Below are 461,373 nucleotides of genomic sequence, written 5' to 3' on the forward strand. Positions count from 1 at the left end.
TAATGTAGGTGATATCGAATACTTTTTAAATGACCCGATTGCAAATGCATATGAACCAGGTTCAACAATGAAAGTTTTTACATTAGCAGCTGCCATTAATGAAGGTGTATATAACGGAAAAGAATATTTTCAATCTGGAAAATATTCCGTTGGTTCATCTGATATAAAAGACCATAATGGTGGATTTGGATGGGGATCAATTACATTTGATGAAGGATTTGAAAGGTCATCAAACGTAGCTTTTTCTATTTTAGAAGATCAGTTACTGAAACCAAATAAATTTAAGCAATATATGAATAAATTTGGATTCAATCAAAAAACAGGGATAGATTTACCTGGAGAAAGGAAAAATACTTTATTATTAAATACACAAATTCAACAGGTTACAACTTCTTTCGGTCAAGGTTCTACAGTAACTCCGATTCAATTAATCCAAGCGGCTACTGCTATAGCAAATGACGGGAAAATGATGCAACCATATATCGTTGATAAAGTTGTAAATCCAACAAACAAAGAAGTTATTATGGAAAATCAACCGAAAGAAATTGGGAATCCGATAAAAAAAGAAACAGCGGACAAGGTTAGAAGCTTAATGGAGCGTGTTATAACATCTTCAAAAGGAACTGGTACAATGTATAAAGTGGATGGTTATCCAATTGGAGGTAAGACAGGAACAGCACAAATCCCGAATCCTGAAAATGGCCGATATATGGAAGGGAAAGAGAATTACATTTTCTCCTTTTTAGGAATGGCTCCAATTGACGATCCGGAGTTAATCGTATACTTAGCTATTAAGCAACCAAAGTTAAAAGGAGATGAGTATGGAGCTCAGCCTCTTGCTGAAATATTTAAACCTGTTATAAAAAACAGCCTTGAATATTTAAAGGTGAAACCGTATACAGAAAAACAAATAGCTGATGCAGCGAAACAATCTCAATTAAAAGTACAAAATTATGTAAATCAATCGATGGATACAATAGAGAAAAGTGTAGAAAAAGAGAAGCTACAGCCGGTAATTTTAGGAGAAGGAAAAATAATAAAACAATATCCACAGTCTGGCGAGGTAATGAGTGAAGGTGATCGTATATTTTTATTAGGGAATAACGCACAAATGCCAAATGTAAAAGGGTGGTCCATGCGTGATGTTATGCATTTCTCTAAACTTTTGAAATTAGATTTGAAAACTTCTGGTACGGGTTATGTAACGAGTCAAAGTATTGAAAAAGGACAAGATTTACAAGAAGGAGATACACTAGAACTAGAATTAGAACCGCCGTTACAACCGTTAACAGAGGCGAATACGAATTAATCCAGGCATTTGGAAAGAGTTATATGCAAATAGCTCTTTCTTTAGAGTTGCGAGTAATTTCACGCACCGTAATTTTTAGAAAAAATAATAAATAAAAGAACTAACAGTGACACGTTGTTAAATATCTGATTATTGTTTATTTACAGTTAAATTTATATGTGATAATATGGAAAAAATAAATGCAGTGAAGAGAAGAGTAAATAAAATGAATTTTTCACAGAGAGCTCCATGTAGCTGAAAAGGAGTAAAAATTCTTTATTGAACCAAGCCTCTGAGCAGCACATCGGAACCTATTATTAGGGGATGGTGTGACGGGAGCTCCCGTTATAGAGCTATGGTATAAGCATGAATTAGAATGCAGTACCTGATAAGGTTAGTATGGTGACATATTAACAAACTAGGGTGGCACCGCGATGATAAATCTCGTCCCTAAGATTAAAAGTCTTGGGGGTGGGATTTTTTTATTGTTGTAAAACAATTTTGAAAGCGGGGGCCAAAAATGAAAAATTTACTTAAAGATTGGAAATATCCTTTATTACTATTGTCCGGAGTTGGTATTGCGAATTTAGGGGCACGGATTTACTTAATAGCACTGAATGTACTTGTCTATAATATGGGTGGCTCAGCCTTAGCTGTTGCTACTTTATATGTAATAAAACCATTAGCCACTTTATTTACAAACGCTTGGTCTGGGAGTATGATTGATCGTTTAAATAAACGGAAATTAATGATTCACCTCGATATATATCGTGCGTTATTTATCGCTATTTTACCTTTACTTCCGTCACTTTGGATTGTTTATGTATTCGTATTCTTTATAAGTATGGCCAGTGCAATTTATGAGCCAACTGCTATGACGTATATGACGAAATTAATTCCAGTAGAGCAAAGACAACGTTTCAACTCATTACGTACTTTAATAGGATCTGGTGCATCATTAATTGGACCAGCAGTAGCGGGGGGATTATTAATTGCAGGTACACCAGAGTTTGCTATATATATGAATGCTATAGCATTTCTCTTATCAGGATTCATTACATTACTTTTACCGAATCTTGATAAGAAAGAAGATTCGGATACAACTAGTAATACATTATCACTTACAGTATTAAAAAAAGATTGGAACACTGTTATAAATTTTAGTAGAAAACATGTGTATGTCGTATGTGTGTATTTCTTATTTCAAAGTATGTTCGTATTAGCAACTGCTACTGATTCACTTGAACTATCGTTTGCGAAAGAGGTATTACTACTAACAGATAGTGAATACGGTTTTCTAGTTAGTATAGCTGGTGCAGGATTTATTTTAGGTGCCATAACAAATACAATTTTATCAAAGAAATTAGCACCTTCATTTCTAATTGGAATAGGATCATTATTCATCGCAATTGGTTATTTAATTTATGCTTTTTCAAATGTATTTTTAATAGCTGCTATTGGATTCTTTATTTTATCTTTCTCTATGGCATATGCAAATACAGGATTTTATACATTTTACCAAAATAACGTTCCCGTTCATATAATGGGACGGATCGGGAGCATATATGGACTTGTTATTGCGTTAGTAACAATCTTTATTACAATACTATCTGGTGTTGCGACTCAGTTCATTTCTATACAACTTGTAGTTATTGTAGGGTCATTAATAATGTTATTTATTACTATCGTCTTGTGTGTGTTTACTTTATTCCCATCACAATCTAAGTTGTATTCTACTGAGTCAATAAAGTGAAATTTTAATCAGGGGAGCATCCCCCACTGATTATCAGCCCTCACCAATCGGGCTTTTACGGGCAGCAGTGTCCCCATTTAACTTCTTTGCTTTCGCTGAATTTTGGGATGGGGGTCCTACTGCCCACAAATAGCGGAGTACATTCGAAATGAACTTTGTGTTCTCATTAACAATTTATCGTATTTAATAAAAGGGTTCTTTCCCCTTTATATGGAAAAATTAATAAGGGTAAAGAACAATACCGAAAGACAAGGGTGGTTGTCGTGATAAAAACAAAAGATGAAATTAATAGAATTGTAAAAGAAATACAAAAGAAAATAGATTTCTCTGGAGTAGTTTTAGTAAAAAAAGAAAAAGACTTAATCTATGAAAAAGCAATGGGTTACGCAAACAAAAGTGAATGTATAAACAATACGATACAAACAAGATTCGGCATTGCCTCAGGATGTAAAATTTTCACTGCAATTGGAATCTGTCAACTTGTTGAAAAAGGTGTTATTTCTTTTCATACAAAATTAAAGGATTGTCTAGAGATAAAACTTCCAAACTTCGATGAAGATATTACAATACATCAACTACTAACGCATAGCTCTGGTATACCAGATTATTTTGATGAAAGTATTATAGATAACTTCGAGGATCTTTGGAAACAAACACCTATGTATCTATTAAAGAGCTTAAAAGACTTTTTACCATTATTTCAAAACAATAATATGATGTTTGCACCTGGGAGTAAGTTTCACTACAACAACGCAGGTTTTATCATACTTGGATTAATAATAGAAGAACAGACGGGACTTAAATTTACGGAGTATATAGAAACAAACATTTTTAATTCGATTGGCATGAATGATTCTGGCTATTTTTCATTAGATAAATTACCAAGACATACAGCTCTAGGATATATAAAGGACGAAACCAACCAAAATTGGAGAACAAACGCTTACTCTATACCAATAAAAGGAGGGGCTGATGGAGGTGCATATGTTACTGCACCAGACATGTTGAAATTTTGGGCGGCACTATTTAATAATGAAATTTTAGGAAAGGAATATACAAAGTTACTTTTAACTCCCCACATTTATGTAAATGATAAACAGTCTTACGGATATGGAATATGGATTGAAACACGAGAAAACAAGGTATTCAAATATCATGTAATGGGATATGATCCAGGCGTCAGTTTTCGCTCGGCCATATATCCAGAATTAGGAATCACTTTAGTTATTCCATCGAATAAAGAGGCAGGACCTGAAAAATTAATGACAGAAATAGAAAGAGCTTTTTAATTATATGGATATAAAAGAAGAGATACGAAAATAATTTAAACGGGTTTATGATTGTTTCTGTTCTGAAAAATATTTTAGTTAACGAGGAACCCTTTATTTATTAAATAAGGGGTTTTTGTAATTCTGCACAATTACATATGTTTATATGGATTTTTAAATTAAAAAATATTACTATATAATTGTAAATTTAAATTATTAATTCATATGAAAGGATGTGTTAACAATTTGTATATGATCAACGGTAGTTTGTTTATTATTTTAGGGGTTATTTGTTATTTAATTGTACGTGGAATATTAATTGGTACCAAAAATAAAAAACATGTGATTTGGTGGAAAGAAATAGTAAGTTTTTTATTCGTGGTTTACATTTGTATGGTTGTTGCAGTAACTTTATTCCCTTTACCAATCGGTTTTCCTTCTAATATTGAAAATCTGAATCGCTCGGTCAATATAATACCATTTGCATCAATTATTAAAGACATCAATCAAATTGGTAGTGCTTATGATGGAGATGCCCTATTTATGATTGGGCTAATTGTAAGAAATGTAGGCGGGAATATTTTATTATTAATGCCTTTAGGATTTTTAGCACCTATCCTATGGGATAAATATAAGAAATTCAAAAATACAATTTTATTAGGATTTTCTATATCAGCTAGTATTGAATTGCTACAATTAATTGAGTCTTTATTTAGTGGAGTGGGACGTATTACTGATATTGATGATGTGATTTGTAATGTTCTAGGTTCTATTTTTGGATATTGTATTTATAATATCTTTTTAAAAGCCATTAATAAATTTAACATTCGAGTGTTGGATAAAACTAATTCTAAAGGTGTGGAATTAGTTGATAAATAGGAGTTTAAACGAGTTATTAAAGGCGTACGAGTAAAAAGTACGTCTTTTTTATTTTTATAAATAATGCTTAAGGCTGATGAGAAATCACATTTTCCATCTTACACTTGAAAGTAGCTATCGTATTTCAAGTATGGAGTGAAAAGAGGAGAATATAATCTTTAAAGATAAGCAAGTTTATAGGAGGATTCTAAATGGATATTTTACTTGTTGTTCTTATTATTGTTTTGATGCAAAGTAAAGAACGAAAAGTGAAAATAAACCGTATTTGGCTCATTCCGGCTTTGTTGTGCTTTGTAACAATCCAGTCCATTATTCATATGGGACAAATAACATCCCTTGTTTAACATTGCTAAGAACGGTAATACTAATTAACATTGAACTTTTACAACAAGGGATGATAATATGATATACATTTACACAGATTTTGGTGGAACACATACTACCTCACTAGCTGCAGCGTATCATTTAAATAAACTACCAACGGATCGTAAGTTAACGAAAGAAGAAATTTTGAATGTAGATTACTTTAATAAATTGAAAACAGAAGATATGGGAAAAATTATTTTTCATGGAATCGATGAACATGGTCATCCTGTATATACGATTGGATGCGGCGCATCAAAAGTTGTTGTACCTGCGATGAAGCATTTAGGAGAAATCTTGCAAAAACATTATCAAAGCCATGAAAAGATTATATTTTCTAATACATCACCAACAGTGCCTTTACCGATGACTTTCGGTGGACTGTTTTCTAGAAGGTTCCATATTGATTTTATTGGCGTACCGTTACTCGTATGGGGAGCAAAAATTTGCTGTGATAATATACAAAGGCTTGTTAGTTATACAAAAGAAGCTGGACGATTAACGAATGATTATGTAGTAATTTTAGATAATGAAACTTTTAAATAGTATATGATAAGAAGAAAATCGAGCAAATTCCTTGATTTTCTTTTTTATTTGTGAAATAGACAAGAAATAGTCACAATTAATATGCATCTACTATAGCCAAAACAATAAAGTCCTGTTACTATTACAGGGATATTCTCTTTTCGTAACATAAATATATAGAAAAGTCAGAAAAGAGGAATTGAATTAAGGGAGGAACAACATGAAGCGTGTTGCTTGGATTACTGATAGTACAACTGCGAGTTTTAAAACAGAAGGAGATAACTTTGTTATCCCAATTGAAGTTATTATTGATGGTGTGTCGTACAAAGATTGTGAAGAAGGTGTGCGTGAGCGCGTTTATAATGCTTTGAATGAAGGTAAAACTGTCACTACATCACAGCCTAACATAGGGGAAATGGTAGATTTATTTTCGAAATGCAAAGAAGAATATGAAGAGGGATTTGCAGTTGCTATTAGCGGAAAAGTAAGTGGAACCTATCAAAATATGAAGCTAGCTGCAGAAATGGCAGGTTTTCCATTAACGGTATTAGACAGTGAAACAACAAGTTATCCAATGGATGAACTAATTAGAAAAGCGAAATCGTTATACAATGATGGTATGACTTTACAAGATATACACAAAACATTAGTAGATGAAAAAAGAAGACCTTTCCACGTATTCCCGAAAAGTTTAAAAGGCCTTTATGCAAGTGGTCGTGTAAAGGGCATTCAATTTTTACTTGGAAGTTTATTAAGTGTTAACTTAATATTAGAAGTAAAAGGTGGAGAGCTTTTACTTGAAAAGAAAGTTCGTAAAATCCAAAAATGTCGAGAATATATTAAAAATGAACTTGAAAAAGAATTACCAAAAGTACTTCATATGTTCCATGCTAATGATAAAGATGGAGCCGAGGAATGGATTGCAGATATTAGACAAGCATTCCCTGAAATGGATTTCAAATTATATCCATTACCAATTTCATTTGCGGTTCATGCAGGTGAAGGTACAATTGCAATTAGTTATTAAAGTAAAACCCGTGAATAATTCACGGGTTTTTTATTTAATTAAAATGAAATGTGATCTCGACATATCTCCATCGAGGTTAGAAATCGATGGTCGAGCTACCTTCTCATAGATAACTGTGGAATGCCTTTTTTATGACTTATCCAATTATTTCTTACAAGATTTAAGGAGGATTGAGTTGAAAATGAATTGATTAAAGTGTAAAATTACACTAAATAACACATTAGTTACTTTTTGAGGGGGAGGTAAAGTGAATAAGGAGCATGCAATTGAACTTATTTCAACGAAAATAAAGTTAATACGCACTGAAAAAAGATATACACAAGATAAAATGGCTGAAGTTCTCGGCATATCAAAAAAAACGCTTGTTCAAATTGAGAAAGGGAGAACGAATGCAGGTTGGACCAACACTGTTGCTATTTGTGCATTGTTTAGAGATAGTGAAGTTTTACAGAATACTCTTGGGGATGATCCATTAGTAGTAATCGAAACAATGGCCCACAATAGCACTAACAACTTCAAAGAAAAAACATTGGGAGGAAAAGTCTGGTGGAAACAGATTCAAGAAAAAGGGAATTTTCGCTTACAACAAAATCTAATTAGTCAGCATTATCGTATTCTAGACAGACAGGATTACCGTTGGTTTAATTCGTTTGATTTAGAAGAAACGCTAAATCAACTTAATAAATTAGCAACGAATTCAGAACATCAAATAACCAGAACTACAATGAGCGAAAATAAATAGGAGGAAATTACATATGATCATCTTGCATTTTCTTTGGATTTACTTTATGCCAATTTACTGGTTATGTGGATTTATAGGTGGAATCTATTTAATTATTGCAGGTATCAAATATCTTAAATTACTTGTAAGTGTAATGGGATTACTTTGTCTTACCCTTGTCGTGTTACCTATTGTTTGTTGGGGGACAGGGATTAATGCGGAATTTCTTCTTACACCCGTTTCCAACTTTTCACTATTCTCTTTAAGTGGGTTAATAACAGGATTTATTGGATTTTGGTCAAAAATTAAAGGCATAAGAAATATGGGAGTTACTATTTTTACTTGTGGAGTAATAGGTGCCCTATTCTATTATTTAATGTCTATACCCGATTCATACTATATAGGATAGTTTTTCAAAACTCAGTTCATTTACAAACAAAAGGATAGTGAAACAAGAAAAACATTATTTCTATTCTTTCTGTCTAACTTATTAAATAAAAAGGAGATGCTATAGAACTGGTAGCGTCTCCTTTTTCACATGAATCATTTACCTATCAGATAGGTTGCGCTCCAGTACGTAGTAGGTAACATATCAATAGCTAGCTATAATTTCTACATTCTCTGACTTTAAATGATAAAGGAGATGTTATCACAGTTGTTCCTGCAAAGAAAAAATGAATAGCTGTAGTAAAAACATTCTAGAATACAGAATCTTAGGAATGTTGGATATAAAATATGATAAATACGAGGCGTAAGCCAGTTTACAATTTTTATGTCAACACTACAAACTTGACATGTGTGTATTTCGTTTTGCACTGTAAATCATTCATATTGAGTAATGGAATTGTAGAAATATATAATAGAATATTCGCACTAATATTTATAAAACTACAATCTATTTACATATAAGGTTATTAGGATTATATTGAAAATGAAAGAGAAAACAATAGATGGAAGGGGATGTTTTTTATGTTTAAAAAAGCAGCACTAGGGATTTCATCGTTAGCAATCACAGCGTTCGTCGGATTAGGAATGGCAACAGAAGCTTTAGCTGGACCAGCAGCACCACTTACTTCACTAAACGTCGTACAAGTAGAGTCTGAGCTAGGCGGGGTAGAAACAATTAATCAGAACAGCTTCAGTACATCGCGTAACCACGGGGGAAAATACTTATATATTACAACGAAAGAAATGGGCTATGGCCAAAACCCATTTGCTAAAATGAATGGTTCTAATGTAAAAAGTATTGATTCCACTATAATTGGCGGAAGACCAATCGTTGGCTGGTATTATAAATGGGATGCGTCTGGACACCAACAAGGAACTTTTGAGTACCAAAAGACATCTATAAATGCCCCATTTAATACAATGCGTACATCAATTTATATCCAATAATTTTGAAAGCGTTCGCACATGTAGAATAGTAAAAAAGGTACTTCTAGGAGTACCTTTTTTTGATTTGAATCACGTTCATCTATATTTACAATCCTGATTTCACAGCAAGAATACTTACCATAAAACAAAATCCTTAAACGTCTATAAAATTAATATGAACGCGTAGTACAAGTCCGCTACAGTTAAAGTACGTAACTTTACATATTTCAACTCAATGAAAAAGGAAGAAACTGCAGTACTTACGCCGCAGTTTTAAATTCATCCATGAACTCACAGTTTTTAGATATATAGACATAAACGTAATACCTGCGCCTCTTTTTTAAATTCAAGATTAAAAAAGAGGAGCTAAACTTATATAAGCTTAGCTTAATGGGGATGTGGCGGAACTTTAAAATTAATTACATCTTTTTCATAGCATAAATAATTTTGTATAGGGAGATGAAAGGATTTTTTAAAGTAATAAAGAAGTATGTATAAACAAATATATAAATGGTAGTGATTAGGATGAAAATCAGTAAGTTTGCAGAAGTAAATAATGTAAGTGTAGATACGATTAGACATTATATGGATCTCGGACTCGTTATTCCTGAGAAAAAAGGAAGTCACTATTTTTTTGACGAGTATTGTCAAAAGGATATAGAACTTATATTAGAGTACAAATGGATAGGGTTTAGCTTGAATGAAATTAAAGAACTGTTTCTTTATAAAAATTTAGGGAAATCCTTAGACTATGAAAAGGATATTTTTTATCAATCTTTATTTAAAGTAAAATATGAAAAGATTGAGCAAGAGATAAAAACCTTAAAGGAACGAAAAGATAAATTAAAGAAAACGTTAAATAATTTATCTATAGAAACTGAAATTTCGAGTTCAATTTTAGGGGTAGATTTAAAAGTACTTCATTTATTTAAATGTGTTAAGTGTAACGGAAATTTAATTCTTGAAGATGGCATTATTAATAAAAATCAAATTGTTGAGGGGAAATTAATTTGTAATTGTGGTGAAGAATACGCGATTACTTCCGGAGTTTTAACAGCTGGAAAATTATTTGAGGTGTATAAGAGGAAATCACTTGAAGATTCTATTTCAGATTATATCCATGAAACGGATACTGCTTTTTTGGAAAATGTTCAAAGAGGAGGAGAATGGGCGAAAAAGAAACTAATGCAATTAGATTTAAATGAAAAAATACTACTTGATTTAGGGTCTGGTATTGGGTTCTTTTTACGAAATATTTATGAAGAACTACCGGAAGAGTGTTTATATATTGCTGTTGATCGAGATTTGAATAAACTTTTACTTTTAAAAGATGTAATTGAGAGAAGAAATGTGAAAAGAAATATTGTATTTATCTGTGCCGACTTTCTAAACATACCTATTCAGAATAATTCTGTTGATATTGTAATCGATCAATCAGGTACAAGTAATTATAGTTTTGAATATGAGGAGTTCTTATTGTGTGAATTAAATTCCCTTTTTAAACACAATTGTTATTTATTAAGTTCATTTATTTTATTTAATAAATTCAGCATAAATAGCCAAATTGCACCTAGACTCAGAGAGAATTTTACATCTGCAAAAGTAACAAAAGAAATCGAAAATTTACAGTTTCAATCTATTGATGAAAGTACTTCAAATTATTTGATACGAGGGGGAAGGTACGAGGATTTCTTTGTTCAAGGAGAAGAAATTTATACATATTCATTTTTCGGAAAAAGATGGGGTTAACCCCATCTTTTATTTATTTCCCCTTAAAACTTTTCAAATCGTACATATTGCTATTGGGTTGACCCAAGAACTTACAATGTACGTAACACAAAGTTAGGTAGGGGGAAAAGTGATGGGAAGTTTACGATTACATATAGAAAATAAAAAAAGAAACCAAGAACTAAGAAATATGTGTCTCTATTCATTCGGGAAAACAGTATCAATATTTGGTAGCTCTATTTATAGTTTTGCATTAGGATTATATGTTTTACATATAACCGGATCAGCATTAAATTTTGCCATTACGCTTATTTTAGGAACTATTCCGATGATTGTTATGAATCCATTTGCTGGTGTAATTGCAGATAAAGTTAATAAAAAGAAATTGGTCATTTGTATGGATTTACTAAGTGGAAGCTTATTAATTACTGTTTATATATTTAGCAGTAATTATGGATTAGACTTATTCACCATTTATGCTACTACCTTTCTTATAACGGTATTTACAACATTTTTTGGAATAGGATTAGAAGCTGCAAAACCAAATATCGTCTCCAAAGAGAGGCTAATGAGTATTAACTCTATAAGTAAAATTATCGATTCTATATCTTTAATTCTAGGTCCTATGTTAGGTGGTATTGTTTTTGCAGTCTTTGATATTAAAATTTTTATAATTATAAACGGTATTTCATTTATCCTTTCGGCTATTTCCATATTATTTATTAACTTTAAATTGTTTGAGCAAAACATAAATGAGGAATGTTCAATTAGAAAAATTAATTTTATTGAAGATATAAAGGAGGGATACTCTTACTTAATGGAGCGGAAAAGCTTAAAAAATACGTTCAGTATTTTAATTTCACTTAATTTCTTCTTAGGGTTTGCTGTAACTGTTCCATTGCCATACATTATTAATACAGTTCTCGATCTTGGTTCTAAACAATTTGGTATGATTCAAGGGACTTTTCCAGTAGGCATGATAATTGGTGCGATTTTAGTAAAAAAGATAACCGATCGTTTTTCTTACGCTTATCTTTTGAAAAAGTTAAGCTTTATGTTGGCGGTTTTTATGATTATTTCAGGAATTCCAGTTTTATTCAAAAGTTTTGAGGTAAATGATTTTGTATACGTTATTACCTATTGTGTTGTTATGTTCTTTTTAGGACTAATTATAGTGCTTATTGATATACCTATAGCTTATTTCATGCAAAAAGAGATTCCTGATGAATATAGAGGGAGGGTTCTCAGCATTGGATTAAGTATAAGTAAAATGATGCTTCCTATAGCAATGGCGCTATCCGGTCTATTATTAAATTATATTCCAGCCTACATGATTACAATTGTAGGGGGAATCTTATATTTAATAGTAATTAAAGTTTCATCGAATTGTTTCATATTAGAAGTTCATTCGAAAGATTATAGCGCTTAGTAGATCTTAGATTATTTATATAATGGATACTGCTACATTTTTCAAGATAAGAAATGCAAATACTATAAAATGAAAAAATCGGCTGATTTCCCATGAACAATTTTGAAAAGATTACATATTCGTTTTGGAGACTACTTTAAAATTGTAGGTTGAGGGGGATGAATATCGTTCTAAATACAATAAGAAAATTTAACTTTGTTGATTGACCTTCCCCTTACAGGAAGCAGTATATTTAAAATAATTAATTACAGGAGGTGAGTGTTATGCTTTCAATTGGAGAGTTTTCAAAAATATCTCATCTTACAATGAAGACGCTGCGCTATTATGATGAAATTGGGCTTTTAAAACCAGCTTTCATAGACCCTAAGAATGGATATCGCTACTATGATATTTTCCAATTAGAAATAGCTTTATTGATTACACGATTAAAAACTTATTTATTTTCGCTGGAAGAAATTAAGGATATTTTAGAAAATCGGGAGAAAACTGAATTGCTTAACTCTAAAATGAAAACCAAACAAGAAAATCTAACACAGCAGATAACATATTATTCTTCTTTATTAAAAAAATTAAAGCGTGATATTCAACAATTAGATGAAGAAGAAAGTATCATAGGTTACTTAAATCATATTGAGATTAATCTTGTAAATCACTTAACCTATAATATATCATCTCAGCGAAAACAAATTAATACCGTTGATTTCCTAACACACTTTAATGAGTTGTTTAGTAAAATTTCATTTGAAAATTTATTACCTATTGCAAAACCACTTGCTATTTTCCATAGTTCAGAATATGTACCTGAAAATTATGATGTGGAAATTGCGATTCCCCTTGCAGAAGCCACAAATAAAACAAAAGTGTTTAATCCCGATCTTTGCGCAATGGCTACGCTTATTGGTTCTTACGAAGAATTACCTTTTATTCATACAAAGCTACACATTTGGATTGAAGAAAATAACTATAAACTGAATGGAGCTCCGTTTGAAGTTTATAAAACGAATCCTTATAGCACACAGGAGGAGAATAATATCATAGAAGTTTATTTTCCTATAAAATGAATAAAGGGAGGAGCGTATCACAATGTATGGTATAAACCGGCCAACAATAAAAGAAAAAATATTAATTTTAGTTACTGAGATTATCTATCTAATCATTGCGTATTACTTACTTTTCATTACTTATTTCAAACCAGGCATTTCAATAGGGCTGTTTATAGCTTTAATTATCACCGCTTTACGATTAACGGCTATGATGTTTATATGGTTGCCTAGAGGGATTTCATGGCAAGAAGCCATTATGAACAGTATTGCTTTTGGAATTTATTATTTAGGTTTTCCAATCTTAATGATTACTAGTAATCAGGATCCTAATTTAATATTACTTACAATAGGTTGGATATTGTTTTTAGGAGGAAGTATGTTAAACACAGTTTCAGAGCTACTTAGAAAATCCTTTAAAGACAATCCTGTAAATCAAGGTAAGCTATATACAGGTGGTTTATTTAAATATGCGATTCATATTAATTATCTGGGGGATTGCCTTTGGGTGTTAGGTTTAGCATTTATCGCTAGCAATATTTATAGTTTATTTATACCTCTAGGCCTGTTCTTTGTATTCGTTTTTGAATATATTCCAAAATCTGATGGTTACTTACAGAAAAAGTATGGAGAACAATTTACAGTCTATAAACAGAAAACAAAAAAATTAATACCGTTTATTTGGTAAATCAGTTTCATAAATTATAAAAAGCGCAGGATTAGCATCCTGCGCTTTTCTATCGTAATTCAGCGGTTTTTCTAATGACAATCTTATCAATATCATCTTCTTCATCACCAATAAATAATCCGCGTTCTTTTAAATATGCTTCAAAATATAAATCTGCTTCAGCACGTTCGTCATATGGCTTTACAGAGAGAACGAAACCTAATTTGTTTTGTTCTTCTAAGTGAGAAGTGGAGATGTAAGCCGGTACATTATGGCGTAAAAAGAGTTCTTTAACTGGAATAATCATATCTTTCATTAATTTCGTTAGCATACCCATTTCAAACTCGAAATTAAAGCGATCTATACTAGATAAATCAGCGAATACTACACCGATAAAACCTGTATTAAATACTTCTTGATATTCTACATCTTCATCATGGCCGCCATAAAAATTCTTTTCGATTAAATAATTTACAAAATAAGCAACGCCATCACTTTGTTCAAATGGTTTCGTTGAAAGAACAAAACCAATTTTCTTTTGTTTATGTAAATACACACATGACATGTATGCTGAAATGTTATGTTCTTTAAATAAAGCACTTGTTGCTCCAGAGAGACCATCTAGTACGTGATGAACAATTTGAAGTTTTTTACGAGCGAAATAATAGGATTTCTTTTGTAACTCCAATGTATCAATAAAGACAGAGCCGATAAAGCCTGTATTTGAAATAATAGGTGCTTGCTTTTTTCTTCCTCTGCGCTTTAATGGAGCCATTGTTAAAATCATCCCTTCATGTACGTTTAAAATAAAAAAGAACATTTGTTCGTATATTTATATTTTACTATTAAAACGCTATAAAGTAAAGGGTTTTTGATGAAAATATAACAAAAAAGACACCTTATAAAAGGTGCCTTAAACGCTGTAAGGGATAGGGTTTACCCTAACTATTTATATTATGATACAGAAACAATCTCTTCTGTATCTTCTACATCTAAATGACAGTCCATAGTACGAACATCTTGATCTTCATGACTTCCGAAATAAATAGTAATTTTCATATGTATCGCTCCTTTATTCTAGGAATACCTAAAATAATTACTAGTAATGTTAATATTTATTATATACCACTTTTTTCATTCCGACAACGTTATATCATTTTTAATTATTTTAAACTATAGAGCACAATTTAAAGAGGTACTTTTTATAGAAAATGGTAAATTTCTAATATGTTATATTTAATATAGAAAAATTCGAGTGTTACTTTTTATGAAAAGGAGAACTATTGATGAATTATAAACAACTACTACTAGATAACTTTGCATTTAAAACTTCATATGTTGCACAATTTGTGCCCGGAATGAGTATAAAAAAAACGAAAGATTATATTGCTGTTGATTGTGGATTACCTGCCGATACATTTAATATCATCACTCTACTAAACAATAATTTAACGGAAGGGATCGAGAAATTATATAAAGAGGTAGAATACTATTATCAAAGAAATTTTCCAATGAGTGTTTGGTTATGGGATGAGGAGCAAGAGCGGGATATAAAAAGTGAGTTAATTAAAATCGGTTTAAAAGAAGTGGAACAGAATATTGCGATGGTAGCAGACTTAAAAACAATTTCCCCAACAATAAACATGCCAGTAAGTTTTACTATTCAACAAGCATCTTCACCTGGACAAATAAATAAATTTGGAGAAACGTTAGCTAATCTATTCGGCACATCAGAAGAAGGTATATATGTACAAGCATTCTATAATCAAATTTCTAATCTTGATATATGTAACAGTGAGAATATGAAATTATTTTTAGGGTTATATGAAGGTGAAGTCGTAACTGTTGGTTCATTGATATGTTCAAAAGATAGTATTGGTATTTATGACATAGCAACTAAAGAAGGAATGAGAGGACGAGGGTTTGGATCTGCTATGTTCAATTTCCTGCTGCAAGAAGCACATAAATTTAAAAATACGTATTGTGTATTACAAGCTTCACCCGATGGAATCAATATTTATAAAAAATCGGGATTTCAAGCTATCGGCAAAATGACTGTATTGGAAAATCGACATTTAATTGAGTAAATCATTCAAGTTAAATCGTCTTTATATAGGAGCTTATAAATCGTTATGAAAAAGATATATCTCGTTACAATAATTTGTGCCTTTATAGTAATAAGTATCTTTGTTTTTCAGAAAATAAATGAACATAAGTATACTAAAGCTATGAATCAATCAAATCATATAAAAAATATCGCACATAGAGGTGCTTCTGCATATGCGCCTGAACATACAATAACAGCATATAAATTAGGACAAAAAATGAATGGAGATTATATAGAAATTGATCTCCAAATGACAAAAGATGGGCATTTAGTGGCAATGCATGACGAAACCTTAAATCGTACAACAAATGGTACTGGGCTAGTGAAAGAGCATACATTAGTAGAAATAAAGCAACTAAATGCAGATTCTTTTTTCAACGAAAAATATCCGAACTTAGCAAAGAAAGAATTTGAAAATGCTAAAGTCCCAACATTAACAGAAATTATTGAAACGTTTGGGCATAACGCAAACTATTATATCGAAACAAAATCACCTAATGAATATCCAGGAATGGAAGAAAAATTATTAGAAATTATTAATCACTATGAAATACAGGATAAAGTTATTATTCAATCGTTTAGTGAAGAAAGTCTGCAAAAGATTCATAGCTTAAATAGTAATATATCTTTAGTACAATTATTACCTTATAAAAAAGCAGTTCAATTAACAGAATTAGAGATAGAAAAGTATAAAACGTACTGCATAGGTCTTGGTATGAATTACAAATATATTGATTCAGATTATGTAAAGAAAATAAAGAAAAGCGGATTAGAAGTTCATCCATTTACAGTAGATAATGAAAAAGATATGAAAAAGTTACTTTCATGGGGAGTCGATGGGATGTTTACTAATTATCCGGATCGTTTACATTCAATATTATTGGATTTGAAAAGTCATGAATAAGAAGTGTTATTCATAAAGGGAAAATTTACAAAACCTGCATATTAGGATTATCAATGCAAGAAGGCATGTAGCATATAAAAAGAAAATACCAAAAACCGCAACTTGAAGACTTAGGTTGTGGTTTTTTTATTGCTTCGATTTCAACTTACAAAGTTTGAAGCTAGAAGTGAAAACCTTTTTAGCTGAATTGGCTTCCTATGTATTTGTACTTCGTATCGTTCTAGGTATATGTACAACCCGTGAGACGAGTTTTGCATAGGATAATAGAAAAGGAGATGTTGCATATTGAAATACCACAATAGAAATGTAAGTAATCTGAATAAATTAGCGGATAATACGAAAGCTGCAGCTTTTAAGTGGTATCAGTACTGTATCGACAATGGAATTGAAGTATTAATTTATGAAACAATCCGTACAGTCGAGCAACAACGTGAATATGTTCGTAAAGGAGCATCACAAACGATGCGCTCATATCACTTAGTAGGACAGGCATTAGATTTTGTTCCAATTCAGTCGAATGGTACAGAAGATTGGAATGGCTATAATAAAGAACCGTGGGCTTCAGCAATTCGTTATGCTAAACAAATTGGTTTCGAATGGGGCGGTGACTGGAAAGGATTTGTGGATAGCCCGCATTTGCAATATAACTACAAAGGGTATGGAACGGATACTTTTGGAAAAGGTGCTCAAAACGTAGTGACTCCTCCCACGTCGAATGATAATGTAGGGGTTGCTTATATTAACGGTAGTAATGTAAATTTACGAAAAGGACCTGGTACTGGATATGGCGTTATTCGTCAATTAGGGAAAGGAGAGTCCTACAAAGTATTTGGACAAACAAATGGTTGGTTAAATCTAGGTGACGATCAGTGGGTTTATAACGATCCATCATATATCCGTTATACGGGAGGAAATGTACCAGCAACTTCACAATCATCAAATGATGGTGTAGGTGTAGTTACTATAATCGCGGATGTATTGCGTGTTCGTACCGGCCCTGGAACAAATTACGGCATTGTGAAAAACGTGTATCAAGGTGAAAAATATCAATCGTTTGGATATAAAGATGGTTGGTATAATGTTGGTGGAAATCAATGGGTTTCTGGTGAATATGTTACGTTTGTAAAGTGAAAATAAGAGCCGTCCAGTTGGGCGGCACTTTATTTTAAATATTCATAGGGCGAGCACTTATAATATCATTCGTGATGCATAGAGTATAATTTTTCATTCTAATAATCAGAAAGTAATCAAAATGTAATTAATTTCAACTACGCTTTTTATATTTTTTTGATACACTGGCTACGAGGGGGATACCAATTAAGGTCGGTAAAAACCAAAACCATATTGGCGGAAGTAAATTTATAATGGGAATATGGATGCCGACATTTACTAAAAGTGCGGTGACTGCACCAATATAAGAACCTAACATGCCTCTAATGTGGTGATGGAGCCAATTTTTCCAACGTTTTTTTCGTGCAAGGTATCCATAAATCGCAAATGAATAAGAGAAGATTGCTACATAAAATAAATATGCGATTTTATCCCAGTTGATAATGGATAATATTATTGCCGTAAGGGTAATGACAACATAGGATGCATGATATATTTCGCCCCATTCGGTATGTTTTCCTTTCTTCTTTTGGGCAACCATCGCTACAATACCAGTGATTAAGCATATTGTTCCAAATAGGATGTGTATGGTTAAAAGAATGTTAAAAATGCTCATAATAATTCCTCCTTTTTTATTTTTATAGTATTGCAGTATAGGAGAAAAGTTGAAAAATATAGTTAGTTCGGCTTAATATATTGAAATAAAGGTACTCCTAGAACAAAACCCAATGATTTTAATATTTAGTGAGATGATTATTATGTTAAATGAAGGAGAGACTTCTATGTTTACATCTATTACATATTTACAATCTGGCAATGAGAAACAACAAAAAATATATGATGTTTTGAATAGCCTAAACATAATGGAGGATTTAGCTTTATATAATCCCGTTCTTTGCGGGACAATCCCTATAAGAATTGATACTCCTCAATCTGACTTAGATATTGTAATGGAAGTATATAATTTTGATGTTTTTGAGCAGGAAATGAGATCTTTATATGGTTCTTATGGAGGGTTCAACATAAAAAAGAAAAAAATTAAAGGTACTGAATCGATAAAGGTGAATTTTGAATTCGAAGGTTTTGAATTTGAATTATTTGCTCAACCGAAGCCAGTGCGTAATCAAAATGCATATAGACACATGATAGTGGAGCACATGCTATTAATGCAGCATCGCCATATAAGGGAAGAAGTTATTCGCTTAAAGGAACAAGGTTTAAAAACAGAACCTGCTTTTGCTCAAGTATTAAATATTGACGGAGATCCTTATGAAGAGCTTATTTTATTAGGGCAGGAAATGAAATTGTGGTAAATAAGATACATAAAAAAATCCTCCAAAAACAAAAGAGGATTTTTTTATGCTGTTAACTTCCGAATTAATTCACTGAGCAATTTAATTCCGTTAGTCATTTGTTCTGGAGTAGCATATCCATATGATAAACGAATGTACTGATCTGATTCTTCTTCATAAATACGTCCCGGATTTAAAAGAATTCCTTTTGATAGTGCCTCTGAAAATAGTTTTTTCATCGGAATGTTATGTACAACCTTTAGCCATATAAAAAATCCACCACTAGGAATATCCCATGATGCAATATCTGCACAATATTTATTTAAAGCTCGTATCATTATTTGTCTTCGTTCTTTCAGGTGCATTCTTACGTTTGCTACATGTGCTTCATAAAAACCTTCATTTATCCATTCAGCAGCTACTCTTTGAGATAAAGAGCTGGATCCATAGTCTGTTTGCATTTTTATATCTGACAATCTATCAATAACAGGTTCTGGTCCGATTATCCATCCAATTCTAAGTCCTGGGCTAAGTGTTTTAGAGAGACTACCAATATATAATACATGTCCATGTTTATCCATCGACTTTAAAGGAGCTGGAGGTGATTCATCAAGCCATAACTCTCGGTAAATATCATCCTCGATGATAGGCAATTGCTCTTTTTCACATATTTTTAATATTTCTTTTCTTCGCTCTTTGGACATCAATAGCCCCGTTGGATTTTGAAAACAAGGGATTGAATATAAAATATTATTCTTTTGACTATATTTAATTCGTTTTAATAAGTCGTTAGGTAAAATACCGTGATGATCCATTGATATACCTGATAAATTTATATTTGCTGATTGAAAAACATGAAGTGAATATAAGTAAGAAGGTTGCTCAAGTAAAACAGTTGACTTTCTATGTAAAAGACCAATTGATATTAATTGTAATGCTTGGAGTGCACCAGAGACTATTAATATAGAACCTGGTGATGCATGTATTCCAAATGATCTTACATATTGGCTTATTGCTTCTCGTAACGGATAAAAACCTTTTTGTTCTTCGTATCCAAAATAATCTAATTCCTCACTGACTTTTTTTATTATAGATTGCATAGTTTCGAGCGGAAAAAGGTGAGGTGCAAGTTCACCTTTACTAAGATGGATAAGCTTTTTATTTGCTTCTGCTTCATTTATTTCTCGAACCATTAACTTACTTGGTTTATGAATACCGGCTTTTACATATTCACTCCAATCGGGCGGAGGATTAGTTGCTAATAATGACCATGTATTATTCATTACAATTGTTCCTGCTCCGATTTGTCCTTGAATTAAACCATCTGCCATAAGTTCATCTAGCGCATTTATTACAGTACTTCGATTTACATGAAATAATTTTGCTAACTGCCGCTGACTAGGGATTTTACTTCCAATTGGCCATTCTCCGTTTTCAATTTTTTCTTTCATATAGTCTATTATCTGCCGATATTTGGGCACTTTTTTATCGGTTGTCATATAAAAAACTCCTTCGTTTATTTAAAAGATTCAAAGTAGTTGGTTTTTCCGATAAATAACTGGTTGAAGACATTGTATCAACTATTAAATATGATGAAAAGAAATAATTGGTAATTTAAAAATGGTTGGTTTTTTAGGGAAGGAGAGAAAATATGCATAATAAAAAATGGGATTTACGCATTATATGTGCTCACGCTTTTACAATTCTTATATGGGGAACTGCTTTTCCAGCAATTCGTATGGGGCTTGAATCTTATACGCCTGAACACCTTACTTTACTACGCTTATTAATCGCTTCATTTATACTTTTGTTATTTTCATTTATATACAAACTACGACTACCGGATTTAAAGGATATCCCAGCAATTTTTATATTTGGTGCTCTAGGATTTACTATTTATCACATCGCATTAAACTACGGCGAAAAAACAGTAAATGCTGGATCTGCAAGTTTAATAATTTCAGTCACTCCAATAGTAACGGTAATTCTTGCTTCTGTTTTTTTGAATGAAAAAATGAAATTAAATGGCTGGATCGGTGGTGTAATGAGTTTTGCAGGAATTGCCTTAATTTCATTTAGCCAAGGCGACGCTATTCAATTGAATAGCGGGGGATTATTTATATTATTAGCGGCGATTTCAGAAAGTCTATTTTTCGTTTTCCAAACATCTTACTTAAAAAAATACGGCTTCTTACCATTTACCATATATACAATTTTGTCTAGTACTGTATGTATGCTTATTTTCTTACCCGGAGTTTATCAAAAAATACTAGCAGCTCCTCTTGAAGTTAACTTGAGCGTTATATATTTAGGTGTCTTTCCAACAGTACTCCCGTATATTTCATTGGCCTATATTATATCTCGTGCTGGTGCTTCTGAAGCAACAAGTTCTCTATATTTAACGCCAATAACTGCGTGTTTCATTGCTTGGATATGGTTAGGAGAAGTGCCAACTTTAGTTTCGATAATTGGCGGAGGAATTACTATACTTGGAATTGTGATTGCTCATATACCGGTATTAAGAAAAGAAAAACATAGGAATTTAGCAAATAATCAATCCGTATAATGTAATTCAATAATAATTTTATGATACTTTTTTATATAGTTTCTTTCTTATGTTGATAAATATAATATTTTGTATTTCAGTTAAATATTGTATGTTACATTTTATGTAGTAAGCATTTTAAAAGGAGCTGACAACATAATGAATGGAAAAAGAAAAATTTTCACATGTATTTCTATTGTAGGAATCGGACTAGCTAGTTTTTCTAATTCTAGTTTCGCAGCAAGTGTAACGGACAATTCAATACAAAATTCTATTCCCGTAGTTAATCAACAAGTAGCTGCTGCAAAGGAGATGAAACCATTTCCCCAGCAAGTTAATTATGCAGGTGTTATAAAACCGAATCATGTTACACAGGAAAGTTTAAATGCTTCTGTAAGAAGTTACTACGATAATTGGAAAAAGAAATATTTGAAAAATGATTTATCTTCTTTACCTGGTGGTTATTATGTAAAAGGAGAGATTACAGGTGATGCTGATGGGTTTAAGCCACTTGGAACTTCAGAAGGTCAAGGGTATGGGATGATAATTACAGTATTAATGGCTGGTTATGATTCGAATGCTCAAAAAATCTATGACGGTTTATTTAAAACAGCAAGAACTTTTAAAAGTTCTCAAAATCCTAATTTAATGGGATGGGTTGTCGCAGATAGTAAAAAAGCACAAGGTCATTTTGATTCTGCTACTGATGGAGATTTAGATATTGCGTATTCTCTTCTTCTTGCTCATAAGCAGTGGGGATCTAATGGAACAGTTAATTATTTGAAAGAAGCACAAGACATGATTACAAAAGGTATTAAAGCTAGTAATGTTACAAATAATAATCGACTAAATTTAGGAGATTGGGATTCTAAAAGTTCACTTGATACGAGACCATCTGATTGGATGATGTCACACCTTAGAGCATTTTATGAATTTACAGGTGATAAAACTTGGCTTACTGTTATTAATAATTTGTACGATGTTTATACGCAATTTAGTAATAAGTACTCTCCAAATACAGGACTTATTTCAGATTTCGTTGTAAAAAACCCACCACAACCCGCACCTAAAGACTTCTTAGATGAGTCAGAATATACAAATGCATATTATTACAATGCTAGTCGGGTACCATTGAGAATTGTAATGGACTATGCGATGTACGGCGAGAAAAGAAGTAAAGTCATTTCTGATAAAGTCTCTTCATGGATTCAAAATAAAACGAATGGAAATCCTTCTAAAATTGTGGATGGTTATCAATTAAACGGATCCAATATTGGTAGTTATTCAACTGCTGTATTTGTTTCACCGTTTATTGCTGCAAGTATAACGAGTAGCAATAATCAAAAGTGGGTAAATAGTGGTTGGGATTGGATGAAGAATAAGAGAGAAAGTTATTTTAGTGATAGTTATAATTTATTAACTATGTTATTTATTACAGGAAATTGGTGGAAGCCTATACCTGATGATAAAAAAACACAAAATCTAACAAATGATGCGATTTATGAAGGATACGATAATTAATTAAATTTGAGAATGGTTACTGAAGAAAGGAATTAGCATTCGCTAGTTCCTTTTTAATGTTTTGTAAAACATTATCCATTCTAAAATTCGCATAGATATACTTGCTTTTTTCATATACATAGTTATTGATGACTCTATGTTTTTATGAAGGGAGAGTATTTCTTGGAAAAAGTATTATTTTTCGGAGATCCAGGTATTGATGACTCATTTGCCATTATGTATGGTTTACTGCATCCCGAAATTGAAATTGTCGGTATTGTAACCGGATACGGAAATGTTGAGCATATACATGCTGCACATAATGCAGCGTATATTTTACAGTTAGCAAATAGACAAGACATTCCTGTCATTAGTGGTGCAACAAAACCACTGACAGAAGAAATCACTACGTACTATCCTGAAATTCACGGAGCAGAAGGATTAGGGCCCATCCATGTTCCAGGAAATATATTATCTATTCCAATATATAATTTCGGCAGTATTGCTGCGATTCTTATAAAGTACGGAAAAGATTTAACGATTGTTGATGTAGGAAGATCTACCTCGTTAGCAATTGCTTTTAATTTATGGAATGATTTAATGCTAAATGTAAAAGGAATCTATTTCATGGGTGGTGTTTTTTTAGAAGTAGGAAACGTTACGCCATTAGCAGAGGCAAACGTGTATGGAGATCCGATAGCAAGTAAAATTGTTTTCCATCAAGCAAAGAATTTATTCATATTCCCTTTAAATGTAACAAACAAAGCTGTGTTAACACCAAATGTATTTAACTATATTCAAGCTAATGCAAAGAATCCATTTCATATGATAATGAAACCAATGTATGACTACTATCTATCCGCATACCAAAAACTTAATCCATCTATGGAAGGACCTTTGCTACATGATGTGGTTGCAATAAGCGGATTAGTAAATCCAAGTTTTTTTGAATTTGTGCATCGTACAGTAAATGTAGATACATACGGAGATACGAAAGGACAAACATTTGCTGATTTTCGCCCTAACTCTAAATCTGAAGGAGCCCGTATAGCTTTAGAAATAGATGCAGAAAAATTCATTCAAGATTTTATAAAAATTATGTTATAAGTTGCTGTCGAAAAAGGGAATTATTTCAATGCGTTGAATATAAAAATACATCCTCTAGATAAAGGAGCTTACAATATTGAATGTCCAGTTAAAGGTTGTTACGAGAGACAATTGGGAAGATGCATTAAAGTTACAAGTTAAAGAAGATCAAAGAAAATTTGTCCCCGCTGTAGCAGTTTCACTTGCTAAAGTATATATAAAACCAGATGGTGACAATGTAGAGTACATACCATTCGCTATATACGATGGGGACCTTATGGTTGGTTTTGTTATGCATGCTGTTGTAATAGAGACATCGGATATGTATTGGATTAACGGATTTATTATTGATCAATCGCAACAAGGTAATGGTTATGGAAAAGCAGCATTACAAGAAAGTATTGATATAATAAAAAATACTTTTAAATCGTGTAAAGAAATAAGATTAACCGTACATAAAGATAATCTCTCTGCAAAGAAATTATATGAACGATATGGTTTCATATCATTAGGACAGGAGTATGATGGTGAGCAAGTATACCGTTTATTTGTTTAACTATTAAGAAGTAAAGGTGTGAAATGAAATATGCAATTTACTGAAGTGAAAATTGAAGTGTTCATTCCTGAAGAATATATTGAAACATTAAGGGATGAATTAAATAAAATTGGAGCATGTAAAACGGGCGAATATGACCATTGTCTTTCCTATAGTTCAGTGAAAGGATATTGGAGACCTTTAGAAGAGGCATCTCCTTTTAATGGAGAAATTGGTCAAATATGCGAAGGACAAGAATGTAAAGTTGAAATAAAGTGTAAACGAGAACTTGTAAAAGATGCTCTTGAAGTTATTAATGATATTCATCCGTATGAAACACCTATGATTTATATTATACCAATACTAAATGACTATTTTGAGAAACTATACATTAAATAACTAGGAGGAATATCAATTGAAAAGTAAATTTCATCATATTGTACGAGCAGTCATGATAAAAGATGAAAAATTATTAGTTGCTGAATATATCGGCCATCATTATTTTTTACCTGGTGGCCATGTTGAAATTGGAGAATCAGCAGAGAATGCATTAAAAAGAGAGTTAAGAGAAGAACTTGGAGTAAACTGTAGTATACAACAATTTTTAGGCGTCATAGAAAATCAATGGCAAGATAAAGAAGTGCTTCATCATGAAATTAACCACATTTTTGAAGTAGAGTCACAAGATTTACATACGGACTTAACACCGAAATCTAGCGAGTCTCATTTAGCATTTCACTGGATAGATTATAATAAAGAAGCCTTAAATCATTATGAAATCATGCCAATGCCTTTAGTGAAGGAATTACTAGAAAGAAAGTTAAGTGATGAACTACTAAATTGTTGGATTAGTAATTTTTAAATCACTTTATTTATAGTAAATACGTCCATCGAATGAATATAAAGAAAATAGGCTGAAAAACAAGGTACATCACCTAGTGTAAGTTCATATTTTGTTGATGTACGCATTTAGTCTATAGTCTTGTTTCTACTTTGTTTAAAAGAATTTATTAACTTTAATATTTGGACGGAATTTACATTTATAAATGGAGGGTTTCATAATGAATCAGTTTCAACAAGAACTACAATCATTAAACCTTAATGATTATCAAACTGGCAATGTTGTGTATTGGGATCAACAACAAAGTCAATATCCATACTATTACATTCAAGACGATGCACGTCGTTGCGGCGGATGTGGCGGTTGTGGTGGACGTTGCGGTGGATGTGGCGGTAGATGTGGTGGTTGTGCAGGTCGTTGCGGCGGATGCATAGGATGCGCAGGATGTTTCAGTTGCTTTAATTGCTGGAACTGGTGGATTATTTAAGTATAGAAAATTCAAGTTATTTTATATGAAAGAAAGGTGTAAAAACTATTTTGCACTTTTCTTTCATGCTGTAATTTTGATGTGTATTAAGGGGGATTTATTTGTATACATATGATAAGTTGATTTCTTGGGTAGAGGATATAAAAGAAAAAAATCATAGTTCTGCTACAGCACTTTGTATTATAAAAGATAATAAAATCGTACTAGAGCATTATAGTGGTTATCACTCAAATACATCTACAACCAAGAGAGTAACAGCATCTTCACAATTTAACGTTGCTTCTGCTAGAAAAAGTTATTTAGGATTAATGATAGCGTATGCGCTTTATGAGGGGAAAATAAACTCTATTGATGATGAAGCGATAAAATATTTTAAAGACTTTGATCCTGCATTGCTTAGTAAAACGACGATAAGACATTTAGTAACACATTCGCATGGATTAGAAGAAACGAATGACAGGACAATTTTTCGTGAATTTGCACCGGGGCAATCATGGGCGTATAGAGATATTAATGTAAGAATGATGACACGTCTTATTTATCAGCTATATAACAAAAGTTTTCCTGAATTGTTAAAGGAGCGTGTGTTTAAGCCTGCTAATTTTCAAGAAACAGGTTGGAGAGTTCAGCGAGATGAAAATTTAGTTGACGTTGTTAATAATCCAAATGAAGACGCAATTAGTGAAATTGGTACGGTAGATGACGGTACTGAAAAAAATTTGTTTGTCTCAGCTAGAGAATTTGCGCAGTGGGGCAATCTTCATTTAAATCAAGGTGGGATAGATGGTAAACAAATTGTTCCAAAAGAAGTTATAAAAATCGCTACGAGTTTGCAGAGTCCAACATATATAAACAAAGAGCTACCACAAAATGGATTGTTTTGGTTCATCCAAAATGAGCCTGCGCAATTAAGCGAACTTGGTGAACGTGTTCCAAAAGGGTCGTATCAAATATTAGGGATTACTGGATCGACCATTTTAGTAATACCTGAATATAATGTAGTTGTTGCAAAAATGTATAATAAAAGATATAACTACGGTGGTGATAATTACTTATATTATTTACGTGAATTTAGTAATTTAGTCGCAGATACATTTAGTAACGGTAATAGGGCATAATTACTCCTATAACGAAAAGGAGTGATTGGAAGTGAAAGATAAAGTGAACAAAAATAAAAAGCAAAATATAAAAGATGTAAATACAGAGCAAAATGCAATTTATAGCGATCCTAAAGATGCAGCTAATATGCAAACTGTACCGCAGCCGAAAGATTTTGATGAAATCGAATATTAATTTTTCATCCGACTATATGATGAATGAAAAATACGTCTTAAGTCTCATAACATTTAAGAAATTATTTGATAACATATATACATAAGCATTTGAAAATGTCTTATCTTAACAAAGCTTTCTTTAGAAATATCTGATATAACCTGCAAAAGGCACTTCTTTATGAAGTGTCTTTTTGTGTATATGAACTTAATTACCATTTTCCGTACAGTATCTTGCAATTTATGATGGATATACTAACTGTGAAAATTCATGTCAAGATAAAAGAAGGGGACAGTTAGCATGAAACAAACTTCTATAAATCCGTTACTAATTGTTCTAGGTACAATCATTGTTCAAATTGGACTTGGAACAATTTATACATGGAGTTTATTTAATCAACCCCTTGTAAGTAAGTTTGGATGGAATCTTAATGCAGTAGCGATAACTTTCTCTATAACAAGTTTTTCTTTATCATTCTCAACTTTATTTGCAGCAAAGTTACAGAAAAAATTAGGACTTCGGAAACTTATTGCTACTGCAGGAATTGTTTTAGGACTCGGCTTAATACTTAGTTCTCAAGTTTCTTCTTTACCACTATTATATTTATTAGCTGGTGTCGTTGTTGGTTATGCGGATGGAACAGCTTACATTACATCACTATCTAATTTAATTAAATGGTTTCCAAATCGGAAAGGGCTTATTTCAGGTATATCTGTATCAGCGTATGGAATGGGCAGCTTAATCTTTAGATATATAAACGGAAATCTTATCGATAACCTTGGTGTATCACAAGCATTCTTATATTGGGGTATTATCGTGTTACTTTTAGTGTTAATCGGATCGTTCTTCTTACGCGAGGCAATTGTAAGTAATGCTGTAACTGAAACATTACACAATGACTATACTCCGCGTGAAATGATGCGAACGAAACAAGTATATCTGCTATTTTTTATGTTATTCACCTCGTGTATGGGTGGTTTGTATTTAATCAGTATGGTAAAAGATATCGGTGTACAACTCGTTGGACTTAGCGCAGCAACCGCTGCAAACGCCGTTGCTATGATTGCGATCTTTAATACAGTAGGTAGAATCATTCTTGGGACGTTATCAGATAAAATCGGCCGAATGAAAATTGTCTCTGCAACGTTTATTATTATAGGTTTGTCAGTCTTTACTTTAAGTTTTATTCCGCTAAATTACGGAATCTATTTTGCTTGTGTAGCAAGTGTCGCCTTTTGCTTCGGCGGTAATATAACTATATTCCCAGCTATTGTCGGAGATTTCTTTGGATTAAAAAACCATAGTACAAATTACGGGATTGTCTACCAAGGTTTCGGATTTGGTGCGCTTGCAGGATCATTCATTGGAGCGATACTTGGAGGATTTCAACCAACTTTCATTATAATTGGTGTTTTAAGTGTTATTTCCTTCATTATTTCAATATTAATCCGTCCACCAACTGCAGAGAAGACAAAAGAACTAAAACATCTACATCGGAAAGTGGCGTAATACTAAAAAGAGTCCTAATATAGGGCTCTTTTTAGTATAGAGAGAATAGAGTTATTTAATTTAAAATGAAATGATTTGAGAAGCCTCGATTCGTTCTAACAAAAGTAATGAAGTCATTGATAACACTTCTGAGTCATTATTTAAAGTAGCTACGATTACATTGGCTAATGGAGCTGACAATATCTCAATTTATATACCAATGTTCGCTAGTCAATCCTTGGAAGCAAATATCGTTACATTAATAATCTTTTTTTCCATGATAGCGATATGGTGTTTTATTAGCTACAAATTGATAAGAACTCCTATTCTAGTTAAAGTACTTGAGAACAATTGTCATATTATTGTTCCAATTGTTCTAATTGGTTTAGGAATGTTCATTCTTTTTCGCAGTGATACAATTGAATTATTGTACTAATATGTTGAAACTTGAATTAAAAAGAATCAAACGCGGTAAAAAGCCATACTACAGATAAAATGTAGTACGGTTTTTTAAAATTTTAGTGAAATGAAACAGTGCACTACGACTATTAAGTTAGACAGGATATTACGATTATTAAATTGAATAGATACTTTAAAAGGAACGTGATAATTAAAATGAAAATAGTAAAACAATGGGTCCAAGAAGATAGTGATTACATAAGAGAAAAAGTAATTGAATATAACCAAAAACATATTTCAGATGAAGAGAAAAAGCCTTCAGAAAAAATTAGTTTTATAGTGAGAAATGAAAAGGGAAAAATTGTAGGTGGAATAACTGCAATTACATTTTGGCACCACGTACATGTTGATTTCCTGTGGGTTTCTGAAGAATATAGACACGAAGGTTATGGAACCAAGTTAATAAAACTTATTGAAGAATTTGCAATTGAAAAAGGGTGTAGGTTAATTAATTTAGATACTTTATTCTAAAACTGCAAGAACGTACTTTGGATAATCTTCCTAAGGTACGTTCTTTTTTTATATCAGTAGCCTATTCTTATTAACTCCACCAATAGTGGTAAAGGCAAGACTTAACTAACTTATATATATTAAAAGGAGTTAATGGTAGAATGAATAGAAGACAGAAAATTCCTTTTATTAAAAATAGAGGAGGTACATATGAAAAAAGTTAATGTTACATACGCGATTTTGTACGATAAAACTAATGAAAAGATTTTAATGGTAAAAAACAAAGGGGAAAATGGTTCTTATTATACATTACCAGGTGGCGCAGTTAAATTAGGAGAAACATTGGAAGAAGCAGTAATTCGAGAAGTAAAAGAAGAAACAGGGTTACATATAAACGTAAAAGGGATTTGTTCTATCAGCGAAGCCTTTTTCGAGGAAAGAGATCATCATGCAATTTTCTTTAATTTTCTAGGTGAAATAATTGGCGGAGGGACATATATATCAAGGCCGAAAGAAATTGAAGAGATTACTTGGATGGAATTACATATAGCAGCTCCATATTTACGCATACCAGAACATTTACTAGATTTATTACAAAAGAAAGAAACAGTACCTTATTTTTTTAACGGAACAATCGTTCATCAATCTTCATAAAAATATTATCTCATGTAAGGCGGGGAAAAAATGGAGTTTATCGTTAATCACAAACAATTCACTCAAGCACTTTCAGAAGTCAACAAAGCAATATCAACAAAATCTTTAATTCCTATATTATCTGGTATAAAAATAACTGCAGATCAATCTGGAATTACTTTAATTGCAAGTAACTCGAATATTTTTATTGAAAAATTCATTCCTGTTTTAATTGAAGACGAAAAGATTGCAACTATTTTAAAGGCAGGAACTATTGTTGTACCTGCAAAGTATTTTATTGAAATAATAAAGAAAATGCCAAGTGATATAGCAATAAAAAGTAAGAATGAGCAAATTATTAAGATACAATCAGAAGAAATCACATTAAGTTTAAATGGATTTCCTGCAGATGAGTTTCCGAATGTACCGCCTATAGACAATCATGCAGAAATCAAAGTAGAAACAGAGCAATTGATTGAAGTATTTAAACAAACAGTCTTTGCGGTAGCAAAAAATGAATCTAGACCTGTTCTTACTGGGGTGCATATAGAGTTATCTAATAATAAGTTTATTTGTGCTGCAACTGACTCACATAGACTAGCGATACGTGAAACGCGACTTTCCTCAGATGTAAAAGCAAATTGTATTGTACCAAGCGCAACCATTAATGAACTTCTAAAATTAATGAACAGCAATTCGGAATTCGTATATATCTACCTTTCGGAGAGTCATATTATATTTACGTTCGGAACAACTACATTATATTCAAGACTAATTGAAGGGAAATATCCTAATATTTCTAACCTTATTCCAAATGATTTTAAAACGATTATTAACTTAGATAGAAAAAAGATATTACAAGGTGTAGACCGATCAAGTTTATTAGCAAGTGAATGGGCCAATAACAATGTTAACTTAGAAATCATAAACGAATCCACAATTAAAATTTCTTCAAACGCTTCTCAAATTGGGCAAATATCCGAAACGCAACAAATAGATGCAATTCAAGGTGAAAAACAATTAAATATATCTTTCGATGGGCGTTTTATGGTTGATGCTTTACGAGCAATAAAAGAAGAAACGATTACTTTAAGCTTTGGCGGTTCTATGAGACCGATATTGATTGAAGCAGGAGAACAATCTGCAACAGTACATCTTATTTCACCAGTAAGAGCTTATTAGGGATAGAGGAAGGAATTACATTATGTACAAGCAGACTTTTGTTTTATGAAATCATAAATCAATACATTATAAGAATGATGTATTAGTAAAGCAAACAGTTTACTAAATCCTACATAATATAATTCAATCATAGACAAAGCAGCAATGATAATCTGAAATACAAAGCAAAATAATAATAACCTCAATATAAAAGCCATAGATTAATCGATATGGGGTGAGTATGATGAAGAAAATAATTGTTTTACTCATTGGTATAGTTTTAATTACTTTTGCTTTTTATCAATACAACAAAAAAGACTATGCAGCTAAAAGTACTAACTTGTATGTAGAAAACTTTAAAGGGGAAAATGATTCAATAAAAATACAATCTGCTATTAATAAAGCAGAATCTAGTAAAATTAAAACGGTATTACTTGATGATAAGAAGTATAAAATTACGTCACCAATCATTGTTAAAAAAGGTGTGAAATTATTATTTGGTTATGGATCCCAATTTGTAGTTGAGGGAAACTTTAGAGTTCTAGAACTGGAGAACAACGCATCCATTGAAGGAGCGTATATAGCTATTGACGATCCTAAATTTAACTCTGAAGTTATTTATTTAGACGGTAAAAATAAATATTATAACACTTGGAACAAAACACAAATAAAAGATATAAATATTATTAATTGGACGGAAACGAATAAAGGTACCGGAATTTCTTTATACTCTGCTGGAAAAGAAAATGAAATTTCGTTTGTTAACTTCGAAAATATTAAAATTGTAGGAATGGAAACCGGACTAAAATTAGTAGCAAAAAAACCGAGCACCGGACAAGCTTGGATAAATGCCAATCGTTTTATGAACTTTTCTTTAGAAGACTGTGTAAATATGATTTATATGGATAGTCAAGTAACTACGCCAAATGAAATTAGTGGGAATCAATTTACAAATCTTCAAATACAGCCTTCAAATAAAACAAAAAGCATTATACAGGTAAGTGGTCAGCATAATGAATTTCATGGGATGGTGTGGGATTTAAATAAAATAAAACATGAAACCGAACTCATTGAACTGACTGATAAGAGTATGAATACAGTGGTTGAAATGTCCAGTGTACCAGCAAATAGAGTTTTAGATAGTGGGAAATCCAATATTGTGAAATAAGTTTAAATACAGAAAAAAGAGCGAATTCTTTATAAGAGGATTCGCTCTTTTTATATTTTAAAATTAAATTTCCTTCCACCAAGCGGATGAAGGATAATTTGTAGATTTTAACGTAATAGATTCACCAATTTGAGGCGTTGTAATTTTAACTCCTAAACGGTTAGCTTCTTTCGTAACACGTTCTATCGGGTCACTCCATTCGTGTAATGCTAACGTAAAGGCACCCCAATGAATCGGAAGAAGTAATTCTCCTTTAACATCAATATGAGCTTGTACCGTTTCTTCAGGCAACATATGAATAGCAGACCACCTCGGATCATATTGCCCGCATTCCATTAATGTAAGATCAAATGGACCGTATTTATCACCAATTTCCTTAAAGTGAGGGGCATAACCGCTATCACCACTAAAGAAAATTTTAGTCTCTTGACCAAGAATAAGCCATGAACACCATAATGAACGATCTCTATCTGTCATACCACGTCCCGAGAAATGCCTTGCAGGCGCACATACTAACTTAATATTATCAAACGTAATTTCGTCCCACCAATTATGTTCACTAATTTTACTAGGCGAAACACCCCATTTAATAAGATATTGTGCAACTCCAGTTGGAACATAAAAGTGCTTTGCGCGATCTTTTAACTGCATAATACTTTTGTAATTCAAATGATCATAGTGATTATGAGAAATGATAATCGCATCAATTTCTTGAAGGTCATCACGTTCTAAAGAAAAAGTACCACTATAGCGTGTACTATTAAACAAAGGAAATGGGGAAGAGGCATCTCCAAACATAGGGTCTAATAATAGTTTTTTACCTTCTATTTTCAAAAGAGAAGCAGAATGGCCAAACCATGTAACACTCTCTAACGATTCATTATCTTTATTTGATAAAACGATAGGCAAATCCTTTATAGGACGCAGCTTTGATTTTATTTTAAAGTAATCCGTCATTAAACTTATAATATCTTTCGGTTTAAAACTCATATCAGTATGAATTTGATTTGTATATTTCTTATTCATTCGTTCTCCTTTTTACGATTAACAATTTATGTATGTTGTTATTGTAGCTATTTGTAGTTTAAACTATATTATTTTACCTTTCATCTAAATTGCCTTGTATTTCATAAATTCGTCAAATTCATTATTTGTATCTATAAAGTACAAATTGCACAGTGGCAGCTAAAACAAATATTAAGTACATGTAAATTGTTTTTATTTAGTAAATTCCTTCTTATACGCAACAAAGAACATACGTTTCGTTGTATGTTATAGAAGAAAATATGTCTCTAATAAAAGAAAGGAAGGAGAGGATGTAAGTGCACATAGAGCGAAAAAAGAAATCAAAATGTAAACTATCAAAATCTGAAATCATGCATTTGTATACTGAAGGGAAGAGCACCTCAGAAATCGCCATGCTTGCTAATGTGTCTGCAAGGTATATTCGTATGGTTTTATCAGACAATAACGTACCAAGACGCGCTATAGGGAGTTGGAAGAGAAAGTATGACATAACAGAAGATTATTTTAAAACGTGGTCAAACAATATGGCTTATATTTTAGGGTTTATAGCAGCAGATGGTGTTATACAGAAAGAAAATCAATGTGTCAGTATATCTCAAAAAGAAAGTTATATTTTAGAAGATATAAAAAAAGAACTAAAAACAAACCAGCCACTTTATCAAAGCAAAAAAACAGGCGTATATATGCTAAACATTAATAGTAAAGTAATAAAAGACGATCTAATGAATATTCACGGAATCATGCCATGTAAATCTTTTAACATTGAATTTCCTTTAGTACCAGAAGAATATTTACATCATTTTGTTCGTGGATATTTTGATGGGGATGGTTACGTCAAGTATGAAACTTATACAGTTAATTTCGTAGGTGGATCATATAACTTTATGAATTCTTTACATCAAATTCTTCAAAATCGCAATTTACGAGCCGATTTACTAAATCAAAACAAACATTATCGTGTTATTTTATCTGGAAGAAAATCAATACAACTATTTTCAAATTGGATTTATAAATGTAATGCTATAACTTGTTCAAATTTAGAAATAAGCGAATCGGCTTTCAAACGTTGGCTAAAAAATGATAATCAATTTAAAAGAGATTATGAAAAGATTAATTTAACAATGTCCACTAGCGATAACTAAATATAAAATCCTAAAAAACCTTAGAATAGGTATGAAGATAGCTATTCTAAGGTTTTTTATTTTTAAATCATAAAGGATTCTTAATTTTATTGATTGAATATAGTAAATACATAGATTTTACAATTGTCTTGATAAAAAAGGAGAGAGACACCTTGCAAAAGAAATTTATCAATCCAGAAACGATGCCACCAACTTCTGGATATTCACATGTAGTGGAAGTTAGTAACGCTAAACAAACAATTTACATATCTGGACAAGTAGCGATTAACACTGATGGTCAAATAGTTGGCATTGGTGATTTAGCTACACAAACGCGACAAGTTTTCGAAAATATTAAAAGTGCATTAGAAACTTCGGAATTAAGATTTAATGATGTAGTAAAATTAACATTTTTCCTAACAGATATTTCTCAAATGGCCACTGTTAGAGATATACGAGATCAATACATTGATACTAAAAATCCACCAGCAAGTTCAGCTGTAGAAGTTAGAAAGTTAATTAACGATAACTTTTTAATTGAAATCGAAGCAATTGCTGTAGCAAACTAATTTTAAAAACTTATTATGAATCATATCAATGCAATTCGTTTAGGGAGGCTAATCACAAAAACTAACTTACCTATAATAAGTTTATTATTTAAAGTTAGTTAACATAATATATATTATAGGCAGTTATAGAAACAAAGCAATACCAGGTATCAAAACCCAAGTAAACTATACTTAATGAGACGAAACGGAGATTTTTGGTGAGATTTACATTAAATCTTATCTAAACAAATTTCTTCAGTTTTTATCGTTTTTATTTGTTATAAATTCATCACAGCAAATCTTAATCAATAATCGCTTAAGATTTAACGAATTAAAAACATTTTTGATTGGCAAGAAATTTTTATACAGAAAAATTATTTCTATACAAAATATAAATTAGTAATTTTATTTTATGTTTTACTTAATGAATTAATTGCTATTTGCACATGTTTTACAACTTTACATTATTTGTTGTTATTTCTGTCATTTAGACTTGACTTTCATTACACTCATTGTTTTTTATTCTAGTTAACATAACGCTTATTTTTAACATAAAAAAATCCTCCTCACCTTCAGGAAGATTTTTTGTTTGCTATTATTTTATTTATATCTTCTAGTAACAATCCCAATTGTAAATGACATTGGAAAAATCTAGATTTAACAAATCTTCCTTACGTATAAAGAAATTAGCAACCCCAGAATCACCCCACATAATATTTAATGAATCGTCTGTATCGATTTGCATCAATAATATGTCATGTTGCTGGTATTTTTCTTCCCATTCCCTTGGATCTGTCTGTGTGAAAAATGGATAACCACCAATTTTATGTCCTTGATCCTTACATAAATCATCATACAGTTCGCCTAATTCTGTATTATTTTCTTCATCAACAATTTCTTCCCAATCAATGTTATCATTAAAAATCATTTCAAATCGATAATCTCTTGGTGTTACTGGTTGATATGCCAACTCAAACTTTAGTTTTGCTGCTTTGGGTATGATAAAATTCTCTAAATCTAAAGTGTTTAAATAACTAAAATCAGTAATCACCTTAGTTAAATCCGCTGTGATTGTAGAATGATAAACAATTCGAAAGTCTTTTTGGCTTGTGGGATGATCAAAATCTGCTCCAAAAAGATCTTCTTCAGCACTTATGAAAAACTGTAACATTCCATGTTGAGGCATATGTTCAATGTTTGGTATTTCTTCAAGGTTTAACTGCGCAAGTAGCATCATAGGTTGTCCGTTTGAGTCTTTAGGATGCTCTTGATCTATAGGTAAATACGGATATCCACCAAACTTACTTTCAAAAAGCGTTGTCTCTGCTAATGTTCCAGACACTTTAACATACGGTTTCACACTTTCTTCTAAAATACTACGATACTGTTCTAGTTCTTTCGGAATTTGAAGTTGATACGTATTCTTCACTATATTTGCCTCCTTTTAGTAATGAATTGAAAATACCTAACTTAATTATATAGTAAGCGATAGCTTAATTGAAAATCGTTAAAAATCCATTTTCACCCTCATTTTTTGCGCGCTTGGTGGACAAAGTAGATTATGTTCTAATACCTTTTTATTAATAGTTCGAATTAAATCCGCTGCTTCTGCAGTATTTGTATTTTCTTTTAGCTTTTCTTTTAAATCATCAATTTCTTTTGAAAGCTCAATCCACCTAGGTAAAACGTGATTATTTGCTAAAGTTCTATAAAGTTGCTTTTCAGGATTGTACGAAAGATCTTTATCAAGATTAAGAGGTTTCCCTTTACCAGGTAAATGATCAAAAGCTCCTTTCTGTTCTGCTTGTTTAACGATAGAACTAATATGATCCTCATACGTATAAGACCAAACTTTCTCATCTTTTACTAAAATCTCTTGTTTTTTTAGTTTTTTATCTAGTTCTTCTTGATTCATAGATTCTCTCTCCTTTTTATTTTCTAATGTCGTTTTTGTAAATTCTAATGCCCTTAATCCATCGAATAGCTTTTCTCGCCACCATACGCTATCATGTCCACCTTGAAACTCTTCGTAAGTGGTTTGGTATTTCTTTGCTTCTAAAGCTTTATATAGCCGTCTATTAGCCGTTAAAAGAGGTTCGTTTTCGAGTTCGCCTACTGCTATGTAAGAATGTAGATGAGTCGCATTAGAATTTATTGATGAAATTTGATTTTCAATCCAAGGAATTGTATTTTCATAATTATCCTTTTTCCAATGTACGGATCCAGACATTGACAACACATTTCCGAAAATATGTGGATTTTGAAGTGCTGCATAAAAAGCTGCTAAGCCACCAAGACTGAAACCAGCAATTGTTGTATGATTCTTTTCTTGATAAACGTGATACTTAGCTTGAATCCACGGAAGTAATTCCTTCGTTAAAAATGCATTCATTTTATCGTTATAAGTTAGCTCTTCTAATCGATCGACAGGATCTATAGCAACAGCAATGCAAGATGGGATTTCTTTTTCGTAAATTAAATAATTAAGTGTTTTTTCAATTGAAAGGCTCTGAATGAATGAATTCCCATCAAATACAATGAGAAGTTCTTGAAGATGTGGAGTGTGAGAATAATCATGAGGCGTATAAATATGAATTTTACGTGTGTTATTTAAAATCGAACTATGAAAAGAATATGTTTCAATTCTCCCAGATGGATAATGATTTGAAGGGAAACGACTGCTATACTGCATGTCCATACTTATTTTTAACACAGACGCTTTATTGGTACCTTCTCCAAATGTATTTTTATTAAATGGGTCTAATCGATACTGTTCACTACGCTTTATCCAATTATTTTCGAAAAAATCATTTACTGTAAAATAATAAGTTGAAATAAAACTCTTATTTGTTCTAAACGTAACATACCAAATATCTGTCTGTAACAATCGTTGTAATTGATTTACAGACAGATCCCAACCAGGAAAACTACCGAATACATAAACATTTTCAGTATTTTGATTGCCTAACCATATATACGTTATAAGTTTATACTGATTATCTATAGGGCATAGTTCTATTAGTGGTGTATGATTTGATTTCATGCAAAAAAGTATAAAGAGCTTTTTCGTTTCCATTCTTTAATTGATTTTTAAGCTGCTCTAACTTATGACTAATGATCGAAGTCACCTCTCTTCCTCTTTTGTAGTACTCTATATGTAGTTTTTTCATTAGAATCCCTATATAAAAGTAGTCGTAAGTTATTTGTTTAGCGAAGTTATTTATTAGAAAAATAATCAATTGCCTGAATAGAAAGTTCTAATGATTTTATTCTTCTTTCTAAAAGCGTTCTTTGAGGACTCCCAAGCTTTGACTTAACGTAAATCTTTTCAATTGATGGAAGCAAACCAATTAGAACATTACGAGCTTCTGCTAAATCTTCCTGAGTATAATGATGAGTTTCTTGCTTCCAAACACTTTCTAACATAGCTAAGCCGATACTAGCTGCTTTGAGTCTTTTTTTCACTAAAGTAGTATTTGATCCTTTTTGAGTCATCTGTGATAAGGCATTTTCAAGTTTACTAATTGTTGACTGTAAAGATTTTATTGATTCTACTTTATCTATATTTGATACGTTTTTCATGTTAATGTTATCCCTTCTACGTTGCTAACTTGTTTTGTTTAATGTTTAATGAAATCCTTAAAAGCTTGATTTCACTCGAAATATTTTAACATAAATAACTAACTGTATTCGAGTTGGACAATAACTTAAAGTAAAACAGCTATTCCTCTCTCCTCCCCTGTATCATTCTATTATCTTTACTTCTTTCTTCTCATTAGAATTCCTATATAAACTAGTTGTTAATATTGAATGTTTTATGAACAAAAAAACGTACAAGTAATGTAACCTGTACGTTTTCGCTTTTATTCAATAAGGTAATAAAGTAATAGCTTCCTGGTCTTCTCATAACTTATGAAATCTCTATACAAAATGGGATAATTCACAATTTCTGTTTCTAGAAAACGATATTGCGGAAACCACTCAAAAAACGATTTTCTTAACCACTTTATTTGTTGAAACGTAATGTTCTGTTCGTTTCCATTTAGTATAGAATTTAAAGTAGCTGCTGTATGCATCCAATAATGATTAAAATCAGCGTTTATACAGTCATCTTCGGTAAATTTACTTTTTAAGTCTCGCTGCAATTTTGCTGTAGCACGATAAGGAAACGGTTTATGAAGTGGACTATGCATTTTCTGCAATTCCTTAAAAATAATTCGTTTTCCTAACTTCAACTTTCCACCCCTTTATTTATCTATCCAATTTAATAAGTTTTCATAATGATATTGAGCATCGATATACCCAAGATTATATAGATTAACGAGCTTTTCCTTATTTCTTTCTATTCCGCTTATAGGAAGCTGTACACTTGGTTGAATTACATAAAAATTATCTTTTTGTTCTTCTCGATTCATATAAGATATCGTCTCATTATAAAAACGATAATGGTCTACTAAATTCTCTGCGATTTTCGGATATTTTCTATATAAAATTTTAGCCAGGCCTGAAAATTTATTTCGCTGCTTCTCATATCCTTCTGGCTTTGTCATAATGACAACGTTCTTTTCATAACCATCCTTTTGGGCTTTCAAAACTGGTATAGGGTCTATAATCCCTCCATCTAATAATTTTCGATTATTATATTCTACAGCAGGTGCTATAAACGGTACAGAGCTTGAGGCGCGAATGATTTTTAAAATATCATTTCCATGTTCTGCTTTATTATAATAAATGGCTTGTCCTGATTCGCAATCAGTCGTCCCTATGACAAACTGTTCATTACATTTTAAGAAAGTTTGAAAATCAAATGGTACAATTTTATTAGGTACTTCATCAAATAAAAAATCCATTCCGAATAATTCACGTTTTCGAATTAAGTTTCGATAAGATATATACCTGTAATCTGATACTAGCTCTGTATTTACTTTCTTATTTCTACCTTTTTGACGTGACAAATAGGTTGCTCCCATACAGGCTCCAGCTGATACGCCGACTACATACGGAAAGAATAAGTTCTTTTCCATGAAATATTCGAGTACACCTGCAGTATATAAACCTTTCATTCCTCCGCCCTCTAATACTAAACCAATATTCTTCATGTTATATCCCTCTGCTTCTTTTTTCTTAATTTCATATTAGCATAAGATTTTAAGATGAGGTTATATAAACTAATTACAACAATAACCAGAAACTACTAAAGTAATGTCATAATATCTTTGTGAGTAACATGTTACAATATAAGTAATTCATTCCACATATATTAAAGGAGGAATTTAATATGGGTTTATTTAGCGGTATTTTAGGAAATGCATCAAATACGAGTTCTGAAAGTGTAGAACGTGATTTAGAGAAGATTATGCTAGATGATGAAAAAGTAGAGCATGCTTATAAATTAATTCGTGATCTAATCGTATTTACAAATCGTCGTCTTATTTTAGTAGATAAACAAGGAGTAACTGGCAAAAAAACAGAATACCATTCTATTCCTTATAAAAGTATTACACAATATAGCATCGAAACGGCTGGGCATTTTGATTTAGATGCAGAACTTAAAATTTGGGTGTCTAGTATGGAGGATCCAATTACGAAAGAATTTAAAGGTGACGATAGTATTTTAAGCATTCAAAAAGCGTTAGTAACCTTTACGACAAAGTAGTGGTTTTTGTATTTTTATTCATTTTTTAAAATTACTAACCCGAGTATTTTGGAAGAACATACATTGTTTTTGTATATTTAATCTAAAATAACATAAAAAGGTAAAGCGTATTTTATATGCTTTACCTTTCTTTTTTGTAATAAATAAGTGTAGTTTCATCATTTAATTTCTTTATAACTTCTGTTCTTTTATACTCCATCTTTTCATACAAAAAACAATTTTTCTCTTCTTCTAAAATAGTAGCAAGTTCCCAGCTCGTTGCTTCAGGAAACATTTCCTCAATTAATGTAAGTACCTTTTGGGCAATTCCTTTTCCTTGATAACTCGGGTGAATAAACATTGGACTGATCCAAAATTTAGAGGGTGTTTCTTTTTGTGAAATGCATATCGCTCCAACAAGATTCATTGCCACTATTATTTTATAGAAGCCACCGTCTACATGATTTATTCTACAAATAGTTTTTTCGATAGTTTCATTTGCTGGATTTGTTTCATAGTCTTTATATTTATGTAATAAAGGGCTAAATGAGTCTATTTGCATTTGAAATATAACTTCTGCATCACTTTCTGTCGCCTTCTCTAATGTAATCTCCATGTTACCAATTAAGTCGCTTTCTTAACGAGGTAATATGAGCGGTATGATGACGACCATGCCATGCGTATAGTCCTATTGCAACAGCAAGTTTTGTTTCACCAGTTTCAGGATGGTTAAATGTCTTTTCTAAATCTTCAATTTCTAGAGAATATAAAAGGTTAACCCATCTTTTATGTAATGAATCTAGCATTACTAGTGAAACATCTACCGGTAATTTTGAATCGGGTAACTCTGCCCACTTCTCTTCTTTATACGGCTTAATAGTGGGATTCTTTTCTGTCAGTGCTAATTTAAAGCGTATGTAGCTATTCATATGACTATCAACGACGTGATGAACTACTTGACGTACAGTCCAACCTCCAACGCGATATGGTGTATCTAACTGTTTCTGATCTAAATCTTTAATTGCCTTTGTTAGTTCATTTGGTAAATCTTCAATTTCTTGAATCCATGTATCAATCATTTCTTCAGTTATAGGACGTTTGTATGTAAATTGGCCAATTGGATAACGTAAATCATTCATGAATAAGTCCTCCTTATTATAAGCGTGAAGTATTTCTCCAAATATAGTGTACAAACTTCACATGTTCTCCATTTAATTCTACAGAAGTTGTATCTGATTCGTTTTGATAAGAAGAAAATCCGCTTTTTTCTAGTACAATTTGTGATGCGAGATTATTAGTCGTTGTTTTAGCATGAACTTCAGTAATTTCATTATTTTTCGCTACATCTAAAATTAATTTTACGGCTGCTGTAGCAACTCCTTTTTTAGTAAATTTTTCTCCGACCCGATACCCTAGCGAACTAATTTGAGTTTCCGTATCTATATCTACTAAATTAATTCGCCCTACAATTTCTTTTTCTTCATTACGAATTAAATAAAAATAAGAATCTCCATCTGCTTGTTCTATTAATAAATCGTCTAGTAGTTTTTGGAAATATTCAAATTCAAAATATTTTGAGCCACGATTTGGCACCATTGTTTCAAAAAAAGATTTATTCGTAAGTTCAAACGTAAATAAATCCTTAGCATCTTGTTTCTTTAGTTGCTCTATGTATATTTCCATCCCGTATTCTCCTTCTAGATTTACTAACTGTTATACATTCTTTTTTAATCAATTATATTCCTGCTATTACTTTCGATTAAGTAATACAGATAGTAGCACTTTCGGATGAAAAAGATGAAATGGACTACGAATTAAATTCATCACTCGTACTAACCGAATATAAACATCAGAATTACTTGCGGATAGTCGATATATTTGTTTCGTATACCATAGCTGAAATTTTTGTTTTGTAGTTAATTCTCTCTTTAGTTGCGGATGACGTGATATTTCCGTTGTTGTCATATCCCATGGGGTTTCTATTATATTAGCTGCCTTTTTATAAAATTGTTGTGTAAATGTTTTATCAAGTTGTTTTCTACCTTGCAGAAGTAATTGCAACTGGTGAGCCTCCATAGCAGCAACTGATACGCCTTGGCCGAAAACGGGATCAAAACGACATTGCGCATCTCCAACAACTAATAAGCCTTCTGGTACATTATTCACTAAATCAAATCGCCGGCGTACTTGATAGGGAATTTTGTATGTCTTTATATCAGTAATTCCCTCAGCCTTGTTTAGGAAGTCTGTAACATTAGAAATTGATAGGTTTTCAGCAAAATCATAAAACTCATCATCTGTTTGTGGTGCTTTCTCGTTTGCGTATCCACTGAAAGTAACAAAATAACGATTATCTTCTATCGTTTGAATAAGAACGCCATAAGGGTTATCAGGGAAACTCGGAGACATTAGCACATTGCAACAGTCTAATTTCTCATTTTCTTTAAGTTTGAACATTTTCGTTGCGTAAAATAAATCAATACGAACTTTCTCTTCTTGTACTTCAATTTCGTATTCTCGTAACCACTCTATACTTTTTGAGCCAAATCCACTCGCATCAACTACAAGGTCTGCATGAACTTCTTCTTGTATGTCTGTCTCTAAATATTTAACTTTTACTCCACACACTTTGTTAAGCTTTGCATCTACCAATAACCCTTTAACCAATGTTTCATATTTAATAGTAATATTTGAAATTTGATGTATTCGTTTTTGAATATGCCATTCTAGCAAAGGACGACTTTGTTGAATCATATGTACTTCCCCTATGAATGGCTGTTTCCATAAACCAAATTGATGCCATTTTAAATCACGAGTAAAGTTATTTACGATACTACCTGCTTCTATTAATTCATTCGTAATATTAGGAAACAATTCTTCAATTGCGTTTTCTCCACCTTTTAATAACACGTGAGGATGATTACTTTGTGGAACTCTTTTTCTCGAAGACTTTCCATCCCACCTTTCACCAGCTTCTATAATGATTACTTCTTTAAAAGAAGTTGATAATGCTTTTGCTGCAAACTTTCCTGCTATACTTCCACCAATAACGATAGCCTTATTAAACATATTTTCCCCCTTAATAAAAAGAGATCCTGCCTTGTATGAATGAAACAGGATCTTAAACTAATTAACTTCTTTATCATTATACTTAAAATACATCAGTAAATTGCAACATTAAAATTAAAATACCTAATCCCCATACGTAATACGCGAATACTTTTAAAGAGTGACGTTTTAAATATTGAATCATCCATGAAACGGCTATGTATCCAAAAAATGCTGCTGATAACGTTCCGACAATTAAAGATGTACTAGAAATAGATTCTGCTTTCCCTTGAAAAACGTCTACAAATTGCAAAATGATAGCTCCAACAATGGCTGGTGTCGATAGTAAAAAAGAAAAGTAAGCAGCAGTTTCACGGTCTAATTTTCTCCATAATGCAGCGACAATTGTCATTCCAGAACGGGAAATGGCTGGAAAAATAGCAGCAGCTTGAAATGAACCGATAATTAATGCGTCTTTATATGTTATGTCATCCATTTTTTTACAACCATTCTTTTGTTTATCTGCCGTGTAAAGAAAGAATCCGGTCACTAAAAACTCCCAACCGATCGTGATTCCTGTTTTTGAAATATCTTCAAAGAAATCTTTAAACAATAAACCAATTACAACTGCGGGTATTGTCCCAACGATAAGTAATAACATGAGCTTTGAAAATGGGTTTTTAATTAAATATATAAATTCTTTTTTATAATAAATAAAAACCGCAAGTAAAGTCCCAATATGCAGCATCGTATCTAAAAATAAGCCAGCCTCATCTAATCGGAACAAATGCCTTCCTAAATAAAGATGTCCGGTACTACTGATTGGTAAAAATTCTGTTAAACCTTGAATTATACCTAGTATGAAAGCTTCTAACCAATTCATGATGGTCTCCTTTCTCTTTTGCTTGTACCAATATATGAGGGTTAAATTTTCGATATGAAAAAAACTATATTTCTCTATGAATTTACTTTTCATTTATGGATATATATGTAAAGAGGGTTAAGGAGGGTTATTATGTGGAAGCACACAAAATTCGGTAATGTATTACTTTGGGTGGGCCCTATCCTTGTATTTTTAGGACTATGTATGACAAAGGTTATTTCAGATATTCCTTTCTTTGAGGGAAAACATAAAACGGTTGGTATTGTACTTATATTTATAGGTGTAATCTGTTTTGTTGCTGCTAATCATTTGAAAAAAGGAGAAAGATATGAAGAATAAATCTAAATAAAAAACAATCCTGGCATATTAGCTAGGATTGCTTTTTATTAATGTTGATTATTTGTAGAATACTTTATCAACGTTATATTTCGCTTTGTATTCATTAATGATATATGTTTCGTAAATTTCTCTTTCTGTTGGATCTTCTACGATACATGCATCAATGCGGTATACTTCATCACGGTGATTTTTAATTGGTGAAACATTATCTTCAAAATGCTTCTTAATACGTTGTCTAATTTTACGAGCTTTACCTACGAAAAGAAGTTCGTCATTAATATTGTAAAACATAAAAATGCCGCCTTTATCTCTAGGGAACAAGTGGAAATCGATAAATCCATTAATTGGAGTAATGATTGGCTCGTCTCCTTTAATAACTTGTTTACGTTCAGTAATTGAAACATCAGCTTCAGGAATATTAATTTTAATCAAGTTCATTCACGTCCTCTTTTATTATAAAGATAAATAATAGCATACATAAGTAAGAAAAGCTATGTTCAGAGGCATATTTCATTTTATAATTCAAATATTATAGGTGTATCATGTAAACTTTTCTTCCAAATCATATGATCGCTGGATTCTCCCCAGTAATCTTTCAATACATAGCTAGGTTTTCCAAACTTTTTCGTCCATATACTTTGCGCATCTTTATATCCACTATCTAAACAATATTCTGTTATCCCTCTGCTAAGTAATGTAAGAAACATTGTATGTAGTAATAAACTCCCTATTCCCTTTCTCTGATACTCCGGAAGTATGAATACAGTTCCTATTTCATACAAATTTTTAAGTACACCACCTGTACAACTATTAATCAATGTACTTGCTGGACCGATTTCGATTGTTCCAATGATTTTATCGTTACTTGTATCAATTGCTAATAAAAAGTAACGACCTTCTCCGTTACTATCAAAATCACTTTTCAAATACTGCTTTTTTGAGTTAATTTCATTTTCTATGTCATCCAATGATTGTGACAATCCTTCATTTTTGTATGTATTCGTAATAACGATACGGAAAAATAAATATAGTTCATCTACATCATTCAAATTCGGTCTTCTAACTGCAACGTTAGTCATGAATTCAATCTCCAATCCTCATTATGCCATTGTCAATACAACACTTTATATAATCTATTCATCATTATTCTGCAAAAACCTGCATAAATCCAACAGTATAGAAAGCTCATTATAGATATTGATAAAATAATTTTTATATCCATAGCTGTATGAACAGCAGGACCAAGTACCGGAAAACGGAAAACATCGAGAACAATCATAATACCAATAATTAGACAAGTTGCTGAAAAGGAAACAATCCAAATTCTCCTCTTTAATTTTAAAAAGGATACTCCTAAGGCTAGACCTAATAAGCCTGTAGTAAAAGGAAAGACAATTAGTTCACTTGGCTCAATAATAAATAATAGAAAAATAGTAAGAATATAAGAAAGTATTCCCTCACGAATAGAATAGAAAATAGCAAAAAAAATCGGTAATGTCGAAAATGGACTAATGAGCAAACCTATACCAGGAACTAGGTTTCCTGCTGCTTGAAACATGGTGGCTAATGTACTCATCAAAGCTGTAAGTACTAACTTATTCGCAAGGGACAATTTTCTTTTATGAACAAAGCTCGTATCATGCTCTATCATCAGTTGATACCAATAACGTACAAACCAATTCATCAATATCTCCCCCTAAAGATGCCTCATTCATTACTTTCTATATTATTCATACACTAGTGGTTTATGAGCTGCTTTCTACTTGTTATGAATTACTATATAATAAAAGGCTTTTAGGGGGATAAATTGTGCGTTTTAAAACAAAATAAATTCCTTGGATTATTAAACTACGAGTGTATATCGTATCAGGGAATAATTTCAAAAATGGTACCTTTGTTAAAATCAGTTACTTTCATAGAACCGTAAACTCCTAAATATAATTTAGTTTGATTCAAATTTGTTCCTAAACTCATATAATAAGCTGCTTGCGTACCAAAATCATAATTGGTTTCAATAGCATGAAAGTCAGCGTGTTTACCGTCTGTACCTGCTCTAGTATAGGCTAAAACACCCTTAATTGGAGACTGAGATTCTCCTTTCTTGGCAAGGTCAGTAAAAACAACGCTACCTGTTAAATTTGGAATTGCATTTCCCATATATGGCTGAACTCCTGTAAGGGAAGTTCCTCCAAACTTATCGGGTCTGGAATCTTGATGAAAATAACTAAGTAGAGGCAGAATACGCCTCGCTGAAGTTTGTATTGTTTCATCATAATAAGTCATTGTTCTTTCATCCAAAGTCTGATTTTCGGAACAATGCCGTATAAAAGAAGTAGGTAAATCCCCTTCCCATCCTCGCCACCCAAAATTGATAACCCCATCTTGATTGGGAGTTAACCTCATAAAATGCATTTGAACAAGTTCTGTAACCGGTATAGGTTTATATTGAATAAATGAAAAAATAGACTCTACAATATCTTGTCCGACATTTCCGGCGTATTTGATATATTGATTATAAAACCTTTGAAATGAAATGCCGGTTATATTACGTACTCCTTTTGCAATTACTGTAAGTGTTTCTTGTATAGATAAAGGGAGTTCATTAAAGCGTGTAACTACAGGAGGGTTATTTATAAATGTATTTTTACTTACATCGATTTCAATTATTTTACCTGCTATTTCTAAATCATCTTGGCTTAAATTAAATGGATCATAACCTGATCCGCCATCTCCATTTGTAAAAACAAGTTTTCCAGTCTCAGGTGAAAAGTTTAAACTATTGACTCCGTTATGATTAAAAAATGGTCTTCTTACATTCAGTAATGTTCGTCGCTTTTGAGCTTGACCATTAGATTGTAAAGTCCATTCTTCTACTGTATCAATGTGATCATATTGCGTATTTCTATTAACCCACTTTAAATTTAACGTTTTAGGGTCACAAGGATTCGGTTTAAATTGCTCAGAAAATGCACCTGGTCCTTGAGTTCCAGCTACTGAATAATGAAGATAAAATAACCCATTTTGATAAAATTGTGGATGGAACGCAAGTCCAAGCAATCCGCGTTCATCATAACCGCTACTAGAAACACCTTCTTCAAATGTACCTAATTTAATAATTAGGTGACGAATATCTAAAAATATCTTTATAACTCCATTCCCTATGTAAAAAATCTCTCCTAATTGGGTTGCGATAAATAGTCTTTCGGTCGATTCGCCTGGAAGTATTGTTGTTTTCAATACGGTTGGTAAATTTATATTATGAACAATGGGTCGTAAACTAACTTTAACTTTTGTCAATTAACTGTACACCCCTTTTTCTTCTTTTTATAGAAGAATATGATTAGAGTAGTTCTGTTAGTATCAAATAAGTCGTATTCCTTTTTATTACAATTTTGTATATAATATAATTATAAATAATATGGGGGACGAACTATGATAATCGTACTACAAATCATCTTACCACTAATTTTCGCAGTCTATTTATTTACCCTCTATCATAACGGGACGTATGGATCAGCTTCATTCATTTTAGCAGTCATGATAGGAATTTTCGGTTTAGAGAATATTTTTCAATATGCTAGTCTAACAGATCATGCTATTTATCCATATTGGGGCAGTTTGAAGGCTGTTGTTATCGTTTTATCAGTCGTATTTCTATTTAAAAAAGGTGGTTTAACAGGGAAATATTGATTTTTAATGCGTTACATATTTTCTTGTTAAATTGCTTTTATTTTATAAAAGCAGAAATATTTATGTAAAAACACGAAGGGATGTGTTACATATGTCTATAAATATTATTTCAATAGTATCTATCATAATATGGATTTTGTTAATTACAGAACTTATAAAACCTTCAAAAGAACAGAATGGACGAAAAATAGTAACTTTAGTAACTGCTGGTTCCGTATCAACACTTATTTTAACGGTTTCATTTATTCAAAATATCCCGTTTTGGAATTGATAGTGATATAACTAACAAAAATATGTATAAATAAAAAGATTAGGATTCACTCCTAATCTTTTTATATTTTGAGGTAGCACCATATGCCCAGTAAGCTAAGATTTTAAGACACCCCCTTAACGAGAACTTTACATTTTCACAATTATTTATGAGAATTCGGCTCGTTTTTCCGTTTTGGGGAAGAATCAATTTCTTAAGTTGATGACGATGTGGATAGTATCCCAGGTATCACAAAATGATGTGAAAAATGACAAAACTGTAAGATAACGAACTATTTTGTAAGGGAAATCACTCGTTTCATTCGCCAATTTTTTCTATAGTAAGGATAAGAAGAAAACAAATAAGATGATATGAAAATGAGTGTTAATGAAGTAAAAGGTTTAACGAAATTTTATCAATCAAAAGGTGCGGTTGCGACAAATCTGATTTTTCTTTACAGGCTGTTCTTAATGAATTCATGAAATGGGATTGTACTTATATTGTAAGGAGTGGGACTATTGAAAACAGTACTATCGGTGCAACACCTAACGAAAGAAATCAAGGGCAAGTTGATTGTACAAGACATATCGTTCGATATGGTAGCGGGAGAAATTATTGGACTACTTGGTGCGAACGGAGCGGGCAAGACAACCACGATGAAGATGATAGTTGGTCTAAGCACAATAAGTGCCGGGGACGTGCAAATTGCAGGTTACAGTATTAAAAGTCAGTTTTCTAAAGCAATCCTCAATGTAGGGGCTGTGATTGAAGCACCTGCATTCTATCCTTATTTGAGTGGGTATGAAAATTTACGACAATATCAGCGTTTGCACAAAAATGCAAGTAAGGACTGGTTGCTGGAGGTAGCCAGTCTAACCGGCATAGAACATGCGCTTGATCAGCGAGTAGGCACGTATTCCATGGGAATGAAACAACGCTTGGGAATTGCACAAGCACTACTGCGAAAGCCAAAGTTGCTTGTGTTAGATGAGCCGATGAATGCACTTGATCCTGCTGGTGTCCGTGAAACCCGGAACTATTTAAATAGAATTGCGACAGATTTGGGCGTAGCAATTGTGATTTCCAGTCATCAACTGTCTGAGATTGAGCAGATGGCACGTCGAGTGGTTATTATGCAGAATGGCTGCTTAGTGACAGAGCAAAGGATTGATGATGGCTTAAATGATGGGGAATTCTGTATCACTCTTCACATTGATAATGTTGAGCTTACAAGCGAAGTTTTGGTTAACTTGTTTGGGGAAGATCATCATGCATTGGATTATATGCAGACAGAGAAATTATCTAACGGTGTGCATACTATAACAGTAGCTCTTGATGAAGGGCAAGTTCCAATGTTGATTCGAGCATTGTGTGCTGCCGGGGTGGAAGTTCATCGGGTGTTGTCGACACATACGAGTTTAGAGGATAAGTTTTTAAAATGGACAACTGCGCGTGGTGAGGTGAGTTAAGTTGTTATGGAATGAATGTTTGAAGATAGTGAATAAAAGAATCTTTATTCTTTCACACATTGGTTTTATTGTGATGACGGTACTGTTATCTTGGGCATACACCAGTGATCTCAAGGCTGATGATACGGTGGCTCAAATAGTAAATGCTTTGCTTGGCCTATCGGGAATGCTTGTTATTCTACCTTGGGTGATTGTTTTGTCACCTCTTATTTGGACGGATGAGTATCAATATGGAACTCTGAAACAACTGTTCCTGCATACATCCGCGCGCTCACGGTTGTATGTTGCAAAAATTGCTGCGATGATTTTGCTCATCATTACGGGTATTGTTAATATATGCATTGTTTCTTTGTTAGCGAATCTTCTGATGGCTCCCCAAAACATACAATGGGGCGACATGACGGATGTTATATATTCTATTGGAGCAATCGCATTGCAATGTTGCCTATATGCAAGTCTAGCATCCTTGATTGGCGTGTGGACGAGATCAGCTGCTATCGCAGTAGGCAGTAGCTTAGTGCTATACTTTTTACAAATGATATTTGGAGGTAGTCTCTTATCTACATCATGGACACACATTCTATTCATTCATCATGATGATTTAAGTGTCTATTGGAGCACGTCACAATATAAATCGGAATTAGTTGGCTTACTTATGTCGTTAGCGATAGATATCACCTATATTTTGTTTTTCTTTGCAATTGGATTATGGATGTTCGTCAAAGAGAGAGGAGCAGACTAAACATAACACGGAGCTAAAAATGAGCAAAATAGAATACAGTTATGTCGCTTATACCAATACTCGGGATAAGGATATGGAAGATAAAATAATGAATGTGAAACAATGATAAGTGATAAGTGATTACGCTAGTCTAGTTAACCAGCAGCAATCTAGTACTTTATTTTTTTGTCAAAGACTACCGCTGATTTTACATTAAAGTCAATAATTGAAAAGTTAGAGAAAAAGAATAAAGAGTTTGAAGAAGAAAATAAAGCCTACTGATTACTTCATGAAGTTATAAAATTAGTACCGTACATATTAGACATATCTGAAATATACGGTACTAATTTTACTATTGATTCACTTATCTAACTTAAAGATAAGTATGTGGTCCTTTTACAATTTGAATTTCTTTTTAAGCTTCTTATATTTTCTATACGAACGTCTAACAATGTTTAACATAAAATACGGTATTTTAACCGGGAAAGGTAATTTATATATGAAAGGAAAATAAAAGGTGAAATATGCCTTTTCTAGGTCTCTCCACTTACTATCTTCTTTTGTTTTTAAGAAATCAGATACATCGACTACATATCCCCTTCCTTTTTCCATCATCACATTTTTCCCGTGAACATCACAAGGAGTTAACCCTTGTTCCCTCGCATACTCTAAAGCCTCATTAATATCAAGTATTACTTGCTTAGGAATTTTAATACCCTTATGAATAGCATCGTATAAGGTAATTTCTTTTAAACGTTTCAATACTATGAAATTTTCTCCTTTATATATAAGCTTTGAATAAGAAGGATGATTTCCAATTCTTCGGTATACTTCTGACTCTTTTTCAATTCCTTCTCCTTCTCGCACGTAAACTTTCACTACCCAATCTTTGTATTCTCTGTGCATGAATACTGCGGCATAATTACCTGTTCCTAAACACTTCCAAAGTCTAGGAATATCTTTAACTACTACAGGCTCGAATTCATCCTCACTTCGGATGCTTACCTCTTTTAATAATTCGTCATTTATCAATCCCACAAAACTATTTATACTCATCATTCCCACTCCGGTTTTGCTAAAAGGGGGCCCACCCACATTTTAACGAAAATATACACTAAGCGAATTTTAGCATAAAACGAGTCATCTTTCTTCTTAAAATAAAAAGCTAACTCGTTTTATTTAAACTGTTGAATACTTAATATTTATTCCGTTATTCATAGCCAAAAACCGTACGATATAAAAATATTTCTAATTATTTTCATTTTTTCAGAGTCAACTGTATAGGGCTTTTCTTAGTACAAGTTCTCTTCGTTCATTACCCATGCCAAATCTATAAAACATTGTTTAGAAGTGTAGCAAAGGTTTGTTAATGGTTCAATTCTTGTTCCACTACTATCTTTGTTAGCTAAAACTTTTATTGTTTTAATAGTCTTTTGTTTAATTCCCACAATGCTGTTTTGTTGCTATCCCATTTCAAAAACGTTACTGCTTCCTCAAAGCATAACCATTTATAATTGAAGTGTTCTTTAGATAATGATATGTTTTTTGTAGGGACTTTAACTCCAAAAGAAAATTCTTTTATTACATAAACCTCTTCTCCCCAAAGGAATCCTCCAACTACATCTTCTACTGATAGTGAAGACACAGAATCTAATTGTATATATGGACATTCTCTTGTAATACGAGCCTCTTCAAACGCTTCCCGTTTTGCTGATTCAATAGGAATCTCACCGTCTTCTCCGCCACCAGCTATTCCTTGCCAATAACCATAATCACTTCGGTTAAAAATGGCATATTGAATAGAATCGGCAGTTTTTATATAAGGAAATATCAATACTTGATATGGTGCTCTCATTACTTAACCTCCTCTCGAAAATAAGTTTTAAATCAATATGAATAAAGAGCCGCCATCACAATTCTACATTATTAATGCAGGTTTATAATGTCGGCCCTCTATTTTTAAATAATTTTATTTTTCATAAACAGGCTTACTCTTAACAGAGGAAAAACTGATTATTTCTTGTCGAATTTGTTTAGCATGGTTTTTCCTAAATGTTAGCAGTACCCTATATTATTCAATTGCGCCAGCAACATCATAATCATTTAAATCTAATTCAATCGTTTGTCCGAGCGCTAGTTTAGCAAGTTCCGCTCCTAGATATGGACCAGCTGTTAAACCCGAAGCTCCTAATCCATTCGCAACGAGAATTCCTTCAAAGTTAGGTAGCGGTCCGATAACAGGTAAGAATCCTGGTGTAAATGGTCTGAATCCAACTCTCGTTTCAAGCATTGTAGCATTTTCTAAGCCAGGTGCAACTGTTAATGCCTTATGAAATACTTCATGTAAACCACCTGCTGTTACACGATGATCGAAACCAGTATCATTCTCATGTGTTGCACCAATTACGACATGCCCATTGTCAAACGTTAAAATATATTGATCGTTCGGTGGCATAACAACTGGCATATTTTCTGTTGCTGTATTCTCGATTTGCAGATGAACAATTTGTCCTTTTTGGAATGTAACTAAGAAATTAATTCCTAATGGTTTCAAGATTTCATTCGCCCATGCGCCTGCAGTTACAATAACCTTTTCCGCTAAAATTGTTTCATCGTTTACTGTAACTCCCGTAATATGATTTCCTTCACGGACTAATATAGCATCGCCTTTTATGAAAGTTGCACCATGTTTTTTCGCAGCACTTATTAATGCATTGCGTAATAATCTTCCATTTACTCGTGCAGCACCACTAATATGAACAGAACTATATTCGTCTGATAATGCTGGGAATAATTTTTTTGTTTCTTCAGCTGATAAGCGAGTTATTTCACCAATCTCCGGGGCATCTTCACGTCGTTTATAAGCTCGCTCTTCCATTTGATCTAACTTTTTCTCGTCAGTATGTAAACTAATTGCACCTACACGATTATATCCTGTGTCAGTTTCACCGTCTTCTTCTAATTGCTGAATTAACGAAGAATAGTAACGTGCACCACCTTTAACGATTTTATACCATGCTTTATTACGGCGCTGTGATAGCCATGGACATACAATACCTGCTCCTGCATCGGTTGCTTGCCCTAATTGTTGGCGATCCACGATAGTAACATTCGCACCTGCCTTAGCAAGATGATAAGCAGTAGACGCTCCTAAAATTCCTGATCCAACTACAATATACGATTTCATTTCAAACACCTTTTCTCTTTTGCTAATTATATAAATATAAGAACATTCCTTAGTATAATGGAAGGAATGCTTTTTTCAATGTACTCATCACAATTAATTGTTGCAGCATTGTGACTTCCTTAATCATTATTTTTTCTTCTTACGGAATAATTCAATTGTTTTATAGCCTTGTGAAAGGATTTCTATCATTTTCTCTAGACGTTTTTCACGTGTTTTTTCTTGTTTCACAGAAAAAAGATTACGTGCCCAATCTTTTTGGTATCCAGGCGTTAAACTTTGATAAAACTTAAGTTCATTCGGATGATTAGCTAATAATGCTTCAACATCTTTAATTCGATCGGTATAATCGGCAACACATTGACTCATAGCAGATGTTTTTGTTGTTTTTTTCTTTTCACGTTTTAAACCAACAACAGTAAAGACTTCATCCATACTTACCATTCGTGCAAATTTAATATCGCTTTCTCCCACATAACCATCTTCTCCAACGTTTAATGCCGGAAACATTTCATCACGGTGAATAAACGTACTATAACGCGCATTACCTTTTTTCGGATATGCGAAGAATACGTAACCTTTTTCAATTAGTAATTCTTCATTACTAATAATAAAATTCGTTTGTTTCACCATTTCATCAAGCGTTTCTACAAATATAAAGATAGCATCGTGTTCTTTTGAGAATGCAGTTTCTTTACCTGTAAAAATGTCATAATCACTTGGTTCGTTAATAACGACCATATTTGTATACTTATTAAGTTTCAATTTATCAATAACTGACATAATAATCTTCCTTTACATTCAAAATTCATTGTACATACTTTTTCGTACTGTTCTAGTGTATTATATGTATTAAGAAAATCAAACTTTAAATCGTATTATTCTGCTGCAAAAGAACATAATTCTTTACTAGATGGGGTGGTTTTATGCCATATGTAATCCGAGATGAAGGGCTAGTTTTACAAGGGGATGATGGAAAAGAACCAATTTTTCATACATATGAAGAAGCTGAGGAAACATTAAAAACATTAACTATACCGCAGTTTCCGAAACATATTAGAAGAAAACCATTTACACCAAAAATAATAAAGATAGCCGCTTCTGAATAAGAACCGGCTATCTTTATTATTCATAACTTAATAGCAAATAAAGTATATAAAAACTCTTTATATTGATCTTCTGTAATTTCACGCTTAGTTTTTTCCCCATGAATAATTTCGGTTAAACTTGTATTCGTTAATGAAATATGGCCAGAGTTCGTCAACTTTACTGCAATTGGTCCTTTATTAAAAATAGACTTCTCATCTTCTATCACTCTTCTTTGAACATCATTTACTACTATCTCATCAATAATATGTTTATAAAAAGCATGACAAACTTTCCATTCCCCAGCAGCATCTATTCTTTCTAAAACATAATTTCCTTTATTCGTATCTTTCCGTCTCACCCGGTACGAACCATTTTTTGAAGAAACCGACTCGCCCGTAAAAGGTACAGGAACAAGAGGTACTAACGAAGCTATACCTACATCAATTAAATACTGTACATTATCATAAGTTAAAATAATTGTTATATGGCCATCCTCAAGTGCCCATGCATTTATATCGTTTTTATAAACCGTACCTAATGCCAGTTGTACATCATAGCCACAGTCTCTTAAGAAATAGTAAAAAAGAGTATTTAATTCGTAGCAAAGTCCACCATGGGAACTAGTTAAAATTTTCTCTCGTAAGTTTTCCAGAGAGATTTGATTCGTATTTCGTGCTATAACATCTAAATTCTCAAATGGTATAGTGTGCGCAAACGAAAAGAGTATGGTAGGTAATTCTTCAAACGTTACATCATTACGTTTTTTAAGATTTAATCTTGTGAAAAGCTGATCTTGTAAACTTGTCATATTTAGCACCCCTTAAAAATTTATAAGTTTAAATAATATATGCTGATTGTAAATTTTAAGGGGCACTGTAACAATCTACATTTCATTTAACTGTACCGGTACAAAAATTACGATTCACATAGGAGGTGTCATTACACATGTTTTTTGTAATCACTTCTTTTTGGGGCAAATCAAAAGCTACGAATATAAATTTAATAGTTTATCTATAGGCAAATTATTACTATCACTTAAATCAACAAAATATTGAAGTTGCCACGTTTGGCTCTTTTTAGCTTGATTACTAACAGTGGTATCCCAAACAGGATAAATTCTCATTGCCATTTTCCCTGTTTGACTTTGTGTTCTCAATATTTTTTCTTTAAGAAGAATCTCTTTAGGAAAAATAAATTGCCCTAGTTTATTATCAGCAATACAAGTGATTACTAATAAATCAGGAGCAGCTTCATAAGAGAAAGCTCTATTTCGCATATTTTCATCTTTCTCCCAAAAAGAAACAAATTGACCAATTTTATTAGGTGTAACTTTTGATTTTCTAAAACGAATGGTTTTGTTATTTAAGTGGAATAAACATCCGGCATATTCTGCGTTTTGCTTTTCTTCTTTTAGATTCGTAATCATTAAGTTGTTAGGTTTGTAAACTATATTATTTAAATTTTGGATTATATTATTAAAATTGTTCAAAAAAACTCCCCCTTTATTCATCTCTTAGTTTACCACAAACATCAGTTCTTCTATATCGTATATAATTATGAACTAAGTGAAATGGGGGAATTTAGCAGGATATAATTATTACTTTAATGTACTTAGTTTTTCAATTGCTTGTTGTTCAGTTGCTAAGTAAAAAATGTCATTTCCTTTATTACATTCATAAATAAAATCTTTTAAGCTTTTACTAGTATACATAGAGAAATCTCCAACAATAGCAATCTTTACCTTATAGTTTATAAACTTTTGAAGGATATCGCCCGCAAGCCGTGTTTTTAGGTCAAAGAAATCTTCACTTATTAAAGATTTATGGATAATAATATGTTTCGCATCTACCTCATTTTGAACTGTTGCCATAGTATCTAATGCAGACTGAACATCCGATATTAATACCTTATCGTTCCTAATGACCGCAATATTGATTCCATCGATTACTACTTTCTTTATTTCCATAGTCCCACCTGTACAGAGATAATAAAGTTGTTTAATTTACAATAAAGTCATTTAAAAAATAATATAGTAGTTTAAAAATCCTTCTTCTACTAACGAGGCAGGTTAGTGGAAGAAATAGCAAGTGGGTTTAACTAGGAGAAGTGTCGATGACATTACAGAAGACACCGAGGTGTCTTCTGTTTTTTAAATTAAGGATATCGATAAATTAAGATTCATTTACTTAACATTGTACTTATTTTCGGACCGAGGCATCTAATCGGTGAGTATATACAAACCAAGTAATGCTTGCTGTTAATAATGTTGACGAAATTAAAGCTGTAAGAACACTATATGTTTGCCAAATAAGTATCGTTGACCAATCGAAGGCAAAAAACATTATACACTGGGCAATAGTAGCGATTAGGAAAATAATTGTTACGATTGTTCTCTTTTTTGTCATTGGCTGCTGCTCATTCGTTTTCCCTTTTCTTAATCCTAAGAAAAATAACAGAACGGCTAATAGGCAAAGAATAATTGTGGTAGACGACAAAATGATGTCCAAAAGCTGTGTGCCACTTAGCTCATATGACTGAGTTAGATTGCCGTTTAATATATTTTTAACTTGTAGTACCAGGTTTATATTGGTATTTGCGCCGTTGCTCAGTAAGCAGATGGCTGTTCTTTCATTTGGCAGTATGGCTACTTTGGTACTAAAATTTGGATTACCCCCAGTGTGTTCTATAAACGTTTGTTCGGCGTTTACCGACCAACCTGCCGCATAATACATATCATTGACAGCCGAAACAGACATATCACCTCTATGTGATTTTTCGATGGCCCTGTGAAATATTTCGGGTATGTCCTGCACGATACCCATCTGTATGCCCATCCAACGCGCCATATCTTTTGTATTAGAAATGATATAGCCGGCAGGTTTATTCCCGGTATAATACGGAGCGTTAAATGGAGTTGTTATAAAAAAGGAAGAACGGTAACCCTGTGCTAACTGTCCAGTGGCTTGAGCATCTTCTTTATAAACATACGTCTGGTGAAGACCTAAGGGTAGAAATACTTGCTCCTTCATAAAATCTTCATAGCTTTGTCGTGATACAATCTCAATAACCAAACCCAATACGTCATAATTAACGGTTCCATAGTTATATTGTTCACCAGGAGAGAACGCCAATTCTGCATCTACCAGCGTTTCCACAGTCTTTTGCAACATATCAGGCGTATTACCTTGTGGAATATTTTGAAGATGTCTAATATTTGTTAGGCCGCTGGTATGGTGAAGAAAGTTATTTAGTGTAAGGTTTTGCATATCAACAGGTTTACCTTGATACTTTAACGTAAACCAAGGTAAATATTTTTGGATAGGGTCAGTCATTGATAGCAGCCCTTGCTCTTCCAATAGCAAAATCCCCATACCAGTAAAAGCTTTACTCACCGAGGCCAACTCATAGAGTGTATTTTCACTTGCAGACAGTCCCTTTTCAAGATCTGCATACCCAGAAGAAAAGTAGAACACTTCACCATCAGCAAGTATTGAGAGTGACATTCCAGGCACACCTGACGTACGACAGGCATCATCTAGCAATGCTTGTATTGCCACAGATTTCGAATCTGACAACGCATAACTTTGTGTTACGAATCCTGAGAATAATATAAATATCGTTAATACAAAAACAATAGTCTTTTTCATACACTCTCCTTTCTGAAGAATTATAAGGGTATAAATAACTTATTTTTATAACTATAAACTAAATTCTGATTTATATTTCTATTTATCTATATAATATCAAATAATTGTGAAGAGTTACACTTAAACTAACGGGGGCGTTAGTTTAATAAGAAGTAAACAACTTTATTATTCATTTTTTAAGCATTACATAAGCAGATGGATATAATTTGAAACAACTTTAAAGAGCCTTGCTGCATATAGAATGTAGTAAGGCTCTTATCTTTTTTAATCAAAATTCAATAACTTTATTATCACTATACACCACCCCTTTATAATTTACACAGTATGAGTAAAATTGTTTTACAAAACTTCGTATTAATCATAGATTAAATTAGCCACAGCTATTAAAATCGCCTCTATTTTTTGTTGTAAATATCTATTTTTTATTACTAATACGGTCAATGAAATTAATGATAGTTTCTCTTTTTTATATTTTTTAATATATATATGGGATTACTTTTACTTGTTATAAAAATATTGTGGAGTAACATAACTTAACAAACTATCCAAAGTGTTAATCTCGGCATATGGTTGTATTTTGGTAGTATTCTTGATTTTCTGAGGGTTAAACCACACACCTTTTATATTTGCATTTTGAGGACCAGCAATATCCTTTTCTAAGTCATCCCCAACAAATAAAGTATTTTCCGGTTGTAAATTTAACTTATTTAATGCTAGTTCGAATATACGTTTATCAGGTTTACTAAATCCCACTTCTTCAGAAATAATGATTGTTTCAAAATACTTATTTAAATTCGTGTTAAATATTTTAGCTTTTTGCCTCTGAGTTGAGCCATTTGTTATAATTCCAACTTTACAGTGCTTCTTTATTTGATTTAAGAAATGAATAGTATTTTGGTCTATTGAAAAACATCTAGGGAAATTATTATTCCAAAAATCTTGGATGTAATTGCGTGGCAATCTATACCTTGGCGTGAATTCATCAAACAATGATTCTAAAACTGTCGTTTTATTACTTATGCCATATTCTCTTTTATCGTATTCTTTGAATTTCTGTAACATGTTGCTTTTAGCCGCACCATCTACATTTTCATAACACTTTTCTAAAACAATTAAAAATAATGCCTCTACTGCTTTATCCCTATCAAGTAATGTATCATCTAAATCAAACAGCATCGCTTTATAACCCATCAAATCATTTCACAACCTTTCTAGCATTATATAAATCTCTCCAAGTTTGTACCTTTAAACTTTTGGTTTAGCAAGAACATTGTTATGTAGTGATTAACGATTAAATAGAAACTAGATGAAAGAAATCCAAAGTTCTCGGCGCACACTCTAGTATTACGGTAGCTTCTTCTATATTGAAATTCCTTTTCCTCTTTTGGTAAAGAAGCAAAAGTATATTTTCGCGAATTTTAAGAAACTACATACAATTCACGTTATTATACATTAGTTTTTCGTAAATATTAATCGTACATCAATTCATACGATAAGTTTTTTAAAACAATTATTTCTCCATAAAAAAGTAATATAGCTAATAATATTTTTTAGTAGTAAACGTCCTATGAAGTTTACTACTGTATCTCCACATAAACTCCAGATAGTACGGCTATAATGACTACCAGAGGTGATATTATGAAAAACTATCATATTCTCGTGGTAGAGGACGATCAAGAAATTCAGGAATTAATTAAACAATTTTTAATGACACAGCATTATACAGTGGTAGTCGCTTCAGATGGACTAGAGGGTATGACACAATTTAATAAGCAATCATTTGATTTAATTCTTCTAGATGTCATGATGCCCAATCTTAATGGGTTTGAAGTTTCTAAAATGATTCGAAGTCAGTCAAACGTACCAATTATTATGCTAACTGCGTTGGAAGAAGAGGAAGATCAAATGAAAGGATTCGACCTTGGGATCGATGATTATATAACAAAGCCCTTTTCATTTCATGTTTTGATTAGACGAGTCGAAGCTGTACTTAGAAGAAGTTATGATAAAAATGTAAATAATCATTTGATATTTAAAGAAGTGCGTATCGATGTGGATGCATATAGAGTATATGTAAATGACGTTGAAATTATATTAACGACAAAAGAGTTTGAAATTCTACAACTACTATTTCAAAATGAGAGAAAAGTACTTACAAGAGAAAATATCGTAGAGAAGGTTTGGGGGTACGATTATTTTGGAGAAACACGAATAATTGATACACATATTAAAAATCTACGTAAAAAATTAGCTATCCCTTATATTAAAACAATAAAGGGTATTGGTTATAAAATTGATGAATAGTATTGTGAAACTCATGAAGATGAAGCAAATTACTTACAAACTCTTTATGACTACATCTCTCATTTTGTTATCCTTTGCAGTATTGATTTATTTAACTTTATACTTCTTTCTCCCTACGTTTTATGAGCAATATAAAACAGATCAACTTCAAACAGGGATAAACGAAATCATTGATAAATCTAAAAATCTTACGTTTCAAGATGCGATACCACTTTTTGATGAATACGCAAAAAAAAATAATGCGATGCTTTATCTTCAAAATAAAGAAGGAGTAATTATTTACTCTCCTTCATTTTCTTTTATTCAAAGTGGTACGCAAAAAACAGTAGTTACTAAAGCAACACGATTCGAGAATGCAAGTACCCTTAGCAATTCATATAACGCTACGAAACCAATTCAATTTCAAGATGGTAGTTTAACGCTTGTAGTGTTTGCTACATTTCAACCGATTGATGAAGCTTCACAGGTTTTAGTACGCTTTCTCCCCTATATTAGTATCATTGTGCTCGTTATTGGTATAGGGAGTGCTTATTTTTATTCCAGGTTTATTACAAAGCCACTTATTTATATTAATGAAGGTGCACAAAAGATGGCAAATTTAGATTTCTCCGAAAAAATTGAGGTTCGCTCTACAGATGAGTTAGGAGAATTATCTAATAGTTTGAATGACATGTCTATTAACTTGCAACAAGCTATGTTTGATTTAAAAAAAGCAAATGAACAATTAAAAAATGATATTGAAAAAGAAAGAGAAATAGAAACAAAACGCAGAGAGTTTTTTGCGATTGTAGCACATGAATTAAAGTCCCCTCTTACTGTAATGAAAGGATACTTAGAAGGAATGATATACAATATTGGCCCTTATCAAAATCGCGATCAATATTTAAAGAAGAATCATCAAATTATTGAAAGTATGGAACAATTAGTTCGTGAAATTTTAAGCGTATCGAAATTAGAACAACACACCTTCAAACTAAAAGTAGAGAAAGTTAATCTTTCAAAATTAATAGGGACAATTACAAAAGATCTCGAATTTTTTGCTTCTCAAAAAAACATCGAAATAATAAAAGAAATTGATTTTGGCCTTGCTATTTATACAGATTGTGCCCTTTTAGAAAAAGCATGTAAAAATATTGTCCATAATGCGGTTATGTATTCACCACATAATGAAAAAGTCTATATAAAGTTAAGTGAGGATTCTAAACAAAGTCAAATCGAAATGCAAATTATAAATACAGGTGTCAATATTAAAGATGAAGAGATACAACAAATTTTCAAACCATTTTATCGAATTGAAAAATCAAGGAATCGAAATACTGGAGGAAATGGTTTGGGGCTATATATTGTTAAACAAATTCTTGAAACGCTAGATATAAATTATTCAATAAAAAATATGGAACATAGTGTACAATTTTGCATGAGTATTCCATTATCTAAACACAAAAACAAACAAACTCTCCTTTAAATAGGACGAGTTTGTTTGTTTTTGTGGTAAGTATAAACTTATTAACAGGTTTTTCGTTTAATGATATATATTGCTTCTTAAATGGTAATTATCATAAGTGGTGACAAACTGTATTCAATTTACATATTTATCTTTTACTATAACAGCAAAAACGAAATTCCGCTTAGCAGCAAATTAGATTCTCTTATTTGAGATGCATTTCATCTATGAAACTGAAAAGGAAGATGAAAAATGCATATTTCCCTCCATTTTTCAGATTAATTTAAAATTCTTTTATGGTAAGCTATATGTAAAGATTAAACATAAAACATAAAGGATGATTCGTATGCAAATAAGGCCACAAGTAAGTGAATATAACTCCTATTATGCAACGTATACCAACTTGGTATCAGACGGAAATATCATACATATTCTAGAACAACAAATGAAGGAAACGAATCTCTTATTAAAGGAAATTTCTGATAGTGAGGGACTTTTCCGGTATGTTCCTACTAAATGGAGTATAAAAGAAGTAATGGGTCATATAGCAGATACAGAACGGATTATGGCGTATCGATTGCTATCTATCGCTCGAGGCGAGACAGCAGAACTTCCAGGCTATAATGATGATATGTATGTTCTTAGAGCTGCTTTTGATAAGCAATCTATGCAAGATCTTCTTGAGAATTTAATAGTTGTTCGCCAATCTACCCTGTATTTACTTAGAAGCTTAGATAAAGAAGCTTGGTCACAAAGAGGAAATGCGAATAATTCTGAAGTTACAGTTCGTGCATTAGCATACATCATTGCTGGTCATGAGCTTCATCATCTTCAAATTATAAAAGAACGTTACCTTGGTTCTGATGTATATCCAGCAACTTAATATTTGAAGAAAAAGAGTCCTATTTATGTAGGGCTCTTTTTCAGAATTTATAACGGATTAGCGCTTAGAACCATGGCAATTAAATGTCTTTATTTATAAAATTCACCACATAATATATATGTTATCCCCTCTTATTCTGTACATAATTTTATTTAGGCTGATATACTATAAACACAATAGTTCTGGAAAGGTGATGATATTATGTATGAACAACAAAATAATAGAGATAGAGATCAAAAAATGATGTTTTCTATGCAAGGAGTTCCCACAAATAAAATTAACATGAATCAATTACCTAAATGGATTAGTATTTTTGGCTATTGTGCCTTTGGTTGGATGATAGTATTTAGTTTAATTATGATTGTAGGTTTGATTCTACAATAACTATACAGATACACAGGTAAATGGGACAGCATTTAGATTATATATCTAGGTATTGTCCCGTTTTTTATGTGTAATTATCCCATGATAGGTAACCAATTATAATAAAAAGAACTTGTAGAATATCCTACAAGTTCTTTTAAAAATATTATTAAAACGGGAACGACAAACTATTTTAACATTCAGTACAGGGAGACCATTTTGATTATGGCTTGATTTTATTATAAATCAAATATAAGCTTTTGAAAGGTCTAGTTTTTGAAAAATATGTGAATTAAACAGCTACGATGTTTATATTAGATTTCATTTATGACTAACTTCTTCTTACTTAAATACACTGCACGATCTGATTTTTTAGCAACCTCCTGTGAGTGAGTCACAACAATAATGCATTTATTCTCTTTATGTGCAAGTTCTTGAAACAGTTCTATTATATCCATTGCGGTTTCCTCGTCGAGGTTTCCTGTCGGCTCATCTGCAATCAGTAAATCAACATTACAAGATAGTGCTCGAGCAATTGCTACACGCTGTTGTTGTCCACCGCTTAGTTGCAATACGTTTCGTTTCGCTTCAAGTTCTGTGAGTCCTACCCTCTTTAATAATTCTAATGCTCTTGCTGTTTTATTTTGCACTTTAACACCTGTAATTTCCATTGCTGTTAAGACATTTTGAAGAGCGGTCATATAGGTAATTAAGTTATAAGATTGGAAAATTACAGATACATTTTGATTACGGTATCGATCCAAACCAATTTTTCTAATATCTTTGCCATTATACAGTACATAACCATTTTTAGGGACATCCAGTCCACAACCTAAGCTCAGAGTTGTGGTTTTACCAGATCCAGATGGTCCTAAAATCGTGTAGAAATGTCCTTTTTGAAAAGAAAAGTTAACATTATCTAGTATCGCTACATTTTTCCCATTACTTTCATAATAATAATCCAAATTTTTAAACTGTAAAATCGTCTCCATATCGAGCCTCCTCATTCATCTTTTAAAAGAATTTGTTTTGGGTTTAAACGTAGAATAGATAATGCTGGAAGAAGCGTTGCTATTATAGCAATACCTAGTCCAATCCCCCCCATTTTCCCTACATCTTCTCCTGTTACACTTACATCAATTTTATCAATTGGATCTTCTTTTTGATTTTGTAGAGTACCACCAGGTCCAGCCATCATTACAGTACCATGTTGCGAGGTATCTGTTTCTTCGCTCGCAGTAGCTATTTCATTCGAAAGTAAATTATCCCCGATATATTGAGAAACTTTAGCTCCTGTTGTTATGGATAATCCAAATGCTAAAATAGCGACACATACTACTTCTACTACGAACTGTGCCATCAGTTTCCACTTTTTCTCTCCAATGGACAATAGAATTCCCATTTCTTTACGACGTCCTTTAATTGATAGCATAATGATTAATCCTAAAATAATCGCACCTGCAATCGATACAATATAAATAATCATTTGAGAAGTCGAAGAGATATTTTCGATAGGACCAATCATTTGCTTGTACAATGAATCATGCGCATCTAATTTATAATAATTAAAATCAATATTAGATTTTTTTGCTTCTTTTTTAAATGCATCAATATATTGTGGGTCATTCAAGAAATACACGACTTGAACACTACTTATACCTTGATCCACTTCTAATTTTTTCATAGTTGAATGTGGCATATATAGTTTATTAGCCGGATCCATTATAGGAGGAGCCTGTTGACTCATTGCTTGCTCATTGGTTTCGTAAATACCGATAATTTCAACCTCAAGGGTTTCCTTCTTATCCCCTGATTGTACTTTAACTTTGTCTCCTACTTTCAAATTGTTTAATTCCGCTAATCGTTTTTCCATTAAAGCTACATTCTGATCCTTCATTTGCTCTGTAATTGGTTTTCCATCAATGATTTTACTTTTTCCGTTTTTAAAGCTTTCTTGTAATGCAGTCTTGCGAACTCCCTCAATCATAAAAGAAGCATTCATATCTATTTCTGTACCAGAGCTTGAACCGCCTCGCACAGCCGCCATTCCCGCTTTACCTTCTTCTTTTCCTTCTGAAGCTCCTACTAGTTTAAGTCCATCAGAAATACCGAAAGTGTTAGCTATGTAATTATAGTCTTTTACATACTTGTACTTTGCTAATTGATCTGTTTCTTTTGTATCGAGCTGCGGCGGATTTGGCATTTCTCCAGTTTCCTTAGCTTTTTGACCTAATTTGTCGAAATCAAGACCTAAAGTAACATCTGCACCAAGTTTTTTTCTTGCAGCATCCGCTGCTTTTTTTGATGCATTTTGGATTGTGTAACCTGAAAGAACCAAATTTGTAACAATCAGAAAAACTGCCATCAAAATTAATGATGTTCCTATCCTTTTTTTCATACTGAGAATTGCTCGTTTCATAAAATTCATTTTTTCTTACCTCCTTGATATCTTGTATTCTATATAGGTTATCTAGAGTTTATATGGAGCTAATCGGTAGTTTAACTAGAGATATAAGGAGTTTATGTGTAGTTATTTACCTGTTTCAGAAAAGCTAGAACACAAATTCAAAAACGCAGCCGTTTTTGAATATTGGTAAGGAGTTATTCCGTTTAATAAATTTATATAAAAGAAAAGGTTAAGATTAATTTAATGTATGTAGCACAAAAAATATTTACTGTGTAATTTCTATACAATAAATATAGAGAAACCTATTTGGATATCTATAATAGGGATTTTAATATAGTTACTGTATCTCATACAAATCACGTCACTTTAAAAGGTGCATCTTTTAATACGAAAATAAGCAATTTAATATTCTTTTATATGAATAAGAATATTAAATTACTTTTTAGATTTTAGTATAATTTATTTATAGTTTTATTTTATTGCAAGCTTTATAATATGATATGCAAATTTATCACCTACTATTAGGAAAAGAGAATATTTTATAATTAATTTACACCATAAATTTTGTCCATGTTTTAAACAATATGTATTTTGGAGGAGGTTAATTTGATTTTTTCAAAACTCATTGATCGGTACGCCTTATATGATTTACACAAAAAAAGAAGTGTAGCGTTTCAGTATACTTCCCTTTCTAACACTTCATTAAATATAAAGGACATAGAATCTTTTTATAAAGTAAAACCATCACATATTCATTTTGACATTAAGCATTCAAAACAGGAAAAGGAATACATGGCTGGGCAATTCAAATATAAAAGCTCAGTTCAATCCGGTGATTCACGCAACGACTCTGTAACTGGGGAATTATTCTTACATAAAAATGAAAATGCACCTCATATTATCTTTGTTCACGGTTGGAGAATGGATTCTAACGAACGTGTAAAAAAAATATTCCACGACCATATGACCAACCTGAAGTGGAATATGTATTATTTCACTCTACCCTATCATTTTGAAAGAAAACCCGATCAATCCTTATTCAGTGGAGAGTATATGGTAAGTGCAAATATTGAACGAACAGTACAAGCAACTAGACAAGCGATAGCTGATTTACGAGCTTTGATTAAATGGATTAAAGCAAATAAAAATGGTCCCCTGATTCTAATAGGGATTAGTTTAGGCGGATTTATTACTAACTTAACCTCTCTTGTTGAAGAAGAAATTGATGTGTTAGCATCCATTTTCTATGCAAATCGACTTTCTTATTCTATTTGGAATACAATTCCGGGTAAATTTATTAGAGAAGACTTGGAACATCATGGTGTTACGTATGATGATTTAATAGATTATTGGAAAATCACTGAACCGAGTCAAGCATTGCCAAAAGTAAAAAAAGAAAATATTTTATTAATTTCAGGTAAGCATGATCTATATGTGCATTCTGAGGATACAGACTACTTGTGGGAATCTTGGGAAAGACCTCCACGATATATTTATACATGCGGGCATGCCGGGATCGTTCTTAAACGTAAAAAAATTGCAACTGATACTATTGATTTTATTCAAAATCGATTGAACTCCCCACACTTATCAATGTCATGCCTTAAATCGTGAGATTACTAAGTACAAAATCTTATACTTGTATTGTTATATTTTTTACTAGTCACCTTTGTAAATCTTAGCCCCAAGCCTTACACGATTGAAAATAAAATAAAATAAATAACTAAGGAACTAATTTACCATATGGAAAAACATTGCTCAGCATTTTCACCAGTGGTCCCTGTATATGAAATATTACATACAAAAATCTTTATGTATTACGTTATTAATTTAAAAATAAATTATTCATCCATTAATCTATACCATCCATATTTACAGTTATGGATACCCTAATTACATATGAAAAAGAGAGAAGAACATTGGTTAGTTCTTCTCTTTTTGTTTATTTTTAAGATAACCATCTATAAAATTTTGCTTTTCATAATTCTTCATGAGTCTAGAAAAGAAATTTTTCTAATGTACATAATTACAACGACATTAAACCTCTTTGCTCTTAAATCCACTACTTGTATTATTGATTGCATGAAACTCCTTCTTGAGAAAGGTTTTAATTTCCGAATATTCTGTTGACCGTTATAACATATCCAATTTACAATTTAATTGTGGTGTTCTTTCACAATTAAACTACTTAGAATACACTTCATTTATTTGAAAACAATTACAAATAGAGGTGCTAAAATGAAAACTAGAGTAAATCCAGAATTATTACAAGGGTTAGAGATGTTTCCGGATCTCGATTTACGCCCAGAAAATTTGCAATCAATCAGAGAAGGAATAGCTCAAATGAGACCACCTACCGTTGTTGATGACTCTCTTTCTTTAACAGATAAAGTCATTGTTGGGCCTGATGATAATCTGTTACCATTACGAATTTATCGTCCAAAATCAAATCATGAATCTTTACCTGTCTTATTATGGATACATGGTGGAGGTTATATCTTAGGGTCTATAGATGATAACGATGATACTTGTATGAGGTTTGCAAAAGAAGCTAGCTGTGTGGTCGTGTCTGTAGACTACCGCTTAGCACCTGAACACCCTTACCCAGCACCAATTGAGGATTGTTATTCAGCTTTAAAATGGATTGCTGATAATGCAAAGTCATTAAACATTGATTCGAATCGAATTGGGGTTGCAGGAGTAAGCGCTGGCGGTGGACTAACAGCAGCATTATCATTATTAGCACGAGATCGAAAATATCCTTCAATTTGTTTACAAATGCCACTATATCCAATGATTGATGACAGAAATGATACACCTTCAGCGAATGAAATTAAAGAGGGATTTGTTTGGAACCAAAAGGCAAATGAAGCTGGCTGGAAAATGTATTTAGGAGAAATGTATGGAACGGATCAAATCCCTGCCTATGCAGCACCTTCTCGAGCTGAGGATTATAGTGACTTACCGTATACTTACACATTTGTTGGTCAATTAGATCCATTCCGCAGCGAAACATTAACCTATGTAAGCAAACTAGCACAAGCTGGTGTTGATGTGGAGTTTCATTTATATCCAAATGCCTATCACTGGTTTGAAGGGTTAAATCCAAATGCCGATGTATCTATTTATGCTGTGAACGAAATAGTACAAGCAATAAAGACTGGTTTCAAACGAGTATCCAAGGTTGAGGCTTAATCCCATTACAAGAGAAACACTTATAAATAGTATATATGTATTTATCATTTAAATATAATAGCCGATTCTAAATAAGAATCGGCTATTATATTTAAAATCCGCCTAATATATCAAGGTTGAGAAACAGATATAAGATGTTTAGGCGATGTGTTTATTTCCTCTGCTAATGCTTTTATGTTCATCATGATTTGAAGTATTTCTTCTTTTGTTGTTCTTGGGTTGATAGAGCAAAGTCGAATTACTACTTTTTCTTTTAATTTAGTCGTACTTAGCATAGCAAATCCTCTTTGATTAATTTCTTCCACCAATTTTTTGTTTATTTCATGAATTGTATCTGTAGATGTTAGCTCACATGGAATATAACGAAAAGTAACAATTCCTAATTGGGCAGGTGTTACTACTTCCCAATCTTTTTCTTTCCTTAAAAACTCTTCAACTTGTTCAGCTAGCATAATGCCATGATCAATTGCCTCACGAAAAGCTGTAACTCCGAATGCTTTAAAAGAAAGCCATACCTTTAATGCTCTAAATCTACGAGAAAGTTCAATTCCACGCTCCCCAAAATTCACTTTTTCTTCTATATTAGTTTCTGTATCCTTAATATACTCTGGGATCATACGGAATGTTTCACTTAAATATTGGCTATTTCGAATAAGTACACAACCAACATCATAAGGCTGAAAAAGCCATTTATGCGGGTCTAACGTTAAAGAATCGGCACGATGAATTCCACTTAATAACTCCCTTCCTTTTTCACTGAGAATTGCTGCAGCCCCATAAGCCCCATCCACGTGTAGCCATATATCTTCATCACCACATACATCAGCCAATTCATCGAGGGAGTCCACCGCTCCGCAATTCGTTGTCCCTGCATTAGCAATAACACAGAATGGTTTTTTCCCTTTTAATCGATCTTCTTTTATTTGTTTTCTTAAAGTACTAACTGAAATTTTTAAGTCTTCATCTGTCTCAATTCGGCAAATTTGATGCTGTTTAAAACCTAATACTTTAAGTGCTCGATCTACAGAAAAATGAGTTTGGTTAGAAAAATAAACAATCGCATTTTCTATGTCATTATTCAGCTTGACCTGTCTCGCTACAGTAAGTGCAGTCAAATTAGCCATGGAACCACCACTGACAAATAATCCTTCAGCTGAATCAGGGAATCCTAGCATTGATTTTAACCAGTTAATTGTCGTTAATTCAATTTGTTCGGCACCTGCACCTACTATCCAAGCTGTAGGAAATACATTAAACCCACTTGCTAAAAAATCTGCTAATACACCAACATAATTATTAGGACCTGGCACAAAAGCCATAAAATGAGGATGATCCACATGAGTAATTTGATTAAACACATTGTTATTAAGAAAATGAAGTAATTCTTTTGGATTAGATCCGTTTTCCGGAATCGTTTCAATTAGCTTGTCTCTAAAAATATTACTATCAATCGTTTCTGAAACTGGTTTACTTTTTAAATGATTCATATGATCAACAATTAAGTCAACCGCTTGATATCCTAACTGACGCATTTCTTCGGCTGATAACTGTAATTTTTTTGTCATTTGATTTACTCCTATTCTATTTAAAAAGGCGAGTTCTTGCTCGCCTTTTCATTTTTTATAATTTGTAATCACAAATTGTTTGTATTGGATTTTGAAGAATCGTGTTGATTAACCCCTGGATGTGATTTAATATTTCCTGTATTTTCTCTGTTTCATATACCGTTTGATCATATCCAAACTTTATTGTAAGTCTTTCTTCAGGGAAGCACATAATTCCATACTTTACATGTGGCTCATCAACAACTTCGTAATCCGTGATAGCAAAATGTCTGTTTTCATTTGAAGAAAAGATTGCTGGATTAGTTGGATAGTTTTCAAAAACCCAAAGATGGTCAGTCAACTCAGTTTTTAATTCACTTTGCTTTTGTATATCAACAAATGAATAGTATGCATACTCATTACATTTCAATGTCTCTAGTTGTACCTTTTGCAGGAAGTCCACAAAAGATTGCGTTTCTGTCCATGCTAATCGGATAGGCAAAACATTTGTGAACAGACCGAACATATTTTCAATTCCTTCTACTTCGGGAGGTCTGACTGATACTAGGTTAGGCAATACTACTTCTCTCGTTCCGTTGAATTTGCCAAGCAATATTCCCCATACAGCTAGTAATGCCGTATTCATAGTTATATTATTTTTAGTTACAAATGTTTGTAACTGATCAGTCAAATCCTTGTCTAATGTTAAATCCATAAAAGTGAAGTTTAACCCTTCACTTTTAGATGGGACTTTCTTTTTAGGAATACTAATTTTCTGATTGTATCCTGATAAATAATCTCGCCAAAAATGACGTGCTTTCTCATGATCTTGTGCCAAAGTCCAATCTATAAATGTTTCAAAAGGTTTTACTATGGGTAACCCCGCCGTAGTTCTGGCATTTGTAGTTTCGTAGAGCTGGAATAATTCGTCTATCAAAATGCTGACGCTCCAACCATCACATAATAGATGATGGGAACTCCAAATTACTTTATGCTCGTTATTACCTAGTTGGAATATACAGAGACGTGTCATAAGTTCATCATTTTTAAATCCTCGACTTAAATTTTCATTCATCCACTGTTTTAGGAATTCTTGCTGTTCTTGTTTCGTCATCTCAATCAAGTTTTTTATTTCTGAATTTATTTGAACATCATATAGAACAGCTTGCCAAGGTTTTGCTTGTTCATCTTGCACAATTATTGTTCTTAAAGAATCATGACGATCAACTAATTGTTGGAAACACTGAATAAAGAGTTTAATATCCAGCTCCCCCTCAAGTGCCCAAATTGTTTGTTCAAAATATGCATTTGTATCAGGTTCATTCGTAGCATGCTCATAAATAACTTCCTGGAAAGGTGCTAACGGGTAAATACGTTCTATTTTTATATCCGGCATTTTTTCTTGTATTTTGTTAAGTGTATGTTGATTAAGTTGTTTATCTTTAACATTTAGTAATGTAGCTTTATTATCGTTCATTATGTTTACATCATTTGTTTGTGAACTTGAAAACTGGTCTAGCTTTTTAACAAATTGAACCATGTCCCTTAATATAGGAAATGAAAATATATTTTTTGGTTCAAGCTCGAATCCTTGTCGATACAGTCTGACGGACACTTGAATCGCTTTTATCGAATCTCCACCTAAGGCGAAGAAATGATCATTTACTCCAACTTGATCTATTTTGAGTACTTCTTGCCAAATACTAGTTAATATTTTTTCCATTTCAGTTTTTGGGGCAATAAATACTTCATTTTTTTGTTTCTCCGGAGTAGGGAGCGCTTTTCTATCTAATTTCCCGTTTGGAGTCAGGGGTAATTGGTCCAAATAAACAAAATAAGAAGGAATCATATAATCTGGCAAGTGATCTTGCAAATGCTTTCGTAGTTCTGTTGTACTAATATTTTGCTCAGTTACCACATATGCAACTAAAAATTTTATTCCGTTCTCATCTGTTTGATCAATTACGACAGCATGTTCGACTTGTTTATAAGTTAGAAGACAATGAGAGATTTCTTCTAACTCTACTCGATATCCCTGAATTTTCACTTGGTAATCTTGGCGGCCTAAAAATTCAATATATCCCTCAGAATGCATTTTTCCACAATCCCCTGTTTTATATATAAGACCAAAATCAGGATGTGACACAAACGCTTCATTTGTTTTCTTTTCATCATTTAAATATCCTTTAGCAAGGCCCACTCCCCCGATATATAAATCTCCAATTACACCAACAGGGCACATTTTCTTTTCATAGTTCAACACATAATACGTTTGGTTTGCCAAGGGCATCCCGTATGGAATACTATTCCAATGTGATTCCACCTGTTTGACCGGATAATAAATTGACCAAATCGATGCTTCTGTTGCCCCTCCTAGTGAGACTACTTCTGCAATCGGAAAATGTCGTTTTATTTTTTCTGGTAAAGAAAGCGGAATCCAATCTCCACTATGTAAAACTAAACGTAAAGAAGGATATTCAAAATGAGAACCTACTTGCTCCAATGCCAAATCCATGATTGCAGGCACTGTATTCCAAATTGTAATCCCTCTACGTTCGACAGTGCGGATTAATTCTTGCATGTCTCTCGGATCACGAATCATTACTAACATTGCACCTGTGCTTAAAGCTCCGAAAATATCGTATACAGATAGGTCAAAACACATGGAAGAGATACCAATAATACGATCATCTTCATTCACCTCATATTTTTGATTTATGTCTTGAATAGTATTTGTAACCGCTTGGTGAGTAATAATTACTCCTTTTGGTTTTCCTGTACTTCCTGAAGTGTATATAATATAGGCAATATCTTCTGGACCAGCAATAGCGGGCATATCTTCTGTTGTATAAAATGACAAATGATTTTCTTCATAAAGACTAGGTTCTAATAAAAGCTTGCATGAGCTATTTTTTAAAATATATGTTTGGCGATCTAAAGGATGATCGGGATCAATCGGAACATAAGCGGCACCTGATTTTAAAACACCTAACATATTAACAATTGTGTCAACTCGCCTTTTTGCTAAAAGACCCACTTTGTCACCTAGACCAATACCTTGCTCTTTTAAGAAGTGGGCAATTTGATTAGAACGTTTATGAAGTTCCGAGTATGTTAACCATTCTTGTTCAAATACCACTGCTACTTCATCCGGTGTACGTTTTACTTGGTCTGTAAATAATTGATACAGAGTAGTTGAAGGTATTTTTTCTGTTGTTTCATTGTATTGCTTAATTAAAGTTTGATCCGATTCTTTCATCTGCAAAGATGTTATATCGCTTTGTTTCACCAATTGTTCCAATAAGTCAACAAATTGGGAAAACATTGCTTCTATTACATCAACATCAAACAACTCTTCAACATAGTTCCAGCTAATTAATAACTCTCCATTTTTTTCAATTACTACATTATCCAAATACACTTGTGGAGTCTGAGCATGAATATAGCGAAGAGAACCAAGTTGTTCCCAAGAGAAAGCACCTGCACCTGCTAACATCGAGGTGAAAACGATTGGCATAACTGCTTTTGGCGTCATTTGATGATATCGAGTAAAATCTCGAATAAAGTTAACTCCATCGTAATGACGATGTTCAAGGCCATCTAATAAAGTAGCTTGCGTTTCTTTTACTCTAGTAAAGAAAGTTTGCTCTGGTTTTACATCAACATCCAATAAAATAAGTGATGTGAAATCTCCAACAATCTGTTCTACTTCATCATGAACAGGATAACGGTTAAATACAGTCAAGTTAATTGCTAATCGACGTTGATTACTCCAATGTGCCAACACATCACCATATATTGTACAAAGTAGAGCGGAAGGCGTTACCTCTTTCTCTTGTGCTAACTTTCGTAGCTTTGTCCATTTTTTATTATCCAGGATTTTTGTAAGTGATTGGAATTTAGGAGTAGCAATCTCTGCTGGATCCTTTTTTAACAGCAAAGAAGGTGCAAACGGAAAGTCAGGAAGCTTACTTGTCCAATAATCTTTTGCTGTTTTATATTCTTCACTTTGTTCCATTTCATCATAGATAAACATATAATCTTGAAAATCAAAAGATAAAGATTCTAATTTTTGATTTGGTTTATAATAATAATGCAACAAATCCTGTCCAACAATGTTCATGCTTGCTCCGTCCATTAATAAAGCATCGTATCGAAAACATAATAAATACGTGTCTTCTTTTAAAAGAAAAGCTTTCAATTCAAACAAAGGCCATTGCCCCAAAGGGAATACATGGTTAGTCATTCGAGAACGCTCTTCTTGTAAGCGAGCATGTTGATTCCTATCATCTAAATCTATGAGACTCACTATTTCAATCTCGTAATCAGGAACGCTTTGTAATATTTGCTGTTTTCCCTCTGGTAAAATTACAGCTCGCAACATTGGATGACGATGAATTACCTTTTGAAAACTTTTTGAAAGACGATTGATATCCAAAGCTGTTTCATATTCAAAATATGTTTGAGGGGAAATACCACTTAATTCAAACTGTGAATTCCGTCCTATCATATACGCTGTCTGAACTTCTGTTAAGGAAAATGGCTTAGACAAATCTTTAACATGAGTTGGTCTACTTTCAAGGTTTTCCTCTTTATGCTCTAGCTTTACACAAGAACTCAGTTGAGCGATTGTGGGGTGCTTAAAAAAATCTGTTGTACTTATTTTTAAGCCGTCTTTTCTTAATAAATTAATTACCTGAAGTGCTTTAATAGATTCTCCTTTTAATGCAAAAAAATTATCATGAATACCGATTCCCTCGATCTCCATAACTTTTTCCCATGCACGCACTAATTTTTGTTCAATTTCATTGCGCGGAGCAACGTATGGAATTGATACATAATCCGTTTGTGTTATATCCAACAATCTTTTTCTATCCACTTTTCCATTTGGATTCAATGGAATCTCTTCTACCTGAATCATTTTTTCAGGAATCATAAACTCAGGTAATTTATCACTTAAATATTTTCTGATTTCATCAAAAGACACCTTGTTATCCGATACATAGTAGGCAGCTAATAATTTCCTATTTCCATACACTTGATCAACAACGATAGCCTGGTTTATTTCTGGATATTCCCTTAATTGAGTTTCGATTTCTCTTAATTCAATCCGATACCCCCGAATTTTCACTTGATGATCCATTCTACCTAAATATTCAAGTTCTCCATCAGGCAACCAACGAACGAGATCACCTGTATGATACATCATTTCCCCTGCCGCAAAAGGACTCGGTACAAACTTTTCATCTGTCAGTTTATTTTTACCAAGATACCCTCGTGCTACCGCTACGCCAGCAATGCAGAGTTCACCGGGAATTCCAAATGGTTTTAATTGGCCATACTTATTCAATATATAGGAATGATAATTCGGGTTAGGTTTGCCAATCGTAACTTCTTTGGAAGTGCTCAAGTCTTTTACTGTTGCGCAAATGGTTGTTTCTGTGGGACCATAAATATTTAAAATTGTTGCTTCACTGATACAACGAATTTTTTCAACCAAATCAATGGAAAATGATTCTCCTGCTAATAAAATAGATTTTAAATCTTTTAGAAAAATCGCCCCTTCTGGATCACTCAAAATCACTTCCATTCGCGATGGCGTTGATTCCCATAAATCCACCTTATGTTTTTTGACCAAATGAGCCAATTCTTTTGTTGCAAACTGGTCCTCTGTAGCAATTACTACTTTTGAACCTTGCGTTAAAGGAAGACATATTTCTAACAAGGAAATATCAAAAGATACACTAGCAAGAAACAAGAATGATTGATTAGCTTTTACTTTTTCTCTCATTACATTTAAAAAATGAACTAGTGATTTTTGTTCTATCATTACCCCTTTTGGATTTCCTGTCGATCCTGATGTGTAAATAACATAAGCTAAATCATTAGGATTATGTTCTCGTACTAAATTACTTTCTTCACCTTGAAAAAGATATTCTTTATCAAGATACAGTACTTCACCTGCAAATTGTGGCAATACTTCCTCTGTTCGCTTACTAAGTAAATATTTTGCTTGACTATCTTGTAACATATATTCAATTCGTTCAGTTGGGTAGTTAGGGTCGATTGGTAAATACGCTGCTCCTGCTTTTAAAACCCCCATCATACCAATAATCATTTCTAATGACCGATCTACCATAACGCCAATAATACTTTCTTTTGAAACACCTTTACTTTGAAGAATAGAAGCCAATTGATTCGCTTTCTTATTCAATTCTCTATATGTCAAAGATTGATCATTACAAACAACAGCAATTTGTTCTGGAGTTTTTAATACTTGCGCTTCAAACAAATCTTGAAATGATTGAAACAAGTCTATGCCCGTTTGAAAAGTATTCAATCCTTCTAACAACTCTTTTTCTTCTTCTGCAATAATACAAATATCTTTCAATGCCAAATTCGGATTTTGTGAAACTTGCTTTAAAACATAACAATACGAATTGGCAAACTGTTGCAAAGAAGAGAATGAACGGGACTTGCAAGAAATTTGAAATTCAAATTCATTATGTATTTCATTCCATTTTCTTCGTATCCATAGGGCTAAATTATTCTCTGCGTATTCTTCTAGCGAATTTTCATTATGTAATCCTTCCATCCCGATTACAATTTGAAAAGGAGTTAAATTGTGTTTAACTAATAATTCAGAGAGCGGATACTCCTGATTTTCATACCCGAATAAAGTCGTGTGTTCAATCTCATTTACTAATTGTTTAAAGGTGTGATGCGGCTGGATTTCACTTCCTAAAGGAATCAACTTATTAAGATTCTCACTTTGTTCAAGATTCTTTTCAATTATAGGAATACCAATAGTAATTCTTTCTTGATCTGTATAATGTGCCAAACAAACCCTTAAAGCGGCTTGAAACCAGCTAAATAATAATAAATCTTGAGACTTACTTATTTTTTGTATACTTTTACTAAATTCTACATTCACTATGACTTGAACGTATTCACAAGGTGTTTCTTTATTTAGTCGGTAATCGCTATTAAATTTAAATACAGAAAAATCGAGAATCTCGGAAGATAATTGCTCCTTCCAAAACGCTTCTACTTCTTTATTTTCATGAATCGAACTTCGATCTTTAATGTGCATTTTTATCTTTATCCCCCTAATATTCATTTCTTCTACTCGTTAATTTTCAAGCCAACTTCAAGCCCATGGAGAAACACTTGATGATTATCCAAACATAAAAATTGCTGAATCTCTTCAAATTTCATATGACCGACTGAACAAACCCCTAAATTTAATGTCTCAGCAACCATGTTTAAGGTAGCAGTGATAATGCCTGACTCAATACAAGCAAATAAATATCCATCTGAACCGTATTTCGGGATGGAAGCGTTCGCATTATAAACCAAATAAACTGAGAAGGCAGATTGAGTAAATAAATCCTGATTAATTAACTCATGATCACTTTTGATTACTTGATCAATGTTGTTTACAATCACAAGACTATTTTTTGATGGGTTATAATAATAAAATCCAGCTTTCATATCCTCTATACGTTTTGGTTTTACATAAACAAAGATATCAATGGGATAGAGCCCGCCTGCACTTGCGTAATGATAGTATATTTTTTCTTCCCTAACCTGTTTTAGAGTTGATAAGAATCGGGAAAATTCCGAAAAACTAATATGTTTTTCCATATCAAATTGACGACAAGACCTACGTTCCTTGATTATAGTAGGTAGCTCATTTGTTGTTTCAAGTTGAATTTCGGTCGACCGTGCAGCAACGTGCGTGCGATTTAATTGTTTACTCATATACTTATCTAACTTTTCTTTAGAAAAGCGAATCTGGTTGCTATATGGATTTGAAAAAATCTTTTCTTGTGAAGAAAATACTTCTCTTGGGTGTAATATATTACTTACTAACACACGATTTTTTATCATGAGCTCTATGTTTTTTTGTGTCTCTTCTACATTTCCTAACGAAAAGCGCTCTACTAGTTCACTAATTTTCACACCTTTTTGAGCCATAAAATAAAAATCTGGAAACCACTCAGACAGAATACCTGTAAATCTCATTTCCCCTATCAAAACTTCATTATGCAACTTCTCCCAATGCTTAATCGGAGACCAGTAATAAATTTTCTCGCTCATATAACCCTCCATAAACGTTTAACTTATTTTTGAAATGCAATTTTCTAATTTACAAAAATTTTTTCGGATTCTGCTCCTTGTCTCATAGTGATTATAAATACATGCACTTTAACGAAACTTGAAAATAATGAAATAACTTTTTCTTCATTAAAATTTTTTATTTCATCATAAAAAATGATTTCTTTTTGGATATTTCACATCCTTTCCCATAGTAATCCTATAAGGTATAAACCATTTATAACATTGAGAATATTCATGTATTTCCAATGTGAAATTATTGTAATGGATTGGAGAGCGGTTGAATATAGTTATTAAATCAAATAATGTTGAGAAAGTTTTATTTATTATATCAATAAAATTTTATGATGTAATTTATTACAAATAGATTAAGAAAAGAGTTTTAAATTTTTCTTAATCAGTTAGTGTGAAAATATCACATACTATTACATACAATCGAGTTACTTACATTTCATATTCAAAATAGAGAAAAGACACCTTGAATGGTGTCTTTTCTCTATTTTAATTCCATATACTTTTTACGCCTTTGTTATTTTTAAACGATTTGTAGGAGTTAATACAACTCGAACATCTAGTTCGTTATATGTTCGAATATATAATAAACATTATATGAATTACGAATGTATTTCAGGTAATTTTATAAATAAACTCAAAGATATCTTCTCCTCCTACTGTCATAAAAGAAATAATCTATTGCTTATTTCTTTTATTAAATTGTAATATAATTACAGTATGTGAAATTATATTACATTAACTTTAAAAGCGAAGTGAGAATAATCTTCACTTCGCTTTTTTCATTTGCAATCCTTATTAACTTTGCTCAATTCAGTATTTATTTCCACACTCTTCGCTTTTATTTAATTGGTTTTTCTGATTTTAAAACAATGGAACTTAATGCAGGAACTTTAATTTTATTGTCATGGACAACATAAAGTGGTTTACTTCCCGCCTGCTTGCCATCTACTAGTACTTTCCAAGGCCCTTTCGATGGAAGTGTTATTTCAACAGCTTCTCTATTTGCATTGTGAGCCACTGTAAAGTATTCATGTTTATTCCCCTCTATTATATAAGCTACAGTATTTTTTGGAGCATCAATAAATGATACGTGTGTTTTTATTTGCTCTGCAGATGTCATTCGAAAAGCTGAGTACTTTTTGCGTAATTCTATTAAACCCTTCATATAATCTACTTCATTATTAAACGTTGCACGGCGCAGCCAATCCATCTGGTTAATTGAGTCTGGAGATTTGTAACTATTATGATCACCGTATTTCGTCCGCATAAACTCTTGCCCTGCATGTAAAAATGGAATTCCTTGTGATGTTAATAAAATCGAAGAAGACAATTTGTGCATTTGTGTTCGCACTTCATCGCTGTCACCTGGATTAGTTAACTCAAGTTTATCCCATAATGTATGATTGTCATGTGCTTCCACATAAGTTAGCACCTGTTCCGGATCTTGATAGGTAGACGAATTTGTATCGTAGTCAATACCTGCCGTAATACCTTTTTTAATACGATCTTCCATATTTTCCTTTCCATTTATAAAACCATTTTCTTTTTCCTCAAATACACTACCTTTTAACCCATCACGTATATTATCGTTAAAATGAGCAATCCCTTTCATTTTCTCTGCATTTTTTTGATTTGCTTTCAGCTCAGCTGCAAGAGGTGTATTTAAATCCCATCCTTCTCCGTGTAGTATAATAGAAGGGTCAATTTGATTAACAGCTTTACGTATTTCATTCATCGTTTCATAATCATGAATACCCATTAAATCAAAACGGAATCCATCTAAATTGTATTCTTTTGCCCAATATGTGACGGAATCTATCATAAATTTCCTCATCATTTTTCTTTCTGAAGCAGTATCATTTCCTACTCCAGTTCCATTTGCAAATGTTCCATCTTCATTGTAACGATAATAATAACCTGGAACTAACTTATGGAAATTAGATTCAGCAGCGTTATACATATGGTTATATACTACATCCATCACCACTCGAAGATTATTATCATGTAGTGTTTGAACCATTTGCTTTAATTCAGTTATTCGCACAGTTGGCTCATAAGGATTTGTAGAATAGGAGCCTTCTGGAACGTTGAAATTTTTAGGATCATATCCCCAGTTATATTGCGGTTCATTTAAAGTCTCTTCATTTACAGAAGCATAATCAAATATCGGTAAAAACTGAACGTGAGTAACACCGAGATCCTTTATATGATCAAGTCCTGTTTTTACACCTTCTGGCCCTTTTGTTCCTTTTTCTGTTACACCTAAATACTTCCCTTTCTGTTTAATACCACTTTCAGGTTGAATGGAAAGATCGCGTACATGTAACTCATAAATAATAGCATCTTCCGGATTTTTAAATTTTGGCTTTTTGTTTGCTTTCCATTTTTTCGGATTTGTTTCTTCTAAATTAACGACTGCACCTTTATCCCCATTTACAGAAGCAGCACGCACATATGGATCAACCGCTTCAGTCCACTTATCACCAATTTTGACCTTATACGTATAAAAGAGCCCTTTTTGGTTCCCCTTTAGTTCTGATGTCCAAGTTCCCTTTTCACCTTGTTGCATGTTTATTTCAGCACCTATTTTATCGCTCCATTTTTTATATGTAACTAACTTCGCTTCGCTTGCAGTAGGAGCCCATAAACGGAACTTTGTATGTTGCGGAGTATATGTATTTCCTAAATCGTTACCACCATAATAAAATAAATTATCAAATTCTTCGCTACGAATGACTTTACCAATTTCAGTATTCGTATCAGCTAAGTTTTCTATTTTAACTTTGTATGTTTGTTTTAAATCAATTTTCTGTTCCGTAATTATTTTGACCTTATTAGTAATATCGCCACTGTTTATATCATAAGGAGTAATATTCTTAATTTTAATGCCTTCAATTTCAATTTTCTTTTCCTTAATATTAAACGGGACATTAGTCGTTACAGTAATTTCATGGAAACCATCAATAGTTGCTTTTTGAATTGAGAGATCCGATGAAGGCTTAGAGTTATATACTTTTTCATCACCCGAAAGGATCCATACTTCAGCACGACCGTCCTTTATATTTTCAATCCAACGATCCCCACCATCTTTTTCCCATTCATTTGTTCGAACTATAAATCCTACACGATTATAGTCACCGTCTATTTTTATCTTAGCGTATTTTCCAAATTCATCTTCACCAGTAAATTGATAAGATGTACCATTTGCATTTTCTCCCCATAACCAAAGATTCCAGTCTTTTGTATTTCCAAGCTTTTCTTTGTAATGAATGATAATTTCAGTTGTTTTCGAATTTGAAACTGCCTTCACACTCTGAAAGGAGAAAACAGATGATAACATAACGATTAAAGTAAGTAATAAAACTGTTTTGTTAATTAATCTTTTTGTAATTTGCATCACATACACCCTTTCTTCAAATATTACTAACGATTTATTATGCTTACACTGAATAACACTGCTTAAATTAATCTAGAAATCTCTTTTACTTCACCTCCATATCGGCTATTTTCACGTATGTATTTCAATGACCTTTTAATACGAAAACGTTTGCATTATTACTTAAAAAAATAGATTTGTTTATGCCTTCATATATTTGTAAATACTAAAAGATCAGGGAAAACATTTTAAAGCAATCGTTTGTTATCGCTTTCATTTTATAGACTTTCTATCAAGAGGTCAATATATTATTAATTTTCTGTTTTTATATATTTTAAACCTTATTTATTTGTCACAACTTCTTACAGATAAAGTGCCTCATTATTGCTTAGTCAGTTTATTTTCAACGATACATTGCCACGTAAAAAACAGCTAATATCCTTAAAATGACATTAGCTGTTTTTCATAATGTATTAATATATGAATGATAACTATATTTCTAAATTACTTAATTTTTGCTGCATCAAATGCTTTTTGAACTGCTTGAACTTCAGCTGTATTCGCACCATATTTATTAGTTGCCACTCGAATACATGCTGATCTCAATTCTTTGAAATTAGAAGTCATGTTTAACTCATCTGTATTTGCATAATAGAAAATATCAAACATTTTATCTTCACCAATTCCTTTAACAGTTACTCCGTTATGAGTTCCGCCTTTTGCAATCAGATACGCAACTTTATTAATAATACTTGAATTAAAATGAACACCGCCTTGATCCCATCCATTAAAATCGTTAAATTCACTGTAATCATCTGGATAAGGCACTCCAAGTGAAGATGGAACAGAAGCTGGGTTTTCCATATCACGGAAAACAGATCCCGTTTGTTCTCCCATTGTCCAGTTAAAGTTTCCATTATTTACGTATTTCTCAATAGATGTTCCCATAATATCAGATAGCGCCTCATTAATCGCACCGGATTCCCCGTAATATTCAAGATTAGATTCGCTAGAAGTAACAGCATGTGTAAATTCATGTCCAGCTACGTCATATGCTTTAACAATAGGATCGCCATATACAAGCATACTTCCATTATTAGCACTTAATGCATTCTGCCAATTTTTCGGATCATTCGTCTCTTCAGAATCCCAAGCGTGTACAACTGAAACTACCTTTTGTCCCTTATTATCAAAGCTATTACGCTTGTATTTATCTTTATAAAAATCAAATACTTTTGTTGCTAAGTAATGAGCACTTACTGCTTTTGGATCGTTAAATGTTGCCGAAGTACTTGTCGCTAATGTACCAGGATAATAGCTTTCTTCTTTAGTAATATCTCTGTAATTCACATCATATGTTTCAATGCCTTGCCCTCTTGTATAATCAGCAAGAGCATATTTGCCATTACTTTGTTTAGAGATACCAAATGAACGATTAATACCTAAATCATCTTTTCCTGTTCCGGTTAATGATGTAAGACTGCTTTGTTTACTTTTCTTTAAAGCTCCAACTAGTTTGTCACTGGCCTTTAAGTTAGATTCTTGTACCATATTTTTTAACATATCACCATTTTGTGCATTTACTAAATAAGTACCAGAAACATAGTTTGGTGTTGCAGCTTCGAAGGTAACTTGGTATGCATTGCTAGCTTGTCCATTATTTTCATCAACAAAAATAACCTCTTTAACTTCTGGCTCAGAAATAAACTTGATATCGTTCCCGTATTTCGTATAAATATATTGTTTTGCTTCATCTTTTGATAGATTAATAGGTTTTTTCAATTCTTCTTGTTTTAAATTTTGCGCGCTATCACCTGAAACACTTTTAATAACACCCTTATTATCTACGTGTGCAGTTAATTGATGTCCATATACTTCTTTTCCTTCGTATGTTTGCTGCATACGCACAAGTGTAGTTCCATCATACGAACCACGTTTTTGAAGGACTTTATAATCTACTCCTGCTTCTCCATTGACTTGTTTTTGGGACAGAGCTTGTTCTGTTTTCTCCTTAAGTGCATCCTTTACTACATTTTCTGGTGCCTTTTGTGACGGCTGTGTAAGTTCACCCGAACGGAACGATTCCTCCTGAATTTGAACTTGTAGTTGATCTGTTTCCTCTGCATGACCTACCCCATATGGTGCCACAGCTGTTAAAGCTAATCCTGTTGTTAATGCTACCTTAGTTAATGTCTTTTTGTTTTTCATTATTTCACCTCGTATAATTTTTGAAATAAAAAGCTTGTACAAAGTATACTGTCTATTAATGTCTAAAAAAAGAGAAAATACACAATTTATGTAACATTATGCAAAATTACATAAATTGTGGTCAATATTATAAATAATGAACGGAACACATATGTACATTAATTTGAATAAAAGAGAGTCCTTATAGGTGCTCACCCAATTGGTTAGTTATTAATTATCTATATTCATTGTAATAAAAGTATACTTACCTCTAAATAACAACATAAAAACCCACTCTTTACTATTGTAAGAGTGGGTTTAATGTTATTAAAATAACAATTACTATAAGAAATTTTATAATTTATATTCTTTTAGTAATCCTACTAAGTTTTTTGTAAAATTCACCTTTTGTCTTTACATGATTAAACTGATTTGGATTAATATTTGCTTTTTGTGAGAGTAATATAATCTCTTCTTTTGAAATTGAGTCTTTCGTATTTATAGATGCTATATTTGTGTATTTTCCGTCTTCTGTTTTTGGAATTTCTAAAATCCCTTTATTCACAAGATCAACTACCGCCTTATGCTCTGAAGAATGTAAATCTACACCAGTAATTTTCCAATTATGCATAACTTTTGGTGTGTATACACCGTTCTTTACCTCTTTTAAATATGTAATAGCAAGGTTACGAATGGTTCCGCCTGTTTCTCCAAATGCATTCTCTTGTTTAGATGACCAAATTTGTTCAAACTTACGCCCCTCTAAAGCTCCACCTTTTGCCTGAAGAGCCTCCATTCTATATGCATTCATTCCCAACGTCATAACATCGCTCATTTTGATTGGTTTGTTTGTACGAATAGAGCGTAAATTTGTAATTCTGCTTCCATATGGTTTTGTTAAGTCAATTTCGTATTTTACGCCTCCAAAGAAATCGTTCGTACTGTATTTAGATGCACGGCGGGTTTTATCAAAGCTAACGGTTACATCTCCGGCACGAGATGAGTTAAAATATCCTGCTGCCCATTCCATATAGTCTTTTAAATCTTTTCCAGAAATCTTATATACTGTAATTTCTCCCAAGGCATATTGGTAATTGTACGCAATATCTTTTTTCTTAATAGGGCCTGTATCTAAACGGGCATAATCATTATCAATTTGATGGGCTACTACATCTGCTTTACTGTAGTAGAGCATAACTTCATGAAAGAAATCTGATAAAGGTGTTTCTTGAATCTGAACACTTGGAATACCCTTTATTTCATTTTCAGGAACAAGATTTCTACCCTTTAATTGAGCGACTACAACATTTGCATCTCCTCTCGCATATTCGTGAAAAGGTGTTAATGTTTCTTCAAGTGTAGGATCGGATAATATCGTTGTCCCATCAGCATTTTTTACAGGTATAGCGGTAGCAGTTTTATTTTTTAAAGCCAACTTACCATCTTGCTTTGTAAAAGTAAGGTCAATACGTGAAATATGTGTTCCATATTTATCTGGTTCTGTAATAATTACGCCATTTACAACTTCTTTTTTTACAAGTTTATGCATATGAGCCGCAAAAATAGCACTTAGTTCCGGACAAGCATTTGCAATATCTTGAACACCAGTACCAGGGATACCATTCTCATTTTCTAGTCCCATATGCATAACTCCTACCATTACATCTACTTTACCTTCTAATTCCTTAATTGCCTTTTTCGTCTCTTCTACCGGATTTTTCACCACTAAACCATTTAAGTGATCTGTCCCTTTTTCAAAATCACTAATCATTGGTGTATTCATACCAATAATCCCAACTTTAATTCCACCTTTTTCTACAATTGTATATGCAGGAAGAAAGCGCTCTCCATTTTCCTTATAAATATTTCCTGCTAACGTTTTTCCCTTATATTGCTCACTAACTTTTTTCAATGTATCTAATCCAAAGTTGAATTCATGATTTCCAAATGCCCAGGCATCATATCCCATTGTATTCATCGCTACCATCATTGGCGATTGTGGCTTATCGTTGAATAATTCTACTGAGTTTCCTTGAATTGTATCCCCGGCATCTACTAATATGGTATTTGGATTTTCTTGACGGATCTTCTTTATAACCGTATAAAGCTGCGTCAAACTTCCACTCATATTTGCTCCATCAAGCGCATAATCCCAAGGCATAAATCTACCATGAATATCTGCAGTACCTAACAATGTAATATTAACTTCAGATTCCTCAGCCTTAGAGATAGATGGTTTGACTATTACTGCCGTTCCAAGCAGTAATAAAATTACAAAGTAACATACATAGTTCTTCCATTTCATTTTTTGCATAATAATTATATTTCTCCCCTTTTTGTACTTTCATAAAGTTGCTTGAACTTTAAAAATGTAACTTATTATTCAGGAAACTTCAACTACAAAAGATAATTTTGAAGGTGGTTCTGTTGCAAAAATAAAGAGAATAAATTGCATACATCCCCTAACAGAATTGTATTTTATCGTTTTCTGACAGAATACTCCTTCCTTAAGCGTGTGAAGTGTACTTTCAAAAAAATAACCCCGCTCTTCATTTAAGACGGGGTTACACTTATACAGAAAATCGGATAGTTTCATATTTTCTTAAGCTTATTGGTCACTTTCAACTAATTTTATTCTATTTTTGTTTTCTTCTGAATCAATATGAATCAACCGTTTCCCCTGTTTATAATACGTATCAATAAATAGGGAATAATTTTTACTTTTCAATTTCACAAAGCAATTTTATCTCTTTTATTTGTGAAATATGACGCTGTTCATGTAAATAGATCAATTCTATCCACTGATCAAGGGATAATTCTCCAAGAGCTGGATGCATCACTGATTTTTTCGCTAATATAGACTCATCTTCTATTGTACTCAGGAAACGCATCAATTCTTTTCTTGATTCGTTTAGCATATTGAGCATTTGCTCCACTTCAAATGGTTCTATACTTGGTTCAATCATTTCTGGAGCTATAAACTTTTTCGTTCTATCTAATAAAATAGTGTGAATTTCTTTACGCTCATTTTGGGTACTATCTAACTTTTTTAACCCTGAGGAAATAACTGTTATCACTCTCTCATCTAATAAAACTAAATGATGACAAACTTGTGCAATACTCCATTTATCCTTATCTGGTTTCCTATTAAATTGAGCATCACTCAACAAAGTAATTTCCTCAAATAATTGATCTCTCGTTTCATAAAACTTGTCATTTACAAATGTATCCATGTGGATTCTCCTTTCATTGCAACCTACATACTTAAATTTCTACGCTAGAGATATTATCTTCAAAAAAAGTTTTTCTTTCACTACTATTCCAATTTTATTTTAAAGCCACAAATGAACTTATTTGTTTTTTTATATCTTTTTAATTGGCACAAATAAATCAACCTTTAACTTTCCGTCTAGATCTTCAGCAACATTATTTAAGCAAAACTCTAAATTATCTCTATCATAATCTGCATCATACTCACTATTTGGTAGCCACTCTACATACATGTATTGATACGCTTCACTTAATTTATGAGGTTCATCATAGAACTGGTATAGACCATATGTACCTCCATCTAATTTTTTAAATTGCACATCATGATACTTTTCTTTATCGAAGTTTTCAGGAATCGTAACACATGCATCATGCCGGCACTTATGACTTGCAACAAGTTCAGGATTATCCAATGATATTCCGATAAATGATTGCTCTGGTGGATACAGTTTATTTTCAATTGACCAATTCAGTAACTTTCCCCAGTGATCTTGCGGTTCAAAGTAGCTACCAGTTCGTCTTATATACGCTACTTCTAATGGTGGTAATTTTTTTATAACAACTTTCATTTATATCTTCTCCCCTATAAATATGTACACTGTTTAATTAGCTTTCTTTAACATTTATTCCTTCTTAAATAAAAAGAATTCTCTAATCATATAAAGTGAAACTTTAATCAGCGGGAGATGAATTTGAATTGAAATATAATTGATTACTATTACTACTAAAGTAGTATGTACTTTCATACTTTTATTTGATTTTACATTCTTTTTAAATCGATATATTAATTGTAAGAAAATAAAAAGGTGGAGGATTTTAATTGATTAAAGGAATATACGAAGCGCATTTACCAGTGAGTAATTTACAACAATCTATCGAATTTTATGAAAAACTAGGGCTGAAGTTAGCCTGGAGCGATGAATCAACAGCATTCTTTTGGATTGAGGAAGGGAAAATTTGGCTAGGATTATGGGCGGGCTCTGAATACGAAACAAAATATCATCCTTCTTTACGTCATATTGCATTTAGAGTTTCCTATGAGGATTTAAAAGAATCATTACATTGGTTACACTCACTTCAAATTAAAGCTGTTCCGTTTGGGAGTAATGAATCTATTGAACCCTTTGTCCGTCCACATCAAGGTAATGCATCTGTTTATTTTATTGATCCAGATGGTAATAGCTTAGAACTTATTTGTCATATTGTTGTACCTAACGCACTAAAACATATAACTGATAAATTATCCTTTAAAGATTGGGAGACGCTATTAGCTGACACATTTGAATGAATATTAGTTATAAATCATAATGGCTCGCTTTTATTTTTATAACATGTATAACAATCTTGAATAATAATGTCCTATCAATTTATCATTAAATAAATGTAAAAAATGACCCTATTTATTCATTTTTAATGCGTATGTATGTACATTTGTTAATTTATTCGATATATTATGGGTATTGAATGATTACGTAAAGTGTATAGGTCGCTTATATAACACCTTATATTTTTATATCCGTGAAAACTACAAAGTGTATGAAAATCCATTTGTCAAATGAATTTAGTGCGGAAGGAGGTTTGTGGTTACTTCATAGGGTATAATAATCAGTTTTTTACTGATAAAAATATAGGAGGCGACATAATGTTTCGTACGATTTCAAATTTCATGAGAGTAGCTGAGATAAGAAGGAAAATCCTTTTTACACTAGCGATGTTAATCGTTTTTCGAATTGGCACGTTTATTCCAGTTCCTCATACTAACGCAGAGGTATTAAAAGTACAAGATCAAGCTAACGTTCTAGGTATGTTAAACGTATTTGGTGGAGGAGCATTGCAACATTTCTCAATCTTTGCTGTAGGTATTACACCATATATTACAGCTTCCATCATAGTACAATTACTACAAATGGATGTTATACCTAAGTTTTCGGAATGGGCAAAGCAAGGAGAAATGGGCCGTAAGAAATCAGCTCAATTCACTCGATACTTTACAATCATTCTCGCATTCATACAGGCCATCGGAATGTCTTATGGCTTTAATAATATAGCAGGTGGACAATTAATAACAGATCAAAGCTGGACTACATACTTATTTATTGCGACAGTTTTAACTGCAGGTACTGCATTTTTACTTTGGTTAGGCGAACAAATTACCGCTAACGGAGTTGGTAATGGTATTTCGATGATTATCTTCGCAGGTCTCGTTGCCGCGATTCCAAATGTTGCAAATCAAATTTATTTACAACAATTCCAAAATGCTGGCGATCAGCTATTTATGCACATAATAAAAATTGTTTTAATTGGACTCGTAATTTTAGCGATAGTTGTTGGTGTTATTTACATTCAACAAGCTGTACGTAAAATACCGATCCAATATGCAAAAGCTGTTTCAGGAAACAATCAATATCAAGGAGCAAAAAACACTCATTTACCGCTTAAAGTAAATAGTGCTGGTGTTATACCAGTTATCTTTGCTTCTGCATTTTTAATGACGCCGCGTACAATTGCGCAGCTCTTCCCTGATTCAAGCGTATCAAAATGGTTAGTTGCAAATCTTGATTTCGCACATCCAATTGGAATGACACTTTATGTCGGTCTTATCGTTGCTTTCACATACTTCTACGCATTTATTCAAGTAAATCCTGAACAAATGGCTGAGAATTTGAAAAAGCAAAATGGATATGTTCCTGGTATTCGTCCTGGTAAAGCAACTGAACAATATGTAACTAAAATTTTATACCGTTTAACATTTATCGGTGCAATTTTCTTAGGTGCTATTTCTATATTACCGCTCGTATTCACGAAAATTGCTACGTTACCACCTTCTGCTCAAATTGGTGGTACAAGCTTACTTATCATTGTCGGTGTAGCACTAGAAACTATGAAGACGTTAGAAAGCCAGCTTGTAAAACGTCATTATAAAGGCTTTATTAAAAAAGTGAATTAATTATCAAAAACACAGTTGGTTATTTTTCCAACTGTGTTTTTGATTTTATCAGTCCTGTAATATACAGGGCTGTTGCTTTATTAAACTACATCTCCTTCTCTAATAACCGCCCTTTTTTGAAATAAGTCCGTAGCGTTGAACGATTGGCCAAAAATACACCAATCAATATAAGACAAGCCCCCATTCCCATTGTAGGATTTAAAGGCTCTCCTAAAATGATATATCCCACAATTATTGCAATTAATGGTGATACATATAACCACGTCGATGGAAATACTGGATTTGTTTTTGATAAGAGCCAGTAATATAATCCGTGTCCACCAATCGATCCGATAAATATGAGATATAAAATAGGCCATTGCACACTCCATGAAGTTAATACAGTTACATTTGGTTGTTCTACAATAATAGATGCGATTAGTAGTAAAATCCCTCCATAAAACATTTGAATTCCGTTAATAAGAAATGGTGATACATTTGATAAATCTGAAAGTATTTCTTTCGAACGAATAGAGCCTATTCCGTAAAATAACTCTCCTATAACTAAAACAATACAAGCAATACTCCATATGAAACTTACTTGTTGATGCATTCCTGGTAAAGAAACAAATATAACACCTATCAGTGCAATAACTAAAGCAACGAGTTGTTCCTTTTGTAATTTCTCCCTATTCCTCTTTGCTTGTATTAATAAAATCATCATTGGTCCCGTAGCAGAAAGAACAGCAGCTAATCCCGAAGAAATATATTGTTCTGACCAATATAAACTTGCGAATGTCATAAATGTTAAACAAAATCCAGCATACATAATACGTTTTGAAAATATATGTGGCATAATTTCTTTTCGCTTTAATTTAAAAATAATCATAAGGATTATACCCGCTAAAAAGAAGCGAATTCCTGCTGAAAACAACGGTGGCGCTCCTGCTTCAATTCCAATTTTAATCGTTAAAAATGTTGTCCCGAAAATAATACATACTAAAATGTAATTAAAAATGACCATTTTACTTCCTCCTTTTTACTCTTAAAATGAGTATAGAGGCTATGGTGTATAACAGTGTATCGGTACATATAACAGTTACTTCAAGTTGTAGTTGATTCCCTATATATTTTTCGCTTTAATTAAATTAAAAAGAAAAATAGGTGAACCTATGAAGATTGTATTGCGTAAAGAATCAAACATACCGTATTACAAGCAAATATATATGCAAATTGTTGAAAGAGTACAAAGTGGTATGCTTTCACATGGTGAATCCCTTCCTTCTTTACGTTGTATGGCCACAGATTTACAAATCAATGTATTAACTGTTCGTAAAGCTTATAAACAGTTAGAAACGAAAGGGTATATACGCATCGAACAAGGAAAAGGTGCTTACATATATAAACGTGTAAAGAAAGATTTCAAACCGATACCGTATAAATGGCAACTATCAAGATCTATTAATGTTATGCGTTCTCAATATGCAATGAATAAACACCGTAAATATTATGATTTTTCACAAGCAATTCTGTATCCCCGTCTGTTACCAAATCCATTTTTGGCAGACGAAATGCATAAATTGCTGGATAAAAATCCGATGTTGTTAGCAACTTATGGGCCAGTTCAAGGCGATTATGAATTGCGAGTTGAAATAGCAAATTACTTAAATGAACACCAGAAATTAGTGACGGACCCATCTCAATTATTAATTACAAGCGGAGCACAACAAGGAATTGATTTAATTGCTCAAACATTATTAAAACCTGGAGATACTGTATTAGTAGAAAGTCCGTGTTACAGTGCCGCGCTTGATGTTTTCATCAATAAAGGTGTTCAAATCATTCCTGTTTCTCTTGATAATCATGGAGTTCGCTCCGACTTAATTGATGATATTTGTCAAAGTAAAAATCCCGTTTTATTGTATACGAATCCGACCTTCCAAAACCCGACAGGTACAGTAATGAGTAAAGAACGAAGAATGGAACTTATAGAACTAGCGGGGCTATATCAATTTTTTATCATTGAAGATGATTCTTTCGGAGAAATATATTTTGAAGATGCTATAATCCCGCCCCCAATCAAAAGTTTTGATAAGGATGGCCACGTAATATATATAAAAGGATTTAGTAAAACGTTAGCACCAGGACTGCGTATCGCGGCGCTTATTGCCGATGGTCCTATTTTTGAATGGCTATATGCAGTAAAAGGTTCAATGGATATCGGTAGTCCTTTATTAACACAAAAGGCACTTCTACCGTTTTTACGTGCAGAACGTATGAAAAACCATTTAGAAAAATTACGTACAGCTTTACAAATGAGACGTGATTTAACAATTGATATATTATCGCCATTAAAAGAACTACACTTTGAAATACCAAATGGAGGTTTTAATTTATGGGTGACACTACCTGATTCGATAGATCCCTTTACCTTATTACAAAAAGCAAATGAAGTAGATGTCTCTTTTTTACCAGGAACAGCTTGTCTATTAAACTACGAAACAAATGATAACCAATTAAGAATTAGCTATTCAATGTTAAACGAGAAAGATATGGAAATTGGATTAGAGAAATTACATGATACAATACGAAAAAGTATTTGTTAGAAGCAATATTACATTAGCCAACAATAAATAATGCCCGCAAATGAAAATGTATAGTATGGGATATTATCTATTGTTGAGCTTTTTCGTTATTCAAATCTAGTTACTCTATAAGCTGTAATCTTTATTATCATTCCACTTTAACTACAATCTTTCCTCTAACATGTTGTCCTTCACTCAAAATATGAGCTTCTCGAACTCCTGCTTCATTAAATGGCACCACTTTACTTATGATTGGTTTGATTTTTCCGTTTACAATTAAAGCTGATAATTCTTCTAATTGTTTTCCATTTGGTTTTAGCCATAAAAATCCTGATTTTATTCCTTCTACTTTTTGTAGTGGTTCATGAACAATGGAAACTAGAACACCACCAGGTTTAATAATTCGAAAACTTTTTTCTTGCACTTCGCCACCTATTGTATCTAACACAATATCAAAATCTGATACTAGTTCTTCAAATTTATCTTTTTTATAATCAATAACGAGATCCGCTCCTAAAGACTGTAAAAATTCTTTATTTTTACTACTAGCAGTCGTGGCAACAAAAGCTCCAAATGATTTTGCGATTTGGATTGCCAAACTTCCAACGCCACCAGCTCCAGCATGAATGAATACACGGTCATTCTCTTTTATTTTTGCGTAATCTACAAGACTTTGCCACGCTGTAAGTCCTGCAAGAGGAATAGAAGCTGCTTCTTCGTAACTAATATTATTAGGCATATGTGATACTAAATCTAATTGTACTGCAATGAATTCAGCATAAGAGCCGCTTCCTATATTTTCAGGTTTCGTAAACACTTTATCTCCTATATTGAAACACTCTACATCTTCTCCAACTTCTTCAATAACTCCAGCTACATCTAATCCTAAAGTGATTGGAAATAAAAAGCGTAACTGTTCTTGTAAGTCACCTTTTCTTATTTTCCAATCAACTGGATTAACAGATGTTGCATAAATACGTATTAATACCTCATTATTCTTAACAACCGGTTTTAAAACTTGTCTTTCTTTCAATTCTTCAACACTGCCATATCGATCAATAACGATTGCTTTCATTTCCTCTCCTCCTTGCTGTTTATTTTAATAACATACAATTATTTCTCAAAATTTTTTGCCTTGAATTACCATATACTTATTTTTGGGGGTAATTATGCAAAAAGCATTATAAAGTGAAACTTTAATCATTCCTCACCAATCGGGCTCTTACTGCCCGGCAAATAGCGGGATGAATTTCAAAAAGAATCTTACACACATCTTAGAATTATTCAAAACTGTATTATTAATTAAATTCAAAAGAAATGGGGCTAACTTTATGAGTGAAAAGATATTTAAAATAAACGGTATTGATATATGTACAGAAAGCTTCGGTAACTCTAATGATCCCGCTATTTTATTAATTATGGGAGCTACTTGTTCAATGATATATTGGGATGAAGAATTTTGTGAACAGTTGGCGAACACAGGAAAATTTGTTATTCGCTTTGATAATCGCGATGTTGGACGCTCTGTTACATATGAACCTGGCACTTCAAATTATTCAGTAACAGATATGGCTGAAGATGCAATCGGAGTATTAGACGCTTATCATATTGATAAAGCCCATCTTTTTGGTATGTCATTAGGTGGTATGATTGCTCAAATTGCCGCTGTAAAACATCCCGAAAGAATTTTGACGCTAACTTTACTAGCGACTAGTGTAATAGGATCTGATAATAATACTCGCGATTTACCCCCAATGGATGAAAGGATTTTAAAACATCATGTAAAGAGCGCAAGTATAGATTGGACAAATAAAAATGATGTGGCAGAATATTTAGTTTCAGGATCTCGTCTATTATGTGGATCAGAACGAATATTTGATGAAAATAGAGTTTATACACAAGTAAAACAAGAAATAGAACGCGCAAACAATTTATTAAGTATGTTTAATCACGCTTTACTTCAAGGTGATGATGCATATGAAGGTGTACTTCACTCCATACAAGCACCAACATTGGTTATTCACGGAACAGACGATACAGCACTCCCATTTGAACATGGCCTCGCACTAATTGATGAAATTCCAAACTCAGTACTATTAACTCTTAAAGGGGCAGGCCATGAAAACCATCCAGATGACTGGGAAAGCATAATTAACGCTGTTTCTAAACATACATCTAAAATTTAGATAAATAACTAATGGAAGGGGGCACAAATTGTGCCCCCTTCTAGTTACAAACAAAAACCCATCACTGTATTCGTATGTATAGTGATGGGGACTTTTTATATTTTTCTATGTTTAAAAAAATGGACAATCTAATTGATCAACAGATTCCCATAATTTTTTTTTTGCATTTTCGGTGGATGTATATGTGTCTAGTGTCATGTTTTTAAAAGGGTTTACTTCGACTTTTAATAAGGATGAAGGCTCCACATATAATGAGAAAACATGGCTGCTTGGTAAAGCTTTTGAAACGTCAATATCTCCAACTTGTTTAAATAGTTGCTGCGCAGCAAAAAAGAAGAAATTAGTTGGATTTGATTGTTTATTCAGCCACGCAAGCATTTCAGGTGATACCGATTTATGAATATTGATTTTTACTCGATCACCACGTTTATATCGCCTAGATCGCATACTTCCACCAACTAACTTATCGTTAAGTTTGTAAATCCTAACTCTTTTTGCTTATGCTCTCTATATTTTGGCGAACAAGTATAAACTAATAATCCTCGTGCATTTGTAAATAACGGATTATCTACAAAGATTACATTTTTGAGTCGTCCTTTTTGCTTTAAAATCATTTTTAAACTATTTTTAATAATTACTGCACCCCCGCCATAAATAAACACGTATGGATCGTCTTTCATATCATCAATTTTATTTATAATATCTGTTGCAACACGTGCTGCTAAACCTAATAGCGCTGGCTGTGATTCCTCAACTAATAAGGTATTTCTCGGATGCTTATCATTTAAATAAATTTGATTGAATTCTGTAATACTATCAATCGTTTTAGTTGGATACTTCCGGTTCCATCTCGTAATGATTTGTAGTAACGTCTCTTTTACACCATAAGATAAACCTTTACTTAGTTGCGGACGGAAATTCACCCCTAATGAAACGACTTCTTCTGTCGTCCCTGCACCAATATCAAAAGAGAGTAGAGTTTTATCTACAAAATCAATTTCAGAAACTTGATTTTGCTCACATTCTATTTTATGTTTCACAACATTTCCTTCTTCATCGTATACAATGCCCCACGTACCAGAAGCGCCCTCAGGCAGGCATTTACAATACTCAATTGAAACATTAATTGTCACATCGCGTCCGTTCGGATAATGGAAAATAACCTTATGATTTCCCATATAACGTTTTGCATTTTCAGCAGCTATTTCTTGTGTAATAAGCTGCATAGGAAGAGCGACAGATAAATCATAACGAATATTAATATGGCTAGAAGTTGGACTTTGACGCATAGCGCTTACCGCCAAACCTGATAGTATTGTAATAACCATTAACTCATCCGTTGACTTATTCGATTTCTTCTCTACCTCAGTACCTTTTAATTGATCTTGAATAACTTTTTCTCCAACGATATATCGTACATTATTTAGCATTAACGATGGCGAACTTATAGTCACATCAATGTGGTTTTCTAATTCAGATAATGAAACATCTACCTCATCTAAGAGTCCTGTAGGCTCACCTATATATAAAGAATAAATACTCGGAATAAAAATAGGGTCTTGCCCTTTCACCATTAACTTCAAACCGTTGTTTCCTGCATCTGCACCAGCTTTTAAAAGTATAGACATAACTACCCCCTAAATTAATCTGACATCCCTTCCAAATATATGCGAGCCCATTCTTTTACATTCAAATGTATTGTAATTTTTTATTTATCATAAAAACAAAATATTGCATACTTACATATTGTATGTAAAAAATATTTGACATGACACTTTTCCAATTTTATACTTATATTTGTAAAGAGTTTTTTACAATCGAGGGGGCAATTATTTATTGAATACTAAAAAAACTATTTTTATAATCATTGTTTTAGCATTAATTGCAATACTAGTACATGGCACATATAAATACATAACTGAAGGTTCTATTTTAGGTGGTACGATTTTTGCTATTTCGTTAATACTTAGTAATTTAATTAATCACATTACTTGGGGAGATCCCCACGGTGTGTCAGAAGAAAGTCAAGATGAGATGGGACAACAAATTACATATAAAAGCTTTAAAATTGCGTATTTTGTGCTTGTAGTTGTAATGTTCCTTTTATTAATCTTCTCCGAAGGATTTTCTATGGGGGCTAATTTAGATGGAGTAAAAAACCTCCCCCTGTTCATCGCAATTTGCTCTTCATTCTTTATTTATCCTATTGTCGAACTCATAGTTGCAAAACAATATAAGTAAAAAGATGAGGTTTTCTACATGTAGAAAACCTCATCTTTTTATATTTACATACTCTCTACAATTGCTTTTAATTTATTCACAGTCCGCCAATTCCTAACTGTAGCTGGTGTATGTAACTTCTGAAACTGGTTCATTAATTTAGAATTTCGAATGCTATTTTTGAAAAATAAATAAACGACCTTCTCATCTATATAGCAATCTTCAAGTTCACTTTTAAATGTAAGCAATTGACTACTCTCTTCTTCAGAAAGTACATTAGCTAAAAAAGCAATATGAACACTTTCTCCTTCTAACAATGAATGAACTTCATATGGACATTGTTTAATAATATTTATAAATTCATCATGTGTTCTTAGCATGACTGGAACATCGAAATCAAATTCTTTTTTTATTTCAGATTGTATTCGGTCCTTTAGAAAGTTTATACCTTCCTCAGATTCGAACACAATATTACCACTTTGTATATATGTTTTCACTTGTTTTAACCCTTTTGATTCAAACACTCGTTTTAAATCAGCCATTTTGATTACTTTATGGCCACCGACATTGATTCCTCTTAGTAATGCAATATAAAGTGTCATATTATCCCCCCCACAGTAAAATGAACTTATCAATTGAATCGGTTTTCCCACTCATATTTCTCGGATATTTGTTTTAATTGTTTTAATTCTTCTAACATATCATGAATAGATAATACCTCAAATAAAATAATAGATTCACTTGAAAAATGGTGATGATAATGATTTGGTTTATAATCTTTTAAATCATTTTTATAACTCCAAAATTGCTTGTCTAATTCAGCAATAAGTTTGAAATGTTCCTCATCAATTTCATTACAACGGTTTCTCAATATAGCAATTATAGAATGAATTGTTCGTTGTAATATTTCTCTTTCACTTTGTGACCAGTCACAAGTCTCAATTGATACCCGAGCTAAATTATCTATATGGTAAATGATTTGCTGTAATATATGAAGTTGCTTCTGCATCGTTAAAAAGCTTCTCATTTCCTTCTTTGTATGTTGATGATATTTCCAATCTTTCTGCTCATATTGAACAAATTGTATCGCCTTATGCAATAATAAAGTCAATTTAGATAAATCCTGAGCAGTCTCCTTTTTCACACCTTTTCCTGCAACTAATGCAGTAATCCATTCTTTCATAATATTTGCTGTTTTAGCAAATAGATCCTCTGTACATCCAAAAATCATTTTCGTGTAGTGGGGTGGAAAAATGAAAAAATTCACTAAAGTAGATACTATAATACCAGTAGATGTAGTAGCTAAACGAATTAAAAATGCAGTAAAATAATGATTTGCCGTAATTGGAATCATTGCTACGGCAGTTAAAGTTGCAACTAAAGTTCCCGCATGTAACCTTAGTTTTTGACATGTAACGATCGTAAACATTGCAGCTAATGCATAAGAAATTGCTTGGTGGCCTAGGAAAAATGTGAAAGTCATGGCATATGCCGATCCAATTGTTGAGGCCGGAAAGCGAATAAGTCCTTTTTTTATTGAGTCTGTTGCAGTTGGTTCAATTGTAACAATTGCTGTTATTACAGCAAAAATAGTTGGGATGTTAAAAAAATCACAAACTAACACTGTAAGAAAAACTGCAATTCCAGTTTTAATCACTCTTCCTCCAACGATATTCCATTTTCTATCTTGATTCATTTTTTATATCCTTCATTCCTGTTTCATTTTATATATATATTATATATTGTTAAAATAAAAAACCTACTACTTGAATATTCAAGAGTAAGTTTTCTATCTCATTATTTCATTATAGATAAATGCATTATTATTTGTTGGCCAATTGGTCCCATTCTTCTAAAACCTTTATCTTGGAAACCAACTTTTGCATATAAATTTTGTGCAGGAATATTTCTTTCATTCACAGCAAGTACAACTTCATTTTTTATTGGAAAATAACGTTTTACAAACTCTTCTAATAATATCAATGACTTTTTAGCGAATCCTTTTCTTTGTCTATTGTGATTAATAGAAAATGACGTTAAAAGTAAAGCATCCTCATTATCTGTGAACTCCTTTACTCTATCTCCCGTTTCCAATGCGAAAAGACCCACCGGTACCCCATTGTGATCTAAAATAACAATCACATTTTTTGTATGATCACTTTTTGCTTTCTCCAGTAATGCGCTTGGATCTGATGTAAACTGAACTTGTTCACTTGGTAAAGTAAATGTTTGTATAACTTCTTTATATTTCTCCTTATACGGAGCTAATTGAATTTCCCCTGTGTGTATGTTCATGCTAAACTCTCCCATTTTTTAGCTTATTAACTTATACCTTGCTGTGCTTTTGAATGCACTCTTCCATCTAAAAAGGTAATTTCAACAAATGAATTTGGATCGTTCCCTTTCCAAGCAAAAATTTGTTTAATTTGTGTAGAATGCTCTACCCCTTCTTCTATAAGTAAATCTCCTTCAAAACCAATTAAATCTTTCACTTCTGTATAAGTCATTCCTTCATTTATACTCGAGAAATGATTTATATTGATAGACTCTTTCTGTTGCCTTTCCATCACAGTAGAAGAAGTTGCTGTTTGGTTTTTCACTTCTTTTCTCTGTTCACACGCTGTCATACTGAAACCTAAGCATAAACTAAACAATATACATGCGCTTTTTTTCATCATAACAGTTGTCCCTCCCATGATAATTAAACCATATATTCCCTTAAAAATAAACTGAATATTTAATATTGTATTTAAAAACCTCGTACAATTAAGTACGAGGCTAATTTCATTTATTCAAATGATTATTTGATTGATCATCCTGTTCTTTTCTTAACTCTTGTTCTTCATCTTTTGGTAATTGTTTATCATTATCTTTAATTGGATTCGTTTCTCTATTTTCTATCATATCATTTGGAACTTGTGGCATTACTCGGCCCACAATAGCGGCTAATTCATCTAGTATACCTTCACCTGTTTTTCCTTTTTTAATTTGCTTTCCGATTTGTTTGAGGCGTTCATACGTATCAACATCTGCTACAACGACTGCATTAGCACCGTCAGGGTCATTTTTTAAACTTTCTGCAACAGAGTATTTAATTGATTCAACTCGAGTTCGATCAAGTTTTGCTTTTACATCAATACCTACAATAGCATATTTTCCAACAACGACCGCTGTTGCATCATTCACACCTGGCACACTTGCTGCTAAAGATGCTAAATGATCTGCTGCTTTTTCATTTGGCTTATTTGATTTATTCGTATAATTAACATTTTTCATTGAAACATTTTTTTGTTCCGGCTTTTCGTTTGGATTGTCTTTTTTTCCAATACTGCATCCAGTTATAACGAAGCAAAGCATCAATATATATATTAGAGTTTTCATTATTTTCACCACTTCACTATTAAGGTTTAATCATAAATTTTTTCAACAGCTTGCATTTTCTTTACCTTTTCCTCGGCCCCGCTATTAGCATTAATGAATATTTGGTACGTATCTTTTCCTAAAGTGCCTACAAATTCATAGCAAAGCACTTCATTATGCAAATCATTGACTACTAAAGCTTTACGTTCTTCCATGACTTTTACATCCGGATTGATTTTCTTTCTTGCTTCTGCTGCAGTTAGCTTTGCCGATGGAACTGTTCGCTTTTGATGTGACGCTAAGTATTCTTTTGCGGAGAACCCAACGATAGAACCATCATCTAAAGCAATTTTCATTTGGATTGCTTCTGGATAAATTCGTACTCCATTTTCATTTACTACATACGTAAATACACCAACATTATCATATTGAGAGCTATCATAAAGCTCCATATTATTAAACTTATGGTCCTTTAAAAATTTCAAACCTTTACTACCTGCATCGTTTAAACTAACTTTCTGTTCTTTAATTTCGCGGTTATTCATAACCCAAATTGGATATCCGCCTTTTCCGGTAATATCCATATAGAACTCATTGTTCGTTGCTTCATCTTTAATTTTCACACTATAGAAGGATTCTTTCGCACCTTTTCCACTTTTCTCTACATCTACTTTTTCATTTCCTTTTAAATTCAAAAACGATTTGGCAATTTTCGCTGCTTCATCTTTAGAAATTGCCTTTCCTTCCGCTTCAAATCCGCCTTTTTTATTTTTTTGCGCACTTGTAAAGGTCGGTCCGAAGTTTGTAGAAGAATATGATGTTACGTTTTTCTCTACAGTTTTCAATCCATCAATAATTGTGTTATCTGCTGGATCACGATTTGATGCAAGTGCCATTTCTACATCCATCCAGCGTAAATTATTTTTCAAAACAAGATGTTGTACTTTTCTTAGTTCATCTTGTATATTTCCTGCATTTGAATATAAAGTTTGTAGCGTTTTATATTCTTGCTCATTTAACGGCTCTTTTTCTAAATCACGAATGGCTGCACGGTAACTGAAATCACCGATATTCGCTAAAAATTCTTCCGTTTTATTAAATGGCATTAATGTTAAAGGAAGTTGTCCTACATCTGAGCGAGCTTCAGATGTTAAACGCCATACATCCGCTAATGCAGGTGATAAAGATGATCGTGAATTCATCGCAAGTGTTGTACCAATTTTATCGTGTAATAAATCGACTTCGTATGCTAAATCATGGAATGCACGTTGATAGCTATTTTCCGCTCGAATTAAAACCGCATTTTTCTCTTGGTGCTCTTTATAGCCCCAATAGCCTGTTCCTACTACACCGACTGTTAATAATACAATGATAATACCTCGTAACATTGTCCCACCTCCGCTCTATTTACAGAAAATATGTTTACCGATTTTTTTAATTTGTGGACGAGTCCAAATCCATTTACTAGTCGCAGTATCTGGATTGAAATAATATAAAGCATTTCCTGTTGGATCCCATCCGTTAATCGCATCTAAAACTGCTTTTTTTGCTGTTTCATTTGGTGTTAAATATATTTGTCCATCGGCTACCGCTGTAAATGCTCTAGGTTCAAAGATTACACCTGAAACAGTATTTGGGAATGACGCACTTGTAACACGGTTCAAAATAACAGCAGCTACTGCAACTTGTCCTAAATACGGTTCACCACGTGATTCTCCGTATACTGCGTTTGCCATCAGCTGAATATCATTTTGAGAATAACCGTTCGGAACATTTGTCCCTTTATTTTGAGGTGGTTTATTCTCTTGTGCAGTGCCACCACTATTTCCTTTATTCGTTGTCGTTCCTTTATTAGCAGTTGATTTGTCATACTTCGTTGCCTTCACGAGCATTTGCTTCGTTTTAGCTCCAGCTAAACCATCAACGGGTAATCCAAATTTCTCTTGAAAATTCCGAAGTGCCCAATATGTACCCCATCCGAAAACACCATCTACTTTTCCCGTATAAAATCCGTTATATTTTAAACGAGATTGCAGTTCAATGACATCTTCGCCCGATGCTCCTCTTTGAATGACTTGATTAGAAAATGCTTCTACATTCTTTAGTTGTATACTACTGACCATTAAAGACAGTCCTATGAACGCAAGTAAAACCGCTATTTTAAACATAGCTTTTTGGCGCATAATTTTCCCTCCTTAATTATGTAAATGATTTCTTGGTTATGTTTTGTAAAAGCCTCGCTTTTATGTAAAGAAGACAAAAAATCCAAACTAATATCGTAGAAAGAAAATGTAAACAATATAAAAAAAGGATAAAAGGAGTTCATCATGAAGAATTTGTTAAAGCGTGTCGCACTCGTCCTTCTGTTCCTAACAACATGTTCAAATGTATATACAGGCTCATCAATTGTTCAGGCGCAGCCGCCGTATGCAAAATGGGGTAAGCTTGCTGTAGAGAAAACGAAAGAACAGTACCCAAAAGCAGAGATTATTGATTACCTTCATATAGGTAGAAAACCAAAAACCGTTCAAATAACAGTTGAAAAATTCAAATTGTGGCTACGTGAAGACGGAAAAGAATATGGTGTTTTTGTTGATGTGGAATTTGAAACGAAGACGGAGAAATTTATTAAAATGTCGTTTCAGAAGACGAGTAGATAAAATGAAAGAAACCCGGCTATTTAGATTCATAACAGCCGGGTTTCTTTCATTTCTAAAATTCTTTTCTAAAATATCGATTCCCTAAAAATCTTACCAATATACAAATAGTGCCAATTACAACTGCTATCCCTATACTGTATAAAAGTACTCTACCATATCCACCTATTCTCGGATCTAAAAATGGATAAGGATACCAATTCACGATTGGACCACGAATTAAGCTATATACAACGTAAAAAAACGGGAATAAGAGCCAACTTGAAGCTTGTTTCCAAGTGATTTTCTTATTTGGTGGATTTAATATCCAATCTAAAAGCATAGCAATTGGCATGATATAATGTAACACCGTATTTACCCATGGTATTGCCGTTTGAAGTGATTCTTCTAACCCTCTTAATAATAAAAAATAAATGAGTCCAGTCGTAAGTATGTATACCGTTGCTGCACCACGAAGTATACCAAACTGTTCTGATCGACCAAATGTAGCTGTTCCGATACTACTTAAAAGGAGAATACATGCAACTAAAATGTTACTTTCGATCGTGAAGAAACTAAAAAAGTTAACTGGATTGAACGGTTTCACTTGTGCCCGTATTATAAATTGCGTAATGATTGCACTAAATGCTAGAAGGCTTAAACATAGTCTAAATAAAGATAAAATTTTTTCATCCTTCATACATTCCCTCCTTTTCTTATATATAATTAGAATTTCCCTGTACATGCTCAATAAATAATTTTAACGGAACGAGCCCACGTTTTGGCATATGACTACTTATAATAGATACTACTTCTAATTGAGGAATGATAACGATGTATTGTCCGCCGTATCCCATAGCGAAATATATACAATACGGTATGTGAAATCTTTCGTTATGTAATACCCACCAGTGATATCCATATGCGCCGACATGTTCATATGTTTCAAATTGCGCCCTACTTGACTCTTTTAACCATTTCGCTGATACAATTTCTTTTTCATTCCAATATCCATTTTGCAAACATAATTTTCCTAATTTTAATAAATCGGTAGATTTCATTTTCATACCGAAGCCACCTACATATATACCCTGCGGATCTTGTTGCCACTCGTATTCGTTAATTTTTAATGGATCAAATAAATATTTCTTTGCAAACCGCTCTGTCGACATTCCAGTAGCTTCTTGAATAATATAGCTCAGTAAATGAGAAGAACCTGAATTATAATTCATTTTTGTAGCAGGTTCTTCAATTATTGGCTTTTCTAATATGTACTGTACCCAGTTCTCTGATTCTACAAAGTCATTTGGGAATACTACTCCATTCCCAAACTCTTTCCAGTCCTCACCAGTAGTCATTGTTAATAAGTGATATAGCGTTAAATCATGTTTTTCCCCAGGTACATTTTCAATCCACTCTGTAATTGATGTATGTATATCATTTATATAGCCCTTATCAATTGCAATACCAATTAATAAAGATACGATACTTTTTGTAATCGAATTTATTTTATATAAGTTATTTGCACATTCGGGTGTTTTATAATACTCCGTTGTTAATTCCCCTTTTTGATAAACAAGAAATGTATTCACTTTTTTCTTTTCGAATTTATTTTCTAGTTGCTTGAAATCCAAAAACTTTACCTCCATTTAAATAGTTACTCCATTTATTATATCTTGTTCCTTCATTTTAAACATAATTGTGTTCAAATAAAAATAAACCTGTCAGCCATAATGAACTGACAGTTTTATTTTTATAATTTCGTACGAACATTCCAAAGCTCTGGGAAGAATTGTTGATCAAGTACTCGCTTTAAATAAGAAACACCGGAGGATCCACCTGTACCCATTTTATGTCCAATAATTCTTTCTACTGTTTTCATATGACGGAAACGCCATTGTTGTAGCCAGTCTTCAATATCAATCAATTTTTCAGCAAGCTGATATAAATTCCAATATTTTTTCACATCCGCATACACTTCCAACCATGCTGCTTCTACTGTTGCATCTTCTTCATAAGGCTGCGTAATATCACGGTTTAACACATCTTTATGAATAGGGAATCCTTCTTTTACTAATGCTTGAATCGCGACATCATATAGACTTGGTGCATGTAGCGCTTTATGAAGTCGTGCATGTAATTCTGGATCCTTTTCATAAATTTTTAATGCGTGTGGCGTTTTATAGCCAAGTGCATACTCAATCATACGATATTGATACGATTGAAAACCTGAAGCTTGACCGAGTGAATCACGAAACTCAATATATTCTGATGGTGTTAATGTCGCAAGAATATCCCAAGATTGAATAATTTGAGACTGAATTTTTGATACACGTGCTAACATTTTAAAAGCTGGTTGTAATTTATCTTGTTTAATAGATTCAATCGCCGCATTTAGCTCATGTAAAATGAGCTTCATCCAAAGCTCACTTGCTTGGTGAATAACGATAAATAACATTTCATCATGATGGTCCGATAATCTTTTTTGAGAAGATAGTAAACTATCTAATTGTAAATACTCCCCATACGTCATATTCTCTTTAAAATCCGTATGAATCCCTTTTTCCATAATTACTTTTTCATTTTCTTTCATATTAGCCAAACGCCCCTTTTATATGATTCTACTTATATTGGTCTAATAACGGCTCGAACTGGACTTCCATCTGCATCAGTTAATGCAAGTGGTAATGCAATAAGTTCATAATCACCGTCTGCTACATGATCTAGTACGACATTTTCTAAAATATGAATTCCATGTTTAAATAATTGATGATGCGCTGCTAATTCTTTATCATCTAGCGGATCAACTGATGGTACATCTACTCCGATTAAACGAATACCTTTCTCTGAAAGAAACGACGCTATGTCTGCACGTAAATGAGGGATCACCTCTGGAAATTCTTCAGCTTTTCCATGTGAAGATGTACGTAATAATAATCGTTCTACACCTTCTAAATGAAAGCTTTCTAATTCCTTTTTCCCGATGCTTTCAAGATTAGAAACGTCAATAATCCGTGCTGGGCCAACATAAACTTGAACATCTAAATCCAATACTTTCTTTCCATCATTATCAAAATGAAATGGTGCATCAATATGAGTGCCTGTATGAATACTCATCGTTAACTTTCCGACATTTACTGAGCCACTTTCTTCTTTTGACCATGAAACTTCATACGAGAACGGTGTGTCTCCTGGCCACGTTGCAATATTATTATTTAGCGGTTGTGAAATATCAATCCACTCTGATGTTTTCATATTTATGCCACAACCTCTCGCTTATTTTCAAACTGCTTATACTCTTCATTTTTCATAATTTTCTTTAATATTTGTACAGATTTCCACACTTCTTCGTATGTGTTATATAAAGCGACCGGCGCAAGTCTCACCCCATTTGGCGCTCTAAAATCTGGAATTACTCCATTTGCTTTTAGTGCTTTACATATACGTGCTGCTTCTGCATGCTCTAAATAAATGTGCCCGCCTCGTTTTTCATCCTCTAATGGATTTCCAATTGTAAATTCGAAACCTTTTAATTCATGTCCAATTAAATTCAGCATGTATCTCGTAATATGTAAAGATTTTTCACGTAAACGTTCAATACCAGCATCTTTGAAAATTTCAAGTGAACCAATTAATGGTGCTGTACTTAAAACGTGCGGTGTACCAATTTGATAAGCACCTGCATGATCAGCAGCTGTTAATGTATGCTCCATATCAAACTGCTTATCTTTTCTAGAACTAAACCATCCAGACAACCCTGGTAGTCTATTAAAATGTTTATTATTCACATAAATTCCTGCAACGCCACCCGGTCCTGCATTTAAATATTTATAATTGCACCAAACAGCAAAATCGACATCCCAATCTTTGAAATGATGCGGAATAGATCCTATTGAATGGCATAAATCAAATCCAATGTGAATGCCGCGTTTATGAGCTTCCGTTGTTAAACGTTTCATATCAAGAATTTGACCACTTCTATATAAAACAGAAGGTAATAAAATTAAAGCGATATCATCTTCCATCGTATGGATAATATCTTCTTCAGAAAGTGTTCTACCATCTCGGCTTTTCACTCTTACTAAATGCTCCTCTGGATCTAATCCTTTTAAACGAATTTGACTTTGAAGTGCATAAATATCTGATGGGAAAGTTAATTCATCCGCAAGTATTTTTGTACGTATTCCTTTTGGTTCGTAAAACGTCGCAATAACTTGGTGTATATTTGTAGTTGTAGAACCGGTTACAATAGTTTCTTCCGGTAAAGCACCAATAAGAGGGGCTGTAAGTTTACCTAATTTCTCTGAAAGGAAAAACCACGGGTGCTCACCTTCTGTCCAGCCGTCAATGCCATACTCTTTCCACGAATCTAGCAACGTAAGTAATGATTTCTCTGCTCTTTTTGAAAGTAGCCCTAATGAGTTTCCATCTAAATATATAGTACCTTCTTTTTTATAGAATTCAGTTTGAAAATCTTTCAGTTCATCATGTTTATCACATTCAAGCGCATACTCATAAGTTGGTTGAAATGGTTCTTTATACATGGTGTCACCTTCTCTTAATTTTCTTTTTATTCTAACTAATTGAAATATATCACCTTAATTGATACAACGTCAATGATATTATGTCAGTTGACTTTATATATGAACTTCTTTTACAATACAGTTATATTTTCAGATATTTCAGTATAAAGAGGTGATTCTTTGAAAAACTCTACTCTTTCATCAAGAAAACACCGCTCCTTAGAAACGAAGAAGAAACTATTACACTCTGGTTACACTATTTTTATAAATAATGGATTTCAAAAAACGACAATTACACAAATTATTAAACATGCAGAAACTGGTTATGGAACAGCATATGTATACTTCAAAAACAAAGATGATCTCCTAATTAGTTTAATGGAAGATGTTATGAATCAATTTTATAATATTGCTGAGCGCTCTTTTTCTCCACAAACAAAAGAGGAAGCACGTATAATGATCCAAAATCAAGTTAGAGCATTCCTGCAATTAGCAGATGCAGAACGCGCTATTTTGCAAGTTGTAGAGGAAGCGATAGGATTATCAAGAGAAATACGGCAAAAATGGGATGAGATTCGGGAACGTTTTATAACAAGTATTAAACAGGATATTACTTACTCTCAAGAAAGTGGATTAGCACAACCTAATTTAAATAAAGAGATTGTAGCACGCGGTTGGTTCGCGATGAATGAATCGTTTCTTTGGACTATTACGCAAAATGATAAAAAGATTAACTTAGAGGAAATTGTGTATACGTTAACGGAGATGTATACGACCGGGTTATATAAATAACACACCGTCAATAAGTAAGGTGTGTTATTTTACATCTATAAAAATATATTATCTGGGTATGGTAGCGCTAAAGTAGGCTTTTCAGAAAATGAGAAATATTGTAGTTTTAAAGATTCACCATCTATCGATTTCAGTTTTCCACTAGTAATTTCACATTCAAACACAACAACAATATATTCTACTTGATCGCCATTCGGATATATATGACGGAACCTTTCCTCTCCAAATACCCCTTTTTGTTTTTTTACTCGTACTTTCAATCCTGTTTCTTCCCACACTTCACGAACTACCGCTTCTTCTGGAGTTTCTCCAGGCTCAATTGCTCCAGCTGGCAAACTCCAGTATTCCCCGCCAGGATATTGAAACAAAATATCTCCCTGCCCATTCTTTATAACGGCAGCTACACTCGGTATTAGAATTAGTTCATGGCCTAATTGCTCACGGATTTTTTTATAATATAGCGACATCGACATATAATTCTCTCCCACTCCAATAATAAACAACTGTATTTTCTGACACCTATTGTATAATAATAACAATAGCAATTTCTATATAGAAAGGATAAGAAAATTACTCCCCTTTATATCTGCTACACTAGATAATTTATACAGTTCTAAACCTCGCGTTTTCCATTCTTGTGAATCTTGTTTAATTATCTTTTTAAAATATTTTAGTAGTGGTCATAAAGCATACTCCTTATGATCTACATAACTAACAACATCCCATTTTAACTTTTCATTAATTTCACTCATAAGTTCGGGTATTACTACTTCACCATATTTTTTAAAACATTCATGAGTTTCTTCGTAATTTTAAAATAAAGTTTGATTAAAAATATCGTGTTAACCCGTATTCTATGGTAAATAAAAAGAATCCATTTTGAAAAAGATTGATCAAAATGGATTCTTATCCAGCAGGTTTATGTTTTGGTTTTATAAAAAAGTTTGATCATTTTCTATCAATGAAAACAATTAATTGACTATTTTTATTATGAAAAGGTCGGAGCAGGAAATTCATCAATTTTGATACGAAGTAAACTATAAGGTTTCTGTCGTAAGTCTTTTCCATAATGAAATCTAGGCTGTCGATGTAATTGGTTCACAATGACATACAAATATTGATCCGGACCAATTGAAAAAGTATCCGGCCACAAAATTCTCGGATCATGTGCGATAGTTTCCATTATGCCATTTGGCAATATCTTACGGATACTGTTGTTTTCATAATCTCCAGCATAAACAGTTCCCTTTGCATCAGTGATCATTCCATCAGACGCACCTTTTTCTCCCCAATACTCCACATGATAAGGTAAATTCATGTCCGGTATCGTTCTGTTTCTCAGGGCTTCTGTTGAGATCGAGAACAAATGCCGACTGGTTAGTGGAGCAAAAAATAATATCTTTCCATCGGGAGAAATCGCAAGACTATCAGACGCCAACCTAAATGGAGAAGTTGAACCGTCTTTGTTTCGATTCATTAAAATTTGACCTTCTACTTTCGGTAAAAAATAGGGATCGGGTGAAGTTGAATTTGCTCCATTTAACCGTCTAAACGCGTTTCCATTTGATAAATCTACGACGATAATAGCTCCTGGTCCTCTCGAAGAAGAATCCGTTATATAGGCATAACCTGCTTTTCCAACACGAAAATCAAAACGGACATCATTCAGATAAGTTGTAGGCAGGACAACATCTTCTGTAAAGGTATATACTTTTCTTATTGTATTGGTTTCTAAATCAACAGCGACTAATTTTGCTCCCCCTTTAATAGGTTCAGAAAAATTGGGTGCCGCTGTATCTAATATCCAAAGCGTTCCCCTTCCATCAGCAACTACACTTTGGACACTGATGAAAGTCATTGGGATATTCTCGGGGTTAGCCAAATTGGTTTGTAAATTAGGATAAGGCTGCAATTTATCCTCAAAAATTTCCGCCACCGTAAATTTAACATCGTCTCCCCATTTCGGAAAGCAAATGAAAATACGACCGGTTTCTGAAACAGTAACACCTGTAGGCATAGCCCCATAAAATGCATAAACTAGTTCTAAATTACCGAAATATTTTTCACTAGGTAACATAGGTTTCATAATATCCTCCTCAAGCATTCAAACGGGATATCTCCTATATATGATTTATATTTTTTCTAGTGCATGTTTCTTAATAAGTTTTTCTATACGAAAAGATGATTGAATTGATTGTTTTCGAAATTTAATAAGTCTGTCAGAAGAAAGGAAGCATTTTAATTTAAAGGTCTCCAGATGAAGTAGAATTCAATTAGCAGGTAGCGAAGTTCAATATTCCCGAATCAACGTTAAGCTGGTATAAAAAATGGGGAAATTTCCCCATTTAAATTTGTGAAAAAATGTACTTAAGCTAAACAGCCCGTTAGTTTAAGTGTAACACTTCACAAACAATATTTTGAGTATTCTTATTATTCCTGTTTCCTCAACAATCTGGCCCTTTAATTGAACAATAAAATAAAGGTGAGTACATATTAGTCATGTATAATATGCGCTCACCTTTATTTTTTTAGGATTTTTAGCTTTTAGGTCTTGATAATAATTTTTAGTGGTTTTATTAACAATTTATATTTAGTAAATGTGCTTTTCATGAATTTGATATAAGTCAAAAGAATTTCCTGTCCAATATAACTACGCATGTTAGCCCACTTCTTCTTTATCCAGTCTGCTTACAATTCCAACTATAAATTTATATTCAATCCTCTTCTTCTTAATCTTTTTAAATCCTTCTTTCGTATCAAAAATTAAACACGTTTTCCGAAACCACATTCGTACATATAGTGACTCAAAATAAATAGGTTTTATAATTCCTCGTTCTTCAAATTCAGTTCCATCTTTATTTTCGGTTTCTGTTCGAACGAACCACCTATTTCCGAAGCCAATTTCAATATACTTCACATAAGTCCCCCTTCCGGGAATTATTTTCTAACAATTCTATTATTTCCCCGGTAAGCGCACATTCCGACAGAACATGAGCCCACAAAGAAAAAGTAGATTACAAAAATCTACTTTATAGCTTATATTTCTGCATTCGTTTATAAAATGTACTTCGAGGAACATTTAACAGTTTTGCGGCTAACGAAACATTTCCGTTTGTCTTTTGTAATGCTTCAATCATGCTATCACGCTGTATTTTTTCGCGAAAATTCAATGTATGTTCGGTTTTATTTTCAACTTGTAACTCAAGTTGTTGTTGATTTCCCATCATTGTTTGTATCAAAAGAGCGACTTGTTTTTCGCATATTTCCCGTCCTTGCGACAAAATGTAAATGCGTTCTAATGCATTTACTAGTTCTCGAATATTTCCGGGCCATGTATGTTGTAAAAATTGATTGCAAATACTCTTCGGAAATACAACATTCCAATTCTTCTGTTCGCAAAAGTGTTGTATAAAATATGGGATATCCTCTTTTCTTTCTATTAACGATGGAACATATAACGGATAAACGTGCAAACGATAATATAAATCTTGACGGAATTTCCCTTCTTCTACTAACCGTAGTAAATCTTTATGTGTGGCAGTAATAATACGAATATTTACTGGTACCTCTTTTGAACTTCCTATTGGAGTTATTGTACGTTCTTGTAAAACACGCAATAATGCTACTTGCATCTCTGGTGGTACTTCACCAATTTCATCTAAAAATAATGTTCCTCCATTCGCTTGTTCAAATTTCCCTTTATATCCTTGACGTCGCGCACCTGTAAATGCACCTTCAGCATAACCGAACAATTCACTTTCTATTAATTCTTTAGGCAAAGAACCGCAGTTAACAGCTATAAAGGGCCCGTCTTTTCTTGGACTATTTTCATGAATCGCTCTCGCGACATATTCCTTCCCTACTCCTGTCTCACCACATACATACACACTAACATCAGTCGGTGAAACAAGCTTAATTTCTTCTAGTGTGTGTTGAAATGCTTTGCTTGTCCCGGTAACTCCTGGAAAAGTAATTCCTTTTATAAATGTGAAAGCAGAATATGTATTCATTTGTTTGTTTTCCTTTAAATACATACATTTCCCGATCATTCTTTCATTACTATATACCGGTATCTCTAATTTAGTTTCCAATCCATGGTGCACTAAATCTTCAAGTTTCATTCTTGACCAATTAGTTACTCGTTCCCGAACGCTCTTACTCGCAGAAACGATAACATCACGATGATTACAAATAACTACTTGTTCATCACTATCAATGACATCTAAAAAACGATGGATTAAGTGTAATTCATTTTGATGAACTCTTATGCTACATTCACGTTCAATCGCATGTGCAATTGAAGTTACCATACCGAGCATATATGGATGTGAAAATTCAATTGGACAGGAGAAATCTAGAATACCAATTAATTTCCCGTCATCGTTATGAATGGGAGCAGCCGCACAACTCCAGCTATGAGATGCCACGGAGTAATGTTCAGTACCACTTATCATAATAGCTTCTTCAATTTCTAGCGCTGTTCCTATTGCGTTTGTCCCCACAGCTGCTTCCGTCCATTTTACACCTTCAATAAAATTAATATGTTTCGCTCGCTTTAACGTTTGTTTATTTCCACTTAAGGATAGAACATAACCATCTGGATCGATTAATAATGCCATCATTTGTAGTTCATCAATGGTTTTTCTCAAATTTTGTATTTGGGGTAATGCTATATCAAGGAAAATTTCACTCTTTTTCTTTTGTTCTCGAAAAATATTAGAAGACAAAACTTTCTGACCTTTATTCATGTGAGGATTAACATTAGCCTGTTTACATCGATGCCACGATTCTGAAATTCTTTGATTTATGCGATTTGAATCAAGAACACCTTCATTAACAAACTTTTTCCATGCATGTAAGTAAAACGGTGAAGCTAACATTGTATCATCTCCCTTTTAATTGTTTTGGAGATTTATAAAACATACTTTTATTATAAAACTGAATAAAAGCGTTTTTAATACAACTAGCAATACGACACAAATATGTTAATAATTTGAATATCCTAATGCACTTCTTTATTCTTTTTTAGTAGCACTATATTTTGTATAATGGACGCAAACAAAATACATAACCAAAACCACTTTTGTGGATTACCATTTATAAAGAAAACAATCACGGCTATTGCAAATAAAATAGCGGATGCTAAACTAAAATATAATTTTGTTTTAATTTCTATTATCCCTCACCCCTCTGTTACTTTACAGTACATACTAACTCTTCATTTTTCATCTCTACTATGTACTCCTGTAAAACATATTCTTTCCCGCCATGGTTTTCATACCATTCATGTATTCCTTTAATATGCCTCTCGTCACTTCTAATTTTCGATTCTATTTCATTATACTGTTCATAACTATCATATTCCCATATGGCAAATACTTCAGACGTACCATTCTTATTATCTTTCATCCAGCGTCCTATTAGCCTAGAACCATGCTTTAATTGATTAGGTAAGTTCGTATTATTGAAATGATCATTAAATACTTCTATGAATTTCATTTTTCACTACATAGTACTTCCTTCTGTAAAACATACTTCTTCACCTCTTTCATGAAAAGTATTAGTAAATCTTCCCATCAATACCGTATTATAATACTTTCCATCCGATAGTCTTTTGTCATTTTTCAAAATGCCTTCTACTTCAAAACCTAATTTTTTATACAGATGAATAGCTTTCTCGTTTGTCTCTAATACTTGTAAAGATATTTTATTTACTGCATTTTCGTCAGCCCATTTAATAGATTGTTGTAATAGGCTCTTCCCCATTCTATATCCCCAAAACTCTTTTAAAATGCAAACGCCAAACTCCACTTTATGAGATAATCTCTTAAAATTTGATCCTTCACATCTTGAAAATCCAACGATTCGATTGTGCACTTCTGCAACTAAAAAGAGATTCTTAGTCTCTTCACTATCTGTTTTTATTATTTTTTGAAACCCTAGGTCATCTATAAATCCCTCTCCAGCATCTCTATCCATATTTTCAGTTTCTCCATCAATCTGAACTCTAATTTTCGATAACTGCTCAGCATCTTTCTCAGCTGCAGAACGAATTGTATAAGTTAATCCATTTATATAAAACTCTTGCTCTTTTACAATCATGTCAAACTCCTTTCAAATGAATATAATGGTGCTATTACAACTTGTTTACCTTGTTTCTCAAAGTCCTGAACAGTTTCTTTACTAGCCTCTTCGTCAGTTATAATAATGTCAATTTCTTTTAGAGACTCTCCTCTTATAAAACAATCTATTCCAAGTTTATTATGCGGAACTAAACAAATATTTCTTCTAGCAATTTCACTTACTCTTTTACTAAAATAAGCAACTTCAGGTGTTGCAGTACTAATACCTTGTAATGAAATGCCTCCACCTGTGGAGAAATAAAGGTCAATAGAAAATCTACTTATCAATTCAGAGGCAAGTGTATCAGTAATATTCCCTGAAGGTTTTACTTTTCCGCCAATTAAATACGTATCAATATTCTTATATTCTCGTAGATAACCAGCTATTTCTATAGAATTCGTAATAACCGTAAATGATACTTCCGGTAAATATTTCAGCATCGCATTATGAACGGGAGCCCCGCCAATAAAAATTGAATCACCTTCTTGTATATAAGATACCGCAACTCTTGCAATTGTGTCCTCATATATTGAGCTATCACTATAACGTTTAGTTGGTTCCGCAGCTAAGTTTCTCACTCGCGTAAGTTCAATTGCACCTCCGTGCGTTCTTTTTAATAAACCATCCTTTTCCATAATAGACAAATCTCTTCTTATAGAATCAATAGACATATCAAATCTTTCCGCAAGATCCTTTGCTATTACTCTTCCATCTGTATTAAGTCGTTCTAAAATTTTCTCTCGACGTTCTTCAGTAAACATGTTATCACCACCGTTATTGAAGGTTCAGAAACTTAAACTTTATTTTAATTATATGCATGCCTCTTCCGTTTTACAATATTTTCAATTCTTATTTATTCCGTTTTATACAGTCTTCTCCCTCTTTCTATCCTGTTAACTTGACAACCAAATAAATGTATATCTGTATATTACGCAAAAACACTTCCATTTACCTTCCTATTGATGTAAAATTATTCCTATGTTTTACTTTTTAATACAGAAAGGGATTACTATGAAATCATTAATCAAAACGACATGTACAGCATTATTATTTACTGGAATATTAACAGGATGTAATAGCAATACTACATCAAAACAAGAAAAGAGCGCTCTCGAAAAGAATGCAATGCACTATGGAGAAATAGTTAAAAACGAATACTATAGAGCGACAGTTGAGAATGCAAAGTTTGAAAAAATAGACAAAGAGCGGCGCCTTACTACTCGTGTTATGATTAATAATGTTCGAGACGATGGACAAACTATTGATCTTTCGGAAATAAAATATTTCATACAAGATGAAAAAACTGGTGAGAAATATGAAGGTGAAGCTCATCCGATAGATGACGAGCACTATAAAAATGTTCCACACGAGTTCTCTTTAACTACTGACGTTGTATTTGAACTGAAAACTTCACCAAAAGATTTAAATAATATGTATTTATACATAGATAGCAAAGCAGCGCCGTTAACAGATACATATTGGAAGCTTGATAATTTAGTATCTAAATAGAAAGACCAGTCTTACATGACTGGTCTTTTACATTCATACATTTAACTTTCATTAACACTTATATTCATTTTCTAATAACAACTTGAATAACATCAGCTAAACCAGTGTGCCCTTTCCCTTCAATTCGCTCTTGTTCGCCATTAAAGAAATGAATTACCTTATGTTCTTCACACCAAGTAAGGATATCAATTGGATCATACAGCATATCAACATCTTTTGGTCCACCAGTACCATAGTTTATTTGTTTTTTTGAGTAAACTTCAAACATAATTAAACCACCAGGCTTTATCGTTTGTATCATTTTACCTAATATCATTTTTTTATAATCATCATGAAAATGTCCAAATACCATAATTGCTGCATCATATTCATTTTCTGCCAAACTATCAGCCAATAAATCTACTTTTTTTGTATGCACGTTTACGTTATGCTTCTCTGCCAATTTTTTTGTCTTCTCTAATCCATCTTCCGAATAATCAATAGCTGTTACTTCGTTCCCTTGTCTTGCTAGAAATACAGCATTTCTACCTTCTCCCTCCGCGAAAGCTATTACTTTATTGTGATTTGCTAAACGAAATGCTTGTTCTTTAATAAATGTATTAGGTTCTTTACCGTAAAAATATTCATCTGATTTATATCGATCATTCCAAAATTTAGTCATCATCTTCTCTCCTTCTTCATATCATTTTCTAACTAAAATTAAAGATATCAAAGAGTCTTTTTATCCTTAATTAATTTAAAAATAAAAGCAGATTAAAAATCCACTTTTATTTTTTTCGCAAGATCTACGATTTTTTGATTTCGTAACTCTTCTTCCATTTTCTCTTCTGCTGCAAGCATTACTTCATTAATTAAACATCCAGGTTTGTCATGTAAACAACATTCAAACAATGATGTTTTACCTTCAATTGCATGTATAATATCTAAAAATGAAATATCTTCCCAATTCTTACTAAGCGAGTAACCGCCCTTTGGACCAGATGATGAATGTATCATCCCTTCCTTCGTCAACTTAGTTAGTATTTTAGACAAGTACGTTGGTGAAACATTTTGCATTTCTGCTAATTGGTGAACACTAACTAACTTATTTGGTGTAGCCTTTGCCAGAAAAAGTATTGTATGAAGAGCATAATTTGTAGCTTTAGAATATTTCATAGTACAGCCCCTATTGTAGACTTCATGTATCTACAATAACTTTATTTTTTTATTATGTCAAACGTTTGTAATGCTCCATAAAAAATTATTTATTCACAAGTAATACATCTGTCGCACAAATCGTCACTTCTCTAAATGGACAGTCAAATAAAACACCTAGTTCAAAACCATCTTCAGTAATAGCTATTTCATGATATAACCACCAAGCATTTTCAAAGTTTTCCGGCATAGAACAATTTGTTACTCCTATAAAGGTTACTTCAAGTTTATCAAATTCACTAAAAGTACCACTGCAATCTAATACGATAGACAAAGTATCTTCTGATTCTCTCTTTATTACTTTAATTACACTATCGTGTAGTGATGTCTTGTGTAACTGAGCGACATTTGACGGAAGTTTTTTCTCAATGGAATTAAAATATTCTACGTATGATTGATCTAATTGTGCCATTCTTTTCTCATAATCTGTTGTCCACTCTTGCATACGTTTTTTCAGTTCACCTAATGGATATTCTGAATTAATTGTGATGTTTTGTATAATTGAGTATATCGATTCAGGAAGGAATTTTAATAAATCTATTTTCCTTTCCTCTATTTCTTCCTTTAAACTTTGTATATCCATTTCCGCCCATTCTTTTATAGACTCTATAAAACTTACAAATTCTAAAACTTGCATTTTTTTATACCATTCTCTTGTAAAATATTTCAATGACACCTCTCCTAAAATATCTTTACATCCAGTAAAAGCAATACATCCACTTATTATATCATTCCAATAACCATTTTTTCTAAAGAAATAATGTAAAAATGTAAATATTCCGCCTATTATTTCTAAAACTTCAGAATATTTACAAAAGTATAAAATTAGAATACATTTTAGCTGTACAAGATTCACCTGTACAAAAATTCAAACAAAAAGGGATGGTTATATGTTGAAGAAATTAGTAGCAGGGACATTAGTAGCGGGTTTTGCACTAACTGGAGGACTAGGTGCGGTAAGTGCTGAAGAAAAAAGTAACACAATTAAGTCATTTGATTATTTAAAAGTGGATGAACAAAATGTTAATTCATTTGCAAAATTAAGTGATCAGGATAAGAAAGATATCCAAATTACTATGGTATTACCAGAGCAAAATGAAAATGGAGATTGGCTAGCTTATGGTTTTACTAGCCGTGAAACATTAGATGCGTATATTGAAAAGGATAAAAAAGCAATTAAAAATAAAATTAATCCTTTAGGTAGCGGTGCTGGTAGTACTGATTTTTATGAACATAAAGATAAAGGTGGCCAATATATTTACTGGAGTAGCGGCTTTAAAAACTTACCATCTAGCTGGAATGACAGAATTTCTTCTGTAAGTACAGCGTCACCTTCTGCAAGTTATTCAACGACACTTTGGGAGCACACTTCAACACAAGGATATGGAAAAGGCGTTTTATTTAAACATGCTGATTGGTACGGTAAAACTGCTAATTTAGCTGCTGATTGGAACGATATTACTTCAGCGATTGAAATTAAATAGTAATAAGATATTTAATTTCTTCTATAAAAATTCAAACCACTATTCTCTCTTTCGTTTAGAGAATAGTGGTTTATCATATTTCCATTTAAGCATGTACAGCATGTCCTACCGCTTGCATTAACGCTTCATGAATCGCCTCAGATAAAGTTGGATGTGCTGCAATATAATCTCTCATTATATCAGCGGTAACTTCTGTATGAATCATTACGGTTCCTTGACCAATAAGTTCAGTTGCATAAGGACCGATAATAGAAATCCCTACAATTTCTTGGTATTTAGGTTCCACAATGACTTTTACTTTCCCTACTTGTTCTCCTAAAATAAGAGCTTTTCCGTTCGCTGTAAAAGGAAATTCTCCGATGAGAATATCACCATATTGTTCTCTTGCACCTTTTTCACTTAACCCGACACTAGCTATTTCTGGAGCTGTGTATATACATCGAGGCACAGCGTGATAATTTACTTTCACGTCTTCTCCACTTGCGTGTAATGCTGCTGTCGTTCCTTCATGGAAGGCAACGTGAGCAAGCTGAATTCCACCGATTACATCACCAGCTGCGTAAATATGCGATACGTTCGTTTGCATATGTTCATTCACAGAAATCCCTTTATTTGAAAACTGAACCCCTGCCTTTTCTAATCCTAATTGTTGCACTCGTGGTTTTCTTCCTACAGAAACAAGAACAAATTCTGGAGTTACTTCGTGAGTAATTCCCTCGTACTCAAATGAAGCTTGCTTCTTATAGTTATTTAATCCTTTTAAAACTGCTCCCGTAAAAATTTTCACACCATCTTTTTCTAATTTCTCTCTTAAAATATTCGCGATATCTTCATCTTCACCAGGTAGTAATTGCGGTGCCATTTCAACTATCGATACTTTTGTGCCAAGTCTACTATAAATACTTGCAAACTCACATCCTATTACACCACCGCCAACGATTAACAATGAAGATGGTACACTCTCAAGAGACATGGCATGGCTACTATTTAAAATCCATTTTCCATCGAACGGAGCGAATGGTAATTCTGTAGGTTCGGAACCAGATGCGATAATAAAGCTCTCTCCATCAACTACTTCTTCTTTATTTCCTTGTACAACTCGCACACGATGATCCGTTTCGAATTTCGCTTTTCCTTTTACAACTTTAATTTTATTTTTCTTCATTAAATATTGTATTCCTTGGACGAGTTGCATTACGATTTGTGATTTTCTCGCCTGTATTTGATCCCAATCAATTGATATACTTCCTGTATTAAGCGTAACTCCATAATCATTCGCTTTTCTCACAATGTCATGTATTTCAGCACTTTCTAACAGTGACTTCGTAGGCATACAACCAACATTTAAACACGTTCCGCCAAGTTCAGCTTCATCAATAAGAGTGACACCTTTGCCATTTTGAGCCGCGGTAATTGCCGCTACATATCCAGCTGGTCCGCCTCCCATTACAACTAGTTTACTCATTCTCTCACCTTCTCTTTATAAAAGAATTGTTATAGGTTCTTCTAAATAATGTTTAATTGTGCGTAAAAATGCAGCTGCTGGTGCACCGTCTAGTACACGATGATCGAATGTTAAACTTAAAGGTAACATACTACCTTTTTTTAATTTTTTCCCTTTATATACAGGAACATGTTCAATTGCGCCAATACCTAAAATGCCAGTCTCAGGTGTATTTAGTACAGGTGTGAAATATTCAATACCAAAGCTACCTAAATTACTAATTGTAAATGTCGTTCCGTGCATATCATCACTACTTAAGCTACCTGCTCGCGCCTTTTGTGCCACATTCTTAATCTCTTTAGACAATTCTACTAAAGATAAATTATTTGCAAAGCGAATAGCTGGAACGATTAACCCTTTTTCTAATGCGACTGCCATGCCTAAATGCACATGTTCAAATTGATGAATTGCATCATCTATATAAGCGCTGTTCATTTCTTTATGCTCTCCAAGTGCTAATACAGCAGCACGCGAGACAAAATCCGTAATGGTTAATTTATTATCATATCTTTTTTGTACAACTTTCGCTATTTCTTTATGTAAAGCAACTAAATCTGTTACATCTACTTTCATCGTTAACGTTAATTGTGCGCTATTTTTTAAGCTTGCGTGCATACGATTTGCGATCGCTTTACGCATACCAGTAACAGGAATCACGTTACTTTCTTCTTGTTCAGATATTTCCGGAACGATTCCTCTTACCTCAAGTGCTTTTAATACATCTGCCTTTGTAATCCTTCCGCCAGGACCTGTACCAACTAATGCCTTGATATCCAGATTTTCAGACTTTGCAATTTTCTTGGCTACAGGTGAAATTTTAATTCTTTGCTTCGATACTTCTTTCCCATTTGCTTCTTGATTTTGTACATTTTGTACTTCTATATTAGATGTTTTTTCTTCTACAACATGTGTGCTTTCCTGCATTTCTACCTTTTCATTCGGTTTACCGATGTAGCAAATTACAGTACCAGGCGGCACTCCTTCATCTTCACTTACAGCTATATCAAGTACCGTACCATCAGCTGGCGCTTCAATTTCCGTTTCAATTTTTTCTGAATTAATACTAGCAATTAGTTCTCCTTTTGCTACATTATCGCCTGCTTTAATATTCCAGCTCGTAATAATACCTTCTTTCATCGCCATACCTAACTTCGGCATTACAACTTCTACAGCCATGTCTCTCTCTCCCTTCTCATCGTTTTATTACACATGTAATAAAGATTGGTCTCCGATCATTTCTGATACAGTTTCAATTACTTTTTCTGGTGTTGGCAAATACAACTTTTCAAGTGGTGGTGAGAACGGAACGGGTGTATGTGGTGCTGTAATTCGTTTAATAGGTGCATCTAACAAATCAAAACCTTTATCCGCTACAATTGCCGCAATATCTGCTGCAATACTACATCTAGGATTCGCTTCGTCAATGACGATAAGACGATTTGTTTTTTCAACAGATGATAAAATAGTATCTTCATCAAGTGGTGATAAAGATCGTGGATCAATTACTTCTACTTCAAGCCCCTTTTTCGATAATTGCTTTGCAGCTGCAAGCGCTGTATGAACTTGCTTTCCGATTGCGACAATTGTTACATCAGAACCTTCCCGTTTAATATCTGCTTTTCCTAATGGAATTGTATAGTATCCTTCTGGCACTTCACCTTTCATATTGTAAAGTGTTTTATCCTCAAAGAAGATTACTGGATCATCATCTTCAATTGCCGCTAATAATAAGCCTTTTGCATCATACGGTGTGGAAGGAATAACAACTTTAATACCTGGTATGCTCGTAAATAATGCGTACAAACTTTGTGAATGTTGAGCTGCTGCACTAAAACCAGCGCCATGCATCGTACGTACTGTAACGGGTACTTTTGCTTTACCTCCAAACATATAACGGAATTTCGCACCTTGGTTTAATACTTGGTCAAGACAACTACCGATAAAATCATTAAACATTAACTCAGCTATCGGACGTAACCCAGTTGCAGCAGCTGCCATCGCAGCTCCCATATAACCCGCTTCAGAAATTGGTGTATCCAATATACGATTTCGGCCAAACTCTTGTACAAGTCCTTTCGTAACACCAAGAACACCACCCCAAGCTTCATCATCTTGCAGGTGATCAACTTGTGCACCTCCTGCAACATCTTCACCTATTAAAATTACATTTTCATCACGACGCATTGAGATTTTCATCGCTTCATTAATTGCAGTTGACATACTTACTGTTCTAGTCATAATTTTTCACCCTCCTCTTATTTGTAAGAAACGTATACATCTTTTAATAATTCTTCATCGTCTGGGTATGGACTATTTTCACTAAATTCAATGGATCTTTGTACTGCATCATCTACTGCTTTTTCCATATCAACAAGTTCAGATTCTGTTAATAAACCTTCATGAATTAAATGCTTACGGAAATTCACAATTGCATCTTTTTCGTTTAAATGTTCTTCTTTTTCTTCTGATGTTTTATATGTTTGCGCTTCACCTTCGAAATGACCATAATTACGATATGTCATACATTCAATAATTGTTGGACCATCACCATTACGCGCACGTTCCACTGCTTCTGCAGCAGCTTTATATACAGCTAGAAGATCTTTTCCATCTACTTGAACACCTGGAATATTATAAGCTTTTGCGCGATCAGCGATAGAATCACAACTTGAAGCATATTCAAATGTAGTTGCTTCACCGTAACCGTTATTTTCTGCAATAAAAATAACTGGTAACTTCCAAATCGCCGCTAAATTAACCCCTTCATGGAATGTTCCTTCATTATTTGCTCCGTCACCGAAGAAGCAAACACTTACATCTTTTGTTCCTTTATATTTAGCTGTTAATGCTGAACCGCAAGCAAGTGGGAAACCCCCGCCTACAATGCCATTCGCACCAAGCATTCCTTTATCTAAATCGGCAATATGCATGGAACCGCCTTTACCTTTACATAATCCTGTCGCTTTCCCGAAAAGTTCAGCCATCATACCATTTAAATCACAACCTTTTGCGATACAATGTCCATGACCTCTATGTGTACTTGTAATATTGTCACTATCCGTTAAGTGGGCACATACACCAACTGCTACCGCTTCTTCACCTGCGTATAAATGAACGAAACCTGGCAAAACGCCTTGCGCGAACAATTCATGCACCTTATCTTCAAACTTACGAATCTCTAACATTTTTTCGTACATCCAACGAGCTTGTTCTTTCGTAATTTCATTCCCTTTACTTTCAGTTGTTTTTAACATGTCCAGCCCTCCTATTTTCTTGTTCGTCTTTTATATTGCAAGTACCGTGCCAAATTCTAATCCTTGTTTTAATAGGTTTTCTCTATCTTTTAACAATAAAAAAGTGGACAAAATGAGACGTTTGTCTCGTTTTGTCCACTTTTGTTCCCTTAATAAGAGAATTGTTACTTTATTCATTATCAAAGCTCTTCTGTAATTTTCGGATGTAAATAATTTGACCAATATGATATGCATTATGAGTTGTTACATTCGCTAGCACTTCCCACCACTTTGCAGAAACAGGAAATCCCACTACATCACTTTCAACCTTTTCTTCATTTATGAGATTTTGCCATTGTAACAGTTTTTCTAGTAGTTTTTCGCGTAATTCATCGAAAATTTGATTATCTGAGAGCATAAAACTTTTGTTATTATCTCCTATAGCGGGTACTGCATTCACATTTGATTCTTTATACCTAGTTTGCCACGTAGAGTTCCAATACAGTAAATGTTGTACGATTTCAGCTATACTATTACTCTCTTCATTCGGTTTCCAGAAAGCTTCCCTCTCAGATAAATCCTTAACTGCATCTGAAAATGGCATATACCAACTGGGATCATTTGCATTCGCTAATAGCTGATCTGCTAATACAGCTTTTACATGGACCATTTTTCTTCCCTCATTTCATTATCATATTAATATACACTACTCTATATACGCTGATTCCCTATAATCCCCTTTTTTTACATACAAATTGATTTCATAATGAATGTAAGAATAATAGATTTTCTTATCATAACTCGTTATGATAAAAGAAAAAGAAAGCTGGCGAAAAATGAATAAAAAAATCGCAATAATTACTGGAGCCTCAAGTGGATTTGGACTATTAACTACACTCGAACTCGCAAAAAAAGATTATTTAGTTATCGCTACAATGCGAAACCTTGAAAAACAAGGAACCTTACTATCCCAAGTTACTCAACTTAACTTACAGCAAAATATAAAAGTTCAACAATTAGATGTAACAGATCAAAATTCTATACATAATTTCCAATTATTTTTAAAAGAAATTAATAGAATAGATCTCCTTATAAATAATGCAGGATATGCAAATGGGGGCTTTGTAGAAGAAATCCAAGTAGACGAATATCGAAAGCAATTTGAAACGAACCTTTTTGGAGCTATATCAATTACCCAGCTTGTTTTACCATATATGAGAAAACAAAGAAGTGGAAAAATCATTAATATAAGCAGCATTAGCGGCCAAGTTGGATTCCCTGGTTTATCTCCTTATGTATCTTCAAAATATGCATTAGAAGGCTGGAGTGAATCGCTTCGCTTAGAATTAAAACCTTTCGGAATAGATGTCGCTTTAATTGAACCTGGTTCTTACAACACAAATATATGGGAGGTTGGTAAACAACTAGCTGAAAACCAATCTGATACAACATCTCCTTACAAAGAATATATGGATAAAATACAAAAACATATTAATAGCGGTAGTGATACATTTGGTAATCCGATAGATGTTGCTAATAAAATCGTTGAAATTGCTGAAACAAAGCGTACTACTTTACGATATCCTATTGGAAAAGGTGTAAAATTTATGATCTTTACGAAGAAGATTCTTCCTTGGAGATTGTGGGAATACCTTGTTTTGAGAAGCTTTAAGAAGATGTAAATATAAAGAGTAACTATCAAGATAAATAATGGTAGCTACTCTTTTTAAATATTCATCATGAAAAACCAAAACGACATTAGTATGTAGAAAGAGGATCAAAATAAAGTAACATTGAAACCATAAAAACAAATGCAAAGAATCCAATTATAGAAAGAATATATTCCTTTGTCTCTCTGCTATACTTCCATTCCATCCATACGCGTAATAAGGAAATTGCTCCAAAATAAGTAAGTACAGCAATTCCTATATTAGCATTTTCTACTTTGAACAGATAAATAAAACTTACTATAAGATATACGATAAAAAGACCTATTTCTAATTTTACATGTAAACTATTTACATGCTTATATATCCAAGCATTGCCCTTTGGCATATTTAGTTTTTTTCTTAAAAACTTTTCTAAAAAATATCCTCCAATTATCATAATAACTATAATCCAAATAGTAGAGTTGCCCATTGCATTCCCTCCTATTAAATTAATTATGTTTTCGTAACAAAATGGATTATATATTTTTTAATATGTAGATAATGTATTCATTTTCTTTATCTTCTTTAGTAGTAGTTTTATCAAGACATGTTTTATGTATTGTATAACAACAATCTATTTCCCATCCCTTTTGTTTCGGGATGTTTAATCCTTTTTCTTTCTATTTTTTCAAAAACGAATATAGATAGTACCGATAAAATTAATAGAGTTATTTTTATAATTGACAGAAAACCCTATCCTTTTATTTTCTTACTTGCATTTTCTACGGCTGATCACTCGGATACGTGGCATTCCTTTTATTTTCTACGTCCCAACTAATAATTGTCGCACTATCACGTCCCAACTGATGATGCACGTGTTCTAAAACATTGTGAATATTTTCTTTAAGTGTTTTATCATTTCTGTTCATAGCATTATACAAATTTACAGGTGTTTCATATCGGCGTTCCCCGCATTCTAATACTCCATCTGTCACCATCACAATTCGGTTCTTTCCAGTACGTAATTCACGAATACCTGATGAATAGCAAGGCACAGGTAAATCAAATGTGTTTACATTTCCAATCCATTCGTAAAAATGACGTTGATTTAATGCATATTGTCCTAACTTATGTAACTCTTCATGAAATACATACACTAAACAATCACCGATAGAAAGCCACCATATATAATTTTCTTTCCTTACACATAGTAAGCAAGCTGTTTCACCTTTAATTTTTTTGCACTTTTCCTTAAATGAAGATGACTGAAAAATTGTAAGTATATGATTTTCAACAGACTGAAATACTGAATTAATTGGTTCATTCAAAATTACTTTTATATTTTCATATTCTTTTTCGATTGTATTTACTACTAAATCAACACTTTCTGCACTATTATGTCCATCTAATATAGCTGCAAATTCCCACTCACCATTTGACCAAACTAATGCACCATCTTCATTCTTTTTCGCTCCGGCACTAATATTCCCACCATATGCACCGAGCACGATATCACCATATTGCTTTACCGAAATTTCGTCTAAACACATTTCTCTACTTCCAACCCATGAATGTTGTCTATTATTATTTGTATGCATATTCACTCACCATATACTCTCGTATTCTTTCGCATAGTTTTTTGATTTTCGCTGCGTCACCATATGGTGCGCCAGTCCATTTCGCTATCTCGCTTGGTGACCAAAACTCTTTTGGTGTATTCGGATAACGCGGAATAATGTTTCTTCACTATCCCAGTGGACATGTCCAACGTAAACGAGTTCATCTTCGTAAATAGCTCCACCTGGAACTATAATATTTCCTTTATGCTTTTTGCAAATGAAGCAGTTTTGTTCTACTTGATTGTTTGTTGACATATCCATCACCTTCCTTTTCATATATAATATCACAAAAAAAGGAAAAACAGGTTTTGTATTCCGAATTTTCATTCTTTTGATACAGCAATTTTTGAAATGAATTTACACCTCATTATTTCTTCAAAAACGCAATCCCAATTACGATCCCAATCACAATTCCGATTACTAAATTATTTGTAAAATAACCTTGGAATACACCGATTACAACTCCTATACCAATACCTATTGCCAAAGCATCATTTCTTTTTTTATTTTTAGCCAAAATTGCATCTCCTCCCATCATTTCTCGCTAAACAACATACACTTACTTGAATGTATTAATATATTCACTATCTCACTTGAACATTTCAAAAAAATGTACTTTAACTTCACATATAATATTTTCCATTTTCTGTACATACTCCTTTTATATTGAAAAATTTTCAAGTAACTATTAATTATACATAGGCATTTACTATAAGAAAGCTTCGTAATTTATTGAAGGAGGAACAATTCAAATGTATCCTCATTGGAATCCAAATATAAATCAACAGTATGTTTATTCCCCCCATCCCGCAAGGAATACATTGCATCATGATTCACAATATATGATGCATCATATCGCAAGTCTTGAAAGTCAATTAACTAAATTAATCTCATTAATCGAGGAAAATAATCAATTCATCAAATCAATGGAACAACAACAAAACCAAGTTTGTGCACCAGCTGGAGGTTCTGTTATCGTTCATATGTAATCTAGATGCAATAAAAAACACACTTTGTATTATAAAAGTGTGTTTTTTGGTCATTATTTTCTTTTCGTATGGAACCCTTGTGTAATTCGATCTAATATAATTGCGATTACTACGATAGCTAATCCAGCTTCAAATCCCATTCCGATATTAACTTGTGTTACAGAGCGATATACATCAACTCCAAGCCCTGGCGCTCCTACAAGTGATGCTGTTACAACCATCGATAACGAAAGCATAATGCTTTGGTTCACACCAGCCATAATCGTTCCGGTTGCAAGTGGTAATTGTACTTTAAATAGTTTTTGTGATGCTGTGGATCCAAACGCATTGGCTGCTTCAATTAAATCTTCTGGAACTTGTCTAATTCCTAAGTCAGTAAAACGAATTGTCGGTGGCATTGCAAAGATTACCGATGCAATAATTCCAGGTACTACACCAACTCCGAAAAATGTAATCGCTGGAATGAGGTATACGAATGCCGGCATTGTTTGCATAAAATCTAATGTTGGCTTTAAAAATTTTGAGAACCGTTCATTTTGAGATGCTAATATACCAATTGGAATTCCGACAATAATTGAAATAATAACAGACGTAAGTACGAGTGCTAATGTTTGCATCGTTTGTGCCCAGTAGTTAATATTCAAAATGAATAATAATCCAATAAGCGTAAAAATGACTAAAGATAATTTCCTCGTTGTGTACCAAATGAAGAAACACAAGATAATAATCATCAATATGGCTGGTATTATTGTTAAAAAATTAGTTAGTAAATCAACGAATCCACCAATAATATAAGAGAATCCTCGGAATAAGCCTTCAAAGTGCTCATATAAACTTGCAACAAATGAGTCGACCCATTCCCCTAATGGAATACGTGGTATACTATTCATCGTCTTTCACCTCTTCCTCAATGTTTCCTGCAAGAGCTTGAATGACACTTTCACGTTTAATAATTCCTCTTAGCCTTTTCTTCTCATCGATTACTGGTAAGGGATATTTCATCTCTGCCATTTTTGCATATGTCTCTTCCAGTAAAGTATCCAAATACACATGCGGAATATCATTAAGTAATAAATCAGCAATCGGCCACTGTTTTTGTACTGCTTTACTCGCATCATCCGCAGTTAATATACCTAAAAACTCATACTTTTTGTTTACAACATATACAGTTGAGACGCCTGCATTCCTCATAATTTGAAGAGCCACACGAGGTCCACGATCAATTAATAAAGTTTCTGGTCGTTTTAAAATAGACTCAGCCGTAATTACTTTTCCTAAATTCACGTCCGCAACAAACTTTTCTACAAATTCATTTGCGGGGCTCATCATAATTTCTTCTGGCGTTCCAATTTGGACGATTTCTCCATCTTTCATTAATGCAATACGATCTCCAATTCGAAGCGCTTCATCTAAATCATGCGTAATAAATATAATCGTTTTTTCCATTTTATCTTGTAACTCTAACAATTCATCTTGCATTTCTTTTCGAATAAGTGGATCTAATGCACTAAATGACTCGTCCATTAGTAATACATCTGGATTATTCGTTAGTGCCCTTGCGATTCCAACGCGCTGCTGCATACCACCACTAAGTTGACTTGGATAATTATCTTTATGATGATCGAGTCCTACTAACTGTAGCGATTCTAACGCTTTTTTCTCTCGCTCTTCAACCGGAACTCCTTGTATTTCTAAACCATATGCAACATTTTGTATAACTGTACGATGCGGAAATAGAGCAAATTTCTGAAATACCATACTCATTTTCGTTCTTCTTACTCTCCGTAACTCTTCTTTTCCCATCGTTGCGATGTCTTCACCATCTATGTATATATGACCTGCAGTTGGTTTAATCAATTGATTTAACATACGAACTAGCGTAGATTTCCCGCTGCCAGACAAACCCATAATAACGAAAATCTCTCCAGAGTAAACTTCAAACGTTGCTTTTTTCACCCCAACGTTCATTCCTGTCTCTTTTAAAATTTCCGATTTACTTTTTCCTTCTTTTAATAAGGAAAGGGCTCTTTGCGGATGTTTCCCGAATACTTTTGTTACGTTTTCAACACGCACCTTTGTATTATCCATGTCACTACTCCTTTTCTACCCATCTATTCACATAGTGTTGCGATTTTACAAAGAAATATTACATAAAAATGACATTCATAAGATTTCTTTAAAATTCTCGTTTCCGTTCATAATAAGAATGCTTACTTATACATTTATTTTATAAGGCAAACGTTACTTAGGAGGTTTTCGATGCGAAAGAAAATTTGGTTTATATGCCTTGCATTATTTATTACTATGATTTTCACTTCATGTAATGCAACAAATGCAAATTCGAAAGGAAAAATTAAACTTGGTGTAACAAGTTGGAAAGAAAATATTGCAACTGCAAACATGTGGAAAGTTTTATTAGAAGAAAAAGGCTACAAAGTTGAGCTCATGTATTTAGAAAAAGCCGCAATTTGGACTGGTGTCGCTCGTGGCGATGTTGATGCGAATTTAGAAGTATGGCTACCAGTTACAGATAAACCGCTAAACGATCGTTATAAAGATGATATTGTCTTAAAATCAAAATGGTACGAAGGTACTGGACTAGGTTTAGTCGTCCCTTCTTATATGAAAAACATAAACAATATCGAAGATTTAAATGCTCATAAAGATGAACTAGATAATAAAATTGTCGGTATCGAACCCGGTAGTAGTCTTATGAATTTAACGAATAAAGCAATGAAAGAATATGATATAAAACTAAAACTTGTCCAATCTTCTGAAGCTGCGATGATGAGTGAACTAAAGAAAGCATATACAAAAAAGAAACCAATCGCTGTTACGCTTTGGAATCCGCATTGGGGTTTTTCAGAATTTGACTTAAAATATTTAAAAGACCCTAAGAAAGTATATGGTGAAAAAGATGACATTTATTACTCCGTTCGTAAAGGTTTCGAAAAAGATCACCCGGATATCATAAAATACTTTGATAAATGGAAAATGAACGATGAACAGCTCGGTACGTTAATGGTCATGTTAAATAAAACAAAAGATCCTGAAGAAGCTGCGCGAAAATGGATTAAGAACAATCAAGCGCTAGTTGATGAATGGGTAAAAGATTAATAAAAATAGGCTAGAGGGTTCGCATATCCTCTAGCCTGTTTTTAACTTATTTTTTCGTAACAACATCATCTACAATCCCATATGCCTTTGCTTCTTCTGCGGTCATAAAATAATCTCTTTCTGTATCATGTGCTACTCTTTCAATCGGTTGCCCCGTTTTTTCTGCAATCATTTTATTAATATCATGCTTTAACTTTAATATTCTCTTCGCAGTTATTTCAATTTCTGTTGCTTGCCCTTGTGCACCACCAAGCGGCTGATGAATCATAATTTCACTGTTAGGGAGCGCAAACCGTTTTCCTTTTGCTCCAGATAATAATAGCAATGCACCAAATGATGCCGCAAAGCCCATGCACAGCGTTTGCACATCTGGTTTAATTAAATTCATTGTATCTAATATAGCAAATCCCGCTGTCGTTGATCCGCCGGGGCTATTAATGTATAAAAATATATCTTTCTCTGCATCTTCTGCTTCTAAAAATAATAATTGAGCTACGACACTACTCGCTACTTGATCATTTATTTCTGAACCGATAATAATAATACGATCTTTTAATAACCTTGAATATATATCATAGGAACGTTCTCCTAATTTCGTTTGTTCCACTACATATGGAATTGCATTCATTTTATATCCCTCCAATAATTGTTATGCTGCTAAAAGCATACAACTGTAGGAAGAAGGTTTTTTCGCATTAAATAATAAGACTGGCTGTTTAGATGGTAACTTAGTAAAATCTATTGTCGGAAGCAGTTTCGTTAATAATTCCGGTCTCTCCTCTCGAATAGACGTTACTACAACTTCCATATCATCTGTGAATTCAACTATCTCAATCCCTTCTTCACTTACAGTTTTCAGCCTATTTCTACTACGAAACAAAGAAGCTTTTACTGCCCCTTCTGATACAGAACACACTTTAGCAATATCAGCGATACTATATTGAAAAACATCTTTTAATAATAAAATTGCGGATTGCTGTACATTTAATGAAGACAATACTTTCCCTACCATTTCATGCAAATCTGCAATGTTCTCATGTGGTTCTTCAAAAGTGATTTGTTCTCTTATTTTTTCATGAACAGACTTAGACTTTATCTGATCTAACCAACGATTTCTTGCTATTTTATAGACGAGTGTCATACAAATATCTTTATTTCTATATTTTTGAAGCACTTTACACACTGTTTCTTGGGCGAGATCTTCCCCATCCCATTTGTTTTTCGTTAAAAAAGTACAGTATCTTTTTAACTCTCCATATTGTTCAATTAAAAAGTTTATATTTGAATGATTCATATCGATATGGTTCTTTAAAACATGAGTTACTTTTGTGCACAAAATAACCACTCCTTTTCAGCGCTTACTTAATAAACGATTCAACATTAAAAAAAGTTACGGGGATATAAAAAAATAATGTTTATGTTCAATAATTCGCGGTCATAAATATGTTATGTACAATTTTACGTGAGGAGGAACAAATTTGCCAAAATTAACAATTGAAGGTGCGGGAACTTTTGATGTGAAAGAAGGAACAAAGTTAGTATTAGCAATTGAAGATAGCGGTGTCAACATTCTTCATCGTTGCGGCGGGAATGCACGTTGCACAACTTGTAGAGTAGAAATACTAGCAGGTGATTTCTGTGAAGCGAGTGCGAATGAGAAACATGCAATGACGGAAAAAGGGATTGAAGATCATTTACGATTATCTTGTCAAATGCGTGTACATAAAGATATAGTCGTTCGTCCGGTACTTACAGTTGAAAATTCAGGTCTTGATGCTGGACCGCGTCCGGCGGAGTAAAGCGATGAATTTAAAACAGCTCGCTGGCGAATATGCCGCTAACTTTGTAAATGATGGCATGAAGATTGGGCTTGGTACAGGTTCTACTGTATATTGGACAATACAAAAATTAGGTGAGCGTGTAAAAGAAGGATTATCATTTCAAGCTGTACCGACATCAAAGGAAACTGAAGCATTAGCACATCAACTAAATATCCCCCTAATTTCGTTAAATGACGTACAAAGTCTTGATCTTACAATTGATGGAGCGGATGAAATTGATTCAAATTTACAACTTATAAAAGGCGGTGGCGGTGCATTACTTCGTGAAAAAATCGTTGCCTCTTCCTCTAAAGAACTAATTATCATTGCTGATGAATCGAAACTTGTAACACATTTAGGTACTTTTCCATTACCTATTGAAATCATCCCTTTTTCATGGAAACAAACCGAAAATAAAATTCAGTCTTTAGGATGTCAAACAACATTACGTTTGAAAAATAATGAAACCTATATAACCGATAACAATAACATGATTATCGATTGTATATTCCCTAATCATATTTCTAATCCTGCCCATTTACACACTCAATTAAAAATGATTACTGGTGTAGTTGAAACAGGGTTATTTATAAGTATGACGAGTAAAGTAATTATCGGCGCTAAAAATGGGATAAAGGAATTGTAATAAAAGCTAACTTTTTAAAGTTGGCTTTTTAGTATGTTCTTCTCTTTATAGCGCTTTATTATGATATACTATGAAAACACAAGCTGATTACATTAGAAAGGACTGAACATTTTGCAATCCAAACTTATAACAGAACTTGCTGATTTAGAAACTGCCTTTCATATTCGAAAAGAAGTATTTGTAAAAGAACAAGGTGTCCCTCTTGCAGATGAATTTGATACATTCGATGAAATCAGAGAGCAATGTAAACATATTTTAGTTTATTATCATGAGCTTCCTGTAGGCACAGGGCGTATACGATTTGTTGATGGTGTCGGAAAATTAGAACGTATTTGTATTTTAAAAGATTATCGTACATACGGATTAGGTAAAGTCATCATTCAAACGTTAGAAGAACTTGCTCGTAACAAACAAGTTACAAAAGTGAAACTACACGGTCAAACACAAGCTGAAGGATTTTATACAAAACTAGGTTATCAAACTTCTTCTGATATATTTATGGAAGATGGCATTCCACATATACTTATGACGAAAGTATTATCATAATAAAAAGGCAGTGTATGAATCTTATGTATTCATACACTACCTTTTTTTATTAATAGAAAAGTGAATTCTCAAGATTCCCTTTTGCATCAAAGCCCATCATCTCTTAGTTCATACCTAAGTAAAGCTTACACTGTTTTCCATAATGATAATGCATAAATCCAGTTTGGATCACCATTTCCTTGATAACTCTGGACTGCTTCATATACTTTTCCTTCGTGCAGAACTCTATCTCCCTTTTTATATGCTTTTTTTGCATCCCACGCTTCATATGAAGCGTTTTCAGTTTTTGTAGTAATTGTGAATATATCACTCTGTACGGATTCATTTCCAGCTACATCAACAGCTTTCACTACATATTTATAAGTAGTATTAGCGAGCAGATTTTTATCCAAATAAGAAGTTGTATTGGATGTTGCAATCTTTTTCATTGCCCCTTCTGTTTCTCTATAAATATCATAATGGTCTACACCAATATTATCGTCAGATGGACTCCACATTAAATCCACACTTGACGCTGTCGTTCCCATACTATGTAATCCTTTTGGTTGTGTTGGTGCTTCTGTATCAGGAGTCTCAACTGTCGTTTTTACTGTAAGCGCTGCACTTTCTTTCGATACATTGCCAGCTGCATCAATTGCTTTTACAGTATAAGAGTATTCTGTACTTGGTTGTAATTTCTTATCAATAAAATGAGTGCCTAGTACTGTATCAATCATCTCTCCGTTACGGAAGATTTGATATCCTTTTACCCCTACATTATCCGTAGAAGCGTTCCATGTTAGTTCTACACTATTCGCTGTTACTTTTTGCGTCTGAAGTCCATTTGGAATACTTGGCGCTTCTATGTCTGGTTTCACATCATTAATAAGATTAACATCAATTACATTATAGAATGCATTTGCTGTATCAGCTACATCCCATACTGCTAAAATCACATGATATCCACTACGATCAGTAGGTACATTGATTTTATGAGTTAAATTATTTGAAGCTGCAGAACCATCATGTTGTACTGTTCCAATTGGTTCAAAATCTGCTCTTGTTAGCGCTTTATTTGGATTCCATCCTTTTTTAGTAATATAGTAATGCCACTTACTCGTTAAGTGAGGCGCAGTATACTTCCAAGTAAATGTATTTTCCCCACCAGTGATTGTATTTTTAAACCAACGATTTGCTGTTTGTTGATCTAAAATACCACCAAATTTTCCGCCTGCTGAAGCAATTTGTCCATCTACTGGACCACCTTGTGGGAACCCTTTTGGAGCTTCTAAACTTTGTGGTTCATACATAACACTTCCACAGTTTACATTTAGCGCACCATAAGTTGGACTACATAAAGCAGATCGGCTACCAGGCTTTTCAACAAAACCGTGCGCATAAGCATTTTGAGGAATAAGTGTCGTACTAATAATTCCAGCTGTTAATGCTACAGCTCCTAAACTTTTTTTGTTCATTTTCATATTTTGTAGTTGTTTTAAAAATCGATTATTCATGTTCATGTCTCCTTCTTGTTATACTTTGTAGTGGAATGTGGGCTTTGATGTAAAAGAATAACAAGAGACAAACTTGTACCGATGTATGTGTTAATTATGCATACACCGCAGTGAAATTATATTTTTCTTGTGAAATATTTCACTTTATGAATATATCATGACATAGAAATTACCTGAGTATGTGCAGAAGTTGTGCAGAAACAGTGAAATTATTACTAACATGTAAAACTAAGTCCTAACATTTTAAAATAAAATTTGAATATATTTATCTATCATCTTTACTTCATAATTGACAATACATTTAACTAGTTAACTTTTATTCTTATACTTATATCTCTCAGTGCCTTAGTTTTAACCATACTAGATATTAAAAATAAGAATTATAAAGTTAAATAAAAAGCATCCTATTTAGATGCTTTTCTAATGTATAATTTCATTTTTTCACTGACCTACAAATATAAAAATTTCATCAACAGCTTCCTTATATCCATCTGATTTTTGGAAAGATTTCTTCAAATTCAAAGCAACTTCTTTAAATGACGGATTATTTAATACCATTTCTACACTTTCACTTAGTTGATCCGCAGTTAATCCTTGCATTTGTAATTTTATTCCTGCTCCAAGACTCTCCACTTGCTTTGCGACTACTGGCTGATCTGCACTTTGCGGTATTACAACGAGCGGAACCCCGTTATACAGTCCTTCATGCGCACTGTTCATCCCGCCGTGTGTAATAAATAGTTTCGTATATGTAAGCAGCTCAGTTTGGGGTACATAGTTTTTCACAATGAAGTTTTTAGGAATTTCGCCTAGATCACTTATTTTTGTTTCACTACCAATAGACATAACAATTGTATGCTCACTATTCTCAAAGGCCTTCATACACAGTTTATAAAAGTCAATCGCTTCATTAAAAACAGTACCTAATGAAATATAAATCGGACTTTTTTCTTCAATTGAAGTAAAATCAACGTCTCTGTTTTTCATTTGTGCAGAGATAGATGGTCCTACAAATTTATATATTTCATCAAAAGTATCACCAAAAGGCTGGAACTCCTTAATTGTATATACAATAGTAAGGGGTGCAGGATTACAGAAAACTTCATACGATGATTTTATTTCAACACCATATTTTTCAGCAATTCCCTTCGTTAAGTTTTGAAAATCATTCTGTATTTTATCATAAATTTCTACTGGGATATTTTTTGATAGATGACCTAACATTTGCTCAAAAGATTTTTCATCCTGCGCAAAAGATGTGCATGAATTTATGGCTGGAAGTTTAAGGATTTGAGCAATTAAATGGCCACAGCCAAACATAGAATCATGAATTATGTAATCAAAATGTTCACCTTCAATTTGTTCTAAAACGCTAGGTATTACAATATCCGCTGTATGTAGAAGGCCATTTATTCTTTCCTGTAAATAATTTCTGCCTCCAGATAGAAACGCTTTTATAAATTTTTGATCATCAATCGTTCGTACAGTAGCACCTGTCTTCTCAATCCGCTCCCTGAAAGCTTCTATTGAAAAATAAATGACCTCTTCACCACGAGAAATCAATTCATCTACAACTTGTAAAGTTGGATTTATATGTCCTTCTGATCCAGCATTAATAAATAAAACACGCGCCATAATAAACACTCCTTACGTTAAATCATTTCTATGTTGGCAAGAGTACGGATTCTCTCCATACTCTTTTCCTAGCTGTTCGTATCATGTTCCTACTAAATTGACCTAGCGAGTCTAAAACCGAGATCATCTATATGAAATGTAGGATGGCTTCGACGACGACAAGTAGCGCCGCACCCTCTCGCTGTTTCAGCCCAACTACCACCACGAAAAATACGGTATGATCCGTACACTGTTTCATCATACAAATCATAACACCATTCCCAAACGTTCCCTAGCATATCATAAAGTCCCCATGCATTCGGTTCTTTTTGGCCAACGTCATGAATCTCTCCATTTGAATTTTCATTATACCACGCTATATCATGAAGTTTCCCGTATGTATATCCGGTTGTACTTGCTTTACATGCATATTGCCACTCCGCCTCAGATGGTAATCGGTAGCCATTTGAACCTAAATTACATTTCACAATTTGACCACCATCACTAATAGAATAATATTCTTTTAATCCCGCTTTTTTTGAAAGTACATTACAAAACGAAATGGCATCGTTCCATGAAATATTGACAACTGGTTTATGATTTTCATCAAAATTATTTAATGTACTATTTGTAATAGCATCATATAGTTCCATTGTTACAGCATACTTTGCAAGAAGAAATGGTTGAATTTGTACTAGCCATTCTTTTTTTATTCGATCATCTCTTAATACTACCTCTCCAGCTGGAATATTGACCATTAATGAATTGATTAGTTGAATTAAATCGTTAGTCATTTTCTATTCCTCCAAACGTTCATTTTATATGAACTTAAAGTCATATACTCATTACAAAATAGAATTTTCAAAAAGCGTTAAATTTTTCATAATAAAAAACGATTAGTTTTATTAAACTAATCGGTAAGATTCACAAAGAATTTTTGTGTTACATTCTATAATTATATGTGCTCTAAAAATTTCCGAACCTCATTTGGAGATTTTAAAACAATAACCTTTTTCTCTTCCGGCAATTGCTCTAACCCTTTTAAAATTGTAGGTCGTTTAGCATTAGGATATTCCCATATCCATTTAAAAAATTGCAAATCAAATCTTTCTTCACATCCCGCGCCCATATCTGGTCTTGTTTTATTCCGGTATTTTACAATTCTTTTAAAAGCACGATAAATACAAATTGTTCTATGAATATCAAGGAAGATAATTGTATCAGCTGCATTCAGTCTTATACCCATCGTCCCGCCATAATTCCCATCAATAATCCACTTCTCATCTTTAATTAAGTTATTTTGAACTGCTATTTGTTCTTCTCTCGGAACACCTTCCCAATTCGGTTTCCAAAATAATGCATCAAGATGATGCACCTTAATATTTAATTTATTTCCTAACTGCCTTGCTAATGTAGATTTTCCTGAACCACCAGAACCAATTAATATTATTTTTTTCATACCTTTACGATACCTTCTATAACTTCTTCAATAGTTTCCTTATTAGCTAAAATCCAGAAGAACATTTCTTCATTTAACTTTAATGAATCTGGTAACTGGACAAAATAAGCAATAAAGATAATTTGAATTGAAAGCATAACATACCAAATGGCTTTTAGTTCTTCTTTCGTTAAATCATTTTGTTTATAATAACCTTCAAAGACTTTGCTAACGATATGTAACCCTTTCCCTCTTAATCTTTCATCACTAAATAGCTCGCTTAATATACTTGTACAGCAATAACATAAATCAAATATTTTTACATTATTTTCTAAAATCTCAAAATCTATAAACCCTTCCAGTTTATCATCTTTAAAGATTACATTTGATAGATGCATATCACGATGAATAATTTGTCTCGGTAATGGATGGACCGTTTCCTTGAAAGCTGCGTGCATTCGCTCCATCTTTTGAATTACCTCTCGATGAACATACTCATTCTTTTCTAAAATCGGTATAGCCCATTCAAATACCATCCTATATAAATCTCTTTTTATTAACTCATGGTCACTATTCACCGAATGTAATGCTTTGTGCAGATTAGCTATTTCTTCTCCAATTGTACTTGCTAGCCTTTCCAGCTTATTCGTATCTTTTATTTCTAAAACACTTCCGGCAACATACTCATATAAGCAATAATATTTTTCTTTATATAATACATATTGTTCATCATTTTCTGTCTTTACTACTCTCTGTACTTTAATTCCCTTTTCATACAGTTGCTTCAAAACATCGAATTCAACTAGAAGTTGCTTTATTGATCCTGTTTTCTTTAAAATATACTCTTTATTCTTGCATATAACCTTCGCTACTTTTTGTTGAATTACAGTAGCTGTGACATGTTCATTTTGAAACCAAAACTTTGCAATTTCCAGTGCTTGTTCCATTTACAAATACCCCTTTTACAATTCTTATGTCTTCCGAAAAATAACCTCACACAGTACTCCCACTCCAACACCAATTGTATAGGCCACTAAATCACTCCACAAAAAACCGTATCCCAACACGAGTCCGCCCAAAGTCGTTGCACGCATGCTATCTATCCATTCCGCATGATACAATTGGCTCGCTTCAATCCCGTAGCAAAACATTAAACTAATAAAAGCCAACTTCTTCGTCTCTGTTTTAGGAAACAAAAATCCAAAGCCAGTGAAAATCATTAATGCCCATAAAGCATCGCCTAAGTAATTATTTAATAGATGTGGTAGTGCAAAAGAAAACTTTCTTGAGCTAAGACCTAAAATAATAATAACTATAGTAAATAGTGCATATACTACTCTATTTCGTTTCGTATTCATTTTAAAGTCCCCTAATATGTAATGTAAAACTGTAAATAGCTAGTAAAACAAAGTTATTTTACTAGCTATTTATTAGTTGCTTTAATGATAAGAAAATGTGGATTCGTATTTAGATAATAATATGATTTTTCGTCTACTTCTTTCATTTTTTCAATTGCCTTCGGTTCTACTATCTCTTCTAATACAAAATAATTTGTAGTTTCATTTAGTATGTCTTGTAATGATCTTCTAAAAAACTTGACTTCAATAGTAATATTCGGTTTAACCCAAGTATCTATTAATAACTGTTTTTCAAAATAATTTTCACATGGAAACTTTGTGAAATCCATAAAAGGATGATGAATAGAATATATAAGTTCTCCACCTGGCTTCAATACACGACGAAATTCTTGAAATACTTGATTCCAATTTTCTATATAATGAAGAGTTAATGAACTTACAATCACATCATATGTATTATCTTTAAATGGCAATGTTTCTTGCAGATCATGACAAAGGAACGTTGCTTCTTCTCCTATATTTTCTTTTGCTGCTTTTACCATTTCAGGACTTACATCAATTGCTGTAACATTTGCTCCTCTTTTTATGAATTGAGAAGTATACCATCCAGCTGCACATCCAGCATCTAGTATCTTTTTTCCTTCTAGTTCCTTTGGAATAAGCTCCATCATCGCCGGTCTTTCATAATAACTGTTATATGGATTTGCGAAATCTAGATTTTCTTTATATGTACTCGCTAATTTATCATACGTATCTTTAATCGAATCTTTCATTACACACACTCCTAATACATATTAATCCATTAACTCCTGCTGCTTTTTCTTTGAAAATGATTGTAGTACTAAATCATACGACCAATCAATCATTTTATTAATTTGCTCCTGCACTATGTCCTTATGAATATAAACAGTATTCCAATGTTTTTTATTCATATGATACCCTGGAATAATGGTTTCTGGATAATCTTCTCTTATTCTTAATGCGACTTCTGGATCACACTTCAATGTAATCGCAGCTTTTTCGCCTTCTTCATGATTTACTATCGCAAATATTTTATTATTAAGCCTCATACATGTTGCACTCCAACCATCTGGAGAATCTTCTGTCGCTTTTCTTTTCGATAAACAGTATGCTCTTGTTGCATTCATTTTAATTGGCACCTCTTATTCTTTCCCTGTTTGATTACGATGCATCACAATTTGCTTCGTTGCTTGAAATTGCTGCTCACCGTAAAACTTTATTAGCTTCTCTCCGCAAAATAGACTAACAATATGAATATGAGATATTTCTCGAAGTAATATTGTAAGCATCTTCTCTCCAATACCTTTATTTCTTACACTCTCATGTACGACAACATCTTCAATGTATGCTCGAAAAACACCATCAGAAACGACTCTAGCAAATCCAACTAATTCATTTTCTTCCCATACTCCAATGGCTATACTATTCTTTAACATTTTTTCAATATCGACTTCTTTTCTTTCTGGCCACCAACCGACAGAATCATAAAGCTTCTTTATTTTTTCTGCACAGATTGGTTGTTCTTGTTGCAATTTATACGTGTACATATTCTTTCTCCTATCAAACAGTATACATAATATTATTATAATCTCTTTTCAAAAAAGTGCTGACTATGACCTTTCGGATGATCTTCAACGACACCATACTCCCTGTAACCGTGCTTTTTATAAAATTCTGGTGCTTGAAAACTAAATGAATCTAGCAATATTAATCTACACCCTTTCTCCTTCGCAATCCCTTCAATTTCATGTAAAAGTTGGCTGCCATAACCGTCATGACGAACTGATTCATCAACCCATAAAAAGTCGATATGAAGGTGATAAAAATACATCGTACCTGTTACGCCACCAAAAATTTTTCCTTCTTCATTTTTTACTACGAGGCGTACTTCTTCCATCGTCTGTCTTGCCTCATCTGTTAAGATGGACATATTATATTGAATAACTTTATTTTTAATATATTCTCCTTCAGTACGTGTACCGTTCTTTATATGTTTCATTTATATTGCTTCCTTTCAGCTTAGTAATCTACATTTTATTTTTTCTCTTTAAAATACTAATACATACGAATCCACCATATGTAACAAAGCATGAAAAGCCAATTATACCTGGTACAGAGACATATCCTACCCTTATGTAACTTATAACCGCAAAACAAACGATAGACAATAAAATAGATGGCCAAAATATAAGAGCTGTTTTTCTTCTTCCTCGTTGCGATGTACTTTCTTTCTCTCCAGAAACACGTGTGCCAAAAAGCAATACAATACAAATAAGGATCGCTGCAAAGTAAATTGTATCTAATGACAAATTGTGATCATATAGTGCGATTCCAACTTCAAGAGCAATAATCGTTAAAATTAAAATAATGATTGTTGAAGTCTTTAAGTTTCTTTTCAATCGCTCACTCCTAGCATGCTTTCACTATATTCTTTGTATATGTACTTTAAAACTGCTGCAAAAGCTTCATCTACCTCTTTATTTTCACTTCGATTCGGTAAATCTTTTCCCCCCATCACATAAAGAAGCGGAAATTCGTTAAACATTCCTATAATACCAATATTTATTGTAGCTGTGAGTAATCCACCTGTCATATGAGCTAAATGATAATATGGGATTTCTTCATACTCTCCTTGCTGTCTTACCATGCCGCTAATAATTGGTTCCCATAATTCTGGTTCTGATTTATAACCTTGAAAGGTTTGTATGAAAAGGGCAAGAACTTCACTTAATTCTCCAACATTTTTCTCATCTCTAGCATTCTCTTGTATATAAATTTTTGAAAAGTACGTTTGTGCGTACATTTTCACAGCATCCCATCCACCACAGTGCATTACAACTGACTGTGCAACGCAACTATCATGACAAGCAATCATTACCTCTACCGCTTGACTAAGTGTTAAAGAAGTTCTTCCTTGTAAATGCGGATATAACTGCGCACTATCTTCATGCGGATTAAATTTAATGTGATGAAGTATATCATTCCAATTATGTTTATTTTCCTTCACCATTTGCGTTACTACAAATCCAATGACTAATTTTGCTGCTGATGCTAACGGAATATTTAATTCATTATTATATGAAGCAACTATCCGATTATCTTTTGTAGAATAAATTGCCATTCCCACATAATTAGATTGTACCTCTTTTATTTTATTTATAACAGTTTCCATTTCCATCCCTCTTTTTATATCGTTATATTAACTTCTAATATTTCAACATTGAATGTAAAAAAACTTTTCATTAGCTATTAAAATAAGAAAAAGGTAGCATGAATTTTTTCTTGCTACCGAAAAATATTTATTCTTCTATAGGATTTTCAGGACCGTTAAGTTCCAGCTGATAAAAAGCTAAATCTAGCCATTTATTAAACTTATAACCAGCTTTTTTTATTGTTCCTGCATGAATAAATCCATAGTTTTGATGCAAGGCAATACTTTTCTCATTCTCTGCATCAATTCCAGCAATTAAGGTCATATACTCTCTTTCCTTTGCAATTTTGATTAATTCTTTCATTAATGAAGACCCAATGCCATTTTTTCTATATGCCTTATCTACATACACAGAATGTTCAACTGAATATTTATAAGCAGGCCACGCTCTAAATGGGCCGAATGTCGCAAATCCTACTACTTTATTATCTAATTCATATACGAAAATTGGATACCCTTCAGCCTTTTTTTGTTCATACCAATCTATTCTATTTTCAAGGGTTACAGGTTTATACGCATATACAGCTGTTGTATAAAGTATCGCATCGTTATAAATATCTAAAATGTATGCTAAATCTCTTTTCGTTGCTTCCCTTATCATTGTTTTCTTCCTTTCATCATGTTCATCTTATTTCACTATCTTTTCAATAGTTTTATTTTATCGAAATTTCCGATTTTTATCTACATACGAATACTAGCTTTTCGGAAACCATCAAGTATATTTATTGCAGCAGATAACATGTAGAAGAAAATTCCTCCCCCAATGAGCCACGTTTTAAACTCCTCTGGGGAAATAGTAAATGCATTTGCCAAATACGTAATAAATCCTGCGTTTAATAAATGTGGATTTACTACAATTACAATGAATATGATTGTTCCGACTACTTGAAGAATAGCATTTCCAATTGCCAACCTTTTCGTCCATTGTCCCTGTACTAACTTATAAAGTGATATAGCTACTTCGAAAACGATCATAACCAAAATTAGGGGCCAGTATTGAAGCAAAACATCTTGATTAAACGTTGGCGCGACAAACTTCAATCCGTTTTCTGTACCATGATATACGCCTACAAGATGATTCGCATAAAAGTAAAGTGTAGCCCATATTGCTGTCCACATTAAACCTCCAAAAACTTCAAACTTTGAAATCGCCTTTTTCTTCGGGATATACGAAACATTTTTCAAGTCATCTGGTGTCCATTTTTTTAAGCTTGTTGTTAATGGGTGTGGATCCTTTTCTTTATCAGTTCTTTCTAAAATAGCAAATACAAGTGTTAACCAGAAAAATACATGGAGACCCACTTCAAAAATTTCCCCTATACCTTTACCTATCAATTGTAAAATAACATTTAATACCGCTTGATCACCATTATAGCCTATAAAATTTTCTGCAACCATTGAAATGAGCGCAATAACAGCTGCAATTGGTATAATCATTTTTAATAGCGTCGTATATACATCAAAATAACGTGGTCCAATTAAATGCATTGGTCTATCCAAGTACCCATTAGCCAATGAAACTGGACTTCCCAATTTTTCGAGTATACTCTTCACATCTTCCTCATTATAATCGTCCGGTAACATATCCTCTATTGTTGACCGTAGTTCAAGTGTAATATCTTCACGATTTTGTTCAGGCAATCTCTTCGCAACTTCATGGACATACATATCAATCAAACTCATTTTCGTCCTCCTCCTTTAATAAGTTATAAAGTTCTTTCGAATCCTTTACCCACTGCTTTTTCAATTGTAAAAATATCTCTAATCCATATTCACTTAAAACATAATACTTACGAGGTCTACTCTCTGTTTTATCCCAACTACTCGTCACTAACTCCTGCTTTTCTAATCGGCGAAGTAGTGGATATAAAGTACTTTGATCAATTGTAATCCCTGATTGCTCCAATAACTGGACAAGTGAATATCCGTACTGCGGCGTTCTTAATTGACTTAAAACAGCTAACGTTAATGTCCCTCTTCTTAACTCAGTAATTAACGAGTTTAATAAAGTATCCATTCACTCACCTCATTTTCATTACTATATGTCATACAGTATGTGTTTTATACTATGTATCGTACAGTATTAATGTGACAAAAACTATAATCATTTACCAAAAAACGGATAATAAAAAGCGCAAATTATATGATTTTTGCTTTTTTAGCTAAGTTATATATCTATAGCACTCTAAAAGGTAGCAACCTTAACTACTAATTTTGAAGTTCCAGTAATGCTATATTAAGTTACAAATATCGTATACATATGATGTGAACATAACATTTCACTATAGGAAGCTATAAAAATGGCGAATTACCATGCTTGAATGATTCCCGTTTTCAGCACCTAATCAACGTTATTTCCTTCATAAACTTCATCTTGTTCAAAATCTTTATTTTTGTTTGGTTTATTAGAGAAAAATAAAAAAACAATTAAATTAGGTTAATTGTTTTTCAAATGCAAAATCTTTATTTTTTTAAATAATCTATGATATTCGAAAAGACAAACTCTCCAAATGCAAGTGGTATATAAATAAACCATAACTTTAATATTGCCTTTGTTTCTTTGTGATCAGAATCCCCCATTAAAACCAACCCTATCCTTTTTCTTCTAATATTTTCATTTTAATTCCAATAACAAGGAAATTATACCATTTATTAATGTTGTAGTCTATGTTTTCTAAAAATTAAATAAATACTAATATTTCATTACCTTAATATCCAGATAAACATAATATTTTTTTTACGTTTCATCTTCAAAGTCTATAATGAGTCCTGTTAGAACTGCTACATTACCAATCAATTGGATCCCGCGACCAATAAAATCCATCTTAAATTCTTCCCACTTTAATTTATGTAATGATATAATAACACTAAATTTTCAACACGTGCTTAATAGATTGGGGACTTATAATGGATAAACCTCTCACTGCATTACAAACTATTATTATACATATGAATACAAATGAACATTGGCATGATTTTATTTGTTACTGTCAGCATCGCGAAGCGGGACTTCGAAAATTAGCTTATAAACATTTAGAGACATTTATTTCAAATGCAAAGAAATGGGAATCAAAAGATCAAGAAGAGTTTGCCATTTCGTTGTTTACTATTTTAGATGCATTAAACGAAAAAGATGAGGTCTTAACTTTCTCACTAAATAGTTTTCTAATTGACATTCTATATAGATGGACAGAAAACAACCCGATTGATTCAAGACCTTTTAGATGGATAGGAATTTATATGGACTCTAGCAATAAAGATGACGATTTAGAAAAATTCCTTCGAAAAGCGATTGAATTAGGTGGTGATACCGAACAAGAAGCTATGATATACCTAGTTTCTAATTACATCCATACTTTAGAATTTGGTACACATGAATTCCCTTCAGGTTATTGCGGAGATTTAAGCGAATGTATAGAAAAACTTCCCTATATGCTTCAATTAATTAATAGAATTCAGAATAAGAACATAAAGGAGCAAAACATTGGTCAAATACAAGAACAACTACACTTAATTCTAGATTGGTTAAAACATACACAAATTCCAGTAGATGCTGTTCGTGTACGGAAAAAAGAACAAACTAAGGAATTAGAAAAGGTCATTGTATATTATTTACACAACAGCTCAAGTCGTTAGTTCATCTTGTACAGAGATAATAAAGTTGTTTAAAACATAATAAAATTGTTTAAAAAACGCCAGTCATATTATTAAACAATCAGGCTATATAACGGAATAAATTCTTGTAAAAATTAAAAATATCTGAAATAATCGTCATTAAGTTGAAGCAGAGCGATTGAAGAAAAAGGTGATACGACTTTTTCTTACTTAATAATCGTACGATAGTTAAAAAATTCAACTAATTATATTCCGAAAGGGTGTGTGTAGTATCTTATCAACTAATGTTTTTACTTATAAATCTAAGGATGGAAAAACAATACTAATTAGAGAAGCTAAAGAACAGGATGCAGAAAGAATACTAGATTCTGCTTCAAAAGCTTTAATAAACGCTCCATACATGCTAAGTACGGTTGAGGATGTAAAAAAGGTGCGTATCGATGCTATTCAAAAAACGTTAAAAGCTTATCATGAAAATCCAAATTATGTACAGTTTATTGCTGAAGTTGATGGTAAGTTAGTCGGCTCAATAGATTTTAAGAACGGAAACAAAGAAAAAATTAGTCATCAAGGGGCTTTTGCGATGACCATACTACCTGAATATCGAAATTATGGTATCGGAAGAGCTCTTCTAGAAACGTTAATCAATTGGGCTAAAAATAACAGTAAGATTGAAAAAGTTTGTCTTGAGGTAATGGAAGATAATCTAGGTGCAATCCAGTTATATAAGAATCTAGGCTTCTTTGAAGAGGGTAGAAAAGCAAAGGGTGTAAAATTGGATGATAGCTACCAAAATTTAATATTAATGGCTTTATTCGTTTAAAATTGAACATTAATTTCAATATAAAAAGAGGATCTTCATGGTCATCTCCCTGTTAAGTAGACAGTAATAGAAATCCTCTTTTTATATTTATCCCACATTAGCTTGCAGTAAAACTCCCCACTGATTATAGTTTTACTTTATTTTAATCCTTTAATTAAAGGTGACGCTTCCCCACTATGGAAAATCCATAAGTCATGAAGTGATCTCGTACATCCGACATATAGTAACTTTGCATCATGTTTTGTGTTTTTGTAATGTTCTTCATCCACATCAATTAAAAGCACCGCATCAAATTCTAAACCTTTCGCTAAATAGACAGGTACTACTGATATACCACCTTCATATTTACTTTGGTTTGCTTCAATTACGTTTACCGTTAATCCTGCATTTGTTAATTTCACATATATATCACGGCATTCATCTTCTGTTCTTCCGATTACCGCAATTGTTTTCACATCTGCATTTTGCAAATGTTTTACCGTCTTCACAATTTCAGTAAATTGATTTTCTGCATGAATTACTTTCACATCTTCTCCACTGCGGAAGACTGGTGTTGCGAGTCCTACTGGGATTTCTGCATTTTTAATTATTTCATTTGCAAATTCAATAATTTCTTTTGTAGAACGATAACTTCTTGTCAATTCATAATAACCGGTTTCTTGGAATACTTCCTTAAAAGCATTCCAATCTTCAATTCCTTGGTAATCATAAATCGCTTGCGATAAATCACCTAATATAGTGAAAGAATTACCTAATGTAATTTCTTTTAATACATAAACTTGGAAAGGCGAAAAATCTTGCGCTTCATCAATAACAACGTGATGAAACTTCTGCCCGATTTCGATCCCTGTTATACGATGATGTATGTATATTAAAGCTGGTAAATCTTCTACACACACTTCTTTTTTACGACAACTCTTTTCTGTTTCTTTAACAAGTTCTTCAGGTAATACCTCAAGTATTTCTTTACTTTTTACTATTGAACTATACAGTGAAAGAGCACTCATTTTCGGCCAAAACTTCATATATGCGTTCAGTCTCTTAGTCGCTTCTTTTTTTAGTAATTTTTTCTCGTTTGTTTCCCCGAATTTTTTAAGTTCAATTTCAATCCAGCGCTTCATTCGTCCTACTAATCGTTCTCTTCTTTTCTGTAAAGGATAATGTTTATATTCAACTTGCATCCATTTTTTAACATCTTCTAATGGAATAATTGCTCTATCCCACGCCTCAAAATCTTTTGTCGGAACTAACTCATTTTCAAATTGGATCATTCTCTCTTCAATAAACGTCTTAAATTCCAACGTACCCTTTAATTTACCTAGCATTACCTTCTTTTCATCACGATTAATTGAAAATGCTTCTTTCAATTTTTTTTCTGTCTGCTTTAGTTTCACTGAATCATCTAACGTACGTAATGCCCAATCTGGAAACGTTGTTTGACTAATATTCCCTACACCTAATTCAGGAAGTACACTCGAAATATAGTCTAAAAACAGACTATTCGGTGCAAATACGATCATTCTTTCTGCTTCTAGTTGTTCACGATATTCATAAATTAAAAAAGCAAGGCGATGTAAAGCAATTGTTGTCTTTCCACTCCCTGCAACCCCTTGAATAAGTAATGGTAAATTTCTTTCCGCTCGAATAATATCATTTTGTTCCGATTGAATCGTTGAAACAATATCCTTTAGCTTATTATCTTTATTCTCACCTAATCGATATAGAAGAAAATCATCGGCATGTGATACATCTTCATTTCCTTTTACATATGTATCAACAACACGTTCAAGTTCTCTTTTTCGAATGGAAATGTTTCGTTTTAAATACACATCACCTTCTACTAACCCATCTGGTGATTGATAAAATGCTAATTCTTCTCCACCGGTAAATGAATAAAACATACTTGCGACAGGCGCTCGCCAATCAATAATGATTGGCTTCATCGTGTCCATATCCGAAACCCCTACTTTTCCGATATAAATCGGCATAACTTCTTCTTTTCCATCTTCCTGAAAATCTAACCTTCCAAAGTACGGCTCTTGCACACCAATACGTAAGTTTTGTCTATTAGACTCCCTCATACTTTCAAGAATTTGCTCTTTAAAATCTTCTCCATAATAAACCGGGATTTTTTCAAGCCTATCCAATTGCTCATCCATCGTATGTAAAGTATCCTTCATTTTTTGTAACTCATCTTCAAATATGTTGCTCATTTCGACGATTCCCTCCTGTCCGTTCTAATTTTTCAGTCGAAGTATCATTGTATTAAAAATCCAATCATAAAGTCAATAGTTTCCATTTAAATTTTCCGAAAAAACTTACTTTTCATCTTTCTAATTTAAAAAGAATATGCAACATCTAAATCACACACATACACATATAGTATAGTGATGCATGAAAAAGATACTTCTTTCTATTTGTCTCCTATTTAATTTATCTATTAAAAAACATTGTAAAAATTAAAGACTTTAATCAATGGGCGTTTTACTGCCCATAAATAGTCGGATAAATAAAAGTAAAGGAGGCTCTTCAAATGAATGTCGCGAAAAAGAAATCACTAAAGTTATATTTACTTATTTTTGTATTCACTGTTTTGGCCAGTGGATGGATTGGGGTATTTCTAGATTCTCTTCTAACAAATCAACCTGAAGGAAACACTTTAGGTATGGGATTATGGCTAATATTACCTTTCCTCGTAAGCATTTTACTTAGAGTTATTAGCCGAGATTGGAATGATTTTGGCATCAAACCAAATTTGAAAGGAAACTTTATATGGTATTTCACTGCACTACTTATTTATCCATTCGTTACAGTAATAACGATAAGCATATCGCTCATTTTTGGAGTAGCTCATATTTCTAGTTTTGATATATCCACGTTATTGTCACTCATAGTCATGTCTTCTATTGGTAACTTTATTAAAAACATTTTTGAAGAGTTTTCTTGGCGCGATTATTTAACTCCAAAGTTGATTGAACTAAATCTAAACGATTGGTACATTTATATTATTTCTGGTTTCATTTGGGCACTTTGGCATGCTGCATATTATATAGTCTTTTTGCCAAATGAATATTTTGAATCTATCTCAAGATTAAATATGCTTTTATCTGGCTGTATCCTTATGGTTTGTTGGTCAATTATGTATGTTGAAATATATAGACTTACAAAATCCGTCTGGCCATGCGTTATCATGCATGCGATTGAGGATGCTGTTCCTACTGTTTTAGTTCCCCTAACAGGGATTATTACCCTTACAAACAGTAGTGATTTTTGGTTAAATCCTATTAGCGGGGTCGCTGCTACTGTTTTATTTCTCGGAATTGGAATCGTACTAAGAACTATAAGAATAAAAAGAGAACGACAATTATTCACACAATAAAAAGCAGATAATGAATTCGTCATTATCTGCTTTCCAATTTTTAAAACTACCTTATTATATTTTTTGATACATAAGCCAGTCACCAGAGTCTATCACTTTCTTTAACATCTTTTTATCTTGAGCGATATACACATATGCCTCAATTTCCCCATCAGCAACATATACTGTTTGCGTGATTCGATCATATAAATCAGTCTCCGCATTGCCTCTATATTCTTCTAGTTCATCTAACTTACACAATATCTCATCATTTACTACATAAACTTCTCCATACACCTGTTCTTCAATCGAATAAGTCATGGCCGGATATCCTTCGTTCGTATCAAATAATTTTCCATATGTCCAAGCTCTGTCTGCGATACATGTTGCACCTAGCATATAATGAGCATTCGTTTGTTCTCTTCTTAACGTGCCATAAACGAAAACATGATACATAAATTCTTATCCCCTTTATATGCCTCTACTTTCTTATTTGTAAATAAGCACGAATCATAAAGTAACTCACTTCATTCGGAAGCTGTTCTTTAATAGATTTCAGACCACCATCTGCATTTTGAACGGCAGTTTCAATAAGAGATTCATACTCTGCTGGAACAAAGCTGTGCCAATCTACTTCCATTCCATCCTCATAGCAGCGAATTAAATGGTTTTCGATTGTTTGTCTTGATAAGTTACGTTCTTTTGCAATCTCATTCAAATCAATACCTTGTTTATACATTTCATACGTTTCTAAATGAGAATTTGCGGACGCATTTCCTGACTTTTTACGCTCTGAAACTACTTCTGTCTTAATCGTTTCAGCATAATTTGGATTTTCCTCAATAAAATGCTGAACTGCTTGTAAGAAGTGCGAACCATATTTCACAAGTTTGTGTTCTCCGATACCTTTTACCGTCAACAATTCGGAATCACTTTGCGGCATTTTCACACACATATCTTTTAATGTTTGGTCAGAGAAAATAACGAACGGAGGTACACCTTCTCCTTGTGCAATTTCTTTACGTACTTCACGAAGCACTTCAAATAAAGGATGGTCTTGAACAATTTGTCTTGTCTCTACTCGTTCTTTTCGTAAAACATTCTCTTTACCAAGTAATACTTCTTTCCCTTTTTCAGTTACTTTTAACGTCGGATAAGTGCCATGTTCAACTGCAATTAACTCGTCTGAAATTAAAAACTCGATAAACTCACTGACCTCTTTTACACTACGGTTCGATAAAAGCCCATACGTTGGTAAAGTATGAAAATTAAATTCAATAACTTTCTTATTCTTCGACCCCGTTAATACTTGCGCTATCATTTGCTTTCCAAAGCGTTGGTTCGTTCTAATCATGCATGATAAAACCATTTGTGATTCCCTTGTCACATCGATGCTCTCGCGATTGTCTGTACAATTACCACAGCGTCCACAATCTTCTTTCGGTTCTTCTCCAAAGTATTGCAAAATGAATGATTGTAAACATTGTTCTGTATGACAGTAATCAGTCATATTTTGCAATTTTTCAAGTTCATTTGAAAAACGTGATTCTCCAGTTGATTGATCAATTAAAAAACGCTGTACTTGTACATCTTGAGAAGAATATAACAATATACATGTACTATCTAATCCGTCACGACCAGCACGTCCTGCTTCTTGATAGTAACTTTCCATATTTTTTGGAAGCTGATAATGAATTACGTAACGAATATTCGATTTATCAATACCCATCCCGAATGCAGATGTTGCTACCATTACACTTACTTCATCTCGTAAAAAGAGTTCTTGTTGCTCATTTCGATCACTATCACTCATACCAGCGTGATATTTTGATACAGAAACTCCTGCCTTCATTAAATCTTCATATAACTGATCGACTACTTTTCTAGTAGCTGCATATATAATCCCAGATTCCTTTTGATTTTGACGAATATAATCCGCCAAATATGCATTTCGATCTTGCCCTTTAATGACAGAAAACGATAAGTTCTCACGCTCAAACGTTGTCATAATTGTATTTTCTTTATTAATTTCAAGTGTATTACAAATATCATCACGTACTTGCGGTGTTGCTGTTGCTGTTAATGCTAATACGAGCGGCTTTTCTGGAAGATAATCTAATATGCGATGTATATGTAAATAACTTGGACGGAAATCATGTCCCCACTGTGAAATACAGTGTGCTTCATCAATCGCAATCATAGGGATTTTCATATCGATAAGTTGGTCAACAAACTCCATTGAATCCAGTCGCTCAGGCGCTACATAAAGTAACTTATAATGGCCTTGTTTCGCTAATTGAATTCGTTGATTCGCTTCCGCAATCGAAATAGAACTATTAATATAGGTAGCTGAAATACCGTTTTGTACTAATGTATCTACTTGGTCTTTCATAAGTGATATTAAAGGCGATATAACTAACGTTGTTCCTTCAAATACTAATGCGGGAATTTGATAACAAATTGACTTACCACCACCTGTAGGCATAATACAGACAGTGTCTTTCCCATCTAATACATTTTTAATTGTTTCATCTTGTCCTCTTCGGAATGACGAATAACCGAAATAAGACGCTAAAAGTTCTTGTGCTTTTGTAAACAAAAAAGAGTCACCTGCTTTTCTTTATCTTTCATCTACTTCTATTATATCAATCACTTATGCGACTTGAAAGGGATGGATAAACGCTTATTGTTTTTTCATTATTCTATATTTAATATGAATTAGCATCCGTGTTTTATATGTTTTACAACATTTATAACGTAAATCCAGTACACAAGAAGAAAGAGTTTCAATTTAAATGTTCATTTTATTTCCCTTTCTTGAATACTACTAATCGTATACATATAAATTCAGGAGGTTACTATATGAAGCATCGTAATATGAGTTCCATCACAGCGAAAACGAAAACACAAAAACTCCAATTCTCTAATAATGATGCGTGGAAATATGAATCATACTATAAGTATCAGCCATTATTCTCTTATAAAAAGCTTTTTAATTTTCTTTCTCAACTTTTTAGACGTTAATATATGCGCAAAAAATATATCATTCACAGAATTTTTCTCAATATTAAATGTATAGACTTACTACAATTCAGTTGTTACCATATATAATAATCTGTTGGATAAACCCCTTAAGTTGACCTGCTTATATTAGCAGGTCTTTTTCATGATTACATACTTCTGTGTACCTCGATCTCACTTCCAAGTCTTTTCTCCATTTTATAACCATATTTAACTCCCAACAATTCATGATAATCATGAATTGTTGGGAGTTAAATTGTTCACATATAATTATGCAATTCTTCTTTCTCAATACACAAAAGACATTTTACTTGTTACTATAAAAGTACTCCAGATGAGTTTTTTGCTCATCGACATTATCTAGTTATTGGGGCCTGCCGCGGGAAGCAGGTCCCTTTGACTGTATGAAGGTCCTAATTTCATTTGGACACATTTACCAGGGTTTTTCAAAAGAATTTTATGATAACATTACGTAGTCGAGTCCGACATCTCGGCAATACCCTTTTGAGGGTCTGCAACTTCCCTTGCAGACCCTCTTTTACTTTATATTCAATTTATTCATATATACCACAACATCATTCATTGAATTTCTCCATTTCAAATTCCCTAAAAATAATCTAGGACACGTAACTAAAAATAAATCTTCATCATACTTTGAGTTATACATGTTCAAAGGAGTGTTACTATTTATGTATTCTTATTGGCAATCGTATTACTCCCCCTACCATAACCCTTATGTAAACTATGATTTATCCGTACGGAACTACCGAATTAGTAAAAATGAGAATTTTTTAAAAGGGTATATGCGTTCTTTATGGGAACAACACGTCGCTTGGACGAGATTGGCTATTATAAGTATAGTCTTTAATTTACCAGATGTTAACGTTACTGTTGGACGACTTCTACAAAACGCAACACATATGGGACTATCACTTGAACCATTTTACGGTGAGGATGCAGTGAAAAAATATAGTGCATTAATTAAAGATCACTTAGTAATTGCAGCGGATCTTGTTAAAGCCGCAAAAGCTGGTAATCAAAATGCAGCGGCCGCTATAGAGAAAAAATGGTACGCTAATGGTGATGAAATTATTGAATTTCTTAACAGTATCAACCCATATATAGATAAAGAAGAATTTAGAAAAATGTTTTATGAACATTTAGCACTAACGAAAGCAGAAGCACTTGCCTTCCTAAATAAAGATTATGAAGCAGGAGTAAAACTTTACGATAAAATTGAAAAAGAAGCATTAGAAATGGCCGACATGATAACAAACGCAATCGTAAAACAATTCCCGCAAGTATTTCAATAAAGTGAAACTTTAATCAGAGTAGATATTACTACTAAGTAATACTTGATAAAAATAAGTCGGTTTCCAAACATAAATCGGCTTATTTAGTTTTCTCTCCATGATATTTCACCTCTCCTCTTTACATTTAGCTTATATCGATATATTTTATTAATATCCGTTTTTTATAGGAGGAAATAGTTTGATTAACGCGATTGGTCTCGTTTTTATACTTACAAATAAACACGAGAAAAAAAAGAAAGTTTACTTAAATGAAAAATTTGCACTAATAGATATTATTGATTCTAAAGAAGTATTTGATGATGAAGGGAATCCTTTAGTAGAACTAACATGTAAATACAGTATATATTTAGATGAAAAATATTACTGTAAATCTCTTGATGATTATACCGGACAAGTATTTCCTTTCTTAAGTGCAAAAATAGGAAAAGGTCTTCTAAGAAACTTAAACTACTACTTTTCTTACGTTGATGCCTATGATAAGAAACCACCAGTTAAAGAAATAAGACCACTTATGAAACAAGTAACGAACAGATAGCCAAAAATACAAAAAAAGAAAGCATCTAACTCTGGATGTTTTCTTTTTTATTGAAAACTCATTAACTTTCATCCTCTTCTAAAAGTATGTATCCAAGCATATTTTAAATTAAAAACATTGGAGGATTAGAGTGAATGAAATACTCAGAAACAATTATAAGCAAACGACTTCGAATACTTAAAATGACGGGTATGTTTTTCATGCTAGTGTTAATAGCGTGGATTGGCTATACAAAATTACTTTATGAAAACGGCTTTCTTCAAGAAAAAAAGAATTCAGTAGAAGTAATGAACACTAGCATTACAGGAGAAATAGAGCAGCTTTTTCATATAAACTTGCAAGGTTATCGAAAAACAAGCCTTGATGCTGTTATAGAAGCAAGCAAAACCGATCCAAGTGAACTATCCCTAATTGAACTGGTCAACAAATCCTGCTCGCGAGATTGCATAGGCGAACCAGTAACATATGTAAACTCAAACAATGGATATATCTTTTATAAGGAATCTAATGGAACTAATGTAGCTATAACGGTTAAAAAGAAAGACACATGGGTAATTGTAAAGAAATCTGTTCAAGATGGAATATAATCACCCAAAAAAAGAGTACGTATCGTACTCTTTTTTATTATTAATACCCTTCCTCTTCATGAATACAATGGCATTTCGGTTTTGTTTTACAATGACATTTTTCATACTCACATTTCGGTTTCTCTTTGCAACAACATTCGTGAAAATCATTGCGTTTACATCTACATCTCCCAAACATTAAATTATCCCAAAATGTATTACAATTTCGGGAATGCCCACAATGACAAGTATTCCCCATGAATCTGCTTCCTCCTTAATAGAATTCATCATATTCTATGTTTGAAAGTATACAAAGGCTTGTTTATTAGTCTATTTTCTCCATATTATAAGTAGAGTTAAAAGATTACATAAAAATAAAAAACCGTCACATGACGGCTTTTTATTTAGCAAACTACTCTTTTGTATAAAAATATTTAATTCCTTTCGTATCTAACCAAGCAGTTGCTTTGTCCAGTTCGTTCCCTTGACGATAATCTGTTTCGAAATACACAAGCCCTTGATTATCTCCACGAGATATTATTTTAGAAGTATATCCAAGCTTATCCATCATTTGAATCATGTCAGGAATTAAATTTACACCAAATTCATAAGTAACTACTTTGTTATATTTATTCACTATAATTCCAACCCCTTCTTGTTTTTTTATCGGCTCAACAATTTGATTTGTAAACCAAGCTAACGGCTTATTTCCAATCAGCTTATTTAAATCACATTTGCCGATACCAGCCACATTGCCTGTTTCTGTGTATTGCCAAATATCACATGGATATGCCGGTTTGTTACCACCATAACGAGGAATCCATACAAAATCAGAATTGACATTTGCCATTCCAAATGGAGCATACATATGATGAGCAATATATAAACCAGCCTTCTTAGCTCCTAATCTGCGTAATTCATCAATAAAAGCTTGTGTACCTGCTCTCATATCGTTCATTGTTCTTACTTCTACGTCAGCTACCCAAACTGTTGCATTTTTATCACCACGGTTCCAAAAGTCTCTTGCTTCTATCCGTGCATCCTCTACTGAAACGAAACGACAGAACGCATAATTACCAAACGGAATATTTCTTGCTTTCATTGCTTGTACATAATTTTTATATAAAGGATCTACATAATTTGAACCATCTTGCACACGTGCAATTACGAAATCCAATTGTGGTGCTGCGATATCCCAGTTAATGTCGCCATTCCATTTCGAAATATCTACAATATAACCCATTATTTAACATCTCCTTTTTCATTATTATATTCAAAGCTTGTTTTTTTGCTATTATCAACTAATAAATAGTATGAGAGGTAGTATATTATTGGGTAATAATTTAAAATTCGGCTTATGTATTGAGAAAACAAAATATTATTACAGGTTTAACAAGTAAAGATTTACAAAGCTCTAAACTATATAAAGTGAAACTATAATTAGTAGGAGGCTACGAGCAGTGAAATTCCCACTTAATTTCTTAGCTTCATCCGAATTTTGAGATAAGAATTTTACTGCCCACAAATAGCTAGATAAACAAAACCACCTTTCTGACAGGTGGTTTTGTTTACTAATTTACATATACATTGTCCATATTTTTATAGTTACATAATTATTAGTTACTTAATATAGTTGTTAACTAAATATAAGACAATTTTTAGTTTTTAATCAAACTAATTTTCATTTTATCTCACGTACTCATAGTACCATTTTCGTGCATCTAACCAAGCTGTAAATTTATCGATATTTCCAGACGGATAGCCATTCGTTATAGCATAACCAATGCCATCTTTCTGAACGACAATTTGTCCATCAATACCCGCATCTACCATAGCTTGAGCCAAAGCTTGTAAATTACTAAATGCTACACCACCAGTTTTTACTTTGAGCAAATCCGCTGCACCTCCTCCAGTTTGTCCTGTAAGAGCAAATACAACAGAATTAGCGATTTTATCAACATTCCATTTTGCCATATCAGATTCATTGTCAATAAATCCTAATTCTATAAGAATAGCAGGTGCTTTCGTCCCATTTAATACCGCTAAATCTGTACGCTGTTTCGCACCTCGATCACGCCATCCAATATCTTTTGCTAGTTGAGCTGAGATTTTAGCCGCCAAATCTTTCTGATCATAATACAAAACCTCAACACCCTGTCCATTTCCATCACTTGCATTAAGATGAAAAGAAATAACTAAATCCACAGCATGGGAATTGCTATTCCGAATGATATTATTTAAATTTTGTGATTGAGTTGCCCCTACCTCGTCCGTATCGTCATAAACCGTGTGTCCTAGGGATCTTAACTTAGCCGCCACAGCATCTTTAACTTGCCTATCTAAAACGTGTTCTTTCCGATTCCCAAAATTAGCACCTTGAACAATACTATTGTGTCCTCCGTGCAAACTATATCTGGCCATTATTTATCAACATCTCCTTTCTTAATATCCTATTCAAAACTTGTCTTATTGCTATTCCCACTTACAATCTTAACTGTACCCATATGTCCTACATTTTCTAGAAGTGAAGCAATTTGTTATCGATATAAAAAAGCTATCGCTTCATAAATCGAATGATTTATTCTCTAAATTACTTTTACATGAATGACGACACGAACAAAAAAAAGCATCACCCTTTCGGCGATGCCTAAAAACTCTATTTTACTTTTCAGCTCTCTAAATAAATAGAGTTTAAAATCACTGAAACTACACCTATATTTCCTCCCCTTCCTTCACAGCTTCTTTCAACCTCTGCAACATATATCCAATCCCTTTACACCCCTCTAGCGGATATGTAATCATTTCTTCTGGATATAACTTTGTCACTACTTTTTTATGCTTCTTCCCTGCTAGTAAGACGATTTCGTCAAACTGTAATAAACTTTTATCTACCATCTGTTTTTGTAATTGCTCTATATTTATTACCTCATCGCTTTTTGAATCAAATGCAAGATCATAGTTTTCTAATACAATATCATTTGGTCTTAAAAATCCATGTTTCGCCGATAATATAACCCAGTTTTCGAAAAACATAGTTGCGTACGCCTGACATGCTTTTCCGAACGGACTAATATACACATCTTTTGCTTCCATCGGTCCGTAGTCTGAATGTTTATCCCAAATTTTCTTTTTTCCACATGGAATTATACATATCCTTTTCATATATATTTCTACTCCCTTTACTTTGGTAAATAAAATTCATTATTTTGTACATTTTTCTCTCAAAATACTATATAATAATTCTGAAAAGTTTAAATTACACATTTTACCATATATGTACTATGGATCACTCTCATTGCAAATATTATAATACCATAAAAATTTTTGCATTTTTTTCTTCAAATTTTTTATAATTAAATTGAAATATTATGATTTATAAATTAAATTAGGAAGGAGGTCCATAAAAATGAAAAATATTATCCCTGCACTATTAGTCTATTTTATTGTTTGCGTTATTTCCGTTATCATCCCAGCATCTGAAGGCTATAATTATGTCGGCTGGAAGTTATTTGTTGGGCAAGTGTATGCGATACCTATTTTCTTCATTACTGCTATAATTACATTTTATATAAACAAGAAAAAATCTTACGAATAAACGATTATAAGGATAGCTAACGCTATCCTTATTTTAATTCGTTAATCAAATTTAGAATGACCCTTGCAGTACTTTATATCCTTTCTTCTAAAAAGTCAAACGCAACTTCTGTATTTCAGCGTTTAAACGTAGCTCCTCCGAGAGCCAGCTCTCTAATTCTGAAACCGACGTAATATTTCGTTCTAAAAGTGACTGTAATTTACTCTCCAAATCATTAAACATACACAATCCTCCCGTTTTTAATTTTCTGTTTTTTAGAGATAAAAAAGGACAAGTAGCCAATCTGACTACTTGTCCTTACTGTTCATCTGTACGCAATACGATTAAGCTTGGAATGCTTCTGTTAATACTGGTACGATTTGTTTTTTACGAGATACAACACCTTTTAAAGTAGCTGTGTTGTTTTCTAGTGATACGTTGTATGCTTTCTCAACAACGTTTGCTGCTTTACCGATCGCAAGACCGACAGAATCATTAGTTAAGATATCAGTTACAACGAATAAGAATAGGTCTAAACCTTTTTCTTCTACTACTGCAGAGATTACTTTTTCAAGTTCCGCTTGGTGTACAAGAACGTCGTTTGTATCAACAGCGTTTACTTGTGCGATTTCAACTTTCGCATTACCCATTTGGAATTCTTTAGCGTCAAGAGAGATTAATTGCTCCATTGTTTTTCCGCTTAAGTCAGCACCAGCTTTTAACATTTCTAAGCCGTAGTTATCTGCATCTACACCAGCGATTTGCGCTAATTCACGAGCAGCTGCTACGTCTTGTTCTGTGCAAGTTGGAGATTTGAATAGTAAAGAATCTGAAATGATTGCAGATAACATTAAACCTGCAACTTCTTTACGAATTGTTACGCCATTTTCTTTGTACATTTTGTTTAAGATTGTAGCTGTACAGCCAACTGGCTCACAACGATAGTATATAGGATCGCTTGTTTCAAAGTTAGCAATACGGTGATGGTCAATAACTTCTAACACACGAACTGATTCGATATCGTTAGCACTTTGTTGACGCTCGTTATGGTCAACTAAAATAACGTTGTCCACTTCGCTTGCTACTGTCTCAACAAAACGCGGTCCTTCTACTTTAAAATAGTCTAACGCAAATTGAGTTTCACCGCTGATTTCGCCTAAACGTACAGGCTCAGCATTCATTCCTAATTCTTTTTTCAATTCTGCATAAGCAATTGCAGAACAAATTGCATCTGTATCTGGGTTTTTATGCCCGAAAACTAGTACTTTTTCCATGTTTTCCACCTCTTCATGAAAAGGATATCTTAAAGAAGCAAATATGACAATATTTAAAGCATATTTTTTTATAAATAATTGCACTTTCTTCTATATTTTTCATCATTTTCATAAAAAAAATCATCTAAAATGAATTAGATGATCGAAATGTATGTTTCAATTAAAATAGTGTAGGAGCTTGCACTACATTGTTAAAAGCGAAATTTGAGGATAAGCCATTATTCAAAAGGTTTACATCTATAACTTGATAAAACGCATTTCCAGTGTCTGCAATTTCCCAAACAGCTAAAATAAGATGGTATCCACTACGGTCAGTTGGTACATTTGCTTCGTGCGTTACTGTTGTCCCTGGTCTAGCTCCACCGTCATTTTTCACATAGAATGGCACTAAATCTAAATCTGATCGCGTTAAAGGTTTATTTGGATTCCAACCTTTTTTCGTAATATAATATTTCCACTCTTTTGTACTATGAGGAGCCGTTAGTTTCCACTTGAATGTATTCGTCCCGCCATTTAACGTAACTTTCTTCCACCTATCTACAGTTTGAACATCTAAAGCGGGAAAATGACCAGCCCCTGCAATTTGTCCATCAGAAGGTCCTAGTTGCGGAAATCCACCTATCCCTTCTACGCTTTGTGGTTCATATTGAATCGGTCCACAATTTACATTTACCCCTTGCTTACATAAATAAGATCGGCTCGCTGGTGATTCTACATATCCATGAGCTGAAGCCTTTTCTGAAAATCCAAATGTTAATAATCCCGTAAGTAATACTCCACCACTTAAAATAACTTTCTTCATCTTTTGTAAACTATTCTTTTTCATACTTTCATCCCCTTCCGATAATAAAGCGAAAATAACTATAGTTGGCTAGTCATCTTCTCTACATTTATTATAAGACGAGAATCATTACTAAAAGAACCCTCTAAAAACTTTCTCAAATTCATTTAGTGCGTTAATTAGATTATAATTAACTATTTTAACACCGCCAGAAAAATATAGACGGTGTTAAAAATAGTCGTTTATTATTCACTTACTAATAATTAAGCACTCTCCCCGTTTGATTATACCTTAAATGTTTTTATAATAAATAACCGTAGCATCTAACTTACCATTCGGAGAAATTGCATACCCTGGTATTGTTCCAACTTCTTGGTAGTCTAGTGATTTGTACAGTTTATTGGAAGGATCTCCTTCTCTAGTATCTAATACTAAAAGAGACCTGTTTTCTTGCTTTGCTCGTTCCTCTGCTTTTTGCATAAGCGATCGTCCAATACCGTTACGTCTAAAGTTTGGATGAGTCATTAATTTGCAAATCTCGGCTCTATGAATTCCGTTAGGCTTAGTAACTAATTGTAATTGAATACTCCCTGCTACTTCGTTGTTTATTTTAGCCACATACAATATCACTTCTGGCGCTAATACTGTTTGCCAATACTTTGTTGCGTCTTTTTGTTCCAGTGGAGGCAAAAAACCAATTGATGCCCCATCATTTACAACCATTTTCAAAAGTTTCGAAAGTTCTTCCATATCATTTTCTAGTTGCTTTATTTCTTCAATTACTAAATTTCGCATTACTTTTCCCCCTTTTGTTTCATTGTAACAATTTTTAAAGAAGGAATAATGAAATAATAAGATGAATTTATAGAAAGATATGATTTTTTGTGAAAGGATAACGATATGAAATATATATTAGATAGAACGTACGCAAAAGAATTACTCGAATGGGCATATGAACAAAACCCGGGCCCTTGGTTTGAACATTCACTACATGTTGCTCATGCAACTGAAAACATAATTATAGAACTTATTAAAAATGGGTATAACCTAGATGCTGACATAGCATATAACGCTGCCCTTTTGCATGATATCGGAAGATACAAAGGTTTTACCAAATCGGTCATTCATTCCTATGATGGTTATATGTATATGAATGATTTAGGGTATACAGGAAACGCTGTTATTTGTGTGACACACTCATTCCCATGCAAAAATGAACATATAGATATCGCAGCGGAATGGAGTCTCGTTCCTGACCATATGAGAAGCCGGTTAGTTGAAATATTAAATGAACATTGTAACTACGACTTATACAATAAAGTAATTACTCTTTGTGACGCTCTTGCTGATGCGGGTGGCTTTACTACGCTGGAAAGAAGATTAATTTCTGTTGGTTTGCGTCATGGTACAACATCTCATACATCTTTACATTGGAAAGGGTTTTATGCGATTAAGAAAGAATTAGAAGCTTTAATGGGTAAGAGTATATACACAGTTCTTCCTGATGTAGAAAAATCTATTTATGAAGATATAGCATATTAAATTGAATACAAATTTAATTTCAAATAAAAAACGTTTTAAACATAAAGTTTAAAACGTTTTTTTATTCAATGCTTTTGATTTTTCAGTTCTGTTAAACACTCTTGCACTAAAGTTACCGCTTGACTCATCGCAGCTCCGCCAGCAAATGCTGCTGAAACACCACATGCTTCCAGAATCTCTTTATCTGAACATCCTTGATCAAGACAACCTTTTGTATGATAAATTGTACAATACTCATCTTGCGTTGCTAAACTAATTCCTAATGCAATAAGTTGCTTTTCTCTTTTTGTTAAAGCACCCTCTTGAAAACAAGCTTGCGTGAACGCATTATATGTCTCAGCGATTTCAGGAATTTGATTTGTAAAACTACCTATACCTTCTTTATAATGATGTAGAATATCATTTATCGAACTATGTTGCTCATGTTCCATCTTATTCCCTCCAGTCATATTATCCATACCTATTGTAGTATGTGATGAAATGGAGACAATATACCTTCTTTTAAATTAAGAATTTTCAGTTAATTTACGTTATAATTTTAAATTATCATCTACAATAACTTTTTCTCTAGAACTTTTTCTTTCAACCTCTTTACTTCTTTCTTCCCAAAATGTTAATCCTTCAATCCCCACATTTTTAGGATTAAATACTGGATCTTTCCCTTCTTTTTTCTGCCTTTCATAGTCTTTTAACACTTTTAATGCGATTTTACTTAATAATAGAATCGCGATTAAGTTTAACCATGCCATACTACCGATTCCTAAATCTCCGAGATTCCATAAAAGCGACGCTGATTCAACACTACCGATGTAAACCATAATTAAAAATCCAAATTTTAAAACTGGTTTTAACCAGCCATACTTCAATTGACGATCTAAATAAGTAAGTGTCGTTTCAGCGATATAGTAATAAGCGAGTAACGTTGTAAATGCAAAAAAGAAAATCGCAATTGAAATAAATAATGGACCAAACCCTGTTATCACAGTTTCAACTGCTTGTTGTGTATAAATTGGACCAGCTTCCACATTTCCTATATTTTGTACAATAGCGGTTTTCCCTTCAGGTATAACATTATACATACCTGTTATTAAAATCATAAGAGCTGTCGCTGTACATACGACAATTGTATCGATATATACGGAAAACGCTTGAACTAATCCTTGTTTTGCAGGATGCGATACTTCAGCAGCCGCCGAACTATACGTCGCTTCTCCGACACCAGCAACGTTTGAAAATACAGCGCGTTTTACGCCCCATGCAATAGCTGCACCAACAATTCCACCAAACATTTCATTTACACCAAATGCACTAGAGAAAATTAAAGCAAACATACTTGGAATCTCCGTTACATTCGCAATTAATATGATACATGTAACAATTACATAACCAATTGCCATAAATGGCACAAGCATTTGAGAAACACCGGCAATTCTCTTTACACCACCAAAAATAATTGCTGCTAGTAACACGACTAAAAATATACCAGTTATATATTTGCTAATACCATTAGAGTTTTCGAATCCAACTGCGATACTACTAGATTGAATACCTGGTAATAACACGCCATATGAAAGTGTTACAACTACCGCTACAATGACTGCAAACCATTTCATTTTTAAACCTCTCTCAATGAAATATGGAGTACCGCCGCGATATTCATTCCCTACTTTACTTTTGTATACTTGAGATAATGTTGATTCTACAAACGCGCTCGCTGCCCCTAACAAAGCCATTACCCACATCCAAAATACAGCTCCAGGCCCGCCGAAAGCAATTGCTGTCGCTACCCCTGCAATATTACCAATTCCCACTCTTCCCGATAAGGCTAAACAAAATGCCTGAAAAGATGATATTCCCGTCTCTGAACTCTTTCCTTCAAATAATAGTTTAATCATCTCTTTAAAATAACGAATTTGCAAAAAGCGTGTTGCAATCGTGAAATATACGCCTGCCCCTAATGCAAAAACAACTAAACCGATACTCCACACTTGCCCTACTAACCATTCTACTAAATTCTCCATCCAAATCCCCCTTATCATTCTTTGGAAAAGCAATTTTGTATATAAGAAAACGGACAACTATTATCAAACTTTCTAGTTGTCCGCATCTTTCATTATTTCATCCCTCAATTTTTGTCAGTAAAACACCCTATTACTTTATATTTACCCAAACACTTTTCACTTCTGTATAATTATCAAGCGCATATGAACCTAATTCGCGGCCAATACCAGATTGTTTGTATCCACCAAATGGTGCAGCTGCATTTTCTAAGTTATAATCATTAATCCACACTGTTCCTGCTTTTAATTTATTTGCCACTTGATGACCCGTTTTGATATTTTGCGTCCATACACCCGCAGCAAGGCCATAGGATGAGTTGTTCGCTCGTTCAATTACTTCTTCTGTCGAATCAAATGGCAGAACAACAACAACTGGTCCAAATATTTCTTCCTTAACGATTGTCATATCGTCTGTAACATCTGTGAATACAGTTGGCTTAACGAAATAACCCTTTTCAAGTGCACGTTCACCACCAGCCGCAACTGTAGCGCCTTCTTTCTTCCCTTGCTCAATGTAATGTAACACACGCTCTTGTTGTTTCTTAGATACAAGTGGACCCATTTCCGTTCCTTTCTCCATACCTGCTCCAAGTTTTACGTTGTTCGCCATTTTCACAAGTGCATCTACTACAGTTTCATAATGTTTACGATGAACAAATACACGTGATCCTGCGCTACAATTTTGACCGTGATTATACATAATACCTTGGAATGCACCATTAATTGCTTCTTCCAAGTCCGCATCTTCTAAAATGATATTTGGTGATTTGCCGCCAAGCTCTAACGTTACATGCTTAATCATTTCTGCAGACTGACGCATAATATACTTTCCTGTAACAGTAGATCCTGTAAAAGCAACTTTATCAATGTCATGATGATTTACAATTGCTGCTCCTGCTTCAGGACCAAAGCCTGGTACAAAGTTTACAACACCGTTTGGAAATCCAGCCTCTTTAAAAAGTTTTGCTGTATATAGTAAAGATAAAGGCGTTTGCTCTGCTGGCTTTAATACGATCGTACAACCTGTCGCCAGTGCAGCTCCCATTTTCCAAGAAGACATAACGAGCGGAAAATTCCACGGAATAATCTGACCTACAACACCTACAGGTTCATGTCTCGTGTAATTTAAGTAATCTTTTGAAATTGGGATTGTTTGCCCAATAATTTTTGTAGCCCATCCTGCGTAATAACGATAATTTTCTACAGTTGCTGAAATATCATCATCAAGTGCTACTTGATATGGCTTTCCATTATCTAAAGCTTCTAGTTGCGCCAATTCTTCTCTATGTTCTTCAATTAAATCTGCTAATTTATAAATAAGATGCGCTCTTTCAGCAGTAGTCATTTCTGCCCACGGACCGGATTCAAATGCAGATCTTGCCGCTTTTACTGCAGCATCAATATCCTCTTCTTGCGCTTCACATACGACAGCTAGAACATCTTCTGTAGCTGGATTATACGTTTCAAACGTCTTTCCCCCAATAGCAGCAACAAATTCGCCATTAATAAACATTTTAATTTCTTCATTTAAAAACGCTTCCACTTTTGGTTTCAGCTCAATATTTGTCTTTAACATTATGTTCTCCTCCTTATTTAAACAGCTACATGAGCTGCAATATTTGATAAAATCGTTTGAAGCTTTTGATCTTCGTCAACAGTTAATCCTAGTCTTGGATAGCGAGAAGGTCCTCCCGCTTGCCCATGTAATTCCATGGAACGTTTAACGATTTGAACATATTTCCCTGATCCTTCAAGAAACTCGCAAAGTGGTAAAATAGCATCGTTTATTTCCCACGCCTTTTCTAATTCACCATTTTGAAAATGCTCATACATTTTTGTAACGAGACCGGGAACGATATTTCCTGCTACTGAAACCCATCCCGAAGCACCAACTAAATATGATTCCATAACTAAATCTTCAGAACCACAGAAGACTTGGAAAGCCCCTTCACTTTGTCTTACTAAATCTCTCGCTTTTCGAATATCTCCGCTAGATTCTTTAATATGTGTAACATTTTCACACTCTTTTCCAATATGGAGCATTAGCTTTGTACTCATATCAACACCAGAAGTAAATGGGTTATTGTATAGCATAATTGGTATATTTACAGAATTTGAGATTTCTTTAAAATGAAAATAAATCTCCTCTTCCTTCGGTTTACAATAGTAAGAGTTTATAATTAATGCACAATCCGCTCCGTGCGCTTCTGCATGTTTCGTATATTCAATTGTTTCTTTCGTCGTCTCTGCTGCAGTTCCAACAATGACTGGAATACGGCCATCAATTTCTTTCAACACGGTTTCTACCATTTTAAATCGTTCTTCTTTTGATAAACTTACAAACTCTCCTGTACTTCCATTAATGATGACACCTGCAACCTTTTGTTCGATAAAGTAATTTACATTTTGTTTTACCCCATCCCAATTAATTTCCTGAAATTCATCCATCGGTGTTATTAATACTGGAAATGCCCCTTTAATTTTTTGCATATTTATCTCTCCTTATCACATTTTATTTTAATAAGAAACCTGCCGGAAATGGATCCGTAGGGTCTAATAGAAACGTCTGCATTCCTGTAATAAATCCTCTACTTTCAAAACGGAAAATGTATCCTAGTTCCTCCTTCTTCACTTTTTCCACAGTTATAAAACTATTAAATATACTTTCATTTTTAAAAGGTTTATCCGCCATATAATCATTTTTAAATAACGCATGAACATAGGAAACGATAGTAGAAACAAAACCTGGCGAACGTACGATAAAGTTATCTTCATGAAATGTAATCGACTTTATATGGTTCTTTTCTTTTTGCGAAGGATCTACTAAAATAAGCCTTTTTATTAGCGACTGTTTTTGTATAGCCTGCAGTGTAGCTTCTCCCCATCTTTTCAATTCTGAAATGTTTTCAACACGAATTTCTGGCGAATACGCACCTTTTTCTACAACTGCATATACTTTATCTGCTTGTATGAGAGAATAACTTACATTACCAACCTGTAAATTTTCCTCAATCAAATAGCATAGTTTGCTTTCAAACGAAACCGATATAACTTCATCATTCTCTACATACGCATGAACTAAAAATATTCCAGATAACGTTTCAATTTTGTATTGATTGGACTCTCTCTTTTTTAAATACCCACTTTCGAGTAACATCGTTATTACTGCAACAATGCCTCCATAATGAAGCGGAATCGAACCTTCATGATTAAAAAATAATACAGCTGCATCCACTTCATTATGGATAGATGGAACGACAATACACCCGTTCAAACCGATAAAACCACGTGGTTCATTTAATAAAAGCTTCATCTCTTCTGCTAATTCACCCGAAAATTGTTCATTTAATTGCTCCAAACTGTAGTAGTATTTGCATGGTACGTCTTTCATTACACGAAATGCCTCGCCATTTACATGTACGTCTACTGCTGTATACATTTTTTGAATGTTCATTTTATATCCTCCGTTTCATGTTCCATCGGCGGAATTAGCAAAAATCCTTCTTTAAGTGGATCCATTTCATTGTAAAAAAATTTATGCATACCCATAAGCCAAGCTGATCCCGTAATTTTCGTTATGACAGCTTCAATATTTTCAACATGTGTCGTATTCATGACATATCCTTTAAATAAAGAACCAACGATACTCTCATGAATGAACTCTTCACCAATTTCGATTTCTTTCTGAGCGTATAATACAGCTAGCTTCGCAGATGTTCCTGTACCGCATGGAGATCGATCTATTCCGCCTGGTGGTACAACAACTGTATTTTTCACATGCGCACATTCATGAGTAGGATCTGTATAAAATTCAACATGTGTTAATCCTCTTATAAACGAATACTCTGGATGAGTGATTTCAAACTTCTCATTAATTGTGTTTCTTATATGAATCGCCTTATCGATGATTGTAGATGCATTTTCTGGTACTAATTCTAGATCTACTGATTTCGCATCAATAATGGCATAAAAATTCCCTCCATACGCAATATCAGCTTCTATAGTTCCAATGTCTTTCACTTGTACAGTAATATTTTTTAATAAAAAAGCTGGTATGTTACAGAAAGATACTTCTTTTGCTTTTCCATCTTGAACAGCAATATCTACTTCAACTAAGCCAGCCGGTGTATCTAGTTTTAAAGAAGTAATTGGTTCAACTACCGGAATTAAACCTGATTCAACTAACGCTGTACATACACCGATTGTATCGTGACCACACATCGGTAAATATCCACCTGTCTCTATGTATATAACACCTATATCAGCCTCAGGATGACACGGGTCTGTTAATAATGCCCCTGACATTACGTCATGACCACGCGGTTCATTCATTAACAATTTTCGAATCCAATCATACTCCTTTTTCATATGTAACATCTTCTCTGCCATCGTCTCTCCAATCAACTTTGGAAGTCCACTAATTAATGTCCTCGTTGGATTCCCACCCGTATGTGTATCAATTGTCGTAAAGACTCTTTGTGACTTCATCCGTTTAACACCCTTTCTGTAAAACGACTCAAACGAAGTGGTTCAATAGGAATAATTGTCTCTTTTTCATTTAATAACTCTTCAATTACTTTCCCAGTAACTGCTGCAAGACTAATCCCATCCCCTTCATGCCCAGCGGCAATGAAATAATTTGGAATATGTTCCACTCGTGAAATAATCGGTAAATGATCTTCTGTCCACGGACGTAAACCAGCGTAAGAACGAATTACCATCATATCTGCCATTTTCGGATAAAAGCGAATCGCTCTATTTGCAATACATTTAATGACTTCATTGTTTATTCTCGTATGAAACCCTACAAATTCACGGCTACTTCCAATTAAGAAATTTTGACTTTCAGTAGGCTCAAATACGAGCGCAACCCCGTATTTTTCAGTTAAAGCATCTACTTTTCGTTTTCCGCCAAATTTAGAAATTAAATAACCGAATTCCATTACTTTACGGCACCCTACGTGTTGTTGTCTTGATGCTACAATAATATGCCCTTTTCTCGGTTCAATTGGTATATTTACATTTAACATCTGACCAATCTTAGGAGCCCACACACCCGCTGCATTTACAACTTGTTGTGCTGTAAAAGTTCCATTCGTAGTTTCTACAACAAATGAACCATTCGTATCTATGTTTATACTCTTTACTTCGGTCTGTTTAAAGGCTTTTGTGCCAAACTTTTGTGCCTTTGACAGAAGCGAGAATGCAAGGAGATATGGATTCACAGTTGAATCCGTCGCACATTCTAAACCGCCTAATAAATCATCAGCAAAAAAAGGCGACTCTTCTCTTATATCTTGCCTATCAAGCATTCGAAACGGTAATCCAGCTTCTTTTTGCCGATTTACCCATTGCTGCGCAGCTTCCATCTCTTCGTCTGACTCACATACGAGAATACTTCCTGGTGCCCTATATTCAAATGAATGCTCTAATTCTTCACTTAAATCAGTTACTAATTTTTGACTTACTAAAGACATTTGACTATCAAACCCTGGGTCTTTATCAATGGCCAAAATATTCCCATCACACCGTGAAGACGTCCCGCTGACAAATTCTCCTTTTTCAATGATTGTTACGTCTCTTCCGTATTTTGAAGTGTAATAAGCGATAGAACACCCTATTATTCCACCACCTATAATTAAAACGTCGCAATGCCTCACACTATACTCCTCCTTTCCCTAAACCTCTCACTTTCTTTTATGCAATTGACGTGCCAATTCTGTACATATACAATTTTTATAAATAATATTTTTATTTGTAAAAATATTTTAAATTTATAGTAAATAGGTGTATTATTTTTTTATCACTGTCAAAATTTTTATACATAACAGGAGGACATTATGGCATTTTCATTTCCGACTATACAAGAATTTTTGGAAAGCACTTTAATCAATCATACATGTAGCCTTGATCGCATTAAGAAAATAAACGAAAGGTTTTATTATCTCCCTTCTACTACAGAAGAATATAATTGCGCAATTATTTATGTAGATGACTCATTCACTGCATTAATTGACGCTTTTTCTTATGAATTAGCTGTTATCATCCTTAACGAAAACAATGAGCCGCTATGCTGTATAACTTCTCAGCAAATGATTCCATTTCTTTATAAGTCCTACAATGAACTACAGTCATTTTATGACACTGTAATACAAACAACTGACTCTTCTGTTACAGTCATTGATAGTAAAGAATACGTTCGAACTTGGACAGATGGCGCTGAAAAAATATTTTCAGTCAATCATAATGAGATTATTGGGCAACCGATTACTCGTTTTTTTGATTATAAAGACTTGGAAATTTTACAATCTTTACATGATGGAAAAAGCATAGTCGCTCAGTTCCATCAGCCTCGTCCCGATTTATTCGTATTAATTAATTCAAATCCAGTTTATTGTAATGATGAAATTATAGGAGCAGTCGTTTCAGAAACAGATGTTACAAATCAAGTCGCTTTAAATGAAAAACTATTTAATATGTCACATGAAATGCACCGTTTAGAACAAGAAGTGGCAAAGTATAAAGATGAATCCGATCCATTCCTTGCGATGAATGGGAAAAGTCCTGTTATACAAAGAACGATACAATTAGCTAGAAAAGTTTGTTCGGTAAAATCAACTGTTTTAATACTTGGGGAAAGCGGAGTTGGAAAAGAAGTATTTGCGAAAGCAATTCATGAAGCAAGTGAGGCAGCGAAGGCGCCTTTCATTTCGATTAACTGCGGGGCAATTCCAGAAGCGTTATTTGAAAGTGAATTATTTGGTTACGAGCGTGGGGCGTTTTCTGGAGCAAATAGTAAAGGAAAAAAAGGGAAAATTGAACTCGCGCAAGGCGGTACTTTATTTCTTGATGAAATAGGTGAAATGCCACTTGATATGCAAGTAAAACTGTTACGTGTACTGCAAGAGCGAAAGTATTACCGAGTTGGTGGTGAAAAAGAAATTAATATTGATTTCCGCATTATCGCTGCTACAAATCGTGATTTACAAGAAGAAATGAGAAAAGGAACTTTCCGAGAAGATTTATATTACCGCTTAAATGTAGTTAGCTTGCATATTCCACCGCTGCGCGAAAGACGCGAGGATATTATTGAATTAACTTATTCTTTCTTAAATGATTTTTCAATCAACTATAACCGACCAATTCGTGACCTACCTTCAAGCATTATGCATGAACTGCTTCATTACAATTGGCCAGGTAATATTCGCGAACTTCGAAACGTTGTTGAACGGCTTGTGGTATTCGCAACAGACGGAATTATAAAACAAGAATATCTACCATTTCATACGACTGAAACTTTAGACAACCATACAGCTCATTCCCTATTACTCAGCAACAATAATACAATCCTTTCTTTACAAGAAGAGATGGATGAGCATGAGAAAAAAGTTATTGAAAGGGCTTTACGAATTTTAAATGGGAATAAATTAGAATGCGCAAAACAACTTGGTGTAACAAGGGCTACTTTATATAATCGTTTAAAGAAACTTGGACTTCAATAAAGAATCAGTATGCACCGATCAGGCGTTTACAGGTAGCCATCTCCTCTCTATATTGGCATGATTTTTGCATATATAATTTGTGAAAATCGAACTAGAGGAGGAATACACATGACAAATAAAAACAACTTAATCGTTTGTCGTTGTGAAGAGGTTACATATGGGCAACTTCAATCGACAATTGCTGAATATAACTGCTCGGCAAGAGAATTAAAACTAAGAACACGTGCTGGCATGGGATTTTGCGGTGGGCGCACATGCAGAATAATGATAGATCGAATGATTGAAAATGCGAATCCTGACGTAACTCTTAATGAACTACCGTTAAAATATCAACCACCAATACGTGCAGTTACTTTTGGATCAGTAGGTGAAAGTAAATGAGTAGAATTACACATCACCCTATTTTAGGTACTTTACAAAGTAGTGAGCGTATTACCTTTCAATTTAACGGTCATCAATACGAAGCATATGAACATGAAACGATAGCTGCTGCCCTGTTAGCAAATGGAATACGGACATTAAGAGTTCATGAAGATAGCGGAACACCGCGAGGTATTTATTGTAATATCGGGCACTGTTCCGAATGCCGCGTGACAGTAAATAATCAAACAAATGTACGCGCATGCTTAACTGTTGTAGAAGAAAACATGGTTGTTGAAAGCGGGAAACAGCATCCGAATATCGTGAGAGAGATGGTGAAAAAGCGATGAGTGATGTAATTATTATAGGTGCAGGGCCAGCGGGATTATCTGCTTCTATCTCTTGTGCTCGTTTCGGACTAAAAGTGCTCGTTATTGATGAATTTATGAAGCCGGGCGGGAGATTGTTAGGACAGTTGCATCAAGAGCCTACTGGAGAATGGTGGAACGGAATAGAAGAATCGAAGCGACTTCATGAAGAAGCAGAATCACTTTCAGTACATATCAGGTGCGGTGTTTCGGTCTATAATTTAGATAGAGATGAAAACAATTGGTTTGTACATACTAATATCGGTACGTTAGAAGCACCTTTCGTACTACTTGCTACTGGAGCTGCGGAATATGCTATTCCCCTTCCTGGCTGGACACTTCCAGGAGTGATGTCAATTGGAGCAGCTCAAGTTATGACAAATGTTCATCGCGTGCAAGTTGGAAAAAAAGGAATTATTATTGGTGCTAACATTTTGTCTTTCGCCATTTTAAGTGAATTGCAATTAGCGGGAATTACAGTGGATCATATTGTACTCCCTGAGAAAAGCGAGTTAAGTCAAAAAGCTGGTGAACCTGAAGAAGTTTTAAACTCTCTTTTAAATGCAGCTCACCTCGCTCCTTCTGCTTTCTTGCGAATAGGTAGCCACTTTATGAAATTTGATTGGATTCGAAAAGCTGGATTAACATTCTATCCAAACAACGGAATGAAAATAAACGGAACGCCACTTCACCTTCGGAAAGCAGCTCTTGAAATTATCGGAACAGATCAAGTTGAAGGTGTACGTATTGCTAATATTGACTCTAAAGGAAATGTTATTAATGGAACAGAGAAAATATATGAAGCAGATTTTGTATGTATTGCCGGGGGATTATACCCACTTGCCGAACTTGCAGCTGTAGCCGGTTGTCCCTTCCATTACATTTCAGAATTAGGCGGACACGTTCCTCTCCATTCCGAAACAATGGAAACTCCTCTTCCTGGTTTATTTGTAGCTGGCAATATTACAGGCATTGAAAGCGGAAAAATTGCGATGGCGCAAGGAACAGTTGCAGGTCTATCTATCGCAAAATATGCAAGTAAAAAACGTGATATAGTCGACCAACAATTATCTCACGCCATGCAAAACGTTTACTTTGTTCGTCAGGAAGCTGCAATTCAGTTTAATCCGATGGTAGATATCGGTAGACGAAAAATGAATGAAATTTGGCGTGATTATTCTTCTACATATGCACATACTAAAAAGAGCTGCTGAGATTATTCTCAACAGCTCTTTTCTCTACTCATCTGAGTTATTAAATTTCGCTAATGCGTAAATTCCTTCTTCATCATCTAATTCAAGTTGCAATCTCGCTGCGAATGGATTGACATTATATTCTCTGTCAAGCAATAAGCGTAAAGCTTCGATTAAGTTTGCTTGAATTAAAATTTGCTGGCGACCATTTACCTCTACTTCCGCAGAGAAACCGTAGTCATCATCATACATAAGTTCAACTAATACTTCTTCTGGACCCACTTGTCTTTTTTCAGCGATATATATACAAAGCGCATTTATAAGCTCTTGTTCAGAAATTTTTATTGTTTCCATGCTACTTCATCTGCCTTCTTCTTACGTTGGTCTTTGAAGTATTTAAATGCACGAACTGCTAACATTACGATACCAGCCATTACTAACATATTTACCATAAATGCTAATACAGAACCAAGAGCTCCCATATTTGCAAATAAGCTACCCATTAGTAAACCACCAAGACCACCTAGTAATAAACCTTTCATAAAGCTTCCTTTATTACTTTTTGGTGCTGTATTTGTTGCTTTCGTTTTTGAATCTGGAGTCGTTTTTTGAGAATTTACATTTGAGTCTTTTTTGTTTAAATCAACTTTTGACTTTTGACCTGAACTTGGTGTAAATGATTTTTTACCAGATTTGTAACTTTTCGCTGCCGCATGATCTACGAACATAAAGCTGCTAGCCCCAAAGATAACCATGAATGCTGTCATTACTGCTACAAGTTTTTTCAACATATTATATCCATTCTCCTTTTATATAGATATATGTGAAATCTATCTTTCTAGTAAATTCAGAATGATAGATTTGTTTTTAAGAACATTTTAAAGGTTCTTATGAACTTATTATATGAACTTTTGTCGAAATATGCAAGTATTATTTACTTCCGACAGTTTGGTGACAAAGGAAAAATTAAGCAAAACAGAATTGACTTTAAATGAAACAAAACATATTATAAGTTCATAAGAACTTTTTATTATTTTGGAGGTGAAAAGATGGAAACATTTCATCTCACACGAAACGAAATGGCTACCCTTCTTCTATCACTAAGAGGATGGAATACGAAAAAGCCTCTCGGTATTTTACAAGAAGCTTGGGCAAAGTCACATAAAAAAGATATTGAAAGCGGACAAAGCGTTACAGCTTTTATTACTACCGCACTTTCACCTATTTTTGAAAAGCTGATTAAAATTGACGATACTGATGTCGGTTTTTCTTTAAATGAAATAGTTGCGCTTGGAAATCAGATTGAAAACACAAGTTTCTCTGTAACTGCTATGCAAAACTGGGTGAAACGAGATATAAAAGAAATGATTGGCTCTCCTCAAAAGGGGAAAAAATATTCAATTGAACAAGCAGCCTTACTATTTATTGTCGAAGATTTAAAAACAGCACTTGATTTTGAATCCATTCGTAAGCTATTACGCCTTATTGTAAATGACCCAGCCGATCGAAGTGATGATTTAATCAATCCTGTTCATTTATATGTAGCATACTCTTCTCTATTTGAAGAACTCAATCAAGGGAATTGCTTACAATTAAATGCAACAGATACCGTTCATACAATTGAAAACATCGTAAAAGAAAAAGCTGATAAAATCGCAAGCAAGTTCGATCAAATTAATAACGAACAACGCGAAGCAATTCGTAACGCTATTATTATTGCGACCCTTTCTGTACATACCGCATATGTACAAATGTTAGCAAAACGTTACGTAACAGCAACTTTATTTTTACAGAACTTAGATGTGAAGCCTTAAAAAACAAGCATCCCCCCGTCATATACGTAGTACAGGGGGATGCTTGTTTTCAATCAATATAAAATACAAAAATCATTTTACATCTAAGTTTCATTCTACAATAGCTCTTGATTATGTAAAAATCATGACTAACCTAACATTCAACAATGTTCATTTCTTTTTATTAAATTCCCATCAGATTTTCTCAATAAACTTAATTACTTCATCTTTATAATTATATTTGTCATTAATTTCTTGTAATAATTCAATATCATGCGTATGAGTTTTTCCTGTCTCTAACAGCTCACGATATAAATCAATATAAGGAAGATTTTTATTTATGGCATTTTTATATTCCTTTTCTACATCGTAAAAAACCTTTTTAAACCTCACATCAGTAATCCCTGCCTCATCAATTTCAAGAATTGCATACTGAGCACGTAAGTCAGAGTTTAGCTTATTCCACTTGTAAAAAGGTTGTCCAACTGTTCCTGGGTTAATAATTAATTGATCATTGCTACTATAGCGCAATAATTGATAGTGGGTATGAGCGTAAATCGCAATATCATAATCACGATCAAATAACCGATCAAACTGTCCCTGATTATTAGTGGGCCACAAATCTCCCCCGTAATTTTTATTTTGTAGATTATGACTAATACTGATTGATAAATCATTAACCTGTTTTGTTATATGTAATGGTAAATTTTTAACATGCTTAATATAGTTTTCATCCAAGTTTTCACATTGATACTGAACTAATCTAGAAACATAAATATCAGTTGCGTTATCAATATCAATATTTTTATTAAGAACGTCAAGAAAACTATCTTCCCAGTTTCCTTGTACATAAGTATCAACGTTAATACTTTCTAATATTTCAAATAAATCATTCGATCCAGGACCAGGCATAATTAAATCTCCTAAAAACCAATAATCAGTCACACCTTCTTTCATAGAATCTTCGATAACTGCTTTTAAAGCAGTTGCATTTCCATGTACATCTGCCAGTACAGCAATTTTATGTTTCATGTATTTTATTCCCTCCTCTAAATTTACGTTTCCATCTCATTCATTTTTTATTTTCGAACCAAATCAAATTGAATAGGCATATTCTTTTTTAGGCAATTTTACTATCTCTTGAATGAAATTTGATTTCTCTAAAATGTCCTCTAACTGCCCCTCACTATAGACGTAAATACCACCTACATATGAACTGTACGCCTTTTTCTCAGTTATTACTGCTAAGGTGCTATTTTCCTTTTTAAAATCACCCTCTAGTCCTTTTTCAAAAGATAAACTTTTGGCTTCTGAAAAATAAAGGTGAATTAACGTCGCTAATTGTACGTCCTCTGATTTTGCAAAGTACTTTATTTCATTTAAAATCATTTCATCTTGTAACGGAAGAAAGTCTTCTACTTCTAACTTCTCTCCTTTATGAAAGAAGTTTTGAAGTTCAGGAGTATAGAACGAAAGATTTTTCTCCTCTATCATTTTTAAAATTGTTTGCAGCAATATGTCTTTTCCTATCACAAACGGGTGGCCAAATCCATTATTGTAAAGCTCTTCTTTCATTTTCATTAATTGTTCGATGAAGGGGATTCCTGATTCTTCAATAACAAGTTTATCGTCAATTAAACGCATGTTAGCAATCAATTCTTCTATCTGTAAACCTTCTAATTCAAGCGATGAGTAATATAAATCTCTATTCCAAAAATCTAATTGATCCATTCCTAATGAATTAAATAAGAGCTCATCTATAATTGGAAAAACTCCATCTTCTGTTAAAGCTTTCGTTACATCATCTAATAATCTATGTGTTTGATTTAAAATCGTACGTATTTCTTCGTCCTCTTGAATGATTCGTACCGTCCACTCACCATGATCTTCACCCGATATTTGCTGAAAACAATGTGAATATGGCCCATGTCCAACATCGTGTAGAAGGGCTACAGTAGATACTAGCTTTCGTTCATATTTCGATAAATGTATGTCACCAATCTCAGTAAGATGTTCTATCACTTTATTTACTAGCACATATACACCTATCGAATGTTCTTCCCTCGTATGCATTGCGTTCTCATGTAAAAAATAAGTATGTCCTTGTTGTTTAATATTCGCCAACCTTTGAAATGCTTTTGTATCTATCAATCGAAGGATATCTCTATCACGAATAGAGATTGGTCCATAAATCGGATCTGTAATATACATACGTTCTCCTCCTATTTTTGTAAATGAAAGACCTATACCATTATACTTAATTTTCAGTCTATTATCATTGATATATGAGAAATTTTTAATAATCTTTTCATTAACTCTTCATGAAAACGCGGCTTATATCTTTTACTATAATAATTATGAGAGACATAAAAGAATTGAAATAGCAATCCCCTATGTAAATAAGGTATAATCTACATATAGTGAACCTTTTACGTCATTAAATAAAAGGTTCTTATACTCAAAAATTCATAAACTAGAAGGTGCAACAATGTTAAGTAGTTTTATTCATTCAGTATTAACGTTTTTTGAAGGATTAGGTTATTGGGGCATTATGCTTGGACTTATGATTGAAATTATCCCAAGTGAAATTGTCCTTGCTTATGCAGGATACTTAGTATTCAATGGAAGTATCTCATTTATAGGCGCTGTTGTATTCGGTACAATTGGCGGTGTTATTGCTCAAATCTTTATTTATTGGCTTGGACGATACGGCGGACGCCCTATATTAGAACGTTACGGAAAATATATTTTCATACATAAAAAACAAATAGATGCTGCAGAAGATTGGTTTAATCGTTACGGAACTGGCGTCATTTTTACAGCACGCTTCATTCCAGTAGTGCGTCATGCGATTTCAATTCCTGCTGGTATTACAAAAATGCCATTACTACGTTTCACTACATTAACAGCACTTGCGATTATCCCTTGGTCTATTATTTTCATTTATTTAGGTGAAAAACTAGGTGAAAATTGGGAGAATATAAATGATATTGCTGGTCCGTATGTGAAATCATTCGCAATTGGTGGCGTCGTACTTATACTTTTATACTTCGTTATAAAAAAATGGACAAAAAAGCGTAAAAATCTCGCTTAAGAATATAATAAAAACCGCTATAAATTCATTCGGAATTATAGCGGTTTTTTATTTATATATGAATTAATCTTCAGGAATTATATAATACCTTTCCATCTACATTTACATGGATAAGCAACCATTTGATCATTTCTTTCGTATATTATCTCAAAAAGGAGTGATTCCCCTATGCATTGGCAGCAAAAAATACCGTACTTAATCGGACGCCCTATCGGCATTTCCTTCATAAATGGGCAAGGAACTTCTGGTGTATTATGTTCAGCGCATGATGGTCAATTATATGTGTATGAATACCTTTATCAAGCTCAGTTTGCAATGAAACATTATGATTATAGACAGATTCAAGATATACATGCATTCCCAAATTGTCCTCACCAAAATCCTCTATACTAAAAAAATCGGAACGGCTCATAGCCATTCCGATTTCTATACTTTATTTCTCAGAATAAAATTTCTGCACTGCTTCATCAAAATAAATCCAACCTTTCCAGCCCAAATGAATCGTATCTTTTAAGAAATACTTATCATATTCATGACCAGAGAAATCAATTACTGGATATCCTGCTTTCTCAACCTGTTCTCGAACTTTTTTATAATACACTTCACGGCGTTCTTTCGGGAAGCCAGTATAATCATACCAGGGCCCATTTACAGGTACAGAAATAAAGAGTGGTTTGACATTTTTCTCTTTAAATAACTCTAAAATAATTTGTAAATCATCGTATTCTGGTGATTCATCATATGTTTCATTTGCTCTAAAGTTTTTTAAACCTTTTAGTTTTTTCTTCAGATTATTCTTATGATAATACGGATTTTCAATTCCGAATGTATTTGTAGTAGACTCAGCTTTCCCTTCTTGTTCTGCGTGTTTACGTGCGTCTTCCCAAGAAATTGAACGAAGTCCGATATTTGTTTTCTCCTTCATCGGTTCGATTTTAAATAAAGAGTTAAATATATCTCTATGATCTAAAATATTTCGATGCATATAAGCAAGTGGTTTAACTAAACCTGCTTTTATGTTATGTTTCGTATCATTATATACAATACCTTCTAATGAATTTTTTAATATATCATCTTCTTGAACAACTTTATAATCTAATAGCCGTTTCGCGATTTGCTTTTTCATTTCTGGATTTATCTTATCATTAAAAATAAAATGATATGCTTGTTGTTTGGAGAAATTATTAGTGAAATCCCCTTGTGAGACACCAGTCTTTGTAAACCATTGTGGTGAAAGAACAAAGACTACTTTTTTACCTTCTAATTCATCCATAGTAGATGTCATATTTAAAATATGAGCTAAACTTTGTGTACCGCCAGTTCCAATTAAAAACGGTGTAAAACCAGCTGGATTTACTTTGAAATAATTAGACGGATGATATGCATCCATTCGTAAAAATTCTGATGAACCGTACATCGGTAAATACTGTGAATTCTCTAACATTTTTTGCTGTAAGAAAACACTTTGTAATTTCTCTTTTTGTAAAGAAGTTGCCGCATCTTCTACCTTCTTATCACTAATAAGCGATACTAAACTTTTCGATGGGATTAGAATGATAATGAAAAAAAGCACACATGCTAAAATTATAGGACCAAAAGCATGCTTCATTTTCATCTTCTGTCCCTCTTTCTATCGTTATTAAATTGTAACCCTTGTTTTTGACACGTCATCTTTTCTCTCCTTTGTCTCTATACATGTTCCATTCTATTTATCTATTATATACATGTATGTATTTCCTTCCTTGTTCTATTAAGCCCTATATAAATAGCGCAAGAAAATGTTTCCATAGAAACATGTTAATTATACAAGATTCTACATAAATTTCACACTGGAATTTTAGTAATAATTTTATTTTTTAACAATAAAAAAACATATGAAATGTCTAGAATTCTTCGGATGATGTATGAAGTTCAAAATATGATAATAAACGCCCGCTATGATTAACTTCATGAGTATATATAAACCCGAGCTTTCGTAAAAGTTTTTTCGAGCTCTCATTTGCTACTTTAACTCTAGCAATTATTCTTGTTACATTCAAAGTCTCTATTGCATATTTAATGGAAGCCTCTGCTGCTTCTAATGCATACCCATTCCTCCAATGTTCTGGGTCAAGGAGATACATAATTTCTATTGCACCTGTTTCATCTACCTTTCTTAAACCACAATGTCCTAAAAGCTTTCCTGTTTCACTATTAAATAACAACCATACCCCGAAGTCATACTGTTCCCAATGTAAGATAAGTTGCCCAATATAATCATTTGTTTCTTCCTTCGACATTCCTCTTGATTTAGCCAACCATTTGCCAACAGTATCTTTTTTTAATATGTTATAAAACTGATTAATATCTTCTACAATTGGTTTCCTCATAAATAATCTTTTTGTATAAATTACTTTCTCTTCTTCAAACATAGACATCATTTCCCCTCCAAATACTGTTTACAGACTAATAAATTATACCATGAACTATTTTTCTAACTTTAAATAAGAAAAACAGACTATCACATACATGAAGTCTGTTTCTCCATTCTTTTATTTTTGTACATCTGCCCATTTTAAACTTGTAGCTGGACCAAATTGATGTACATATAAATCTTTCACATATGGTTTTTGTAAGTAAGATAATCCGCGCTGGAATACCGGTGCAATTACTGCATCATCAAGTAGCATTTTTTCAGCTTCTTGCATTGCTTTCCAGCGAGCCTTTTCATCATTACCTAATTCCGTTTTAATCTTCTTAATTAACGCATCATATTCTGGGTTTGCATATTCTGTATTATTGACGCTACTTCCAGAAAGGAATACTTCTAAGTAAGTCATTGGATCTGGATAATCTGGTAACCAGCGTGATAACGACATTTCATATTCTTTCTTCTTCTCAAGTGCTAATTTTTGCGTATGTGGTTGTAATTTCACATTCACTTTTAATCCTGGTAAGTTTTTCTCAAGCTGCTCTTTAATGTACTCTCCAACTTTTTTAAAGTTTTCCAAGTCATAATTTAATAGTTCTAACGTCACTTCATCTGTACCTGTTTCTTGCTTTGCCTTTTCCCAATATTCTTTCGCTTTTTTTACATCAGTTTTATTAAACTCACCTGCCGTACTTCTAAAATCTTTTTTATCTGGTCCCTTTAAAAATCCTTTTGGTACGTAATAGTTTGCTGCAACCGATCCATCATTTAAAAATGAATCTGCGAGTCCCTTCTTATCAAAAACTGTACTTAGCGCAAGACGTGCATTTTTATTTTTAAGAATCGGTACATTTTCATTAAATCGGAAGAAGTACATAACTGGATCTGTATATTGTTTTAGCTCTTTATTATTTTTATATTTATCTACGAATTCTGTAGAAATAACAGCTCTATCAACTTTATCTGTTTCATATAAATTTACCGCAGTTGAAATTTCTTTTACAATTTGATAGTTTACTTCATCTAACTTCACTTCTTTTTTATCCCAATACTTATCGTTTTTCTTCATTGTAAAGCTAGCTTCATGCTTCCACTCTGATAATGTAAACGGTCCATTATATACCGCTTTATTTGCTTCTAATCCATATTTATCACCTTGCTCTTTCGCATATTTTTCGTTAATTGGATAGAAGGATGGTAAAATTAATAATTTCGTAAAATACGGTACAGGATGTTCTAGCTCTACGACGAATGTTTTATCATCCTTCGCTTTTACTCCTAATTCATCTAGACCTAGTTGTTTTTTATTTATCTTCTCAGCATTTTTTACATCGTACGCAATGTATGCATATTGAGAAGCAGTATCTGGATTTATCAATTGCTTCCAAGCGTATACGTAATCATGAGCGGTTACTGGCTCTCCGTTAGACCATTTCGCATCACGTAATTGGAATGTATATGTTTTTCCATCTTTACTCACTTCATATTTTTGTGCGCCAGCTTCAATTACTTCATCATTTTTCGATAGACGGAATAGTCCTTCCATTACGTTATTCAAAACGTTAAACGAGACTGCATCTGTTACTTTCCCTGAATTTAACGACGGAATTTCACCTGTTTCTAGTAACTGTAATACTTTCTTCTCATCTTTCGGCTTTGTTGCAGTTTTTTCTTTTGCGCAACCAACTAAAAATGAAGAAACTAATAGAGTACTAACTAATGAGTAACGAATAACTTTTTTCATTTAAAAACCCCCTTCTATTTTTAAGGTAAGTAACGACGAGCACCAGCGTATTCTTCTATATATCCTGGTGTATTTAGCGGTATAATCTCTACCGACCTTTCAGCTCTTGGTGAGTGAATCATATTGCCATCACCAATATACATTGCAACGTGATGGACACTACCTTTCCCTTGATCATGTGCAAAGAAAATTAAATCTCCTTTTTGTAGATTTTCTTTATCAACTGCAACCCCTGCTCTTGATTGCGGTCCAGAATCTCGCGGAATTGTAATGCCGTGCGATTTATAGATCGTATGTGTGAAGCCAGAGCAATCAAATCCAAAACCACTTGTACCAGCCCATATATACGGTAAGCCTAAAAACATTTTCCCTGTGTTAATTAAATCATTGGCCGCCGGAGTTGGAATATCAGTTTGAGATCGGTAAACTGTTCCATCATTTTTTCGTAGCCATGCTTTCTGACCATTTGGCAACAATACACGGTATGAAATTGTGTCTTCACTTAATAGCGGCAGTCTTGTATTATAACTGACTTCAAGTGATTTATGTTTTTCAGAAGGATTTATATATAAAATCGCTGTTGGTTTGGTTATTAAGACAAAAGGTTCATTTGTTTTATCTGCAAATTCTTGATTATATGTTAATTGTTTTTCAGGCATCCAGCCCGGATAACCTTCTTCATTTCGTGGTGTTGGCTGTCCATGCACTAATACCTTCACCCATTCGCCTTTCTTATCAATAACAGTTACTTCTTGACCGAGTAAAGCTTGTGTTTCTAATTTATTTGCATTTGTTAACCATAGTTTCTCGTCAAGTGTCATTGATTTCGTCCATTTCCATAGATCCACTGGATTTGTTGCACTCGGTGTATCGATTGGTCTTAATGAATCAGGTGCTGTCCATAACGTTGCAGCAGATACATCTATAAATGCTTTATTATCCTTCTTTTCTTCAGCATTTGCCGATGTAAACGATGAAAATATAAATAAAGTTGTTAAAAATGCAGTTCCTACTTTTTTCATATATATCCCCCTTAAAAGATAGTTTACTTGTCTCTTCTCCTAAGATTTACTATTCACTGTCGATTGAAGGTTTACCTTTGATCCAGAATAAGTCATTCCTTCTGGCTCTTCCATTAACCAAAGCGGTGCATCAAGATCAAAATAATGAATATTAGGATGCGCTGCCGCTAAATGCGCAACAGCACTAACGGAAAGTGAAGACTCCATCATGCTGCCCACCATACACTTCACACCAGCTGTTTCTGCGATATCAGCAATACGCCATGCTTCACGTATGCCACCACATTTCATTAATTTAATATTAATGAAATCTGCATATCTTCCTTGAACGAGCTTTAATGCGTCACTTGCTGAAAATATACTTTCATCGGCCATAATTGGCGTTTGCACACGATCTTTGACGTACTTTAACCCATCCCAATTTTTCGCGTGTACTGGTTGTTCAATAAATTCTATATTTAAATTACGATTTTCCATCTCTTGAATGATAGAAACCGCTTCTTTTGGACTCCAACCTTGATTCGCATCTAAACGTAATGTCGTATTTCTTGGTACCACATTTCGAATTGCCTCAATACGTTCCAAATCTAAATGCGCCTCTTTACCCACTTTAATCTTTAATATTTGAAATCCTTTTTCTATATGTTTCTTCGCTTCTTTTGCCATTAATACAGGCTCATCCACACTCACTGTAATATCGGTATGAATTTCTTTCTTCCCGCCTAACAATGCATATAACGGCACATTTTGATATTGGCAATATACATCATATAAAGCGATATCTACCGCTGCTTTCGCACTTGAATTTCCAATACAACTCATTTGAATGCGCTGTAGTAACTGCTGAAATTGAATGATATTTTGACCAATTAAACATGAACGCATCGGCCCTAAAATCGCTTCTTCCATTCCGCTGGTGAAATCCCCCGTAATAACTGGCGTTGCGGCTGCAGCCCCCTTACCAATCACTCCTTCGTCTGTATGAATATAAACATCTATACTTTCAATTTCGGTTACAGTACGAAGCGCGGTTTTAAACGGTGTATGCAGTTTTACACGTCTACGATTTACTTTTACATCTGTAATTTTCATTTTGTTCATCCTTTCGTTCTCCAATGAAGTGAAATTTTAATCCACCGGAGATTTATACCCACGGATTATTAGGTAAACCCATTGGGCATTTACTCTCCTATCTCTCTACTTTATTTTCGTTTACTTTTAATGTAGGACGATAATGTGAAATAAAAAAATCCAGCCATAAGAATGATTCTTACGGCTGGATTTTGTCTATGATTGAGTAGACAAAGCAGCAAGCTGATTATATTTTTTCTGTGCATCTTTTAGCGCTACAAGTAACGCTTTTTGAGAAGAACCGAAATATCGGTTCTTTACTTCCATTACTAACGCCGGGTCATTTATATTTTTATGTAGAAATAAATATTTAACAAATTGAGATGTTAATGCAATTGTCGCTGAGCAGTCTGCATCTACAATTTCCCCTGTATCCTTAACAAGGATAAATGCTACGAAATAGCTTTTAAACTTTTCAGTAATGGGATTATTTTGAGGTGCTTTCGCATCCCCTACGATATAAATTGTATTTGAAGCGTACACAGCTATCTTCCTTTCTTATACGAGGATAACGGGTTTCTTAATAGTCGTATGAGCGAGGAACTCAACGTTGATTAAAAAATGTATCCGCTTACCTTGTATTATAATATAATTGACAGAATTTTAACAACATTTATTTTAGTGTATATTCCATATTTATGAAAACAGCTTAAACTCTTCATTTTTACAATATGTGATTGTTCCTTGTACCATGACATTCATACATAAAAAACTGCACCTCCACTTGTTAGACGCTGCCTAACAAGTGGAGGTGCAGTTCAATGGCTAACTGTTTTTTTATTACTTTGGCATCACAAATATAGTTTCATTTGACTTAGAAAATTGATACTCTTTTCTCGCTAACTTCAAAATTTCTTCCTCATCGTCTGTTAAATTTTCTATGTTAGTCTTTAAAGAATCTTTATCTTTCTTTAAAGATACTAATTGTTTCTTTTGATCCGTAATCGTATCTTTCTTTTTATCAATTACTTCTTGTTGTTTCGTTAAAATATATTGAACGTACAGAGTAGTTGCTGCAATAAAAAGGACCATTAAAATAAGACGCCTTAACTTCTTTTTATTTATCTTACGCTTGTCACTAGGTTGTGATGATTGTTCTGGTATATTAGGAACATTTACTCGTTTGAGTTTCCTCATTCAAATCCCCCTAACCCATATTTTTCACTACCATCGGCACGTTTTCTTACTAAACTAAATTCTATTCTTATAAAATAAACTCCTTCACAAAAATATCCCATAAATTAACCAATTAAAGATAGCATTCGACGACATTTCTACATTTACACCGTTTTTTTTTATACATGCTGCTATAAAATAGTAGTTTCTGTAATTCTTTTTCTACTATTGTAGAAGAGTTTTTTCACACACAAAATTCTTATCCCACATATCCATGTTATAACATGCTTACAAGGAGGAGAAATATGCATTACCGCACATTAGGTAAAACTGGAATAACTGTTTCTGAAATAGGTTTTGGCGCATGGGCAATCGGTGGTGATGAATGGGGACCTGTTAACGATAAACAATCTATAACCGCTATAAAAAAAGCAATTGAGTGTGGTGTGAATTTTATTGATACTGCGGATGTGTATGGTTTAGGACATAGCGAAAAGTTGGTGGCTACCGCGATTAAAGGACATCGCAATGATATTATCCTATCAACGAAAGGTGGTTTAATCGGGCATCACTACGACCCTAATGGAGTTCCTGTATATGATACTCCCGAAAAAATCATCGCCGTATTCGAAACAAGTTTACAACGTCTTCAAACAGATTATATTGATCTTTATTTTTGTCATATTTGGTGGCATAATCGTAGGGAAACAGAAGCATTTCTACGTGCATTTGACATATTAAAACGTGATGGCAAAGTAAGAGCAGTCGGTGTTTCGACTCATGATTTACAATACATTCATCATTTCAATAACAACAACGAAATTGATATCGTACAGCTTGATTACAATATATTAAATCGAAAACCAGAAAAAGATATATTACCATTTTTACAAGAGAAAAATTTAGGAGCTGTTATTCGTGGTCCATTAAAAATGGGCATTTTAACTGGAAAATTCACAAATAAAACAATTTTTCCGGATGGAGATTTACGCAAAGATTGGCCAAATGAAACTTGGTTTCAAGAAGACTTACAAACTGTAAAGAAACTTCGGTTGCTCTCAAATAAAAATCAGACCTTAGGGCAACTTGCACTTCGCTATGTACTCTCTCATCCGGCAGTAAGTGTTGTAATTCCTGGTGCCAAAACAGGAATACAAGCACAAGAAAATGCAAATGCATCTGTTCGCCCTATGTTGAGTGATGAAGAGCTTAACTATATTCATTCAATATAAAAAGCCCAATTCGGGCTTTTTAATTTGGGAAACTAATATCATACTCCATTCGCTTCGCTGTGTCCTCCGCAACATGCACACCTAACAAGTTTTTCACAATATGAAATGCCATATTAATTCCAGCTGAAATTCCGGCAGATGTTATAATATGTCCTTCATCTACAAACTTTACATTTTCTATAACTTCAACATTTTGAAACTCATTTTTAAACTTTTCAATACTAGCCCAATGTGTTGTTGCTTTTAAACCTTCCAGTAAACCTGCTTTCGCCAGTAATAGCGCTCCTGTACAAACTGAAGTCATCAGCTTTACTTCTTTCATTTGTTGGCGAATCCATTTTATTACTATTTCATTTTTTATTTCATATTCTCTAGCACCTAGCCCACCCGGAATTATTAAAATATCCACTGGTGGTAAATTTTCAATACTATAATCTGGCTGTACCTTCAATCCGTTCCTTGCTGTAATCATTTCCCCATTCTCGCTAACTGTATAAACAGTAAATGGTTTTTCTTCATTCACCTCAGTTACAGAAAAAACTTCAAATGGCCCTGCAAAGTCTAACACTTCTACTTCATTAAATAAAAATATACCAACACTCCATTTATTCATCATAAGTTCACTTCCTGTTTCAAATGATGTAATAGATGATCATATCCTTTTTCTAATGCAATATCATACGCTGTTTTCCCATCATTTTTCTTTATCATCTTATTAGCTCCATTTTTAAGGAGTAACATAATTATTTCTTCATTTCCTAATAATGCCGCTTCGTGAAGTCCTGTCCAGCCACCACTTTGCATAATATTTACATCTAATCCTTTTTCAATTAAGAAAGCAACAAGTTCACTTTGCTTGTTCGCAATTGCTGCTTGCAAAGGCGTATTTTCATTTTCGTTTTTCGCTCTACTATGTATATCTGCACCACTTTCTAAAAGAAAACTCGCTATTTCTTTCTGTCCAAAATAAGCTGCTAAATGAAGTGGTGTCCATCCATCTTCACTACATTCGTTAACAATACTTGGACTCGCCTTTATAAACTTCACTACTTTTTCCTTATTACCACTTATAACAGCTTGTGCTATTGATTGTAAATGCTCCATAATAATCTCCCATCCTTCAAAATATTTAAGCATCTCCTTCTACATGTTCTATTCATTATTATATTTTCCTTTTAAAACCTTAAGTTTACATAATAATATTATATATCAATTTTTGTGCTTAATGCTGAATAGCAATAATGTTAAAAATACTGCCTTTAAACAATGAAGACCATGATTTCATTAGAATGACTGAAAAAGCAAGCAAAAAACTATACACATAGTTTTCATCATATTTGTTCAGTTGCATGAACTAAAACAGGTAATGTTTATTCTGCTATTTATGCTTTCAACATATCAAATAATATTATTCCAATAAAAAAACAATCCATTTTAAAAATGGATTGTTTTTTTATTTCTGTTTTATGCGGTTTATTTTATTTTTGTATTTTCAATGATAGAATAATTATATTTACAAAAATGAAACGCTACTATCTTAGCCCCTCTTATAGTAAATTTTTCGTTCGAAAACAAAAATACAATTTCACCTTACAATTGAAAAAACATATGTAAAAGTTTCTAAAACAGCTGCCTTATCATACTAATCTATAGCAATTCTGTCTTCTTCCCTTACCTGTTTCCTTTAACACATACGATTTTAAAACTAGCGCCGTTAATGCATCTGTTAATGTTTTATATGATAAATTTGATAATGCCAATAGATCGTTCGTATATAACATTCTATGCTTCTCTAATAATAATAGTACTAATCGTTCAGACGGTTTTAATGCCTCGTCACTTTCTAGTATAAAGTCTATATTTTTCATTTCTCTAATTACTACTCCTTATATAAAAAAATACTTTAGGTGCTAATTTAATATGAAAATAATACATAACAAAATTATAGATATATTAAAATAGTACCATCTAAAAACACTATTATACTATAACATAGAAGTAGTGTTTCCCCAAATAGGAAATGCTTTTTTATATCGCTGTAAGATTCTTGCAAATGTACATAATATTTTGTACCATTACCCGCCAAGTTTTCTTCTAATTTCGCTGCTCATCTCGATGTATTGGTAATCAATGAAGTTCTTCTAAATTTATAAACAAATAAAAAACGGTTCGTCTATCATGCCCTAAACATGAATGACAACCGTTTTCTAGTTTCTTCTTAATTAACATGCTCTATCTTAAATATTTCTTGCAATATGCGGCTTACTGTAATGACTTGTTCCACCGCCACCTACAACTACTTTACCGCCTTTTTCAAAAATTAATAATTTACTTGAACCATCTGCAAGAAGCACTATTACTTCAGCATTATTACTTGTTGCTATATAAATTACATAACCACTCTTTGATATACAAGTTTCCCAATTCGCATCAAATTCTGATCTTACTACACGATTTGAATACACTTGATTTTCAATTCTATCTTGTTCTACGTTTTCCAAATTTATTCTCCCCTCTTCCCTGCATAGTTATATATATTAAAATAGCACCATCTAAAATAGTGACCGATTTTAACATAAATAGTATATGTAATTAGTAGGAGAATGCTTGGACAATAGAAACGAAATAGACTTCGGGAATTTTACAATTGAAACTTCTCTTTAATCATTTCCGCTACTTCTTTTGCACTCAAATACGTGTTATTAATTTTTATATACTCTTCTTTTTCAATTTCACCATGAAGAGAGTTTAATCTATGCATTTTCATCGTTTCTTTCAAATTATTTTTAGACCACTCAATATCTCTTTTTTTCGGTTTATGTTCTAATCTATTCGGGCTTTTATTTCGTTCTAATCTTTCATCTAATTCCGCTTCCGGCTCTACAAAATACACTGTCCCACCTTTTGATTCAAAAATACTTTCTACATGATGTATATAATCCTAATCCGCTTGGAGGTCAAATGCCCATATATACGTAAAAATCATTCCAGATAAATCACTTTTAGATACTTCTTCAAATATTTTATTACGAAATAAACTTACTAGTCTTTTTGCTTCTTTCGTACTGTAATCAAAAATTAGACTTACTAAATCAATTGTCATGTGGTTATGAAAAAATTTTAAACCGGTTAATGTTGCTAATTCTTGCCCCACTGTCATTTTTCCAACTGCTTGTGGGCCAAATATTAATATAAGTTTCATTTATTTCCCTCCAATCTTTCTCTATAAACCACTACATAAAATTAAAAATAAGGCAGCCGATTTTTAATCGATTGCCTTATTTTTTATTCATAGTTTTAGTTCTATTCTTTTCGCACAGCTTCAAAAGTAATCATTTGATTTGCATTTGACGGTTCTTTTTCATAAACATATTCAGCAGAGCAAGTAATGTTTGAGAAACCTATACTTTCTAAAAGAAGTATAAACTCTTCTATTCCATACCAGCGCAGCGCAAAGCGTTGCAATTCTGTTTGTACTAACTGTCCTTTACTCCACTTTTCATATTTCAAATATGATACAGTAACTTGGTTCAGCCAATCTATTTCAATTGATTTATTTTCTAATGTGATTCCGTCTCCGCTTGGCAAAGAGAAAGTCGATGTATGAATTTCCCCAGTCTTCCATTTATGCGGGAGCATAATATCTACGATTAATCGTCCACCTGGATTAAGATGTTCATAAAAACATTCTAATGCATTTATAGAATCCACACGATTTTCAATTAAACAAAAAGATCCAGTAGGAATGATAATTGCGTCATATTTATGCGGAAGTGAAAATTGTTGCAAGCTTCCTTCATACAAATTAGGATGTAAGCCTCTCTCTTTACAGCGCTTACGGCAAGAATCTAGCATTTCAGGTGAATAATCTATCCCATCCACTTTAAAACCAGCCTCTAGAAGCGGAATGATGACACGCCCTGAACCTACTGCAGCTTCGAGGATTCTTCCTCTACAATCTTTTAAACGTTCTTTGTAATACTCAATATCACCATTTAAAGAATAACCGACTGGTTTTGTGTAATCATACAGTTCCGTACAAAGTGTACTATAAAAGCTAAACATTTATTTTCTCCTCCGTTTTTACGTACGGAAGATTTCAATTCAACTAATCTTCCTGTACCTCTAATTTTAATGAGATTTCGAAAGAGCTGACTGTCATAATATATCACTCACTTTCCATAGAATATAATGATATTGTATTACATAACCTTCCAATTTGAAATATAAAAATTAAAAATTCAGACTACAAATTAAAGAGCTTACTTTAGTAAGCTCTTTAGAAAAAATATTTATTTCACAATCGGCAATGTCACTTCACTTAATTTCACAGTAAGTTTTGTACCAGCTTTCGGTCTAATTGTATAATCATAATCACTTGCAATTAAAACAACTCCGATTTGATGCCCCGCTTTAAATACATAATCATCTGGCTGCATGTCCCATGTGAATGTATAATCTTTGCCCGGTTGAATCGCTGTTGAATTTTCTATACTCTTTACGTTTTGTGGGTCCATCCAGCCTCTCGTTACGATTTCCGGCTTCGCTCCTCCATAGTCAACAAGTAACGCTGTTAAATTTGATACAGATCGATCAATATTTCCTGTAATTGAAATCTTTGGTGTACCACTTATACGCGTATCTTTTTGCAGTACAGGCATTGTATATACTAATCGATTTGCTACTTCTAATTCTGGGTTTGCTACTAATTGGTTTGATTTTATTTGTGCATCATCTAAGAATGAGAAAACTTTATTAGCCGATCCCATACTTAGTGGCAAATTGACTGATTTATTGCTTAAATACATACGGATTTTTGAAGGTACAGCTGCTGGATCTGGCCAATTTTTTATCTTTTGCCACGTTTTATTTTCTCTTTGCACATCAACCATTGGTTCATCCATAATTCCATTTTCAATTCCGTACAACCAATAATCTAACCATTTATTTTGTGTTTGCTGCCAGTTATTACTTGATGTCCCACCATGACCACCTTGGTGTAGCCACATTTTACGCGGAACATTATTTTCTCCAAGTGCTTCCCACCATTGCGCGAACTGTTTCGTTTTAACATTCCAATCGTTTAAACCATGAACAACAAATACACTCGCTTTTACATTTTTAGCATCTTTTACATAGTTACGTTTATCCCAAAAATCATTATAATTACCTGTTTTTCGGTCTTGTCCAGCCGTTAACTCTTTTATAACTTGTCCGCAAACTTCAGGGTTTTCCCTTGTCAGTACTGCTTCTGCCATATTATCTGTATCTTCTCCTTGATATCCGCCTGGAGCAATGACTGCACCATTTGCACGATAATAATCATACCAACTACTAATTGCTGCGATTGGAATAATTGTTTTTAAACCTTCAACTCCAGTAGTCGCAACAGCATTTGGTAATGTACCATTATAAGAAACTCCAGTCATACCTACATTGCCTGTAGACCAATTTGCCTGAACTTCCTCACCCTGTTCTGTAAATGCTTTCGCGCGACCGTTTACCCAATCAATAACAGATTTTGTCCCGAGTATCTCTTGTTCATCTCCAGTTGTAGGGCATCCATCTGATTTTCCAGTACCGATACTTTCGCCTAAAATAACTGCATAACCTCTTGGCACGTAATAGTTCCCATACGAACCAAGATTAATCGCTCCATACGGTTTTCCTTCATACGCATACAATTCTTCATCTACATTATATACAGGAACATCTTTTAATCCAGATCGATATGGACTCATTTCATAAATAACAGGAACTTTCACATTCGGATCTGTCTTTGGACGCATAACTTTTATCGATACTCTGTCTTTCTTACCGTCTTGATCACTATCAACTTCTGTCTCTACATATAAATTTTCGATAATAGCTTCATCGAGAGAATAAATCGGTTTTGTCATCCCATTTTCTAATTCAATTTTCGTATTTTTAGTCTCTTCCTTCTTCTCTGCATGCACATCCATAGTAAAGCTAGGTATAATTGTTGCAGATAGCATTGCTGACAGTGTAATTGCCATTTTCTTTTTACTCAAAATATTCCCTCCCCTTATTCGTTCTCTTTTACTATATAACAAAATAACTGAAAATTCAGTTTTATTTTTATATAAAAGTTGAGCAACTCAAAGATTTCTTATTAAGTAAAATTTAATGGAGGTGTGAAATTATTTTCCCACTCCCACCTTCTTTAAAGTGAAAATTTAATCAGCCCTTATCAATCGGGCGTTTACGAGCAGCAGGGCCCCACCTAACTTCGTTGCTTCCGCTGAATTTTGAGTTGAGGGTCTTACTGCCCGGCAAATAGAGAAAAAGACAACCGATATTTCTATCGCTTGCCTTACATTCCATTTATTATTTTTCTAACTCTTTAAAGGTATCTTTCAAGTCTTTATCAGATACCTTTATATCTGCATTTTTAAGCAGTTCTCTAGTAACTTGTTGATGGAATTGAGGATCTTGTATACGTTGCTGTTCTAATTCTTTACGAATATTCTCTTTCTCTTCCTCATACGGTTTAAGCTCTTTTTTATCCGTTAGCTTAATAATATGATATCCGAAAGAAGATTTAACAGGTTCACTCAATTGACCAACTTCTAACTTATACGCAGCATCCTCAAATTCTTTCACCATCATACCAGGTCCAAATTCAGATAGTTCCCCACCTTTTTCTTTAGAACCTGGATCCTCTGAATATTGTTTAGCCAATGCCGCGAAATCTTCGCCACTATTTAATTTTTCTTTAATTTCTTTTGCTGTCTTTTCATCTTTTACTAAAATATGGCTAACTTGAAGCTTTGGCTTATAATGATCTTTAATATCTTTTTCCGTTACGGTTGCTTTAATAGCTTTTTCAAAAGCAAAAGTAAGCTTTAATTTCTCTTTCAACTGATCTTCATTTTTCACACCATTGGATTCCATATATGTATTAAAATTATCGCCCATCTTGTCTTTTAATTCTTTTAGTTGTTTCGTTACCTCTTCATCCGTAACTTTATATTTATCATGTAATACTTTTTCTACTACCATTTCAGATAAATTCTGTTTACCGTAGTTTTCTTTTAATTTTTTGTTAAAATCACTTTCTGAAATGCTTCCTGATTTTGTCGTTACAATATTATCTGATGAACCACATGCAGATAAAGATAACGTCATACCCATTAAAATGCTACCAATTACTAATTTCTTTCTTTTCAAATCTGAATACCTCACTTCATTAAATTCAAATATAACTATGTAAATATAACGTTTTCCTGTGAACTTCACGTGAATTTAATGAAAGTAGAACATTTGCTAATTCTCCATTTAATACATCAATTTCGAAAATTATGGTGATTCATCCTATATCGCTAATCTCTAAAGCTGCAAAAAGGACTAATATTTTCATTAGTCCTTTTTCACATTTATATAAAATTGAATTTCTCCATCTATAGAGGAAACTCCATATTCAAAACCATGCCTTTCTAAAATACTTTTCACTATCGCTAGTCCTAATCCTGTACCTGATTTTTCTTTACTACGAGAAGATTCTAGTACATAAAAAGGCTCCCAAATTTTCTCGATATCCTTAATTTTATCCGTAGGAATGCCGTTTTTTATTTGGAAATATATACTTTTATTTCTATCTTCTAATGTAATTATTATGTTTTGATTTGCTGTATATTTTATCGCATTAGAAATTAAATTTTGAAACACCATTCTCATTTTATTTAAATCTGCATAAACGATTGTATTGCCCGTATTACAATTTACTTGCAAGTTAATTTCTTTCGAATCCAGTTCAATCTGATGCTTATCTAATATACTCTGAACCAGTGGTTCAATGGGGAATTCTTCTTTTTGTAAAATATCTCTTTCTAGTTTAGAAAATCGTAATAGTTCTTCAATTAAGTTTGATATTTGATCTGTTTGTTTAATAATTGTATCTACATAAGTCCCATCATCTAATCCATCTTTAATCCCCATAGAGTATGCTTTTACTAATGCGATCGGTGTCTTTAATTCATGCGTTACATCACCCATAAATCGTTTTAAATGTTCATTACGATCAGTTAAGTCTTGATGTGCTTCATGTAGTTTTTCACTCATGATATTAATACTATTGGCCAACTCTCCTATTTCATCATTCGTTTTCACTTTCGTTCTTTTAAACTGCAAATGTGAAATATCCTGAGCCACATCACTTAACTCTTTCAGTGGTGTCGTTATTATTTTTGAAAGTATCCACACAAGTAAAATAATAAGAAGGAGCGAGAAACATAGGATATATAAGTAAAATGTATTTAACGTATTTATAATTTCATTTGAATTCGCAATGGAAGTCCCAATTAAAATTATCGTATCATCTTTCGCAATATATTTAGCAAAAAAACTCGCTTTTACCTTTCCTTGATCATACAGTTTATTCGATTGCCCTTCCGTCTTCACTTTCATAACTTCGTCTTTCGTAATCCAGAGCTTATTTAACGTTACTTTCTTTTTCGTAAGTTGCATGCGTAACGCGTCGTTCATAGCATCTTCTGACTGATTAATTGGCGTATACGCAATTGTAACGTTATTTTCACTTTCAATTGTATGAATAACATCTTCTAAATCATTGACTGGCGCATTTTGTATTTGAGTTGTAAATTCATTTAAGTTTTCACGTGTTTTATAAATATTATATTTCGGCAGGAGAAAGTTAATTAATAATAAAGAAATTGTAAATATAAGAATAACGGTTAAAGAAATGCTGAGAAATAGCTTTTTCCCAAGTTTATTCACTTTGTTCCTCCAAACTATAACCCAGCCCACGATGCGTCTTAATAATATTTTCTCCAATTTTTTTACGCAGCCTTCTTACATGTGTATCAACCGTTCTCTCTTCTCCAAAATAGTCAAATCCCCATACAATGTCTAACAATTTTTTACGAGTTAAAATCGTTCCTTTATGATTTAAAAAGCATTTTATTAATTCGAGCTCTGTTTTTGTAATTTCTAACTCTATATCATTTTTATATACTTTATTTTTGGCGAAATTTATCTTTACATCTTGTACTTGAATAATATCATCATGCTGAATAAGTTTTTTCGCTCGCGTAATTAGTACTCCTGGATGAAATGGTTTTTTCACGTACTCATCTGCCCCACTTTGAAGCGCTGCTAATTCATCTTCGCTTTCACTTTTCGCCGTAAGCATTAATACTTTCACGCTTGAATTCTTTTTTATTTCCTGACAGACAGTAATACCACTATGTTTTGGCATCATCCAATCCAAAATAGCTAAATCAATTTTTTCATCATAAAATATTTGAAGTGCTTCCTCTCCGTCTTTTGCTAAAAAAACTTCGAATCCTTCTTTTTCAAAATAAGCTTTTAAAATCCTTAACATATCTTGTTCGTCATCTGCAATTAATACTTTCATATTTTTTCCTCCATTGCTTTTAAACAAAAACCAATTGTATCATACAACATCTTTGTTACATGAATGTGACAGAAAAATATTTAAAGCTTTTGAGGGGATAGTAATGTTGAGGTGTTGTATTATGATAAAAAAAATCGGGGTCATTTCTCTTCTTTTATTTCTATTATCAACAAATGTGTTTGCAAATACAAATCAACAAATTGAAGTATTTGATTGTCAAAAAGAAATGGTCATTCAAAAACAATCTTTAGATCCAGTAATCCAAAAAGAAGCAGTTCAATACGCTAAAGCAATAACTGGTCCATTTAAAAACTTAAATGTCGTTCCAAAAGATGGCTATATGATAAAAATCCCTTTATCTAAGCCAGTTTCTATTACTAATCAATGGTTACACACTACAATAGACGAAGTACTTATACTGCTCCCACTAAATGAAAAGCCTTATATTATGCTTTATGATGATGAAAATAATCCGCATTTTTATTATGTAAAAGGTAAACCAAGATTATTATTGAAACAAATGAACGTTAAAACGTAATTGACTGAAAAGGAGTCACCTTATAAGCTAAATTTTAAAAGCTAAGGTGCTCTTTTTTATAATAACAATTTAGTAAATGAAATTATAAAAGTTGGTTTTTAATATAAGGATCGCAACTTCATATATCAGCGATTTTTAAGATATATCGATTTACCAACAAAAAACCTGTTCGTAGCTATTCTTTGGATAGCAATTTCTATAATAGTTTGTAGTGACTCGATCTCTTATATAATCCCCCTTTTACAAATCCATTCGCAGTATAAAACACATCCCCTTGCTTCGTGTCAGTATGTAAAACAATCACTTCAAAATACTTTTCCGCATGACATAATAGTTGGTTTAATAATAAGTTCCCTAACCCTAAACGCCGATAATCCCTTGAAATATAAAATCTCCTTAACCGCCCAATCTTATTGTCTTTTGTGTACGGATCCTCATTTAAACCTCCAACTCCAATTAACATATCACCTTGAAAAATACCATATAAACATTCTCCAGTTTTATTGAATACATTTACTTTGTTTTTATATTCATTTATTAGTCTTATAAGGAAATTAAACCCTTCTTCTTCACTGTCTTGAACGAGATGACTGAATTCATATTCCATTAAATTTTCTATTTGTTGAATATGTATATCTTTCAAGTCCATTCCCCCTAAGTACGAAAATACATAAAAATGCTCGAGAATCATTTATTCTGAGCATTTTTATGGTTGTTACTTTATTTAATTCATAGTATGCATATACTTCACTTCATATGTAAATCGATAATACAGTTAATTAATTTTATTATGAAAATATAAGAGCCTTGCTACAATCTAGTATGTGGTAAGGCTCTTTAAAGTTGTGTAATTCTTATTGAACTAAAGCACCTGTTTACTTAAATGAATACATATACATTTATAATGTCTCTCAAATATAATATCAGTTTATAAATTCACCATTCTTCTCTAGCAAGTATAAGTTAAATTATAATTTGTTAATCGATATGTTTGTGTAACCACTGTTCAAATATTTTTAACTGTTCTTCAGTATGAAAGTAATGTTCACCCGTCTCCATAACTTCTAATTCACAACAATGTTTTTTTGTAAAATAGTTAATAGTTTCAAATTCGCACAGTTCATCCTTAGCTCCGTACATAATATATGTATCTGTATTCCATGTACTAATAGGATGCTCTTTTACATAGCATAAATAATCCCAATATAACTTTTGACCAATAGGTGTCTCTATAGTCATTTCTTTTTGTAAAAGCTCCGGTGTTACATTAAACCATTTCATCATATTTTCTATAATTCGTTCCATATTAACTACTGGTGATAAAAATAATGCCTTTTCTATCACATCATTTTGAAAAGCTAAAAGGCTAAAATACGCTCCCATACTACATGCAAACACGTTTATTTCTTTCCAATATTCTTTTGCATAGTTCATAATTATAGATAATTCATTAACACAAAACTGTACTTTACAAGGAGTGTTATCATTCTTTCTTTCTCCATGCTCAGGTAAATCAAAGCTTAATACTTGATAACCTTTTCGATCGGCTTCTTCAGCTAATATTTGAATAACTGCATCTTCCTTATTTGACATATTTCCATGTACTGCAATAAAAATTTTTTCACTCTTATCTCCCCACAAAACCGCGGGAATATTACTAATTTTAAAACTATTTTTAAACATATTCCCTCCATAAAATAAGACATATAGGACTTGGAAAAAATGCACACACTTTATTTATCTCTGTACAGCAGGCAATATCCCCTTCAACTCCATTAAATCATCTATTACTACATCAGCCTGAGCAAGTTCATCTTCTTGCGCAAAATCAAAATTGCACCCAATTGCAAGTAAACCGTTGTCTTTCGCTGCATTTATATCAGATAGCCGGTCACCGACTACCGCTGCCTCTTTTATATCATATTTGTTCATAATACTTTTAACTAAGTCACCTTTATTTAGCGATTGTATTTGTTCAATACTAAACGTTTCAGTCACCCACTTGTCTAAAGCATAATACGTTACGATTGCTCGTAAATATTCTTTCAAACCATTACTAGCAATGTAAATTGAACAATTATTTTCTTTTATATATGTAAATATTTCTTTTACATTTGGATATAAAGTGCCTTTTCCGCTTTTTATGTTTTCAATTAGTCTATCTAAAAAATATGCATCTGTTTGTTCTCTTATTTCAATAGAATGTTCCGGTAATAAAGCTTCCCAAACTTTCGGTAGCGGCACACCCATAATTTCACGGTATTTTTCAATCGGTGTTACCGTATCCCATAATTGAAGTGATCTTAAGTGATCAAAAGTATCATCTAACGATAATTCTAAAATTTTATCTGTTTGAAATAATGTTCCATCCATATCAAAAATTAATGCTTGTAACATTCTTATCTCTCCTTTTGGACTATAGTTTTACCAGATATATTTTTAAGAATCTCAATAATAATTTCTGAGCAATAATTTGCAGCAGTTTTCGCGAAATCATCATAAGAAACTTGAGCTTCATCATCTGCACTGTCAGAAATACATCGTATAACAAGAAACGGTATATCATTTATGTAGGCAACATGTCCAATTGCTGCACCTTCCATTTCTGTACAATGAGGTGCGTATTCGTCTATTAATTTTGCCTTTAACTTTGAATCTTCAACAAAACATTCACCACTTACAATTCTTCCTTCGTGAGCTTGAATATTTGAACTATTACTGTTACATGCTTTACGTGCTAACTCTATCAATTCCTTACTTGCAATAAACTCCTCTTGAAACGGGAATAATTTTTTCATTTGATTTTTACTTACATCATGATGGGTAACATTCGTTGAAATAACTACATCACCAACTTTTACATCTGGATGTAATCCACCAGCAACGCCCGTATTGATGATAGAGTCTACATTAAATTTATGAATTAATGTTTGCGCACATGCAGCTGCATTTACTTTCCCTACACCAGAACGTGCAATAATTACTTCTGTTCCCATGAATTCTCCAATATAAAATGGCATTCCCGCTATTGTCTGTTCTTCTTGTATTACTAGCTTTTCTAAAAGTAAATCTATTTCAATTTGCATTGCTCCGATAATGCCGGTTCTGTTCATGTATGTAGTCCCCTTTATTAATTAATCCCTTTAATCCTCTCTGACATAACCGACAATAAAAATTTCGGAAGTACAAGTTGTCTCTTTAATCTTTTCGGCTGTGAGAGTAACCTATACAGCCATTCAGTTCCAGTATCCCTCATTATTTTCGGTGCTCTTTTTACAGTACCAGATATTATATCAATCATTCCTCCGATACCAATAGATAGCGGAACGTTTAATGTTTGTATGTTTTCATAAATGAACTCTTCTTGTTTTGGTGAACCTAGTCCTACAAGTAATAAATGCGGTTTGAATTGCTTAATTTTCATTTTTATTTCTTCTATTTCTTCACCATTTACAAATCCATGCTGTCCTTTAAATTGTGCTCCTGGGAACTGCTCATTTAATTTTTCTAATGCCTTTTTATTACTTTCTGGCGCAGCTCCAAAAAGAAAGACACGATATTCATTGTCGTTACAATATTTTATTAAATCGTGAGTTAAATCCGCCCCAGTAACACGTTCTTTCAAAGTTCCTTTTAATATTTTCGAGCCAATTATGACACCAATCCCATCCGCTGTTATTAAATCCGCAGATAGTAACATCTTTTTAAACTCCTTTGATTTTTCCGTATTTTCCTTTGCAGACATAACAATTTCAGGATTTGCAGTTACTACAAACCTTGGTTTCTCTTGTTGTTCATGTAGCCAACCTTTTAATAAACTTATAGCTTTTGCATATTCTAAAGTTGAAAAAGGTATACCTTTTATAAATTGCTGATCCACTGTACTCTCCCCTTACATAAGCTGCAAATATTCATCAATGTCTTTAGAAATTTGAATAAAAGCTTTATTCCAAAATTCATAATTTCTTATATCTATTTCAAAATGTTTTTTCATAAGCTCCTCTACTGGAGCCTTTCCTGTTTCTCGTAAGAACTCTTTATATTTCAAATGAAAAGTACTTTTACCTTCTTGAGCTATTTCTAATAAGCTAAAACTTACTAAATATCCAAACGTGTATGGATAATTGTAAAAAGGAACATCTGCTATATAAAATTGAATATATTTCATCCATACAAACGGCTGGTATTCACTTAAAGCATTTCCATAAGCTTCTTTTTGTGCAATTATAGATAATTTCTCAATTTCATCAGCACTTAAAGGACCCTCTTTACATTTTTCATAAAATGTTTTTTCAAACTGATACGATGCTCGTATTGCCATTACATAATTAAAACTATTTCTTATTTTCCAGCTAAGTAATGACTTTTTCATATCTTTACTATCCGTTGTTTCAATTAGATAATTTAAGAGTACCGTTTCAAAGAAAATAGATGCTGATTCAGCCGTACTCATTGGCAAATAATCATCTAAAAAAGATGTAGATTGTTCAAAACTCATATTATAAAAATGCCAAGCATGTCCTAATTCATGAGCGAGCACTCTTACACTATTTATACTCCCATCATAACGAATGGAAATTCGCGATTCTTTCTCACTGAAAAATGGAGCACAAAACCCGCCTGGTGGTTTATTCTCTCTCGGTTCAGCATCTACCCAACCACTTTCTATCGTATTACGTGCAAATTCTGCTAATTCTTCATCAATATTCTTCCATGCATCATAAACGTTTTGTATTGCTACTGAAAAAGGAATCATGACCTCATTACTTTCCTTTACCGTCATAAGTGCATGCCATGTAATTGAAGCTTTCCCTTTCTTATACACGTTTAAAGCACTTACTAATTTATCAAGGTTTTCTTCTGTCGCATTCCACATTTGGAATAATACAGTTTCTGAAATGCCATTCGCATGAAAAGATTGTGTTAAAATCTCTCTATCTTCTATTTCATTACTCTTTGCATTACGCAATCTCCCTACTTGATTTAATACAGTAGCAAAGATTTCTTTTTCCTTATGTAAAGCACATGTTAATGACTCGAATACTTCTAATCTTTCCTTTTCATTATCACTATTCATTGCAATAGTATTTGCTTGTCCAAAGGATAATAGTTTATTATTGTGCTCTATTTCTATCCTATCCCGTAATTGTATGTACATATTTTCCCACGCATTAAGTTCATCTTTTATTAACTTAGTATTATCTGAAGTTTCCACTTCATTATGTTTTATTACTTGCTGTAATTCACTTTTTAGTTCCTTCACTTTCACGGTCAATTTAGTAAGGTCAGATGGAACACTTTCTTCAACCGATCGACAGTACAAATAGTATTCTGCTTTTTCAATAGCTTGTATAAGCTTTGAAAGAATCTCTACATCTTTTGTTACAAAATATTGCTCTTTCAACTCCAAAATCGGAAATAGAATATCCTCATTCAAATACAAGCGATTTAAATCCCATCTAGCACTTTCTTGCATTTTTATAGCCGCCTCCTATTTTTACAAATAGTTACAGATATTTCTCCCCACACAATTATATATGAAATGGAAAAATTTTGATATCTTCAAATATTTAAATTTCTATAAATATATTCTTATTTATACTCTTTTCTTCTACCATTAAGTATCATTACACATATAAAAAATACTCCCTCTACAAGATTGCATTTGATATAGGAAAACTTCAAAGATTTTATCTTCATCAATACCATATCGACCGATTATCACAGATTAAAAAATAAAAAAGGATTGATCAAAAGATCAATCCTTTACTCTACTTCATTTAAGAAAAATAACGTTATAACGCCAGGTCCTGTATGTGCACCGATTGCTGCACCAATTGTATTTACGATAAATACTTCACAGCCAAATCTTTCCGTAATTAATGATTTTAATGCTTCCGCTGTTTCTAAATCGTCACCGTGAGTCATACCGATTGTTTGACCTTTAAGGTCTTTACCACGTTCTTCCATAATATCAACAATACGGCTTAATACTTTCTTTTTCCCTCGTACCTTTTCAAGTGGTACAAGTTTTCCTTCTTCCACGTTTAAGATCGGTTTAATGTTTAGTAAACCACCGATAAATCCTGCGACTTTGCTTAAACGTCCACCTCTCACTAAGTACTGTAAGTCAGCTACAGTGAAGATATGTTCCATATGGCTCATTAGAAAATCAACACGCTTTAAAATATCTTCTTTTGATGCGCCGTCTTTTGCCATTTTAGCAGCTTCTAAAACGACAAGACCTTGACCAAGCGAAGCACATTTCGTATCAATAATTTCTAAATCTAAGTTAGCATATGTTTCTTTTACTTCCTCTTTAATGACAACTGATGATTGATATGTACCAGACAGTTCAGATGAAAAAGCTAAATATATACAAGGATTACCTTCTTTTGCATAAGAAACAAATTTTTCTTGGAACGTTTCAAGTGAAGGCAATGACGTTCTATAAACAGCGCCTTCTCTCATTTTTTGCAATAATGTAACTGACTCTAATGTTACTCCATCTAAATACTCTGTTTCTGCTTCATCATATACACGGAGTGGAATTAAATCAATATCATATGCTTGCAGCAATTCTACTGGTAAATCCGCCGCACTATCCGTAATGATTTTAACACCCATTTTTAAACCTCTATTCTGTTATAAATATAAAATAATAAAATAAAAATAGTACTTTTAAATTATATACGTAAAACTTAAATGAAGAAAGGAAAACACTTTATATTGTATGCACTATTCTTCAAAACTTGAACTATTAATGAAAATGATTCTATTTTAAACACCTTTTTCTTATTATTTTTCTAAAACACGAATAATTTTATAAGTATTTTGTATCATTATATTTTAATTCTTTATCTTAATATAATCTTTTCAAATTCATACTGTTTAAAATGTAAAAGCCAAATCCAATAAAGGAAATGGCTTTTACATTTTCATAAAATAACCAAACTTTATTTTCCATCAAATTGTTTGTTTACATTCATACTTTGGTGATGTTGAATATTAGTCCAGTTATGATAAATATTTATAGCCTGTACTATAATTAAAACAGTGAATATTCACCTGTAAGAATCACTAGATAAAAACAAGTTAAACATTTTATAAAATATTTAATTTTACTAGTAAAGCTAATAAAATTTGGAGAAGAATTTGAACATTTACTGCTATGTCTGTATCCGTAGTCGTAACTGTAACATTTCTAGAATTTCTAATAACAGTTTCTTGTTTATTAATTTGTTTAATAGATGATTTTTGAAACAATTCTTGTGCTACACGGTCAGCTTTTTCACTATCTGCTATAGAAATACTTATTATAACCACGATAGCTGCTTGTAATGCTGCTTGAATAGATAAAGCAGCTTTTGTATCTGTAGTAGTAACTTCTACATCTGCGGAATCTACAATTGTAATAGATTCTTCAGAAATTTGATACGTTTTACTTTCTTGCGCAGCTGCTTCTGAAACGCTAGCATTTTTAAAAGATGGATGAGGATTTGAGGAATCTAATGCACTCCACTTTTTATTTTCATCTGAATGACATGTTTTGTCCATGTGTTCACCCCCTTTCAATCTAAATAATTATTAACTTGTGATTGTATTTCAGAAACAATACTTTTAATTTGCTGCTTTTTTTCTGGTGATAAATTTTTTAGTTTTTCTTCATTTATCCCATGCCTATTAAAAATATCTGAGAGTAAAAGGTCTATAATTATATTCTTTTGATCCTTATCAAACTTAAAGGAAGAAAATTTATTTAAATCATCCATTTACAATATTCACTCCAATCAATTTTCTATAAAAATTTTAAATATCTACGAGCATTATATGTAATGAAATAAAAATTGCTTGGACAAGTAACTTAATCTTCTATTTTCACTTCTTTTTGCTAATAAAATCAAAAGCTGACTTCTAATAAGAAGACAGCTTTCCTTCACTTCACATAAATATAAGTTTCATTACTGTTAAATCATGTATTTTATCTTTATTTGTAGTTTTCCACACTTGCCTTACCATTAATCTTGAATATTAATTCAGTCATAATAAAAAGTCCAAGCTTGTACCACGTATTACAACAAAAAACATTTACTTAGAGTGAAAACTTATAGCTAAATATCAATAGAATAGACACTTTATAAAATGTTTAGTTTAACTAATAAAGCTAATAAAATTTGAAGAAGGATTTGAATATTCACTGCAATATCTGTATCAGTAGTTGTTACGGTTACGTTTCTAGAATTTTTAATAAATGTTTTTTGTCTATTAATTTGTTTAATAGCTGATTTTTGAAATAATTCTTGTGTTATTTTATCTGCCTTTTCACTATCTGCTATAGAAATACTTACTACAACTACGATAGCTGCTTGTAATGCCGCTTGGATAGATAGCGCAGCTTTTGTATCTGTAGTAGTAACTTGTACATCTGCTGAATCAACTATTTCAATATATTCCTCAGAAATTTGATCGATTTCATCTGTTTGTATAGCTTCCTCTAAAAAATTTGCATTTTTACTAAACGAATAATCATTTAATGATTCGCAATCTTCTTTTTTCGGATCGCAATCCTCTCTTTTTAGCTCACAATCCTCTTTTTTTGGCTCACAATCCTCTTTTTTTGGCTCAGGAACTCGTTTTTTCGGCTCAAACTCCCGGTTTAATGGATCCCGATTTTTCTTTCGTCTACAAACTTCACATTCACACATAAAATCACCCCTTTTAGTCTTAAAAATTAGCAATATTAAAATATTGACTAACTAATAGCATTTTATGTATTTTTTAAAAATTTGTTTGGACAAGTAACTTAATCTTCTACTTCTTTTTCTAATAAAAAAAGCTGCCTTCTAATAAGAAGACAACTTTCTTTGTGACTACTCTAGAATAGATTTCATACAATATAATTGTTCCTTCCTTATAACCTGAGTTCGTCACTTTAGTTATAAAAATGTGGGTATATCCTATACCTTTTTTAGGGACCATCCATAATTTATTTCATAAAAAGTGCTTTGTTTTACTGAAAGGTGGTTGCGGAAACAACCGCCTTTTTATTCGGAACAAAATAAAACTTTTATATAAAAGCCCCATACTTAAATACACTAAACTTCATATAATATATTGCATCCTTTCTTTTTAGAATAAGTAGTCGTTTACTGAAGGGCACTTTTCGAAGTGCTCTTATCTTTAATCCCCCTCTTTTTCAGGAAGAGTTTTTTTACTAAACCCTAATATGATTTGTATCACTAAGGCTAGGGATTACGACATTTCCTTAATAACTTCAATGAATATAGTAGCTACTAATTAAAATACCCCTATGATCTTCTCTACACTTAAACCATCGTGCATTACCGAACACATGAATTAATTTTTATTTTGACTATGTAACACTAAATTCACAAGATTATTATCCTATGTTTGATGAAGCCATCATTTCAATGCCAGCAACCCCACACTTTTAACTAATAACTTAAACAAATGGGCTACCTCAAGGTTCCTTTGATATAGTATGTTATGTTCTATATAATGAAGAGAGCGCTAGTATTCCGAAGGAGGATATATATGAGTATTCAATTGGCCACATCTAACGATTTAAAATGGATTAATAGTCAATATGACTCAATAGGATTTGTACGAAGTGATTTAAAGAGAGATAAAGTTGCAATTATTACATATAACAACGAGTATGCAGGTGTTGGCCGATTAGTCCAAATAGATGAAGATACTTTAGAAATGGGCGGGATTTTTATTCTGCCTCAATTTAGAGGGCTTCAATTAGCTGGTGAGCTTGTTTCATTTTTAGTAGAAACTGCGAAAAAATCACAAATACAAAATGTATATTGTCTTCCTTTTGAGGAATTAGAAAACTTTTATAAGAAATATGGATATACTGAAGTCGATACTACGACAGAAGCAGTCCATCCAATTATTCTAAAAAAATATAATTGGTGTTTGGAGAACTACGATAAACACGTTCTACTATTTAAATTGTAAATGTAATAAAGTGAAACTTTAATCAGTGGGAGTTTTAATCAAATCTCTCACCAATCGGGCTTTGATTAAAACTCTATGTTCCGTCAATACTATAGATAATATGATTGTATTTCTCCATTCCCCCTTGGAGAGGAGCAGTTGGCTTTTGCTAGCTGCTCTTTTATTTTTTCAAAAAGTCACATAAATATCTTTAATTCCAAACATTCAAAAGATAAAATATGATATGATTGTTATGAAGATATTTACCAACTAATAAATGCGCCCTAGACTTACGTACTAGGGCGCATTTATTTTTTAGTATGTAACTCCTTCACTCATCTATTATCCACAAAATAAGTATCATATGCCTTATCAAATTCATATCCTAACTTTTCTGCTAGTTTAGCAGATGTAGTATTCGCTGCGTCCCAGTTTGGATACTTTCCATTTTCTAAGCAATCCAATATAAGAGCTGCACTTACTACAGTTGCCAAGCCCTCTCTTCTATGATTGTGATCAGTCGCAACTTCAATTTCAATCCCATCATTATAAATACTATACGAGGATGCACCGCATACAACTTCTCCGTTATATAAAATGCTATAACCTATACCACGGTTTATATAATCTTCTACCGAATGAAATTGACTTGTGAAATCTTCAGATATCTTATGTAATGTAGGGCTATTTGCGATATGCTCGTCTATTCTTCTTAACTCATATTCTTTTGGAAGTGCTGATATAAAAGATTTTAATTTTGAACGATTAAAAACTTCTGGATTTCGTTTGAATTTATAACGTAAAAACTTATCTATTTTTCTTTCATGGAATGTTTCTAAGCGTTGTTTCCACTCTTCACTATTCACGATAACTAAAATTCTTTCTGGAATATTACGTAATAACTCTTCTGTTTCTTTCGTATTTGGGTCTCCAGCGTAAAATGTAAAAATCCCTACCGTAACTTGTGCTACTTTTGGATTTTCAAGATCATTTACCCAAGCAGTACCCATATGCCCTTGTAAATAAGAAAGTAAAACAACGTTATTGAAATCCTCAAACATAGAAACTAGTTTTTTTCTTGTATGTATATTCGCTTCATATATCATTTACATTCCCGCCTTCTTTAGAATCAACTACTCTTAACATTTTCATGAGCGCTCCATAATTCGTATTCATATACATACCCACCTGTTCATCATAAAAGCAATTGACTATTAAATTAAAACTTTGAATATTTATAAAATATCAGTAAACATAAAATGATTATAACATCTACTAACTATGAAATGATCAACATATAAAATAAGTCAACAATAAATATATTTCTTACCCGTTAACAAACGGTTTGAAGGACCAACATAATTAATTATGTAACAACCCTCAACAATAGTTTGAGGGTGCATTTAAATACATGTGTTATAACTCATTTTTATAAATAAAAGATTCCGTCTCACCGTTCTTATATACTTTAGTCAATTTAACAACTGATTTGTACGTGTTAACGTCATCCTCTATCATTTTTTTCATCTCTTCTATTTCGGCATCACCAGTTCCGCCCTCTATTTTTAAACAGTTCGAAATGGAAAGGTATCCGCTTGATGCCAATATAAAAATAAAAATCGTATCAGGAAAATTAATAAATAATAATCCGTAGTTTAAAGGGTCTCCAGCTAGATGTGATAAAAGTAATCGAAAACCTACCAGTTCAGGTACTTGAACAAAATCTCTAGAAACTTTCGCCTCACCTACTATAGTAATTTGCTTTACTACATTCCCGAGATCATCTGTAAATTCAGTACATCTAGGTGGATTAATTGTTGTTGCTTGGAAAGACACATTTAATTCAGGATTGTTAAAATCGAAAAAGATTGTACTCCCCTCCGTTAAACAATGCGGGCAAACATTTCCTAGCAAGCTAAAGTCCTCTTCAATATATTTAACTTTTGTTTTGCAACTACATACTTTCCCTATTCGAATTGCATCAATCTTTGAACAATCGACAAATATAACCTCATTGTCTTCTTGTACGAATGATACGATACCTGTTTTCTTATTAAATGAAAGAAAATAAGATACAGCAATTTCGTTTCCTGCTATTATGATACTTTCAACTTTTGTATACGGTTCTAGACTCTGTAAAAACTCACATATACTATTTTGGCAACACCCACAATCACGTTTCGGTTCACACCCCACTTACACTCCATCCCTTCTCTATATAGAATTGCTACTACATATATATGAGAAGAAAATAAGAAAAGCTTGGACAATATAACGTTAACGTAGCAATATCGTTACCTAATCGTACATTTATATGGAAATCACACCATTTTTGAGTAAGGACACATAAATTTTACTATAAATACATATAACAATTTCATCTTTCATGAAAAAAACGTTATAATAAGGTGTAGCCTCTACGATTACGTTATAAAGGAGATTAAAACAATGGCTAAAATTAAAGTATACCAAGCAAAAGAGGAAAATATGGAAGCAGTAAAAAACATCATTGATGTTGAGGAACAAAACCCAACTGCTGAAAACTTACAAAATCTATACGCATGTGTATTAGATACTGAAGATATGGCATTGCCTGAATCATACATTGAAGAAGATATCTTAATTGATTCTATTGAAGTTATGGTTAACGCTTCTCAAAGCAAAGTAAGAGACTTAGGTGCTTACGATGTAATCGAAGTTCAAAACAAAGGTAAGAAAACACAAATTTTACTATTAGCAGACGAAGAATACGAAATTATCGAAGGCTAATCTAAATCCGTACATACGAAAAAGCTCCTTTCCAATTAGAAAGGAGCTTTTTCATTACGCTTTTGATGTTTCACTCTTTTTATTCGTTTGTTGTTTCTTAATTACCATGCGCTCATTTCCCATAAAGAAAATAAATATGAATGCTAATCCAGCTGGTACCAATGCCCACATGAATGTTTGAACAATTGAACTAGAAAGAGCGTCAATAATCTTATCTAATATTTGCGGAGGGATTTGAGATCTTGCCGATTCTGATAGAATAGCTCTTGAATCCCCTAAAGCGTTTGTATTCATTCCCCCGCTCATCCCTTTAAATGCTTCTTCTAATTGATCTTGGAAACCTGTTCTTTGGATCATTCCGAAGATTGTAATGCCTAGTGTCATTCCTAACGAACGAATGAAGTTACTCGTTGAAGTCGCAGACCCGCGCTGTTCCATACCGAAGTTGTGAATAGCTGCCATACTTAGTACAGAGAATGAGAAACCGACTCCAAATCCGATAATAATCATATAAACTGTTAATAATACACGACTTGTTTCTGGTGTTAACGTGCTTAATAAGAATAGTCCAATTAGCATAATAACCGCAGAAATAATCATAATGTTTCGGTAGCTAAGTTTAGTTGTTAAAAATCCGCCTAACTGCGCTGTTACGACTGATCCTAACATCATCGGTAAAAGTAATAATCCTGAGTTTGTTGCGGTACCACCGTATACACCTTGAATAAATAACGGAATGTACACAGTTGCTGACATAAATGCAGCACCGTAACATAAAGCAATAATTGTACTCATTCCGAATAAGCGCTGCTTAAACATCTCAAATGAAATAATTGGTTCTTCTACTTTTCGTTCAATAAAAATGAATGCGATGATTAAAATAGCGAATCCACCAAATAAGCTTAAAATAAAGCTAGAATCCCAATCATATTTTTGTCCGCCTAGTTCAAGCGCAAACATTAAAGAAACTACTGCACCAACTAAAGTAATTGCACCAAACCAATCAATCTTTTGCTTCCTATGAACGCGTGATTCTTTATAAAAGAATGTAATAAAAATAAGTGCTAAAATGCCAAGTGGTAAGTTAATATAAAATACCCAGTGCCAGCTAATGTAGTCGGTAATATATGCGCCAAGTAATGGCCCGAAAATACTAGATAATCCAAATACCGCTCCGAATAAACCACCCATTTTCCCGCGTTTTTCAGGTGGGAAAATATCAAAAACGATAGTAAACGCGATTGGCACTAATGCCCCGCCGCCAATACCTTGAATGGCACGATAAATACCTAACTGTGTAATATTTTCAGCAGTACCACAAAGTGCCGAACCAATCATAAAGACAATTAAACCGAAAATAAAGAATCTCTTTCTACCATACATATCTGATAGCTTACCGAAAATCGGCATGCCTGCCATTTCTGCGACCATATAGGCAGAAACGACCCATACAAAGTTTTCGAGGCCTCCTAAGTCACCAACGATTGTTCCCATCGCCGTTACGACAATGGTATTATCCATCGATGCCATTAAAATACCTAGCAATAAGCCCGCCACAACAAAGCCGAGCTTATTATTCTTCTCAACCATATCTCTTGCTCTCCCTCATACTACTTATATTTGTTTATGTTCTTTTACGACTGCATTACCTTTTTGATTAAAACTAGTATGATATTCTACAACACTAATTTCACATCCAGGACCAATTGTGACGTTGTTGCCTCTTACAACTTCAGCAATCGTATGTTCTAAATAGATATCATCTCCTTCAACAATCGAAGTTTGGAGGTTTCCAGCATGACTAGTAAAAGGAATAAATCTCGCTTTTTTACGAACAGTAATCTTTTTACCACCAATTTCTCTTACCTTACTGCCTTCATAACGAAGTGAGATTTGAATATTTTCAGCATTAAGTAATCCATCACTTTCAAGACCACCAGTTAATGATAAATCTTCTACTTCAATATCTCCTTTTACATTTAAAGCACCTTTTACATCTACGAAATCACCTGAAAACTTTCCTGCAATATCTATCATACCTCTAACTTTTGTTTTTTCAATATGAGCATCACCATGAATTTGTGTATTACCATATACTTTTACATATTCCGCATCTACATTTCCTTGTACTTCGTTATCTCCATATACGACATAATTTTTCACTTTCACATTACCGCGTACATCACTCGTTCCGTACGTTTTAAACTCATTGCAACTCATATCATTCGTAATTGTTCCTTCACCGCGAATCTTCACTTTATTATAATCTCCGCCTGCTGAATTACCAGAACCATTTACTGTGAGACTATGTGGATGTTCCATATTGATTTCTCCCTTCCGTTAAACTTGCTTAATTTCTTTTACATTTGCATTTTTATCAACAGTAAGAACACCGGTATATTCAATCAGTTCAATCTCACAGTTTGCTCCTACTGTAACATTGTTTCCTCTTACCGTTCTTATGTGAGCATAATCAATATCGATATTGTCACCTTCTAATAGTTCAGCTTCTAACTGCAAGCCAAATACTGTTTTAAATAGCCTACTAAATGTACCTGATCTATGTCTTACTTTAATCGTTTGACCACCAATTTCTTTCGCTCGACATGTACCGTGAATATTTATATTAATTTCATCTGCGCTTAATAAACCACCGATTGTAAATTGTCCTTCTGAAGAAAAAGTATCCACTTCACAATTACCGTCAATTGTAGCTTGACCATTGACTTTAAATTCTTCACCAGTGACATTTCCACCTATCGTACCTTTTCCTGCAATTTTCAAACTGTTTGCTTTTACATTTTGCGTAATTGTTGCTTTTCCATCAATTCGCATCGTTTCAGCATGAACTGTGCCATCAACTTTACCAGATCCGCTAATTCGTGCACTGCTACTTTTCAAATCGCCAGTAACTGCACCGTAACCGTTACATTCAAATTGCTCACATTCAACATTTCCATTCACAGTTCCTTTTCCGTTTAATTGCACTTTATGAAACTCGCCACCATTGGATGAACCGTAACCATTTATAATCAAATTATCTGTACGCATACTTTCTCCTCCACTACAACAATTTAGTTTTTAATGCTTCGGTATATTTCATAATCGCTTCGCGTAAAACGATTTTGGTGCCTTTTTCAAAAATTAAATCGTCCACGTTTGAAACTAATAAACATGTAGAAATACCTAACTTTCGGACAATGATTAAGTCACAAGTTTTATGTTTCATTGCTTCATAATTTTCACGTAAAACTTGCAAGACCATTTTTCCTTCTTCTAAACTAATCTCTCCTGATTGTAGTAATTCTTCTAACATGTACACATAAAGAATGTCTACAAATTGAAACTCTGCTGTTTTATTCGTTTGTTCTATGAAAAATTGTAAAACTGGTTCTGATGCAATCCCCTTGCGTAAAATCTCTTCCTTTGTTAAAAGAATTTCTCTCACACTCGGTGAAAACATGTTCGCTAGTTCATCAAGTGATAAATCCTCTTTCATCGTTTGGATTTTATCGATACGCTCTAATATCTTTTCTTTCGGAAAAAATGTCTCTTGACCTGTAAACGTTGATTTTCGTACAAACCAATCTTCCGGAATTAAATTTTTTCTTTTCCACCTATATAACTGTCCGTATGAAATACCAGTTAGTTCTAATAAATCTTTTTTTGAAATTAAATCTGTACTCAACTGTATAACACTCCTTCCTGATAACAATGTAACATAACACTGTTACGCTGTAAATAGACTTTTATCACAAGTAGCGTAACAATGTGTAAAACAAACCTATTCTCACATACAAAAAGGCTCTTACACATCTTATGAAAATGTGCAAAAGCCCTTATATATCAAGATTTAAACCAAATATTATAAAAATCAATCCAACCTTGTGAATTAATCATTATATTTTGAACTTTTTCATGTGTACTTACCTCTTGTTTATTACGATATAAAGGAATAATATGAATTTGACGTAACAAAGTATCCTCGATATCGCGTAACAGTGTAACTCTTTTCTCTAATTCTTCTTGTCTAAAATAAGGAGACAACTTTTCATGAAAGTCCATGCTGCTTTGTCCATGAATAAAACTATTTTTTGTAAGAAACATATATAATAAACTATCTTCTATTCGTTCACTTATTGTGGCACTATCATGCATCATATCGGCCTTTTGTATCGTACTTACTTCCAATAGCTCTTCTATCTCAAGAAAATTATTTTCTACACGAATCCCGTACTTCGCACACTCTTTTTGTATCCATTGTGCATCTTCAACATGATCTCGTCCTGTAAATGTGTAGAGTTGTAGCACTTCACTATGATAAGTACTCCTTTTAATTAAACTTTCGATATCTTCGTCAATATCTACTATGCTTTCATTTGCTAATATTAGTTTCTTTGCCACTTCTCCACGTTCTCCGCCGAGTTCTTGAACGATTGTATAACCATGAATGATTTGATATAACGCTTTCCGAAATAACGCATCTTGCATTGGTCCTTCTTTCGTAAGATTACATGTTATATATGTCACGTTCGACTCAAGCCGGGACAATTCTTTATTATGTTTTTCTTTATCTTTATACTGCGCCTTTACTAAAACATCGTATGTACTTACACCTTGTTCTACATTCCACAACTCAATACGATCTAAAAAAGGTCTTTCACGAAAATATAAAGGATGTCCTTCTAAAATGAACAGATTTTCATTACTTTTATATAATTGAAAAGGCCCTGTTCCAATTAACCCTCCTGCTTCATCTTCATTCACGATAGAACACTGTTCTGCACTTAGCATATGTAAAAACATTCGATTTTCCGTATGTAATTGAATTTCGAAAACGTAGTCATCCACTGAACGGATATTTTCAACGTGTTGTAACATCCATGCGTGTGCATTATTTTCCAGCTTCATAAATCGATTCAACGAGTATATAACATCATGTGCAGTAAGTTGTTTTCCATTATGAAAGTGAACTCCTTTTCGTAAGTAAAACGTCCATATTTTTTCAGCGTCATTATATTCCCAGTGAAATGCAAGTCTTGGCTCTATAATGTTTGTATTACCGTCTACATACACGAGTGTGTCGAATATATGTTTTACCATATGGCATTCTGAACGCATTGTAGCGTATACAGGATCTAATGTGATATCTAAATTCATTTGTACTTGCAACCGGAGTACATCTCTTCTCCCTTCAGATGTCATTTCAACCTTATGACCAAATATTGAATCCACCCAGGAGTGATATTCTCCCTTTACCGATGGAAAATGTGAGCTATAGCGTTCCACAAATATGCTTCCGCTTTTCACATCCCCTTTTTTCGTTATTTCTTTTCCTCTATCTAAAATTAAAGACATCGGGTGCTTTTGAAATATTAACTTAGAACGATTTCCTCTGCCGCGACCTGGAAACCACTTAATCCAATTTAACTCATCTAATTTTTTTATAATTAATTTACTATTACGCTCTGTACAAAATAGTGTTCTAGATATATTTTGCACTGTTACTTCCAATCGTTCTCCCTCTTTTTTCCCTTTTCCATAAGCAATCCATAGTTCAATGTATTGATCTAAAATAAACATCATACTCCCCCTAAAAGGTGAAAAATACTCCCTATTGTTTCTACCCTTTTTCCAACTCTCCTTTCATCTTATCATTTCAATATAGAAAGGAGGAATTAATATTGAATTATCTCTTACTTCGTTACAATAAACCTATTTTCATTAGACTGTGCGGTGAATTATTAACCCGAACGACTGAATCTATGTTAGCTCTCATTATGATTATTTACGTCAATAAAATGTTAAACGGCAATGTAATAATAACTATGCTGATTTTCGGACTGCAGCCACTTTCAGACATTTTATTTACACTTATTGCTGGAGGAATTACTGATAAATATGGCCGAAAAAAGATTATGTTACTCGGATTATTACTACAAGGTGTTGCAATCGGTAGTTTCGTTTTCGCTCAATCCGTTTTTATATTTGCACTGTTATATGTTATTAATGGTATTGGCCGTTCCTTATACATTCCAGCTCAGCGTGCACAAATTGCTGATTTAACAAAACAAGAGCAGCAAGCAGAGATTTTTGCTCTCCTACAAACGATGGGAGCAATCGGATCCGTAGTCGGCCCTTTAATCGGTGCAAGTTTTTATAATACTCACCCAGAATATTTATTTATCGTGCAAAGTGTAACTCTTACGATATATGCTGTTGTTGTTTGGACCCAGCTCCCAGAAACTGTTCCACCTATAAGTAAGTCGAAACAAACAGTTGAGGCAAGTTCACCAAAGCAATTTGTTTTTAAACATTACGCCATATTCGGTCTTATGGTTTCTACACTTCCTATTAGCTTTTTTTATGCACAAACTGAGACGAATTATCGTATTTTTGCAGAACATGTATTTCCTAATCTCGTATTCATACTCGCATTTATTTCAACATGCAAAGCCATTTTGGAAATCATTCTACAAATCTTCCTCGTAAAATGGTCTGAACGATTTTCTATGGCGAAAATCATCCTTATTTCTTACGCCTGCTATACAATAGCTGCAGTTGGCTTTAGTTATTCAACGACGATATTGTCGTTATTCTTCACCTTACTCTTTTTAGTCATTGGAGAAAGTATTGCTCTAAACCATTTATTACGATTCGTTTCAGAAATTGCACCTCATGATAAACGTGGTTTATATTTTTCAATTTACGGTATACACTGGGATATATCTCGAACGTGTGGACCAGTTATTGGTGCAGTTATATTAAGTAAGTTAAATGGAAGTATGCTGTTTTATATTTGTGCTAGCTTCTTATTAGTTGGAGGTATTGTTCAAGCGCTATTTGTTCAAAGTTTGGAACGTAAAAAAATCGTGAACCATCCTACACATAATTTATAGGTTACTACTTTTTCAGTAGATCAACATTTCTTATTGGATAAATGCTAAAAAATAAAAGTGAAGTATTTCGCATATGAAAGTATGTTTTATATGACAGGAGACGTTCCTTGTTTACAACTAAAAACACCTCACTTCAAGAAAGTGAGGTGTTTTTGAAATCACTTAATTTCTTATCCTGCCATTTTATTAATACTATCCTCTGGCGAAAATACGGAAATATGATCGACCTTACCAGTCGATTTTGGAATGACAAATTTCAATTCATACTGGTTATTTACTTTGTATACATATATTTTATCTTCACCATTCTCTTTAACTGAAGATGGTTTTCCTAATGCTTTTTCAATTTCTTGTAATGTAATCAATTTTAGTTCTGCATGATATGAGCGTACATCAAAAACTTGTGACCCTTTATTAAATCCGAAAACAACATTTTTATTTGTAAAAGTTGCGTACATTCCATTCCCTGTATATTCGGTTTTATTTGCTTTCCCCCACGCTTTTTCAATTTCTTCAATATCCCCTGTATGGGCTCCAAATGGCACATTAGGTACCTTTCCTTCTTTTGCTAGTTCAAACAAATCTTTAACGTGGTTAATTGATTTTTGATTAAGTGTTCTATCTTTCGAATCTTGCTCAGCTGATGGTTTTGTTGTTTTTTCATTACTTGGTTTTGCTTCAAGATTTTTCTTTTCTTCTGAAGAATTACTTTGTTCATTTTTATGATTTTCCGAGGCTGGATTTGCTTCCTTTTTTTCGTCTGTCCCTTTACATGCTGCTAATGCAAATGTGCATGTAAAAGCAAGAAATAACATAACTATTTTGAAATATACTTTCATCATTTTTACCCCCTATTGTATTTTATTCATTTCGATAATCAACCGGATGCGAAGTATAGTATTAATTAAGGACTTCTAATTCTAAATCGTCACTTTCCCATAATTTAAAAAAACTTGGAATTATATTGTTAATCATCGTATTCATCTCCTTCTTTAAACCTTCTCTTCTCGATGATAATATCCTCTATCTATAACTTAAAACATGCTGTCACAACAGCTCCTTGAAACAAAAAAACCAGTAGGAAGTGATTACTCTTTTCCTACTGGTTGAAATGAAATTAAACGGTAAATCTTAGCTTCTTAAAAAATGTAGCGATAGTGTTTTTTACTGTTTCAAAATTATAAGCAAACGTGTTATCTCCACTTAATGATGAAATACATGTTAAACCTGCAGCTTTAATAAAAGCTTTTACATCTACAAGCATAGAATTAGCCTCCAAGAATTTAATTACAATCATTATAACAGGTGTTTTACGACGCTAACATGAAAGTAATAAATAAATTTCTATTATTAATTTATCCCGCTATTTGCTGGGCAGTAAGATCCCCACCTCAAAATTCAGCGGAAACAAAGAAGTTAGGTGGGGGCCCTGCTGCCCGTAAAAGCTAAATTGGTGAGGGCTGATAATCAGTGGGAATGAACAAAACCCCCACTGATTAAAATTTCACCTTATTTAGCTTACAGTACACCATTTCAATGTCATATAAAAAAGCTGCCCAAAAAGAGCAGCTTCAAATATGTATATTACACTTCAATTGATTTACCATCTTCAACAATATGATAAAGTAAATGCGCTAAATGATGAATTGGACCGTATTCTTCCTCTTCCTCATCTGTTTCGCCTTGGAATTCAAGATCGTTTAAGTATAGTGCTAAAAATTGATAGTATAGTTTTAAATCAAATCCGTAGCATGCAGTTGGTTCTTCATGATCCCCTTCATATTGTAACATTAAGTATTGATCATTTCCTTCTGCATCTTCTGCATCAAAGAATACGAAGAAGCCAACGTTTGTATCTAAATCAAATAAATGACGAGTACCTTTTTCAGTTGCTTTATTGAAGTCCTCTTCACTTAATTTATGTACTGTTGTCGCTTTTGCATTATCTTCTTGATGGAAATTTACTGTAAATGATTTCAATGCTGACACCTCCTGATTGTATAATACTAGCATAACATATAAAAAGGACTGCTTACAAATGTAAACAGTCCTTACATTCATTTTCGCATTGCTCGTAATAAGAAGCTTACGATGAAAATTAAAATGATCGCACCGATTAAAGCTGGAATAATTGCATATCCGCCAATGACTGGACCAAAACTACCAAGTAATTTCGAACCAACCCAAGAACCGATAATACCAGCAATAATATTACCAATTACACCACCAGGTACGTCCTTTCCAGTAATTAAGCTCGCAAGCCATCCTAATATACCACCGACGATTAAAGACCAAATCATATAATAACCTCCTTTACATTTCACCAATCAAAATATAATTAGAAACAATTGCTTACCATTAGTTATGTGACATTTTTCATAAGTTATTCATGTTGTTCAACTTTAAGATTTTTGAGAATAATACACACAGATTAAACCTTTTTTTGAACTAACGATTTATCCGACTTGTTATTACACACATTAAGAACAATCTGGCTTCAATATTGTTCGCATAAACTCTTCTTTAAAAGCTGCATAGTTAAAACCAACAGCAATTCTTTGAATCGGCCGATCATCAAACCTTGTTGGCTCAGCTATTTTTCTAAAGTCTGCTACACTTTGGCCCCTAGTCACATCATTTGTCGTACTAATCCACACTGCCGATTTTTTATATTCGAAAATACTGTCATTTATAAACGAGATAAACGGTAGTAAATCGTGTATAGGACTTCCACCAATACCCGGATATTCTTTTTTATAGAAATTCTCATAATAAAAATCAATCATTGGTTTAATGAGTTTCGCCTGTCCAGTTCCTTGTTTATCTATTATATTCGCCATTTCAGGCGTAATAAGCGCGCCCTGTGTTACATTTAACGGGTATATGCTAGCGTTTTTCGCATATTTCATAACAATATTTGCTGCAATTGGATCACCATAAAAATTCGCTTCAGATACTGGTGTAACATTACCTGGAAATAGGAAAGCGCCGCCCATTATATAATACGAACAAATACGATCCATTATATTTGGATACAATAAAAATAACGTAGCAAGCGTCGTTAGTCTCCCTGTCGCCACAATTATAATATCTTCTGGACAAGGTTCGATTAATTTGATTAATTCACAAAAATTTTCTCGTTTACAAATTCTCATCTCAGGTGGAATAATAGGACCTAAACCGTGATCCCCGTGGATTTCAGGGAAAAACAAAGGCTCTTCAGCTGTCATCGGTCTACTCGCACCTTCAATAATTTTCACTTGTGTAGCATAGTACCTTTCTAAAAAATAAACATTTTCCGTAACGATATCTCGTGATACATTCCCGTACTCAGCAACAATACCTAGAATATCTAATTTACATGTTTTATTTGCATAAATTAACGCTACGGCGTCATCAATACCAAAGTCTCCAAAAAAGATAATTTTCTTATTAACTATTCTCACCCCTCTTAAGCATAATCTACTATTATTATTATGTGAAAAAGACAAGGCGGTGAAACAGCGCAAACTAAAAAAGCCGCCTATTTATTGGCGACTTCAATCTTTTTATAAGACAAATATGCAAGTACATTTTTACTTGAATCGTATTTCGGGTTATTTCCTTTTCTCGGCTCTCTCAAATGTGTCTTTTCAAATCCAGGAATGTCCGGCATTTTCTCCATAAATTCAAGCATTTCTTCCTCAGTACCTTCAATGCGTACACGAATCATTATATCTATTCCTCAATTCTCAGTTTCTCTGTACTAAGTATATCGTACTTCAGAAAGACTGCAACACATTTATCTTTTTAATGTTGTACTTTTTTTACATATAAACATAGCCATTTCAGTATAGAACGACTCTACTTTATTATTTTTAAATTGAATATTAAAATATCTCTTCATTTCGTTTGGTGCTTTCATCATACATTCTGTTAATTTTTCACGCTTTTGTAAAGGGACATCCATCATATTACACCACCAGTCAAAATCAAATTTCTTATCAAAAGTAAGACATGACTGCATTTGCAAACCGTTTTTTTCTAATAAAGTAAGCCATTCTGTCTTTTTTAGAGCTCGTTCATGACTTGGGTCTCGCTTTTTTTCTATAAAATTATAAAATGTATCATATTCATTATTTTCTGGCGAAACATTATCTATTAAGATGAATAATCCATTATCCTTCAATGTACGATTTACTTCATAAATAAATTGAGCCGGATTCGTAAAATGATGGGCTGCAATCCGGCATGTGATTGTATCAAAAAAATGGTCTGCAAATGGTAAATCCTCTGCGTTTCCTGCTACAAAAGATACATTTTCATGCCCATTCTGCTTTATAAAAACTTTTGCTTTTTCTAACATCTGTTCTGTTAAATCAAGTGCAACTACTTCTTCAAACATAGGTGCTAACATATTTGCCACATGTCCACCACCAGTAGCAACATCAAGAAGACGATTATTATGACGAGACTCAACTTGTTGAACTACATATTGTAAATCCAGTCCTTTAGCATGTACTTTACTATTTACATATTTATCTGCATTACTGCCAAACTGTTTTTTCACAAGCTCTTCTTTACTCATATTATCATCTTCTTTCTATTGTTATTTACATATACGACTCATATAATTATTACAATTCTCTTCATGTATTTTCAAATCCTCTTTTCATCTCACTTCTCATCACGTTCCCTTATAATCAAAATAATATGATTATACGTTATCGCATTAAACAAAAAAGGCTACGGGAACTTTCCCCCTAACCTGACTAAATATTTACTACATTTTTATTTCTTCGTATATATCTATATAATATAAATCCTCTTTCAACTTCATAATAACATCTACTTCGTTATAAGTAGCCTCACGAGCATGTAAACCAAATTGATCCATACCAATCCATATCCACCCAGGTGTAAGATATAAAACATCTATATTAAAATAATCTAACTTAGTAAGCTCCGATGTAATAAATTTATCTTTATTAGCGATTTGTTTATCTATTAAACCATATTCTTTTCCATTTTCAAATAGCGATATAAATTTCCCTACAATCGGATGTTCACGAACAATAAAATGATATTCTTTTTCCTCTATATTTACCACAATCAAACGAGAAACAGATAAATCAAGCCCTGAATTCGACATATTTGTTTATTCACCTCCTTATATAGGCTTCTTAAATATGATAACAAACGAATATTCAAATTAAGTTAATATAATGTAAAAAATAAAAAAGCTGAATTCCCTTTAGAAATCAGCCTTTATAATTCGATCAACTTTATACTTTTACAAATTATTATAATGTTTCTTTTTCCTCATCATTTCCGGAAACTAAACTTCCTATAGCATCCGCTGTTACTTCCACTACAAACTCATAAATACCAGCTACAACTTCTCCAATTATTTCATCCATCTTTTTACCCCCTTATTTTATATAACTATTTGTAGTATAGAAGAAATTGGTAAATACAAACTATCGAAAAAGGTGACATAAACCTTACAGAATTGTAAGCTCTTTCCCCCCTTTGAAACTCGAAGTATTTTTAGCAGACAAATAGGCCATCATAATATGGAACAACTAATAATCCTGTCAAAGGAGGTGTTTAAAATGTACTATGTGAAATTAATTAAAGGTCAATCATTCTATGCTTTTGATCATCGTTTCTTAGTGTCTGAAGAAGAAGAAGTTTCCGAGAAAATTTATAATTACTTACGACGTAATGAATTTTTTGAAGTACGTAAAGAAGAATATTCTGCTTAATTACAAAAAGCATTAAGAAAAATATCATCTTATTTTGATATATTCTTGATGCTTTTATGTGAATTTCTTCTTTTCAATAATTGTTGTTGACTCTATTAAATAATCTAGTATTTGTCCAAGCTAATTCTTAACTATTTTTATATTCTAGTATATGAAAATAGTTAAGAATATGACTCATATCATTGATTACCAAGCTACTCAACCTATTAGTAAAACTGGTGAAACAACTTTTGCAATCCCCTCTTCTCCAAATAAAGCAATTTTAGCAAATTTGAAATTGAGAATTTCAAGTAGAGATTCACGTAATAATCGAGTAGAATTAATCGCTACAATTGGTGTAGAAGGAATAACTGGGACTTCACAAGTTTTATTCCGAATTTTCCGTGATAATATTGAAGTTTTTAATGCACAAGTAGGTATTGAATCTACAGATTCTGAACAATTTTACGTACAAACATTTCAAGCTATAGATCAAAACGTTAGCAGTAGAACACACGAATATTCATTAACTGTAGAAAACCTTACTAGTGGTGCTAGTGCAGAAGTTGTTGGTCCTCTATCTTTTAGCGCTTTAGCTATTGGAAAAGAGCAAAAATGTTGCTAAGTGAATCTAATATTTAATTTTGTACTTGAGAAAAGCGAGGCGTAGTTATACGTTCTTGCTTTTATATATATTCTTACTTTCTATTAGCTTTAATCATAAAATTTTTACGTTTTGATTCACTTATTTCAGCACTTAACACATCAAATTTTTGACAAATCAAAAAGATTGAAATCCACTTATGAAACACGTAATATAGACTCTGACTCTAAAAAAGTTCGTATAAAAACACTACATAAATAAGGAGGTTTTATATACGAGTTTTTCATTTTAAAAGACGGAGAGGTTTTAATGTTATGTGGCGTAATAAAAACGTTTGGATTGTTTTAATTGGGGAGTTTATTGCAGGTCTAGGATTATGGCTTGGTATTCTTGGGAACCTTGAATTTATGCAAAAATATGTCCCTTCTGATTTCATGAAATCAGTTATATTATTTATCGGACTATTAGCCGGTGTTCTAGTTGGACCTATGGCTGGCCGTGTCATCGATCAGTATGAAAAGAAAAAAGTTCTTCTTTACGCTGGGTTTGGTCGAGTTTTAAGTGTTATTTTCATGTTTTTTGCTATTCAATTTGAAAGTATCGCATTTATGATTGCATTTATGGTTGCTCTTCAAATTTCAGCAGCATTTTATTTCCCTGCATTACAATCTGTAATTCCACTCATCGTACGTGAGCATGAGTTATTACAAATGAACGGTGTACATATGAATGTTGGTACAATTGCTCGTATTGCAGGTACTTCACTAGGTGGAATTCTTTTAGTTGTGATGAGTTTACAGTACATGTATGCCTTCTCAATGGCAGCATACGCCTTATTATTCCTCTCGACTTTCTTCCTACAATTCGAAGACAAGAAATCAACAACACCAAGTAAACAAGCTGCAAAAGATAATAGCTTTATGGAAGTATTTCGTATTTTAAAAGGAATTCCTATTGCTTTTACAGCACTTATATTAAGTATCATCCCTCTATTATTTATAGCTGGGTTTAATTTAATGGTTATTAACATTAGCGAAATGCAACATGATCCTACGATTAAAGGGTTCATATATACAATTGAAGGTGTCGCATTTATGATAGGTGCCTTCGTAATTAAACGTCTATCTGATCATTTCAAACCTGAAAAATTACTATATTTCTTTGCAGTTTGTACTGCTTTTGCACATCTGTCATTGTTCTTTAGCGATATAAAATGGATGGCTCTTACATCATTTGGGTTGTTTGGGTTTAGTGTTGGCTGCTTCTTCCCTATTATGTCGACGATTTTCCAAACGAAAGTGGAAAAAAGTTATCACGGTCGCCTCTTCTCATTCCGTAATATGTTTGAGAGGGTTATGTTCCAAATCGTCTTACTTGGCACAGGCTTCTTCTTAGATACAATTGGGTTACAATATATGGTTCTCATCTTCGGAGTCGTTTCATTATTGATTATTTCTATTTCCCTCTCTAAGCAGAAACATTATGAAAAACAGCATTCGCAATCTGCGAATTTATAAAATAAACAAAGAAGTATGGATCTAATATTGAATCCATACTTCTTTGTTTTATAATACGCCTATTTATTACGTTTATTGAAATTACCTAAAGGAGTATCCTCCTTTAATTTCGAATAGATTATAAAAAGTACTCTTTATAAAAGGAGTGGTAAAATGTCTGATGGCATCGAAGTATTTATTGTCCTTCTCTTTGCAATTGCTCTGTTTAGCATCCTAAACTTTTTAGCCATTTCCTTATCTGGACATAGTTTTAAAAAAAGAATCGTGGCAGGTTTCATATTTTTACTACTGACTCCCATTATCTTTTTGACTATCGCAACATTTGCTTCTATATTCGATAAAGCAGGATTTGGCGCAGGTACGTTAGCCTTTATGATCGCAAGCGTATATATATTAAATGGAATAGTGATTCTGCTTTCCTCTTTATTTATGCTCAAAAAAGACATAACATAGGCTATGGTACTAGCATGAATCTGACTTTACACTAGATTCATGCTTATTTAATTTCTCCTAAATTTTTATATGAAATTAAATAATTCTTTAAAAAAATTTAAACTTTATTTATTATAATATCCCTATCGTATTCGCACGTTTATTCAAATTTAAAAGAAAGGAGCACAAAATGAAAAAGGTTCTACTTACAATTCCTATACTAATCATCCTACTTAGTGGATGCAGCAATAACGATATATACGGTTCTTGGGAAGTCGTTGACAATAAAAATGGTGAATGCCCTGTATATTATAAATTTGAAACAGTTGTCAAAAAAGAAAATAAAGAGGAAATTGTGCAAAATTTAGTAGAAATGCAAACAACAAAGAATAAAGACGATTTATATAAAGGCTCATTTGTCAAAAATTCTAATGTATATCACATTGATTATGGTAATTCATTTACATCGGACCAAACTTTAAAAGTTGCCGACGGTACACTAAATGTATACTTTTTGACAGCCGAAAAATTATGCACATATAAAAAGAAATGATTACATTTCAGAGGAGACGCAGAAAATATTTTCTGCGTTATTTCACTTTAGAAATCGGCCACAAAAATAGCCCTTGTTTTCGTATTCTTTTTCATTCAAAACATGAGAAATATACTTAATAAAAACTAGAGAATACCTTAAGTTATATAAAATGAATCCTATAATAGACATTTCAATTAACGCATCTACGCTATTTACATCGATACTTTTCAAAATAGGCTAATCCTTCCTCTAAATTTGTCAATCATTTTAATTTTCATAAAAAAATGATAAAATATAAACATGTGTTTTCAGAATAATTAAAAATGCAGAATGAAAGCACTGTTTTAGGAGGGGTTTTGATGACTTACACGTTAGCAACTAGAATGAAAGCATTCCAATCTTCTATATTTAGTGAATTAGGAGCCTATAAAAAAGAAAAAATTGCAGCAGGTCATAACATGATTGATTTGAGCATCGGAAATCCTGATATGCCGCCCGCTGATTTTGTAAGAGAAACAATGGTACATACAGCGAGTGAGAAAGAGAGCTACGGGTATACATTATCAGGTATTCAAGAATTTCACGAAGCTGTAACTGAATATTACAACAATACTCATAACGTTTTATTAAATGCGGATAAAGAAGTTTTATTATTAATGGGTTCACAAGACGGGCTCGTTCATTTACCTATGGTTTATGCAAATCCAGGTGATATTATATTAGTTCCTGATCCAGGATATACAGCTTATGAAACAGGTATTCAAATGGCTGGTGCAATATCTTACTACATGCCTTTAAAGAAAGAGAATGATTTCTTACCAGACTTAGAAGTCATCCCTGAAGAAATTGCCGATCAAGCGAAGATGATGATTTTAAACTTCCCAGGGAATCCCGTTCCAGCAATGGCTCATGAAGATTTCTTTAAAGAAGTAATCGCATTCGCGAAAAAGCATAATATTATCGTTGTCCATGATTTTGCTTATGCCGAATTTTATTTTGATGGTAATAAGCCAATTAGCTTCCTCTCTGTACCTGGTGCTAAAGAAGTTGGCGTAGAAATCAATTCTTTGTCAAAAAGTTATAGTTTAGCAGGTAGCCGTATTGGATATATGATTGGAAACGAAGAAATTGTTCGTGCACTTACTCAATTTAAATCTAATACCGATTACGGTGTATTTTTACCAATTCAAAAAGCGGCATCTGCAGCACTAAGAAATGGCGCTGCATTTTGTGAGAAAAACCGCAATATTTATCAAGAACGGAGAGATACTTTAGTCGATGGATTCCGAACATTTGGCTGGAATGTCGATAAGCCAGCTGGTAGTATGTTTGTCTGGGCAGAAATTCCACAAGGATGGACTTCTCTAGACTTCGCTTATGCATTAATGGATCGTGCGAATGTCGTTGTTACACCTGGTCATGCATTTGGACCTCACGGAGAAGGCTTCGTACGTATTGCACTCGTTCAAGATAAAGAAGTGTTGCAACAAGTTGTTGAAAACATTAGAAATAGCGGCATTTTCGTCCTTGAAAAAGTAAATGAATTAGTTAAAAATTAATTCCGGCTCCCCTGCTTAACTTTAGCAGGGGTATTATTAATTGGAGGTACTTTCATATGCATATTAAAGACACACTTCCCCATCGTTATCCATTTTTAATGATTGATAAAGTAACAAATGTAAAACAAGATGAATTCGTTACAGGATATAAACTCATTACAAATAACGAATGGTTTATAAATGATAGTCACAAACATATGCCTCATATGTTAATTGTAGAAGCACTTGCTCAGCTTAGTGCATTTGTACATACAAGTGATTCTGAAGGACTAGGATTCCTCTCCTCTTTAGATGGAGTTGAATTCCACGGAAAAGCATATCCCGGTGATAAACTTGATTTACATTATGAGCTAACGCGCAATCGCCGAGGTTTTGTTCTTGGTAAAGGTATTGCAACTGTAAACGACCAGCCTATTGTAACTATAGAAAAACTATTAATATATCAAGCAGATTAAAGTGTTCCTTATATCAGTTGGAAATATCTATTCTCAACCGATTAAGTAAATAGGAAAACATATTACGTAGTTAGGAGCAGGAAAATGGAACGTACTATCGGTATCGATGCTGGAGGCACATTAACGAAAATAGCTTATTTTAACAAAAAAAGCTATTAACTTTTGAAAAATTTTATTCGCATGAACAACATAAAATAATAGATTGGATTAAAAACAACAATGGCATAAAACAAATATGTATTACGGGTGGTAAATCGAAACTATTACAGCAACTGCTTACAGGTTCATATAAAATAATAGAGCTAAGCGAATTTGAAGCTACTCTTGCAGGTGTCCAATTCATATTAAAAGAAGAACAACATACTATAAACAATTTTATTTTAACCAATATCGGTACAGGTACTTCTATCCATTATGTTTATAATGAACAATATATTCGCGCTGGTGGAACCGGAGTTGGCGGTGGGACTATTATGGGACTTTCAAAATTGTTAACAAATATAGATCATTTTGAAGATGTAATCCCTCTAACAAAGGTAGGATCTAGAAAAGAACTAGATATTACGGTTGGAGATATTTATGGTGGTATTCTTTCCCCTATCGATAATAACTTAACTGCTAGTAACTTCGGAAAAGCAGCCATTACAGAATCAAATAATAGTAGCTCCGATATACTAGCTACTGTACAAGGACTTGTTGGTGAAGTCGTTACTGCATTAAGCCTTCAATTCGCTGAAACAAAAAACATTGAACATATTATTTATATTGGTTCGACTTTATGTAATAACGTACAACTTCAACATATTATTAGTAGCTACACCGAATATCAAAATAAAACACCAATCTTTTTACAAGATGGTGGTAATAGCGGTGCAATTGGTGCATTACTTCATGCTACGAAATAAAAAGCTGACTTTTGTCAGCTTTTTAGAAATGGCACTTCAAATTCAATAATTGATTCCCCGTTCTCTCCAATTCGCTCCACGCTTATTCTATCAATCACACAATTTAACTTCCCATGAAAACTAGGAATCTCCTTCACTACTTCAGCAGCTAATTCGGCACTTTCTTTTCTTCCGACTGTTACATGCGGGATGTACGGAATGTCTTCTTTCAAAAATTGTAATAAAGGTCCTGTATATAGAATATTATGTAGTTCCTCTATTTGTTCTTTCCCCTTTTCAACTCGTAAAAACAAATATTCTCTTTCACTTGTAATTTGATTCGTAAATTCAATTTCTATATTCTGTATCGGTTTTGATACATTTATAATATGTAATTTCAGCTCATCATTTGAAATCGAACTTTCAAATGGGAATACAATTGTAATATGCGGTGAAATTAATCCAAATAAAGGATCATATTTTTGCCTAATGTCCTCGATTTCGCTAATGAACATGTTGTTTAGAAAAAGTAAAATTGTACGCATTTTTATCCCCTCAACTTTTCCTCATTATAATATGTATCATATTCTATGACAGCCTGCCCTTCAACAACTTGTTTTGCTTACCTGTAAAAATAAAAAAACTTCTCAAATGAGAAGTTTTCATATAGCATGATTATTATTTTCCCGGCAAACTTTTCTAAACTTTATATAACAGGCAATTCTCCAAGGAAAAATATACGATACTGCAACAACATAAAATAATAAACCTATTGTTTGCTGATCTAAGTCAACAATATATTTTCTTGAACTGTATCTCAAAACGACAAGTGCAATAAAAGTAATTAAAAAAGCTGCACTTTTTTTCGTATAAATATTCCCATCATCTCTTCGTTCATAATTTGTTAATACTATAAGCGGCACAGCAAAAAGTACACCAATGAATACCGCTATAATTACTTGCAATATAGCTGGATGTACGGGACTTAAAAACCATACAATACCTGGTGTTAAAAATAGTAATGGCCATAAAATACGTTTTCCCGATCCCTTTATTGACTTATGCATGGAGCGATAACGACGCCAAAATATTAGTAGTGCAATGCATAAAAAGACGGTTATTAGTGAGGACGTGTCTCCCATATATTTTCCTTCTCCCTAAAAAAATAATCTATCACTATTTTAAACTGTTCGTTCAAATGATACTTTACGAATAAATATACTACTAGTTATGATATAAAGAATTGTTAATCCAATTGAAATAACAATAAAATAAGGGATATCTATTAAAGATACATCATTTGTAAATAACAATCCTTTTATCCCTACTTCTCCATACAGCACACTATTTGTTGAAAGGAAAAGCGACCCACCAATCATGAGACCAATCCATTGAAATCTTTGCTTAAAAATTACTACTACTTGAAAGAAACATGCTATCGTAACATAAAATAAAAATTGTAAAATAAACTGTTGTATTAATTGCTCTCCAAAGTTAATATTTACTAAGTTATATTTTATATCTTGTAAAAACAGTATTTGAAGGAATGAAAACAATGCGGATTGCAACACAATATAACAAATCGCTCCGATAAAATATTGTATTCTCGTTATACCAAATGAAACTGCTAAACGAAATAAATCATCTTGAACAATGAAAACACTCCCTACTATAAAAATCATAATTGCAATTGAAGGATTATTGATAATTTCGGGTAAATAACCAACTTTCGCTTCATTTAAATGAGCAGCATATAAAGCTCCTTTTATTAATAAAGCTACAATCCAAAATATTAAAATTGCTTTATAATGAAAATTTATATGTAACCTCAATTGTTTCATTAACATCGTCATTCCACTTCACCACCAGTCATGTGAATAAATAGTTTTTGTAATGTAATTCTATCAATTACTAAACCTTCTTTTTCAAGAGAGTAACAATCTTCATTAGAAAGCTCTTCCCATATAACAGCAATACCTTTATTCCCATAAATTTCTTTATTTATAACTTTTTTATTAATCAAGAACTCCTCCACTTTACCTTTTTGCCCTGAAATAATATGACCTTGTTGCAATAAATCTTCCACTGTTGATTGAACAACAAGTGCACCTTCTTTTATGATAATTACTTCTTCAATAACATGGGTTACTTCTTCTACCAGATGTGTTGATAATATAATTGTTCTGGGATACTCCCCGTAATCTTCTAGTAGTAAACTATAAAATAACTCACGATGTGCTGCGTCTAATCCTGTAGTTGGTTCATCAAAAATAGTAATTGTCGCTCTGCTTGCTAACCCTTTAATAATTCCTACAACTGTTTGCATGCCATGAGATAGTTTATGGTATTTCTCTGTTATATTAAGCTGAAATTTACCCGCCAGTTCTTCAGCAAACTTCTGATCCCAATTTTTATAAAACATGTTACATATCTTAAAAATTTCTTTTACGCTATAACTTAAATGAGACTCTTCTTTTACTCTAACGAAACAAATATTTTGCATCGCTTTACTATTTTCAAAAACATCTTCACCAAATATTGATACACTTCCACTACTTGAAGTAATTTGTCCTGCTAGTAAATTTAATAAAGTCGTTTTCCCTGCTCCGTTCCTTCCAAGCAAACCATATATTTTATTCTCTTCCAATGAAATCGTTACTTCATTTACAGCTATTTTCTTTTTATACTTTTTCGTTACATCTTTCGTTTCAAGTGCAATCATCCCTCTTTCCCCTCCTTCGTAATCTTTTGAATCATATCCATCAATTCATCTTTTGATATTTCTAGTACTTTCGCTTCTTCCCACACTTTAGGTAAATATTCAGTCATAAAAGTATTTTGTCTTTTTTTTAGTACAACTTCTTTTGCTCCTTTTGCAACAAACATCCCGATCCCTCTCTTTTTATATAAAATCCCCTCATCCACTAATACATTCACCCCTTTAGCTGCGGTAGCCGGATTTATTTGTAACATCTTCGCAAATTGATTTGTCGATGGAACTTGTTCTTCTTCAAGCAATATGTCTTTTAAAATATCAGATTCAATCGTTTCTGCAATTTGTATGTATATTAATTTATTTTGTTCTAGAGTCGGCTTCACATTTTCACCACCTTAGGTTCATAGGTTCATTACTTATGTAATTAACCATATCACATAGAATTATTTTTTTCCATAAATTTCTTTTACAAAAAAGAGAGTCATTCAATTAAGAATGTCTCTCTTTCTAAAAATTCGAAGTTTCAACTCTTGTTCTCAAATTCTTTTCATTTATACCATTTTGACAAAAATTAAACTGTTGTCCCTCAATACATTTTGTACGATCTACTACTTGCCCTAAATGATAGCTTGTATGCTCAACCAAATGTAATAGACTTTGAAGATCAATATGCCTTTTTTCTTCCCAGACCTGTATATATGCTTTGCCCCACTCATCAAATATTTCTTCAACAGTTTTTAACAAAGCTTCAGAGCTTATTTGTTTCACTGGAAAATATTCTTCAATTCCATTTTCAAAAACTGTATTTGGATCCTTATAACGCCTTGTATTTCTCTGTAAATGTTCACAAATATGTAGTACGATTCCACCAATTGAATTAACAGAGGTCTCTTTTTTCCACAAATCTTCTTCACTAACGAGCCTAATTGCCTGTACTAATTTAGGTAAATAATGATCCTGCATTCTATGATAAGAAATTTTGTATACTAACTCCATCTTCTCCCCTCCATTATTTCAACTGGCTCACTGGATATTTAGCAAATAAAGACTTCCGAAAATCTTTATCTTCCACAAGCATTTTAATTTTTTCTTCATTGCCGTTAAAGAACTTTATAACTTTATTTTTATCCCATATATCTTTTTCTTTTGGAAAATCATCGAATTCCCTATGCAAAATTGATAACATTTCTTCCCTCGTTATCTTAAAGTTTTTATTTTCCATTTGAAACTCATAAGCTTTTGCGTTTGGTACTAAAATTACTAGATAGGTAGCATTAAAGAGAAAATTCTTCTTCATCGTATCTTTCTCATCAAACCAATACGTCTCAATCATTTCTTCTGTAAGAGCTCCACTCTCTTTTGCACCATAGTTCACTTTTATATTTTCATTTTCTAAACTTATACTTTGAACTGTTCCACCACCGGGTAAATGATTAACAATTGCAACCACATCTGAATTATTACCAACGTATGTCCCAGTATATTTCTTAAAATCATCTGACCTAACATCATATATATCTTTTATTCTTTCTCCGTTAGAACAAGCCGCAATGAATAAAAAAATTGTTAGCATAACGATTATGTTATGATGCATATATTTCATTTAGCATCCCCCATTTTTATCGATATTTCGTTAATTACAATATTTACTTTCAAATCCCTTTTTAAATATACGCATTTTAATCAAAATTAAAAATTTTCATTTTTTATGTTTACAATTATCCATTAATTGTATATACTTACTAACGTAAGAAAAAAATTCTAAAAGGAGGTCGAAGGAAATGATGAAATTACAATTACATGCATTAACTTTAGCGTTAACTGCACCTGTGTTTTCTGGACAATTAAATATGAATTCGACCACCCTAATGGAGAATTGAAAATCGTACTTTATTTCATTTAATTCATAAATTCGCCACAGGAGGTCGTATACTTTCCTGTGGCTTTTTCACGCCCAGCCATAGGAGAACTGTATCTTCCTGTGGTTTTTTTGCGCGATTTTTTAGTCTCTTACATTATTTTTCTAAGAAAGGAGCAACATTCAATGACTATTAGCGTATTGTTTTTAAGTATTACGATTCAAAGAAATACAATTTCCAAAGATGAAATTCTTCATAATGAGCAAATTGAAAAAGCTATGAATGATGTTAAGGAGCGCCAAGCACTTTACTGTGATCACCTGTAATTCCTTTTTGAAAGGAGGAATTCATTTATGACTTTTCATATTTTCTTTTTTACGACTGTGCTTCAAAAACATACTTTATCTGAAACTGAAATCAATCGTAAACAACAGTTAAAACAACTGACTGATAAAATAACTGACATTAAAAGTTCATACTACACTCAAATGTATTAAAAATATATTTTAAAGGGGTAATATATTCATGAAATTTAAAGCATTCTTTTTAACAATCACCATTCAAAAACGTAAGCTTTCACAGAAAGAGATTTTACGTGAACAACACATCCAAAGCATTATGGACGAAGTAAAAGAGCGCCAATCTTCTTATTACACTCGTCTTTTCTAAATCACTTATAAAGGGGTAATTATTTTATGAAATTTAAAGTATTCTTTTTAACCATTACCATTCAAAAAAATAAATTTTCCGAGTCTGAAATGCTTCATGAGCGACAAATTAATCAGGCTATGGATTCTGTAAAAGAAAGACAAAGTCATTACTGTAGTCACCTATAATTTCTTATTACACTCGTTTTTTCTAAATCATTTATAAAGGGGCAATTATTTTATGAAATTTAAAGTATTCTTTTTAACCATTACCATTCAAAAAAATAAATTTTCTGAGTCTGAAATGCTTCATGAACGACAAATTAATCAGGCTATGAATTCTGTAAAAGAAAGACAAAGTCATTACTGTAGTCATCTGTAATTCCAATTCGAAAGGAGGAATTCACATATGAAGTTTCACCTTTTCTTTTTAACCATTATCATTCAAAAAGAAACAATATCTCAAAATGAATTAAAACAAGAAAGACAATATAAACAAGTTATTAATGAAATTCGAGATCGTAGAAGCAAATACTACACTCACCTTTAATCGTTTAACTATATGGAATTGAAAGGAGTCGATTATGATGTTGATAGCACGCTGTAAGGAAATGATTTGGATAGTTCAGAGGGATTCCACATAGTTTTATAGAGCTTATACCACACAAGTTTATCACTGAATTTGATGTATAAAAAATATATAATAAAATCAAATCAACCCAATGTTAATTATTTATTTATAAACAAAAGATACACCACTTAAAAAGCGGTGTATCTTCCTCAGTTTTTACTATTTTCGGTTACTTCTCTTCGTCTTAAACAATCTCACTAAGTTCGAAACAACTGTTTTTGTTACTGCATAAACTGGTACTGCTAAAATCATTCCGATGATTCCAGCAAAGTTTCCTACCCCTAAAATTAGGATAATAATTGTTAATGGGTGGATGTTTAATTTCGAGCTCATAATACGTGGTGAAATAATATTACTTTCAAACTGTTGTACAATTGTTACGATAATAATTACGTATAAGGCTTGCATCGGAGATACGAACAGTCCTACAATAACAGCTGGTGCTGCCCCGATAAATGGACCTAAGTTAGGAATGATGTTTGTAAATGCTGCGATAATTCCTAAAACGAAAGCGTACGGTAAATCGATAATTAAATAACCGATAAAAGTAAACGCACCTACAAATATACAAACGAGCGCTTGCCCTTGAATATATGCAGATAATGTTTCGTTCGTTTCCTTAATGATACGAAGCCCCTCTTCACGGTAAGACTCTGGTAATAAACTTACCGCTTTTCCTGGAAAGGCATGTCCATCTTTAAACATGTAAAATAAAATGAACGGTACAGTAAATACAACTAATGCAACGTTCGTGATAATACCAAATAAAGCCGTTGCACTCGACGTAATTGTATTTGGTATATCTTTTAAGTATTCAATCGCATTTTTTTCAATTGTTTCAATGGAAACGTAGTTTTGTGTAGATAACCATTCAAACAACCTATGATGTGATAATTCTTGTATGTATACTTTTCCCTCTTTTATGTAGCCTGGCATATTTTTTACTAAGTCCATTAGCTGTTGTGAAATCGTAGGAACAACTACTCCAACGCCAACCGCAGTTAATGTTATGATAAAAAGATATAACAGCAATATCGCTAAATTTCTAGGTACTTTTTTATTCTCCAAAAAGATTAATACAGGATTAAATATGAAGTATAAAAAAAGCGCGATTAAGATTGGGAAAAATAATGTTGATATGAAGATACCAATCGGTTGAAATAAAAATGATATTTTTGTGCAAATAAATATGATTCCTACAACCATTAGCACTTCTAATGTCCAAAAGTGCACTTTTGATTTCAAAAAAACGGCCTCCTTTAAACTAGCACTTCTCTTCATTGTACCAAAATAAGTATGAATTTCACATAATATTTTCCTTTACAATATTCCAAAATACCGATAAATACACTACAATGAGGTTACATACAAATTTGCAGGTAAAGGTGATAAAAATGACACAATGCATCATATGCAGAAAAGATACGAAAGAACTTAGTGAACAATATGTCATTCCAGAAATATTATGTGGATATTATTTCACAAACTCAATTTGTGATACTTGTCATGAACAAATGACAACAAATATTGATCGTCCTTTAATTAGGCATAAATTGAGTCAATTTAAGATTGAACAAATGAAAAGACAAATTGATTCCCCACTCTATACGAATGAGCACGGTGAGGAACTTGCGGCTGCTGAGACTGATGTTGTCGAAGTAAGCGACGAAATTCTTTATTCTAATGCATTAATTATGAAACTATGTAAAAAGCACGATATTTCCTTACATAATGAAATTTGGAAAGAGGAACGTGTAACGAAAGTAGCGAGTTCTATTCAACGGGAATTACTATTAGATAACCGTAAATATAAAATGAGTATATTAAAAATGGCTTATACATTCGCTGTACAAGCAGTTGATGGCTACTTTGAAGATCAAGATGCGATTGATATTTCTACCATTCTCTCAAATGCAGATTTCGTGGAACTAAAAGAAAAAAGTATTGTACGTGATTTAAGCAAAAGTTCTTTATGGAATACGTTAAATACAAGTAGTGAAAATCATTACTTTATTTTACTTAGCGATAAAGACGGTCTGTTTTGCTTCATTCGTTTGTTTGACATCTTTGATGTTGTCGTTCATTTATCAGAAAAAAGATTTGACCTTCCATCACCCATTGTCGGTGTAAATAATGTGAATACACAGAAATTTTATGTCCAAAGTTTAAAACAGTATATGGATGGGCTGTTCAAAGAAAAAGCACCTACTATATAATAGATACCAGAACATACGGTCTCCTTTCTTGATGAAAAGACACTGTGTTATAATGAGTATGAAAAGAACAATACAATCACATAAACCAATTATAAATTGTATATAAATAAAAAAGACTAGTGTGCGGCTACACACTAGTCCACGTAACTTAGCAGATTGGATTGTTCATTTATCCTATTTGTTTCTTACAAACAAAACAACCCACATTCTATAGGCATAGGTGGGTTGTTATTTTTTGAGCTTGTCTATTAAAACGACGACGAACGTTAACAATGCAACGAGAAACAGTCCACCCTGCAGTAGCAACGCTATTTCACTCACGTATTATCACCCCCCTCCTACTCGGAGAAGTGATAATTGAACAACCAACCGCACCTTAAGTTACCCTTTGATTTTACCATATTTTCTAATAATTTACGATGAAAACCCGCAAGCGAATAACTTGCGGATTTTTTATACCCTATTAACAGGCAGTAAACAAAATGAAGCAATAAATAAGTGAAACTTTATTTCTCACTATTTTTTTAATGCATATGCATCAGCAATCATTTCACCAACAATTTTATTTTCTTCTTTCTTCTTGTCTTTCAATAATGGGAATAACAATTCTGCCACTTCATACGCTTCTTCTAAATGCGGATATCCTGATAAAACAAACGTATCAATTCCTAACGATTCATATTCTTTTATCCTTTCTGCTACTGTATGCGGATCGCCTACAAGTGCAGTACCTGCCCCACCTCTTACAAGTCCGATACCAGCCCATAAATTAGGGCTTATCTCTAACGACTCTCTCGTACCTTTATTTAAATGTGTCATCCGTTTTTGACCAACCGAATCATATCTTGCAAATGTCTTTTGAGCAAGCTCAATTGTTTCATTATCCACATATTGAATTAAACGTTCGGCCTCTTCCCATGCTTCTTCTTCTGTCTCTCTTACAATTACGTGTAATCTAATGCCAAATCGGACTGTACGCCCCTTCTCTTCTGCAAGTTTTCTTACTTCTTCTACTTTTTCTTTTACTTGCTCTGGCGGCTCTCCCCACGTTAAATATACATCACTATGTTCAGCTGCTACTTCTTTTCCAGCAGCTGATGATCCTCCGAAATATATAGGAGGATATGGCGTTTGAACTGGTGGGAATACAACTTTACTATCTGTAACTTGAATATGTTTTCCTTCTAAAGAGATCGTTTCACCTTGCAATGTCGATTTCCAAACTTTTAAAAATTCATCCGCTGCTTCATACCTTTCATCATGATTAAGATATAATCCATCTCCTTGTAGTTCAACTGGATCTCCTCCAGCTACTACATTAATAAGCAGTCTCCCATCTGAAATTCTATCAAATGTAGATGCCATCCTCGCTGCAACTGTAGGGGACATTAGTCCTGGTCTTACTGCTACTAAAAATTTTAGTTTTTCTGTTTCAGCAGCAAGAGCTGAAGCTAACACCCAAGGGTCTTCACATCCTTGACCAGTTGGAAGTAAAACACCCGTATATCCTAAATAATCAGCTGCCGCAGCAACTTGCTTATAATAACCATATTCAGCTGCTCTTCCTCGTTTTGTCGTTCCTAAATATCGACCATCTCCATAAGCCGGAATAAACCATAATAATTCCATGCCTTTACACACCCCTTATTTATTTTGAATCGTATACTAACACATTCTATATAAATTACCCCTAATAATTTATATGTTAATTCCCAGTCTCACCTTTAAAATTATCTCGCCATCTTAAAAACTTCGCTTCTAGTAAACGTACTAGAGAGTCAGAAAACTTCCCAACAAATGCAAAGATAATTATGCCGACAAATACGATATCTGTATTTGAAAATTGCCTTGCATCCATAATCATATAACCAATACCTTCTGTAGATCCCATAAGTTCTGCTACTACTAAACTCACCCATGCAACACCTAACGATAACCTTGCTCCTAGTAAAAGGTTAGGCAATGCAGATGGTAAAATGAGTTTCGTAATTAGTTTTCTTTTGCTAAACTCTAACACTCTCGCAACATCAAATAACTTTGAATCCACACCTCTAATACCTAAAAATGCGTTTACGTATAAAGGAAAAAATGCACCATCTGCAATTAATAACACTTTCGATGTTTCACCAAAACCGAACCATAATACGAAAAGTGGCGCAACAGCTAGATGAGGTACAGTTCTTAACATTTGCACAGATGGATCTAAATATTGCTCACTTCTCGTTGAAAATCCAACAATCGTTCCTAAAATGATTCCTAAGCCCCCACCAATAAAGAAACCAGCCGCAGCCCTGAATACACTAATACTTAAATGGCCGAATAACTCTCCTGTTTTAATAAGCTCTTGGAAAGCTAAAAAAATATCTAATGGTGTTGGTAAAACTGTTTTAGAAACAAGGCCGAATACGCCAGCTAACTGCCAAATTATTAATATAATAACCGGTATAGTAATCGCCCTTACTAAAACTTTTACATTTAACTTTCGCACATTCTTAACTCTGTTTTTCTCAATCGTTATACTCGCTGGTTTCATAACAGCTTTCGTATTTTCCACTTTACAAAACCTCTTTTCACTTCGCTTTCAATGCTTTTTCTACGAAAAAATTATCTACAACTTTTTCCGCCTTAATTTCTTTCTTTATAGAACCGAGCTTATATTGAAAATCCGCTGTCTTTTGTTGTTCTGCTATTATTTCCTTCGTTACCGGAACTAAAATTGGTTTGTCGTGATTAAACACTTCTTTTACGATCTCCGCATCTATCTTTTTTACAGAAGTATATACTTTTATTGCTTCATCTAAGTTAGCATCTTGCCATACACGTGCTTTCTCATAAACTTTGAGGAATTTCTCAACTAATTCTGGATGTTCTTTCGCAAATTTTGTTCTCGTAATTAAAAATTCTGGTGAAGAGACATTTAATGTTTCACCGTCTGCAATCACCTTCGCACCTTTATTTAACGTATGTAATGATATGAAAGGGTCCCAAATCGCCCATGCATCTACTGATCCTGATTCGAATGCAGGCTGCGCTTCATCTGGTTGTAATTGAATGACATTTACCTCTTTTGCATCAATCCCTTCTTTATCAAGTGCTCGATACAATAAATTAAAGGCACTACTTCCTTTTGCTACTGCAATTTTTTTACCTTTTAACTCTTTTACACTCGCAATCTTGCTATCTTTTTGAACGAGAATTCCAGTTCCTTTTCTCGCATAACTTGTATTGGCGATTTCGGTAAATCCAATACCTGCTGCTTGCGCTGAAATGACTGGAGAATTCCCTACTTCACCAAAGTCTAATCGGTTTGATGCGATTGCTTCAAAATAAGGAGGTCCACTTTGGAACTCTGTCCATTTCACTTTAACTCCTTCTTTTTTAAACTCCTCTTCAAACCACCCCTTTTTCTTTGCTAGTAATAGCGGGCTTAACCCTTGCTGTATACCAATTTGTATTGTTACATCTTCTTTCTTACTACTTGCTGTACTTTTTTCACATCCTAATAAACATACTGATATAGCTAAAGCAAAAGAAAGAATTTTAAATTTTTTATACATATAAAATCACCCTTTTCCTATATACTTGTTTGAATCAACCCTCCATATTCAAACTGCTGTAATACTTTCGTTCGAAGTTGTTGGAACGATTGAGAAGTTTTATTTCGCGGATAAGGCAAATTATTTTCAATCACTTTATGTATTTTCCCTGGTTTTGCACTCATAATGATGATTCGGTTTGAAAGATATATCGCTTCGTCTATATCATGTGTAACGAATATCATTGTTGTTTTCTTCTGCTCCCAAATATTTAGCAATACTTCTTGTAAATGACTTCGAGTAAAAGCATCCAGCGCTCCAAAAGGTTCATCAAGTAATAATACATTTGGATCTCTTAATAACGCTCTCGCTATCGCAACACGTTGTGACATCCCGCCTGAAATTTCTTTCGGATACGATTTTTCAAAGCCATCTAACCGAACGATTTCAACCCATTCTCTCACCTTATCTTTCACATACTTATCTTTTAACGACAAATCTGCCGCTATATTTTCTTCAACTGTTAACCATGGAAAAAGCCTATGTTCTTGAAAAATAAAACCTTGTTTCTTGCTCGTTTTTAAGATAGGCTCCCCGTCAATAACAACTTCACCTTCAAAATCATTATCTAGACCTGCAACAATTTTTAGTAATGTACTTTTTCCGCACCCACTCGGACCAATTACTGTAACAAAATCCCCTTCCTCTAATTGAAAATTAATATTCTCTAGCACTTGAACCGTACCAGTTTGTTTCAAAAAATATTTTGATACCCCATCAATTGAAACAGTCATTTCTTCCCCTCCTTAAAATGATTCATATAAATGAACAGATTCAGTATTTGTGCAATAAAAAAACCAAAGGCATTTTATCTGTTGATAAAATGCCTTTGGTTTCTCCAATCAGCAATACGTTATGGAATTAAGTACATATTATACAAATATTTCCGATAAGTCAACTAGGTTTTATTAAAACATACATATGATTTGTTTGAACATTTTACTTTTGTTTATTTAAACGATATCGTTTACTTACTATTTTTTCTGATCTTTAATCCACTGTAACCAATAAGAAAACTCACACGCTAAATGCATTTGATGGGATTTAATTAGACTATTAGGACAAAGGGCTGGGAACTCAACAACTAGACTTACTTCTATCCCTGTATCAGTATCTTTAAATTGATGTCGAACTCCACCAATAGTAGTACCATCTTTCATACGTGCAACACCTGTTGATTGGTATTGATAAGATTTATCTCTCGGTGTTTTCAATCCGGTTTCGTCACCAAAAACAATGAAAAATTGAACTGGAAACGGAGAATTACCAGTAGTTTCGATAACCTCTAATTCATTTTCCCCAAAGGGTCTTAGTACATAGTGATCAGGACAAGCAGATAAATTCACTTTGTTATTTTCACGTGATTGTTCAAGCATCAAACTATCAATTCCATGTATAGCTACTTCTGCTGTAATCCCGTCTAAATAAATACTAGTTTTTGAAAATTTTCGTCTATCGCCAGATAAAAGAGTACAGATACGCATACCTAATGCACTTAATCTAAGTTTTGATTTCAACTTTTCGTACATTTCATTGTATGTATATCGCAACTTTATTTCCGTTAGCTGTTTTATCATGACGTCTGTATCATTTATTTCAAGCTCTTTATGTCCTAATGTATATAATACTTTTTTTATCCGTTCTCTTTTCCATTTTATAAGTTGCTCTTGTGAGATATTATTTCCATCGATAATAATTTTCATAAACTTTCTCCTTCCTTTTGATTGTATCGTAGTGTAGTTAATACTAAATTAACCATTTCATGTTTTGTATCTAGATTCAACTTTACTTCTGAATGAGCAATACTGTTAAGACCGTATAAAATAAATCCAGAAGCTAATAATGAGTTATCAGTATAAAAAATCCCTGTTTTCACTCCCTCTTCAATTACTTGTCTAATTAACGGTTGCATACGTGCGAATAATTTCTGTTCCAGTTGAAAATGTTGTTCCGTCTGAAACGAACTCACATTTTTATAGGGTGCTAACTTTTCAATAAATGTCCAAAATATATCTAGTGAATCTTTCATCTTTTGCATGACAGACCGTTCATTTGAAACAAGTATTTCTTCAATTAACTCCATATTTTTCACAATACAGTCATTTAAAACTTCATCAACAAAATTCTCTTTAGACTTGAAGTAATAATAAAATAAGCCCGTTGCTACACCTGCATGATTCACAACATCTTTTATGCCAAATCCTTTCATACCATTTTTCATATATAGTTCAAAACCAATATCCATTAACTCTTGGCGTCTTACATCTGGTTCTTTTGATATTCTTTTCATACGTCATCTCCTACAATGTTTTCACCACGACTGAATCTGATTCAATCATAAACGACTGAACTTGATTCAGTCAATATTATTTCATAAATTTAAAATCGATTTAATAACTAAGCGACGAAATTTCTACAAAAAAAGAGTAATCTCAAGAGATATGCTACTAACCTTAGATTTATCAAAAAAGTTAGATCATATAACTTGAGACTACTCATTCCCATTCAAAATATTTATGTAATTAAATTTTATTTCCTCTGCACCCTGGCTGTCTCCAAAACTATTGGTGGCAGCTCTTTTTGAATGATTTCTTTTAATCCATAAAGAGCTTTCTTCACATAACCACCTTCGAAATTTCCTAATGGTTCTGGTAATTCATCCTCATCCAATATGAAGTATTCTCCATTTGGAAGTACCATAATATCGATGATTAAATCTTCAAAGGAAACCACTTCATCTTTTATTTGTGTGTTTTTTACGATATTAAAATAGGAACCTAAATACTTTCCTTTTATATCTCTCCATACGTATAAATTGTACGGACGATCTCTCCAGTAATATGCGATTGTATAACTCCCTTTTGGGATTGTTAACTTAGTATCATTTGCAGTCATTGTAAATGAATACTGCACCTCGTGAAATAAAACGATACTTTGTGATTGCTTTTCAAGTAATAAGCAATTGTGATCTACTATTGTTGAGTTATACCGGATTTTTCTTTCTATAATTTCAATTTTCGATGTAAGTAACTTATTCATTATTTTGTTTCCCCTTATGCTAGTTCTATCCTCAATTATATCTATTTATGTAGTGATAAAGAAGTGTATAGTTTTTTATATAATGATTTATACAAGTACATAATAAAAACTCCTTCTTATTTAGAAAGAGTTTTTCACTATCCATGTTTCATATTTTTTCACTTCTAACGGAAACTCATTTGTTTTCATGCAACTAACAGTACTATTACTCATGTTTTAACTTTTCCTTAACCGCATCATAAAATTTTCGTTCTTCATCAACATTTAAGTAAACACGACTTACTGTTTTAGAAAAGCCGTATAACAACTGCGCTTTCACTGGCTCTTTTAATGTTATTTCAAAAGTAGCAGGTTCTTTTATGAACTCCATAACAGTTGCATCCAATACCTGCTTCCCTTCTTTTTCCGTTAGCAATTCACCCTTGTAGAACGCAATATTATCAATTTGTGTAAATGGCATAACAATTTTCTTTCCTAATCCGATTTGAATGATTACTTGTTCTTCTGTTACGACAAGTGGATTTTTGCGCATCGCTTGTATTTCAGCTATAAAATAAATCATCGCGTATACATTTAAAATAAGTAAAATCCATGCTATTACTGGATTCCACTGATGTAGTAAATAATGAAAACCAATGCTTTCAATTGCTGTTGCGTGAATAATCATGATATACACACCTATAGCACCAGTCTTTTTATGATATGAGTATACAGATTTACCTGTTGGTACTTTTTCACGCCACGATAAAAACGCATAATAGATTAACTTACACTCTGTTAGAATGACATCTATTAACTTACCTCTTTTCATAGTAGCGTCAAACGCTGCATCAATTGCATAAGAAAAGGAATAATTTTCTCTTCTATATTCTTTATATTTTTTTATTATTTTAGGAAGCACTCTAACAATTTTATAGAGAAGGAATAATTCTAGACCTACAAATGCAATTTCAGCCGCAACAATAATATAAGAGATGAATGAAAAAGCTTGTAAATAATCACTTGGAATAATAAATCTTGCAAAAATATAACCAGCTATTACAACAGGAACTATATATGTTAACGAGTATCTTTTTCGAATAATGAAGAAATACGTGATGATTGGAATGACAAACATGCAATCTAATAATGATCCAAGCACAACTTCTTTCGGCGCAACTGGTACAATTGGAAGGGCATACAATAAATAGTTTGATAGCATAATTAAAGAGACGAGTCCAATCCAAATACCTTTTCGCCTTCGTGATAGTGTAACCTTCATACGTTCACTCCTTTATTTAAAAACCTCATTTAAATGGTCTTTATAAAATGAAATGGCACGTTCAAATTCTTTTACTTCCTCTACTTTCACGACAGTTTCAAGTAATAATTTCATCGCTGATTCGTGATCGTTTACGTTATATTTTGCTAATGATAAAAATACTTTCATCGGAGCGTTCTCTGGAAATTTTTTCACCCCAGCTTCTAATACTGTAATTGCCTTTTCATATTCCCCTATACAACGATATGTACTTCCTAAACCAATATAAGCACCGCAAAGCGATTCGCCATCAAGTCCATTTGCGATTGCCTGCTCATAATACGGAACTGCTTCTGTTTCTAGCCCCATTACATCATGTATCCACGCACACTGATACAGTACTTCTGCATCCTTTGTAAAGTTTGTTAATCCTATAAGCATCTCTTTAGACTGCGCATATTTCTTTTCATTTCTAAGTTTAATAGCTTGCTTTAATAAATGTTCCATAGAATCCACTCCTCACCAATTATTCTGTGTATAGCTCTTGATTGGTATACGCTTCACATTCGTGTAAAAGTAAAATTCCCACCAATTAAAGTTTCGCTTACTTATTACTATGCGGATTCATTCTCATCTAAAAACTTAATTTTAAAAAGCAGTGACACGATTACATAATACCTCTAAGCTTTTGACAATTTCTTTCGCTGTTTCATCTTTCCCATTACACAACTTCCCTTTACCATCCTGTCCAATTACATAATGCACAGCCCCGCGCGAATATAAAGAATGTGGTGAATTCGCAATCATTACATTCGCCCTTGCTTCTTTCATTCTATTTTTTGCTCTTTCAAACAGTTCTTCTTCATTTAAATCACTTTCAAGTTTAAAACCAACAAGTACTGTTTCTGGGTCCCATTCTTTTATTTGTTTTAATACCTTTGGAGCCTTTTGAAAGTGAATAATCGGTGCTATATCACTTGAAATTTTTCCGTTCATATTAAGAACATTACCATCTTGATCACAAATTTTCTCTACAATCCAATCTGATCCAGCCGCTGCCATAATGACTGCATCAACCTTTTCATGTGATATGATACTTTTCATTTTATCTTGTAAATCAACGATTCCTTCAAATGGATGTAATTCTAACCCTCTATGTACATCACTCGGTTTCTCCGCAAAATAACCGTGTAAATATATAACATGTGCCCCTTTAGCTAGAAGTTCTTCTGCGATTATCCTTCCGATTGTACCTTTGGCCATATTCGTATGCCCGCGTACTTGATCCCATTTTTCTAGACAACCACCGCTCGTAATTAATACCTTTTTCCCCTTCATTGTAACCATCCCTTACTAATTTTTCTTACGAAACCATTCTGTTCCAAAGTCAACTATATCACGCTGTTTCATTAGACGACACGTTGCATTCCCTATCTTCCCATTTTTTACAGTTCCTTTTCGCTCAAACTCCACACCAATTTCTACAAACTTCTCAGATTCGTAATCCATTTCAACAAACTCTTTCCACACTCTTTCACCGTTTTCTATAATCGGTGCTCCTACTTGTATTAACTCACATGCACCAGAACGCACCTCGGATAAATGAACAGACGTATTGGAATCATATCCAACACCAATTAATAATACGTACCCGTCTAAATCATATATTTTTCTTAATGGAGATTCTTCTCCAAAGCTCATTGATAACGAATGGTTCATTGTTATTTCTACTGCATGTTTTCCCCATGCAGCAAAACTTCCTAACGGATGATTACTACGTACTACATTCGGATATGTACGAAAACATTCAACTATTTCACCCATTCCCCTTGTTGGGGTTATACGTGAATCAAATGCTGGGACGTTATCTCGGATAATTTGCCACCAGTCTTCCGGTACAGGTGGTCTTGACCAATGTTTCGGATCGGACAAATCCGAAGATTGCGTTGGCATTATTATCGTTCCTTCTTCCGTAACAACTTTCATTAATGCTTCTACTACAGCAACGGCACCACCAGATATCCACCCGATAGAACTTAGTGATGAATGAACGATAATTGTCATTCCTTTTTCGACTCCTAATGCTTTTAAATCTTTTGTTATTGTTTCGATTGTATTTGGAAATTGTGTACTTGCTACTATTTCATTCATTTTCATATTGGTTCCCCCACTAGCCACGTAAATTTAAACTTTTATATAAATATATTATCATATTTTTCTTAATTTTTAACTTAATCATATTCATTACTACAAAAATATGTATATTATTATACTGAAGCCTCAAAACTCTATTAAAATCGTAGATAATGATGAGCGAGAGTTTTTTTGAAATGAAGAAAAATGTAAATCCTATTTTTTCAAACTATACTCCATATGCATATTTTATACTATTTTTCCATGTAACAATGAAGTCTTTCTATCCCTGGATATTTTTCTCCTAAACTTTTAACTTGAAAACCAATTCTTTTATAAAATTCTACCGCCCCATCGTCTGTCTCCGCTTCTATATAAGTCAATTGATATATCCTTACCACTTCTTTAATCATTTGCAGTGCAATTCCTTTTTGACGATAATCTGGAGCCACTGCTATATGACATATGCGTGCTTTAGTTTCTCCGATTATTTCAATACCTAGACAAGCTTTTTCTTCATATTTGTACAAAGTCCCTTTATTACTTTGATAAAATATTACTGCCTTCTTTAAGCTTATTTCATTTGGACCGACGGCATATTGTAGCACATTTAATATTGAATCTTTCTCAATTTGTTTAACACACTGTAAATTCATACTTTCATCCCTTTCTATGAAAAAAGACTAGCTCTTAATAAAAAGAGCTAATCTCATTACGCCGTTATTTTTTCTTCTTTTTTTACAACGACAGCCACATAACTATGAAGTATCATTCCAATAATAACGAGACTCATACCAATCCAAGATAATGATGATGGGATTGGTGCAGATAACCAGATCAACTCTCCTACTAGCGCAAATAAAACTTCACCAGACTGCGTCGCTTCCACTGTTGCTAATTTTTGCGGATCATCTTTCACAAGATCTGTTGCAAAGAAAAATAATACTGTCGCGATTAACCCAGAGCTAACTGCTACAATAAAACATTGAAAAACTTGGCTACTTGACGGTAATCCGCCTGTTGATACTTCGTAACCAGATAATAAAAACCAAAATGGTAAACTTGCTAATGTCATACCGAGTACTCGCTGAAATACATCTAATTCCCCTTTACAAACTTGCATCATTTTTCTATTTCCAAGAGGATACGCAAATGCTGCAATAAGTACAGGAACTACACATAAAACGGTTTCACGAATACCTAATGAAGAAGCATGTTCTACTTGCATGAGAACGACACCGAATAAAATAATGCCCGACATTACTAATTCCTTCATCGGAAGTTTTTTATGTAGTGGATCCACCGCAAAAAATGGTGTTAACAAAATCCCTGCAACGATTGTAATTTGCCATGTTGATGCAACGAGCCAACCTGGTCCGAACGCTCCAGCAAAACTAAGCGGTGCATAAAAGAGACCAAATCCAACGATACTCCACACTAACCATTCTTTCGGATTGTTTTTCATATATTGAAAGAGTTGCTTTAAGTTCCCTCTATACATAACAATAAGTAATAGCATTGGAACCATAAAATAATACCGTAATGATGCACTCCAAATCCAGCTTCCACCTTCTAAGTCCATTGCCCTGTTCAAAACAAAAGTAAAGGCAAAGAAAAATGATGCCAGTATTCCTATAACAATTGCTTTCATTGTAAAACCCCTTGTATTTAATTTTTTATCTCTATGACCTATATTTTAGTATACGCGATGAAAAATCTACATTCAAACTTACATTTCACTTTGGGATGATGAAGGAATTGTAGTAGATTTACATGGGAATAAAGTGCATTGGTATGAAATCGAGGCCATTACATGTCAAAATTTTCAAGGGTCAAAATCTACTTTAATCTCGACCCACTATACTCATCATGAAAATATACGCATCCGCTATAAAAGATGGCTACCAACTATTGCACATTCAATTTACTGGTTTTCTATTGAGAAACCAAAAGATTATCATAAAAATTTAATGATAGCTTGGGAAGAAAAGCGAACGAATAAAAACAAACGCCTCCTTTAATTATTATTTAGGGGCGTTCGTTCATTCAAAAATTAAAGAATATGTAGTTTATATTCTCTGTATAATTTCCTCAATCGACTTATATGAGCTTGATGATACCGATTATGATCTGCTATATGCCATATTCCCCATCTTATTGTCGCAGTTTCGCCTTTTTCATACAAAACTTCCCGCGTTAAATCAGTTTCTGTTAGTTTCATACATTCTTCATAAAACAATTTTTGCACTGCTTCATAATCTTGCATTAACTCTTGCAATGTGTTTTTTCTTAAACTTGGTAATTCTCCTACTTCATTTAACATAGGACCATATTTATTTTCAAATGCTGGCGGAACATCTTCTCCCTTGAAACGATACACCCAATGTAAATCAACAACTGCTAAATGCTGAAGTAACTGCCCAATACTATTTTCATTATTTTCAGACCCTTTATAGGATAGTTCGTTCTCTTCAGTACCTTCGACTAACCTTTGCAATCTATTAAACGTATCAGCAACCGTCGCATACAAAATCGCTACTTGAGGGTCCATTTTTCTTTCTAAATGGAGATCTTTCATACAAAACTTCCTCTCTTAAAAGAACAACACCATATGTTCATCATCACTATACACACCATTCATTTTTATAGCCCTTTTTTCAATTCCGTATGTTTTAAATCCCATTGATTCATATAATCGTTTGGCTGGTTCGTTCGTTGACACAACCCCTAAATTCAATTGCTCTAGCTTCATCTCTTTTGCCCTTTCAATTGCTTTACGTATTAAATCACGTGCAAGACCACTTCTTCGATTTTCAGTATCTACATACATTGCAACGATATGTCCTTTATGCTTATATGCGTCTTTTTCTTCTGTTAATAAAGTAACAACCCCAACTAAACGATTTTCATTATTAAAAGCACCAAATGTAAAACTACTGTTGGATGAAAGATTACTAGCAACTCGTTCAAGAGGGTTTTCTTGACGTACTGCTTCTTCATAAGTCGTTATAAATGCTTCTGGATTTACTTGTAGTGCTTGTAAACGCAACTCCCAATATTTTTTTGCATCCGCTTTTGTAAGTAATCGAATCATTTTATTTTCCCCTTTTTAATTTACATAATATTTTTATAGGTTATTATTTTTTGATTCATACTCTTCTTTTAATATACTGTAACGATAGCGATGAATGAACTTTCCCTGTCTCAATCGATCATTTCTCATTAACCCTTCGCATACAAATCCGGCACTTTCATAACTCTTTTTAGCTTTTGTATTATCTTCATCTACACGTAACCAAATTTTCTCCAATTCAAACTGAGAAAAACCTATTTGTAACATGCTGTTTAGAGCTGCCATTCCAAATCCTTTACCCCAATAGTCTTTATTTCCAATCGCAATTCCTAGTTCAGCATTTTTATTTGTTTTATCAAAATTTTTAAGGTCTACCCATCCAATATGTATACCTGTCTCAGTAACGATTGCCCTTTGTTCATAACCATTTTTTCGACTTATACAAGCTTCAATCCAGTTTCTCGTATCTCCACGAGTGAACGGAGGATATTGATCTGGTAAAACTAAATGCTTTGTTACATCTCTATCTAATGACCATTGATAGCGATCTTCTACATCATCTAGTGTCAATTCTCTTAATTGAACATATGGTACATTCATTTTTTTCTCCTCTCTTTATTTACCAATAGAAAATCCTTCGAACACTCTTCCACCATACTGTTCTAACGTCTTTTCTATAAAATGAATTAATTCATTTTTCTCTCCCGTTTTATAAAAATGATCAAAAGCGGCTACAAATTTGTTTGCATATTGCTCATCATATCTTTTTAGCACTCTAATAAACCATTTTGAACTCCCAAGCCACTTACCATTTACTCTTAATACATATTCATGTACTAAATCGGCTAATAAATTAGCGATAAACAATTCTTCTTCTCTTTTTGTTGCACCAATAAAGTCATCTAAAGTATCCGTAATAAAATATCGCTTCTGCTTAATCGTTTCTTCGGTCCATTTAGCTGGTCCTTTATGTAGTAAATCATTCGCTTCTTTTTTTAATTTCCCAACAATTTCCTGTTCCCCTTTTAAGGCAATCCCTTCTGAAACTAATTGTGGTAACGACGGCCTCCCTCGATCACAATCCATTTTGAAAAAGGTTTTATATGTTTCGAAATTATGAACAAACACCTCAACAGGCCATCCATTACTATAGAAAGATTCTCTATAGCAAGAAGTTAAACTTTGATCGACTATTACAATGTCAAGGTCAGATGTTTTCGTCGCTTCTCCTCGTGCAACGCTTCCGCCGAGTAAAGCTACATCACAATTCGGAAATTGTAATGTAATTATGTTTTGTGCTGCTTCAATTGGTTTCATAACCGATCCTCTTTTCTTATTTCACTTTCTTTTTTTCAGCTCTTTCTCTCGCTTTTTTTATATAGCTTTCTGCATCTGGTGTTTTACATGATGTTGCACCATGATCAACCTCTATTTTTCCAATTTCACTTGCAATTTCAATCGCTTGTCGCTCTAAGTCTTCATTACGAATTCCTATTGCGATTAAAGCACTATTCATCGCTTCTTTTTTTCTATTTTTTTCATTATGTATATTTTCTTTAATCTCTTCTAAGTACGGAGAGAAGAAATCATCATGTAACGTTTTATTTTTAATCGCTATATTTGCTAATAAAGACCAGCCAGCTCTTCCAATCCATTCATCATTAGACTTTATCCACTCTTCCATTCTTTCTATTGCAATTGGCGAAGTACATATAGATGTCATCAGAACATCCATTAAACAGTAATAATCAACATCCTGAATCCAACTATTAAGCTGTTCTGTCGTTATTTTTTTCGGGTCTAAAATATAAGTTGCTAATGTCATTGCGTCCATATTTTTCGTTTCCCACAATTCAACTGCTAAATCGTGATCTTTTTTTATCTTCTTTTTTAACAATTTTAAATTCGCAAAACTAACTCCAAATAACGGCTCTTTCGCTCCGTGGTTTTTATACGTTTTTCGATTTTGTTCTGTTCCATATTCCTCTAGTTGCTGCATTACTTCCTCAAGTAACATATACCCACCTCTTTATCTTTTATGTTGACTGTATATATGTATGTACGATATATTCTACATTACTTTTTGTTTTTCCTATATTCATTTTTAAAATACGGTATGTGAAATTTCTAAACATTGCACAGCTATACCATCAAAAAACTGTACATGTTAAACATACAGTTTTTTGATGGTATCAATTTTGCGTAGAATAAAATATAAACTACGAAAGAACTTTTAATGGTCCTCTCAATCACCTATTTTTTTCAACTGAATTTTTTACATCTGACCACTCTTCTATTGACCCTGCGTCCGGAAAAACTGTAACTACATTAAAATTCGCACCTTTTTCTTTCCCAATTTGTTTAGCTGCTAATAAATTCGCTGCCGCAGAAGTTCCTATTTTTATACCAGTATCTTTGTAAAAACGTGCCATTTCATACAGGGTATCTTCATATGAATAAGTCCATTGTTTTTCTATCAAATTTTCTTCCTGTTCTATGAAATGTTGTTTCCTTCCTAAGCCGAACCCACCTGATCCAGCATATTTCTTTAAATCATTTGGTGGTTGTTCCGAACCATAAGGCAATTCAGCAGGCATTACTAAATGTAGTTCAACATTTTTTGTATAATTCTTTATTGCTGTATAGACTCCCATTAGAGTTCCACCAGTACCAGCAGATGCTACCCATGCATGTATTGGTTTTCCAATCATTTGTGCAATAATTTCTCGCCCTGTACCTTCTATATGACTTACTAGATTTGCATTATTATAATGTTGGAATAAAAAATATAATTCTGGCTTTTGTTTGCTAATCTCTATTGTTTTCTCAATTACTGCGTAGAACCCTTTACATTTATCAACTAAGATTACGTTAGCACCATAACGATCAAGTTCATTTAATAGAGATTTATCGGTTCCAGAACTTAAAACTAACGTGCATTGAATCCCTAAATAATTACAAATACACCCAATTGACCTCGCTAAGCTTCCACCACTATACTCTAAAATATTTTGTTTTTTGTCCGCTTCTTGTAAATATTTATTAATCATTCCAAGTGCTGCCCTATCCTTAATCGATCCTGTAGGGTTATGCCATTCACATTTAGCATAGATAGAAAGATCCTTCGTTTCTTTGCATTCTAATTTCACGAGCGGTGTATTTCCAACATGTTTAGAAAACGCTTCAAAATGGTTTACTATCATACTTTTATACCTCCTTCATAAATTATGTTTACTACATTTGTTCTTAGCCAAAATACTTTCTACATTTTAATAACTCTCTCAATAAAAATTTCTTATATAAAAATCCCTACAAACACTGTAGGGATTTATGTCTAAATCATTTTGTTACACTCTATTTCATATGAAAATAGTTTTCTTATTCAGATGCATTCATAAGCACAATTCTCCAACCGTCTGGATCCTCTATTGTGGTTCCTTTCTCTATCCAATACGGGTTTTCAGGTTCTACCTCATGATAGCCCATATTACTTAATCGATTCACTATCTTTTCAATTTCATCTTTAATAGGCATATAAAAAACTAGTAAATTATCTTTTGTCGGTGCCGGACATGGACTTCCATTAACATGTGTAGTAAACTCCAAATGATACTCTTCATCTGGTAAGCCAAACATAACCCCATCATATCCTTCATGATTGTGAAATTCCCCTATACGTTTTAAACCTAATCCTGTTTCATAAAAACTTATCACTTCTTCAAATTTATCTGTTGGTCTTGCAATTCTAAATTGAACCCAATTCTTCATGCAAATCTCCTCCTTTTCATTTTCCAAAGCTTTATAGTAATTAGTATAGGTTACATATATTCCCTTTAACATCCCTCATTAGTGTGAACTTCCTAAGTTGAAAGACCTATTAGTTAATAAACAATAGGACTTTAGTATAAAATTCATATAAAATTAGTTATATAAATATAGAGATGAATTACAAGCTATTACGTATGAAATAGTTCTCCTTGCAGGGCCTTTATATACCGATCAGCAGATCTTTGTACAGCTTTATTCGCATCTTCCACCACACCATGAAATGCATTATATAGTCGACTAAATTGGATATCTTTTACCTTCTCTGCCATATCTCTAACTTTATTCGCTGGTAATGGAATGAGATTGGGATAACTATACATAAAACTTACCCATTTCCGATCCGAAACTACTTGTATAATATCACCTGATAACAAAATACCTTTCCCTTCATTACCGTCTTTCCAATGTATAACAGTTCCACCCTTAAAATGGCCTCCTAAGCGATGCAATGTAAGTTCTTCCGATAATATCAGATGCTCCCCAGACCAAAATTTAATTTGCTTACTCGGACGAACCACCCACTCTTTATCATCTTCATGAATATAAATAGGTACATTGAATGTTTCCGCCCATTTAACTTGTGTAGAGTAATAATGTGGATGAGAAAGTGCTATTGCTTGAATACCACCTAAATCATATATACGTTGTATCGTTTTATCATCTAAATAACTAATGCAATCCCACATAACATTTAGAGTTTTACTTTGTATTAAAAATGCTGTTTGTCCAATCGCAAATTTAGGTTTAGTAGTAATGCTATACAAACCGCTTTCTTCTTTTATTATTTCGTTTTTGTATAAATTGCTATTTTGCATCGTTTCTAATGTTGTCCATGACTGCCCAATTGGATTAACATATTGTCTTTCCTCATTACAAATTTTACAGCGAGAAGGTGCTTCTTCATTTTCGGGATACTGTACTCCACATGTAGTGCAAATATAATTATCCATATTCCCACTCCTTTTTTCATGTAATTGTTTCTTTACCAATATTTTAATAAAAAACAAAAATATTCGAATCAATAATTGGAACGAAAATGAAATGATACGAAAGTATGATTTGGTGATTGAAAGTTTAAATAATAAAGTTTAAATTCATCCTATTTTTCAAAACTGCAATTGATATAAAATCTTGCATACTTTTGAGTAAACTTTTTTACACTTGTAAAAAAGTTTTTTTGCATTTCCCTACCTATAATTGCTAATATAGTAGAGTAGAACTTTTATAGAGAGAAGGAAAATTATGCACAATGGAATTCGAATGACAACTTTAGTAAAAAGGGCTATGTTAGTTTGTGCGGGGGTATTATTCACATACGAAGTGGCTTTTGGATCAGTACATACTGCTCTAGCTAGTACAGAGGATGAAGCAAAATCTGTTCAACTTGTAAGTGAGATTCAAACATCTCTTGCTCCGAAAGAAGCTCCAAAACATTATAACGGGCAAGTTAGAAAAGTCGCTTATTTAACATTTGATGACGGTCCTGGAAAATACACAGCTGAGCTTTTAGATATGTTAAAGAAAGAAAATGCAAAAGCAACATTCTTCCTAATTGGTTCAAACGTAAAAGCTTTCCCTGATCTTGTAAAACGCGAAGATGCTGAAGGTCACTACGTTGGGATGCACAGTATGACTCATAACTACAAGAAACTCTACACTGAAGGTCATTACGTAGATGAAATGAAGGAAGACCAAGGCTTAATCGCTGGTGTTTTAGGTAAATCACCAGTATTAACTCGTCCATCTTACGGCTCTATGCCAGGATTAAACGAAGCTCTTCGCAACAAAGTTGTAGAAAATGGCTTAAAAGTTTGGGATTGGACAATTGATTCTTTAGACTGGAAATATAACAAAATGCAAGTTGATGCTGCATCTGCTAAAATTGTAGAAAACGTGTTACATGGTGCTACAAATCCAACAGAAGTTATCCTTATGCATGATATTCATCCACAATCAGTAAAAGCAGTTCCTGGAATTATTAAAGGACTGAAAGAAAAAGGATATGAATTAGAAGCATATAATGAGAACGAACACTTCCCATTAAACTTCTGGCATGATAATCGTATGTAATGAAAAGACTTGATTTCCTTTAGCTGGGAATCAAGTCTTTTTATCATTTTGGGAATTACTCCTCGTATATTCGACTCAAACTCCCCCTTCTCTAATATCAATAAAAATTCAAAATCACATGTTATACTATAATTTAGTTTAAATAAGTAGGTGCCATATGATCGTATATACAGTACAAACTGAAGAAGCATGGAAACAATTTAAGAAACTTGGTTATTTAGAAGGTAATAAAGAATTCATCGATCCAGACGATGTATATTCATATGACTGGATGGTGCGCGTCGCTAAAACAAGATTGCATCATTACGAAGGTAACTATCCTATTTGGGTCTGGGAAGCAAATAATTACCCAAATCGAAATCATAAAGCTTGGGGTAGAACAAATTCAAAAATGGTAATTTTAACACTAGATGTACCGAAAGAATGGGTACTATGGAGCTATTTTGACTATTGGTGCTGTGCTATGACTGATGGATCAACATATTTACATACAAAAAATAAGTGTACTTTAGATGAATGGTATACATATATGGATAAAGAATACGGGATAATATTTGATTTCGACTATTTATTATCTCATCCTGATTGGTGTCTAGGTAAAGAGGATTCGTTAGAAAAACAAGGTGTTATCGGCAAAACACCCCTTTCCTTCGTGAAAAAAGTAAGACGTTTTCGTGCTAAGACAGATAAGTCTATTAGTAAAATTCGAAGTGATAACTGGGATAATAGAAAAGAAAACCGCATTAAAAAGATGAATCGAAAATTAAGAAAGCGAAACGATAAACAAAAAAGAATACAAAAGCGACTTATACGAAATTAAAACATATATCAAAATACAGTAAGAAATTATGGATTGAATATACAAATTCAATCCTATTTTTTATATTATCAACACTTTAGCACATATTACTCTTAAGGAGTGATGTGTATATGGATTTTCTTTCAGCCGAATATTTGTCCGCCCTACTTGCCATCATTGTAATTGATTTAGTGTTAGCCGGTGATAATGCCATTGTAATTGGATTAGCAGCAAGAAGATTACCGAAAGATCAGCAAAAGAAAGTTATTATATGGGGAACTATCGGGGCAATCGCGATTAGAGCCCTCGCTACCTTAGTTGTTGTTTGGTTGTTAAAAATACCAGGGCTACTTCTAATTGGTGGTGTACTCCTTATATGGATTGCTTATAAATTAATTGCTGAAGGCAAAGATCATGATATTAAGGCCGAAGAAGGATTTTGGTCTGCTATTAAAACCATTATTATTGCTGATGCGTTAATGGGCATCGATAATGTACTCGCTGTTGCAGGAGCTGCCCATGGTAACTTTTCTTTAGTAATCATCGGATTATTAGTGTCTATTCCAGTAGTCGTATGGGGCAGTACATTGATTTTAAAATGGGTAGATCGTTTTCCTGTCATCATTACGATTGGAGCAGCCGTTTTAGCTTATACTGCCGCGAAAATGATTGTAGATGAGAAATGGTTCGCTGGATTTTTCGAAAGTAACCCTTTGGTTAAATGGGCATTTATCATTATTATCATCATCGGCGTAGTTTTCTTCGGAAAGGCTAAACAAAAAGCAACAGCTGGTTCTGTCTCATAATGATGGTATATTTACAAATAAAAGGCGCTATTCATATGAATAGCGCCTTTTATTATTTATTTAGCTTCCCCTTCCGGAGTCGTTTTTACCTTCGTTTTGTTTTTATCGCGGTTGTTATAGTTATACTTCGAACGATCTACTGGAGTGAATCCTTCCGGTGTGTAGAATCGTAATAAGTCACCATTCACGACTTGGTCAGAGTATTTTAGTGAGTTTTGAACCATTTGTTCATTTTTCTTTATTTCATCTGTAAATTCTACAGGTTTTCCAGTAGTTGTATCATAGTATTTGCCGTTTAGTGCAGTAACTGTTGGGCTTACGTAGTTACCGTTACGGAACGCAACGACTTGTTTATGATCTGGTGATAATAAATCAGAACCGAATTGAACATAATTCTTTGTATCTGTACCTAGTAAGTGTAATAGCGTTGGAAGAACGTCAATTTCACCACCGTATTGATGTTGTACGCCACCTTTCACTCCTGGTACACGAACGATTAATGGTACACGTTGTAACTGTGCATTTTCAAATGAGTTCATTTCTTTACCCATTACTTTTGACATTGCTGCGTTATGATTATCTGAAATACCGTAATGGTCTCCGTACATAACAATAATTGAGTTATCATATAAACCAGATTGTTTCAAGTAATCGATGAAGCCTTTTACAGATTCATCTAAATAGCGTGCTGTTTGGAAGTACGTATCTACTGATGAATCACCTGTTGTTGCTGGTTCAATCGTTGCTTCTGCCTTATCGATTGGATAAGGGAAATGGTTCGATAACGTAATAAACTTCGTATAGAACGGTTGTTTCAACGTTTGTAATAACGGAATAGATTCATTAAAGAACGGTTTATCTTTTAACCCGTAGTTTACTACGTCTTTTTCATTCATATCGTAGTATGACGCATCAAAGAATTTATTAAAACCAAATGATTTATAAATATCGTCACGGTTCCAAAATGTTTTGTAGTTACCGTGGAATACTGCTGATGTGTATCCTTGTTGTCCTAAAATAGCTGGTGCTGATTGATACGTATTATGAGATTTCGTTGTAAAGACAGAACCTTGCGGTAAACCAAACATTGAATTCTCTAACATAAACTCCGCATCAGATGTTTTCCCTTGTCCTGTTTGATGGAAGAAGTTATCAAAATAAAGTGTATTCGCATCTTTTGTAAATGAGTTTAAGAACGGTGTAACTTCTTGACCATTTAATTTGTAATCAATTAAGAAGTTTTGGAATGACTCTAAATGAATGTAAATTACGTTCATTCCCTTTCCTTTACCGAAATACTCAGGATTTGGACTTGCATAAGTTGATGTTAAATAATTTCGTACTTCTGTCATATTATCGCCATCAGCTAATGCTCGTTCTGTCGATGCTTTCGCACTTTGAATTCCATCATAAATTGTGTAGTTGTATGCACCTAAATATTTCACAATATAATTACGGTCAAACGTTCTTGTTAATAATTCAGGACGGTCAGACTCTGCAAGACCTAAGTTAACACTGAATAATAAAATACCTGCTACAAATACTAGAGATAATTTATGCTTCGCAACACGAATTGGTTTTGGATTTGCAAATTTTGTTGCGACTAACACAATTAATATAATCGTGTCTAAGAAGTATAATGGATCATAAAGATGTAGCAACGCAAGAATACTACCACCTAAATCTCCAAAGTTATTCGTTTGTGTTAATGTCGGGAACGTAATAAAGTCACTGAAAAAGCGATAGTATACTACGTTTGCGTATAAAAGAATCGACAATAACAAATTAATGATAATTAACCAAATATAAGATCGTTTCCCTTTTGCAAATAATGCAAGTCCTAAAAATAGAACTGCTGAACTAAGCGGGTTAAAAAACAGCAAGAATTTTTGAATTGTGTTTGAAATTCCTAAATTGAATTCCGTTACATAAGCTGCATATGTTTTGAGCCACAATAAAATAACGGCAAACAGAAAGAATCCAAAATGATTGCTTAACACGCTTTTGCTCTTTAATAAGAACTGTTTCATTTCTCCACCTCTTTTGATCATCCAAGGCTTATTTTTTTATAAGTCTGTCTCTCTATTCAAATTTTCTTCTTCAAATAGATTATCTTTATTTAACTATATGAAGAATATTAGTAATTATAATTTGAAGCTAGTATTTATTCAACTATTTCTTTCTAGACATTTTGACCTTGGTTTCTATTTAACAAAATAAATTTGTAACATTTCCTGTTTTCTCCCAAGATTCATCCACTAATTATGACAACCCATACTATATACCTTTATAAACTCATTCGCAAACTATTCTATCTCCAAATTTGGTACATATTTCACATGACAAAATAATACGATTTGATTATATTACTCTACTTACATTTCCCTTCTTCAACTAACTCTTTAAATCTTAAAGTCATTACATCCCTTCATACATGAAAAAATTCTCCTGTTCATTAATATTATATTTGAATAATTATTCATTTGACCGACCAGCGATGTTACGTTTTCTCGACAAAAAAACTCGCTCTAAAAAGAGCGAGTTTTTTCATTATATATTATTGACCTTTGTACATTGCATCTACTTGTTTTTGAAGTTCCTCATTTTCTAAGAACTCATCATAAGTAGCCTCTTTATCGATTACACCGTTTGGTGTTACTTCGATAATGCGGTTTGCAATTGTTTGCACGAACTGATGGTCATGAGATGTGAATAAGATTGTACCTTTGAATGCAATTAAACCGTTATTTAATGCTGTGATTGACTCAAGGTCTAAGTGGTTCGTTGGATCGTCAAGTGTGATTACGTTCGCACCACTTAACATCATTTTAGATAACATACAACGAACTTTTTCGCCTCCAGATAATACAGAAACGTTCTTCTTAACTTCTTCACCTGAGAATAACATACGGCCTAAGAAACCACGTAAGAAGCTTTCAGACTCATCTTGTGGAGAGAATTGACGTAACCATTCAACTAAGTTGTAATCACTGTTCTCAAAGTACTTAGAGTTATCTCTTGGGAAGTAAGATTGAGAGGTTGTAACACCCCATTTGAATGAACCGCTATCCGGCTCCATTTCACCCATAAGAATTTTAAATAATGTTGTCATCGCAATATCGTTACGGCCGATAAATGCAACTTTATCACCTTTATTTAAAGTGAAGTACACATTATCTAACACTTTTTCACCATCAATTGTTTTAGAAAGACCTTCAACAGTTAATAAGTCATTTCCTACTTCACGCTCAGGTGTGAAGCCAACGAATGGGTAACGACGTGATGACGGTCTAATATCATCTAATGTAATTTTGTCTAATAATTTTTTACGAGAAGTTGCTTGTTTCGCTTTAGAAGCGTTTGAACTAAAGCGTGCAATGAAGTTTTGTAACTCTTTTACTTTCTCTTCTTTTTTCTTATTAGCATCTTGTGTTAATTTTAAAGCTAATTGGCTTGACTCATACCAGAAGTCATAGTTACCAACATAAAGTTGAATTTTACCGAAATCAAGGTCAGCCATGTGCGTACATACTTTATTTAAGAAGTGACGGTCATGGGATACTACGATAACTGTGTTTTCAAAGTTCATTAAGAAGTTTTCTAACCATTGAATCGCTTTTAAGTCCAAGTGGTTGGTAGGCTCATCTAATAATAGAATGTCAGGTTGACCGAATAAAGCTTGAGCAAGTAATACTTTTACTTTCTCTGCCCCAGTTAATTCTGACAATTTCTTATCATGAAGATCTTCACCAATACCTAAACCTTTAAGAAGAATTGCAGCTTCTGACTCAGCTTCCCAACCGTTAAGCTCAGCGAACTCACCTTCAAGTTCAGCAGCGCGCATTCCATCTTCATCACTAAAGTCTTCTTTCATGTAAATAGCATTTTTCTCTTGCATTACTTTGTAAAGTTGCGTGTGACCCATAATTACTGTTTCTAATACTGGGAACTCTTCATATTCGAAATGGTTCTGTTTTAATACTGCTAGACGCTCACCTGGCGTAATATGTATGTCACCTGTTGATGGTTCAATTTCCCCAGATAAAATCTTTAGAAATGTAGATTTACCAGCACCGTTTGCTCCGATTAAACCGTAGCAGTTACCTGGCGTGAATTTTATGTTAACATCTTCAAATAATTTGCGATCCGCGAAACGCAAACTAACGTTACTTACTGTAATCATTTGTGTCCTCCTACTAATACCGCTTATTTCAGCGTTTTCTCACCGATTGTCTTAAAAAATCGCATATTACGACTCAATTATTGTAGACTATAGCTATTATATAGTAGAAGCTGGATGAATAGCAACGGTTGATTACCTTTCTACAATGAAATCGGATAGTTTTTGTCCATTCCCCTAGCTATTGTATGTATATCATCGACCTCTTTCTCATATAACCTTTCACTGCTCATTCTGTCATACATCGGATTCATTTTCATCTGAAATATTATATACCGAAAAAACTGTAGAGAAATCATTCCCTACAGTCTCTTCTTATTTCTTATTTTCTCTTTGTAACTCTTCATTTTACTCGTTAACCCTATTAACGCCGGTAATAATATCGGCATCACAATTAAAGCTAATAGAAGAAGTGCAACGCCAACTACGGATGCTACTTGTATAAGCGTTAATACACCTGAAGGGATTAATGCAGCAAATGTACCACCTAAAATAAGTGCCGCTGATAATACGACTCCTCCGATATGACGAGAAGCAGTTACAATTTTCGTCGCTGGGTCCCCTTCTAACTCATTGTATCTCATCATTACAAAAATACTATAATCCACTCCTAAAGCGACAATCATTATGAAACTAAAGAATGGAACATTCCAGCTTAATGAATCTACATGTAAAATATGCGTACTAATTTGTTCACTTATCCCTAATGATGCAAAGTAAGCTATTAGTAACGATCCAATAATAAAGATGGTGTTTAATAATGAACGTGTAATCACAATTAATACAATCGCGATTCCAATTAACATAATTGTAGCTGTACGTAAGAAATCTTGCCCAGTTACTTCTTTTAAATCAACGTTTCTAGCTGTCGTTCCTCCGATTGCTGTTTTCGCATGATTTAATTCCGACCCCTTCAAAGTACCATCTATTGTGTTATTGATTTCTTGAATAATTGGCATCGCTTCTTTTGAATACGGATTTACATCTAAAATGATTGTCATTTTAGCAGTCTTTCTATCATGTGACATGTACGTATTCAAAGCTTTTTGGAAATCTTCTCCCTCCAAAACTTCTTTTGGAATATAGAATTTCTCAGAGCTTTTTGATTCGTTCAGTTCTCCTAAATATTTCTGAGCATCCCCTAGGCCATTACTTACCTTTTCAAGGCCTTCTGTACTTTTAGTTAGTCCGGATTGTAATTGACCCATCTGTTCTTGCAAGTCTTTCAGTCCGGTTAATAGCTGACCTTGCCCATCGTTTATTTTCGTTAATCCGGTTTGTAACTCAGATGACTTGTTCGCAATTTGTTTTGAACCTGAAGCACCTTCATTTAATCCATTTTTAAGATCAGCTGCTCCTTTTTGTAACTTAGTAACTCCATTGTTCATTTCTTTTAAGCCATTATCCACTTTCAATAACGATTGATTCGCTTCTTTAAATGATCCCATCGCCGCATTATGCTGCGCTTTCAATTTATTTAATTCATTTGAAAGCCCACCTAATTGCTTTTGAGCCTCTTTAGCAATTCCTATCGTCTGCAGAATGTTAGGATCATTTGCTAATTCTGGTTTCGTTTGAATGAAATTGTTCATTAACATTTCAATTTGTTCATAACCTTTCTTCGCACCGTCAATCGCTTGAGAAATACTTCCGAAGTATTGATCGTAAGAACTTAAACCTTTTTCTAACTGTGTATAGCCAGCATGAAGTTGTGAAGTTGCTTGAGATAATACACTTATATTTTCATTTACTGAAGTTAACCCACTCTCAATTTGCTGCGCACCTTGTGCTCCGTCATTTATGCCATTGGATAATTGATTTAAAGCTGTTCCTAATGCTGATACACCACTTTTCGCTTCATTTGTTCCATCAATTAACTTTTGAACGTTCGCAAGACTATTTGAGTCCTTATTACCCATCTTATCTTTCGCAGTAGTTAATCCATCATTAATTTCCTTTATACCACCATTGGCATCTCCTAAACCTGTATTTAGTTCACCCGCTTGTTTATTTATATATAGTTCTTTAATCCTATCACCAGTTGGACGTGTCGGTGAATATACTTCTGAAACACCTTTTACTTTCAAAATCTTATCAGTTAGTTCATCTAAAGTTTGAAGCGAACTCGCCTCATCTAACTTGTTATTCGATTGAATGACTAACGTACTTGGTGAAGAAAAACCAGGTGGAAAATGTTCTTCTATTACGTTAATCCCCATTTTCGACTCATATTTATTGTCTACTTCAAATAAATCGTTGTAATTAAGTGTATTAGAATACTTTAATATGAAAGGAATTGATATCACGAATACAATAATTAAAGCTACAAATGGTCTCACTACTGAGTTTTTCGCAAAGAATCCCCATAGACGACTGTCTTCATGACCTTTAAATGTTTTAACGGGATAAAACATCCCTTTTCCTAAAAGCACCATAAAAAACGGATTTAACGTAGTTAATACTAGTAATAAAACTGCGACACCAATTGCTACCGCTGAAGTAGATTGATATAGTTTAAAACTCGCTAAAGCAAGAGATGCAAAACCAATTAGTACTGCTATCCCGCTATATAAAACGGTTTTCCCTGCCGATTTAAATGTTTCTTTCGTAGCCAAAAATGCGTTTTCTTGTTTACTTAATTCTTCTTTAAATCTCGTAAATAATAAAATGTTATAGTCTGTTCCAACCCCAAACAGGACAACAACAACAAACACTTGTGTAAAGTTAGAAAATGGAAAATTAAATTGATCTACTAAATGAGCAATAATCCCCATTGAAACTAAATATGATACCCCAACAGTAAGAAGAGAAACAATTGGAACAATAGGTGAACGGAATACAATGATTAATATTACAAGAATGAAAATGATTGAAATAACTTCAGTCTTTTTCACTCCTTCTTGAGAAGATGTAAGGAAATCTCCTGCTATTAAATCACTTCCTGTTAAGTACGTTGTTACCCCTTTCGTTTTCACTTTATTATGAAGGTTATTTGTAACTTTCGATATTTCACCATGCTTTTTATCTATCGATATTTGCGTTAAAATAGTCGTATTATCTTTAGAAACTAATTGTTTCTCTAATTCTTTATTATCTAAATGTGAAACAACTTCTTTAATTCCTAATTGTTCTTTTTCATTTTGCAAAGCGTTGATTGTTTTTATTATTTCCTCTTTTTGCTCAGTCGTTAAAGCTGTTTTACTGTCACTATTAAAAACAACTATAATGTCATACTTTTCTGTCCCGTCTTTATCCATTTCTTTTATCATTTTGTCAGCAATACTACTTTGTTCTGTATTAGGAATCGTAATGTGCCCTTTTTCTTTCACTAATTTATCCATATTAGGCATCGTTACGATCATTGTAATGGTAATAACTATCCATAATAGAAAAGATAAACTTCTCCAATTTTTCAGCTTGCTCATTTGCATCATCTCCCGCGATTAAAATTTACGTTAGTTACGGAATGAATATTCATTCCTATTATTCTATTACATTATTTGTAAACTCTATTAAACTAGTCTTTCCGGAATGAATATTCATTCCTTTAGTTGCACAAATACCCTCTCCTACTCTCATTTTTTAATTCTATTTAGGAATGAATATTCATTCCTGTCCTTATAAAGCTATAGAATCAAATGATTCTAATAGCGTTCCAAGAGCTTTCTTCCAATTCTTTTACTAACTCTTTCGAGTATTCTAATTGCCCTGTTGCAATTACTTTCGTTAATTTTTCTAACGGTTGATATACAATAATAATTAAAGCAACTGGAGGCAATGGACGAAGCAAACCTTTTGCGATTCCATCTTCAATAATATTCATAAAGAAGCCTATAAAATCGTCAAATATTTTCTTACTCTGCTCATCAAGAAAATAACTATCACAGTGAGAATTTGTAAATAAAAAAGCATCCACATTGTTTCTCGCAAATTCAAATAAACGGTTATACGTATGACTAAACTGTTCACGAATATTTGCTTCAACAGGAAAATCCGTTTTTATCATTTCAGAAAGCTGTAACATACTTTTTGAAAATAATGAGTTAACAAGCGCCTCTTTATTTTCAAAATAGCGATAAATAGTACCCGCACCGACATTTGCTTTTTCAGCGATCATTGGAATTGTCGTACCATCGTAACCACGCTCTGCAAAAAGTTGCATCGCAGCATCAAAAATATCCTCTTGTTTGTTTTTAGCCATTTTTTCCACCTCTATTTTCAGGAATGAAAATTCATTCCGTTTTTAATTATAAATTACAGGGAATAAAAGTCAAGTGCGTGACAACGTATAGTTGCGATTCTATTCTCTTGTATGTGAATAAAATTATATCAGCGATTTTCAGGATATATCAACTTACCGACAAAAATTAATACAATGAGATGGAGCTATCCCAAAATTTTGTTCGAAACAACTCCATCTTATATGCAAATTAAAAGAAATCATAAATAAACGACTTGCGCACTGGTACTACATTCTCAAATGCCCGTATTTCCTCTTCGCTTCCGCTAATTAATTCTAATTCATTTAGTTCTAATGGGCGTTTGTATCCAAGCAGTATTGTAGATAGTGCATTTATATCTAGGTTGATCCCTTTATCCATTGGTTCTTCTATAATTGCTATTTCATAATTTGCAAGTCTCACCGATACATTATTCCACGGTGCAAATGAATCTGTAATATGTAAAATGACTTCTTGTTGTACATTGTTCCAGTTTAACTCATACTGTTTTAAGAACTGCTCTACATCTACAATTCTTCCCATAAAATATGGTTTTATTTCTGTTTTCACACGTGGTTCTTGCAATGTATATAACAACTGTTCGTTTTCACTTACTGTCATTTCAAGCTCTTTAATCATAGAATCATGCTGGCAAATAAAATTCCATAGACCATTTCGTGCTTCATTATGCAGTGGAACAAATTCATCTACTGTCATTTTATAGTTTTCTATTTTATATAACATATAGCCGGCTGCACTTTTATTTTCATCGTAATAAATTGCTAATGTTAAATCCTCATAAACAGCTTGTAACCACCATTTTTCATTGCGAACTAGCATACCAGAAAAATGTTCTGCAAATGTTTCATAAAGCTTCTCGACCTCTTCTGGGTGATTTTCTTTATTGAAACGTTTCACAGTACCATTCACTTGTTTTTTCATAACTAAATCACTCTTTGTCAAATGACATACGAGAAGATTCGCACAAAGTTCCCAGCCGTATTTACGGTAAAATGTAACAGCAAATGGGTGTAACATAGAGACTGTAAAGCCATCTTTTTTCATTGTTTGAAGTGAATGTTGAAGTAGCTCTTTTACATACCCACTTCTTCTGTACTCTGGATACGTCGCTACTCCTGCAACGCCACCCATTTTAAATTTTTCTTTACCTATGTAAATATGAAACGGGATGAGGTGTAGTTTTGCAGCTAAGTCCTCACCTTCCATAATGCCGTATATTTCATGACTTTCCTTCATTTTTGTAAGTTGCTGCTGTAATCGTTCCTCATCTACTTTATATTGAAAAGCGTATTCTGATAAACGTAATGCTTCTCTGAATTTATCTTCTTTTAATTGTATGACATTCATATAATTCTCCTCCATTCCCTTTTTGAATTGTATCATAATTCTCACTATTATAGTTCGGTAAGTGAAATTACAAGGACGTTTTAACAAAAAAGCAGATACATCACGTATCTGCTTTCCACCCTTTTTATTTAGCTAACTTTTGAAGTTCGTCAAAGAATGTAGGATATGATACACCTACTGCTTCTGCATCTTCAATAATTGTTTTTCCTTCTGCTAGGCAGCCAGCAATTGCAAGCATCATTCCGATACGGTGATCACCATAACTATTTACTGTATTGCCTTTTAGAGCTGATTTTCCGTAAATGATCATACCGTCATCAGTTGCTTCTATGCGAGCTCCTAGTTTCGTTAACTCAGCAACTACTGTATCAATACGGTTTGTTTCTTTTACTTTTAATTCGTGTGCATCTTTAATTACTGTAATTCCTTCTGCTTGCGTTGCCGCTAATGCGATTACAGGAATCTCATCGATTAATCTAGGGATAATATCTCCGCCAATTTCAATTCCTTTTAATGAAGATGTTTCGATTGTAATATTTGCAGCTGGTTCTGATGCCCCTTCGTTAATTAGGTCTACAGTGAACGTAGCACCCATTTTTTCTAAAACATCAATAATACCTGTACGGGTTGGATTCATTCCTACATTTTGTAATACTAGTTTACTATTTGGGATGATTGCACCTGCTACTAAGAAAAATGCTGCTGATGATACGTCACCGGGCACTTGAATATCTGTTGCTGTTAATTTTTGTCCACCTGACAGCTTCACTGTTTTCCCTTCGCGAGTTACTTTAACACCAAATGCTTCGAGCATTCTTTCCGTATGGTCGCGTGAAATATGTGGTTCTGTAACAGCTGTTACACCTTCTGCACGAAGACCTGCAAGTAAAATAGCTGACTTTACTTGTGCACTTGCAACAGGAGAAATATATTCAATTGCTTTTAAATCTCCGCCACGTATTGTTAACGGTGTAAATGTTCCTTCTTCTCGGCCGTCTATGTTTGCGCCCATTTGTTTTAATGGGTTTGTTACACGCTTCATCGGTCTTTTTGCGATAGATTCATCACCTTGTACGCAAGAGAAAAATGGTGTGTTAGCTAATATACCTGACATTAATCGGATTGTTGTACCAGAATTACCAACATCTAATACAGCTTTCGGTTCTTGTAAACCTTCTAATCCTTTACCAACTACAGTAACCTCATCACCGTTTTGCGTAATTTCTACTCCCATTTCTTTAAAACATGAAATCGTACTTAAACAGTCTGCACCGGGCAAGAAACCTTTAATTGTTGTTTTCCCTTCTGCAATAGAACCGAACATAACAGCACGGTGTGAAATGGATTTATCACCTGGGATTGTAATATTGCCATTCAATCCGTTATTAACAGGTTGTATTGTTCTTTCTTTCACGTTTTTCACCTTCTCATTTAAATTGTTTCATAAGTTTGGTATTCTTCTTCTCCAAGCGCTAGTTTTGCTTTCATACGATCTTCTTCCCTTTGGAAGCTAATACGTAATACCCCAAGCAGTCCTTCACGCGCTTCTAATATTTGCAAGTTCGTAATACTAATTTCCTCGCGCGCTAAAATACTCGTAATATGAGCCAATGCCCCCACCTTATCTAATACATCGACGTATAAGTCGTGATAGGCAGGAATTGCCCCTCTCTTTCTTACTGGTAAAGAATCACGGTATTCTTTCGCATCTGCAAAATAGTTTTGAATCTCGCCTGCATCTCCGGTAGAAACTGTTTTATATAAATCTTCCATTTCAGAGATCCACTCTTTTAATAATACCATTAAATGCTCTCGATTTTGCTTTACAATATCACTCCACATTTTCGGACTACTAGATGCGATACGTGTAATGTCTTTAAACCCTCCAGCAGCTAGCTGATGAATGAGCGGATTATCTCCTGCATGTTTCTCTACTTGCTTCACTAAACCTGCTGCGATAAGGTGCGGGAAATGACTAACGATCCCTGTTACATAATCATGTTCTTCTGTATTTAAAACAAGGAAATGTGATCCCGTTCCTTTTAACCAATCTTTTAACTCTTCCACATGTTCATTTAGCACATGATGCATCGGTGTTAAAATGTAAAATGCATTTTCAAATAAATGCGCTTTTGCACTTTCAACTCCCGTTTTATGAGAACCTGCCATTGGATGTCCACCAATGAAAGATACTTCCTTTGAAAATAAAGTTTCTGCTTCATTCATAATCGTGCCTTTTGTACTACCAACATCAGTCACTATAACATCTTCTCGTAAACGGAATGACGCAAGTTTGTGTAATAGCTTCTTCGTTTCTTCAACTGGAGAAGCAAAAACAATTAAATGTGCCTCTTCACATGCATGCTGTAAATCAACTGCTATTTCATCTACTACATGTAATTCTTTTGCACGCTCTACTTGTTCTTGAAATATATCATAACCTGTTATCGTTACATCGTGCTCTTTCTTAATTGCTAATGCGAGAGAGCCTCCGATTAAACCAGTTCCAATTAATACTACCTTTTTACGCATTTTCCTCATCTCGAGACTTTCTTTTTTTATTTTCAAAGTGTTGTTGTAACACTGAAATCACCCCTTCATTTTGCTCTCTTGTTCCGACTGTAATACGGATACCATTCGGGAACGGACGAATAATAAATCCTGCTTGTGCACAAGCTTCATAAATCTCTCCAGCATTCTCAACTGGCAAGAAGATGAAATTTGTTTGCGATGGATAAAATGGAATATCATTTTCCCTACAAAAGCTCTCGTATTGTTGTAATCCTTCTGTATTCACACGAACTATTTCTTCAATAAACTCGTCATCACCAAAAGCAATCGTCGCTGCTTTTTGCGCTAATGAAGATACGTTAAATGGCAAACGAACGACATTTAATTTTTCGATTAACTCTTCCTGTCCAACCGCATATCCAACGCGGAAAGAAGCTAATCCGTACGCTTTAGAAAATGTTCTAAGTACAAGAATATTTTTATGTTTTTCTAAAAGCGGTAATGTCTCTGGGAAATCTTTTGCTGTTACGTATTCATAGTACGCTTCATCAATGACAATTAACGTATTTTCACTAATACCTTCAATGAATTGAGTCAATTTTCGGTCATTCACATATGTGCCTGTTGGATTGTTCGGGTTACAAATCCATACAATTTTTGTATCGTTATCTACTACTGAAGAAATTTCTTCTAAGTCGTATACACCGTTATTTAACGCAACTTCCTTCACTTCGCAACCTTCTATAATGGCATGATGACGGTACTGCGGGAATGTTGCACCTGCTGTTACAATGTTATCTCCCGCTCGTAATACGGCGCGGCTTATTATTTGAATGATTTCATCTAAACCACTACCACAAAGTACTTGTTCCATTTGCACATGCAACTTATCTGCAATTGTTTGACGGAGCGTTGTAGCACCTCCGTCAGGATATAAAGCATGTTCCAACCAAGAGTTTTGCAACTCTTCTAAAACTCTTGGTGAACAACCAAATGGATTTTCATTCGATGCTAATTTCACAAACGAATGATCTCCGTACACTTCTTTCATTTGTTCTGGTGATTTACCTGGTTTATATGGTTGTAATGATGATAGTTGATCTTTTACTTGCAAGTTAAACCCACCTTTTTATTAAAATTCTTTTGCGTAGTTATTGTGTTGCATAATGTTTTGTTTTAATAATTCCATACGATCTTTTCCGAATTGTTCGACTAGTGCATCTGCAAGTTCCCATGCCACAACAGATTCAGCTACTACACCCGCCGCTGGTACTGCGCAACTATCAGATCTTTCAATACTCGCTTGGAATGCTTCTTTCGTATCAATATCAACGCTTGCTAACGGTTTGTATAAAGTAGGAATTGGCTTCATCACGCCTCTTACGATAATTGGCATACCTGTTGTCATACCGCCTTCTAAACCGCCGGCATTATTCGTTCTTCTCGTGTATCCTTTTTCTTCATCCCACAGAATTTCATCATGCACTTTGCTTCCTGGTTGTCGTGCCGCTTCAAAACCTACGCCGATTTCAGCACCTTTAAATGCATTTATACTCATAATTGCACCAGCAAGTTTTGCATCTAATTTACGATCGTAATGGACGTAACTACCGACGCCAATCGGCATACCTTCTGCAATGACTTCCACAATACCACCGATTGAATCTCCGCTACTCTTTGCGTTGTCAATCGCATTCATCATTTCTTGCTCTACTTCTTTATCTAAACATCGAACTGGTGAGTTTTCAGTAATTGTTTGAATTTCTTCAATTGATAAGTTTGAAATATGTTTTGCTTTTACTCCACCAATTTCAAGAACATGTCCTGCAATTTCCACGCCTAATTCGCTTAAAATTTGTTTTGCAACTGCACCAGCAGCTACACGAACTGTCGTTTCTCTTGCAGATGACCGCTCTAATACGTTTCTTATATCACGATGACCATATTTAATTGCTCCATTTAAATCTGCATGTCCGGGTCGTGGTTTTGTAATTGTACGTTTCATGTCTTTACTTTCTTTTTCCGAAATTGGCTCTGCACCCATTACTTTCGTCCAATGTTTGAAATCATCATTTTTTACAATTAACGTAATCGGTGATCCAAGTGTCATTCCGTGACGAACACCACTTACAATTTCAACTGTATCTGTTTCAATTTGCATACGTCTTCCGCGTCCATGACCTTTTTGTCTTCTTAATAATTCTTTATTAATATGTTCCGCCGTAAGTGTCAAACCTGCTGGTACACCTTCTAAAATAACTGTTAACTGCGGTCCATGTGATTCTCCAGCTGTAATGTATCTCATTTCTCTTGCCCCTTTACTATTTTTTTGTACAAAAAAGTCCCTACTGAGCGCTCAGTAGGGACGATGTTTATCGCGGTACCACCCTAGTTGTAGACTTCTTTCGTCTACCTCTCTTCTTCTTTAACGATCGTTTGACCGTCTTCCCCTCCAAAAGTTGTCGGGAAAGATGCTCCAAGGCTGTAATTCATGCTTACCTTTGTACTGATTCACACCGACCATCAGCTCTCTTTAACAGTGAGATAAGCACTACTGTTTCCTCTTCAACGCATATATGATATGGAATTAAGATAATTTATTTTTGAAACCTTTTAACTCATCCATGAATCTATGGAATTCTGGAATGTCCATTTGTTGTGCAGAATCTGATAATGCAACTGCTGGATCTGGATGAACTTCAGCCATTACTGCATCTGCGCCAATTGCAAGTGCCGCTTTCGCTGTTGGTAATAATAAATCTCTGCGTCCAGTTGAATGTGTTACATCAACGATAACTGGTAAATGTGTTTCTTTCTTTAAAATTGGTACTGCAGAAATGTCTAATGTGTTACGTGTTGCTCTTTCGTATGTGCGGATACCGCGCTCACAAAGAATAATTTGATCGTTACCTTGCGCGATAATGTATTCCGCTGCGTTAATGAACTCATCAATTGTTGCTGCTAATCCACGTTTTAATAATACTGGTTTGTTAACTTTACCTACAGCTCGTAATAAATCGAAGTTTTGCATGTTACGTGCGCCAACTTGAATTACATCAACGTAGTCTAATGCCATTTCAACATCGTTCGGATTTAAAATTTCACTAATAATTGCTAAGTCAAACTCGTCTGCTACTTGACGTAAAATTTGAAGTCCTTCTACTCCTAAACCTTGGAAATCATATGGAGAAGTTCTCGGTTTGAATGCACCACCGCGCATTAATTTTAAGCCTTGGTCTTTCATCGCTTGCCCTACTTGACGAACTTGTTCTAAACTTTCTACTGCACAAGGTCCCATGATGAACGTTTGTGTTCCGTTTCCAATCAATTCACCTTTTACATCAACGATTGTATTTTCTTGTTTCTTTTTACGTGATACTAGTAACGCTTTACGGTTATCATCTTCTTGTAACTCTAAGCTTGCTTTGAAAATCGTTTTGAAAATATGTTGAACTGTTGATGTTTCGAATGGTCCTTCGTTATGCTCTGCGATCATATCAAGTACTTCACGCTCACGTACTGGATCAAAGCGTTTCGTGCCTTGTACTTGCTTTTGCTCTCCAATTTTTTGAACAATTTCACCACGTTTGTTTAAAAGGTGTAATAGTTGTAAATTAATTTCATCTACCTGTTTACGTAATTGATCTAATTCATGATTTGCCATTTGGAAATCCTCCTCTAATGTTTTAAAAGTATAGTAAGAGAATAAAAAATTCTCTATTTTCTGAACTGACTAATTATACAAATTTATAGTGGAATCGATACCTCTTCTTATTTTAAACTAATAATTCGTACACAGACATAAACTACTAGTTAAAAATCCACTTTTTTGTACAAAAAAGCCCTACTGATCCAATCAGTAGGGACGATATTTATCGCGGTACCACCCTAGTTGTAGACTTCTTTCGTCTACCTCTCTTCATTGTTAACGATCATCTGACCGTCTTTCCCTTCATAAAGACAATACTATCTTTACTACGAAAAAGATGCTCTAGGACTGTAATTCGCTCTTGTTTATGTACTGGTTCGCACCAACCACCAGCTCTCTGTTACAGGGAAACAACAACTACTGCTTTTCCTTTCAATGCATGACTATTTAATTTTCAAGTTGGACCACTAAAATACAAAAAGTCCCTACTGAATAAATCAGTAGGGACGATATTTATCGCGGTACCACCCTAGTTGTAGACTAACTTTCCGTCTACCTCTCTTCACTGTTAACGATCAATTGACCGCTTTTTCCTCATAAAGAAAAACTATCTTTATTACGAAAAAGATGCTCCAAGACTGTAATTCATGATTATCCCTGTACTGGTTCACACCAACCACCAGCTCTCTGTTACAGTAAGACTAACCACTACTGTGATCTCTTCATTGCACTTTGTTTATTCAAATGTTTTTGAAATTGAATAAGTATGATTCGTATTATAGAACGCTTTTCAAAACACTGTCAACAACTTTTTATATATTTTTTAAAATTCCACTTTCGTCCTATAATTCTTTTTGTAAATCACCCATTACAATTCCTATGCGAATTATTTCATTTTCTAGTAAATGTAAAACATATTCCTCTACTTCATACTGAACTAATAATTCTTTTATTTTTATGATTTCTTTTTCAAATAAAACGGCTTCGTGACATGTTTGTAGTAAAATAAAAAACACATTTGCAAATATTTCTTTATGCGCTTTCATACTTTCTTTTTTATGAAGCATTTCAATCAATAACTGCTTCATTTCCTCACCTGCACATTTACCATGTACACTTGAAAATGCACGAGACATAATACATAATCCTTTTTCTAATATTTCATCCATGTATAAAATAATACGTAAAAGCATTACATATTCTCTTGCAGTTATCTCACCCATTTTTGGTCGTTCTCGCAAAAATACACTGAGCCAAGCTGTCCAAAATTTTTGTTGTTCTTTTACACTTAATGTTTTGACGTAATAGCATAAAAACTGCATAAACTTAATTTTATTTTCTTCATTTTCTAGTATGAGTAACGGGTATAACCAATCTGTTTTTTGCTCCCAATATAGTACACATTTAATAAATACAAAGCTAAGCCATTTCAAGAAAGCTTCTCTCGTATGCGGATGTAATACTTCCAAATGTTCTATCGCATACTTAATAAATCGCTTCATTTCTGTAAATAAAGGTAGATTTATTTGCGTGTAACATAAGCCGGCCCATGCATATTCCGTAATCTCATTTTGTTTTTTTAAATCTAAGTATGGTAACAAATATTTTCGGCACCATTGTTTTTCAATATGATATAGGAATGTAATATCTGCTATTAAACGAGCAAACATAAAGTTTGTTCGTTCCGAATTAACTCTTACTTGTTCTTCAAATAAAAATAAATATTCATATACATTACGATCGTATAAATGATCATATGATAACAACTTTAATAATACAGCCGTCATTTTTCCAACTGGATGCTGAATTGATTCATTATAAAAATCTTGTTTCCCAAGCTTAAAGTCTGTATCACTCTTCATAACTTGAGGAAACACTGAAAAAGCAAATCGTTTTACAACACGTATACTATTCTCTTCTAACTCTTCTAGTCGATTACTAATTTCATATAGAAAACTACTAATTAACCAATGAAAAGCAGTATTTCTAACAAATTTCTGCAATAGCGGAATAATTTTTTGGATTTGCTCATTCGTCAATCCCCGATTATTTCGCCATTCTCTAATACAAACAAACCATACTTCATTACTTATTTCTTGCACTCCTACTAATTGGTATGCAAATGAAATACTCCACTCTGTGTTTAATTTACATGCTTTTGATAACATCTCTAAAAAATGGCGTTGTTCCAAAACACGATCTTGCGAAAATTGCTGAACTTGCTTCATAATTTCAACATCTTTCAGCTGCAATAATCCGTCAGCAGTTACATTACAAGTAATGCTTTCTGCTGTATCCTCTTTCTTTTGTACACTGTATCGTTCAGAATGAAAATGAGGATGCTTTTGCTTCATTAACTCATACCCATTTGCCGTAGATGGGCTATTCGAATCACACTTGAATAATAAGTCTAATACGAGACATGCATCAAATACCCTCTCTTCTGTAAGATGCTTTATTACAGTTCGAGTGACTTCTTCTTTTGTTTTTTCTAAACAATGTGCATAATGCCTTTTTAAAAGTTGAAAAACTTCGTGTTTATAAGTGAAATCTAAAAGAAGTCCTTCATGTAACAACCATTTCATTTTGTCATCTACACGAACAAAAATATTTTTATTCATCGCATCAATTGCAATTCGCTTTTGAAGTACACTATTTGCTTCTATCATTTCTGTAATATAATAATCCGCTTTTTTCTCATTGTTTTCGCATAAATAAGTTAGACACTCTTTTACAATTCGTATTAAAAATGCAAGGTCATTTTGATGAAACTCTTTCTCTACATTTTCCTTATTTCTTTTTTTCAGTGCCGTTTGTCTTAACGACAACATTCTCAATTTTTCTAATCCAATCATCATAATTGGAACAGCATAATAAGCGATATATGGCCTCATCTTTTCGTTCCAAATTTGCTCCATATGAGAAAATGTAGATACTGGTAAGCGACTCGATTCCTCGAGTTCTATTGATTCTTGCGTATCATTTCCCCATTTCCTTACACGTTTCAACTTCAGTTTTCCGTCTAAAATAAAAGTTAGTAACAATAAGGCAATTTCTTTATGCTCAGGAAAAGAACATTTTTGCAGTAACTTAGAAATCTTTTCTATAGAGCTACTATCTTTTTCAGCTGTTTCTAATAAAAGGAGTGTCCACCTTGCAAACAACAACGGGTCCATCTTACTCTTCGTTTCGTTTAAGTAGTTACAAATTGTTCTCCATAATAACGGTGATATTTTAGAATAGTTTTTATAAATTAATTGAAATAATTCTTTCTGATGACTAAAAAGAAATTGTTCCACTAACCATTCTGCAAGTAATTCATCTACTTCATTATAGTTTGGCGTAAACATAAACAAATTTTGTAATTTACCTTCTGCTTCTAACCATTCGACCCATTCATAATCATGAGCAAATTCCACAAAGTAACGTACTGTTTCAATTTTTTTAATTGATTGCTTTATGTATGATAATTGTTCCTGTTCTACTGACGGGGGAACCGTTACAATATCCCGAATACGCATTCTTTTCGTAATATAATTATCACCCATTAATTCAGCCCAGCGTTTTACCGCTTTTACAAGGGATTGATGATTATTCACCTTATTCGGATACACAATTGGTCTTATCCCTAAATGTTCCCAGTGGTATGTATTTTCTCCTTGTGCGACAAAAGCAAATCGTCTTGTACTTGGTGGTAAACCAGTTGCTAAATATTTCATTACTGGGTCATTATGACTATATCCAACGAATAAAACGGTGTAATTTGAGAATAGATCAACTAAAAACCTTCTCGCCCACCCTTCCGTTAAGTAAGCCCTTCCAAAATCACCATCTGTTAAAATTAAAGCCTCTTTCTCCTGTTCTACATTACCATGTATGTAAGCAAGACCTTTAAAAGCTCTCCCAGTCGGTAAAGCTGGAGCGTAATAAACATTGATATCTCTATTTATTTCTTTAATTGCAGTTGTAAAATGTTGATCAAAATTTGTTGTTACAATGCGGATATCTGTATCTAAAGGAAATAACCTTGGAATTGCATAATGCAATGGATTCGGTTTTGATTTCTCTATATGAACGAGATCTCTTGCGACTTGATGTACATCTTTTGTTTTCGCAATTTTGCCAAGATAATAATCATGTGGCTCTGTTATTTCACGTTTTTCGACATATAACGTTTTTGCAATTTCATCAACTAAATCATCAAAATTCGGTAAGTTTGATTTCCCTTTCATAGAAACTCCCGCTCCAACAAATAACACTAACTTTCCTTGCTCAAGGTGATCAATTAACTCATCTGGAATTTCTACTTCTGAAGTAATCCACATCTTGGATTCCCCCTTACCTAAAAATGTCATACACTCTCATTTTACTATAACATTTTTTCATTGTTTTTATAATATTTAGACTAAATTCCGAACATGAAAAAGTTTTATGTAAATAAATCCGTTACAATGTATGAACTCCAGAATTTATTGAAAAACTATGTATAAATCGGAGGTGTAAATTTTGAATGATTTCACAGTAGTGCTTATCAAGTTTATATCGTGCATTATCGCATTTAGCATTGGGCTTGCTTTATTTTTCCCTGCAACGTTTGTTCAAATTATTTCATTCAGTCTCTTTGTTACAATCGTATCCTACATGTTCGTTGATAAAATTATTTTAAATCGAATTGGCAATACTGGTGCCATTATGTCGGATTTCTTATTAACATATTTAAGCGTATGGATTTTCGGTAATATTTTATTAGACAACTATATGCAAATTGCATGGGGCAGTATCCTTTCTGCCATCGTCTTCACTTTATCTGAAGTAATCGTTCATCGCTTCTCTAACTCTCATACAAGGCACAACAATGATAACATTCGTATTAATCGCCGCTTTGCATATGGTACAGAGTTTGCTGAAGAACAAAATATATTGGATAAAGATAAGAAAAAGTAACGTTTTAATGCAGGAGCGCCCTTTTTAATTATGTGGTGCTCCTTTTTTGTATTTTTTCATTATGGTACGTGAAATTATATAAGTGATTATTTCAAAATACCGACTTACTAACAATATTTGACGCTATTTTTTCTAATAAAAAACTGCCTCTTATTTAGAGGCAGCCACTTTTAAGTCTTTTACTGCAACAACATCCGCAAACGCTCCCAATACTGCGTTATGATGTTTCACAATATCTTCAGCACGTAACACTTCTGTATTAAATGTACTATGCGCATCACTCACTAACGTTACTTTATACCCTTCACTACATGCTCTGCGCATTGTCGTATCTACACAATACTCTGTTTGCATTCCCGAAAGAATAACATGTTCAATTCCTTTCTCTTGTAACACTTCGCTTAAGTTTGTATTATGGAATGAATCTGGAGTTGTCTTTTCAACTATATTATCTCCTTCTTGCGGAGCGATGGCCGCATGGATTCGCCATCCATCCGTACCTTTTTCTAACGGATGGTCTTTAGGACCGTTATGTTGGATATAAATAACTGGAATATCATTTGAACGACATTCCCTAATAAGCTCTTGCAATGTTTGTAAAAACTTTCCCCCATTATGTACTGGCATTCCAGCTGTATACATACCCGCTTGCACATCAATTACGATTAATGCTTTTTTCATTTCACACATCCCCCTTTATTTGTATAAGCCATTATTATTGTTTATATTCCATCATCCAACAATCTTCTAATTTCCCCTCATGCAACTCATGTTCCTTTAAAATCTTTACTTTTTTAAATCCACTTTTTTCATAACACTTTATTGCTCGTTCATTATTTACTTTCGGATCCATTGCAATTGCTTCTGCTCCCATTTCACCCATAATATATGTAATTGCTGCCTGAACGAGTTTTGTTCCAATTCCCTTTCCCCAATAGGCTGGTTCACCGATAAATTGGTCCATACCCCATACATTTTGTGATTCTTTATAGCCATATAACGCTTTCCACTCTGAATCCACTGGGTACATTTGTATGTAACCAATCGGAATGGTATCAAATTCTATTAAACATCTTTTTTCATTACTGTCTGGACTATGTATAAAATGATCAAGCACCTTTTCTACAGATTGCGGATTATCTCGTCCTTCGTAATACCGCAGGACTGCTGGGTCCGTTAACCATTTAGAAATGATAGATGCATCATCTTCCATTACGTATCTAATCAATAAACCTTCTTTTTGAAAAAGCATATTATACCTCTATTATTTCTTTATATTTTTTCTTGCTGTTACATCTTTCATTGCACCTACTAATGCATATGGTAGTAATGTAATCGAAAAAAATGCTGTAAATACGTTAAGTTGCGGGATTGTATAGAGTGTGAACCATTCAGTGAAAAATTGAGAATTTAATATTCTATTAAAAAACTCTCCGCCTGGCCTAAAGTTTGGCGCCCACGCAGTGATTTCACACAAAATAAAGTGAAACTTTAATCAGTGGGGGTTTTGTTCATCCCCCACTGATTATTAGTTGAACCAATCGGGCTTTTACGGGCAGTTGATCCCCCCACCTAACTTCTTCGCTTTCGCTGAATTTTGAGGTGGGGGTCTTACTGCCCTTTAATGCGGGGTAAACAGTAACTGAACAATAAAAAATGCCCCTAGATAACGAAACCAAGTCCGTTTCCATATAGGTTGTGCATTTTTTAATATATCTCCCATCTTACCCCCTCCTTAAATATCCATCATATTAATTATACACTTTCCTCACTTTATTTGTTAAAATTTTCTATATAATTAATGCTGTTGGGGGGAAATACATTATGTCTAATCCTATACTTACATCCACTTTAATCATTCTTAGAGGAAACTCCGCAAGTGGTAAAACAACGATTGCAAAACAACTACAAGAACATTTCGGACAAGGAACACTTTTAGTATCACAGGATGTTGTACGTAGAGATATGCTTAGAGTACACGACACAATGGGTAATTTATCACATGATTTACTATTTGAAATTACGAAGTACGGAAAAGGAAAATGTGAATTTGTTATTTTAGAAGGTATATTGAACAGTCATAGGTATGGTGAGATGTTAAAAGAATTAATTCGTTATTTTGATGAAAATGCATTTGCATATTACTTTGATTTATCATTAGAGGAAACTATTAGACGACATAACACAAGAGACAAACGACATGAATTTGGTGAGGATTCCCTACAAAAATGGTATAATCCGCACGATACAATTGAGGTTGCCAGAGAAACTATTTTTACAGATAACTTTACGCAAAAAGATATATTTGATGCGATTCTTAATGATGTTGCGATACAAAAACAAGACTAATATAATATGTTAGTCTTGTTATGTACTTTGTGTTTCCGTTTTTATAATTGAACAATCTATACATAAATAATAGTATATATTCATTTCCCCAAACTGGAAATCAACTACTGAAATAAGTCCACGTTCCTCAATATCTTGAGTAATTGTAGCAACATATTTCATCTCTTTCGCACAAGTTGGACACGCCAAATCCTTTGGAAGATTATCATATAACGGTACCCCTAATAATCTACATACATATTCAGAACCGAACAAGTCAAAAGCTTCCCAGTAACTATCTTCATCTGTAGGTATATCTTCATTTTTCATATTTATAAGCTTTACCGTTGTTTTTGGTAATGAAACTGGTAACTTATCTTCCTCTTCCATTATCCATTCTTCTGTATTTTGCTGCTTTATGATTTGAACTGTTTTACCTCCATCACTTAACTGAAAATATTGCGGTTCCCACACCATCGCGCAGTTCAAGCATGAAACGAATGGTAAAATATTTAGTTCATTACTTTTAAGTTCAGCAAGTCTCCCATCTTTTAAATCAAAACAGAGAATTTGATGCATCTTCTCACCGCATAACTTACATACTGGCAAATTACAATCTTGACCGCCAAAGTAATGATTATATGAACCTCTTCCTTCAATTACTCTATACCCTTTCCGCTCATTACAATGTGCGCCATATAATTCTATTGTCATATTCTATCCTCGCCTTTTATAAGAATGATTCACAAAATGATAATAATTAAGACTAAAAAACATCGTCTTCCTGAATAGTTTCCATAATAAATTCTTTTAAACTCGGAGATATTTCTTCCATTTCGTCATCCGCGTGATACCAAATATATATTTTATCATCCATTTTTCCATTATTTATTTTAAAGCACAATTTATCCCCTGAACCATCGTCACCAATTATGATAAGGTTTTCTGGCATATACTCATCTCTCATGTCAACATTTTGTCTAACTATATCATCCCAAGTTTTCGTTACATTTCTATTATCTTTAATCGGATATAGTATCCATTCCCCTATTTCAGCATTATTAACTAATTTAATAAGATCCCTATATTGATTTGGGAAAGCAGCACCTAACTTTTCTTCAGTTTCTTTTATTTGCAACTCTAATACACCTTGTTTCTTTGTTTCAATATATTCTCTTACTTCTTTCATGAAATACACCTATCCTTTGAACTTAATTACACTATTATGATTGAAAGTGTTTAGTAAACAATTTGATCCAATTTATACATTTCATTATACGTTAATCCTTCGTTTTCAACATACTACTCTACTCTTCTCTTCTCTACTTCCTTATCTCATTCTTAATAGTTTTATTTTCTAAACATCATACAATTTTTATGTTTTGTTACAGGTTTAGTAATAAGCCCTTTAAAAATCCTATTATCCTTCTACTAAAACAATAAAAGCCAGCCTCAATAAAGAGAACTGACTTCTATTTGGATCATTATAGTTACTATAAAATTTTCACTTTAACAGTTTGTCTTCCCCAATTCATAGCTTTACTTTTTGAACCCATTAAAACATCAATACGATTACCTTTAATTGCACTTCCAGTATCACCAGCGATCGCTTCTCCATAGCCTTCTACCCATACTTTAGATCCTAATGGGATTACTTTCGGGTCAACTGCAATAATTCTCATATTCGGATTTGCCGTTAAATCATGCCCCATCGCAGTTAATACGCGTCCACCATATGTACCATTTTCACTTGGATCAGCAGTATACGCTGTCGCTACTACCGTTAATTCACGTTTAGCAGACTGTATGTTGTTTTTAGATACTTCTTTCGCTCTCTCTTCTTCTTTAGCCTTTGCTATTTCTCTTGCTTTTTCTTCTTCTTTAGCTTTTGCTATTTCTCTTGCTTTCTCTTCTTCTTTAGCTTTTGCTATTTCTCTTGCTTTCTCTTCTTCTTTAGCTTTTGCTATTTCTCTTGCTTTTTCTTCTTCTTTAGCTTTTGCTATTTCTCTTGCTTTCTCTTCTTCTTTAGCTTTTGCTATTTCTCTTGCTTTTTCTTCTTCTTTAGCTTTTGCTATTTCTTTTGCTTTCTCTTCTTCTTTAGCTTTTGCTATTTCTTTTGCTTTCTCTTCTTCTTTAGCTTTTGCTATTTCTCTTGCTTTTTCTTCTTCTTTAGCTTTTGCTATTTCTCTTGCTTTTTCTTCTTCTTTAGCTTTTGCTATTTCTCTTGCTTTTTCTTCTTTTTTAGCTTTTGCTATTTCTTTTGCTTTTTCTTCTTCTTTAACTTTTACTTCTTCTTTAGCCTTTACTATTTCTTGCGCTTTCTCTTCTTCTTTAGCTTTTACTTCTTCTTTAGCCTTTACTATTTCTTGCGCTTTCTCTTCTTCTTTAATTTTTGCCTCTTCTTTAGCCTTTGCTATTTCTTGCGCTTTTTCTTCTTCTTTAACTTTTACTTCTTCTTTAATTTTTGCCTCTTCTTTAGGTTTTACCATTTCTTGCGCTTTCTCTTCTTCTTTAACTTTTACTACTTTTGCCTCTTCTTTAGGCTTTACTATTTCTTGTGCTTTCGTTGTTTCTTTCGCTTTTGCTACTTTCTGCGTCTTTATTTCTTTCTTTTCTTTAACTGATTTTTGTACTTTCGCTACTTGCTTCGTTTTCTCTTCAGTTTTCTTTTCAGTTGGTGCTGTACTTGATAGGAAAGAAACGTTTGCATAAGCAGTTTTTCCTTTATACTCAAATTGCAGCCATCCGTCTTTTACTTGATGCGTTGATTCAATTACATCATCTTTTTTTAGTCTGCCAAGAATTTCTGAATCCGTGTTTGCTTCCGTACGTACATTTAACAAATTCGCCGTTACATGATATACATCTTTTGTAAACTCCGAACTTACAAACACTTCTTTACCATTCAACTCAATTTTTGACCAGCCATCTTCGGTATTTATGACTTTTAACTCTTGCCCATTCTTTACTTTTTCGACCACTTTTGATTCTGTAGTCGGTTTTTCACGTACGTTAAGTACATCTGCTGTTACGATTGTTTCTGCGGTAGCAGTTGTGGTAAACGCTCCTAATCCAAAAACAGTTGCTGTTGCTGCGCCAATTACTTTTTTCATATTAGCCTCCATTAAATTTTTTTGAATTTTATCAAATGCCTCCGTAAAATTGTATAATTTTACATAATATCAAAACATTTGCAACGGTATATTAATACGGCTTAATATACTGTTATTAAAAATCCTCACTTCAATACTAACAAATTCTTATTTCTAATTCTATATATTATAAATCTCCTTATCTTTTATAAAAGCTCCATGCCCTTCTTCACACTAAATAGTTGTGGCAATTCCCGCCAAAAATAAACTTACGATTGCTAAAATTTGAGTAGCGACTATAGCCCCTCTTAAATGAAACTTATAATCTTTATATCCTTTCATACCTTCCGTACTAGGAATCACAACAAACCTTGGAGTAATCCAGCAAAAAATTAGCCAATCAATTATAAGTAAATCTACTAAATTGAAAATCATTAAAATACCAAAAGTGTGTAAATAGGCATCCATATACATTAACTTTTCATGCTTATGTAGTATATATGTAGAAACGAAAGGACTACCGAAAAGAATAGTATTATATACAATATTAAAATAAATGGTTTGCTTTTTTTCATGAATCGATTTTGGAAAAACTACTTTTTGAATATCTTTCGGATAATCAGTTAAAGAAAGTCGTGGATTATAATATAAGGACCCTAAAATCATTACGGATAGTACAATAGACATGATGACACCAACGTACATCATTTGCTCAAATTGATTCATAAGCTTCATTCACCCTTTTCTGTAATTACTATGATGGTCATTCACTTAATTACATATTGTATGTACGTACATAATCAAAAATTAACAACTAGTTTTAATAGCGAAGCAAAATTGTTGCAATGCAAATGCAAATTTAATACAGTGGAAGCCTAATTGATACAGATAGGATTGGTGAAACCTATGAAAATTGAACATATTGCAATTTGGGTAAATGACTTAGAATGTATGCGTGATTTTTATATGAAATACTTTAATGGTAAAGCAAACTCTTTATATCATAATAAAACGAAACAATTTGAATCTTATTTTATTACGTTCGAATCTGGAGCAAGACTTGAACTTATGCGTAAAAAAGGGATTGAACATAAGCCTAATTTAAACATAACCGGCTATACTCATATGGCTTTTTCTGTCGGTAGTGAAGAACGTGTGAATGAACTAACAAAGGTGATAAAAGATGCTGGTTATCCTTTATTAAATGGACCACGTTTTACTGGAGATGGCTATTATGAAAGTGTAATAGGCGATCCAGAAGGCAATCAAATAGAAATTACGATTTAACTTACCCTTTTCCACCACCTCCGTATTTTTCCACAGATTAGGCGGTGCTGTTGTTGAGGTGCCAAATGAGGCAACTGCTTACTTTTACCGAAAAGCACTATCAAACATGCCAATATTCGCTACTTGGGAACAGCCAGAAGGTGCTGGTGGAAGTATTCGATGGGTTGAAGACTTCCGCTTAGCAATGCTTCCATTTACAAAAGGTGTCTATGTTAATACTCCTGACCTATCCATTAAAAATTGGCCAGATGCATACTTCAGTTGCAACTTTGACCGATTAATGGAAGTAAAAGCGGAATACTTTGCGAAAAATGTCTTTAACTTTCCGCAAAGTATTCCGCTTTTTTAAACTATATATTCCACCTAATATATCAAAATATAAAACATCCATTTTTTTATGGGTGTTTTACAAAAAGAGTTTACATAATATAATTATTAGTTGCTTCTTTTACTAAATATCTATTCAACAATCGAAAGTAACACTTTCTCAAGGTCTTTTTTAGATAACATACTTTCGTTTATATAGCCATTCTTTTAATTGTACTTCATCCAAAGCTCCGTTCCCCTCTCATAATCCTTCACACTATATTCGCTCGTTTTTCACAAAAGGTTCATTTTACATGAAAATTTATTTATTACAATAAAAATATAAGGTATATTTTTATGAAAAGGAGGAATTCAATAATGAATACAGAGGATAAAATTCACGCTGAAAAAGTGTTGAAAAATCTATTCATCGGATCACAAGTTGATGGATTACAATTTGGTATTTCTCCAGGCGCTATAAAGATTCATTTCACAAACTTTCACGACTCAGTTGATTATGACGGACAATTATATATCAATATCGAATCCAAATGGTGTTTATTTAATAAACCTCAAAAAAGCTACCCATTAAATGAAGATGAATTTGAAGTTTATTCTGAGAAAGAAGAATATGTAAGAATATGTAAGATAAGAAGACAAAAAGTTATCGATATACAACTTGGCTTAGAAAGCCCTCATTTAATTATTACATTAGAGAGTGGACAAATTATTTTTTTAAATGGTTTTCATGATTATTATGAATGTTGGCAAGCTGGTGTCCTATGTGAGCAATGGCTTGTAGTCGCTGCACCTGGGAATGAAATCGCCACTTGGGCTCCCGATGAGTTTACCGATAAGTAAACTGTCTTCACGAAGAAGAAACGAAGATATTTTATGAAGTACTATACTAATGAACTACATAATCATTTCTATTACACGTAAACAAAATGACGATTTTACTTCTCAAAAAAATTACGAAGATTATACACCAGAGAAATATCATTGTATATCTGTTGATGATGATATTATCAGTAGTTTAAATCAAAATTTATCAATTATGAAAACCTACTTCCATACAGTCAAAAATCAGAAATACGGTTTAGCTTATTGTGGTATTACAATTATCCCGCCTGAATCATTAGCAATTTTCTATGAAACAGTTACATCCTCAAAGTTCTTCAGAAAATCTGATGAGCTGAATGAGTTAGCTTCAAAAATTGTACAAGCTGCAGCAGAACAGAAGTACATGATCCATTATGGGGTTTAAATGTAATTCAAAAAATGCTTAGGATTTCTCCGAAGCATTTTTTGTATGTTACTAATACATTTATTCCTTAACCATTTAGTCAATGCTTGAGCCTATGGCCCCATCTTTTACAAGTGAGGGCGCCCCTATTAATCTAAATAAGCGTCTCATTTCCAATCTTCCAGCTAAACCATCTCCCATGCCCTTCTGTTTCTCCAACCGTTTCACGATATTCGTTTCCGTTAATATAATAATCAATATGAAGGTCACGATCCCACATGTTGTTATACAGGTGGAATACATCACGTTTTGCTCCAATTTCTTGTATTTGTTTTTCTAACTTATGTTTTACTTGTTCTGGTATTTGATTTGCAACATGTGTATGGAAAATACAAATAACAGCTTCTTCACTTATTTGTTCAATAATAGATGATAATAGCTCTACACCGTCTCCTTCTATTAATTGGACAGATTCATTTTTCACTAAAGATGCAGCTTGATCAAACATCTCAAGCCTTTCTTTATGTTCTGGCCAAATTAAAGCACGTAACCATAAATAATCTTCCTTATTATGTAAATCATTCACATGTAAGTCCAGTCCAATTCTTTCTACGACAGATGGGCTTTCTTTTAGAAAATGCGGCACATTCGTCCCTCTTATTTCAGAAGTTACATGCACATTTGAATTTATATTTCCGTACATTTCATCCGTCCCGTACGAATAACTATATTGGTCCCAGAACAGTTGCAACCCAGAACTTGTCCCAATTTCAATTAACGCTAACGGCTTCTTCACTTTGTTAAATATGTAGCAGAAACTTGGGTATAAGTATGCGCACCGTCTTACTTCATTTGTTTGAACGAGTTTCGTTTGTAACAAAGTAATGATTTCTTCTCGGTACTCTTTACAGAAATCTTTAAAATGATTAAAAGCTTTATCTAAATTTGTATCAGCATTTTCAACTAAACTACTATAATACGTTTTTAAATGATGTTCTTTCCCTGCTAGCAATAAATAATGTACTGCACCTAATAGTAAGTTTGGGACTGGTTGACCTACCTGAGCATAGGACGATAGTGTAAGTACTTCCTCATCTTCAGCAATTTTCATTGATAAATATTCATATAAATCACTTGACCCTTTACATTCCTTTATTGAAAAGTTTCGAAATAAGTTTGAAATTTGTTCTTTTGTACACATTAGAGGCCCTCCTTTTTATTTTTCAGAATAATCTTACCATTATAGAAAGAATAATCCTATAAAAAGGTACTCGATTTAGTCACTTAAGGATACGTAAGCTTTTTCGAGATAATTTCAAACTGTAATTTTTTTCTATTTATCACCTTAAAAGAGCTTGTTAAATAAGATTTTTAGCGAATAAAACGTTAAATAGTTTAAAATTATCAGATAACACTAGATATTTTAGTCTATTAATTATTATAATAGAGTATGAGATGGTTATATAATTGAGACAAAAAAGGTATACACCTAGGTGGGGCCTAGGCGGTGTTTCTCTTTTACGGCTTAGACATAGAAAACACCTACACTTTTTTGCCAATATAGGGGATGGAGAGATTATCATGAGCAACATGCAGCAAAAAACAGACGTTATCTTAATTGGTGCAGGAATTATGAGTGCAACGTTAGGCTCATTACTAAAAGAATTAGCACCAGAATGGGAAATTAAAGTTTTTGAAAAACTCGCAAGTGCCGGGGAAGAAAGCTCTAACGAATGGAATAATGCAGGTACAGGGCATTCTGCGCTATGCGAACTGAACTATACTTCCGAAAAAGCTGACGGATCTATAGATATTAGTAAGGCTGTAAAAGTGAATGAGCAATTCCAGCTTTCAAGACAATTTTGGGCATATCTTGTAAAGAGCAAATTAATTCGTAATCCACAAGATTTTATTATGCCACTACCTCATATGAGTTTAGTACAAGGGGAAAAAAATGTTGAGTTTCTAAAAAACCGTTTTGAAGCGCTTTCAAAAAATCCACTGTTTCAAGGAATGGAATTTTCTGATGCTCCTGAAACATTAAAAAAATGGCTTCCACTCATTATGGAAGGCCGCACATCTAATGAACCGATGGCGGCAACGAAGATTGACTCTGGAACAGATGTTAACTTCGGTGCATTAACACGTATGTTATTTGATTACTTAAAAACAAAAAATGTCGAGCTAAACTACAAGCATAGTGTCGAAAATATTAAGCGCACGAAAAATGGTTTGTGGGAAGTAAAAGTACACGATATGAATAGTGGTAAAATTGAGCATCATACTGCTAAATTCGTCTTTATTGGCGGCGGTGGCGGTAGCCTACCTCTACTTCAAAAGACTGGTATCCCTGAATCAAAACATATCGGTGGATTCCCGGTAAGTGGACTATTTATGGTATGTAAAAACCAAAAAGTTGTAGAGCAACATCATGCGAAAGTGTACGGTAAAGCTAAGGTTGGTGCTCCGCCAATGTCTGTACCTCATCTAGATACGAGATATATAGACAATAAAAAAGCTTTACTGTTTGGACCATTCGCAGGCTTCTCACCTAAATTCTTAAAAACAGGTTCAAATCTTGACTTAATCGGCTCTGTAAAACCGAATAACGTCTTAACGATGTTAGCCGCTGGTGTAAAAGAAATGGGACTTACAAAATACTTAATTCAGCAAGTTATGTTATCACATGAAAAACGTATGGAAGAATTACGCGAATTCATTCCGAACGCGAAAAGTGAAGATTGGGATATTGTAGTTGCTGGGCAACGTGTACAAGTAATTAAAGATACTGATGCTGGTGGTAAAGGGACACTTCAATTTGGTACAGAAGTAGTAAGTGCAGCTGACGGCTCAATCGCCGCATTACTAGGCGCATCACCAGGTGCTTCTACTGCTGTTCACGTCATGCTTGAAGTATTAGAAAAATGTTTCCCAAGCCGCATGGTAGAATGGGAAGAAAAAATAAAAGAAATGATTCCTTCATATGGCATTTCACTAACTGAAAATCCAAGATTGTTCCAAGATCTTCACACTTCTACTGGTCGTACACTTGGATTAAACGAAAAAGAAACTGTTCATAATTAATGAAGAAATAAAAAAACGTCCGATATATTCAGACGTTTTTTTGTCTACTAAAAATTATACTTATCAATATTATCTTTCGTAAATACAACTCGTTCTGGTAATACGATAATTCCATTCCCTTCTGCCTCATAATCATATCCTTGAATGGAGTTTGGCTCTACCTTCACTTTTCCAATTCCTTTTACTTCGAAGCTATCCCCTACTTTTAACTTCTTCCCTTTTACAACAATTTCATTTGCTACATACGTTGCGAGAGCACCTTGTTGTTTTACATCCCATAAACCAAATTGTGCTACTGTTCCTCGTTTTACGTAATCACGCATAACGTTTGGTGTAGAGAAGCCAGTTACGACAACCTTTTTATCCATTTTTAAATTTTCAGCTGCTTGTGCCATTGCCGGAAGTGCCGTTGCATCTGGACAAATGACTGCATTAATATCAGGATACGTTTTTAAAATATTCTCTCCTACTGACAAAGACTTTTGCGCATTATTTTCACCGTACTGCGTCGTTACAATTTCCCAGTTCGGATATTTCTTTTTAATAATTTCTTTCGCTTTCGTTACCCATTGGTTTTGATCCGTTACTGTCGGGCTAGAATAAAAGAAGGCTACTTTTCCTTTATCTCCAATTTGCTTTGAAGTCATTTCTATTAATAAATTAGCAAGTTGGTCTGGTGTTCCTTGGCTGATATAAAAGGAACGGTCTTTCGGATTCACATCAGAATCCCACGTTAAGACAGTCATTCCTTTTTTCTTAGCACGTTGTAGTGATTGCGATAAACCATCAACTGATGTAGAGGAAACCATAAGTGCATCATAGTTTTGGTTAATAAAATTATTTATATACTTTACTTGCCCGGATACGCTCGCTTCAGACGGTCCATCATACTTCACTTGCACGCCTAACTTATCTCCCATCTCTTTTGCCCCTTCACCACCCGATGTGAAGAAACCAACTCCTGTTAATTTCGGAATAAATGCAAATTTCACATCATCAACCTTTTTCTTATCTGCCGTTTGGCTAGAACACGCAATTAAACCGATTAAACAAATACATACAATCAATACAATCCCCAGTTTTCTCTTCATGACATTTCCCCCTTATGCAAATTCTTTCTTTTCTCCGCTAAGAATTGATGTAATTTGAAATGTCTCATAATAACTGAAAGAATAAGGATAATACCTATTACTACATTGGATTGTTCATTTGTTAAACCCGTCATTTGCAAGCCATACTGCATGAGCCCAATAAAAATACTCGCTAGTACAGTACCAATAATACTTCCTTTTCCCCCCGTAATAAGTGTCCCGCCTAATACGACTGCTGTAATGATTGGTAAAATTGTTTCACTTCCCATATCAGCACGTGCGGAACCAAAATATGCGGTTAAGAAAGCACCTCCTAATCCACCTCCTAACCCGGAAAGTATGTAAGCGATAATGACTACTTTTTTCGTTTTAATCCCGGTGTATTTTGCTGTATTTTCGTTCGCACCTGTTAATTTTACATGGCGCCCGTATATAGTTCGGTGAAATAATACAGTACATAAAACTGTTAATACGATCAGTAGCCATAATAAATTCGGTATTCCTATAAAACTACCGTTTGCCAGTTGTACAAATGTGTCAGGTAAACCGCTTATTCCTTCGTACCCAGAAGCACCTGCCCCTCCTGAAATGACGAGGGCAATTCCCCCGTATAAAAACATCGTTCCGAGTGTAACGACGAGTGGTTCTACATCCGTCATTTTTATAATGAGTCCGTTTAAAGCGCCTGCTAAACAACTAATTATTAGGGCGATTATAACAGCAAACAAAATAGGTATTCCGTTCATCCAAAGTACACCGATTAAGATTGAAGTGAGCCCCATTATTGAGCCGATCGATACATCAATTCCTCCTGTTACTATAACAAAAGTCATTGGTATCGCCGCAATTGCGATAAATAGGAAATCATTTGTACTAAAAAGGAGATTACTAATATTTAAGAAATCACTATTTATTAAACTAAAAAGGATGAATTCTACAAGAAGTAATACAATTAGAACCCCTTCCCATCTATATACATACTTCATAGATTCATCCTCCTTTCTGCCTTCCACTTTTTCATAACACTATCTAATATGATGATAAGTAATAATAAAAAACCTGAAATAGCATTATTCCAAAATGCTGGTATTTTTAAAAAGACGAGTGAGCTACTTATTGTTTCTAAAAATAACGCTCCTAATGCAGCTCCAAATAAAGATCCTGTTCCTCCTTTTAAATGAATTCCTCCTAGTACAGCGGCTGCGATTACTTGTAATTCTAATCCTGTACCTGTTTGATTTGGCACGAAACCGATATTCATAACAAATATGCAACCAGCGAGCGCAGCGCTTATGCCTGAAATCATAAACGCATATATCTTCACTTTATTTACAGGTATACCAATAAGCCTCGCGCCATCTTCATTATCACCTACCGCATAAAAGTATCTTCCCAATGGCACTTTTCTTAAAAAGAAGTATAGTAGTAGTAAAATAATAAGAACGAACCATACAGTTATAGGTAAACCAAGAATGATGATAGATGACAGCTGCTTAAAATCGTTTGGAATATCTTCAATCCACTTCCCGCCTGTGAAAATTAACATTGTACCTCTAATAATTCCTAACATGCCTAATGTCATAATAATGGCTGGTACCCGAAACTTCGCAACTCCAATACCATTTACGAAACCAATAATGGCCCCAAGTATAATAGCTACAAATATCGACAAGAATGCACTATACCCATTCGTTAACATCATTCCGCAAACTGCTGCACTTAACCCCATGCTTGAACCAACTGATACATCTATATTTTTCGTAAATAAGACGAACGATTGACCGATTGCTAGCACGACTAAAATAACGCTTGATTTCATCAGTAAAGATAACGAGTTAAATTGAATAAAACTAGGGTTTATCATTCCTACAATAGCTATATAAATTAGTAGTAACAGTATGATAGACGTTTCATGCATTTTTAACATATGTTTCATTCCGCTACACCTCCGTATGCAAGGCGTGTAACTTCATTCACACTCAGTTGTTCTTTTTCCATATGAGAAACAAATCGCCCATTTCTCATTACATATACACGGTTTACTAATTGGACAATTTCTTCAACATCTGAAGAGATTAATAAAATTGCGAGTCCTTCCCTTTTCATTTTTTTTATCGTCTCATACACTTCAAGCCTTGCTTTCGCATCAATTCCGCGAGTCGGCTCATCAAGAATAATAATTTTAGGATTACATGCAAGATACTTCGCAAGCACGACCTTCTGCTGATTACCTCCTGATAAAGATGCCAGTTCTTTATTCATATCCTGTACAACAATTCGGAACTGTTCTATAAACGAATTAACTAAAGCGCTTTCTTTTTCTTTATTTATAAAAAAGCGATTATTTTGATATAAACTTGCTGCTGCAATATTTTCTTTAACAGAAGCAATTGAGAAAATTCCATTCCTCGCCCTATCCTCTGGCACATAAACTAGTCCTTCGTCTAGCCTTTTATGCAAAGAACACGTATCAATTGATTTTCCACCCAATAAGATAGACCCTGATTTTATAGTTTTCAATCCAAATATCGCTTCTGCTAATTCCGTTCTGCCAGATCCTATAATGCCAGCAACACCTACAACCTCACCCGCATGTACAGTGAATGATATATTTTCGAATGCGTGACCATTTATATCAACCACTTCTAATATTTTTTTCGTCTTTACTGTCTCTTGAACTACTTCTATTTTCTCTTTCTGTTTATATCCTTTTGGCAATAGTCCCTCCATCAGCATGTCATATGTATAGTCACATACATCACCTTGGCTTACAACCATTCCATCACGTAGTATTGCTACTTTGTTGGCAATTTCAAAGATTTCTGGAAAACGATGCGTAATATAAATCATCCCAATTCCTTTTTCTTGTAAACTTTTCATCAACACAAAAAGACTCTTAATTTCGTGTGTTGTTAATGTCGATGTTGGCTCATCTAGAATAAGAATCTCAGCTTCTCTTATTAATCCTCTAACGATTTCTACTAACTGTTGTTGCGCAATCGATAATGTTCCTCCTAGTTTATTAAGGTCAATATCCCATCCTAAGCTGCTAATCAATTGCTGAATCTGTACTTTTAGTTTCTTTTTCTTTTCTTTTAACCCGATACATATATTTTCTTCAATAGTCATATGCGGAAAAATGAGTGGTTCTTGCGGAATTAAATAAATACCTTTTCGGTGTGCTTCTGATGGATTTGAAAACTGTTGCTTCCTTCCTTTTACATACATCTCTCCATCATCATACGAATATAACCCCGTTAATATTTTCATTAATGTTGATTTCCCGGCGCCATTTCCCCCCACTAAAGCGTATATATCTCCGCGCTCTACTTGTAAGTTCACTTCTTTTAATACAAGTTGATTTAAAAACGCCTTACTCATTTTCTTTACTTGTAATAAAGGTACGTTCTCCACATGATGTCACCTGCCTTTATCCAGAACATTTTTTGAGAAAATGATTATTTGTTCTACTTGTTTTGTAGCATTGTATATTCCTTTTTTTATATCTAGAACACTTTTTTCTACGTACTATTAATCGTTTCAACTGGAATAAACAAAATATATGGTACATATGTTTAAGCTGTGGTCAATTGTTGAAAGGGATGAAGAGTATGACTCAGCTGAACTTTGAAGAAAATTTATTAACTAAAGTAGCTTGGTACTATTATAAAGACCAATTAACACAACAGGAGATCGCGTCACTTCTTCATATTTCAAGAAATAAAGTCGTCCGGTTATTAGATAAAGCGCGGAGTGAAGGTATCGTTACATTTCACGTAAAAGGGACTGGTTTGCACTGTTTAAGTATTGAGCGTGACCTAATGAAAAAATTCCACTTAAAAGATGCTTTTATTATCCCTACCCCAGTAAACAATTATCACGCTTCTCTCGGAAAAGCTGCTGCACAATATTTAGAAACTCATCTCCAGCAAGGCGATTTACTCGGTATTGGCTGGGGAGAAACAATTAGCAAAATGCTAGAAAACATTCATTTTGAAAGTTCTATCAACCTTTCAATCGTAACGCTCACAGGCGGGGTAAATCACTATCTCCCGAGAAAACAAAACTATTTACACTACATGCAAGGCGAACTTCACATTATCCCTACGCCGTTTCTAGTGTCTACAACCGAAATGGCACAAAGTATTCTATCAGAACCGAGTGTAAAAGATATGCTTCAAGTCGCTTCACTTGCTCATACGGCTGTTGTCGGTATTGGGGGATTATCTCAAGACGCTACGATTGTAAAAGAAGAAAAATTAACACTACGTGAGATGACATATATTCGTAGTCAAAACGGTGCTGGCGATATTTTAGGACAGTTTTATAATACAAATGGCGATTTATTAGAACTCTCGCATCACAATCGTCTAATTGGCACGCCCCTCTCTATTTTGCGCAATATGAAGCATGTCGTCGGTGTTGCTGGAGGTACTGAAAAGATAGATGCAATTTATGGTGCCTTAAAAGGAAAGTTTATTCATTCATTAATTACCGATGAGGAAACTGCCCTCTCCTTATTACGAAAGGATGGTGATTGTTAATGTCCCATTTATTAGCTTTCGATGCTGGTACAGGGAGCATTCGAGCAGTTCTTTTTGATTTACATGGTAATCAAATTGCAGTAAGTCAAAAAGAATGGATTCACAAATCTGACCTTCGTTATCCAGGCTCTATGAACTTTGATGTAGTAGAAAATTGGAAGCTAGTACAAGAATGTACGAAAGAGGTGCTTCAAAAAAGCAACACTCCTGCCTCTTCTATTCTTGCTATTAGCGCTACAAGTATGCGAGAAGGATTTGTTTTATATGATCAAGATGGGCAAGAAATATGGGCGTGTGCAAATGTTGATGGGCGCGCATCCGTCGAAGTTAGTGAATTAAAAGAAATTCGGTCACATCTTGAAAAAGATTTATATACAAAGTCTGGTCAAACTTTTTCATTAGGTGCTTTACCACGCCTACTCTGGATAAAAAAACATGAACCCGACGTCTATAATAATATTTACTCTTTTACAATGTTAAACGATTGGATTTTATATAAACTAAGCGGCGTACTACAAATTGATCCCTCAAACGGATGCACGTCAGGTATTTTTGACTTACAAAATAGAGTGTGGGATAACGATGTCGCTAAGGAGTGCGGTCTATCTTTGCCATTTTCACCAACAGTAAATGAAGCTGGTACAGTAATTGGCAACGTTACAAAAGAGTGTGCAGCATTAACTGGATTACGTGAAGGGATTCCTGTCGTCGCCGGGGGTGGAGATGCTCAAATGGCATCGCTCGGAACAGGAATCGTGAAACCAAATCAAACGTTAATATGCGGGGGTAGCTTTTGGCAACAAGAAGTGAATGTTACTGAGCCAATAACAGATCCACATGCTGCGATTCGAGTAAATTGTCACGTCGTTCCGAACCTATGGCAATATGAAACAATCGCCTTTTTCCCAGGTCTCGTTATGCGCTGGTTTCGAGACGCTTTTTGCCAAGAAGAAAAGAAACTTGCTGATAAACTTGGTGTAGATGCTTATGAATTACTAGAAGAACAAGCGAAAGACGTACCTGTCGGTTCACATGGCATTATCCCTACTTTTTCAAACGTTATGAACTACATTTCTTGGCGTCATGCCGCACCTTCATTCTTAAATTTAAGTTTAGACGCTGACAAATGCGGAAAAAAAGAACTGTTTCGTGCTATTGAAGAAAATGCAGCCTTCATTACACTTGGAAACTTAAAATTAATAAAAAATCTAACTGGCACATTCCCTTCTGAAGTTATTTTTGCTGGCGGTGCCGCTAAAGGAAAACTATGGCCACAAATTCTATCAGACGTACTCGGTATTCCTGTAAAAGTACCTGTTGTGAAAGAAGCAGCTGCTTTAGGAACTGCGATTGCTGCTGGAGTTGGTGCTGGCATATATTCATCTATGGAAGAAACTGCCGAAGAGTTTGTACAGTGGGAGCAAACATTCGAACCAGTTACTGAAAATCACGAACTATATAAAGAGTTCTATGAAACATGGAAAACTGTATATGACAGTCAGCTCGCTTTAGCTGATAAAGGGCTCACCTCACATATGTGGATTGCGCCTGGTGCACTGTAACACATTACATAAAGGAGTGAACTGTATGTTAAAAGCGAATGAAAATGACTTCTCCTATCGCTTCGGTGATAACGGGCCGAAATATTTAATACAAGGGCCAAATATTGATCTTGGCCTTGTTGTCATTCAACCGGGCCAGGAGTTTCAAAACCATTATCATACGACGTGCGAAGAGGTCTTTTATGCATTAGAAGGTGAAATAGACTTCTATGTAAATAACGAAAGAGTTCCGATTAAACAAGGTGATGTCCTGCAAGTTCGCCCTCATGAATCTCACTATCTGATTAACCATTCTGACAAACCTTTTAAAGCTGTTTTTATAAAGTCACCACATTTACCAAATAAAGATACGGTACAAACGGAAAATCCAACATTAACGAAGGAGTGATTTTGAATGACTTGGGGATTTAAAAATCGATTAAATACAATTTTACCTGATGGTAGAGCGGTTATGTTAGCAATAGATCACGGCTACTTTTTAGGGCCAATTCACGGGCTAGAACAACCACTTGAAACAGTTAAAAACTTACTTCCGTATACAGACTCCCTCTTTTTAACACGCGGTGTACTTAGTTCCTGCATTCCTGAAAACTGCAGCACACCGATGGTTATGCGTGTATCTGGTGGCGCTACTGTCGTCGGTAAAGATTTAGCGAATGAAACAATTGTTACACCTGTAAAAGAAGCAGTGAAGCAAAACGCAATTGGCGTTGGCGTTTCTGTTTTTGTCGGATCAGACTATGAAACACAAACTGTTACAAATCTCGCAAATGTAGTTTCTGAAGCTCATGATTACGGCCTACCAGTACTCGGCATTACCGCAGTCGCAAAGGAATTACAAAAACGTGAAGCTCGCTTTCTAGCACTTGCTTCCCGCGTATGTGTTGAAATGGGTGCTGATATTATTAAAACGTATTACTGCGAAGGATTCGAAAAAATAACGAGCACATGCCCTGCCCCAGTCGTCATCGCGGGCGGCCCAAAACTAGATTCAATTGAAGACGCATTAAACATTACGTACAATGCATTGCAAGAAGGAGCAATTGGAGTAGACATGGGCCGAAACATATGGCAATCCGAGCACCCAGCTGCGATGATCCAAGCAATACATGGCATTGTGAAAAATGGATTGAATGTGAAAGAGGCACTTGAACTTTATGATGATGTGAAGAATTAATGTGAAAAGACAGACTATTTATTAGTCTGTCTTTTTTACTTTACAGTGAAACTTTCATAATCCGTCTTCTAATATGATACATACTTAAATTTTATACACCTTCAAATGATTACTCTTGTTGATCGCTATTAAGCTTTGAAACTTTCTTACCTTCTCTATAATCAAGACAAGACACTTCAATTAATAAGCCATTAAATACTGTAAAATAAAAACCATAACTACTACCTCGCATCGAATAAGGTTCCTTATCTATTTCAATGCCGCCTGCTACTAAACGATTATACGCTTGATCAACTTCATTTCAAGTATCCACTAAAAAACCAATATGAAAAGCTTCAGGATACATCACTTCCTTATTTCCCTTAAATGCTTTTGGATCGCTCAGCACCAGTATAAATCCACTTTCATCACTCATTACTAATAATGCCTTTCCCTTTTGCTCTAAAAATTGAAAATCAAAAAATGTTTCAAAGAAATGTCTCGCTTCTGATAAATCATCAACACATAAATTCAAATGATTTAACTTCATTCACTCATCTCCTTTTAAGCAGAGGGTATGTAGACTCATTTTCATAACACTTAAATATGAAAGGTAAGATATTCAAGCGTTCCGTCTAAGACTATGCTTTATAAGTCTAATACTTTTCTCCATAGCCTAGAACGTTTTTTTAAATGAATGAAAGATTTCCTATCATTTCCATCCCCCCAGTCATAAAAAAGAGGATACATGATTGCTTCTACAACATGTATCCTCTACTTATATATTACGACTGTTGATAAGCCGATTTCGATGATTTCACATAATAAACTGCATGATCCACATTAATAATATGATCTGGCTTTGGTTTACCACGGCCCGCTCTATGTCCAGCTAAGTGTTCTTCACTTGTTTCCCAGTTTTTCCATGCTTCTTCAGATTCCCAGCGAATCATTACGACAACTTCTTCGTCGCCGCGTCTTACTTTTTTCACGAGAACACTTAAATCGATGAAGCCTTCAAATTTTTCAATAATACCTTCTCCAGTGAAACGTTCTACAACTATATTTGATGTACCTTCTTTTACTGTAAATGTTTTCGTTTCGATAAACATATATCCCACTCCCTCTTTGTTATACGAATACTAGTATTCTTCTATTATAATTGATTATGATAATTATTTTCAATTGTAAAGTTTTAATTTTTTGAATTATGCTGATTTCTTTTCTATCGCCTCATCTAAAAATTTGAAATATGGAAGTAACATCCCTATTAAAGATGTAACACATATAATTGCACCGATGATTACATATAGCGCTCTTACTCCCCACATTTCACTCAATATCCCCCCTACTAACACACCTAATGGCATAGCGGATCGTATAAAAAATAAACGCACTGAAAATACTTGTCCTATCATATTATTTGGGACGGTTTGTTGGCATATTGTCGTGTTATGAACATTGAAAAATGCAATACAAATCCCTGCTATTACTTCAATTATTATTGCAATGATAATACTATGATTGAATCCTAATGAAATGTATGTGAGTCCCCCTATAAACAATCCTCCAAGCATAAGTATACGCCGGCTTTTATATGTTACTTTTCCGACTAATACTGAGCCAATTACGTAGCCAAGTGGAAAACCTGCCATGAAATAACCGTACTCTGCATATCCCGCTGACAGCTCGTCTTTTATATAAGGAAGATTTGTGACCATCGTTACCCCTACTCCAAACTGCACGAAAGTAAGAAATATACCGAGCCAAACGATGATTGGTTTTGTGAAAAAATATGTAAAACCGTGAAAAAACTGTTCTAGCCACGTTTTCCGAATAGGTTGCGACGTTCTATTTTCTTTTATATAAAATAAGAAAGTGCCACTAACAAATAAACATATGCATACGAAAGATAATGTAAGTTCTGTTCCAATCAAATGAATGACTACTCCGCCTAATACTGGCGCAAGAAACATCATAAGGCGAGTCATTCCATCAATGTACGCATTTGCATCTTGAAGTTGTTCTTTCCCTACAATGCTCGGTGTAATTGCTTGACTTGCAGGTGTATAAAGTGGTGTAATAAGTCCCACTACAATTTGAACAACATAAATGTGCCAAACTTCTATACTACCCGAAACTAGCATCACCAAAGGTAATAAAAATACGGACGCTCGTATCCATTGTGAAAATATCATAATCCACTTCCGGCTCCATTTATCAATAAATGGGCCACTTATTAATTGCAATATGAGTGATGGGATGAAATATAATAACCACATACTACTTAAAGCCATTTCTGATCCTGTTAACTCATATACTAGAATTGAATTACATAACGTTCCGAAAGCCCCTCCTAATTCAGAGATTGCACTACCAATCCACATAAAAAAGAACGAACGATTTTTCAATATATTTTTCAATTTCACACACCAACTTTTCTTTTATATTCCTCCCTTTATGTACATTCTCGTTGTTAATTATCTATTCAAAAACATATCTAATTCTTTCGCTAAAGACTGTACTGCTTTCTTTCTTAATACATATTTTCCGTCATGTATATCAACTAACTTCGCTGCACGTAACAATTTCAAATGATGGTGTACAGTCGATTTACCGAGTTGCAATCTTTCCGTTATTTCCTGTAATGTACGTTCTTTTTCAAACAACATTTTTACAATTCGCAATCTCGCTTCATCTCCAAGAGCCTTATGTTTTTGAACTAAAAAATAATTCGGTTCATACGGATCTTCAGGATGAATACTTTCATTCGCAACTGGATAATGAAATACTTTCGTATCATCAATATCTGCTTCAATATTCCACGGTCTGTACGTCATTTGCGGAATAAGAAGTACGTGATGAACACTTGGCTCTGGCATATAGTTCACTCCGCCAGTCGCCCACTCGACAAACTCTTCCGGCTTCATCTTTTTATTCATTTCATTTTTTGCTTCATAATCTCGTTTTAATATAGAAAGTATTTCTTCTTCCTCACTCTTAATTACACTCTCATACCACCCTGTCATTACAGCGATTAAATGAGATTTCAGCACTTGTACATCTACATCACATATAAAGCGAATGTACGTAGAGAAAAACTGATGATTATGTGTTAATTCCTTTAGTTCATGTATTGCAGTTCCATCTCTACTTGCGGCTAAACGTCTTTTTTTCTCATATTTCTCCCCTAAAAACGGTAAACATGTATACTTCAAATCTTCTTCTGAAAGTGAATCGATTTTAGCATGAAACTGCGATACACCCTGTATGTCTTCTTCATACAACAACTGAAGCAATGCTTTCCACGTATTATTTTCTTCGACAAATTGTAAGTGCTCTCTCATTTCTTCTGTTAATGATTTCTTAATTTCTTCCCATTCATTTTGACTCTTTTCAAGTGTATCAATTAACCTCTTATGAGTAATTGCTGCAATGCCAAGCGCACATTCGAAAAGTATCGAATATTTCACTTGAACGTTATAAGTTTCCCTCTTTCTACTCGTTATGTGATAGACCTCCATTTTTATCCCCTCCTTGTTTGCTATATATCAAATTCTATTTTTATCGAATTTAACCTTCTATATTTTTAGAATTATTTTGCGACTTCAAAAAAACTCTAATCCATGAGCAAATAGAGAAAGGTTTATACTCTTTTTCATTCTGACTCAATTAAAGCCTTGATTATTAAGTATCATATTAAAAAGAAGTTTTTTAATGGCTCTGTTATAAGTTGTCTTTCACCCTCTTGTGCAACTATAGAAAAGGTTTATTGAAGAGAAAAGAGAATTGGTTTTATTAAGAAAAATGAACAGGAGGCTATACGAATGGGAAGAAAAGAAATGTTGCAAAATGGAGTCCAACAAGTTTTTTACGAAGAAGAATGGTACCCACCAATATCAGAAGCGTTAAAGAATCTTACGGTTGAACAAGCATGTTGGCAACCAGAAGGTGCTGCCAGTAATACGATTTGGGAAAATGTGAACCATTTATTAATCTTTAAAAAACGCCTACTTTCCCGCTTACATGAAGACGACACATTTGTTGCTCCACAAAATAATGATGAGACGTTTATCCAAGGTGGACCTAATGATGATGCCGCTTGGCAGCAAACCGTAAAGCGAACGCTTCAAGTACATGATGCCTTACAATCTTCATTAACCGCCCTTCAAGAAGCAGAACTAGATCAACTAAGTCCTTCTCTACCAGTTTGGCAACAATATATGAATATCCTTTTGCATGATGCTTATCCTACAGGACAAATTATACAGCTTCGGAAACTTCAAGGTTCATGGCCAACTCACCGTTCTTATTTATAAAGTGAAATTTTAATCAGCTCTTACCAATCGGGATTTTGCGGGCAGCCCATCCCCACCTCACTTCTTTGCTTTCCTTGAATTTTGAGGTAAAAATCTTACTGTCCGTTAATCCGAAATAAACGATGTTTAAAATCGCATACGTTTAATATCCAACAAAACAATTGAAAACAGCTAATTGTTCGATAATTACTGCGATTTCTCAAAATAAAGCAAATTAAAATACATTGATTCCTAACATAACTTACATGCTTCATAACTTCTAATCATAATCCAAATTTGGAAGAATAGATGCTTTTTTATATACAAATAATAACTCTCAAGGAGTTGTTGACATGTATTTCATATTGAATATGTTAGGGATTTTCGTTGTCATATTAATCATTTTCTTATGTTCGCCTAATAAAAAACATATAAAATGGAGACCAATTGTAATTCTCATCCTATTGGAGCTTTTTATTACGTGGTTTATGTTAGGCACAAAGCTCGGCAGTATTATCATTAATAAAATTGCGTCATTTTTCAGTTGGCTACTAGCATGTGCGAATGAAGGTATTCGATTTGCATTTCCTTCAGCTATGGAAAGTCAGCACATTGATTTCTTCTTTAGTGCGTTACTTCCTATCATTTTTGTTATTACTTTTTTCGATATTCTTTCTTATTTCGGAATCTTAACTTGGATTATTGATAAAGTAGGTGCAGTTATTTCAAAGATTTCTCGTTTACCAAAGTTAGAAAGTTTCTTTTCGATTCAAATGATGTTTTTAGGAAACACCGAAGCACTTGCGGTTGTTCGTGATCAATTATCTGTTTTAAAAGAAAATCGATTATTAACTTTTGGAATTATGAGTATGAGTAGCGTTAGCGGATCCATTCTTGGTGCTTATTTATCAATGGTTCCAGCAACATATATTTTCAGCGCAATCCCATTAAACTGTATTAACGCATTAATTTTAGCCAATGTATTAAATCCTGTGGAAGTTTCGAAAGAAGAAGACGTTGTTTACACACCTTCAAAACATGAAAAAAAGGATTTCTTTTCTACTATTTCAAACAGTATGTTAGTTGGGATGAATATGGTTATCGTTATTTTAGCTATGGTAATTGGTTATGTAGCTTTAACAGCATGTTTAAATGGGATTTTAGGATTTTTTTTAACAGGGTTAACAATTCAAAAAATCTTCTCCATTATCTTTAGTCCTTTTGCATTTTTACTCGGTTTATCAGGCAGTGATGCTATGTATGTAGCTGAATTAATGGGGATCAAAATAACGACGAATGAATTTGTTGCAATGATGGATTTAAAATCAAACTTAAAATCACTACAACCGCATACGGTTGCGGTTGCAACGACATTTCTAGCTTCTTTTGCTAACTTTAGTACAGTAGGTATGATTTACGGAACTTACAATTCATTATTTGGCGGAGAAAAATCATCAGTCATCGGTAAAAATGTTTGGAAGCTTCTTGTTAGCGGGATGGCTGTTTCTTTATTAAGTGCTATGCTCGTTGGGCTATTTGTATGGTAATTAATTTTTATAATAAAAGACACCCAAGCCAATTGAGTGTCTTTTATTATTATTTTCGAATTTGCCCATTTCCACGAATCACATATTTTGTAGAAGTTAATGCTGGAAGCCCCATTGGTCCTCTTACGTGTAACTTTTGTGTACTGATACCAATTTCCGCTCCGAATCCAAATTCGGATCCATCTGTAAAACGAGTCGATGCATTATGATAAAGTGCCGCGGCATCTACAGAAGTAAAAAACTTGCTGACGTTTTCCTCGTTTTCAGTAATAATTGCTTCAGAATGCATAGATCCATACGTATTTATATGATGAATCGCATCTTCAACAGTGGAAACCACTTTCACTGCTAGTGTGAGAGATAAAAACTCAGTTTCCCAGTCTTCTTCTGTCGCAAGTAAGATAGAAGAATCAATCGCCACTGCTTTATTATCACCACGTAGCTCCACTCCTCTTTCCTTCAAGGAAGAAAACAACTCGCTACCATATTGCTCTGCCCAATTCTCATGAAGTACAATCGTCTCAATTGCATTACATACAGATGGACGCTGTGTTTTTGCATTTATAATAATATTAAACGCCATTTGTTTATCTGCTGTTTCATCAATGAATATATGACAATTTCCCGCACCTGTTTCAAGTACTGGAACAGACGCTTCTCTCACAACAGTATCGATTAATTGTTTGCCACCTCTTGGAATAAGAACGTCTAGATAATCCTTCATTGTAAACAACTGCTTCGCGCTATTTCGCGTTGTATCTTCTATAAGCTGTACGCTTTCTTGAGGTAAGCTTGTTAGTTTGAGCGCTCTGTGAATAACGGCAACGATGGCCTTATTAGAATGAATAGCAGAAGAACTACCACGTAATATGACTGCGTTTCCTGTCTTCAAACAAATTGTAGCTGCATCCACTGTTACATTCGGTCTTGCCTCATAAATCATGCCTATAACACCAAGTGGTACGCGCATCTCCTGAATAGATAGTCCATTTGGCCTTTCCCATGCACTTACACATTCTCCTACAGGATCACGTAATTCAATTAGCTGCTTAATCCCCTCTGTCATATCAATAATACGATTTTCAGTTAGCAGAAGACGATCAAGGAGTGAATCAGAAAATCCTTTTGCCTTACCTTCTTCAATATCCCTCTTGTTTTCTTCTAAAATATAAGCTGTTTCTAATATTAACTGATCAGCTATTGCGGAAAGTGCTTCGTTTTTTTGCTCTGTAGATTTAAGCACAAGCTCTCTAGCAACCTCTTTTGCTTTTATCCCCTTTGCCAACACTTCATTCATTTTTATTTCCTCCTTTTTAAAGTGAAACCCAATGATCCCTATGGATGACTTCATAACTATGTCTCTCGCCTCTTACTTGAATATCTTGGCTTTGCATACCTTTTACATCTCTTAGTTCCTCTGCACTATATGTGCATTGTCCTTTTCCTATTACGCGCCCTTGTTGCGTTACAACCTCTACAACTTCACCCACTTGGAAAAATCCTGATACATTCGTAACACCAGCTGGAAGTAAACTCTTACCATGCTGAATGATGGCAGTAGCTGCCCCAGCATCTACTTCAATTTGTCCGCTAACAAGCGAATGTAAGGCAATCCATTGCTTGTTCATCTTCATTTCTTTTTGAGGAGCATTACCAACATACGTTCCATCACCCTTACCCTTCAAAACATCTACAAACTTTTCCTGTCCACGTCCTGTTCCGATAAATACACTCACACCAAGAGAGAGCGCTGTCTTTGCAGCGTCGATTTTTGATTTCATACCGCCAGTCCCAAGTTTTGAGCCAGCATCTCCTGCAAGAGAAGAAATTTCTTCCGTAACTTCAGGAAGAAAATAATATTTTTTTGCATCCGGATTTTTCTGAGGATTTTTGTCATATAACCCGTTCACATCCGTAAAGATCATAAGCATATCCGCCGAAACAAGCCCGCTTACTAAAGCTGACAGCATATCATTATCACCGAACGTCAGCTCCTCTAAAGAGATGGAATCATTTTCATTAATAATTGGAAGAGCGGAGCGGTTTAATAATTCTCCTAACGTAGCGTAAGCATTACTATATTGTTCTTTTCTAGAAAAATCACTCCTCGTCAGCAAAAGTTGCGCAGTAACGATGCCATATTTACGGAATTCCTCCGTGTACGCCTGCATTAACAAACTTTGTCCGACAGCTGCTGCAGCCTGTTTCCCTTTAATCGTTACAGGTCTGCTAGGATATCCTAGCGCTGAAAAACCTGCAGCGACGGCTCCAGATGTAATTAACACAACCTCGTGCCCATCTTCTTTCAACCGAGCCAATGCGGCAACGTGATCTGAAAGCTGTTCTGTAGAGATGCCTCCGTGACTATCTGCCAAGGAACTACTCCCAATCTTTACAACAACTCGTTGTTTTTTCACTTTTTTATCCCCCAAGTCTAAAATCAAAGTTTTTTATAAATTACACTTCATTCACTTTGTAACTATATCTATTCTCATCAATGCTGCAATGAGGTATTTAAGAGCAAAATAAAAATGACCGCTTCGCCCTTAATAAAATAAAAAGGACGAAACGGTCATTGTTCCGCGGTACCACCTTAATTGATATACATAGATATCCACTTGGTGCCTATAACGCAGGCGAACGCCTAAACTTTCATTTAAGACTCAGGGATAGGTTCGATATATTCTATACGAGGAATCTTTCAGCCGGTGAATTCCACTCTCTTTCGCAAGAAGACATATGTACTAGTTCCCTTCAACGATTTTCAATCTAATTTTTTTATATTATGCGATATAGTTCGATTCGGTGTCAAGAGGTATTTTTAAAAATAAATAGAGCCGCAAGTTATTTGTATGAAATTATCGCCCTACTGAATGAAAATACAAAATGATATAAGTTTAACTCATATTCATAAACATAAAACCTTACATTATAGTGTATATATTTACATAATGTCGAATATAATTAATTTTTATCTTTTAGTGTTGCAAAAAGGAATATATTCTCTTAGAATGTTTCTTTATATTGCACAGGGATGTTATTCTTATTCTAAGAAAATAATATCAAACAGATATAATTGATTATAAAAGGAGCAAGATTGAGTTATTATGGATAAACAAATTGGATTCATCGGTTGCGGAAATATGGGAATGGCTATGATTGGCGGAATGATAAACAAAAATATAGTGTCTTCAAATCAAATTATTTGTTCAGATTTAAACACTGCTAATTTAAAAAATGCTAGTGAAAAATATGGGCTAACTACAACTACCGACAACAATGAAGTAGCTAAAAATGCTGATATTTTAATTTTATCAATCAAACCAGACCTATACGCGTCAATAATTAATGAAATAAAAGAAATAATCAAAAACGATGCTATCATCGTTACGATCGCTGCTGGGAAAAGTATTGAAAGTACTGAAAATGCCTTTAATAAAAAAGTAAAGGTTGTAAGGGTAATGCCTAATACTCCTGCTCTTGTTGGAGAAGGAATGTCTGCATTATGCCCGAATGAAATGGTGACAGAAAAAGATTTAGAAGATGTACTAAACATTTTCAATAGTTTTGGTCAAACAGAGATCGTAAGTGAAAAATTAATGGATGTTGTAACATCTGTAAGTGGTTCTTCACCAGCTTATGTATATATGATTATAGAAGCGATGGCAGATGCTGCTGTACTAGATGGTATGCCAAGAAATCAAGCATATAAATTCGCTGCTCAAGCTGTGTTAGGCTCTGCAAAAATGGTACTAGAAACAGGAATACATCCAGGTGAATTGAAAGATATGGTTTGTTCTCCTGGCGGAACGACAATAGAAGCTGTAGCAACATTGGAGGAAAAAGGACTGAGAACAGCGATTATTTCAGCTATGCAGCGTTGTACGCAAAAGTCTGTTGAACTATCTGGTCAAACTAAAAAGTAAAACTGTAAAAGAGATCGCGTTAGCTATGAATTCATATGAATTTAATTAGAAATTCACTACATGATAAACGGCCAAACTCATATATAATTGAGTTTGGCCGTTTCAGTTTTAATTATATTAAAATAATTTTATTCAAATCTTCTTTACAGGTTCTGTTTTATCCCTTACCTATTCCCTACTATGATTGTGTAATTTTATTAGAAACTAATAATTTTTCAATGCACTTCGGTAACATATCTAATAGCGTTTCAAATGCGTAGTTTACATCTAGACGTTCTGTCCATTGATGTGCATCTTTTCCTACCGGCCCCATATTTAATACTGGAACATCAAACTCTTCTAATTCCTGAAGCGGAATTGAATAACCTTTATCCCATAATGGCATATTGTCTACAAGCGAACTCATTGAATCCAGTGGATACTGCAAGCCTACATAACTTAAATCTGAAATCCCCCCAAAATAATTTTGGTTTTCAAATGTAATTTTATGATTGTAGTGTGCATACTTTTCCATTTCTACAACTACCTCTTTTATTAAAGGATTGTTGCGTGAACTCACAGCTGGATAGTACGGCGGAGCGAAGAAAAGTACAATCATCGGTGCCTTTTCTTTACATAAAATCGCTAATTTATCTACTAAATCAATGGTTACCGCACGATCATCTTTATCTCCTCTATTTTTTATAATATTAGATTGAATATGATTTATTTTTCCTCGTCCATGTTGCTCAATTGCATATGTGATAAGCTCTTCATAAGTTAATACATTTACTTTGAGATTAGGTGGTATAAATGGATTATATTTAGAAAAACGATATGCATGTTTTTCATACGACTCTTCTATTTTCTCTGCTACTTTCGTTACTTTTTGACGTAACAATGAAACTACATCTGTCATTGATTTTTCTAATAAAAACAAATTAAATAATGTAACTGCACGATGCGGAATTTGTACAGAATAATCCTCTTTTAAGTCCCTTTGAAGTAAGTTAGTTGGCGGAGGACTCGCTTCCCCTTCTACAATATCACAAAGGTCTGTGTTTAACTCTAATTCTGCTGTTATTAATGAAGCCATATAACTCCCATTTAACCCTGCAAAAGGTTCACCTACATGTGTCTCTTTTCCGTAGCAAAGAAAACCAGGTAACACTTTACCAATAGAGCCAGTGTAAATATACTTATTTTGGTCACCAGGATGTCTTGAAAACATAGGCTCTGAGTTTAGTACCGTTTTATACTCTAAATCATGTTCTCTTGCTAACTCTAGTAATCTTGGAACAGCAGCTCTCATCCCTACAGAGTTTACTTCTTCATCTGGTACAGCCAATAAAAGAACATTCCCATCAAATCTTTCTTCGCAAGCTTGCTCAATCATTGCCATTTGTAATGCGAGGCCGCATTTCATATCCATTGTTCCTCTACCAAACAGCCATTCTCCATGTTCTATATCTTCACGTACATGGTCTGGAAGTTCATCTTTATAAGAATAAAACATAGATGTTAACTTTTTAGGATTAAATGCATCTTCTTTCCACATTCCGTAATCTTGTACATCTACAACATCAAAGTGACTTACTAGAATTACAGTATTTTTTGTACTATCGCTTTTCTTTACTAGTGCTGTAACAAAATATCGTCCGTCCCCTGTCGGATTTTTTTGCAAATGGTGCGGGTTTTGTTTGAAATACTGTAAGTCAGATAATTGTTCCACAACAAAGTCTGGCAATATTACTTCAGCTTCTGAACCGGTAATACTAGGAATTTCAACAAGACTGCTTAATAATTGAACCAATTGTTCTTTTGATTGCCACTTTGACATATAAATCCCCCTATTTTCCGCATTATGAAAACTAATTCCAGTATATGAATAAAAAATGACGACAGCTATCAAAATTATAGTTCTGTTGTACTGCCGATTTTTATTGATATTTCATGAGCCGCTTGTTTTACCTTGCTAATAAGAAAAGATAGTCGATCATCATTAATACGATGACTAATTAACCCAACACTTAATGCTCCTACTACTTTATGATTAAATCCGATAATAGGTGCAGCTACTGAAGCTGTCCCTTCTGTTTTTTCACCATAACTGACAGCATATCCTTCATTTTTTATTTGCTTTATTTGATTAAGAAGAATTTGCTTTTGTTCTGGTAATGAAGGAAGTAAATACTCTACAATATGTTCCATTTCATTCGTTTTCATATTGGCAAGCATCGTTTTATTTGCAGCACCAATTGAAAGTGGAATTTGTTCTCCTAGATTATCGATAACTCGAATTTTTAAAGGACTATCAATTCTTTCAATGATAATAGAATGTGTTCCGTTTGGAATATTCAAATAGACACTTTCTTCCACTTCAGAAGCCAAACGTTTCATCACTTCTCTTGCAACAGATCTATAGTCTACCTTCTCCAATTGACGCAACCCTATTTCCATCCACATTGGTCCAATTTTGTACTGTTTTGTCTCTGTAATTTGTGTAACTAACCCATGCTCCATTAGAGAGTTAAGTAATCTATGTACTGTACTAACCGGGAGATGTGTTCCATCAGCTATATCAGAAATAGCCCAATACTCTTTTTCATTTGTAGAATTCAATAATTTAATAATACTTATCGCTCGATCAATGGACTGTACCATAACTCGCCTCAACTTTACTCGTAATATGTTAGTACGCTTAATTAACTATCAATTTAGCAAACATTCGAAATGAAATCAATCTATTTATTTAATTTTCTAACAATAAAAACATATCACTAACAACGAATTGAAAACGCAAACAAAAAAATATTGACTTTTCTTTTTAATTATCTGAAAATTATAACAAGATTTCACATCACGGAATACATTCCATAATACGGAAAAACATCAAACGTTATTCTATCAACTACGAAAGTGAGGAAAACAATGGCGCAAGTAAGCAATACAAACAATGAATTAAAACGTACGATGAAAAGTAGACACTTATTCATGATTGCACTCGGTGGTGTGATTGGAACCGGGTTATTTAACGGATCTGGCTTTATTATAAGTCAGGCTGGACCTGGTGGATCCGTACTTGCCTTTATTGCTGGTGGATTATTAATGTATTTCGTTATGCTATGTCTTGGTGAACTTGCTGTAGCCATGCCTGTTTCAGGTTCCTTTCAGGAATATGCTACTAAATTCATCAATCCTGCAACTGGCTTTACAATCGGATGGTTGTATTGGTTAAGCTGGGCGAATACGACCGGTCTTGAATTTACAACTGCCGGTATTACAATGCAGCGCTGGTTTCCTGATATTCCTGTTTGGGTTTGGTGTTTAATATTTGGCGTTACCATCTTCACTATTAACGCATTATCTGCTCGTAGTTATGCAGAAACAGAATTTTGGTTTTCAAGTATAAAAGTATCTGCCATTATAGCTTTTATAATTCTTGGTGGCGCCGCTATGTTCGGTTTTATTGATTTAAAAGGCGATGAACCAGCTCCACTTCTTTCAAATTTCGTAAATCATGGTGGTTTATTTCCGAATGGACTTGCAGCTATTCTATTAACAATGGTTACAGTCAATTATTCCTTCCAAGGTACAGAGCTTGTCGGAATCACAGCAGGTGAAAGTGAAGATCCAGCAAAAACTTTACCTCGTTCTATTAGAAATATTATATGGCGCACAATGTTTTTCTTCGTCTTAGCAATCTTTGTTCTTGTTGCTTTAATTCCTTGGGAAGAAGCTGGATTAACAAAGAGTCCATTCGTTGCTGTTTTTGATAATATCGGTATTCCATATGCAGCTGATATTATGAACTTTGTTATTCTTACTGCTGTTCTTTCTGTCGCAAACTCAGGACTATACGCTGCTACTCGAATGCTTTGGTCTTTATCAAAAAACGAAATGGCTCCAGCATTTTTAAAGAAATTATCATCACGTGGGATTCCTCTCAACGCTTTAATCATGACAATAGCTATTTCTGCTTTTTCTCTTTTGACAAGTGTAGTAGCTGCTGAAACTGTTTACTTGTGGCTCATTTCAATTTCCGGAGTCATTACCATTATTGTTTGGATGTCAATTTGTGTTTCTCAATTCTTTTTCCGCAAACATTATTTAGCAGACGGCGGAAAATTAGAAGACTTAAAATTTAAAACGCCACTTTATCCACTCGTACCAATTCTTGGTTTTGGATTGTATGGCATTATATTAATCAGTCTTATTTTTATCCCAGAACAACGACTTGGAATCTATTGCACTGTCCCATTTATCATCTTTTGCTACACTTACTATCACTTTAAAGTTAAGAAAAGAAATTCTACTAACACTCATAGTGAAACTAAAATTAGCGAGACTTCGTAATATTTGACTATACATAAAAGACTACACATGGCGTTTCACTTCATGTGTGGTCTTTTTTCATCATTTTAATATGATTTCATCTGAATTTAATGAATATATCCCCTTTCCTACAAAAGTAGTAGAGTGTTCATTTAAACACTTACTACCTCAGTGGGATTTATCACATTCCAATTTCAATATAATAGTAAATAGGTATATCGGATATAGATGTACATTACTAGGCTTATACATATTTCAACTTTAGAATTATATTCACTATTGAATTGGTAGTTACCAATAAAGAAAGAAAGGAATGATCATAATAATACAGAACATATACGAAACTCATTTACATGTAAGAAATTTAGAGAAGGCAATAAATTTCTATCAAAACAAGCTAGGATTAACGTTAGCAAGAAAACTCTCCAAAAGAAGAGTGGCTTTCTTTTGGGTCGGAGAAAATAAACAACAAATGCTTGGACTATGGGAAGTACATAACATTGAAGACTTTGAGCCGAGACATTTTGCTTTTGGTGTAAATTTAGAGTTTTTAATGACTTCTAAAGCGTGGCTAGAGGAACGTGGAATAGCAGTGATAGGAAGTCAAGGAAAAGGAAATCAAGAGCCAATTGTCCAAAGGTGGATGCCTGCTGCAAGTGTATACTTTCTAGATTGTGATGGAAACAAATTAGAATTCATTTCTATGTTACATGAGAATCCAGATGAATTAGAATATGCGTCCTATTTAAGTGTATGGAATGCGGAACACCAAGAAAAATGAATGGAATTTTCGTTCAAGTCTTTTCTTATTTTTGGATATAATGTTGTACGATCCCCCCTTTTACTATGAATTTGTTAACATAATGCATTTACTGTCATCTTATATTTGTACTTACGTACGAGCAATTCCTAATCTGCTTCAATTACAATTTGAATTATGTAAATTTTCCTCTTATCTGGTCTGGCATCTACTCTTTAAACACAAACTCCCCTTAAATCGAAAATGATTAAGGGGAGTTTTATATACGATGCAATTATAGTTCAGATTTCACTCGAACAGAAACATTATTTTTAATTATATTTTTGACATCTTTAAAGCTAACAAAATTGTTACTTTTCTCATCCCAAAGACGGAAACGTAGTGATTGTAAGCTTGTAGCAAGCGTAATCGTTGGTACATTTTTTAACGGAAGCGTATTATTGTGTGCCTCTTCTAGTTTATAGTTAGGTACCCTTGGGCTTAAATGGTGAACATGATGGAATCCAATATTACCAGTTAAGAATTGCAAAATTTTAGGAAGCTTATAAAAAGAACTTCCTTCCACTGCCGCTTTCACATATTCCCAATCTTTATCCTCTTCAAAATAAGAATCTTCAAATGTGTGCTGTACGTAAAACAGCCAAATCCCTACTGAACCTGCTATTAAGAATATAGTACCATGTACTAACAGAAACGATTGCCACCCAATTGCCCAGCAAAGTATAGCTACTACAGCAACAATTATAATATTCGTCAAATAAGTATTCATACGTTCTTTCTGCCTTGCACCTTTTCGGTTAAATCTATTTTTAAGCAAGAAAACATAAATCGGACCTAATCCAAACATAACGAATGGATTGCGATATAAGCGATATGCTAAACGAAGTCTAAATGGTGCAGCTACATATTCATCAACTGTAAGCGTCCAAATATCCCCTGTACCCCTCTTATCCAAATTACCACTCGTAGCGTGGTGAATAGAATGTTCATGCCCCCACTGATCAAATGGGAATAATGTTAAAACACCCATACACGTTCCAACTATTCTATTTGCACGTCGACTTTTAAAGAACGAATAATGGGTGCAATCATGAAAAATAATGAAAATTCTTGTCATAAATCCAGCGGCTAACAGTGCTGGAACTAATGTTAACCAATAAGAAACTGACAAACTTTTATAAGCAAGGTACCATAAAATAATAAATGGCACGATTGTGTTGATCAGTTGCCAAACACTTTTTTTAATCGTTGATTTTTCAAAAGGAGCAACTTGTTTTTTTAAATTTTTAGTATTTTCTAAGGTCATTGTTCTAATTCCTTTCCTTTTTGTTGCTAATTCATATTATAGCACACTATTAGTATCAGGTGTTAAAAGTAGCTATAATAAATATTATATACTATGAAAATCTCTTTTTTCTTACTCATTACTTACAAATTACTTACGCCCAAAATAGCTTCTATAATTGGACAGGCGGAGTATTTTATTTATAAAAGAAACTTCGAATTTTTCCAATAAGTACATAAAAAAACAGCAAGTTTTTTCACAAGAAGAAAAAAGCTGCGATAAGTCAGTTTCACCGACTTATCGCAGCTCCTCTTCGTTTTACCTTATTTTATCGATGAAGCCACACTGCACCTGCAGACTTGTCTTCAGCTTGGCCTACCACTTCAAACTTCAGTCCTAGTTTCGGTAACTTACGTCCTGCATCAGGAATAATGCTGTTGATGTATTGCTTAGAATCATCAAATTTTGCCACTCCTGGTAATCCTTTATAATCGAAGATACCGCGAGTTGGTGAATTTACTTTCCATGCTGGTGTTTGATCAAATGAGAATGCCGCATCGGCAATTTGGTAACGCGTACTGCTCTTCACAGTAGGTTGTCCGTTTAATGTCCCTACAATTGCCTCTGGATGAGAATCTACTACTCCTAAGAACCCTTCACCTGGATGAACGCCTACCCAGTTATCTGTAAAGCTTTGATCCGCATACCATACAACCATTCCTGTATTAAATACTGGACCACGTGCATGTTGTAACGCAGTGTCAGAACCAGCGTAATTTCTCCACTCTACATAGTAATTATGTTTTTTCTGTTCAAATCCGTTAGACACAGTAAAGCCTTTTAACGTCATTGCTGGCTGACCTTCTGCATCATCAGAGAAAACAACTTTTCCATCTACAGTTAATGCTGCATTATCTAACGCAAACCCTTTATAAGCTACTGCAATATCTGTTAAGTACTCAAATTGCAGTTTTACTTTTTTTCCTTTGAATTGGCTTAAATCGTATGATTTATCAACCCACTTACCATCAGTTGTATCCGCGCCGCCTTTTACATCTTTTTCGCCCATTCTATCAATGCGTGTCTTCGTTCCATCTTCTGCAATCGCATATACGTCAAGGAAATCATACTTCGCTTCAAGTTCGTAAAATGCCTTATAATCGAACTTAGCATCCTTTGCATTTGTTAAGTCAAATACTGGTGTCTCAAGTGTTGTATGAATGTCATTTCCTTTTGTACTGTAATAGAACTTCTTACCAAACGCTGATTCGATATTTTTTATATCTTTGTCCGGCAAGTTAACACGAACGATTCCAGGTCGTTTAGATTTTGTAGTACTTTGATCTACATATGTCGCAACACCGATTCCTTTGCTAAGTTTGTCATAATCTACTTCAAGGATATTCGCCCAGTTCCCCTTCATATTCTTTTGGAAAAATTCTTTATTTTGTGGTGAGAAACTCGTTGGCTCTGTTCCTGCAATTTTTCCAGCCCAGCTACCACCACTCATAATAGACCATGACTCAACAGGTTCACCTTGTCCTGAGTACTTTGTATCATATTCATCTGGTAAGCCTAAATCATGGCCATACTCATGTGCAAACACACCAACTGCCCCGTCTTCAGGCTCGATTGTATAATCATATGCAGCCATCTTTCCGCCCCAGTTCGAAACAGAAGATTTCGTGCCATCAATTGCATATGGTTTTGAACCTAGTTTTGAACGATGTGACCAAATCGCATCATCTTTCAATTTACCGCCGCCAGCTTCTTGACCAACGCCAGCATGTACAACCATTAAATGATCAATAATGCCATCTGGCTCATTTTTATTTCCATCACCATCTTGATCGTATTGATCAAATTGGTCATAGTCTGCTAAATTGACTCCTTTTGCTACCGCTGCTTTTAATGCTTCTTTCACAAAATCTTTTGGTCCTAAAGGCCCCTTGTTATCATGCCCAGTACCTGCATCAGCACCATAATCTGATGCTTTTCCTGGAACAGTAAGCCATTCTGTTACAGTCCCATCAACTGTGTAGCTACCACCAGATTGTTCTTCATAATATTGCTTAAATGTGTTAATCTTCGATCCATCAAATAAAGTAAATGGTTCATCACCAAATAACATTTTTTGATAATGTTCACGATTAAAGTCTTTAGAATACATGTATCCTGGCTCTTGATCAATATTGTTATGCTTAAAATCGCTAAATTCTACAAGTAAAACAAGTACTTTATCTTTTCGAACAGCTCCATTGTATTCTTCTTGCTTCGCTGATGTAGTAGGTACTTTTCCATTTAATTTCCCAGGGTTCAATGCTGCACCTTGTCCAGCTACCGGGCCTACTTCAGGCTGCTGCGCCTGTTCATTTTCCTTCATTTTTGCATCTTTTACTTTTTTCATAAAATCAGAAGCTTCTTGCGTAAGACTATCTCCTGTTAAGATTTCTTTCCCAGGGTTTTCCCCTTTCTTTTTCTCAACATATTTTTCGACAGCCTTTGACGTCTCAGCTTGCGATGCAGATTGATCAATTACCCCCCGTTGTTTTAGGGCTTCAGCCAAACGCTCCTCCGGTATTAAGTGCTCATCTATTGGTAGAGATGATGTTGGTGTCTCAGCATACGCTGCGTGACCTCCAAAAGCAAACGTACTACTTAGTACTGCTGCTGTTGTTAATACCGCTAATGGTTTTAATTTCTTTTTCTTTTTCAATGTATTTCCTCCCCAGTGTCTGCAAATTATCGTTTTTTGCCGATAACAACATAATATTCGTTATAATACGAATATTCAATCTTTTTCAACAAATAAAATGTTGAGAAATATTTTTTATGAAGGGTGAAATACATACGATAGAAAAACAAACTCACCTATAAATAACAGTGAACTTTTTTAGTAAAAATAAGAATTAAATATTCTCTATACTATTTAATCTATGGGTTACCATATTACTCACTATTCTCATTATTACAAGCTAATAGTGGTTCGTACATCATTATAGCGTGATTCTCTGTTACATATTGATCTTCTATTAACTGTTTCTGTAGATTATATACTTTACGTTGAATCACATTATGTCGTATATAACCGCCCCAGTATGCAGGTTGAATTGAGTGTTCTTTCTCATACACTTCATATTGATAAAGTTGCGGATAGACTGTTCTCCATTCACCAACTAAATGTTCATCTGTCATATAAAGGTGAAGTTGATACGGTTGATCCGTTTCATTTTTAATTTGTAAATCCAAATAGTTATAGGAACAAGTTGCCCCACTCCCAAACGGTTGAGTTCGCCTAGAATCAGGAAAGACATCAAAGCTATGACGATATCGTTCGGTTACTGTCAGTGGTGTATGTAGAGTCATCCAATATATTAAATTTGAAAGCTGACAAAGACCTCCTCCAATACCTGATTGAAAAGATCCGTAGTGTAATACCATACCTTCTACATACCCTTTTTTCCTCGTTGGCTTACCTATTAAACGCCAGTAAGAAAATGTTTCTCCCGGTCTAATGACGATACCATTTAGTTTTTTAACAGCAATTTTCAAATTAACAACCTTATTCTGTTGATACCACATATCTACATCTTTAAGCTTACGAAGTAATATTGTTTGGTGCTGAATTGCTGTACAAGGTAGCTTTTCTTGTTGGAACCTTTTTGCATATGTTTTTCCGTCTGCTAACCACTGAATGTGCCTCTTTGTAGAGTAATACCACTTACCTAGCATAATGCGATACTTAGACCGCTGTTTAGGACGTAAGTGCACTATATTCATTTTATTCCCTCTCTCTTTCTTCAACTAAATTCTAATATATTTCTAATTCAATAAATTACAGTTTTCTTAACTGCATAATAATTTCCGCAAAAAAATAATAAATTTACTCTAGTGGAGATTTTATTTTGATGATTGCTTTATAATTATATAAAACTGAGCTTCAATACAATAAATTGAAATAAACACATTATAAATATAACGGATAACCTTAAATAAAAAATAATGAACATTAAAGAAATTCTAAAGTATTAATATATTTTTCGTAAATATTAATTGATAACCCATTAGACTTTACTATATGTATAACTTCTTATTCTACAAAACGAAATTTTTTAATGTAAGAAAAAACTATACTTTCCCTTTAACATTGATACCAGTCTCATATGGAAAACTTTACAAAACAATTCGAACACTTGCATTTAGAATAAACACAAAAAATTGCCACCAGTTAGCTTAACTGGTTGGCAATTTTTTAACGAGAATGCTTTACAAATAGTTGAATTGCTTCTTCTGGTACATAGCACTTTCCATTACTCTCTACAATAATACTTCTTAATTCATACCCTTTACCATTGATACGAATTATATTTTTGTTACCAAATAATTGTGCTTCTACTTTATTATGTTTTACTACGAGTAACGGGTTTGCTCCTTCGGTTTTGTTGGCTGTTACAGTTGCACCGATCTTCTTAAAGGCTTGTTCACTCTCTAAAAATATTTTATTCGTTACTTCTTCTAAGTTAAAGCCCATCGCTTTCGCCATCGTCTTCGCAATGTCTGTATTTTGGATTAAGCCTTCTGGTTTTTGAGGTCCATAAGAATGTAAGAATACATCCTCACCTGTATGTCCTCCTGTCGTAAAGCCGATATTTGCACGATTAGCCAATAATGTAGTAAGAATTCGTCCTACATCCATTTTCTTTTTTGCCGCTTTTAATTTTTCTTTTTCATCATGAGTTAGATTATCCAAACCGTATAGTTTAGCTACATCTTCTACATTTGATAAATCAGATTTCAGTTTATTTATAGTTCCTTCAAGTGTCATTTTCGCCTTTTTCAATGGATCAATGTATGCAGAAACCGGTGTAGTATTGTATCCTTTTGTCGTATTCCTATTCCCTATAGAGATGCCGCTGTTACCATGATCAGTTAAAGCGATGAGCATCGTATCCCCATCTTTCTTCGCAAATTGTAACGCCTTTGCTACCGCTTCATCAAATGCCAATATATCACTAATCATCCCAATTGGATCATTAGCATGGGCTGCCCAATCAGGCTTACTACCTTCTATGAATAAAAAGAAACCATCTTTATCTTTTGATAATGTTTGAATTGCTTTTTCTGTCATTTGAGAAAGTGTTGGTTGTTCTGGGTTTGTTGCTATACGATCCGTATCAAACGCAAGAGCATGATGTGAGAAAGAGCCCCAAATTTTATTAGATTTGGAGTTCAATAACGCATCTTTCGTTTCAACAAAATCGTATCCTTTGTTTTGAATCACCTTTACTAAATTTTCACCATCTTTTCGGATTCCATTACTTTTCATAGGTAACAGCGCCGCTTTTCCCCCGCCTAATACGACATCTATATTTTGATATACTTGCTGCTTCGCAATTACGTCAAATTGCTTGCGATTGACATGGTGAGCCGAGAATCCCGCCGGAGTAGCATGCTGAATTTCAGATGTAGCAACAATTCCAGTTGCACGGCCAGTACGTTTTGCACCTTCCAATACGTTTGCGACCGGCCGTAACTTGTCCTCTTCTTTTATTGGCTTTAAGCTAGGCGAACTTACAATAGAAGGTAGTACGCCTACATATCCTGAATTCGATTTATTTCCAGTTGCTAATGCTGTTGCTGCTGGCGCTGAGTCTGTAATAGCTGATTCCGCCGAAAACGTACGAACTCCTCCTGTTACAATTTGATCTAACGTAAGCGGTGCCCCTTTATACCAGCGAGCCAATGTTGTCGCCGTTGAACTCGTTCCGTCCATAACCATCATAATTATATTTTTAGGCTGATGTTCTACTTTTTTCACCTTAGCTTTGGCCGCATGATAATTCATCATACTTTCCATACTTAATACGCTTACTATTATAGCTGCCACTAATAGCAACTTTTTCATCTTCACACCATAATTCAACATGATTGTTCCTCCATAAACTTTGCATTCATTTAAATACACACTATTTCCTTTTCCATACCAAAACCTACATATGTTTTATTAGTTCCCAATTCTCATAAAGCTAACAATAGTTACTTTCCCTTTCTTTCCTTTATTAAATATCGGTATGTATCATCTATCTTATAAAAAAGATTTAACATCCTTTTCATTAATTACTTGTTTAACAATAAATCCTCGATCAAAAGAAATAAAAATTTATTGTTAAACAATAAATTTCGTGTTAAATTAATAAGATATTAAATAAATGAGGTGCTTTTTATGAAACAAGGATCCACACTCTTTTTAAAGACCGTTGTGATTCTGATCGGAATCCCCGTTCTTGCTATGTGCATTTTTTTAGTCCCTAAAATAGGAGCTTTCGCTGCAGAATTATATCCAGATATTGCATATATTAAATATCTTGTATTTATCAATTTATATGCAACAGCAATACCTTATTACTTCGCACTGTACCAAACATTTAAGCTTTTAAACTATATTGATAAAAATAACGCATTCTCAGAGTTATCTGTTCAAGCTTTAAAAAATATTAAGTACAGCGCATTGGGAATTAGTGTATTATATGTATTAGGTATGCCACTTTTCTATCTCGTGGCAGAGAGAGATGACGCCCCTGGCATTATTATTATCGGAATGATTATGATTTTTGCTTCAATGGTAATCGCGGTCTTTGCTGCCGTTCTCCAAAGACTATTAAAAGATGCTATAGATATAAAATCAGAAAATGATTTAACGGTCTGAGGTGAATAATATGGCAATTATTATTAATATTGATGTAATGTTAGCGAAAAGAAAAATGAGTGTAACAGAGCTTTCGGAGAAGGTTGGAATTACAATGGCTAACCTTTCTATCTTGAAAAATGGAAAAGCAAAAGCAGTCCGTTTTTCAACTTTAGAAGCAATATGTAAAGCATTAGAATGCCAACCGGGGGATATTTTAGAATATCAACCTGAAGATACCGAGTAAAAAGAGTCCTTCATACGAGAAGGACTCTTTTTATTACACATTACGGTGCAAAACTAATTTGACCAGTAAACAATAGGATAATTGCTATGATCCAAAATATAAAAAATGATGAGGACAGTATTAATGAAAGAATAGCAATTCCCTTCTTCTCTGTTCTTTTCGTCATTGTGATTATTGAAAGTATGATACCTACACCTGTCAGGGCAATTGTAATATAATCTCCAACTATATTACCTGCATTGGCTATCCTTGTTGGCGTTATAAAAACGAATAGAAAACACAAAATGCCGATGAGTAAAGATACATAGCTTATTATACTGTACTTCTTTTTAGGAACTATTTCAGTTTTCATACTAACCCCACCCCTTCTATATAGCTATGAGTTTATATTAGCATGAATAACCATAATTTGGTTATGATAAAAAGCAGATAAAACGGACACTATCACTTTATCTGTCTATTTCTATCTAACAACTAACCTGACTATTTCTTTACTAAAGATATACAATCATTCTTTAATCCACGGCAATTGGTATATAGTAGCTCTAAAAAATAAAGACTGTACCTTTAAAATGAAAGATACAGTCTTTATTAATAACTTTTTTTATAAAGAAAACTCTCTATCACTCACTACCTTAAAAAACTCCGAGTAATGTGATAAAGAATAATCCGCTACATCACAATTACCTTGAAACATACATGTTGAAATACCTAATTCTTTTGCAGGTAATAAATCTAATTCTCTATCTCCAATAGCTAAATCAATATTGTATTTTTTATGCAGATGATTATAAGCTAAAGAGTTTGGCTTTCGAGGAAAGCCATCGTCAATTGTAACCATATCTACGAAGTATTTTTCCCAGCCGTAATATTTTAAAATGCCCATAACCCCTTCCCTATGTTTATGGGTCATAATCACATTTTTATTTGCAAATTTCAAAACCTCTTCGACACCTGCAAAAGGTTTCATATCTTTTGGCGTGAATTTCTCCTTCAAAACTTTAATCTTTTCTTCCTGCTCGCATGAAATATTATAATACTGAATTGCATGAGAGTATGATATTTTTAAGTTTTTGTATATTTCTTGTTTTTCTACTGAGTCACCTAATATTTCAGAAAGCATCATTGTATATGCAGGATACGTATCAAATAACGTCCCATCAAAATCCCATAAAATATTCATTCTATTCACCTTCTATTTTCAAATCATTCAATGACTAAATCCGCCCTATCCCTCGGCAATTCCGTTTCTAAGTAATAATCCTCTGCTTTCCAATACCTATTTTCAAATTTTGAAAGGTTTTTCTGTGTCTCCTCACTCTCACGTAGAAACCTTGTCTCTCTTGGACAGTCCAAATAGACCATATAATGAAAGAAATCTCTCCATTCTTTTCGCTGCAGAAAAACTCCTTCAATAACAATTACGCCTACAATAGGAATCTGTACTTTTTCCATTTCACATATATCTGTTTCTTCATGAAAGAAAGGTAATTTCAATTTTGTTTCATGTTGTAGCTTTTGAAAAAATTTCCGCCTTAGCCATTCAATGTCCCATTGTAAATAATAATACTCATACCATTCTTCATATCCAGTATGATATCGTTTATTACGCTCCACTATATGATCATCAATATGGAAAATACGAAACGGAATGCCTTCTTGTTTCATATTTTCTTTTAAATTGGCTACGAATGTTGTTTTTCCAGATCGACTTAAACCATCTATACCTAAAATGAATCTATTTTCCCTATGCTTCTTCATAATCGTTATAAGTTCGTTTGTACTCATTACTTCTTCCACTCTTCTTTTAATAAAGAATATAAAATGGTATCATGAGCAACTCCATTTTGAATCATATGTTTTCGAAGGAATCCTTCTTCTTGAAATCCTGCTTTTATTAATAACTTTTGAGAAGCATTATTTTCTACATATACAATCGCTGCGATTCTTATTAGTTGCAGTATTTCAAATCCGTAAGCTAAAATTGCTTGTAATGCTTCCAATGCATATCCTTGTCCCCAATATGTATCATCTAATTCATAACCAATTTCAGCTCGTTTATGATGATTATTAATTAAATGAAATCCGCACGTTCCGATTAATTGGCCCGTCCCTTTTTTCTCGACTCCCCAGCGAAATACACTGCCCTCTTCATAACGATTTTTGAACGTTTGAATCGTTGTTTTCGCTTGCTCAATATTTTGGAAAGAATCCATTCCGAAATAACGTATAACTGATTCTTTCGAAAAATATTGGAACATCGTTTCTGCATCTAATAGTGTAAGTTCTCTTAAGAATAAACGTTCTGTTTCTAGTTTCGGAAATCCCATCTCTCTTTCTCCCTCTATTCTAATGAACTGCAAATTTCAATATAATTTCCATCTGGATCAGCAATGTAGGCAATTGTTTGTCCCCACGGTTTTACAATTGGCTCCACTAAAATTTTTATACCTTGCTCTCTAAATTGCTCAATCGTTTCTTGTACATTCTCAACAACGAATCCTAACTCGAAATGAGAAGACTGTAATTCACCTTCTGTAAGCGGTAATCCTGTTAATTCTTTCACATCTTGCCGCGTATTCATCGCTAAAATGGTAGTTCCAGTATTAAATTCAATATATGTTCCGTGCTCTGCTTTTATAGGTAACTGTAAAATATCTTTATAGAACTTTAAACATTCCTCAAACTTTTCTACATATAAAATGATGTACTTCATTTTCAAATTCATTTTACATCCCCCTTTGTATCTATCCCTAAAATTTCGACAAAAGTCTCATAAAAACCTTGTTCCTTGTAGTAATGAGCAAAAAAAATGAGGCCGATTTCTCGGCCCCCCAGCTTATTGGCATAAAACAGGAGATTTGGTTTGGACATAACCAGTTCGTACTTTTATTATATTTTATTTTTTCTGAATTTTAAATACATTAAACACCTATTTATATTGAGAAAGTTTTTTGCTTGCATAAAATTAAAGATTTTAAGAAATGATACAAATGGAGGTGTATACATATGGAACCAATGCTATGTCCAAGTTGTAAAACGAACCGTACTCGCTTTAATATTCTTGAGCAACAAGTAAAACCAGTCAAAATAAATCCACAAACTGGTCAAGTGGAAGAAGAATACACAAATGAAACGATGAATGCTTTTCATATGGCTTATCAAGGACCTACATACCGTGTCCAATGTGCTGTATGCGGACTTGTTGAAAACCCTGAACAATTTATTAAACCTGCGCAAAATCAGTCTTTCTAATAAAAATATGATTATCCCTTGTAGAAATAGATTTTTCTATAAGGGATTTTTTCGTTTAATACGTTAATTAAAAATGTATTTCTTCCTTATTATATTTTAAATTCCACACCATTTTAGTAATATTTATATAAGGGAGGTGAAACAAATGATTTTAAATAAAAAGATAATGCTTCCATCAACATTTCTACTATTAACTTGTCACATAATCATCTTTTACTTTTGGATTTCCGATTGGAAGAAAATCTCGAGTTCTTACGGTTTAGCTATATGGATACTTTCTACTATTTGTGGTCTTTTACTTTATTTCCTTTATAAAAAACAAAAATCTAATAAAGTGATATTCATTGCTAGTTCGTTATTATTAATTACTTCTTCATTTATGATTTTTTTAGGTATTGTTACTGGTATCATCTTTGTAACTGTTAGTTCTATGCCTTAAATATACAATATTTTATTATATAAAAAATACCCAACAAAACAAGGATATATAGAAATTAAAGAAGATGATTTCCATTCAATATACAACCATCTTCTTTAATAAACCCAATCTTTGTTACAATATTTCATTTTTTAACTTTTTAATCTTCCAATATACATTAATAAATATATATAAATACATACAACCTATAAATCCTATCATGCCTTTAAATATATAAGGAATTCTAGATTCTGATGGTCCAAGAAAACATAAGTAAAGCGCTGGCATTATTGTTACAAACATAATTACAAAAAACTGTAACAACTCAGTAAGTTTTTGTATCCTCGTTTCCTTCTCTGAATATATATCAGGTAACTCATTTTCCTCTTCTACTTCTTTACAAAAGTAATTCCACTTCGCAAAACTCGTTACATGTTTCCAGCCACACATTTCATATATTTGGATATATTCTTTTTGTTTTTCTGTCGAATCTTTATACTCTAATCTAAAGTCTGCTTTATATACTACATCTTTCGGCTCAGTTTTCTTAAACGTATACATTACGTTATACTTTTGTAACGCCCAGCCTTGTTGATGCATTTTACGTAAATACGCTTCTTCTTTTTCTAAGCTCCATACTGCGAAAGGTTTGAATATCTTCTTTGTCTCCATCTCTCATTCACTCCCCTAATATACTATTTCCATTCCTTACAGATCTCTGCAATCTGTTATACTCGAGCTCTAACACTTCTCTCCCAAACGGCGTTAACTCATAGCACTTCTTTCTGTCTGTAGAGGCAACTTCAACAATTAACTTCTCTTTTAGTAATTTCGTCGTATTTCCATATAAAGTACCAGGGCCGAGCTTTACTTCCCCATTTGTCATCTCTTCTACCATTTGCATAATTCCGTAGCCATGCAACGGCTTCACGAGTGACAATAATATGTAATATGTCGCCTCAGTTAACGGAATATATTTTTGCGCCTTCGCATTCATTATAACTACCTCCGATACATCGATATATGATATATCGACTCGCGATACATCGTATATCGATATTGTATAATTATATTCCAAAATATGCAAGAGTAATTTAATAATTAAATATCCATTTCTTTGAATTAAAAAATCATACCAATTTTCTGAATAATTTGTTAAAATATAGAAATATTAGCTCTTTTATAATGAAAGGAATGGTACATATGATAAATAAATTGAAAGAAAACATCGGATCTGTGTTTGTTGGTAAAGAAAATGTTATTGATCTACTGCTCGTTTCACTTCTTGCTGATGGACATGTACTACTCGAAGACGTGCCTGGTACTGGGAAAACGTTACTGGCGAAAACCATTTCAAAAAGTATTGGTGGTAGTTTTTCTCGCGTTCAATTTACCCCTGATGTACTTCCAAGTGATGTAACAGGTATTGAATACTTCAACCCAAAAACAAGCGAATTCGAATTAAGAATTGGACCAGTTATGACAAACATTTTGCTAGCAGATGAAATTAACCGTGCAATGCCGAGAACGCAGTCGAGTTTGTTAGAAGCGATGGAAGAACGACAAGTGACGCTGGAGAAGCAGTCAACTCCTCTTCCGAAACCGTTCTTTGTTATTGCGACGCAAAACCCAATTGAATCACAAGGGACTTTCCCTCTTCCAGATGCACAGCTTGATCGCTTTTTAATGACGATTTCAATCGGTCATCCAACTCCTAAAGATGAGTTACAAATGATGCGACGTTTTCGGAACGATTTACCATTAGAAAGTGTCACATCTGTCATCTCATTAGAAGATATTTTAGAAGCTCAAAAACGAGTAAAAGAAATATTTGTTTCGGAACCGTTAGAACATTACATTATTAAACTTGCTCATGCTACAAGAAATCATGATTATATCGCTAACGGTGTAAGCCCACGTGCCACATTAGCTTTAGTACGTGCTGTTCAAGCTTTAGCCTTTTTACGCGGGAGAGAATATTGCACACCAGAAGATATACAATTGTTAGTTCCTTCTGTTTGGAATCACCGTATCGTCTTATCAATGGAAGGTGCCCTGCGTACGACAAAGAATGATATTATGCAAAGTATTTTAAAAGAAGTTGACGTACCTGTGGAGATTGAACAAGCATGAATGGACAGCGTGTTGTAACTGTGCCTTTATTTTTTCAACTCCATATTATTCAACTAACCGTTCCAATCGCATTACTTTTCACATTCTTTTTCCCGCAACGAATGCTTATGTTTCTCTTTTTCTTCTATTATTTATTTGCGATTTTTATTTATAAATATGTCGCTTTCATAGAGAAGAAGTTTCAAATCATAAATGAGAAACAAACTACACGGATTTTTCCTGAGGAATCTGGACAGTTTTTTATTCATTTAAAAAATGGAGCCAGCATACCAATCGTTAATGGCGTTTGTTACTTTCATTTAAATTCGTCCCTTATACCGCATAAAGAGCAAGGCATTGAACAAATATCAAAAGCGTTATTCTCTTTCCCATTTTCACAACCTGCACATTCGGCACAAAAATGGGGGTTAACATTAACCGCCACGAAGCGTGGTGTGTTTCAAATTGAACAATTTGAATGTGTATTAAAAGATCCATTTCATCTATTAACTGTACATTTACCTGTTTTTGATAAATTAAGGACTGAAATTATTGTGTATCCTTCTCCTAAAGAAGTAGCAGGTTTGCAAGAACTTCAGCAACTTTTGAATGGATCTTATCGAACGAATTTTTCTTTTTACAATGATGAAACATCTATTATCGGTGTAAAGCGATATGAGCGTGAGTCTTTCCGCTCTATTCATTGGAAGGCATCTGCTAAAATGCAACAATTACAGGCGAAGCAATATGAACCTGTAAAAAATTATAGTTGGACGATTTGTCTTTCTTTAGCTGCCGATCGTGGATTTGGTTGGAAAGATAATGTAGAAGAACTTATTTCATATGCAACATACATTTTCCAGTATGCAACGAAGCACCACATTCCGTTTGAATTGTTTATTAGTGTATTAGCAGAAGGCGGTGCATTACATGTACCGTTAAATGAAGGACAAACACAATATGCAAAAGCTTTAGAAGAATTAGCCCGTATTTCAGATGATAGTACGTTACTTCCGAAACAAGGATTCCTTCATTATGTAAAGAGAAAAAGAGAACGATCGTCTACAATGATATACATTGGTTTACAAAGAAATGAACTCCCTCTTCTCTCGCAGCCAACGTTTCTCATTACTAGTGAAGGGATGGTGGAACCAGTTGAAAACTTGGCTATATCACATTCATGATTTCATTCTGCTCCTTCTGCTTTCATTATTAACAGAAAGAGATGAACTAATTAGTATTGCAATATTTTTAACAACAGGCTATATTGGAGTATTTCTTATTCATAAATTTATGCAGAAAAAAACAACAGGATTTGTAATACTTTTAGTTCTTCAAATCGTTCTTTTCTCTTTATTTTTACCTTTTTCTCTATTTGGCACAATCATATTACCACTATTTTTCTTTATCGTACATGTGGTCGGACCTGGATATCCAGTTCAAAAATCTTTAGGTGGTATTGTATGGTTTGTCGTTTCAGCTATATTTTATGCACCCTTTCCACCGTTGTGGAAACTATTAATGTTAGCCTTGCATCTTATGATTACATTTTGGTTAACCGGGGCAAATCGCAAACAACAACTATTACGTTTTTCTTCTATCATTACGATTGGCTTAATGAGTATATTAATTGTTCAAGTATTTCCTTTCATTCGACTTATTTTTGGTTTTATAACGGAAGTAGTCGCATTAGGCTTCGGCTATGCTTTAATGCCATTAATTAAAGCAGCGGAATTAAAAGATACTGAAGATGTTTGGGCAAATAAAGGACATCTCTTAAAACCAAAAATTGAAGACGGAAAAAAAATTCCTGATTTTGATCCAATACTCATAAATAGCACTACAATAATAGTCTGTACAGCTATCGCTATTTACGTCGTTTGGAAAATAGTAAAAAAACGAAAACATTTAAGTTTACCAAATATGCCCGCCTTCGAATCTACTATCATTACTGATAAAGAAGGAATGAGCCAAAATCGTTTTAAACGAAATAAACCGCCACATAACGAAATTCGGAAGGAAATTTTTAAGCTAGAGAGTAAGTTAACCCCTCCTTTAAATAGAAAACGGGGAGAAACTGTTGAGGCTTGGCTAGAAAGAATAAACGATGAAGAAGATGTAAATATTCAAAGTGATATTATTATAGATACTTATAATACGGTGCGTTATTCAAATAGTGCAAACACTGTACTTCTACATGAATTTAAGGAAGAGATTCATAAGCTTTATGCATATCAAAAAAGTTTGAAGAAATGAAAGAAATAACGTAACAAAAAGACTCCTATATTCATAGGAGTCTTTTTGTACTTCTACGTTGCTTTTTAAATGGAAGCATTCTTCCCTGCTTCAATTTCTAATGACTCTTCATGCCACCAAAGTGTTTCTTCAGGGTCTTCTTTAGCGATTTGGTGTGCTTCTTTTTTCGTTTCTACTGTAGGATATGAACCTTTTAGCGCACGCCCTGAAGTTGTAACGAATAGTACACTAAATACAACTAATCCAATAATACTTACACCTGCTAAATAAAATGCCGGTGCGAGCGGGTTACCAGTTGCATGAACTAAGTATGAACATACAAGCGGTGTTGTTCCACCGAATATCGATACAGAAATATTAAATGAGATCGAAAGTGCTCGATAACGTACATCAGTGAAAAAGAGTGATGGTAATAATGAAGGTAATGTTCCTTCATATACACTTAAGAAGAAACCTAGTACGAAAATACCTGCAAATATAGCTGCAATATGTCCGTTACCTATTAGTAAAAATGCTGGAATTGCAAATACAGTTAAACCAAGTAAACCAATTTGCACAACGCGTTTATTACCAATTTTATCACTTAATTTACCGAAATATAGTGCTAGTGGAATCATAAGTGCCATCGTAATAGAAATAATTAATAAGCCTGTTGTTTCTTCGACTTTAAGTACTTGAGTTAGATAAGAAGGAATATACGAAAGAATCATATAATTTGTAATATTAAAGAAGGCGACAATTACTGTGCTTAATAAGAAGTCTTTTTTGTGATATTTAACAATATCCATGAATGAAAATTGTTCATTGTCTTCAGATTCCTCTTGTGCTTTTTCCATCTCTTCAAAGATTGGAGATTCATCTAGATGACGGCGTAAGTATAAACCGACCAAACCAATTGGTGCAGCTATTAAGAACGGAATACGCCATCCCCAGCTGAGCATTTGCTCATCTGTTAACAATAACGTCAAAATGGTAACAATTACCGATGCAGCAATGTAACCTGAGAGTGTTCCAATTTCAAGACCACTACCGAGTATACCACGCTTTTTATCTGGAGAAGATTCTGCGATATAAACCATTGCTCCTGAATATTCGCCGCCTGTAGAGAAGCCTTGAATCATTCGGGCAACTAAAAGTAGTATTGGTGCCCATACACCAATTTGTTCATAGGTTGGTAGTAATGCGATGAATAATGTAGAAAGTGCCATTAAAATAATAGTAGTACTTAACACGATTTTTCGGCCGTACTTATCTCCTATTCTACCAAAGAATACACCTCCGATTGGTCGAACGAGAAAGGCTGCTGCAAATGTACCGAATGTAAGTACAAGTTGCAATCCACTATTATCAACACCAGAGAAGAATAATTGACTTAAAATTACCGCTAAATACGCGTATAATCCGAAGTCAAACCACTCCATTGCGTTCCCTATACCAGTAGCAATTACTGCTTTCCTGGCTTGTTTAGGATTAACAATATTAACGTCTTGAGGTTCAAAATTTAAATCATTATTTTGTTGCATATAATAAAACAGCTCCTTATTTAACTTAACTTCTTTAAGCACACCTTCTCTTATTGAATAAAATTAATTCGAAGCACTTAAGGAAAAGCAACGTCTCCTTATCTGTTATTATTATTTCACATAATTAATTATTTGTCCAATTAAATGCTCTTTTTATATAAAATTAAACCCTGTTTAACTTGTTATAGAATGACGTTCAGCTTATATAACACATACCTTTACACTACAAATGAAATTTTCATTTATTTATATTTATAACGTTTCTATAATTGCTTCCTTTAACCTAGAAATTAGTAACTTTTACTAAAGATTTGCATATATTTAAAAAGTGAACTCATTAGCTCGAATTTTGTCTTATTACATTCAAATATAGTATTATTATAGATTTAAAGGAGGGTGTTTTATGTTGGAAATAATACTTTTACTTGCTACTATTTCTTTTCTCTTCATTATTTCTGGATTTTTCATTACCTTAAAACAATATAAAGAAATAAAAAATATAAAGACTATATTAACTACCAAAAAAGAAAATGAGAAAACTACATCCGAAAACTCAATCCCTATGCAATTAGACCTGAGCGTTCTCAATAATTTACTCGCGTCTGGAATAAATAAAGGTTCCAATTCAAGTAATGAAAATTCTAAGTCTGATAAAACTAAATAGTCGTTACGTATATAATAAAATATATATCTCCTATTTTATCTAACCTTATTAATAACTACCTCTGATTCAAAAGGAGACTACTTATGTGTAAAAATCCGATTTCTATTATTATTCGTATACAGCATAACATAAAAGTTTTACCTGAAATTTTGAAAGCCTGTGAACAACTACAGCCTTTAGAAATTATCCTTACTATTAACGGATGTATCGATGATTCCATTGATATTGCACAATCTTACAATTGTAAAATTATCACACTAGAAGAACCGACAGAATCAAATAATTGTTATGTAATTGGTGCAAAAAAAGCAAAGGGTAAGTACCTCTTATTTTTAGATGCAAATTACATTATCCAATCTTCCTTACTTACACAATTTCTTCAACCATTACTAGACGAATCAGCTGACATAGTATTAAACAATTTAAATGACTTTTTTTATCAAAAGCAAAAGCCAACTATAGAAATGATTTGGCAGCAAGTTACGAATCATTTTTTTCATCGTCCAGATTTACATGTTAACTCACTATTATTTCCTCCCTATGCAATAACAAAAGAGATTCTTGATGCAATTACTCCAGAAAGTTTATTAAATCCGATATTGGCACAAATGAAAATTATTAAAAATAAATTTCGCATTAGCAATCATTTTAAAATTTCTATACCGCAAATTCCCTCCTTCCCCTCAAAACAACTCATTCGTTATCACCTAGAAGCAATTGAAAATTGGGTAAATATATTACAAAATTCAAGAGGAAACTATACTGATAATAATCGAAGGCGAGATATTATTTTAGAACTTCAAAACGGCGAACAAAGAGCTATACCCAAAATAATTACAGGTAAAAAGTTTTATTCAAATACTTATGGAAATAAACAATTATCCATCATTATCCCTGTTCAAAATGAAGAAAAAACGATAGAATCTATCATTTTTGAGGTGCAGAAATTAAAACCTTTAGAAATCATCATTATTGTTAATGGATCAACAGATAAAACAGAGGAATTGGCAAAGAATTGCGGTGCAACAGTTATTACTTACAAAGAAGCACTCGGCATTGATACCGGACGTGCCGTTGGTGCATATTTTGCAAAAGGTGATATATTATTATTTATTGATGGTGATTTCTTAATTCCTAGTTCTGATTTATTACCATTTGTACAATCTGTTCAAAATGGAACCGATTTAGCTTTAAATAAATTAGAGCACTACTACATGTATCGTGTTCCTTATACTATCGTAACTGCATGTAAGCATGTTGTTAATTTAGCATGTAATCGAAAAGATTTAGGTATGGGCTCCACAACTGCTGTCCCTCATGCTTTTAGTCGAAAATGCATTGATACAATTGGGTTTGATTCTCTTCTTTCACCAACCTTAAGTCAAGTTAAAACAATTTTAGCAGGATTGCATGTACAAAATGTTCATTCTATCGACGTTGACAAGATAAATCGAATTCGACCAGAAAAACACTTCTCGCAGGAAGGCTACCTTTCATTAGCAACGCAACAAATCATTGGTGATCATATAGAAGCAATTTCTTACCTCATTGAACAAAAAAGAAACACTGAATACTTTTAATTGTATATTCTTACCACCAAATAATATATGAATTCATTTTAAATATATAGCAAAATAAAAAAAGATGGTTGTAACCATCTTTTTTATTTTTACATTAGATCAAAAGAAAAGTAGCAGGCAGGCTTTTCATTTCTGTATCTTTCTTAAGAAGTTTGAAAATAGAGGCTTGTTAATGAAGAGTCAACACTTAAATCATCTTTTAGTGCAATTGAGAAACATGCAACTAATGGTAAAGTAATAACAATTGATCCACTAGGACTAATTACAATAGTAGGACTTGTCCCACATGTGCCTCCACAATCGACTACTGCATCAATTCCACTACCAGGGGTAATTGTAATTTTAAGACACACATCTAAACAAACATTATTCGTAGTACATGCCATAACTCTCCCTCCTTTCTTTTAACAATATATGCAGTTAATTAAATTCGGACACAACTCTCTTACTAAGTCTTATAAATTAGATGTTATTTTATTATTAACTGCATAGAAAATTAACGTTTTATTAAACTATCTAAATCAACTAAAAAACTCAAATCATCCTTTACTGAAATAGAAACACATGCAATAAACGGTATTACATTAAAATTAGATAAACATTCATCATTGCACCTTACGAATATTTCTGCCCCACCATTTGGATTGACGTTAGTTTCTAAAGAAATATGAAAACAACTTTTATTGATGCAAGACAAGATATTCCCTCCTTTCTTATATCTAATATCAATTTATCCCAAAATAAAAATACCGTTACAACTTTATTTACTCTTTACCTTCCATACTTAAAATAAAAAAGATAAAAGCTTCTTCATATATATAAAGAAGCCTTTACCTTTTAGTTACTTGTTCATTTACTATCAGTCAGTGAAACATGCTCTTCACTTGTACCTGAGCTAAAAATAATAAAAATTTTTGATTTTAGTTTCATTGCAATACTAAATATCGTCAAGTTGCATAAATGAAATGTTTAAGTTACTCATTCAATAGACAAATTTACCTTTTAAAATAAATCTTTAAAATCCTTATTCTTCAATAAATATGAAAGTCCTTCTAAATGATCCCCAGTAATTCTCAATACAGCTGGTGGATGTCCTATCGTCGCAAAATGCTCTTGTGGCCGAATGCGATTTGGTTTCATTACATCTACAAAATGGACACATTCGACTTTATACCCTTCTAATATTGCCTTTACTTGTGCAACACACGCTGTGTGAAGAGTGTCCCAGCCAATTCCCTCTAAACATTTTCTACTAATAGCATGGGGAACAGCAATTGTAGATCCTACCCCTAAATCTTTACGGTTACAAGCAATATTCAACATATATTTATATAAACTTACAATATATAGAGGAAATCTAAGATTTAAATTTAAATCATTTAAAACCATATCAACACCATCCGCAACAGCTTGCGTTAACGGATGAAGATCTTTTGCTGGAATAGCAAAATCAGCATCAATAAAGAGAAGTATATCTCCTGTCGCTTCTTGTGCACCAATTGCCCGTCCTACATCATGCCCTAATCTTTCTTCATAAACAATTACTGTTGCCCCTGATTGCTTAGCAATTGCTTCTGTTTGATCTGTTGACCCATTAATGACAACAATTATTTCTTTCGGTTCAATTTTTCTTGCCTCAAGAATAACTTCTTTAATCGTTGATTCTTCATTTTGTGCTGGTATAATAATTGATAACTGTTTTCCATTATAAATAGAGGAATTCATTCCCCATCCTTTATGGAAACGTGAATAATTCTTTTGTTTTTTTAACTGCTCTATAATTTCTCTTTTTCTTCCTCCATCTGTATAATTACCTCTATCATCTTTTCGTTGTAACCAACTCTCCAAAGCTTTTATATTTTCTTTAATCTCATATACTTCTAATTTAGTTAATCCATTTTTATAGAAAGAGGTTTTGTTTGCAGGCATATTATTCAAGGAGGTGTTAGTGATGGCTGACGAGGATTGTAGTCGCCACCCTTTCTCAATAAGAGTTACTTGGGACAGAATAGGGTTCTGCAAGATATCATATCCAATGTCTTCAATTGCTTTTTTAGTAATAGCATATGGCATAGATAACATCGAATCATATTTTAAATCCATACGCCCCAATACATCGTTTACTATTTTTCTATACACCATAGCAATGCTTGGCCATTCTACTCTCATCTTTTCAAAACAAACCGAGTCTATATTATTTAAAATTACATCCTGTTCCTTTTTTAGTAGCGGTTCTATAAATCGTTCTAATTCTACCGAAAAAATAACATCTTCTCCATTTAAAAATAAGACTACATCACCATTGGCGACTTTTGCCCCATGAACTGGTGCTTTCCATTTACTTTTCTCCTCAATCACAACAACGTTACTTTCAACAAATGTTGGTATAGATTGTATCGCACTCATTCTATCATCAGCTACAATAATAATTTCTAGTGGTTTTATATGCTGCACTTTATTTAAAATTTGATTCAATTTTGATTTTTCTTCTCCTAAAACTATAACAACTGATAGGTCCACTTCTTTTTGTTCTTCTTTTACAGTCTGATTAGGTTTTACTTTTTTTATATATTCAATTGTTTCACTCTTCCCTACAGCTGCATGCCCTGCTTTTTTATCAAAATATAAGTCAATTATAATTTGATTTACTTCCGTGTCTTTATCAAGTTGCTCTAATTCGGAAATAAATGGTAGCAAATGATTTTGCACATCAAATTCACACGCGAAATTTTGCAAAAAATAAATATTCGGTACATATTTAATGTGATTAAAAAATTTCACAACATTAATTCTTTCACCAAATTTCTCTTCAACTTCTTCTCTTGATAAATTTGGATAAGACAAATCGAAAACTAGATTTATTGGTACAGGTATCCATTTTAATAAATTTGTTTGAGGATTATTAATGAAAGCTGTGGAGCCCTTAACGAATCCAGCTAAAATTAAAGACATAAATCCTCCCCCAGAACTGCCATAAAACAACACATTTTTCGAATCAACTTTTAACTTTACAAATACTATTTCTAAAATATTTGCTATATCTTGTAAATAAAATCTATTTAACTCTCCCTGTCCCCAACCTAAAGATAATTTTCCAAGATATAACGTAGGGTCATTATAATATATAACAGTATCTTCAAATTCATCCATCCAAGAATGTCGATGAAAAATAGGTGGACCAATTGGCTGTTCTTGAAACCCACCTGCTCCGGATCCAAAAACAATAGTGTTAGAAGCATCGGGCTTAATACGAATTAAAAATTCATACGTTACTTTATCCCAATCAACCTTGAGTATAAATGGTTCTGTAATTTGAAAATCCATTTGCCATAATTGTTCATATGAAATGTTAATTATTTTATACTGGTCTAACAGTTTAATCACCCTTTCCATCCATTTCAAGTTGTTCTATCAAGTAAGAGAGAGCTTCAACGTGATCACCAATGATTCTTAATACTGCCGGAGGATGCCCATTGTGACTTACATTCTCCATTAAACGAATTCTATTCGGTTTTACAACATCAACGTAATGTACACATTCTACTCTATACCCTTGTAATATTGCTTTTACTTGTGCAAGACTAGGGCATAGTAAGCTTTCCCAGCCTATTGCATCTAAACATGATCTACTCATAGCATGTGGAATTGCTACTAATGAGCCATTGCTTAATTCTGGACGATTATATGCTAAATTAAGCATATATTTTACGACGTCTACAACATAAAACGGAGGGTGTAACATCGGATTCAAATCATTTAATGCTATGTCTACACCAGCTGAAACTGCTTTTGTAAAATGATGCAAATTACTTCCTGAAACACTAAAATCACCATCAATAAATAAAAGAATATCTCCTGTAGCTTCAAGCGCTCCAATAGCACGTCCAACATTATGACCAAGTCGTTCGTTATATTCAATAATAGTAACACCAAGTCTTTTAGCAATATTAGCCGTTTGATCTGTCGAACCATTTACAACGACGATGATTTCTAGTGGTTCTATTTTTCTCGCCTCAAGTATTACTTGTTCTATAGTCTCTTCTTCATTTTGTACTGGTATAATGACAGAAAGTTGCTTCCCATCATAAATTGAAGAATGCATTCCCCACCCTTGATGATAGGAAGGGTATCGCTTACATTCACCTAGTTTTTGAACAATATCTCTTCTTTTTCCTGCATCAGTAAACCCTACTCTTCTTCCTTTTTTCTCTATCCATTTAGCTATACCGCGTAAATATCTTTCTACTTTCTCTTTTTCATTTTTGGATAACTCTTTTTTTATTAAATATCCTCCTTCCTCTATAGTCTCATCTTTAGATAACGTATTGATTGCATATTGATCGTTAATCCGCCACCCTTGATTCACAATCTTCATATGAGATAGAACGATATCTTCCATATAATTAAAGCCGATATTTTCCACTACTTCCTTCGTAAGCGCATATGGTAACGAAAGTATTGAATTGCTTTTTAAATCTGGTCGACTTAAAATTTCATTTAACATTTTTCTCCATACAATATCCATATTTGGACATTTACCTATTTCTATCAATTTATCTATTTTATTTAAAACTACATCGGCTTGATTTGTAACAATTGGCTCAATAAATCTCTGCATTTCATTTGTGGATAATAAAAAATTACTATCTACAAATAACAATACATCTCCTTTTGCTGCCTTTACAGAAGCTTCATACCCATCATAATACGTACTATATTTATCCATCAAAACAATATGGCATTTATGTTTCTTTGCTATTTCATACAAATTACTTCTATCGTTAGGAACTAAAATTATAATTTCAAGAGGATTTAGCTTCCATATAGATTGAATTGACTCTTCTAATATTTGCTCTCTTTCACTGTACAAAATAATAACCGTTAACGATTTCATTACACGCCCCCTTTACACATCATGTGACATAAAATATTAAGTATTACCATTTCCTATGAATTTGCTACTTTATTAACATATTCAAAAGTGAATTATACTGTGTGAAAACAAACGTCTATTTTTAAAAATATAATTCTGCACTTACCTCCTTTCTCTTATCATTGTTTGTTACAACTCTCACCATAAAAAACAAAAAAAGTCCTAATTTCTTTAGGACTTTTTTAAATAAATTTATCAATATTATTAATTTTATATACTACCTTTTTCCATGTTATACCGCGATCTTTTGTAGTAAATATTTCTTTTTTATTACACGCCCAACCTTTACGCCGATTAAAAAAATGCAAACAAAATACATTTTTTAACAATGGATTACTTGATACTTTAATCCATTTTGCTCCTTTTTTTATTATTTGATACACACTTCCATTTTCACTATTTATAACCCAGCCATAATAGGAACTAAAAAACGAAACAGCCACTTTACTAGTATTTATTGTTTTATTTGAAATATGCCACGAATTCCCCTTATCAAATGAGTAATTCATTAAAAATACATCATCATTCTTTTTAGTTGGTATTACTAATAAGTTATTTTTATAGATTGCTTTATAAGCCATAGCAGTCCCATTATTAATTCCTTCAAGACTTGGAATATCTTTTATAGGATGCCAACTTTCCCCACCATTTATTGTTTTAAATACCGTTGATGTTTCATAATGTTTTTGTAATGAAATAAACCCAATTAGATCGTTTATAAATGTTATCCCTGAAATACTATCACTAATACTTATATTTTTTATTACTTTCCAAACTTTCCCTTTCGTTTTCAAATAGTATAAATTATGTTCAAATTTATTTGATGCGAGCTTTCTAGATAATACAATCCATATACTATCCATATTCGTAGCATGCAATTGTACTTGAACATCAGTCGATTTCTCCCAATCTTCTTCAACCGGTAAAATAAACTCACTCCACCTTTCTCCTCTATTAACTGTATAAAATATAGCTGGCAATAAATCGTCATTCTTTTTTGTTAAACCATATGCCCAAGAGCTTCGAGCGTTTATTGGATACCCAAATAATACAATTGAATTAAGAGGATTGACAACATCCCATTCTACTCCTCTATTTTGAGTATATAAGATAGCCTGCTTTTTATTTGTATATTGAATACTAGCCCAACCATATTTATCCGTTCTCATTTGTAAAGAAGTAAATTGAATATCATTATTTTCCAATATATCACCTCATTCTTATTATTTATATATTCGTATGCTATTATTTTCAAAACGTTCTATCATTAGTTATTTAAACCACCTGCTTTATCTACTATCTTTATACTTACTTTCCCTTTTCTTCACCACTCAAATATAACGAAATTCCTTCTATTTTTCCGTTATCATATACAAACGACTGTATTTTACAAAATTCAACTATAAAAAATGCACCCCAATTGTAAACTATCCCCAACAATTAGAGTGCACTTTATATAAAATATAGCTTTAATTTTTAAGCACTTACTACAGCAGCAACTTTATCTAAACAAATAATAAACTGATTCATAAATGCGTCAATTTCCTCTTTCGTAATAATATACGGCGGAAGTAATCGAATAATATTCCCTTGTGTTACATCGACTAACATTCCTTTATTCATTAGCTCAACCTGTAATTTCTTCACATTTTCATTCGTATCATTCAGACTAATTCCAAACATCATGCCAGCATGACGCACTTCCTGTATATAATAAGAATTTTCTTTCTGAATGTCTTGCAGTTTGTCATTCAAATATAGTGACGTTTCATAAGCTTCTTGCATTAACCCATCATCAAGTAATGTATTTAATACCGTTAAACCTAAAGCTGTTCCCATTGATGAATGAGCAAACGTTGTCCCGTGATCTCCTGGTGAAAATACATCACATAACTTTTCACCTACAATAATTCCTCCTAGCGGTATCCCGCCTCCTGCTCCTTTACCAATTTGAATAATGTCCGGTGTGATATTAAAATTTTGATAAGCAAATAGTTTTCCCGTTCGACCCATACCACTTTGAACTTCATCAACGACAAGAAGTACATTATATTTTTCACATAAATTTTGAACACCATGCAAATATTTACTTGATAAAGGATAAATTCCCCCACTTCCTAAAACAGGCTCTAGCATAATCGCAATTGGTTTTTCTTTAATAATGGTCTCCTCTAATTGGTCTATATTCTCACGCTCTACTTCGTATACAGGAATAGATGTTTTAGGGAAATTTTGATATACCTTTTCTTGTCTCGTAAAATGTAGTGCCCCTAACGTCCTCCCGTGAAAACTATCTTTTAACACAACTACTCCGTCACGCTCTTCATTCGCAATAGATCTATATTTATCAATTAATTTTAATGTCGTTTCTGTCGCTTCCGTACCAGAGTTTGTAAAAAAGACTTTTCCGCTTTTTAAAGTACACTCTACTAATTTCTTTGCATACTCAATTGCAACTGGGTTTAAGAAATGAAACGGTAAATGCAACGATTTCACAACTTGCTCCATTGTCGTTTGTACAATTTTAGGATGATTGTATCCTAGTACATTTACTCCTACGCCAGAAAATAAATCTAAATACTCTTTACCATCTACATCATATAGTTTACATCCTTCTCCTCTTTCCATTGCAACCTCTGTCCGACAATATGTAGACATCATATATTCTTTATCTAATTGAAACCAATCCGACATGTTAAATTCCTCCTAGTTATTTTTCCTTTTTTAACGTTTATTCTCTATATAATCGTTTATAAATTAAGTTTTAAGATTGAAATTTTAATAGTGGTTTTCTTCCACATTTTTTATTAAAACGTGTGCTTTCTCTTCCCGATATTCATTTTTCCATAATTTCTTCTATTTCAACAGGTCCACTACATATGTGTTTTTTTCATCTAGCGGTATGTTACTGCTTTGAACTTTGTATGTCATACATAATCGAGACTATAAAATCATATTTAGTAACAATCGACGAAAAAATTTGGAGGCTATATCGATGAATGAAAAATATGATAAACATAGGAAAGAATTATTAGAAGAAGACTTTAATAAACATCGAGAACTTACTGAACCAGCTAAATTTCACTCTCAAACAGTTGGTTCACGTGGACCTGTACTAGAGCAAGATAGTGTACTGCATGAGTCATTACAACAATTTATTCATGAAAAAATTTTAGAAAGACCTGTTCATGTAAAAGGATTTGGTGCGTTCGGTTATTTTCAAACGATATATTCGATGTCTGAACATACTAAATTAAGTTTTTTACAAAATTCTAATGAGAAAGTTCCTGTTATGGTTCGATTTTCGTTAGCTGTTAGTACGAAAGGAACACCGGATACTGCTAGAAATGTACGCGGTTTTTCCACAAAATTTTATTCAAAAGAAGGCATTTTTGACCTTTTATGTAATCACATTCCTGTTTTTTCTGTCCGTGATCCAATGCGTTTCCCTGAAACGATTCAAGCATTATTGCCTTCACCTAAAAATAACTTAATAGACCCTAATAGATTTTGGAGTTTTGTCGCTAAAGCACCTGAATCTATTCATTTTGTTGTCCGTTTATACTCTAATAATGGTACGGCCAAAAGTCTTCGCCACATTCCAGGACATAGTGTTAATACATATGTATGGAGAAATGCGGAAGGTAATCGAAAGTATGTAAAGTATCATTGGTACCCATTTGAAGGTGTACAGTACATTACTAGTAAAGAAGCAATTAAATTAGCTGCTGAAAATCCTGATTATAGCGGGAAAGATTTATATGATGCTATTGAAAATGGTAAACCAGTGGAGTATGGTTTATACGTCCAGCTCATGGATCCGAAAGATGAAGCGCACCTTTCTTATGATCCTTTAGATGACACAAAAGTATGGGATGAACAGACGTATCCTCTCATACCAGTCGGGAAAATGGTATTAAATAAAAATCCTGAAAATTTTATGGAACAAGTAGAAAAGGTCGCATTCTCTCCTTCTAATTTACTGGATGGTGCAGAACTATCAGATGATAAAATGCTGCAAGGGCGCGCTAACATTTACAGTGATTCACAAAGAAGAAGAATTGGTCCAGAATTTCGCAAATTAACGATTAACCAGCAGCAAGATTGGACACCTGCTAATCAAATTACAACCGGTGAAGGAAGGTACGTTGAAGGTAAACTTGAAAGAACTTCTATAATGAAACAGGATGACTTTACGCAGGCTGGTGAATTTTATACGAAGTTACAGCCAATAGAAAAAGAACATCTCGCTGAAAACTTAGCTAGTGATTTGAAAGTTATATCCGATGATATTAGGGAGATCGTTTTGGGGTATTTCAATCAAGTATCAACTGATTTGAAAACAAGCATTGAGACAAAAATGAAAGAGCATTAAGAAGATTAAAACATGCTTTACGAATGAGAATTCAAATCTATATTAATTATTTTCTTGTCAAAATCCAATGAGGTTATTTAATTTGAAAATATAAAGCCAACATATCCCTGTTCTATAATTAGAACAGGGATATGTTGGCTTAGTTTAATGTTTAACATTACATACTTTATTTCGCTAAAAAATGCGATAAGTAGCCTTTCAAAACAAACTATAGTAAACTATTTTACTTGTACCGTATAATTCCCTGTTCCACCACCATACTTATATACACTTAAGTAATATTTCCCTGGCTTTGCATTATAATTTCCAAGCAATTTGTTTCCATCACGTTTTGTTGCATAAGCTACATAATTATTTAAATCTGATTCAGAATATAATACCCAGTTCAGTCCAAGATTTTGTTCGTTCGTAACAGAAATTTGTAAATCTTTTTGATCCTTTACATCAATAACAAATTTATCCCCCTGATCTTGATCGCTCAAGGTTCCTCTTAACAAAATATTCAAAGATAGTGGGTTTGCTGTTTCAAATGAATTATTTGGTTCTTTTTCTACAGCCGTACCTTCTTCCGTATTCACTCCGCTAAACACAACATCATATTCAAATTGCCCAGCATTATTTACACGGTAATTTACAAAATAAGCAGTCAATGTTTTATATCCAGTCCACTCTTTTCCTGAAAGACGTTTCAACATATCATTTGTTGCTTCATTCATCACTTTCCAGTCCTCAACTTCTCCTTTAGCCACACTTCCTGTATATGTCCCCTGTAGTGTAAATGTATTAAAGAATTGTGATGTATTCTTTGTTACTTTCACATCTTTTAATTTCGCTTCATTCGTAATATCTGAAGTAACGTCCGAAAGCGATTTTGGATCATGTTGAGTTAAATACTCATCTGATACTTGTGGAATCGTATACTTATCGCGATTATCAATAAGCATTTGCATATAAGATTGATATTCTTCATTTAACTTATTATCTTTGCTTAATGTAGCACGGTATGCATCGTAACTTGAAACATCATTTGCGCGAATTAAATCATGTACTTTATCGAACATTTCTGGGCGCTTATTATACATATATGATTGCAGCGCAAACGAATAATTATAAAAATCCCACGTTCCATATTTCGCATTTAACGTTTGTGATGCTGTATAACGTTTTGCAGGATCATTAGATAACCCGCCAATTATACTTTTTCGCGGTACTACACTATCTAATCGAGTTGCACCTGCAAAGAACTCTGCATTCCCTTCTTCAAACCATGTTAAACGTTCATTTTGATACATTTCCCCTTGGCCCCATAATCCCTGAACTTCGTACCTTCCCTGTAAGTAGTGCGTAAATTCATGGCGGAACAATTCTTCCAGACTATAAATACTTTGCTCTGGTGTACGTTCATATGTAAAGAAAGTTCCTGTCCCTTCAATATAAATCCCACCATTATTCGTTTCATATCCGTACAGTTGACGATTAAATTGATACTCATCTGGGCTATTATAAATAACCATCGTTAACACATCATCAGCATGTCCACTTTCAAGTGGTTTATCGCTACCAACTGTACGATAAAATTGAGAACGCACCTCTTTTGCCGCCCAGTATAGACGTTTAATTTTCTCTTCGCTAACTTTATCCCCAGCTTTAAAGACAATTGCTCCATCATCAAACGTATACGTTTTCGGTAAATATTTCTTTTTACCTTCTTCTCGAATTTGATCTAAATTTACAGTTTTTCCATTCGCATCTATTCCTCCATAATTTGTAGTAATTTGTTCTGCCGCAACAAAGTATTGCTCTCCTAAATATGGGTAAATTCGCATTGCATCTGTAACAACTTGTTGTCCTTTTGTCGGCGTGCTATGAAGCTTGCCCAATCGGCCAGCATAATAAATTCCATTATTAATTAACCATCCGTTTTTATTTGTTACTGTACCAAGTAGTGCAAAACGATTTACTTCATTAATAAAGTTATCGATATTCCGAAACCACATCGTATCTTTTGGCTCTTTTCCAGTCGTGTACATATCCGTCTGAATATCAAAGTCAATTCCCTTTATCAACTCATATATAGCGTCTCCTTTTGTTCGGTCTTCAATGAAAGTTGCAAGATTATCGTTATATTGTTTAAAAATTTCACCTGCATATAAAACCGTTTCAACATCTGCTGATGCATTTCCAATTAATTTTCCATATGATGCAATTATTTTATTTTGTTCTGATGTACCAAGTTTGAAATTTGGATTTTTTGCAATTGTTTTTAAAGCTGGTAAACACTTATCATGGTAGCTACGCTCATTTAGTTTGCTTAATTCATCATGGTAAAAACCTAAATAAAATGCTGCACGTAGAGCTTCTACTAATGTTTCAATCCCTTTTGAATCATCTTTCGTATAAGCTTGTCCTTGTTCTGCTAGTTTATTAATAATTGCTTGCATTCGGCTATCATCTTGATAGAATTTAAGACTATCACTATTAAACTGAAATAATTCCGGAATTTGATACCATTTAATTGTCACAAGAAGATCAGTTAATTGTTTATTATTTAATTGATTTAACTCAGCCATTGAATACTTTTTTTCTTCAGCTAACGGTTTAATATTATCGGTTGGTGCTAGTGGGCGCTGTGATAAATCCGCTAATTTTAACCGTTTTGTAAAAGATGCATTTTCTTGTACTTTTGAAGGGTGCGCCAATTCATCAACAGATTTCTGTATTCCTACCGGCTCCATTTGTAATACGTTCTTCACATTTTTCTCTTTTGTCTCTGCTTGAATTTGCAAACCATTACACGTTATTGTCACTAATCCAACACCAAGAATCCACTTAGAAATTTTCGAATATTTAACCATCCCATTGCCCCCTAATAATTTAAAAGAAAATTCAGAATTTTAAAACCAAAAAAACCACTTATTTGTATGTATTTACAGTTCCGCTATAAATACAATTATGATTAATAATGCAATAGTAGCTTGTTTTATACTATTACGAGTACAGATTCCTTACATACAATCTCCCTTCCTTACATGTAATACAAGCAAAAACCGTGCCAATCATATTTCTTATGAATAGCCAACATTCTTTTATAAATACTGTAGAATAAAATATACATAGGTGGTTCGGCAATGTATAAATCATTTGACACAAAATCTAATGTTTATGAAGAACAAATTCATTGAATATTATAAGTTCATTAGCCAGTAAATAATCCCCAATTATTAAATCTCTCAAAAAAAGGTAAACAAACATATTCCATAAAGCTAATATGTTCGTTTACCTTTTTCTATTTCAAATCAACAGCAAAATATCGTTGAATAAAAACAGTATGAATAAGTATTTTATTATTCATTTCTCTTTTTCATATAATCTTTTTCACATTGCAACGGCTTGAATTTTACTTTTTTCCCTTTCTTCTTTTTCGTTTTTATAACGAGCCATTCCCCTTTTTCAACGTCTAGTTTTAGGCGTTTCATTACATTGATATTATCTTTTTCTTTATAAAGTAAAAATGCTTCTTGTGCCCTCACAAATAAGCTGGGCTGTTCGCTAAATCCACCACTATCATAAATTTTAGTTAGCGAATTATAATAAGAATCATTTTCCTTTCCACCATACATCAAATGAGCAGCCTCCAGATCTCTTTTACTTACTTCCCAAAAATTATGTTCATCAATATTTAAATTAAATGTGGATTTAATGTCCTGTATTATATTCTTCACATGCTTTTCATCTCTAACTTTTCTTTCTTCGAGACAATCCGAAGATAATTCTGGTGCATCTGATTGGGAATGTACAACGTGTTGTATCGATACACACAGAATAAATACGCTTAAAATGTAAAATATTTTTTTCATATTTACATATCACCTCAAATGATTTAGATACTATATCATTTGAGGCTTACAATATTCTTATGCTATAAAATTTTTATAGGATCTTTCCTTTTAATATTGCTTTATCAAATTCACGGGCGGGGCAACTACCTTACTACTTTTCACATCATATAATCCTATAGGTGTTACTCGTATAAAAGGCAAGTGCGTCGCAGAAAAGAATAAAATTGTAAATGCTGGATCATCATGCGCGTAGCCACGCTCTTGTAGTAATTTCACCATCTGTTTCTCTTCCTGTATTAATTCTCTCATTTTTAAATTAGACATAATCCCGAGCAATGGTAATGCTATTTCGTGTAACACTTCATTGTTTTCTGCTATGACCATTCCACCACCGAGCTCTTTTACTCTACGAAAAGCTGTAAGCATATCTTCTTTTCTTTTTCCGATAAGAATGATGTCACCTGTACCAGAATAAGAGCTAGCAAGCCCACCTAGTTCTTTCGCAAAACCTTTCACAGCTATATTCACTTGCCAACTGCCATCACGAGCAATCATCATAAAGAAACATTCATCATGATCTGTGGACAATTCATCACAGTCTATATTAATTTCACTAGTGTATGGTTTTGTAATAACGTTGTTTAATAAGTGTATCCCCGTTTTATTAGAGAAAATCATATCCTCTTTTTCTATTGACCAATCTAATAATAATGGAGTTACTTTATGTTTACTCCAGTCTATATGTAATGCTTCATGTGTATTTACACCGTCACGCTTCACCCATTTCCCCTTTGCAAGGGCACTGATTGGTACTGGGTTTTCTTTACTTTCTAAAATATTGATATTAGCAATTCTACCTGTCGCAATCGAACCATGTACATGTTCCATATTATAATAGCGAGCAATATTATAACTTGCCATATCGTATGCATCTATTACTGGTACTCCTTGTTTTATCGCGGTAGAAATCATAACGTTTGTCATTCCATTTTCATAAAACGAAGGATGTGAGCCGTCTGTTGTAAAAAAGAATCTATCAAACTGCTTTACGCCTAGTTCCAACAATTCTTTCAGTAAAACTTCTAAATCTGGGCGGATTGAAGAATTTCTTAAGGAAACAGTGTAACCTTGCATAAGACGAGTGAAAGCTTCCTGCCCTGTCATCGCTTCATGATCACAATCTGTACCTAACAGTTTTAACTTCGCTAAAGTCGTTTCAGATGCACCCGGAAAATGTCCTTCTACTTTCTTTTGCAATCGCTTCGTTTCCTGCACCCAAGTTAACATTTCATCATCGCCATGTAATAGTTTTGGCCATGCTGTTAGCTCGCCGCCTTGAAGAACCGCTTCATGCTGCAGCCACTCTATTATTTCTTCACGATTAAACAAAGATTCCCCGTTTTGCAATTCAGTCTGTCCGTCAAAACGGCACCACCAATACATACTTACTGGAATCTTATTGAATTCATCTAATAAACGAAATGCTTCTTCACGCTTTAATGTGAAAAATAAAGTTAAATTATCATTAATAAAAGTTGTTGTCCCAAACTGCATCGCATGATTCGCTAGCGTCTCTGGGTTATACAACTGATACGGATGTGCATGTGGTTCTATGTAACCGGGTACGACATACTTTCCTTCGCAATCAACAACTTCACACTCCGTTAATTGCTCTGGCAGCTGCTCCCCTACGTATACAATTCGATCATTATATATCCAAATATTCGCTGTCATCCACTCGCGCATATAAGAATTTAAATATGTTGCATTCTTTAATAATATGTGTGTGCTTCTCTTACCATCTAGTACTTCAACATGTTCTCGTAATTGTTTATTACTCCATTTATAATGATTTTTCCCCATTGTATTCAACTCCAAATCAACTCATAATTATTTTGATTAAAACGAGTAATATTTAACTAACTAAAGTATTTTCCATTCATAACTCCCCTATTGGTGCCCCTATACCCTTCATTATATGTAAAAATTAAAAAAATAACAATTTTCAGAACTATACACATATCTCTTTTATCCAAAATAAAAAGAATGTCATGTAACTGACATCCTTTTTTATTTTGTCGTAAGCATTAAGATTGATTTTCACTTTGGAATACACTTGATGTCATATCATAAATGCAACTACTGTCCATAGTTGCGAACTTAAAAAAGCACCTCTTTTAAATACAACTATAACAAAATTCTATTCATTTTCTTTTCATCTATTTATTAAATTCAATTTGCATCATTTTATTTAACTGCGGAACAATATCGACCCCACCTATTGAGTTAAGACTGATAGCTAATGTATGTTTGCCTCCAATTACTCCCCCAGCAAAAGTTGCAAATCCAGGAATTCCTCCTCCATGCCCCCAAACTGAAACACCGTTTGGAAGTTTAGTCTCATAGATTCCAAGACCGTATGCGTCACCAACCCCTTTGCCTTCTATAGGAACTGTAGTAAGCATTTCTTTTAGCTCGCGTTCCTTCAGTAACTTACCACCAAGTAAAGATGAAAAGAACTTATTTAAGTCATCCGCATTAGAAATCATATCTCCAGCTGCATTAGCTAAACTCGGATTATAATACGTAATATCTTTGAACTCGCCTGTCCCTTCCATTTTCACATATCCACGAGCATGATTCTTTCCTGGGATGACGGGTGAATTTCCTGGTAAAAACGTATTTGATAGATCCAAAGGTTCAATAATTCGCTTTTCGATTTCTTCCGCATAACTATTTCCAGTTATTTTTTCAATAAGCATTCCTAGTATTACGTATCCTGTGTTTGAATACAACCAATCTTTACCCGGCGAGAAATCTGGAGGCAGCGAAAGGCCTATTTTCACTATTTCTTCTGCTGTATACGTTTTTTTCGAATTCATTATGTCCGCGTCTTTTGACTTTAAGTATTCAGCGATACCACTCGTATGATTCAAAAGTTGTCGTATCGTAATTTGATTACCATCATACCCATTTCCTTGCACGAGACCTGGTAGCCACTTTTCAATTGGATCGTTAAGTTGTAAGCGATTTTCTCCTACTAATTGAAGCACAGTCGTCGCAGTAAACGTCTTCGTCACACTACCAATCCGAAAGCGATAATCCGAATTCACCGGTTTCTTTGTACTTAAGTCCGCCACGCCAGCAGTAAAACTACTAGTTTTTCCGTTGTTAGACGCCTTAGCTAATATTCCTACAGCACCAAGCTGTACTGTTTCCTGCATTACTTGTTTCCAGCCATTACGATTCTTTTGATCATGTACTTGTGACGAACTAGAAATATTTTGAGCTGACTCTGCAGTCACAGTAAAACCAGGTGTGAATAGAACAGTACCCGCTAATAAAACTGCAAAACTTGCTAACTTAATTGAATTACATTTTTTCATAAGGCTTTCTCTCCTCCATTAATATCGGATTGATTCAAGCTATACTTTCATCCTATATGATAAATCTCTCTTTTTTCTTATCCATTCCTTACGAAATACTTACGTTTAAATTTAAATACGGTAAACTGAGGAAGAGTTATGCATGCAAATAAAAAGAGAACATGTTTTCATTTTTTATGTAAACATGTTCTCTTAAACATTTAAAATTCTATATCAACTTTTCATCCTATTCTTTACACAACTAATTTATATTCCTTTTTACCAGCCCGCACTAGCATTCATACCATTTCCAATAATAGAAAGTAATAGCGGCCATAATACTGGTCCTAGTGTAAGAAATATATTTAGAAGTATGAGCATTCTATATCCAACGGTGAAATTGTGATTTTTACGATTAACAAATACTAAACTGATTAATGATATTATAGTTGTTAAAAATAATACTAACATTAGCAACCAATACCACACCATTAAACTAAGACTCCACGGTGTTAATAGCTCATGTATGATACAAAATGAGATTCCTAATACAGCAAAACTAAAACTAGTCACCGATGTTTTTATAAGCCATTTATTTATTTTTTTATCGTATGTATTTTTACAATATAAATCTATTAAAGTATATAAAGATAAATATGCCATTAATACACCTATCCAAGACAATAACCAGTCTCCGTCTCCTTTGAATAATACGTACAGTAACCAACACATACCTACTGCTGAAAAAACAAAGGAAATAAGTATGCTTTTTAATACCGATTTCATTACATTTTCACACCCTTAAAAAATCAAAAATTAATTATAATTTATAAAAATTAAGTATAGGTTAACATGTAATGAAGTATAAGTAAATAAAGTTAATTTTGTTTACCTATTTGAAGACGGTTTCATATAAGAAAATAATTCATGTTAATCAAATTTCCGTATAAAAATAGAAAAGGTGGATATTTATGTATCCACCTTCCCGTCTCCCTCTACCCACTTCATTATTTCTTCCACATCTAAATCCGTATACGTCTTTTCACCATAACGAACAGACTCATATAACGAGATAATATCCCTTGTTCTACAAATTCTTTTTAACCATTGTTGTATCGTTTCATAGGACCTTCTCTGTTCATGAAATGGTAATGTTCTTTCCCATTCAACTAACGTTTTTCTTATCTTATCTGTCGGTAACGGCCGTTCTAACTGATGAATGACTTTTTCATTCTTTATGCTTCTTACCGCAGTTTGCTTTGTGATCGATTCTTTCTCCTGTACTATTTCTGTTCTCGTCAATTTGTTCCTAATATACTTGCAGATGGCATATATAATTAATATTGCGATTATCACATAAAAAACTATAGTAATCCATACATTTGAAAGAACAGAAAGCACGTCACTCCGTAGACTTTCTCTTTCGAAAGGTTGAAATTTTTTACCCGTTTTCGTTCTTATACCCGTATCTTTTACTTCTTCATATTCATCTTCATCTATTTTGGAATCATCAAAATTTTCACCTAAACTAGTAAAGTCATAATTTCTTTCCGATATTGTCTTAGTCTTACTGAAAAAACGCTCTTTTACTATGTCTTGTACATACACAATACCTTGTGATAACGTTATCGCACTAATCGCAAAGAAAAGTATGATTAAAGTTCTCACACTCCATAACTTCACTTTCATATGTCGCTTTTTATTCACCATGACATAAGCCCCTTCTTATTCTTTCATTACAATCCATTTATTCGTTCTACTGTATTTCTTTGGTGAAGTACCAATAATTAAAGGAACCGCATCCAGTTCCTTTCGACGAAAGCCTGCTGTGTAAAAGTAAGAAGAAGATATAGGCGTATCTTGGTCTGATATCGAGGCAAGTATCCTTAATACATTTTGCAAATGTTTCCGATTATCCCCATTTTTTATATGTAGCAAACCGTTATCTTTTACACTATTGATCCATACTTCAAACGAACAGTTTTGCATAAGAAGTTGTTTGCATATACCTGCTGTTAATTCAATTAGTTCCTCTATATCATTTCGCAAAGAAACACCACTTTTATTTTGCAAGTTGAGATAAATCGCGTATTTATCACATTGTGTTCGCTCATACTTTTTCGCAATTATTGTCCCTGTTTTCGCTGTTGCACTCCAGTGGATGGAACGAAAATCTTCATTTTCATAAGACTTTACTCCCATTACTTTCGTTTCATCATATAAGGGTGAAGACATCGCTTTTCGAAATCCTCGTGACCATTCTTGTAATTCAGGAACTTGTATTTTCGGAACAGCTGGTAAAACTAAATAAGAGGGCGTATCAACTTGTTTATATGTTATATGGTTCGTTATAAATCCAAAGAGATCAGTAATAACAATTTCAACTTCTTCCCATTTCGCGATGCCTCTTTTTAACGCTACAGCTTGCAAATCAAATGAAACTGACTCCCTTCCTTTTAAATTAAAATTCATATAATAATTTGAACCTGTACTATGATTTTTGTTTATTTCATCATGATTCCAAGTTAGCTTATTTTCACATTTAAATCGAAATACGATATTAAGAATAGGAAATATCGACTTGTTTGAAATTTTCATTTTGCACATATTCGTTTCACCTATAAAAACATTCGAATTCCCTTGACTGTATTCCCATTCAACACGAGATACTTTACGTATATATACATGCATAGCACCTATTAAAATTACATATAAAAATACGAGAGATAAAAACAGTAGATTACTTGAAAATACACTTAAAATAACGGCTACAACTGACATAACCCCCATTACGAAAGGCTCCGCTAAAGGTGTATACACAAGCTGTTGATTCATCGTACATTCTCCACTGGCACACTAATCGTATGAAGAATTTCTTTCATAATTTGTTCTTTCGTCGTTTTCATCTCTCCCTCAATTGTTAACGTTAAACGATGAGCACAAACGGATGCAGTGAGCGTCTTAATATCATCTGGCGTACAGTAATCTCTTTCATTTAATATTGCCCGTGCTTGAATCGCTCTCATAAATGCCAACGTTCCCCGAGGGCTTACACCAATTTCAATTAACTCATGGTTACGAGTTGCTTCAATAATTTCAAGAAGATAATCTTGCACATCATTCCCTACTAACACTTCTCTTGCACGCTTTTGCATCGTAATAATTTCTTCACTTGAAATAATAGAGTGTAATGTTTCTAACGGATCATTCATTTGAAACCGATTCATCATTTCCTTTTCAGCTTCTCTCGTAGGATAACCTTGGCGAATCGTAAGTAAAAATCGGTCTAATTGAGCATCTGGTAAAGGAAATGTGCCCGCTGATTCGAGTGGATTTTGCGTTGCTATAACTAAAAAAGGTTCTGGTAATGAATGTGTCTGTTTCGCAATTGTAACAGTACGCTCTTCCATAACCTCAAGTAACGAAGATTGTGTTCTCGGTACAGCTCGATTAATTTCATCCACTAATACGATATTTGCAAAAATAGGACCTAGCCTCGTTTTAAAATCCGATTTCTTCACATCAAAATATTCAAGGCCAATAACATCTCCAGGCAAAGTATCCGCTGTAAATTGTATTCTTTGAAATTTAGCGTCCACACTTTTAGCCAAACTTTTCGCTAATGTTGTTTTTCCTGTCCCAGGTACATCCTCTAATAAAATGTGTCCTCTTGCTATAAGAGCTATAGCTGCCAGTTCAATCGATTCATCTTTTCCTATAATAACTTTCGAAATATTGTTAGTAATCTTGTTTAATGTACTCATATATTATCTACCACCTTTTAACTTTCTAAAAATTAAGAATATATTTTTTCCAAATTATAACATGTAATTCAAATATGAAATAGAGCAAAAAGAAAACTTATATTTTTTCTTCACTGCACGCAAAAAAGCACCTATTGTCGTATATTGACAATGAGGCGCTTAACTCAATCCAACAGCCTTCTTTCCCTCTAATTTTTAGTAACAATACATCCTTTTTTCTCCCACGCATGCATTGTTTTCAATTAACTAGTAAAATGCATTCTAATATTACATATAATAAAAACCATTTCGATTTGTTCGTTATAGAACTTCCTCTACATCGACACTCTCAATCTTCACTTCATACATATTTGGGATGTTTGCTTCTTTTGGTACCCATGCATAATAATTTTGATCATTCTCTAACATAAATTGAATTAACTTTGTTTCTGATCCATTCCAGAAATTTTTAAGATTATCAATGTAGTCTTCTAAATCTTCTTTATAGTCCAGTTGTAATATATAATCTCTTACCGTTAGGGCAAACACAATTAAACTTCCTAATAGATTTTTTTGCTCATTTTCTTCTTCATACTCTTGTGGTAAGAACCACACTTGACCTATTCCTATCGTTTTTTTGTATTTTTCATAAAAACTACTATCATCCATATTCTCATAGTCATGTATTAATTCATTGACCAATGAATGCCATCTTGGCGGAATAATATTTTCCAATGTAGGATTATGTTCAATTCCTTCTACTATATCCTCGATTTCTTCTGTCTCATCTTCATAGTGATATTCACTTAGGTCTATATGCTTAAATTTCATTTCATTTTTATAATGTGCCAAATCATATGGATAATGGTTATTACCTTTTAAACTTGTATCATCAAGTCCGAGTATCTTTACTATTGCAGCTGTCTCAAAGCTCCAATACCCTACATATCCAGGTTCTTTGTGGGCATTTTTCCATTCATAATCATAATGGCCTCTAAACCATTCTTTCTCCATATACGTTTGCAATCTTTTAGACGCTTCTTTTTTATCTGTTTGTGCAAGTTCTATAATCTCTCTTGTTTTTGCATATGGATTTTCTTTATAATATCTGTTCGTCATGTTTGTGTATCCGATATCACTAGCGCATAAGAGGAAATCAATTACTGCGTCATTCATATTTTTTGTATCAACTATCTTTTTTAATCTTTCTATATTCTTTTTATCCGTTTCTAACAAAATTCCTAAGGAAATCATCCAAATCAGACTTAAATATCCAATTTCCCTACTTCCTGTATTCTCTAAATCATAAATTGCATTATGAAAATCTTTTTCTATTACACTAACATCTTCCCCTAAAGAATACTTTGCCCTAATATCCTCCATCTCATATCTAAAATTGGCTAGATATGTCCCTTCTATAATACTCTTATTATCTTTAGAATATCTTTGAATTCCATTTTTAGTATCTTCTTCTAAACTTTTAATATCTTCTCTATTTTCCTCTATAAACTCTTTATGATATTCAATTCCTTCTCTACACTTTTCTTCTATACATAAATAATCTCTCATACCATTCAATTCCTCCTCGCTTCTAAATTATGGCCATTCTCCAACAATGTTACCCTTTGCATCTATTCTAAATGTTTTCACATTTCCACTACTATCAACCTTTGATAACACTCTCTCAACTTCCTGATCTTGTAATGCTTTCGTAATCTTTGATGCTAATTTTGCATCTCCATCAACTGCCTTCAATATTCTACTTTTTCGGGTCTTCGCACCATTCAACCAATCATTTGACATTTGTCTTCCATCTTTAGTTTTACTTAGTTTAGCACCACCACATAATCAATTTGAACAGACGAAAGGTGAGCCCACATTTCTCGCAAGCCCACCCTGTCTATTTCTGATGCTTCTTCATTCATTTTTGCGCAATTAATTTCTTTATCTCTAAAAATATACATCGAGTACAATCCTTGTTCTTCACAGTATACTTTAATTTCATCTTTTTAATATCTGAAGCTACATCCACCTTTAACTTGCCCTAGTGTTGAAACTGGTTTATCCCTAGAAATTTTTAACTTTCATCTTCCTATTACATAAATTGTAATTTTCGTAACGATTTTTAACAAATATTCGGACATTTACCCTATGGAGTACACTCATAAAAGTTTTCTAAAGAGGGTCACTCTTTTTAATGAGACTACATTTTCGAACTGTACTCACTTCTTAACAACTACTAATCTACCTCTATTATTTGTATCCCTTCTTTGGTTTCTGGACAATCATTAATGCTTCTTTTTAATACTCATCTTCAAATAAACAATTATATATAGTAACACCTGTTTCCTTTAACTCTAACGAAACATCCTCCACTTCAATACTTAACGTTTCTTTATCAAGATTCTTTATTCCGTTACTATCTAATAATTTTAAAATACTACTTCCTATTTTCTTAGATTCATCATTGTATGGCGAGGACTCTTCAACTAGCTCGATTGTACCATTAGTGTATCTATATCTTAAATATTTAACCACTGCATATGGCGCGATTGCCGAAATCATTAGCATTACACAATTAATTTCTGATTGCTTCCGAACATACTCACTGAATTCTACACTACCAAAACGAAATTTCACATCTAGTGGTAGAAGAATGTAAGAAAAACATGATGAATAACTAAAATCAGTAATATTATCAACGTTTATATTTGATATTTTATTAATTTCTCCATCCCAGAAATGTTTATCAACAAATTTCCCCAAAACATATTGGAAATCACCTTGTTTATATAATTTATTAACAACTTTTAGTATCTCATCACTCATAATTATTCTCCTTTATTGTACAGGGTATCCATGTATATTTCCTTTACCATCCATATGAACCTTTACCCTCGTTTCTCCATTTGGACCTATTGGCTTTCCAAAATCATGCACTCTAACACTTCCGTCTGGCTTTACTGGTGTTCCTTTCACCCATGCTTCTTGTGTCTCTACTACTCCATTTTTCCCTGCTCCCCACTGCGATTTGGTTGAGACATTATTCCCATGACCAGGAACATGTTTACCCTGTTTTCCTGCATCAACTTTTGGAGCACCTGAAACGCCAGCATCAACATGCCCTTGACTTGCTAGTTTATCATTTTTCCCAATGTTCCCTGCTACACTGGCTCCCTGACCATCAACACCTGTACCCTTACCCCACCAGAAGACTGGATTTTTTGAAGAGTATCCTTAGCATTTTGAATCGATTTATTCCAAACAAATCCACCATGCGCAAAAAGACTAGCCCCAGCAGCTGTTGCTGCTATATCTAATGGAATAACAATTGGTGATGCTAACCCGCCAGTTCCTACTTCTGCCACGATAGTTAAGAAATTAGATCCGCCTATGAGCGAGATACCTTCAAACATTTCTAGAATGGACCCGGCTATTTAATAATTTTGCCCTGTTTTTTTTAATGTTTTTTGACATTGAAAAACATACTATATAGCATCAATTGAAGCCTATGTGCCTGTGAAATGCAAGGTACGAAAGTGCATTCGCTCAAATAATAATTTTCAATTTAAATCAACAAAAGAGACCTCAAATGTGAAGTCTCTCTTGTTGATTATTTTCCATAAGTAACTCGCCATTTATTTGTTTATTTTAAGACAGATAACATGGTTCATTCAAATATATATCCTAAAGAAAAAATTTTTCCTGCCGTCATAATCTAGTAGAATAGATTCAATTAATTCTTATTAATTGCGATAAACTCACTAGGAATCTCATCTGCTAACCAAACTTTTTCATTTCCTAAATAAAATTTAACGCCTTCTTCTCTAGCTTTTTTCAGTATTAACTTCTAAAATAATAGGATGCTTATCTTTTCTTTGTTCAAAGCCTTCAGAAGCAAAATCATGAATAAGTTGAACTTTACTTCCTTTGCCGATTTCAAAACATGCAGTATCATCATTATCAACTCTTTTAGCAAAAGGAATCAGCTTACGATTAGGATATCTTTTCTTCATACCAGAGTATATGTTAGTAGCCTGTTCTGATTCCTTTAAAAACCATATATCAAAATTAACTAGATCTAATTTGACTAATAAGGTAACAGTTTAAATGCCACCTATTATTTACACATTTTTCTTTCCCATACTCTTTTTCCGTCAGTTAAAAACACTGCACTTGGCGGATCATCATAGAGAGAAATTTCAACCAATGAACTTTTTTCTTGTTTTAACCAATTATATACAGTACCTTCGTTTGTATTAGGTCGAGATAAAATATTATTTACTCTAAATACAGCTGCATCATATTCTGTATAATTTATATCATCCTCATCTAGTCCATTGTCTGTTTCAAAAACTGTATCTAGTTCTCCAATAATCCTCAATCCACTTTTCCATTCTAGTATCATGTCACTATGTTCATAATTTATTAATGTTCCAATTAAAGAATCGTACCCCATTTGCATCCTCTTTTCTTATGATTTTTATGGTCTTGATGGTACTATATGAGCGCCATCTTTTCCATAATGGATCAACCCTTTAGTAGTCTCATAGTATTCACCAGTATTGCGGTCATAATATTTTCCTATTGGCTCACCAAAGTCTACTCTTTCTCTACCGTTTTTTAATAGTTCACCTTTCCCGGCGAACTTATCAAGCAATTCTTGCGCTATTTTATTATCGCCATAGAAAATGCTCTTATTTTTTCCATTTGCTAATTCTTGTTTATAGTTCGGTGTATCAGGAATATGCTTTTCTTGAGCTCCTGCTTTCACTTTTATTGGATAACCATTTACTTCACGGTATGGGCCTTTAGGTACAGAATCTTTTCCATAAGAAGGTATTCGATTACTCGCACCCTTACCTCCACCAGAAGACTGGATTTTTTGAAGAGTATCCTTAGTATTTTGAATCGATTTATTCCAAACAAATCCACCATGTACAAAAAGACTTGCCCCAGTAGCTGTTGCTGCTATATCTAATGGAATAACAATTGGTGATGCTAACCCACCAGTTCCTACTTCTGCCACGATAGTTAAGAAATTAGATTCGCCTATGAGCGAGATACCTTCAAACATTTCTACAATGGACCCGGCTATTTAATAATTTTGCCCTGTTTTTATTAATGTTTTTTGACATTGAAAAACAAACTATATACCTGCAATTGAAGCCTATGTGCATATTCTGTTAGCTTTAATTCATAAAAATAATTTCGATAAATTTATAGCTTACCTTTCAATTAAAAAAGCACTTATTGTCTCAAATAGACAACCAAGTGCTTTAAGTTCATATATTTTTAAGTAGCATAAATTTGTAAATTTTTTCCCATTCCAAGTCTTTAATATTCGTCGTACAGTAAAATGTCATCTCGCCTAAGCTCGTACCTCGTTTTCTATTTTCTATCATTGCACATAACACTCTATGATGGTACAACCATCATGATCTATGAATTTCAAGAAAGTATCATTATATCCCATGGTTCTATACTTAAGCACACCAACTATTCCTTTAATTTAAGGATTTTCTATATAACTTTCTGCAATATCAATATCATTTGTCATTTCTAATTCTGGAAATTTTCCATCTAATTTTCTTAAGCAATTAATTAGTTCTTTACTTTGTATAATTTCTACTATATCTTCCAAAACTTCACTTATCCAATATAACTCTTCTTTACTACAGTTCTCTAAATATCTTATAGTATTTCCCTCATTTTCTGAGAGAACTTCTATTATTTCATTCCAACTTTTTTGTATCCCATAGTCATCATTCAAATTTAATTTTTTTCTTTCATTTAATATAACTTCCATTTTATTTGCTATATCCATATTAATCCTCCAAACTCTATCTACGGTTGTTTAGTCGCATCTGGAAAAATAGTCCCTATCTCTCCATTTGTTTTTATAACTCCAACCCTAACCCCATTATACTCTCCAAAAATAGCCACACCATTTTCTGTATTCGCAAATCCGGGCAATTCAGCAATCTTAGCACCTGCTGCTGTAATATCAGACTCTGTCCAGCTTTCTGGAAACCATGATTGATTGGAACCTGTTCTTTTTGCTTTCACCTTGTGTCCAGGCACATTACCTACCCTAACACCGTTTTCGTATACTTTATTTATATTATAATCTACATTATTTTTTTCCAAAAATTCAATATTACTTTGTCCATGTCCTCCACCCTTCATTTTTGAAATATCTCCTGTTTTAGGATGTGTTGTAAAGTCACCTACATTTGAATGTTTAATGCTACTTTCGGGTATATTAACCTTGTTAGCCCGACTAGTTCCATTACTGAATCCACCCGTACCCTTACCACCATCTTTAGACTTCGCAAACTTATAATAAGCTTCTATCAATTCACCTTGTGGTATTTTGGTTATGATAGTTCCACCAACACTAGAGAATGCATAGGAAGCCTCTCTCTTAAATGATTGTAACATTTCAAGCGTAGGCTTCAATTCTTTTGCTAGTTTTACTGCATTAGCAAATGTACTTACTCCACTTGATGCTTTTGCTCCTTTTGTGATATGGCCTACTTTATTTAGTGCCCTATCGCCTAATATTGTGGTAGCTATTTGTGTTAATCCATAGGTAGTCAATTCTGTACGACTCTCTGCATCTCCCTCTATCATATCTCGTTTTATTTTATTTGAAAATGCATGCCACATATTTTTTACAGTTTCATCCAAATGGAAAAGTGCATAGGTTACATTAATAAAAGTTCCTATGTCCATATTACTTAAAGCTATTGCGGACTCGATTTCATCACCAATAGCTTTCCCCGAGCCTCTTTGAATAGCTTCCCACATCTTTTTCGCTGTTTCAAACGTGCCAACTATACCGTCTGCCACATCGTCCCAAGCATTTCTAACCGGAGATTTCTCCTCAATTATGTTATTTGTTTCTATATCTTTAATTGACTGATCATTTTTTCGAGCTGTTTCTTCTATAATCCCCTGAATCGAACTCACCCAATCCATATTCAATCCTTGTATACTAAACGTCCCACTCACAGGGCTAAATCCTTTCCCACTTTGCACTTCAGCGAGTCCGGCTGTGATGCTAGCTGCTAATTGGAGAGCGGTGCTGTAGTTGTTGCTGGATGAATGATTGAATTCATATAAATGCTCTAGTTTTTCTTCCAGTTTTTTTCTCATTGCACCTAATACCGTTACAATTGCACCTACTCCGGGCATTGGTGTAAGTACTTCTATTGCTTCTATACTTGTAATCGATTGATTAATTCCCCTTATTTGTTCTCTTATTTCTTGTTCAATCACATCTGTCGAAGCAACTTTCGCTTGGAACTCATTTGGAAATGCTTCGTTTTGGCGAATTAATTCTTCACATAAGCATATAATTCCTTGCGCTAATGGCCGAAATGTTTGGACAAGGTAGGATTTTGCACTACTGTATGTTTGTCCTTGTAATACTGTGTCTATCGCAAAGGCATCAATAGATTGAATGACTTGTTCCATACTTTGAATCGTAGCATTACATATAGCGTTCATACTTTGAGTTTGACTTTGTACTTCTCCCAAATACATGTTTAAACTCATGTATTGGCCTCCCTTTGTAGTTGCTGCTGTTCATAGGAAAGGTCGTTTTCTTTCTCACTGAGATGCCGTTTTTCTTTAAGCAACGTCTCTTTTTCATTTTCTAATTCGAATGTAAGTTTTCTTTCATACTGTCCGATTTCTTGCCGCATATTCGTAAAAAGGTGAAACACTTCTTTGTCGCCGTGCCAAGTTTCTAGTATTCGGTTAAATAAACGATTACTTCTATTTTTCCATTCATGAAAACTAGCCTCAGCTCGTTCTTGATTTTGCAGCGCGATTCGGTTTTCATTTTGTTCTTCAAATATAATTCGTAATTTTTGATTACATTGATTGATTCTCGTTTCAATTCCTTGACTCATCTTTTCCCCCTACCTTTTCCCCTTTACGTAGGTTGTTACATTATTGAAAAGTCTTTTGAAGTCCTGTATCCATTTTCTCAAATTCATTTGCTACGGAATGGATATTATCAATTGTTTGTTGAAAAGCAGTACAAAATTGTTTCGTGATCTGTAAATTTTGTTGATTTGCTTCTTGTGCCTTGAAGTTCGCAGATAGTGTAGTACGCGTTGCCTTATTTATAGAGCGACTAGTAGCACTTTGCATTCTATCTGAAGCATTTCTCATTTTCGTTGCAAGTTGCGTTGCCGTATGCAAATTACTTTGAAATTCTCCCATTACTTACTCCCCTCTACCTTTTATTTACAAGAAAATTATACCACGGAAAAATATCCCAATAAACCGAATGTTCGAATTTAACATACAATTCAGCACTGTTACTGAGGATGCGAGCAACGCTTATCTATCAACATAACTGAGTCCAAAATGGATTCTACTTATACAAAAAAGATGACTTCAGCCATATGCTAAAGTCATCTTTTTCTACCTTATTATTTTACTAATTCTCCATTATAAGCTTTTATATTAAGCGGAGCAGTTAAAAATTGTGCTGCTTTACTAACGAAAGATGTGAAGTGTTCACTCGTATTATGGCTCGCAACTGCTGCTTCATCTTTCCATACTTCTACCATCGTATAAACACTTTCTTTTTCTGTATCTTTATATAAGTCATAAGATACATTGCCACTTTCTTCTCTTGAACCATGAATGAGTGGCTGAATTTCTTCTAAAAATGCTTGTTGTTTTGCTGGGTCTACTTGAAATATTGCGTGAATAATAATCATGGTGCTTCCCCTCTCATCTTTCACTTATTGAAGTTCTTTTATAAAATTATTTCCACTCTGCAACTTTTTCAATTGGAAGACGTACTGATTGGTAACCACTGTCTGCAGCTTTCCCGATTGAAATTAACATAACTGGTACGTAGCTTTCTTTATCTAGTCCAAATGCTTCTGCGATTTGATCTTTCTCAAATCCACCAATTGGACAAGTGTCATAACCGTGCGCACGAGCTGCTAGCATAAATTGCATTGCTACAAGACCACCGTCAATTAATACCGTATCTTTCATTACTTCTGGTGTAACCATAGAGAAGTAAGCTGAAAGTTTTTTCATTTGATCTTCTTTTACTTCTGCTGGCATAAGTCCACGCTCTACTGCTGTACCGTAAATTTCTTCTGCGTTATCAAAGTTGTTTAAATCACCAAATAAAGCAATCATTGCTGAAGACGTTTCTACTTGAGATTGATTGAATTTCGCAAGTGGCGCAAGTGTTGCTTTCGCTTCGTCACTTTCAATCACTACGAATCTCCATGGTTGCATGTTTACTGAAGATGGTGCAAGTGTTGCTTCTGTAAGAATTTCTGTCATTTCTTCTTTGCTAATTTTCACTGAAGGGTCGTACTTACGAATTGAACGACGTCCTGTTAAAATTTCGTTAAAATCATTTGTTTTTACTGAGTTAGTCATAGTTGTATTCTCCCTTTTTTATAATTCTTTTATATTTTCTTGAATGTGATTTAACATATTTAAAAGATTATCGCGTTCTTCCTCACTTAATCCTTTAAATGCAGATGCGGCAAAACGTTCTTTTTCCTCTTGAAACGCCTGAATTTTATTTCGTCCCTCTTCAGTAAGAGAAACTAACGTAATTCTGTTATCATCTGGATTTTTACGTCTTACAATCATTTCATTGGCCTCAAGCTGCTTTAAATGCCTTGTTATCGCAGCATTATCAATATTCACTTCTTGCTGAAGTGCTTTTTGACTAATTTCACCTACTTCAAATAATTGAAGTATAAGCTCTAATCGAGACTGGCTCATACCCGTACACCCTTCAAATTTCGAACTTACTTCTTTATTTAGAAAGTGTAATTTATATAAAATAATCGCTTCTTTTGAGCATGAACTTGTCAAATTAACCCTCCTTTACAATCAAAATAAAAACATTTGATGTATCAATAGTTGATATGTCAATTAATATAATCTATATCGATTTAGAATGCAAGCATTTTGTTTTCATTTTATTTTTTCCAAATTAAGGCGCTTTGTAGCGTTACAAATAATGTTAATTGCACTATAATAATACTAATTTAAAGAACTGGAGAGTGATTGATAATGCGGCAATATACAAATAGAAATGAGGAATTGAAAATGGAAAATGAAATGAGGATATTCACAAATGACAACAATAAATATAGGGATTGTCGCGCACGTAGACGCTGGCAAGACGAGTTTGACTGAGCGTATTCTTTATGAAACGAATGTGATTAAAGAAATTGGCCGAGTTGATAGTGGTAATACACAAACTGACTCAATGGAATTAGAAAGACAACGCGGAATTACGATTAAAGCATCTGTCGTTTCTTTCTTTATTGATGATGTAAAAGTAAATGTCATTGATACACCTGGACACGCTGATTTTATCGCTGAAGTGGAGCGATCATTCCGCGTTCTAGACGGTGCGATTTTAGTTATCTCTGCCGTTGAAGGTGTGCAAGCACAAACAAAAATTTTAATGCGAACATTACAGAAACTAAACATACCGACTATTTTATTCGTTAATAAAATTGATCGTAGTGGCGCAAACACTGAAAAAGTTATGAAACAAATAAAAGAGGTTCTTTCAAATGAAGCATTCCCCTTCTATTCTGTTCTAAACGAAGGAACGAAAGAAGCCCGGATCATTGAATACAAATCATATGACGGTTGTATGGAACTGTTAGCATCATTTAATGAATCATTACTTGAATCATATGTAAATAACGAAATAATACCGGACGCACTATTAAGAGAAAAACTAGAACAGCAAATACAGCAAGCAAATGTGTATCCAATCTTTTTCGGTTCAGCAATGACAGGTATAGGAGTAACTGAAATACTTGAAAAACTTCCGGCCCTAATGCCAGCTCTTACATCGGCACAAGAGGAACCATTATCCGGTGTTGTTTTTAAAATTGAACGTGAACCTTCTGGAGAAAAGGTTGCGTATATAAGAGTTTTTTCAGGTAGCTTACATGTTAGAAAATATGTTGATATACAGCGCGATGAGTCTCTACCACATAAAGAAAAGATTAAAAAAATGTGTATGTTTCATAGAGGAAATGCTGTTCAATCTACTATCGTTCCTAGCGGAGAATTTTGCAAAGTGTGGGGACTGAATGATATAAAAATTGGTGATATTATCGGTGAACGTACGGATTATATAAAAGATATTCACTTTGCCGAACCACAAATGGAAGCAGCGATTGATGCGGTACCTAAAGAGCGAATTCATGATTTATACGCTGCACTTATGGAACTCTGTGAAGAAGATCCACTTATTAAAGTGTGGAAAGATGATGTTCATAATGAACTTTATATTCGCCTTTTCGGTGAAGTACAAAAAGAGGTTATCGAAACAACACTTTATGAGAAATATAACTTACAGGTTACTTTCTCAAATACGCGAGTTGTATGTATTGAAAAGCCAATTGGCATTGGGAATTCCGTTGAAGTCATGGGTGAAAAAGCGAATCCATTTTACGCAACAATTGGTTTTAAAATTGAACGTGGTGAACTTAACTCTGGCATAACGTATAAATTAGGTGTTGAGCTTGGTTCATTGCCTTTAGCATTTCATAAAGCAATTAAAGATACAGTATTTCAAACGTTAAAACAAGGTTTATATGGTTGGGAAGTTACAGATGTTATGGTCACGTTAACACATACTGGTTATGCTAGTCCTGTTACAACAGCGAGTGACTTTAGAAACTTAACACCGCTCGTTTTAATGGATGCTTTAAAACAAGCTGCAACATATGTATATGAACCAGTTAATGCGTTTGAATTAACTGTACCGGAGCAAGCAATTAGTACCGCAATGTATAAGCTCGCTGCCGTTCCAGCAACTTTTGCAGAGCCTATATTCAATAACAATTCTTATCAGTTAACAGGATCATTACCTGTTGCGAAAACAGAGAGTTTCAAACGAATACTACATTCATTTACAGAAGGAGAAGGCATATTTACAACGAAGCCAGCTGGTTTCACAAAGCTTATGGCTCCCTTCCCTACTCGAAAACGTGTTGATTATAATCCGCTGAATCGTAAGGATTATTTACTTCATGTTTTGAAGGCTTATTAAAGTAAAAGAGGTGTAATTCGCACCTCTTTTGCATGTATTAATAGGTTAGTTTGTCCTAACAACTTCTTTAAGTTTTCCTATTATTTTCGCTATAGCCTCAATTGAATTTTTCGTTTCATATCCCCCAACATTTACAGAATGATTTACATTTTTGACAACTTCAATCTGTAAATTTGTTTTATGCAGCTGATCAACTTGATCTGCATTGTATTGATGATCTTTATCCCCCATAACTAAAAACCCTTCGTGATTACTATGCAAGATAGAATCAAAAATCGTATCAAACGTCAGTAACGGTGTCAGTAATATCATTTTCGACTGTAAAAACTCTTCTCTCTTCATTAAATCATTCGCAATTGGAATTGTTCCGAGTGACTTCCCTAAAAATATAGTATCGTTGTATTGCTCAGCTTTTAATACTTCCTTCATTACAGGATTAATATCATCCATCATTATTTTTGTTACTTCTTCCATTGGTTTATTCATTACTTGTTCGTCGTAAGAATAATGAATATGTACAACATCAATTTTATGTTCAAGCATAAGCATCGTCGCGTAATAAAATAACGGCTTATCATAATTGTATCCTGAACCTGAAAACATAAAGCAAACGGTACTAGAACCTTTTTCGATATGTGTGTAATAAATTACTTTGTCATTTATATGTATCTCTTTTTTAATCCCCTTCATCCTTTTCTCCTCCGAATACATTTAATCTTGTAAAATGAAATGTTCTGTATGAACTGCTATATTCTTTACTTTCTCTTTTATAAATGCAGGCTGTAAATTATATGCATGTAACTCTTCTACCGGCACCCACTTAAACAAATATGTTCTATCCTCTTCTTCCAAAATATATTGATCCGCTCCATTTACAGGTAATTCATGTAGCTCTACTTCATAATAAAAACTAATCTCATGAAACTTTTGCTCAGAAAGTGTAAAGAAATTTTCTACTGACCATATTAATCTCTTCCCTTTAATAGGAGCAGCTAGTTCTTCTGCAAGTTCCCGTTGTAACGCATCCTCACTGTTTTCTAACATTTTCACTCTTCCGCCCGGTACGTACCAAAAATCTTTACCGTCACCTTGCAGAATAAGTATTTTATTATCCTGTTTACAAATTGCTCCGACTCGGTAATTAAAACATGTTTCCTCAACTTTAAACGTAAGATCCATCCGTAACGCCCCCTTATATAAATATCGAATTATTACAAAACAATTATGTAATTACTGTACAAATAAGGTTACTAAATTTATCCACTCCATTCAATGGTTTTTGAATTTTCTAAACTATTATTTTTCATCATTACAAGTGTATATACATATGTTACAATCATATTGCACACTAGAAAACATTATGGGGGTACGGATGGAAACGTTATTAATCCAGCAAACTGAGAAATCAAATAAGTTTTGGAAAATCGTTGTGAAAGAAAAAGACTATGTTGTGTTTTACGGAAAAATTGGCACAGCTGGCAGTGTGAAAGCGAAAGAGTTTGAAACAGAAGAAGAATGTATGAATGAAGCTAATAAACTAGTTGCTTCCAAACGTAAAAAAGGATATACAGACCCGTTGCCTGGGGAAGATTACATAAAAGAAAAAACGATAACCGAAGAAGAATTTTGGGAGCTACTTCATCGTGCAAAAACGAAAGGTGAGGACCAAGAAGAACAAATAGAATGGCTTACTTCTCACCTTGCTAAACGTACAGTACATGAAATTGTAGCTTTTGATACGCATATGCATCGCCTTTTGAAAGACTCCTATACCTCCCGTTTATGGGCAGCAGCCTATATTATTATGGGTGGCTGTTCAGATGATACTTTCGATTACTTCCGCGGATGGTTATTATATCAAGGAAAAGAGACATACGAAGCTTGTATTGAAGATCCAGAACGATTAATTCCTGTATTAGAAAATTTGAGTGAGTATGACGTCCCAGAGATTGAAGAACTTACTCTATATTTCGGGCAAGAAGTTTACATGGAGAAGACTGGGGATGAAGATGATACATACTTTACACTATACCATGTCTTAACAAATGAAGAGTTTGAGGAAGTTGATATCGAGTTAGATTGGGATGAAGACGATGAAGAAGGTTTAAAAAAGATGTTTCCTAAGCTATGGGAGATGTACGGGGAAGAACCGATTGAGTGGTAGATTAATTATTCGTGAAAAAATGCCTTGTTTCTTTAGTAACAAGGCACTTTTTTTGATACTATATTTAAATTATCATCTTTCCACTCTCCCACCACTCCATAAAAGTCTTTAAAGAAGGAGCAACCCACGTTCTACTATCATTTTCATGGTTCCATACATATATGTCATCTCTTTGTACTTTTCCATTCAAAATGGAATAGCCAAACAAATCACCATTTCCCCCATCAGCAAAAAATAATAAACAGTCAAAAGGCATGTATAAATCCTTAAAATCAACTATATTTCTCATACTCATATTTTCAGTTTTAATTTTTGAAGCAGACCATATAAAGTCACCGTATTCACCTTCTATACCGTTTGTTTCCTGTAATAATTGATATAAATCATTCGGTAACTCCACATGTAAACATTTTTGTATATCAGTAAGTTCATCCTTCGTAGCTGGGTTTTTCAAGCTTAAATTTGATGAGATACTGTGAATGGTGTCTTTCCACATCACCTTTTCCTCCTTATGTGCAATCAAGCATATTCAAAGAACTCCGCTAAATTTATTGATACCATCTTTCTAACAATTCCTTCTCCCTCTCGCCTGAAATACCTGCTTTTAATTCCCATTCTTCCGTACTCTCCATCCACTCATACACATCTGTAACTGTCTCTTCTATTCTTCTAAAAGTAAGCCCTTCATTAACCGCACTTTCGATACAAATAGAAAACCCGCCTCTCCACGGCTTCGTCTCACCATCTAATGGGAAAGTTTCTGGAATCCACAAAGGCATTTCTGTCCAAGGCTGCACATTATGTTCACTCATAAACGCTTCGTCTACCCAAACAAATTCAGCATCGCTATTCGTAACCTTTTTACACGTATTTAATAGCTCTTCCATCGTCAATTCATCATTCGGACCTGTTATATTAAATGTTCCTGCTTTATGATGTTCTGCCATATTTAGCCCCCATCTCGCGACATCTTTTATATCAACTAATTGCACGGGACGAATTTTTCTTCCTGGTACTAATACTTTCCCACCCTTTGCTACACGCTGAATCCAGTATGGAAGTCGATCTGTATAATCAAACATTCCTGAAAGAAGACCTGCTCTTACATGTAACACACGCCCCGGCCAATACTTCTCTGTTTCTTTTTCACATAATACTTTCAGTGCACCATAATACTCATAAGGTGAAACTTCACCATTCTCTATAGCCTTTATTTGATCATCCGTCGGTTCGGGCTGTAATATATAATCTTCTTTTATGTCATGCGGAATCCAATCTTTATATACGGAAAGGCTTGAGATGAATACATAGTGTTCAATATTATCTTTGAGCACTTCTCCAACATTCCTAATATGATGTGGAGAAAATCCACACGTGTCTATGACAACATCCCACTTTCGATTTTTTAAACTTGATACATCGTTATTTCTATCACCGATTAACTGCTCCAATTCAGGAAAAACTTCTTTGTTTGTTCCGCGGTTAAATAACGTAACTTCATGCCCTCTCTGTAAAGCCTCATCTACAAATGCTCTTCCTAAAAATCGTGTACCGCCTAGAATTAATATCTTCATAGTTCTCCCCCATTCGTGATTAATAACCCTTCCTAATGTTTAACGATTTTTTATTGAGGAAAGTTACGGGGAGCGTTTAAATTTTTCTACAAGCTCACCATTACTCTGTTAAAAGTATATACTCTTTGATTAATCTCCATCTATCATTTGCTTCTGGCACAACTTCAGAAGCCATCACCACCACCAATTCCTTCTCTGGAATACAACAAATCATATTCCCCCCATCACCCATAGCACAGTATGAAAAGATTCCATCTTCTTCTCGTAACCACCATAAGTAACCATATTGATTTTGGTTCATTTCTGTCGATTCTTTTATCCATGATTTTGATAGAACTTGTTTTCCATTATGAATCCCTTCATTCAAATACATCTGTCCAAACTTAGCCATATCCCTAACCGTTAACGTTACTCCCCAGCCGCCCGTCGAAATACCATTTGGATCGTGAACCCATCCTTTCACATCTTTTCCGAATAAGTCATCGAATCCAAATGCTTTCATATTGTAGTTTGGAATTTCGCTCATGCCGAGTGGTTGAAATAAGTACTCATTCGCAAATTCACGTGCACTTTTCCCTGTTGCATTCGTAATAATTGCTGATAGTACATGCGCTCCTGCAGATGAGTATTTAAAAGATCCAATTTCTCCACCGTTCCCCATTCTATTAAGTGTATGCTGTACCCAATCCTCTTGTGTACATAGTTCTTCTAACGGTTCCTGCCAGTCTACAAAAGGATATGGCGCTGTCATTGTTAGAAGATGGCGTACGGTTACTTCAGATTCCTTACATTTATATTCCGGGAAAAATTCTATTACTTTTTGATCAACACTTTTTATATAGCCCTTATCTATACATATCCCAATTAACGCAGAGATTATCGTTTTTGTAACTGACGCTACATGAAACGCATTATCTGGACTGTAACCATTATAATAATTTTCAAAAACAACATTACCTTTCTGCACTACTAACATGCCATTCATATTTTTATATTCTTCTTGTATAATTTGATCTAACTTTTCAGCAGTTTTCATTATTCCTTCCCCTTTAACCTATAATTAAAAAGGTTCGATAGGTACATATATATCAACTATATGTTTATTTTCCGGGTGCTGCTTTGGATCATTTCTATATACTTCAAAAGGATACGAGTCTCTCGGTTTATATCCGCTATTTGGCAGCCATTCACCGTATAAGAAATCCCATGCTCCTTTATATTCATCTTGGCATATTTCAAAATGTCCTACTGCATACTTTCCAGAAGGTATTACCATTATTCCAACGTCGTTCGTTTCTACTGTGGATTCATCTGAAATTGTTACACATAAACTTGTTCTTAAATGATAGTCCTCAGTAAATTCATGATGATCGTGGTAAATGGTTAATACTTTCGTATCCTCAAATACATGATAGTTTTGCTTAGCTGCGTAATGAAATAATTTCTCTATCATTTTCGGAAAAGCTATAGTTAACTCTTCATATGTACCGATATGTCTTATGTATGCGACGTTTATATTGTCTGCTGTTACAATTTCAACATTTCCTCGAACCTTCTTACATTCATTGTATTGAGGAATTCCCCTTACGTCTTTGCAATTCTTGCTATTGTCGTTTCGATATTGAGATGGACTTACGCCGTAATAATTTTTAAATGTTCGGGAGAAAACTGCTGAATCTGTGAATCCGAAGTGATACGCAATATCTGTAATCGTCATATCTGTCCGATATGTAAGTAGATGTGTTGCCCTTTCTAACTTCAATCGGTTTACATACCGTGATAATGACTCGTTTACTATCCCCTTAAAAATCCGATGAAAATGAAACTTTGAAAATCCTGCTACCTCGGCTAGCTCTTCAATAGATAGTGAACTATTTATGTTTGATTCTATATAATCTTGAACTGTATGTATGCGTCTTACATACTCATTTCTGCTTTGTTTATTTTCCATACTAATACCTCCTCACAACAAAAAGGCTAACTTTGTGCTAGCCTACTTTTACACATGTTTCAAAAATAACACTCTACTCCCGCCGTTCCCATCATAATTTGTATGTACCGATACACCCTCTATCTGATCATCTCCAGCTTCAATTTGAAAGCCAATCTCCCTATGAAACTGTATCGATTTTTTATTAACTGGTGACGTGATTGCTTTTATAACTTTACGATTGTTTGCACGAGCTACATCGAAGAAATAAGAATACAATGTCGATGCGATTCCTCTTCTTCTATACTTCGGATTTACCCCGATAAAATGAACGTACGCTTCCTCTTTATGCGTTTGCGAAAAGAATCCGCATAAGAAACCTAACGTTTCGCCATCTTCTTCAATGATAAAACTCGTTTCTTGAAAGTGAACGAAAAACAATTTTGGCAACATGGCAGCCATGTCTCTCCCGCCCCACCAATCATTTAAAACAGAATGAATCTTTACATAATCTTCCCCTTGGATGTTTCTTACTCGCATATGTTTCTCCCTCTCACTCACTTCATTTTTTCATAAATTTTAATGACTGTTTCTACTAAAAGGATGAATACCCATATCCCGCAAAATACAAGAACAGACTGGAATAAAGAACCTAGCATAACAATACTTATTAAACCTAATTCTGGGCCTGAAATGGACATTTCATCAAATCCTATATTATGTATAAATGGACCGGTTGAAAAAGCCATTAAAATAGATGCTATTAAATAAATCACACTCATTATTTTTAATATTTTTATAGAAAGATACGAAGTTTGTTCTTGCTCCACTTGTGATAATTCGATTTCACCGCTCGCAATTCCTTTTTGTAAACAGTCCTCACATAGAAATTCTTCCTTAATTTTTTTACCACCGTGCAATGTACCTGTAATTTCTTTACAGCGCGAACACTTTCGATTTATCATTTTGTTATCACTCCAATCTCGTAAGATTATACTTATACAATTCTATTTTTACCTTATTATTCCTTTTGTGTATTTTATAGAGAGGTGACGTGTCTTATGATATCTAAACTTATTTTTGGTTATAAAAAGCCTACTGAGCAATATGTATTACGGCCTAGTTGTTATGCAATTATTTTTAACTCAACTTCTTCAAACATTGCTATTATCCAAAAAGGAGACCGTTATTTTTTACCTGGTGGCGGTATGGAAGGTACCGAAACAAAAGATGAATGCTTACATCGTGAACTACTAGAGGAATTAGGATGGGCAATTGAAATTAATCAATATATCGGTAATGCAATGCGATATTTTTATGCAGAAAAAGAAGATACATATTATTTAAACGATGGATTTTTTTATATTGCGAACATGGTGCAGACACAAACTGAAAACTGTGAGGAAGATCATGTTTTGCGGTGGATGTCTCCTTTACTTGCTGTAGAGCTTCTCATTCATGATCATCAAAAATGGGCTGTTGAACAAGCGCTTTTATTACAAAAACCAAAAGGATCTCCTTCTATATGAAAGAGATCCTTTTTATTGTTAACTTACTTTTTTCAAATTGAGAGCTGGCTTTTTGATTCCACCTTTTTTTACAACATATAGACCCACAAAGATAATAAGTCCGCCAACCAGTTGCATCATATTGATTTGCTCCCCTATTGTTACTGCCGCAAAAATAACTGCGAACAATGGTACAAGATACATATAAACCATTACTTTCGTTGAGCCTATTTGACTAATACCGACATACCACATTGCAAGTCCGAAGATTGTCGCGAAGACGATTGAATATGCTAGAGACCCCCAGCTTGGCATGTCTACTGGCCACGTTAATGTATTTACGTTGAATAAACAATATACAACGAGAGGTACAATTCCAATTAAAGTTGACCAAGATGTGACTCTCATTGCGGAATATTTTGTTATAAGAGGTTGCGCTAATATTGGATACCATCCCCACGCAATCGCTGCGACTAATCCAATTATGTTTCCGAGCCACGCATATTCGTAAGTAGTTCCTCCTGTATGTCCTGTTAATAAAACGAATGCTGCACCAATAAACGCTACTATTGAACCAATTTGTACTTTCATCGAAAAACGTTCTTGTTTGTGCAATACTGCTAATATCCCTGTAAAAATAGGTGACATCGCAATTAATAATGAGGCGTTCGTTGCTGAAGTATATTTCACAGATAGCATAAACATCGTTTGATACATTGCCGTACCAACGATACCGACTGCTACTAATCGTAACCAATCTTTTTTTTCAATACGTAATGAGCGTTCCATCATAAAAGTGATAAGTAATAATACCGGTGATGCTACTAAAAATCGTAAACTATTAAATTGAATGGATGACATATATGCCACTCCATACTTTCCTATTGTATAATTTGCTCCCCATACTAATGCAACTGATACTAGGAGCCATTCCATTTGCCATCGTTTCATCCGAATCTCCCCTTCCCTATTTAGCATAGTAAAATTGGCTGGATATAACACCGTCCAATTGGCTGTTTTTTTACCCAGCCAATTTGCTATACTTGATGTATATAAGAGATACGGAGGCGTTTTTTATGGAATGGAAACTAGATAGTGACAGTAAAATCCCTATTTATCAGCAAGTTGTTGACTTTATTGAAAAACGTATTACATATGGAGAACTTCCTCCAGGAAGCTTCCTCCCTTCAGAACGGAAATTAGCTACGCAGTTAAATGTAAACAGAAGTACAGTAACGACTGCTTATAATGAACTACGTGCTATGGGAATTGTAGAGAGTACGACTGGTAAAGGAACACGCGTGAGTACACATATGTGGGGTGTTTCTCCAACATTAACGCCGAACTGGAGAAATTTCGTAGAAGGTGGTACTTTTTTACCAAACTTACCACTACTTCGCCATATTCGGGCAGAAGTACAACAAAATGAAAATATTATTGATTTTGCAAACGGAGAGCTCGGTTGTAATCTTTATCCCCACGATCAACTACAAGCGATTTTACGTGAACAACCGTTAACGCATTCATTAAGTTACGATCATCCGCAAGGCTATCTCCCGCTAAGACAAGCGGTCGTAAAATATATGAAAGAATATTTAAAAGTTGAGGCGACTGAACAATCCATTATGATTACATCTGGCGCACAGCAAGCACTTCACCTTATCGTGCAATGTTTATTAAATCCAGGTGATGCTGTTGCTTTCGAAAGTCCTTCACACTGTTATTCCCTGCCTCTATTCCAATCAGCAGGTATTCGTATTTTCCCATTACCTGTTGATGAACACGGCATTAACCCAGATGATGTACAGGAGTTATATAGAAAGCACCGCATTAAAATGATTTTTTTAAATCCAAATTTCCAAAACCCTACGGGGACGATGCTTCATCCAAACCGTAGAAAAAAACTATTATCACTTTGTGCAGACTTACGAATTGCGATTGTGGAAGATGATCCGTCTAGTTTACTTACGCTAGAAAAGAAACAACCTTGCCCTACTTTGAAATCAATTGATGAAAATGGAACTGTCATTTATGTACATTCTTTATCAAAAATGATTGCACCAGGCTTACGAGTTGGTTGGCTCGTTGCCCCGCAGTCTGTAGTAGAAAGGTTATCCGACGCAAGGCACCAAATGGAATTAGGTATGAGCATTTTCCCACAGTGGCTTATGCAACAATTTTTTGAAACTGTACCATTTCAGTCGCATATCGTACCGTTACGAAAACAACTAGCAGAAAAAAGAGACGTTATCGTTCACGCTCTAAACGAGCAACTTCATGATAAAATCTCTTTTTCAAATCCGACCGGTGGAATATACATATGGGGAAAATTAAAAGAACCGATAAACGAAAAACAACTTATTATGCAAAGTTTAAAACAAGAAATTGCTTTTATGCCAGGTAGTATTTTCGGCGCAAAAGATGGTTATATACGTTTATCTTATGGAAAAGTGAATATTAGTCAAATTGAGGAAGGTATTTCTCGTTTGCGGGAGGCTATTTTGGTTTGTGGGAAATAAAATAACTTTTTAATACATTTAAAACTTCTTTATTCATTAACTCCAGATAATAAGTAAGCAAAAAATAATGAAAAGAAGCTTCATTCCAAAATTAAATTATAAGAAAGCTCCTGATGATTGATACAGGGGCTTTCTTTTCGAAATTTTTCGTTTTTCTTTATCTTTCTTCCCTACTTCTAAGAATGATTCTTATAAATTGTAACTCATTATGATTAATTCACCTTTCCGCCCCATCCTTCTAACCCCATTATCACAAAAACCACATTTTTCATATAAAGATTGTGCAGCTACATTTTTAACGTTTACTGCTAAAATAATTTCATTTATACCTAAGAAGTTATTTCGGACAAAGTCAGGTAATATCTTTAAAGCTTGTTTTGCATATCCTTTCCCTTGATGGTGAAAATCTGTTGAAAATGCTCTTATTAAAATAGATTTTTCATTATTTGTATATGGTTTAACCCCGTCATTTTTATGTAAAACAAAAAACGTTACAAGCTCATTATCTTTCATAGCTAAAATTGAATGCCGATCTGAATCCTCACTCGATAGTTTTACAAGCTTTTTGGGTAAACCTGTATAACAAAGCTGCTCTTCTGACAATGTATATTGATTTATTATATTTCTGAAGTTTTCATTATAAAAATATAACTGCATATAAATATCGCTCTCCTCAATAAATGGTCATTTCTATTTCGTTGTCTACAAGTTAAATAATAAAACTCATCCCCTATTTTCTGTAAAATATTCCTCTTTAATATTCTTAACTACATATCTATTATAAATACAGAAAAGCAACTCTCCATTCTCACAATCTAGCTGTATACTTAATAAATACTATGGGATTTGAAGTTTTTATCTCCACATTCTCACCCTCAAATATATACATTTGTTTATTTTCGATATCAATAAACACCATAAGTCCATTCTCATTATATGCTTCTGAATATTCACCATCTATTTTTATTCTTTCAAAAGAAGAAAAAGGGGAATGTACTACTTGATATTCGGAAAGCTTCATTATTCGCTTTTCTTCCGGTACGTGCACAATTTTTGGATCATCATCAGGTAAATATTCTAGCCCAATTTTATTCGGCGCAACGAAAATTAATAGATGCAAGGGTTCTGTTTCATTATTTTTATAGCCATGTATATGGTTCTTCCACCCAAACACAATCTCTCCTTTTGATGCACGAATCATTATTTTATTTGAAATATAATAATCCAAATGACCTGACAACACAACTGCACAATCTTCTCCAAATGGATGGCTATGAGGTGGTATGCCTTCATGCGATTGAAAAATCACTTCATACACCCAATACTTATTATCATTCGTTTTATAAATAAGATCATTTTTTGATATATTAATAGTTGTTTGTGATAAATCGAAACTCCTCATTCGGCCCTCCTGATTAATTTCAGACTTACTTATCTTTTGAAACCATTGCATAGAGCAGTAACATGAAATGATCCTCTAATTTAAAATACATTTTATTTATATATTCTATTGCTATTTTATCCAAATAAACACTATTAAAAATCAATCCGCAGAATGAAATTCAAATAAAACTTCCTAATACTTTCGTATTAAGAAATTTTCACATCACTACATATAACCACTTATTAAAATCTATAGTACATTCGTTATTTAGTTCGAAATATCCGTTTATTTTATAAAAATACATACGTATTAAATTGAGGAAGATATTACTCATTTGACAAAACCTAAATCTACCATTATTATCAACACGAACCTATTTATAGGAGTGATAAAAATGAAAATTTACGTTGATGCAGATGCTTGTCCTGTAAAAGATGTAATTATTTTTGAAGCTACGAATGCGGAAATTCCTGTTACACTCGTTACTAGTTTTTCTCATTATTCTAATGCAGAGCAGCCGAAAGGTGTGGAAACAATATATGTTGATTCCGGAGCAGATGCTGCTGATTACCGAATTATGCAGTTAGCAAAAAAAGAAGATTTAATCGTAACACAAGATTACGGTCTTGCTTCGCTCGCTTTAGCAAAAGGCTGTATCGTACTACACCATAAAGGCTATAAGTATACGAATGATAACATTGAACAATTGTTACAAACACGATATTTAAGTGCAATGGTTCGAAAAAGTGGTAAACGTACAAAGGGACCGAAACCATTTACAGCAGAAGATAAAGAGAAATTTAGAACGCTCTTTAAAAGTATGATCGCACTTTAAAAATGAATCGTCTATTTGCTAGGAAAACTTCGCAAAACAAAGAAGAGAATATCGTAATGAACATTCTCTTCTTGAGGTTTACCCGTTTAAAATGAAGGTAAATTATCTAAGTTATTTTCTTTTATTCCATCCGGTTCACTACGTATAATATCTCTGCCATACTTATGAAATACGTCCACATGAGCTAACTTCCCTGATTTCGCTTCATTAAGAGCAGTCATATAATCTAACTCTCTCCCGCTACTTGTTTTAAACGCTATTAAATCTCCATCATCATTTTTACGAACAGCAACAATTTGTTCTGCTCCTGTATTGACTTCATGGCCTACTTCAAATTGAGCTTGCTCTTCTCCTTGATGTAAATAATCATTATACACCTTTTCAAAGTCTTTTTTGTCCATAAAACTCACCTCCAACACATTTTATTAGTATGGTTGGGAGGTAGTGGTTTTATGTACTTTTCTCTAAACTTTAGTATTTTCAAATGAAAACATTGTCCCCTCACTATTTGATTGTAAAGTGTATTTTATATCAAACATCTTTGATATATCTTCAATATTTTTCAAACCAAGTCCTGTTCCTTTACTATTTATATCGAACCCAATCCCATTATCTCTAAAATAAACAATATCTTCATCTATAATGATTTTAAGTTTTTTAGCTTTTGAATGTTTAAGGACATTTTGAAAAATATTATCAAATAGCCTTTGAATCCATAACTCATTACTATTCCATATCAACTCTTTATCTTGTGGATTATATACTAATTCAATTTTATGAATGTTATACAAATAGCTCCATTTTTTAATCATATTTTCTATTAAATTATGTATATTCACTTCATCATGCACAATATAAGTATTCTCTAAGGTTTCGGTAGATTGCATATTAAATTCGTTAGTTAAATCACTTATATATTGTATCTGCTCATACAGTGATTCAAGTACTGGTGCTTGTTCCTTGTACTCACCTTCTAAATAATATAATTGTAATCTGACCGCTGTTAAGGGTGTATTAATATCATGCCGTAATTTATTTAATAGTTCCTTTTTTATTTGTTCCTGTTGTTGTAGTTCCAATTCTCGATAAGTTGTTCTTTCGATAAGCAAGTTTACTGATTTAATCAGTTCTCCCATTTCATCATCGCTTTTAACATCTATTATATTAGGGATTTTTTTATCACTCGCCAAATCTCGAATTGTTTGATTTAATATATTAATTTTATTTAATACGGTGTTAATCGACCTTGAAAATACAAAAGCTAATACTAATAGTGATAACAAAAATATGATTAACATAGTAGGATATGCATAGGATTCGTGAAAAGGGATGTTCTTATTTTTAGTTTTAAAGACAGCATTATAAATAACTGATACAAAGATACTAATCAACAACAATAACAGTGGTACGCTAATAATAGCGGAGAATAATAGTAACTGATATTTTTTCTTTAAGTTCATTTCTTCATATAGGTATTTAATCTATACCCTTCTCCATATATGTTCTGAATAATATCACCTGTTTTATCATCAATTTTGGTTCTGATTTTCTTTATATGTACGTTCATGATATTTTGATTTCTATCTTCGAGTTGCCATAGGTAATCATAGAAGTGTTCTTTCGATAAAATTCTATCTCTATTTTCATATAAATAGAAGAATATTTTACGTTCAATTGCTGTAAAAGCAACTTCATTACGCAAATCATTAATAAAAACTCTTTTATATTCTGCATCTATAAATACATGGTTAATTTGCGTGAACGTACCATATTGATTACCTAACATTTTCTGAATCCTTAACAACAACTCTCTAGGGTCAAAAGGTTTTATCATGTATTCTTCTCCAATAGTTAAACCTTTTAGTTTACTATCCATATCATTCCTTGCTGATAGAAATATAATTGGAATATTTAATCCTAGATTTTTTATTTTCTTTGTAATTTGATAACCATCTTCGCCTGGTAACATAACATCCATTACGACTAAATCTATTTCATGAATTATATCAAGAACTTTCCTTCCCTCTTTCTCCCAATACACATTATACTTCTCACACTGTAAAATTTTTTGTAATAAATCTCCTATAATTAAATCGTCTTCAACAATTAATATGTTATATACTTTCATTATGTAGACCTTTCATCACTAAAATAACAATTGCTTAGTTCTTCACTACTTTATTCTTAATAAAATCCATAGCAATTTTGTATATTTCATCAGGAGCATATAAATAAATACTATGTGTACCTTCAATTATTTTCACATCAGCTATTAATAACTTGCTAGCAAACTCCTTATAATCTTTGTTTTTTTGCTTTGTATACTTCGAATCTTTATATTGCCTAGCAATCGCATCTATAAATAACATAGGTGTTTCTTTTGGGATCGATAAAGAATTTGATTTTTTACCGTTATTGTAGCTTTGTAAAAGTTCTTGCTTCATATCATCATTAAAAGCCCGCTTATACGTAAGCGCTTTATAAACATCTTTTTCCTGTTCGTTTAAAAAGGATTGACGAATGACTTCGGGATTATAAGTAATAGAGGGAGCTAATCTCTGAAAACCAATTTTCGTTAAAATATTCATCCCTTTTATTTTTAATGAATCAACCATACCTATTTTATTAGTCACGTACTGTTTAGGTAAACCAATATCTAACGCAATAATCCCTTTTACTTCACTTGGATATTTTTGTGCCCAATAAATGGCCTCAATACCCGATAGAGAGTGTGGTACTAAGATGTATGGTGGTTTATTCCCACTTCGAATAAGCGCTTCTCTTGTTTGTTCTAGTATCGTATCAATATCTCTATCATCTTGAAAAACATCACTGTATCCATAACCAGCTCTCTCAATTACAGAAATCTTGTTTTCTTTCGAAAATTTACTGTATAAGCCTTTCAACTCATAAACAGGAGCGGCAATTCCAGATCCGGCCATAAATACAAACGTATCTTCCCCGCTCCCCTCATTATAAACATTCACTTTTTTATTATTGAAATTAACAAGTTCACCTTTATTGTTCATTAATTTCGATTCCATTTTTAATTGACAGTTATGATATATAAATACAGCACCTGTACCAAAGAAAATAATACTAATACACATTAAAAAAAATTTTTTCACTAACCTCAATATTTTTTTCATTTGACACCCCTTTCAGCCTATACTAAAAGGGTACAATGTAAAAATAAATTTCTAATAAATTTTTCAAAATTAATATTTATTCTTGGTTTCTAAGGCTGGAGCATTTTTAATACCTACGCAAACCCTTCAAAGTCTCCAATATATCATCTGTAAAGGCTGTACTACCCTCTGTCTCTAAAACTCTGAAATATAAACTTCTTAAGAACGATCTAATATTTTGTACTAAAATAGCATGCTGCGGATGTCGGATGTCCTCAACAGTTGCTATACTATGTAGCCAATTGCTCCACTCTTCTTCAGTTAAAAGCTTTTGGTTATGTAACGACATAATTGGTGCTACTAATCTCTCATCCTCAAAGTTAATGTATACGTAGTCATGTAAGCGGACCTTCTGACGAACGGCAGCTAGTATTGCATATGAGAACTCACGATTTTGGATTGTACGTGCTAACGCATCGAGCGCATCTGCTGCATGTGCAGTAGAGTGTGCCCAGCCTTTTCCTTCTACGTAGCCCCTTACATCTTCTTCTAAATATACATATTCCAACACTTGTTCTGCCACACTGTACAATTGTTCTTCCGATAACAACGGTTCTCTTTCATGAACAGATAAAATAAGTGGTGGAATTAATACGGAGAATGCACGTTTAAATACAGAGTCTGTTCCCTTTTCACCAATTTTATAAAATAAATAATCAGGACTAATTGCTTGTAGCATTAACCCTCGTAATTCTTTTTGTCTAAACACATCATTTGTAATCCATGTATGAAGCGTACTATAAATTAAATCATCACGTAATTCAGCATCTGGTGATCCGATATAATCTAGCATCCACTGCGCATATGGATATGCATCTACGTCTTCTGGTACAGCATAATTATTATTTTTAATTTGTAGTAGTTCTTCTTTTAGTTCTAGTACTTCTGTCATTTTTTTATCCCCTTTAAATTTCTCTTCCTAAATTATTCCCTATTAGTATCATAAAATTAAACCCATTCTTAACGCAATATAAAATGGAATCATTAATTATCTTCACTATGTAACAGTTCTTCCAATGTTGCTTTAACTTCTTCTTCTAATTCATTAATCGTTCCGCTATAAAGTGTTCCTATGCTACTACTTTTTCGATATCCTTGGTAATAATACCAAAGCGAAATAGTACAGACTTCCCATGATTTTGAAGCATCATATTCAAAATTAATTTCTGATCTATATTCATACTCTAAACAATTCTTAGATGTTAGTTCTTCTAATTCATCACCGTCTATATCTCTTTTAATTGACAGCTTCAAATTTAATTTACCATTTTGCGCAAAACGTTCTTCATATATTTTTTGATACTTACTGCAAATGTCTTCACTTATACTCTCTAGTTCCATTATTTTTTGTTTTAACTGTTCATTTATCTGTTCATTTTTGATTTCTAAATATTGTCCATCCTTCTCTTCATTCACTTTATTATTTTTTTGAAACCATCTAAACAAATGTTCATTCCCCCTATATAAACTGTATTAATGTCTTTTAAATAGAACTACTGGATCATCAAATTTACTATTTTCAAATAAAACATCTGCAAGTTCTTTCGGATTATGCTCATGTATATACAACTTACAGGCCGCATGATATCTGTTCAAAAACATCTTCTCTGCTTCTTCATAACTTCCAAAAGCTTCAGTTTCCCGCTTAGCACCACGTTTTCTCGCAATCTCAAAATTTGTATCTACAAAGATTTTGTAATCAAATAAATACGCAACGTCTTTTTTCAATAGAAACGTTCCATCTACTATTAATATCATATTTTGCGTGGCCAATAGCGGCTCATTATGTACAGACATATCCGTTATTAAGTTATGAGAAATCGTTTCATACTGTAAAGTCCCGTTAGGTCCTAAAGGCATTAATAATCTTTCTTTGAAAGCTGTATAATCGTGTGCATCTTCATAATACCCTCTTGCAGATTCTTTTCCATTTGCATAGCGAATCACTCTTGGATTATGAAAATCATCAATGCTTGCGCGTGTTACTGGTAATCCTCGTTTTTTTATTTCTTCCGCTAATTCGTTTGCAAATGTTGTTTTTCCTGATGCTGTAATACCACTTACTCCAACTCTTGTTGGATAGGTTAAGTTTAGCTTTACAATATGATCTGCAATTTCTTTGATTCGTTGTTTTCGGTTCATGATATCTCCCTTTATAATTAGTTTACATAATATAATTATAAGTAACAATCAATGTCACTATTTGTCGGTAAATCGATATCCTTTGTCGAATCGTTGATATATCGAAAAAATCGTTGATATATTTTAAGTTATGATAGATATATTTGAAAAATCGTTGATATATTATTAGCTTACTTCCCCTTAAATCCCCGATATAAGGCCGTCCGTAACTCTTGCTTATACTCTTCAATTTCTGGCATTTCGAGTTCTTCTGCTAATCTGATAGCTAATTCAATATCATACGGTACTCGTACAAGTTGAATAGAAAAGCTCGCCGCTTCTTTTTCATTATATGTTCCTTCAAATATTAAATAGGAAGCTTGCGTTATTTCAAGTGGGTTTCCTACGCTACCGGCATTACATAACGTTTTCCCTCTGAAATTTTGAACGAACGCTTGGTGAACATCACCGTAACAAACGACATCTGGTTTTCTTTCTCCTTCTATATTTTCTGTCAGATCACTATTTTCGAACATACTAATACGTTCTTCTCTTGAAGCGTGTGGTTGAATTCTTTCATATAAACTTCTCGGTGAAGCGTGAAACATACGAATGAGTTTTCCACTCATAAAAAATTCGATTGAAAATGGTAAACTTCTTAAATAATCATTTTGTTCTTCCGATAATTGTTTTTGATGCCATTTTAATGCTTCAAATTCAGTCGGCTTTGTAATAAAATCATCCCAGTTTCCCATTACGACTACTTCACATTCTTTACGAATGATTTCAATTGCTTCACTGGAATGAGGTCCTTTTCCTACTAAATCTCCAAGACAATTAATGCGCTCGATTCCTCTTAATTTAATATCATTCAACACGGATTCTAATGCTTGAATATTACCATGTATATCTGAAATTACCGCTATTTTGTCCATATAAATTACTCCTTTATTTATTAAATTCGCTTGATTGATACCATTTTGGAATATAGGATGAAAAATCATTATGATCTTCTAAAATTCCATTTAATCTTTCCTTCATATCATCTAATAAATATGGTGTGCTTCGGTTTGTCCATACGATATCAGCCGGGAATATCATTGCTGCATATAATGAGTACAGTTTCCAAAAATGTAGATCAGGTTCTCCTCCGCAATAACCGTGAACTTGTCCAACCGCAAATGGTTTGCTTATATTCGTTGTAAATAGTGCTACTTTATAAAAATCATGAATAGGATCACCAATATCGAATCTAGCAAAATCAATGACAGCCCGAAACTCATTTTGGTCAATCATTATATTAGCCGGATGAAAATCGTCATGTAAAAATACGATGGGACGATTTTTTAATAAATCTTTATGATTTCCTACAAAATCTATCACTGTATTTAAACGAAAAAAGTCTACTTCATATTCTTTCAACGCTTCTAAGTATCTCTCATATTTACTCCATATAGACATTTCCCATGAATTACTTTTATCTTCTTTTTCAACTAAATGAATCTTTTTTAGTACTTCTCCAGCCTTTTTTCCAGCCCTATACTGCTCTTCTGTAGACAACGTTCTTAATATATCTTCACCATCTAATCCATCAATCCATTCAAAAACTTGTACACATTTATTGAATTTAGTAAGACTAATAAAATGAATTAATTTTGGCATAGGAATATGTAAAGAATCTAGCTGCTGCATATATTCATATTCTTCCTGCTTCCGTTCAAAATATGATGAATCGCATACTTTAATAAAATACGAGGCCCCACTCTCTAATTCAATTTTATATTTCTCATCGAATGAAAAGCCTTTTGAAATAACAGTCGCTTTTAACATACGAGGCCATTCTAGTATTCTCTCTATCTCCCTAAGCATTTCTTCCACAACGTTCACCTCTATTAATATATGTACAAACTACCTAGCACTTCATGCTCTCGTTTATTTCCACCTTTAAACTCTACTGCAAATGGATATTCGCCATTCTTATTCAAATGTTCTAGTACTAGCCCTTCTCCAATCGGTTCACAAAACTGCACATGAATATTTCCAAACACTACACTTTGACTCTCAGCATTCCATTTTTCATTTTTCACAACTGAGCTTGTAGATAGTCCCATTACTTTTTTCCATTTCCGTACTGTTTCTCGAACGTTTTTTACTGCGTAATGAATCGTTTCAATTTGTTGCACTTTGTTTTTATGTTCAGTGATCATCCCACTGTTACGTAAATCGTTTCTTCTTTCTTCGTCCGTTTCATTCCACTGTATAAAGAAAGGTAATTTCGGTCCGTTCTCTTCTTGCTTAACAAATAACATTTTCCATTCTAAAAGCCGGCCATCTTTTCTCATGCGTTTCCCTTCAAATGGCCCTATCGTATGTAAGCCGTACTTATTAAAGTTAACTGCTAGCTCCTCAATTGCATCTGTTCGGATCGCGATTTGTAGCATTCCTTCTCCATTTTGTAGTTTCACCACTGTTTCTTGTACTAATGGATTTTCTGCTTCTTTCGCTTTTTCTTCATGCTGAACTGCTAAAAATTCTATGTATGATAAGTCAAAATAACTTAAACTATTCCAAGTACCCCAAGTAGTATGCTCTCCGCCTAATACAGTATGAAATCCAAGCTCCTGCATTTGTTTTGCCGCTTCCTCCGGTGTACATTGCACTGCGTGAACGAGATGATCAAATGCTAACATATTCTTTCTCCCCTTTCTCTCCATCCTTTTATTGTATATTTTATTTTTCTTTCATTCAATTCAAAAACTTTAAAACCTAGTTGATTTATACGATTAATATGTATTATAATGAAACAAATTTAATTATTGCTGATTGGAAAAACCAAAGGCACTTTTCTCATACGGGAAAAGTGTCTTTTTCATTTATTATTACAGGGGGATTATTTATGCAGAAATTAATTGTCTTTGCTATTATTGGATTTTTCGCTCAACTGATCGATGGAGCACTCGGAATGGCGTATGGGGTAACGTCTACTTCACTATTATTAATGTTTGGTATTGCACCGGCTGTAGCTTCCGCATCGGTTCATTTAGCTGAAGTCGTTACAACTGCAGCTTCTGGCGCATCTCATATCAAATTTGGAAACGTTGATAAATATACAGTTTCCAGGCTTACATTACCTGGGGCAATCGGCGCATTTGTTGGGGCATGTTTTTTAAGCAATTTACCTGGTGATGTAATTAAACCGTACATTTCCGTATTTTTATTTACTTTAGGGGTTTATATTTTATTACGATTCATCATTCAAAAACAAATTGTCACTTCAAATAAGCGTATGTCTGCAAAACAACTTGTGCCGCTTGGTTTATTCGCTGGATTCGTTGATTCAACTGGTGGCGGTGGTTGGGGGCCGATTACGACACCTGTTCTTCTAGCAAGAGGAAATGAAGCTAGAAAAGTTATTGGATCTGTAGATACGAGTGAATTTCCTGTTTCACTCGCTGCAACAATCGGCTTCTTCATCTCACTTGGCTGGGAACAAGTAAGCTGGGTTTGGGTATTTTCTCTCATGCTCGGTGGTATCGTAGCGGCACCAATCGCGGCATGGCTAGTTCGCATCGTTCCTTCTCATTTACTTGGCGTATTAGTTGGTGGTCTTATTATCTTTACAAACATTCGTACACTGCTTACTACATTTAAAGTGGATCCAACTATTATTTCACTTTCTTACGTTGCAGTTGGTCTTGTCGTTATTATTTCTATTTTCATTGCTGTTCGTAATCATTCCAATCGTCCTAATACGTCAACGGCTGAGTATCCGAATGATCAGAAGCAAATGCTACCATAACTATAAAAAATACCGCTCAATTTAGAGCGGTATTTTTTATTTTTCTATTTTCCAATTAATCATCATTTCTGTAGCATTTACTCTCTTCATATGTAACTTTTCTAAAACACGCATCGAACTATAATTATCTAGAAGTGTCTCTGCAATTATTGTTTCTACCTCACCTGTTTTGAAAGCCCAATCGATTAGTTCTTTTACAGCTTCTGTTGCATAGCCCTGATTCCAATATTTCTCAATGAATCCATAGCCAATTTCTACTGTTTGATTCTCGTTTGGTTTCCCTTTAAACCCAATATCACCTAAAACGCTATCATCTTCTTTTCGAAGAACATACCACGCCCCCCATGGTAATAAAGTTGCATCTTTTTTTACATTCTTTACATGCCCTACAATATGCGGGCCGCTATTGTATCCTTGCTCGTTAGCGACTTGAATCCTCTCTTCTGTACACGGCACTATATAGAGCCTTTCTGTTTCTAATTTCATTTTGATTTCCCCTTTTCAATTAAACAATACCTCAATTTTACTAAAAATAAAAAGAATATTCATTCTATTTGTTAAATTTATACTTATTCTTTGAAACGAATTTAAGGAATAATCCTCTTTTGATAGTTATGTCGAATTATATTTTTCTGAATTTTCTTTTAATTTAGAGGGTTTTTCAATATTTTTTGCGAAACATTTGTATAACAATTTTTTCTTTGCTTATTGCTACATAATAGTAGGTTCGGGTGGAGTTTTGCAAGCGTTTCCTATACAATAACCGATATTTTTTGACTTTTCCTAACAAAATATCTTGCAATATATTCAGAAAGTCATTACAATTGCCATATATTAAAAATCTTAGCAATATATAAATCCTCATCAATCCGATGAGGTAGAGGTTGCGACTTTTAATAGTAAAACGGACGAGACACAGAGAATGTCAGCTGACTCCGTTTGAAAGGAAAAGTTGCCGAAGTTTATATTTCTTCTCTGGAAATATGAGCTGGGGCTGTCTCCGAAAGGAACAGAACTGTCACGTTTACAAAATTACCGTGTAAACGTGGGGTGCTATCTTAACGGAAGGGTATGATGGGGTGGTTATTTGTGAAACGTTCCGCCAAATTCCTTTGGCGGTTTTTTGTATTTTTCTCCCCCGCTCCTTCCTAACCTACAAGAAAAGGAGTGTTGAACATGAATAGCGCAACAAATCAATCTACCTCTAAAACGCAAACTACACAAGGACAAGGTGAATTAAAACGCGGATTAAAATCTCGTCACCTTACGATGATTTCTCTCGGTGGTACAATTGGTACCGGACTATTTCTTGCCAGCGGTGGTGTCATCCATACAGCTGGACCTGGTGGCGCATTAATTGCATACGCCGCAATTGGAATTATGGTTTATTTTTTAATGACAAGCTTAGCTGAACTTGCAGCTTACATGCCTGTTACTGGATCTTTTAGTACGTATGCAACAAAATTTGTTGATCCATCACTTGGCTTTGCACTTGGATGGAACTATTGGTATAACTGGGCAATTACGATTGCTGCTGAACTTGCAGCCGTAACATTAATTATGAAATTTTGGTTCCCAGATACCCCTTCTCTTATTTGGAGCGGATTATGTTTAGCTATTATTTTCCTTTTAAACTATTTATCTGTTAAAGGGTTTGGTGAATCTGAATATTGGTTCGCACTTATTAAAGTAGTTACGATTATTATCTTTTTAATTGTTGGTTTCATGATGATTTTTGGAATTATGGGCGGTGAAACGGTTGGATTTAAAAACTTCACTGTTGCAGATGCACCATTTAACGGCGGTATCATGGCAATTATCGGTGTGTTTATGGCAGCTGGTTTCTCATTCCAAGGTACTGAACTATTAGGAGTAGCTGCTGGTGAAACATCTGATCCAGAACGTAATATCCCAAAAGCAATTCGTTCAATCTTTTGGCGTATTCTTTTATTCTATATCCTTGCGATTCTCGTTATCGGTTTATTAATTCCTTATACAACTGAAAGTCTTGCTGCAAGTGATGTTACAGTAAGTCCGTTTACACTTATTTTTGAAAAAGCGGGCGTTGCCTTTGCTGCTTCTGTTATGAACGCTGTTATTTTAACGGCAGTACTATCTGCTGGTAACTCTGGTATGTATGCATCAACTCGTATGCTTTGGGATTTAGCTCGCCAAGGAAAAGCACCAAAGTTTCTTGGTAAATTAGATAGCCGCGGTGTACCTGTTAACGCATTAATCGTAACATCAATTGTCGGTAGTATCGCTTTCATTGCTTCTTTATTCGGTGACGGTGTTGTATACATTTGGTTATTAAATGCATCAGGAATGTCTGGCTTTATCGCTTGGGTCGGCATTGCAATTAGTCATTACCGTTTCCGTAAAGCATATATTGCACAAGGAAAAGATTTGAAAGACTTACCATATAGAGCAAAATGGTTCCCATTTGGTCCAATCTTCGCATTTACACTTTGTATCATCGTAATTTTAGGACAAAACTACGGCGCATTTATGGGTGAATCAATCGATTGGAATGGCGTACTCGTTTCTTACATCGGTTTACCACTCTTCTTAGTACTATGGTTAGGATATAAATTTACGAAAAAAACAAAAGTGATTCCACTTGATAAATGTGAACTAAAATAAAGTGAAACGAGCAAACAAATTTGTTTGCTCGTTTTTTGTTGCAAACCTCTTTCCTTCCCTATTGCTCCTGTTTTTGCCATAATAGAAGAAATATAAATAAAAGGTTGGGATACAATGAACATTCGCATTACTGATGAAGCAAAAGCAGCTATACATAGATTAGAACGTGAAGACAAAAAGATCATTCGCATTAGAGGAACAATGACAAACTCTTGTAGTATTTTCGTTGATGTCGATTTAATTTGGGATACATTTAACGCAGATGATGTTGTATATGAAGATGCGGAGCTTATCGTACAAATGGATTCATTTACGAAAGACTACACTGGTGATACAGTGAAGCTTGATTATAAGACGACAGGTTTTAGTATTACGACTCCGAGTGAGACTTTGGTTTATGGATTGTCGATTAAAAAATAAAAATTGTTTTCATTTGACCACCGAGGTGAAAAAATGGGTAAATATGTTCCGTTAAAATTTTTATTTAATGAAGAATTAGCAGAAAAAATAGCTGATTCTATTTGTAAACACGATCCTTGTTTCTCTAAAAGCATCTTTGTAGATTCTGTAGCTTGTAAAGTTGAAAATTTAGAGTTAAAACAGCGTATTGAAGTAATTGCAGATGAATTACACAATGCTTTACAAAAAGATTTTAATGCCGCAATACATATATTACTGAAAACATTAGGACCAGAAAATACAACCGGAGTAGGCACATTTACAAATGGATATATGTACATGCCTGTTGCAAAATACGTTGAAAAATATGGGCTTAACGATTTTAAAATCTCGTTTAATGCAATGTATGAAATAACGAAAAGGAATACTGCTGAATATGCCATTCGGCCCTTTCTTGAAACATACCATGAAGATACACTAAACATATTACAACAGTGGATTCATGACGAAAACAGCCACATTAGGAGATTAGTTTCTGAAGGTACAAGACCAAGGCTTCCTTGGGCTAAAAAAATAGGAGCTCTAAAAGGTGATTTTCAGTACAATTTACAACTTCTTGAACCATTAATGAATGACCCTTCTAAATATGTTCAAAAATCTGTAGCCAATCATATTAACGATATTACGAAAGAAGATAAAGAACTCGTTTTTCAGTGGTTACAGCAATTACGTGATAAACAGCATCCTATTAATCCTTGGATTATAAAACATGGGTTAAGAACAGTTATTAAAAATGGTAATTTACCAAAAGATTTTTGTTTTTGAGTATATTAAACAAAAACGCTATCTTTTCCTATGATTCTAGAAAAAGAATAGCGTTTTTTTACTCGTCCAGTATTTAGTAGGTATAACTTTTTATATTTCAAAAGACTTTTCTCTCTAAAAATATTTTTCATACAAATTTTCACATTCTAAAAAATCTATAAATTTCTTATAATGTGTCACTGTTCTTTCTAAAGCAATCATTAAAACAAAAATAAAATAAATTGCTTGGATTCCATTCATATAATTAAAGAGTGATTCAAATATATATACAATACTTGCAATCATAGAACAAAACCATAAATAAAACTTCATTTTCAGCTTTTTAATTTTTTGCTTAGTTGTCTTACAATACTGGCCATGAACTCTTATAAACAAATAAATTGCTGTATGTAAAATAATAATTGAAAATTGAAAACTTCGATTGTCCTCCGAACTAAATTCAGAAAAATCTATTTCTAATGAATGTAATACTATCCAAATAGAAAATAAAGATAGCAGAAATACATATAAAAAACCAATTAATAATTCAAAAATAAAGAGCCAAGGTTTATTTATGATTGAGTAAAATGGATTTAGATATTTTATGGTTAATAAAAATTTTCTCACTAAATCAGTAATAATAATTGATGTATTAGTTATATTCATATAGAAAAGTAATGTTATTGGAACTAATAACATTATAGTGATGCCCCAAACAGTAATCTTAATGCCTGATATAAAGAAAACAGCTCCATAAATTATAACTGAAAAAATAAAAGTTGATACTGGAACAAACATTAAAAATGTAAAAGTTCTTATTAAGATTAAATCCCCTAAAAAATCTTTTATTATGGAAACGTGTATTTTTTCCTCCTTGTATTTTTTCACAGTATCAACTATGTCTTTCTCAGATAAAAGAAAACACTTCAATCTATTAAACATAAAAAAACCCCTTTATATTAAAAAGATTAAAATATATACCAAACTGTTATTAAAATTTCATAAAAATAATTGTAAATCTTGTATAAGCATTTTTTTCACTTTCAACTGTAATTAAGGCGTGATGTGCCTCTATAATAGCTTTGACAAGTGCCAATCCAATTCCGGTCGATCCGTGCTTTTTAGAACTACTTGATTTATAGAATCGTTCAAAAATATGGGGTAATTCTTCAGCTGAAATTCCCTCTCCAAAGTCTTGGATTACTAGTTCTGTATAGATTGGAGAATTTTTGGCCTGAATCATTATTTTACCACCGGGTTTAGAATGTTCGATTGCATTCTTCAACAGGTTTAACAAAGCTTCCTGCATCCATAATTTGTCGTGAATAACGACTATTTCTCTTGGTGCATTCCAATCAATCAAAATATTTTTATCACTTATCATGCTTTGCAAGCGATTTAGTACTTCCTCAGTCGTATCTACTAAATTCCCTGGCTCTTTATCAAACGAAATCGCTTTTGCATCAATTTTTGCTACTTTTAACAAATTCTGAATTAAGATATTCATTCTAGAAATCTGAATATCATTATTTTGTAGTAATTGAGCTTGTTGCTCTCGGGATAGTTTCTCATTTAACAACATTTCATTATAGATAGAAATAGTTGAAAGCGGCGTTTTTAACTGATGAGATATATCCTGCAACATTTCTCCTAAAAACCGTTTCTCTTCAAGCAAATCATGCATATTTTTTCTAATGATATCCCTCATTGAACGAAATGAAATCGCCAGTTTCGCGAAATCCCCCTCTTTATTTTCATTGATGACAACCGAGTAATCTCCCTCGATTAACTTTTTTGCAGCTCTAGTAAGCTGGCTAATCTTATTGAAAATAATTTTTTGTTGCATGTAGTTTGCAACAAAAAGTAAAAATCCAAAAGCAATCAATCCCCACATCATAAATTGATTGTGATTAATAATTAGATTATTTAAGTGAGGAAAAAATTTTGAATCCAAGTCTTCATATAATCCATATTGCTTTAGGATCTCTGTCCCTTTTTCCTGATATTTACTTGAGTGAGACGAATGACTTGATAAGACTTTCATAATTTCCGCTTCATTTTCTGGATTCTGCTCTACCAACCTAGCTGTAATTTCCCCCCATGTTGCAATAGAGTCTCTTTTCAAATGATCATAAAATAATTGTTGAATAATAAATTGGTAAATCACAAATATAGATAAAAGGACGGCTAGTATCGTCATATAGCTTTTTAACTCGGTATTTTTCATTATCTTGCTCACCCAATCACGTCCTTGCTCCAACGATAACCATATCCTCTTTCGGTAACGATAAACTGTGGTTTTTGAGGATTGTCTTCAACTTTAGCTCTTAAACGCTTTATGTATACAGATAACGTGTTTTCATCAAAAAAAGCATTTTCTCCTTCTGTTATTTGTTGTAGGAGTTCATCTCTTTTTAATGCTTTGTGAGAATTCTTCATGAAATTCAATAGCAGCTTGTATTCTAAATTCGTCAATGTAATACTTTCACAATTTTTATAAACCTTGACTAGGTTCGTATCGATTCTTATATTCTCAGATCTTAAAATTTGAGATGGCGTTTCTAGCGACGCTTGTTTACGCAATTGTACTTTCACTCTGGCCATGAGTTCCCTAACCCGAAAAGGTTTGGTTATATAATCATCACCGCCTATATCCAGCCCCATTACCACATTTGCTTCTTCATCTAGTGCAGTTAAGAAAATAATAATCGAATTCTCGTTTTTCTTTTTAAAATACAAACATAAGTCATAACCATTACCATCTGGTAGGCCGATATCAAGGATGGACAAATCAAATGTATTGTGAACAAACTGGTGTTTAGCTTCTTTTACACTGGACGCTCTAATCACCTCATAACCTTCATTTCTCAATGAAAATTCGATGGCTATGCCAAGAGCTTCATCATCTTCAACTAGTAATATTTTTTTATTCAAGTATGCCCTCTCCTTTTTTCCCCTAGCTTATACTCCAATTACAATAGCCTGGCTATAATCTAGCCAGGCTTATAATATTATTGTTCTCTAATATTATCAATAATATTATCTTGTTGAATTTTTTTCAATGGATTTAAGACTGATAAATAACTAATTATTAAAGCTGAAACAAACGTAATGATACAAGCCTCATAGGGAATCGTCCATGTCATTTTCAACATATCAGATATAGCTAAATATATAATATAAGACAATATACAGCCAAAAAAGATTCCTTGTAAACTTCCAGAAAAACCGTAAATCAAAGCTTCATAGGTAATCATTTTTTTCAAATCCTTTTGTGACATACCAATGGATTTCAAAGCGGCCAATTCTTTTCGTCTAGTCATGATACTTATAGTTATAGTATTGAGGATATTAACGCTACTAATTAAAGAAATGACTGTGATGAAACCATATGCAAGCACTTGTAAAGTAAGTTTTTCTTCTTTTTTTGTTTTATTTTCTTGATAATTATTTACGATTGTAATGGTATAGCTTTTTCCAATCGTGTTTTCTATTTCCTTTACTGTCGCGGAAGATTGAGTTACATCCTTTAATTTAGTTTCAAAGCTATTCTCCTGTTTTTCGTATACTTTAGATATATTTTCAAGTGATTTCAATTGATGCAAAACTTGTTCACTTTCAGCTAAATGATCTGGATTATTATCCACTATCTTAATTGTAATATCCGATTTAACAGATAACTTATCAAAAGATTTAGATGCAAATGCAACACTCATTAAATACGAGAAAGTAATAAATAACACACTACTTATAATAATTGATAAGATTGTAATGGTATAGCGATTTTTATTTCGCTTAACATTTTTCATAGCCATGCTCAAAGGAATAGATAAAGGTTTTTTCACCATGGAATTCTTTTGTTTTTTGATTTGTTCCTTTTTAATTGACAACCTGCTACTAATTGCCAACAAAGGGGAGATTTTCCCTGCAAAATAAGCTGGGTACAAACTTGACGCTATTACAGAAAGCAAGGTAATAATCGAACTGATTATTAAAATATTCCAATCAACATAAAATATCGAGACCGCTTTACTATTTTCCATTAAAAGTGAAAAAGTGAACTGCAGAGAGGCAAGTGCTATTAGGCTACATATAATTCCAATTGGTATAGCGATAACAGCCAGAAAAGTAGCTTCTCTCAGAACGATTTGTCTAATTTGCTTTCGTGTTGCACCAATGCTTCTCAACAAGCCAAACTGCCTCGTTCGTTCTACGACACTGATTTGAAAAGCGTTGTAAATCACAACAATTGTCGCTATCACAACAATGCTGATTGTAATAATTAGCGTAGCCATAATCGAATTATTGTAACCTGGTTTCTCTAATTGAATTAATTCATTACTTATATTAATATTATTTTCTCCGGAAATGGCCTTGAGTCCCTCTAAAACCTCATTAAAGTTTGCTTTTGAGCTAATTCCAACTAATATTTTTCCTTCACCAGCGCTAAACTTACTCTTATAGGTTAGTAACCGTCCCACCTTATTTTCCTGTGTATATGTACTATTACTTAGAAAACCAACCAATTTGTATTTTTTTTCATTTAATTCGAATGAATCACCTATTTGAATATTTTCTTTTATATAAGGTAATACCCAGGGATCAACAGCAACTTCTTGATCATTAGATGGCAATCTGCCCTTAATAATACTGTATTTTAAAAATTCCAAGGCGTTATCATCAGCAAAATTCATTTGTACAGCAGCCTCTCCAACTTGGACTGTTTCTCCCTGTGACATTAAACCAAATGATTCAATTTGCGGGTTATATTTAATTTTTTTCAATATCGATTCATCGTAATTTAATACAACGGCATGAAAAGAATACCCTTGCCTCTTTTTCGTATTCTCGATTTGAGAAATCTGAGTACCGTTCATAAATAGGCCGATTGTAGAAATTAACGATACAGAGAGTACGATTCCTATCAAAGTTAAAATTGTTCGTTTCTTATTTCCCTTTAAGTATCTCCTGCTTAATTGTTTATAATTACCAATCAAGATTAGTTTCCTCCCGTCTTAGGCTTATTCGTGGATAGCCACTGATCGGAAATGATTTGGCCATCTTCAATTGTAATAATACGGTCAGAAGTTGATGCAATTTTTAAATCGTGAGTAATCAATACAATAGTTTGATTATATTTTTTTGCTGTCAATCTTAATAAATCCATGACTTCTTTTGTATTTTGAGTATCCAGATTTCCTGTAGGTTCATCAGCTAAGATTAAATGTGGGCGATTTATAAGTGCCCTCCCAATCGAAACCCGTTGTTGCTGACCTCCTGATAATTCAGATGGTAAATGATTTCGTCTTTCATGAAGTCCCAGAATTTCAATAATTTCGTCCATATAAGGATTATCTACAGGTTCATTATCTAGTAAAGTGGGTAAAGCTATATTCTCTTGTACATTCAATACAGGAATTAAATTAAAGAACTGAAATATAAAACCAACTTTTCTTCTTCTAAATATCGAAAGTTCATTATCTGAATAATTATAAATATTGTTCTCTCCAATAAATACTTGTCCTGAACTCGGACGGTCCAACCCTCCCAAAATATGTAACAATGTACTTTTACCTGAGCCAGAAGCTCCTACGATTGATACAAATTCCCCTTGCTGTATAGAAAGATTTATGCCCTTCAAAGCATCTACCCTACTATTTCCTTCACCATAACTTTTGACTACATTTTCTATTCTTACGATTTCCATTTATATCACCTTCTTATCATTTTAAGTTAGTCTTGTACCTCTACAAAGTTTATTTTATACTGATTATTCGATGAGACCTTATCAATCTGTTGTAAAACTTTATCTACTTCTTGTTTGTTTTTATAATCAAAATCACGTTTTTTAAATTGAATTAATTTCATTATTGACTCTGATTCAGAAATTGCATTATAGTCTTGGTCTTTTAGAATAACAAGGTTCATTGGGGCATACCCAATCCAAAGTTGCTGTTTAACATACTGGGCAGATACCATCTTACCGTTCAAATTCAACTGGTTATTTTCAAAATTATCAACCATAGAATCCTTAGCCGCATAAGAAAATAATAGATTCTGATCACTAGATACTTTATTTTTATCTTTCACCCTCTCAGAAATAATAGATGCTAAATTTGGATCTTTTCTAGCTCTTAGAAGTCCCTTATTAAATAATTTTAACGCGGTAGAACTATTAATAACTGCATATTCTGTAGTGTTGATTTCAAATTCTTCATTTGTATCATTTTGTTTCTTATCTTCTTCTGATAATGGACTCCTTTTTGTTGTTGTGACGTACTTTACCTTATAGTCTATTGATTGTTTAGTGTCATCTTTAAACTCTTGTTTAACTTTTTCTACGTCAGTTGCAGTACCACTAACTAGAATCCCATCGACTGGTTGTCCTGGACCTTGCACATAACGTTTTACTCCTAATCCTATTCCTATAAAAATAGCAATAACAACCGTATAACTTATAATTTTTTTCATTAGAATACTCCTTTAGTAAATGATTTATATCTGGATTATAGATGAGTTTTTTTCATAAGTTAATGACTTCTATCTAACTATGTGACTTCTAATCTTACAATTTTGTAAGATTAGTATTCCTCATGCTCAACAAGCTAAATTTATATAATAATAATCTTATACGTTATTATTCTCTTTTTTTATTGAAACGGGTCGAATCACAGGCAATAACCCGACCTATAATGATTAATGTTACAGATAATAACTTAAGGCCCGTCTTATATATAATCTAAATCTTTAAAATAAACAAAGGATATTACTCCTAATACAGCACCAACTACCCCCAGCATCAAACCCTTATACTTTTGTATAAACATCTTATTCCTCTTTTCGTACAAATAAATTATTCCATATATAACAATACTAAATTATGGAATGTTTCAAAGAATTAAAACGTTTTTATATTCAGTTTATATGTCTACTTCTTTACTTATCCCATAGATAAGTAAATCCAAAGGGATACAAAAACGTCACTTCTTTTATAAACAGTACGACTTTATTGTTACTTAATAGTAGTGAGAAATATCACATATCTCATAAAAGGGCTGGGCGGAAATTTAAGTTTACTAAATACCTTTTCTAAAGTTTGAGTGCAACCTTTTTCTGTACACTCCATCCAATCTTTCATCAAACAACTACCTTATCCCATAATTTCAAAGGATTCCCACTCGATTATCCCGAATATATAAATTACTATTCTCACAAGGAGCGAATTTATATGAATCTATTCGAACACGAAATGTAAAACCGTTCCCCTTTCATAAGAGGTCCTCCTTTTTTCTTTTCTCACCATATCATTTACTTACAAAATAGGAGGATACAATTATGAAACGTGATCCATTATTTTTAACTTTATTAGAAAGTGCAAATACACATTTTAGCGGTTGGGATTTTTCTTTCATTTCAGAAACGGGTCGAATGAAGAGCGAGCCTTTATCGTGGTCGTACGGCAGTACTGCTTTCCAACTTATGCAACGCGCTAAATCAATGCTAGATATGGGAACTGGCGGCGGAGAGTTTTTATCTATGTTACAACCGTTCCCGTCAACTATTTATGCTACTGAGGGCTATGCTCCAAACGTGCCAATTGCTCGAAAGAAATTAGAGCCTTTAGGGGTTACTGTTGTAGAGGTGAACGATGATACTGCATTGCCATTTCAAGATGGTCAGTTTAATCTAATCCTAAACCAACATGAATCATATGCTGCTTCTGAAGTAAAAAGAATCCTTTCTCAAAATGGGATTTTCCTTACACAACAAGTTGGTGGTCTCGATTGTGTGGAACTTAATGAGCAATTTAACGCACCGCTAAATAACGAATTTGCAAGTTGGTCACTTGAAGCAGCATGTAGTGAGTTAGAGGAAACTGGATTTACTATTTTAGAAGCAAAGGAAGAATTCCCTTTCCAACGCTTTTATGATATTGGCGCTATCGTCTACTATTTAAAAGCGATTCCGTGGCAAATTCCTGATTTTACTGTCGAAAGGTATTATGAGGAGTTATATCGTATACATGAAATTATCTTACAAAAAGGATATTTTGATGTGAAGCAACATCGATTTATGATTAAGGCGATTCACAGCTAACAAAAAGGAGGCGGCAAAGCCACCTCTTTTTTGTTCCGTTTACGTATGTTCTCTACGCTTTCACCATAAGAAAAGTTATATCATACATACTACAATTCTGACCAATAAATTGTATTTCTGAAACATATAATCACTTCGTATATATAATGAGAACAAAACGTGATTTTTCACTATCCTCTTCTATTGAGAAATGAGTTGTTTTTCATATCGCTTGTTCGCATCATCTTCTGTCAAACATGCAGTTGTGTAATTAATAATATTCCGGTTATCGTACGTGAATATATGTTTTAACTTATTTTCTTCTGTTATTACTGTCGGTAAGTATTTTGGTAAGTTGCTAACTACACCTCTATTATCACCATCTAATATCCAATCAATTTCTTTCCATTCTAATAATCCTTCAGCCGTACGTAATGGTGTATTCATTTGCATTCCATCTGGAAAATCAGCAACGAACACATACATTCCTTCACTAGCCTGGGGCTCATCTTTACCTTTAAAAACAACAGTCCCTTTATACGTTACACTTGAAAGTTCTATACCCGTTTCCTCAAACGTTTCTCTAATTATTCCTTCGTATGGCGTTTCATTCTCTTCTATTTTTCCTCCAACACCATTCCACATCCCCATATTCGGCTTTTTATTTCTATTTAATAGCAGTATTTTATCGCTTTTTCTAATAAAACAAATTGTGTATTTGTACATACGATCATTTCCTTTCATTTTCCACATGAGTTATTTGGCTTATTTTCAAGTAAAAACACTCGCCTTACAATTCCTTACTACATAATATATAGTACAACTTTCATGCGTAAACACTTTACGTCAAACGAGAGAATCCTTTTTAGAAAGGAGAATTTAAAATCGATAATATAAGCAATGAATTTCTAAACCAATATTACAACAGCCTCGTGTGGTTAAACGATACACACTGGTTCGGGGTTCCAATCTGTAAACTTCCCTCTGATCTCTTTTTGTATCAAGAAATTATTTATGAATTAAAGCCCGATTTAATTATTGAATGCGGGACTTTTCACGGTGGTAGTGCACTGTATTTAGCTTCTATGTTAGATTTAATTGGAAAAGGTCACGTACTTACTATCGATATAACTCCGCAGCCAAATCGGCCATCACATAATCGGATTACGTATTTAACAGCATCTTCTGTTTCTGTGCAGGCCATCCAAACAATTGTAAGCATGCGCAAACCTGATGATGTGGTTTTAGTTATTTTAGATTCTGATCATAGTAAAGAACATGTCTCCAAAGAACTATTACTATATAAATCTATCGTCACTACTGGCAGTTATATGATTGTAGAAGATACCTCCATTAATGGAAATCCGCTTCTTCCCGATTGGGGTCCTGGCCCGATGGAAGCTGTGGATGAGTTTTTAACTAAAAATAATAACTTCATAATCGACGAGTCTAAACATAAATTTTTCATATCATTTAATCCAAAAGGTTTTTTAAAGAAAATAAAGTGAAACTTTAATAAGTGGGGTTTTGCTCATCCCCCACTTATTCTATCATTTTCATTTTTGAAAAAGGATAATATACAAATTCCACCTTGCCTATTATGTTATCTTCTTCAATATATCCTAAGCCATTTCGACTATCTCTACTTACTTCGCGGTTATCTCCCATTACAAATAACTTATTTGGCGGAATTTTTGTCTTTTGAAAATTATAAAACACTTGTGTGTTGTTAAATAAATCTTTGTTTGTATATGGTTCTTCTTGCTTTTTATCGTTCACATATACCTTTCCGTTCGTTATGTTAATTACATCACCAGGAAGCCCTATTACACGTTTCACATAATATTTCGATTCATCCTCTTCTTTTATAATGACAATTTCTCCGTGTTGTAAATTAGAAAGACGTACTACCGCTTTATTTACAAATACGTAGTCTTCTTCATATAAAGTCGGCTGCATCGATTCCCCTTCCACCTTACATAAAGTAAAAGAATGGTAGCCTATGACTATCACCAATATAAATAGTATGTACTTTCCCCAGCCTCTCTTAATCTCCTTTTTCATATCCATTCCCACCTTATAAAGCGCTTTTTAACTCAAAAAATATATCACTGCACAATATGTTTCCATGCAGTGATACTATTTTTACTGTGCCTTGTTCGGTTGTTCTACTGGAATTGAATTTGCATCTGATCTATTTGTTTTTAATTCAAAATACGCATCCAAAATCTCTTTACCAATCGCAGAATTAATTCCTGATTTATCATCATTCACCCATGGTACAACAACTGAAAAAGCTACTTCCGGATCAGCATCATATGGTGCATAACCGGCAAGAGTTAAATTATAACATTTTTTTCGGTTGTTGTTCTCATCTCTTCCAATATCACTTTCTCCACCATATACTGTCTCAGCTGTTCCTGTTTTTCCCGCTGGTTTATATGGTAGACCTTTAAACGTTCCGGTACCTGTTCCGTCAGCTTCTTGAAAAACTCTTCTAAATCCTTCTTTTACATGATTAATGTACGAAGTGTCCATATCCACTCTATTTAATACAACTGGTTCAATCGACCGAACGACTTTTCCTACATCCTCTGGTCTATTCGGTTGCTCTCTAACTTCTTGTACAATTTGTGGTTTCATTCGGTAACCGCCATTTGCAATTGTGGAAATATATTGTGCAAGCTGAAGCGGCGTATATGTATCATACTGTCCAATCGCGTAATCAAGTAAAAATCCAGGTATGTTATCAGTTCTACCTACTTGACCAATTGATTCATTTGGCAGGTCAATACCAGTCGACACACCTAGGCCAAATTGTCTAAAATAGTAGCGCATTTTATTAAATGTTTCTTGTTTAATGTCTAATGGATTGTTTGGGACATAATTAATGCCTGCCATTTTTAAAGCCGTATTAAACATATAAACGTTCGATGACACTTGCAAAGCTCTTAAATCATCAATATCCCCAAATTCTTTCCACGATTTCTTCGGCTTAGAACTTCCTTTAAAATACATTGGCGCATCAAAGAAGTGTGTATACGGCTTAATCGCTTCTGTTTGATATCCAGTTAATAAAGTAGCCCCTTTTACAGTTGACCCTAACTCGTAAGAACTTGTCATCGTTCCTAATGCATAATCTTCTATTTGCATACCGCCATCTTTATTTACAATTTTCTTTCCTGCCATTGATAAAATTTGACCGTTTTTCGGATTCATCATTACTACGAACGCACGATCCATCATCGGCTCTGCAGCATGAAAGGCTCGTAAATTCTTTTCAAGGCTGCCCTCTACTCTTTTCTGTAAATCCATATCGACTGTTAACATCAAGTTATTTCCACTTTTTCCTTCAGTCACTTTTTCTGTTCGAACAATCTTCCCTGCTTTATCCATAATATTTTTAGACTGTTCCTTCGTTCCATGTAGTGCATCTTCATATTGTTTTTCAATGTAACTTTTACCAATACGGTCGTTTCGATTATAATCACGAACTAAATAATAATCTAATTGTTCTCTTGGCAATCCTTCATTTTCATTAGAAACGCTACCTAGTATAGAGCGCAGTATTTTATCATTTGGGTATTCACGTTCCCAATCTACTGTCGTATCTACCCCTGGTAAGCTTGCCAACCTTTCACTAACGACAGCATATTCATTTTGACTTACATCTTTTTTAACGATTTGCGGCGTCATTTTATATCCCGCATTCATTTTGCTTTTAATTACTAATACTTCTATATCTTCCTTTGAAAGCTCATTTAATTCTTCTTGTGTAATTCTTTCCCGGCGCAGTTCTTCTACTTTTTTATCTAACTCTTTTCCTTCTATTTCTTGCTTTCTAAATTTACTCTCATCTTCTTTCGTTACTTTCGCTGCTGCCCGCTTTTCATTTAACTGCATCCAAAAATCTTTCTTATCTGTCTCTGTTAACTTATCCATGTCCTCTTGCGACATTTCAATTAGCTTAGCTAAATCTCTTGCTACTTGTAAAACTTCTTTCGAGTCTACTCCTCTCATTTTCGTATATGTAACGGTTCGCAATGGTTTATTATTTACAATAACGTGACCTTGTCGATCAAACATTTTCCCTCTAGGAACGGGAGTACTTACCGTTACATCTTCCTTTTTGTTTACTTCATTTCTATACGTTTCTCCATCAATGATTTGTACTTTACCTAATTGAATTATAATAGCTGAAAATAAAAGAAAGACAATAAAAAATAGTACATTTAACCGAAATGGAATATGAGTCTTTTTCTTTTTCGATTGTTTTTTCTGCTCCTTTTTCTGTCTCATTTCGCTCCCTCGCTTCATTCTATTAACATTTCTACGCAAAATCATTATGTATCAAATTTATTTATATGATATATATAGAATTTTATATTAATTATAAAAGAAATAAAAGATTTAATTTTCAGTTTTTTGTTTTTACATCCTATTTATTACCATTCCCTTAATGCACAATAACATGAATATTATTCTAAAAGAAAAATGGGGCAAATTGATTTTTATAAATTATAGAGATGTTGTTACTACATTATCAAAATGTTTTCATATGGCTTAAAACAGTGATTACTCAAATAAAAAACTGAGGCAGATACCTCAGTTTTTTCGATAACTTATTTCATTGAAGATAACCCTTCAACAAACTCACCAATCTTATTTTGAAAAACAAAATCAAAGTTATATTCCTGTCCTGTTAACTCTTCATTTACTAAAATAGTTGTTGCTCCTACTTCCCTCTTTGCAATTTGCGGGAATGAAGCGACAGGCTGTACTTTTAGTGATGTTCCCATAACGATAAGCACATCTGTTTCATATAAACGTTTGATAGCATTTTGATATTGCGGCAGTGTATCTCCGTATAAAACAACGTCTGGATTTAAAATGAAATTACACTTCTCACAACGCGGTACTTCATGATCAATCATATACTGTAAATCATAGCCTGATTTACATTTTGGACAATGTGCTGTTTGAAGTGTTCCATGTAAATCAATGACATGCTTACTGCCACCTAATTGATGTAAACCGTCAATATTTTGCGTTAAAATCGTAATATCTTTCCCTTGTTCTTCTAGCTCAGCTAAAAAGCGATGGCCACGATTTGGTTTATATTGATGGAACGTATTAATTTGAAAGATTTCTTTATAATGCTTCCAAAATTCTTTCGGACTTCGGTTATAGTACCCTCTTGATAAGTACATCTCCACATTCGCATCAGCATACAATCCATTTGCTGAACGAAAATCTGGAATACCACTTTCCGTACTTGCACCAGCGCCTGTTAATACTGTAATTTTCTTCGCTTTTTCTAAAATTGAACGTACTTCTTCAAATTGTTGCACAAAAATCACCTCTATGTATTTTCCTATTCTTATTATACCAGTTGTTTACAGGAGGTGTTGTACAATTCATTTTACTTAATGCGTTGCGCCCCCAACCTCTACAATATCTACCTTAACTGTCGTCGTTACTTCGATTGCCAATTCTATCCCCTTACGAATAGTAGAAAGTGACATACTCGGTTGCCCTGGATAATTACTCGCTTGTTCTGGTAAAAACGGAATATGAATGAATCCGCCTTTTATTTTCTTATCATGTTTCTCTAGTTCATGCATAAGTCCATAGAATAAGTGATTACAAACGAATGTGCCTGCCGTCTGTGAAACAGATGACGGTATACCCTCTTCGCGAAGTTTTTTTACGATTGCTTTCATCGGAAGTGTAGACCAATACGCAATCGCTCCTTCTTCTACAACCGGTACATCTACCGGCTGATTCCCTTCATTGTCAGCGATTCTTGCATCATCAATATTAATTGCGATACGTTCTATCGTAATATCTGGTCTGCCCCCAGCTTGTCCAATGCATATAATAATTTCCGGCGCTAGTTCTTCTATATACTCTTTTAATACGCTTATTGATTTATGAAATACAGTTGGTACTTGTTTGCTTATTATCTTGTATTCTCCAATTGTTTTTTCATGCAAACCTTTTGCTACTTCCCAAGCTGGATTGATATTTTCTCCGCCGAACGGATCAAACCCTGTTAATAATACTGTTTTCATAGTTTTATCCTCCTAATTAGAAACGATATACTAGGCCGTACATAATAAACATATTTATGATAAAAATTGAAAGAGCAATTGGTACTTGCGCTTTAATAACCGCATTTTTATCCTTTAGCTCTAAAAGCATCGCAGGTACGATATTAAAGTTTGCTGCCATTGGAGTAAGCAGCGTTCCGCAATATCCAGCAAACATACCGAGTGCTGCCATAATTGCTGGGTTTCCGCCGTGCATTTGAACTATTAAAGGTAAGCCAATTCCGCCAGTAATAACAGCAAACGCTGCGAATGCATTTCCCATTACGACTGTAAATAGCATCATGCCTAAACAGTACGCCATAACGGCAACGAACGGATACTCTGTCGGTAGCACTTGTCCGACTAAGTCTGAAACAACTTGTCCAACGCCAGACTTCGCGAATATACCGCCAAGTGCTGCTAACATTTGTGGTAAAATTACAGCCCAGCCAACAGCTTGTAATAGTCTGCTTCCTTCTTGTACAGGTGTTGTTATTTTTGATTTTGTAATACGCATCGCCGCAACAAATGCGAGTAATGCACCAAGCGCTAGTGCAACTAATGTTACTTTATCTGGATCAACAAGAGAGACATTTCCCCATTTAATTTTCCCTAAGGTCAACGTACCGATAATTGTAAAAATAGGAATTAATAGTGCAGGCATAAAAATTTTATTTTTTAATTTCTCAGCATGTTTCACACGTTCTTGTACTGGAACTTCTTTTTCCTCTGATTTTGTTACTTTATTTAGCGAGGCTAAAACGACCATAGCGAGCACGATACAGCCAACGTAAAACGAAGGAATTACATTTCCAAATAAAAATGTAACTGCAAACAATGCCCAAAATAAACTAGAACCGAATCTGTTTGGATGTTCACGATCGAATGCGATACGAACAGCGATAAAAGCAACGATTATCCCTAATACATAATAGATTGTATCCATTGTGATGATGTTCATATTAGATTGCCTCCTTCTCTTCTTTTCCTTCTGCCTTCATTGTTTTCTCTATATATTTATCAAACCTTCTAAATCTAATCCAGCTTACAATAAGTGCAGATATTGCTGTCGGAATGCCCCAAAGTGCCATATCCCATACTCCGACATGCATACCTACTGAATCGAAGAATCCTTTCATTAATAAAATAGCTCCAGTTGCGATGAAAATATCTTCTCCGAAAAACCAAGCTGTATTTTCAGCAGCTGCTGCGTTTGCTTTAATCTTTTCTCTTAATTTTTCAGGAAGTTTACCGTATTTACCTTGCGCGGCCCCTTCTGCCATCGGTGCAACGAGCGGCCTTACTGTTTGCGCATGCCCACCAATATTAAGCCCTAGTGCTGCTGATGATTCTCTTATCGTAAAATATGACATTAATACTCTTCCAGTTGTTGCTCCTTTTGATTTCGTTATAAGTGCTTCTGCTCTTTCTTTTAAACCGTAACGCTCTAAAATTCCGATTACCGGTAAAGTTAATATAATTGGCATAGACATATATCTATTTTCTATGAAAAATTTACCGAACATGCTGATCACATCATAAAAACTTAATCCTGAAACCATACCAGTAACAATACCTGCAACCATAACTACTAAAAGTGTATTTAATCTAAATAAAAAGCCCACTGCAACAAGTAGTATTCCGATTAATTTAATCATCCCAGCTCTTCCCCCTATTTTTTATTTCGGTGCACAAATAGAAATATCATTAAGTTTGAATGTTCTGTATATTTTTTTGGCAAATTGCACTGCTTTTTCCCCATCACCGTGTAAACAAATTGTTTGCGCCTGAACTGCTACTTTCTCTCCATTGACCGCATTTACATGGCCTTCTTTCACCATTTGAAGTACTTGCTTTATCGCTTCGTCTTCATCTTTTATAAGCGCATTTTCTTCTGTACGGCTCGTTAATGTACCATCTTGCTTATATGTACGATCCGCAAAAGCCTCTTGTACAAGAGTTACTTTGTATTTTTCTGCAGCCTGTATAAACGCCTCGCTATTTGCTAATCCATAAAGTAATAGACTTGGATTTATATGATAAATTGCCTTTGCAATTGCATCTGCAATTTCCGGATTAGACGCCGCCATATTATATAAGGCACCGTGCGGCTTTACATGCTGCATTTTCCCGCCTGCCGCTTTCACAAATGCGTCTAATGCGCCTGTTTGATATAGAACATAATCGTATACTTCACTTGCTGAAACATTCATGTTTCTTCTACCAAATCCAATTAAATCAGGAAATCCAGGATGCGCCCCTATTGCTACGTTATGCTCCAAAGCTTTTTCAACAGTTTGACGCATAATAGACGGATCACCCGCATGAAAACCGCAAGCAACGTTTATAGAGGAAACGAACGGAAGAATCTCATCATCATTCCCCATTTTATAAGCGCCAAAACTTTCTCCTAAATCACAGTTTAAATCGATTGTAGTCATAATGTATTCCTCCTAATTTCAGCTTCGTAAAGCGATGAATTTCTTTAATAAATTCATATTTACTTCTTGTTCTATGTACAATTGTTCCGCTTCTTCAAGCGTAATTTTCTCAAAAGAAACATAGTCCCCCGGCTTTAGCTGGGCAAGAAGAGGTAAATCTACTGAAATGATATTTCCCATTCTCGGATAGCCACCTGTCGTTTGCCTATCTGCCATTAATATAATCGGCTGTCCACCATTAGGAACTTGAATGGTTCCAAATGTAACAGGACTCGATAAAATCTCTTTTTCTTCATTCCTATTTAAAACCTCTCCCTCAACCCTATAGCCCATACGGTCAGCATAATTAGATACCTTATACTCTTTCGTAAAAAATGCCTTTCTACTTTCTTCTGTAAATTGATCGTATTCAAAGTCAGTTATGACACGAAGCTTTGGATGTTTCTTATACTTTGGTAGTACGCTGTTGCTAATTGCCCATTTCGTTTTTATTCTCGCATCTTTTTGTAAGTCTAGAATGAAACGACTCGCCATTTCTGGTTGTGCACCAATTTGGAAGTAGTCACCCTTTTTCAGCATTCTTCCTTCTATACCACCAATCGCAGCACGTATGTACGTACTTTTGCTTCCCATTGTACGCTCAATATGTATACCACCCGCAAAAGTTACATACGCTCTGCAACCACTTTTCACTTTTCCAAAACAAAGCATACTACCTTCTTCCGCTAAAATGGGACGCCATAACGGGATACGTTCTCCATTCAATAACGGTTCCATATCTGCTCCGCCAATCGCAAGTAAAGTCGTTTTCTTTATTAACAATTTAGGTCCCATAATCGTCATTTCGAGTCCCGCTTCATTCTCTTCATTACCAACTAACATATTGATCATCCGAAGTGCACTTTGATCCATCACCCCGCCAACTGGCACACCGTATTGTTGATAATGAGATCGCCCTAAATCTTGGACTGTTGTAAACATTCCCGCATGCAAAACCTCTACATCCATTTTTTAGCCCCCTCAAGCGATACGTACTCTTCCTTCGTTATTGGAATAAATCGTAAATACATACCACTTTGAATATATGTTGGTATTTCTTCTTCCGGATTAAATAATGAAATAGGAGTTCGGCCGATAATATTCCATCCTCCTGGTGTTTCAAGCGGATATATACCTGTTTGATTTCCGCCAATACCTACTGAACCAGGAGAGATTTGTAACCGTGGTGTTTCTTTTCTAGGTGTTTCTAATTCTTTTGAAAGTCCTCCTAAATACGGGAACCCTGGTGTAAAACCTAGCATATATACAAAATATGTAGTTTCACTATGTATTCGAATCACATCTTCTACTTGTAAACCGTGATAATGCGCGACTTCTTCTAAATCAGGTCCATATTCTCCCCCGTAGCACACTGGTATAGAAATATGTTTCACATCCTGTTTTACTTCTTCTTTATAAGAATCACACAGCTCCTTTATATACTGGCGAACGTAATCATGTGACCTTTCACTTCTCTCATTTCCCTTCCATACTTCGTATACATTGTAGTAAACAGCTAATGAAGTAAACGACGGAACGCACTCTATCATTCCTGCAAACGGATGTTGCTGCAGTGCTTGAAATAACCGCTGTACTTTCTCATATATATCCCTCTTAATTTCTTCACCAAATGTAACAATAATTGCTTGATCCCCTAACGCAGAAAATTTCATCCTACTCCCTCTTTCTATGCCAAAAAGCCGAGTTCTTTCGAAATGCGATGCGCTGTTTCTTTCACCTTCGCAATAAAATATGAAATGTTACTTTCGTTGTACTCAATTGCTAATCCCGAAATACTAATGCCTGCTACAACCGTTCCATCGCTCGCGAAAATGGGTGCTGCTATCGCGGCTGTATGATTTTCTAACTCAGAATAACTAATGGTGTAGCCTTCCTTTTTTGCCATTTGCAACACTTCTAACAATTGTTTCTTATCCACGATTGTTCCATCTGCAAACTGTTTTAAATCCACTTCCTCTATGTATCTCCGTTTCTCTTCCCCAGAGAAATACGATAGTAAAATTCTTGGACATGCGCCAGCATAAAGCGGTGCTCTTCTTCCAACCGCCGTATACACGCGTACCGGCTGAACACCTTCCATTTTTTCAACATAAATTGCGTCATTTCCATCCTGAATTATTAAATTAACTGCCTGTCCTAAACTATCTCTAAGTTCTTTCATATAAGGAATTGCTATATTTCTTACTGATAATCGTTGTGAAACAAGTTGACCGAACCGTAAAAATACGACCCCTAAACGATATTTCCCCTTTTCGTTTTTTTGTAAAAACTCCATCTCTTCCAACGAGCCAATTAAACGATAAACAGATGTTTTCGGCATATTTGTAAGCTGAACCATCTCTGTTAAACTTAGCTCTTCATGCTCATAAAACAACTCCAAAATATCCATTGTCTTAACTGCCGTTTTATTTATACTCATTCTATCTCCCTTTCGTTCCGAATTACGGAACTTAAATTCCGTTTTTCGAAACAAACATATAATTTAAAATTATAAAATATTCTTTCAATTCAATCAATAGATTTTAAGCAAATAAAAAAGTATGGAAGAATATCTCTCCCATACTTCACCACACTTTATAACGCTCTTACTTGTTCCAACGGCCAGAAAACAGCTTGTCCTTTTCCGACAATTTCATCTTCTGAAATAAAGCCAAACATGCGACCATCCTTAGAAACTTCACGATTATCCCCTAAAACAAATACTTGGCCTTCTGGCACTTTCGTTTTCCCAGTGATTTGTTCTAACGTAAAGTCTGGAGTTAATACACGGCCTACTGCTTTTTCTTTAAACTGTTTTAAATATGGTTCTTCCATCGCTTTTCCGTTTACATATAAAACATCATTTTTATACTCAACTGTATCGCCTGGCAAACCAATTACTCGTTTTACTAAATCGTATCCTTCTTTCCCGTGGAAGACGATAATATCAAAGCGATCTAATCCACTTATACTATAACCAATCTTATTCACGAGAACTCTTTCGTTATTTTTTAAAGTGGGCATCATTGATTCACCTTGTACTAAAGAAGGTGTAAATAAAACACCGCGAATAATAGCAATTAATACAAGGGTAAAACCTATCGTTTTAGCCCAAGAGAATAATTCTTTCTTCGTATTTTCCTTCATCGTTTCTCCTCTTTCTTAAGCACTTATTTTATTATTTCAACTAATTCTTGTACTAAATTAGGATCTATTTCAGAAAAACATGATTTTCCTTCTCTTACCGCTGTACCGACATGCGCCTGCGTGATTCCAGTTTCATCTAGCAATCGCTTTATATTTTCTTTCGTCACGCCAGCTCCAGCTACAAGCTGAATTTGACCATCACTTACCTTTTGCATTTCTGTAAGCACCGGAATATTCTCTACTATATTTCCTTGTCCACCTGAAGTTAAAACGTGAGTCACTTTATGAAACTTCTTTAAAGTGCTCATCGCTTCTACTGGATTTTTTATATCATCTATCGCACGGTGGTACGTTACATTTATTCCATCTACAACAGATAGTAAATCCGCTAATTTCTCTTCATCCACTTCATTTCGTTCGTTTAATACGCCTAATACTACACCAGCTGCTCCTAACTTCTGTGCAACTATAATATCTTCTTTCATCATTTCAATTTCTTCTTCCGTATATGTAAAAGACTTCGCATGCGGACGAATCATAACATGAATTGGTATACTTACCACTTCTACCGCTTTTTTTATAAAAGCATAACTCGGTGTTAAACCACCTTCTGTATAAGATGAAATTAATTCAATCCGCTTCCCGCCAGCACTTTCAATTCGTTTTACATCTTCTAAACATGTTGCAATAACCTCTAGCATGAGATGACCTCTTTTCGTGCTTTTTTCTTATTATAACATTAGTAAAAATAAGAAGCCTAGCTTTCTCCTTTAAAACTTAAAAAAGAAGAATGAAAAGAAAGATTTTTTATTGGCAACGATTATTGGTAACATCCTATTATTCATGTACACTCCTACCATAATGAAAAAAGCCCTTCATTTTGACGGATTTTTCTAATTTCAAGCTTTTCTTTCCTCAGTTTTCAGATCAATGCTTAATTGATCTTCCAATAACTTTACACCTTTCTTTGTAAGATGGACAGCTCGGTTCTTATCCGTTTTCGTAATCCATCCCTGTTCAAAAAGCAGTTTTGCAATTGCAGACCCTAACCAACCAGAAATATGGTAACGCCGTTCACTCCAATCAAGGCAAGGTTTTGCAAATACCCTCCTTTTTGTATCTGCCTCATCAACATTTATTCCAAAATTCAGAAACCATTTCTTACCTTGTTCCGTTACAATGTATTCTCCATCCTCTAAAATTATAAATTGCCTATCTAGTAATTTTTCAGTTATCTCTACACCGAGTTTGCCTGCAAGATGATCATAACAAGTTCGAGCATAACGAATTTGTTTTAGTTGGCTTGATTGTTTTAAAGAGCGAACTTGAACTGTTGGTGCAATTGTCCCTAACTTTTCAAGCACTTCTGCAACTTCTTGATTAGCAAGTCGATAGTAACGATGTCTACCATGTTGTTCAACTGTAAGTAAATTCCCTTCTACTAATTTAGAAAGATGCGAACTAATTGTTGGATGTGACACTTTTGCCATATAAGCCAATTCACTAGCAGGTAGTGCCTGATTATTCATTAGACAATCTAAGATGATTGCTCTTGTAGGTTCAGCAATTAGTTTAGCTATATATGAGATATTCGGATATACATTCATATTTCGATGATACCCTAACTATTAAATTGATACAATTATTTTAAGTTTAATAGTAAAGGAGAATGTATTATGAATGCAATTGATCTTAGTATATTAAATTTAAAAGAAACGAGAAGGCGCTCAGAAAAATTATGGAATTCTCTTCCCGATAATTTTCTTAATTGGAAGCCTGATTCTGAGGCTATGTCCTTTGGTGAAATGATTCGTCACGTATGGAGCTCAACTTTTTACTATCATATGATTATAAAAAACAACGGTTCAATAAACGACATACGTACCCCGTATGATGACGAGCCAATTACTTGTGTAAAAAAAGAAATTGAATTGGCACAATCACACTTTACTGACTTCATAGAATATGTTCAATCAATAAGCATAGCCGAGCTAGATTCAAGACTTATTGATAGAAGTGATGTTGGCTATCAACGATATTTAGGTGATATGCTATTACGAATTGCTTATCATGATGCGGTCCATGCGGGTCAATTTTTACAATATTTGCGAATGGTTAACTTGGAAAGACCTTTAATTTGGGATTAAATACGAAAAATGTTTATACAGCCTCCAAACTGGCATTACAATAAGAATTTTTCAACAAGAAACAATCACAACACCATGATAATCATTTATATTAAAAACCTACATCTCCATTAAGTACTTCATACACATAAAAAGCACGGGTTTGATTACTAATCAAACCCGTGCTTTCAAAACAACTATAATATCCATAAACAATAAAATGTAAACTTCAAAAATCACGACCGAAACGCCGCATCCGCCAGCATAGACAATGTTGCATCATCCATCGGTGGATTGTGTAATCCTGCTCTGACGTTTAAATAGTAACGATGGAGCGGATTTTTTTCTGATAAACTTTTTGCTCCTACGATGCGCATCGATTTATCCACTATAGATATCGCCGCATTTGTTACAGCATATTTCACAGCTGCTAATTCTGCTTGCAGTGATAGTTTATCTTCTGCCTCATCGTACTTTTTCGCAATTTGATATAAAAAGACACGAGCTTGCATAAGCTCGAGTTCTAATTCTCCAACTAATCTTCTAACATTCGGTAATAAACTAATAGAATGGTTTAAACTATTTGGTTTGTATGATCCCGCAAACTGAACTGCATAATTTCTTGCTGATTGTGCAATTCCTAAATAACATGCTGGTATATGTAGCAACCAGCCAATACCCTTTTGTTTCACTTTCCCGCCTTTTACATCCGTAAAAAAGCGGTTGTCTATCTCTACATTTTGTAAGACAAGGTCGTGGCTAGCAGTCCCTCGCATTGCAACGCTATCCCACGTTTCTTCAATAGATACACCGAGTGTATTTCTTGGAATAACAAACTCACCAACTTCTTCTTGGCCTTCCATACTTGCTGAAATAATAAAATAATCAAGTACTGGCGCCATCGTTGTAAAAGTTTTCCTTCCATTTATAACCCACTTCTCGCCTTGTTGAACCGCTATTGTTTCTGGTTTGCCGCCACGCGTCGGACTCCCTGTTTTCGGTTCTGTTGCTGCCCTGTTAAAGAGCGCACCATTACGTACTTCTTCGCAAAACCATTTGAACATCTCATCATTCCAAGAGCGATTTTCCGCTAGCTCCTTCACAATGCCAAGATGCCAGCCAATCGATAATGCAGTAGCTCCACAGCCTTCCGCGATTTTCTCTTGAAATAAAACGAAGTCATATAAAGAAATGGCACTACCACCAAATTCCTTCGGTAACGTTAATTTCGTATATCCGATATCTTTCAAATCATTTATATTTTCATACGGAAATGATCCTAATTCATTTAGCTGATGCTCCCTTTCCATGAACTTCGGAATCAATTTATTTATTTTCTCAATAATTAAAGACTGTTCTTCTGTTTCAACAAATGAGAGTGCCATACTATAATCTCCTTTATCCCGCTATTTGCGGGCAGTAAAACTCCCACCTAAAAATTCAGGTGAAGCAAAGGAAGTTAGGTGGGAGATCAACTGCCCGTAAACGCCCGATTGGTTCAACTAATAATCAGTGAGAAACCCACCCACTGATTAAAGTTTCACTTTATGCTCGATTCATAAACCGTTCATTTTGTCATTATGATTATATGAAGCTACCTCTCTATTGTTTCACTATTCCGATAAAAATACAATGTTTTTGACTAATAAGAAAAGTTCCTATTTAAGGATAGATCCTTTTCTTATATTAGTCCCCCTTCAATGCTTTTAACGGCAAAGAGGTTACATATCCAATATACGAGAATAATTCTTTAAAGAAGAATGGTATTTCTGTATCTAACGTTTTATATGCTGATGTCGGCGTTGGTGAAGCATACGCTTCAATATTAATATGTTTTGCGATTCTCATTGCGCGTTTCATATGAAGTGGATCACTTACAATCGTGTATGTTTGTATGCCGTTCTCTATTCCAACTTGCTTCGCATTTTTTAAATTTTCTTCAGTGAAAAGGGATTTAGTTTCAATTAAAATATCTTCCTCTTTTACACCTTGTTTCATTGCATATACTCTTGCAGTACGTGCTTCCTCAAGTTCTGCCTCGAACTTTGTACCACCTGTAAAAATAATCTTTTTAATATTTCCGTTCTTATATAAAGAAATCGCATGATTAATTCTTTCTTTAAATACAGGAGATGGTTTTCCGTTCCATGAAGCTGCTCCTAGTACGATACCAGCATCCGTTTTCACGTCATCATTTGCTTTAAAACGATAACTCCAAATATCGTAAGCTGCATAACTTACATATAAAATAGCAGAACAAATCATTAGTAAAAATACTTGAAAGATTCGTCTTTTCTTACTCTTCTTATTTTCTTTCATTTGTAATTGCCTCCGTACATCATCCATACTTCTATAAAAAACATTTATATCAAATCGTTTTGTTTGAGTTTATTTAAAAGAAGGAACTTTACTTGTTATTTATGTATAAAAGGGTTTTCATTTAAAATTGAGGATTATCAATTCATTTTCATTTGCGGTTTTCATTACATTTTTTAAATTCATAAGTTTATTACCATACAACTACATTGTAACGAATTTTTTCTCAGAAGGGAACGATGAAACAAAAGGAATTAAAATAAAGTAGCATTTTGTAAGAAAAAAGGTATATTTTTCATATCTCACGAACAATATACCTTTCAAAACACGAATTATAACTTTTCTTTATACAACTCTAATTTTTCTAACAATTTTTCTTTTACGCTTGGCCATTCACTCGAGATAATACTGTACACCACCGCATCTCTCACATAACCATTCGGTAATTTTCTTTCATTTCGAAGCACACCCTCTTTTACTGCGCCTAACCTTTCAATTGCTCGTTGTGCTTTTTCATTTCTTGCATCCGTCTTAATTTGCACTCTCAGCATATGCAATTTTTCAAAAGCATACTGAAGAAGCATATACTTACACTCTGTATTTATACTCGTACGTTGCACACTCGGATGATACCACGTTTGCCCTAACTCAACTGTCTTATCTTCTACTGAAATATTATATAAACGTGTACTTCCTACAATCTTATTCGACTGTTGATCTACGACTATGAAAGGTATTTGAGTACCTCTTCCGTAACCCTTTATAGCTTTTTGAACGTATTGTTGCATATCTTGCACACTATCCATTTTAGAGATTAAATACGCCCAAATATCCCGATTTCCTTCTACAATCGAAAACAAAGTTTCGACATCAGTATTATCCATTAACCGCAACTTTGCTCTTTCGTGAATAATTTCCATTTTTAAGCCCCCTTTGTTGTTACTATAACATATCATTAAAATTACTTTATTAATATATACATAAAAATAAATTCATACCATAAACATATAGTACATCTAAAAATAAAAAATGCGATGCCTTTATTCAAGCATCGCACTTATAATTTTGCACTACCTACGATTTTACGATAAATATTCATTTACACAATTTAGTAAACGCCATATATTTAGAACTTACATTATAGTTCAAAGCAACAAATAAGCAATCGGCGTAATAATAAGCAACGTTAAAATCGTTCTCTGCACATATAAAATAATGAGTTCAGATACTTTTAACGGAATATCTGTTGATAATATACAAGGAATGGAAGCGGAGAAAAACAAAATAGATGATACGGAAACAACTGCAATAACAAACTTTGTCACGAGTGGTGCACTTACTACTAATAATGACGGTAAAAACATTTCTGCAATGCCAACTGATGCGGCTTTAGCAGCTAAGTCTGCTTCTGGTAATTGTAATAGCCATGTAAACGGATAGAAAATATAACTAATCCAATCAAATGTTGGCGTGAACTTCGCTAAGACGATACCAATTAATCCTACTGACATAATGGATGGTAAAATTCCCATTGTCATAATAAATCCGTCTTTTAAATTCATTGCAATATTTTTCATAATGCTCGGTGCAGACTTTGATACTTCTAACGCATCTTCCCAAGCACGTTCTAACATTTTCTCTTTATAAACAGGCTCTGGGAACCCTTCTTCTGTTACATATGTATCTGGTTTTCTACTAAGGGGCGGGATTCTTACGGTGATAGCAGTCACGATGAATGTTACAACAAGTGTAGTCCAAAAATAAACATTCCATAAATGCATAATATCTAATGTTTTTGCGATGATGATCATAAATGTAGCGGATACTGTAGAAAATCCTGTAGCGATAATCGCCGCTTCTTTTGTCGTATACTTTCCTTCTTTATACACGCGATTCGTAATAAGGAGAGCAAGCGAATAACTTCCAACGAAGGACGCAACTGCATCAATCGCCGATCTCCCCGGCGTATTCCATAATGGCCTCATAATTGGACGACAAAATGTACCGATAAATTCAAGTAATCCATATCCGACTAATAACGCTAAAAACGCCGAGCCAATTGGAACGAGCAAACTTACTGATATGACTAGCTTCTCATATAAAAACGGTCCAACATCTGGCGCAAAGAACCAAGCTGGTCCTACTTTTAAACAATATAATATGCCAAAAACAACGCCAACTACTTTTAAAATAGAAAAACAAATGTCTACGATAGATGCATTCCATTTCTTCGTATAAAATGGATAAATCGCACCAATCGCCATAACAAATAATGCATAATAAGGTACTACGCCAGGAACCGAAGCCCTAATCCACGATACGATATGATCAATCATAATAGACGATGCACCATTTATCGTAACAGGAACGAAAAACATAAACACCCCAACGAGACTAGCAAGTATAAACCGAAGAATAATCCCCTTCTCTCGCCCTGTCTTAATTACATTACTCTTTAATTCAATTTCACTCAAAATTCGACACCTCCTATTATCTAAATATTCTGTATAATAATGTTGTATTCCTTCTTTCCATTTCTACTATTTAATCATATGAAAAAGCCTATTTTAAAATAGGCTTTTCTATTACCTCTCATAATCATCCACAATCACTTGAATGAAACGATACGACTCTTCTGCTACTTTTTCATTACTCTCCCTATTCGCATCATATGTAATTAACGCCTTCCAAAGTGCCCATCCTCTCGCTCTATTCCACGTTTCTTCATCCATGCGTAATACTTCTTTAAATACATTTCTACTATTTTCATCAAAAAACGTCCACGCCATCGCTGCATCACAAGCAGGATCTCCTACACCTAAAATACCAAAATCAATTACAGCACAAAGCTTTCCATCTTTAACGAGTAAATTCCCTGGCGCTACATCTCCATGAACCCAAACTGGCTTACGATCCCATGTTGAACTAAGTGCTACATTCCAAAGGTGTTTTAATAATGCCTCGTCAAAAACATCCTTATTATTTTCAATAGCAACTCTCGCCTCTTCATCATATACAGATATAAGTCCGCCTCGGTAAAAATTATGTGTTCCAGCTAAAGGTCCGTTACTCGCATTAATAGATTGCAATTCTACTAAAAAAGATCCTAAGTCCGCCGCAAATTCATTTAAATCCCGAACGTTTTGTTTCGTAACTGTTTCTCCCTCTATCCACTTATTAATAGACCAAGGCAATGGATACGCTTCAGACGGATTTCCTTTCGCAAGTGGGGTAGAAATCGGTAAAGAAAGCCCCTTATTTAATATAGGAAGCCAACTATTTTCTTTCTCTACTTGCGGTGCATATGCCACATCACTTGGCAATCTTATACTCATCTCATCCCCTAAGTGAAACGTCCTATTATCATACCCACTAAACTTTACAGGTTTCACTTCTAAATGGGCCCATTCAGGAAACTGTTCCTGTATTAACTTTTCAACTAAACTTACGTTAATTGGATGCATTCACATTCTCCTTTTCTTTTGAAACTTACTAAGCCCATCCGTACTTCCAACATATTCAAAACTATTTTTCTTATAAAAATCATTCAACGTACGATTATGCCCCACGCAATCTAACTTCAAATACTCTTTATCACATTGCACATTCTCTTCTACCCACCGTAAAATCCATTCTCCTATTCCATTTCCCTTATACTTCCGTTTCACCGCAAATCTATGAATATATAATGAATTAGAAACTTCCTCTTTACCAAAAATATGTTCATCCCATTCATTTTGTTTAGGAGAAACTGTAACCGTACCAACTATTTCAGCTTCTTTCAGAACAACATATGTATATTTCTCTCTTATACATTCTAGTATTTCAGCCGTAGCTTCCTCTCCTAAAAGATACTGCCACTGATCCACTTCTTTATATTGTAGCCATTGTGCTACCTCTTTTAATAAAAGGATAATACTATCACTTTCATTTTCAGTAGCAATTCGAATTGCATATTCTTTACTTATATTTCTCTCCATATTGCCTTTCCCCTTTCAAATTGCTACCATACTGACAAACGAGTCCTTCCATCATTTTCATCTGTAATATATTCTACATAAAATCCTTGATTCACTGCGTTTTCATACATTAATTCAATCGATTTTTGATCTTTCGCATAAATTTGTATGTATTGAGCATCCACCGCTAATACAACTACCTCACACTTGCTTTCCTTAAACTCTTCGTATGTTTCAATATCTATCGCTATTTCTCCTTTAGGATATGCTTTTAAATCTGCAAAAATAAGATAATATATGTTGTCTTTAACTAACTTTTTCAACGCTAACCCTTCCCTACACTTGGTTCTTCTGGAAATAATGCCTCATCCAATTCACCACGTGCTATTAAGTAGGACTCCTCATCCCTCACTCGCCAATCAAATACAGTAATATCAATTGGCTTTAATACTTTCCAAAGTAAATTATCATACCCATCTAGAATATCTACTGTAATCCCTCTTTTCATATGCTTGCTCCTAACTTATTCATTTTCGTTTCATACATTATATATGAAATGTAATTACTATATTTTGTCGATACATAAGTACATCATAACAAAACCGCTCCACGACTAGCGAAACGGTTTCCTTCTGCTTACATTTAAATATTTCATTTAATTGTTGCACTACGTTTTAAAATATTTTTTAATATATGCACCACATCAGTCGTTCATTCTTAATGCTCACTTCGACTTTACAAAGTAATATAAAAACCATACTGCATGATTTTGTTCATCCGCAGCTATTCTCCGTAACAACTCTTTCAAATGTACATCCGATGTCTCATCTGAAATTTCCAAATAAAAATCTACTGTTTTTTGTTCATCTTGTATAGCGAACTCTAATCCTTGTAAATACGTATTTGGGCAGTCTTCAGTAATTTGTGGTTTTGGCTGCCTACCAGTTAAGTTCATATAAATTTGTACAAAGTTGTGGAAATGCTTTATTTCATCATTACGAATTTCAAGAATTTGTTTTTGTTCTACTTGATTTGGAGCCATATTCGCTAATTTTGCATAGCAGCTTATAGCGCTATACTCTCCATTTATAGCTTTTTCAATATCACTAATTAACTTATCATTCTGCCTATACCAATCATAATAATTCGAATTATACATCATATCCCCCCATACTTTCGCTTAACATTTTATGCATTTAGAAATAGTAGGAGCCTGTGTATATAACGGGACGGCTTTAGATTGAAAGAAAAGTTTGAGAAAAGGGTCTATTTTGTAAAGGAATTGCTTATTCATAAAGTGAAACTATAATCAGTGGGGATTTTACTACACGGCAAATAGCGGATAAAATATCACTATTTTTTTGTACGCTGTTGCTATAAATTCGCGAATGAATCAGGTTTCCAACCAGATGTGGTGTTGAGATGCGAAGCTATTATGAATCCAGTCATATAACTAGGAGGTACCACTATGCCATCTTTATTTAAAACTATGGCCTTCCAGCTGAAAACCGAAAGACTTGAGCTTAGTATGTGGGAGGAATCCGATTCCGTTTGGCTTAGCAAATTAATTGGCGAACGTGGCGTGGACATTCCAGCCGTTGATTCCGTTCGTAACCGGCTTATTGAGATGCGCAAGAAGGCAGACGAAAATGGTATTTCCCTTCTCACTATTCGAAGGAGAGACGAAGGCGATTTCATTGGGTACTGTGGCTTAATTATCGGTCGTTCCACACTTGAAGAGCCGGAGATTGCATACGAGTTGTTCCGCAGCGCTCATGGTAAAGGTTATGCGACTGAGGCCGCATCTGTTGTACTGGACGCGGCGATTGCTACTGGGCGCCAAAGACTTTGGTCGACTGTAGGTGCTTGGAATATCGCTTCCCTCCGGGTACTAGAAAAGATAGGATTTAAGCGACATCACAGTACGTGGGATGATGAACGTGGTGAGATTGTTTGGAACGTACGCGATCTTTAAAGATTTCGCCTTAATTCTAAACACTACACTTTTCAACAATCAGGCATTTACATTGAGAAAAAATCACAAACAAGCCGTTTCACTAATTAGTGAAACGGCTTGTTTTTAAGCGTTCAATTCTGTTTTATGCCCTTTTACTACACTACGTTTGAGTGCAGTTGCTAATATAGTAACCATACTTACTATACCAATCCAAACGAGTACAGTAACAGGTGTATTCCAGCTTAACCCTTTTCCGAAGAAGAAGATTTCTCTTAGGCCTTCAATCATAAATTTCATTGGTAACCATGAGTAAACCCAGTCTTGATAAAACGGAGACAACATCTCAGGTGCTAATGATAATAACGGTGCCCCGAAGAATAGTAATAAAGCGAATAAACCGATTCCTTTTAGCCCAACTAATGATAGTACTGCAGATATCATTAAGAAGAAACTAAAAGAAGTAATGGATAAGAATAGAGCTGTATCCGTGAAGTTCGAAATATTTAACCCTACCATCCCATCTGCAATCCATGTAAGACCAAACCCAATTACAAGTGTCGCAATAGCTCCTGTTACGATTTGTTTTACTTTTAACAGATAGTTTTCTTTTCTTGAGCTTACTGGCATTTTACTAATCGCAATAAAAATAATCGCTGCACTAGCTAAACTTGCAATCCATAACGGCTGGAATAATGATATTGGTGAGTTACCGTTCGCACTATTTTTGCCGACCTCATTCACATTTTTCACGTTCTTTACAATAGGTGTTACTAATTTCTCAGCTTGATTTGTTGTTACAGTAGCTCCTTTTGCTTTCAACCCTTCTAATATTTGTGTACGAACAGTATTGTTCATATTATCAACAATCGCCTGTAATATTTGCCCTGCCATAGTTGATGCAGCCGTATTCATTCCTTGATTAATATATATTTCTATCTCAGGTGAAGATGGCTGTGGTGTTCGTAACGACGCTTGTTTTGCGCTAAATTCTTTCGGGATGACTAATGCCGCGTAATACTCTTTATTGTTTAATCCCTTTTGAACGGCTTCTTTATTTTTTACTTCTACCCACTTCACTGCGGGTTCTTCCTCTGATTTCGCTGTTTTTTTCATGTTATCAACGATCGTTTGCCCCATATTCATTTTCGGTTGATTTGGAATTTCTACACCTTGATCCTCATTTACAATTGCAATTGGCAAGTTTTTCGGCTGCGGTTGAACAGTTGGAAATAGCGTTAATGAAAAAATAAAAACAACAAGTAGTGCAATAACTGGTGATAAAAATAAAAGTTTATTTTTAAACATTTTCTTTTCTCCTCCCTTAATTTGATCTATAATAACCAACAACGTGTTGTTTATTTATATTTTGAATTATATGTTCGAGTTGAACCTTATACAATAATCAAAAATCGTGAATGTGTTGGTTATAAGACACATTTTCCAAATGTGTTGAGTAAAATTAAGGAGGGATATGCTTTGCGCGATAATAATTTAGATTTGCGTGTTGTTCGTACGAAAACTGCCATACGAAATGCATTGGTGGAGCTAATTGAAGAAAAGGGTTTTGACGCCATTACAGTGAAAGATATTACAACGAAAGCAAACATTAATCGCGGTACTTTCTATGCGCACTATCAAGATAAATTTGATTTAATGACAAAATGCCAAGAAGACATTATGTACGAGTTTTCTAACATTGCTAAACAGAAATTCCCGGAAGTTATTGCTGACCTTGGATCAAATCCTTCTCCAACAATGCCATTTATACTTATCACTTCTATTCTTGAATTTCTAAATGAAAATAGTGATTTTATGAGAGCAGTACTAAGTCCGAAAGGAGATTTATCTTTCCAAACAAAACTGAAAGACTTTATGTGGAAAACATTATTTGAAGATACGAATGGTCCTCTCATTAATAAGGAGAATTTACTTGTTCCAAGCGAATATTTAACTTCTTATATGGCATCTGCACATATAGGTGTCATCCAACAATGGTTAAATAATGGACAAAAAGAAACACCTGAGGAGATTGCTCGCTTTTTATCAACAATCGCAGTTCATGGACCTTTTTATGCTGCTGGCTTAAAGAAATAAGCCCGCTTGCTTAGTAATTTCTATTATTTTATTAATAACTTGAAATTTATGTTTCTGTAAAAAAAGCTGTTGAAAGGACTCCCCTTCAACAGCTTCTACATTATTAACGATATAAACGAACTGCACCTGCAGAATTATCATCTGCTTGTCCAACTACTTCAAATTTCAATCCAAATTTCGGTAATTTACGTCCTGCATCTGGGATTAAATCATTTATATACAATTTAGAGTCATCAAACTTCGTTACACCTGGTAATCCTTTGTAATCATATGTTCCGCGTGTTGGAGATACCACTTTCCATGCTGGCGTTTGGTTAAGGGAGAACGCAGCATCTGCGATTTGGAATCGTGTACTATTTTTAACAGTTGGTTTGCCGTTTAGTGTTCCAACAATTGCCTCTGGGTGAGAGTCAACAACTCCTAAGAAACCTTCACCTGGATGTAAACCAACCCAATTATCTGTAAAGCTAGAGTCTGCATACCATACTAGCAGACCTGTATTATATGGTACACCACTGCTATATTTTAACGCTTGATCAGCACCAGCATAGTTTCTCCACTCTAAATAGTAGTTATGCTTCTTCTTATCAAAACCGTCTGCTACAACAAAACCATTTAATTTAAATTTCGTTTCGCCTTCTGCATCATCAGAGAACACAACATTTCCATCTACAGTTAATGTAGCATTATCAAAAGTAAAACCGGTCGGCGCTAAACCACCATCTGTAATGTATTCGAATACTAATTTTACTTTTTGACCTTTAAATTTGCTTAAGTCATAAGACTTATCTACCCATTTACCATCTGTTGTGTCTAGACCATTTTTCACATTTTTTTCACCAATTCGATCCACTAACGTTTTCGTACCATCTTCTTTCACTGCATGTACTTCAAGGAAGTCATAATCCGTTTCAATTTCATACATTGATTTATAATCAAACCTCGCATTTGTTGCATTTGTTAAATCAAACACTGGCGTTTCTAATGTTGTATGAAGGTTATCACCTTTTGTACTATAGTAGTACTTCTTACCGAATGCAGGCTGAATACCTTTCACCTCTTTATCTGGTAAGTTAACACGAATCAGACCAGGACGATTTGATTTCGTTACACTTTGATCTAAATACGTCGCATAGCCAATACCACGATTTAATTTATTATAGTCAACCTCTACAATATTGGCCCAGTTTCCACCTATGTTCTTTTGAAAGAACTCTTTGTTTTGCGGAGAGAAACTCGGTGGCGTTGTTCCTGCAATTTTACCAGCCCAGCTACCGCCACTCATAACAGACCAGGAGTTAATTGGCTCACCTGCTCCTGTGTACTTCGTATCATACTCATCTGGAAGACCTAAATCATGACCAAATTCATGTGCGAATACACCAACCGCTCCGTCTTCTGGCTCAATTGTGTAGTCGTATGCTGCCATCTTACCGCCCCAGTTATCAACTTTTGCTTTTGTTCCTTCAATTGGATATGGTGTTCCAAGGTGCCAACGATGTGACCAAATTGCATCATCACCTAGTCTACCACCGCCCCCATCTTGCCCAACTCCAGCGTGAATGACCATTAAGTGATCAATCAGACCATCTGGTTCATTTTTATTGCCATCACCATTATTGTCATATTGATCGTATTCGTCAAATTCAGATAAATCAATACCACTTTCTACAGCCGCATTTAATGCCTCTTTTACAAAATCACGAGGTCCTTTTGGTCCCATATTATCATGACCGCCATCTCCTGCATCTGCGCCATAATCTGCCGCATTACCAGGAACTGTCAACCACTTTGTTACTGTGCCATCTACTGTATAACTACCACCAGATTGCTCTTCATAATATTGTTTAAATGTTGGTACTTTTGAACCATCAAAGAGTGTAAATGGCTCATTACCAAATAACATTTTTTGATAATGTTCTGGATTAAAATCATTTGAATACATATAACCTGGTACTTGATCAATATTGTTATGCTTAAAGTCCGCAAACTCTACTAGCAATACGAGAACTTTATCTTTACGAACATCACCGTTATATTGTTTTTGCTTCGCTGAAGTAGTTGGTACTTGGCCGTTTAATCCCCCTTTAACCGGCTCTTGTCCCGCTACTGGACCACTAGCAGGTTGATCTGCTTTTTCTTTCTCATCTGCTTTTGCATCTTTAACTTTTTTCAAAAAGTCAGCCGCTTCTCTCGTAACACTATCCCCCGCTGCTGGTTCTTTTCCCGCATTTTCTCCTTTTTTCTTCTCTACGTATTTTTCAACAGCTTTTAATGTGTCTTCTTTCGACGTAGATTCATTAATTACACCGCGTTTCTTGAGCGCATCTGCTAAACGCTCCTCTTGAATTAAATTTTCATCAATGGGACTTAAAGTTCCTCCATTAGACGGCGTTGCCGCATAAACAGATTGACCCCCATACCCAAATGTGCAACTAAGCACAGCTGCCGCCGCAAGCGTAGACAGCACTTTAAAAGGTTTTTTCTTCATCCCTATTCCTCCCCAATATTAAATACGATACAACGTTTATATATTACGGAAAATTCAGAAAATTATCAATGCATTGTCTGAATTTGTAATATTTTTGAAAAAATCCTTTGTTTTAGATGAACATACATTCTGATTCATCAATATTTCAGAAAATATTGATGAAAGTTGATAAAACTATTAAAATCATAAAGAAATCGTCCACTATATTTAGTGGACGATTTCTTTATTTATCTAAAATACAACTACAACACTTCAATATATCCTTCTGTTCCATGTACCCGAATTCGTTGCCCGTCTTTTATTAGTTTCGTAGCGTTCTCTACTCCAACAACTGCTGGCAGGCCATACTCACGTGCAATCACTGCTCCGTGCGTCATAAGCCCGCCGACTTCAGTGACTAACCCTTTTATAGAAACAAACAAAGGTGTCCACCCAGGATCGGTAAATGCCGTAACTAATATATCTCCATCTTCCAAATTCGCGTCTTCCATGTTTAAAATAACGCGTGCTCTCCCCTCAACCACTCCAGAAGAAACAGGCAAACCTACAATTGCTTCAGCCGGGAGATTTTCGCGTTTGTACTTACCTGTAATGATTTCTCCATCAGACGTGATAACACGCGGAGGTGTTAGTTTTTCATATAATTTGTACGCATTTTTTTGTTTATGAATAATCTTGTAATCTAGTTTATTTGTGCGGACGACTTCGTGAAGTTCTTCAAAAGTTAGATAGTATATATCTTCTATTTCATCCAGAACATTATTTTGCACAAGTTTCTCTGCTTCTTTCAGTAATGCCTGCTTATATATGAAATAACGATGAATCATGCCGTATTTCGGATATTCACGATAACCGATGAAATTGCGGAGGTTACAAATCATTCTCTTCGTCTCTTCTACTTTTTGTTCCCCATCCGGCAAGTGCTGCAATCGCTCTAACAACTCTTTTTCTTTTTTCAAAGCTTCCTGTAGCCCTTCTTCAAACTTCCGCTTACTAGCACCATATTCAAAGTCTCTTATATGATTTAAAATCATCGGTATAATTGTAGCTGGCTGTTCACTCCAGCGCGTTTTCGTAATGTCGATTTCTCCGCTGCATCTCATTCCATATTTATTTAGAAAAGCATCGATTGCATCCCGAACTTTTTCCCCGCCTTTAAACTGAATTAATTCATCTAAAAAGCTGTCATCTTCTACATGCTGTAAATACGCAATGACTTCCAGATACGGCCGAATCACATCTGCCACATCCAATAACGCTAGCCCCATTTCTGACGTAATATTATGTTGTACAGATTGTGAAAGTACATCTGCTGCATTTTTTTCTCCTAGCCACTGCTCCATCTTTTCATTAATCCATGATGAAGCATTCATACCTGCCATAATGATAGCTATACTTTGCGAGTTAAATAATACTTTCTTTAATTGCTGAATGTCTTCTAAAATAAAATCAAGTACATCCACCCCTGATTTCGTTTGCATGTTTCGTTTTAATTCTTCTATTGATAATTCACTATTCTTTATTAAATTCGTAACGATTTCCGGATCGTTTTCAGGTTGTTGTTGCGAACTTGCAGGTGGCACATTTTTACTAAGATCCTTTTCTTTTTCATCATCCGATAACAATTTAATAAAATTCTCTCGCTCAATTACAGTCGTTAATGCATCTCGTATGAGCGGATCCGATTTACCTAAAGTGTTTATTAAGTAATCTCTGCTAGCAGGTGAAGCTAGTCTTTGCGTAGCATCAACAAATAGTCTTCCTCCGGCTTTACACATAGGTGCACTAGTCGTTAACAGGAAAAAAGATAAACCTAATGGTTTCATCGCATCGGTCATCATTTGTTGGTGACCAACTGATATATACACGTGATTTTCCCCATCATTTACTTCTGGAATTGGATATAAAGTCGTAATCGGTCTGCTTTGGACTATATAAATTGTATCATCAACTAAGCACCATTCAATATCTTGCGGACAACCAAAATAAGCTTCGATTTGTCTTCCGATGCGTGCTAGTTGTAAAATCTGTTGTTCAGTAAGTGTTTGAAATTTTTGCTGATTAGGAGCAATTTTCTTTCTCTCTGTTCCGCCTTCTTTTCGTCCATAGATGGCTAATTTTTTCGTTGCGATGACCTTTTCGACGATTTCGTCTTCTTTTACCTTATAATTATCGGCAGAAACCAATCCAGATACTAGCGCCTCGCCAAGTCCAAAGCTGGCATCGATTGACAACACCTTCCTATTCGAAGTAATCGGATCCGCAGTAAATAAAATCCCTGAAGCCTCAGGGAAAACCATTTTTTGAATGACAACACATATAGAAACTTGATTATGATCAAAACCGTTTTGCATTCGGTATATAACCGCCCGATCTGTAAACAAAGAAGCCCAGCATTTTTTAATATGCTGCAAAATGTTTTCTTTTCCAATAACATTTAAATACGTATCTTGTTGACCAGCAAACGAGGCATACGGTAAATCTTCAGCAGTAGCACTCGAACGCACTGCATATGCATGTTCATCGCCAAAGTGCGAGAGATAATGAGCTACTGATTCCACTACATCAACTGGAATTTCCACCGCCATAATGACTTCTCTAATCTGCTTACTAATTTCACCAATTCGATCTCGTTCCTCAATTTTTAGCATTGCTAATTGATTCAATAAAGTTTGAAACGCTCCATTTTTTCCGATGACCTGTTCATACCCTACCGTTGTAACACAAAACCCTTCTGGCACTTGTATCCCTTGAATATTGGATAACTCCCCTAAATTCAATCCTTTTCCACCAACGAGAAAAAGCTGCGTTTTTTCTATTTCCTGAAAATCGAGAACGAAAGAACTCATTTGGCACCTCTCCTTACTATTCATGTGTTCTTGATTGTAACAGTAGTAAATGAGAAGAAACAGTCTATTTCGAACGTAAATTACATGATATAATTAAGTTAGGAAGAGATCATCACTTCTATTTCCCCTCTAATTCACTTCAATTACATCACCAAACTTAAACATTCTTTTATTATGAAAAGCAATCATTAGACATAATGGATTTCTATCGAACTTTGTTATGTATTTTTTATATAAATCCATATTGTAATATCTTTATAAATCTTTTATTAAGCCATAAATTCGCCTCAAAAAATAGTAGAATCTGTGACTTTAAAAGCAATATTTTTTGTTTGCACTTTATATAAATTGATATGAATCCCTCTTAATTCTAGGACTAAATTATTGTTTTTAATCCCACATTAATTCTTTTCTCAAATTCGCCAAAATGAATTTTCAAGATTAGGGAACTATAATGTCGTATTAAAATATATTAAGGGGGAGAAAAATTGGACAATGAAATGAATTACGGAAGCGATTACAAGTTTATTCCAGCAACTTCAATTGAAAGTGGTCACGGCATCGAAGTATTACGTGATTTATTTTGTTACACGATTCAAATCGTCAATATATGCTTTGTTGGAAATCCTGAGACCAATGATTTTGTTTTAGTTGATGCTGGAATGCCTAAATGTGCAAATGAAATTATCTCTATCGCTAAAGATCGATTTGGTACCAATAGTCGCCCAAAAGCAATTATTTTAACTCACGGCCATTTTGATCATGTTGGGGGAATAATTGAACTCATCAAGCATTGGGATGTTCACGTCTATGCACATCAAATGGAGATACCGTTCCTGACTGGACAACAAAGCTATCCAGAACCAGACCCTACAGTTGAAGGTGGTATGGTAGCGAAAATGTCTCCTCTGTTCCCAAACGAACCAATTGACTTAGGAAATAACGTAAAAGCGCTACCTACCGATGGAACTGTTCCCCATATGCCAGAGTTTAGATGGATTCATACACCAGGACATACTCCAGGGCATATTTCATTATTCCGAGAAAAAGACCGAACTTTAATCGCTGGGGACGCTTTTGTTACAGTGAAACAGGAGTATCTATATAAAGTAATAACTCAAGAACAGGAAATAAGCGGTCCGCCTCGTTATTTAACAACAGACTGGAAAGCCGCTAAAGAGTCAGTTCTTAAGCTAGAAAAGTTAAAGCCTCTAACCGCCGTTACTGGACACGGGATACCGATGTCGGGTGAATTGCTATCAACAAGCCTCAAAACACTCGTTCAAGAATTTGATAAAATTGCTGTACCTGATTACGGAAAATATATAGATAAAAAGATGCATTAAACGCGGAAATACTTTGTTTATTTTTATATTAATGAATCAAAGTATAATGCAAAATCATCCTTTAAAAGCTTTTAAACTTAATCTGTTAAAAAACTGAATGTAGGCAATATCTATATTCTAAGAATAGCACTACTCTTTTGGAATAAAAATTGAAATTTCGCAAACACTATATATAATAAAGTCTGCTTCTTACCCAGGCTTTATTTCTTGCCATTAAAGAGCAGTCATAATCAATAACTGCTCTTTTTAATTTTTTAGTATAAGCTCAATTTTTTTGTTCATACTATACTTAACCCATGAGATAGTTATACTCCTTAATTTCATGGATGTAAATTTCTCACTGCAGTTAGCTTTTGCTAACTGCTTTTTTATTTATAGAACAATTACATAAAATTTGTTTTTGAAAATAGAATTATAAGTAGATTGTTATTGAGGGGAGAATCTTAATTATGAAAAACAATATACATGTTTATGTAGGATTGATTTCATCTATAAGTATCTTTTTACTTTCGCTATTATTTCTATATTTTAATCCGTATAGCGATCAACTATCTAATAAAGACTTTTTCATCACGGTTCTTTTCATGTTATTACTCCCCTCTTTTTGGGCGTTCATTTCAATAGTTAAAAGAGAAAATATTTTGATTTTAATTTGCAGTATTTGGTTATTACCTGGAGGAATCTATTTCGGAATATCTACAATTCCAAGTGTTTGGAATTTATATATTTTATTTCTACTTTTTTATTTTTTGTTTGTTTTTCAAATGAAAACTAAACAAAGTTAATTCAAAATGAATGACTCTCCTGTTTAAAACATGTACAAACATCCGTTATAGCTTGTACTAAAAATTCTAGTTCAAGAGATTCCCGATAACAACTTTTTTTACCCATAATCACCACATATTATACAAACATCTATTTCTATTTAGAAAGTAATTCTCTAACAAGTTCTTAAATAGGGGGGCTCGTATTCTAAAACAGACTTTGTATAATTTCTTAAATATTTTAGAATGAATTTATATTAGTAGAATTTAATCAATTTATTAACAATGGAAATTACCATTTAGTCTTAACTGTTTGACCTATATAAACTATAGTTTTTCTCTAAAGATAATTTCCATATCTTCATTTTAATATTGCATTTGTATCGCCTTTTGCACATTCTGCACATCATTTTTTAATAGCTGCTTTAAATCATAAGCTGGATAGTAACCACGTTCATACATAAAATTAAAAACCTGTGCGTGTAATTGTATAGCACTATTTATTTGACGGGTTAAAACTTCTCTAAGTCGCGGTGTTGCAGTTTCAGTAATCGCTATTGCATAATTTCGAACAGATGTCTTTGCTAACCCAAGCAAATCTCCAGCGTAAAATCCAGTGTCATCACGATGTTGCGATTGAAATCCAGGAGCATATGGATAAAACTGTACTAACTCTTGTAAATTGTTTTGTATAGCATTTATAGCTTTAATATATAACGATTGAAGTGCTTGATCTGGTACATTTCTAACTGATTTTTTTAATTTAATTAAACCATTCGCTTGGAATGCTACTAATTCATGTAAATCCAATGTTTCATGCCAAGCTAATTGATTAGGATAAGACATAGATGTTCCTCCTTAATATGCATTCATTCTACATTATGCAAAAAAAATTCAAAAAGGGCCTATACTATATGAATTCATTTCAACCTAATTTATCATTTTTTCCATTCTTCTATGTTAATCACAATAAAATAGACCTAATTCCTCTTCCCTACTTTTTTATATCCTTAATTTTGATTTTCAAAATGACTTCTTCGCCTTTACAATCTATAAATTTAATTTTTTCTTCTTTAAAAATCCACATCATAATACATCCTTTCTTATTTCGTTATAAACCATACTAGTTAGAAAATATAAATGTGAACATTGTACCTACATATTTTTTCAAATTTTATAGTTACTTAAATTTATACATTATTAGATATTAAAGTAACTCGTTGCAGGGGGTACCCATTAAATTATTTCATTTTAATAAAACGAAAAACAATTATTCTTGCTGTGTTAGTCACCTATTTCTAAGTAATTAATAGGCTATATATTATGACTTAGGAGGGATAAAAAGATGACTATACTTTATGATAAAGACTCTTTACAAAAAATTTTTACTACCCTTCCACATTGGCAACAAGAAGCTTTTCGTTCTTTCAAATTGAAAATGACAGATAAAAATAAACCTTTCCCTTGTATACCAGCCCAACACGGTTTTACAGCCAATCACCTCAGATACGGATTCATTGGTGATCCTAGAGATATGAGTACTAGTGCGGATTTTGCTGCATTACTTAAAGAATATACTGAATGTTCTAGAGAAACAGGTCAATACGCCTCATTTATTGTTTTTATTCATACACCAATAGATTTAGAGCGAGAAACTACAGTTGAAGATTTTGAACATATTTATTGGTCTCTTCTTAATACAACTAGCCGTTTGGACGAGATGGAATGGCCTACACACATTCCAAATGACCCTATGGAAAACACTTGGGAATTTTGCTTTCATAATGAATCATATTTCGTTTACTGCGCTACACCCGCCCATGTCAATAGACAAAGTAGACATTTTTCATGTATGATGCTCGCTTTAACCCCTAGATGGGTTTTACAGGGGATTATGAGCTCTGAGAAACGCAGTAGAAAACTAAAAAACTTAATACGTCAACGTCTAGCCGCTTATGATAAAGCTCCTATTCATCCTTCTCTCAAAGATTATGGTCAAAAAGATAATTATGAATGGCAGCAATATTTTTTACGTGATGATGAGACAATTCCATCAAAGTGTCCATTTTCTCGAATAATAAAATACTTGCATAAAAATAAATAATCCCCTCTGCTTTTTATTATTTAGTTGTACAAACTTTAACCACTGAATAGATTTAATATAGATCAAATTTAGTGGGAGGAGCATGTTATACGTGGGGATATTTTTAAGCTATGTTTTCTTGGGTTTATCATTATCTGCTCCAATGGGGCCTATAAATGCTGCACAGTTAGAAAAGGGTATTAGAAGTGGGTTTTTTCACGCTTGGATTCTCGGCATAGGAGCCTTACTTGCAGATGTTATCTACATGGCACTTATTTATTTAGGGGTAATTCATTTCCTTGAAAAAGATATTATAAAACTTTTCTTATGGTCTTTCGGAGCTTTTGTTTTAATCTATACAGGCATCGAAAGTTTAAAAAATGCGAATCAAATTAGCATTAGTAATACTAAAAATGACGATTCAATTATTAAAAGCTTCTTTTCTGGTTTCTTTATGTCTTTATCTAATCCATTAACAATCCTATTTTGGCTTGGCATTTTCGGCTCGATATTAGCAAAAGCCGCTTCTTCTTATAATAAAGAGCAGCTTTTGTTATATAGCTTAGGGATTATTTTAGGTATTTTTATATGGGATATTACGATGGCAAGTACATCTAGTATGTTTCGTAAAATTTTGAATGCTCGTATATTGTCTCTTATAACGGTAGTATCTGGCATATCACTTATTATTTATGGATTATATTTTGGTTTTCAAACTTACCAAATTATTTTTCAATAACTTCTATTATTTATTTCTGACATACTATTCCTATTGTGAAAAGAAAGATACTTCATATAGCTGCATTTCTTTTTCTTGAGATAAAATGAACAATTATAGTAACAAGAATAACTATTCCTAAAAACAACAAACTCACTAGGAAACCGAAACGGGTTGTTTTTTGCAATAATGTTCCACTAACAGCTAATGCAATCATAATAAGACCAATAATACTTTTTATCTGCATCCAACCTTTGGGATTCATTAATTTCCAAAATGAAAGAAGAATTAAACTCCATGTATATAACAACATTAATCCAGCTGCAGTTGTTACATATTCATATATATTTTTGGGTAGGAATAAAGCACTAAGGATAGAAGCACCAAGTCCAATTATAATAAGAATTAAGGCTGGAAAAGAGATGTTTTTTTTATTTTTTTTAGCAAACATTGCAGGTGCATCTCCCTCTTCAGCTAAATTCATTAATACACTTGTCACTGCAAATAATGAACCAACTAATGTTGAAAAACCCGCTAAAATTAATACCACATTTAAAATAAATGGCACGTACGGCAAATTATAATCTTGTAATGCTATTACAAAAGGACTTTCTTTCGTATTAAACTGGTTTAATGGAACCATCATAATTGCCAACCCTAAAGAGACTACGTAAATAATCGTTAAAATCATTAACATTACTCTTCCTGATTTCTTTGCATCTTTAGGGTCTTTAAGCCTTATTGTCATTAACCCCATAATTTCAATTCCTCCAAATGCATAAAATGCATAAATTAGAGAGGACCATGTGCCTTTTAATCCATTTGGAAACCAATCTTTAAAATTCCGCGGAATTTGTGCTTTATATAAACCACCCTTTATAAATCCTAAAATAACCAAAATAGCAATTACAATAAACCCCATAATAGCAGCAATCTTTATAATAGCCATCCATTTCTCTAAACGTTCGAATATTTTTACCCCTATAAAAATAATTAATATAGCCGCTACTCCATATATAGTAGCAAATATCCATAATGGTATTTTAGGAAACCAATAGCGTGAAAAGATTCCTAACGCACTTAACTGGCTACCCATAATAAGCAGTTCAGAACACCAATATGTCCACCCATGACTAAAACCCGCCCAATTTCCAAAAGCTTTTCTTGAATAAATGCGAAAAGATCCTTTTTGTGGATCTTCTACAGCCATTTTTGCCAATGCCTCAAATACAATATATGTAGTGAATCCAGTTAAAATAAGAATAAGAATAATTGAAGAACCACCTATTTTAATTCCTATACTAGATCCTAAAAAAAAGCCCGTCCCTATCGTACAACCAATCCCAATAAGTGAGAGTTGCCACCATTTTAAATCTTTTTTTTCTTTCGTTTCATTATTAACATCATGACAGGTCATATTACTATTCTCCTTTATTCATTTCGAGAATGTCCCTCATGATTACTTAAATACTTCTCAGCAAGCTTTTCAACAACATCAACGACATCATGAGCCTTTATTTTATGGTTTGCTACTCTTTCACTTCCTACAGAAATCTCAACTGTAAATAACGCTTCATATTTCATTTTTTCTGCCCCTTTCGCATCAAATATAACCTCTTATCTTTTATTTCACAAAAATTAATTATGTATTTAAAACCTCGAGAGTATAAAATTTAAACAAATAAATTCGAGTTATAGTTGTAAATCTAAAAAAATTCTAACGCTACTAAGCTTATTTACTAAAAAAATGTATGAGAAAGGAGAGACAGCATGCCTCTCCTCTATATCCATTTCGTATATAAAATTAACGAGTAACGCCACCGCCAAGTTGTTGCTCAGCTAATGATACAAGACGTTTTGTAATTTCACCACCAACAGATCCGTTTGCACGAGCTGTTGCATCTGCACCAAGTTGCACTCCAAATTCTTGAGCAATTTCATATTTCATTTGATCAAGAGCTTGTTCAGCGCCACGTACTAATAATTGGTTGCTGCTTCCACTGTTATTGTTTGACATGTTAATTCACCTCCTTCTTTCTTTAATATGTTAAATTACATGATAAAATATATAGTTAATTAATTGGTAATTACGACCACGAATTCAAAGGTATAATTGATGCTCTTTAAGCCCAAAATAATAGTGTATAGGAGAACGAAATATAACATACGTGCCATGGGATATCATAAATAGACCTCCATTACAATATAAAACGGGTTACGCTATATAAAAGCATAACCCGTTTTTAATGGAATGTTTTATTCAATATACTTTTAAATAGTGGAGGAAAAAAGATGAAACATATTGTTGCCTTATTAATTAAGTACACAGCGATAACTGCAGTATTGCTAATCATGCTCAGTATCTTTCAAGGCATTTCAATTCCTAAAGTATTATTAATTTCTCTTTTCCTTACGGGAACTGCCTATTTAATCGGAGATCTCTTCATTTTACCTAAATACGGAAATGCGATTGCTACAATGGCAGATTTCGGTTTAAGCTTCTTTGGAATTTGGTTATTAACATCCTTGTTTACTAATTTAGATGCTACTCATAATATTGGATTTTCTTCATTTTTAGCTGCTTTAATTATTGGCGGAATAGAAGTTTTCTTCCATATTTATATGCAGAAGTTAGTACTGCGTAATGACAATGAATTAAGAGAACATAATCATATTCACCATGATAAATACGCTATGGAGATATCAGATGAATATATGGATTCTTCCACAATAAATAAGTCCAAGCTTGAGGATACACCTAAAAAATAAAAAAGTGGCCAACGCCACTTTTTTATTTTTGTTTATTACGCTTGGTCAGAATTTCTTACATGTAATGGAGGTGGAACTACCCATCCCTTTTTCTTACTTAAACGTAGCAGAGTTACACCTGCCTGCGCTTTTTTCATATGAAATTGTCCGAATAGCATACCTACATCTTCTCGAAGGCATTTTCCCATTACTTGACTACATGTCACAAGTCCAGCTGCTAATCCTGTAGAAACAGCTGCAGCAATTTCAACATCATTAATACGTGCTCCAGGAGGAATGTCTTCGATAGATGCAACTGGTCGTTCTGGAGGAGCAGGCGGTAAAGCGACCCCATTAATCTTTAAAAGAGCTTTTAATTCTTCTATTTCCGAATTCATATCATTTTCAATTAAGCTTTCTAAAAACTTCTTCAAATCTTCATCACCTGTGTGATTCATAAACACTTGATGGCTTGCAATTGCACCCTGTGCAGCAAGAAGATAACTCCAAATGTCAAATACTTCTCCGTAATGTAAAGGTTCATTTTGAGGATTTCCACTTAATATACCCATTTTTAAATTCCTACCTTTCGAAAATATCATAATAAATATTGATTTCAATATTGAAATCAAATTTTTAAGTATGCTTTTTCCTGCAAAAGATTTTCTACTATGCATGGAAAACACCTTTCCAACACTGCGTGTTTATTGTTTAGGAAAGTAGTTTACAAATTAAATACTCAAAGATTATGAAAGAAGATTATCAATAATCTTTGAGTGAGAATCTGTTTAATATAAGGTTTTTTATTTTTATGAATACACAAAAGAAATTGATTTACATATTTGCTATATTTTAAGCCAATTTACTTAGCGGTTAGCTCTACCACCAAGTTGTTGTTCTGCCATTGCTACTAAACGTTTTGTAATTTCACCACCAACAGATCCGTTTGAACGAGCTGTTGTATCTGCACCAAGTTGTACACCAAACTCTTGTGCAATTTCATATTTCATTTGATCAAGAGCTTGTTCAGCGCCTCGAACTAATACTTCATTACGACTTCCACTATTATTTTTTCCCATATTGTTTCACCTCCGATGTTTTTAATATGCTACAAATTATGAAATAATAATTATCCTTTTTATGGAAATTAGATTATGAATAAAAATTGATTTTTTTCTTAAAGTAGGGCAAAACATATAAGAAAGAATAACTGATATAACATACTTTCATAACAACACTATGTATACTTTCTAATTCCCTTCAGTAAACAAAAGAAAGATTTCTATTTCACCAAGAGATTAAATAAAATTATGTTTTGAGACATAATCCAAAAGGAGATATGAGATGAAAGCTGTAACCTATCAAGGACCAAACCAAGTACAGGTTAAACAAGTGGATGATGCAAAATTAGAGAAAAAAGATGATATTATTGTAAAAATTACTTCAACCGCTATTTGCGGTTCTGATTTACATTTATATCAAGGCAACATGCCCTTACCTCAAGGATACATTATCGGCCATGAACCAATGGGAATCGTTGAAGAAGTCGGGCCAGATGTCACTAAAGTGAAAAAAGGCGATCGTGTTGTCATCCCATTCAACGTTTCTTGTGGACATTGTTTCTATTGCCAACATGAAATGGAAAGTCAATGTGATAACTCAAACCCTCATTACGATTCTGGTGGATACTTTGGTTATACAGAGAAATTTGGTAATCATCCGGGCGGACAAGCAGAATATTTAAAAGTTCCTTTTGGAAATTTCACTCCATTTGTTATACCGGAATCATGCGAACTTGAAGATGAATCCCTACTATTTCTATCAGATGTTTTACCAACAGCCTATTGGAGTGTAATAAACGCAGGCGTTAAGCCAGGTGATACTGTTATCGTCCTTGGTTGTGGACCTGTTGGATTAATGACACAAAAATTCGCTTGGATGCAAGGTGCTAAACGTGTAATTGCAGTGGATTACTTAGATTATCGGATGAATTATGCAAAAAAGATTAACAATGTTGAGGTATTTGAGTTTACAAAATTCCCCGATATGGGAGAACATTTAAAGGAAATTACACGTGGCGGTGCTGATGTAGTTATTGATTGTGTGGGGATGGATGGAAAAAAATCGCCTCTAGAATTTCTGGAACAAAAATTAAAATTACAAGGTGGAACTCTCGGTCCTATTCAAATCGCTACGAAAGCCGTAAGAAAATATGGAACGGTTCAAATGACCGGCGTTTATGGTGGCAATTATAACGCCTTTCCACTCGGTGCATTTTGGGTTAGAAATATTAATCTTAAAATGGGACAAGCACCTGTCATTCATTTTATGCCGGAACTATTTGAAAAAATAACAAATAAAGAATTTGATCCAAAAGAGATTATTACACACAAAATTCCCCTTGAAGAAGCGAGTTATGGTTATCAGATTTTTAATAATCGTGAAGACGACTGTATAAAAGTCATTCTGAAGCCTTAAAGCTACAATTCATTATTCTTAATGAAAAGATAAGATTACATTTCGTAATCTTATCTTTTTTTATTAAATGCTAAGTATCTATCCCCTATTTTCATCTCACATCTAAAATAGTTATTTTCAAAAACTTTGCATTTTGAGGTAATAAATAATTGGTAAAAACATGAATTAAAGTATTAAGTAACCAAATAGCGGACACGATAACAATGTTAACTAACTTAAAAGAGGTGTACTTCATGTTTTATTATAAAGAAGAACTGATTAATATTATCAAGCCGGACAAGCCAGATCCAGCTGCCGCAAAAGTTTTACAAGAAATATTAGGTGGGCATTATGGCGAAATGCGTACAATGATGCAATACTTCTTCCAAAGCTCAAATTTTAGAGGGAAAGAGAAGCAATATCGTGATTAACTTCGAGGTGTTTTTTTAGAAGAAATAAGCCATGTAGAACTTGTACAACATACAATTAATCAACTATTAACTGGATCTGGTGAACCTACACCAGGAAATGCAGGTGTTGACACAGCACCACTTGATGAAGCGGTTAAACATGCCAATCCTCATCACTTTATTGTAGGTGCTCAAAGTTCATTGCCCGTTGATGCAGCTGGCAACCCATGGAATGGATCTTGGGTATATAGCCATGGGAATTTAATTAGCGATTTATTAGATAACGTAGTACTTGAATCTACAGGTGTACTTCAAAAAACTAGAATTTATGAAATGAGTTCCAATCAAACTTTTAGAGAAACACTTGCATTTTTAATTGTACGTGATAATGCACATCAAAATGCTTTCGCAAAAGCTTTAGAGACATTGGGTGTTGAATGGGGGAAACTCTTCCCTGTGCCGAACTATGATATTAATAAATACCCAGAGTGCAGAAAGTATGTAGACATGGGATTCCATAACGCACAATTTAATTTTAGCTTAGATCCAACAAGAATGGGAGAAATATTCCAAGGTGAATCACCAAGTAGAAACAAAGGAACATTAGCAGTAACGGACCCGCCAAAAGGTTTTCCTGTACCAGAACTTCCTGAAATGCCAAATGAGCATAGTCCTGGATTAAAAGATATGGGTCTTTGAGATTATTATGGCCAACTATTGATTCATGGTTGGTCATAGTTTTTTATAAAGATTCATGTAAACTTGTTGTTAACATGATAAGATGTTTTAATAAATCCTCTTTATTTAAAAGTGATGTTGATTATATTGCTGCTCCTCTTAATTTTGTTTCTATGAACTATTAAACGCCACTGTTACTTACTTATAATCTCCCTACCTCTATTCACATATAAAATCCCTATATTGTAAACAAAGAGGAGGGACTTGTCCCCCCTCTTCTTTTAATTTTTCTTTAAAAGAGTTGCTCCTGCAATCCCTGGATGTGTCATTTCGAATGGATCTAGAATTAACTCTAAGTCTTCTTGTGACAATACACCATTTTTCACACAAAGTTCTCGAACGGATTGCCCTGTTGCAATTGCTTCTTTCGCAACGCGAGCTGCTGCTTCATAACCGATATGAGGGTTCACGGCTGTAATAATTCCTACACTTTTCTCAACATACTCTTTTAAGCGATCTTCATTCGCTTCAATTCCTTTTAAGCAATTATCTGTAAAGGCACGGAAACCGTTATTCATAATGCTAATTGATTGCAGTAAGTTGAAAACAAGTACTGGTTCCATCACGTTTAATTCTAATTGTCCTGCTTCTGAAGCAAGGCAAATTGTATGATCATTACCTATTACTTGGAACGCAATTTGATTAATAACTTCTGGCATAACAGGGTTTACTTTCCCTGGCATAATAGATGAACCTGGTTGACGAGCTGGTAACATAATCTCTGCTAAACCAACACGTGGACCTGATGCCATTAAGCGAAGGTCATTCGCAATTTTAGACATATTCATCATACATACTTTCAGTGCTGCAGATACTTCTGTGTATGCATCTGTATTTTGCGTTGCATCTACTAAGTCTTCTGCACCAACTAGTGGTAGTTCACTAATTGCAGCTAAATGTTTTACAACTGCTTCAATATATTCTGGGTCTGCATTTAAGCCTGTACCAACTGCAGTTGCTCCCATGTTCACTTCATATAAGTGTTGACGTGATTGCTGAATTCGTTTCATATCACGTTCAAGTACACGAGAGTACGCCTTAAATTCTTGTCCAAGGCGAATTGGCACAGCGTCTTGTAAATGTGTACGACCCATTTTAATCACATGATCGAACTGTTCTGCTTTTAATTCAAATACATCGTGCATATAACCCATCGTTTGTAATAAACCTTCTAATGCGTTTAATGTAGCGATATGAATCGCTGTTGGGAATGCATCGTTTGTTGATTGCGCCATGTTTACATGACTATTTGGACTAATATAATGATAGTCTCCCTTTTCCATCCCTAATAATTCAAGAGCACGATTGGCAATGACTTCATTTGCATTCATGTTCATTGAAGTACCCGCTCCGCCTTGGATTGGATCTACGATGAAATGATCATGCCATTTTCCATCAAGAATTTCTTGAGCAGCCTCTGCGATCGCACCGCCCTTGTTCAATTCCAATCTTCCTACATCTGTATTCGCAAGCGCTGCTGCTTTTTTTACAATTGCGAACGCTCTAATTAAACTTTCATGAATTTTATACCCTGTAATCGGGAAATTTTCAACAGCGCGTAAAGTCTGAATTCCGTAATATGCCTCAATAGGTAATTCCTTTCCTCCCAAAAAATCATTCTCCACTCGCACGTTCTTGTTTGTCATTGCCATTTTAATTTCTCCCCCATATTAAATGTAAAACCTAAATAAATCATATGAAGTCATTACCAATCCTTATCAGATTTTATTGTTAAATCGTAGGCTAAAGGCTCTTCAATAATTTTTTTAATCTCTTCTAATTTATTAGTTTTCCCAAGCGCCCACATCAATTTTGCTATGATGGCTTCCGTATTCATATCTCCAGACAATATTACTTGATGTTGCGCCACTTTCCGTCCTACTTCATAGAGAAGTATGTCTTCTCCTTCTTCCAGGCATTGAGTAGTAATCACTACAGCAATCCCCATTTCAGTCAACTCTTGAATTTTCGAAAGCAAGTTCCTTCCTTCAAAAGGTAATCCACCGTTTCCAAAACTTTCAATAATAATCCCTTTATACAAATCTTTTAAACAATCAAATACCTCAGGCTTTGTACCTGGATACAATTTCATAAGAAAAACATCCGTACATAAATTAGTATTTATTGAAAGTTCACTATGTGAGGAAGTTGGCTTCCAATGATATTTCACTTCATCTTCATTTACCTCAGCAACATATGGATAATTCACACTTTCAAATGCATCATAACTTTTTGTTCGCATTTTAACTGCTCTCGTCCCAATAATCACCCTACTATCAAAAACAATAAACACACCGCCAACATCCTCACAGGCAAACCTAAGAGCATCAGCTACATTTTTTTTTGCGTCTGTCTTTTTAAAACTAATAGGTACTTGTGAACCTGTTAAAACAACTGGTTTTCTTAAACCTTGCAGCATATAAGATAACGCAGAAGATGTATAAGCTAACGTATCCGTTCCATGTGTAATCACAAACCCGTCATAGTCATCATAGTGATTAAAAACAGCATTAGCTATTTCTTTCCAGTGCTCAGGTTGCATATTGGTACTATCAATATTCATTAAGATTTTGCAATCTATTTCTAAGTTTCGAGAAGACTTCGAAAAATAATTCAATAATTCCTCAGCGGACAATCCTGGAACAAGCCCCTCATTCCCCTCCACAGATGCAATTGTCCCACCAGTTGCAAGTAATAAAATTTTCTTCATACACAACCCCTCCATAAAATAAACAACGATATAGCGTTCGCGTAATGCGTATTTATATTTATCATTATAGAACTTAATTTGAATTAATCAAGATTTTGTATTCAATACGCGTACTTTTTTTCTATTCTTGATTCTTTTTCTATGTTATAATTAATTTAATAAAATTAGATGGGGTATGAGACGAATGCTGGAACGTTTATCTAAATTAAGAAAAAATCAAAAATGGTCCTTACAAGAGACAGCAGATCGACTTGGGATTGCGAAAAGCACCTATGCCGGGTATGAAAATGGTTATAGATTACCTTCATTACAATCTTTATCAAAAATAGCCGATTTATTTGATACATCTGTAGATTATATATTAGGCCGAATTGAACATTCACATCAAAACAAAGATGTAATTGATATTACAAGACTCCTAAACGATCCAGATCCAACACTTTTAATAGATGGAGAAGCACTGTCAACAGAAGAGATAATAGATTTTATTGCTTTTGTGAGAAGTAAACGAGAACTAAGTTCCAAGAGAATAGAAAATATTGAACCAACATGTAAAAGTTGATTCAATAAAAAACGAAGACACTGTACTCTTTAAACTTAGAAATACTTAGACAATTAATTTGCAAACGGTTTATATAATGAATTCTTAGCAGCTGGCCTCATTCGGGGACTTATACTTGGAAACAATCCCATTGGTTATATGATTCAATTATTTTTCATCATTTGTATAGTGGTAGCAGCTATTTTCGGAGGTTTCACATCCAATAAATCAATTATCATGAAACAAGGATTTCTCGCTATTTTAGCGTTACTTGCCCTTTTATCTGTCATATAGAACTAAAACTTTTCAATAAAGGAACTCACTTTTGAAGAATACGCCATTCTTTCTGTAGATTTATAAGAAAGAATGGCGTTTTTGTATGTCTATTTCTGTATCGAAAGAATTTGAAAGTATAACAGAATTTAAACAAGAATTAGCAAAGTATATAAAATACTATAATCATGAAAGAATCAAGGAAAAATAAAAGGAAATGAATCCAGTATTGTACTAGGCTCATTCCCTAGAGGCTACTTAATAAACCGACCTTTCTAACTTTCGGGGGCACAGTCTAGCTGAAGTGCTACAAGCAACGAATTTACTACTTTAAAGTTAAGTGTTTAACCTTGAAGTACTGAAATTCTTTTTTTCCAGACAAAACATACATTATATCTTGATGCTTTATTGTCCTCTTATAATTATGTGGTATCGGGAATTTGTTTCGTTGTTCTTTTATTATAATTATGATTACTATAAGTGATAAAGCTACAGGTATAAAAACGATTAACAAAGCATCTTACTATTTATGAAATTCTTTGTTAATCGTTTCTCTTCTCCCTAATCTCCTGCGAGACTATATTTTTTTGTTAAATTTTTCCATATCTTATTTGATTTATTCTGTAACACCAGATTGGGTTACTTTTACATCAGCTGTTACACGAAAACGTAAATGTTTATAGGATTCTTCCCATTCTTGACTGTTCCATTTTCTTACGTGAGTTCTACCAAGCTTTCTAAGTCCTATAGGATCTGTGTCTTTTTTAATAAATCTCTTTATCAATGTAGTTGCTTTTTTTTCTATTTCTTTTTCCATAATTTTTTCTAATTTTTTTATTTCTTTAGGATTATCTAGATTTTTTGTTTTTGTAAATTCTTGAATTTCAGCTTTAACTTGAATATGAGCATTTATGAATGGATGCTTACTATTCCCCTCCATCTTATATTTTGTTCTAGCTTTTATATTCTCTATCGTGGCGTAAGTATTTGAGGAACCAGGTAGTTTGAATTGGTATGTACCTTGTTTAAAATTATCTGTCAACAATTTAAATACAAATAAATCTTTAGGGTTTACTTTATCAACCATTTTACATCTTTTAAAAAGTGCTATTCCATCTAACTCCAACACATTACCTTTTTTAGATATTATCGGTAAATATGAATCTCTCGCATCATCATTAAGTTGGTTTAAAAACATAAAAAAATTTGTTTTTGGCTGCGTTCCATTATCCATATTTTGCTCCAGTAAAGAGGATAGATAGGAAGCAATTTCTTTTTCTTCAGAATAATTCCCCTTTAATAGTGATTCCCCTTTTACATTTGTAATTGCTAAATAAATTGCATTTCCTACACTAGGATTTCGGTTCAAAGTCTCTAAAATTTCCTGCATTCCCTTATCAATTATTTTTTCATTAAATATAATAACACGCAATTGCCCCAACTCTAGAGGTCCAGAAGATTTTTCGGATGCTCTTGCAAGAACTTCTCTACCAGTCTGGCCTGATGCTGAATAGATTTTCGTTTCACCTTCCCCGCCTCCTTTATAAGCTGAAATCGCAAAGGTTCCTTTTAGCTTACCTTTTGCTTCGGTATCATATGCCGCAACTTGAACTAAGTCAATGTCATCCACAATTTTCGTTTTAGCACAACCTATTAAGAAGACACTTACTATAAGGAAAAGTATCCATCGCTTCATGTTTATCTCCTTAACTTTATTTTGGCGGTTTGAATTAGCCATAATATAGGTAGGTATACATATATATATACAAAGCCAATTTGACCTGTCCAAGTATTTAATAAGTTAATTTTATTACGGTTATTCAAGAAAAATGATAAAACAAAGATGAACAGGATGATAACTGGCAAAACATATTTTTGCTTTATTCCCAGTGCCTCTTTTATACCACGACTTACTCCCCATAATGTAAAGGAAACATTGGGTAATATAAAAAAAGCCCAAACAGAAACAATAATGTATTCAAACCGCTCTATAAAGGGAAATTGTATAATTTTAATCATGCTTAAATATGCCCATATCGCGCTCGCTAGTTGTTTTTCACTAAAAAACGCAAGAGTTAAAATCATAAGGTATGTGTAGACAATAGTCGTTACTAAATTTGCATAGTGCGCATATTTTTGAGACGTTCTTGCCTTTTTAATAAATGGGTAGTATAACAATAACATTTCAAATCCAAAAAAACTAAACATATTTCCTTTCATTCCTTTCATAATTTCTAGGAATGAATGCTGTGCAATTGGAAATAAATTTTGGAAATCTGCATACTGCAAAGGATAAAAAAATGTGAAGATTAGAATGCTTGGGATAACGATTCCAAAGAAGCCGATTCCAGCAACTACACGAAATCCTCCAGTCACAATGTAATAACATAGACCCAAAAAAGCCCCTGCTATAATCCAAGATGAAATGGAAGGAAACATCCAAACATGTACTACTTCGATATAGGTATGTAGTGTTGTTGCACCTAACAATACAATATAAGATAAAAAAATGAAGTTGAACAATCCACCAATCCATTTTCCAAGTACGTCTTGATTGATTGCAATGATATCTCCATTACCCTGATTTAAAATCTGATATATGATCCAAATCATAAGATTAACAGATATTCCAAAAAGCAGCGTGCTAATCCACGCATCATTTCCAACTAATTTTGCACTAATCCTTTCAAAACCAAGCATACCAACCCCCATCTGTATAGTAATAATTAAAAAAAACACCATATATGGAGAGACTTGATACTCAATTGGGATCTGTTTCATAATGCTCCTCCCTGTTAATTTCAATCATCAAAATCATTTCGTGATTTAATTTTATTTTTCTCTACCTCTTCTGGATTAAAACGAAAACGCTGTTTAGATCTTGAAAAAATAGGACGTCGAAACATCGCTGAGATCGGCAAACGGATAATGCTGTCTTTCCAATCTGTAGGGCGTGTAGGATAAAAAGGAAACAAATAAGGACGTCTTAATGATTCTGTACGTAATAAACGTGCTAAAAGCAAAGAGCTTGTTAAAACAATTCCTAATAAACCCAACAGGTGTGCAGATATTATAAAAGGAAAACGAATTACTCGAATTGTATTACCAATTCGATATATTGGTGCTGTAAATGAGCTAAGAGCTGAAAGTGCAACAATAATAATAAGTACATTACTTGTAAGACTTGCCTCTACAGATGCCTGTCCAATTACAATACCACCTACTATACCGACAGTTAGACCCACTTTAGTTGGTAAACGTGCCCCCGCTTCTCTCAGTAATTCAATCGTTATTTCTAAAAAAAGCGCTTCAATTAATGGAGGAAAAGGTACTTTACTTCTCGATATGATTAACGTTTCAAGAAGTTCTTTTGGAATAAGCTCGTAATGATATGTTAAGATTGCAACATATAATGGAGTCGTTAAGACAGAAAACATAAAAGCAAAAAGCCTTAATAGACGAAAAAAAGAGGCAATAATCCAAGGCATGGTGTAATCTTCTGTGGTAGAAAAAAAGTCAATTAATGTTGTTGGAAGAGTGATTGCATAAGGTGAGCCATCTACAAAAAGTGCAATTTTCCCTTCTGCCAATACAGCTGCTACACGGTCTGGTCGTTCTGTATTCAAAAATTGAGGAAATATAGAATTCGGGTTGTCTGCAATTAACTGCATCAAATACGTGCTATCCAAAACGTGGTCTGTTTTTATTAGACTCACCCTTTTTATAATTTCTTGTAGATTTTGATCATTTACAATTCCCTCAATATATACAATCGCAACGGTTGTGTTAGATAGAGAGCCTACTTTCAATTCCTTCATTTGTAAATAAGGTGTTGGAAGCTTTCTACGTACTAAATTTAAGTTTACATCTAAATCTTCAACAAACGCGATTTGTGGACCCACGATATTGTATTCAATTTCAGCTTTTGTAATATCTCTTTTTTCTTTCTTTGCCACATTGATTAACAAGCCATTTAATTTATCTGTATCGAACTGAATAAGTATATAGCCGTTTAAAATACTATCCTGAATATCTTCCATTTGATTTGTTATTTTTGAATTTTCAAAGGGTAAGACAGACCGAATATCTTGTAATGAATCGAAGCTCTTCTCTTTTATATAAGTTAAAACCTCTTCATGAAATATATTTACATCGATTAAGGTTCTAAAATATGAAATGACTATAGAGGATTTGTTTGAAGCGATCTCCAACGTTATAAAATCTTTAGATTTTTTTAGTAATTGCATTAATTCCTGCAAAGATTTTATAGAGTGAACAGGTACTTTTTCATGTGGTTTCAATTGATAATACCCTTCCTTTCAAAAAGAACCTATATATAGTTTTTAGAAATTTCTATTTTAAAAATGAGGGATATTTATATGTCAATATGCTCCTTAAAAACAATGCCTTTTTAACTAACTTAACCAAAATTAGTTAAAAAATGTATTACAAGTAAAAATTTGAAATGTCTCCAAGAAAAATTACAATATTAAAAACATCCTTTCTTTTGGTTCTAAAGAAAGGATGTTTTTATAACAGGCTTTTTCAAGTGTCTATTCTATAGGGTACATTTACCAGTGTTCTTCTCTTTATTATTTCATTAAGTAACATTGGCATTACATTCTGTATGGTTTCTTAAAAAATTTCAGTAAGAGAATATCTTAATTTTGAAGTGTACAAATAGGGAGAGTGACTTCAACTGTAGTCCCCTTATTCATTTCACTCTTAATAAATATCTTTCCCTGATGTGTTTCAATGATTTTATAACAGATCATTAATCCTAAGCCAATCCCCTCTTCTTTAATACTATAAAAAGGTTCTCCGAGGTATGGTATACGTTCTTTTGGAATCCCACACCCTTGATCGATAAAACGAATGCTTACTTGATTATTATCAAGTATATTTATTTGAATCAGAATTTCCCCTCCCATCGGCATAGATTCAATTGCATTTTTTAATATATTAACAAATACTTGTTTTAATTGATTTCCTTCACATGAAATCAATGGAATACCAGGGTTAAGATCGATTCTAAATTTTATATTATGCATCATTGCTTGAGGTTGTAGTAGCATTAAAACTTGATCCATTAGCACACTAATGTTATTAGGTTGCATTTTTACTACCTGTGGTTTGGCTACCGCCATAAATTCAGTTGTTATGCTCTCTATACGCTCAATCTCTGATGATACTATATTAATATAACCCTGATTATTCTCATTTTCCGTTGATTTTAGTAATTGCATGAACCCTTTCATTGCAGTTAATGGATTATTAATCTCATGAGCCATTACAGTCGCTAATTGTCCTACAACAGCAAGTTTTTCAGATTTTCGTAATAATTCTTCTGTTTTTAGCCGTTCAGTGATATCACGAGAAATACTTAGAAAAACTTTTTTACCATTTAAGTTAAAAACACGAACACTAAACTCAGTTGTTATTACTTTTCCTGTTGGAAAAACATATTCATCTTGCAAAGTGAAGGAAGTTTGTCCTTTTTTAATTTTTTCTAATAACCTTACGATTATTTGAGAATCTTGTGGTACTATATTTGAAAATGATAATGAAAGCAACTCTTCTCTACTATATCCAAATCTTCTACACCCAACAGGGTTTACCTCAATAAATCGACTTGGAGTATTATCTTCATTCAGCTCTACTACATATACCGCATCAGTTGCTTGTTCGATTAGTGCACGGTACTTCATTTCACTATCTCTTAATTGCTGGTGTAATTGATGCCGTTCTCTTTCTGCTTGTTTTCTTTCAGAGATGTCTCTACATATTGCTGATAAAGCTATCACATTTCCTCTTACATCTAGTATAGGAGAAACTGTCAGACTGATATCAAGAAGACTCCCATCGCTCCGTTGTCTAACAGTTTCTAATCTAGTAACCACCGATTCTCCTGTTAGAATTTTCTGAATATTTTCAAGTGATTCTTCCATTAAAAAATCTGGTACACAAGGTAATCTCTTACCTATGATTTCTTGTGATGACCACCCAAATATCTTTTCATAAGCTTTGTTGGCTTGTAAAATATGCCCTTCTCGATCAGAAATGGTAATAGCATCTAGATTGTGCTTTATAAATGATTCCAATAATTCTTTGGTAGCGCTTAATTCTGATTCTACCTTTTTTCTTTCGGTTATATCAACTGTAGAACCAACAACTTCAATAACTTGTCTATTTCGTTTAATCGGCCTAAGCGCAATAAGAATAATAGTTTTATCATTTGGCCAAGGTAATTCAAATATAATTTCTTTTCCTTCCCATGCCTGAAGATAGTACTTCATCAATTGTGGAACTAAATGTGGAGGAACAATAGAAGCATCAATAGTACGTAAGCTTTTTCCTACCACCTGTTCAGAATAAAATCCGTTTTGATAATAAAACTGTCCATCACATAAAGTGTGTATAAAGTGCTTATCCACTTTTTTAAATTTAAAAATTCCTCCTTGAAGCTCATGTACGGTATCTGCAAGTTCTTGCTTCGATTTTTTTAATTCTCGATTCATTTTAGATAAGTCCTGTGTTAAATAATACAATCTCTGGTAGGCTTCCATAAGAAATAGCCCAATTAAAAGTCCTAACGCTATATATAATAGGCCTCCTGTGTAAAGTAATGTAGTATTAAATAATACGCCAACTAACCACTTTATTCCAATAAAAACAGAAAAATATAACGATGCACTTTTAAAAGGATGTAGTTTTTTAAAATAAGTTTTAAAAGTAGAAAATAGAATCCCCATACATAAATAAGCAATCACAGGAGGTTCCCAATACTCTCCAATGTAAAAAATACGCATTAATATTATGCTAATTAGCGTAATCCAACCAGCAATACGACCAAAGTAAATAAAAGATAGAATAAGAGGAACAACTCGAAGATCGTAAGAAAATCCCATGTATGGAAAAGAAAAGAACATTAACGTAACTGCAATAATCCCTCCATAGAGCTTTTCGAAATATCGACTAGAATTAATTGTAAACACTTGAATAAATATTGCTGCGCTAACTAATAAAGAAAAAATAGAAAGGTTGATGAAATAATCTTTAATAATCATGTAATGTCCCTCCTTGCATTAAGTGTATTCGACAAAAAAGCTAAAAATCCTACAAATTGTATAAACAGTTCAAATGCATAAATTTTAAACTAGGATAAAATCTGGAAAAGTAAATAAGGAACACAGCAGATGGGATATTTTAATGAAAAATAGTTCAAAAAAGATAATAGTAACCGTTGACTACTATTATCTTTTTTCTTTAAGTTATCGTAATACGTATGAAACTCTAAGGGACGTGGTATGTCATTTCATCAAACAATGATTATATACTGAGTCATGAATATAGAAATTTCAGCAGTAATTTTTGAAAAATAACATAAAAAACAAAACTATCTTTGAAAATGGAAAAAATCTATATGAATGTCAACTAATCTATGTACAAAAACGTTCACTTAATTTTGCATAAAATCACTCGACTTAGGAAGCTAAGTAGTTCTTCAAGGTCGATAAGAACACCTGTAGATGCTTCAGGATAACTACATAATTGTATGGGTAATGTACTTGAAACCTTTCGGTAAAACCATACACATAATACAACTAACTCCTTGGTTCAATATTTACTTTTTCGCTGAACAAATTCTTTTTCTTGAGCAAAATATTCTAGGATATAAGGAGATTTTTCGATTAACTTGGTGTCTAGTTTATTCTCCAGCTCCAATTACTTCGTTACTTTCAGATTCAGTTCATTATATTTTGTACTTTGTCTTTATACACAACATATTCTTTACCATCCACTACTGCTACTACCGCAAATTCATCATTTGGATTGAATGAAAGCCAATCAGCCCACATGTTAGTATTAGCCCCTCCACTCCACATATTATGAACAGTGTTTTTCGTTAAATTCATAACTTTATAAGACGCATTTGGCGCATTTGTTCCAGTCTTTATTTCAAAAGTGTATGCGTTATGAATTTTTTTATAAAAGTAGAAAACGTTTGATGGACGAAGCTGATTCAAAAAATCCTGTTCTTTTTTCTCTGCAATTTTTATCCCTTCTTGCAAAGTGACAACATCTGTTTTTAATGTTTTCCAACTGTTTTTCGCTGCATTCAAGCTAGGGGTTAAGAATTTATATTTATTTTGATCAGCTTTTTGATCAGCTTTATCAATATGTCCCAGTACACCCGAATATTGAGAATCTAAATCCTCCCATTGCGTAGACATATAAGTAAGAGCAGTGATAGCACTATCAAGCATACTATGCATATCACTAATATTATGAAATGCAACTCCAACTACACGATTCAATGTTATTTTATAATCTACAGTCTGACGCAATTTTGCTAATTCAGGTTCTAGCCAACCTAACTTACCTCTTGCATCACCTATCATTATGCCACCAGCAATCAAGGTTGGAATAAAGGGGATTTTCACCATGTCTAACCCCTTAGATTCTATGTCTTTCTGATATTTTACTTGTCCTAAAAGGTCCTCTAGACGCTTTTGGTCAGCCTCCACATCGGCACCTTGGTTTTTTAAAATCGATTGCAATGTCTCTTTATGACTTCCAAATGTTCTAACATCTTCTCCAATAGCATTTTTTAATTGCATTAATTCTTCTATTAATGCTTTTGCAGACTTTTGATTTTGTTGAATTCCTCCCTGTAAATCTGTAATCCCTTTTTTTAAAGTATCTCCATTTCCAGTATTGATCGCCTCTACTAATGTTTCATAATAATTTTCAAATTTTGTATCGTATTCTATAATGCCTGTCAATGTATCTAAAAGCTGTTTTTTTACTTGTGTATTCCATGTAACAGCATGTGCTCTTGCATTCTTTTGATCTTGTACAATTTTACTAGGTAAATCCGCATTTCCATTAATAGTTATTCCTTCAAAACTCACATCTGGATTATTAATTAGCAAATAAGAATATTCATTCATAGCTTTTGCAAATAAACCAGCATCTTGCAAAGCTTTTTTCATCTGTTCTTCATTTGCTGAAAGAGACATATTTTCAGTGTTCGTTTGTTCAATTTCAATTGCAAAAGTTTCTAGTGGTATGACTGCATAAGTAGTTGTTATAGTTAAAAACGCTGATATAGCGAGTAGTTTATTAGGGATTTTTTTCATCATTTCGTATTCCTCCTATATAAGGTATGGTTTCAAGTTCTAATCTTATTAAAAAGCGATGTCTTTCAAAATGAGTTCTACATCTTTTATCAGTATCGTTTGAACTTTCTTTAGCATCCTTCAAATCATTAAGTATTAAAGAAAATGTATATAATCTACTTCAAATTAACCGATTCTGTTGCAAATTTAAAAAAAGCAATTAAACTACAAGGTTATTTTTTATTCGAATCATACTTATATATAATTGAAAGGCGAAGTCTTTAATGAGACTCCGCCTTTCTGTTATATAAGGATTTATTAATTATTACTTTTCTGTTTAACAGTGTAATCATAGACTTTCCATGTTTTAGTTCACTTTACAACAGAATTAATATTTCCCTATTTTTGTGGAGTAACAGTTTCCACTTTTAATTCCTTTATTCCTTCTTTTAATGTAACAGCATCTGTTCGTAATGTTTTCCAACTGTCTTTCGCTGCATTTAAATTAGGCTTTAAGAATTTAAATTTATTTTGATCGGCTTTTTGAGCTGCATTCTCAATATGCCCTAGAACGCCCGAATATTGAGAATCTAAATCATGCCACTGCGTGGACATATAAGTAAGAGCGTTAATAGCATCATCAAGCGCCTTGTGCATTTCATTAATATTACTGTAAGCAACTCCAACTACACGATTTAAGGTTACTTTATAATCCACGGTCTGACGTAATTCTGCTAATAAAGGCTCTAACTTACCTAAATTATCCCTTGCTACTCCGACTATAATACCGCCAATTATTGGTAGACCCAAAATAGCACCCTTCATTACATTAAACCCATCAGATTCTAATTGTTTATAATAGTTTACTGATCCTAATACTTCTTCTAGACGCTTTTGATCGGCATCAACATCTGCACCTTGATTTTTTAAAATTGACTGCAAGAGCTCTTTATTACTTCCAAAAGCTCTAACATCATGTCCAATAGAGTCTCTTAATTTAGTTAATTCTTCTATTAGTTGTTGTGCATACTTTTGATTTTGTTGAATTTCACCTCGCAAATCTGTAATCCCTTCTTTTAAAGTTTCTCCATCCCCTGTATTAATCGCTTCTACCATTGTTTCATAATAATTGTCAAATGTTGTATCGTATTCAACAATACCATTCAATGTATCTAAAAGCTGTTTTTTTACTTTCGTATCCCAAGTAACAGCATGTGCCCTTGCATTCTTTTGATCTTGTACGATTCTACCAGGTAAATCTACATATCCATTAATGGTAATTCCCTCAAAATTCACATCAGGATTCTTAATTAACATATAAGAATAGGCATTCATAGATTTTGCAAATAATCCAGCCTTTTGCAAGGTCTCTTTCATTCTCACTTCATTTGCAGAAAGAGCCGTATCTCCATTGTTCGTTTGTTCAATTTCACTTGCAAAAGTTGTTACTGGTGAAACTACATTAGCAGTTGTAATAGTTAATAGCGTCGATACAGCGAGTAATTTGTAAGGGATTTTTTTTATCATTTCATTTTCCTCCAATTTAGGTGTTAAATTTCAGTTCTACTCCTGTTTAAAAGCAATATCTTTTGAAATGAATTCTGCATCTTTATGAATATCATTCCAACTTTCTTTAGCGGCTTTTAAATCATCTGGTATTAAAGAGAATTTGTGGTCTTGCATAGAATCGATATTATCCAGTAAATCTGTATAATTTGCGCCCATTGTATTCCATTGCTTTTGAATATTTGTTAGAGACAATATCGCTTGATCTACAGTCTGATATAAATATGCCAATGTTTCTTTCGCGTTAGTAAGCGAAAGAACTGCTTGATTAGCACGATCTGCTTTCATACTTAATTCTCCGATTTTATTAGAAATTTCATTATAGGAGTCCATATGCTTAGATGCTGTGACACCAGCCGCAGTTCCTAGACCGATACCAGCTGCACCAAGAGCCGAGAGTCCACCAACAACAGCCGGTGTTGCTGTACCGCCAGTTACAACAATAACTACCGCTCCTCCAATAGCTGCAATAACTAAAATAGCTGCTCCCAATCCACCACCAATTGACCATGCTAATACATCATCAAAATGTTTTTTCTGAGTAGAACGAAGTTGCTCAATTTCAGCTTGAAGTTGTGGAATCGTTGCCTGTTGACCTGCTAATATTGCAGTTAATCCACCTTTCCCATCTGGACCACCAACATTATTTTTAAAATCTGTAGAATTTTGATATAGTTTCCCTTTGAAGTCTTGTAGCATCTTAATCACATCTGTAACTTCTTTTGAATTTGTATTTATTGTAGTAATTAAATCATTTATACCCTCTTTTAGACCTGCCTTATCTTTCTTTTGTACAGTTTCTACTAATGTGTCGTAATAATTTTGAAATTGTTCATCGTAATTTACAATATTACGAGCAGTTTTTTGAATCTGTGGCTTCGCTGTATCTAACCAGTAATTCGCATTGATTCGTGACAGCTCTTGATTAAGGTGAATATTTTTGAGCAACTCTCCCCCCTCTGAGCCTAAATCGATATTAGATAAATTTACATTTGGTTGCTTAATCATTGTTTTTGCGTATAAATCCATTACTAGAATATGAGACCCTGTTTCAGCTAATGCTTTCTTCAGTCCTTCGGGGCCTAATGCATAATTGCCTACTTTTTGTTCTTGAGCGGTCGTTTCTTGTGCAAATGCATGAATAGTGTTACCGGTAGTAGCAGTTATAACAGTTGCTAATGTAGCTAAAGTTAGTACTTTGAATGGAAATTTTTTCATGACTATTCTCCTTCTTTCGCTAAATGCTTATAATCTTTATGAATTCCGAAAAAAACGAAATATTAAAATTTATATACTTGTTCTTCAAGGTAACTTATTACATTTTTTAATTGTCTTAATGTATCTTTTTGAGACTGCTCGCTAGTTGTATCAACATTAGTAGATAATTTTGTAATGCTATTTTTTATTAGATTTAAATCTTCTTTATAGCGCTTTAGTAGATCAAGTTCTACATCTACTTGATTTGCAAACGTATGCAAATCATTTTGTGTAAGAAGAAGCATTGATTTTTGTAAATCAGCTATTGATAATTTCGTTGTTAAATCATATATTTTTTGATTTTGTTTCTCTAAATCATCTAAATATGCTCGCTGTTCTGCTGTTAATTTATTTACTTCAGCAAAAACGCCAAATGTTTTCTTAATCTTTTCGGTATCAATGACCTTCATCAGGTCATACTCTTGTGTTTTTGCTGCGGCTGCGGCTGCTATTTCACCTTGTTTGCTTTTCTCAATTGCTTCACGAGCTGCTTTTTTTGCTGATTCAATCTCTAGAGCAGTTTTACCTTGTTCTGTCGCTTCTTGCGCCGCTTTTTTCTCCGCTTCTAAAATAGAGTTGTTAATTTCTTTTCCTTTGTTATACGCTGCCACCCCTGCTTGAGCAGCCGGTTCAATAATTTCTTTTGAAAGACTATAAACTTCTTTGAATATAGCAAATCCCTGTTCATTTAAAGCCCCTGGTATTAATGCAATTTGCTGTAAATCATTTTGAATTGCTTTTTTGGTATTTAATATTTCATTTTTTAACTGGTCTATTTTTCCTGTTCCGTCTGTACTTAGTATGCCTTGAGCAGTTGCCACATTGGTATCAAAATCTTTTAATTTTTTATCAAGCTGTAATTTAAGATCTGTTAATTCATTGATTTGCCGTTGCGTATTTTCTTGATTCGTCATAGCCATTTCTTGAAGTACTTCAAGTCTATCCGAAAACCCTTCTCTATCTTCTTTATTGTCTACAAACGATTTTAATGTCGGGTAATAGCTATTAAATTTTGTTACAAATCCTTTACTTTTTGAATTTAATAGAATTAACTGTGGATAGAGTTCCGATGACCATTCCTTCATATCTTGTTTGATTAGGAATTGATTGGTATTTAAAGCTGGGACTTCCTCTAGCTGTACATTAGGACTCATTAAAGATTGATCAATATACGTTTGGATTAATTTAGATTGCGCACCTAATTTTCGTAATGATGAAGAAATATCCATGCCTTCCTGTTGAGTTTCCGCTTGAACGATTGGTGTTGCGAGAGTATTGATAGGAATAGTTGCTCCAGTTACTATGGATGTTATTAAAAATCCTGTCATTATTTTAGTTTTCATTCCGTACACTCCTTTACCATTGTTTTTATAACTTAATTCATATAACTTGTACGACCGCTCTCGTTGTAAACTGGATAAGAAGGAAAAATCTTTCAGATACGTTAATATCGTTGTTTTTTATTTCTAATAGGATGTAAAGATTTTATTTATCTCTCATTTCGATACTCTATTTTTTTAAATATAAATAACAAAAATTTATTAACTATATTTGAATCAGGCACCCTATGAGTAGTAAATTATTAATTCTTTCCTAAAGTTGCGGTTTAACTTACAGAATCGTGAGGATCAATAAACCAATGCTTACAGTTAATCTTGTCATAACATTGTTTAATTTAAATTTAATAATATTACTCTTAGTTTTATCAGCAAACTCCTTACTAGACTACAAAAGATGGAATTATGCTGTACATCGCTTATACTTTTATTGCGGAATAACTTCACTTTTGTTATGCAGAAACTTAGAACACGTTTATTACAAATTTGATTCTTGACCTCTTGTGGATAAATTTACTATTTAGAAAATTATTAACAACATAATGTTACTTACAACTTCACTATAATTCCTATTAGCGTAACCTTCTCCTTTCTGTCTGGTCATACCAGTTATGTTGTTCATTAAAACATTAAATTTTTAATGCGTAAATAGAAAAATTTTGTCGATTAAGCTCGATAATTTACTGTTAAATAAAAATATGCCCCGAAAAAAATTATATAAATATAGTTATTCATAAATTTCATTTCTGTAATTGTAATGATTACAAATTAATGTGTATACGGTTAAAAATAACTATTTTAGCTCAACCAAGAAATTTTATTTTAGAAAAAATACTTATAGAATAATATAATAGGTCTTTTTATACTTTTTTACCTTTATTTAGTTATGTATAATTGCATAAAATGTAGATATATTTAGTAATATATGTTATATTGTTGATTTTTTTACAAAACATTTTAATATCATTATTAACAAATATACAATATGAAGATATTAGTCTATAAACTTATCATCGTTATAAACATAGGTTTTAAATTACAAAAAAGCTGCAAAGCTTACTTGGAACACTTTGCAGCCTTCTGTCTTTTTGTTTTCTTTAGCAAAATAATGGTTAGTGTATTTTCATTTTTTGGGATACTTATACCCATGTTTAAGTCTTTACATTGAAGACAGCAGATAACAAGCTTATATTACTGTATATTTTTCACGGTACTGCCTAGGAGTCATACTAGTGATTTTTTTGAAAACTCTTATAAAATAACTTTGGTCATTAAAGTTAAGCCACGCACAGATATCTGATAACGAATAAGTAGTGAGTGTTAATAATTTTTTTGCTTCTTCCACTCTTTCCCTTTGAATATATTCGCTTAAAGTAATTCCCATTTCTTTTTTAAATAGTTTAGACAGATAAGTAGGCGTAATTTCTAAATGATTAGCAAGTTCATTCAGAGATATTCCATCGTAAACATTTTTATTAATATGTTTTATACATGTAGTAACCGCGTAAGAATACTTTTTTGCATTGTATTCTTTCACACGATCTGCAAAGGTACGTAAAGCGTCCCCTGACAATCGCTTTACAGATTCTACATTATCTAATTGTTCTAGGGTTTGTATATATAAAATACTATGGGCAAAAGCAATATCTGGTGGCAGGTTTCCTTCTATTGCATATCGAGTGGCTAAGGTAATCGCAATAATTCCAAGGTTTTTTTGATTCCTGAGCGGATCCTCTATTAGCATAAGTTCAACATCTTCTTGCGAAACCGCATACATATACTGTATTAACTTTTTTTTATTTCCTTCTTTAATAGTCGAAAAGAAATCATTTACTAATGCCATATTGTGCGTTTTAGGTTTGTTTTGTCGGCGTTTTAAAATATATAAATCCGGTTTCACAATTTTATTAGGAACTTCCTCTAGTACTTTATTTTTTTCCAAGACAATATCTACATCTAACTTTTCATTGAAAATCATGTAATGTAATAAAATTCCCATATCAATTAATGTAGTTTTTTTAATCTCAGATAAACACTGATAATAGGCAAGTCTTTCTTGAATGTTATCATTTGCTTTAAATTCTTTCTGAAATTTTATGATCATATCATCTGAATCTTTTGGATGTATAGTAGGACCGATTATAATAGTCCCTTTAATATCATCATGATTTTCTATATGAATTAGAACAAAATTTTCAAGATAGTTGTTACTTCGGAAAAGTGGCAAGTTAAAGGGATCGTTTTCTTGATAAATATCAGTAAGATGTTCTTCTTTTGAAGAATAAAAAGGACTACAAACATTATCAGATGTAGAATGATATAAAATTTTTCTGTCTGCAGATAAAATATGTACAGGGGCATTAAATGCTTTATGTGCAAGATCACACAAGTGTTGTATATCGATAGAAGTATTCATTACATTCTCCTTTATAGATCTATAAAATATATTCTGTTAGATATAATTCACGACAAATAATACTATAAAATATCAAATTAGTACAATTCACAACAAAATATTACTATATCTTTTTTATAAAAATCATATATTATTTAATTGTAGTTAGCATCTAAATATCAGAGTAGATAAGATAAGTAAAGGAAATAAGCTAAGTTCTTTTCTTAATTCTACAAGATATAATTATTGAACTTGAGAAAACAGTGAAATACTACAAAATACAGTGGTAGTCAATGCGAGGACCAAGCTGGAAAAAGATTTAAAATACAGCGAAAATAACAGGAGATACTGTACCACCGCAAGAAACAACAGTCAAAGTTCCAATTCAATCACTTATACAAATTGAATTCAAAAAAATAAATACTGCTAATTTAAATATGAAACTGAAAAACTATTTTGCTCCAAATTTTAAAAAAAGATAATAAAGAAGTTGTGAAATTGGAAACAGATGAAAGCGATATGGCTATTTTTGAAGCACTATGCTTTGAAAAGTATAAGGTGGAGGAAATTCAAGTACTCAACTAAACATTTAATTGAGAGAAAGGTCTTTTCATCAACTAAAAATAAAAAAACGAATGGAATTTTCAAAAAAATGACAC

At 33.5% G+C, this 461,373-nt stretch carries 467 protein-coding genes, 17 pseudogenes, 1 riboswitch and 5 other annotated features (1 of these 490 cut by a window edge); of the genes and pseudogenes, 152 read left to right on the plus strand and 332 right to left on the minus strand.

The window, feature by feature from the left end; translation table 11 throughout:
* The 14 genes from C3Y97_RS12850 to C3Y97_RS12910 form a co-directional block, all read left to right on the plus strand.
* On the plus strand, positions 1–1,309 hold the 3' portion of the coding sequence (locus C3Y97_RS12850; RefSeq protein WP_001170943.1) for a penicillin-binding protein. It extends 830 nt beyond the left edge of the window; only the last 1,309 of its 2,139 coding nucleotides appear in the window; its start codon lies off the left edge, out of view; its stop codon occupies positions 1,307–1,309.
* Positions 1,310–1,484: 175 nt separating this feature from the next.
* Positions 1,485–1,743 (plus strand) — a binding site (T-box leader).
* Positions 1,744–1,808: 65 nt separating this feature from the next.
* Positions 1,809–3,041, plus strand: coding sequence for an MFS transporter (locus tag C3Y97_RS12855; protein ID WP_136363433.1), 1,233 nt, complete (start codon positions 1,809–1,811; stop codon positions 3,039–3,041).
* A gap of 263 nt (positions 3,042–3,304) precedes the next feature.
* Positions 3,305–4,330 carry a serine hydrolase domain-containing protein gene (locus C3Y97_RS12860; RefSeq protein ID WP_000598059.1) on the plus strand — a complete coding sequence of 342 codons (1,026 nt, stop codon included), beginning with the start codon at positions 3,305–3,307 and terminating at the stop codon, positions 4,328–4,330.
* Positions 4,331–4,555: 225 nt separating this feature from the next.
* Complete coding sequence (locus C3Y97_RS12865; protein WP_121868626.1) at positions 4,556–5,188, plus strand: VanZ family protein; 633 nt, start codon at positions 4,556–4,558, stop codon at positions 5,186–5,188.
* 191 nt (positions 5,189–5,379) lie between these two features.
* On the plus strand, positions 5,380–5,532 hold the full coding sequence (locus tag C3Y97_RS27835) for a hypothetical protein (protein ID WP_000353713.1): 153 nt from the start codon (positions 5,380–5,382) through the stop codon (positions 5,530–5,532).
* Between the two features lie 58 nt (positions 5,533–5,590).
* Complete coding sequence (locus C3Y97_RS12870; protein WP_000639421.1) at positions 5,591–6,097, plus strand: DUF3189 family protein; 507 nt, start codon at positions 5,591–5,593, stop codon at positions 6,095–6,097.
* Positions 6,098–6,296: 199 nt separating this feature from the next.
* The gene (locus tag C3Y97_RS12875) at positions 6,297–7,103 is read left to right on the plus strand and encodes a DegV family protein (protein ID WP_000831929.1); all 807 of its coding nucleotides are present in this window, start codon (positions 6,297–6,299) and stop codon (positions 7,101–7,103) included.
* Between the two features lie 247 nt (positions 7,104–7,350).
* On the plus strand, positions 7,351–7,845 hold the full coding sequence (locus C3Y97_RS12880) for a helix-turn-helix transcriptional regulator (protein WP_001031007.1): 495 nt from the start codon (positions 7,351–7,353) through the stop codon (positions 7,843–7,845).
* Between the two features lie 13 nt (positions 7,846–7,858).
* Positions 7,859–8,233: a hypothetical protein gene (locus C3Y97_RS12885; RefSeq protein WP_000584711.1), complete on the plus strand. Its 375-nt coding sequence runs from the start codon at positions 7,859–7,861 to the stop codon at positions 8,231–8,233.
* Between the two features lie 560 nt (positions 8,234–8,793).
* A complete protein-coding gene (locus C3Y97_RS12890; protein ID WP_000472909.1) occupies positions 8,794–9,219 on the plus strand; it encodes a DUF4879 domain-containing protein in 426 nt (141 codons plus the stop codon).
* Between the two features lie 504 nt (positions 9,220–9,723).
* On the plus strand, positions 9,724–10,947 hold the full coding sequence (locus tag C3Y97_RS12895; protein ID WP_000703280.1) for a MerR family transcriptional regulator: 1,224 nt from the start codon (positions 9,724–9,726) through the stop codon (positions 10,945–10,947).
* A 112-nt stretch (positions 10,948–11,059) separates the two neighbouring features.
* Positions 11,060–12,355, plus strand: coding sequence for an MFS transporter (locus C3Y97_RS12900; protein ID WP_071740711.1), 1,296 nt, complete (start codon positions 11,060–11,062; stop codon positions 12,353–12,355).
* A gap of 263 nt (positions 12,356–12,618) precedes the next feature.
* Positions 12,619–13,416 carry a MerR family transcriptional regulator gene (locus C3Y97_RS12905; RefSeq protein WP_136363435.1) on the plus strand — a complete coding sequence of 266 codons (798 nt, stop codon included), beginning with the start codon at positions 12,619–12,621 and terminating at the stop codon, positions 13,414–13,416.
* 22 nt (positions 13,417–13,438) lie between these two features.
* On the plus strand, positions 13,439–14,083 hold the full coding sequence (locus tag C3Y97_RS12910; protein ID WP_000274258.1) for a methyltransferase family protein: 645 nt from the start codon (positions 13,439–13,441) through the stop codon (positions 14,081–14,083).
* Positions 14,084–14,132: 49 nt separating this feature from the next.
* On the opposite strand, the gene C3Y97_RS12915 is transcribed toward C3Y97_RS12910, so the two are convergent.
* Complete coding sequence (locus tag C3Y97_RS12915; protein WP_000035355.1) at positions 14,133–14,837, minus strand: hypothetical protein; 705 nt, start codon at positions 14,835–14,837, stop codon at positions 14,133–14,135.
* A 511-nt stretch (positions 14,838–15,348) separates the two neighbouring features.
* On the opposite strand from C3Y97_RS12915, the gene C3Y97_RS12920 reads away from it, so the two are divergent.
* The 3 genes from C3Y97_RS12920 to C3Y97_RS12930 all read left to right on the plus strand — a co-directional run bounded on the left by C3Y97_RS12920 (position 15,349) and on the right by C3Y97_RS12930 (position 18,204).
* Positions 15,349–16,149 carry a GNAT family N-acetyltransferase gene (locus tag C3Y97_RS12920; protein WP_001107087.1) on the plus strand — a complete coding sequence of 267 codons (801 nt, stop codon included), beginning with the start codon at positions 15,349–15,351 and terminating at the stop codon, positions 16,147–16,149.
* Positions 16,150–16,194: 45 nt separating this feature from the next.
* Positions 16,195–17,073 carry a glycerophosphodiester phosphodiesterase gene (locus C3Y97_RS12925; RefSeq protein WP_000725660.1) on the plus strand — a complete coding sequence of 293 codons (879 nt, stop codon included), beginning with the start codon at positions 16,195–16,197 and terminating at the stop codon, positions 17,071–17,073.
* A 285-nt stretch (positions 17,074–17,358) separates the two neighbouring features.
* Entirely contained in the window at positions 17,359–18,204 is an 846-nt protein-coding gene (locus tag C3Y97_RS12930; RefSeq protein ID WP_136363436.1) for an SH3 domain-containing protein, read from the plus strand.
* Between the two features lie 133 nt (positions 18,205–18,337).
* Here C3Y97_RS12930 and C3Y97_RS12935 read toward each other — a convergent pair whose 3' ends face one another.
* Positions 18,338–18,799: a DUF2306 domain-containing protein gene (locus C3Y97_RS12935; RefSeq protein WP_000021744.1), complete on the minus strand. Its 462-nt coding sequence runs from the start codon at positions 18,797–18,799 to the stop codon at positions 18,338–18,340.
* 166 nt (positions 18,800–18,965) lie between these two features.
* On the opposite strand from C3Y97_RS12935, the gene C3Y97_RS12940 reads away from it, so the two are divergent.
* A complete protein-coding gene (locus C3Y97_RS12940; protein WP_136363437.1) occupies positions 18,966–19,496 on the plus strand; it encodes a DUF4269 domain-containing protein in 531 nt (176 codons plus the stop codon).
* A gap of 44 nt (positions 19,497–19,540) precedes the next feature.
* Here the strand turns inward: C3Y97_RS12940 and norG are convergent, their stop codons facing one another.
* Positions 19,541–20,974, minus strand: a complete 1,434-nt coding sequence (gene norG / locus C3Y97_RS12945; protein WP_071740714.1) for an efflux pump transcription regulator NorG — start codon at positions 20,972–20,974, stop codon at positions 19,541–19,543.
* A gap of 152 nt (positions 20,975–21,126) precedes the next feature.
* On the opposite strand from norG, the gene C3Y97_RS12950 reads away from it, so the two are divergent.
* The 15 genes and pseudogenes from C3Y97_RS12950 to C3Y97_RS13015 all read left to right on the plus strand — a co-directional run bounded on the left by C3Y97_RS12950 (position 21,127) and on the right by C3Y97_RS13015 (position 33,100).
* Positions 21,127–22,041 carry a DMT family transporter gene (locus C3Y97_RS12950; RefSeq protein ID WP_071740715.1) on the plus strand — a complete coding sequence of 305 codons (915 nt, stop codon included), beginning with the start codon at positions 21,127–21,129 and terminating at the stop codon, positions 22,039–22,041.
* 138 nt (positions 22,042–22,179) lie between these two features.
* Positions 22,180–23,541 carry a family 8 glycosyl hydrolase gene (locus C3Y97_RS12955; protein WP_136363438.1) on the plus strand — a complete coding sequence of 454 codons (1,362 nt, stop codon included), beginning with the start codon at positions 22,180–22,182 and terminating at the stop codon, positions 23,539–23,541.
* A gap of 162 nt (positions 23,542–23,703) precedes the next feature.
* A complete protein-coding gene (locus C3Y97_RS12960; RefSeq protein ID WP_000416786.1) occupies positions 23,704–24,627 on the plus strand; it encodes a nucleoside hydrolase in 924 nt (307 codons plus the stop codon).
* A 76-nt stretch (positions 24,628–24,703) separates the two neighbouring features.
* Positions 24,704–25,162 carry a GNAT family N-acetyltransferase gene (locus C3Y97_RS12965; protein WP_001102671.1) on the plus strand — a complete coding sequence of 153 codons (459 nt, stop codon included), beginning with the start codon at positions 24,704–24,706 and terminating at the stop codon, positions 25,160–25,162.
* Positions 25,163–25,192: 30 nt separating this feature from the next.
* Positions 25,193–25,540, plus strand: a complete 348-nt coding sequence (gene cutA / locus C3Y97_RS12970) for a divalent cation tolerance protein CutA (protein WP_001160791.1) — start codon at positions 25,193–25,195, stop codon at positions 25,538–25,540.
* Positions 25,541–25,556: 16 nt separating this feature from the next.
* A complete protein-coding gene (locus C3Y97_RS12975) occupies positions 25,557–26,003 on the plus strand; it encodes an NUDIX domain-containing protein (RefSeq protein WP_000836832.1) in 447 nt (148 codons plus the stop codon).
* A gap of 199 nt (positions 26,004–26,202) precedes the next feature.
* Complete coding sequence (locus C3Y97_RS12980; protein WP_001071389.1) at positions 26,203–26,469, plus strand: heterocycloanthracin/sonorensin family bacteriocin; 267 nt, start codon at positions 26,203–26,205, stop codon at positions 26,467–26,469.
* A 101-nt stretch (positions 26,470–26,570) separates the two neighbouring features.
* The gene (locus C3Y97_RS12985) at positions 26,571–27,587 is read left to right on the plus strand and encodes a serine hydrolase domain-containing protein (RefSeq protein WP_000288895.1); all 1,017 of its coding nucleotides are present in this window, start codon (positions 26,571–26,573) and stop codon (positions 27,585–27,587) included.
* 31 nt (positions 27,588–27,618) lie between these two features.
* A complete protein-coding gene (locus C3Y97_RS27840) occupies positions 27,619–27,762 on the plus strand; it encodes a hypothetical protein (RefSeq protein WP_000653680.1) in 144 nt (47 codons plus the stop codon).
* 279 nt (positions 27,763–28,041) lie between these two features.
* Positions 28,042–29,250 carry an L-lactate MFS transporter gene (locus tag C3Y97_RS12990; protein ID WP_000815119.1) on the plus strand — a complete coding sequence of 403 codons (1,209 nt, stop codon included), beginning with the start codon at positions 28,042–28,044 and terminating at the stop codon, positions 29,248–29,250.
* 85 nt (positions 29,251–29,335) lie between these two features.
* A pseudogene (locus C3Y97_RS12995) lies at positions 29,336–29,665 on the plus strand (cadmium resistance transporter); the annotation flags it as partial.
* Positions 29,666–29,844: 179 nt separating this feature from the next.
* Complete coding sequence (locus tag C3Y97_RS13000; protein WP_075677086.1) at positions 29,845–30,159, plus strand: GNAT family N-acetyltransferase; 315 nt, start codon at positions 29,845–29,847, stop codon at positions 30,157–30,159.
* Between the two features lie 189 nt (positions 30,160–30,348).
* Positions 30,349–30,792 carry an NUDIX hydrolase gene (locus C3Y97_RS13005; protein ID WP_136363439.1) on the plus strand — a complete coding sequence of 148 codons (444 nt, stop codon included), beginning with the start codon at positions 30,349–30,351 and terminating at the stop codon, positions 30,790–30,792.
* Between the two features lie 30 nt (positions 30,793–30,822).
* Positions 30,823–31,953, plus strand: coding sequence for a DNA polymerase III subunit beta (gene dnaN, locus C3Y97_RS13010; protein ID WP_136363440.1), 1,131 nt, complete (start codon positions 30,823–30,825; stop codon positions 31,951–31,953).
* A 223-nt stretch (positions 31,954–32,176) separates the two neighbouring features.
* On the plus strand, positions 32,177–33,100 hold the full coding sequence (locus C3Y97_RS13015; RefSeq protein WP_000721081.1) for a hypothetical protein: 924 nt from the start codon (positions 32,177–32,179) through the stop codon (positions 33,098–33,100).
* A 63-nt stretch (positions 33,101–33,163) separates the two neighbouring features.
* Here the strand turns inward: C3Y97_RS13015 and C3Y97_RS13020 are convergent, their stop codons facing one another.
* Positions 33,164–34,126: an MBL fold metallo-hydrolase gene (locus tag C3Y97_RS13020; RefSeq protein WP_001037068.1), complete on the minus strand. Its 963-nt coding sequence runs from the start codon at positions 34,124–34,126 to the stop codon at positions 33,164–33,166.
* 296 nt (positions 34,127–34,422) lie between these two features.
* Between C3Y97_RS13020 and C3Y97_RS13025 the strand changes: the two genes are divergently transcribed.
* Complete coding sequence (locus C3Y97_RS13025) at positions 34,423–35,268, plus strand: LAGLIDADG family homing endonuclease (RefSeq protein ID WP_136363441.1); 846 nt, start codon at positions 34,423–34,425, stop codon at positions 35,266–35,268.
* Positions 35,269–35,420: 152 nt separating this feature from the next.
* A complete protein-coding gene (locus tag C3Y97_RS13030) occupies positions 35,421–35,816 on the plus strand; it encodes a RidA family protein (RefSeq protein WP_098213689.1) in 396 nt (131 codons plus the stop codon).
* A 592-nt stretch (positions 35,817–36,408) separates the two neighbouring features.
* Here C3Y97_RS13030 and C3Y97_RS13035 read toward each other — a convergent pair.
* The 5 genes and pseudogenes from C3Y97_RS13035 to C3Y97_RS13055 form a co-directional block, all read right to left on the minus strand.
* Positions 36,409–37,224 carry a YwqG family protein gene (locus C3Y97_RS13035; RefSeq protein ID WP_000799803.1) on the minus strand — a complete coding sequence of 272 codons (816 nt, stop codon included), beginning with the start codon at positions 37,222–37,224 and terminating at the stop codon, positions 36,409–36,411.
* A gap of 78 nt (positions 37,225–37,302) precedes the next feature.
* Positions 37,303–38,923: pseudogene (locus tag C3Y97_RS13040) on the minus strand (DnaJ family domain-containing protein).
* A gap of 88 nt (positions 38,924–39,011) precedes the next feature.
* The gene (locus tag C3Y97_RS13045; RefSeq protein WP_000800305.1) at positions 39,012–39,377 is read right to left on the minus strand and encodes a hypothetical protein; all 366 of its coding nucleotides are present in this window, start codon (positions 39,375–39,377) and stop codon (positions 39,012–39,014) included.
* 281 nt (positions 39,378–39,658) lie between these two features.
* Positions 39,659–40,030: a YxiJ-like family protein gene (locus tag C3Y97_RS13050; protein WP_000765935.1), complete on the minus strand. Its 372-nt coding sequence runs from the start codon at positions 40,028–40,030 to the stop codon at positions 39,659–39,661.
* Between the two features lie 12 nt (positions 40,031–40,042).
* Complete coding sequence (locus C3Y97_RS13055) at positions 40,043–40,894, minus strand: patatin-like phospholipase family protein (protein WP_000789276.1); 852 nt, start codon at positions 40,892–40,894, stop codon at positions 40,043–40,045.
* 179 nt (positions 40,895–41,073) lie between these two features.
* On the opposite strand from C3Y97_RS13055, the gene C3Y97_RS13060 reads away from it, so the two are divergent.
* Positions 41,074–41,451: a PH domain-containing protein gene (locus C3Y97_RS13060; RefSeq protein ID WP_000522472.1), complete on the plus strand. Its 378-nt coding sequence runs from the start codon at positions 41,074–41,076 to the stop codon at positions 41,449–41,451.
* Positions 41,452–41,572: 121 nt separating this feature from the next.
* On the opposite strand, the gene C3Y97_RS13065 is transcribed toward C3Y97_RS13060, so the two are convergent.
* The 5 genes from C3Y97_RS13065 to C3Y97_RS13085 all read right to left on the minus strand — a co-directional run bounded on the left by C3Y97_RS13065 (position 41,573) and on the right by C3Y97_RS13085 (position 45,361).
* The gene (locus C3Y97_RS13065; protein WP_000406643.1) at positions 41,573–42,046 is read right to left on the minus strand and encodes a GNAT family N-acetyltransferase; all 474 of its coding nucleotides are present in this window, start codon (positions 42,044–42,046) and stop codon (positions 41,573–41,575) included.
* A 1-nt stretch (position 42,047) separates the two neighbouring features.
* The gene (locus C3Y97_RS13070; protein ID WP_000999070.1) at positions 42,048–42,569 is read right to left on the minus strand and encodes a YfiT family bacillithiol transferase; all 522 of its coding nucleotides are present in this window, start codon (positions 42,567–42,569) and stop codon (positions 42,048–42,050) included.
* 16 nt (positions 42,570–42,585) lie between these two features.
* A complete protein-coding gene (locus C3Y97_RS13075) occupies positions 42,586–43,113 on the minus strand; it encodes a GNAT family N-acetyltransferase (RefSeq protein WP_000409236.1) in 528 nt (175 codons plus the stop codon).
* A 66-nt stretch (positions 43,114–43,179) separates the two neighbouring features.
* Positions 43,180–44,499: an FAD-dependent oxidoreductase gene (locus tag C3Y97_RS13080; protein WP_000482021.1), complete on the minus strand. Its 1,320-nt coding sequence runs from the start codon at positions 44,497–44,499 to the stop codon at positions 43,180–43,182.
* Between the two features lie 82 nt (positions 44,500–44,581).
* Entirely contained in the window at positions 44,582–45,361 is a 780-nt protein-coding gene (locus C3Y97_RS13085; RefSeq protein WP_001104301.1) for an undecaprenyl-diphosphate phosphatase, read from the minus strand.
* 132 nt (positions 45,362–45,493) lie between these two features.
* On the opposite strand from C3Y97_RS13085, the gene C3Y97_RS13090 reads away from it, so the two are divergent.
* A complete protein-coding gene (locus C3Y97_RS13090; RefSeq protein WP_000265473.1) occupies positions 45,494–45,700 on the plus strand; it encodes a hypothetical protein in 207 nt (68 codons plus the stop codon).
* 57 nt (positions 45,701–45,757) lie between these two features.
* Here C3Y97_RS13090 and C3Y97_RS13095 read toward each other — a convergent pair whose 3' ends face one another.
* The 4 genes from C3Y97_RS13095 to C3Y97_RS13110 form a co-directional block, all read right to left on the minus strand.
* The gene (locus C3Y97_RS13095; protein ID WP_001048941.1) at positions 45,758–46,138 is read right to left on the minus strand and encodes a nucleotide excision repair endonuclease; all 381 of its coding nucleotides are present in this window, start codon (positions 46,136–46,138) and stop codon (positions 45,758–45,760) included.
* Positions 46,139–46,215: 77 nt separating this feature from the next.
* Entirely contained in the window at positions 46,216–46,779 is a 564-nt protein-coding gene (locus C3Y97_RS13100; protein ID WP_136363442.1) for a GNAT family N-acetyltransferase, read from the minus strand.
* 32 nt (positions 46,780–46,811) lie between these two features.
* A complete protein-coding gene (locus tag C3Y97_RS13105; protein ID WP_136363443.1) occupies positions 46,812–47,384 on the minus strand; it encodes a YybS family protein in 573 nt (190 codons plus the stop codon).
* Positions 47,385–47,566: 182 nt separating this feature from the next.
* On the minus strand, positions 47,567–48,997 hold the full coding sequence (locus tag C3Y97_RS13110; RefSeq protein WP_136363444.1) for a PQQ-dependent sugar dehydrogenase: 1,431 nt from the start codon (positions 48,995–48,997) through the stop codon (positions 47,567–47,569).
* Between the two features lie 135 nt (positions 48,998–49,132).
* Between C3Y97_RS13110 and C3Y97_RS13115 the strand changes: the two genes are divergently transcribed.
* From C3Y97_RS13115 to C3Y97_RS13130, 4 genes are all read left to right on the plus strand, one after another.
* Positions 49,133–49,390, plus strand: coding sequence for a hypothetical protein (locus tag C3Y97_RS13115; RefSeq protein WP_000587696.1), 258 nt, complete (start codon positions 49,133–49,135; stop codon positions 49,388–49,390).
* Between the two features lie 91 nt (positions 49,391–49,481).
* Positions 49,482–49,661: a hypothetical protein gene (locus C3Y97_RS13120; RefSeq protein WP_000026315.1), complete on the plus strand. Its 180-nt coding sequence runs from the start codon at positions 49,482–49,484 to the stop codon at positions 49,659–49,661.
* A 497-nt stretch (positions 49,662–50,158) separates the two neighbouring features.
* Positions 50,159–51,109, plus strand: coding sequence for an ABC transporter ATP-binding protein (locus tag C3Y97_RS13125; RefSeq protein ID WP_136363445.1), 951 nt, complete (start codon positions 50,159–50,161; stop codon positions 51,107–51,109).
* A gap of 1 nt (position 51,110) precedes the next feature.
* Complete coding sequence (locus tag C3Y97_RS13130; RefSeq protein ID WP_136363446.1) at positions 51,111–51,851, plus strand: ABC transporter permease; 741 nt, start codon at positions 51,111–51,113, stop codon at positions 51,849–51,851.
* A 375-nt stretch (positions 51,852–52,226) separates the two neighbouring features.
* Here the strand turns inward: C3Y97_RS13130 and C3Y97_RS13135 are convergent, their stop codons facing one another.
* The 4 genes from C3Y97_RS13135 to C3Y97_RS13150 form a co-directional block, all read right to left on the minus strand.
* The gene (locus C3Y97_RS13135) at positions 52,227–52,886 is read right to left on the minus strand and encodes a protein kinase family protein (RefSeq protein WP_000026539.1); all 660 of its coding nucleotides are present in this window, start codon (positions 52,884–52,886) and stop codon (positions 52,227–52,229) included.
* A 358-nt stretch (positions 52,887–53,244) separates the two neighbouring features.
* Positions 53,245–53,685: an NUDIX hydrolase gene (locus C3Y97_RS13140; RefSeq protein ID WP_001202590.1), complete on the minus strand. Its 441-nt coding sequence runs from the start codon at positions 53,683–53,685 to the stop codon at positions 53,245–53,247.
* Between the two features lie 216 nt (positions 53,686–53,901).
* Positions 53,902–55,017, minus strand: a complete 1,116-nt coding sequence (locus C3Y97_RS13145) for an NAD(P)/FAD-dependent oxidoreductase (protein ID WP_000844381.1) — start codon at positions 55,015–55,017, stop codon at positions 53,902–53,904.
* A 126-nt stretch (positions 55,018–55,143) separates the two neighbouring features.
* Positions 55,144–55,797, minus strand: a complete 654-nt coding sequence (locus tag C3Y97_RS13150) for a YdeI/OmpD-associated family protein (RefSeq protein WP_000110847.1) — start codon at positions 55,795–55,797, stop codon at positions 55,144–55,146.
* A 143-nt stretch (positions 55,798–55,940) separates the two neighbouring features.
* Here C3Y97_RS13150 and C3Y97_RS13155 point away from each other — a divergent pair, with 143 nt between their 5' ends.
* Complete coding sequence (locus tag C3Y97_RS13155) at positions 55,941–56,123, plus strand: hypothetical protein (RefSeq protein ID WP_001147158.1); 183 nt, start codon at positions 55,941–55,943, stop codon at positions 56,121–56,123.
* Positions 56,124–56,143: 20 nt separating this feature from the next.
* Here the strand turns inward: C3Y97_RS13155 and C3Y97_RS13160 are convergent, their stop codons facing one another.
* The 5 genes from C3Y97_RS13160 to C3Y97_RS13180 all read right to left on the minus strand — a co-directional run bounded on the left by C3Y97_RS13160 (position 56,144) and on the right by C3Y97_RS13180 (position 60,941).
* Entirely contained in the window at positions 56,144–56,911 is a 768-nt protein-coding gene (locus C3Y97_RS13160; protein WP_000202744.1) for an arylamine N-acetyltransferase family protein, read from the minus strand.
* A 177-nt stretch (positions 56,912–57,088) separates the two neighbouring features.
* The gene (locus C3Y97_RS13165; RefSeq protein WP_001058863.1) at positions 57,089–57,592 is read right to left on the minus strand and encodes a MepB family protein; all 504 of its coding nucleotides are present in this window, start codon (positions 57,590–57,592) and stop codon (positions 57,089–57,091) included.
* Positions 57,593–57,700: 108 nt separating this feature from the next.
* Positions 57,701–58,069 (minus strand): DUF4180 domain-containing protein, encoded by a 369-nt coding sequence (locus C3Y97_RS13170; RefSeq protein ID WP_000403456.1) that lies wholly within the window; start codon positions 58,067–58,069, stop codon positions 57,701–57,703.
* 232 nt (positions 58,070–58,301) lie between these two features.
* The gene (locus C3Y97_RS13175) at positions 58,302–59,750 is read right to left on the minus strand and encodes a serine hydrolase domain-containing protein (protein ID WP_136363447.1); all 1,449 of its coding nucleotides are present in this window, start codon (positions 59,748–59,750) and stop codon (positions 58,302–58,304) included.
* A 498-nt stretch (positions 59,751–60,248) separates the two neighbouring features.
* On the minus strand, positions 60,249–60,941 hold the full coding sequence (locus C3Y97_RS13180; RefSeq protein WP_000540712.1) for an HAD family hydrolase: 693 nt from the start codon (positions 60,939–60,941) through the stop codon (positions 60,249–60,251).
* 447 nt (positions 60,942–61,388) lie between these two features.
* Between C3Y97_RS13180 and C3Y97_RS13185 the strand changes: the two genes are divergently transcribed.
* The 4 genes from C3Y97_RS13185 (at position 61,389) to C3Y97_RS13200 (ending at position 64,765) form a co-directional block, all read left to right on the plus strand.
* A complete protein-coding gene (locus C3Y97_RS13185; protein WP_000800727.1) occupies positions 61,389–62,054 on the plus strand; it encodes a response regulator transcription factor in 666 nt (221 codons plus the stop codon).
* 13 nt (positions 62,055–62,067) lie between these two features.
* The gene (locus C3Y97_RS13190) at positions 62,068–63,519 is read left to right on the plus strand and encodes a sensor histidine kinase (RefSeq protein ID WP_033689271.1); all 1,452 of its coding nucleotides are present in this window, start codon (positions 62,068–62,070) and stop codon (positions 63,517–63,519) included.
* 325 nt (positions 63,520–63,844) lie between these two features.
* Positions 63,845–64,381: a DinB family protein gene (locus tag C3Y97_RS13195; RefSeq protein ID WP_001167133.1), complete on the plus strand. Its 537-nt coding sequence runs from the start codon at positions 63,845–63,847 to the stop codon at positions 64,379–64,381.
* Positions 64,382–64,582: 201 nt separating this feature from the next.
* Positions 64,583–64,765 carry a hypothetical protein gene (locus C3Y97_RS13200; protein WP_000273239.1) on the plus strand — a complete coding sequence of 61 codons (183 nt, stop codon included), beginning with the start codon at positions 64,583–64,585 and terminating at the stop codon, positions 64,763–64,765.
* 293 nt (positions 64,766–65,058) lie between these two features.
* Here the strand turns inward: C3Y97_RS13200 and C3Y97_RS13205 are convergent, their stop codons facing one another.
* Positions 65,059–65,736: an ABC transporter ATP-binding protein gene (locus C3Y97_RS13205; protein WP_000447856.1), complete on the minus strand. Its 678-nt coding sequence runs from the start codon at positions 65,734–65,736 to the stop codon at positions 65,059–65,061.
* An 11-nt stretch (positions 65,737–65,747) separates the two neighbouring features.
* On the minus strand, positions 65,748–67,172 hold the full coding sequence (locus C3Y97_RS13210; protein WP_001010233.1) for an ABC transporter permease: 1,425 nt from the start codon (positions 67,170–67,172) through the stop codon (positions 65,748–65,750).
* 585 nt (positions 67,173–67,757) lie between these two features.
* Between C3Y97_RS13210 and C3Y97_RS13215 the strand changes: the two genes are divergently transcribed.
* Entirely contained in the window at positions 67,758–68,765 is a 1,008-nt protein-coding gene (locus tag C3Y97_RS13215; protein WP_136363448.1) for an alpha/beta hydrolase, read from the plus strand.
* A 624-nt stretch (positions 68,766–69,389) separates the two neighbouring features.
* Positions 69,390–70,346, plus strand: a complete 957-nt coding sequence (locus C3Y97_RS13220) for an alpha/beta hydrolase (protein WP_000857937.1) — start codon at positions 69,390–69,392, stop codon at positions 70,344–70,346.
* Positions 70,347–70,456: 110 nt separating this feature from the next.
* Here C3Y97_RS13220 and C3Y97_RS13225 read toward each other — a convergent pair whose 3' ends face one another.
* The 8 genes from C3Y97_RS13225 to C3Y97_RS13260 form a co-directional block, all read right to left on the minus strand.
* A complete protein-coding gene (locus tag C3Y97_RS13225; protein WP_000162820.1) occupies positions 70,457–71,911 on the minus strand; it encodes a pyridoxal phosphate-dependent decarboxylase family protein in 1,455 nt (484 codons plus the stop codon).
* A 55-nt stretch (positions 71,912–71,966) separates the two neighbouring features.
* Entirely contained in the window at positions 71,967–78,983 is a 7,017-nt protein-coding gene (locus tag C3Y97_RS13230) for a non-ribosomal peptide synthetase (RefSeq protein ID WP_136363449.1), read from the minus strand.
* Between the two features lie 32 nt (positions 78,984–79,015).
* Positions 79,016–79,993: a SagB/ThcOx family dehydrogenase gene (locus C3Y97_RS13235; protein ID WP_001290968.1), complete on the minus strand. Its 978-nt coding sequence runs from the start codon at positions 79,991–79,993 to the stop codon at positions 79,016–79,018.
* Positions 79,994–80,864: 871 nt separating this feature from the next.
* Positions 80,865–83,423, minus strand: coding sequence for a type I pullulanase (gene pulA / locus C3Y97_RS13240; protein ID WP_121868265.1), 2,559 nt, complete (start codon positions 83,421–83,423; stop codon positions 80,865–80,867).
* 483 nt (positions 83,424–83,906) lie between these two features.
* Positions 83,907–85,610 (minus strand): M4 family metallopeptidase, encoded by a 1,704-nt coding sequence (locus C3Y97_RS13245; RefSeq protein WP_000791447.1) that lies wholly within the window; start codon positions 85,608–85,610, stop codon positions 83,907–83,909.
* Between the two features lie 340 nt (positions 85,611–85,950).
* Positions 85,951–87,903 (minus strand): bifunctional metallophosphatase/5'-nucleotidase, encoded by a 1,953-nt coding sequence (locus C3Y97_RS13250; RefSeq protein WP_001171083.1) that lies wholly within the window; start codon positions 87,901–87,903, stop codon positions 85,951–85,953.
* A 403-nt stretch (positions 87,904–88,306) separates the two neighbouring features.
* Entirely contained in the window at positions 88,307–88,822 is a 516-nt protein-coding gene (locus C3Y97_RS13255; RefSeq protein WP_000379366.1) for a DinB family protein, read from the minus strand.
* A 129-nt stretch (positions 88,823–88,951) separates the two neighbouring features.
* Positions 88,952–89,428: an AraC family transcriptional regulator gene (locus tag C3Y97_RS13260; RefSeq protein ID WP_000869612.1), complete on the minus strand. Its 477-nt coding sequence runs from the start codon at positions 89,426–89,428 to the stop codon at positions 88,952–88,954.
* Positions 89,429–89,679: 251 nt separating this feature from the next.
* Between C3Y97_RS13260 and C3Y97_RS13270 the strand changes: the two genes are divergently transcribed.
* Both C3Y97_RS13270 and secY read left to right on the plus strand, forming a co-directional pair.
* Positions 89,680–90,147 (plus strand): VOC family protein, encoded by a 468-nt coding sequence (locus tag C3Y97_RS13270; RefSeq protein ID WP_136363450.1) that lies wholly within the window; start codon positions 89,680–89,682, stop codon positions 90,145–90,147.
* 354 nt (positions 90,148–90,501) lie between these two features.
* On the plus strand, positions 90,502–91,806 hold the full coding sequence (gene secY / locus C3Y97_RS13275) for a preprotein translocase subunit SecY (RefSeq protein ID WP_000490135.1): 1,305 nt from the start codon (positions 90,502–90,504) through the stop codon (positions 91,804–91,806).
* An 85-nt stretch (positions 91,807–91,891) separates the two neighbouring features.
* Here the strand turns inward: secY and C3Y97_RS13280 are convergent, their stop codons facing one another.
* Complete coding sequence (locus tag C3Y97_RS13280) at positions 91,892–92,809, minus strand: DMT family transporter (RefSeq protein WP_000234337.1); 918 nt, start codon at positions 92,807–92,809, stop codon at positions 91,892–91,894.
* Between the two features lie 148 nt (positions 92,810–92,957).
* Here C3Y97_RS13280 and pdxR (C3Y97_RS13285) point away from each other — a divergent pair, with 148 nt between their 5' ends.
* Positions 92,958–94,391 carry a MocR-like pyridoxine biosynthesis transcription factor PdxR gene (pdxR, locus tag C3Y97_RS13285; protein WP_017673309.1) on the plus strand — a complete coding sequence of 478 codons (1,434 nt, stop codon included), beginning with the start codon at positions 92,958–92,960 and terminating at the stop codon, positions 94,389–94,391.
* Positions 94,392–94,518: 127 nt separating this feature from the next.
* Here the strand turns inward: pdxR (C3Y97_RS13285) and C3Y97_RS13290 are convergent, their stop codons facing one another.
* The gene (locus C3Y97_RS13290) at positions 94,519–95,445 is read right to left on the minus strand and encodes an NADP-dependent oxidoreductase (protein WP_098212927.1); all 927 of its coding nucleotides are present in this window, start codon (positions 95,443–95,445) and stop codon (positions 94,519–94,521) included.
* Positions 95,446–95,701: 256 nt separating this feature from the next.
* Between C3Y97_RS13290 and mleBCA the strand changes: the two genes are divergently transcribed.
* Positions 95,702–96,556, plus strand: a complete 855-nt coding sequence (mleBCA, locus tag C3Y97_RS13295) for a BCA family alpha/beta fold macrolide esterase (protein WP_001290783.1) — start codon at positions 95,702–95,704, stop codon at positions 96,554–96,556.
* A gap of 111 nt (positions 96,557–96,667) precedes the next feature.
* Here the strand turns inward: mleBCA and C3Y97_RS13300 are convergent, their stop codons facing one another.
* Together C3Y97_RS13300 and C3Y97_RS13305 are read right to left on the minus strand one after the other, a co-directional pair.
* On the minus strand, positions 96,668–97,003 hold the full coding sequence (locus C3Y97_RS13300; protein ID WP_098212926.1) for a hypothetical protein: 336 nt from the start codon (positions 97,001–97,003) through the stop codon (positions 96,668–96,670).
* Positions 97,004–97,014: 11 nt separating this feature from the next.
* Complete coding sequence (locus C3Y97_RS13305) at positions 97,015–98,184, minus strand: ParM/StbA family protein (protein ID WP_000025622.1); 1,170 nt, start codon at positions 98,182–98,184, stop codon at positions 97,015–97,017.
* A gap of 208 nt (positions 98,185–98,392) precedes the next feature.
* Here C3Y97_RS13305 and C3Y97_RS13310 point away from each other — a divergent pair, with 208 nt between their 5' ends.
* Complete coding sequence (locus C3Y97_RS13310) at positions 98,393–98,797, plus strand: hypothetical protein (RefSeq protein ID WP_001093141.1); 405 nt, start codon at positions 98,393–98,395, stop codon at positions 98,795–98,797.
* Between the two features lie 44 nt (positions 98,798–98,841).
* On the opposite strand, the gene C3Y97_RS13315 is transcribed toward C3Y97_RS13310, so the two are convergent.
* The 7 genes from C3Y97_RS13315 to sleB all read right to left on the minus strand — a co-directional run bounded on the left by C3Y97_RS13315 (position 98,842) and on the right by sleB (position 104,319).
* Positions 98,842–99,378 carry a DUF1697 domain-containing protein gene (locus C3Y97_RS13315; protein WP_098212925.1) on the minus strand — a complete coding sequence of 179 codons (537 nt, stop codon included), beginning with the start codon at positions 99,376–99,378 and terminating at the stop codon, positions 98,842–98,844.
* Between the two features lie 29 nt (positions 99,379–99,407).
* Positions 99,408–100,472: an aromatic acid exporter family protein gene (locus C3Y97_RS13320; protein WP_098212924.1), complete on the minus strand. Its 1,065-nt coding sequence runs from the start codon at positions 100,470–100,472 to the stop codon at positions 99,408–99,410.
* Positions 100,473–100,573: 101 nt separating this feature from the next.
* Complete coding sequence (locus tag C3Y97_RS13325; protein ID WP_121868266.1) at positions 100,574–101,086, minus strand: GNAT family N-acetyltransferase; 513 nt, start codon at positions 101,084–101,086, stop codon at positions 100,574–100,576.
* Positions 101,087–101,097: 11 nt separating this feature from the next.
* On the minus strand, positions 101,098–101,454 hold the full coding sequence (locus C3Y97_RS13330) for a hypothetical protein (RefSeq protein ID WP_000976446.1): 357 nt from the start codon (positions 101,452–101,454) through the stop codon (positions 101,098–101,100).
* A 106-nt stretch (positions 101,455–101,560) separates the two neighbouring features.
* The gene (locus C3Y97_RS13335) at positions 101,561–102,157 is read right to left on the minus strand and encodes a YhcN/YlaJ family sporulation lipoprotein (RefSeq protein ID WP_000854053.1); all 597 of its coding nucleotides are present in this window, start codon (positions 102,155–102,157) and stop codon (positions 101,561–101,563) included.
* A gap of 26 nt (positions 102,158–102,183) precedes the next feature.
* Entirely contained in the window at positions 102,184–103,524 is a 1,341-nt protein-coding gene (ypeB, locus tag C3Y97_RS13340; RefSeq protein ID WP_000943727.1) for a germination protein YpeB, read from the minus strand.
* Between the two features lie 15 nt (positions 103,525–103,539).
* Positions 103,540–104,319 carry a spore cortex-lytic enzyme gene (gene sleB, locus C3Y97_RS13345; protein ID WP_001249063.1) on the minus strand — a complete coding sequence of 260 codons (780 nt, stop codon included), beginning with the start codon at positions 104,317–104,319 and terminating at the stop codon, positions 103,540–103,542.
* A gap of 144 nt (positions 104,320–104,463) precedes the next feature.
* On the opposite strand from sleB, the gene C3Y97_RS13350 reads away from it, so the two are divergent.
* Positions 104,464–104,796 (plus strand): DUF3889 domain-containing protein, encoded by a 333-nt coding sequence (locus C3Y97_RS13350; RefSeq protein WP_000793375.1) that lies wholly within the window; start codon positions 104,464–104,466, stop codon positions 104,794–104,796.
* Positions 104,797–104,848: 52 nt separating this feature from the next.
* Here C3Y97_RS13350 and C3Y97_RS13355 read toward each other — a convergent pair whose 3' ends face one another.
* From C3Y97_RS13355 to kynU, 5 genes are all read right to left on the minus strand, one after another.
* Positions 104,849–105,472, minus strand: coding sequence for a Pr6Pr family membrane protein (locus tag C3Y97_RS13355; protein ID WP_000650955.1), 624 nt, complete (start codon positions 105,470–105,472; stop codon positions 104,849–104,851).
* A gap of 16 nt (positions 105,473–105,488) precedes the next feature.
* A complete protein-coding gene (locus C3Y97_RS13360) occupies positions 105,489–106,406 on the minus strand; it encodes a serine hydrolase domain-containing protein (RefSeq protein ID WP_000346251.1) in 918 nt (305 codons plus the stop codon).
* A gap of 119 nt (positions 106,407–106,525) precedes the next feature.
* Positions 106,526–107,365 carry a tryptophan 2,3-dioxygenase gene (gene kynA / locus C3Y97_RS13365; RefSeq protein ID WP_000661957.1) on the minus strand — a complete coding sequence of 280 codons (840 nt, stop codon included), beginning with the start codon at positions 107,363–107,365 and terminating at the stop codon, positions 106,526–106,528.
* A 32-nt stretch (positions 107,366–107,397) separates the two neighbouring features.
* Positions 107,398–108,027: an arylformamidase gene (gene kynB / locus C3Y97_RS13370; RefSeq protein WP_000858074.1), complete on the minus strand. Its 630-nt coding sequence runs from the start codon at positions 108,025–108,027 to the stop codon at positions 107,398–107,400.
* Positions 108,028–108,029: 2 nt separating this feature from the next.
* Positions 108,030–109,316 (minus strand): kynureninase, encoded by a 1,287-nt coding sequence (gene kynU / locus C3Y97_RS13375; RefSeq protein WP_075677120.1) that lies wholly within the window; start codon positions 109,314–109,316, stop codon positions 108,030–108,032.
* A 159-nt stretch (positions 109,317–109,475) separates the two neighbouring features.
* On the opposite strand from kynU, the gene C3Y97_RS13380 reads away from it, so the two are divergent.
* Positions 109,476–110,087: a TetR/AcrR family transcriptional regulator gene (locus C3Y97_RS13380; RefSeq protein ID WP_000798536.1), complete on the plus strand. Its 612-nt coding sequence runs from the start codon at positions 109,476–109,478 to the stop codon at positions 110,085–110,087.
* A gap of 35 nt (positions 110,088–110,122) precedes the next feature.
* Here the strand turns inward: C3Y97_RS13380 and C3Y97_RS13385 are convergent, their stop codons facing one another.
* The 7 genes and pseudogenes from C3Y97_RS13385 to C3Y97_RS13420 form a co-directional block, all read right to left on the minus strand.
* Positions 110,123–110,560 carry an NUDIX hydrolase gene (locus C3Y97_RS13385; RefSeq protein WP_136363451.1) on the minus strand — a complete coding sequence of 146 codons (438 nt, stop codon included), beginning with the start codon at positions 110,558–110,560 and terminating at the stop codon, positions 110,123–110,125.
* A gap of 515 nt (positions 110,561–111,075) precedes the next feature.
* Positions 111,076–112,173 carry an L-dopachrome tautomerase-related protein gene (locus C3Y97_RS13395; RefSeq protein WP_000803865.1) on the minus strand — a complete coding sequence of 366 codons (1,098 nt, stop codon included), beginning with the start codon at positions 112,171–112,173 and terminating at the stop codon, positions 111,076–111,078.
* Positions 112,174–112,746: 573 nt separating this feature from the next.
* Positions 112,747–113,004, minus strand: coding sequence for a DUF3977 family protein (locus C3Y97_RS13400; protein ID WP_136363452.1), 258 nt, complete (start codon positions 113,002–113,004; stop codon positions 112,747–112,749).
* Positions 113,005–113,116: 112 nt separating this feature from the next.
* Positions 113,117–114,967: a sigma-54-dependent Fis family transcriptional regulator gene (locus tag C3Y97_RS13405; protein ID WP_136363453.1), complete on the minus strand. Its 1,851-nt coding sequence runs from the start codon at positions 114,965–114,967 to the stop codon at positions 113,117–113,119.
* 313 nt (positions 114,968–115,280) lie between these two features.
* Positions 115,281–115,620: pseudogene (locus C3Y97_RS13410) on the minus strand (NIPSNAP family protein).
* Positions 115,593–116,189 (minus strand): GNAT family N-acetyltransferase, encoded by a 597-nt coding sequence (locus C3Y97_RS13415; RefSeq protein ID WP_000635680.1) that lies wholly within the window; start codon positions 116,187–116,189, stop codon positions 115,593–115,595. The pseudogene C3Y97_RS13410 and the gene C3Y97_RS13415 overlap by 28 nt, the downstream one beginning before the upstream one ends.
* Positions 116,186–116,971 carry a DeoR/GlpR family DNA-binding transcription regulator gene (locus C3Y97_RS13420; protein ID WP_000493652.1) on the minus strand — a complete coding sequence of 262 codons (786 nt, stop codon included), beginning with the start codon at positions 116,969–116,971 and terminating at the stop codon, positions 116,186–116,188. The genes C3Y97_RS13415 and C3Y97_RS13420 overlap by 4 nt, the downstream gene beginning before the upstream one ends.
* Positions 116,972–117,221: 250 nt before the next feature.
* Here C3Y97_RS13420 and C3Y97_RS13425 point away from each other — a divergent pair, with 250 nt between their 5' ends.
* Positions 117,222–117,719 (plus strand): hypothetical protein, encoded by a 498-nt coding sequence (locus tag C3Y97_RS13425; RefSeq protein WP_000838466.1) that lies wholly within the window; start codon positions 117,222–117,224, stop codon positions 117,717–117,719.
* 64 nt (positions 117,720–117,783) lie between these two features.
* On the opposite strand, the gene C3Y97_RS13430 is transcribed toward C3Y97_RS13425, so the two are convergent.
* The 3 genes from C3Y97_RS13430 to C3Y97_RS13440 all read right to left on the minus strand — a co-directional run bounded on the left by C3Y97_RS13430 (position 117,784) and on the right by C3Y97_RS13440 (position 119,583).
* Positions 117,784–118,383 carry a class I SAM-dependent methyltransferase gene (locus C3Y97_RS13430; RefSeq protein WP_002204770.1) on the minus strand — a complete coding sequence of 200 codons (600 nt, stop codon included), beginning with the start codon at positions 118,381–118,383 and terminating at the stop codon, positions 117,784–117,786.
* Between the two features lie 89 nt (positions 118,384–118,472).
* Complete coding sequence (locus tag C3Y97_RS13435) at positions 118,473–118,874, minus strand: Rrf2 family transcriptional regulator (RefSeq protein WP_000877642.1); 402 nt, start codon at positions 118,872–118,874, stop codon at positions 118,473–118,475.
* A gap of 85 nt (positions 118,875–118,959) precedes the next feature.
* Complete coding sequence (locus tag C3Y97_RS13440; RefSeq protein ID WP_136363454.1) at positions 118,960–119,583, minus strand: DUF4085 domain-containing protein; 624 nt, start codon at positions 119,581–119,583, stop codon at positions 118,960–118,962.
* A gap of 220 nt (positions 119,584–119,803) precedes the next feature.
* On the opposite strand from C3Y97_RS13440, the gene C3Y97_RS13445 reads away from it, so the two are divergent.
* Complete coding sequence (locus tag C3Y97_RS13445; protein ID WP_000914434.1) at positions 119,804–120,397, plus strand: hypothetical protein; 594 nt, start codon at positions 119,804–119,806, stop codon at positions 120,395–120,397.
* A gap of 85 nt (positions 120,398–120,482) precedes the next feature.
* Here C3Y97_RS13445 and lpdA read toward each other — a convergent pair whose 3' ends face one another.
* The 6 genes from lpdA to C3Y97_RS13470 are packed head-to-tail and all read right to left on the minus strand — an operon-like array spanning position 120,483 to position 125,804.
* Positions 120,483–121,862, minus strand: a complete 1,380-nt coding sequence (gene lpdA / locus C3Y97_RS13450) for a dihydrolipoyl dehydrogenase (protein WP_000041232.1) — start codon at positions 121,860–121,862, stop codon at positions 120,483–120,485.
* A 15-nt stretch (positions 121,863–121,877) separates the two neighbouring features.
* Complete coding sequence (locus C3Y97_RS13455) at positions 121,878–123,077, minus strand: dihydrolipoamide acetyltransferase family protein (protein ID WP_000257773.1); 1,200 nt, start codon at positions 123,075–123,077, stop codon at positions 121,878–121,880.
* A 27-nt stretch (positions 123,078–123,104) separates the two neighbouring features.
* A complete protein-coding gene (acoB, locus tag C3Y97_RS13460; protein WP_136363455.1) occupies positions 123,105–124,139 on the minus strand; it encodes an acetoin:2,6-dichlorophenolindophenol oxidoreductase subunit beta in 1,035 nt (344 codons plus the stop codon).
* A 17-nt stretch (positions 124,140–124,156) separates the two neighbouring features.
* Complete coding sequence (gene acoA, locus C3Y97_RS13465; protein WP_000921269.1) at positions 124,157–125,155, minus strand: acetoin:2,6-dichlorophenolindophenol oxidoreductase subunit alpha; 999 nt, start codon at positions 125,153–125,155, stop codon at positions 124,157–124,159.
* A 30-nt stretch (positions 125,156–125,185) separates the two neighbouring features.
* Complete coding sequence (locus C3Y97_RS27845) at positions 125,186–125,332, minus strand: hypothetical protein (RefSeq protein ID WP_001045414.1); 147 nt, start codon at positions 125,330–125,332, stop codon at positions 125,186–125,188.
* Positions 125,325–125,804, minus strand: a complete 480-nt coding sequence (locus tag C3Y97_RS13470) for a DinB family protein (protein WP_088859549.1) — start codon at positions 125,802–125,804, stop codon at positions 125,325–125,327. Before C3Y97_RS13470 ends, C3Y97_RS27845 begins: the two co-directional genes overlap by 8 nt.
* Before the next feature lie 166 nt (positions 125,805–125,970).
* On the opposite strand from C3Y97_RS13470, the gene C3Y97_RS13475 reads away from it, so the two are divergent.
* The gene (locus C3Y97_RS13475) at positions 125,971–126,816 is read left to right on the plus strand and encodes an oxidoreductase (protein WP_001034798.1); all 846 of its coding nucleotides are present in this window, start codon (positions 125,971–125,973) and stop codon (positions 126,814–126,816) included.
* A gap of 76 nt (positions 126,817–126,892) precedes the next feature.
* Here C3Y97_RS13475 and C3Y97_RS13480 read toward each other — a convergent pair whose 3' ends face one another.
* The 4 genes and pseudogenes from C3Y97_RS13480 to C3Y97_RS13495 all read right to left on the minus strand — a co-directional run bounded on the left by C3Y97_RS13480 (position 126,893) and on the right by C3Y97_RS13495 (position 128,937).
* Entirely contained in the window at positions 126,893–127,273 is a 381-nt protein-coding gene (locus C3Y97_RS13480) for a DUF4181 domain-containing protein (RefSeq protein WP_136363456.1), read from the minus strand.
* A gap of 292 nt (positions 127,274–127,565) precedes the next feature.
* Positions 127,566–128,381: a PP2C family serine/threonine-protein phosphatase gene (locus C3Y97_RS13485; RefSeq protein ID WP_136363737.1), complete on the minus strand. Its 816-nt coding sequence runs from the start codon at positions 128,379–128,381 to the stop codon at positions 127,566–127,568.
* Positions 128,368–128,678: pseudogene (locus C3Y97_RS13490) on the minus strand (hypothetical protein). Before C3Y97_RS13490 ends, C3Y97_RS13485 begins: the two are co-directional and overlap by 14 nt.
* 91 nt (positions 128,679–128,769) lie before the next feature.
* Entirely contained in the window at positions 128,770–128,937 is a 168-nt protein-coding gene (locus C3Y97_RS13495; protein ID WP_000508397.1) for a glycine zipper domain-containing protein, read from the minus strand.
* A gap of 217 nt (positions 128,938–129,154) precedes the next feature.
* Here C3Y97_RS13495 and C3Y97_RS13500 point away from each other — a divergent pair, with 217 nt between their 5' ends.
* Entirely contained in the window at positions 129,155–129,391 is a 237-nt protein-coding gene (locus C3Y97_RS13500) for a hypothetical protein (RefSeq protein WP_000283219.1), read from the plus strand.
* 53 nt (positions 129,392–129,444) lie between these two features.
* Here C3Y97_RS13500 and C3Y97_RS13505 read toward each other — a convergent pair whose 3' ends face one another.
* Together C3Y97_RS13505 and C3Y97_RS13510 are read right to left on the minus strand one after the other, a co-directional pair.
* Positions 129,445–130,281, minus strand: a complete 837-nt coding sequence (locus C3Y97_RS13505) for an ABC transporter permease (protein WP_001084759.1) — start codon at positions 130,279–130,281, stop codon at positions 129,445–129,447.
* Positions 130,274–131,479, minus strand: coding sequence for a quaternary amine ABC transporter ATP-binding protein (locus tag C3Y97_RS13510; protein WP_000370606.1), 1,206 nt, complete (start codon positions 131,477–131,479; stop codon positions 130,274–130,276). The genes C3Y97_RS13505 and C3Y97_RS13510 overlap by 8 nt, the downstream gene beginning before the upstream one ends.
* Positions 131,480–131,650: 171 nt before the next feature.
* Between C3Y97_RS13510 and C3Y97_RS13515 the strand changes: the two genes are divergently transcribed.
* Entirely contained in the window at positions 131,651–132,508 is an 858-nt protein-coding gene (locus tag C3Y97_RS13515; RefSeq protein ID WP_136363457.1) for a glycine betaine ABC transporter substrate-binding protein, read from the plus strand.
* A 46-nt stretch (positions 132,509–132,554) separates the two neighbouring features.
* On the opposite strand, the gene clpP is transcribed toward C3Y97_RS13515, so the two are convergent.
* The gene (clpP, locus tag C3Y97_RS13520; protein WP_000991610.1) at positions 132,555–133,136 is read right to left on the minus strand and encodes an ATP-dependent Clp endopeptidase proteolytic subunit ClpP; all 582 of its coding nucleotides are present in this window, start codon (positions 133,134–133,136) and stop codon (positions 132,555–132,557) included.
* Positions 133,137–133,157: 21 nt separating this feature from the next.
* The gene (locus C3Y97_RS13525; RefSeq protein ID WP_000337507.1) at positions 133,158–133,844 is read right to left on the minus strand and encodes an RNA polymerase subunit sigma-70; all 687 of its coding nucleotides are present in this window, start codon (positions 133,842–133,844) and stop codon (positions 133,158–133,160) included.
* A 142-nt stretch (positions 133,845–133,986) separates the two neighbouring features.
* On the opposite strand from C3Y97_RS13525, the gene C3Y97_RS13530 reads away from it, so the two are divergent.
* The 3 genes from C3Y97_RS13530 (at position 133,987) to C3Y97_RS13540 (ending at position 135,520) form a co-directional block, all read left to right on the plus strand.
* Complete coding sequence (locus tag C3Y97_RS13530) at positions 133,987–134,307, plus strand: 2Fe-2S iron-sulfur cluster-binding protein (protein WP_001125388.1); 321 nt, start codon at positions 133,987–133,989, stop codon at positions 134,305–134,307.
* 4 nt (positions 134,308–134,311) lie between these two features.
* Positions 134,312–134,974: a ribose 5-phosphate isomerase A gene (rpiA, locus tag C3Y97_RS13535; protein WP_001049982.1), complete on the plus strand. Its 663-nt coding sequence runs from the start codon at positions 134,312–134,314 to the stop codon at positions 134,972–134,974.
* 111 nt (positions 134,975–135,085) lie between these two features.
* Complete coding sequence (locus C3Y97_RS13540) at positions 135,086–135,520, plus strand: GNAT family N-acetyltransferase (RefSeq protein WP_136363458.1); 435 nt, start codon at positions 135,086–135,088, stop codon at positions 135,518–135,520.
* Between the two features lie 125 nt (positions 135,521–135,645).
* On the opposite strand, the gene C3Y97_RS13545 is transcribed toward C3Y97_RS13540, so the two are convergent.
* The 15 genes from C3Y97_RS13545 to C3Y97_RS13615 all read right to left on the minus strand — a co-directional run bounded on the left by C3Y97_RS13545 (position 135,646) and on the right by C3Y97_RS13615 (position 146,672).
* Positions 135,646–137,013 (minus strand): lytic polysaccharide monooxygenase, encoded by a 1,368-nt coding sequence (locus C3Y97_RS13545; RefSeq protein WP_001065145.1) that lies wholly within the window; start codon positions 137,011–137,013, stop codon positions 135,646–135,648.
* Positions 137,014–137,454: 441 nt separating this feature from the next.
* Complete coding sequence (locus tag C3Y97_RS13550) at positions 137,455–138,648, minus strand: macrolide family glycosyltransferase (protein ID WP_098212918.1); 1,194 nt, start codon at positions 138,646–138,648, stop codon at positions 137,455–137,457.
* Positions 138,649–138,740: 92 nt separating this feature from the next.
* Positions 138,741–139,421 carry a formylglycine-generating enzyme family protein gene (locus tag C3Y97_RS13555; RefSeq protein WP_000180354.1) on the minus strand — a complete coding sequence of 227 codons (681 nt, stop codon included), beginning with the start codon at positions 139,419–139,421 and terminating at the stop codon, positions 138,741–138,743.
* A gap of 161 nt (positions 139,422–139,582) precedes the next feature.
* Positions 139,583–140,086, minus strand: a complete 504-nt coding sequence (locus C3Y97_RS13560) for a DNA topology modulation protein (RefSeq protein WP_000720556.1) — start codon at positions 140,084–140,086, stop codon at positions 139,583–139,585.
* Positions 140,083–141,012, minus strand: coding sequence for a phosphotransferase enzyme family protein (locus tag C3Y97_RS13565; RefSeq protein ID WP_000434080.1), 930 nt, complete (start codon positions 141,010–141,012; stop codon positions 140,083–140,085). Before C3Y97_RS13565 ends, C3Y97_RS13560 begins: the two co-directional genes overlap by 4 nt.
* A gap of 24 nt (positions 141,013–141,036) precedes the next feature.
* On the minus strand, positions 141,037–141,423 hold the full coding sequence (locus tag C3Y97_RS13570) for a ribosomal maturation YjgA family protein (protein ID WP_001093458.1): 387 nt from the start codon (positions 141,421–141,423) through the stop codon (positions 141,037–141,039).
* Positions 141,424–141,488: 65 nt separating this feature from the next.
* Positions 141,489–142,196, minus strand: a complete 708-nt coding sequence (locus tag C3Y97_RS13575; RefSeq protein WP_000655262.1) for a class I SAM-dependent methyltransferase — start codon at positions 142,194–142,196, stop codon at positions 141,489–141,491.
* 21 nt (positions 142,197–142,217) lie between these two features.
* Complete coding sequence (locus C3Y97_RS13580; RefSeq protein ID WP_000994621.1) at positions 142,218–142,571, minus strand: MmcQ/YjbR family DNA-binding protein; 354 nt, start codon at positions 142,569–142,571, stop codon at positions 142,218–142,220.
* 15 nt (positions 142,572–142,586) lie between these two features.
* The gene (locus tag C3Y97_RS13585) at positions 142,587–142,991 is read right to left on the minus strand and encodes a GNAT family N-acetyltransferase (RefSeq protein WP_000288973.1); all 405 of its coding nucleotides are present in this window, start codon (positions 142,989–142,991) and stop codon (positions 142,587–142,589) included.
* Positions 142,992–143,026: 35 nt separating this feature from the next.
* Positions 143,027–143,443 carry a GNAT family N-acetyltransferase gene (locus tag C3Y97_RS13590; protein ID WP_000680537.1) on the minus strand — a complete coding sequence of 139 codons (417 nt, stop codon included), beginning with the start codon at positions 143,441–143,443 and terminating at the stop codon, positions 143,027–143,029.
* Between the two features lie 28 nt (positions 143,444–143,471).
* Positions 143,472–143,843, minus strand: coding sequence for a hypothetical protein (locus C3Y97_RS13595; RefSeq protein WP_000827997.1), 372 nt, complete (start codon positions 143,841–143,843; stop codon positions 143,472–143,474).
* Positions 143,840–144,616 carry a serine hydrolase gene (locus tag C3Y97_RS13600; protein WP_065212630.1) on the minus strand — a complete coding sequence of 259 codons (777 nt, stop codon included), beginning with the start codon at positions 144,614–144,616 and terminating at the stop codon, positions 143,840–143,842. Before C3Y97_RS13600 ends, C3Y97_RS13595 begins: the two co-directional genes overlap by 4 nt.
* 127 nt (positions 144,617–144,743) lie before the next feature.
* Complete coding sequence (locus C3Y97_RS13605) at positions 144,744–145,256, minus strand: GNAT family N-acetyltransferase (RefSeq protein ID WP_000617522.1); 513 nt, start codon at positions 145,254–145,256, stop codon at positions 144,744–144,746.
* An 80-nt stretch (positions 145,257–145,336) separates the two neighbouring features.
* Positions 145,337–146,338 (minus strand): HAAS signaling domain-containing protein, encoded by a 1,002-nt coding sequence (locus tag C3Y97_RS13610; protein ID WP_098771352.1) that lies wholly within the window; start codon positions 146,336–146,338, stop codon positions 145,337–145,339.
* Positions 146,325–146,672 (minus strand): PadR family transcriptional regulator, encoded by a 348-nt coding sequence (locus tag C3Y97_RS13615; RefSeq protein WP_000380296.1) that lies wholly within the window; start codon positions 146,670–146,672, stop codon positions 146,325–146,327. Before C3Y97_RS13615 ends, C3Y97_RS13610 begins: the two co-directional genes overlap by 14 nt.
* A gap of 890 nt (positions 146,673–147,562) precedes the next feature.
* Here C3Y97_RS13615 and C3Y97_RS13620 point away from each other — a divergent pair.
* On the plus strand, positions 147,563–148,291 hold the full coding sequence (locus C3Y97_RS13620) for a hypothetical protein (protein WP_000360493.1): 729 nt from the start codon (positions 147,563–147,565) through the stop codon (positions 148,289–148,291).
* A gap of 241 nt (positions 148,292–148,532) precedes the next feature.
* The gene (locus C3Y97_RS13625) at positions 148,533–149,093 is read left to right on the plus strand and encodes a GNAT family N-acetyltransferase (RefSeq protein WP_000337115.1); all 561 of its coding nucleotides are present in this window, start codon (positions 148,533–148,535) and stop codon (positions 149,091–149,093) included.
* Between the two features lie 137 nt (positions 149,094–149,230).
* Here the strand turns inward: C3Y97_RS13625 and C3Y97_RS13630 are convergent, their stop codons facing one another.
* A complete protein-coding gene (locus tag C3Y97_RS13630) occupies positions 149,231–151,306 on the minus strand; it encodes a HelD family protein (protein ID WP_048558472.1) in 2,076 nt (691 codons plus the stop codon).
* Between the two features lie 320 nt (positions 151,307–151,626).
* Here C3Y97_RS13630 and C3Y97_RS13635 point away from each other — a divergent pair, with 320 nt between their 5' ends.
* A complete protein-coding gene (locus C3Y97_RS13635; RefSeq protein WP_136363459.1) occupies positions 151,627–152,472 on the plus strand; it encodes a CPBP family glutamic-type intramembrane protease in 846 nt (281 codons plus the stop codon).
* 54 nt (positions 152,473–152,526) lie between these two features.
* Here C3Y97_RS13635 and C3Y97_RS13640 read toward each other — a convergent pair whose 3' ends face one another.
* Both C3Y97_RS13640 and recQ read right to left on the minus strand, forming a co-directional pair.
* Positions 152,527–152,907, minus strand: a complete 381-nt coding sequence (locus C3Y97_RS13640) for a gamma-glutamylcyclotransferase family protein (RefSeq protein WP_060852053.1) — start codon at positions 152,905–152,907, stop codon at positions 152,527–152,529.
* 25 nt (positions 152,908–152,932) lie between these two features.
* On the minus strand, positions 152,933–155,050 hold the full coding sequence (recQ, locus tag C3Y97_RS13645; RefSeq protein ID WP_136363460.1) for a DNA helicase RecQ: 2,118 nt from the start codon (positions 155,048–155,050) through the stop codon (positions 152,933–152,935).
* 263 nt (positions 155,051–155,313) lie between these two features.
* On the opposite strand from recQ, the gene C3Y97_RS27850 reads away from it, so the two are divergent.
* The 4 genes from C3Y97_RS27850 (at position 155,314) to C3Y97_RS13660 (ending at position 157,907) form a co-directional block, all read left to right on the plus strand.
* Positions 155,314–155,475: a hypothetical protein gene (locus tag C3Y97_RS27850; protein WP_000682743.1), complete on the plus strand. Its 162-nt coding sequence runs from the start codon at positions 155,314–155,316 to the stop codon at positions 155,473–155,475.
* A 686-nt stretch (positions 155,476–156,161) separates the two neighbouring features.
* Positions 156,162–156,785 (plus strand): hypothetical protein, encoded by a 624-nt coding sequence (locus C3Y97_RS13650; RefSeq protein WP_000287728.1) that lies wholly within the window; start codon positions 156,162–156,164, stop codon positions 156,783–156,785.
* A 178-nt stretch (positions 156,786–156,963) separates the two neighbouring features.
* Entirely contained in the window at positions 156,964–157,320 is a 357-nt protein-coding gene (locus tag C3Y97_RS13655) for a hypothetical protein (RefSeq protein ID WP_000606231.1), read from the plus strand.
* 134 nt (positions 157,321–157,454) lie between these two features.
* Positions 157,455–157,907, plus strand: coding sequence for a hypothetical protein (locus C3Y97_RS13660; RefSeq protein WP_000877572.1), 453 nt, complete (start codon positions 157,455–157,457; stop codon positions 157,905–157,907).
* Here C3Y97_RS13660 and C3Y97_RS27855 read toward each other — a convergent pair whose 3' ends face one another.
* The 4 genes from C3Y97_RS27855 to C3Y97_RS13675 all read right to left on the minus strand — a co-directional run bounded on the left by C3Y97_RS27855 (position 157,908) and on the right by C3Y97_RS13675 (position 161,048).
* Positions 157,908–158,081 (minus strand): hypothetical protein, encoded by a 174-nt coding sequence (locus C3Y97_RS27855; RefSeq protein WP_168732380.1) that lies wholly within the window; start codon positions 158,079–158,081, stop codon positions 157,908–157,910. It lies immediately after the preceding gene.
* Between the two features lie 217 nt (positions 158,082–158,298).
* Positions 158,299–159,129 carry a GH25 family lysozyme gene (locus C3Y97_RS13665; protein ID WP_000540616.1) on the minus strand — a complete coding sequence of 277 codons (831 nt, stop codon included), beginning with the start codon at positions 159,127–159,129 and terminating at the stop codon, positions 158,299–158,301.
* 443 nt (positions 159,130–159,572) lie between these two features.
* Positions 159,573–160,307: an N-acetylmuramoyl-L-alanine amidase gene (locus C3Y97_RS13670; RefSeq protein WP_000135290.1), complete on the minus strand. Its 735-nt coding sequence runs from the start codon at positions 160,305–160,307 to the stop codon at positions 159,573–159,575.
* 291 nt (positions 160,308–160,598) lie between these two features.
* Positions 160,599–161,048 (minus strand): DUF6884 domain-containing protein, encoded by a 450-nt coding sequence (locus tag C3Y97_RS13675; protein ID WP_000820903.1) that lies wholly within the window; start codon positions 161,046–161,048, stop codon positions 160,599–160,601.
* A 244-nt stretch (positions 161,049–161,292) separates the two neighbouring features.
* Between C3Y97_RS13675 and C3Y97_RS13680 the strand changes: the two genes are divergently transcribed.
* The gene (locus C3Y97_RS13680; protein ID WP_000789485.1) at positions 161,293–161,481 is read left to right on the plus strand and encodes a DUF4017 family protein; all 189 of its coding nucleotides are present in this window, start codon (positions 161,293–161,295) and stop codon (positions 161,479–161,481) included.
* A gap of 87 nt (positions 161,482–161,568) precedes the next feature.
* On the opposite strand, the gene C3Y97_RS28265 is transcribed toward C3Y97_RS13680, so the two are convergent.
* From C3Y97_RS28265 to C3Y97_RS13700, 4 genes are all read right to left on the minus strand, one after another.
* Entirely contained in the window at positions 161,569–161,703 is a 135-nt protein-coding gene (locus C3Y97_RS28265; protein WP_000481362.1) for a hypothetical protein, read from the minus strand.
* A 101-nt stretch (positions 161,704–161,804) separates the two neighbouring features.
* Positions 161,805–162,734, minus strand: a complete 930-nt coding sequence (ppaC, locus tag C3Y97_RS13690) for a manganese-dependent inorganic pyrophosphatase (RefSeq protein ID WP_000416873.1) — start codon at positions 162,732–162,734, stop codon at positions 161,805–161,807.
* Positions 162,735–162,894: 160 nt separating this feature from the next.
* Positions 162,895–163,560, minus strand: a complete 666-nt coding sequence (locus C3Y97_RS13695) for a lytic polysaccharide monooxygenase (RefSeq protein ID WP_000742279.1) — start codon at positions 163,558–163,560, stop codon at positions 162,895–162,897.
* Between the two features lie 246 nt (positions 163,561–163,806).
* Complete coding sequence (locus tag C3Y97_RS13700) at positions 163,807–164,310, minus strand: GNAT family N-acetyltransferase (protein WP_001245258.1); 504 nt, start codon at positions 164,308–164,310, stop codon at positions 163,807–163,809.
* Between the two features lie 105 nt (positions 164,311–164,415).
* Here C3Y97_RS13700 and C3Y97_RS13705 point away from each other — a divergent pair, with 105 nt between their 5' ends.
* Positions 164,416–165,057 (plus strand): HD domain-containing protein, encoded by a 642-nt coding sequence (locus C3Y97_RS13705; RefSeq protein WP_000875113.1) that lies wholly within the window; start codon positions 164,416–164,418, stop codon positions 165,055–165,057.
* 65 nt (positions 165,058–165,122) lie between these two features.
* Here the strand turns inward: C3Y97_RS13705 and C3Y97_RS13710 are convergent, their stop codons facing one another.
* The 7 genes from C3Y97_RS13710 to C3Y97_RS13740 all read right to left on the minus strand — a co-directional run bounded on the left by C3Y97_RS13710 (position 165,123) and on the right by C3Y97_RS13740 (position 172,777).
* Positions 165,123–165,515 carry a carboxymuconolactone decarboxylase family protein gene (locus tag C3Y97_RS13710; protein ID WP_001999958.1) on the minus strand — a complete coding sequence of 131 codons (393 nt, stop codon included), beginning with the start codon at positions 165,513–165,515 and terminating at the stop codon, positions 165,123–165,125.
* A gap of 72 nt (positions 165,516–165,587) precedes the next feature.
* The gene (locus tag C3Y97_RS13715) at positions 165,588–167,078 is read right to left on the minus strand and encodes an alanine/glycine:cation symporter family protein (protein WP_136363461.1); all 1,491 of its coding nucleotides are present in this window, start codon (positions 167,076–167,078) and stop codon (positions 165,588–165,590) included.
* A gap of 130 nt (positions 167,079–167,208) precedes the next feature.
* Positions 167,209–168,693, minus strand: coding sequence for an aldehyde dehydrogenase family protein (locus C3Y97_RS13720; RefSeq protein WP_000920973.1), 1,485 nt, complete (start codon positions 168,691–168,693; stop codon positions 167,209–167,211).
* A 17-nt stretch (positions 168,694–168,710) separates the two neighbouring features.
* A complete protein-coding gene (gene dapA, locus C3Y97_RS13725; RefSeq protein ID WP_001169454.1) occupies positions 168,711–169,607 on the minus strand; it encodes a 4-hydroxy-tetrahydrodipicolinate synthase in 897 nt (298 codons plus the stop codon).
* Between the two features lie 22 nt (positions 169,608–169,629).
* Positions 169,630–170,571, minus strand: coding sequence for a proline racemase family protein (locus C3Y97_RS13730; protein ID WP_001025560.1), 942 nt, complete (start codon positions 170,569–170,571; stop codon positions 169,630–169,632).
* The gene (locus C3Y97_RS13735; RefSeq protein ID WP_000842047.1) at positions 170,568–171,605 is read right to left on the minus strand and encodes a proline racemase family protein; all 1,038 of its coding nucleotides are present in this window, start codon (positions 171,603–171,605) and stop codon (positions 170,568–170,570) included. Before C3Y97_RS13735 ends, C3Y97_RS13730 begins: the two co-directional genes overlap by 4 nt.
* Positions 171,602–172,777, minus strand: a complete 1,176-nt coding sequence (locus C3Y97_RS13740) for an NAD(P)/FAD-dependent oxidoreductase (RefSeq protein ID WP_001215262.1) — start codon at positions 172,775–172,777, stop codon at positions 171,602–171,604. Before C3Y97_RS13740 ends, C3Y97_RS13735 begins: the two co-directional genes overlap by 4 nt.
* 180 nt (positions 172,778–172,957) lie before the next feature.
* On the opposite strand from C3Y97_RS13740, the gene C3Y97_RS13745 reads away from it, so the two are divergent.
* The 4 genes from C3Y97_RS13745 (at position 172,958) to C3Y97_RS13760 (ending at position 176,561) form a co-directional block, all read left to right on the plus strand.
* Positions 172,958–174,619 (plus strand): sigma-54 interaction domain-containing protein, encoded by a 1,662-nt coding sequence (locus C3Y97_RS13745; RefSeq protein ID WP_000885739.1) that lies wholly within the window; start codon positions 172,958–172,960, stop codon positions 174,617–174,619.
* Positions 174,620–174,727: 108 nt separating this feature from the next.
* Entirely contained in the window at positions 174,728–175,000 is a 273-nt protein-coding gene (locus C3Y97_RS13750) for a (2Fe-2S)-binding protein (RefSeq protein ID WP_000182619.1), read from the plus strand.
* Positions 174,997–175,329: a (2Fe-2S)-binding protein gene (locus C3Y97_RS13755; RefSeq protein ID WP_000087065.1), complete on the plus strand. Its 333-nt coding sequence runs from the start codon at positions 174,997–174,999 to the stop codon at positions 175,327–175,329. Before C3Y97_RS13750 ends, C3Y97_RS13755 begins: the two co-directional genes overlap by 4 nt.
* On the plus strand, positions 175,326–176,561 hold the full coding sequence (locus C3Y97_RS13760; protein ID WP_136363462.1) for an NAD(P)/FAD-dependent oxidoreductase: 1,236 nt from the start codon (positions 175,326–175,328) through the stop codon (positions 176,559–176,561). The genes C3Y97_RS13755 and C3Y97_RS13760 overlap by 4 nt, the downstream gene beginning before the upstream one ends.
* A 24-nt stretch (positions 176,562–176,585) precedes the next feature.
* Here the strand turns inward: C3Y97_RS13760 and C3Y97_RS13765 are convergent, their stop codons facing one another.
* On the minus strand, positions 176,586–176,894 hold the full coding sequence (locus C3Y97_RS13765) for a YxcD family protein (RefSeq protein ID WP_000447747.1): 309 nt from the start codon (positions 176,892–176,894) through the stop codon (positions 176,586–176,588).
* Entirely contained in the window at positions 176,882–177,331 is a 450-nt protein-coding gene (locus C3Y97_RS13770; protein WP_000914478.1) for a hypothetical protein, read from the minus strand. The genes C3Y97_RS13765 and C3Y97_RS13770 overlap by 13 nt, the downstream gene beginning before the upstream one ends.
* Before the next feature lie 258 nt (positions 177,332–177,589).
* Between C3Y97_RS13770 and C3Y97_RS13775 the strand changes: the two genes are divergently transcribed.
* Positions 177,590–178,354 (plus strand): DUF1836 domain-containing protein, encoded by a 765-nt coding sequence (locus C3Y97_RS13775; RefSeq protein WP_000447231.1) that lies wholly within the window; start codon positions 177,590–177,592, stop codon positions 178,352–178,354.
* 174 nt (positions 178,355–178,528) lie between these two features.
* Here C3Y97_RS13775 and C3Y97_RS13780 read toward each other — a convergent pair whose 3' ends face one another.
* Positions 178,529–179,365, minus strand: a complete 837-nt coding sequence (locus tag C3Y97_RS13780) for a metallophosphoesterase family protein (protein WP_136363463.1) — start codon at positions 179,363–179,365, stop codon at positions 178,529–178,531.
* 63 nt (positions 179,366–179,428) lie between these two features.
* Entirely contained in the window at positions 179,429–180,544 is a 1,116-nt protein-coding gene (locus C3Y97_RS13785) for an HD domain-containing protein (protein ID WP_000275992.1), read from the minus strand.
* A 277-nt stretch (positions 180,545–180,821) separates the two neighbouring features.
* Between C3Y97_RS13785 and uptA the strand changes: the two genes are divergently transcribed.
* Both uptA and C3Y97_RS13795 read left to right on the plus strand, forming a co-directional pair.
* Positions 180,822–181,427, plus strand: a complete 606-nt coding sequence (uptA, locus tag C3Y97_RS13790) for an undecaprenyl phosphate transporter UptA (protein ID WP_000952913.1) — start codon at positions 180,822–180,824, stop codon at positions 181,425–181,427.
* A 168-nt stretch (positions 181,428–181,595) separates the two neighbouring features.
* Positions 181,596–181,820 (plus strand): hypothetical protein, encoded by a 225-nt coding sequence (locus C3Y97_RS13795; RefSeq protein WP_000558689.1) that lies wholly within the window; start codon positions 181,596–181,598, stop codon positions 181,818–181,820.
* Positions 181,821–181,860: 40 nt separating this feature from the next.
* On the opposite strand, the gene dltD is transcribed toward C3Y97_RS13795, so the two are convergent.
* The 7 genes from dltD to C3Y97_RS13830 all read right to left on the minus strand — a co-directional run bounded on the left by dltD (position 181,861) and on the right by C3Y97_RS13830 (position 188,871).
* Positions 181,861–183,042, minus strand: coding sequence for a D-alanyl-lipoteichoic acid biosynthesis protein DltD (gene dltD, locus C3Y97_RS13800; protein WP_000782309.1), 1,182 nt, complete (start codon positions 183,040–183,042; stop codon positions 181,861–181,863).
* Between the two features lie 268 nt (positions 183,043–183,310).
* Positions 183,311–183,844, minus strand: a complete 534-nt coding sequence (locus C3Y97_RS13805) for a GNAT family N-acetyltransferase (protein WP_000061617.1) — start codon at positions 183,842–183,844, stop codon at positions 183,311–183,313.
* A 114-nt stretch (positions 183,845–183,958) separates the two neighbouring features.
* Positions 183,959–185,581, minus strand: a complete 1,623-nt coding sequence (locus C3Y97_RS13810) for a peptide ABC transporter substrate-binding protein (RefSeq protein WP_000755971.1) — start codon at positions 185,579–185,581, stop codon at positions 183,959–183,961.
* Positions 185,582–185,601: 20 nt separating this feature from the next.
* Positions 185,602–186,603 (minus strand): C40 family peptidase, encoded by a 1,002-nt coding sequence (locus C3Y97_RS13815; protein ID WP_000755417.1) that lies wholly within the window; start codon positions 186,601–186,603, stop codon positions 185,602–185,604.
* A 39-nt stretch (positions 186,604–186,642) separates the two neighbouring features.
* Positions 186,643–187,704, minus strand: coding sequence for a dipeptide epimerase (locus C3Y97_RS13820; protein WP_001038462.1), 1,062 nt, complete (start codon positions 187,702–187,704; stop codon positions 186,643–186,645).
* A gap of 186 nt (positions 187,705–187,890) precedes the next feature.
* Positions 187,891–188,217, minus strand: coding sequence for a DUF3870 domain-containing protein (locus tag C3Y97_RS13825; RefSeq protein WP_000271313.1), 327 nt, complete (start codon positions 188,215–188,217; stop codon positions 187,891–187,893).
* Between the two features lie 297 nt (positions 188,218–188,514).
* Positions 188,515–188,871, minus strand: a complete 357-nt coding sequence (locus tag C3Y97_RS13830) for an FtsB family cell division protein (RefSeq protein ID WP_001228738.1) — start codon at positions 188,869–188,871, stop codon at positions 188,515–188,517.
* Between the two features lie 284 nt (positions 188,872–189,155).
* Between C3Y97_RS13830 and C3Y97_RS13835 the strand changes: the two genes are divergently transcribed.
* Complete coding sequence (locus C3Y97_RS13835) at positions 189,156–190,082, plus strand: aldo/keto reductase (protein ID WP_000559360.1); 927 nt, start codon at positions 189,156–189,158, stop codon at positions 190,080–190,082.
* 19 nt (positions 190,083–190,101) lie between these two features.
* Here the strand turns inward: C3Y97_RS13835 and C3Y97_RS13840 are convergent, their stop codons facing one another.
* The 10 genes and pseudogenes from C3Y97_RS13840 to C3Y97_RS13885 all read right to left on the minus strand — a co-directional run bounded on the left by C3Y97_RS13840 (position 190,102) and on the right by C3Y97_RS13885 (position 199,479).
* On the minus strand, positions 190,102–190,698 hold the full coding sequence (locus C3Y97_RS13840; RefSeq protein ID WP_000981423.1) for a DJ-1/PfpI family protein: 597 nt from the start codon (positions 190,696–190,698) through the stop codon (positions 190,102–190,104).
* Positions 190,695–191,186, minus strand: a complete 492-nt coding sequence (locus C3Y97_RS13845) for an ankyrin repeat domain-containing protein (RefSeq protein ID WP_000400680.1) — start codon at positions 191,184–191,186, stop codon at positions 190,695–190,697. Before C3Y97_RS13845 ends, C3Y97_RS13840 begins: the two co-directional genes overlap by 4 nt.
* A gap of 533 nt (positions 191,187–191,719) precedes the next feature.
* A complete protein-coding gene (locus C3Y97_RS13850; protein ID WP_000789029.1) occupies positions 191,720–191,950 on the minus strand; it encodes a hypothetical protein in 231 nt (76 codons plus the stop codon).
* A gap of 369 nt (positions 191,951–192,319) precedes the next feature.
* On the minus strand, positions 192,320–192,583 hold the full coding sequence (locus C3Y97_RS13855; protein ID WP_000432421.1) for a hypothetical protein: 264 nt from the start codon (positions 192,581–192,583) through the stop codon (positions 192,320–192,322).
* A 140-nt stretch (positions 192,584–192,723) separates the two neighbouring features.
* Positions 192,724–193,284: pseudogene (locus C3Y97_RS13860) on the minus strand (DEAD/DEAH box helicase family protein).
* A 101-nt stretch (positions 193,285–193,385) separates the two neighbouring features.
* The gene (locus C3Y97_RS13865) at positions 193,386–194,147 is read right to left on the minus strand and encodes a class I SAM-dependent methyltransferase (RefSeq protein ID WP_000490906.1); all 762 of its coding nucleotides are present in this window, start codon (positions 194,145–194,147) and stop codon (positions 193,386–193,388) included.
* A gap of 227 nt (positions 194,148–194,374) precedes the next feature.
* Positions 194,375–196,114, minus strand: a complete 1,740-nt coding sequence (locus C3Y97_RS13870; RefSeq protein WP_000038291.1) for a Xaa-Pro dipeptidyl-peptidase — start codon at positions 196,112–196,114, stop codon at positions 194,375–194,377.
* Between the two features lie 316 nt (positions 196,115–196,430).
* Entirely contained in the window at positions 196,431–197,273 is an 843-nt protein-coding gene (locus C3Y97_RS13875) for a peptidylprolyl isomerase PrsA (protein WP_002204764.1), read from the minus strand.
* Between the two features lie 189 nt (positions 197,274–197,462).
* Positions 197,463–198,839: a sensor histidine kinase gene (locus tag C3Y97_RS13880; protein ID WP_001037255.1), complete on the minus strand. Its 1,377-nt coding sequence runs from the start codon at positions 198,837–198,839 to the stop codon at positions 197,463–197,465.
* Entirely contained in the window at positions 198,832–199,479 is a 648-nt protein-coding gene (locus C3Y97_RS13885) for a response regulator transcription factor (RefSeq protein WP_000865970.1), read from the minus strand. Before C3Y97_RS13885 ends, C3Y97_RS13880 begins: the two co-directional genes overlap by 8 nt.
* Before the next feature lie 121 nt (positions 199,480–199,600).
* Between C3Y97_RS13885 and C3Y97_RS13890 the strand changes: the two genes are divergently transcribed.
* Complete coding sequence (locus C3Y97_RS13890; RefSeq protein WP_000591780.1) at positions 199,601–200,017, plus strand: hypothetical protein; 417 nt, start codon at positions 199,601–199,603, stop codon at positions 200,015–200,017.
* A 196-nt stretch (positions 200,018–200,213) separates the two neighbouring features.
* On the opposite strand, the gene C3Y97_RS13895 is transcribed toward C3Y97_RS13890, so the two are convergent.
* The 10 genes from C3Y97_RS13895 to C3Y97_RS13940 all read right to left on the minus strand — a co-directional run bounded on the left by C3Y97_RS13895 (position 200,214) and on the right by C3Y97_RS13940 (position 208,722).
* A complete protein-coding gene (locus C3Y97_RS13895) occupies positions 200,214–200,708 on the minus strand; it encodes a GNAT family N-acetyltransferase (RefSeq protein ID WP_136363464.1) in 495 nt (164 codons plus the stop codon).
* 287 nt (positions 200,709–200,995) lie between these two features.
* Positions 200,996–201,700: an alpha/beta hydrolase gene (locus C3Y97_RS13900; protein WP_103622439.1), complete on the minus strand. Its 705-nt coding sequence runs from the start codon at positions 201,698–201,700 to the stop codon at positions 200,996–200,998.
* Positions 201,701–201,754: 54 nt separating this feature from the next.
* A complete protein-coding gene (locus C3Y97_RS13905; protein ID WP_136363465.1) occupies positions 201,755–202,414 on the minus strand; it encodes an HAD hydrolase-like protein in 660 nt (219 codons plus the stop codon).
* 2 nt (positions 202,415–202,416) lie between these two features.
* Positions 202,417–203,130 carry a 5'-methylthioadenosine/adenosylhomocysteine nucleosidase gene (locus C3Y97_RS13910; RefSeq protein ID WP_065382460.1) on the minus strand — a complete coding sequence of 238 codons (714 nt, stop codon included), beginning with the start codon at positions 203,128–203,130 and terminating at the stop codon, positions 202,417–202,419.
* A gap of 17 nt (positions 203,131–203,147) precedes the next feature.
* On the minus strand, positions 203,148–203,897 hold the full coding sequence (locus tag C3Y97_RS13915; RefSeq protein WP_000372655.1) for a WecB/TagA/CpsF family glycosyltransferase: 750 nt from the start codon (positions 203,895–203,897) through the stop codon (positions 203,148–203,150).
* A 12-nt stretch (positions 203,898–203,909) separates the two neighbouring features.
* Positions 203,910–205,493: a M3 family metallopeptidase gene (locus C3Y97_RS13920; protein ID WP_061457352.1), complete on the minus strand. Its 1,584-nt coding sequence runs from the start codon at positions 205,491–205,493 to the stop codon at positions 203,910–203,912.
* 290 nt (positions 205,494–205,783) lie between these two features.
* On the minus strand, positions 205,784–206,644 hold the full coding sequence (locus C3Y97_RS13925; protein ID WP_000538278.1) for a DegV family protein: 861 nt from the start codon (positions 206,642–206,644) through the stop codon (positions 205,784–205,786).
* 477 nt (positions 206,645–207,121) lie between these two features.
* On the minus strand, positions 207,122–207,574 hold the full coding sequence (locus tag C3Y97_RS13930; RefSeq protein WP_000361676.1) for a spore coat protein: 453 nt from the start codon (positions 207,572–207,574) through the stop codon (positions 207,122–207,124).
* A 14-nt stretch (positions 207,575–207,588) separates the two neighbouring features.
* On the minus strand, positions 207,589–207,789 hold the full coding sequence (locus C3Y97_RS13935) for a spore coat protein W (RefSeq protein ID WP_000342253.1): 201 nt from the start codon (positions 207,787–207,789) through the stop codon (positions 207,589–207,591).
* A 363-nt stretch (positions 207,790–208,152) separates the two neighbouring features.
* A complete protein-coding gene (locus C3Y97_RS13940; RefSeq protein WP_121868283.1) occupies positions 208,153–208,722 on the minus strand; it encodes a spore coat protein in 570 nt (189 codons plus the stop codon).
* Between the two features lie 850 nt (positions 208,723–209,572).
* Here C3Y97_RS13940 and C3Y97_RS13945 point away from each other — a divergent pair.
* Entirely contained in the window at positions 209,573–210,004 is a 432-nt protein-coding gene (locus tag C3Y97_RS13945) for a GNAT family N-acetyltransferase (RefSeq protein WP_000027166.1), read from the plus strand.
* A 314-nt stretch (positions 210,005–210,318) separates the two neighbouring features.
* Here C3Y97_RS13945 and C3Y97_RS13950 read toward each other — a convergent pair whose 3' ends face one another.
* A complete protein-coding gene (locus C3Y97_RS13950) occupies positions 210,319–211,089 on the minus strand; it encodes a GNAT family N-acetyltransferase (protein ID WP_000638727.1) in 771 nt (256 codons plus the stop codon).
* A gap of 310 nt (positions 211,090–211,399) precedes the next feature.
* Positions 211,400–212,179 carry a BC_2878 family exosporium-associated protein gene (locus C3Y97_RS13955; protein WP_000501707.1) on the minus strand — a complete coding sequence of 260 codons (780 nt, stop codon included), beginning with the start codon at positions 212,177–212,179 and terminating at the stop codon, positions 211,400–211,402.
* Between the two features lie 252 nt (positions 212,180–212,431).
* Here C3Y97_RS13955 and C3Y97_RS13960 point away from each other — a divergent pair, with 252 nt between their 5' ends.
* Positions 212,432–212,752 (plus strand): hypothetical protein, encoded by a 321-nt coding sequence (locus tag C3Y97_RS13960; protein ID WP_001062733.1) that lies wholly within the window; start codon positions 212,432–212,434, stop codon positions 212,750–212,752.
* A 54-nt stretch (positions 212,753–212,806) separates the two neighbouring features.
* Here the strand turns inward: C3Y97_RS13960 and C3Y97_RS13965 are convergent, their stop codons facing one another.
* The 5 genes from C3Y97_RS13965 to C3Y97_RS13985 all read right to left on the minus strand — a co-directional run bounded on the left by C3Y97_RS13965 (position 212,807) and on the right by C3Y97_RS13985 (position 218,335).
* Positions 212,807–214,342 carry an MDR family MFS transporter gene (locus tag C3Y97_RS13965; RefSeq protein ID WP_000229620.1) on the minus strand — a complete coding sequence of 512 codons (1,536 nt, stop codon included), beginning with the start codon at positions 214,340–214,342 and terminating at the stop codon, positions 212,807–212,809.
* A 24-nt stretch (positions 214,343–214,366) separates the two neighbouring features.
* Positions 214,367–215,074 (minus strand): hypothetical protein, encoded by a 708-nt coding sequence (locus C3Y97_RS13970; RefSeq protein ID WP_000400906.1) that lies wholly within the window; start codon positions 215,072–215,074, stop codon positions 214,367–214,369.
* An 18-nt stretch (positions 215,075–215,092) separates the two neighbouring features.
* The gene (locus C3Y97_RS13975) at positions 215,093–215,803 is read right to left on the minus strand and encodes a bactofilin family protein (RefSeq protein WP_001258384.1); all 711 of its coding nucleotides are present in this window, start codon (positions 215,801–215,803) and stop codon (positions 215,093–215,095) included.
* A gap of 13 nt (positions 215,804–215,816) precedes the next feature.
* The gene (locus tag C3Y97_RS13980; RefSeq protein ID WP_000102257.1) at positions 215,817–216,440 is read right to left on the minus strand and encodes a YhbD family protein; all 624 of its coding nucleotides are present in this window, start codon (positions 216,438–216,440) and stop codon (positions 215,817–215,819) included.
* 158 nt (positions 216,441–216,598) lie between these two features.
* Complete coding sequence (locus C3Y97_RS13985; protein WP_000470210.1) at positions 216,599–218,335, minus strand: ABC transporter substrate-binding protein; 1,737 nt, start codon at positions 218,333–218,335, stop codon at positions 216,599–216,601.
* Between the two features lie 101 nt (positions 218,336–218,436).
* Between C3Y97_RS13985 and C3Y97_RS13990 the strand changes: the two genes are divergently transcribed.
* Complete coding sequence (locus C3Y97_RS13990) at positions 218,437–219,651, plus strand: MDR family MFS transporter (protein WP_001108464.1); 1,215 nt, start codon at positions 218,437–218,439, stop codon at positions 219,649–219,651.
* A 170-nt stretch (positions 219,652–219,821) separates the two neighbouring features.
* Here C3Y97_RS13990 and C3Y97_RS13995 read toward each other — a convergent pair whose 3' ends face one another.
* The 8 genes from C3Y97_RS13995 to C3Y97_RS14030 all read right to left on the minus strand — a co-directional run bounded on the left by C3Y97_RS13995 (position 219,822) and on the right by C3Y97_RS14030 (position 224,782).
* Complete coding sequence (locus tag C3Y97_RS13995; RefSeq protein WP_048538293.1) at positions 219,822–220,493, minus strand: YjgB family protein; 672 nt, start codon at positions 220,491–220,493, stop codon at positions 219,822–219,824.
* A 275-nt stretch (positions 220,494–220,768) separates the two neighbouring features.
* Positions 220,769–220,915 carry a hypothetical protein gene (locus C3Y97_RS14000; RefSeq protein WP_000959548.1) on the minus strand — a complete coding sequence of 49 codons (147 nt, stop codon included), beginning with the start codon at positions 220,913–220,915 and terminating at the stop codon, positions 220,769–220,771.
* Positions 220,916–221,235: 320 nt separating this feature from the next.
* Positions 221,236–221,631: a hypothetical protein gene (locus tag C3Y97_RS14005; protein ID WP_000834883.1), complete on the minus strand. Its 396-nt coding sequence runs from the start codon at positions 221,629–221,631 to the stop codon at positions 221,236–221,238.
* A 77-nt stretch (positions 221,632–221,708) separates the two neighbouring features.
* Positions 221,709–221,951, minus strand: a complete 243-nt coding sequence (locus tag C3Y97_RS14010; RefSeq protein ID WP_000638306.1) for a GlsB/YeaQ/YmgE family stress response membrane protein — start codon at positions 221,949–221,951, stop codon at positions 221,709–221,711.
* A gap of 180 nt (positions 221,952–222,131) precedes the next feature.
* Complete coding sequence (locus C3Y97_RS14015) at positions 222,132–223,097, minus strand: nucleoside hydrolase (RefSeq protein ID WP_001223682.1); 966 nt, start codon at positions 223,095–223,097, stop codon at positions 222,132–222,134.
* A 77-nt stretch (positions 223,098–223,174) separates the two neighbouring features.
* Entirely contained in the window at positions 223,175–223,363 is a 189-nt protein-coding gene (locus C3Y97_RS14020; protein ID WP_000621878.1) for a DUF3970 family protein, read from the minus strand.
* Between the two features lie 69 nt (positions 223,364–223,432).
* Complete coding sequence (locus C3Y97_RS14025) at positions 223,433–224,218, minus strand: class I SAM-dependent methyltransferase (RefSeq protein WP_136363466.1); 786 nt, start codon at positions 224,216–224,218, stop codon at positions 223,433–223,435.
* Between the two features lie 195 nt (positions 224,219–224,413).
* Positions 224,414–224,782, minus strand: a complete 369-nt coding sequence (locus tag C3Y97_RS14030) for a hypothetical protein (RefSeq protein ID WP_000071475.1) — start codon at positions 224,780–224,782, stop codon at positions 224,414–224,416.
* Between the two features lie 463 nt (positions 224,783–225,245).
* Between C3Y97_RS14030 and C3Y97_RS14035 the strand changes: the two genes are divergently transcribed.
* From C3Y97_RS14035 to coaW, 8 genes and pseudogenes are all read left to right on the plus strand, one after another.
* A complete protein-coding gene (locus C3Y97_RS14035) occupies positions 225,246–225,398 on the plus strand; it encodes a YqbF domain-containing protein (RefSeq protein ID WP_000291905.1) in 153 nt (50 codons plus the stop codon).
* A gap of 169 nt (positions 225,399–225,567) precedes the next feature.
* Complete coding sequence (exsC, locus tag C3Y97_RS14040; protein WP_136363467.1) at positions 225,568–226,002, plus strand: exosporium protein ExsC; 435 nt, start codon at positions 225,568–225,570, stop codon at positions 226,000–226,002.
* Between the two features lie 293 nt (positions 226,003–226,295).
* On the plus strand, positions 226,296–227,498 hold the full coding sequence (locus C3Y97_RS14045; RefSeq protein WP_000269258.1) for an MFS transporter: 1,203 nt from the start codon (positions 226,296–226,298) through the stop codon (positions 227,496–227,498).
* Positions 227,499–227,651: 153 nt separating this feature from the next.
* Positions 227,652–227,951: a hypothetical protein gene (locus C3Y97_RS14050; RefSeq protein ID WP_001279463.1), complete on the plus strand. Its 300-nt coding sequence runs from the start codon at positions 227,652–227,654 to the stop codon at positions 227,949–227,951.
* 169 nt (positions 227,952–228,120) lie between these two features.
* The gene (locus tag C3Y97_RS14055; protein WP_000757022.1) at positions 228,121–228,483 is read left to right on the plus strand and encodes a hypothetical protein; all 363 of its coding nucleotides are present in this window, start codon (positions 228,121–228,123) and stop codon (positions 228,481–228,483) included.
* Positions 228,484–228,824: 341 nt separating this feature from the next.
* Positions 228,825–230,024 carry an LL-diaminopimelate aminotransferase gene (locus tag C3Y97_RS14060; RefSeq protein ID WP_048538289.1) on the plus strand — a complete coding sequence of 400 codons (1,200 nt, stop codon included), beginning with the start codon at positions 228,825–228,827 and terminating at the stop codon, positions 230,022–230,024.
* A 56-nt stretch (positions 230,025–230,080) separates the two neighbouring features.
* Positions 230,081–230,479 (plus strand): 3-hydroxyacyl-ACP dehydratase FabZ family protein, encoded by a 399-nt coding sequence (locus C3Y97_RS14065; RefSeq protein WP_000547649.1) that lies wholly within the window; start codon positions 230,081–230,083, stop codon positions 230,477–230,479.
* A gap of 84 nt (positions 230,480–230,563) precedes the next feature.
* A pseudogene (gene coaW / locus C3Y97_RS14070) lies at positions 230,564–231,384 on the plus strand (type II pantothenate kinase).
* 14 nt (positions 231,385–231,398) lie between these two features.
* Here coaW and C3Y97_RS14075 read toward each other — a convergent pair.
* The 7 genes from C3Y97_RS14075 to C3Y97_RS14105 all read right to left on the minus strand — a co-directional run bounded on the left by C3Y97_RS14075 (position 231,399) and on the right by C3Y97_RS14105 (position 235,682).
* On the minus strand, positions 231,399–231,908 hold the full coding sequence (locus C3Y97_RS14075) for a 2'-5' RNA ligase family protein (RefSeq protein WP_071740743.1): 510 nt from the start codon (positions 231,906–231,908) through the stop codon (positions 231,399–231,401).
* A gap of 117 nt (positions 231,909–232,025) precedes the next feature.
* Positions 232,026–232,505, minus strand: a complete 480-nt coding sequence (locus tag C3Y97_RS14080; protein ID WP_071740744.1) for a CcdC family protein — start codon at positions 232,503–232,505, stop codon at positions 232,026–232,028.
* A 39-nt stretch (positions 232,506–232,544) separates the two neighbouring features.
* Positions 232,545–233,216, minus strand: coding sequence for a DUF4052 domain-containing protein (locus C3Y97_RS14085; RefSeq protein ID WP_000178199.1), 672 nt, complete (start codon positions 233,214–233,216; stop codon positions 232,545–232,547).
* The gene (locus C3Y97_RS14090; RefSeq protein WP_000560921.1) at positions 233,213–234,085 is read right to left on the minus strand and encodes an ABC transporter ATP-binding protein; all 873 of its coding nucleotides are present in this window, start codon (positions 234,083–234,085) and stop codon (positions 233,213–233,215) included. Before C3Y97_RS14090 ends, C3Y97_RS14085 begins: the two co-directional genes overlap by 4 nt.
* Positions 234,082–234,462: a GntR family transcriptional regulator gene (locus C3Y97_RS14095; RefSeq protein WP_000805185.1), complete on the minus strand. Its 381-nt coding sequence runs from the start codon at positions 234,460–234,462 to the stop codon at positions 234,082–234,084. The genes C3Y97_RS14090 and C3Y97_RS14095 overlap by 4 nt, the downstream gene beginning before the upstream one ends.
* A gap of 124 nt (positions 234,463–234,586) precedes the next feature.
* Entirely contained in the window at positions 234,587–235,075 is a 489-nt protein-coding gene (locus C3Y97_RS14100) for a DinB family protein (RefSeq protein ID WP_000424637.1), read from the minus strand.
* Positions 235,076–235,088: 13 nt separating this feature from the next.
* On the minus strand, positions 235,089–235,682 hold the full coding sequence (locus tag C3Y97_RS14105) for a DUF4825 domain-containing protein (protein WP_000876526.1): 594 nt from the start codon (positions 235,680–235,682) through the stop codon (positions 235,089–235,091).
* 441 nt (positions 235,683–236,123) lie between these two features.
* Here C3Y97_RS14105 and C3Y97_RS14110 point away from each other — a divergent pair, with 441 nt between their 5' ends.
* The 6 genes from C3Y97_RS14110 to C3Y97_RS14135 are packed head-to-tail and all read left to right on the plus strand — an operon-like array spanning position 236,124 to position 237,135.
* Complete coding sequence (locus C3Y97_RS14110) at positions 236,124–236,264, plus strand: YrzI family small protein (protein ID WP_000156193.1); 141 nt, start codon at positions 236,124–236,126, stop codon at positions 236,262–236,264.
* 27 nt (positions 236,265–236,291) lie between these two features.
* Complete coding sequence (locus tag C3Y97_RS14115; RefSeq protein ID WP_000142712.1) at positions 236,292–236,435, plus strand: YrzI family small protein; 144 nt, start codon at positions 236,292–236,294, stop codon at positions 236,433–236,435.
* Between the two features lie 28 nt (positions 236,436–236,463).
* Positions 236,464–236,607 (plus strand): YrzI family small protein, encoded by a 144-nt coding sequence (locus tag C3Y97_RS14120; protein ID WP_000668965.1) that lies wholly within the window; start codon positions 236,464–236,466, stop codon positions 236,605–236,607.
* 26 nt (positions 236,608–236,633) lie between these two features.
* Complete coding sequence (locus C3Y97_RS14125; protein WP_000669805.1) at positions 236,634–236,774, plus strand: YrzI family small protein; 141 nt, start codon at positions 236,634–236,636, stop codon at positions 236,772–236,774.
* Between the two features lie 52 nt (positions 236,775–236,826).
* Positions 236,827–236,967 carry a YrzI family small protein gene (locus tag C3Y97_RS14130; protein ID WP_000669806.1) on the plus strand — a complete coding sequence of 47 codons (141 nt, stop codon included), beginning with the start codon at positions 236,827–236,829 and terminating at the stop codon, positions 236,965–236,967.
* 27 nt (positions 236,968–236,994) lie between these two features.
* The gene (locus C3Y97_RS14135) at positions 236,995–237,135 is read left to right on the plus strand and encodes a YrzI family small protein (protein WP_000668485.1); all 141 of its coding nucleotides are present in this window, start codon (positions 236,995–236,997) and stop codon (positions 237,133–237,135) included.
* 240 nt (positions 237,136–237,375) lie between these two features.
* Here C3Y97_RS14135 and C3Y97_RS14140 read toward each other — a convergent pair whose 3' ends face one another.
* Positions 237,376–238,461, minus strand: coding sequence for an AI-2E family transporter (locus C3Y97_RS14140; RefSeq protein ID WP_000837892.1), 1,086 nt, complete (start codon positions 238,459–238,461; stop codon positions 237,376–237,378).
* Positions 238,462–238,610: 149 nt separating this feature from the next.
* On the opposite strand from C3Y97_RS14140, the gene C3Y97_RS14145 reads away from it, so the two are divergent.
* On the plus strand, positions 238,611–239,432 hold the full coding sequence (locus C3Y97_RS14145) for an HNH endonuclease (protein WP_000189709.1): 822 nt from the start codon (positions 238,611–238,613) through the stop codon (positions 239,430–239,432).
* Between the two features lie 228 nt (positions 239,433–239,660).
* On the opposite strand, the gene C3Y97_RS28115 is transcribed toward C3Y97_RS14145, so the two are convergent.
* The 22 genes from C3Y97_RS28115 to C3Y97_RS14255 form a co-directional block, all read right to left on the minus strand.
* Positions 239,661–239,753: a putative holin-like toxin gene (locus tag C3Y97_RS28115; protein ID WP_001289320.1), complete on the minus strand. Its 93-nt coding sequence runs from the start codon at positions 239,751–239,753 to the stop codon at positions 239,661–239,663.
* A 195-nt stretch (positions 239,754–239,948) separates the two neighbouring features.
* On the minus strand, positions 239,949–241,061 hold the full coding sequence (gene ssuD / locus C3Y97_RS14150) for an FMNH2-dependent alkanesulfonate monooxygenase (protein WP_000422255.1): 1,113 nt from the start codon (positions 241,059–241,061) through the stop codon (positions 239,949–239,951).
* Positions 241,062–241,137: 76 nt separating this feature from the next.
* Positions 241,138–241,986, minus strand: coding sequence for an ABC transporter permease (locus C3Y97_RS14155; protein WP_000432128.1), 849 nt, complete (start codon positions 241,984–241,986; stop codon positions 241,138–241,140).
* A gap of 16 nt (positions 241,987–242,002) precedes the next feature.
* Positions 242,003–242,989: an aliphatic sulfonate ABC transporter substrate-binding protein gene (locus C3Y97_RS14160; RefSeq protein WP_000276908.1), complete on the minus strand. Its 987-nt coding sequence runs from the start codon at positions 242,987–242,989 to the stop codon at positions 242,003–242,005.
* Positions 242,990–243,006: 17 nt separating this feature from the next.
* Entirely contained in the window at positions 243,007–243,762 is a 756-nt protein-coding gene (locus C3Y97_RS14165; RefSeq protein ID WP_000218576.1) for an ABC transporter ATP-binding protein, read from the minus strand.
* A gap of 240 nt (positions 243,763–244,002) precedes the next feature.
* Entirely contained in the window at positions 244,003–244,731 is a 729-nt protein-coding gene (locus C3Y97_RS14170; RefSeq protein ID WP_000691336.1) for a hypothetical protein, read from the minus strand.
* Positions 244,728–245,318: a TetR/AcrR family transcriptional regulator gene (locus C3Y97_RS14175; RefSeq protein WP_000822620.1), complete on the minus strand. Its 591-nt coding sequence runs from the start codon at positions 245,316–245,318 to the stop codon at positions 244,728–244,730. Before C3Y97_RS14175 ends, C3Y97_RS14170 begins: the two co-directional genes overlap by 4 nt.
* Before the next feature lie 239 nt (positions 245,319–245,557).
* Positions 245,558–246,067 (minus strand): ribonuclease FAU-1 family protein, encoded by a 510-nt coding sequence (locus C3Y97_RS14180; RefSeq protein WP_001037884.1) that lies wholly within the window; start codon positions 246,065–246,067, stop codon positions 245,558–245,560.
* Positions 246,068–246,272: 205 nt separating this feature from the next.
* Positions 246,273–247,328 (minus strand): hypothetical protein, encoded by a 1,056-nt coding sequence (locus C3Y97_RS14185; RefSeq protein WP_000869232.1) that lies wholly within the window; start codon positions 247,326–247,328, stop codon positions 246,273–246,275.
* A gap of 12 nt (positions 247,329–247,340) precedes the next feature.
* Positions 247,341–247,814, minus strand: a complete 474-nt coding sequence (locus C3Y97_RS14190; RefSeq protein ID WP_000400636.1) for a tetratricopeptide repeat protein — start codon at positions 247,812–247,814, stop codon at positions 247,341–247,343.
* A 141-nt stretch (positions 247,815–247,955) separates the two neighbouring features.
* Positions 247,956–248,645, minus strand: coding sequence for a phosphopantothenoylcysteine decarboxylase domain-containing protein (locus C3Y97_RS14195; RefSeq protein ID WP_000676726.1), 690 nt, complete (start codon positions 248,643–248,645; stop codon positions 247,956–247,958).
* A gap of 15 nt (positions 248,646–248,660) precedes the next feature.
* Positions 248,661–249,464 (minus strand): AAC(3) family N-acetyltransferase, encoded by an 804-nt coding sequence (locus tag C3Y97_RS14200; protein WP_000783346.1) that lies wholly within the window; start codon positions 249,462–249,464, stop codon positions 248,661–248,663.
* Between the two features lie 230 nt (positions 249,465–249,694).
* Complete coding sequence (locus tag C3Y97_RS14205) at positions 249,695–250,096, minus strand: GNAT family N-acetyltransferase (RefSeq protein WP_001053116.1); 402 nt, start codon at positions 250,094–250,096, stop codon at positions 249,695–249,697.
* A 56-nt stretch (positions 250,097–250,152) separates the two neighbouring features.
* The gene (locus C3Y97_RS14210) at positions 250,153–251,091 is read right to left on the minus strand and encodes a DMT family transporter (protein ID WP_000644594.1); all 939 of its coding nucleotides are present in this window, start codon (positions 251,089–251,091) and stop codon (positions 250,153–250,155) included.
* Between the two features lie 402 nt (positions 251,092–251,493).
* On the minus strand, positions 251,494–252,018 hold the full coding sequence (locus C3Y97_RS14220; protein ID WP_000653845.1) for a DinB family protein: 525 nt from the start codon (positions 252,016–252,018) through the stop codon (positions 251,494–251,496).
* A gap of 15 nt (positions 252,019–252,033) precedes the next feature.
* Entirely contained in the window at positions 252,034–252,534 is a 501-nt protein-coding gene (locus tag C3Y97_RS14225; protein ID WP_000620314.1) for a GNAT family N-acetyltransferase, read from the minus strand.
* A 33-nt stretch (positions 252,535–252,567) separates the two neighbouring features.
* Positions 252,568–253,113, minus strand: coding sequence for a GNAT family N-acetyltransferase (locus tag C3Y97_RS14230; RefSeq protein ID WP_001102492.1), 546 nt, complete (start codon positions 253,111–253,113; stop codon positions 252,568–252,570).
* Between the two features lie 15 nt (positions 253,114–253,128).
* Positions 253,129–253,830, minus strand: a complete 702-nt coding sequence (locus tag C3Y97_RS14235) for a nucleotidyltransferase domain-containing protein (protein WP_071740746.1) — start codon at positions 253,828–253,830, stop codon at positions 253,129–253,131.
* A 16-nt stretch (positions 253,831–253,846) separates the two neighbouring features.
* The gene (locus C3Y97_RS14240) at positions 253,847–254,530 is read right to left on the minus strand and encodes a DNA alkylation repair protein (protein ID WP_000923448.1); all 684 of its coding nucleotides are present in this window, start codon (positions 254,528–254,530) and stop codon (positions 253,847–253,849) included.
* A 232-nt stretch (positions 254,531–254,762) separates the two neighbouring features.
* Positions 254,763–255,716, minus strand: coding sequence for a PLP-dependent cysteine synthase family protein (locus C3Y97_RS14245; RefSeq protein WP_098212905.1), 954 nt, complete (start codon positions 255,714–255,716; stop codon positions 254,763–254,765).
* Positions 255,717–255,891: 175 nt separating this feature from the next.
* A complete protein-coding gene (locus C3Y97_RS14250; protein ID WP_000800667.1) occupies positions 255,892–256,281 on the minus strand; it encodes a VOC family protein in 390 nt (129 codons plus the stop codon).
* 188 nt (positions 256,282–256,469) lie between these two features.
* The gene (locus tag C3Y97_RS14255; RefSeq protein WP_000371021.1) at positions 256,470–257,291 is read right to left on the minus strand and encodes an MBL fold metallo-hydrolase; all 822 of its coding nucleotides are present in this window, start codon (positions 257,289–257,291) and stop codon (positions 256,470–256,472) included.
* Positions 257,292–257,583: 292 nt separating this feature from the next.
* Here C3Y97_RS14255 and C3Y97_RS14260 point away from each other — a divergent pair, with 292 nt between their 5' ends.
* The 3 genes from C3Y97_RS14260 (at position 257,584) to C3Y97_RS14270 (ending at position 260,016) form a co-directional block, all read left to right on the plus strand.
* On the plus strand, positions 257,584–258,411 hold the full coding sequence (locus tag C3Y97_RS14260) for a peptidoglycan-N-acetylglucosamine deacetylase (RefSeq protein WP_000551452.1): 828 nt from the start codon (positions 257,584–257,586) through the stop codon (positions 258,409–258,411).
* Positions 258,412–258,568: 157 nt separating this feature from the next.
* Positions 258,569–259,231, plus strand: coding sequence for a DUF3841 domain-containing protein (locus C3Y97_RS14265; protein WP_000637701.1), 663 nt, complete (start codon positions 258,569–258,571; stop codon positions 259,229–259,231).
* A 110-nt stretch (positions 259,232–259,341) separates the two neighbouring features.
* The gene (locus tag C3Y97_RS14270) at positions 259,342–260,016 is read left to right on the plus strand and encodes a TerC family protein (RefSeq protein ID WP_000346932.1); all 675 of its coding nucleotides are present in this window, start codon (positions 259,342–259,344) and stop codon (positions 260,014–260,016) included.
* Positions 260,017–260,072: 56 nt separating this feature from the next.
* Here C3Y97_RS14270 and ltaS read toward each other — a convergent pair whose 3' ends face one another.
* The 11 genes from ltaS to C3Y97_RS14325 all read right to left on the minus strand — a co-directional run bounded on the left by ltaS (position 260,073) and on the right by C3Y97_RS14325 (position 280,269).
* Positions 260,073–262,046 carry a lipoteichoic acid synthase gene (gene ltaS, locus C3Y97_RS14275; protein ID WP_000808770.1) on the minus strand — a complete coding sequence of 658 codons (1,974 nt, stop codon included), beginning with the start codon at positions 262,044–262,046 and terminating at the stop codon, positions 260,073–260,075.
* 527 nt (positions 262,047–262,573) lie between these two features.
* Positions 262,574–264,199 carry an ABC-F family ATP-binding cassette domain-containing protein gene (locus C3Y97_RS14280; RefSeq protein WP_000633864.1) on the minus strand — a complete coding sequence of 542 codons (1,626 nt, stop codon included), beginning with the start codon at positions 264,197–264,199 and terminating at the stop codon, positions 262,574–262,576.
* Positions 264,200–264,498: 299 nt separating this feature from the next.
* A complete protein-coding gene (locus C3Y97_RS14285) occupies positions 264,499–267,621 on the minus strand; it encodes an MMPL family transporter (RefSeq protein WP_136363468.1) in 3,123 nt (1,040 codons plus the stop codon).
* A 209-nt stretch (positions 267,622–267,830) separates the two neighbouring features.
* Complete coding sequence (locus C3Y97_RS14290) at positions 267,831–268,397, minus strand: TetR/AcrR family transcriptional regulator (protein WP_001107309.1); 567 nt, start codon at positions 268,395–268,397, stop codon at positions 267,831–267,833.
* A 229-nt stretch (positions 268,398–268,626) separates the two neighbouring features.
* The gene (locus C3Y97_RS14295; protein WP_136363469.1) at positions 268,627–269,784 is read right to left on the minus strand and encodes a GNAT family N-acetyltransferase; all 1,158 of its coding nucleotides are present in this window, start codon (positions 269,782–269,784) and stop codon (positions 268,627–268,629) included.
* Positions 269,785–269,908: 124 nt separating this feature from the next.
* Entirely contained in the window at positions 269,909–271,198 is a 1,290-nt protein-coding gene (aroA, locus tag C3Y97_RS14300; protein ID WP_000664630.1) for a 3-phosphoshikimate 1-carboxyvinyltransferase, read from the minus strand.
* Positions 271,199–271,215: 17 nt separating this feature from the next.
* Positions 271,216–272,316: a prephenate dehydrogenase gene (gene tyrA / locus C3Y97_RS14305; RefSeq protein ID WP_001228136.1), complete on the minus strand. Its 1,101-nt coding sequence runs from the start codon at positions 272,314–272,316 to the stop codon at positions 271,216–271,218.
* On the minus strand, positions 272,309–273,409 hold the full coding sequence (hisC, locus tag C3Y97_RS14310; RefSeq protein WP_136363470.1) for a histidinol-phosphate transaminase: 1,101 nt from the start codon (positions 273,407–273,409) through the stop codon (positions 272,309–272,311). Before hisC ends, tyrA begins: the two co-directional genes overlap by 8 nt.
* 18 nt (positions 273,410–273,427) lie before the next feature.
* On the minus strand, positions 273,428–274,600 hold the full coding sequence (gene aroC / locus C3Y97_RS14315; RefSeq protein WP_001269425.1) for a chorismate synthase: 1,173 nt from the start codon (positions 274,598–274,600) through the stop codon (positions 273,428–273,430).
* Between the two features lie 53 nt (positions 274,601–274,653).
* Positions 274,654–274,873 (minus strand) — a binding site (T-box leader).
* Between the two features lie 9 nt (positions 274,874–274,882).
* Positions 274,883–275,959 carry a bifunctional 3-deoxy-7-phosphoheptulonate synthase/chorismate mutase gene (locus C3Y97_RS14320; protein WP_001273575.1) on the minus strand — a complete coding sequence of 359 codons (1,077 nt, stop codon included), beginning with the start codon at positions 275,957–275,959 and terminating at the stop codon, positions 274,883–274,885.
* A 194-nt stretch (positions 275,960–276,153) separates the two neighbouring features.
* Positions 276,154–276,389: a binding site (T-box leader), on the minus strand.
* Positions 276,390–276,443: 54 nt separating this feature from the next.
* Positions 276,444–276,679: a binding site (T-box leader), on the minus strand.
* 107 nt (positions 276,680–276,786) lie between these two features.
* Positions 276,787–280,269, minus strand: a complete 3,483-nt coding sequence (locus C3Y97_RS14325) for a DUF4020 domain-containing protein (RefSeq protein WP_136363471.1) — start codon at positions 280,267–280,269, stop codon at positions 276,787–276,789.
* 181 nt (positions 280,270–280,450) lie between these two features.
* Here C3Y97_RS14325 and C3Y97_RS14330 point away from each other — a divergent pair, with 181 nt between their 5' ends.
* Positions 280,451–280,888, plus strand: coding sequence for a YndM family protein (locus tag C3Y97_RS14330; protein WP_000997702.1), 438 nt, complete (start codon positions 280,451–280,453; stop codon positions 280,886–280,888).
* 150 nt (positions 280,889–281,038) lie between these two features.
* Here C3Y97_RS14330 and C3Y97_RS14340 read toward each other — a convergent pair whose 3' ends face one another.
* The 4 genes and pseudogenes from C3Y97_RS14340 to C3Y97_RS28120 form a co-directional block, all read right to left on the minus strand.
* A complete protein-coding gene (locus C3Y97_RS14340; RefSeq protein WP_136363472.1) occupies positions 281,039–281,569 on the minus strand; it encodes a cysteine hydrolase family protein in 531 nt (176 codons plus the stop codon).
* A 34-nt stretch (positions 281,570–281,603) separates the two neighbouring features.
* On the minus strand, positions 281,604–282,140 hold the full coding sequence (locus C3Y97_RS14345) for a GNAT family N-acetyltransferase (RefSeq protein ID WP_000898768.1): 537 nt from the start codon (positions 282,138–282,140) through the stop codon (positions 281,604–281,606).
* Positions 282,141–282,152: 12 nt separating this feature from the next.
* Positions 282,153–282,371 (minus strand): annotated as a pseudogene (locus tag C3Y97_RS14350) (YfzA family protein); the annotation flags it as partial.
* A gap of 138 nt (positions 282,372–282,509) precedes the next feature.
* Positions 282,510–282,611: a YfzA family protein gene (locus tag C3Y97_RS28120; RefSeq protein ID WP_000502345.1), complete on the minus strand. Its 102-nt coding sequence runs from the start codon at positions 282,609–282,611 to the stop codon at positions 282,510–282,512.
* 101 nt (positions 282,612–282,712) lie between these two features.
* On the opposite strand from C3Y97_RS28120, the gene C3Y97_RS14355 reads away from it, so the two are divergent.
* Positions 282,713–283,237: a kinase gene (locus C3Y97_RS14355; RefSeq protein ID WP_000070145.1), complete on the plus strand. Its 525-nt coding sequence runs from the start codon at positions 282,713–282,715 to the stop codon at positions 283,235–283,237.
* 18 nt (positions 283,238–283,255) lie between these two features.
* On the opposite strand, the gene C3Y97_RS14360 is transcribed toward C3Y97_RS14355, so the two are convergent.
* The 4 genes from C3Y97_RS14360 to C3Y97_RS14375 all read right to left on the minus strand — a co-directional run bounded on the left by C3Y97_RS14360 (position 283,256) and on the right by C3Y97_RS14375 (position 287,034).
* Entirely contained in the window at positions 283,256–283,930 is a 675-nt protein-coding gene (locus C3Y97_RS14360) for a hypothetical protein (RefSeq protein WP_136363473.1), read from the minus strand.
* A 52-nt stretch (positions 283,931–283,982) separates the two neighbouring features.
* Positions 283,983–284,405, minus strand: coding sequence for an SMI1/KNR4 family protein (locus C3Y97_RS14365; RefSeq protein ID WP_000665937.1), 423 nt, complete (start codon positions 284,403–284,405; stop codon positions 283,983–283,985).
* A gap of 304 nt (positions 284,406–284,709) precedes the next feature.
* Positions 284,710–286,329, minus strand: coding sequence for a cell wall-binding protein EntB (gene entB / locus C3Y97_RS28270; protein ID WP_100655187.1), 1,620 nt, complete (start codon positions 286,327–286,329; stop codon positions 284,710–284,712).
* A 213-nt stretch (positions 286,330–286,542) separates the two neighbouring features.
* Positions 286,543–287,034: a hypothetical protein gene (locus tag C3Y97_RS14375; protein WP_001071240.1), complete on the minus strand. Its 492-nt coding sequence runs from the start codon at positions 287,032–287,034 to the stop codon at positions 286,543–286,545.
* Between the two features lie 180 nt (positions 287,035–287,214).
* Between C3Y97_RS14375 and C3Y97_RS14380 the strand changes: the two genes are divergently transcribed.
* The 4 genes from C3Y97_RS14380 (at position 287,215) to C3Y97_RS14395 (ending at position 289,168) form a co-directional block, all read left to right on the plus strand.
* Positions 287,215–287,595 carry a VOC family protein gene (locus C3Y97_RS14380; RefSeq protein ID WP_074555200.1) on the plus strand — a complete coding sequence of 127 codons (381 nt, stop codon included), beginning with the start codon at positions 287,215–287,217 and terminating at the stop codon, positions 287,593–287,595.
* Positions 287,596–287,653: 58 nt separating this feature from the next.
* Positions 287,654–287,944, plus strand: coding sequence for a BBE domain-containing protein (locus tag C3Y97_RS14385; RefSeq protein ID WP_002041349.1), 291 nt, complete (start codon positions 287,654–287,656; stop codon positions 287,942–287,944).
* A 335-nt stretch (positions 287,945–288,279) separates the two neighbouring features.
* Positions 288,280–288,762, plus strand: coding sequence for a hypothetical protein (locus C3Y97_RS14390; RefSeq protein ID WP_136363474.1), 483 nt, complete (start codon positions 288,280–288,282; stop codon positions 288,760–288,762).
* Between the two features lie 49 nt (positions 288,763–288,811).
* Entirely contained in the window at positions 288,812–289,168 is a 357-nt protein-coding gene (locus C3Y97_RS14395; protein WP_001106576.1) for a hypothetical protein, read from the plus strand.
* Between the two features lie 133 nt (positions 289,169–289,301).
* Here C3Y97_RS14395 and C3Y97_RS14400 read toward each other — a convergent pair whose 3' ends face one another.
* On the minus strand, positions 289,302–290,348 hold the full coding sequence (locus C3Y97_RS14400) for a DUF2332 domain-containing protein (protein ID WP_000337441.1): 1,047 nt from the start codon (positions 290,346–290,348) through the stop codon (positions 289,302–289,304).
* A gap of 380 nt (positions 290,349–290,728) precedes the next feature.
* Between C3Y97_RS14400 and C3Y97_RS14405 the strand changes: the two genes are divergently transcribed.
* Positions 290,729–292,231: a malate:quinone oxidoreductase gene (locus C3Y97_RS14405; protein ID WP_000069138.1), complete on the plus strand. Its 1,503-nt coding sequence runs from the start codon at positions 290,729–290,731 to the stop codon at positions 292,229–292,231.
* A 47-nt stretch (positions 292,232–292,278) separates the two neighbouring features.
* Here C3Y97_RS14405 and lsrB read toward each other — a convergent pair whose 3' ends face one another.
* The 4 genes from lsrB to C3Y97_RS14425 are packed head-to-tail and all read right to left on the minus strand — an operon-like array spanning position 292,279 to position 296,736.
* Entirely contained in the window at positions 292,279–293,322 is a 1,044-nt protein-coding gene (gene lsrB / locus C3Y97_RS14410; protein ID WP_000823665.1) for an autoinducer 2 ABC transporter substrate-binding protein LsrB, read from the minus strand.
* On the minus strand, positions 293,319–294,308 hold the full coding sequence (locus C3Y97_RS14415) for an ABC transporter permease (protein ID WP_000878521.1): 990 nt from the start codon (positions 294,306–294,308) through the stop codon (positions 293,319–293,321). The genes lsrB and C3Y97_RS14415 overlap by 4 nt, the downstream gene beginning before the upstream one ends.
* Positions 294,305–295,258 (minus strand): ABC transporter permease subunit, encoded by a 954-nt coding sequence (locus C3Y97_RS14420; protein ID WP_000682144.1) that lies wholly within the window; start codon positions 295,256–295,258, stop codon positions 294,305–294,307. Before C3Y97_RS14420 ends, C3Y97_RS14415 begins: the two co-directional genes overlap by 4 nt.
* The gene (locus C3Y97_RS14425; RefSeq protein WP_000432615.1) at positions 295,255–296,736 is read right to left on the minus strand and encodes a sugar ABC transporter ATP-binding protein; all 1,482 of its coding nucleotides are present in this window, start codon (positions 296,734–296,736) and stop codon (positions 295,255–295,257) included. Before C3Y97_RS14425 ends, C3Y97_RS14420 begins: the two co-directional genes overlap by 4 nt.
* Positions 296,737–296,933: 197 nt before the next feature.
* Here C3Y97_RS14425 and C3Y97_RS14430 point away from each other — a divergent pair, with 197 nt between their 5' ends.
* The 4 genes from C3Y97_RS14430 to lsrF are packed head-to-tail and all read left to right on the plus strand — an operon-like array spanning position 296,934 to position 300,605.
* Positions 296,934–297,866, plus strand: a complete 933-nt coding sequence (locus C3Y97_RS14430) for a sugar-binding transcriptional regulator (RefSeq protein ID WP_136363475.1) — start codon at positions 296,934–296,936, stop codon at positions 297,864–297,866.
* Positions 297,866–299,428 carry an autoinducer-2 kinase gene (lsrK, locus tag C3Y97_RS14435; RefSeq protein WP_000018815.1) on the plus strand — a complete coding sequence of 521 codons (1,563 nt, stop codon included), beginning with the start codon at positions 297,866–297,868 and terminating at the stop codon, positions 299,426–299,428. Before C3Y97_RS14430 ends, lsrK begins: the two co-directional genes overlap by 1 nt.
* 25 nt (positions 299,429–299,453) lie before the next feature.
* Entirely contained in the window at positions 299,454–299,816 is a 363-nt protein-coding gene (locus tag C3Y97_RS14440) for a cupin domain-containing protein (RefSeq protein ID WP_000909986.1), read from the plus strand.
* Between the two features lie 6 nt (positions 299,817–299,822).
* Complete coding sequence (lsrF, locus tag C3Y97_RS14445; RefSeq protein WP_000219782.1) at positions 299,823–300,605, plus strand: 3-hydroxy-5-phosphonooxypentane-2,4-dione thiolase; 783 nt, start codon at positions 299,823–299,825, stop codon at positions 300,603–300,605.
* 109 nt (positions 300,606–300,714) lie between these two features.
* On the opposite strand, the pseudogene C3Y97_RS14450 reads toward lsrF, so the two are convergent.
* The 4 genes and pseudogenes from C3Y97_RS14450 to C3Y97_RS14465 all read right to left on the minus strand — a co-directional run bounded on the left by C3Y97_RS14450 (position 300,715) and on the right by C3Y97_RS14465 (position 304,108).
* Positions 300,715–301,134: pseudogene (locus C3Y97_RS14450) on the minus strand (VOC family protein).
* A gap of 235 nt (positions 301,135–301,369) precedes the next feature.
* Positions 301,370–301,696, minus strand: a complete 327-nt coding sequence (gene hmoA / locus C3Y97_RS14455; RefSeq protein ID WP_000469498.1) for a heme-degrading monooxygenase HmoA — start codon at positions 301,694–301,696, stop codon at positions 301,370–301,372.
* A 96-nt stretch (positions 301,697–301,792) separates the two neighbouring features.
* Positions 301,793–303,013 carry an MFS transporter gene (locus tag C3Y97_RS14460; RefSeq protein ID WP_000769173.1) on the minus strand — a complete coding sequence of 407 codons (1,221 nt, stop codon included), beginning with the start codon at positions 303,011–303,013 and terminating at the stop codon, positions 301,793–301,795.
* 51 nt (positions 303,014–303,064) lie between these two features.
* Complete coding sequence (locus tag C3Y97_RS14465; RefSeq protein WP_074555186.1) at positions 303,065–304,108, minus strand: ArsR/SmtB family transcription factor; 1,044 nt, start codon at positions 304,106–304,108, stop codon at positions 303,065–303,067.
* 303 nt (positions 304,109–304,411) lie between these two features.
* Here C3Y97_RS14465 and C3Y97_RS14470 point away from each other — a divergent pair, with 303 nt between their 5' ends.
* Together C3Y97_RS14470 and C3Y97_RS14475 are read left to right on the plus strand one after the other, a co-directional pair.
* Complete coding sequence (locus tag C3Y97_RS14470) at positions 304,412–304,903, plus strand: DinB family protein (RefSeq protein WP_136363476.1); 492 nt, start codon at positions 304,412–304,414, stop codon at positions 304,901–304,903.
* A gap of 332 nt (positions 304,904–305,235) precedes the next feature.
* Positions 305,236–306,429 carry a NupC/NupG family nucleoside CNT transporter gene (locus C3Y97_RS14475; RefSeq protein WP_086401677.1) on the plus strand — a complete coding sequence of 398 codons (1,194 nt, stop codon included), beginning with the start codon at positions 305,236–305,238 and terminating at the stop codon, positions 306,427–306,429.
* Positions 306,430–306,478: 49 nt separating this feature from the next.
* Here the strand turns inward: C3Y97_RS14475 and C3Y97_RS14480 are convergent, their stop codons facing one another.
* Together C3Y97_RS14480 and proB are read right to left on the minus strand one after the other, a co-directional pair.
* Positions 306,479–307,726 carry a glutamate-5-semialdehyde dehydrogenase gene (locus C3Y97_RS14480; protein ID WP_001006608.1) on the minus strand — a complete coding sequence of 416 codons (1,248 nt, stop codon included), beginning with the start codon at positions 307,724–307,726 and terminating at the stop codon, positions 306,479–306,481.
* Between the two features lie 16 nt (positions 307,727–307,742).
* Positions 307,743–308,846 (minus strand): glutamate 5-kinase, encoded by a 1,104-nt coding sequence (gene proB / locus C3Y97_RS14485; RefSeq protein ID WP_086401676.1) that lies wholly within the window; start codon positions 308,844–308,846, stop codon positions 307,743–307,745.
* Positions 308,847–308,985: 139 nt separating this feature from the next.
* Positions 308,986–309,196 (minus strand) — a binding site (T-box leader).
* Between the two features lie 340 nt (positions 309,197–309,536).
* Here proB and proC point away from each other — a divergent pair.
* A complete protein-coding gene (gene proC, locus C3Y97_RS14490; protein WP_000360723.1) occupies positions 309,537–310,355 on the plus strand; it encodes a pyrroline-5-carboxylate reductase in 819 nt (272 codons plus the stop codon).
* A 178-nt stretch (positions 310,356–310,533) separates the two neighbouring features.
* On the opposite strand, the gene C3Y97_RS14495 is transcribed toward proC, so the two are convergent.
* Together C3Y97_RS14495 and C3Y97_RS14500 are read right to left on the minus strand one after the other, a co-directional pair.
* Positions 310,534–312,174 (minus strand): M20/M25/M40 family metallo-hydrolase, encoded by a 1,641-nt coding sequence (locus C3Y97_RS14495; protein ID WP_136363477.1) that lies wholly within the window; start codon positions 312,172–312,174, stop codon positions 310,534–310,536.
* A gap of 74 nt (positions 312,175–312,248) precedes the next feature.
* Positions 312,249–312,998, minus strand: a complete 750-nt coding sequence (locus C3Y97_RS14500; RefSeq protein ID WP_136363478.1) for an IclR family transcriptional regulator — start codon at positions 312,996–312,998, stop codon at positions 312,249–312,251.
* A 267-nt stretch (positions 312,999–313,265) separates the two neighbouring features.
* Between C3Y97_RS14500 and C3Y97_RS14510 the strand changes: the two genes are divergently transcribed.
* Both C3Y97_RS14510 and C3Y97_RS14515 read left to right on the plus strand, forming a co-directional pair.
* Positions 313,266–314,690 carry an amino acid permease gene (locus C3Y97_RS14510; protein WP_136363479.1) on the plus strand — a complete coding sequence of 475 codons (1,425 nt, stop codon included), beginning with the start codon at positions 313,266–313,268 and terminating at the stop codon, positions 314,688–314,690.
* 301 nt (positions 314,691–314,991) lie between these two features.
* Positions 314,992–315,450 carry a VOC family protein gene (locus C3Y97_RS14515; RefSeq protein WP_025687456.1) on the plus strand — a complete coding sequence of 153 codons (459 nt, stop codon included), beginning with the start codon at positions 314,992–314,994 and terminating at the stop codon, positions 315,448–315,450.
* A gap of 253 nt (positions 315,451–315,703) precedes the next feature.
* Here the strand turns inward: C3Y97_RS14515 and desA are convergent, their stop codons facing one another.
* From desA to C3Y97_RS14535, 4 genes are all read right to left on the minus strand, one after another.
* The gene (gene desA / locus C3Y97_RS14520; protein ID WP_000171504.1) at positions 315,704–316,735 is read right to left on the minus strand and encodes a Delta(5) desaturase DesA; all 1,032 of its coding nucleotides are present in this window, start codon (positions 316,733–316,735) and stop codon (positions 315,704–315,706) included.
* Positions 316,736–317,042: 307 nt separating this feature from the next.
* Entirely contained in the window at positions 317,043–319,430 is a 2,388-nt protein-coding gene (locus C3Y97_RS14525; RefSeq protein WP_025687455.1) for an immune inhibitor A domain-containing protein, read from the minus strand.
* Positions 319,431–319,663: 233 nt separating this feature from the next.
* Positions 319,664–320,494 (minus strand): VanW family protein, encoded by an 831-nt coding sequence (locus C3Y97_RS14530; RefSeq protein ID WP_001028237.1) that lies wholly within the window; start codon positions 320,492–320,494, stop codon positions 319,664–319,666.
* A 472-nt stretch (positions 320,495–320,966) separates the two neighbouring features.
* The gene (locus tag C3Y97_RS14535) at positions 320,967–322,640 is read right to left on the minus strand and encodes an alkaline phosphatase (protein WP_000935912.1); all 1,674 of its coding nucleotides are present in this window, start codon (positions 322,638–322,640) and stop codon (positions 320,967–320,969) included.
* A gap of 297 nt (positions 322,641–322,937) precedes the next feature.
* On the opposite strand from C3Y97_RS14535, the gene C3Y97_RS14540 reads away from it, so the two are divergent.
* Together C3Y97_RS14540 and C3Y97_RS14545 are read left to right on the plus strand one after the other, a co-directional pair.
* Positions 322,938–323,420 (plus strand): DUF2975 domain-containing protein, encoded by a 483-nt coding sequence (locus C3Y97_RS14540; RefSeq protein WP_086401672.1) that lies wholly within the window; start codon positions 322,938–322,940, stop codon positions 323,418–323,420.
* A gap of 10 nt (positions 323,421–323,430) precedes the next feature.
* A complete protein-coding gene (locus C3Y97_RS14545; protein ID WP_000974619.1) occupies positions 323,431–323,646 on the plus strand; it encodes a helix-turn-helix domain-containing protein in 216 nt (71 codons plus the stop codon).
* A 40-nt stretch (positions 323,647–323,686) separates the two neighbouring features.
* On the opposite strand, the gene C3Y97_RS14550 is transcribed toward C3Y97_RS14545, so the two are convergent.
* The 5 genes from C3Y97_RS14550 to C3Y97_RS14570 all read right to left on the minus strand — a co-directional run bounded on the left by C3Y97_RS14550 (position 323,687) and on the right by C3Y97_RS14570 (position 326,374).
* On the minus strand, positions 323,687–323,998 hold the full coding sequence (locus tag C3Y97_RS14550; RefSeq protein WP_000845558.1) for a hypothetical protein: 312 nt from the start codon (positions 323,996–323,998) through the stop codon (positions 323,687–323,689).
* Between the two features lie 252 nt (positions 323,999–324,250).
* Positions 324,251–324,829, minus strand: coding sequence for an HAD-IA family hydrolase (locus C3Y97_RS14555; protein WP_001024236.1), 579 nt, complete (start codon positions 324,827–324,829; stop codon positions 324,251–324,253).
* Between the two features lie 23 nt (positions 324,830–324,852).
* The gene (locus C3Y97_RS14560) at positions 324,853–325,434 is read right to left on the minus strand and encodes a kinase (protein WP_075677222.1); all 582 of its coding nucleotides are present in this window, start codon (positions 325,432–325,434) and stop codon (positions 324,853–324,855) included.
* Positions 325,434–325,976, minus strand: a complete 543-nt coding sequence (locus tag C3Y97_RS14565; protein ID WP_000506640.1) for a GNAT family N-acetyltransferase — start codon at positions 325,974–325,976, stop codon at positions 325,434–325,436. Before C3Y97_RS14565 ends, C3Y97_RS14560 begins: the two co-directional genes overlap by 1 nt.
* A gap of 14 nt (positions 325,977–325,990) precedes the next feature.
* Positions 325,991–326,374 carry a glyoxalase/bleomycin resistance/dioxygenase family protein gene (locus C3Y97_RS14570; RefSeq protein ID WP_001049849.1) on the minus strand — a complete coding sequence of 128 codons (384 nt, stop codon included), beginning with the start codon at positions 326,372–326,374 and terminating at the stop codon, positions 325,991–325,993.
* A gap of 281 nt (positions 326,375–326,655) precedes the next feature.
* Here C3Y97_RS14570 and C3Y97_RS14575 point away from each other — a divergent pair, with 281 nt between their 5' ends.
* Together C3Y97_RS14575 and C3Y97_RS14580 are read left to right on the plus strand one after the other, a co-directional pair.
* Positions 326,656–326,901: a hypothetical protein gene (locus C3Y97_RS14575; RefSeq protein ID WP_000433602.1), complete on the plus strand. Its 246-nt coding sequence runs from the start codon at positions 326,656–326,658 to the stop codon at positions 326,899–326,901.
* 145 nt (positions 326,902–327,046) lie between these two features.
* The gene (locus tag C3Y97_RS14580; protein WP_000602672.1) at positions 327,047–327,340 is read left to right on the plus strand and encodes a hypothetical protein; all 294 of its coding nucleotides are present in this window, start codon (positions 327,047–327,049) and stop codon (positions 327,338–327,340) included.
* 114 nt (positions 327,341–327,454) lie between these two features.
* Here C3Y97_RS14580 and C3Y97_RS14585 read toward each other — a convergent pair whose 3' ends face one another.
* Together C3Y97_RS14585 and C3Y97_RS14590 are read right to left on the minus strand one after the other, a co-directional pair.
* Positions 327,455–327,991 carry a DUF2812 domain-containing protein gene (locus tag C3Y97_RS14585; RefSeq protein WP_000448311.1) on the minus strand — a complete coding sequence of 179 codons (537 nt, stop codon included), beginning with the start codon at positions 327,989–327,991 and terminating at the stop codon, positions 327,455–327,457.
* Between the two features lie 7 nt (positions 327,992–327,998).
* On the minus strand, positions 327,999–328,316 hold the full coding sequence (locus tag C3Y97_RS14590) for a PadR family transcriptional regulator (RefSeq protein ID WP_000991882.1): 318 nt from the start codon (positions 328,314–328,316) through the stop codon (positions 327,999–328,001).
* A gap of 206 nt (positions 328,317–328,522) precedes the next feature.
* Between C3Y97_RS14590 and C3Y97_RS14595 the strand changes: the two genes are divergently transcribed.
* Genes C3Y97_RS14595 through C3Y97_RS14605 form a run of 3 tightly spaced genes read left to right on the plus strand, consistent with a single transcriptional unit; the run spans position 328,523 to position 331,687 of the window.
* A complete protein-coding gene (locus C3Y97_RS14595; RefSeq protein ID WP_000608784.1) occupies positions 328,523–329,452 on the plus strand; it encodes an AAA family ATPase in 930 nt (309 codons plus the stop codon).
* Positions 329,449–330,615, plus strand: a complete 1,167-nt coding sequence (locus tag C3Y97_RS14600; protein WP_086401671.1) for a DUF58 domain-containing protein — start codon at positions 329,449–329,451, stop codon at positions 330,613–330,615. The genes C3Y97_RS14595 and C3Y97_RS14600 overlap by 4 nt, the downstream gene beginning before the upstream one ends.
* A complete protein-coding gene (locus C3Y97_RS14605; RefSeq protein WP_000860488.1) occupies positions 330,587–331,687 on the plus strand; it encodes a DUF4018 domain-containing protein in 1,101 nt (366 codons plus the stop codon). Before C3Y97_RS14600 ends, C3Y97_RS14605 begins: the two co-directional genes overlap by 29 nt.
* A gap of 65 nt (positions 331,688–331,752) precedes the next feature.
* Here C3Y97_RS14605 and C3Y97_RS14610 read toward each other — a convergent pair whose 3' ends face one another.
* Complete coding sequence (locus tag C3Y97_RS14610; protein ID WP_086401670.1) at positions 331,753–333,210, minus strand: MFS transporter; 1,458 nt, start codon at positions 333,208–333,210, stop codon at positions 331,753–331,755.
* Between the two features lie 403 nt (positions 333,211–333,613).
* Here C3Y97_RS14610 and C3Y97_RS14615 point away from each other — a divergent pair, with 403 nt between their 5' ends.
* Both C3Y97_RS14615 and C3Y97_RS14620 read left to right on the plus strand, forming a co-directional pair.
* The gene (locus C3Y97_RS14615) at positions 333,614–333,874 is read left to right on the plus strand and encodes a hypothetical protein (RefSeq protein ID WP_086385788.1); all 261 of its coding nucleotides are present in this window, start codon (positions 333,614–333,616) and stop codon (positions 333,872–333,874) included.
* Positions 333,875–333,957: 83 nt separating this feature from the next.
* Positions 333,958–335,454 carry a glycosyltransferase family 2 protein gene (locus C3Y97_RS14620; protein ID WP_000335245.1) on the plus strand — a complete coding sequence of 499 codons (1,497 nt, stop codon included), beginning with the start codon at positions 333,958–333,960 and terminating at the stop codon, positions 335,452–335,454.
* A 143-nt stretch (positions 335,455–335,597) separates the two neighbouring features.
* Here the strand turns inward: C3Y97_RS14620 and C3Y97_RS14625 are convergent, their stop codons facing one another.
* From C3Y97_RS14625 to C3Y97_RS14650, 6 genes are all read right to left on the minus strand, one after another.
* Complete coding sequence (locus C3Y97_RS14625) at positions 335,598–335,840, minus strand: hypothetical protein (RefSeq protein ID WP_000752474.1); 243 nt, start codon at positions 335,838–335,840, stop codon at positions 335,598–335,600.
* 110 nt (positions 335,841–335,950) lie between these two features.
* Positions 335,951–336,151 carry a hypothetical protein gene (locus C3Y97_RS28135; protein ID WP_060852006.1) on the minus strand — a complete coding sequence of 67 codons (201 nt, stop codon included), beginning with the start codon at positions 336,149–336,151 and terminating at the stop codon, positions 335,951–335,953.
* A gap of 305 nt (positions 336,152–336,456) precedes the next feature.
* Positions 336,457–338,778 (minus strand): glycosyltransferase, encoded by a 2,322-nt coding sequence (locus tag C3Y97_RS14635; protein ID WP_002041379.1) that lies wholly within the window; start codon positions 338,776–338,778, stop codon positions 336,457–336,459.
* 52 nt (positions 338,779–338,830) lie between these two features.
* Complete coding sequence (locus C3Y97_RS14640; RefSeq protein ID WP_000839312.1) at positions 338,831–340,348, minus strand: glycosyltransferase; 1,518 nt, start codon at positions 340,346–340,348, stop codon at positions 338,831–338,833.
* Positions 340,349–340,569: 221 nt separating this feature from the next.
* Complete coding sequence (locus C3Y97_RS14645; RefSeq protein WP_000429609.1) at positions 340,570–341,592, minus strand: hypothetical protein; 1,023 nt, start codon at positions 341,590–341,592, stop codon at positions 340,570–340,572.
* A 271-nt stretch (positions 341,593–341,863) separates the two neighbouring features.
* Complete coding sequence (locus C3Y97_RS14650; RefSeq protein ID WP_001286474.1) at positions 341,864–343,081, minus strand: aspartate aminotransferase family protein; 1,218 nt, start codon at positions 343,079–343,081, stop codon at positions 341,864–341,866.
* Positions 343,082–343,382: 301 nt separating this feature from the next.
* Between C3Y97_RS14650 and C3Y97_RS14655 the strand changes: the two genes are divergently transcribed.
* Complete coding sequence (locus C3Y97_RS14655) at positions 343,383–344,762, plus strand: catalase (protein ID WP_001003610.1); 1,380 nt, start codon at positions 343,383–343,385, stop codon at positions 344,760–344,762.
* Between the two features lie 218 nt (positions 344,763–344,980).
* Here C3Y97_RS14655 and colA read toward each other — a convergent pair whose 3' ends face one another.
* From colA to C3Y97_RS14765, 24 genes and pseudogenes are all read right to left on the minus strand, one after another.
* Complete coding sequence (gene colA, locus C3Y97_RS14660) at positions 344,981–347,617, minus strand: collagenase ColA (protein ID WP_136363480.1); 2,637 nt, start codon at positions 347,615–347,617, stop codon at positions 344,981–344,983.
* 489 nt (positions 347,618–348,106) lie between these two features.
* Positions 348,107–348,619: a hypothetical protein gene (locus C3Y97_RS14665; RefSeq protein WP_075677238.1), complete on the minus strand. Its 513-nt coding sequence runs from the start codon at positions 348,617–348,619 to the stop codon at positions 348,107–348,109.
* 90 nt (positions 348,620–348,709) lie between these two features.
* A complete protein-coding gene (locus C3Y97_RS14670) occupies positions 348,710–350,464 on the minus strand; it encodes an adenine deaminase (RefSeq protein ID WP_075677240.1) in 1,755 nt (584 codons plus the stop codon).
* Positions 350,465–350,820: 356 nt separating this feature from the next.
* A complete protein-coding gene (locus tag C3Y97_RS14675; RefSeq protein ID WP_016124771.1) occupies positions 350,821–351,987 on the minus strand; it encodes a serine hydrolase domain-containing protein in 1,167 nt (388 codons plus the stop codon).
* A 258-nt stretch (positions 351,988–352,245) separates the two neighbouring features.
* Positions 352,246–352,752, minus strand: coding sequence for a DUF3902 family protein (locus C3Y97_RS14680; RefSeq protein WP_000843838.1), 507 nt, complete (start codon positions 352,750–352,752; stop codon positions 352,246–352,248).
* Between the two features lie 183 nt (positions 352,753–352,935).
* Entirely contained in the window at positions 352,936–353,676 is a 741-nt protein-coding gene (locus C3Y97_RS14685; RefSeq protein WP_136363481.1) for a signal peptidase II, read from the minus strand.
* Between the two features lie 15 nt (positions 353,677–353,691).
* A complete protein-coding gene (locus tag C3Y97_RS14690; RefSeq protein ID WP_001075940.1) occupies positions 353,692–354,801 on the minus strand; it encodes a DUF58 domain-containing protein in 1,110 nt (369 codons plus the stop codon).
* Complete coding sequence (locus C3Y97_RS14695; RefSeq protein WP_136363482.1) at positions 354,798–355,730, minus strand: AAA family ATPase; 933 nt, start codon at positions 355,728–355,730, stop codon at positions 354,798–354,800. Before C3Y97_RS14695 ends, C3Y97_RS14690 begins: the two co-directional genes overlap by 4 nt.
* A gap of 300 nt (positions 355,731–356,030) precedes the next feature.
* Positions 356,031–357,278 carry a PoNi-like cognate immunity protein gene (locus C3Y97_RS14700; RefSeq protein WP_136363483.1) on the minus strand — a complete coding sequence of 416 codons (1,248 nt, stop codon included), beginning with the start codon at positions 357,276–357,278 and terminating at the stop codon, positions 356,031–356,033.
* 27 nt (positions 357,279–357,305) lie between these two features.
* Complete coding sequence (locus tag C3Y97_RS14705) at positions 357,306–357,512, minus strand: hypothetical protein (RefSeq protein WP_000063994.1); 207 nt, start codon at positions 357,510–357,512, stop codon at positions 357,306–357,308.
* A gap of 498 nt (positions 357,513–358,010) precedes the next feature.
* Positions 358,011–358,538 carry a hypothetical protein gene (locus tag C3Y97_RS14710; RefSeq protein WP_001278747.1) on the minus strand — a complete coding sequence of 176 codons (528 nt, stop codon included), beginning with the start codon at positions 358,536–358,538 and terminating at the stop codon, positions 358,011–358,013.
* 12 nt (positions 358,539–358,550) lie between these two features.
* Positions 358,551–358,688: a hypothetical protein gene (locus C3Y97_RS27860; protein WP_000679167.1), complete on the minus strand. Its 138-nt coding sequence runs from the start codon at positions 358,686–358,688 to the stop codon at positions 358,551–358,553.
* Positions 358,689–358,873: 185 nt separating this feature from the next.
* Entirely contained in the window at positions 358,874–359,125 is a 252-nt protein-coding gene (locus tag C3Y97_RS14715; RefSeq protein WP_002041383.1) for a hypothetical protein, read from the minus strand.
* Positions 359,126–359,445: 320 nt separating this feature from the next.
* Positions 359,446–359,590 (minus strand): annotated as a pseudogene (locus C3Y97_RS28350) (RNA 2'-phosphotransferase); the annotation flags it as partial.
* Positions 359,579–359,773: pseudogene (locus tag C3Y97_RS14720) on the minus strand (hypothetical protein); the annotation flags it as partial. The pseudogenes C3Y97_RS28350 and C3Y97_RS14720, both read right to left, overlap by 12 nt.
* A 56-nt stretch (positions 359,774–359,829) precedes the next feature.
* Complete coding sequence (locus tag C3Y97_RS14725) at positions 359,830–360,168, minus strand: hypothetical protein (RefSeq protein WP_000540189.1); 339 nt, start codon at positions 360,166–360,168, stop codon at positions 359,830–359,832.
* A 24-nt stretch (positions 360,169–360,192) separates the two neighbouring features.
* Positions 360,193–360,807: pseudogene (locus C3Y97_RS28470) on the minus strand (polymorphic toxin type 50 domain-containing protein); the annotation flags it as partial.
* A 414-nt stretch (positions 360,808–361,221) separates the two neighbouring features.
* Positions 361,222–361,536, minus strand: a complete 315-nt coding sequence (locus tag C3Y97_RS14735; RefSeq protein ID WP_000350221.1) for a hypothetical protein — start codon at positions 361,534–361,536, stop codon at positions 361,222–361,224.
* A 20-nt stretch (positions 361,537–361,556) separates the two neighbouring features.
* Positions 361,557–363,272: an EndoU domain-containing protein gene (locus C3Y97_RS14740; RefSeq protein WP_098213083.1), complete on the minus strand. Its 1,716-nt coding sequence runs from the start codon at positions 363,270–363,272 to the stop codon at positions 361,557–361,559.
* On the minus strand, positions 363,269–363,631 hold the full coding sequence (locus C3Y97_RS14745) for a DUF3958 family protein (protein ID WP_000077520.1): 363 nt from the start codon (positions 363,629–363,631) through the stop codon (positions 363,269–363,271). Before C3Y97_RS14745 ends, C3Y97_RS14740 begins: the two co-directional genes overlap by 4 nt.
* Before the next feature lie 40 nt (positions 363,632–363,671).
* Positions 363,672–363,947 carry a TIGR04197 family type VII secretion effector gene (locus tag C3Y97_RS14750; protein ID WP_000503636.1) on the minus strand — a complete coding sequence of 92 codons (276 nt, stop codon included), beginning with the start codon at positions 363,945–363,947 and terminating at the stop codon, positions 363,672–363,674.
* Positions 363,948–364,159: 212 nt separating this feature from the next.
* Complete coding sequence (locus C3Y97_RS14755; RefSeq protein WP_000583805.1) at positions 364,160–364,453, minus strand: putative quinol monooxygenase; 294 nt, start codon at positions 364,451–364,453, stop codon at positions 364,160–364,162.
* Between the two features lie 46 nt (positions 364,454–364,499).
* Positions 364,500–365,138, minus strand: coding sequence for a nitroreductase family protein (locus tag C3Y97_RS14760; protein WP_000185393.1), 639 nt, complete (start codon positions 365,136–365,138; stop codon positions 364,500–364,502).
* Positions 365,139–365,156: 18 nt separating this feature from the next.
* On the minus strand, positions 365,157–365,585 hold the full coding sequence (locus C3Y97_RS14765; protein WP_000204162.1) for a MarR family winged helix-turn-helix transcriptional regulator: 429 nt from the start codon (positions 365,583–365,585) through the stop codon (positions 365,157–365,159).
* A 265-nt stretch (positions 365,586–365,850) separates the two neighbouring features.
* Here C3Y97_RS14765 and C3Y97_RS14775 point away from each other — a divergent pair, with 265 nt between their 5' ends.
* Complete coding sequence (locus tag C3Y97_RS14775) at positions 365,851–367,794, plus strand: elongation factor G (protein ID WP_136363484.1); 1,944 nt, start codon at positions 365,851–365,853, stop codon at positions 367,792–367,794.
* Between the two features lie 45 nt (positions 367,795–367,839).
* Here C3Y97_RS14775 and C3Y97_RS14780 read toward each other — a convergent pair whose 3' ends face one another.
* Together C3Y97_RS14780 and C3Y97_RS14785 are read right to left on the minus strand one after the other, a co-directional pair.
* The gene (locus C3Y97_RS14780; protein WP_136363485.1) at positions 367,840–368,484 is read right to left on the minus strand and encodes an alpha/beta hydrolase; all 645 of its coding nucleotides are present in this window, start codon (positions 368,482–368,484) and stop codon (positions 367,840–367,842) included.
* A gap of 21 nt (positions 368,485–368,505) precedes the next feature.
* The gene (locus C3Y97_RS14785) at positions 368,506–368,973 is read right to left on the minus strand and encodes an NUDIX hydrolase (RefSeq protein ID WP_136363486.1); all 468 of its coding nucleotides are present in this window, start codon (positions 368,971–368,973) and stop codon (positions 368,506–368,508) included.
* 193 nt (positions 368,974–369,166) lie between these two features.
* Here C3Y97_RS14785 and C3Y97_RS14790 point away from each other — a divergent pair, with 193 nt between their 5' ends.
* On the plus strand, positions 369,167–369,958 hold the full coding sequence (locus C3Y97_RS14790) for a DUF4240 domain-containing protein (RefSeq protein WP_000449125.1): 792 nt from the start codon (positions 369,167–369,169) through the stop codon (positions 369,956–369,958).
* Between the two features lie 64 nt (positions 369,959–370,022).
* Here the strand turns inward: C3Y97_RS14790 and C3Y97_RS14795 are convergent, their stop codons facing one another.
* The 6 genes from C3Y97_RS14795 to C3Y97_RS14820 all read right to left on the minus strand — a co-directional run bounded on the left by C3Y97_RS14795 (position 370,023) and on the right by C3Y97_RS14820 (position 374,427).
* Positions 370,023–370,454, minus strand: a complete 432-nt coding sequence (locus C3Y97_RS14795; protein WP_000265342.1) for an SMI1/KNR4 family protein — start codon at positions 370,452–370,454, stop codon at positions 370,023–370,025.
* Positions 370,455–370,506: 52 nt separating this feature from the next.
* Entirely contained in the window at positions 370,507–371,532 is a 1,026-nt protein-coding gene (locus tag C3Y97_RS14800) for an SDR family oxidoreductase (RefSeq protein ID WP_000697698.1), read from the minus strand.
* 100 nt (positions 371,533–371,632) lie between these two features.
* Complete coding sequence (locus C3Y97_RS14805) at positions 371,633–372,568, minus strand: serine hydrolase domain-containing protein (protein WP_049108133.1); 936 nt, start codon at positions 372,566–372,568, stop codon at positions 371,633–371,635.
* A gap of 24 nt (positions 372,569–372,592) precedes the next feature.
* The gene (locus C3Y97_RS14810; RefSeq protein WP_086403600.1) at positions 372,593–373,483 is read right to left on the minus strand and encodes an AraC family transcriptional regulator; all 891 of its coding nucleotides are present in this window, start codon (positions 373,481–373,483) and stop codon (positions 372,593–372,595) included.
* 48 nt (positions 373,484–373,531) lie between these two features.
* Positions 373,532–374,002, minus strand: coding sequence for a GNAT family N-acetyltransferase (locus tag C3Y97_RS14815; protein ID WP_136363487.1), 471 nt, complete (start codon positions 374,000–374,002; stop codon positions 373,532–373,534).
* Between the two features lie 17 nt (positions 374,003–374,019).
* A complete protein-coding gene (locus C3Y97_RS14820) occupies positions 374,020–374,427 on the minus strand; it encodes a DUF3980 domain-containing protein (RefSeq protein ID WP_000610496.1) in 408 nt (135 codons plus the stop codon).
* A gap of 96 nt (positions 374,428–374,523) precedes the next feature.
* Between C3Y97_RS14820 and C3Y97_RS14825 the strand changes: the two genes are divergently transcribed.
* Positions 374,524–374,991 carry an NUDIX hydrolase gene (locus C3Y97_RS14825; RefSeq protein ID WP_000623966.1) on the plus strand — a complete coding sequence of 156 codons (468 nt, stop codon included), beginning with the start codon at positions 374,524–374,526 and terminating at the stop codon, positions 374,989–374,991.
* Between the two features lie 18 nt (positions 374,992–375,009).
* On the opposite strand, the gene C3Y97_RS14830 is transcribed toward C3Y97_RS14825, so the two are convergent.
* Positions 375,010–375,921, minus strand: coding sequence for a DMT family transporter (locus tag C3Y97_RS14830; RefSeq protein WP_000832977.1), 912 nt, complete (start codon positions 375,919–375,921; stop codon positions 375,010–375,012).
* Positions 375,922–376,046: 125 nt separating this feature from the next.
* Here C3Y97_RS14830 and pdxR (C3Y97_RS14835) point away from each other — a divergent pair, with 125 nt between their 5' ends.
* Positions 376,047–377,489 carry a MocR-like pyridoxine biosynthesis transcription factor PdxR gene (gene pdxR, locus C3Y97_RS14835; protein ID WP_048519370.1) on the plus strand — a complete coding sequence of 481 codons (1,443 nt, stop codon included), beginning with the start codon at positions 376,047–376,049 and terminating at the stop codon, positions 377,487–377,489.
* 189 nt (positions 377,490–377,678) lie between these two features.
* Here the strand turns inward: pdxR (C3Y97_RS14835) and C3Y97_RS14840 are convergent, their stop codons facing one another.
* The gene (locus C3Y97_RS14840) at positions 377,679–378,146 is read right to left on the minus strand and encodes a GNAT family N-acetyltransferase (protein ID WP_001177778.1); all 468 of its coding nucleotides are present in this window, start codon (positions 378,144–378,146) and stop codon (positions 377,679–377,681) included.
* Positions 378,147–378,297: 151 nt separating this feature from the next.
* Positions 378,298–378,891: a cupin domain-containing protein gene (locus C3Y97_RS14845; RefSeq protein ID WP_001255984.1), complete on the minus strand. Its 594-nt coding sequence runs from the start codon at positions 378,889–378,891 to the stop codon at positions 378,298–378,300.
* Positions 378,892–379,267: 376 nt separating this feature from the next.
* Here C3Y97_RS14845 and C3Y97_RS14850 point away from each other — a divergent pair, with 376 nt between their 5' ends.
* A complete protein-coding gene (locus C3Y97_RS14850) occupies positions 379,268–379,708 on the plus strand; it encodes a YaiI/YqxD family protein (RefSeq protein ID WP_136363488.1) in 441 nt (146 codons plus the stop codon).
* Between the two features lie 86 nt (positions 379,709–379,794).
* Here the strand turns inward: C3Y97_RS14850 and C3Y97_RS14855 are convergent, their stop codons facing one another.
* From C3Y97_RS14855 to C3Y97_RS14900, 10 genes are all read right to left on the minus strand, one after another.
* Positions 379,795–380,109: a DUF3892 domain-containing protein gene (locus tag C3Y97_RS14855; protein WP_000358176.1), complete on the minus strand. Its 315-nt coding sequence runs from the start codon at positions 380,107–380,109 to the stop codon at positions 379,795–379,797.
* 63 nt (positions 380,110–380,172) lie between these two features.
* Complete coding sequence (locus tag C3Y97_RS14860; RefSeq protein WP_016124792.1) at positions 380,173–381,168, minus strand: sensor histidine kinase; 996 nt, start codon at positions 381,166–381,168, stop codon at positions 380,173–380,175.
* A complete protein-coding gene (locus C3Y97_RS14865; RefSeq protein ID WP_000870354.1) occupies positions 381,165–381,836 on the minus strand; it encodes a response regulator transcription factor in 672 nt (223 codons plus the stop codon). Before C3Y97_RS14865 ends, C3Y97_RS14860 begins: the two co-directional genes overlap by 4 nt.
* Positions 381,837–381,870: 34 nt before the next feature.
* On the minus strand, positions 381,871–382,857 hold the full coding sequence (locus C3Y97_RS14870) for an alpha/beta fold hydrolase (protein ID WP_136363489.1): 987 nt from the start codon (positions 382,855–382,857) through the stop codon (positions 381,871–381,873).
* Positions 382,858–382,963: 106 nt separating this feature from the next.
* A complete protein-coding gene (locus tag C3Y97_RS14875; RefSeq protein WP_136363490.1) occupies positions 382,964–383,788 on the minus strand; it encodes a DUF2785 domain-containing protein in 825 nt (274 codons plus the stop codon).
* Between the two features lie 92 nt (positions 383,789–383,880).
* Positions 383,881–384,342 (minus strand): hypothetical protein, encoded by a 462-nt coding sequence (locus C3Y97_RS14880; RefSeq protein ID WP_000490271.1) that lies wholly within the window; start codon positions 384,340–384,342, stop codon positions 383,881–383,883.
* Positions 384,343–384,369: 27 nt separating this feature from the next.
* Positions 384,370–385,038 carry a nucleoside/nucleotide kinase family protein gene (locus C3Y97_RS14885; protein WP_136363491.1) on the minus strand — a complete coding sequence of 223 codons (669 nt, stop codon included), beginning with the start codon at positions 385,036–385,038 and terminating at the stop codon, positions 384,370–384,372.
* Between the two features lie 170 nt (positions 385,039–385,208).
* A complete protein-coding gene (locus C3Y97_RS14890) occupies positions 385,209–385,952 on the minus strand; it encodes a metallophosphoesterase family protein (RefSeq protein ID WP_136363492.1) in 744 nt (247 codons plus the stop codon).
* 13 nt (positions 385,953–385,965) lie between these two features.
* Entirely contained in the window at positions 385,966–386,895 is a 930-nt protein-coding gene (locus C3Y97_RS14895; RefSeq protein WP_000392077.1) for an aminoglycoside phosphotransferase family protein, read from the minus strand.
* Positions 386,896–386,909: 14 nt separating this feature from the next.
* A complete protein-coding gene (locus C3Y97_RS14900; RefSeq protein WP_000879126.1) occupies positions 386,910–387,707 on the minus strand; it encodes a VOC family protein in 798 nt (265 codons plus the stop codon).
* 98 nt (positions 387,708–387,805) lie between these two features.
* Between C3Y97_RS14900 and C3Y97_RS14905 the strand changes: the two genes are divergently transcribed.
* Positions 387,806–388,816, plus strand: coding sequence for a sulfite exporter TauE/SafE family protein (locus C3Y97_RS14905; RefSeq protein WP_002024365.1), 1,011 nt, complete (start codon positions 387,806–387,808; stop codon positions 388,814–388,816).
* Positions 388,817–388,852: 36 nt separating this feature from the next.
* Here C3Y97_RS14905 and C3Y97_RS14910 read toward each other — a convergent pair whose 3' ends face one another.
* Positions 388,853–389,302: a GNAT family N-acetyltransferase gene (locus tag C3Y97_RS14910; RefSeq protein WP_000764606.1), complete on the minus strand. Its 450-nt coding sequence runs from the start codon at positions 389,300–389,302 to the stop codon at positions 388,853–388,855.
* 384 nt (positions 389,303–389,686) lie between these two features.
* Positions 389,687–389,880: riboswitch (Lysine riboswitch) on the plus strand.
* Between the two features lie 112 nt (positions 389,881–389,992).
* Between C3Y97_RS14910 and C3Y97_RS14915 the strand changes: the two genes are divergently transcribed.
* The 3 genes from C3Y97_RS14915 (at position 389,993) to C3Y97_RS14925 (ending at position 392,683) form a co-directional block, all read left to right on the plus strand.
* Positions 389,993–391,459: an amino acid permease gene (locus C3Y97_RS14915; RefSeq protein WP_001083395.1), complete on the plus strand. Its 1,467-nt coding sequence runs from the start codon at positions 389,993–389,995 to the stop codon at positions 391,457–391,459.
* Between the two features lie 114 nt (positions 391,460–391,573).
* Entirely contained in the window at positions 391,574–391,879 is a 306-nt protein-coding gene (locus C3Y97_RS14920; protein WP_002026004.1) for an iron-sulfur cluster biosynthesis family protein, read from the plus strand.
* A 33-nt stretch (positions 391,880–391,912) separates the two neighbouring features.
* The gene (locus tag C3Y97_RS14925; protein WP_000521694.1) at positions 391,913–392,683 is read left to right on the plus strand and encodes a DNA alkylation repair protein; all 771 of its coding nucleotides are present in this window, start codon (positions 391,913–391,915) and stop codon (positions 392,681–392,683) included.
* 114 nt (positions 392,684–392,797) lie between these two features.
* On the opposite strand, the gene C3Y97_RS14930 is transcribed toward C3Y97_RS14925, so the two are convergent.
* The 6 genes from C3Y97_RS14930 to C3Y97_RS14955 all read right to left on the minus strand — a co-directional run bounded on the left by C3Y97_RS14930 (position 392,798) and on the right by C3Y97_RS14955 (position 399,133).
* The gene (locus C3Y97_RS14930) at positions 392,798–393,604 is read right to left on the minus strand and encodes a hypothetical protein (protein ID WP_000483291.1); all 807 of its coding nucleotides are present in this window, start codon (positions 393,602–393,604) and stop codon (positions 392,798–392,800) included.
* 49 nt (positions 393,605–393,653) lie between these two features.
* The gene (locus tag C3Y97_RS14935; RefSeq protein WP_136363738.1) at positions 393,654–394,889 is read right to left on the minus strand and encodes a HAMP domain-containing sensor histidine kinase; all 1,236 of its coding nucleotides are present in this window, start codon (positions 394,887–394,889) and stop codon (positions 393,654–393,656) included.
* Between the two features lie 8 nt (positions 394,890–394,897).
* Entirely contained in the window at positions 394,898–395,596 is a 699-nt protein-coding gene (locus C3Y97_RS14940) for a response regulator transcription factor (RefSeq protein WP_001035093.1), read from the minus strand.
* A gap of 77 nt (positions 395,597–395,673) precedes the next feature.
* Positions 395,674–397,659, minus strand: coding sequence for an ABC transporter permease (locus C3Y97_RS14945; RefSeq protein WP_136363493.1), 1,986 nt, complete (start codon positions 397,657–397,659; stop codon positions 395,674–395,676).
* Positions 397,660–397,661: 2 nt separating this feature from the next.
* Positions 397,662–398,369: an ABC transporter ATP-binding protein gene (locus C3Y97_RS14950; protein ID WP_000407086.1), complete on the minus strand. Its 708-nt coding sequence runs from the start codon at positions 398,367–398,369 to the stop codon at positions 397,662–397,664.
* Positions 398,370–398,395: 26 nt separating this feature from the next.
* Positions 398,396–399,133, minus strand: a complete 738-nt coding sequence (locus C3Y97_RS14955; RefSeq protein WP_136363494.1) for a lipoprotein BA_5634 family protein — start codon at positions 399,131–399,133, stop codon at positions 398,396–398,398.
* 864 nt (positions 399,134–399,997) lie between these two features.
* Between C3Y97_RS14955 and C3Y97_RS14960 the strand changes: the two genes are divergently transcribed.
* Positions 399,998–400,759: a class I SAM-dependent methyltransferase gene (locus C3Y97_RS14960; protein WP_000817574.1), complete on the plus strand. Its 762-nt coding sequence runs from the start codon at positions 399,998–400,000 to the stop codon at positions 400,757–400,759.
* A 180-nt stretch (positions 400,760–400,939) separates the two neighbouring features.
* Here the strand turns inward: C3Y97_RS14960 and C3Y97_RS14965 are convergent, their stop codons facing one another.
* The gene (locus C3Y97_RS14965) at positions 400,940–401,464 is read right to left on the minus strand and encodes an NUDIX hydrolase (protein WP_002182860.1); all 525 of its coding nucleotides are present in this window, start codon (positions 401,462–401,464) and stop codon (positions 400,940–400,942) included.
* A 158-nt stretch (positions 401,465–401,622) separates the two neighbouring features.
* Between C3Y97_RS14965 and C3Y97_RS14975 the strand changes: the two genes are divergently transcribed.
* Entirely contained in the window at positions 401,623–402,246 is a 624-nt protein-coding gene (locus C3Y97_RS14975) for a cephalosporin hydroxylase family protein (protein WP_265736937.1), read from the plus strand.
* A gap of 34 nt (positions 402,247–402,280) precedes the next feature.
* On the opposite strand, the gene lepB (C3Y97_RS14980) is transcribed toward C3Y97_RS14975, so the two are convergent.
* The 13 genes from lepB (C3Y97_RS14980) to C3Y97_RS15040 all read right to left on the minus strand — a co-directional run bounded on the left by lepB (C3Y97_RS14980) (position 402,281) and on the right by C3Y97_RS15040 (position 414,064).
* Complete coding sequence (lepB, locus tag C3Y97_RS14980; RefSeq protein ID WP_002094069.1) at positions 402,281–402,802, minus strand: signal peptidase I; 522 nt, start codon at positions 402,800–402,802, stop codon at positions 402,281–402,283.
* Between the two features lie 81 nt (positions 402,803–402,883).
* Positions 402,884–405,037: a peptidoglycan D,D-transpeptidase FtsI family protein gene (locus C3Y97_RS14985; protein WP_136363495.1), complete on the minus strand. Its 2,154-nt coding sequence runs from the start codon at positions 405,035–405,037 to the stop codon at positions 402,884–402,886.
* 323 nt (positions 405,038–405,360) lie between these two features.
* A complete protein-coding gene (locus C3Y97_RS14990; protein ID WP_001183803.1) occupies positions 405,361–406,089 on the minus strand; it encodes an NAD-dependent protein deacylase in 729 nt (242 codons plus the stop codon).
* Positions 406,090–406,164: 75 nt separating this feature from the next.
* On the minus strand, positions 406,165–406,812 hold the full coding sequence (gene pcp / locus C3Y97_RS14995; RefSeq protein WP_000859708.1) for a pyroglutamyl-peptidase I: 648 nt from the start codon (positions 406,810–406,812) through the stop codon (positions 406,165–406,167).
* A gap of 16 nt (positions 406,813–406,828) precedes the next feature.
* The gene (locus C3Y97_RS15000; protein ID WP_001021658.1) at positions 406,829–407,791 is read right to left on the minus strand and encodes a DUF979 domain-containing protein; all 963 of its coding nucleotides are present in this window, start codon (positions 407,789–407,791) and stop codon (positions 406,829–406,831) included.
* Position 407,792: 1 nt separating this feature from the next.
* A complete protein-coding gene (locus C3Y97_RS15005) occupies positions 407,793–408,488 on the minus strand; it encodes a DUF969 domain-containing protein (protein WP_000593392.1) in 696 nt (231 codons plus the stop codon).
* Positions 408,489–408,509: 21 nt separating this feature from the next.
* Positions 408,510–409,271 carry a 5-oxoprolinase subunit PxpA gene (gene pxpA / locus C3Y97_RS15010; protein ID WP_000207316.1) on the minus strand — a complete coding sequence of 254 codons (762 nt, stop codon included), beginning with the start codon at positions 409,269–409,271 and terminating at the stop codon, positions 408,510–408,512.
* Positions 409,272–409,289: 18 nt separating this feature from the next.
* Positions 409,290–410,279: a 5-oxoprolinase subunit C family protein gene (locus C3Y97_RS15015; protein WP_000382245.1), complete on the minus strand. Its 990-nt coding sequence runs from the start codon at positions 410,277–410,279 to the stop codon at positions 409,290–409,292.
* Positions 410,270–410,983, minus strand: coding sequence for a 5-oxoprolinase subunit PxpB (gene pxpB, locus C3Y97_RS15020; protein WP_000672280.1), 714 nt, complete (start codon positions 410,981–410,983; stop codon positions 410,270–410,272). Before pxpB ends, C3Y97_RS15015 begins: the two co-directional genes overlap by 10 nt.
* Before the next feature lie 14 nt (positions 410,984–410,997).
* Positions 410,998–411,750, minus strand: a complete 753-nt coding sequence (locus C3Y97_RS15025) for an IclR family transcriptional regulator (protein ID WP_136363496.1) — start codon at positions 411,748–411,750, stop codon at positions 410,998–411,000.
* A gap of 155 nt (positions 411,751–411,905) precedes the next feature.
* The gene (gene lepB / locus C3Y97_RS15030; protein ID WP_000662501.1) at positions 411,906–412,457 is read right to left on the minus strand and encodes a signal peptidase I; all 552 of its coding nucleotides are present in this window, start codon (positions 412,455–412,457) and stop codon (positions 411,906–411,908) included.
* A gap of 23 nt (positions 412,458–412,480) precedes the next feature.
* Entirely contained in the window at positions 412,481–413,158 is a 678-nt protein-coding gene (locus C3Y97_RS15035) for a copper homeostasis protein CutC (protein WP_000895119.1), read from the minus strand.
* Between the two features lie 198 nt (positions 413,159–413,356).
* Positions 413,357–414,064 carry an ArsR/SmtB family transcription factor gene (locus C3Y97_RS15040; protein WP_048656695.1) on the minus strand — a complete coding sequence of 236 codons (708 nt, stop codon included), beginning with the start codon at positions 414,062–414,064 and terminating at the stop codon, positions 413,357–413,359.
* Between the two features lie 69 nt (positions 414,065–414,133).
* Here C3Y97_RS15040 and C3Y97_RS15045 point away from each other — a divergent pair, with 69 nt between their 5' ends.
* Positions 414,134–414,604: a DinB family protein gene (locus C3Y97_RS15045; protein ID WP_000991275.1), complete on the plus strand. Its 471-nt coding sequence runs from the start codon at positions 414,134–414,136 to the stop codon at positions 414,602–414,604.
* A 215-nt stretch (positions 414,605–414,819) separates the two neighbouring features.
* On the opposite strand, the gene C3Y97_RS15050 is transcribed toward C3Y97_RS15045, so the two are convergent.
* From C3Y97_RS15050 to C3Y97_RS15085, 8 genes and pseudogenes are all read right to left on the minus strand, one after another.
* Positions 414,820–415,968, minus strand: a complete 1,149-nt coding sequence (locus C3Y97_RS15050; RefSeq protein ID WP_033695844.1) for an acyl-CoA dehydrogenase family protein — start codon at positions 415,966–415,968, stop codon at positions 414,820–414,822.
* 301 nt (positions 415,969–416,269) lie between these two features.
* Positions 416,270–416,902, minus strand: coding sequence for a YdcF family protein (locus C3Y97_RS15055; RefSeq protein WP_000662215.1), 633 nt, complete (start codon positions 416,900–416,902; stop codon positions 416,270–416,272).
* A 329-nt stretch (positions 416,903–417,231) separates the two neighbouring features.
* The gene (locus tag C3Y97_RS15060) at positions 417,232–417,819 is read right to left on the minus strand and encodes a GNAT family N-acetyltransferase (RefSeq protein WP_000402586.1); all 588 of its coding nucleotides are present in this window, start codon (positions 417,817–417,819) and stop codon (positions 417,232–417,234) included.
* Positions 417,820–418,044: 225 nt separating this feature from the next.
* Positions 418,045–419,373, minus strand: coding sequence for a YjiH family protein (locus C3Y97_RS15065; protein ID WP_001289418.1), 1,329 nt, complete (start codon positions 419,371–419,373; stop codon positions 418,045–418,047).
* 111 nt (positions 419,374–419,484) lie between these two features.
* On the minus strand, positions 419,485–420,363 hold the full coding sequence (locus tag C3Y97_RS15070) for an aminoglycoside phosphotransferase family protein (protein ID WP_127064024.1): 879 nt from the start codon (positions 420,361–420,363) through the stop codon (positions 419,485–419,487).
* Positions 420,364–420,879 (minus strand): GNAT family N-acetyltransferase, encoded by a 516-nt coding sequence (locus C3Y97_RS15075; RefSeq protein ID WP_000440749.1) that lies wholly within the window; start codon positions 420,877–420,879, stop codon positions 420,364–420,366.
* Between the two features lie 23 nt (positions 420,880–420,902).
* Positions 420,903–421,366, minus strand: a pseudogene (locus tag C3Y97_RS15080) (DUF2691 family protein).
* A 216-nt stretch (positions 421,367–421,582) separates the two neighbouring features.
* On the minus strand, positions 421,583–422,017 hold the full coding sequence (locus tag C3Y97_RS15085; RefSeq protein ID WP_000282829.1) for a ferritin-like domain-containing protein: 435 nt from the start codon (positions 422,015–422,017) through the stop codon (positions 421,583–421,585).
* Positions 422,018–422,326: 309 nt separating this feature from the next.
* Here C3Y97_RS15085 and C3Y97_RS15090 point away from each other — a divergent pair, with 309 nt between their 5' ends.
* Positions 422,327–422,833 carry a GNAT family N-acetyltransferase gene (locus C3Y97_RS15090; protein WP_001139523.1) on the plus strand — a complete coding sequence of 169 codons (507 nt, stop codon included), beginning with the start codon at positions 422,327–422,329 and terminating at the stop codon, positions 422,831–422,833.
* Between the two features lie 105 nt (positions 422,834–422,938).
* Here C3Y97_RS15090 and C3Y97_RS15095 read toward each other — a convergent pair whose 3' ends face one another.
* Positions 422,939–424,120, minus strand: a complete 1,182-nt coding sequence (locus tag C3Y97_RS15095; RefSeq protein ID WP_127064025.1) for a YhgE/Pip domain-containing protein — start codon at positions 424,118–424,120, stop codon at positions 422,939–422,941.
* Positions 424,121–424,291: 171 nt separating this feature from the next.
* On the opposite strand from C3Y97_RS15095, the gene C3Y97_RS15100 reads away from it, so the two are divergent.
* Positions 424,292–424,909, plus strand: a complete 618-nt coding sequence (locus tag C3Y97_RS15100; RefSeq protein WP_001205504.1) for a TetR/AcrR family transcriptional regulator — start codon at positions 424,292–424,294, stop codon at positions 424,907–424,909.
* Positions 424,910–425,012: 103 nt separating this feature from the next.
* Here the strand turns inward: C3Y97_RS15100 and C3Y97_RS15105 are convergent, their stop codons facing one another.
* Entirely contained in the window at positions 425,013–427,400 is a 2,388-nt protein-coding gene (locus tag C3Y97_RS15105) for an immune inhibitor A domain-containing protein (RefSeq protein WP_000728991.1), read from the minus strand.
* Positions 427,401–427,642: 242 nt separating this feature from the next.
* Positions 427,643–430,249: a phosphoenolpyruvate synthase gene (gene ppsA / locus C3Y97_RS15110; RefSeq protein ID WP_000094186.1), complete on the minus strand. Its 2,607-nt coding sequence runs from the start codon at positions 430,247–430,249 to the stop codon at positions 427,643–427,645.
* Positions 430,250–430,737: 488 nt separating this feature from the next.
* On the opposite strand from ppsA, the gene C3Y97_RS15115 reads away from it, so the two are divergent.
* The gene (locus C3Y97_RS15115; protein WP_000368288.1) at positions 430,738–431,595 is read left to right on the plus strand and encodes an MBL fold metallo-hydrolase; all 858 of its coding nucleotides are present in this window, start codon (positions 430,738–430,740) and stop codon (positions 431,593–431,595) included.
* 1,130 nt (positions 431,596–432,725) lie between these two features.
* On the opposite strand, the gene cotF is transcribed toward C3Y97_RS15115, so the two are convergent.
* A complete protein-coding gene (cotF, locus tag C3Y97_RS15125) occupies positions 432,726–433,205 on the minus strand; it encodes a spore coat protein CotF (protein WP_060851962.1) in 480 nt (159 codons plus the stop codon).
* 499 nt (positions 433,206–433,704) lie between these two features.
* Between cotF and C3Y97_RS15130 the strand changes: the two genes are divergently transcribed.
* Both C3Y97_RS15130 and C3Y97_RS15135 read left to right on the plus strand, forming a co-directional pair.
* The gene (locus tag C3Y97_RS15130) at positions 433,705–434,463 is read left to right on the plus strand and encodes a YqcI/YcgG family protein (protein ID WP_006920793.1); all 759 of its coding nucleotides are present in this window, start codon (positions 433,705–433,707) and stop codon (positions 434,461–434,463) included.
* A 91-nt stretch (positions 434,464–434,554) separates the two neighbouring features.
* Positions 434,555–435,181, plus strand: a complete 627-nt coding sequence (locus C3Y97_RS15135) for a LysE family transporter (RefSeq protein ID WP_060852530.1) — start codon at positions 434,555–434,557, stop codon at positions 435,179–435,181.
* Positions 435,182–435,233: 52 nt separating this feature from the next.
* On the opposite strand, the gene C3Y97_RS15140 is transcribed toward C3Y97_RS15135, so the two are convergent.
* From C3Y97_RS15140 to C3Y97_RS15145, 3 genes are all read right to left on the minus strand, one after another.
* Complete coding sequence (locus C3Y97_RS15140) at positions 435,234–436,577, minus strand: amino acid permease (RefSeq protein ID WP_088054500.1); 1,344 nt, start codon at positions 436,575–436,577, stop codon at positions 435,234–435,236.
* Positions 436,578–436,591: 14 nt separating this feature from the next.
* Complete coding sequence (locus C3Y97_RS27865) at positions 436,592–436,744, minus strand: hypothetical protein (protein ID WP_006920787.1); 153 nt, start codon at positions 436,742–436,744, stop codon at positions 436,592–436,594.
* A gap of 220 nt (positions 436,745–436,964) precedes the next feature.
* Complete coding sequence (locus C3Y97_RS15145; RefSeq protein WP_000069660.1) at positions 436,965–437,177, minus strand: alpha/beta-type small acid-soluble spore protein; 213 nt, start codon at positions 437,175–437,177, stop codon at positions 436,965–436,967.
* A 275-nt stretch (positions 437,178–437,452) separates the two neighbouring features.
* Here C3Y97_RS15145 and C3Y97_RS15150 point away from each other — a divergent pair, with 275 nt between their 5' ends.
* Complete coding sequence (locus C3Y97_RS15150; RefSeq protein ID WP_000680664.1) at positions 437,453–437,929, plus strand: YndM family protein; 477 nt, start codon at positions 437,453–437,455, stop codon at positions 437,927–437,929.
* A 35-nt stretch (positions 437,930–437,964) separates the two neighbouring features.
* On the opposite strand, the gene C3Y97_RS15155 is transcribed toward C3Y97_RS15150, so the two are convergent.
* Positions 437,965–438,480, minus strand: coding sequence for a DUF3231 family protein (locus C3Y97_RS15155; RefSeq protein ID WP_136363498.1), 516 nt, complete (start codon positions 438,478–438,480; stop codon positions 437,965–437,967).
* 294 nt (positions 438,481–438,774) lie between these two features.
* Positions 438,775–438,987, minus strand: a complete 213-nt coding sequence (gene sasP / locus C3Y97_RS15160; protein ID WP_000517671.1) for a small acid-soluble spore protein, SasP family — start codon at positions 438,985–438,987, stop codon at positions 438,775–438,777.
* A gap of 265 nt (positions 438,988–439,252) precedes the next feature.
* On the opposite strand from sasP, the gene C3Y97_RS15165 reads away from it, so the two are divergent.
* Positions 439,253–440,386: a zinc-dependent alcohol dehydrogenase gene (locus C3Y97_RS15165; protein WP_000649086.1), complete on the plus strand. Its 1,134-nt coding sequence runs from the start codon at positions 439,253–439,255 to the stop codon at positions 440,384–440,386.
* A gap of 233 nt (positions 440,387–440,619) precedes the next feature.
* Positions 440,620–441,474: pseudogene (locus tag C3Y97_RS15170) on the plus strand (manganese catalase family protein).
* A gap of 260 nt (positions 441,475–441,734) precedes the next feature.
* On the opposite strand, the gene aspA reads toward C3Y97_RS15170, so the two are convergent.
* On the minus strand, positions 441,735–443,165 hold the full coding sequence (gene aspA / locus C3Y97_RS15175) for an aspartate ammonia-lyase (RefSeq protein WP_001251924.1): 1,431 nt from the start codon (positions 443,163–443,165) through the stop codon (positions 441,735–441,737).
* A 53-nt stretch (positions 443,166–443,218) separates the two neighbouring features.
* Positions 443,219–444,223: an asparaginase gene (gene ansA / locus C3Y97_RS15180; protein ID WP_000722302.1), complete on the minus strand. Its 1,005-nt coding sequence runs from the start codon at positions 444,221–444,223 to the stop codon at positions 443,219–443,221.
* A 184-nt stretch (positions 444,224–444,407) separates the two neighbouring features.
* On the opposite strand from ansA, the gene ansR reads away from it, so the two are divergent.
* The 3 genes and pseudogenes from ansR to C3Y97_RS28475 form a co-directional block, all read left to right on the plus strand.
* On the plus strand, positions 444,408–444,785 hold the full coding sequence (ansR, locus tag C3Y97_RS15185; RefSeq protein ID WP_000893569.1) for an HTH-type transcriptional regulator AnsR: 378 nt from the start codon (positions 444,408–444,410) through the stop codon (positions 444,783–444,785).
* Between the two features lie 57 nt (positions 444,786–444,842).
* Positions 444,843–445,058, plus strand: a pseudogene (locus C3Y97_RS15190) (DUF1304 domain-containing protein); the annotation flags it as partial.
* A gap of 103 nt (positions 445,059–445,161) precedes the next feature.
* A pseudogene (locus tag C3Y97_RS28475) lies at positions 445,162–445,248 on the plus strand (IS3 family transposase); the annotation flags it as partial.
* A 125-nt stretch (positions 445,249–445,373) separates the two neighbouring features.
* Here the strand turns inward: C3Y97_RS28475 and C3Y97_RS15200 are convergent.
* From C3Y97_RS15200 to C3Y97_RS15245, 11 genes and pseudogenes are all read right to left on the minus strand, one after another.
* A pseudogene (locus C3Y97_RS15200) lies at positions 445,374–445,506 on the minus strand (excinuclease ABC subunit C); the annotation flags it as partial.
* A 147-nt stretch (positions 445,507–445,653) separates the two neighbouring features.
* Positions 445,654–446,733 carry a Ger(x)C family spore germination protein gene (locus C3Y97_RS15205; RefSeq protein ID WP_000832873.1) on the minus strand — a complete coding sequence of 360 codons (1,080 nt, stop codon included), beginning with the start codon at positions 446,731–446,733 and terminating at the stop codon, positions 445,654–445,656.
* A 2-nt stretch (positions 446,734–446,735) separates the two neighbouring features.
* On the minus strand, positions 446,736–447,818 hold the full coding sequence (locus tag C3Y97_RS15210) for a GerAB/ArcD/ProY family transporter (protein WP_000809697.1): 1,083 nt from the start codon (positions 447,816–447,818) through the stop codon (positions 446,736–446,738).
* Between the two features lie 20 nt (positions 447,819–447,838).
* Positions 447,839–449,338, minus strand: a complete 1,500-nt coding sequence (locus C3Y97_RS15215) for a spore germination protein (RefSeq protein WP_000802295.1) — start codon at positions 449,336–449,338, stop codon at positions 447,839–447,841.
* 360 nt (positions 449,339–449,698) lie between these two features.
* Positions 449,699–452,104, minus strand: a complete 2,406-nt coding sequence (locus C3Y97_RS15220; RefSeq protein WP_136363499.1) for a PAS domain S-box protein — start codon at positions 452,102–452,104, stop codon at positions 449,699–449,701.
* Positions 452,105–452,534: 430 nt separating this feature from the next.
* Positions 452,535–452,762, minus strand: a pseudogene (locus C3Y97_RS28140) (hypothetical protein); the annotation flags it as partial.
* Positions 452,763–452,782: 20 nt separating this feature from the next.
* The gene (gene hblB, locus C3Y97_RS15225; protein WP_000976152.1) at positions 452,783–454,183 is read right to left on the minus strand and encodes a hemolysin BL regulatory component HblB; all 1,401 of its coding nucleotides are present in this window, start codon (positions 454,181–454,183) and stop codon (positions 452,783–452,785) included.
* Positions 454,184–454,558: 375 nt separating this feature from the next.
* Entirely contained in the window at positions 454,559–455,686 is a 1,128-nt protein-coding gene (gene hblA / locus C3Y97_RS15230; protein WP_000591977.1) for a hemolysin BL binding component B, read from the minus strand.
* A gap of 36 nt (positions 455,687–455,722) precedes the next feature.
* On the minus strand, positions 455,723–456,943 hold the full coding sequence (gene hblD, locus C3Y97_RS15235; protein ID WP_000714435.1) for a hemolytic enterotoxin HBL lytic component L1: 1,221 nt from the start codon (positions 456,941–456,943) through the stop codon (positions 455,723–455,725).
* A 62-nt stretch (positions 456,944–457,005) separates the two neighbouring features.
* Positions 457,006–458,325 carry a hemolytic enterotoxin HBL lytic component L2 gene (hblC, locus tag C3Y97_RS15240; protein ID WP_000850223.1) on the minus strand — a complete coding sequence of 440 codons (1,320 nt, stop codon included), beginning with the start codon at positions 458,323–458,325 and terminating at the stop codon, positions 457,006–457,008.
* A gap of 1,180 nt (positions 458,326–459,505) precedes the next feature.
* The gene (locus tag C3Y97_RS15245; protein ID WP_001097912.1) at positions 459,506–460,735 is read right to left on the minus strand and encodes a helix-turn-helix domain-containing protein; all 1,230 of its coding nucleotides are present in this window, start codon (positions 460,733–460,735) and stop codon (positions 459,506–459,508) included.
* Positions 460,736–461,170: 435 nt separating this feature from the next.
* Here C3Y97_RS15245 and C3Y97_RS15255 point away from each other — a divergent pair, with 435 nt between their 5' ends.
* Entirely contained in the window at positions 461,171–461,299 is a 129-nt protein-coding gene (locus C3Y97_RS15255; RefSeq protein WP_002026045.1) for a hypothetical protein, read from the plus strand.
* The last annotated feature ends 74 nt before the right edge of the window (positions 461,300–461,373 follow it).

Origin of the sequence: Bacillus sp. DU-106 (genome assembly GCF_004799705.1) — a bacterium.
Classification (GTDB): Bacteria; Bacillota; Bacilli; order Bacillales; family Bacillaceae_G; genus Bacillus_A; species Bacillus_A cereus.

What these genes read in the sequence shown, in the direction of transcription:
- C3Y97_RS13590 (WP_000680537.1), bottom strand. Translation starts at nt 143,443, where the DNA reads ATGAAACATATAAAGAACGGTACACGTACTGAAGGAGAATATATTAAA.
- C3Y97_RS13545 (WP_001065145.1), bottom strand. Translation starts at nt 137,013, where the DNA reads ATGAATAATCGATTTTTAAAACAACTACAAAATATGAAAATGAACAAA.
- cutA (WP_001160791.1), top strand. Translation starts at nt 25,193, where the DNA reads ATGCAATTTACTGAAGTGAAAATTGAAGTGTTCATTCCTGAAGAATAT.
- C3Y97_RS14475 (WP_086401677.1), top strand. Translation starts at nt 305,236, where the DNA reads ATGTATTTCATATTGAATATGTTAGGGATTTTCGTTGTCATATTAATC.
- C3Y97_RS14145 (WP_000189709.1), top strand. Translation starts at nt 238,611, where the DNA reads ATGACACAATGCATCATATGCAGAAAAGATACGAAAGAACTTAGTGAA.
- ssuD (WP_000422255.1), bottom strand. Translation starts at nt 241,061, where the DNA reads ATGGAATTATTATGGTTTATTCCGGCTTATGGAGATGGTCGATATTTA.
- C3Y97_RS13095 (WP_001048941.1), bottom strand. Translation starts at nt 46,138, where the DNA reads ATGAACTTGATTAAAATTAATATTCCTGAAGCTGATGTTTCAATTACT.
- uptA (WP_000952913.1), top strand. Translation starts at nt 180,822, where the DNA reads ATGTTAAGTAGTTTTATTCATTCAGTATTAACGTTTTTTGAAGGATTA.
- C3Y97_RS13320 (WP_098212924.1), bottom strand. Translation starts at nt 100,472, where the DNA reads ATGAATCAAGATAGAAAATGGAATATCGTTGGAGGAAGAGTGATTAAA.
- C3Y97_RS14740 (WP_098213083.1), bottom strand. Translation starts at nt 363,272, where the DNA reads ATGAGTTTAAACATGTATTTGGGAGAAGTACAAAGTCAAACTCAAAGT.
- C3Y97_RS13840 (WP_000981423.1), bottom strand. Translation starts at nt 190,698, where the DNA reads ATGATGAATAAATGGAGTGTTGGTATATTTTTATTTAATGAAGTAGAA.
- C3Y97_RS13485 (WP_136363737.1), bottom strand. Translation starts at nt 128,381, where the DNA reads ATGCATACAAATAATAATAGACAACATTCATGGGTTGGAAGTAGAGAA.
- C3Y97_RS13475 (WP_001034798.1), top strand. Translation starts at nt 125,971, where the DNA reads ATGAATAAAAAAATCGCAATAATTACTGGAGCCTCAAGTGGATTTGGA.
- C3Y97_RS14670 (WP_075677240.1), bottom strand. Translation starts at nt 350,464, where the DNA reads ATGGGGAAAAATCATTATAAATGGAGTAATAAACAATTACGAGAACAT.
- C3Y97_RS14530 (WP_001028237.1), bottom strand. Translation starts at nt 320,494, where the DNA reads ATGAATATAGTGCACTTACGTCCTAAACAGCGGTCTAAGTATCGCATT.
- C3Y97_RS13765 (WP_000447747.1), bottom strand. Translation starts at nt 176,894, where the DNA reads ATGGAAACAATAAAAATTTCTGAACAAGAGCTTATAAATGCGCTTTGT.
- C3Y97_RS12890 (WP_000472909.1), top strand. Translation starts at nt 8,794, where the DNA reads ATGTTTAAAAAAGCAGCACTAGGGATTTCATCGTTAGCAATCACAGCG.
- C3Y97_RS14860 (WP_016124792.1), bottom strand. Translation starts at nt 381,168, where the DNA reads ATGAACTTAAAGAAAAAATATCAGTTACTATTATTCTCCGCTATTATT.
- C3Y97_RS14115 (WP_000142712.1), top strand. Translation starts at nt 236,292, where the DNA reads ATGACTTTTCATATTTTCTTTTTTACGACTGTGCTTCAAAAACATACT.
- dapA (WP_001169454.1), bottom strand. Translation starts at nt 169,607, where the DNA reads ATGCAAAAAATTAAAGGGGCATTTCCAGTATTAATAACACCGATGGAT.
- C3Y97_RS14955 (WP_136363494.1), bottom strand. Translation starts at nt 399,133, where the DNA reads ATGAAAAAAATTATAAGTTATACGGTTGTTATTGCTATTTTTATAGGA.
- C3Y97_RS14795 (WP_000265342.1), bottom strand. Translation starts at nt 370,454, where the DNA reads ATGTGGAAAGACACCATTCACAGTATCTCATCAAATTTAAGCTTGAAA.
- C3Y97_RS13715 (WP_136363461.1), bottom strand. Translation starts at nt 167,078, where the DNA reads ATGGAGAATTTAGTAGAATGGTTAGTAGGGCAAGTGTGGAGTATCGGT.
- C3Y97_RS14235 (WP_071740746.1), bottom strand. Translation starts at nt 253,830, where the DNA reads ATGAAACCAATTGAAGCAGCACAAAACATAATTACATTACAATTTCCG.
- C3Y97_RS15145 (WP_000069660.1), bottom strand. Translation starts at nt 437,177, where the DNA reads ATGTCAAACAATAACAGTGGAAGCAGCAACCAATTATTAGTACGTGGC.
- C3Y97_RS14055 (WP_000757022.1), top strand. Translation starts at nt 228,121, where the DNA reads ATGAAAAAGGTTCTACTTACAATTCCTATACTAATCATCCTACTTAGT.
- C3Y97_RS14255 (WP_000371021.1), bottom strand. Translation starts at nt 257,291, where the DNA reads ATGGATAATTATATTTGCACTACATGTGGAGTACAGTATCCCGAAAAT.
- C3Y97_RS13575 (WP_000655262.1), bottom strand. Translation starts at nt 142,196, where the DNA reads ATGAAAGATTCGATTAAAGATACGTATGATAAATTAGCGAGTACATAT.
- C3Y97_RS14575 (WP_000433602.1), top strand. Translation starts at nt 326,656, where the DNA reads ATGGAACCAATGCTATGTCCAAGTTGTAAAACGAACCGTACTCGCTTT.
- C3Y97_RS13495 (WP_000508397.1), bottom strand. Translation starts at nt 128,937, where the DNA reads ATGGGAGGAGATGCAATTTTGGCTAAAAATAAAAAAAGAAATGATGCT.
- C3Y97_RS14535 (WP_000935912.1), bottom strand. Translation starts at nt 322,640, where the DNA reads ATGTTGAATTATGGTGTGAAGATGAAAAAGTTGCTATTAGTGGCAGCT.
- C3Y97_RS15095 (WP_127064025.1), bottom strand. Translation starts at nt 424,120, where the DNA reads ATGTTTAAAAATAAACTTTTATTTTTATCACCAGTTATTGCACTACTT.
- C3Y97_RS13065 (WP_000406643.1), bottom strand. Translation starts at nt 42,046, where the DNA reads ATGGAGATTACATTAGAGAAGGCGACAGAAAGTGATGCAGAAGTTATA.
- C3Y97_RS14000 (WP_000959548.1), bottom strand. Translation starts at nt 220,915, where the DNA reads ATGCTTGTAGATGTAAAAGCTTTTATTAAAGCTGCAGGTTTAACATGT.
- dnaN (WP_136363440.1), top strand. Translation starts at nt 30,823, where the DNA reads ATGGAGTTTATCGTTAATCACAAACAATTCACTCAAGCACTTTCAGAA.
- hblC (WP_000850223.1), bottom strand. Translation starts at nt 458,325, where the DNA reads ATGAAAACTAAAATAATGACAGGATTTTTAATAACATCCATAGTAACT.
- C3Y97_RS14865 (WP_000870354.1), bottom strand. Translation starts at nt 381,836, where the DNA reads ATGAAAGTATATAACATATTAATTGTTGAAGACGATTTAATTATAGGA.
- C3Y97_RS14870 (WP_136363489.1), bottom strand. Translation starts at nt 382,857, where the DNA reads ATGAAAAAAATATTGAGGTTAGTGAAAAAATTTTTTTTAATGTGTATT.
- cotF (WP_060851962.1), bottom strand. Translation starts at nt 433,205, where the DNA reads ATGTCTTATCCTAATCAATTAGCTTGGCATGAAACATTGGATTTACAT.
- C3Y97_RS12885 (WP_000584711.1), top strand. Translation starts at nt 7,859, where the DNA reads ATGATCATCTTGCATTTTCTTTGGATTTACTTTATGCCAATTTACTGG.
- C3Y97_RS14685 (WP_136363481.1), bottom strand. Translation starts at nt 353,676, where the DNA reads ATGGTGAATAAAAAGCGACATATGAAAGTGAAGTTATGGAGTGTGAGA.
- C3Y97_RS13745 (WP_000885739.1), top strand. Translation starts at nt 172,958, where the DNA reads ATGGCATTTTCATTTCCGACTATACAAGAATTTTTGGAAAGCACTTTA.
- C3Y97_RS13830 (WP_001228738.1), bottom strand. Translation starts at nt 188,871, where the DNA reads ATGAGGAAACTCAAACGAGTAAATGTTCCTAATATACCAGAACAATCA.
- C3Y97_RS13565 (WP_000434080.1), bottom strand. Translation starts at nt 141,012, where the DNA reads ATGGAACAAGCACTGGAAATTGCAAAGTTTTGGTTTCAAAATGAACAT.
- C3Y97_RS13395 (WP_000803865.1), bottom strand. Translation starts at nt 112,173, where the DNA reads ATGAAACCTATGTTACCTAGTGAAAAATATTTCGGTAATTTAGAACTA.
- C3Y97_RS13940 (WP_121868283.1), bottom strand. Translation starts at nt 208,722, where the DNA reads ATGTGTGAATGTGAAGTTTGTAGACGAAAGAAAAATCGGGATCCATTA.
- C3Y97_RS12950 (WP_071740715.1), top strand. Translation starts at nt 21,127, where the DNA reads ATGCATAATAAAAAATGGGATTTACGCATTATATGTGCTCACGCTTTT.
- C3Y97_RS15075 (WP_000440749.1), bottom strand. Translation starts at nt 420,879, where the DNA reads ATGGAGAGAAATATAAGTAAAGAATATGCAATTCGAATTGCTACTGAA.
- C3Y97_RS15140 (WP_088054500.1), bottom strand. Translation starts at nt 436,577, where the DNA reads ATGACCTGTCATGATGTTAATAATGAAACGAAAGAAAAAAAAGATTTA.
- norG (WP_071740714.1), bottom strand. Translation starts at nt 20,974, where the DNA reads ATGACAACCGATAAAAAAGTGCCCAAATATCGGCAGATAATAGACTAT.
- C3Y97_RS13245 (WP_000791447.1), bottom strand. Translation starts at nt 85,610, where the DNA reads ATGAAAAACAAAAAGACATTAACTAAGGTAGCATTAACAACAGGATTA.
- C3Y97_RS13120 (WP_000026315.1), top strand. Translation starts at nt 49,482, where the DNA reads ATGTCTATAAATATTATTTCAATAGTATCTATCATAATATGGATTTTG.
- C3Y97_RS13505 (WP_001084759.1), bottom strand. Translation starts at nt 130,281, where the DNA reads ATGAATAGTATACCACGTATTCCATTAGGGGAATGGGTCGACTCATTT.
- C3Y97_RS13150 (WP_000110847.1), bottom strand. Translation starts at nt 55,797, where the DNA reads ATGTCAGTTATTGATAAATTGAAACTTAATAAGTATACAAATATGGTC.
- hblA (WP_000591977.1), bottom strand. Translation starts at nt 455,686, where the DNA reads ATGATAAAAAAAATCCCTTACAAATTACTCGCTGTATCGACGCTATTA.
- C3Y97_RS14705 (WP_000063994.1), bottom strand. Translation starts at nt 357,512, where the DNA reads ATGTCAAATGATTGGTTGAATGGTGCGAAGACCCGAAAAAGTAGAATA.
- C3Y97_RS13355 (WP_000650955.1), bottom strand. Translation starts at nt 105,472, where the DNA reads ATGAAGGATGAAAAAATTTTATCTTTATTTAGACTATGTTTAAGCCTT.
- C3Y97_RS14665 (WP_075677238.1), bottom strand. Translation starts at nt 348,619, where the DNA reads ATGAAAAAAATATTTTACATTTTAAGCGTATTTATTCTGTGTGTATCG.
- C3Y97_RS14735 (WP_000350221.1), bottom strand. Translation starts at nt 361,536, where the DNA reads ATGGATATAGCAAATAAAATGGAAGTTATATTAAATGAAAGAAAAAAA.
- C3Y97_RS14280 (WP_000633864.1), bottom strand. Translation starts at nt 264,199, where the DNA reads ATGATTACAGTAAGTAACGTTAGTTTGCGTTTCGCGGATCGCAAATTA.
- C3Y97_RS14065 (WP_000547649.1), top strand. Translation starts at nt 230,081, where the DNA reads ATGCATATTAAAGACACACTTCCCCATCGTTATCCATTTTTAATGATT.
- C3Y97_RS13755 (WP_000087065.1), top strand. Translation starts at nt 174,997, where the DNA reads ATGAGTAGAATTACACATCACCCTATTTTAGGTACTTTACAAAGTAGT.
- C3Y97_RS15085 (WP_000282829.1), bottom strand. Translation starts at nt 422,017, where the DNA reads ATGTATAATTCGAATTATTATGATTGGTATAGGCAGAATGATAAGTTA.
- C3Y97_RS14585 (WP_000448311.1), bottom strand. Translation starts at nt 327,991, where the DNA reads ATGGAGACAAAGAAGATATTCAAACCTTTCGCAGTATGGAGCTTAGAA.
- sasP (WP_000517671.1), bottom strand. Translation starts at nt 438,987, where the DNA reads ATGGGAAAAAATAATAGTGGAAGTCGTAATGAAGTATTAGTTCGAGGC.
- C3Y97_RS13970 (WP_000400906.1), bottom strand. Translation starts at nt 215,074, where the DNA reads ATGGAACATCCACATAGTCTCACAGTAAATGGTTCTGGTAATTCAGCA.
- C3Y97_RS13620 (WP_000360493.1), top strand. Translation starts at nt 147,563, where the DNA reads ATGGATAAACCTCTCACTGCATTACAAACTATTATTATACATATGAAT.
- C3Y97_RS14225 (WP_000620314.1), bottom strand. Translation starts at nt 252,534, where the DNA reads ATGATTCGATTACTTACAAAAGCGGATGCAAAAAAATATTGGGAGTTG.
- aspA (WP_001251924.1), bottom strand. Translation starts at nt 443,165, where the DNA reads ATGGCAATGACAAACAAGAACGTGCGAGTGGAGAATGATTTTTTGGGA.
- C3Y97_RS14590 (WP_000991882.1), bottom strand. Translation starts at nt 328,316, where the DNA reads ATGAATGCGAAGGCGCAAAAATATATTCCGTTAACTGAGGCGACATAT.
- C3Y97_RS13925 (WP_000538278.1), bottom strand. Translation starts at nt 206,644, where the DNA reads ATGGGTGTTAAAATCATTACGGATAGTGCGGCGGATTTACCAGTAGAA.
- ypeB (WP_000943727.1), bottom strand. Translation starts at nt 103,524, where the DNA reads ATGTTACGAGGTATTATCATTGTATTATTAACAGTCGGTGTAGTAGGA.
- C3Y97_RS12875 (WP_000831929.1), top strand. Translation starts at nt 6,297, where the DNA reads ATGAAGCGTGTTGCTTGGATTACTGATAGTACAACTGCGAGTTTTAAA.
- desA (WP_000171504.1), bottom strand. Translation starts at nt 316,735, where the DNA reads ATGACCTTAGAAAATACTAAAAATTTAAAAAAACAAGTTGCTCCTTTT.
- C3Y97_RS14610 (WP_086401670.1), bottom strand. Translation starts at nt 333,210, where the DNA reads ATGCAACAAAATAATGATTTAAATTTTGAACCTCAAGACGTTAATATT.
- C3Y97_RS15055 (WP_000662215.1), bottom strand. Translation starts at nt 416,902, where the DNA reads ATGAAAGAAAATAAGAAGAGTAAGAAAAGACGAATCTTTCAAGTATTT.
- C3Y97_RS14365 (WP_000665937.1), bottom strand. Translation starts at nt 284,405, where the DNA reads ATGAAAGAAGTAAGAGAATATATTGAAACAAAGAAACAAGGTGTATTA.
- C3Y97_RS13045 (WP_000800305.1), bottom strand. Translation starts at nt 39,377, where the DNA reads ATGAAAAACGTATCAAATATAGATAAAGTAGAATCAATAAAATCTTTA.
- C3Y97_RS14830 (WP_000832977.1), bottom strand. Translation starts at nt 375,921, where the DNA reads ATGAAACGATGGCAAATGGAATGGCTCCTAGTATCAGTTGCATTAGTA.
- C3Y97_RS14100 (WP_000424637.1), bottom strand. Translation starts at nt 235,075, where the DNA reads ATGGAGTTAGTATACAAAATTTCTTATCATAGAATGCAGGATCATTAT.
- C3Y97_RS13315 (WP_098212925.1), bottom strand. Translation starts at nt 99,378, where the DNA reads ATGACACTTTATATTGCATTACTAAGAGGAATCAATGTCGGTGGCCAT.
- C3Y97_RS14540 (WP_086401672.1), top strand. Translation starts at nt 322,938, where the DNA reads ATGAAACAAGGATCCACACTCTTTTTAAAGACCGTTGTGATTCTGATC.
- C3Y97_RS13975 (WP_001258384.1), bottom strand. Translation starts at nt 215,803, where the DNA reads ATGCGTACAGATAATTTGATTATAAATGGTTACGGTTCATCCAATGGT.
- C3Y97_RS13730 (WP_001025560.1), bottom strand. Translation starts at nt 170,571, where the DNA reads ATGAACATTCAAAAAATGTATACAGCAGTAGACGTACATGTAAATGGC.
- C3Y97_RS14680 (WP_000843838.1), bottom strand. Translation starts at nt 352,752, where the DNA reads ATGAAATCGGTATTAAAAAGCATACTTATTTCCTTTGTTTTTTCAGCA.
- C3Y97_RS15155 (WP_136363498.1), bottom strand. Translation starts at nt 438,480, where the DNA reads ATGGGTATATTAAGTGGAAATCCTCAAAATGAACCTTTACATTACGGA.
- C3Y97_RS13785 (WP_000275992.1), bottom strand. Translation starts at nt 180,544, where the DNA reads ATGTATATTACAGATCCGATTTATGGACCAATCTCTATTCGTGATAGA.
- C3Y97_RS13070 (WP_000999070.1), bottom strand. Translation starts at nt 42,569, where the DNA reads ATGAATGATTTACGTTATCCAATTGGCCAATTTACATACAAACGTCCT.
- pdxR (WP_017673309.1), top strand. Translation starts at nt 92,958, where the DNA reads ATGAAGATTGTATTGCGTAAAGAATCAAACATACCGTATTACAAGCAA.
- C3Y97_RS14780 (WP_136363485.1), bottom strand. Translation starts at nt 368,484, where the DNA reads ATGAAGGGGATTAAAAAAGAGATACATATAAATGACAAAGTAATTTAT.
- C3Y97_RS13445 (WP_000914434.1), top strand. Translation starts at nt 119,804, where the DNA reads ATGTTGAAGAAATTAGTAGCAGGGACATTAGTAGCGGGTTTTGCACTA.
- C3Y97_RS13570 (WP_001093458.1), bottom strand. Translation starts at nt 141,423, where the DNA reads ATGAATACGAAACGAAATAGAGTAGTATATGCACTATTTACTATAGTT.
- C3Y97_RS13255 (WP_000379366.1), bottom strand. Translation starts at nt 88,822, where the DNA reads ATGGATACATTTGTAAATGACAAGTTTTATGAAACGAGAGATCAATTA.
- C3Y97_RS13500 (WP_000283219.1), top strand. Translation starts at nt 129,155, where the DNA reads ATGTATCCTCATTGGAATCCAAATATAAATCAACAGTATGTTTATTCC.
- C3Y97_RS13665 (WP_000540616.1), bottom strand. Translation starts at nt 159,129, where the DNA reads ATGGGTTATATTGTAGATATTTCGAAATGGAATGGCGACATTAACTGG.
- C3Y97_RS13200 (WP_000273239.1), top strand. Translation starts at nt 64,583, where the DNA reads ATGTATGAACAACAAAATAATAGAGATAGAGATCAAAAAATGATGTTT.
- C3Y97_RS14900 (WP_000879126.1), bottom strand. Translation starts at nt 387,707, where the DNA reads ATGTTAGCATTTGATCATCTCGTTCACGCAGTGCAATGTACACCGGAG.
- C3Y97_RS13900 (WP_103622439.1), bottom strand. Translation starts at nt 201,700, where the DNA reads ATGTTTAAAAATAGTTTTAAAATTAGTAATATTCCCGCGGTTTTGTGG.
- C3Y97_RS14045 (WP_000269258.1), top strand. Translation starts at nt 226,296, where the DNA reads ATGTGGCGTAATAAAAACGTTTGGATTGTTTTAATTGGGGAGTTTATT.
- C3Y97_RS13000 (WP_075677086.1), top strand. Translation starts at nt 29,845, where the DNA reads ATGAAAATAGTAAAACAATGGGTCCAAGAAGATAGTGATTACATAAGA.
- C3Y97_RS13185 (WP_000800727.1), top strand. Translation starts at nt 61,389, where the DNA reads ATGAAAAACTATCATATTCTCGTGGTAGAGGACGATCAAGAAATTCAG.
- C3Y97_RS13075 (WP_000409236.1), bottom strand. Translation starts at nt 43,113, where the DNA reads ATGGAAATATACATAGAGCAACTAAAGAAACAAGATGCTAAGGATTTA.
- C3Y97_RS14120 (WP_000668965.1), top strand. Translation starts at nt 236,464, where the DNA reads ATGAAATTTAAAGCATTCTTTTTAACAATCACCATTCAAAAACGTAAG.
- C3Y97_RS13220 (WP_000857937.1), top strand. Translation starts at nt 69,390, where the DNA reads ATGAAAACTAGAGTAAATCCAGAATTATTACAAGGGTTAGAGATGTTT.
- C3Y97_RS13100 (WP_136363442.1), bottom strand. Translation starts at nt 46,779, where the DNA reads ATGACTAACGTTGCAGTTAGAAGACCGAATTTGAATGATGTAGATGAA.
- C3Y97_RS14775 (WP_136363484.1), top strand. Translation starts at nt 365,851, where the DNA reads ATGACAACAATAAATATAGGGATTGTCGCGCACGTAGACGCTGGCAAG.
- hblD (WP_000714435.1), bottom strand. Translation starts at nt 456,943, where the DNA reads ATGAAAAAATTTCCATTCAAAGTACTAACTTTAGCTACATTAGCAACT.
- C3Y97_RS14550 (WP_000845558.1), bottom strand. Translation starts at nt 323,998, where the DNA reads ATGAAAACTGAAATAGTTCCTAAAAAGAAGTACAGTATAATAAGCTAT.
- C3Y97_RS15025 (WP_136363496.1), bottom strand. Translation starts at nt 411,750, where the DNA reads ATGAGTATAAATAAAACGGCAGTTAAGACAATGGATATTTTGGAGTTG.
- C3Y97_RS14405 (WP_000069138.1), top strand. Translation starts at nt 290,729, where the DNA reads ATGAGCAACATGCAGCAAAAAACAGACGTTATCTTAATTGGTGCAGGA.
- C3Y97_RS14210 (WP_000644594.1), bottom strand. Translation starts at nt 251,091, where the DNA reads ATGAAAGCAATTGTTATAGGAATACTGGCATCATTTTTCTTTGCCTTT.
- C3Y97_RS13775 (WP_000447231.1), top strand. Translation starts at nt 177,590, where the DNA reads ATGGAAACATTTCATCTCACACGAAACGAAATGGCTACCCTTCTTCTA.
- C3Y97_RS13435 (WP_000877642.1), bottom strand. Translation starts at nt 118,874, where the DNA reads ATGAAATATTCTAAAGCTACAAATTATGCTCTTCATACAATACTTTTT.
- C3Y97_RS14920 (WP_002026004.1), top strand. Translation starts at nt 391,574, where the DNA reads ATGAACATTCGCATTACTGATGAAGCAAAAGCAGCTATACATAGATTA.
- C3Y97_RS13190 (WP_033689271.1), top strand. Translation starts at nt 62,068, where the DNA reads ATGAAGATGAAGCAAATTACTTACAAACTCTTTATGACTACATCTCTC.
- C3Y97_RS13605 (WP_000617522.1), bottom strand. Translation starts at nt 145,256, where the DNA reads ATGATAAGGGAAGCAACGAAAAGAGATTTAGCATACATTTTAGATATT.
- C3Y97_RS14110 (WP_000156193.1), top strand. Translation starts at nt 236,124, where the DNA reads ATGACTATTAGCGTATTGTTTTTAAGTATTACGATTCAAAGAAATACA.
- C3Y97_RS14565 (WP_000506640.1), bottom strand. Translation starts at nt 325,976, where the DNA reads ATGGGATTTCCGAAACTAGAAACAGAACGTTTATTCTTAAGAGAACTT.
- C3Y97_RS13085 (WP_001104301.1), bottom strand. Translation starts at nt 45,361, where the DNA reads ATGAATTGGTTAGAAGCTTTCATACTAGGTATAATTCAAGGTTTAACA.
- C3Y97_RS13950 (WP_000638727.1), bottom strand. Translation starts at nt 211,089, where the DNA reads ATGATATATGAAGCGAATATACATACAAGAAAAAAACTAGTTTCTATG.
- C3Y97_RS14060 (WP_048538289.1), top strand. Translation starts at nt 228,825, where the DNA reads ATGACTTACACGTTAGCAACTAGAATGAAAGCATTCCAATCTTCTATA.
- C3Y97_RS13695 (WP_000742279.1), bottom strand. Translation starts at nt 163,560, where the DNA reads ATGAAAAAGAATAGTTTACAAAAGATGAAGAAAGTTATTTTAAGTGGT.
- C3Y97_RS14715 (WP_002041383.1), bottom strand. Translation starts at nt 359,125, where the DNA reads ATGTTTGAAGGTATCTCGCTCATAGGCGGATCTAATTTCTTAACTATC.
- C3Y97_RS13385 (WP_136363451.1), bottom strand. Translation starts at nt 110,560, where the DNA reads ATGTCGATGTCGCTATATTATAAAAAAATCCGTGAGCAATTAGGCCAT.
- C3Y97_RS12870 (WP_000639421.1), top strand. Translation starts at nt 5,591, where the DNA reads ATGATATACATTTACACAGATTTTGGTGGAACACATACTACCTCACTA.
- ltaS (WP_000808770.1), bottom strand. Translation starts at nt 262,046, where the DNA reads ATGAAACAGTTCTTATTAAAGAGCAAAAGCGTGTTAAGCAATCATTTT.
- C3Y97_RS13680 (WP_000789485.1), top strand. Translation starts at nt 161,293, where the DNA reads ATGAAAAATATTATCCCTGCACTATTAGTCTATTTTATTGTTTGCGTT.
- C3Y97_RS14675 (WP_016124771.1), bottom strand. Translation starts at nt 351,987, where the DNA reads ATGAAAAAATGTAATTCAATTAAGTTAGCAAGTTTTGCAGTTTTATTA.
- C3Y97_RS13115 (WP_000587696.1), top strand. Translation starts at nt 49,133, where the DNA reads ATGATAATCGTACTACAAATCATCTTACCACTAATTTTCGCAGTCTAT.
- clpP (WP_000991610.1), bottom strand. Translation starts at nt 133,136, where the DNA reads ATGAATGCAATTCCATATGTAGTGGAACAAACGAAATTAGGAGAACGT.
- C3Y97_RS15050 (WP_033695844.1), bottom strand. Translation starts at nt 415,968, where the DNA reads ATGGCACTCTCATTTGTTGAAACAGAAGAACAGTCTTTAATTATTGAG.
- C3Y97_RS13945 (WP_000027166.1), top strand. Translation starts at nt 209,573, where the DNA reads ATGAGTATTCAATTGGCCACATCTAACGATTTAAAATGGATTAATAGT.
- C3Y97_RS14080 (WP_071740744.1), bottom strand. Translation starts at nt 232,505, where the DNA reads ATGGGAGACACGTCCTCACTAATAACCGTCTTTTTATGCATTGCACTA.
- C3Y97_RS14245 (WP_098212905.1), bottom strand. Translation starts at nt 255,716, where the DNA reads ATGATAGTAAACCATTTTGAAGCGTTTTCTAAACATGTTGGAAATACA.
- C3Y97_RS14390 (WP_136363474.1), top strand. Translation starts at nt 288,280, where the DNA reads ATGAATACAGAGGATAAAATTCACGCTGAAAAAGTGTTGAAAAATCTA.
- lsrB (WP_000823665.1), bottom strand. Translation starts at nt 293,322, where the DNA reads ATGAAGAGAAAACTGGGGATTGTATTGATTGTATGTATTTGTTTAATC.
- C3Y97_RS14480 (WP_001006608.1), bottom strand. Translation starts at nt 307,726, where the DNA reads ATGAATGAAGTGTTGGCAAAGGGGATAAAAGCAAAAGAGGTTGCTAGA.
- lepB (WP_002094069.1), bottom strand. Translation starts at nt 402,802, where the DNA reads ATGAAAAAGGAGATTAAGAGAGGCTGGGGAAAGTACATACTATTTATA.
- C3Y97_RS12925 (WP_000725660.1), top strand. Translation starts at nt 16,195, where the DNA reads ATGAAAAAGATATATCTCGTTACAATAATTTGTGCCTTTATAGTAATA.
- C3Y97_RS15005 (WP_000593392.1), bottom strand. Translation starts at nt 408,488, where the DNA reads ATGATTAAATTAATCGGAATACTACTTGTTGCAGTGGGCTTTTTATTT.
- C3Y97_RS13795 (WP_000558689.1), top strand. Translation starts at nt 181,596, where the DNA reads ATGCATTGGCAGCAAAAAATACCGTACTTAATCGGACGCCCTATCGGC.
- C3Y97_RS14845 (WP_001255984.1), bottom strand. Translation starts at nt 378,891, where the DNA reads ATGAGGAGTTTCGATTTATCACAAACAACTATTAATATATCAAAAAAT.
- C3Y97_RS13135 (WP_000026539.1), bottom strand. Translation starts at nt 52,886, where the DNA reads ATGAGTATAAATAGTTTTGTGGGATTGATAAATGACGAATTATTAAAA.
- C3Y97_RS13985 (WP_000470210.1), bottom strand. Translation starts at nt 218,335, where the DNA reads ATGTTTATTTTAGATCAATACATTGAACTATGGATTGCTTATGGAAAA.
- ppsA (WP_000094186.1), bottom strand. Translation starts at nt 430,249, where the DNA reads ATGAGTTCTTTCGTTCTCGATTTTCAGGAAATAGAAAAAACGCAGCTT.
- C3Y97_RS14125 (WP_000669805.1), top strand. Translation starts at nt 236,634, where the DNA reads ATGAAATTTAAAGTATTCTTTTTAACCATTACCATTCAAAAAAATAAA.
- kynU (WP_075677120.1), bottom strand. Translation starts at nt 109,316, where the DNA reads ATGTATAAAGAACCATTTCAACCAACTTATGAGTATGCGCTTGAATGT.
- C3Y97_RS15060 (WP_000402586.1), bottom strand. Translation starts at nt 417,819, where the DNA reads ATGGAAATTATTCACGAAAGAGCAAAGTTGCGGTTAATGGATAATACT.
- C3Y97_RS12895 (WP_000703280.1), top strand. Translation starts at nt 9,724, where the DNA reads ATGAAAATCAGTAAGTTTGCAGAAGTAAATAATGTAAGTGTAGATACG.
- C3Y97_RS14075 (WP_071740743.1), bottom strand. Translation starts at nt 231,908, where the DNA reads ATGCGTACAATTTTACTTTTTCTAAACAACATGTTCATTAGCGAAATC.
- C3Y97_RS14010 (WP_000638306.1), bottom strand. Translation starts at nt 221,951, where the DNA reads ATGATTTGGTCTTTAATCGTCGGTGGTATATTAGGATGGCTTGCGAGC.
- C3Y97_RS13335 (WP_000854053.1), bottom strand. Translation starts at nt 102,157, where the DNA reads ATGAAAACTCTAATATATATATTGATGCTTTGCTTCGTTATAACTGGA.
- lepB (WP_000662501.1), bottom strand. Translation starts at nt 412,457, where the DNA reads ATGAAGGAAAATACGAAGAAAGAATTATTCTCTTGGGCTAAAACGATA.
- C3Y97_RS28265 (WP_000481362.1), bottom strand. Translation starts at nt 161,703, where the DNA reads ATGTTTAATGATTTGGAGAGTAAATTACAGTCACTTTTAGAACGAAAT.
- C3Y97_RS15165 (WP_000649086.1), top strand. Translation starts at nt 439,253, where the DNA reads ATGAAAGCTGTAACCTATCAAGGACCAAACCAAGTACAGGTTAAACAA.
- C3Y97_RS13090 (WP_000265473.1), top strand. Translation starts at nt 45,494, where the DNA reads ATGTGGAAGCACACAAAATTCGGTAATGTATTACTTTGGGTGGGCCCT.
- C3Y97_RS14395 (WP_001106576.1), top strand. Translation starts at nt 288,812, where the DNA reads ATGAACTACATAATCATTTCTATTACACGTAAACAAAATGACGATTTT.
- C3Y97_RS13820 (WP_001038462.1), bottom strand. Translation starts at nt 187,704, where the DNA reads ATGAACAAAATGAAAATTACAGATGTAAAAGTAAATCGTAGACGTGTA.
- C3Y97_RS14620 (WP_000335245.1), top strand. Translation starts at nt 333,958, where the DNA reads ATGTGTAAAAATCCGATTTCTATTATTATTCGTATACAGCATAACATA.
- C3Y97_RS14555 (WP_001024236.1), bottom strand. Translation starts at nt 324,829, where the DNA reads ATGAATATTTTATGGGATTTTGATGGGACGTTATTTGATACGTATCCT.
- C3Y97_RS15040 (WP_048656695.1), bottom strand. Translation starts at nt 414,064, where the DNA reads ATGAATGTATATCCGAATATCTCATATATAGCTAAACTAATTGCTGAA.
- C3Y97_RS14930 (WP_000483291.1), bottom strand. Translation starts at nt 393,604, where the DNA reads ATGTTTAATAGATTGAAGTGTTTTCTTTTATCTGAGAAAGACATAGTT.
- C3Y97_RS13105 (WP_136363443.1), bottom strand. Translation starts at nt 47,384, where the DNA reads ATGAATTGGTTTGTACGTTATTGGTATCAACTGATGATAGAGCATGAT.
- C3Y97_RS14265 (WP_000637701.1), top strand. Translation starts at nt 258,569, where the DNA reads ATGATCGTATATACAGTACAAACTGAAGAAGCATGGAAACAATTTAAG.
- C3Y97_RS14640 (WP_000839312.1), bottom strand. Translation starts at nt 340,348, where the DNA reads ATGAAATCGTTAACGGTTATTATTTTGTACAGTGAAAGAGAGCAAATA.
- C3Y97_RS13455 (WP_000257773.1), bottom strand. Translation starts at nt 123,077, where the DNA reads ATGGCTGTAGAAGTTGTAATGCCGAAGTTAGGTATGGCGATGAAAGAA.
- C3Y97_RS13555 (WP_000180354.1), bottom strand. Translation starts at nt 139,421, where the DNA reads ATGACTAACGATTTAATTCAACTAATCAATTCATTAATGGTCAATATT.
- C3Y97_RS14725 (WP_000540189.1), bottom strand. Translation starts at nt 360,168, where the DNA reads ATGGGGTACGATTCTTTAATTGGAACATTAATAAATTATGAACATAGT.
- C3Y97_RS13750 (WP_000182619.1), top strand. Translation starts at nt 174,728, where the DNA reads ATGACAAATAAAAACAACTTAATCGTTTGTCGTTGTGAAGAGGTTACA.
- colA (WP_136363480.1), bottom strand. Translation starts at nt 347,617, where the DNA reads ATGGTTAAATATTCGAAAATTTCTAAGTGGATTCTTGGTGTTGGATTA.
- C3Y97_RS13145 (WP_000844381.1), bottom strand. Translation starts at nt 55,017, where the DNA reads ATGAAATCGTATATTGTAGTTGGATCAGGAATTTTAGGAGCGTCTACT.
- pdxR (WP_048519370.1), top strand. Translation starts at nt 376,047, where the DNA reads ATGGAATGGAAACTAGATAGTGACAGTAAAATCCCTATTTATCAGCAA.
- C3Y97_RS14025 (WP_136363466.1), bottom strand. Translation starts at nt 224,218, where the DNA reads ATGAGTAAAGAAGAGCTTGTGAAAAAACAGTTTGGCAGTAATGCAGAT.
- C3Y97_RS14615 (WP_086385788.1), top strand. Translation starts at nt 333,614, where the DNA reads ATGTTGGAAATAATACTTTTACTTGCTACTATTTCTTTTCTCTTCATT.
- C3Y97_RS27850 (WP_000682743.1), top strand. Translation starts at nt 155,314, where the DNA reads ATGAAGCATCGTAATATGAGTTCCATCACAGCGAAAACGAAAACACAA.
- C3Y97_RS13675 (WP_000820903.1), bottom strand. Translation starts at nt 161,048, where the DNA reads ATGAAAAGGATATGTATAATTCCATGTGGAAAAAAGAAAATTTGGGAT.
- C3Y97_RS12935 (WP_000021744.1), bottom strand. Translation starts at nt 18,799, where the DNA reads ATGAGCATTTTTAACATTCTTTTAACCATACACATCCTATTTGGAACA.
- C3Y97_RS14465 (WP_074555186.1), bottom strand. Translation starts at nt 304,108, where the DNA reads ATGGAGGTCTATCACATAACGAGTAGAAAGAGGGAAACTTATAACGTT.
- C3Y97_RS27865 (WP_006920787.1), bottom strand. Translation starts at nt 436,744, where the DNA reads ATGAAATATGAAGCGTTATTTACAGTTGAGATTTCTGTAGGAAGTGAA.
- C3Y97_RS13055 (WP_000789276.1), bottom strand. Translation starts at nt 40,894, where the DNA reads ATGAAGAATATTGGTTTAGTATTAGAGGGCGGAGGAATGAAAGGTTTA.
- C3Y97_RS15070 (WP_127064024.1), bottom strand. Translation starts at nt 420,363, where the DNA reads ATGCATCCAATTAACGTAAGTTTAGTTGAAAAGTTAATACAGGAACAG.
- C3Y97_RS14790 (WP_000449125.1), top strand. Translation starts at nt 369,167, where the DNA reads ATGGAAACGTTATTAATCCAGCAAACTGAGAAATCAAATAAGTTTTGG.
- C3Y97_RS14230 (WP_001102492.1), bottom strand. Translation starts at nt 253,113, where the DNA reads ATGAATGTACCATATGTTCAATTAAGAGAATTGACACTAGATGATGTA.
- C3Y97_RS13720 (WP_000920973.1), bottom strand. Translation starts at nt 168,693, where the DNA reads ATGTTAAAGACAAATATTGAGCTGAAACCAAAAGTGGAAGCGTTTTTA.
- C3Y97_RS14375 (WP_001071240.1), bottom strand. Translation starts at nt 287,034, where the DNA reads ATGAATCAATTTGAGCAAATGATGTACGTTGGTGTCATCATGTCTATT.
- C3Y97_RS14855 (WP_000358176.1), bottom strand. Translation starts at nt 380,109, where the DNA reads ATGGACAAAAAAGACTTTGAAAAGGTGTATAATGATTATTTACATCAA.
- C3Y97_RS13805 (WP_000061617.1), bottom strand. Translation starts at nt 183,844, where the DNA reads ATGTCTATGTTTGAAGAAGAGAAAGTAATTTATACAAAAAGATTATTT.
- C3Y97_RS13330 (WP_000976446.1), bottom strand. Translation starts at nt 101,454, where the DNA reads ATGATGAAAAAAAGCGCATGTATATTGTTTAGTTTATGCTTAGGTTTC.
- C3Y97_RS13930 (WP_000361676.1), bottom strand. Translation starts at nt 207,574, where the DNA reads ATGGACAAAACATGTCATTCAGATGAAAATAAAAAGTGGAGTGCATTA.
- C3Y97_RS14165 (WP_000218576.1), bottom strand. Translation starts at nt 243,762, where the DNA reads ATGACTGTTTCAATTGATGGGGTATCAAAATATTTTTTGAAACAAACT.
- C3Y97_RS12920 (WP_001107087.1), top strand. Translation starts at nt 15,349, where the DNA reads ATGAATTATAAACAACTACTACTAGATAACTTTGCATTTAAAACTTCA.
- pxpB (WP_000672280.1), bottom strand. Translation starts at nt 410,983, where the DNA reads ATGAAATTTTCTGCGTTAGGGGATCAAGCAATTATTGTTACATTTGGT.
- C3Y97_RS14905 (WP_002024365.1), top strand. Translation starts at nt 387,806, where the DNA reads ATGTATTATAATGAAACAAATTTAATTATTGCTGATTGGAAAAACCAA.
- C3Y97_RS13935 (WP_000342253.1), bottom strand. Translation starts at nt 207,789, where the DNA reads ATGGATGATTTAAATAAATTTTCTTCCTTTAAGTTTGATAAGGATCAA.
- C3Y97_RS14270 (WP_000346932.1), top strand. Translation starts at nt 259,342, where the DNA reads ATGGATTTTCTTTCAGCCGAATATTTGTCCGCCCTACTTGCCATCATT.
- C3Y97_RS13965 (WP_000229620.1), bottom strand. Translation starts at nt 214,342, where the DNA reads ATGGTTGAGAAGAATAATAAGCTCGGCTTTGTTGTGGCGGGCTTATTG.
- C3Y97_RS14985 (WP_136363495.1), bottom strand. Translation starts at nt 405,037, where the DNA reads ATGAGACAGAAAAAGGAGCAGAAAAAACAATCGAAAAAGAAAAAGACT.
- C3Y97_RS13705 (WP_000875113.1), top strand. Translation starts at nt 164,416, where the DNA reads ATGAAATATATATTAGATAGAACGTACGCAAAAGAATTACTCGAATGG.
- secY (WP_000490135.1), top strand. Translation starts at nt 90,502, where the DNA reads ATGTTTCGTACGATTTCAAATTTCATGAGAGTAGCTGAGATAAGAAGG.
- C3Y97_RS14200 (WP_000783346.1), bottom strand. Translation starts at nt 249,464, where the DNA reads ATGAAAATGAATGAAATAGTAGCAAGTACACAATTTCCAAATACAATC.
- aroC (WP_001269425.1), bottom strand. Translation starts at nt 274,600, where the DNA reads ATGAGATACATTACAGCTGGAGAATCACATGGACCGCAGTTAACAGTT.
- C3Y97_RS14655 (WP_001003610.1), top strand. Translation starts at nt 343,383, where the DNA reads ATGAATGAAAAATATGATAAACATAGGAAAGAATTATTAGAAGAAGAC.
- C3Y97_RS12900 (WP_071740711.1), top strand. Translation starts at nt 11,060, where the DNA reads ATGGGAAGTTTACGATTACATATAGAAAATAAAAAAAGAAACCAAGAA.
- C3Y97_RS14170 (WP_000691336.1), bottom strand. Translation starts at nt 244,731, where the DNA reads ATGAAAATTATTATCGATGGAAATAATATCTCACAAGAGCAACTTATA.
- C3Y97_RS13810 (WP_000755971.1), bottom strand. Translation starts at nt 185,581, where the DNA reads ATGAAAAAAGTTATTCGTTACTCATTAGTTAGTACTCTATTAGTTTCT.
- C3Y97_RS15130 (WP_006920793.1), top strand. Translation starts at nt 433,705, where the DNA reads ATGACTATACTTTATGATAAAGACTCTTTACAAAAAATTTTTACTACC.
- C3Y97_RS14500 (WP_136363478.1), bottom strand. Translation starts at nt 312,998, where the DNA reads ATGGTACAGTCCATTGATCGAGCGATAAGTATTATTAAATTATTGAAT.
- C3Y97_RS13760 (WP_136363462.1), top strand. Translation starts at nt 175,326, where the DNA reads ATGAGTGATGTAATTATTATAGGTGCAGGGCCAGCGGGATTATCTGCT.
- C3Y97_RS14020 (WP_000621878.1), bottom strand. Translation starts at nt 223,363, where the DNA reads ATGATTCGTGTACGCATTGAAGGTACTGAGGAAGAAATGCTTGAATTT.
- sleB (WP_001249063.1), bottom strand. Translation starts at nt 104,319, where the DNA reads ATGCGCCAAAAAGCTATGTTTAAAATAGCGGTTTTACTTGCGTTCATA.
- C3Y97_RS14345 (WP_000898768.1), bottom strand. Translation starts at nt 282,140, where the DNA reads ATGCTTTTTCAAAAAGAAGGTTTATTGATTAGATACGTAATGGAAGAT.
- C3Y97_RS14285 (WP_136363468.1), bottom strand. Translation starts at nt 267,621, where the DNA reads ATGAGCAAGCTGAAAAATTGGAGAAGTTTATCTTTTCTATTATGGATA.
- C3Y97_RS28120 (WP_000502345.1), bottom strand. Translation starts at nt 282,611, where the DNA reads ATGGGAGATATATTAAAAAATGCACAACCTATATGGAAACGGACTTGG.
- C3Y97_RS15090 (WP_001139523.1), top strand. Translation starts at nt 422,327, where the DNA reads ATGCCATCTTTATTTAAAACTATGGCCTTCCAGCTGAAAACCGAAAGA.
- C3Y97_RS14380 (WP_074555200.1), top strand. Translation starts at nt 287,215, where the DNA reads ATGAAAATTGAACATATTGCAATTTGGGTAAATGACTTAGAATGTATG.
- C3Y97_RS13630 (WP_048558472.1), bottom strand. Translation starts at nt 151,306, where the DNA reads ATGAGCAACATATTTGAAGATGAGTTACAAAAAATGAAGGATACTTTA.
- C3Y97_RS14650 (WP_001286474.1), bottom strand. Translation starts at nt 343,081, where the DNA reads ATGTCGGATTGGTTTCAATTAGATAAAGAATATATGATGTCTACATAT.
- C3Y97_RS12855 (WP_136363433.1), top strand. Translation starts at nt 1,809, where the DNA reads ATGAAAAATTTACTTAAAGATTGGAAATATCCTTTATTACTATTGTCC.
- C3Y97_RS14135 (WP_000668485.1), top strand. Translation starts at nt 236,995, where the DNA reads ATGAAGTTTCACCTTTTCTTTTTAACCATTATCATTCAAAAAGAAACA.
- rpiA (WP_001049982.1), top strand. Translation starts at nt 134,312, where the DNA reads ATGAATTTAAAACAGCTCGCTGGCGAATATGCCGCTAACTTTGTAAAT.
- C3Y97_RS14440 (WP_000909986.1), top strand. Translation starts at nt 299,454, where the DNA reads ATGTTAAAAGCGAATGAAAATGACTTCTCCTATCGCTTCGGTGATAAC.
- C3Y97_RS13235 (WP_001290968.1), bottom strand. Translation starts at nt 79,993, where the DNA reads ATGAGCGAGAAAATTTATTACTGGTCTCCGATTAAGCATTGGGAGAAG.
- ansA (WP_000722302.1), bottom strand. Translation starts at nt 444,223, where the DNA reads ATGAAGAAAATTTTATTACTTGCAACTGGTGGGACAATTGCATCTGTG.
- C3Y97_RS14965 (WP_002182860.1), bottom strand. Translation starts at nt 401,464, where the DNA reads ATGTACAAATACACAATTTGTTTTATTAGAAAAAGCGATAAAATACTG.
- C3Y97_RS13995 (WP_048538293.1), bottom strand. Translation starts at nt 220,493, where the DNA reads ATGATGAAAGTATATTTCAAAATAGTTATGTTATTTCTTGCTTTTACA.
- C3Y97_RS13835 (WP_000559360.1), top strand. Translation starts at nt 189,156, where the DNA reads ATGCATTACCGCACATTAGGTAAAACTGGAATAACTGTTTCTGAAATA.
- C3Y97_RS14760 (WP_000185393.1), bottom strand. Translation starts at nt 365,138, where the DNA reads ATGACTAACTCAGTAAAAACAAATGATTTTAACGAAATTTTAACAGGA.
- C3Y97_RS13905 (WP_136363465.1), bottom strand. Translation starts at nt 202,414, where the DNA reads ATGTTACAAGCATTAATTTTTGATATGGATGGAACATTATTTCAAACA.
- C3Y97_RS14240 (WP_000923448.1), bottom strand. Translation starts at nt 254,530, where the DNA reads ATGTTACTTGAGGAAGTAATGCAGCAACTAGAGGAATATGGAACAGAA.
- C3Y97_RS14510 (WP_136363479.1), top strand. Translation starts at nt 313,266, where the DNA reads ATGGCGCAAGTAAGCAATACAAACAATGAATTAAAACGTACGATGAAA.
- kynB (WP_000858074.1), bottom strand. Translation starts at nt 108,027, where the DNA reads ATGAAAACATCAGAGTGGATTGATATTTCACAACCGCTAAATAATAAT.
- C3Y97_RS14745 (WP_000077520.1), bottom strand. Translation starts at nt 363,631, where the DNA reads ATGAGTCAAGGAATTGAAACGAGAATCAATCAATGTAATCAAAAATTA.
- C3Y97_RS27845 (WP_001045414.1), bottom strand. Translation starts at nt 125,332, where the DNA reads ATGAATAAAGTAACAATTCTCTTATTAAGGGAACAAAAGTGGACAAAA.
- C3Y97_RS13225 (WP_000162820.1), bottom strand. Translation starts at nt 71,911, where the DNA reads ATGACAAAAAAATTACAGTTATCAGCCGAAGAAATGCGTCAGTTAGGA.
- C3Y97_RS13325 (WP_121868266.1), bottom strand. Translation starts at nt 101,086, where the DNA reads ATGGGAGAGTTTAGCATGAACATACACACAGGGGAAATTCAATTAGCT.
- C3Y97_RS15045 (WP_000991275.1), top strand. Translation starts at nt 414,134, where the DNA reads ATGAATGCAATTGATCTTAGTATATTAAATTTAAAAGAAACGAGAAGG.
- C3Y97_RS13910 (WP_065382460.1), bottom strand. Translation starts at nt 203,130, where the DNA reads ATGAACAGAACCGGCATTATCGGAGCAATGCAAATTGAAATAGATTTA.
- C3Y97_RS14495 (WP_136363477.1), bottom strand. Translation starts at nt 312,174, where the DNA reads ATGTCAAAGTGGCAATCAAAAGAACAATTGGTTCAATTATTAAGCAGT.
- C3Y97_RS13635 (WP_136363459.1), top strand. Translation starts at nt 151,627, where the DNA reads ATGAATGTCGCGAAAAAGAAATCACTAAAGTTATATTTACTTATTTTT.
- C3Y97_RS14950 (WP_000407086.1), bottom strand. Translation starts at nt 398,369, where the DNA reads ATGGAAATCGTAAGAATAGAAAATGTAGTCAAAAGTTATGGTGAAGGA.
- entB (WP_100655187.1), bottom strand. Translation starts at nt 286,329, where the DNA reads ATGAAAAAAGTAATTGGCGCAGCAACAGCAACTGTTTTTGGATTAGGA.
- C3Y97_RS13420 (WP_000493652.1), bottom strand. Translation starts at nt 116,971, where the DNA reads ATGTTTACTGAAGAACGTCGAGAGAAAATTTTAGAACGACTTAATACA.
- C3Y97_RS13515 (WP_136363457.1), top strand. Translation starts at nt 131,651, where the DNA reads ATGCGAAAGAAAATTTGGTTTATATGCCTTGCATTATTTATTACTATG.
- pulA (WP_121868265.1), bottom strand. Translation starts at nt 83,423, where the DNA reads ATGCAAATTACAAAAAGATTAATTAACAAAACAGTTTTATTACTTACT.
- C3Y97_RS12905 (WP_136363435.1), top strand. Translation starts at nt 12,619, where the DNA reads ATGCTTTCAATTGGAGAGTTTTCAAAAATATCTCATCTTACAATGAAG.
- C3Y97_RS14875 (WP_136363490.1), bottom strand. Translation starts at nt 383,788, where the DNA reads ATGACAGAAGTACTAGAACTAAAAGAAGAACTACTACAAATTAAAAAT.
- C3Y97_RS14595 (WP_000608784.1), top strand. Translation starts at nt 328,523, where the DNA reads ATGATAAATAAATTGAAAGAAAACATCGGATCTGTGTTTGTTGGTAAA.
- C3Y97_RS13280 (WP_000234337.1), bottom strand. Translation starts at nt 92,809, where the DNA reads ATGGTCATTTTTAATTACATTTTAGTATGTATTATTTTCGGGACAACA.
- lsrK (WP_000018815.1), top strand. Translation starts at nt 297,866, where the DNA reads ATGTCCCATTTATTAGCTTTCGATGCTGGTACAGGGAGCATTCGAGCA.
- C3Y97_RS14360 (WP_136363473.1), bottom strand. Translation starts at nt 283,930, where the DNA reads ATGACAATAGAATTATATGGCGCACATTGTAATGAGCGGAAAGGGTAT.
- C3Y97_RS14690 (WP_001075940.1), bottom strand. Translation starts at nt 354,801, where the DNA reads ATGAATCAACAGCTTGTGTATACACCTTTAGCGGAGCCTTTCGTAATG.
- C3Y97_RS13140 (WP_001202590.1), bottom strand. Translation starts at nt 53,685, where the DNA reads ATGAGAGCACCATATCAAGTATTGATATTTCCTTATATAAAAACTGCC.
- C3Y97_RS14710 (WP_001278747.1), bottom strand. Translation starts at nt 358,538, where the DNA reads ATGAGTGATGAGATACTAAAAGTTGTTAATAAATTATATAAACAAGGT.
- C3Y97_RS14355 (WP_000070145.1), top strand. Translation starts at nt 282,713, where the DNA reads ATGTCTAATCCTATACTTACATCCACTTTAATCATTCTTAGAGGAAAC.
- C3Y97_RS13230 (WP_136363449.1), bottom strand. Translation starts at nt 78,983, where the DNA reads ATGCACATTAAAGATCGAAGTTCGATTCATGAAAATAAAGAAGTAGAA.
- C3Y97_RS14340 (WP_136363472.1), bottom strand. Translation starts at nt 281,569, where the DNA reads ATGAAAAAAGCATTAATCGTAATTGATGTGCAAGCGGGTATGTATACA.
- C3Y97_RS14195 (WP_000676726.1), bottom strand. Translation starts at nt 248,645, where the DNA reads ATGAAGGGGAAAAAGGTATTAATTACGAGCGGTGGTTGTCTAGAAAAA.
- C3Y97_RS14600 (WP_086401671.1), top strand. Translation starts at nt 329,449, where the DNA reads ATGAATGGACAGCGTGTTGTAACTGTGCCTTTATTTTTTCAACTCCAT.
- C3Y97_RS14750 (WP_000503636.1), bottom strand. Translation starts at nt 363,947, where the DNA reads ATGGGAGAATTTCAAAGTAATTTGCATACGGCAACGCAACTTGCAACG.
- C3Y97_RS14935 (WP_136363738.1), bottom strand. Translation starts at nt 394,889, where the DNA reads ATGAAAAATACCGAGTTAAAAAGCTATATGACGATACTAGCCGTCCTT.
- C3Y97_RS15015 (WP_000382245.1), bottom strand. Translation starts at nt 410,279, where the DNA reads ATGGATGTAGAGGTTTTGCATGCGGGAATGTTTACAACAGTCCAAGAT.
- C3Y97_RS14105 (WP_000876526.1), bottom strand. Translation starts at nt 235,682, where the DNA reads ATGAAATATATGCATCATAACATAATCGTTATGCTAACAATTTTTTTA.
- C3Y97_RS14130 (WP_000669806.1), top strand. Translation starts at nt 236,827, where the DNA reads ATGAAATTTAAAGTATTCTTTTTAACCATTACCATTCAAAAAAATAAA.
- C3Y97_RS13780 (WP_136363463.1), bottom strand. Translation starts at nt 179,365, where the DNA reads ATGAAACATAAAATTGCTGTACTGGCAGATGTACATGGAAATGCAACT.
- C3Y97_RS14885 (WP_136363491.1), bottom strand. Translation starts at nt 385,038, where the DNA reads ATGAACCGAAAACAACGAATCAAAGAAATTGCAGATCATATTGTAAAG.
- C3Y97_RS14400 (WP_000337441.1), bottom strand. Translation starts at nt 290,348, where the DNA reads ATGTGTACAAAAGAACAAATTTCAAACTTATTTCGAAACTTTTCAATA.
- C3Y97_RS12955 (WP_136363438.1), top strand. Translation starts at nt 22,180, where the DNA reads ATGAATGGAAAAAGAAAAATTTTCACATGTATTTCTATTGTAGGAATC.
- C3Y97_RS14890 (WP_136363492.1), bottom strand. Translation starts at nt 385,952, where the DNA reads ATGGACAAAATAGCGGTAATTTCAGATATACATGGTAATATTCAAGCA.
- ppaC (WP_000416873.1), bottom strand. Translation starts at nt 162,734, where the DNA reads ATGGAAAAAGTACTAGTTTTCGGGCATAAAAACCCAGATACAGATGCA.
- C3Y97_RS13205 (WP_000447856.1), bottom strand. Translation starts at nt 65,736, where the DNA reads ATGGAGACGATTTTACAGTTTAAAAATTTGGATTATTATTATGAAAGT.
- dltD (WP_000782309.1), bottom strand. Translation starts at nt 183,042, where the DNA reads ATGAAAATGAAGCATGCTTTTGGTCCTATAATTTTAGCATGTGTGCTT.
- C3Y97_RS13470 (WP_088859549.1), bottom strand. Translation starts at nt 125,804, where the DNA reads ATGGTCCATGTAAAAGCTGTATTAGCAGATCAGCTATTAGCGAATGCA.
- C3Y97_RS13920 (WP_061457352.1), bottom strand. Translation starts at nt 205,493, where the DNA reads ATGCAAGAAAGTGCTAGATGGGATTTAAATCGCTTGTATTTGAATGAG.
- C3Y97_RS13005 (WP_136363439.1), top strand. Translation starts at nt 30,349, where the DNA reads ATGAAAAAAGTTAATGTTACATACGCGATTTTGTACGATAAAACTAAT.
- C3Y97_RS13600 (WP_065212630.1), bottom strand. Translation starts at nt 144,616, where the DNA reads ATGGAAACTGTTATAAATAAAATAAAAGAGGTACAATCTAATTATGTG.
- C3Y97_RS14175 (WP_000822620.1), bottom strand. Translation starts at nt 245,318, where the DNA reads ATGAAAAGAATATCAAAAGAACCAGATGTAAGACGCCAAGAGTTAATG.
- C3Y97_RS15220 (WP_136363499.1), bottom strand. Translation starts at nt 452,104, where the DNA reads ATGATTATTAAAGATTATTTCATCAACCTTTCTATTTTTTCTTTATTA.
- C3Y97_RS13885 (WP_000865970.1), bottom strand. Translation starts at nt 199,479, where the DNA reads ATGAAAGTATTAATTGCAGATGACGAACAAGATATGTTAAGGATTTTA.
- C3Y97_RS13155 (WP_001147158.1), top strand. Translation starts at nt 55,941, where the DNA reads ATGCCATATGTAATCCGAGATGAAGGGCTAGTTTTACAAGGGGATGAT.
- C3Y97_RS14205 (WP_001053116.1), bottom strand. Translation starts at nt 250,096, where the DNA reads ATGAATTTACAGTGTGTTAAACAAATTGAGAAAGATTCAATATTAAAT.
- C3Y97_RS13160 (WP_000202744.1), bottom strand. Translation starts at nt 56,911, where the DNA reads ATGACAAGTTTACAAGATCAGCTTTTCACAAGATTAAATCTTAAAAAA.
- C3Y97_RS13015 (WP_000721081.1), top strand. Translation starts at nt 32,177, where the DNA reads ATGAAGAAAATAATTGTTTTACTCATTGGTATAGTTTTAATTACTTTT.
- C3Y97_RS13815 (WP_000755417.1), bottom strand. Translation starts at nt 186,603, where the DNA reads ATGAAAAAAGTAGGAACTGCATTTTTAACAACTTTATTTATATTTTCA.
- C3Y97_RS15210 (WP_000809697.1), bottom strand. Translation starts at nt 447,818, where the DNA reads ATGAAACAGATCCCAATTGAGTATCAAGTCTCTCCATATATGGTGTTT.
- C3Y97_RS13660 (WP_000877572.1), top strand. Translation starts at nt 157,455, where the DNA reads ATGAAATACTCAGAAACAATTATAAGCAAACGACTTCGAATACTTAAA.
- C3Y97_RS13770 (WP_000914478.1), bottom strand. Translation starts at nt 177,331, where the DNA reads ATGTTGAAAAAACTTGTAGCAGTAATGACAGCATTCATGGTTATCTTT.
- proC (WP_000360723.1), top strand. Translation starts at nt 309,537, where the DNA reads ATGGATAAACAAATTGGATTCATCGGTTGCGGAAATATGGGAATGGCT.
- C3Y97_RS14030 (WP_000071475.1), bottom strand. Translation starts at nt 224,782, where the DNA reads ATGTCGAATTCAGGGCTTGATTTATCTGTTTCTCGTTTGATTGTGGTA.
- C3Y97_RS14815 (WP_136363487.1), bottom strand. Translation starts at nt 374,002, where the DNA reads ATGCGAGTAAGAAACATCCAAGGGGAAGATTATGTAAAGATTCATTCT.
- C3Y97_RS14090 (WP_000560921.1), bottom strand. Translation starts at nt 234,085, where the DNA reads ATGATTGCACTTGAAACGAAAGATGTAACGAAAAAGTATAAAAAGAAA.
- C3Y97_RS13960 (WP_001062733.1), top strand. Translation starts at nt 212,432, where the DNA reads ATGGCTAAAATTAAAGTATACCAAGCAAAAGAGGAAAATATGGAAGCA.
- pcp (WP_000859708.1), bottom strand. Translation starts at nt 406,812, where the DNA reads ATGAAAACAGTATTATTAACAGGGTTTGATCCGTTCGGCGGAGAAAAT.
- C3Y97_RS13080 (WP_000482021.1), bottom strand. Translation starts at nt 44,499, where the DNA reads ATGTTTAATAAGGCTATCGTTATTGGTGGAAGTATAGCAGGAAAGTTT.
- C3Y97_RS14320 (WP_001273575.1), bottom strand. Translation starts at nt 275,959, where the DNA reads ATGGCAAATCATGAATTAGATCAATTACGTAAACAGGTAGATGAAATT.
- C3Y97_RS12910 (WP_000274258.1), top strand. Translation starts at nt 13,439, where the DNA reads ATGTATGGTATAAACCGGCCAACAATAAAAGAAAAAATATTAATTTTA.
- C3Y97_RS14295 (WP_136363469.1), bottom strand. Translation starts at nt 269,784, where the DNA reads ATGAATGTCATACAATTAAAAGAAGATAAATTCAGAGAAGCATTACGT.
- C3Y97_RS12980 (WP_001071389.1), top strand. Translation starts at nt 26,203, where the DNA reads ATGAATCAGTTTCAACAAGAACTACAATCATTAAACCTTAATGATTAT.
- C3Y97_RS15000 (WP_001021658.1), bottom strand. Translation starts at nt 407,791, where the DNA reads ATGAACATCATCACAATGGATACAATCTATTATGTATTAGGGATAATC.
- C3Y97_RS13210 (WP_001010233.1), bottom strand. Translation starts at nt 67,172, where the DNA reads ATGAATTTTATGAAACGAGCAATTCTCAGTATGAAAAAAAGGATAGGA.
- C3Y97_RS14785 (WP_136363486.1), bottom strand. Translation starts at nt 368,973, where the DNA reads ATGGATCTTACGTTTAAAGTTGAGGAAACATGTTTTAATTACCGAGTC.
- mleBCA (WP_001290783.1), top strand. Translation starts at nt 95,702, where the DNA reads ATGAGTGAAAAGATATTTAAAATAAACGGTATTGATATATGTACAGAA.
- C3Y97_RS14325 (WP_136363471.1), bottom strand. Translation starts at nt 280,269, where the DNA reads ATGTGGATTACTTCAGAAGTAGAAATTCCAGATGAGTTAATTGATCAC.
- C3Y97_RS14430 (WP_136363475.1), top strand. Translation starts at nt 296,934, where the DNA reads ATGACTCAGCTGAACTTTGAAGAAAATTTATTAACTAAAGTAGCTTGG.
- C3Y97_RS14560 (WP_075677222.1), bottom strand. Translation starts at nt 325,434, where the DNA reads ATGAGTACAAACGAACTTATAACGATTATGAAGAAGCATAGGGAAAAT.
- C3Y97_RS15105 (WP_000728991.1), bottom strand. Translation starts at nt 427,400, where the DNA reads ATGAAGAAAAAACCTTTTAAAGTGCTGTCTACGCTTGCGGCGGCAGCT.
- hblB (WP_000976152.1), bottom strand. Translation starts at nt 454,183, where the DNA reads ATGATGAAAAAAATCCCTAATAAACTACTCGCTATATCAGCGTTTTTA.
- C3Y97_RS15150 (WP_000680664.1), top strand. Translation starts at nt 437,453, where the DNA reads ATGAAACATATTGTTGCCTTATTAATTAAGTACACAGCGATAACTGCA.
- C3Y97_RS13425 (WP_000838466.1), top strand. Translation starts at nt 117,222, where the DNA reads ATGAAATCATTAATCAAAACGACATGTACAGCATTATTATTTACTGGA.
- C3Y97_RS14580 (WP_000602672.1), top strand. Translation starts at nt 327,047, where the DNA reads ATGATTTTAAATAAAAAGATAATGCTTCCATCAACATTTCTACTATTA.
- C3Y97_RS15245 (WP_001097912.1), bottom strand. Translation starts at nt 460,735, where the DNA reads ATGAATACTTCTATCGATATACAACACTTGTGTGATCTTGCACATAAA.
- C3Y97_RS13890 (WP_000591780.1), top strand. Translation starts at nt 199,601, where the DNA reads ATGATAAAAAAAATCGGGGTCATTTCTCTTCTTTTATTTCTATTATCA.
- C3Y97_RS14840 (WP_001177778.1), bottom strand. Translation starts at nt 378,146, where the DNA reads ATGCAGTTATATTTTTATAATGAAAACTTCAGAAATATAATAAATCAA.
- C3Y97_RS14160 (WP_000276908.1), bottom strand. Translation starts at nt 242,989, where the DNA reads ATGTATAAAAAATTTAAAATTCTTTCTTTTGCTTTAGCTATATCAGTA.
- C3Y97_RS14260 (WP_000551452.1), top strand. Translation starts at nt 257,584, where the DNA reads ATGCACAATGGAATTCGAATGACAACTTTAGTAAAAAGGGCTATGTTA.
- C3Y97_RS14755 (WP_000583805.1), bottom strand. Translation starts at nt 364,453, where the DNA reads ATGATTATTATTCACGCAATATTTCAAGTAGACCCAGCAAAACAACAA.
- C3Y97_RS13170 (WP_000403456.1), bottom strand. Translation starts at nt 58,069, where the DNA reads ATGGAAATAAAGAAAGTAGTAATCGATGGAATCAATATTGCGGTCATT.
- C3Y97_RS13350 (WP_000793375.1), top strand. Translation starts at nt 104,464, where the DNA reads ATGAAGAATTTGTTAAAGCGTGTCGCACTCGTCCTTCTGTTCCTAACA.
- acoB (WP_136363455.1), bottom strand. Translation starts at nt 124,139, where the DNA reads ATGACTAGAACAGTAAGTATGTCAACTGCAATTAATGAAGCGATGAAA.
- C3Y97_RS14810 (WP_086403600.1), bottom strand. Translation starts at nt 373,483, where the DNA reads ATGGAAAATAAACAAAGCAGAAATGAGTATGTAAGACGCATACATACA.
- C3Y97_RS14180 (WP_001037884.1), bottom strand. Translation starts at nt 246,067, where the DNA reads ATGAATAAGTTACTTACATCGAAAATTGAAATTATAGAAAGAAAAATC.
- C3Y97_RS13560 (WP_000720556.1), bottom strand. Translation starts at nt 140,086, where the DNA reads ATGAAAAAAATAATATTAATTGGTTCTGGTGGTTCAGGAAAATCTACA.
- C3Y97_RS13060 (WP_000522472.1), top strand. Translation starts at nt 41,074, where the DNA reads ATGGGTTTATTTAGCGGTATTTTAGGAAATGCATCAAATACGAGTTCT.
- C3Y97_RS14700 (WP_136363483.1), bottom strand. Translation starts at nt 357,278, where the DNA reads ATGAGAGATTATTTATGTATAGAAGAAAAGTGTAGAGAAGGAATTGAA.
- lpdA (WP_000041232.1), bottom strand. Translation starts at nt 121,862, where the DNA reads ATGAGTAAACTAGTTGTAATGGGAGGCGGACCAGCTGGATATGTAGCG.
- C3Y97_RS14825 (WP_000623966.1), top strand. Translation starts at nt 374,524, where the DNA reads ATGATATCTAAACTTATTTTTGGTTATAAAAAGCCTACTGAGCAATAT.
- C3Y97_RS13850 (WP_000789029.1), bottom strand. Translation starts at nt 191,950, where the DNA reads ATGAAAAATATAGACTTTATACTAGAAAGTGACGAGGCATTAAAACCG.
- C3Y97_RS13300 (WP_098212926.1), bottom strand. Translation starts at nt 97,003, where the DNA reads ATGCGATCTAGGCGATATAAACGTGGTGATCGAGTAAAAATCAATATT.
- C3Y97_RS14960 (WP_000817574.1), top strand. Translation starts at nt 399,998, where the DNA reads ATGAAACGTGATCCATTATTTTTAACTTTATTAGAAAGTGCAAATACA.
- C3Y97_RS13580 (WP_000994621.1), bottom strand. Translation starts at nt 142,571, where the DNA reads ATGAATGCAACAAGAGCATACTGTTTATCGAAAAGAAAAGCGACAGAA.
- C3Y97_RS13845 (WP_000400680.1), bottom strand. Translation starts at nt 191,186, where the DNA reads ATGGAGCATTTACAATCAATAGCACAAGCTGTTATAAGTGGTAATAAG.
- C3Y97_RS14695 (WP_136363482.1), bottom strand. Translation starts at nt 355,730, where the DNA reads ATGAGTACATTAAACAAGATTACTAACAATATTTCGAAAGTTATTATA.
- C3Y97_RS13510 (WP_000370606.1), bottom strand. Translation starts at nt 131,479, where the DNA reads ATGGATAATACAAAGGTGCGTGTTGAAAACGTAACAAAAGTATTCGGG.
- C3Y97_RS14635 (WP_002041379.1), bottom strand. Translation starts at nt 338,778, where the DNA reads ATGGATTTTCAAATTACAGAACCATTTATACTCAAGGTTGATTGGGAT.
- C3Y97_RS15205 (WP_000832873.1), bottom strand. Translation starts at nt 446,733, where the DNA reads ATGAAGCGATGGATACTTTTCCTTATAGTAAGTGTCTTCTTAATAGGT.
- C3Y97_RS14420 (WP_000682144.1), bottom strand. Translation starts at nt 295,258, where the DNA reads ATGAAACATATGTTAAAAATGCATGAAACGTCTATCATACTGTTACTA.
- C3Y97_RS13290 (WP_098212927.1), bottom strand. Translation starts at nt 95,445, where the DNA reads ATGAAAGCAATCGTTATTGATCGATATGGCAGTGTTGAAGAATTGAAA.
- pxpA (WP_000207316.1), bottom strand. Translation starts at nt 409,271, where the DNA reads ATGACTACAATCGATTTAAACTGTGATTTAGGAGAAAGTTTTGGCGCT.
- C3Y97_RS13650 (WP_000287728.1), top strand. Translation starts at nt 156,162, where the DNA reads ATGTATTCTTATTGGCAATCGTATTACTCCCCCTACCATAACCCTTAT.
- hmoA (WP_000469498.1), bottom strand. Translation starts at nt 301,696, where the DNA reads ATGTTTATCGAAACGAAAACATTTACAGTAAAAGAAGGTACATCAAAT.
- C3Y97_RS14470 (WP_136363476.1), top strand. Translation starts at nt 304,412, where the DNA reads ATGGGAAGAAAAGAAATGTTGCAAAATGGAGTCCAACAAGTTTTTTAC.
- C3Y97_RS14910 (WP_000764606.1), bottom strand. Translation starts at nt 389,302, where the DNA reads ATGAAATTAGAAACAGAAAGGCTCTATATAGTGCCGTGTACAGAAGAG.
- C3Y97_RS13710 (WP_001999958.1), bottom strand. Translation starts at nt 165,515, where the DNA reads ATGGATAATATGACTGGAGGGAATAAGATGGAACATGAGCAACATAGT.
- C3Y97_RS14185 (WP_000869232.1), bottom strand. Translation starts at nt 247,328, where the DNA reads ATGAAGGTTACACTATCACGAAGGCGAAAAGGTATTTGGATTGGACTC.
- C3Y97_RS13305 (WP_000025622.1), bottom strand. Translation starts at nt 98,184, where the DNA reads ATGTCTATACTTTTAAAAGCTGGTGCAGATGCAGGAAACAACGGTTTG.
- C3Y97_RS13480 (WP_136363456.1), bottom strand. Translation starts at nt 127,273, where the DNA reads ATGGGCAACTCTACTATTTGGATTATAGTTATTATGATAATTGGAGGA.
- C3Y97_RS14035 (WP_000291905.1), top strand. Translation starts at nt 225,246, where the DNA reads ATGTACTATGTGAAATTAATTAAAGGTCAATCATTCTATGCTTTTGAT.
- C3Y97_RS14805 (WP_049108133.1), bottom strand. Translation starts at nt 372,568, where the DNA reads ATGAAAACTGCTGAAAAGTTAGATCAAATTATACAAGAAGAATATAAA.
- C3Y97_RS14820 (WP_000610496.1), bottom strand. Translation starts at nt 374,427, where the DNA reads ATGATAAATCGAAAGTGTTCGCGCTGTAAAGAAATTACAGGTACATTG.
- C3Y97_RS13700 (WP_001245258.1), bottom strand. Translation starts at nt 164,310, where the DNA reads ATGCGAAATTTAGTAATTGAAGAAATAAAGCAACTAGAAAATGATATG.
- C3Y97_RS13895 (WP_136363464.1), bottom strand. Translation starts at nt 200,708, where the DNA reads ATGATTCTCGAGCATTTTTATGTATTTTCGTACTTAGGGGGAATGGAC.
- C3Y97_RS13430 (WP_002204770.1), bottom strand. Translation starts at nt 118,383, where the DNA reads ATGATGACTAAATTTTGGAATGATCGATATAAATCAGATGAATATTTT.
- C3Y97_RS15035 (WP_000895119.1), bottom strand. Translation starts at nt 413,158, where the DNA reads ATGCTAGAGGTTATTGCAACATGTTTAGAAGATGTAAAACGAATTGAA.
- C3Y97_RS14570 (WP_001049849.1), bottom strand. Translation starts at nt 326,374, where the DNA reads ATGAATTTGAAAATGAAGTACATCATTTTATATGTAGAAAAGTTTGAG.
- C3Y97_RS13550 (WP_098212918.1), bottom strand. Translation starts at nt 138,648, where the DNA reads ATGGCGCGTGTTTTATTTATTAATGCTGGATCAGAAGGACATATAAAT.
- acoA (WP_000921269.1), bottom strand. Translation starts at nt 125,155, where the DNA reads ATGTTAAAAACAACTGAAAGTAAAGGGAATGAAATTACGAAAGAACAA.
- lsrF (WP_000219782.1), top strand. Translation starts at nt 299,823, where the DNA reads ATGACTTGGGGATTTAAAAATCGATTAAATACAATTTTACCTGATGGT.
- C3Y97_RS13250 (WP_001171083.1), bottom strand. Translation starts at nt 87,903, where the DNA reads ATGCAAAAAATGAAATGGAAGAACTATGTATGTTACTTTGTAATTTTA.
- C3Y97_RS14545 (WP_000974619.1), top strand. Translation starts at nt 323,431, where the DNA reads ATGGCAATTATTATTAATATTGATGTAATGTTAGCGAAAAGAAAAATG.
- C3Y97_RS14190 (WP_000400636.1), bottom strand. Translation starts at nt 247,814, where the DNA reads ATGGAACATTTATTAAAGCAAGCTATTAAACTTAGAAATGAAAAGAAA.
- C3Y97_RS13415 (WP_000635680.1), bottom strand. Translation starts at nt 116,189, where the DNA reads ATGATTGTAAAAGAGCAAGAGTTTTATATAAATGGATTAACTTATACA.
- C3Y97_RS14415 (WP_000878521.1), bottom strand. Translation starts at nt 294,308, where the DNA reads ATGAAGTATGTATATAGATGGGAAGGGGTTCTAATTGTATTACTTCTT.
- C3Y97_RS13405 (WP_136363453.1), bottom strand. Translation starts at nt 114,967, where the DNA reads ATGTTAGCTTCACCGTTTTACTTACATGCATGGAAAAAGTTTGTTAAT.
- C3Y97_RS14850 (WP_136363488.1), top strand. Translation starts at nt 379,268, where the DNA reads ATGAAAATTTACGTTGATGCAGATGCTTGTCCTGTAAAAGATGTAATT.
- C3Y97_RS13640 (WP_060852053.1), bottom strand. Translation starts at nt 152,907, where the DNA reads ATGTATCATGTTTTCGTTTATGGCACGTTAAGAAGAGAACAAACGAAT.
- C3Y97_RS14290 (WP_001107309.1), bottom strand. Translation starts at nt 268,397, where the DNA reads ATGGCTAAAAACAAACAAGAGGATATTTTTGATGCTGCGATGCAACTT.
- C3Y97_RS12940 (WP_136363437.1), top strand. Translation starts at nt 18,966, where the DNA reads ATGTTTACATCTATTACATATTTACAATCTGGCAATGAGAAACAACAA.
- exsC (WP_136363467.1), top strand. Translation starts at nt 225,568, where the DNA reads ATGACTCATATCATTGATTACCAAGCTACTCAACCTATTAGTAAAACT.
- C3Y97_RS14915 (WP_001083395.1), top strand. Translation starts at nt 389,993, where the DNA reads ATGAATAGCGCAACAAATCAATCTACCTCTAAAACGCAAACTACACAA.
- tyrA (WP_001228136.1), bottom strand. Translation starts at nt 272,316, where the DNA reads ATGCGTAAAAAGGTAGTATTAATTGGAACTGGTTTAATCGGAGGCTCT.
- C3Y97_RS13670 (WP_000135290.1), bottom strand. Translation starts at nt 160,307, where the DNA reads ATGGCCAGATATAGTTTGCACGGAGGACACAATAGTATTGTTCAAGGT.
- C3Y97_RS13610 (WP_098771352.1), bottom strand. Translation starts at nt 146,338, where the DNA reads ATGAGTTTGATTGATATGTATGTCCATGAAGTTGCGAAGAGATTGCCT.
- C3Y97_RS13175 (WP_136363447.1), bottom strand. Translation starts at nt 59,750, where the DNA reads ATGAAAAAGACTATTGTTTTTGTATTAACGATATTTATATTATTCTCA.
- kynA (WP_000661957.1), bottom strand. Translation starts at nt 107,365, where the DNA reads ATGAAAGAAAATGAAAAAGTAATTATGGAAAAAGGGATTCATACGGAT.
- C3Y97_RS14220 (WP_000653845.1), bottom strand. Translation starts at nt 252,018, where the DNA reads ATGAAAGATCTCCATTTAGAAAGAAAAATGGACCCTCAAGTAGCGATT.
- C3Y97_RS12915 (WP_000035355.1), bottom strand. Translation starts at nt 14,837, where the DNA reads ATGGCTCCATTAAAGCGCAGAGGAAGAAAAAAGCAAGCACCTATTATT.
- C3Y97_RS13180 (WP_000540712.1), bottom strand. Translation starts at nt 60,941, where the DNA reads ATGGGTTATAAAGCGATGCTGTTTGATTTAGATGATACATTACTTGAT.
- C3Y97_RS14085 (WP_000178199.1), bottom strand. Translation starts at nt 233,216, where the DNA reads ATGACGATGTTAATGAAACAATTGAGGTTACATATAAATTTTCATTAT.
- C3Y97_RS27835 (WP_000353713.1), top strand. Translation starts at nt 5,380, where the DNA reads ATGGATATTTTACTTGTTGTTCTTATTATTGTTTTGATGCAAAGTAAA.
- C3Y97_RS13195 (WP_001167133.1), top strand. Translation starts at nt 63,845, where the DNA reads ATGCAAATAAGGCCACAAGTAAGTGAATATAACTCCTATTATGCAACG.
- C3Y97_RS14050 (WP_001279463.1), top strand. Translation starts at nt 227,652, where the DNA reads ATGTCTGATGGCATCGAAGTATTTATTGTCCTTCTCTTTGCAATTGCT.
- C3Y97_RS14800 (WP_000697698.1), bottom strand. Translation starts at nt 371,532, where the DNA reads ATGAAGATATTAATTCTAGGCGGTACACGATTTTTAGGAAGAGCATTT.
- ansR (WP_000893569.1), top strand. Translation starts at nt 444,408, where the DNA reads ATGCTGGAACGTTTATCTAAATTAAGAAAAAATCAAAAATGGTCCTTA.
- C3Y97_RS14625 (WP_000752474.1), bottom strand. Translation starts at nt 335,840, where the DNA reads ATGGCATGTACTACGAATAATGTTTGTTTAGATGTGTGTCTTAAAATT.
- C3Y97_RS13615 (WP_000380296.1), bottom strand. Translation starts at nt 146,672, where the DNA reads ATGGATACTTTATTAAACTCGTTAATTACTGAGTTAAGAAGAGGGACA.
- C3Y97_RS13585 (WP_000288973.1), bottom strand. Translation starts at nt 142,991, where the DNA reads ATGTACACGTATAAATTGCAACAAGAACAACCAATCTGTGCAGAAAAA.
- C3Y97_RS13865 (WP_000490906.1), bottom strand. Translation starts at nt 194,147, where the DNA reads ATGTTTAGCTTTTATAGTACACTTTGTACGGAACTGTATGATTACACA.
- C3Y97_RS13020 (WP_001037068.1), bottom strand. Translation starts at nt 34,126, where the DNA reads ATGAATAAGAAATATACAAATCAAATTCATACTGATATGAGTTTTAAA.
- C3Y97_RS13735 (WP_000842047.1), bottom strand. Translation starts at nt 171,605, where the DNA reads ATGAAGTCACAAAGAGTCTTTACGACAATTGATACACATACGGGTGGG.
- C3Y97_RS14250 (WP_000800667.1), bottom strand. Translation starts at nt 256,281, where the DNA reads ATGAAGAATTGGGTTCAATTTAGAATTGCAAGACCAACAGATAAATTT.
- C3Y97_RS13260 (WP_000869612.1), bottom strand. Translation starts at nt 89,428, where the DNA reads ATGAAAGTTGTTATAAAAAAATTACCACCATTAGAAGTAGCGTATATA.
- C3Y97_RS14925 (WP_000521694.1), top strand. Translation starts at nt 391,913, where the DNA reads ATGGGTAAATATGTTCCGTTAAAATTTTTATTTAATGAAGAATTAGCA.
- C3Y97_RS12990 (WP_000815119.1), top strand. Translation starts at nt 28,042, where the DNA reads ATGAAACAAACTTCTATAAATCCGTTACTAATTGTTCTAGGTACAATC.